We start from the raw sequence: 461373 nt of genomic DNA, 5'->3' as shown, positions 1-461373 counted from the left end.
CCGCGCGGACGACCAGGTCAAGATACGCGGCTACCGGGTCGAACCCGGCGAAGTCGCTAAGGTGTTGCGCGGCTTGCCGGGCGTCGCCGACGCGGCGGTCATTTGCGAACCCAACGAACAGGACGGCCGCCTGCAACTGTTGGCCTATGCGGTCGCCGAGCGCACAGCGGCTTTGGATGCCGCGACGCTCGGCGAACAATTGGCCGGCTTGTTGCCCGATTACATGCTGCCCGCGCATCTGATGCTGCTGGAGGCGATTCCGCTGACCGCCAACGGCAAAGCGGACCGCAAAGCACTGCCCAGGCCGCAAGCCAAGGCCCGTGCCAGCGTGGCGCCGCGCAACGACAGCGAAGCCAAGCTGGCGGCGATCTGGCAAACCGTGTTGAAACGGGAGCCGATCGGCGTTACCGACAATTTCTTCGAGCTGGGCGGCGATTCGATTCTGAGCCTGCAAATCATTGCCCGCGCCCGCAAACAGGGCATCAAGCTGACGCCGAAACTGTTGTTCGAAAAGCCGACCATCGCCGAACTGGCAGCGGCTACGGCCGTGCCGGCAGGCGAAATCAAGCCGGCCGCGATTCCGCGTCTCGCGCTTGACGGCCCGCGTCCCTTGTCCTACGGCCAGGAACGGCTGTGGTTCCTGGCGCAGTTGCAGCCGGAGAGCACCGCTTACCACATCAGCGGCGGCCTGCGCATCCGAGGCCGGCTCGACGAGAACGCGGTACGGCAGGCCTTTGAACGTCTGACTGAGCGCCATGCGATGTTGCGAACACGGTTCGTCGTTGTGGACGGCAAGCCGATGCAAGTGGCCGAAGCGAATGTCCCGCTACCGTTACGGGTTTCGGCGGACGCCGACGCGATCATCGACAGTGCGTTCGAGAACCATACGCCGTTCGATTTCGCCGCCGGGCCGTTATGGCGGGCGGCACTGATCAGGCAAGGCGAAGACCGCCACGAATTATGGCTGACCATGCACCATATCCTGGCCGACGGCTGGTCGGTCGGCCGTTTGCTGGAGGAATTCGCCGAACTGTACGCCGCCGCGGTCGACGGCCGTGAGGCGCGTTTGCCGGCGCTGGCGATCGAATACGCCGATTATGCCGTCTGGCAGCGGCAATGGCTGGCGGCCGGTGAGGGCGAACGGCAGGCGCGCTACTGGCAAAACCGGCTCGGCGGCGAGCAGCCGGTGCTGGAATTACCGTTCGACCGCGCCCGGCCGGAACGCATGTCGGGAGCCGGCGCCTCGCATGCGTTCGTGTTGCCGGCCGCAATTGGCCAGCGCCTGAAGCAGTTGGCCGCGGCCAGCGAAACCACGCCGTTCACCGTGTTGTTCGCGGCGTTCGCGGCCTTGCTCTACCGCTACAGCGGTCAGCCGGACATTCGTATCGGCGTGCCGGTCGCCAACCGCCAGCGCCTGGAAACCGAGCCGCTGGTCGGCTTTTTCGTCAATACGCTGGTGGTCAAGGCCGAGTGCCGCGGCGACCTGAGCTTCAAGCAGTGGATGGCGCAGGCCAGGCAAACCGTGCTGGTGGCGCAGGAGCATCCGGATCTGCCGTTCGAACATCTGGTCGAGTTGCTGCAGCCGGAGCGGGCGTTGAACCGTAATCCGTTGTTCCAAGTATTGTTCAACCACCAAAAACGCGACTTCAGTGCATTGAAAACCTTGCCGGGTCTCAGCATCGAACGCATCGACACCGAGCCGGCCGCCGCGCAATTCGATTTGAGCCTGGCGACCGAGGAAGGCGCCGACGGTGTGTTCAGCGGCACTTTCGTCTATGCCGCCGAGCTGTTCCGGTTCGAGACGATTGCCCGCCTGAGCGAACATTTCCAACGCCTGCTGGCCGGCTGTCTGGCCGATCCCGGACTGCCGCTGGCCGCGGTGGACTTACTGAGCGAAGCGGAACACGCGCGCCAAGTTGCCTGGAACGCGACTTCGACCGTGTATCCGGCCGGTTTCGTACATACGCTGATCAGCCACACGGCTGCAGCGCAGCCCGAGGCACCAGCCTTGCTGTGCGGCGAGGCGGTGCTGAGCTATGCCGAACTGGAACATCGGTCCAACCGGCTGGCCTGGTATCTGATCGAGACCGGTGTCGGCCCGGACGTGCCGGTCGGGATCGCGATGGAACGCTCGTGCGAACTGGTGGTGGGCCTGTTGGCCATCATCAAGGCCGGCGGCGCCTATGTGCCGCTGGACCCGGACTATCCGGCCGGCCGGCTGGCCTACATGATTGAAGACTCCGGCATCGGCCTGCTGTTGAGCCATGGCGCCGTGCTCGACAAGTTCACCGCCCTTGCGCCCTGCGCGGTCTGCAACCTGGACACGCTGGACCTGTCCGGCTTGCCGGCGCGCGCGCCCGAAGTCGCCCTGCATCCGGCCCATCCGGCCTACCTCATCTATACCTCCGGCTCGACCGGCCGCCCCAAAGGGGCCAGCAATACCCACGAAGCCTTGGCCAACCGCCTGCACTGGATGCAGCAGGCCTACGCAATCGGCCCGGCCGACACCGTGCTGCAGAAAACCCCGTTCAGCTTCGACGTGTCGGTCTGGGAATTCTTCTGGCCGTTAATGACCGGCGCCCGGCTGGCGATCGCCCCACCGGGTGCCCACCGCGACCCCGTGGCCCTGGCCGAGACGCTGCAGCGCCAGCAAGTCAGCACCGTGCACTTCGTGCCCTCCATGCTGGCCGAATTCGTCAACCAGCCCGCGCTGCCGGCCTTCCCGGCCCTGCAGCGGATCGTCTGCAGCGGCGAAGCCTTGCCGGCCGACCTGCAACAGCGCGTGTTCGACCGCCTGCCCGGCGTCGAGCTCGATAACCTGTACGGCCCGACCGAAGCAGCCATCGACGTGACCCACTGGACCTGCCGGCCCGACGACAGCCCGAGCGTGCCGATCGGCGAGCCGATCGCCAACATCCAGATTCATATCCTGGATAAGGACCTGAACCCGCAACCGGCAGGTGTGGCCGGTGAACTGTACATTGGCGGCATCGGCCTGGCGCGCGGCTACCACCGCCGGCCCGGCCTGACCGCCGAGCGCTTCCTGCCCGACCCGTTCGGCCGGGGCGGCCGGCTGTACCGCACTGGCGACTTGGCCCGGCGCCGGGCCGACGGCGTCATCGACTACCTGGGCCGGATCGACCACCAGATCAAACTGCGCGGCCTGCGCATCGAACTGGGCGAAATCGAAACCGCGCTGCTGAGCCAGCCCGGCATTCGGGAAGCCGCCGTGCTGCTGAAAGACGCCGCCGGCGGCCCGCGCCTGGTCGCCTACCTGGCCGCGAGCGAAGCCGCCGCCGGCGACGCCGACCTGCAGCAGGCGCTGCGCCGGCAGTTGCCCGACTACATGGTGCCGTCGGCGTTGATCCGGCTGGACGGCCTGCCGAAGACCGCCAACGGCAAACTGGACCGTAAAGCCCTGCCGGAACCGAGCTGGCAGGGCCGGGCCTTCCGCGCGCCGCAAAGCGTCATCGAAATCGGACTGGCCGCCCTTTGGCAGGAGTTGCTCGGGGTCGGGCCGGTCGGGCTGGACGACAATTTCTTCGAACTCGGCGGGCATTCGTTGCTGGCGACCCGCATGGTGGCGCGCATCAGGGAGTCAATGAAAGTCGACCTAAGCCTGGCCTGCGTGTTCGAAACCAAGAGCCTTGCCGAATTGGCGGCATTGGCAAGCCAAGCCGGCGGCGCCGAAATCGACGACGCCGTGCTGGCGGAAATGGGAGACTGGCTGGATGAATTGGAGATGTTGTGAAGGTAGGTCGGGTTAGCGAAGCGTAACCCGACTCGCCGGCTTTTGAACAACCCGTCGCGGCACCACTGCGAAATCAAAAAATACAAGATTATGAAGTTAAGCATCGACAACGTCACCGAACATCAAGCGCAATCCAAACCGGCCGCGACCGGAGAGGAATTGGTGCGCCGTTTTGTCGGCTTGCCGTTGGCAAAGCAAAAACTGTTTCTGCAGAAGCTGGCCGAGCAGGGCAGGGATTTCGCCAAGTTGCCGATTCCCGAGCGCCTGTGCGGCGACAGCGATATCCCGCTATCGGTGGCGCAGCAAGGCTTATGGATTCTGGCCCAATTGGACCCGGCGAGCACGGCCTACCACATCGCCGGCGGCGTGCGGCTGGTCGGCGACCTGGACCGCGAGGCGCTGACGCAGGCCTTTCATGCGCTGGCGCTGCGCCACGACGCGCTGCGCACGCTGTTTTACGCGGTCGACGGCCAGCCGCGGCAATGGATTCCGTCGTCGTGCGAAGTGGCCTTGGCCTTCCATGACTTGAGTGAGTTGGCGGCGCAGGCCGCGCCGGCGCAGGCCGGGCAACTGGCCGAGGCCGAGGCCCGCGTACCGTTCGATCTGGAACGCGGCCCCTTGTGGCGGGTACTGCTGGTGCGCTTGCCGGACCGGGACGGCCAATCGTGCCACGAACTGAACCTGACCCTGCACCACCTGATCGCCGACGGCTGGTCGCTGAACCGGCTGTTGGCCGAATTCGGCGAACTCTACGGCGCCCTCCAGGCCGGCCGCGAACCGCAACTGCCAGCCCTGCCGATCCGCCACGCCGACTTCGCCGCCTGGCAGCGCCACTGGCTGGCGGCCGGCGAAGCCGAGCGGCAACTCGCCTACTGGACCGACTGGCTGGGCGGCGAGCCCCCCGTCATCGAACTGCCGTACGACCGGCCGCGCCCGGCCGAACCCAGCCAGCGCGGCGGCCGCGTTCCCTTCGTGCTGCCGGAGGCGGTCAGTCAAGCCGTCTTAACCGGGGCGCACCGGCACGGCGTCACCCCGTTCCAGGTGCTGCTGGCCGCCTTCAACGTCCTGCTCTACCGCTACAGCGGCCAGACCGACCTCCGCATCGGCCTGCCGCTGGCCAACCGCCAGCGCCCGGAAACGCAAGCCCTGATCGGCTACTTCGTCAACACCGTGGTGCTGCGGACCGAAATCAGCGCGCCCACGCGCTTCGACCGCCTGCTGCAGCAGACCCAACAGACCCTGCTGCAAGCCCAGGCCCATCCCGACCTGCCGTTCGAACACCTGGTCGACGCCCTGCAGCCCGAGCGGCGGCTGGGACAAAACCCCCTGTTCCAGATCCTGATCAACCACCAGCCCACCGACGTCGGCCTGCTGCAGGCCCAGGGAACCTGGCAGATCGAAGCCCTGGACCGCGACCACGGCGCCGCCCAATTCGACTTGAGCCTGGATACCTGGCAAGACCGCCAGGGCCGCATCGGCGGTTTTTTCACCTACGCCGCCGATTTATTCGACGCCGGCACCATCGAACGGCTGGCCGGCCATTTCCAAAGCCTGCTGGCGCAACTGCTCGAACGGCCGCAGGCGCCAATTGCCAGCCACCGCTTGCTCAGCCAAGCCGAAACCGAACGATTCGCCGCCTGGAACACCTGGGAAAAGAGCTACGATGCCGGAATGCCGGTACAGGAACTGATCCGGCACAGAGCCGCAGCGCAACCGGAAGCGGTCGCGCTGATCGGCGGCGAAACCCGTTTGACGTATGCCGAACTGGAGATGCAAGCCAACCGGCTGGCGCACCGGCTGATCGGCCTGGGCGTGGAGCGGGAAAGCCGGGTGGCCTTGCTGCTGCCGCGCGGCGTGGAGACGATCGTGGCGATGCTGGCGGTGCTGAAAGCCGGCGGCGCCTACCTGCCGCTCGACCCCGAGCAACCCGAACAACGGCTGGCCGAACTGATCGCCGAGGCCGGCGTGAGCGTCATCCTCGCCGAGCGTTGCGATGCGCTTTCCGACGCGTCCAACGAGGGACTTCACTACCGTTCAGCCCATCCTACCTGGCTTCACCTCGCCAGTCTGGACTTGAGCGCCGAACCGGCCACGCCGCCCGCGGTGGCCATCCACCCCGAGCAACTGGCCTACCTGATCCTGACCTCCGGCTCCACCGGCCAGCCCAAAGGCGTGGCCGTGCCGCACGGAGCCCTGGCCCGGCATTGCCTGGCGATCGGCGAGCGTTATGCGATGCAGCCCGACGACATGGCACTGCATTTCGCCGCGTTTACCTTCGATGCGGCGATGGAACAATGGCTGGTGCCGTTGATCAACGGCTGCCGCTTGCTGGTGCGCGAGGAGATGTGGAGCGCCGACCAGGCCTACGATGCCTTGGTTCGCCACGGCGTGACCTGGTTCGAGATGCCGCCCGCCTATCTGATCGAAATCGCCCGCTGGGCCGAGCCGCGCGGTTTGCGCCTGCCGTTGCGCGCCTGTTCGGTGGGCGGCGAAGCCGTGCCCAAGGAAGGCCTGGCGCAGATCCGCGGCCTGGTCGGCGACGCGCCGATCCTGAACGGCTACGGCCCCACCGAAACCTTGATCACGCCGCTGGTATGGACCGCCTTGCCGGACAGCGTCTGCGACACCGCCTACGCACCGATCGGCACCGGCGTCGGCGAGCGCGCGCTTTATATATTGGACAAAGACCTGAATCCGCTGCCGCCGGGCGTGGTCGGCGAACTGTACATCGGCGGCCCGTGCCTGGCGCGCGGCTATCTCGGCCGTCCGGACCTGACTGCCGAACGTTTCCTGCCCGACCCGTTCTCAGCTGACGGCGGCCGCCTGTACCGCACCGGCGACCGGGTGCGCCTCCGGGCCGACGGCAACGTGGATTATTTCGGCCGTAACGACCATCAAATCAAATTGCGCGGTTTCAGAATCGAATTGGGCGAAATCGAAGCCCGGGCCCTGGCGCATCCGGGCGCCGCGGAAGCAGTCGCCGTCGCGGACGGCGAAGGCAGCGCCAAGCGGTTATTGCTGTACGCGGTAGGCGCAACCGATGCGGAAAGCCTGAAAAACCACCTGCGGCAGTGCCTGCCGGACTATATGGTGCCGGCGCACGTGCAAATATTGGAGCAACTGCCGCGCCTGACCAGCGGCAAGCTGAACCGCCATGCCTTGCCCAAGCCGGATTGCCTGGCCGGCAGCGCCTACCGTGCGCCGCAAACCCGGGCCGAACGCGATTTGGCGGCGATCTGGCAAGCGGTGCTCGGCGTCGAGCGGGTCGGCGCCGACGACAACTTTTTCGAATTGGGCGGCGACTCGATCATGGCGATCCGCCTGGTCAGCCGCGCCCGCCAGGCCGGCTGGTCGCTTACCCCCAAGGATTTGTTCCTGCACCAGACCGTGGCCAAACTGGCGGCCAATGTGCAAGCGATGCCGGCGCAAGCAATGATTGATCGGCCGATCGAAGTCGCCGGCGATGCGCCGTTGACGGCGATCCAGGCACAGTTTTTCGCGCAGGCCATGCGCAATCGCAGCCATTGGAACCTGTCGCTGCTGCTGCATCCGAATTTCGCACTCGACGCCGCCCGGTTGGCGGGCGCGGCTGGCCGTTTGATCGAGCACCACGACGGCTTGCGCCTGCGTTACCGTCCGGAGCAGGGCGCCTGGCGCCAGTTTTACGCCGATGCCGGCGCGGCGCCGGCGTTCGAACAACTGAACGCCGATAACAGCGCCGCCGTAACGGCGCTGGCGAATCGGATTCAACGCAGCCTGGATTTGCAGCACGGCCCGTTGTTCAAGGCCGTGCTGATAAATGTCGCCGACGGTAGCCAGCGCCTGTTGCTGGCCGCGCACCATTTGCTGGTCGACGGCGTGTCCTGGCGCATTTTGCTGGAAGACCTGCAAGCGTTGTACGACGGTGCCGAAGCGTTGCCGGGCAAAACCGCATCGCTGCAACAGTGGGGCCAATGTTTACGCGATTACGCCGCCAGCGAGGGTTTGAAACGGCAACTGCCGTATTGGCAAGGCGTATTGCAAGACGCCGCCGAACCGCCGCGCGACTTCGCGCAATCCAGCGGCCGGTTCGGCGACGCCCGCACCTTGACGCTGGAAATCGACGCCGAACGGACGCATCGCCTGTTGACGCAAGCGCCTTCCGCCTACCGCACCCAAATCAACGATTTATTGCTGGCCGCGCTGGCGCGGGCGCTGACCGTTTGGAGCGGCGACGACGTGGCCGTGGACCTGGAAAGCCACGGCCGCGAGCACGGCTTCGACGGCATCGATCTGAGCCGCAGCGTCGGCTGGTTTACCAGCGTCTACCCGGTCAGGCTGGCCGCCGCCGCGGACATCGGCGCGACGATCAAGGTCGTCAAGCAAAGCCTGCGCGAAGTGCCGGACGCCGGCTTGGGTTTCGGCGTGTTGCAGTATCTGGCCGGCGACGGCAAGCGCGCGGCGCTGAATGCCTTGCCGCAGGCGCGGATAGGCTTCAACTATTTCGGCCGGCTCGACGCCGAGGCCGGCAATTTTGCGCTGGCTCCGGAAACGGCCGGCGACGATCACGATCCCGACGCGCCGCTGCCGTACTGGCTGGAAATCAACGCCCAGGTGGCGGGCGGCGTGCTGCAATTGCGCTGGCGTTACAGTGCAAGTCAATACCGCGACGAAACCGTGCGGGCGCTGCTGGACCGTTACCGCGATGAACTGCTGAACATCGTCGCGCATTGCCTGAGCGGAGCCGCTGGCGCCACGCCGTCGGATTTCCCGCTGGCCGGCTTGACCCAAGCGCAACTCGACGCCTTGCCGCTCCCCATCGCCGAGGTCGAAGATATCTATCCGCTGTCGCCGATGCAGCAGGGCATGCTGTTTCACGATCTGCTGGCGCCGGAAACCGGGGTTTACGTCAACCAGATGAGCCTGGACATCGACGGTCTGGACAGCGAGCGTTTCGCCGCCGCCTGGCGCCGGGCCATCGATCGGCATTCGCTGTTGCGCAGTGCGTTTTTGTGGCGCGGCGAATCCGAACAGCCGCTGCAAGCGGTTTACAAACAGGCGCCGTTGCGGCTGGAGATGATCGATTGGCGCGGCCGGGAGATCGACGAGGCGGATTTGCGCAGCTTGCGCGATCAGGACCGGGCGCGCGGCTTCGAGCACGCCCGGGCACCGTTGATGCGGATGATACTGGTCAGGCTGTCGGAACGGCGTTGGCATTGGATTTGGACCAGTCACCACATGCTGCTCGACGGCTGGAGCACTTCGCAGCTCTTGGGCGAGGTGCTGGACGATTATGTCGGCAATGCGCGCACAGCGGGTGCGGCCTCGTACCGCGATTACATCGCCTGGCTGAGCCGCCGCGATCCCGTCGCTGGCGAGACCTTCTGGCGCGGGCGCTTGTCCAGGCTGGACGAACCGACCTTGCTGGCCAATGCGTTGGCCAGGCCAACGGCCGGCCAAGGCCACGGCAGCCGCGTCGACCGGCTGGATGCGGCGGCGACGGCGCGCTTGCAGGCGTTTGCCCAGCAACAGCGCGTCACGCTGAATACGGTGCTGCAAGCAGCCTGGGCCATGTTGCTCGGCCGTTATTGCGGGCGCGATACGGTGGCGATGGGCGCGACGGTCTCCGGCCGACCGGCCGATTTGCACGGCGTGGAAAACATCGTCGGTTTGTTCATCAACACCTTGCCGTTGATCGCGCCTATCAAACCCGAGCAAGCCGTCGGCGACTGGCTGCGCGATTTGCAGCAGGAAAACCTGGCGTTGCGCGACTACGAGCATACACCGCTCTACGACGTGCAGCGCTGGGCCGGGCAGGCCGGTGCGGCGCTGTTCGACAGCTTGCTGGTGTTCGAAAATTTTCCGGTCGACGCGGCGTTGAAAAACAGCGATAGCGGTTTGCGCTTCGGCCTGCCGCGCCATGTCGATACCACGCATTATCCGTTGACCTTGAATATCAGCATCGGCGAGTCGTTGGGGCTTGCCTACGGTTATTGGCTGGACCGTTTCGACGGCGAGGCCGTGGCCGGCATCGCCCGGCATTTTCAGCGGTTGCTGTTCGCGCTGGCCGATGACGCCGGGCGCCGTTTGGGCGAATTGCTGTTGCCGACGGCGCAAGAACTGACTCATCAGTCGTGCTGGAGTGCGACGGCGACCGTGTATCCGCCCGGTTTCGTGCATACGCTGATCGGCCGCACGGCCTTGGCGCAGCCCGAGGCGCCGGCCCTGCTGTGCGGCGAGGCGGTGCTGAGCTATGCCGAACTGGAACATCGGTCCAACCGGTTGGCCTGGTATCTGATCGAGACCGGTGTCGGCCCGGACGTGCCGGTCGGCATCGCGATGGAACGCTCGTTCGAACTGGTAGTGGGCCTGTTGGCCATCGTCAAGGCCGGCGGCGCCTACGTGCCGCTGGACCCGGACTATCCGGCCGAGCGGTTGGCCTACATGATCGACGATTCCGGCATCGGCCTGCTGTTGAGCCATGGCGCCGTGCTCGACAAGTTCACCGCCCTTGCGCCCTGCGCGGTCTGCAACCTGGACACGCTGGACCTGTCCGGCTTGCCGGCGCGCGCGCCCGAAGTCGCCCTGCATCCGGCCCATCCGGCCTACCTCATCTATACCTCCGGCTCGACCGGCCGCCCCAAAGGGGCCAGCAATACCCACGAAGCCTTGGCCAACCGCCTGCACTGGATGCAGCAGGCCTACGCAATCGGCCCGGCCGACACCGTGCTGCAGAAAACCCCGTTCAGCTTCGACGTGTCGGTCTGGGAATTCTTCTGGCCGTTAATGACCGGCGCCCGGCTGGCGATCGCCCCACCGGGTGCCCACCGCGACCCCGTGGCCCTGGCCGAGACGCTGCAGCGCCAGCAAGTCAGCACCGTGCACTTCGTGCCCTCCATGCTGGCCGAATTCGTCAACCAGCCCGCGCTGCCGGCCTTCCCGGCCCTGCAGCGGATCGTCTGCAGCGGCGAAGCCTTGCCGGCCGACCTGCAACAGCGCGTGTTCGACCGCCTGCCCGGCGTCGAGCTCGATAACCTGTACGGCCCGACCGAAGCAGCCATCGACGTGACCCACTGGACCTGCCGGCCCGACGACAGCCCGAGCGTGCCGATCGGCGAGCCGATCGCCAACATCCAGATTCATATCCTGGATAAGGACCTGAACCCGCAACCGGCAGGTGTGGCCGGCGAACTGTACCTCGGCGGCATCGGCCTGGCGCGCGGCTACCACCGCCGGCCCGGCCTGACCGCCGAGCGCTTCCTGCCCGACCCGTTCGGCCGGGGCGGCCGGCTGTACCGCACTGGCGACTTGGCCCGGCGCCGGGCCGACGGCGTCATCGACTACCTGGGCCGGATCGACCACCAGATCAAACTGCGCGGCCTGCGCATCGAACTGGGCGAAATCGAAACCGCGCTGCTGAGCCAGCCCGGCATTCGGGAAGCCGCCGTGCTGCTGAAAGACGCCGCCGGCGGCCCGCGCTTGGTCGCCTACCTGGCCGCGAGCGAACACGCCGAAAACGACGCCGATTTGCAACAGGCCCTGCACCGCCAGTTGCCCGACTACATGGTGCCGTCGGCGTTGATCCGGCTGGACGGCCTGCCGAAGACCGCCAACGGCAAACTGGACCGTAAAGCCCTGCCGGAACCGTATTGGCAAGGCCGAGCCTTCCGCGCCCCGCAGACCGCGACGGAGCAAACGTTAGCTGCGCTCTGGCAGGAGTTGCTCGGGGTCGGGCCGGTCGGGCTGGACGATAATTTCTTCGAGCTCGGCGGCCATTCGCTGCTGGCAATGAAGCTGGCCGGCCGCATCGCGCGGCATTTCCAGGTCGAGCTTGGCGTACGCCGCGTGTTCGAGGCTGCCACATTGGCCGCCCTGGCGGCCGAAATCGACGTTTTGTCGCCGGATTCGCCAGCCCTGGATTTGCAGAGCGAGCTGGCGGATGCGCTGGCGGAGTTGCAGGGGATGTCGGCGGAAGATCTGCAGGCGTTATTGGAAAAATAGGAACTCATCGCCTATCCGTAACCCTGACGATCCGCCGCTGCGGCCATATGAAAATTTGAAAATAGAAAAATCATCGATGCAAAACCCACTCGCCAATTTCCATACCCTCAGTCCGGAACAACGCAAGGCCCTGATCCTGCTCTTGAAAAAACGCGGCATCGACGTCGGCCGATTGCCGATCGCCAGCGTAGGCCGCGATGTGGCGCTGCCGCTGTCTTACGGCCAGCAACGGCTGTGGTTTCTGGCGCAACTGGAACCCGATAGCAGCGCTTACCACATTGCCGATGCGGTGTATCTAAACGGCGAAATCGACGCTGGCGCGCTGCAGCGCAGCATCGATAAACTGCGGGTGCGGCACGAAAGCCTGCGCACGACGTTTCGCAGCGACGGCGGCAAGCCGGTGCAAATCGTCCACGACGGTATGGCGGTCGAGGTGCAGTGGCTGGATTTATCCGTGCAATCCGGCGACATCGATGCGTTGGCGAAAAGCCGGGTCGAAAAGCTGGAGCGCGAGCCGTTCGATCTCGTCAACGGGCCGTTGATGCGGGTCGCGGTGCTTAAATTGGCCTGCGACCGCCACGTTTTGGTCTGGGTGCTGCACCACATCGTCGCCGACGAATGGTCGCTGAATATTTTGCTCAACGAATTTGCCGAGCTGTACCAAGGCTATTGCCAAGGCCGCGAGGCGGAGCTGCCGGGCTTGCCGATCGGTTACGCCGATTTTGCGGTATGGCAGCGGCATTGGCTGGAAGCCGGCGAAATGGATAGGCAGATGGCGTATTGGCGCGAGCGCCTGGGCGAGGAGACGCCGCCGCTGGAATTGCCGCTGGACAGGCCGCGGCCGGCACAGATGAGCGATGCCGGCGCCAAATTCGAAATGGGCCTGCCGGAGGGAACGGCCAAGGCGCTGCACGAAATATGCGGACGCCAGGGCGCGACCTTGTTCATGGGCCTGCTGGCCGTATTCGACCTGCTGCTGTACCGCTACAGCGGGCAGCGCAGGTTGCGGGTCGGCGTGCCGGTCGCCAACCGTAACCGCGCTGAAACCGAACAACTGGTCGGTTTTTTCGTCAACACCCAGGTGCTGCAAACCGAGCTGGACGGCAGCCTGAATTTTTACCAGGTGCTGGAGCGGGTCAAGGAAAGCGCGCTCGGCGCGCAGGCCCATGCCGATCTGCCGTTCGACCAATTGGTCGAAGCGCTCGGCCCGCAACGCAGCCTGGAGCGCAATCCGCTGTTCCAGGTGATGTACAACCATCAATACCAGCAGGCCGATACCGCCAAGGCGCTCGGCGCGCTGCAGATCAAACCGTTTTCGCGCGACGCGCACACGACGCAGTTCGAATTGATTCTGGACACCTTCGAAAGCGTAACGGGCGGCATCGGCGCCATCTGGACCTATGCGACCGATTTGTTCGACCCGGCGACGATCGAGCGGATGGCCGGGCGCTTTTGCCGCCTGGCCGAAGCGGCGGCGAAGCGGCCCGAAACGGTGTTGCGGGATTTACCGTTGCTCGATCCGGCCGAACTGGATTTTTTGACTGCCAATCGGTCGTTCTCCCGTGAATTTACCGATTTACCGGCGCTGATCCGCGGCCAGTCGCAAACCCGGCCCGATGCGGTGGCGCTGATAGCCGGGGCCGAGCGGGTCAGTTACGCCGGGCTGCAAAGCCAGGCCCACCGCTTGGCGCATTATTTGCGGGACCGGGGCCTGCGCCCCGGCGCGGTGGTGGCATTGAGCCTGCCGCGTTCGGCGCAGGCGATCGTGGCCTGCCTGGCGGCGTGGCAATGCGGCGCGGCGTTTCTGGCCCTGGACCCCGCCTATCCGGCCGAGCGTTTGCAGTACATGCTGGACGATGCCGGCGCCGAATGGCTGATCGACAGCCATGCCGGCGAGGCGTTGGCCGAGCGTAGGGGAGGCACGGCCAGTGTCTCCGCGCAAGCCACGCCAACGGGGGGCCATGCCCACCCTACGGCCGATGCGATTAACAGGCTAGACCTGTCCCAACTGGACCTGTCCGGCTATCCCGACACGCCGCCCGCAGTGGCCTTGCATCCCGAAACGCCGGCCTACCTGATCTACACCTCCGGCTCCACCGGCCGGCCCAAAGGCGTGGCGGTCGGCCACGGCGCATTGGCGATGCATTGTGGAGCGATGGCGGCCCTGTACGATCTGCAGGCCGGCGAAACCTGCCTGCATTTCGCCTCGTTCAGCTTCGACGCCGCGATCGAACAATGGGCGGTGCCGCTGTTGCGGGGCGCGACGCTGGTGATCGGCGATCCGTCCGGCTGGAGCGTCGACCGGACCCTGCAAGCCCTCCGGGACTATGCGATCGCCCGCATCGACGTGCCGCCGGCCTATCTGGCCGAACTGGCCCGCCAACTCGACCGTCCCGAACACGCGCCGCGCTTGACCGGCTGCACGGTCGGCGGCGAAGCCCTGCCGCAGAGCAGCCTGGCGCTGATCCAAAGCCGTTTACGGCCTGAGCGCTTGTTCAACGCCTACGGCCCCACCGAAGCGGTGATTACCCCGCTGGCCTGGCTGGCCGATATGACCTGCGACAGCCGCTATGCCCCGATCGGCCATTGTGTCGGCGACAGGACCGCCTACGTGCTGGACGCCGACCTGAACCCGTTGCCGATGGGCGCCGCGGGCGAGCTGTACATCGGTGGGCTCGGACTCGCGCAAGGCTATTGGCGCCGGCCGGGACAAAGCGCCGAACGCTTCCTGCCCGACCCGTTCGCCCCTAACGGCCAGCGCATGTACCGCACTGGCGACCGGGTCCGGCAACGGGCCGACGGGGTGATCGAGTACCTGGGCCGGGTCGACCAACAAATCAAACTGCGCGGTTTCCGGATCGAGCCCGGCGAAATCGAAAATGTCTTGCTGGAACAGCCCGGGGTCCACGAAGCGGCGGTGAGGATCGGCGAAAGCGGCCGGTTGTTGGGGTATGTCGCGGTGGAGGATGTTGTTGGGTTACGCTTCGCTAACCCAACCTACCGTGATCTGACCGACACAAATCTAATCGACACAAGCGGGAACCGGCACGCCGAATTCCTGCGTACGGCCTTGAGCCGCCGGCTGCCCGACTACCTGGTGCCGGCGCAGATCATCGTGTTGCCGCACTTGCCGAAACTGCCGAGCGGCAAGCTGGACCGCAAGGCGCTGCCGGAACCGGAGCGCGCCGTCCGCACCCACGTCGAACCGCGTAACGGCACGGAACGGCGCCTGGCGCGGATCTGGCAGGAGGTGCTCGGCCTGGACGCGGTCGGCATCGAGGATAATTTCTTCGAGTTGGGCGGCGACTCCATTGTCTCGTTGCAAGTGGTTAGCCGCGTCCGCCAGGCCGGCTGGCATTTATCGCCCAAAGACATCTTCCGCCACCAGACCGTGGCGGCGTTGGCGCAAGTTATCGCGGCACAGCCGCAGGCGGCCGACGCGGTTAGCGAAACCGGCGATACGGCGGAAGGCGAGGCGCCATTCACGCCGATTCAGGCCGAGTTTTTCGCCACCGATATTCCGCAGCGCGGGCACTGGAACCAGTCGGTGCTGTTGGCGACCGGCCAGGCATTGCATATCCCGGCGCTGGCCGAGGCTTTGCGCCGTTTGACCGAACACCACGATGCTTTCCGTTTGCGTTTCGACGAGCTCGACGGCTGGCGTCAGCATTACACGAGCGAACCAAAGGATCAGGAGTTTCTTTGGCAGCGCGATGCCGCCGGCGCCGAACAAATCAGCGAAATCGCCGATCAGGCGCAACGCAGCCTGGACTTGCGGCACGGCCCGTTGCTGCGGGCCGCCTATATCCGCGTGGACGACGGCAGTTACCGCTTGCTGTTGGTGATTCACCATTTGATCGTCGACGGCGTATCCTGGCGCATCGTGCTGGAGGATTTGCAGACGCTATACCGCCAGCTCAGCGAGGGGAAAACGGCCGTATTGCCGGCTAGAACCGCGCCTTACCGGGCCTGGGCCGAGGCGCTGCGACGCAGGGCGGCGCAAATCGGCGGCCAACTGGATTACTGGCGCGTGCAACTGGCGGCGACGGACTTGCCGGCCGATTTTTGCGGAGCGCGCGGCACCGCCGCCGATGCCGATACCCTGACCGTCGCGTTAAACGAAACCGCCACCCGGCAACTGCTGAGCGAATGCCCGGCCGCCTACCGCACCCGCATCGACGAGTTGCTGCTGGCCGCGTTGGCGCGGGTGCTGTGCCGCTGGAGCGGGCAGGGCGCCGTCAGCATCGATATGGAAGGCCACGGCCGGGAAAACTTTGCCGGGGCGCCGGACGTCAGCCGCAGCGTCGGCTGGTTCACCAGCCTGTATCCGGTGCTGTTGACGCCGGCGGACGATTGGGCCGGAACGATCAAAGCGGTCAAGGAACAATTGCGCGGCGTGCCGGAGCGCGGTTTGGGTTTCGGTTTGCTGAAATATCTGGCCGGCGCCGAAATACGGGCGCAACTCGGCAGCCTGCCGAGGCCGGCCCTGTGCTTCAACTATCTGGGCCAGTTCGACGCCAGCTTCGCCGCCGACGGTTTGTTCCGTCCGGCCGGCGAGGCGCGCGGCGACGAGCGAGATGCCGCCGCGCCGCTGGATTATGCGCTGGAAGTCAACGGCCAGATCTACGACGGCCGTCTGGCGATGAACTGGACTTATAACCGCCGCCGCTACCGTACCGAAACCGTCGCCGCGCTGGCCGAGGAATTCAATCGCGAACTGGCCGCGCTGGTCGAACATTGCCGGCAGGGGCCGCAAGGCGTCACGCCCAGCGATTTTCCGCTGGCCGGTTTGACGCAAGCGCAACTGGACGCCTTGCCGTTGCCGCTGCCGGTGACGGAGATAGCGGATATTTACCCGCTGACGCCGATGCAACAGGGCATGCTGTTTCACAGCCTGTACGAAAACGATGCCGCCAGCTATGTCAGCCGCTTCGACGTGCGCCTGGAAGGCCTCGATGCCGGCCGCTTTGCCGAAGCGTGGCGGACGGCGATGCAACGGCACGCGGTGCTGAGCACCGCATTTTATGCGCCGGCCGACTGGCCGCAGGCCATGCAGATCGTACGCAAGCGTTTGGCGGTGCCTTTGATCGAGCTGGACTGGCGCGGCCGTGGCGACGCCGATGCGGCGTTGCCCGGTTTGCTCCGCGACTTGCAGGCAGAGGGCTTGCCTACCGACCGCGCGCCGCTGTTTAAACTGGTGCTGGTGCGCTTGCAAGACGATGTTTACCATTTCATCTGGCTCAGCCATCATTTGTTGCTGGACGGCTGGAGCAGCGCCCGCTTGCTCGGCGAAGTGTTGAGCAGCTATCGCGGCGATACGCTGCCGCCGTCGGCTGCGGAGTTTAGCGACTATATCGCCTGGCTGGCCGAACGCGATCCCACCGCGGCCGAACGTTATTGGCGGGAACGTTTACCCGTCTTGGAAGAGCCGACCCGTCTGGTCGACGCGCTACCGCGCGGCAGTCAGGGGCAGGGATACGTTTTGCATGTCTTGCATATAGACGGCGACGATTTCGCGGCCTTGCGCCAATCCGCGCAACGCGGCAAATTGACGATCAACACCCTGGTACAGGCCGCCTGGTGCCTGTTATTGCAGCGGTATTGCGGCGGCGAGGCGGTCGCGTTCGGCGTGACCGTGTCCGGCCGGCCAGCCGATTTGCCCGGCGCGGAAGCGATGGTCGGTTTGTTCATCAATACCTTGCCGATGATTCAGGCGCCGCGCGCCGCCGATGCGGTCGGCGACTGGCTGCAAGCCTTGCAGCAGGCCAATCTGGAACTGCGCGAGGTCGAAACCACGCCATTGGCCGAGGTGCAGCGCTGGTGGGGCAGGCCGGGCGAAGCGTTGTTCGACAGTTTGCTGGTGTTCGAAAATTACCCTTTGTCCGACGCTTTGCGCCGGCGGCCGGAAGACGGCCTACGGATATACGGCGAAAGCCACCGCGAAACGACCCATTTTCCGTTGACGCTGGCGGTGCAAAGCGGTGACAGCGCCTTGCAAGTGGCGTTCGATTACGATTGCCGCTCTTTCGACGAAGAAACCGTGGCGGATCTGGCCGCGCATTTTCGGGTGCTGTTGACCGGTTTGGTGAGTAATTCGCAGGCGAGAATCGGCGATCTGCCGGTACTGACCGGACGCGAGACGGCCTTGTTTCAGAGCTGGAACCAATGGGCCCAGCCCTACGATGCCTCCACCCCGGTGCACGCCCTGATCCGCCGCCAGGCCGAGGCGCAACCCGAGGCGATCGCGCTGATTTGCGGCGAAACCCGTTTGACGTATGCCGAACTGGAGATGCAAGCCAACCGGCTGGCGCACCGGCTGATCGGCCTGGGCGTGGAGCGGGAAAGCCGGGTGGCCTTGCTGCTGCCGCGCGGCGCGGAGACGATCGTGGCGATGCTGGCGGTGCTGAAAGCCGGCGGCGCCTACCTGCCGCTCGACCCCGAGCAACCCGAACAACGGCTGGCCGAACTGATCGCCGAGGCCGGCGTGAGCGTCATCCTCGCCGAGCGTTGCGATACGTTTTCCGACGCGTCCAACGAGGGACTTCACTACCGTTCAGCCCATCCTACCTGGCTTCACCTCGCCAGTCTGGACCTGAGCGCCGAACCGGCCACGCCGCCCGCGGTGGTCATCCACCCCGAGCAACTGGCCTACCTGATCCTGACCTCCGGCTCCACCGGCCAACCCAAAGGCGTGGCCGTGCCGCACGGCGCGTTGAGCCGCCACATCCAGGCCATCGGCGACCTCTACCGCTACACCCCGGCCGACCGCGCCCTGCCTATGGCCGCCTTCACCTTCGACGCGGCCATGGAACAATGGCTGGCGCCGCTGTGCCACGGCGCCGGCGTGGTGCTGGGCGACAGCCGCTGGACCGGCGACGACACCCTGGCAACGGTGCGCGCGCACCGGGTGACCGTCGTGTATCCGCCGACCAGCGCCTTGCTGCATCTGGCCGAGGCCGTCCAGGCGCGCGGCCGGCCTTTGGCGCTGCGCATCGTCTGCGTCGGCGGCGAAGCCGTCTCCGCCGCGGCGCTGGCCACCCTCCACGCCGCGTTGCAGCCGGAACGGATCGTCAACGGCTACGGCCCGACCGAAACGGTGATTACCCCTTTAGCCTGGCTGGCCGATGACCGCGCCCTGACCGGCTACGCCCCGATTGGCACCGCGGTGGGCGAGCGCACCCTGCATATCCTCGACGCCGACCTCAACCCGGTGCCCTGGGGCGCGGCCGGCGAACTCTACATCGGCGGCCCGTGCCTGGCGCGCGGCTACTTCGGCCGGCCCGATCTCAGCGCGGAACGCTTCCTGCCCGACCCGTTCGCGGGGGACGGCGGCCGCCTGTACCGCACCGGCGACCGGGTCCGGCGCGGCCGGGACGGCATCGTCGCCTACCTCGGCCGCACCGACCAGCAGATCAAACTGCGCGGCTACCGGATCGAACCCGGCGAAATCGAAGCCGCCCTGCGCGACTTGCCCGGCGTCGAGGACGCCCACGTGCTGCTGCGCGAGGAACAGGGACGCCGCTACCTGGCGGCTTATCTGGCCGGCGGCACGGCCGCTCCGGATGACGCGCCCCCGCCACGCGCCGCCGCCTCGGCCCCCACCGACGCCCAACTCAAAACCGCCCTGGCCGCGCGCCTGCCCGACTACCTGATCCCGGCCCGCTACGTTTGGCTGACGCAACTGCCGCGCACCGCGCACGGCAAAATCGACCGCCGCGCCCTGCCGGCGCCCGCAGGCCCGCCCAGCGCCGCGCCGCAAACCCCCACCACCCCGGCCGAAGCGGTGCTGGCGTCCCTCTGGCAAGACCTGCTCGGCCGGGCGCCGATCGGCATCCACGACAACTTCTTCGAACTGGGCGGCGACTCCATCCTCTCCATCCAACTGGTCAGCCGCGCCCGCGCCCAAGGCCTGCGCTTCACCCCCAAAGACCTGTTCCAGCAACAAACCATCGCCGGCCTGGCCCAAGTCGCACAGAGCTTGGTCGAAGACGCCCAAGCCCCGGCCGCTCAAGCGCCGGCGCTCGGCCGCGCGCCGCTGCTGCCGATCCAACACGCCTTCTTCGAACAAACGCAGCCCCCGCCCGCGCACTGGAACCAGTCGCTCTTGCTCAAAGCCCGCCTGCCGCTCGACCGCGCCGCGCTCGCCCAAGCGCTGCAAAACCTGGTCGAACACCACGACAGCCTGCGCCTGCGTTATGTCCGGGTGCAAGGCCGCTGGCACCAACACTATGCCGCGCTTCCACCGGCGGAAACCCCCTTGGCACACCACCGCGCCCAGGACGCCGAGCATATCGCCGCCATCGCCCAACAGGCGCAGCGCGGCCTGAACCTCGAACACGGCCCGCTGTTCCAGGCCGTATTGATCGACGTCGCCGACGGCAGCCAGCGCCTGCTGCTGGTCGCCCACCACCTGATCGTCGACGCGGTGTCCTGGCGTATTCTGCTGGAAGACCTGCACCGCCTGTACACGCAAATCCGCCACGGCCAAGCCCCGCAACTGCCCGCCCGAACCGCCAGCTACCAAGCCTGGGGCCAGGCCCTGCAAACCTATGCGCACAGCCAACGGCTGCACAGCCAGCAGGCCTACTGGCAGGCGCAAGTCTCGGCGGCCCGCGCCCCCTGGCCCTGCGATGAGCCGCACGGCCGCGCCGAAAGCCGCGACCGCGCCAGCCGGACGCTGACCCTGAGCGCCGAGCGCACCCGCCAGCTCCTGCACGAGGCCCATCGGGCCTACCGCACCCGCCTGCCGGACCTGCTGCTGGCGGCGCTGGCGCAGACCCTGGGCGAGTGGACCCAGCAAGCACACCTCACGATTGCCCTGGAAGGCCACGGCCGCGAAGCCGAACGCATCCCGACCGACGCCCAGCATTCGCCTCTCGACCTGAGCCGCACGGTCGGCTGGTTCACCAGCCTGTACCCGGTCCTGCTCAGCCCGCAAGCCCAGCCGGCCGCCACCCTCAAAACCATCAAGGAACAACTGCGGCAGGTGCCCGACCAGGGCCTGGGCTACGGCGTATTACGCTACCTGACGCCGCACCCGCCGCTTGAGGGCGGCACCCCCCAGGTCTTGTTCAACTACCTCGGCCAACTCGACAGCAGCTTCCACGACGACGCCCTGTTGCAGCCGGCCGAAGAAGCCGGCGGCGACGAGCGCGACCCGCGCTCCCCCTTGGCCTATGAACTGGAAATCAACGGCGAAATCTACCGGGGCCGGCTGCGCCTCGAGTGGAGCTACAGCCGCGAACGCTACCGGGCGCGGACGATCGACACCCTGCTCGACCGCTACCGGCAGCATCTGGAGCAGCTGCTCGACCACTGCCTCGCCGCCGAACCCGGCCTGACCCCGAGCGACGTGCCGCTGGCCGGTCTGAGCCAGGCCCAGCTCGATGCCTTGCCGGTCGAACACCGCCAAATCGAAGACCTTTATCCGCTCTCGCCCATGCAGCAGGGGATTCTGTTTCATGCGCTGCGCGAACCGGAAGCCAATCTGTACGTCACGCAATTGGCGCTGGATTTGACGGGTGCGGATGCGGATCGCTTCATTCGGGCCTGGCACGAGGTGTCCGGCTGGCACGAGATTTTGCGCAGTGGTTTTTTCTGGCAGGGCGACGCGCCGCTGCAAGCGGTCTGGCGCGAGGCGGAAATACCGGTCACTTGCCTGGATTGGCGGACCACGGCGTTTAACGAAGACGAGCTGACGGCATTGGCGCAAGCCGATTATGCGCGCGGCTTCGACTTGGCCCGGCCGCCGTTGCAGCGTCTGATTTTGGTGAACTTGCCCGGCGACCGGCTGCATTTGATCTGGACCAGCCACCACTTATTGCTGGACGGCTGGAGCAGCTCGCTGTTTTTCGCCGAAGTCATGGCCGCCTACGAAGGCAATGCGCCGGCACGGGCCAAAACGGGCCGTTACCGCGATTACATCGCCTGGCTGGCGACCAGAGACAAGCAAGCCGGCGAAGCCTTTTGGCGCGCGGCTTTGCGCGAGGCGTCCGAGCCGTGCTTATTGGCGAATTGCCTAGCCGCGCCGGGACAGACCGGCAACGGTTATGTCGAGTGCGCCCTGTCCGACACCGAAACCGCGGCCTTGCAGGGCTTTGCGCAGCGGCAGCATTTGACGTTGAATACTCTGGTGCAGGGGGCATGGGCGATGCTGCTGGCGCATTACACCGGTTTGCGCACGGCGGTATTCGGCACCACCGTGGCCGGCCGCCCCGGCGATTTATCGGGAGCGGAAAATCTGCTGGGTTTATTCATCAATACCTTGCCGGTCGCCGCCCGCATCGAGCCGGGCAAGCCGTTGGCGGATTGGCTGCGCGATTTGCAAATCTTAAACTTGCAGATGCGCGAGCACGAATATCCGCCGTTGTACGATATTCAACGCTGGGCCGGAACCGGCGGCGGCGAGTTGTTCGATACCTTGCTGGTGTTCGAGAATTATCCGGTCGATGCGGCCTTGCGCCAGTCGAACGGCGGCGTGCGGATCGGTGGCCTCAGCCAGCGCGATGTGACCAATTATCCGTTGACACTGGACGTGACGGTCGGGCAGCGTTTGGAAATCGGCTTCGATTATGCCCGTGCGTATTTCGCCGGGGACGACATGCGGCGGATGGCGGAAAGTCTGCGCCATTTGTTGCTGGAGATCGCCCGGCAGCCGCAGGCTTGCGTCGGTGCGCTCGGGTTTGGTGAAACTACGCCCGCGAATGTTTCTCGTATTCCAACTTATCGAACCGACGATTTGTTGCCGGCGCTGATCCGCGGCCAGTCGCAAACCCGGCCCGATGCGGTGGCGCTGATAGCCGGCGCCGAGCGGGTCAGTTACGCCGGGCTGCAAAGCCAGGCCCACCGCTTGGCGCATTATTTGCGGGACCGGGGCCTGCGCCCCGGCGCGGTGGTGGCATTGAGCCTGCCGCGTTCGGCGCAGGCGATCGTGGCCTGCCTGGCGGCGTGGCAATGCGGCGCGGCGTTTCTGGCCCTGGACCCCGCCTATCCGGCCGAGCGTTTGCAGTACATGCTGGACGATGCCGGCGCCGAATGGCTGATCGACAGCCATGCCGGCGAGGCGTTGGCCGAGCGTAGGGGAGGCACGGCCAGTGTCTCCGCGCAAGCCACGCCAACGGGGGGCCATGCCCACCCTACGGCCGATGCGATTAACAGGCTAGACCTGTCCCAACTGGACCTGTCCGGCTATCCCGACACGCCGCCCGCAGTGGCCTTGCATCCCGAAACGCCGGCCTACTTGATCTACACCTCCGGTTCCACCGGCCGGCCCAAAGGCGTGGCGGTCGGCCACGGCGCATTGGCGATGCATTGTGGAGCGATGGCGGCCCTGTACGATCTGCAGGCCGGCGAAACCTGCCTGCATTTCGCCTCGTTCAGCTTCGACGCCGCGATCGAACAATGGGCGGTGCCGCTGTTGCGGGGCGCGACGCTGGTGATCGGCGATCCGTCCGGCTGGAGCGTCGACCGGACCCTGCAAGCCCTCCGGGACTATGCGATCGCCCGCATCGACGTGCCGCCGGCCTATCTGGCCGAACTGGCCCGCCAACTCGACCGTCCCGAACACGCGCCGCGCTTGACCGGCTGCACGGTCGGCGGCGAAGCCCTGCCGCAGAGCAGCCTGGCGCTGATCCAAAGCCGTTTGGGGCCCGAGCGCTTGTTCAACGCCTACGGCCCCACCGAAGCCGTGATTACCCCGCTGGCCTGGCTGGCCGATATGACCTGCGACAGCCGCTATGCCCCGATCGGCCATTGCGTCGGCGACAGGACCGCCTACGTGCTGGACGCCGACCTGAACCCGTTGCCGATGGGCGCCGCGGGCGAGCTGTACATCGGTGGGCTCGGACTCGCGCAAGGCTATTGGCGCCGGCCGGGACAAAGCGCCGAACGCTTCCTGCCCGACCCGTTCGCCCCTAACGGCCAGCGCATGTACCGCACTGGCGACCGGGTCCGGCAACGGGCCGACGGGGTGATCGAGTACCTGGGCCGGGTCGACCAACAAATCAAACTGCGCGGTTTCCGGATCGAGCCCGGCGAAATCGAAAATGTCTTGCTGGAACAGCCCGGGGTCCACGAAGCGGCGGTGAGGATCGGCGAAAGCGGCCGCTTGCTGGGGTATGTCGCGGTGGATGATGTTGTTGGGTTACGCTTCGCTAACCCAACCTACCGTGATCTGACCGACACAAATCTAATCGACACAAGCGGGAACCGGCACGCCGAATTCCTGCGTACGGCCTTGAGCCGCCGGCTGCCCGACTACCTGGTGCCGGCGCAGATCATCGTGTTGCCGCACTTGCCGAAACTGCCGAGCGGCAAGTTGGACCGCAAGGCGCTGCCGGAACCGGAGCGCGCCGTCCGCACCCACGTCGAACCGCGCAACGGCACGGAACGGCGCTTGGCGCGGATCTGGCAGGAGGTGCTCGGCCTGGACGCGGTCGGCATCGAGGACAATTTCTTCGAGTTGGGCGGGCACTCATTGCTCGCTTTGCGTTTGCTCTCGACGATCAACCGTGAGCTGGGCTGGGATTTGCCGCTCAGCCGTTTGTTGCAGCAACCGACCATCGCCGCGCTGGCGGCACAGCGCATCACAACGGCGCTATCGCCGCTGGTGGCGCTGAACGACACCGCCGGCGCGTTGCCGCCGTTGTTTTGCCTGCATCCGGCCGGCGGCACGGTGTTCGGTTATTATCCGCTGGCGCGCGCCTTGGCCGGACAGCGGCCGGTGATCGGCCTGTTGTGCCGGCGTTTTCTGGATGCGAATTGGCGCGATGTTTCGCTGGAAAGCATGGCGCGCGATTACGCCGATGCCATTGCGCAAAGCCAACCGGACGGTCCGATTCATTTGCTGGGCTGGTCGTTGGGCGGCGCATTGGCGTTGAGTATCGCCAGCGTCCTGGAACGGGCCGGGCGCGAGATCGCCTTTCTGGGCCTGGCCGATTGTTTCGTGCCGGGCTTCGAACAGGACGAAGCCGAAGATGACGGCGGCGACAGTCTGCGGGAACTGTTGCGCGACCTTTCGCCGGATCTGGCCGATGCCGACCCCGAGGCGCTGCCGGAGCAGATCGGTGCTGCGCATCCGGCCGCGGATTGGGTAAAATTGCTGGATTTGCAAAATGGCTTGGCGATCATGCGACATCTGACCGAATTGAGCGACAGTTACCGCATCGAGCCGATCGGGGCCGGCATGTATTGCTGGTGGTCGCGCGCAGCCGGCGATGCGGGGGAATTGGCCCAGGACATACTGGAGCAGGCCTGCGGAAACCGTTTATTGGGATCGGAGCGGGTCGACAGCGACCACGCCGGCATTGTCCGCGATCCGGATTTCATCGGCGATGTGATCGCCATATTGCAACGGAAAGCGGATGAGCGGCGCTGAGCCTATTAAGAATCGCACGAAATCCTTCATCACCGATTGTCCGCGTCATTGGTATAAAGTCCGGATTTGCCTGGCGATGCTGCTGTCCGCCTGCGTCGAAGTGCCGGACCGGGAGCCGGTCAAGGAGGCGGTCGGCCTGCCGCCGGCCTGGACGGCGCGCGCTGCCGAGGCGCGCGAGTCCGAGGTCTCGGCCTGGCTGGCGAGTTTTAAAAACGACGATCTGAAGGCCCTGATCGCGGCGGCGCTGGACGGCAATAACGATTTGAAGGCGACCGCGACGCGCATCGAACAAGCCCGCGCGCTGGCGCGCATCGAAGGCGCCGCCGCCAAGCCGCAAGTGGATCTGGCCCCCGGATTCCAGCATGCCGACGCCGGCCGCGACGCGCGGGCCTATGCGCCCGACGGCAACGTCTGGAGCGTGCCGTTCAATTTCAGTTGGGAATGGGACGTTTGGGGCCGCATCGCCGATGCCCGCTACGCCGCCGAACTGGACGCCGACGCCGCCGAGGCCGATTTGCGGGGTGCGGCGTTGTCGCTGGCGGCGCGCACCGCGCAGAATTGCTTCGAACTGGCCGAAGCCCGCCAGCGGGTGGCCGTGGTGCAGGCTTCCATCGACGATCGCGGCGCGCTGGTCGAATTGCTGCAGGGCCGCTTCAACCTGGGGCTCGCGCAGGGTTTGGACTTGAGCCTCGCGCTGACCGACCTCAGCGATGCTCGCGCCGAACTGAACGAGGCCGCCAATCAGGTGCAGCTGGCGCAGCGCCGGCTGGAGGTGCTGCTGGGGCAATACCCGGGCGGCGCCGTCGAGCGTTGCCGCCAGTTGCCCGAATTGCCGGCGGCGATGCCGTCCGGCCTGCCGGCCGAACTGTTGACCCGTCGCCCGGACATCGTTGCGGCCTTCGCCCGTTTGCGCGCGCAAGACCACCGATTGAGCAGCGCCCGCAAAGCCTTGTTGCCGCGCGTGACCCTGGCGGCATCAGGCGGCAGTCTGGGCAACACGCTGGCCGACTTGAGCGACCCGCGTTCGGCGGCCTGGAATCTGGCCTTGGGTCTGACCCAGCCGCTGTACGCCGGCGACAGGTTGCAGGCCGATATCGACCTGCGGGCGGCGCAAAGCGGCGAAGTCCTGCACCGTTACCGGGAAACCGTGCTGCAGGCCTTGCGCGAGGTCGAGCAAAGCCTGGCCGCCGAAGCTTGGCTGCGCGGCCGCGAACAGGCGCTGAACGCCGCCGTCAAACAAACCGAAACCAGCCGCGCGCTGGCGATTTATTCCTACCGAAACGGCACCGTGGATATTTTGACTTTACTGGATAGCTACCGCAGTACGCTGACCGCGCAAACCGCGCTGCTGGATGCGCGGCTTAAATCGTTGAACAACCGGCTGGATTTGTATTTGGCGTTGGGCGGCGGCGTATGACGGCGGCACGTTTGCGCATCGTCCTGCCGATTATGGTCTTGCTGTCGGCCGGTGTGGCCGCTTGGTTGTTGGCCGAAGGGGCGGCGCCCGAATCCGCCGCGCGGGAAGAGCCCGTGCCTACCGTCAAAGTATTGAGCGTGCAACCGAGGCACCTGCGGTTGCCGGTGCGCAGCCAGGGCGTGTTGCAGCCGGTGCGGGAAATCGACTTGACCGCCGAAGTACAGGGCAGGGTGGAGGCCCTGCACGACGGCTTCGTGGTCGGCGGCCGCTTCAAGGCCGGAGAAGTATTGGTCAAAGTGGCGGCGCACGAATACCGATTGGGCGTGGTTCGCGCCGAAACGCAACTGGCCGAAGCCCGGCGTAAACTGGCCGAAGAACAGGCGGCGGCGCAACAGGCCCAGCGCGAATGGAAAGTGCTTGGGCAAGGCGCGCCGACGCCCTTGTCGCTGCACGAGCCGCAAGTGCAGGAGGCCAGAGCCCGATTGAGCCAGGCGGAAGCCGAACTGGCCGATGCCAGGATGCGCCTGAGCCGCTGCGAGATCCGCGCGCCGTTCAGTGGCCGGGTCAAGGAAAAACTGACCGGCGTCGGGCAAATGGCCGAGGCCGGCAAGGCGTTGGGACGGATCTACGCCGACGATGCTTCCGAGGTGCGCCTGCCGTTGAGCCAGGCGCAAATCGGCTATTTGGCGGAACCCAAACCGGGCAAGGCGGGCCTCAAAGTAGTGTTGACGGCCGAGCGCGGTCCGGAGACGGTGCGGCGCGAAGCGACGATCGTGCGCCGCGAAGGTTTCGTCGACCCGACGACCGGCCTGGAATACTGGGTGGCTCGCCTGAACGGTCCGGAACGCGCGCCGGCCTTATTGCCCGGCACCTTTTTGACGGCGGAAATCGAAAGCAGGGAACTGGACGGCGTGTTCGAATTGCCGCGCGGCGCGCTAAATGCCGCGCAGGAAGCGGTGCTGGTCGATTCCGACAACAAACTGCAAATCCGCCGTTTGCAAGTGCTGCGCAGCGACGCCGACCGGGTTTGGATCGGCGGCGGCTTGCAGGCCGGCGAGCGGGTCGTCGTGTCCGGCCTCGAAACGCCGGTGGCCGACCAAAAGGTCGTCGCCGAAGCGGCCGGCGGCTTCCTGTAACGGAGGGGCCATGAAATTGTCGGCCTTTCGCCCGCGCTCGCCGTTGGCTTGGTTCGCCGCCAATCCGGTCGCGGCCAATTTGTTGATGCTGTTGATCTGGCTCGGCGGCGTGGGCGGCTTGCTGACGTTGGAGCGCGACGTTTATCCGCGTTTCAGCCCCGGCCAGTTCGAGATCGTTGCGGTGTATCCCGGCGCCGGGCCGGCCGATGTCGAAACCGGGCTTTGTATTCCGCTGGAAGAGGCGATTTACGATCTTCCGGGCATCGGGCATCTGGATACTAGCGTATTCGAGGGCGAATGCCAGATCAAGGTCGGCGTGTTGCCCGGCCACGAACGCGATGCGGTGATGAGCGCGGCGCGCGGCCGTATCGACGCCTTGACCCGGCTGCCGGCGGCGGTGGAAAAGATCGACGTGCGCGAAGCGCAGCGCGACGGCGACGACGGCGTGATCTGGGTGGCCTTGTACGGCGACGCCGAGCCGTTGCGCCTGAAAGATCTGGGCGAGCGGATACGCGCCGAATTGTCGGCCTTGCCCGGCGTGACCCAGGCGGTCGATTACGGCCGCATGCAATACGAGATCGGCGTGGAGGTGCGCGCCGAGCGCCTGCAGCAATACGGCCTGACGCTGGAGCAAGTGGCGGCAGCGATCCGGCGCGCCTCGCCGGCATTGGCCGGCGGTCCGGTCAAGACGCCGACCGGCGATTTGTTGTTGCACGTACAGGCCGGTGCCGTCAGCGGCGACGCGGTGGCCGCATTGCCGCTGCTCGGCCTGGCCGACGGCGGCACGATAAAGATCGGCGATGTGGCGACGGTCGGCGACGGCCTGGGTGAAAAGGTATTGCAATGGCGCCACGACGGCCTGCCGGCGCAGGGCTGGGAAATTCACGCCGAAGCGGGAGGCATCGCCGTGGCCCAGGCCGTGCGCGATTACGTGGCGCGCGCGCAAACGACTTTGCCGCCCGGTTTGCACTTGAAAACCTGGTGGGACGATTCGATCGCCTTCGACCAGCGTATCGACACCTTGCTGGAAGACGGCTTGAGCGGCTTCATTCTGGTCTGGCTGGTGCTGACGCTGTTTTTGCGCGCCCGGGTGGCCTGGTGGGCCGGCATGGGCATTTTGACTTCGGTGCTGGGCGCCCTGTGGTGGATGCCGCTGTTGGGGCTGTCGCTGAACATGCTGTCGCTGTTCGGCTTTTTGCTGGCGATGGGCATTCTGGTGGACGACGCCATCATCATCGGCGAAAGCGTGCACAGCGAACAGCAAAAGCCGGGCGCCGATCCATTGCGCGCCGCCGCGGCCGGCGTCCGCAAGGTCGCGCTGCCGGTGTTGCTGTCGATTGCGATTGCCGTGGCGGCATTCTTGCCGGGGCTGTTTCTGCCGGGGTGGAGCGGGGCGATGATGCGGCCCATCGTCTGGGTGATGATTTTGACCCTGGTCTTTTCGTTGGCGGAAGCTTTGCTGATTTTGCCGGCGCATCTGGCGGCGCCGGCGGAGAATAACGCGGATAACGGGGCATTGGCGCGCTGGCGCGAACGCTTGAATCGCCTGCTGGAAGGCTGGGTCGCCAGGCGTTACCGGCCACTGCTGGAAAAGGCCTTGGCCTGGCGCTATCTGGTGTTGTCGCTGTTCGCCGCCTTGCTGTTGCTGACCGGCGGGCTGTATGCCGGCGGGCATGTGCGCCGGGCGATGAATCCCGACATCAGCAAGGACGCGTTCTGGGCCCGTTTAACCGTGCCGCCCGGTACCGCGCCGGAGCAAACCCGGCGTCTGGCCGAACGTGTGGAAAAGGCCTTGCTGGATTACCGCGACGAACTGGAAAAGGCCGAACCGGGTTTCAGTTTATTGGTCGGCCAGGAGACGCTGATCTGGGAGCAGGAAGCCGGTTTATGGCTGGAACTCTCCGACGCGGCACGGCAGCGCATCAAGGTGGACGACTTCGTGCGCGAATGGCGGCGGCGCATCGGCGAGCTGGGTTTTGCGCGGCTGGACTTCATCGTCCGCGAAGGCGACGTGCCGTACGACATCGTGCTGAATCTGTCCGCCGACGATCCGCAAGCGCTGCGCGACGCCGGCACGGACCTGAAAAAGCGTTTGGCGGCCTATCCCGGCGTTTACGATGTGCTGGATTCCAACATCGCCGGCAAGCCGCAGCTGCGCCTGCAATTGACCGCGGCCGGCGAAGCGATGGGGCTGAAAGCGGCCGATCTGGCCGAACAGGTGCGCCACGCTTATTACGGCGTCGAGGCGCAGCGTTTTCAGCGCGGCCGCAACGAGGTCAAGGTCATGGTGCGGTTGCCGCTCGGGCAGCGCCGTTCGCTGGATGATCTCTATACCTTGCCTGTGGCGTTGCCGGACGATAAAAAGACCGTGTTGGCGCAGGTGGCCCAGGTCGAATTCGAGCCGGGCGTGTCGCAAATGATCCGCCGCGACCGTCGGCGGGTCCTGGAAGTGGCGGCACGGATCGATCCGGCGCAAGCCGATTTGAATGCGATATATACCGATCTGGAGCGGCAGGTGCTGCCGGCCTTGCAAACTCGTTTTGCCGGCCTCAGCGCCGATCCGGGCCGCGAACGCCAGGAACAGCGGCAAACCCTGCAGGCCCTGGCGAACAATACCGCGATTGCGTTGTGCGTGATTTACGCGATCATCGCGGTGGCGTTTCGCTCTTATGCGCTGCCTTTGGTGTTTTTGCTGGCGGCGCCGATGGCCTGGTGCGGCGCGGTGCTGGCCCATGCCGCGCTGGGCATGCCGTTGTCGATGGAATCCCTGGTCGGCATGATCGCGGCCAGCGGAGTGGTGGTCAACGACAGCATGGTGTTGCTCGACTACATTCACGAACATGAAGCGCGGGTATCCGACCGTTTGACGCTGGTCGCCGAAGCCTGTTCGGCCCGCTTCCGGCCGATCTTTCTGGCCTTCGTCACCAACTTCGCCGGTTTCCTGCCGACACTGCTGGAAACCAGCGAGCAGGCGCAATTCCTGGTGCCGATGACCTTGTCGCTGGCGGCCGGCCTGCTGTTCGGCATGTTCGCCAGCCTGCTGCTGACCCCGGTTTGCTATGCGGTGTTGCAGGATTTTCAACGGCGGAGCGGCGATGCCGGTTGAACGCAAACCTTTTTCGACATTCGAGGACGTCGACGTTTGGTACGAAACTTTGCAGGCCGGCGAGGCCGAATACCGGCAATATGGGCGCTGGCTGTCGGAACAGGAACGGCAAACCGCGCAACGCTTCGTTCGCGAGCTGCACCGGCGCCGCTATGTCGTTTGCCACGGCAAGGTACGTTTGCTGTTGAGCCGTTATCTGGAAAATTCCCCGGAAGTGATCCGCTTCGGCCGGCAGGCGCTGGGTAAACCGTATTTACTGGATAACAACGGCGAACCGCAAACGTTGCGCTTCAACTTGTCGCATTCCGGCGAACGCATGGTACTGGCGGTCGGCCGCCGCGAGCTGGGCGTGGATGTCGAGGTTTGGGACCCGCGCCACGATCCGGAAAGCCTAGCCGGTGAAATTCTCGCGCCCGAGGAATTGGCGCATTGGCAGCGGTTGCCGCCCGATAGGCGCCGGGAAGCGTTCTACCGGTTCTGGACGCGCAAGGAAAGTCTGGTTAAGGCGGTCGGAGCGGGCATCGGCATGGGCGTGGCCGGAGTTATCACGACGACGGTCGGCGCTGCCGGATTTTTGGCATTGCCCGAGCCTTGCGGGCTTGCCTCCGATTGGCATTTGCTTGATCTGGAACCGGATTCCGAAATGAGCGGAGCATTGACGATCGCTTGCGGGAAACGCTAGAGCATTTTCATATCGCCTATAGGGAGATAATGCCGTTAAGTCAAACCGTCATTTCGGCAGGGATTCATGCCAGGCTTTCCTGCCTGGCCCCCTTCGGGTCAATGCAAATCTGTTCCAGACAGATTTGTGCCGAGATCCAGACTGCAGGGATGCATTAAAGCTTGCCATCCCTGGCTTCTGGATTCGGCAACCGCTCCCTGCGTTGCTCTCGATCGCGTGTTCCCGACGCGATCTACCTCGCCCTTCCTTGGGCTCGTATCTCCTGCATCCCTGCAGTCGTCCGGCAATCCCTGCCGGAATGACGCGCTTCCCCTCACTTTGCGGCATGGCTTATGACCGTGCACCCAAAACGAAAATGCTCTAGGATGCGGTTTTTCGTCGTTTCACGCTCGGCATCTCGCCTTTGTTGAGCGCTCCATCTTTTTGTGAAGCGCATCCGGGAAAATGGCGCCCGCTTTTACGTAGGCTTCTCCTTGGGACTCGAAGCTTCGGGTTGTGGCAAGCTTGTCAATAATGACTTCACTGGTTAGAATCTGAAAAGATAGCGAACATGGAGGTCTCTCATGGCAACAACGATTCATCCCGTCATTCCCGTCAGGCAATACCGCTTTTATTTCATGTCAACCGGTCTCCGGCGTTTGCCGGAGTATCCGGGTTCAGCCTGGCGCGGCGCCTTTGGGCATGCCTTAAAGAGGACGGTTTGCGTGGTAAGAAATACGCCTTGCAACCAATGCTTGTTAAAGAACGCTTGCGCCTATAGCTATATCTTTGAAACGCCGCCGCCGGCCGGTGCTGAAAAAATGCGCAAATACACCGCCATCCCCCATCCCTTTGTCCTGCGCTTTCCGGAAAATTTATCCCCTGAGAATGATTACAGCCTGGACGTCATTCTGTTCGGGCATGGCCAACGCTTTTTTCCCTATATCGTTCATGCTTTACAGACGGCGGGGCAGGAAGGCATTGGCGGCCATCGTCAGGTGTTTGCTTTGCGGAAAGTCGACGAGGTCGACCCCCAGGGGCGCGCCCAAACGATCTATCAAGACGGGGAACTCCAGCCACAACGGCAAGCCGCTGTTCCGCCGCTCCCTCCCATGCCGGCACAATTACAGATGACGTTTCATTCGCCGCTGCGCATCAAACAGGACGGAAAAAACCTCTCGCCCGACGGCTTCAATTTCGGCGCGCTGTTCGGCACCCTGCTCAGGCGCATCTCGATGATCAGTTATTTCCATACCGATACGCCGCTCGAAACCGACTTCGCCGGGCTCGCGGCCAAGGCCAAAACCGTGCAATTCGCCAGCCGGCGGCTCGAATGGTACGACTGGACGCGCTATTCCTCCCGTCAGCAAGCCGAGATGAACATGGGCGGCGTAATTGGAAATGTCGTTTTAGACACCCAAGGTCTGGAAGATTTCTGGCCCTATCTCTGGATAGGGCAGTGGACCCATGTCGGCAAAGCCACCAGCATGGGCATGGGCGCCTATGCGATCCGCGCGGCAAGCTTGTCGGATAACCGATAAACCTGGGGAGCGGAGACAATAGCCGGATGAACAGCCAGATTTTACTCGCCGTAACCGGCCTGACTCCGCAAGTCGTCACCGAAACGCTGTATGCCTTGCACCGGCAGGGCGAGCCGCTGCCGACGGCCATTCATATCCTGACCACGGCGGAAGGCTATCAGCGCGCCCGGCTGACCTTGATCAACGACGGCTGGCTGGCGCGTTTTTTCCAGGATTACCGGTTGCCCCGGCCGGATTTTTCCGAACGGTCCATCCATGTTCTGCAATGCGCCGGCGGCCGGGCCCTGAACGACATCCGCAGCCAGGCCGACAACCAGGCCATGGCCGACGGCATTACCGAATGGATCAGAACTTTCACCGCCGACCCGGACACCGCCTTGCATGTCTCGATTGCCGGCGGCCGCAAGACCATGGGTTTTTATGCCGGCTATGCCTTGTCCCTGTATGGGCGGCAACAGGACCGCCTCAGCCATGTGCTGGTTTCGGCGGACTATGAATCGCATCCGCAGTTTTATTATCCGACGCCCTATTCCCAGGTGATCTACGGCAACGACCCCAGCCGTAAACCCCTGGATACCCGGCATGCCGACGTGATCCTGGCCGACATTGCCTTCGTGCGGCTCAGGCACGGGCTGGACCGGACGCTGCTCGACGGCAAAAGCAGCTTCAGCCGGACCGTGGCCAATGCCCAGGCCGCGCTGGGGCCGGCGCATTTGACGATCGATCCGGACAGGCGCCTGCTCATTGCCCAAGGGACGCCAGTTAAATTGATCCCGGCCGACCTGGCCTTCTACCTTTGGCTGCTGCAGCGCCAGGCCGATGGCCTGGCGTCGCCGCCATGCCCCAGTGATGGCGCGCCCGATGAAATCTACGGCGCCGAATATTTACGCCATTACCGCCGAATCACCGGAAAACTGGGCGGAGCGGACCGCACCGAGGCCGCCTTGCGGGGCGGCATGAGCAAAGCGTTTTTCGAACAGCGCAAATCGCGGATCAACAAGGTGCTCGGCCGGGCTTTGCAACAGGCTGCAGGGGCTTACTTGATCCAGGCGGTAGGAAAACGGCCGAGGACGCGGTATCGGATAGCACTTGAAGCGGAACAGATTCAATTTCAACAGGAGCGAACATGCTGAGAGTAGATTACCTTATCCATTTCAACTGCCCGGGCTTTCTGGGCGATGCCGAGCAACAGTCGGCCTGGCGTACACCGCCGTTCAAGGCGTTGTTGCAACACTGGTGGCGCATCGCGGTGGCCAAGCAATATGGCTACCACTGGCAGGAAGTGCGCGAGGCCGAAGGGCGGTTGTTTGGGCATGCCTGGTTGGAAGATAGGGATCATCAAGCGTGGGCGATGCGTAGCCGGGTGCGGATAAAACTCGAACATCAAAAAGCAGGTGAGCTTAAGCGGTGGGTTGATTCACCAGCAAGCAATCGCATTACTCATCCCGAAGTAAAAGACAGGAATACCGGCAAATTGCGCTCTATGGCTCCAGAAACATATCTGGCCTATGGTCCGCTACATTTCAATAATGGCATCGTTCATGCACCTGCAATCAATGCCAATGAACAAAACCGACTGACCCTAATTTACCCCGAAAGCGAACAAACAACCTTCAACCAAACCCTGCAACTCATCCATTGGTTCGGCACTTTAGGCGGACGCTCCCGTAATGCTTGGGGCTCCGTTGAACTAAAAGCCGATGTGGGAGCGACGCCTACGTCGCGACTAGCCGAACTTCAAGACAATACCGTTTTGTTAAATGGTAAAGCCGATCTAACGCAATTTAGCCGACCATTAAAAGACTGCTTGTCCCAGGAATGGCCGCACGCGATTGGCTCGGATGACGAAGGCTTATTGATTTGGCAAACACCGGAGCGAAATAACTGGCAACTCGTTATGAAAGATTTGGCACAAACCAAAATCAAATTTCGAACCGATTTACCTTTTCCTAATGCTCATCCTGGCGGCTTTGAAAAACGTCATCTGCTGGCGTACCCGGTGACTAACCATAAAGTAAACGCCTGGGGCAATAACGGTCGTTTAGCTAATCAACTTCGCTTTAAAATCATTCGTTCAGGACAAAATTTTGCTGGAATCATTTTTCATTTGCCCTGCGCACTGCCGAAGGAAATGACCCAAGGATTGAAAAATGCACCGTCTATTCAACAACAAATCGAAATTTGGCAATCCGTCCATCAGTCGTTGAACGGCTTGAAAGCGCAAGGCTTAGAAATCAAAAGGATCCAATCATGAAAGACAACACCCTCTGGCAAGCCAAACTCGCCGCCCGCGTCCACGATCCTGCCGAAAAAGCGCTGGTCTTGATGCGCGACCCGGCCGGACACGAAGGGGGCACGACGCGCGCGTTGTTCAAGACGTTTTTTCCAAACGGTCTTGATGCTGAAACCAAAGCGTGGATAGAGAAATCCGACCATTGGGCTTCGGCGGCAGACCGGCCGCAATTTCCGCAAGATAAGGACAATCGCTATGCCGCCTGGGCGCAAGTCCGCTTCGATCAAGCGCCGGAAATCAAACATCCGTTGACCGGTGATTCGGCGGAACTGATGGGAAAATTAAATATCGACCCCGCGCATATCAAGGCATTTAGCACCGACTATTTTCTGGAATTGATTGAGCGGGATGCACAAGATGCTATTGATTGGCAAAAAACCTTGCTCGGTTTCTGGCGTTTTGGTCCGGAACTTAACCCGAAAGGCATCGGCCATTTGTGGCGCTTGCTGCCTGCCGATACCCGCGTTCCCGATCATACCATCTGGGCGCACCTGGATTTGACCTCGGCGTTTTGCGGCGCATTTGCGGCAGACCCGAACGAGCAGCCGGCTTTGCTCAATGTCAGTTTCGGGCCGGTGCAATCGTTCATCGCCGCCGGGAGATCAACCTCGGATTTATGGGCCGGTTCGCATCTGTTGTCGCGCATCGCATGGGAAGGTATGAAAATCATATGCGAGCGGCTCGGGCCGGATGCGATTATTTTCCCGCAACTGCGTGGCGTACCGCTGGTGGATTTATGGCTGCAAAAAGACATGGGTTTGCCGGCAAGTCGGTTCGATGAATTTGAATGTGAATGGCGCAAAGCCAAAACCGATGCCAACCCTTTGTTTTCGGCGGCACTGCCCAATAAATTTCTCGCGCTGGTTCCTGCGTCGATGGCAATGGAACTTGCGGAGCAAGTAACAGCAAGAGTACGGCAATGGGTTCTTGCCGAAGCTAACGCCATGCTGGATGAATGCCTGGAAATAGCCCGACTGAAGCAAACCGATCTGTATTGCTATCGTCAACTGAAGGAGCAATTGAACGGTTTCCCTGAAGTGTATTGGGCTGCCGTGCCCTGGTTGTGCCGGCAACAAGAGGGCAAAGTGAATATTGATGCTTTGCAGGAGGCGATGCTGCCATTTTATCCTGAAACGAATTTGCCGGGCTTTTTAGGCAGCGAATTATGGAAAACACTCAATCAAGCCATTCAGCCAGAGCAAGACTGGCAGTTCTATAGGCCTAACCCCGGTGTTTTATATCCAGCAGTTTACGACCTGTTGGATAGAGTCGCAGCCGCTGCCAAGGCCACCCGGACCTTTCAACAAAAACCGCAACAAGGCTACCGCAATACTTTGAGCGGAGAATACGAATGGCTGACGACTAACCAAACACAACTGGCTGTGCCGCCGGGAAAGCGGCAAAACACCCTGTGGCAAAAAGTTGCAGAGCAAAAACCGTCCTGGGTCAAAAACGGCGAGCATCTGAGTGCCCTGGATATGCTGAAGAGGCTGTGGCCAAAGCGTTTTATCGACGAAATCAAAAATTCTGTGGATGGTTTAGGAAGTATCAGTCGCTATGTGGTTTCGACTCACGACATGGCCTTTTCCACGAGTTTTGAACAGTGGCTACAAAACTCAAATCGCGAATCCTTACCGATTGAATTGATGGCGATACTGGAAGGCTGGTCCGAACAATCAGCCCTGCCAAAAAAGGTTCTTAATATGACCGGAGCTGATCAGCAAGCCCGTTTATTGGCCAAGAAACTGCCTTCGTTTTGGGATGCCCATTGTGAAAACGAGACGTTGAAACCCAGCATTAAATTCAAACTTAGCGGCTTTTTTCAGGAAACCTATTATGCCTTGATTCTGATGGACGGCGACAACATGGGCGCATGGCTATCGGGCAGTGAGGATAAATACCGATTGGCCTATCAGGACAGTTGGCATAGCAAGATCAAGAGCGGTATCGATCAACGTTACCGAGAACAGCTCAAGTCTTATCTGGAAAGCAAACGCTATCCGTCTCCGGCCCGCCATATGGCGATTTCCGATGCACTCAACGGCTTTTCGCTGGATTTGGCGCGCTATGTGGTCGAGGATTTATATAAAGGCAAACTGCTTTACGCCGGTGGCGATGATGTAATGGCTATGGTATCCGTAGACGATTTGTTGCCGGCGATGTTGCTGTTGCGTTTGGTGTATAGCGGAATATTTCCTGTAAATGGCGATTCCTCAATTGTATGGAAATCGCTGTTGAAACAGGAAAAAGCCGAGCTGCGATTGAAAAACGGCTACGTACTCAAAGATGAAACCCTTTACCGGGTCATGGGTGTTAAAGCGACCGCTTCTTGCGGAGCCGTAATCGCACACCATGCCGCGCCACTCGGGCAGGTGCTGAAAACCTTAAGGTCCGCCGAACAGCGCGCCAAAAAAACCGGCGGACGCGATGCCTTTGCTATTGATTTGCTCAAGCGTTCCGGCGGCGCAGTCAAATTGACCTGTCCCTGGTTCAACAACCCAGATAATCCAGAGAGTTTGCTGGACAGCCCAATGGGGCAATTAATCCGGATGAGAGATGCACTTGCGGAGCCCAACTTATCGCGTCGCGCGGCTTATATCGCCCAGGACTGGTTAAGGCAATTGCCGCCGCAAACCTTGTTCCTCCAAGATCCCTTTCTTTACAAATCGTTGCTACAGCAATCGCTTGAATACCCGTTATTGCGGCAGAATCAAGGCATCCCTCAATATCATGATTTGGCAGAGCGTATGGTGGAGTTAGGAATGAGTCAGGCAGGACAAGCGTGTGCCGACTTCATCACCCACTTCATCGGCATCGCCGAATTTTTAGCCCGCGACAGCCGCGCTGGAGGTGCGCAATGAGCGAATTCCATTTTTTACAACCCTTGGATGTACTGTATTTGCGCGGCAATCGATTGTTCGGCGACAGCTCCGCCACCGGCGAAGCCGTCATGCCTCCCTGGCCTTCAATGGCCGCCGGTGCTTTGCGCTCGCAATTGCTGACTGGTCATGGTATCGACGTTGGTCAGTTTGCTCAAGGCAAGGCTGCTTTACCCGACGCATTGGCGCAAAGTTTGGGCACGCCGGACCAGCCAGGCGATTTCCGCATCAGCCATTTTCTACTCGGCAAATATGATTCAGATACGGACACATTACAGGATGTCTATCTGCCGTTGCCTGCGGATGTGGTTGTGGTTGCCGAGGGGGACAACAGGAAAATTCACACACTGCAACCGCGCCGATTGCCCGACGCCATCCAGACCGGCTCGTCATGCTCGCAAATACCCGTGTTGCGCACCGATAAACAAGCCAAGCCCGAAGGCGGCTTGTGGTTGAATAAGGAGGGTATTCAAAGCTGGCTTAATGGACAACCGATTCATGCGAAACATCTGGTGGAGAGCAAAGCCCTTTGGAAAATCGACTCGCGGTTGGGTATTGCCTTGGAAACCCAAAGCCGCACCACAGGAGAAGGCCAGCTTTATACCGTGGACGCCGTGGCGCTGGCTGACTGTGTGGGTTTCATTGCCGGAATTAAGGGAGCCAACAACCTGTTACCAAAAAACGGCGTTTTACGTTTGGGCGGCGATGGACGCGGCGCTCGGCACCTGAAGCTCGATTGGCAAGTCTTGCAGCCAGACTGGAACGCTATCGAGAAATCGCGCCGTTTTCGCCTGACGCTGACCACGCCCGGCTTATTCGAACAAGGCTGGCTGTTGCCTGGCATGACACAGCAAAACGGTGCTTGTCTTTGGCAACCCCCTGGCTTTTCCGCAAAGTTGATAACTGCCAGCACCTCGCGCGCCGAAACCATCAGTGGCTGGGACATCGCCAACAATCAACCCAAGCCCGCGCTCAAAGCCGTCAGTACGGGCAGCGTTTACTGGTTCGATCAATTCGAAGGCGAAACCATGGCTCTTCAAAAGCTTGTCGAACACGGTTTATTTCATCTGGATGCGTATCCTGACGACAAGCGGCGGGCGGAAGGTTTCAACAATATCATGATTGGGGTATGGCCATAAGCGCGAATGCCGCCATTTGCGTAGGTCGGGTTAGGCGTTAGCCGTAACCCGACATGAAGGCTTCGTTTGTCGGGTTACGCTCTATCGAGCTAACCCGACCTACTTAATCGTTTTTCATTATCTTAGCGAATCTTTAGGAGACACGATGTTTCAGGAAACCCGAATAGCATTCTTATATTGCGTCAGCCCGGTTCACATGGGCACCGGCACGGCGGTTGGCGGCTTAATCGACAACCCCATTCAGCGCGAACGCCATACCGAATATCCCATGATGGCCGGTTCCGGCATCAAAGGCGCAATTCGCCATGATTATTGGGCGCAGGACAAAAGCAGCAAACTGCTGAATCGTTTGTTTGGGCCGGAGAATGATGCCTCCGAACATGCCGGCGCATTAAGTTTTAGTGATGGGCAACTGGCCGCCTTTCCGGTGCGCTGCCCGAAAGCCGGTTATGTTTATGCCACCTCGCCGTTGTTGCTGGCCCGATTGAAACGGCAATTGGCGCTGGCGAAAACTCAGGTGGACTGGGTAATTCCGAATTTGGAAAGCGGCAAATGCCGGATCATAAACCCTGATCTAATGACGGATAGCAAATTGGCTTTGGAAGCCTACGAACTTGAGCCGCAAATTGACCCTGCGTTAAAACAGGTTGCCGAATGGCTAGCCGCAAATGCATTGCCGGAATCAGACGATTTTGCCTATTTCCGAAAAAAATTAGCGGACGATTTGGTACTGCTATCCGATGACGAACTGCATTATTTTGTAGTTAATTCAACGGTAGTCGAGCCTCATGTCCGGATCGACGACATCAGCGGTACAGCCGATGGCGGTGCCTTGTTCTATACAGAAAACCTGCCACCCGAAAGCATCCTATTTACTGTCATCATGGCGAGTCAGGAACGTTACAGACGCGGAGACAGCGCGGAAAATCGCATGGACGCCACACAGATCATCAATACGCTGGTCAATGACGGCGAAAACTGGCAAGCCTTGCAAGGCCGCATGGTGCAATTTGGCGGCGACGCCAGTACCGGACGTGGGCAAATCGTTTGCTCGATTGTCGGAGGCGGACATGAGTAAGTTACCCAGTCTGGATCAAAAACGCGCGGCTTATGCCTGGCAACAAGTGCAGGGCCAAAGCGACGACTACACAAAATTAGCTAAAGGTGCACCAGCCTTGATTATGAGCAATGGCTTGATGCAGACATTGGCGTTTTACCAAGACAAAAATAAGCCACATCATCATGCTTTGAATAAGCATATTATCGACTGGCTGGCCGCTTATTTCACACATCAAGAAAATGTCTCAGTACCTTTCGACAAAATGATGGGGGTGCTTTTAAAAACCGACAGTCAAAAATACCGCAAAGCCACCGAAGAAACCTTGGCGCTGCTGCGCTGGATACGTCAATTTGCGGCAATCAACCAATAAAGAGGAATATACAAATGACCAAAGCGGCATTACCTCATTACATGGAAAAACATTTGTCCGGTCAAGACATTCCGCCCGGCCACCGTTTCGGTCTGTATTTTCCGGTATGGCGTGACGATTGGACTAAAGCGGATGGTGAAAAGACCGCCGCCCTGAAAAAAGCCACCAGCCTACCCGATGCTTGCCGCAAAATGACCGAAGCCCTGCGTCAACGCCAGCAAACCATTGCCTTGCAAAACGATGCTCTAGATTATTTTCCGGCAATAAGCACGTCGCCGTTCATGACCGGCATCGGCAACGAACACCCGCTGGAAAATGGCTTCGCCTTTTTAAATCCTTACGGCTTGCCGTATTTGCCCGGTTCCAGCGTGAAAGGCGCGTTGCGCACCGCCGCTGAAGAACTGGCTTTAGGTTTATATGGTGAAACTAAAGATTGGGATATGCTGGCGGTGTGGTGGTTGTTTGGTTTTGAGGCCGGGAACGCCGCAATTAACAAAAAGCCTTACAAAGGCGACACGATTTTGGTTGAAGAAGCTCAACGCCGACAAGCGGCCTATCAATCGTGGGTTGCTCAAGGTAAATATGATCTTCAATCCCTGTATAAAATGATTGAGGCCACTGTATCCGGTAAGCCGCAACAGGCAAAATACAAAAGCGACCCAGAAATTTTTCTGACTTCACTATCCGATAACATCAGTTTGCAAGGCGCACTCAGCTTTTGGGATGTTTACCCGCAATGCAAAAATCTGGCAATGGACATCCTGACCCCGCACCACGGCGGTTACTTCCAGGGTAAAAATGCCTCGCACGATTCCGAGCAGCCGATTCCCAACGTCTTTCTAACTGTACCGCCGGGCAGCCGATTTGATTTTTACTGCACCTGTACAACGGCGCGTTTACCGGAAGCGTTACAGCAGAATTGGCAAGCATTATTGCAAACAGTTTTTCACTATGCTTTCGATTGGCTGGGATTCGGTGCGAAAACAGCGGTGGGTTATGGGCAAATGCGCCGAGACGAAAACGGGGAACGGAAATTTCGCGACGAAAAGGAACAGCGCCTGCAAAAAGCAAGGGCTGAGGCCGCGCAACAAGAAGCCGAAAATCGGCTGGCCGACTTGCCCCCGTTTGAGCGTGATATTGCCCAATTATTGAAAGACAAAAAAGACCCCAACAAAAAAGATTATTTGGTGTTGCTGGATGCCGTAAAAACTGGGCAATGGCAAAGCACGGATAAACAATCGATTTTGGAACGGATTCAATCGCTGATGCAACAGGCAGGCGACTGGAGGCCGATGACCCAGAAAAAAGACCCAAGCAAAGACAAAGAATATGTCCGGACACGAGACGTTTTAAAATTGATGGAGCAATAACCATGCAACCCATTCGGCTGATAATTGAACACGTCCCAGAATCCATACCTATTCCTTTAGATATGCGGCATCAGCCAATCGAGGTGATTATATGGTCGCTACTCGATCAACAAGTAGGGGACAAACCTACCGATAACTTGATTTCAGGCAACACATTTGAATCATGACCACTTACTTCATTACCCGCCACTCCGGCGCAATCGACTGGGCACGGCAGCAAGGCATCGTAGTCGACCATCAGCTCGCTCATCTGGACATCGACATGATCGATTCGGGCGATACCGTTATCGGTAGCCTCCCGGTCAATCTGGTCGCGGAGGTTTGCGAGAAAGGCGCTTCCTATATCCATCTGTCCCTCCGGATTCCCGAAGACTGGCGGGGTAGGGAGCTCACCGCCGAACAGATGGTCGCTTTCGGAGCCAAACTGGAACGCTACCGGCTCAAGAAAAGCGATGAACCATTACAATAAGAAAAAACCATGCGTAACATTCTCCTCTGTACCCTCGGCGCCAGTTGGGCCGTCGTTCCGGAAGTCTACGCCTTTCTGGCCCCCGGGAAATTCCCGCTCTACCACCATCATCCCCAACGTGAAAAACTGTTAGGCCTTAGAGCACAATATAGGCTTGCCGAGCCAGACGAGATCTGGGTCTGTACGACCCAGGGCACGCAAAGAAGCCTCGATTCCCTGAAAGCGTGGATTGCCTGCTGGCCGCGCTCGCCCATTCTTAGAGTGTGGCGGGCAGAAAGCACCGACCAGCTTGCCACGCAGCAGGAATGCGCCGCCATTCGCGAATTGATCGTGCGCGCCTGCCTCAAGGCGCATCACCACAGCGGCGGCGGCCAGGTCGTGCTGTCGCTTGCCGGCGGGCGGAAAACGATGAGCGCGGATATGCAATGGGCCGGCAGCTTGCTGGGCTGTCAGGCATTGCTGCATGTGATCAGCGCCGATGGGTTGCCGAAGGAGTTTCGCGAGGCGCTGCCGTCGGTGTTTACCCAGCCGCTGCCCCCGGAGTGGGCCGCGCTGGTGACGCCCTTGGTTGCCGGCCAGACCGTCCGTAGCGACCTGCTGGATATCAAAGTCGATGCGGCTGAGCCCATCAAAACCGAAGACTATCCGCTTCCGTTGCCCGAGGCCGGTCAAATCGCCACTTTTGCCGATAGCGGCGCGAGCCTCGGCCAGGAACTGTCCAAGCGCGAAAAAGCCAGCAGCCGCCTGTTCGGCAACTACCTGCAGGACATCAGCCGCGATGAAACGCACGAAAACTGGCGTAGCCTGTATCGCTTGCCTCCTCGCCGAATCGATCAACTGCGTAATTCCCGTCTGACCGAAAACCATCGGGATTGGTTAACCGCTCTGCCTAAGGCCGATTTACACCGCCACCTCGGCGGCTGCCTGGATCTGAATGCCCAGCGCCATGTCGCTCAGGCGATTTGGCGAAATCTGACCGAGCCGGAACAGCGGCAAGCGCTTCAGGATTGCCAGCCGCTGCTGCAAGCGGAAACATGGGCCTGGGATTGGCCCGTATCCCTGAAAGCCAACGGCACGCGCAGCCATCGGACAGCCGCCTTGTTGCTTCACTCCAGCGATCAGCAATTACAGCACAATCTCTGGTACGTTACCGAGCCGCGCATCGGGCTGAAACAACGGCACGAAAAAGGCTTTGCCGCTTACGAACGTCCCGGCGAATTGACCGGCTCGGCCTTGCTCGGTCATCCCGCCGCGATTGCGCCTTACGCGCAGGCCGTGGTCGATCAGGCCGTTGCCGAAGGACTGGCTTATATCGAGCTGCGCGGCAGCCCGCAAAAATACGGCGACAGCCTGGCATTTCTCGAGTCGTTCCATCAGGCCTTGAATGACAGCCTGACAAGTTTGCCGACAGAAAAAAAACCTTGCTTTCGCTTTATCATCATCGCCGATCGCCGCGCCAAGGAAATCGAACTTGCGGATACCATCCGTCAAGCCGTTATCGCCAAGCGGCGACTGCCCGATTTCATCGCCGGGCTGGATTTGGCCGGCGACGAACAACAAACTCAACCGGAGGCTATCGCGCATCTTTTCAACCCCGCTTTTGCGGAATGTTTGCCGATCACCATTCACGCCGGCGAAGGCGAAGCCGCCGAATCCATCTGGCAGGCAACTTATCATCTGCATGCCGATCGCATTGGCCACGGTTTGACTCTGAACGACAACGACAAACTCGCGCAACGTTTCCGGGACCGCAGCATCTGCCTGGAACTGTGCCCCACTTCCAACCGCGAAGTTGTCGGCTTTCATGACCCGCGCTATTCCGAAAGCCGGGATTGTCCGCCGTATCCGTTGATGGAACTTTGGCGCAAAGGGCTGCCGTTGACCCTGTGCACCGACAACCCCGGCATCAGCCGCACCAGCCTGGCGGACGAATATCTCGCCGCGGCGGCCATGTCCGGTTACCGGCTCAGCCAATGGGATGTGCTGGCGATGATCAAGCAAGGTTTCGTCCACAGCTTTCTTAGCGCCCAGCACAAGGAAAAACTGCTCAAGCGCATTGACGCTCAACTCTACATCCAGCTTACTGAGAACCCATGACTATCAGCACTCACCTGATCCTGGTATCGGCGCAGCCGATACCCAACATTACGCCGATCCTAGACGACAGCTTGCGTCCGCAGAAAGTCGTGATGCTGGTCAGCCCCGATATGACCGAGCGCAGCCAGGCGCTCGAAAACATCTTCAAGCCGCGCGGCATCCGTATCGAACGTTGTACGATCGACAACCCCTGGGATGCGGAACACATCAGCGACCGGATACTCGACCTGCTTGCGCAATATCCGGACGGCGGCATCGCCCTCAATGCGACCGGCGGCACCAAACTGATGAGCATTGCCGCTTACGAAGCCTTCCGCAGTTGCGAACTGCCCATTTATTACATTCATCCGGAACAGGACCGGCTGCTTTGGCTGTCGCCCGGCAAACCCGCGCAGGACCTGGCCGACTGCTTGAGACTGAAGGATTATCTGATGGCCTATGGCGCCGAAAAAGTCGAAATTCCGGAACCTGCCGGCGTTGCCGAACCCATTCGCCGGCTGACGCGCCAACTGATCGCCGACATCGATCGCTATGCGTCCGAATTGAGTACGCTGAATTATCTGGCGCTGAATGCGGATAACCCTCAATTGACTGTCGAAATCGACTCTGGCCCTCAATCCCGACCTCATCTCTGGGAGCTGCTGGATTTATTCGAGCAAGCGGGATTATGCAGGATCAACGGCCATTCCCTGAAATTCGTTGATGCGCAGGCCCGCTTTACCGCCAACGGCGGCTGGCTGGAAATGTTCGCCTATGCGGAATGCTTGGGGCTGAAGAAAGCTTCGGGCATCCAGGATATTGCCTGTAACATTACGATAAGCCGGCACCCTGCCGGAAAAACAGCCGTAAAGAACGAAATCGACATCGGCCTGATCAAAGCTAACCGGCTGCATTTAATCGAATGCAAAACCAAAAGCTATAGGGACTCGACGCAAGGCGCGGATGTATTGTATAAACTCGACAGCCTGCGAGATTTGATGGGCGGCCTGCAGGGCAAGGCCATGCTGATCAGTTTCAATACGCTGGACAAAAGCAGCCGTGCCCGTGCAAAAGAACTGAACATTACGCTTTGTAGTCTTTCCGAGCTGAAGAATTTACAGCAGCAACTGAAAAAATGGCTCAGTCCCAACGGTTAACTTTTCAAATATGAAAAATCTTGGCAACCCTATCTGTAACCATCTGAAAAATAGAGGAGAGTATGAACGAGCTATTTGAATAACAGACCTTATAAAGAAGGGATTAAGACCTAAATAGTCGTATTGTCTTTTAATATGTTCGAAATTTGAATAACAGACCTTATAAAGAAGGGATTAAGACACAGCGTAAAGAGTGCGCTAGTGATTAGCGCACTCTAATTTGAATAACAGACCTTATAAAGAAGGGATTAAGACTGTCAATAAATTCACTAACATCTTTGTCATTTTCATATTTGAATAACAGACCTTATAAAGAAGGGATTAAGACAAAGCGTCATTGTCAATAAATTCACTAACGTCTATTTGAATAACAGACCTTATAAAGAAGGGATTAAGACTCACCTAAAGTTTCAATGTGAAATAACATGATAGATTTGAATAACAGACCTTATAAAGAAGGGATTAAGACGAGTGCGTCAGATGCGAGCTTTTGGGCTTTGTGAATTTGAATAACAGACCTTATAAAGAAGGGATTAAGACTTTCGATCGTTGCGTTGTATTTGTTCATATCTTTAATTTGAATAACAGACCTTATAAAGAAGGGATTAAGACAAAATCTCCATAGATGATCCCTCTCAAAAGTAAGTATTTGAATAACAGACCTTATAAAGAAGGGATTAAGACAGAATGTGGCTCATCAATTTTTGATTCATGTATTCATTTGAATAACAGACCTTATAAAGAAGGGATTAAGACACAATTTTTTATAAAAGAATTTAAGGTTCAAATCCATTTGAATAACAGACCTTATAAAGAAGGGATTAAGACTTCGTTTAGCTTCTTCTTCTTTCTCTAACATGACATTTGAATAACAGACCTTATAAAGAAGGGATTAAGACTAAGATAGTCGGTTTTAAGTTTAGTTCAATAATCCATTTGAATAACAGACCTTATAAAGAAGGGATTAAGACTGAAATTCTTCTAACCTTTTCGCCGTGACTCTAGATTTGAATAACAGACCTTATAAAGAAGGGATTAAGACTTCTTGAAGCTTAGCCGTTCCATAGAGCCTGAGAATTTGAATAACAGACCTTATAAAGAAGGGATTAAGACCTCATCATTGGGATATAGTTGTTTGATATATGAATTTGAATAACAGACCTTATAAAGAAGGGATTAAGACGCTCAAGCGCTCCGAAGAGCCATTTAGCCAAATGTATTTGAATAACAGACCTTATAAAGAAGGGATTAAGACTCCTTTTCCACTCTGTAGTCATTTGTAGAGCCTTATTTGAATAACAGACCTTATAAAGAAGGGATTAAGACAACTGCCATTAGCTTGAGTGATGTTCTCAAACCCATTTGAATAACAGACCTTATAAAGAAGGGATTAAGACTTTTAGTTCCTCCCATAATTTTTCCCATGACCTAATTTGAATAACAGACCTTATAAAGAAGGGATTAAGACCGTCCATGTACACCGTAGTGTCGGTGTACCGAACATTTGAATAACAGACCTTATAAAGAAGGGATTAAGACAATCATTTGGGCTGCCTTCTACGTTGAAGGGTATATTTGAATAACAGACCTTATAAAGAAGGGATTAAGACGATTGAATCAGCTCTACATTCTGCGTTACATCGTTATTTGAATAACAGACCTTATAAAGAAGGGATTAAGACCATTGTCTATAGTTCTAATTACTGAGAATCTTTTAATTTGAATAACAGACTTTATAAAGAAGGGATTAAGACAGTTTATCAGTTAATGAATGGATAAGGGCAATTAAATTTGAATAACAGACCTTATAAAGAAGGGATTAAGACTGCTATGAACCAGTGTTACGTTGGATAAGAAATCATTTGAATAACAGACCTTATAAAGAAGGGATTAAGACAGCACATCATTGTAGACTTTATGCGATAGGAATTTGAATAACAGACCTTATAAAGAAGGGATTAAGACCCCTGCAGCATAGAGACTTTGATATTTCCGTTTATTTGAATAACAGACCTTATAAAGAAGGGATTAAGACTATGGGCACTTCATCTATGCAGCGGAAAAACTTCATTTGAATAACAGACCTTATAAAGAAGGGATTAAGACATAGGTTGATAAGGCAAAGTCTTTGAAGCCAGCTTATTTGAATAACAGACCTTATAAAGAAGGGATTAAGACTCGAACAAACCTGTAATACAGGTTTCCTTGATGGATTTGAATAACAGACCTTATAAAGAAGGGATTAAGACAGTCTTTAGATATCCTAACTGCTGCTCACCTTGAATTTGAATAACAGACCTTATAAAGAAGGGATTAAGACAAATCTCTGCTCGATTAGTAAGTTAGCCTTTACATTTGAATAACAGACCTTATAAAGAAGGGATTAAGACCTACATTGAAGGTTAGGCCCTCCTGCAGGGCGTTATTTGAATAACAGACCTTATAAAGAAGGGATTAAGACTCAGTTAGTGTGATCATAATACCTCTAATTAAACATTTGAATAACAGACCTTATAAAGAAGGGATTAAGACCCTTGAAATTGCGACCATAGTCTTTCCGCTACATAATTTGAATAACAGACCTTATAAAGAAGGGATTAAGACTTTCATGTTCATAATAAGCTTCTTCCTATTGGCAAATTTGAATAACAGACCTTATAAAGAAGGGATTAAGACAGTAATTCGGCGCGCAATGCGGATTCAGCGACTATTTGAATAACAGACCTTATAAAGAAGGGATTAAGACTTAATCACGTCGATGAGGTCTTCATCGCCCAGGCATTTGAATAACAGACCTTATAAAGAAGGGATTAAGACTCTAGTTACTGAGAATCTTTTAGTATAGTATAATTTGAATAACAGACCTTATAAAGAAGGGATTAAGACCTTTATGATGAGCGTTGACTTATCACTATCATAAAATTTGAATAACAGACCTTATAAAGAAGGGATTAAGACCATTCTCATCATATATATACAGCTCTTTATTAAGATTTGAATAACAGACCTTATAAAGAAGGGATTAAGACTTGATTTGACATTACACACAATGCGTCTACGCTCAATTTGAATAACAGACCTTATAAAGAAGGGATTAAGACCAAGCGATTTTTGACATTCTTGCGCGCTTGTTCAGATTTGAATAACAGACCTTATAAAGAAGGGATTAAGACGCCACCTATTAGTTAGTTAGTTCAAGAATCCATTTGAATAACAGACCTTATAAAGAAGGGATTAAGACACGGTTGTATCGTTATAACGGACGTGCCGATAAATTTGAATAACAGACCTTATAAAGAAGGGATTAAGACGGGTTATCAACCCCCCCTATCAGCCATTACGTTAGATTTGAATAACAGACCTTATAAAGAAGGGATTAAGACCCCCTGCCCTTTACTAAATTGGCGGCAGAGTTCATTTGAATAACAGACCTTATAAAGAAGGGATTAAGACTCATTTTTCTTACTCCAATTAGAATGTTATTCAAATTTGAATAACAGACCTTATAAAGAAGGGATTAAGACGTAGTCCCTGAAACCGGGTTCCATCGATTCAACATTTGAATAACAGACCTTATAAAGAAGGGATTAAGACACTTCTCAGACCAACAAAAGTTAGCTTCTCCGCAAATTTGAATAACAGACCTTATAAAGAAGGGATTAAGACGCAGGGTTACGATGGTATTTTTGTTGATAGCCATTATTTGAATAACAGACCTTATAAAGAAGGGATTAAGACGAGTACCTTACTGGGTTACCAGTAACTAGTTCATATTTGAATAACAGACCTTATAAAGAAGGGATTAAGACATGTCTATAAGACATGTTTCCTTGATAGCCTAATTTGAATAACAGACCTTATAAAGAAGGGATTAAGACCTTGACGTACCGGTAAGACATGTTGCCCTGGTAGCCATTTGAATAACAGACCTTATAAAGAAGGGATTAAGACCTCGATCAAGAGTAACTCAACACCATAGCCCACGATTTGAATAACAGACCTTATAAAGAAGGGATTAAGACCTAAAGATTCGTCACAATACACCGTTGTATCGGTATTTGAATAACAGACCTTATAAAGAAGGGATTAAGACGCCAGCGCGTTGAACCGTTTCCAGCTCATGCAATATTTGAATAACAGACCTTATAAAGAAGGGATTAAGACGACGATGGATGGGATATTGGTATCGATCAGATCATTTGAATAACAGACCTTATAAAGAAGGGATTAAGACATATCAGTCAATGCATTGTCTACCATGTTTAAAAATTTGAATAACAGACCTTATAAAGAAGGGATTAAGACCCGGACAAGTCTGTAGGACATGTTGCCTTGATGTCATTTGAATAACAGACCTTATAAAGAAGGGATTAAGACAATATTGGTGTCGAGTAGGTCGATTTTTTTACATTTGAATAACAGACCTTATAAAGAAGGGATTAAGACGAACGAATCTGTAGTACATGTTTCCCTGGTGACCATTTGAATAACAGACCTTATAAAGAAGGGATTAAGACCCCGGTAACTTGGTAGTGTTCTCTTTGAATGTTGATTTGAATAACAGACCTTATAAAGAAGGGATTAAGACCCCGGTAACTTGGTAGTGTTCTCTTTGAATGTTGATTTGAATAACAGACCTTATAAAGAAGGGATTAAGACTCCTCATGTTTATCAATATACGCCAGGGCCTCCTATTTGAATAACAGACCTTATAAAGAAGGGATTAAGACGGACGTGCCGAACGTACATGTTTCCCTGGTAGCCTATTTGAATAACAGACCTTATAAAGAAGGGATTAAGACTCATACGGTGAGGTGTATGGTTCAGCCAGATATGATTTGAATAACAGACCTTATAAAGAAGGGATTAAGACTATCAGCCATCGCATTGATAATCATGTTCAAAACTATTTGAATAACAGACCTTATAAAGAAGGGATTAAGACCAACAACGGCGGGAATATTAGTGTCTACAAGGTCATTTGAATAACAGACCTTATAAAGAAGGGATTAAGACAACTCCTTATTTGCGAATAATACATTCTCCTCCTATTTGAATAACAGACCTTATAAAGAAGGGATTAAGACACGTGTCGTGAGGAACAAGTCGCCCGACATTATACAATTTGAATAACAGACCTTATAAAGAAGGGATTAAGACTACGGTGAGGTGCACCATTCAGCCAGATGTACACGATTTGAATAACAGACCTTATAAAGAAGGGATTAAGACCTTTATCAAACCAGTCAGCATGTCCCATTTATACCATTTGAATAACAGACCTTATAAAGAAGGGATTAAGACTTTTCAATGAAGTCCAGAGCCTCCTCCTCGGTGGCATTTGAATAACAGACCTTATAAAGAAGGGATTAAGACGGCCGGCAACTTGGTAGTGGCCTCTTTGATTATTGATTTGAATAACAGACCTTATAAAGAAGGGATTAAGACCTAGGCTAGCTAGGCTAGTCAATGGAGGAGTAGTATTTGAATAACAGACCTTATAAAGAAGGGATTAAGACCTATAATCGTTTGAGCTGCCCTCGATGTTGAAGGTATTTGAATAACAGACCTTATAAAGAAGGGATTAAGACTACACCATCTGGAGCAACTGCTCCGAGCTGTAATTTGAATAACAGACCTTATAAAGAAGGGATTAAGACAGTTGTTTTACTTTAGTTACCGCTTGCTTAAGATTTGAATAACAGACCTTATAAAGAAGGGATTAAGACCTAGCTAGTCAATGGAGGAGTAGAACTCCTCCAAGTATTTGAATAACAGACCTTATAAAGAAGGGATTAAGACAAGTACTCATCGTAGTACTTCTCCTCGTTCTGCTATTTGAATAACAGACCTTATAAAGAAGGGATTAAGACTTACGAATCTGTAATACATGTTGCCCTGGTACCCGATTTGAATAACAGACCTTATAAAGAAGGGATTAAGACTACTGGCTACCAGTACTAGTTCATCGGAATAGCCATTTGAATAACAGACCTTATAAAGAAGGGATTAAGACTTGTATAATCGGGAGAGAATATGAGCATATTTCATTATTTGAATAACAGACCTTATAAAGAAGGGATTAAGACTGTAAAACAATACTTCTAACATGATCTTTCTCCTGAAAATTTGAATAACAGACCTTATAAAGAAGGGATTAAGACTCGCAGTACACGGTGGTGTCCGTGTACTTTACGAATTTGAATAACAGACCTTATAAAGAAGGGATTAAGACACGAACCGGTAGTACAGGTTTCCCTGATAGCCAATTTGAATAACAGACCTTATAAAGAAGGGATTAAGACTAAGTTCATCGGACTAGCCCATCCTTGGGCTATTCATTTGAATAACAGACCTTATAAAGAAGGGATTAAGACAGGTTTCCCTGATAGCCAGCCACCTGGTAGTGGATTTGAATAACAGACCTTATAAAGAAGGGATTAAGACTGTACTTAACGTACCGGTAGTACATGTTCCCTTGGATTTGAATAACAGACCTTATAAAGAAGGGATTAAGACTGTACTTAACGTACCGGTAGTACATGTTCCCTTGGATTTGAATAACAGACCTTATAAAGAAGGGATTAAGACATGTTCCCTTGGCAGCCTGCTACCTGGTAGTGGATTTGAATAACAGACCTTATAAAGAAGGGATTAAGACGGAGCTCCTCCTGTTTCATCACGTCGTTAAAGACATTTGAATAACAGACCTTATAAAGAAGGGATTAAGACGTGTACCTTCATGTTATCCTCCTAAGATTGCTCTATTTGAATAACAGACCTTATAAAGAAGGGATTAAGACCACATAGGTCGGACACGCTTCGAGGAACTGATCATTTGAATAACAGACCTTATAAAGAAGGGATTAAGACATTATTGTTGCTCATTGTTGTACTCCAATTATAAATTTGAATAACAGACCTTATAAAGAAGGGATTAAGACCTAGTTTTTGAATTGTACCTTTTTATGCGCCGCAGCTTTTCCCTTGTAAACCACAGCTTCTAAATCGGTACGCTCTTCCTCCGTGAGTCGCACTCTGTATTGCTTAGCCATATCGCCACTCTCATCAGGGAAATTCCTCGATAGGGGACTACTGATCCGACATTTCAAGATTGACTGAGTACTAGGCTAAATTGAGGATTGCCGAGATCATTTCCGGGAATTGTCGCTAATGCCCGATAAAGGCTAAAATAGTGGGCTAAATCCCTTCAATTCACAATGGAATTCAATGACAATTACTACACGTTTTGCTCCGAGCCCCACCGGGTACTTGCATATCGGCGGTGCCCGTACCGCGCTTTTTTCCTGGCTTTACGCCCGCAAGCATGGCGGCGACTTTATCTTGCGCATCGAAGATACGGACCTCGAACGTTCCACGCAGGAATCGGTCAATGCGATTCTCGAAGGCATGACTTGGCTCGGCCTTGAATACGACAAAGGACCGTTCTACCAAACGCATCATTTCGATCGTTACAAGGAAATTATTCAGCAATTACTCGCTCAGGGCGATGCTTATTATTGCTGCTGCAGCAAGGAAGAGCTGGAAGCGGTGCGTAACGAGCAAATGGCTCATAAAGAAAAACCCCGTTACAACGGCAAGTGCCGGGATAAAGGCTATAAAGGCGACGACGGACGCGATTATGTGGTCCGTTTCAAAAATCCGCAGGACGGCGCCGTGACGATCAACGATCGGGTCAAAGGCGAGATTGTGGTTGCCAATAAGGAACTGGATGATCTGGTGATTGCACGGACGGACGGTTCGCCCACTTATAATCTGACTGTCGTGGTCGACGACATGGATATGAAAGTGACGCATGTGATCCGCGGCGACGATCATATTAACAATACGCCCCGGCAGATGAACATTCTGAAAGCGTTGGGAGCTCCTCTGCCGTTATACGCGCATTTGCCGATGATTCTCGGTCCGGACGGCGCGCGGCTGTCGAAGCGGCATGGCGCGGTCAGCGTGATGCAATTCCGCGACGACGGTTATTTGCCGGAAGCCCTGCTGAATTATTTGGTGCGCCTCGGCTGGTCGCACGGCGATCAGGAGGTTTTTTCGGTCGACGAGATGGTCGAATATTTCGAACTGGAAAACGTGAATGTTTCCGCCTCGACTTTCAATACCAAAAAGCTGCTGTGGCTGAATCACCAATATATTATGAACAGCGATCCGGCGCATGTCGCGCGTCATTTGAGCTGGCACATCGGCCAGCTGGGCATCGATCCTTCGGAGGGGCCGGCGTTGGTCGAAGTGGTGAAGGCGCAAAGGGAGCGCAGCCAGACTCTGGTCGAGATGGCGCGGGCGAGCGCTTTTTTCTATCGCGATTTTGATGAGTACGATGAAAAAGCGGTTAAAAAGAATTTCAATGCCGAAGCCGGGGAGGTACTGGCCGCGTTGCACGACCGGTTCGCCGAAACCGATGACTGGCAGAAAGAAGCGCTGCATCAGGTAATCGTCGATCTGGCTGAAGCGAAAGCATTGGGCATGGGCAAGGTGGCGCAGCCGCTCCGCGTGGCGGTGACCGGTACGGCCGTTTCGCCGGCGATTGACGTGACCCTGGCGCTGCTCGGCAAGGGTAAGACTTTGTCCAGAATACGAAAAGCGATCGAGATGATAAAAAGTTTAAATTAAAGTTGGACAGAAACCGTAATTACTGTACAATAGTCTTTCTTAACTGATGGGGCCATAGCTCAGCTGGGAGAGCGCTTGCATGGCATGCAAGAGGTCAGCGGTTCGATCCCGCTTGGCTCCACCAAATCAGTCGGATTGAAACTTAATTTGTTGTCCCCATCGTCTAGCGGCCTAGGACACTGCCCTTTCACGGCGGTAACAGGGGTTCGAACCCCCTTGGGGACGCCATCTTCGAAGGGCTATCCGAATGAGGATAGCCCTTTTTTATTGCCTGCGATTTAGGTACCCTTAGCATTTCGCAGCAATCCTACAAAACCTTGTCCATTTTGAGTGAAAGAGCAATTATTCCGGACGACCCAGCTTCAGAGAATGAGGGCCGGCGGGCAAACCGCCACCGGTGAAAAGGGTTGACGCCAATACGTTGGCGCAAGCCATTGCGAACATCGTCTCGGCCCCTGGATATGGCAACCGTGCCCAACGTATCGGCGAACCGATGCAAGCCCGCGATGGCATTGCCGGAGCCGTCGAGTTACTGACGGTAAAATTTCGAGCCGTTATTCAAGACAAGAAAGGAGCATAAAGTGAATACCCTGTTTGATTCGCTCAAGATCGGCGACCTCGAATTGCCCAACCGTATCGTGATGGCGCCGTTGACCCGCTGCCGTGCCGGCGCGGGTAGAGTGCCCAATGCGCTGATGGCGGAGTACTATACGCAGAGAGCCAGTGCCGGATTGATTTTAAGCGAAGCGACCTGTATTTCCCCGCAAGGTGTCGGCTATCCGGATACGCCGGGCATCTGGTCAGAAGATCAGGTCGAGGGGTGGAAACAAGTCATTCGCGCAGTGCACGCTGCGGGTGGGCGGATTTTCTTACAGTTATGGCACGTTGGCAGGGTCTCGCATCCGGATTACCTGAACGGAGAATTGCCGGTGGCGCCGAGCGCGATTGCGCCTGCGGGTCATGTGAGTCTGTTGCGGCCCCAGCGCGAGTTCGTGACGCCAAGGTCGCTGGAGACGGCTGAAATTCCCGGCATCGTCGAGGCCTACCGGAAAGGTGCGGAAAATGCCGAACGGGCCGGGTTCGACGGGGTGGAAATCCATGGTGCCAACGGTTATCTGCTCGACCAGTTCCTGCAGGATAGCACCAATCATCGCGAAGACGAATATGGCGGCTCCATAGAAAATCGGGCCCGACTGCTGCTGGAAGTTACCGATGCGGCGATTTCCGTCTGGGGCAGAGGCCGGGTCGGAGTGCATCTTGCGCCCCGAGGCGATGCGCATTCGATGGGCGATTCGCAGCCTTTGCAGACATTCGGTTACGTCGCAGAACAACTCGGCCAGAGAGGCGTCGCCTTTATTTTTACCCGGGAGTCGCTGGGGGCCAACCGCATCAGCCCGGAATTGAAAAAACGCTTCGGCGGCGTTTTGATTGCGAATGAAGGATTCGACCGCGATACGGCTCAGCAGGCGATCGCTGCAGGCGAAGCGGATGCCGTTTCGTTCGGCAAGGACTTCATCGCCAATCCCGATTTGGTGCGCCGCCTGCAACTGAACGTGGCGTTAAACCCTTATGATGCCGCAACATTCTACGGCTACGGGTTGCCCGATCCGAAAGTCGGCTATACGGATTATCCTTGTTGGGACTCGTCCAAAAGGACAGGAAAGATCAGCCAATAGGGTTGCATCGAAATTTCCTAATGCTACACCCCACCTTTTTCTCTTGGGGCCAGATAGGGCTGTCAACAGGGATTATTGGTTTCTGAAAACGTCTGCCGATCCTCAGATCATGCTTGTCGGTGGATTGTTTATAGGCAGGCAGCCGCGGCGTAGCGGCAAAGATCTTTTTTATATCAAAAAACAGGAACACCCGAAAAATCATTCCTCGATACCGAGTTCCTTGATTTTCCGGGTCAGGGTGTTTCGGCCGTAGCCCAGCAAGATGGCCGCTTCGTGGCGTTTGCCGTGGGTATGGTTCAATGCGGCCTTGATCAAAATCGTTTCGACGGCGGGGATCGTCTGTTTGGCGACTTCGTGTTCCTTGGTCATCAGTTGGCGGTCGATCCAGCTTCTGAGCATCGTTTCCCAGTTTCCGCTCTCCGTTTCGCGTTCGTGCGGTTTGTTCAGGAGTTCCGGCGGCAGGTCGTGCAGATGGATTTCACGGCCGGAAGCCATGACGGTCAGCCAACGGCAGCAGTTTTCGAGCTGGCGGACGTTGCCGGGCCAGTCGAGGTCGCTCAGATAACTTTCCGCGTCGGGCCTTAGGGTTTTGACTTCGGTATTCAGTTCCTGCGCGGCCTGGGCCAGAAAGTGGCGGAGCAGGAGCGGAATATCCTGTTTGCGGTCGCGCAGCGGCGGGATGTGGATCCGGATCACGTTCAGGCGATGGAACAGGTCTTCACGGAAGCGGCCTTGTTCGACCAATGCTTCGAGATTTTGATGGGTTGCGGCAATGATGCGCACGTCGACCTTGATCGACAGATGGGCGCCGACCGGATAAAACTCACCGTCGGCAAGCACGCGTAACAGGCGCGTTTGCAGTTCGGCCGGCATGTCGCCGATTTCGTCGAGGAACAGCGTGCCGCCGTTGGCTTGTTCGAAGCGGCCCGCCCGGCGGGCCTGGGCGCCGGTAAAAGCGCCTTTTTCATGGCCGAACAGTTCCGATTCCATCAGGTCTTTCGGAATCGCGGCCATATTCAGCGCGATGAACGGATTCTTCGAGCGCGGGCTGTGTTTGTGCAGGGCTTTGGCGACCAGTTCCTTGCCGGTGCCGGACTCGCCGTTGATCAGCACGGTGATGTTGGAGCGGGCCAGCCGGCCGATCGCGCGGAACACTTCCTGCATGGCCGGTGCGGCGCCGATGATTTCGGGCGGCGATTCGAGCGCGGAGGCTTCTTTCTGACTCTCCTGCTGCCGACGGCTGTGCGTGCAGGCGCGGTGTGCCAGTTCGACCACTTCATTGATGTCGAACGGCTTGGGCAGGTATTCGAAGGCGCCGCCGTGGAAAGCCGAAACCGCGCTTTCGAGATCCGAATGCGCGGTCATGATGATTACCGGCAGTCCCGGATAATTTTTTTGCACGCGGTCCAGCAGCTCGAAGCCGTCCATGCCGGGCATCCGGATGTCGGTCAGGAGCGCGTCGGGGGTATCGTGCTGCAATGCGCTCAGGAGTTCCTTCGTGTTCGCAAAAGTCATCGTCTGCATTTTGGCTTTTTGCAAAGCCTTCTCGACGACCCAGCGGATCGATTTATCGTCGTCTACGATCCAGACGGTTTCAGGTTTAGTCATTGCCAGACTCTATCGGTAGCAGAATGGTGAAAGTGGTATTGCCGGGTTCGCTCTGGCATTCGATCAGGCCGTTGTGCTGGCTGATCAGGGAATGCGCGATCGACAGCCCGAGGCCGGTGCCTTCCGGGCGGCCGGTTATCATCGGGTAAAAAATCTGGTTCATCATCCCCGCGTCGATGCCGGGGCCGTTGTCGGTAATGTCGATTTTGACCGTCAATTTGTGGCATTTGCGCCCAATCGTGACATTCCGCTTGATCCGCGTCTTCAGCCGGATCACGCCGGCGCCGTCGAGGGCCTGGACCGCGTTGCGCACAATGTTTAACACGGCCTGAATCAGCTGGTCCTTGTCCGCCTTCAAGTCGGGAATGCTCGGATCGTAGTCGCACAGGATCGAAATATTGCCGTTGGCCTCGGCTTCGACCAGTTGCCTGACCCTTTCCAGTACCTCATGGATATTCAACGGCTTTTTGTTCGGCAGTTTGTTCGGGCCCAGCATCTTGTCCATCAACCCTTGCAGCCGGTCCGATTCGGCGATGATAATGCCGGTATACTCTTTCAAGTCGGGATCGACCAGTTCCAGGTCCAGCAGTTGCGCCGCCCCGCGCAGGCCGCCCAGCGGGTTCTTGATTTCGTGCGCGAGTCCTCTCACCAGCAGCCTTGCGGTATTTTGCTGCGACAACAGCTGTTCTTCTTTCGATATGCGCAGGTGATTGTCGACCTGCAGCAATTCGACCAGGACTTCGGGCTGGCCTTTTTCATTTGTCAGAGGGGTGGCGCTGAAAGTGATCGTGATGCTCTGGCCGATCCGGTTCAGCGTAAGCGCACGGTCGAGCAGGGGCTCGGCCATTGCCAGCGACAGTTTCAAATTGGCGAGCAGTGCCGGTTCGGAGGTTTTGAACAATTCGGAAGCATTCATGCCGAGCAATTGATTGGCGCTGTCCGCCAGCAACACTTCACCGGAGGTATTGATATAGGCCAGGTTCAAGTCCCGGTCGAACAGTAGAATTGCGGAATTCAGGTGATCCAGTATCCTTTTATGCATGACTGCCTTTGAAATCTAACTCATAGTCTATGAGCGTTATTGTTAGCAATTTACAGACCAATGCACAAAAAAGTGCGAAAAAATGCGGGTTTGGACGAGGCCGAGCGTTCGAAGGGAATTATTATAGGGCAGGGCGAAAAAAAACGCCCCAAGATGGGGCGTTTTTGTGGAGCAAGGAAGCGAGTTAAAAGATTTTACAAGCTGTAGTACATGTCGTATTCGACAGGGTGGGTGCTCATGCGCAGACGGGTGACCTCGGCCATCTTCAGATCGATGTAGCCGTCGATTACGTCGTCGGTGAAGACGCCGCCGCGGGTCAGGAACTCGCGGTCTTGATCGAGTGCTTCCAGCGCCTGGTCGAATGCATGGCAGACTTGCGGAATGCTTTTCGCTTCTTCTGCCGGCAGGTCGTACAGGTCCTTGTCCATCGCGTCGCCCGGATGGATCTTGTTTTGAATGCCGTCGAGGCCGGCCATCAGCATCGCCGAGAATGCCAAGTAGGGGTTCGCGGTCGAATCCGGGAAACGCACTTCGATGCGGCGGGCCTTCGGGTTGGTAATGAACGGAATGCGGATCGACGCAGAGCGGTTGCGTGCGGAGTAAGCTAACATGACCGGCGCTTCGAAGCCCGGAACCAGACGCTTGTAGCTGTTGGTGGAAGCGTTGGTGAAAGCGTTCAACGCCTTGGCATGCTTGATGATGCCGCCGATATAGTACAGCGCCAGTTCGGACAGGCCGCCGTATTGGTCGCCAGTGAACAGGTTCACGCCGCCTTTGCCGAGCGATTGGTGCACGTGCATGCCGCTGCCGTTGTCGCCGACCATCGGTTTCGGCATGAAGGTGGCGGTTTTGCCGTAAGCGTGAGCAATGTTCGAAACCACGTATTTCAATGCCAGCACTTCATCGGCTTTTTTAACCAGCGTGTTGAATCTTACGCCGATTTCGCATTGGCCTGCGGTTGCCACTTCGTGATGGTGCACTTCGGTTCTCATGCCCATTTCACCCAGAACCTGGCACATCGCGGAACGCATGTCCTGCAGGGAGTCGACCGGCGGAACCGGGAAGTAGCCACCTTTTACACTTGGGCGATGGCCGATGTTGCCGTCGGGATACACTTTTTCGGAGTTCCAGCCCGCTTCTTCGGAATCGATCTTGAAGAAAGCGCCACTCATGTCCGCGCCCCAGCGTACATCGTCGAAAATGAAGAATTCGTTTTCCGGACCGAACAAGGCGGTATCCGCAATGCCGGTGGACTGCAGATAGGCTTCCGCGCGTTTCGCGATCGAACGCGGATCGCGCTCATAGCCTTGCATGTTTTTCGGTTCGATGATGTCGCAGCGCAGGATCAGCGTGGCGTCGTCATAGAACGGGTCCATGACCGCAGTGGTCGGATCCGGCATCAAAATCATGTCCGATTCGTTGATGTGCTTCCAGCCGGCGATCGACGAGCCGTCGAACATGTTGCCTTCTTCGAAGGTGTCTTCGCTGATGGTGTGAGCTGGGAAAGTGACGTGTTGTTCCTTGCCGCGGGTATCGCAAAAACGGAAATCGACGAATTTTACGTCGTTATCCTTAATCATTTTTAATACATTTTCTACAGACATCTATTTAGTCTCCTGAGATCGGTTTGTGTCAAATGGTTTAGCCAAACTGGACTACGATAACATTTTTTTTGTCGAATGAGCTACAAAAAAAATTGAACTTATTTCGCTTGAAAAAATTTAGAACGGTAAGTGGGCGAGGTAATGGATTTCCTTAAAAAAAGCCTAGTTATGGTGCGAATAAAAGAAAAATGCACAATCATGGTGCGCAATGTTTTTCCCTATTCAGGGGTGGGTCTGGTTCATACATACCAATTAGCATGAATTTATGTTGTATTTTGGCAAAAAATATTGCCGTAAAGCAACTGGCATTAATATTGCTTGTACATTTTCAGGTACATCACGCGCTAATGATTGGTCCCAATGTTGGGCAATCGGATGGTTTAGCCGTAATGTTCATTGACAGACCAAGATAATCTAATGCAGGGCTATCACCATGAAAAAATATCAAAGCAATGATCGCGCCAGTTTTAAATCTTTGGCGTTAGGACTGGTACTTTACTCGGCCGCGGGCGCGATCAACGCCGCTACATTGACCGAGGCGGAACGGCTCCTGGAAGCGGCAGGCGATCCGAACGGCAGTTCCTTTATGAAAAAGTACGGGCTTACGGTAGGCGGTTGGGCGAATGCCGGCATTACTTATAACTCGATCAGTCCGGAAAACAATTTCAACGGGCCGGTGACGTTCGGCGACCGCTCGGGGGAATTTCAATTGAATCAGTTGAATTTATTCCTCCAGCGCGCAGTCGCGACGGAAGGTGACAGTTTTGATTTGGGTTTTCGTTTCGACGTGATGTTCGGCACCGACGCGCTTTTTACCCAGGCCTACGGCGTGCCGGCATTCGACGTAAATTCCGGGCTGCCTTTGAACAGAAACCATTGGGATTTGAATTTACTCAACAGCAACGACAACCGTTTCTACGATTTGGCATTTCCACAGGCCTATCTGGAAGCCTATCTGCCGATCGGCAACGGTCTGAATATCAAGGCTGGCCATTTCTACACCCCGATCGGTTATGAAACGGTGCCGGCGCCGGATAACTTTTTCTACACGCACGCCTACACGATGCAGTACGGCGAGCCGTTTACCCATACCGGTATTCTCGGCAGCTATACGATCGATGATCATTGGTCCGTGGTCGGCGGCGCGGTGACCGGCAGCGCGACCGGCGGCTGGGACGGCGGCTGGGACAAACATTTGGGCAACTGGGCGGGCATTGCCGGCGCGACCTGGACCAATGCCGATTCGGGAACCTCTCTGAACGTGACCGGTACCTACGGCGGGACGTCGGAACAAAGCAGCAAGGGCTGGGGCATGTACAGCGTGGTGTTGAAGCAGGACGTCGGCGACAAGACCCACTGGGTGCTGCAGCACGATCACGGATACGCCAACGGCGTCTTGACCGCGAACGGAGTGGAAGATGCGGAATGGTACGGCATCAACACCCATTTGTACTATGACATCAGCGATACCTTGACGGCGGGCGTGCGCGGCGAATGGTTCCGCGATCAGAACGGGTTTCGGGTCTTTTCTCCGGGACGGGTTGGGGCGGCAACCGACGGCAGCGGCAACAGCTTCGCGGCAGCAGGCAATTTCCTGTCGACCGGCGCGCCTTCCAGCTATTATGCAGTAACGGCAGGCATCAACTGGAAACCGCTCAAATGGCTGAATTTGCGTCCGAACGTACGTTACGACTGGGCCGATGGCGCCCGGCCTTTCGGCGATACCGGTGCAACGACCGGCAAACTGGATCAGTTCCTGTTTTCGACGGATTTTACGATCAGCTTCTAAGCTAAGCCGTACGTAATTTAAAAGCTAAAACAAAATGCGCCCCTAGGGGCGCATTTTGTTTTTGGGACGCGCCACTGAATACGCCTTTTCCTGCATTTCCTGTGTGTTGAGCCCGTATATCTCTCTGCGCCAAAATGAAGATTTAGGGACATTTTGCGGGCTCAATAGATACATGATTTATCCATTAAGGTTCTTCGGAAGCACCAATATGGGGCGCTTAGGAGTGAAATGGACAGAAACGGTGCACTAATGCTTGGTGTCTACTCTTGCTATCGGAAATGCAAACCGCTTTTTACCGTGGCCATATTCGCAATAGGAAGAGTCAATTAGAGGATCATAAGCCTTCTGTTGATGGCGATATGGGGCGATATCCATTGTGGAAGACGGGCAAAAGAGGCTGGCTTTTCGAACCTTCACTTATGAGAACTGTGCCTGATCAGTTCACTGTTCGGAGGGACTGCCGGCGTATCGGATTAGGATCATTAAATATTGGCATAATCATTGCTTTGGATTGATGCGGAATCATTTTTTATTCAGCAAGAGGCAATTTATGAAACTGATCACAGCAATCGTTAAACCCTTCAAACTGGATGATGTCCGCGAGGCGCTTTCAGAAATCGGGGTTACCGGCGTTACCGTTACCGAAGTCAAGGGCTTCGGTCGTCAAAAAGGACATACCGAGTTATATCGCGGCGCCGAGTATGTCGTAGACTTTTTGCCGAAAACCAAAGTGGAGGTGGCTGTATCCTCTGCATTGGTCGATCAGGCGGTCGAGGCGATAACCAAGGCGGCGGGAACCGGCAAGATTGGTGACGGCAAAATTTTTGTGACGACCTTGGAACAAGTAATCCGGATTCGTACCGGAGAAACCGGCGATGACGCCCTTTAAGCATAGAGGTAAGGACGGAATTATGAAACGTATTATAACGACTTTGATTTTTTTCACTCTGCTGGGCTTTGCCGGCCTCTCGCTTGCCGAAACTCAGGCTATCGCAGAACCTGCAAAAACCGCAGCGGCCGAGGTTCCGCCGGCATCCGCGGCGGCGGTGACGACCGACAAGGGCGATACGGCCTGGATGATGATTTCGACCATTCTGGTCGTGATGATGGTAGTGCCTGGACTCGGCCTGTTTTACGGTGGCCTGGTGCGCAGCAAGAACATGCTGTCGGTGCTGATGCAGGTCATCGTGGTGTTTTCGATGATCTGCGTGCTTTGGGCGATTTACGGCTACAGCCTCGCGTTTGGCGGCGAAGGGCTGATCATCGCTAATTTCGACAAGGTATTTCTGAAAGGGATTACCACAGAATCGTTGGCCGATACGTTTACCGATAACGTGAAGATTCCCGAATTCATTTTTATTTCATTCCAGTCGACTTTTGCCGGGATTACCTGCGCGCTGATCGTCGGCTCGTTCGCCGAGCGGATCAAATTCAGCGCCGTGCTGATTTTCTGCGCCCTCTGGTTTACCTTCGCTTATCTGCCGATCGCGCACATGGTATGGGGGGCGGGCGGCTATCTGCTGGGCAAAGGGGCGCTGGACTTCGCGGGCGGTACCGTCGTCCATATCAACGCAGCGATGGCCGGCCTGGTCGGCGCTTATCTGGTCGGCAAGCGGATCGGCTACGGCAAGGAACACATGGCGCCGCACAGTCTGACGTTGACGATGGTCGGCGCTTCGCTGCTGTGGGTGGGCTGGTTCGGCTTCAATGCCGGTTCCAATCTCGAATCCAACGGCGGCGCGACCCTCGCTTTTATCAATACGATCCTGGCGACATCCGCTGCGGTATTGTCCTGGTCGGCGGGCGAAGCGGTGGTCAAGGGCAAGGCTTCCATGCTGGGCGCCGCTTCCGGCGCCGTGGCGGGATTGGTGGCCATCACGCCGGCCTGCGGGTCCGTCGGCCCGATGGGCGGTATTGTCATCGGTCTGGTTGCCGGCCTTCTCTGTCTATGGGGCGTTAACGGGCTCAAGCGGATGCTGGGCGCAGACGATTCGCTCGACGTGTTCGGCGTGCATGGCGTCGGCGGGATCACCGGGGCGCTGTTGACCGGCGTATTTACCTCGCCTACGCTCGGAGGCACGGGGGCCGAGGATTTCTCGATCGCCAGCCAGTTTCTGGTTCAGGCCGAAGGTGTCGTGATTACGATCGTCTGGTCGAGCGTGGTGGCGTTCATCGCATACAAGCTCGTCGACATGCTGATTGGACTCAGGGTCAGCGAGGAATACGAGCGGGTCGGTCTGGACGTGTCCAGCCACGGGGAAACGGCATACCATTTATAATGGTGTAAAGCGCATCGATGCAGGCAGGCCATCGGACCGAACCTTTCCGTTCCGTGGCCGGCTTGCGGTTCTGTTGCAAGTGAATACGACTTTGCCGGAAATGCCCGGCTGAACGATCGGTACGGTGTCAGATTCGGGGGCGAAGGAGCCTTTTTTGTTGCAGCCCTCTTGTAGGGCTTTTTGTATTTTATGGCAGAATTGTAAATCAATACGGATTGTGTATGATTGGCGAACTTCCGAAGTCAATTTTTCGTTACTTGTGACAGAGAGACATTATGAAATTAATAACAGCAATAATTAAACCGTTCAAACTCGATGATGTCAGGGAAGCCCTGTCCGAGATCGGCGTCGCGGGCGTCACCGCGACCGAGGTAAAAGGTTTTGGCCGCCAGAAAGGTCACACCGAATTGTATCGGGGTGCGGAATACGTGGTCGATTTTTTACCGAAAGTGAAACTCGAAATCGCGGTGTCGGACGACATACTCGACAAAGCGGTCGAAACCATCGTGAAGGCGGCGAATACGGGCAAGATCGGGGACGGTAAAATTTTTGTGACCAATCTGGAACAAATCATCCGAATAAGAACCGGCGAAACCGGCGAGGATGCCATTTAATCAGTAAAGAGAATGCAACCTAAACAACTTTTTTTTAGCTTACTTTTATTGCCGTTCGCGGCGGAGGCCGATCCGATCAACCAGGCCAATACGGCCTGGGTTTTGACATCGACCGGCTTGGTCTTGTTCATGACGCTGCCGGGCCTGTCGCTGTTCTACGCAGGCCTGGTGCGCAGTAAAAACGTGCTGTCGGTGCTGATGCAGTGTTTTGCGATTACCTGCCTGGTTTCGATCCTGTGGTTGGCCGGCGCGTACAGCCTGATTTTCGCCAATGGCGGCGATTATCAGAAGCTGGTCGGCGGATTTTCGAAAGCTTTCTTGCCCGGAATCAGCACCGCTTCGCAAGTCGGCGATCTGCCCGAAACCGTTTATTTCATGTTCCAGATGACTTTCGCGATCATTACCCCGGCACTGATCGTCGGCAGTTTCGCCGAAAGGATGAAATTCTCCGCGATGCTCTGGTTCAGCGGCCTGTGGCTGTGCCTGGTCTATGTCCCGATCTGCCACTGGATCTGGGGCGGCGGCTGGCTCGCGGAGCTGGGCGTTCTGGACTTTGCCGGCGGTATCGTGATTCATGTAAACGCCGGCGTCGCCTCGCTGGTCGCCGCGCTGGTCATCGGCCGCCGGCGCGGCTTTCCGACCACGCCGATGCCGCCGCACAACATGACCATGGCGGTGACCGGCGCGGGCATGCTTTGGGTCGGCTGGTTCGGTTTCAATGCCGGCAGCGCGCTGACCGCGGACGGCCGCGCCGGCATGGCGCTGCTGGTAACTCACATCGGCGCGGCGGCTGGCGCGTTGACCTGGATGGTGATCGAATGGCGGCGTTTCGGCAAGCCGAGCGTATTGGGCATCGTGACCGGGATGGTCGCGGGTCTCGGCACGATCACGCCGGCTTCGGGGTATGTCGGGCCTTTCGGTGCGTTGGCGATCGGCGTGGCGGCCGGCGCGGTCTGTTTCTTTGCGACGCAATATGTCAAGCGCACCTTGAAGATCGACGATTCATTGGATGTATTTCCGGTGCACGGCGTCGGCGGGATCACGGGTTCCTTGCTGACCGGCGTCTTTGCTTCCGGCAGTTTCGGTGGCTTGGGGCTGGCCGAAGGCGTCACGATCGGCAGTCAGGTCGGCGTACAGGCGCTGGCGATTTTGGTAACGATAGCCTGGAGCGCGTTTTTCAGCTTTGTATTGTTGAAATTGATCGACAAATTCGTCGGCTTGCGGGTAACCGCCGATGAAGAAGTACAGGGCCTCGATCAGGTGTTGCACGAAGAAACCGGCTATGTGAATTTATAGCCCGGAAGCGTTTCGGTAAAGTAAAAAGGCGGCTTACGGGTCGCCTTTTTTATTGGCGAGGGCTATGTTAATCTACGAATAGTTGAAGGACTCGTAGAAGGCTCGAACCTTGTTGACCAAGATTTTAAAAGGATTGGCTGTTGCTGTAAGCATCATGCTTTTATATGCGCTGGCAGGCTTTTATGCGGTGCCTTATCTGGTGAAGTCCAAGGTGCCGGCAATGATCAAGGAACTGACCGGCCGGGAGGCATCGATCGCGAAGGTCGAGCTGAATCCTTTTTCATTCCGGATGTCCGTACAGGGTTTTGCCTTGCAGGAAAAGGGCGGCCGGTCGTTCGCAAGCTTCGAACGCTTCGCCGCCAACCTCGAACTCTGGCGCTCTCTAAAGGAAGCTGCGCTCACGATCGACGAGGTGCAACTGCTCAAACCTTTCGTCCGTTTGGCCCGGTTTAAAAACGGCCAATTCAATTTCGCCGATTTATTGGCCGATAAAGAAAAACCCCAGCCCACGAGCGAGCACGCTTTGTTTCCCGTACAGATCGGCCGTTTGGCGCTGGCGGATGGTCAATTGCTCTGGGAAGACGAGCAACCTGGCAAACCGGTTAAAGAAGAAGTCGTGCCGATCGACTTGACTGTGGAAAAGTTTTCGCTGGCGGAGAACCAGCCTTTTTCTTTGCATTTAAAGATGGTGTTGAAGTCGGGCGGAATGCTGGATTGGCAAGGCGAAGCGGGCATCGAGCCGTTATTCTCGAAAGGCCGTCTCAAGCTGGACCGACTCAAGCTGCAGAATCTGACCGGGTTGGCGTTACCGCAGACGCTAAGCTTTACCCTGCAGGGCGATGAAATGCTGGAGGCCGAATACCGTTTCGATTATTCGGCGGCGAAGGGTCTGGCGCTCGATATTCCGAAGAGCCGATTCGAACTGAAGAATTTCGCCTATGCGTCTGCCGGAACACCGAGGTTGACAGTCAAATCCTCCACTTTTTCGCTGGAGGCCGGCTATCAAATCACTTATGCCGGCCAGCAATGGCAGGTTGCGGCCGAAAAAACGGAAGCCAAACTGAATGATGTGGTCTTGACCGGTTTCGGGCCGGCCAAGGCTGCATTGAAAATTCCCGAAATCGTGCTGGCTGCGGCATGCAATATCGGTAATGAGAAAAACGGTTTCAACGTGACCGTTCGGAATGGGCAGGCGGCGTTTCGCGGCGGCGAATTTTCCGAGAATCCCCAAGATCGGCCCTTGGTTAAAATAGGCAGCCTGGCCGGCGAAGGAATCGATTTTAACCTACTCCAGCGCGCGGTTTCGATAAAAACGGTCAAATCGGAAAATGCCGACATTCAAGCCTGGCTGACTAAAGAGGGAAAACTCAATTATCTGGCCCTGCTGCCGGAGAACGGCAAGCCGGCGACGGACGAAAAGGCGGCTTCTCCGCCTGCCGAAAAACGCATTCAACCCTGGAAGATTGCGCTGAAATCGGCCGCATTGACCGGTTTCGGCGTCAATTTCGAAGACAGGACAGGGGCTAAACCGGTCGCGATACAGGTCAAGCCGATCGATTTGACGCTGCGCGATTTCACCAATGCCGAAGGCGCCAAATTGCCCGTGCAGTTGAGCGCCGGCTTTAACCAACACGGACGGATCGAGCTGGACGGCGATGTCGTGATCAAACCACTCACCGCGCGATTGAATGTTTCGATCGCGGACATCATGCTCGATAAATTTCAGCACTATGTTGATCGGTACGCCCGCCTGGATGTGATCGACGGCGGTTTCTTTGCGGAGGGCAAGCTGGATGCTCAGTTCAGGGAACAGCCCGACGTCAGATTTCGGGGACTTGCAGGGATAGAAGAATTGGTGACGCGCGACCAGTTGCAGAACAAGGACTTCATCAAATGGCGGAAGCTGACCCTGAACGGGATTGAGGCGGACCTATCGGCCAACCGTTATACCGCCAGGCGCCTGTTGATCGAAAAGCCCTATGCGCGGGTCGTGATCAAAAAGGACAAGACGGTCAATATGAACGAGGTGCTGTCGACGGGGGACAGCGGAGGCAAAAAACCTGCCGAGCCCGCAACGGTCAATCCGAAGCATGACGGGCGTGAGCCGTATTTCCGGCTCGACCAGGTACGGGTGCATGACGGCTCGTCCGATTTCGCCGATTTCTCGCTGATTTTGCCTTTTGCGGCCGAAATCAAGGAGTTGAACGGCGGCGCGACAGGATTTTCTTCCGAAAAGAAATCCAAGGTCAAAGTGTCGCTGAAAGGCAATGCCTACGATCTGGCGCCGGTCGACATACAAGGCGAGGTGAGCCCCTATCGCGGCGAATACGATGTGGCACTGAGTTTTCACGGCCTGCCGATGCCGCTGATCAGTCCATATATGGTGCAATTTGCCGGTTATAAAGTCGAAAAAGGCAAATTGAACCTGGATCTGAAATACCGGGTCGAGAAGGGGGCCTTGACCGCGTCCAACAATATTTTGATCGATCAGTTCGAGCTTGGCGAAAAAGTCGAAAATCCGAATGCGGTGTCGTTGCCGCTGGACTTGGCGGTCGCCCTGCTGAAGGACAGCGATAACCGGATCAAACTGGACGTGCCGATTACCGGCAGCTTCGAGGATCCGAAATTCAGCATTCGATCTCTCGTCGCCGACGCGCTGATGAACGCGCTGAAAAAGGTGATTGCCTCGCCGTTCAAAGCGGTTGCTTCGCTGTTCAAGGACGGAGAAAATCTGGATCATATCGACTTCAAAGCCGGCAAGGCCGAACTGGATCAAGCCCAACTGGCCAAACTCGACAATCTGGCGAAGGCGCTGAAGGAGCGGCCGGCGCTGAATCTCGAAATCAAGGGCGCGGCCTATGTGGAACAGGACTGGCCGGCCTTGCGGGACGCGGCGCTGTATGACCGGTTAAAAAGCTTGAAAGCGGCCGAGCTCGCTAAAAAAGGCAAGAAAATACGAACGGAATACATCGAACTGTCGGACGGCGAGTACAAGGATTATCTGGCGCAGATGTTCATCGAAAAATTTCCGTTGTTGGCGGAGCGTTCGTTGTTCGGCAAACCGCGCCTGATCGATGAGAAGGCGGGCGATTTTTACGAAGTGGCAAAACAAAAACTGTTCACGATCATCAAGCCGGAAATCGAGCGTTTGAAGGATTTGGCCGCGAAACGCGCCCAGGCTATCGCCAAACATGTCGTTCAACAGGGCGGCATTCCGCCCGAGCGGGTGTTCATTCTCGATACCGCGATCAATCCGGAGCGGGAAGGGCAGGCGATCGTTTCGCGGTTATCGTTGAAAGCGCATTGATCGGTTTAGCGTCGAATAGGGATTTATACTCCAAAGGCATGGCGTCTCCCATATCTGTAAAAATCTGAATTTGGTCTGACAGCTTCCAAAATAAATTTTGACGGAATCTTACAACGAATGTTCGAACTCGACCCATTTCGGTCTTTTAAGCGCTATTTCTTGAAGACTGTTCGCTGTCAATAAGCGGACTCATAATATTCCCCGTCGAACTTGCATTGCCCAGATGAGCCCAACTGCATGTCATGATATCCGGCTCTGTTCGTTTTAGCCTGGTAGGTCGGGCAACCGCTTCACCGTTGCCCGACATTTGGGCGGCGAAGAGGCCGTTCGATGATCCGTAACCATGACCTCATACTGCCGCATCGAAAAAGTCGGGCACAAAAAGCGTGCCCGACCTACAGGGCTGTAACTGATATGTAAATCTGTCAGATCAAATCTGAAGTTTTAAATCGTCTGGCGCCGCGATTTCCGCATCGGTTAAATAGCATCCCGGATCTTCGGCCCAGAAGTTGCCGGTGGTCTGTGCGGCGCGGACGCGGGTATTGCCGTTGCAGATCGCCTGATAGTGGCAGGTTGCGCAGCGGCCTTCGAGCGGGCGCGGCGACCGCTTCAGGCCGTCCATCAACGGATCGCTGCGGTCCGTCCAGATTTCCGAAAACGGGCGCTGCCTGACGTTGCCCAGATCGTAATGCCACCAGAACGTATCCGGATGTACGGTGCCGAGATTGTCGATATTCGCGACGTTCACGCCGGAGGCATTGCCGCCCCATTGTTCGAGCCTGGCGCGGATATGTTCGGCCTGTTCCGGGAAACGCTGCCTGACCCAGTGCAGAAAATACACCCCATCGGCATCGTTGTTGCCGGTCACGAATTCGCGCTCCTTACCCTCCTTCAGCCAGCGATAGCAGGTGTCGAACAAGAGATTCATCGCCTCCCGCGTCATCTGGTAATGCGCGTCGTCCTTGCGGTTGCGGTTGCCGCGGCCGCCGTAGTTCAGGTGCGACAGATAAAATTTGTCGATGCCGTAATCGTCCATCAATTGCAGCAGAGCCGGAAAATCCTGCGCGTTGTCCTGCGTCAAGGTAAACCGGATGCCGACCTTGATGCCTTTGTTCAGGCATAATTCAACGCCATGCAGCGCTTCGTCGAACGAGCCGGACATGCGGCGGAAGCTGTCGTGCGTTTCCTGGATCCCGTCCAGGCTGACGCCGATGTACTGATAATCGATGTCGGCGATTTCGTCGATGTTTCGTTCGGTAATCCGGGTGCCGTTACTGGATAGGGCGACATAAAAGCCCATTGCCTTCGCGCGCCGGGAAATGTCGAAAATATCGGGGCGCAAGAGCGGCTCGCCGCCGGACAGGATCAGTACCGGGACTTTGAACCCTTTCAGGTCGTCCATCACGGTGTAAACTTCCTGCGTGCTCAGCTCTCCCGGAAAATCAATGTCGGCCGAGGTCGTGTAGCAATGTTTGCAGGCCAGGTTGCAGCGGCGGATCAAATTCCAGATGACGACCGGCGCGGCCGGTTTACGGGCGGGTTTCAAAGGCTGGGGATCCAGCAACTCCCGCATAAAATGGCTTAATCTGAACATGGTGGTTGTCAATTAAAATGTAGGGTACGCTGCGCGTACCATTTTGGCGTCATTCTGCTGGGGTGGGCTTAAGGTACGCACAGCGTACCCTACAAGGTGGTGTTGCGCTTACCGGCTGCGAAATCCGGTCTTTTTCAAAATCCGGGTGCTGTAGAGTACCTCCGAGCCCAGATTATCGTCGCCCAGAATCTCCGCGATTCGTTCGATCTGCCGGTCGACCGCTTCCTGGCTCTTGCCGTGCACCATCGCGAACAGGTTGTAGGGCCATAACGGCAAATGCCGGGGACGGCGGTAACAATGGCTGACGAAATCGAGCCGGCCGATTTTTTGACCCAGCGCATCGACTTGCTCGTCCGGCACGTTCCAGACCGTCATGCCGTTGAACCGGTAGCCCAGTTGGTAATGATTCGGCACCGCGCCGATCCGGCGGATCACGCCGAGTTCCTGCATCCGGCGCATCCGTTCGATCACTTCCGCGGCGGATAATTCCAGTTGCTCCGCGACGGTGTGATAGGGCCGCGCCGTCAACGGCAGGCCCGCCTGCGTGGCGCGCATGATTTTCAGGTCGATTTCATCGAGATTTGGCATCAGGCTTCCAGTTTCAGGCCGACGAAATATTCGGTGATTTTCGGCATGTCGTACACGGTCAGGCCGGTCCGGCGTTCGATCTCATCCAGGGTATCCCGCAATTGTTCGGGCGTTTCGGTCGCTAGCACGAACCACATGTTCAGCGTGTGGCGGCGGGCATAATTATGCGCGACTTCCTGGAATCCATTCACGATCCCGGCGACTTCCTCGAAGCGTTCTTCAGGCACCCGCATGGCGGCCAGCGTCAAGGCGCCGCCCATCGCTTCGGCGTCGTACAACGGTCCGAAGCGGGATAAGGTTTGTTCTTGTAACAGTGTTTCGAGGCGTTCAAGCAGTTCCCGTTCGCTGAGCCCCAAAGCCTGCGCAGCTTCCAGGTAAGGTCTTTCCGAGATCGGAAATCCGGTCTGCAGCGCATTGATGATGCGGCGGTCTATCTCATCCATGAGCTAACTCGGCTGGAGCGGCGGGTTCCGGTGTTCGATAGAGGGCGCCGCGCTGTTTGAAGCAGCGCCGGCTGAAAAGAATTTGCCGGTCGAAGCGGTCCAGATTGCAGTCCGCGCCAAGCTGTTCGAGCTGCTGGAGCACGGTATCGCGGTCCTTGCCGTGAATCATGCAATACAGATTGTAAGGCCATTCGAGGGTGCGCGGGCGCTGATAGCAGAGCGTTACGAAAGGTGCCTGGCTGATGCGGCGGCCGATCTCTTTGACGAACGCATCTGGAATATTCCAGACGATCATCGCATTGGCCCGGTAACCCAATTGGCGATGCTTGACGATTACACCGAGCCGCTTGATCAGGCCGATCCGTTTCAGAACGGTCAGCCGCGCGATCACCTCCGTTTCGGTCATGCCGAGTGCAAGGCCGATGTCACGGTAAGGCCGCGGGCTGATCGGCAGGCCCAGCTGGATTGCGGCCAGCAGTTCAAAATCGCGCGCATCAAGCATGGCTCAGGTCCAGGCGGAATCCCAAATCGATGAAAAAATCGTCGACCAATGGCAGGCGCTGGGTCAGGTAACCGGTTTCCCGTTCGATTGCGTCGAGCACTCGGGCCAGATGGTCCGCCGTGGAAGCGACCGCGACGAACCAGAGATTGAAACGGTGCTCGCGTTCGTAGTTGTGATTGACTTCCGGAAAGCGGCTGACGATATCGGCGATTCGCTGCAATTCCGGTTCCGGGACCGCCATCGCGACCAGCATGCTGGCGCCGATCCGGTTCGGCGGAATGATCGGGCCGACGCGGCTGATCAGCTGGTCCTCGCGCAGTTCGGCCAACGCCGACAGCACCTCGTCTTCGCTGACGCCGAGTTTATTGGCGATTTCGAGATAGGGACGCACGCTCAGCGGAAAATCGCGCTGAAAATCGTTCAACAAATGCTTCTGCAGATCGGTCAGCATGGTTATAAACCGATCTTGTGGGCGCGCGAGGTGAAAAAGATGCCGTTCGGTTTTTGTACAGGCAGGCGCGCCGCTTCCTGCAACGTGGCGGTATCGTAAACCACCACCTGATTGTCGTCGCGCAACGCGACCCAGACCTGTTCGCCGCGCGGGGTGAATTCCATGTGCAAGACGCCCTTGCCCGGCGTCAGCAGTTTCGTTAACGACAAGTCTTTGGTGTCGATTACCAGGAGCTGGTTGTTGTCCGGAAATGCGAAATTGACCCAGACTTGCCGCGCATCGGGTCGGGCCATCACGAAGACCGGCTGTCCGGGCACCGGAATCGCCTTGACGAGTTGCCAGGATTTTTTATCGATCACCAGTACTTCATGCCGGCCGATCGCGGGCGCAAGCAGGTAGTCGCCGGTCACGGCCCAGCCTTCCAGGTGCGGCATTTTATAGACCGGCAATTTTTCGTCGTGCTTGCCGTAATCGGGCAGAATGCGTTTGACGCCCTGTTCCGGCTGCCATAAATCGAGCAACGCCAGACCCGGCTCGCCGAACAGGCCCGCAATGTAATAGTGCCCGTCCGGCGCCATCAGCGCATCGTAGGGTTCCTTGCCGATGTTCGGATATTTTTGAATCACCGGTTGTTGCGGATTTCTGACGTCTGCGGTCCAGATTTCACCCGCATCCCACAGGCTGAACACGAAACGCTGGCCAGGCGCATCGGTCAGCCCGACCACCTTCGACAGTTTGCCGTCTGCGTAGCGTGCCGGAATGTCGGCGACCGGTTCCAGCGTGTCGGCCGCGAATATCTTCACGCCGCCCGGCGTGTAGTTCGACACCGCGATCAGCTTGCCGTCCTGGGAAATCGCGCCGCCGATGCTGTTGCCGGCCTGCACGATGCGCTTTTCGACCTTGTCCTGAAGCAGGTCGATCTTGCTCAGGCCGCCGTCGCGCCCGAAAACGTAGGCGTAGCGCTGGTCGCGCGAAAATACCACCGAAGCATGCGACAGGTCGCCGAGTCCTTCGACTTTGGCGAGCGTTTTATGCCGAGTCGTATTGACGATGATGGCGCTGCCGGTTTCGCGTTCGATCACGACGCCGAGGTCGCCGGTGGCGCGGAGTTCCGCAAAGGCGGACGAGGCCATCAGAAAAGGCAGTAAAAAGAAGGGCAGCCGTTTATGGGGGCTTAGGGGGGTGTAAGATGCTTTCAACGGCTGAACGGTTTGCCGTCCCGCGGCGCGAGATACCCAAATAGAGGAGAAGCGGGGGCGTTTCGGCACAAGGCGCATAAACGAAAAAAGCAGTTTTCTTTTATTCATGAAAATCAAAGTAATGAACTGGCAGCCGAGAATTCCTGGTATGCACTCTAACAGGGAATAAATGGGAAGGATTGAAGGCGGGATTTATTTGTCCGAGGGCTGCCGCAAAACTCCGATCAGCCATAAAGCTTCCTCGCGATTCATGAACGGCCGCCAGGGCGGCATCGCGGTGCCCCGGCGTCCGTTCAGAATCGTATCGGCCAGAAAGTCGTCCGATTTGCCGGCCAGCGTTTCCGGCAACAGGGCAGGCCCCATGCCGCCCTTTAAAGTCAGGCCGTGGCACGCCCCGCAATCCTGTTTCAACAGGTCGCGGAGCGCCTGCTGCCGCTCGGCCGAAATCTCGCCGCCGGCTGCCGGCAAGGCGACCAGCAGCAGCGGCAGCAGTTTTCCGATCATGGGTTTATGTTTTGTTGGGCGTAATAAGCCGCGACATCGGCGATATCGTCGTCGGACAGCGATCCTGCGATCGCGTTCATGATGTCCGATTTGCGGGTCTTGTCGCGGTATTCCTTCAACGCTTTCTGCAAGTATTCCACGTCTCGTCCGGCCAGGGGCGGAAACGGCGCGTCCGCCGACGGCGTTCGGACGCCATGGCAATGCGAACAGACCTGGGCCGCTTGCGTCTGGCCCGTGCAAATACTTTCCGCATCCGCCGGTGCCGCGGCAAAAATTCCCGCCATCAACGCGCCGGAGGTGAACAGTGCTTTCATGGATTCGCTCCCTTCGACTCTTCGGGCGACAATCCGCGCGTGATGTATTTGACGCGGCCATGCGAGAAGATGCCGGCCGGGCTTTCCATCGGGACCGCGGCGACTTTTTCGAGCGAAGTCGAGTCGAATACCGCCACCTCGTCGCCATTGTACCCGGCGCTCACGTAAAGATATTTGCCGTCCGCGCTGTATTCCGGAAAGTAGGCATGACCGCCGACATCCAGCGTCTTGACCACTTCCAGCGATTTTTTGTCGATCAACTGCACGGTGCGGGCGCGGCGGTCTTTGGAAATGATGTCCACCGCGACATAAGGCGCGTTTTGATGCGCGGCCGGCGATTCGGTGCCGCCGGCGACAGGCACTTGCTTGACGACTTCCATTTTGTCCAGATCCCAGACGCTGACGACTGTCTTGCTGCAGTCGCCGAAGTTGGTGCCGAAGCCCAGCGTGCGGCCGTCGACTTGAACCGCCGCGCCGCCGCCGACATGCGGCACGCAGCCTGCGTCCAGCTTTTTGATGATCTTGCGCTCTTTCAGGTCGATCGCGGTCACGATGCTGTCGTCATAGGAAGCGACCATCAGCTTGGTGCCGTTGTGGGTCAGGAACGCATCGTGCAAATGGCGGCCGACGTTTTCGATTTTGGTGACCGGGAAATCGTCCTTCAGGTCGACGACCCAGACCTGGCCGGCATTCTCCAGCGCGACGACCAGCACGTCGGCATACGGCGTGCCGATTACCATGCCCGAATCGGAAGAAACCAGATTGCCGTCCGGATCCACGCCTTCCAGTTCGAACGTTTTCAACGGTTCCAGGGTATCGGCGTTCAAGATTACCGCGTTGTGCGGCACGTAAGAGCCGGCCATCAGGTATTTGCCGTCGCGCGAGACGCCGAGGCCCGGTCCGTTGAAGCCGGTCTTGATGCTGCGCACGACCTGCATCGAATACAGGTCGACCTTGAAAATCTCGGCGGTGTCGTTCTTCACGTAAGCCCAGCGCGGATTGGCCGGGTTGTAGTCGATGATGTGCGCGGCCGCGTTGGTGGGGATTTCGCCGACTTTTTGATGGGTTTTGCTGTTGATGAACACCGCTTTCGAACCTTCGCCGCGGCCGTATTTGCCGCGCGCCGCAACGCCGATGATGTCGTCCATATCGTCGATCGCGTAGGCCGGTTTTTCCGGCAGTTTGCTTTCGTCCGAGACATACACCTTCAGCGAGGCTTTCATGTCGTCGATCGTCCAGGCCGGATTGTCTAGCTTCGGCGTCGACTGCAGATGCTTGACCAGGCCGCGAATGTCGTCATCGGACAAGCGGCCATAGAACGGCGGCATCAGCGTATCGAAGCTGCCGGTCATCACGATCGTGCGCAAAGCAGTCGGGCTGCGGCCTTTCAGTGTTTCGTTGTTCAATGCAGGCGCTAGAAATCCGCCGTGGTCCGATCCGTGGCAGCTCGCGCAATTTTCTTCATAGAGCCGGTGGTATTTCCGGGCATCATCCGAGGTGGCCTGTGCGCCGTAGGGAATAAGAAGTGCTGCTATGCCGGCGGCGAATGTGTTGGATAAAAGCGATTTGGCGGTTTTCATTCTTTGTTGGGTCTCCAAAATGGTTTTGAATCGATATTAGCATTAAATGGCAGGCAGCTTCAAGCCGGATACCGTTTGCGAGCGTAGTGAAAACAATGCGGCGTTAACCGCAACGGCCGGGCAGTGCGGTTCCGCCGCAGGTAAAGTTGGTGCCGGTCGATTCGGAGCGTGGCGGCGTATATCAAGGGATCGATCCGATTCAAATCCCCTGCGAGCGAAGGCCGCAAGCCTTGGCACGCGGAATATTTCAATAGGCTGATTCGGCTGATTCCGGCTTGCCGCGATTGGCGATGCCGAAGGGGATGTGTACCATGGGGATGTCCTTGCCGCGTGCCGAAAGATGGCTCTTCTGGTCGTCGAAAAAAATATGCGGCTTGAAAATGGTAAGAATGCGTTCCTTGCTCATTCCGCCCAGGAAGAACGTTTCGTTCGCGCTGACTCCCCAGCTTTCGAGCGTGGTAATCACCCTTTCGTGCGCAGGCGCGTTGCGGGCGGTGATGATCGCGGTGCGCAGGATGCGTTTATAGTTCCGATCCTGTTCGATCGTCCGGTCTTCGAGTTGCTGCATGATGGCCAGTTTTCTGAACAGGTCGGCCAGTGGCCCCGGATTGTGCGGAATGTGTGATCGGTCCAGCTCGTGCTGGTGAAATTGCCGCAATTGGCCGTTGCGGTAAACCGTTTCCGCTTCGTCGTCGGCCAGCACGCCGTCGAAATCGAAGGCGACGCGCAATTCCTCGTCGTCGGGATCGTCGAAAACGGCCGAAGGCAGCACGGCACCTGCCGGATAACAGGCAGCAATCGCTTTCTGCACGTCGTTTTCGTTGGCCGACAGGAACAGGGAGGCATTGAACGCCGGAATGTAGGGGTAGGGCGATTTGCCTTCGGTAAAGGCGGCGCGGCTGATGTCGAGGCCGTGGTGCCTGATCGAGCGGAACACGCGCTGGCCGGTGGCGGCCGAGTTTCGGGACAGCAGCACGACTTCGACGGGCTGTTCGGCGCCGAAGCGTGCGTTGATGTTCAGGAAGCGGCGGATGAATGGGAAGGCGACGCCTTTGCCGAGTATTTCGTCGCGGTTCTGTTCCTGATAGGCCTTATAGGCGACGGGACCTTGATCGCGAAAGACGCGGTCAGATTCGCCGAGGTCGAACAACGCGCTCGACGAGACCGCGATCACGAATTTTTTATCGATCGGGTAGGGCATGATTCATCCGGATGCAATGCGCGTATCAGCGATACAACACCTGATCGCACCGCGCCGGTAAAACCGGGGCTTTCGGCGGCGGCTGCTTTTTGGCGGGCGCCTTGGCTTCGGCCGAAAACCACCAGGCCAGCGAGGCATCGCAGCCGTCGCCTGCGGGCAGGTTTTCCTGGCTTTCGCAGTAGCGGCCGTTCTTCGGGCATTTCAGGCGGACATGAAAGTGATCGTCATGCTTCCACCAGGGGCGGATTTTGCGCAGCCAGCTCCGGCCGGCGTGCGTCCGGCACAGTTCCCGCTTGATGCCGGCATTCACGAAGATTCTTTCGACTTCCGGCATTTCCGCGGCGATCTGGAGTATCCGCTCGTTCGCTTGGGACCATTGGCGGCTGTCGATCAGGTCGGAATGATCGCGCAGCACCGAAGGCGCGCTCCACTGTTCCCGTTCGTGATCGGCCAGCGTCCGGGTTTCGGCCTGTTTCGACAGCAGGAACCAGATGTCGACGTCCAGGCCGTTCTGGTGGCTGCGATGGCCGCTCGGGGCCGGGCCGCCGCGCGGCTGTCCCATGTCGCCGATCAGCAAAACGCCGAGATGCCGGCTCACGGCGCTCTGCCCCAGGGTTTCGATAAAATTTTTCAGGTCGGGGTGGCCGTAATAGCGGTGCCGGGACAGGCGCATCACCTGATAGCCGGTGCCGTTCGGCGGTAGTTGGACCGCCCCGCTCAGGCAGCCGGCCGTGTAGGAACCGATACTTTCGGCGACGGGGCCGAGGACGGCCGGCGCGGTGACGCGCGCCCAAGGATTGGTTCCGGCTTGTACGGAATCGTGGCAGGACAGCGCGACAAGAAATAGCAACGAGGAAATTTTTTTCATAACGGACGGAGGACGAAGTGACGCGCCCGGGGACGACGCGGAGCATGCGGGCATTGTACAGATTTTCCGACGAAGCTGTGTTGAAGTCTTCCGCTTTTTTAAGATTAATCGAATGCTAATCGGCTGACGATAAAATGGAGCCAAGCGGATAGCCGGCCGGATGATCGGCAGTCGTAGTCCACCCATTTATCAAAAATTTACGGTGAACGGTTTTGCCTTTCCGTCCGATGGCTTATTATCATTCATCATTCCCCGCGCTAACGCTGCCTTAGCCCGATTTGTTACGGAACATTCCAACCCATGACTCCTAGATTGCTTTCCTCAGTCGCCATTTTATTCGCTGCGATGACCCGGCCCGGTTGGGCCGAGTCGTTCAGCCTCCCTTTATCTGCGGATTACAGCCTGATCAAAAATACGCTGGTTTCGCAGCTTTTTACCGGCCCCGACGCCAGCGCGAATGTCTGGAAAGACCGCCAGGGCTGCAGTTTCGTGCAACTCTCCAATCCGCAGCTGGACGGGCAGAATGGCCAGGTGCATCTGACGAATAACGTGCATGTCCGTTTTGGCTCGGGGATGAACGGCCAGTGCCTGCCGCTTTTGGAATGGAGCGGCCTGCTCGAAACCTGGCAGCGGCCGACGATCGATCCTCAGCAAACGGTGCTCAGCCTGCCGGTTACCCAGGCACGGGCATACGACCGGTCCGGCGTGCCTTTGAATATCGACCAGCTGCAGGACTTGTTGCGGCGCTATGCCGAGCCGCAACTGGCGAGCCTGAAAATCGACCTGAACCGGTCGCGCGGCGACATTGAGCGCAAACTGGCCGAATACTTGCCGAAGGAAAACGAGGCGGAACTGCATCAGATCATCAGTACGCTGAAATTTACCGGCGCGGCCGCCAAAGACGAGGGAATATCGGTGACTCTCGGTTTCGACGCGCCGGCCAAGCCTTTGACGAACTCGCCGGCCGGTCCCTTGTCGGCTGCCGAACAGCAGCAATGGCAGGAAACCTGGCAGGAATGGGACGCGTTTTTCAGCAAAGCAATCCAGCAGGCGTCCTTCGACTCCAACTCCGAGCAGATGCGCGATACGCTGACTGAAATTCTGCTCGAAGCCCGCAGCGCGTTCCAGGCCGCGATCAAAGGCCAACAGACGGGAGGTAAGGATCCTGTCCGGGTATTTTTTACCGACACCTGGGAACGGCTTGCGCCCGAACTGCATAATTTGGCGAAACAGTTGCCTGAAATTCAGGGGTTGCGCTATATGACTTTCATTGCGGCGACCGATGTGATCTATCAGCTCGAAAGCATTGGAAGCCCGTTGGGTCTGGAAATCTCGTCCGAAGGCCTGCGCAAGCTGGCGCGCATTTTGATCAAAGGCCAGCAGGAACGGGCCTTGTCATCCCCATCGGATACACCGCAGGCGCAGGCCGGCTTTCAGTCCGGCCAAAGCAAGGTGCAGTTCTGAACCCAATTCAGCGGCACGGCATGAATGCCGGAAAATGGCTTTGATGCCGGTCTCTACGTTTATCAGGGAGTTGTTTATAAGTCTTCCATTCTTATGGAAAACCGCTTTCATCGATCAGGAATTTTTGTGAACTTCGCGATATTCTTCTATCCTATACCCGATCAATATCTGAAAATCACGCGAAGATATTCATTCCTACAACGCTTCTTAGGAGGATAATCATGGGAATTTCCCTGAGCAAAGGCAGTAATATCAGCTTGTCCAAGACCGATCCCACGTTAAAGAACGTATTGGTCGGCCTCGGCTGGGACGTGCGGGCGACCGACGGCGCCGACTACGATCTGGATGCGAGCGCGTTCATGGTCAAGGACGACGGCAAGGTCCGCTCCGACAGCGATTTCATCTTCTACAATCAAACCAGGTCGGCTTGCGGTTCGGTCGAGCATACCGGCGACAACCGTACCGGCGCGGGCGACGGCGACGACGAGACGATCGTGGTGGCGCTCGACAAGATACCGGCCGATATCCAGAAGATCGCTGTTACGGTAACCATCCATGACGCGGAGGCGCGCAAGCAGAATTTCGGCCAGGTGGCTCGCGCTTATGTCCGGATCGTGAACAAGGATACCAACAATGAAGTGGCGCGCTACGACCTCAGCGAAGACGCCTCGATCGAGACCGCGATGATCTTCGGCGAAATCTACCGCCACGGCGGCGAATGGAAATTCCGCGCCGTGGGCCAGGGCTATGCCGGCGGCCTGGCCGCTCTGGCCCGGCAGTACGGCATCAACGTATAAGCCGCAATTTTAAAACAACACCCATAAGCAAGAGGAGCATGAGCATGGCGATTTCATTGAGCAAAGGCGGCAACGTCAATTTGAGTAAGGAAGCCCCCGGATTGAACAAAATTCTAGTCGGTCTGGGTTGGGACGCGCGCGCGACCGACGGCGCGGCATTCGACCTCGACGCCAGCGCTTTCCTGGTCAAAATGGACGGCAAAGTCCGTTCGGACAACGACTTTTGCTTCTACAACAATAAAACGGTCGCCGATGGCGCGGTGGCGCATACCGGCGATAATCTGACCGGCGCCGGCGAAGGCGACGATGAGGTCATTAAAGTGGAGCTGAGCCGCATTCCGGCCGATCTGGACAAAGTCGTTTTCTCGGTGACGATTCACGAGGCCGAGTCGCGCAGGCAGAATTTCGGCCAGGTCAGCCGCGCCTATATCCGGATCGTGAACGAAGAAGGCGGCCAGGAAATCGCGCGCTACGATTTGAGCGAAGACGCCTCGATCGAAACCGCGATGATCTTCGGCGAAATCTACCGGGTCGGCTCCGACTGGAAATTCAAGGCGGTCGGCCAGGGTTATGCCGGAGGTCTCGGGCCGTTGGCGTCTTCGTTCGGCGTCAACGTCTGACGCTGCCCGATTAAGCCGCATGGACATCATTTCCAAAGGGCAGCGGTTGCCGCTGTCCTCGCTGTTTGCCGGCGCTTCGCAAGCCGTGCAGGTCGGCCTCGACATCAACGGTTTGGAGACCGCCGTCGATTTCGCCTGTTTCGGTCTGGACGCGCAGCAAAAGTTGTCCGACGACCGCTACATGGTTTTCTACAATCAGCCGAAAACGCCTTGCGGCAGCGTCGAGCTGGCCGTTCCTGCCGGCGATCAGACGGGGTTTTTGTGCCGGCTCGACCGCTTGCCGGCTTCGATCGACCGGTTGGTTTTTACCGCCGCCATCGACGGTAACGGGACGATGAGGCAAATCCGGTCGGGCCATCTGCGCTTTTTGCAGGAAGGGCGGGAATGTGCGCGCTTTGCCTTTGCAGGGCCGGATTTTCAGGATGAAAAAGCCCTGATGCTCGGCGAGCTGTACCGGAAGGACGGGACATGGCGGTTCTGCGCCACCGGCCAAGGCTTCAACGGCGGCCTGGCGGCATTGGTCAGGCATTTTGGCGGCGAGGTTGCCGAGGAGGCGTCGGTGCCGGCCAGCACCAAATTGTCGCTCGAAAAGAAAATGGCGGCCGATGCGCCCAAGCTGGTCGATCTGGCTAAAAAAGCGACCGTCTCCCTGGAAAAACATCGCTTGCAGGAAACGATTGCCCGGGTCGGCCTAGTTCTGGATGCGTCGGGTTCGATGAGCGCGCAATACAGCAAGGGTAGGGTACAGGAAGTGATCGAACGGCTGTTGCCGTTGGCGGTCCATTTCGACGACGACGGCGAACTGGACGTTTGGGCGTTTTCACGCAAGGCACTGGCGCTGCCGCCCGCCACGCTCGCCAATTATGCCGATTATGTCAACAGCGCGGAGCGGGGCTGGCGCAATTGGGGCATGATGAGCATCAATAACGAACCGGCGGTGATCGAAAAGGTGATCGCGCATTACCGAAACACGCGGCTGCCTGTTCTGGTGATTTTCGTCAGCGACGGTGGCGTCAGCCAGAACAAAGAAATCAAACAGTTATTGATCGAGGCGGCAACGCTGCCGATTTTTTGGCAGTTCGTCGGGATCGGCGGCAGAAATTACGGCGTTCTCGAAAAGCTCGACACGATGGCCGGCCGCGTTGTCGACAACTGCGGTTTTTTTGCGCTGGATGATCTTCATGGCATCGATGAGCAGGCATTGTATGACCGTCTGTTGGGCGAATTTCCTCAATGGCTCGAAGCAGCCAGAGTCAAAGGCATCGTTCATTAGCGTCAGAATCCACAACAATCATAAAGAATCTCTAAATAAACTCGGAGAGCAATACGATGGGTATCAGTTTACAGAAAGGCCAGAAAATCTCGCTGAACAAGGAAACGGGCGGTGTGCTGAACAAAGTGATCATGGGGCTGGGTTGGGATGCGAAGAAATCCGGCGGCGGCCTGCTGAAAGGGATGTTCGGCGGCGGGGGCGGCGGTTCGATCGACCTTGACGCTTCGTGCGTCCTGTTCGACGAGCAAAAGAAAATCGTCGATACGGTCTGGTTCCGGCAGTTGAAAAGCAAGGACGGCAGCGTCGTGCATACCGGCGACAACCGGACCGGCGCGGGCGACGGCGACGACGAACAGATCATCGTGGATCTGAGCAAGGTGCCGGCCAACGTCAAATCGCTGGTATTCACGGTCAATTCATTCACCAACCAGACTTTCGATCAGGTCGAGAATGCGTATTGCCGCCTGGTCGACAGCGCGACTAACAAGGAGATCGCCCGTTATACGCTCAGCGCGCAGGGTTCGCATACCGCACAGGTCATGGCGAAGGTGTACCGCCACGAAGGCGAATGGAAAATGCATGCGATCGGCGAAAACGGTCACGGCCGGACGATCGACAGCCTGCTGCCGCAAATCACCGCGAATTTGTAAAGCGGCATGCGGATCTGGTTCAACAAGACCTTTTCGACGATCGGCGCGGTGTTCCGCCAACTGAAGGCCGGCTATCCGGATGATGGGATTACCCTCGTTTGCACGCATACGCACCGGACCGCGACTGCCTTCCTGGCGGCCGACGAAGCCTATCTGGAGCCTTCCGAACTGCATGGGCAGGAATATATCGACTGGTGCCTCGATTTTTGCCGCGAGCACCGGATCGAGCTTTTCTGGCCGGGCAAGGAAGCCGCGCTGGCCTGTAAAAATCGGGCGCCATTCGAGTCCGAAGGCGTCAGGCTGATGGCGGCGGCCGATTACCCCACGCTGACGCTGCTGCATAACAAGGCGGATTTTTACGCCGATTTGCCTAGAGAAGTCGCCTTGGTGATGGATTTCGTGGCGGTCAACGATGCCGAGGCTTTCGACCGGGCGGTAGAAATGCTTGCTTCGAAGCATAAGCGCCTGTGCGTGAAGCCGGCCGTTTCGGTCTACGGCCTCGGTTTCCGGATTCTGGACCGGGAACGCGACAGCATCATCCACCTGCTGAAAGGCGTCGAATACCAGATTCCGCTGCGGGAATTGCGGAACGGGATGCAGCATACGCCGCATTTCGATACGCTGCTGGTGATGGAGCATCTGGGCGGTCCCGAATGGAGCGTCGATTGCGCGGCCCGGCACGGCGAACTCTTGTGCGCGGTGCAGCGCAAAAAATCGCCGCTGGCAGGGCACGGCCAGTCGGTCGATAACCATTCCGCGATCGCCGGCATGACCGAGCGCCTGATCCGGCATTACCGTCTGAACGGCCTGGTGAATATCCAATACAAGGAAGGCGAGTCCGGCCCGCGCCTGCTCGAAATCAATCCGCGTCCGTCCGGCGGCTTCGGCATGGCGTGCCTTGCCGGCGCGAATCTGGCAAAGATTGCGTTCGAAGGCTTCAAAGGCGAAACGCCGGAGATTCCGCCGCTGCGTTACGGGCTTAAAGTCAGCGAAATCAATACGCCGGTGGTGTTAATGGATGAGGCGTGCATGGCCTGACCGTGTTTGTCCCATCAATCTGTCATGTTGCTTCGATAAGCTTCCGGTTCTATTGCAACTGACTGTAGCGTTTAAGGCTGCTTTTCGCAGGATGGCCGTGCGCATTTTCCGCATACGAAATTTTCATGACAAAACCCCTTTCCATTCCACTCGACAGCGGCGTTCTGCATTTTGACCTCGAACCGGGCCGCGTGCCGATTCGCCGTTTGCTCGGCTTTGCCTCGCGCATCGGCAGCCAGCGCAAATTCCTGTTGGTTAGCAAGGTGCTCGGCAAGCATTATCCGGTCAGCCCGTTGATGATGAGCTGGACCTACCGGGCATTGGCGCGATCGGTGCTGGACAGCGGGACAGGGCAACGCGCGCTCTGGATCGGGATGGCCGAAACTGCGACAGGCCTCGGCTACGGCGTGTTCGAGGCGGCTTGCCGGGAAGGCGCCGGGAACGGGCTGTTCATGCAGACCACGCGCTATCATCTGGAGGGGATGCCGCGCCTCGAATTCGACGAGGCGCACAGTCATGCGACCGATTTTTTCCTGTATTTTCCGGCCGAAGCGCAGGCGCAGGAGCTGTTCCGCCGCGCGGAAATCCTGGTGCTGATCGACGACGAAATCAGCACCGGGCGCACGTTTTTGCGGCTGATTCAGGCGTATCAGGCGATCAATCCCGGTTTGCGCAAAGTGTTTATCGTCAGCCTGGTCAATTTTGCGAAGACGGAAGACCGGGCGAAGCTCGAAGCGCAGGCCGGCGTGCCGGTCGAATGGGTGGCGCTGCGCAAGGGCAACATGCATTTCGAGGCGAACGGAGACGAAGCTTTGCCGTCGGCGGCAGCAGTCAACGTGATCGGCAACGGCTGCTGCAAGAAGCATTTGCTGGCCTGGCCCGGGCGTTTGGGGATCAAGGCCCCGATCGGCCTGGCCGATAACGATATTCGGGCGCTGCAAAGTTTGCTGGCTCCTGCCGATTCCGGCCCGCTGCTGGTGCTGGGCACCGGCGAATGCAATGCCCCGGCCTATCTGCTTGGCCGTGAATTGGAGCGCCGGGGCTACCGGGTCAAGGTGCAGAGCACGACCCGTTCGCCAATCCGTCCGGGCAGCGACATCGCCTCGGTCTGCCGTTTCGAGGACAACTACGACGACGGTATCGACAACTTTATTTACAACCTGAATCCCGACGCTTACCGATCGATCGTGCTTTGCCACGAAACCCCGCTGAGCGGACCTCTGCAGGAACGTCTCGATGCCTGGCGCGCGATCGGCGCCCGCATCGCCATCGATTCATCCACCGGACATGCAAAATTACATTTTTCTCGATCTGGATGACACCCTGTTCCAGACCTTGCGCAAGTGCGAGCACGGGCCGGACGATCCTGCGCTGGCAGTGCGCGCGTTTTTGCCCGACGGCACCCCGAATTCGTTCGCGACGCGCAAGCAGCAATGGCTGTGGCAGTGGTTCCAGAAGGATTTCAAGATCGTGCCGGTTACCGCGCGCGACGCGGGGGCTTTCGGGCGTGTGGATCTGCCGTTCCGCGAAGAGGCCGTGCTGAATCACGGCGCGGTGATCCTGGACCGGCAGCGCCGCATCGACAAGCCCTGGATGGAAAGAATGCAGGATCGCTTGCCCGGCTATTATGAAAAGCTGCTGGATGTGTGGGAAGAGGTGCGGGTTTTTGCCGGACGTAGCGAAGGCTACAAGTTGCGCCTGGTCCGCGATTTCGGGATCGACTGGTTCGGGGTCGTGAAGCACCGGTCGGCCCTTGAAGCGCCTTTGCGGGCATTGCTCGAAGAGGCCGTCAAGCCGCATCCCGCCTTTCGGGACGGCTGCCTGTACGCGCATTTGAACGGCAACAACCTGGCGATTTTGCCGAAACTCATCAACAAGGAGGACGCGGTACGGTATTTGCTCGATCGTTACCGCCGCCGGCATCCCGAGATTCTGACGTTCGGCGCGGGCGACAGCCGGACCGATGCGCCGTTTCTGGCGCTCTGCGACTATGCACTGATTCCTAAAAATACCCAGTTATTCCAAACCCTTGCTGGCGCAATGAAATGACGGTTCCGTTTACCGGCAGTTATTCGGCGGACGATGTCGAATTTTTACTGACCCCGATCGAGATGGAGGATACGCCGGTAGCGGTCAAGGAAGCCCTGATCCAGTCGGGGCGCCGGCATTATTCGGAAATGCTGACACGAGAATCGTTGCCGTCCGACGCTTATGTGCAATTGTTCCATGATGCCTTGGCGTTGAACGGCCGGCGCATGGCCGGGCATCTCCTGATCCTCGCTGACCGGATCGCCCGGCTGCGCAAGGGGCGGATCGCGCTGGTTTCGCTGGCGCGTGCCGGCACGCCGGTCGGGGTGCTTTTGAAGCACGTGCTGCAGCGCCATTTCGGCCGGAAAACTGCGCACTATTCGCTTTCGATCCTGCGCGACAAGGGCATCGATCGAAACGCGTTGCGCCATATTTTGCAGCGGCATCCCCCGGAATCCCTGGTGTTTGTGGACGGCTGGACCGGCAAGGGCGTGATCGCGGGGGAATTGGCGGCGAGTCTGGAGGATTTCGCCGCTTCCGACGGCATCCGCATACCGGCCGATTTATTCGTGTTGGCGGACTTGTCCGGTTCAGCGGCGGTCGCGGCCTCGCACGAGGATTATCTGATACCGTCCTGCGTGTTGAATTCGACCGTATCCGGCTTGATCAGCCGTTCCGTTTGGCGGCAAGGCATAGGCGACCCGGCGGCTTTTCACGGCTGTCTATACTATAAAGAATTCGAGCCGCACGACTTATCGCGCTTCTTTGTCGATGCGATGCTGGATTATGCGGAAGAGGTTTATCGACAATCCGGTGTGCCGGCGTCTGAACGGCCGTACGATTCGAAGCGGCTGAAGGCCGTTTCGCTCGATTTTTTGAAAGCTGTTGCTCAACGATATCGCATAAGCCATTATAATTACATCAAGCCGGGAATCGGCGAAGCGACCCGCGTATTGTTGAGGCGCGAAGCCGGGCGCTTGCTGCTCGAAAATCCGGGCTCGGAAGCCACGCGGCATTTGCTTTGGCTGGCCGAGTCGAAATCGATCCCGATCGAAGTGTGCCAGGATATGCCTTACCGCGCGGCTGCCTTAATCAAAGAGGTTAAATGAATCAGATTACCGCTGTTTCCGAACAAGACCGGCCGTTCTCGCCGTGGCAGCTGGGGGCGCCGCTGTACATGCCCGCTCACCGGCTCGACCTCCGCGACATCGCGAACGGGGACAAGCTGCCCCAGCTGCGTTCGATGATTTTTTGCACCGAAGACGCGGTATTGAAATACGAGGTCGAAAGTTGCATTCGCCATCTGGGCTTGTGCATGCAGGGCTTCCGGGAAACCCGGCAGCGTTTCCGGTTCATTCGCGCCCGTGATCCCGAGATTCTTTCGCGGCTGCTGGATTTGCCGCACATCGAACGCATCGACGGCTTTGTGTTGCCCAAATTCACGATCGACAATTTTTCCGCCTACCTGGACCTGTTACGCGGCACTGCTTTCAAAGTGATGCCGACGCTCGAAACCCGGGAAGTGTTCGATTCGCAGGCGATGCATGAACTCCGTCAGGCTCTCCTTCAGGATGTGGAAGCGGAGCGCATCCTGATGCTCAGAATCGGCGGCAATGACTTGATGAATCTGTTGGGAATCCGCCGGCCCCGGTACATGACGCTTTACCAAACGCCTTTGGGTCATGTCGTGGCGCAACTGGTTGCCCTGTTCAAGCCTTACGGGTTCTCATTGTCGTCGCCCGTTTTCGAATATCTGGACGACTACGATACCCTGCAGCAGGAGATTCGCCAGGACTTGGCGCACGGCCTGACCGGTAAGACTGCTATCCATCCCGATCAGGTGCCGGCGATCGAAAATGCCTATCGCGTCGAACGCTTCGACTACGAAATGGCTCTGTCGATGCACGACAGTGCCGCGCCGGCCGTGTTCAGAATGCACGATGCGATGTGCGAAGTCGCGACGCACAGACAATGGGGCAACGAGATCATCATTCGGCACGCCTGCTACGGAAGCCGGGAGCTGGTGCCGCTGCCGGATTACAAGGAGGTCCACAGTTAACCATCCACATATCACCGTTGGAGGACTTACCGATGTATGATCGGCGTGTGTTCATCGGCCGATTTGATCATATCGATCAGGTAGGCGAGATTAACGGTGCAACTGCCAGGCTCGCCGTCGCAAGCAATCTCGGCGCTGATCTCTTCGCCATCTTTATTGCTGGCGATCAGCTGCATGTTGCCGTTTCTCCATTCCAGCGTGACGCGCAAGAGATTTTTTGAATCCTTGAGGATTTTCATTGATTCAAGGGCGGTCGCCAATACTGTCTTGCTGCAACGCATATCCCTAAACGGATGCTGAAATATCTTGTTGAAGTTCCGGGTATACTCCGCCCCCGCTAACGGGGCTTCGGTCATCGCCCCATCCAGTGACAGCCACGACCAGTCCAGACCCTTGAGTTCGTCATACGTCAACAGCCCTTCCTGCCAGAAAGCCTGAAAGACGCCCGCCTCGGTCCACTCCAGAAAGCGGCGATGTGCCGAGTTGCTGGAGCAAATGCCGGTGGCGTTCAATGCATTCCACTGACAGCCGGTCCGCAGCACGAACAAAATCGCGTTCATGGCATTGCGGTCAGGAACGCGAGGATTGTGGCACCCCAAAGGATGGGGCTTGCGACGCGGCAGTAAAGGCTCTATCCGCGCCCACAGCGCATCCGAAAGTCGCCAGCCATCGTCTTTTATCGCTAATCCCATACAAAATACCTTTTCAACAATAGTTCCAATTTTAGAGATCTCTTGCCAGACTGAGGTTCCTACCGGGATAGGCTCTAAGAGACGACCAGTGGGAACGGATTAAAGATCATTCAGAATGACCTGCCTTTTCTGCCATTCTATGAAATAATGAGCAACTGATGCTGGGTAACAAGCTTCCACATTGTTTTCACAATTGCTGCAAATTGTTTGCACGGTCGCCATTTATCTTAATCACCCAGAACGGTGAAACACGGTTCTAACTACTGATTAATCTGGATGAGAACAAGACTATGAACAGAACTTTACCCATACTCGCAATCGTTTTGACTTTTCCGTTGACTGTTGCCGCATTTCCTGGCGCTCAAGGTCCTGGATCGGAAGAACATCAGACACATCGCATCGAGCGGCTTACCAAGGAGCTGAATCTGACCGGTGAGCAAAAAAGCAAGGTCGAAGCGATCTTCAATGAGCAACATGAAAAACTCAAAGTGCTGCATGAAGAAACTCATACCAAACTCTGCACCGTATTGAGTCCCGAACAAATGTCCAAGCTTGAAGCGCTCAAAAAGCAGCGCCGTGAGCACTGGAAGCATAAAGAAGGCTCCCCGCAATCCAAGTAAGTTCTGTTTCACTGTCGAGGCGAGGTGACAAGAGAATAGAGCCAGTACATAAGAGACCTTAAGCTTAGGTCTTTCGCTTCCCTCGTTCCATAAGGTGTTTTATCGGACATGATAACCCAACGGCTGTTATCACGTAGGGATTACCTTGAAAGTTAAAGCCACGGCCCTGCAAAAGACGCTCTATCAAGTCAGGGCCGACTTGTTTTCCGACTATTTACGAACTGAGCCGCGTAACCCCAGAATTCAGGCTTATTCTACGGCATATAGCGAAAGCCCTAAAACGATTGAGGAAGGCTCGACGCTCCTCACTCGCTGTCAAGTTAATCTTTTCCATTTTGCCCATTTTTTAATCTTTTCAATTACATCCCATATATTGATATGAAAAGCGATATCGATTCTTCTGGCTCCGTTGCCTATGGTGGCGGTATGGGAAGTAGGGTGATTCTTTTAGCTTTAATTCTCGCGACGGCGGGTTATTTTTTACATCGAAGCAATTCGGTGGCGAAATCAAAGGCCGACCAGAACAGTGATGAACATCGACCGGTAGCGGTTGCCGTGGCGCCGACCTGGAAAAGTAATATGCCGATTTATTTGAACGGCCTTGGCACAATGACGCCGTTACGTACGGTTACGGTGCATTCCAGAGTGGAGGGCGAATTGGTGCGAGTGGCCTTCGATGAAGGCCAAACGGTTAAACGGGGCGATTTGTTGGCCGAGATCGATTCCAGGGCCTTCCAGGTGCAGTTGCAGCAGGCGTTGGGCCAGTTGCAGCATGATGAGGCGTTGTTGAAAAATGCCGAGATCGATTTGGCACGGTATAAAACCCTGCTGGCACAGGATTCAATCGCTGCCCAGCAAACGGCGACCCAGGAGGCCCTGGTCAAACAATATCGCGGCACTGTCGAAGTCGACAGGTCGCAGGTGAAAAACGCTCAATTGCAACTCAGCTATTGTCGGATTACCGCGCCGATCAACGGTCGGGTCGGTCTGCGTTTAGTCGACCAGGGCAATTTGGTGCGTGCCAGTGACAGTAACGGCTTGGTAGTGATTACGCAGTTGCAGCCGATCACCGCGGTCTTTTCATTACCTGAAGACAGTGTGCAAAAAGTGCTGAAACGCTGGCATGCGGGAGGCGCTCTGGCCGTCGAGGCCTACGACAGGGAAGGCCACGGCAAACTGGCCGACGGCAAACTGTTGGCGCTGGACAATCAGATCGATCCCACCACCGGCACTTACAGGTTGAAGGCCGAGTTCGACAATAAGGATCAAAGTCTGTTTCCCAATCAATTCGTCAATATCAAGATGCACTTGGATACTTTGCGCGATGTGGTTTTAGCTCCCGCCGCGGCGATTCAGCAGGGCGTTGACGGGAGTTTCGTCTACGTGGTCAAGGACAACGGCACGGCCGGGGTCGCACCGGTAAAACTCGGGCCCGGCGAAGGCGACACGGTTGCGGTCCTGGAAGGGTTGGGGCCGCAGCAAAAGGTGGTCGTCGACGGGGCCGACAAATTGCGCGAGGGGCAGCCAGTCAAAATCATCGGCAGCGATAAAGCGGAAACCACCCACGAATCTTCCGGAAAAGCCCACGGACCTTCTTGATCCATGACCGACGCCACCGCTTCCACACCGGGATTCAATCCGTCGCGCCTGTTCATCCTGCGCCCGGTCGCCACCTCGCTGTTGATGCTGGCCTTATTGCTGGTCGGCTTCATGGCGTACCGGCTGTTGCCGATTTCGGCGCTGCCTCAGGTCGATTATCCGACTATTCAGGTCGTCACGCTGTATCCGGGCGCCAGTCCGGACGTGACGACTTCGGTCATCACCGCGCCGTTGGAGCGCCAATTCGGCCAGATGCCGGGGCTGAGGCAAATGTCGTCGGCAAGTTCCGGCGGGGCTTCGGTCATCACCCTGCAGTTCAACCTGGAGCTGGCTTTGGATGTGGCCGAACAAACCGTCCAGGCGGCCATCAATGCGGCCGGCAATTTTTTGCCTACCGATTTGCCGATGCCGCCGATCTACAACAAGGTCAATCCGGCCGACGCGCCGATTCTGACGCTGGCGGTCAGCTCGCAGAGCATGAGCCTGACCCAGGTGGAAGACTTGATCGACACGAGGCTGGCGCAAAAAATCGCCCAATTGCCCGGCGTCGGCCTGGTCAACATCAGCGGCGGCCAGCGGCCGGCCGTGCGCGTTCGGGCCAATCCCAAGGCGCTGGCGGCTTACGGCCTCAGCCTGGAGGACTTGCGCGCCGCCATCGTGGCGGCCAACGTCAACCAGCCCAAAGGGGTATTCGACGGGCCGATGCGTTCGGCCATCATCGACAACAACGACCAGCTTCGCAGCGCCAAGGAATACGAAGATTTGGTGGTCGCGTACCGCAACGGCGCGCCGGTGCTGCTGTCGGCGGTGGCCGAAGCGGTGGATGCGAACGAGAATGTCCTACTGGCCGCCTGGGCGAACCGTGCCGCGGCGGTGATCGTCAATATCCAGCGCCAGCCTGGCGCCAATGTCATCGAAGTCGCCGACCGCATCAAGGCGTTGCTGCCGAAAATCCGGTCCTCGCTGCCCGGCGCGATCGACGTCGCGCCGCTGACCGATCGTACCGTCACGATTCGCGCCTCGGTGGAAGACGTGCAGTTCGAACTGCTGCTGGCCGTGGCGTTGGTGGTGATGGTGATTTTCCTGTTTTTACGCAACCTGCCGGCGACCGCGATTCCTGGCGTCGCCGTCCCCTTGTCGCTGATCGGCACGTTTGCCGTGATGTATCTGGCGGGGTTCAGCATCAACAACCTGACGCTGATGGCCCTGACCATCGCCACCGGCTTCGTGGTGGACGATGCCATCGTGGTAATCGAAAACATCTCTCGCTACATCGAGCAGGGCGATTCGCCGCTGGAAGCCGCACTGAAAGGCTCGCAGCAAATCGGCTTTACGATTATTTCGCTGACCGTGTCGTTGGTGGCGGTGTTGATCCCGCTGCTGTTCATGAGCGACGTGGTCGGACGTTTGTTCCGGGAGTTCGCCATTACCTTGGCGGTCGCTATTCTGATTTCCGCCGTCGTTTCGCTCACCCTGACTCCGATGATGTGCGCCAAAATCCTGAGGCGTTTGCCTGCCGAAAAGGCCGAAGCCGGCCAAGGCGGCTGGTACGGCCGGGTCATCGCCGGCTATGGCCGGACGCTGACCTGGGTATTGGACCGGCAATCTTTCACGCTGCTGGTCGCCGGCGCCACGCTGGCGTTGACCGTGGTGCTTTACATTGCGGTGCCGAAAGGTTTTTTTCCTTCTCAGGATACGGGCGTGATCCAGGGCGTTTCCGAAGCGCCGCCTAGCATTTCCTTCGCCGCGATGGCCGAGCGGCAGGCCCGGCTGGCGGATGTGATCCTGAAAGATCCGGCGGTCGCCAGCCTGTCCTCGTTTATCGGTGTCGACGGTACCAACCCGACCTTGAACAGCGGACGGTTTTTAATCAACCTGAAGCCGCATGGCGAGCGGGAGGACAGCGCCGAGGCCGTCATCCGGCGGCTGCGCGGAGAGCTGTCCGAAGTTGCCGGCATCGCTCTCTATTTGCAGCCGGTGCAGGATTTGACGTTGGAGAATCGGATCAGCCGCACCCAGTATCAGTTCACCCTGCAGGCGGTCGATTTCGGCGAGTTGAGCCGCTGGAGCGCCCGCCTGGTAGACGCCCTGCGCCGGCTGCCGCAATTGAGCGATGTCGCCAGCGATTTGCAGGAGCAGGGATTGCAGGCCTACGTGAGTATCGACCGGGCCACCGCCAGCCGGCTGGGTGTCAGCACCGCCGCCGTAGACAATACCTTGTATAACGCCTATGGCCAACGGTTGGTATCGACCATCTTCACCCAGTCCAACCAGTACCGTGTCGTACTCGAAATCGAATCCGACCGTCAAGCCGGCTTGGAAGCCATCGGCGAATTACGCGTGCCTGGCAGTAATGGAGCACAGGTGCCGCTCTCCGCGCTGGCCGATGTGTCGGAGCGGACGGCGCCCCTGGCAATCGGTCATCTGGATCAATTTCCTGCCGCAACCATTTCTTTCAATCTGGCGCCCGGTGTTGCGCTGGGCGAGGCGGTGGATGCGATAGAGTCCGCCAAACGGCAGATCGGCCTCCCGTTGAGCCTGCAGACGGCCTATCAAGGCGCCGCGCTGGCTTTCAGCGCTTCGTTGACCAATACCCTGTGGCTGATTCTGGCCGCGATCGTGACCGTCTATATCGTGCTCGGCGTCTTGTACGAAAGCTACATCCATCCTTTAACCATTTTGTCGACCCTGCCGTCGGCCGGGGTCGGCGCTTTGCTGGCGTTGATGGCGGCCGATATGGATCTGGGCATTATCGGCGTGATCGGCATCATCCTGTTGATCGGCATCGTCAAGAAAAACGCCATCATGATGATCGACTTTGCGCTGGAGGCCGAACGCAAACAGGGGTTGCCGCCGCGGGAAGCCATTTATCAAGCCTGCCTGCTGCGGTTCCGGCCGATTCTGATGACCACGATGGCCGCGATGCTCGGCGCCTTACCGCTGATGCTCGGCGGTGGCGTCGGATCGGAATTGCGCCATCCTCTGGGTATTACGATGGTCGGTGGATTATTGTTCAGCCAGCTTTTGACTTTGTATACCACGCCGGTCATCTATCTTGCGTTGGACAGGGCGGCAAGCCGTTTGCGCCATACGGTCGGCAAGGGCGAGCCCGTATGAATCCGTCGGCGCTCTTTATCCAACGGCCGGTAGCGACGACCTTATTGACCATCGGTTTGGCGTTGGCCGGCACCGTCGCTTTCCTGCAGTTGCCGGTAGCGCCATTGCCGCAAGTGGATTTTCCGACCATTTCCGTTTCGGCCGGCTTGCCGGGCGCGAGTCCCGAAACTATGGCGGCCACGGTCGCCGCGCCGTTGGAGCGATCGCTGGGGCGGATTGCCGGCATTACCGAAATGACGTCCGCCAGTTCGCTGGGTTCGACCACCATTACCTTACAATTCGATTTGAACCGCGATATCGACGGCGCGGCGCGCGACGTGCAGTCGGCCATCAATGCCGCCGGCAGTCTTTTGCCCACCAATTTGCCCAACCGTCCGAAATACCGCAAGGTCAATCCTTCCGATTCGCCGATTTTGATCCTGGCCCTGACCTCCGAGGTGTTGAGCCGAGGCCAAATGTACGACGCGGCATCGACCGTTTTGGCGCAAAAAATAGCGCAAATCCCCGGTATCGGCCAGGTGGCGGTGGGCGGCAGTTCGCTGCCGGCGGTGAGGGTGGAGCTGAATCCTTATTTACTGGCAAAATACGACCTCAGCCTCGAGGATGTGCGCAGCACCATCACAGCCGCCAATACCAACCGGCCGAAAGGCAGCCTTGCCGTTGGAGACCGCCAGTGGCAAATCCAGACTAACGACCAGGCGAAACGGGCCGAGGAATATAATCCTTTGATCGTGGCCTACCGCAACGGCGCCCCGGTCCGGATTTCCGATCTGGGCGAAGCGGTCGACTCGGTGGAAGACTTGCGCAACGCCGGCGTAAAGAACGGTAAACCCTCCGTGTTGTTGATCCTATTCAAACAGCCCGGCGCCAATATCCTCGAAACCGTGGAACAGGTCCAAGCCACGCTCCCTCAGCTTGCGGCCATGATACCCAGCACCATCGATTTGTCGGTTGTGGTGGACCGCTCGCTGACCATCCGCGCCTCGGTCGACGAGGTGGAACACAGCCTGCTGATCGCGATCGCCTTGGTGATCATGGTCATTCTGCTCTTTCTTCGCCGCCTACGCTCGGCCCTGATTCCGGTGATTGCGGTTCCGGTGTCCTTGATCGGCGCCTGCGCGGTGATGTATTTATGCGATTACAGCCTGGACAATCTGTCGTTGATGGCATTGACCATCGCCACCGGTTTCGTGGTGGACGATGCCATCGTCGTGCTGGAAAACATCAGCCGGCATATCGAAGAAGGACAGCCGCCGTATGCGGCCGCCTTGATCGGCGCAAAAGACGTAGGGTTCACCGTCCTGTCGATGAGTTTGTCGCTGATTGCCGTGTTCATTCCGATTCTGTTGATGGGAGGGATCGTAGGACGGCTGTTCCGCGAGTTTGCGGTGACGCTTTCCGCCGCAGTCCTGGTGTCCCTGGTCGTTTCGCTGACCGTCACGCCGATGCTGTGCGCGCGTTGGCTGCAAACCGATCGCCATACGCCGGGCCGGCTCTCGCAAGCCATCGAAAGCGGATTCTTGTTTTTTCACCGCGGCTACCGGTCCAGCTTGCGCTGGGCCTTGCGCCATGCGCCGTGGATGATGCTGATTTTATTGGCGTGCATCGGTTTGAACGTTTATCTCTATATCAAGGTGCCCAAAGGCTTTTTTCCGGTGCAGGATAACGGCCGCCTGGCCGGCAGCATTGTGGCGGACCAGGCGATTTCCTTTCAAGCGATGAAGAAAAAGCTGCTGGATTTCGCCGGGATTCTACAAAAGGATTCGACTGTCGTTTCCGTGGTCGGCTTCGCGGGCGGCGGGCAAAACATCAACAGCGCGCGGATGTTCGTGGAGTTGAAGTCCCCCGAGCAGCGCAGCGAATCCATCGGCAAAACCATGCAGCGCCTGCGCAAGCAATTGTCCGATGAACCGGGCGCCGATTTGTTTTTGCAGCCGGTCCAGGATCTGCGTATCGGCGGACGGACGTCGGCGTCTTTGTATGAATTTACCCTGCGCTCGGAAAATCTTGCGGATCTGCGCGAATGGACGCCGAAAATCGTCGCCGCCCTGCAAAATAAATCGAAATTGGTCGATGTCAACACGGACCAACAGGATAAGGGGCAGCAGATTTCGTTACAGGTCGACCGCGACAAGGCGGCCCGGTACGGTGTCACCCAAGCGGCAGTGGACGCGGCTTTAAATAATGCTTTCGGACAGCGGCAGGTGTCGGTCATTTACAATCCGCTCAACCAATACCACGTGGTCATGGAGTTGGCACCCGAGTATTGGCACGATCCGCAAATCCTTCGGCAGCTTTATGTGACTGGCAGCGGACAGAACGGCGCCAAGCAGATTCCGGTGACCGCCATTGCCGACTTTCGGCCAACCCACGCGCCTTTGACCGTCAACCATCAGGGCCAGTTTGCGGCGGCGACGATCTCGTTCAATTTGAAGCCGGGCGCGTCGCTGTCCGACGCCACCCAAGTAATACAAGCGACGATGAGCGAAATCGGCGTGCCGGGCACCGTGCGCGGCAGTTTTCAGGGCGCCGCCAAAGCGTTTCAGGAGTCGTTGCGCGACCAGCCTTGGTTGATTCTGGCGGCATTGGTCACGATTTACATCGTGCTGGGCATGCTGTACGAAAGTTACGTCCATCCTCTGACCATTCTGTCGACCCTGCCGTCGGCCGGCATGGGCGCGCTTTTGGCATTGATGATCTGCGGTACCGAGTTCAGCATCATCGCCTTGATCGGCGTGATTCTGTTGATCGGCATCGTCAAGAAAAACGCCATCATGATGATCGATTTTGCGTTGGAAGCCGAACGCGAACGGGGCCTAAGCAGCGAGGAGGCCATTTTTCAGGCCTGTTTGCTGCGCTTCCGGCCTATCATGATGACCACGATGGCGGCCATGCTCGGCGCCTTGCCGCTTGCGCTGGCGTCCGGATACGGCGCGGAGTTGCGTCAGCCGTTGGGTATTTCCATCGTCGGCGGCTTGCTGGTCAGCCAATTGCTGACTTTGTACACCACGCCGGTCGTCTATCTTTATTTGGATAGGTTGAGCATGTGGGGACGCCGGTTTTTCAAGAAGTCGTCCGCCCGGCCGGGCGATAGGGTTTCACGTTAGGACAACGTATGCAGATTCGTTTCGCCAACTTGCTTTTTTACGCCGTCATGGCCGCGACCGTTGAAGGATGCATGATGGGGCCGGATTACGTGAAGCCCAAGGTGCAAGTGCCGGTCGCCTTCAAGGAGCTGCAAGGCTGGCAACAAGCGCAGCCCAAGGACGACCGGTTGCCCGGCAAATGGTGGGAAATGTTCGGCGATCCCCAACTGAACGCTCTGGAAGAGCAAGTGGTGGACAATAATCAAACCCTGGCGGCCGCGGAAGCGCAATATCGGCAAGCGCAACATTTGGTGCAAACGGCATTGGCTGCGTATTTGCCGACCGGCGGCGTTGCCGCCACGGTCAATCGGTTTAGAGCGGCCACCGGTCAGAATGTGGCGGTTTCCGGTGTTCGTTATTTGTTCGGTACGGCTCTGAATATTTCCTGGGAGCCGGACCTGTGGGGGAGCGTGCGCCGCCAGGTGGAAGCCAACGTCGGCAGCGCTCAGGCCAGTGCCGCTACCTTGCAGGCTTTGTGTTTGTCGACGCAGGCGACGCTGGCGCAGGATTATTTCCAGTTGCGGGCGCTGGATGCCCAGCGGCAATTACTGAATCAGACCGTGGCGGCCTATCGGAAAACCCTGGAGATCACCCGCAACCGTTACGCGGTGGGCGTAGCGGCCCTTAGCGACGTGGTACAGGCCGAAGCGCAACTGGAATCCGCAAGAGCGCAAGCGGTCGATGTGGAGGTGATGCGCTCGCAAATGGAACATGCGCTCGCGGTGCTGGTCGGCAAATCGCCTGCCGAATTGGATATCGGGCAGGGCGCTTTAACGACCAGGCTGCCGACGATTCCGGTCGCGGTGCCGTCGGCGGTATTGGAACGCCGGCCGGACATCGCCAGCGCGGAACGTTCGATGGCGGCCACCAACGCTAAAATCGGCGTGGCCAAAGCCGCTTATTTTCCTACTTTGACCTTGTCGGCCACCAACGGCTTTCAAACCGCGAATCTCTCGAAATTGTTCTCGATGGCCACCCGTTATTGGGCGCTGGGACCGGCTGCGGCGGCCTGGACCCTATTGGACGGCGGCGCGCATTCGGCTCAACTCAAACAGGCCATCGATGCTTTCGATGCCAGCGTCGCCCAATACCGGCAAAGCGTTCTGACCGGTTTTCAGGAAGTGGAGGACAGTTTGTCGGCGTTGCGCACCCTGGAAGAAGAATCTCATGTGCAGGACAAAGCCGTACGAGCCGCGGAATCCGCTTTGACGATTACCGAAAACCAATACAAGGCCGGCACGGTCGGTTATTCGAATGTGATGATCGCTCAAGCTGCCGCACTGAACAATCGGAAGTCGGCGGTGACTGTGTTCGGACAGCGGTTGATTTATGCTGTGCAACTCGTCAAAGCCTTGGGAGGGGGATGGGGCAGTGCGGATTTACCGGATGCTGATTCGGCGGCGGGTGAACGCAAATGGACTGATTTTTTGCCGTTCCCCCTTCAATAATCAGGAAACTGGTAGGGGGACGAGTAGCCCAAAGGAATCACACCTTCAGGCTCTCACGCAACGGTACGTGAATCTCCCGATTCATACCGCTCCTATCGTCCCGTCATTCCAGCGAAGGGGATTTGCCAATGCACGAAATCACGCATTGCGCCTCTTTTTCAGTTTTGCAATGGATGATACAGTCATCAGCGTAGTGCTCGAATGGCTTTCCGGCGTGATTTCGCTGCATCCACTTGTCGAATACATGGTGCAAATAGAGATTGGCCAGCAACGGACTGATGACGCCGCTTTATTAGGTATACCTACTAGTTGTTCAGTCCCACATTTAACTGGTTAGGATTTACAACAAAGATATCCGGCTGCTTATCCTACCATTGCAGGATGGCCTCAAAGGGTGTCTTACGGCCTAGGGCCCGTAATTTGAGGTTGAAGTTGTAATTTAGCAGGTAGTGGTAGAGATGGGTTTTGAGCGCGTCCACATTGTCATAGTGGAAACGTTGGGTCGTGTTGGCCTTGACCTTTTTGTTCATCGCCTCGGCCCTGCCGTTCGTCCACGGGTGCTTGACCAGGGTGGTGCGGTGTTCGATCTGTTGGGCCTTGCACAGCGCAACGAACGGATGTTCCTTGTCCTTGGGCTTCTTGGCGTCGGGCAAGGGGTTATAGCTGAACTCGATGCCGTTGTCGGTGAGCAGCTTTTCGACCTTGAACGGATATTGTGCCAGGGCGTTTTCCAGAAAGGCGGTAGCGGTCTCCATGCGCTTGTTGTCGTGCAGCTCTAGATAGACGTAGCGGGTGGCGCGGTCGATGGCAACGAACAGGTACTCCTTGTCTTTGCCCAAGTTGATTTGGGCCGTGTCGAGGTGGAGAAAGCCCGGTGCGTAGGTTTTGAACGTCCGGGTGGTGGTCTTTTCCTCGTCCGGCAACAGGTCGGCCAAGCGGCTGACACCGTGGCGTTGCAGGCAGCGGTGCAGGTTGGAGCGGGTCAGTGCCGGTATCTGCGGCAGCAACAGATCGTACAAGTCATCCAAGGGCAATAAGGTCTTACGCCGGGTTTCGACGTCCACCGCGGTCAGCACGCTGCCTTGGCCGGGTTTGCTGCCGCACTTGAGGTCTTCGACCGACTCCCGCTTCCGCCACTTCTGGACAGTTTTGGGGTTGATCCCGTAGCACTTGGCGAGTTTGACGAGACTTTCTTGAGAGTCTTGAATTTTTTCTCGGACAACGTGCGTGGTCGTGGCTGTTCCGTGGAGTACTTGCCCCATCGTTTTTCCTCTTTCAGTTGGGAATAGGTTACACCATTTAAACTCGGGACTAGACATATAGTCGGCTCGGCACCGTGTCAATGCTGGCTGGAATCGATCTACACTCGGGGCATATCATGGCTAATGTAGAGGATCGGCATCGTAGTTGGGAGTTTATTGCGTTACTCAAGCGATTCGATGAGTACTATCCGCCAGAGGCTGTTATCCGGGTAGTTCTGGACAATCCTCGGCCCACATTTCAAAAGAGAGCATGGCCTATCGAAGTGCGCATCGGCTTCATGAATCTGGTTTACAACATGCAGCGATTTTGCACCCTGCAGAGGGTTGCTGTGTCTTGATGACGCCAAGCCGGGCTGATAAAGCCCTAAATTAAAAAAGAGAGACTAGGAAAATCCATTTTTGAGGACGTTTTAGGCCTCAAATCAGTTGATTCCTGTATCTTTAGAGGTCCTCTAAAGTCCGTCGCCGATATTTCGGGATCAATACCCCATGATATTTGCACTCCCAGCGGGAGTGACTTACGCTTTCGTTCTTGTCCAGCGGGTTCTCCTCTATCGTGTACTTGGCGGTTCACGATGCCGAGTTTCCTGATGAGCTCCGCTGAATGTCAAACTTTTGCTGTCTCCCCGGCAGACCCGGGGAAGTTTCTCATTATTTGTTAAGACTGCAGACGTTTTTCCATCAATATTATTGATTTTTATTTGAATAACAGACCTTATAAAGAAGGAATCAAGACCTTCAGCTTCCGTCTCTTCTCTGATATTCGTGCAATTTGAATAACAGACTTTATAAAGAAAGAATTAAGGCAGTCTGTGGTGACAAGCTTGTCAGCTTATTAAAATTTAAATATCAGACCTTATTATAAGAAGGGATTAAAACAATGGATGTCTGGATGACGATAATGGACTGATCGTTTGATATTTCAATCAAAAGTCACTAACCAAGAGAAAAAGCATGAAGAAGACCTTATTTTCAACCATTGCTATCGCTGCACTTACGTCTGGCTGTGCCAGCATTATTCACGGCGCCACTGACGAAGTAAAAGTCGGCAGTTATCCGGATCGTGTAGATTTCACTGTCAAAAATGAAGATGGTGAGATAGTGATGCGCGGAGTAACACCACAAACTATTTCACTAAAACGTGGCAATGGTTATTTCGATGGCGAAAATTATAATGTGGAGTTTGATCGTCAAGGATATGTCAGTCAATCGACATCAATCGAATCAGGGTTGAGCTGGATGTATCCTGGTAATCTCATTTTCGGTGGCCTTGTAGGGTTGCTGATTGTCGATCCGATCACTGGCGCCATGTGGAACTTGGACGATCAAGTAAGCGTCACGCTGATGCCAAAAAGCGCATCATTACCAAAGTAATTCACCAATGAGTATCCTGTAGCCTGGAGTTATCATGCTGTTTTCTTATACAAAAATGGAAAATAGCATGATAGAAACCAATATTTACCGTCTTATTTCTCTAACCACCGACACGATCGGCGTTTTTGCTTTGCTTCGAGAAATTGTCGGCTAAGGATAATCCGGAAAAATTATGTACAGCACAAGATTCGAAAATTAACAAAAATTTTATCTAAATAAAAATGAATAAGAAAAATTTTGTAGTTATATTGTCATCAATAACTACGATAGGATGCGCTAAATCGCTCTATATGCATGATACAAAAAATGCACAAGATTTTGAGAATGACAAATATGAATGTCGGTTAGTAGCAGAGCAATCGGCGGTAAATTGAGGGTCACCTGGAAACCCTTTCATGATTGCGTCCGACATCGATGAATGCTTAAAGATGAGATATGGACGGAGACAGGTCTAATCAAATTAGTCGAGATACAATTCGTCGTAACTGAATCAATTCCCCTTCCACCAATTGATTCAGTTACGCATACATAGCGTGTTGATACAAACCACGCGCCTTGGCGGCGAGAGCTGTTGATTTGGAGTCGCACCCAACCGGCCGCGCCCCGGCGGCATACCGAGGCGTTTGCGTATTTGTAGAGTTTGGCTCGGAAGAGATTAAGCTATACAAACGGGATTAATAAAAAGCGATAATTCGGGGGCAATTTTCTCGCCTAATCAAAAATAAAGTAGGGCAGAGTTTACCTCAATGCCATTAAGTTAAGAGCGTCGAGCGGGTCTTGCGTGGAGCCTAAAGCTTGTTTTGGAAAGATCGCTAAATCGACCAAAGTAAGCTTTGGACTCCATTCTTTCTTAACTTAACGGCATTGGAGTTTATCTGCCTTTGTTTTATTTGAATAACGTATCTCATAAAGAAGGGATTTTTACTCGCTATTCGCTAGTAAACTGACAAGCTTGCCAACTCAGCCATTCGGTCGAGAATCCGCTACTTTATCCGCATGGCTAAACGGCAACTCTATCTGGCGGCTTACGATATTTCCTGTAACCGGCGGCTGCGCAAGGCATTGTATGTTTTGCGCGGTTATGCTTCGGGCGGACAAAAGTCGGTGTTCGAATGTTTTTTGACGGTTGTCGAAAAAGAGCAACTGCTGGAAGAGATTGCTCAAGTCATAAACCCTGAGGAGGACCGCTTTGTCATGGTGCGATTGGCGGGGGTGAAGCACATCCGTACGCTCGGCAAGGCGGTACTGCCTCAGGACGGTTCGTTCTTTTATGTGGGATAGCGGATGAGTAGTTTATATTTGGATCGCAAGAATCTCGGGATTAAGCTGGATGGCCAGGCATTGGCGCTTTATGAAGACGGCATTCGGAAAGGCTCGGTGCCGCTGCATTTGCTCGAGCGCATCGTATTGCGAGGCAATGCGCAGCTCGAAAGCCGGGTGCTGGGCGCATTGGCTGAACGCAATATCGGGCTGGTGATTCTATCCGGACGCAATACCGAGGCTACGGCGATGCTGGCCGGAGGTTCCCACGGCGATGGCGTTCGGCGATTGGGGCAATATCGCACGAGTATAGAAGACGGTCTGCGGATCCCGTTGGCGCGCCGGCTGGTGTTGATCAAGGTTCGTTCCCAGCGCCGTTTGTTGAAGCAGGCACTGGCGGCGCGAGCCGATCTACGCTATCCCTTGACGGGAGCCGCCACTACCTTGAACGGCATTCTCGCCCAGTTACGCGAGGATCGGCAGGCGCCGTCTCTCAGCACTTTGCGGGGACTGGAGGGCGCGGCGGCCGCCGCCTACTTCGCTGCTTTTACCCGGCTGTTTGCGCCGGAACTGAATTTTACCGGGCGCAATAAGCGGCCGCCGCCCGATCCGGTCAACGCTTGCCTGTCGTTAGGCTACACACTGCTGCATTATGACGCCGTGCGGGCCTGCCATATCGTCGGCCTGGACACCATGCTGGGTTTCTATCACGACCTGAGCTTCGGTCGCGAATCGCTGGCTTGCGACTTGATGGAGCCTTTGCGGCCTGTGATGGACGGATGGGTATGGCAATTGTTCCGCGAGCGGGAATTGCGGGCCGAGCATTTCAGCCACGATAAAGGGCGTTGCGTGATGAATAAAGCCGGCCGGCAGCGCTTTTATGCCTTCTATGAGGCTCGTGCGGGTTCGGCGAGGCGCTTGCTGCGCCGATACGGCTATGCGCTGGCAAGACGCTATCGAAGCGTTTACGAGGCTCGTCCATGAGGCCATTGTATATCGAAGGCGTTCCGGGATGCCGGGTCGTTCTGGACGAGCCGGCCCTCAGGGTGTCGCTGCCCGAAAAAGCGGATCAATTGTTTCCTTTATCGCGGATTTCCAGGGTCGTTTGCAAGGGCGTTGTCGAGTGGTCGATGTCCGCCTTGCTGGCCTGCGCCGATGCCGGCATTTTCGTGCTGTTTCTGGAGAAAAATGGGGAACTGCGTGCGCGCTGGTCGGGGCGGGGCGGCGAAAGGCAGGCAACGGCCCAGCGGCTGGTCGATTTACTGGCGCGAGCGGATGGGCCGGCATTGTACGAAAACTGGATGCGGTCGATGGAAAAACTGGCGGCGCGCAGCTTTGCCAGGCGGGCCGGCATGGCCGACTGGCGCGAAGCGCCGGTGATCGGTTTACGTTTTCAACTGGCCGACGGTTTGGGGCCCGAAGGCCGGCATCGCGCGCATCTGTTGTTGAGCCTGTTGCATGCCGAATTGCTTCTCTGGCTGCCCGAGGCCGGGTTCGGCGGCGACGAAGCGTTGCAGGACGGCGAACTCGATCTGGCGGCGTTTTTGAGTCGGCTGCTGCTCTGGGATTTTTATTCCGTGCTGTTGAATAGCGGGACAGCGACGGGCGGGGAGCCGCCGATGCAGGCGATGGCTTCGCTTTTTCATCAACGCGAGGATCGATGCTATTTGCTGTTCCGCAGCACCATCAATAAACTGCACCAGTTTCTCTTATCGGTAAGCTGATGGCGGACAGTCGGCCGGGCCTGTATCTGATCGCCTACGATATTGCCCATCCCAAGCGCTTGGGACGGGTGCACCGGATTTTAAAGAAAGAAGGATTGCCGGTACAGTATTCGATTTTTACGGTCGTGATGAAGCGCCCGCGCCTGCTGAGGTTGTTGGACCGCATTGCCGAGCAAATCAAGGAGGCGGAGGATGACGTGCGGTGCTATCGTCTTCCGGAGAATACCGAAACGGCATCCCTGGGAAAGCAATATTTTCCGGCGGACGTGATGTTGTTCTCCGGCGGCGTCGACAGGCTATTGGGCGTTGCGGGCAAGATTGTTTCGGGCGAGGACGGAAGTGCGTAGGTCGGGTTAGCGATAGCGTAACCCGACATTTCGACTTAATGGTGGTGATGCCGGCGCGTGGGAACGAGAAACCGTAACCTAAGCGAAGGAATTCTGCCGGAGTCTGTTTATCAATTTTCAACCGAAAGGAATAAGAACAATGAGGATTCTGCACACCTCGGACTGGCACCTGGGCCATAGTCTTCGCGGCTTTGACCGCCATTACGAACATCAATGCTTTCTGGACTGGCTGCTCGCGCAAATTCGCGAACGGGACATCGATGCGTTATTGGTGACCGGTGATATTTTCGACAACGCCAATCCGTCGTCGGCGTCCCAAAAGCAGTTGTACCGCTTTCTGCAGGCCGCGCGCGAGGCGACGCCGTATCTGCGCGTGGTGCTGATCGCCGGCAATCATGATTCGCCCGGCCGGCTGGAGGCGCCTTCGCCGCTGCTGGAGGTGTTCGAAACCCGGGTCGTCGGGCAGACGCGGCGGAATTCGGACGGAGACATCGATCTGGACTCATTGATCGTGCCGCTGCGCGATCGGAACGGCGTGCTGCGGGCCTGGTGCCTGGCGGTGCCGTTTCTGCGTCCGGGCGATGTGCCGCGCATCGAGACGGAGGGCGATGCCTACCTGGCCGGCGTCGAGGCGTTGTACCGGCAAGCTCTGGAACGGGTCTTATCGCAACGGCAGGCGGGCGAAGCCATTCTGGCGCTGGGCCATTGCCATCTGGACGGCAGTACCGTTTCGGAGGAGTCCGAGCGCCGGATCGTGGTCGGCGGCCTGGAAGCTTTATCGGCGGGGATTTTCGATAGCTCCATCGCTTACGCAGCGCTGGGCCATCTGCATTTGCCGCAGACGGCCGGCGGCCGGGAGTGGGTACGCTATAGCGGCAGTCCGATCCCGATGTCGTTTGCCGAAATCGATTATCCGCATCAAATTCTCTGCATCGAACTCGACGGCGAGCGGCTCGGCGCGGTAACGCCCGTACACGTACCCCGGCCGGTGGAACTGCGGCGTATTCCTGCCCGGCCGGTGCCCTTGCCGGAGGTTCTGGATGCGCTGGCGGCGTTGCCGTTTCCGGAGCCGGCCTTGCCGGAGGAATTATGGCCTTACGTGGAAGTGCGGGTGCGTTTCGACGCGCCGGAGCCGGGGGCGCGGGCGGCTGTCGAGGCGGCTTTGCACGGCAAGCCGGTACGGCTGGCCGGCATCGATGTCAGTTACCGGCGCGGAAGCCTTGAGCCGGGCAGCGAAGCCGAGCCGACATGGAGCGACCTGACTCGGTTGCATCCGGAAGAGGTGCTGCGCAGGCACTATCGGAACCAGTACGGCGAGGCGCTGCCCGACGGGTTGCTGCGTCTTTTTCAGGAACTGCTGATCGAAGCGGAGGACGCGCTGTGAAAATCCTCGCGATACGCGGTAAAAACCTGGCTTCTTTGGGCGGAGAGTTCGACATCGATTTTCAACGCCAGCCTCTGGCTTCCGCCGGGTTGTTTGCGATCAGCGGGCCGACCGGCGCGGGCAAGAGCACGCTGCTGGATGCGCTCTGCCTCGCCCTGTACGACAAAACCCCGCGCCTGCAGCAGGCCGGCGGCAAGGGGGTGCAGCTTCGCGATGTCGGCGCCGAAACCCTGCCTCCCCACGACGCGCGCAATCTATTGCGCCGGGGCTGCGCCGAAGGGTATGCGGAAGTGGATTTCGTCGGCAGCGACGGGCAGCATTACCGCAGCCGCTGGAGCGTGCGGCGGGCGCGCAATCGAGTCGACGGCAAGCTGCAGGCCGCCGAGATGGAACTGATGTGTCTTGCAGACCTGCAGCGGCTGGGCGGCAAAAAAACCGAAGTGCTGGAAGAAATCGTCGACCGGCTCGGCCTGAGCTTCGACCAGTTCACGCGCGCGGTGCTGCTGGCGCAAAACGAATTCAGCGTGTTCCTGAAGGCGCCGGACGACGAGCGCGCCAGTCTGCTCGAAACCTTGACCGGCACCGGCGAGTACAGCCGGATTTCGATCCGCGCGTTCGACCACGCCAAACTGGAAAACGCCAAGCTGGAAGCGCTGAAGGCTCAACTGTCGCTCCAACAGCCGCTGGAAACCGAACAACGTCAGGCGTTGGAAACGCAGAAACAGGCTTTGACGGAAAGCGTTGCCGAGCAGACTCGGCGGAAAACCGGGATCGAGACCCATCTGCGCTGGCGCCAGCGCTATCGGGAGCTGCAAAAAGCGGAGCAGGGCGCGGAACGGTCGGTGCGGGAGGCGCAAGCCGAACATGCCCAGGCGCAGGCCCGCCGCGACCAGCTAGCGTTGATCGAAGCCTTGCAGGAAGCCCGGCCCTTGCTGGCGGAATGCGACCGTCTGGACGACGCCAGCCGTCAGCAGCAACAGCGGGTTGAAGCGGCCGCCGCGGCGCTGGCGGCGGCCGAAGCGCGCGCGCGTGCGGCTCAGGAGGCGCTGCTCAAGGCTCGGCAACAGTTGGAGGAGGCCGAACGGCGCCGCATGGAAACCGAAGCGGACCTCGTGCAGGCCCGCGCGCTGGATGCCGAAATGAACATCCTGGTTCCTCAGCATACCGAACGAAAGCAAGGGCTGGCGCAAGCGCGCGAAAATCTGTTGTCGTTGAGTAGCGAGCTGAACGCCAGGCGGAGGCAGCAGAAAGAATCCGAACAACGCCTGGCCGAATGCGCGGCCTGGCTGGAAACGCATGCCGGTTTAACCGGCTTGAGCAGGGAATGGCCGCGATGGGACACGCTGTTCAAACAAGCCGGGACTGTTGCAAGTCAACTGGAAAGCTCAGTTTCTTCGTTGGCGGAGGCCGAGAAGCATCTCGCCCGAGTTCAGGCGGAAGCGGTTACTGCGCAGGCGCAGGCGGCCGCGTTGCAAGACGGCGTGACCGAGGCGGAGCGACACTATCAGTCGGCGCTGGCGGCGGCAGGGCCGTTCAACGCCGAAGCCTTGGCCCAGGCCCACGAACGGCATCGCTTCCGGCTGGAACAATTGCGGCAGGCCGAGGCCCTGAGGCTGAAGCGGATGGAAACGGCAGAAACGAACGACGAGCAAAGCCAAAAACAACGGCAACTGGCCGGGCAGCGGCAACAGCTTCATCAGGCGCTGCGGGCTTTACGCGAAAAACTGCCGGCGCTGCGCGCGGCGCATGCGCAGGCCGTCAAGATGTGGGATCTGGCAAAGCTGGCTTGCAGTAAAAACGTGGAAGCGTTGCGCGCCGGTTTACAGGCCGATGGCGAGTGTCCGGTCTGCGGTTCCAAAGATCATCCATTTGCCGGGGAAGCGCATCCGTTTCTAAACGAACTGGCAGTGCTGGAGGACGAAGTGACCGTCTGCGGGGAGCGCTGCAGACAGGCCGAACAGCAGGAAAGCCGTTTGGCCCTGGAGATCGAGCAGATCGACAAACAAAGCGCCGACGTGCAGGCAGCCTTGGCGGCGTTGCGGATACAGATCGAAGCGCTGCAAAGTCTTTGGGAAGCGCAGGCTCTGGGCGGCGACTGGCCGCTGCGGGACGCGGAGCGGGCGGCTCTCTGGTTGAGCGAAGAGATTCAACGGGAAGAAGCGGCGCTTGGCGGGGTGGCCGACAGGATGAAAACGATGGGGGAGGCGTTTACGAATCGCGACAAGGCGCGTCAGGCGCTTGACGTTCTCGCGCAGCGGCAGCAGGCAGCGCAAAAGCAGCTCGATCAGGCTCTTTCGTCTGTTCGCGATGCGGAGAGCGCGCAGAACCATGCCGCCGAAAAACGGCAGACCTGCTCTCTCCAATTACAGCAACTGTTGGAGGAATTGGACGCGGCGTTCGGCCATGCGGCCTGGCGGCAGGATTGGCAGGACGACCGGGAGAGCTTTCATCGCCAAAGCCGGCAACAGGTCCAGGCATGGCAGGATCGTCAGGAGCAGTGCGACCGATTGGGCCAAGACCTCGCCGTATTGCAAACCGCTTTGAGCGGATTGCAGCGCCATGTCGAACAGGCGGAAACGCGGGCGGCCGAAGCGGAAGCCGCTTTCGCCGCGATTGACGGCGAGTTGACCGATAAACGAAACCGGCGCAAGACTTTGTTGAACGGGCGCGCGGCAGACGAAGTGGAGACCGCGCTGGCGCAGACATTGTCTGCCGCCAAAACCGGTCTGCAAACGGCGACTGCCGCCGCGCATCAGGCAAGTACCGAGGCAGCGGCCGCGGACGAAAAAATGAATCAAACCCGGAGCCTGTTGAATACGTTGTCGACCGAAGCGCAGGCTGCCGGGTTGAAACTAACGGAATGGCTGCACGCTTTCGCGCAAGCAAGGCCACAATCGCCGCTGTCGGTCGAGCAATTACGCCGGCATTTACAGCGCGACACGCTCTGGCTGAACGGGGAGCGCCAGGACTTGCAGCGTCTCGACCAGCGCCTGGCCGAAGCGCAGACGGTACTGAGCGAGCGGCGCCTTCAAGCCGAACGGCATCTGCAAAACCGCCCTTCGTTAGACAGTATGGAAAACCTGCAATCGCTGCTTGACGATCTGCAGGCGAAGCTGGCCGGTTTGAACCGGCAACTGGGCGAAATCGAATTGCAGCTGCGCGCCGACGATATGCGTGTGCAAGCCTGCGCCGGGCTGCAGGCCCTGATCGCTGAGCAAGCCGCGGTTAGCGACACGTGGAGCAAACTGAACAGCTTGATCGGTTCGGCGGACGGTAAAAAATTCCGCAATATCGCGCAGCAGCTGACCTTGGACATTTTGTTGGGCTACGCGAATCGGCATCTGAAAGACCTCAGCCGGCGCTACCGTCTCGAACGCGTGGCCGATACGCTTGCGCTGCAAGTGGTGGATCGGGACATGGGCGACGATATTCGTTCCGTGCATTCGCTGTCGGGTGGCGAATCGTTCCTGTTGTCGCTGGCTTTGGCGCTGGGGCTGGCCTCGCTGTCCTCGAACCGGGTCTGTGTCGAATCGCTGTTCATCGACGAAGGCTTCGGCAGTCTGGATGCCGATACCCTCCGGATTGCGATGGATGCGCTGGACAGCCTGCAGTCGTTGGGACGAAAAGTCGGCGTGATCTCGCATGTGCAGGAAATGACCGAGCGGATCGGCGCCCGGATCGAAGTGACCCGCGTGAGCAGCGGCTTGAGCAAGGTGGTTGTCCTTTAACATCGGCGTGATACATTGTTCCGCCTTGAAGTCGATAATAGCTTTCCCTCATCGTTTCCACGCGGAGTTCTTGTTATACGCATTGGATAGTCTGATCCGATAAATGGACCGGCAGGAGTCCGGAGCTGGCCTTGGATGACTTTCAAGTACGATATTCAAAAGCTTGCTTTTCAAAGCTTGCTTTGAACTCCACCGCTCCGCCGTTCTATCCAAATCCTTAGCCCGCGCTCGGCATCCCTGCCGAGCATCCGGCCTGCGTCGTTCCGGCCGGATTTAGCGATGAGCGGCCATATTCTCGGTGAAACCTGCCGTTGTCCTGCATGCGCGGTGAAGCGGTGAATATCCGCCGCTGATTTGCGAACGTCAACATTCAGGTTTCAAGCCGGGCGTCGAGGGTGATCGTCGCGTTCAATACCCTGGAGACGGGACAGCCGGCCTTGGCGGTCTCGGCGGCGTTTTGAAACGCCGGTTCATCGGCGCCGGGCGCTTTCGCCCGCACGTCCAGATGCACGGCGGTGATGGCAAATCCTTCCGCGGCCTTTTCCAGCGCAACGGTCGCGCTGGTGTCGATCCGTTCGGCGTATATGCCGTTCTTTTCCAATTCGGCGGAAAGGGCCATCGAGAAACAACCGGCATGGGCGGCGGCAATCAATTCTTCCGGATTGGTGCCTTTGCCTTCTTCAAAACGGGCATTGAAGGAATAAGGTGTGCCGGACAGGATGCCGCTGCCTGTTGTCAGGGTGCCTTGCCCGTTTTTAAGGCCGCCTTGCCAGGCGGCAGATGCTTTACGTTTCATCGTTCTCCCTCCTCTTAAATATACATAAGGACGCGCGTCTGTTTTTAAAACGATCCGATTCATTTAAATAATGGATGAATGGAAGTTATCCGAGTTCAAACGAGTTAAGCGAGAAAGGGGAAATCTTGCCTTCATCAGAATTCAGCGACAAAGCCGCCAAGCCCCATTGGACCCAAAGGATGAAGGGCATGGCGCGATTGCCCAGCGGTATTTTCTCGTTTCGATCGGCATCTTTTTATCTTGCATTGCGGAATTAAACATCGGATTTTTTATCACATCATTATTTCTTTACGCACTTCAAGGCATGATGACGCTTTCGGATGAATTCCAGCCGATCCAAAACTCAATCGATTATCCTTTACTTCGACGCGCAACCTGATTTTTTGCGCTATGCAGTGGCCGTGCTGGCTGTCGCTATCGGCGCTATCGCGACCCGCTTTATTCCGGCGATCGGCGAACGGGCCGCATTTCTGTTGTTTTTCTTTACGATTGCCCAAACCGCTTTCTGGTTGGGGCTGAATCCCGGCCTTTTCGCGATGCTCTTATCCTGGATCGCGGTGAATGCCCTGGTTCTGTTTCCTGCCCACATAAGCGTCCATGATCTATGGATTTTAAACGCCGGCTTCTGCTTTGCGTCCGCCGGCATGATTGTCACGACGGGCTTTCATCGGCGAGCAACGGCGGCATTATGGGAAAGCCGGCAAGATCTGGACTTCGCCCAGAAAGTTGGGCAGATCGGCAGCTGGCGATTGAATGTGCAGCGTAACGAATTGCGCTGGTCCGGCGAGAACTACCGTATTTTCGGCATGCCCAACGGCACGCCGCAGACCTATGAGACGTTTCTCTCCATCGTGCATCCGGACGATCGGGAATACGTCGATCATATGTGGCAAGCCGGTCTGCGCGGCGCGCCCTACGATATCGAACACCGCCTGATTGTGGGAGGCGAGGTGAAATGGGTGCGCGAAAAAGCTGTGCTGGAGTTCGGCAAGAAAGGAAAACCGCTCGGCGGATTCGGCATTACCCAGGATATCACCCGCTACAAGCGGAACGAATTGGCGCTCCAGGAAAGCCGGCAGCGCTATGCCGGGATTGTGGAGTCGGCCTTGGACGCGATCGTCACGATCGATGCCAACCAGCGGATTACGCTGTTCAACGCGGCGGCGGAAAAGATGTTCGGTTGCAAGGCGGAAGAGGCTGTCGGGGAATCCATCGAGCGGTTTATTCCCGAACGCTTCCGTGCCGCCCATAACGCGCATGTTCGCGCTTTCGGGAGCTTCGGCCTCACCCACCGTAAAATGGGCGAACCGGCTTCTGTTTGGGGCCTGCGCGCGAACGGCGAAGAATTCCCGGTCGAGGCGACCATTTCCCAGTGCGAGATCAATGGCGGAAAATCGTTTACCGTCATTCTGCGCGACGTTACCGAGCTGAAACGCTTCCAGGACTCGCTGATAAAGATCCAGGCCCAGCTTCGGACTTTTATCGAGCAGGCCCCCCTCAGTATTGCGATGTTCGACCGTGAAATGAATTATCTGGCCACGAGCCGGCGCTGGGTCGAAGAGTTTGGGCGGGGGTACGATGACCTTACGGGGCATAATCACTATGCGGTCAATCCGGATATTTCCGCAGAATGGAAGCAGGTTCACGCCAAGGCACAAGCCGGGGAGTTCTTAAAAAACGACGATGATTTATGGGTTCAGGCGGACGGAAGCCGTCATTGGGTGCGGTGGGTCGCTTATCCCTGGACAAATCAGCATGGAGAGATCGGCGGCATTATCATTGCCTGCGAAGATATCACGGCGTTACGCACGGCCCAGGAGCGGCTCGCCCTTGTTGTCGAAGAGGTGAAAGCGGGTTATTGGGACTGGGATCTGAATACGGACAGCGTCTATCTCTCGCCCGAATGGAAGCGGCAAATCGGTTTTGAAGAGAACGAATTGCTTAACCGGAGGGAAGAATGGGAATGCCGCCTGCATCCCGACGACCGGGCAGGGGTATTGGAGGCAACCGACAACTACATTGCCGGCCTCCTGCCTGTCTTTGAACTGGAGTTCAGGCTGCGCCACAAAGACGGCTTGTACCGCTGGATTCATACGCGGGGGGTATTATTGCGGGATCCCAATAACCGCCCCTTGCGCATGCTGGGAATCAATCTGGACATTACCGACTACAAGCGGCAGAAGGAATTGAGGGAGCGGCGGGACAAGATGGAACAATCGGTCCGGTTATATGCCGTTACCCAGACGGCGGCAGCCATCGCGCATGAACTGCACCAGCCGCTTGCTGCCATCTCGTCCTATTCCGAGGTCGCATTGCACCTGTTGCGGACCGGCGGTTGGAGTCCGGAAAAGCTTTCTCCGATGATGGAAGTTTGCGCCCAGCAAGCACAGCGTGCCGGAGGCGTCATCCGGCAATTAATGACGGTATTGCACGAAGACGATAGCTTGAGCGAGTTGATAGACATCGGCTTTTTGACACGCGAAGCGCTCGATCTGGTCAAGGCGAACGGAACGATGGACGGTTTTGACGTAGAGCTGGAACTCGCCGCGGGCTTGCCGCCGGTTAGGGGCAATAGCCTGCAGATCGAAAAGGTGTTGGTCAATTTACTGTGCAACAGCCTGGCATCCATGCGGGAAAACGGAATGAGCGCGGGAACGGTCACGGTAACCGCGCGCTGCACCGATGAAACACCGGCCATGATTCAGGTGACGGTGGGTGACCAAGATAAATGCGAAACGGACAGCGCCACCCTGAAAAACATGTTCCAGCCTTTCCACAGGGGCAAACCCTACGGTTCGGGCATGGACCTGGCTATCAGCCGCGCCCTGATCGAAGCGCACGGCGGCAACATGTGGGCCGAGCGAAACGCCGACACCGGCCTCTGTATCCACTTTACCTTACCGGCCGCGTCATGAGCATTCCACCCTGTGTATTCATTGTCGATGACGAATATCCGGTACGCCATAGTCTCGGGTTGATGATGGAGACCGCGGGTTATGCTTGCCGGACTTTCGGGAGCGCCGAGGCGTTTCTGGAAAACTATCGCCCCGGCCGGCCCGGCTGTCTGCTGCTCGATGTCAACCTGCCGGGCCTGAACGGCGACGAATTGCAGGCCGAACTCATCCGCCGCAAGATCCGCTTGCCGATTATTTTTCTGACCGCTTACGGCGATATCCCGATGACGGTTCGCGCGATCAAGGCGGGTGCGGTCGATTTTCTGACCAAGCCGGTTTCGAGGGACCTGTTGCTCGAACGGATACGGACGGTGCTGGAGCATGAGGTGCAGGTCAACGAACAGGCCGCGGAACATGCGCAGTCTATGAGCCAACAGTACGGTCTTACTTCGCGCGAAATGGAAATCATGGCTTGGGTTGTAGAGGGGCGTTCCAATAAGGAAATTGCCCGGCAACTCGGCATCAGCTACCGTACCGTCGAAATTCACCGCGCCAGGATATTGAAGAAGACGGGAACCACGAATCCCTTGGAACTGGCCCGCCTGTGCGAAGCCGTCCGTCCTTCTCCTCTGCCCGATTCCTGAGAGTCTGCCGGTCCTGATTTTCCCCTTAGGCGGTGGCTAAAAAATAACCTCCCGGCCTGCCGCCCGATCGTTCCTCAGCCGTAGGGTACGCTGTGCGTACCTTTATCATCCCCCATGGTACGCACTCGGCAACTGCTCCATGTGTTGCTCTCGATCGCGTGTTCCCGACGCGATCCACCTCAGTCGAGCGTATCCTACGGCGGCTTGTGCCCTTATCATCAGGCCCTTCAGACGAGGCGGGAGGGGCGCACTGCGCGACAACGAACCATTTAAGCGGGATATGGTCAATGTCTGTGAGCAACGGCATGAACGGCAGTGCATCCGATTCGGCGGTTGTCAATGAGCATGCTTGAGTTCGGTTAGAAGCGGGGCGTAAAAACGGCACTCGCAATTCCCCCTAAAAGCCTATGAAACGTTTCCGTCATTTGTTTAAACCTATCCCTTGCTTATGACCTCGCCGTCCGAAACCCTCGGGTTTTGATATGAAAATGACATTGCCGAGCCCCCCATCCCCCTTTATTCCTCGGAGCCTGCCTCCGGCAATAAAAGAAAATCCGCTACAGAACGCGCCTGAACTGGGTAATTTCGTCGTTACCGAAAAACTGGGGGAAAGTTTGCAGGCCGTGGTATTCAAGGGCTACCACCAGCACGTTCCCGACCAGCCGCTGATCATCAAACTGTTGAAGCTGCTGTCGAGCTGGGACGACCAGACCCGGCATTTGCGCCAGAAAATCGAACGCTTGAAAGTGCTGCACGATCCGCGCGCTTGTATTCCGCTTGCCCTGGAATCCTACGGCGACCTGCAGTTTATCGTTCAGCCCTGGTTTGCCGGGCTGCCGTTGAACTGCTGGATGAAACGGCAGCACAAACTGGATCTTAACGATTTTTTCACGCTGGCCTGTACTTTGGCCGACACCCTGCAGGCGGTGCACGATGCCGGCATCACCCACGGCGGCGTCAAGCCGCACAATGTTTTGGTGCAGCCGGGGACGCTGAGCCTGAGGCTGACCGATTTCATCACTCCGCTCGACATCCGCGATGTCAGCCATTTCATCTACGACCCGGAGTTTGTCCGCCATACGCTGGCCTACACCTCGCCGGAACAGACCGGCCGAATCAATTACCGGGTCGATTTTTCCACCGATTTGTATTCGCTGGGGATTGTGTTTTACGAGCTGCTGACCGGCCGGCTGCCGTTTTTCTCCACCGATCCCCTGGAGCTGATTCATTCGCATCTGGCCGAGGAAACGCCCAGGGTCAATGAACTCAAACCCGAGCTTCCCCGATCCCTGGCCGATATCATCGCCAAGCTGACCGTCAAGCAGCCGGAAAAGCGCTATCAGAGCACCGCCGGCCTGTTGGCCGACCTGATGCGCTGCAGGAAAGAATTTGCCGGGACGGGCAAAGTATCGGTGTTTACCATCGGCCAGCACGGTCGCAGCCGCCGGGTCGTTTTTATCTCGAAAATGGTGGGGCGGCAGGCCGAAAGCCGGCTGATACGGGAACAATACGATGAAGTGATCCGCGGCAGGTTTCGCTCGGTGTTTATTTCCGGCCTGTCCGGCATCGGCAAAACCCGGCTGATCCAGGAACTGCAGAAACCGCTGGTCAAAAACCGCGGCTATTTCACTTCCGGTAAATTCGACCAATACCAGAAAAACATCCCCTACAGTTCGCTGATTCAAGCCTTGCGCAATCTAATGCGCATCTTTTTGACCGAGAGCGACCTGCAGGTTCGGCAATGGCGGAACAAGATACTCGACGTCGTGGAAAACAATGCCAGCGTTATCATCGATGTGTTGCCGGAGCTGGAATTCATCATCGGCCCCCAGCCGGAAGTGCCGCATCTGCCGCCGGTGGAAGCCCGTCACCGGTTCAATAATCTGTTCGGCCGGTTTCTGGCCTGTCTGGCCAGCGAGGACAACCCGCTGGTGCTGTTTATCGACGACCTGCAATGGTGCGACAGCGCCACCTTCGATTTTCTGCAAAATCTGTTCGACAACCATGAAGACCATCCCTTCCTGTTTTTCATGGGCGCCTACCGGCACAACGAAGTCGACGGCAGCCATCCACTCAGCAAGCTGATGCGCAAGATTCAGGAAAACCGAGGACCGTTTGCCGAAATTCGCCTGGAAGCCTTGACCGACGACGACTGCCACGAAATGGTGGCCTACATCCTCGATTCCACCTTGGAAGCCACGGCCAATCTGGCGGAATTCATCGCCCACCTCACCGAGGGCAATCCGCTGTTCGTCAGCGAGAGTCTGGCTTGGCTGTATAACGAGGGATTGTTGAGCACCGACGCCGAACAACACTGGCACTGGAACATCAAACGGATTCGCGACACGCGGATGCCGACCTCGGTAGTGGAACTGTTCAGCTCCAAGGTGAGCAAGCTGCCGCTCAAAACCCTGCATATCCTCGACCACTGCGCCTGCATGGGCAACCGTTTTAGTGCCGAGGACGTGGCGTTGGTGCTGGATATCCGTATCGAACAGCTGTTCGAGGATTTGAAACCGGTGCTGAATCTGGGCATGCTGCTGGAAAACAAAGCCGATCTGCAGTTCGTTCACGACCGGGTTCAGGAAGCGGTGCTGCGGCAGGTCGACCCCGAGGCCAAGCCCTCCATTCACTGGCGCATCGGCAACCGGCTGCTGCACGCGGTACCGGCAGGCACCGATCTCGAAGACCTCGACAACCTGTTTACCATTGCGGCCCACCTCAATTTGGGCCGTCCGGCGGAGATGGACCGGGAACTGGCCTATCGGCTGGTCGACATCAACTTTCATGCCGGCAACAAGGCGCTGGACGCCCTGGCCGCCGATGCCGCCAACGATTTTTTCCAGAAAGCCCACGATTATTTGCCGGACGACGGCTGGCAGCAGGCGTACGATCTGACGTTCCGCATTTACCAGCGTCTGGCCAAGACCGAACTGATGTGCGGCCATTACGAAAGATCGGAAGTGTTGTTGAATCACCTGATCGAATACGCCGCGAGCGATCTGGACAAAGCCGAAGCCCTGGCGGAACAGACCACTTCGCTGTCCTCGTTCGGCAACTTCAACAAGGCGATCGAGACGGCCAATCGCGGCCTGGCCTACTTCGGCAAGTCGATTCCCGAGCAGCCCGAAACGGCCAGGCAGCGGATGCTGGCCTTGATGGCGGAAATCGAACAACAAGGCGATGTCTGGACGACGATCCTGCACATGCCTTTTACCCAGGACCGTAAAAGCAAGATCGAGCTGGCGTTTTACAGCGAGCTGATTCCCGACCTGTATATGTCCGGCCTGGTGCCGCAGCTGTATCTGTCGGCGGCGCAGTCGACGCTGCACTGCCTGCACGGCGGCATGGACGAGTCGGTGATTTATTCGTTCTCGATCATGGGACTCAACCTCGGCGAGCAGGGCCGGTTCGAACAGGCTTTCCTGTACCAGGATCTGGCCCACGACCTGTGCGCGAAATATCCGAATACCTTCGGCGCCACCCGCGGCATGAACGGCATTGTCTGGTGCAACATGCATTCGCGCAGTCATCCGGCCGAGATCGTCGATTACTGCCACAAGGCGATTCAGTGCGGCAGGAACTGCGGCGATTTGTATAACGCCGGCCTGTCGTACGGGCCGTTGATGTGGAATCTGCAGGCGCAGGGCAAAAATCTGCGTCTGGTCGAGGAAGCCGCCGAGGAATGTCTGCAGTTCTCGCGCAAGAACCAACTGTCGTTCTCGGTCGGCCTGGCCGAAGCGGTGCTGGCCGGCTGGGTGGCGCCGATGAAACCCGATTACCGGCCAATCGATATGACCGAGGCCCTGGCGCGCTGGGAAGCCGATAATTACGTTGCCGCCTCCGGCAGTTATTTTGCGTTGTTGGGGTTTGCTCAGCATTATCTGGGCGATTACGCCGAAGCGGATGCCTCCCTGCGGACGGTGGAACGCTATCTGCACGGTCTGACCGACAATGTGCTGAAGCGCCTCTGGTATGTCTTCCGGATCGTCAATCGCCTGCGCTGGCCGGAGGGTGCAGAGTGGCCGGCGCTTGAGGCGGAAATCGCGCCGCTGTTGGCCGAACTGGAAACCTGGGCCCGTCTGGGCCCTTTGCTGAAGCCTTTTCTGGCCTTTGTCCATGCCGAGATTGCCCGCGCGCAACGGCACCTGCGCGACGCCCGCAATTTGTACCTGGATGCCATTGCGGTCGCCCTGGCGCACAACTACGACCTGCTCGCCGGGCATTTGTACGAGGCGCTCGCCGAGGCCGTGACGCTCGGCAGTCTCGGCGATGCCGAACTGTATTACGGCGCGGCGCAGCGCATGTACCGGAGGTGCCATGCCGGCCGCAAAAGCGCGCTGCTGCAGCAGCGCCATGCTTGTCCCGCCCAGGATGAGGCCGTCCGCCCGGAAAAGGCCGTTGCCCACGAGGCGCCGGCGACGCTGCCGAATCTCGATTTCAATTATCTGATCAAATCGGCGCTGGCCCTGTCGGCGGAAGTGGATCTGAACCGGCTCATGCAGAAAATCATGAGCGTGGTGCTGGAAAGCTCGGGCGCCCAGCACGGCTACCTTCTGATCAAGGATAAGGATGCGCTGTCGGTGGCGGCGGAAAGCCATGCGGGCAGAAAGCATATCATCAACCGCCGGCATCTTGGTCTTGACCATTGCGGCATCGGCCGGGCCATCGTCAATTACGTGCTGCGTACGCGGAAAAGAGTGTTGCTGCACGATGCGATGGCCGAAGGCGAATTTCAGAATGCGCCGGAAGTGCAGGCGCTCAATCTACGCTCGGTGCTGTGCCTGCCGGTCATCAAGCAGAATGAACTGATCGGCCTGCTGTATCTGGAAAACCGTTTGTCGCCGGGGGTATTTACCGCCGAGAGAACCGATATGACCGAACTGTTGACCGCCCAGGCGGCGATTTCGCTGGAAAACGCCCGGCTTCTGGAACAAACCCGGCAGGCCTACACCAAACTGCAGGAAAACCAGGAACACATGCTGCAAATGGAAAAGCTTTCGGCTTTGGGAACGCTGGTCGGCGGCGTGGCGCACGAGATCAACAATCCGCTGATGGGGGTGATGAATTTTGTCGAATTCGCCGCGGACAGAAGCACCGACGAAAAATCGAAGCAAGTTCTCGATCAGGCGCTGCAGCAAATCCACCGCATTAAAAAGATCGTCAGCAATATGCTGGTGTTCGTTCACAACCGGACGGTTCCAAGCGGCAAATGCCGGATGGAAGAAGTGATCAGGCAGAGCCTGTTGCTGCTGGAAGGCGAGTTGAGAAAAAGCGGCATCGAGATTCGGGTCGATGCCCCCGGCGACCTGCCGGCCGTTCATTGCAGCGCCGACAGTCTGCAGCAGATTTTGCTCAATCTGATCCTGAATGCCCGCGACGCACTCGCCGACCACCGGCAGCCGCAAATCAGCATCGGCGTCAGGTCCGTCGAGGAAATGCTGGAATTGAACGTGACCGATAACGGTCCCGGCATTCCGCAGGATATGCAATCGAAAATTTTCGATCCGTTTTTTACCACCAAGCCCCCCGGTAAAGGGACCGGCCTGGGGTTGTCGGTCATTCGCCGTCTGGTTCAGGATGTGGGCGGCAATATACAGGTGGAGAGCCTGCCGGGGCACGGCTGCTGCATGCGCTTGCGCTTCCCCTGTGTTTGAAATAGCGGGATTCCAATCCCTATGAGGCACGGTATATGGCAAGCAAAATTCTGGTAATAGACGACGATCCCGCGGTGCGCAACGCCTTCAAGCTGATTCTGGAAGAAGACAACTTCGCGGTTTACGAGGCCGAGAACGGTTTGCAAGGCATCGAAATAGCCCTTGCCGAACGCCCCGATCTGATTTTTCTCGATCTGCGCATGCCCGGCATGGATGGCGTGGAAACCCTGCGCCGCCTGAAAGCCGCCGACCAAACGCTGAGCATCTATATCGTCACCGCCTTTGCCGCCGAATACATGGAGCAACTGAAATGCATCCATGAGGAAGGCGTTCAGTTCGAACTGGCCAGCAAGCCGCTGTCTTCCGAACAAATTCGCAATATCGCCCGGAGCGCCCGTAATACCCCGCCTCGGGAAGTGCGGTGCGGGCGGCCGCCCAAGCTGGTCCTTACCCTGTACGTGGTGTCGTTGAACAGCGAAACCCGCCGTCTGGTCGAAGAGATCAGCGTTGCGCTCGCCAATCTCTACGATCCCGGGAATTGGGTTCTGGATGTGGTCGAAGTATTGGACATGCCGGAAAAAGCGCTGGAAAAAGACGTGTTCGCGACGCCGATGCTGGTCCGCGACGTGCCGGAACCGGTGCTGAAATTACTCGGCGACCTGTCGCGGGTGCCTTCGGTCATTGCGGCCATTACCACCGAAGCGAAAGGCGTCGGCGTACAAACCATCATCGTTTGAGCAAATTCGCCCACTATGGTTACCCATCGTTACAAGTTAGACCTGATTCTCGACACGATCACCGACGGCGTCCTGGTGGTGGACAGCCAGGGTGTCGTGCTCTATGCCAACCGGGCTGCGGAAAAACTGCTGGCACGCAGTCCGATAGTCGGCCAATTGCTGGCGATTCCGGTCAATCCGGATAAAAACAGCTATCAGGACATCAATCTGATTCGTCCGGACGGCCTCGCCTGGGCGGAAATGCGTTCCGCGCCGCTGAATTGGGACGGCCAGCCCGGCTATGTCATTGCCTTGCGCGACATTACCGAACGCAAGCACATCGAGCTGGAAAGGCAAAAGTTCGTTTCGCTGGCCGACAACAGCATGGAGTTCATCGGCATGGCCGACATGAATTTCATTCCCTTTTATATCAATGAAGCCGGCATGCGCCTGGTTGGCCTCGACAGTCTGGAACAAGGCGTGCGAACGCCGGTCCGGGAGTTTTTCTTTCCGGAAGATCAGCGTTTCATCGTTGAAGAATTCTTCCCGCGCGTGGTACGCGAGGGGCACGCCGATGTGGAAATCCGGTTCCGCCATTTCAAGAGCGGCGACGCCATCTGGATACATTACAACGTGTTTACCATTAAAGACAGTACCGGCGAGCCGATAGGTTTTGCCACCGTGAGCCGTAATATTTCCGTCAGCAAGCAGGTCAAGGCGGCCTTGCACGAGGCTAGCCAACGTAAAGATGAATTCCTCGCCATGCTGGCTCACGAATTGAGAAACCCGCTGACTCCCATTAACAACGCCGCCCATATCCTGGACAGGCTGAAGTTGGAGGACCCGCGGCTCGGTTGGGCGACGGAAGTCATCAAGCGGCAGGTGAAACACCTCACTCACCTGGTGGACGATCTGCTGGATGTTTCCCGCATCGCGCGGGGCAAAATTTCACTGAAAAAAGAACGGCTCGACCTTGTAGAAGTGATTAAGGCTGTCCTGGAGACGGCGCGCGGCTTCATCCTGCCTAAACGGCAATCTCTCGATGTCCGTTTGCCGGAGCAGCCGATTCGGGTGGAAGGCGATCCCGTCCGTCTGTCTCAAGTGTTGCTCAACCTGCTCGACAATGCGAGCAAATATTCTCCGGAAAAAGGCCGAATCGAGGTGAACGTTCAACTGCTCGGGGCCGAGGTCGAGATCCGGGTGCAGGATAACGGCACAGGCATTTCGCCGGAACTCTTGCCGACCATTTTCGACCTGTTCCAGCAGGGTACGCGCACGCTGGACCGATCTCAGGGCGGGCTCGGCATCGGGCTGACTTTGGTCAAGCAGTTGGTGGAGCTGCACGGCGGACAGGTCACGGCATCGAGCCCTGGCGCCGGACTCGGCTCCATTTTCAGCATCCGGTTACCGACATTGGCCGGTACGGTGCCTCTTTCTGTCTCCGAGACACCCAAGCCATCGCTTGACACAGGCATTCGGGTGTTGGTCGTGGACGATGATCCCGACGTGAGGGAGAGCACGGCCCTACTTCTGGGGCTGAATGGCTACGAGGTCAGGACGGCCGATTCGGGCGAACGGGCCATCACGCTGATCGACACGTTCCGTCCCGATGTGGTGCTGCTGGACATCGGAATGCCCGGAGAGAACGGTTATCAAGTGGCTCAGCGCATCAGGCGCCTAGCCGGCGGCGGCGACCTGCTGCTGATCGCGTTGAGCGGCTATGGACGGACGGAAGACCTGGCCCGTTCACGGGAGGCAGGTTTTGACCATCACCTGGTCAAACCTTTGAATTTAAATGTGTTATGCAACCTGATGGAAACGGAATTCGCAGACAGGCCGAGTTGACTGCCCTGCGCTTTAGGTGCGGAGCTTATAGCCCCCCAAATTGATTCCGTACTTTTGCACCTTGCCGTAGACCGCCCGCGGCGTCAGTCCCATCCTGTCGGCCGCCTTTTTCACATCGCTCCGGGCGGGTATAGACGCAAACTTCGCAGCGGCCGTGCCGGCGGGCGATGCTTTGCCTGATCTCGACCTTGGCGTAGCCGAAATTCCGCGCCGCGATACCGCCGAATACGCTGGAGGTCATCCGGCACAGTTCGGGGAAGTCGGTTACCTGTTCGCCGAAAGGGCAGCAGGAATTGGTCACCGCAACGCAATCGCGGTTCGCGGAAACCAGGGAAAATTTTCCGCCGATGTTGTTTTTCAGGCCGAGGATCAGCTCGGTATAGCTTTCGATGTCCAGGGGACCGTTGTTGTGCGTATTGTCCCGGTAGGTTTCTTCGAAAAAACAGCCGGCGGTTTTCGCGATATGTTCGATCAGCTGCTCGCAATGCTTTTGCCCCAGTTGTTCGTTCGCGTGCATCAACTCCAGAATGAAAGTCTGTAAAAAAATACCGGCGTTACGCCGGAGAGGGATGGATTGCTCATGGCCTGTGAAATAAAATTTCATCAATTGAATCATAATTTCATTTGGCGGACAATGGATAAATTATAACTCCATGAAATTACAGGATAAATTCTACAGTGCATATTGGCATGGTATTTGTTGTCCAAGTCATGTGCATTGAGCACTTCAACTAAAACGACATCCAGACATCGGAGGAGACCATGAGCGATAACAAACCCCCTTTAGACCCCCACCCGCTGAGCGAATATGTCGCCTGGGCCGGAAACCGCAACCGGGAACCGATCTTGGGCGTTTTAAAAGAAAAATTGCCCAAAGCGTCTGGTCGCGTGCTCGAGCTCGCCAGCGGTAGCGGAATGCATATCAATTATTTCGCGCCGCATTTTCAGCATTTGCATTTTCATCCCTCCGACAAGGACAAGGAGGTTTTCGACAATATTAAAAAGCTGTCCGCCGATCATGCGAACGACAATATCGCCGACCCGGTGCATCTGGACCTGACCGATCCGCGTACCTGGTTCAATCCCGGCAAGTCGAAAACCTTCGATGCGATTTTCTGCATCAACATCTTCCAGGTCGCGCCGATTTCGATCGCGGACGGGATGATGGAATGCGCTTCGCAGCTTCTGAGCGACGACGGTATCCTATTGATTTACGGTCCTTTCAAGGTGGAAGGCGGTTTTACTACCGATTCGAACAAAGAGTTTCATGAAACTTTGAGCTCCGCCGGCGTTGTGGAATGGGGTTTGAAGGATGTTGCCGATCTGAGGAAGGCGGCCGAAAAATACAACATGGAGTTGAAGGAAATCATCGATATGCCGGCGAATAATTTCTCGCTGGTTTTCGGCAGACCCTAAGCGAGAGGAGCTGAACAATGGGCGAAACCGGCGCGGCTGTGATTATTGGCGTGGGTCCGGAGCAGGGACTGGGAGCGGCGCTTGCCCGGCGATTTGCCGCAGAGGGGCTGCATGTCTATCTGGCAGGGCGGAGTGAAGAAAAACTTCACAGAGTCGCTTCGAGTATCCGGCAGACCGGCGGTTCAGCCACGGCGGTCGTTGCCGATGCCACGCACGAAGCCGAGGTCGAACATTTGTTCAGCGTTGTCGGGGATACGGGGCAGGGCGTGGAAATTGCGGCGTACAATGTCGACAGCAATATTCCTTCGCTCCTGCTCGAAACCGATGCGGAAACGTTTTCCCTGCTTTGGCGGCAGAATTGCCTGGGAGCCTTCTTCTTCGGCAAGGCCGTGGTTAGGGCCATGCAGCCCAGGAGCCGCGGCACGCTGTTTTTTACCGGCGCCACCGCATCCTTGCGGGCCAAGCCGCCGTTTACCGCCTTTGCAACCGCGAAAGCCGGTTTGCGGGCGCTGGCGCAGGGCATGGCGCGCGAGTTTTCGCCGCAAGGCATCCATGTCGTGCATGCGGTCATCGACGGCGTGATCAACGGCGAGCGTGCCCGGAACCAGTTTCCCGACTATGTCAAAGCGAAAGGCGAGGGCGGTCTTTTGGAACTGGAAGCGATCGCCGAAACCTATTGGGCCATGCACCGCCAGCATCCCAGCGCCTGGACGCATGAGCTGGATTTACGGCCTTACAAAGAACCTTTTTAGGAGGAGAGCCTGTGAAAGAAAACCCAAGCTGGATTTTAGAGGGCTGCTATTTCGAAACCTGCAACTGTGAAGTTTCCTGCCCCTGCGTTTGGCTGCAGCCGCCCTCGCACGGGGACTGCAGACTACTGGCAGCTTGGCACATTGAGCGGGGCCATCTGGAAGGGCTTGATCTGGGCGGCCTGAATGTGGCGCTGGCTTGCTACGCCCCGGGCTTGATGATCGAGGGCCAATGGCAGGCCGCGCTGTATGTGGACGAACGCGCCGACGCGAGCCAGTTCGATGCGTTGGTGCAGATTTTCGGTGGCCAGCAAGGCGGCCATCCGGCCGTTTTGATGAGCCTTGTCGGCGAAGTGCTCGGGATCAGCAAGGTCACGATCGATTTTGAAGAGCAGGGCAAATCCCGGCGCCTGCTAATTCCCGGCATCGCCGAAGCCGAAATTACAAGCATTCAAGGTATCCGTGGTGCAGAAGCGACGATCGACAACCCGCCTTTATGCGTGGTCACTAGCCACCCCTCTGTTGTCGCCCGTTCGAAAAGCTATCATTATCACGATCACGGCAAAGAGTGGGAGTTCTCCGAGCGCAACGGTTATTATTCCGAATTTGTTTACCGGCCGTGAGGATCGGATTCAAAAGTCAGGGGGCGATTTGGGCCTTGCTGATGGCCGCTATCGTGATCGCCTGGAGCACGCTTTATTTCCAGTCGCGGCGGCTGGAAGCCCTGCCGATGCAGGACATGTGGATGCCACCGAATCAAGCATCGACATGGCGTCTTGGCGACTTTGCCTATGTCTATGCGATGTGGGCGGTCATGATGGCGGCAATGATGCTGCCGTCCGCCTTGCCGATGCTGAACGCCTACGTGAAAGTCAGTCGCCGCATGAACGCGCGGCCGGCTCAAGCACTCGCGCTATTCGCGGCGGCTTATCTGGGCCTGTGGATACTGTTCGGCATTCTGCCGACGCTGCTGCAATGGCGGCTGCACGGGCTGGTTTGGCTGTCGCCGATGATGGAAAACCAAAACCGCGGCTTCGCGGCCGGGGTTTTCCTGCTTGCCGGCGGTTACCAATTCATGCCGCTCAAAAATGCCTGCCTGACCCATTGCAAGACGCCGATGGGGTTCCTGCTGAATGAATGGCAAGGCGGTCTCGCCGGCGCATTCCGCATGGGGCTTAAACATGGCTTCCATTGCATCGGCTGCTGTTGGGCACAGATGCTGATCATGTTTGCGGTCGGTGTGATGAATTTCGGCGGCATGGCCTTGCTGACGCTGATCGTTTGCATCGAAAAGTGGGTGCCGCTGCAAGCACGGCCGATCGCAGCAACGATTGGCTTCGCTTTTCTTTTGTGGGGCGCCGGTATCTTTTTGTGCAATTGAATTTTCGCGTCAATTCGTCGTCCTACCGGGCAACATTCTGGCGTCTTCCTGCCCCGATATCGTGGCCGCTGCTGGCCGGGAAGGCGCGAATGGAGGGGGGAACCCATAGGCGCCAACTTAATTGCCGGAAACGCTGAAGATGAAGACCCTGCAGATGACCGGCCTGATACTGCCCAAATTAATCAGCCGAATGGAGTCGGTCGTTTTCGAAACCATCGACCAAAGGCTCAGTAAAGCTTTGTTGGATTCGGGTGGAAGGGATCATCACGATAACACATCACGAGCTGGCCTACGAATTAGGCGCCGCTCGTGAAGTAGTATCACATCATGCAGGGGCTGGCGGACACCGTTCGCGCCTGCGGCATCGACCAAGTGATTCTGGCGACCGGCGACAACGAGGAACAGGAGGCGAAACGGGTGACCGACTACATCCATGCCGACGGCGATTATTTCAACTGCAAGCCGGAGGCAAAAACCGCACTGGTCAAACAATTTCAGGCCGAGGGCAAGGTTGCCATGGTCGGCGACGGCATCAACGACGCACCGGCGCCGGCCGCCGCCCATGTCGGCATCGCGATCGGCGGCTACAAGAACGTGAATCTGGCGATCATGTCCTCGGATGTGGTGATTCTCGGGCAAGATGCCCAGGATCTGGTCACGATCCTGCGGCTCAGCCATAAAATGGGCGGCATTATCCGGCAGAATTACCTGTGGGCCGTCAGCTTCAACAGCATCGGCCTGGCACTGGCCACCTTCGGGATGCTCAATCCGATCTTTGCCGCGCTGCTGCATCATGTCAGTTCGGTTTTCGTGGTAGTAAATGCCGCCCGTCTGTATTTTAGCGGCATTGAGCAATCGCTGATCGGGCCTGTGTTCAGGAAAATGGATGCACTGACTTTACGTAAACCACATCATGGCGAAGAAAGCGCACTGACCAGTTTTGAAAGAGGGGAAAAAACAGTCGCTGAGCAAAAATCTTGATCGTGTGTCTTTTATTTAGAGCTGTGCAATGTTGTTTATGTGGTGAGGCAGAAAAAGATTCTCGACGATCTGGATTTTTCAATCAAAGACAGGGAAATGCCAGGGCAATTGCGCTATCTCTTCCTTGACAGGTCAATGCGTACAGCTGTAAGCCAGCATTGGCGCATCGAAAATCAGCCGCATTGAGGATTAGCTGTGCAATTCGGAGAAAATGACAACTGGATAAGAAAAAAACGTCCCGGAAAACCTGGCTTTGATCCGACGTGCCTTGCACCGAAGAACCTTCGACTTGGAAAGCTGGAAGGCCATGTCAGCCTGCGAAGCCGCTGCCGAGGTCGCCAATACCGAAATCTACGTCACGGTTTTTCAAAATCAAGCGTGTGACTGGTTAGTACCTGTAAAAAGGTGACTAAATCAGCCTTTTCCCCGGTAGTCAAATGCAGCGGAAAAATCTTTTTATCGAGAAAACGATTGCGTTGGCCGCCTTGATCATAAAAATCGATGACTTCTTCCAGTGTCTTCAGACTGCCGTCATGCATATAAGGCCCGGTTAGGGCGACATTACGTAAAATCGGCGTTTTGAATTTACCGATGTCGGCCGGATCTTTCGTGACGTTAAACAGGCCGAGTTCCGAACGTTGTGCGTCCGTGAGCGGGTACCTGTCCGGTTTTTTGGCTTTGAGAAATTTACTGAGGACCGGCTTTAAAATTTGACTGCCGACGCCGAGATTATAAAAACGGTTGTCGGTGAACAAGGCATGGTCCCACGAAATTTCGTGGCAGACCATGCAGTTGCCTTTGCGCTGGAAAATGCGCAAGCCGCGGGCTGCGCTCGGCGACAGGGCGGCGCGGTCACGGCCGAACAGAAAACGGTCGAAGGGCGAATCGCCAGCTATTAACGTACGCTCGTAGGCGGCGATGGCTTGTGCGACGTGGCCGGCCGTGACGGCATCGGCAGTGAGCGTGAAGGCGGTCTTGAATAATCGAGTATATTCGGCGTCGCTGCGAATCACCTCGATTAAGGCTTGTGAATTCGCCAAACCGTGTTCGATCGGATTGAATAAGGGGCCGAGCACCTGTTCTTCCAGGCTGGCGGCGCGGCCGTCCAGAAACAACGTTTGATAATAGGCTGCGTTCAGTATGCTCGGTGCGTTGCGCGTACCGATCTGCCCTTTGATGCCGCGTGCGGCGACCCGGCCGTCGGTGAAAGCTTTTCCAGAGACATGGCAGTTGGCGCAGGCGATCGAACCGTCAGCGCTCAAGCGCGGGTCGTTGAACAAGCGTTTGCCCAATGCGATTTTGTCGGCACTTTGCGGATTGTCGGCAGGAATCGATAACGGCGGTAAGCCGCGCGTCGGTTCGGCCAAGGCGCCAGTCCAGAAGAGCCATCCCAAAAGCAAAACCGATAGATGCCGCATCATGTCTCCTAATACGAATATTCCAGCCCTAACCAGACATTATTGTTTTTCACCGCCCGCTCCTCGGTGGTCAGCTTCCGGCGGCCGTGCTGCCAGCCCAATTTGATGCCGGCGTGCTCGGTCATTTCATAGCGTAATTCGATCTCGCCTTGATAAACAATCTCGGCGGCGCCGAAATGCTCGTCCGAGCGGTTGGTGCTGGTAAAGTCGTTTTTTTCATAGTCGAAAATAAAATTTGCGGTCAATTTCTCGGCCGGACGCAGACTTAGTTCCGCCGACGCATAATGGTTGACGTAAGATACGTCGTCGGGAAAATGCGGTGACTTCTGCTGGGCCGCGCTGCCGTGTTCGTAGTGATAGCCGATCAAAAGCTCGGTGCCCGGGCCAATCCGCCATTCAAAGTGTGGACCGACGGTCCAGAACTCGGTATCGCGATGCTGAAAAGGTTCGTTATAAATGCGTACGCCGTAACGGCCGAGCAGGCGTACCGTCACGCTTTCGTTCAAGGCTTGATCGAGATGGATTGAGCCGTAATGGTTGGTCAGGCTTTCGTTGCCCTCGAATTCTTCGCCATCGAGCGCGCGGAAAAGATTACGGCCGAGATATAAATCGGGCGTGACATTGTAAAGCAGGCTGACTTGGGTCCCGCTTGCGAACGACTGCGATGCCGTGAATTCGAACAAGCCGTGCGAGAACCGGGTTTGCCGCGTAAATAAATAAGCCCCGGCATCCAGTGACACGCGCAGTAAACCGAAACGGTTTCGGCCGATCCAGTCGACTTCGGCGCTCGGTTCGTAGACGAAATCGCCACCTTGGCCGGGCCTGTCGACGATCGGTTGCGTCGGGTCGTCCTTGAGCGACAATCGGCGGCTCACCGAAAACAACGCGGCGTCGTCGGTATAGAACGCATTTGCTTCGGCGCCGATTTTCCACCCGCTTTCCGCATGGGCGTCCGCACTGCCACAAACGGCTATCCAAAGTGCGGACGGCAATAGTTTCGATCGGGTTATCGCGCGCATTTATTGTTATTTTTCGCTGAAAATTAAGCCATTGATGCGGCCATGCATCAGTCTTTGCCAAAAAACGCCGGCGGTTCGGACCATTCCGCGCCCGTCGGCTAAAAGAGCGAACGCGTCTCGGTGCATTCGCTAGGGAGTAACTAATCCTGTTCCGGCATATCCTGCACGATCACGACGTAAGGTTCGCCGATCGGCAGTTTGTCTTCCGGCTTCTGGAAATAAATGACCTTGCCGTAGGTTTCGTTGATCGCCGGCATAATTTTTTTCGCTTCAGCCGCGGTCAGATCCGGGAAGGAGGCATGCGCTCTCGGCACTTCGATCTTATGGTAATGCCAGTATTTTTTCTCTCCTTCCGGCAAAGAGTTGTATTGCGCGGTGGTGATGATGTACTCGAAGCCGATCGGTTTATCCTGATCTTTCATGCCGGAATGAAACATCAGGCAGACCAAGGTGCTGTCGTCATAAGCCTTGCAGTGATGATGCACGGGCACTTGCAGTTTGGGGTCGTGCACGTCGTGCGTATCCGGCACCAGATGGCGGATCGCCTGAATGTGTAAATCATTGAAGCCCAAATGATTCGGGTGCTCGATTTGGTGGGGATTCATGGTTTTGTCGTACAGCTTCGGTGTTTTCGCTTTGGCGTGGTGCTGACTTTTTGCGACCGCTGCCGTACTCATTGCGACCAATGCGACCAAAGTACCGGTCAGGATTCGTGATTTCATGGATATCATCCTCTTTAGAATTGTTGTTGTGTTTTGATGACGGTCGCCGTTACGATCGTCATTTTGAATATAGGAAAAACCGTGCCAATCCTGGGTGGCGCTTATATCCTTATGAAATTGGTCAACTTTTATAACCTCCTTTTTTGCCTTTGGACCGATCATGTTTCAATTTCTGTTTCATTATTGATTCAATCTATTTCTTGAAACGCACCATGAAACGCTCGACGGCGGTTCGTTTTTAAGCGCCAAGCGATCAGCCGGCAACCAGGTAGGCAAGTCTCGGCGTATCCCGACAACTTTTGCAAAGTGATCGCTGAGTGTCTTGAATTTACTGAGGGTAACGATGTAAAACCGCGGCTTGCCCCTGGCAGAGACTGAATCGAAATAAGGCCGTTCAGACGCCGTGCGAGTCTTCCTCCACGGCCTTAGTCTTCATTACCGATGAAATGCAGCACGGTCACCGTGATGATGAACGCCAAAAAAATGAAAAACAGCAAAGGCAGCGCAAAAGGAATGTCATGATGATCTTTCATGTTTACTTGTAAAACCGCGGAAAAAATACTCAACATAAAATCCAACATATCGATTCTCCGAGTCTATGTAATCATTTCCGGGTCTCTACACGCTGGTCGTATAGAGCATGAAGGTGCCGGAACGGGTAGAAACAATGTCAGGATCAAAATAACGACACCGACAATTGTTGAGAAAAACTGTAAGTAATTTCCGATTCGGAGTCAGTGACCGAGTCACATTGGAGCAAAAATCTTGACTTCTTCATTCATCAAGAGACGAATCTCGGATTCCTTGGTGCGGTTTGAAATGGAACTTAACCCAATAGCGCTCGATGTTCCCGTTGATCAGGCTAAGGGCGTGGCTGCCGAAACCGTGCATATGGCGGTAAGTTGCCTGCCGCTGTCCGACATCACGATAGAGATTTGGTGTAAAGTTTCGGACAGGGAGGTCCGGAAATCATTTCGTTCCATCAAATCCATGGGTTCCGTCCAAATGGCGTAAATGCGAAGGTGCGCCCCGATTTCCGGCCAGGGTAGGCCAGAGCGAACGCTACGACGTGGAATACGAGTGCAACGGCGTTGCCAGTTGATGGTCTTTTATGCGCGCTGTTTGAGAACTGGCGGCGCGTGGAGGTGGTGGATAATCATGCCGCAGCACAGTGGGCAGAAGGCGCCCGACGTTTGGTGCAAGAGGATTACCCGCAGGCAAAGCGGATCATCTGGGTCGGTAACCTGAACACGCATGCCGGCGCCTCACTGTAAAGCCTTCCCGCCGGCCATGGTGCGTTCGTTGCTGGATAAGCTGGAATTCGTTTACACCCTCAAACAGGGCAGTTGGCTCAATATGGCCGAATGCGAGTTCAGCGTACTGAGCCGCCAATGCCTGGATCGACGACTCCCGGATATCGAAACGGTCACTTCTGAGATTCGGGCATGGACGAAACAACGCGACCTAGGTGATGGGCGACCAATCCAATCAATGCCCATTCCGCATCTGTCAGGTCGCCATTGAGGGGGCTGACGTAAAAGGCGTGCGGCTTAATCATCGCTTTGATCCTGCGTCGGTTCATGATGGCCTCATCAAGGATGCGCGAGGTCCTCAGCGGTCAATTGGCTCACTGGTTTGCCCTTGTATTCGCCGGTCAAGGTTTTCAGGAAGGCAACGATTTTACCGGTCTCTTCACCGTTTAAGGTCTTGCCGGATTGAACCCATCCCATGATTCGGACCGCCTCGGCTAGATCGGAGACCGAGCCGTCGTGAAAATAAGGATGGGTCAATTCGATGTTGCGCAATACAGGGACCTTGAAGAAATGGCGGTCTTTTTCATCCTTCGTGACGTTGAAACGGCCGTTATCGACCTCAGTCAGTTCGCCGCCGCGCAGTTTAAAATAATCTTGTTTGACGCCCATTTTCTCGAACGACAAGCCGCCCAGCGCCGGTCCGAAATGGCAGGAGGCGCAATTCGTTTTAAACAAGTCGTATCCGGCCTTTTCATTCGCCGTCAGAACGTCTTGTTCCCCGCGCAGATACCGGTCGAAACGGGCATTGGGCGTCACCAGCGATTCTTCGAAAACGGCAATCGCATGGGTCACCGTCGATTGCGTCAGGCCTTGTTCCGGGTAGAGTTTGGCGAAAGCATCCGTGTAATGCTTTACGTTGTTAAGTTTTTCGACGACCTTGTTCCATTCCGCACCCATTTCGACATGGTTGGCGACAGGCCCGGCGGCTTGTTCCTGCAAGTCTTTGGCGCGGCCATCCCAGAACTGGGCGATGTTATACATGGCGTTATAGACGGTCGGGGAATTGATCGGGCCCTGCTGTCCACGGATGCCGGTGGCGACCCTGGCCTGATCGGTGCCGCCCCGGGTCAAGTCGTGGCAGAACGCGCAGTTTAAAGTATCGTCTCCGGACAGCATGCGATCGTGGAAGAGCTTGTCGCCCAGAGCCACTTTTTCAGGGTCGAGATCAACCGTTAACGGCAAAGGTTGCACGGGCTCGCCCTTAAACGCTTCGGCGGCATCGAGGCTCGAGGGATGTTTGGCTCGTTCCTCGGCAATCCATGCAAGAATGCTGTCTTTTTCGCCGGCAGTCAGGCGCCCGGTCCAGTGCATCAAAAAATATTGTGCAGGCGGCATGCTGCCGTTTCGAACGACACTTTCCAGTCTGGCCAGCATTAGTGGACTAAAGGCTTCCTCACCGCTGTAAAGTTGTTTGCTTAAAACCAGCCGGGCTCCGGCTTCCTCGATATCTTGCGCCATCAGTTGTTTGGCGATCGGCAGTTCGGAATAGATCGGCATCCGGGCCATGCCGGGCGAATGGCAATCGACGCATTTGTCCTGCAGAATCTGCGAGACCTTGGCAAAACTTTCGGGGCTGCCGGGAACAGCGGGAATCGGCTCGTTCTTACTCGTCAAACCGATCAGATTGGAGGTCGGAAAAAACAATAAGACTGCCAGTAGCGAAAGAATAGCCCATTGAGTATATTTCATAATTCTACTCTCATGTATCTTATGCCCGGACTGCCAGGCATGAATTTATCGATGCTTGCGCCCATGCCTCCGGCAATCAGTACCTGGACGTCGTCGTCCAAAGGGGAAAGCTCTAACGGCGACGATTCATGGAACGACTGCTCCTTGGGTAATTCCAGCAACTCCTTGCCGGCAACTACACCGTTTTCGATCCGATAGATCCAGAATTTTCTGCATCGGCCTGTGTGTCCGGTGATGTCTTTGCGGTTTTGGCTGGCGACAGCTATTTTCATGGGGATTTTCTCGTCATTGGCGCCCGCGATCGTCCCTGATTCCAGACCAATAAATTAGCTATAAGAAGGAGGTAAAAGCGGCTCAACTCCTTCGAAATGAGCGGTAGGATGATGTTTGGTAATCAATTTGCTGATCGCCTCGATGCTCCCTTTCGGAATATCAACCATGACCAGCAATTCACCGCGTTCAATCGCCTCTTCGTATTTTTTGACTTTGGAATTGCCGACCTGGAGTCCCGCCAGACCGCTCATCATTGCGCCGATAGTGGCACCGTAAAGTAAAACGCCGAGGACCGGGCCGCCTGCAATCGCAAATCCCGCAAAACGTAAACCTATCAGTCCGGCGATCAATCCCGTTGCTCCACCGAGTGCCGCACCGCGTTCCATTGCAGCGACAAAATCTGTCTTCTGAAATTCGCTGGCTTCGGGCAAATCTTCCAATGGGGTGTCTCGTTTCGCCAAGACGTGCATATGGCGGTCTTCTATTCCTACTGAGCGTAATTCGTCAACGATTTTATGCGTCGTTTCGAGATTTGGGGACAAAAAATAAATTCTTCGCATGGTCTTCTCCTGTGTTACAAAGTTAAAATCATCGCTGCAAGAACTCGGCTTATCCAAGATATAAGCACCAATGGCGTTTCTTAGAGAGGCCATTATGGGGTGATAAGCGCCTTAGAAACAAGTCGGGCTGGATTCAAGTTTCTCCAGTGCCAAAGAGACACTGAGTTTCATTAGAAAAAATACATGAAAAACTTGTTATGTGCTTGCTATCATTCATTGGGTTCTATCATAAAAGAATACCTTGACTTTTCCGAGAAGTTAATCACCGGCGTTGTCGCCCGGTTCCAGCTACATGGCGTTGATCACCGCCAGTGTGCAGGCCAGACTCACATCCGTGGCGGCCAACAGCAATTGCAGCGTGTATTGGCTCGAAACCGCCGTCCACGTCGAGTCCGACCCAGATGCCGGCCATCACGAAACCGGCTACGAATAGCGGGCTGCTCCAGCGGATCACCCGCAGCGCGCGTTCCGCCAGTGCGCCTTCGGTGCGCCAGCGCGGATCCGGCAGCTTGCTCCGGTAGTCGAACCCGACCGGGCGCAAAAACAACGCGAACAGCAGCACCAGCAAGCCGGTATAAAACCCCGAGAAAAATGCCGCGTACACGATCGACCAAGCGCCGAAACTGATGCCGCCCAGGGTGGTTCGGGTGCGTGTAGCGTGATTTCATGGGTTGAGCCTGAGCCGGGCAGACGATAGGTTGGACTGCCCAGTAAGGCAGCCCGGATCGGGAGAAGATCAATAACGGTAATATTCGCCTTTGTAAGGACCTTCGACCGGCACGTTGATGTAACGCGCCTGCTCCTCGGTCAGCCGGGTCAACTTGACGCCGATTTGCGCCAGATGCAGGCTGGCGACTTTTTCGTCCAGCTTTTTGGGTAGCACGTAAACCTTGTTTTCGTACTGTTCGGCATCGTTCCACAGTTCGATCTGCGCCAGCACTTGGTTGCAGAAGGAATTGGACATCACGAAGCTCGGATGGCCGGTCGCGCAGCCGAGGTTGACCAGCCGGCCTTCGGCCAGCACGATCAGGCGCTTGCCGTCCGGGAAGATCACATGGTCGACCTGCGGCTTGATGTTTTCCCAGGTATACTGGCGAAGCGAAGCGATGTCGATTTCCGAGTCGAAATGGCCGATGTTGCAGACGATCGCCTGGTTTTTCATCGCCTGCATGTGCTGATGCGTGATTACATTCACGTTGCCGGTCGCGGTCACGAAAATGTTCGCGAGCGGCGCGGCTTCTTCCATCGTGACGACCCGGTAACCTTCCATCGCCGCCTGCAAGGCGCAGATCGGATCGATTTCGGTGATCCAGACCGTCGCCCCCAAGCCGCGCAGCGACTGCGCGCAGCCCTTGCCGACGTCGCCGTAGCCGCAAACGACCGCGATCTTGCCCGCCACCATCACGTCGGTCGCGCGCTTGATGCCGTCGACCAGCGATTCACGGCAGCCGTACAAGTTGTCGAATTTGGACTTGGTGACCGAATCGTTCACGTTGAAAGCCGGCACCATCAGAGTGCCTTTGGCGACCCGTTCGTGCAGGCGCAACACGCCGGTCGTGGTTTCCTCGGACAGGCCCCGAACGTTCGCCATCAGCTCGGGGTATTTCTCGTGCATCATCAGCGTCAGGTCGCCGCCGTCGTCGAGAATCATGTTCGGCCGCCAGCCGTTCGGGCCTTCGATGGTCTGTTCGATGCACCAGTCGAATTCGGCCTCGGTCTCGCCCTTCCAGGCGAACACCGGAATGCCGGCCGCGGCGATCGCGGACGCGGCATGGTCCTGGGTGGAAAAGATGTTGCAGGACGACCAGCGCACTTCCGCGCCCAGCGCGGTCAGCGTCTCGATCAGCACCGCGGTCTGAATCGTCATGTGCAGGCAACCGGCGATCCGCGCGCCCTTCAGCGGCTGCCCGGCGCCGTATTCGGCACGTAGCGCCATCAGGCCCGGCATTTCGGTTTCGGCGATGGCGATCTCCTTGCGCCCCCACTCCGCCAGCGCCATGTCGGCGACTTTATAATCTTGGCTCATTTCCCGCTCCTCTATTTTCCTTACTGAATTAAATGCCGGCCGCATCGCGCAAGGCTTCGACCTTGTCGGTTCTTTCCCAAGTAAAGGTGTCTTCGGTCCGTCCGAAGTGGCCGTAGGCGGCGGTGGGCTGATAGATCGGCTTCAACAGGTCCAGCATCGCGATCAGGCCTTTCGGCCGGAGATCGAAAATCGAACGGACGATCTCGACCAGACGGTCTTCGCCGAGCTTGCCGGTGCCGAAAGTTTCGATCGTGATCGACGTCGGCTCCGCCACGCCGATCGCGTAGGACACCTGAATTTCGCAGCGCTCGGCAAGGCCCGCCGCAACGATGTTCTTCGCCACGTAGCGCGCCATATAGGCCGCCGAACGGTCGACCTTGGACGGGTCCTTGCCCGAAAACGCGCCGCCGCCGTGGCGTGCCATGCCGCCGTAGCTGTCGACGATGATCTTGCGTCCGGTCAGGCCGCAGTCGCCGACCGGGCCGCCGATTACGAACTGCCCGGTCGGATTGATGAAAAACTGGGTGTCCTTGTGTACCCATTCTCTCGGCAATACCGGCAGGATGATTTCGTCCATCACCGCTTCATGGATCGCCTGGTTGCTGATGTCCGGCGCATGCTGGGTCGACAGCACCACCGTGTCGATCGCGACCGGTTTGTGATTTTCGTAGCGGAACGTGATTTGGCTCTTCGCGTCCGGACGCAGCCAAGGCAAGGTTTTATTCTTGCGCACTTCGGCCTGGCGTTTGACCAGCAGGTGCGAATACTGGATCGGGGCCGGCATCAACACGTCGGTTTCGTTGGTCGCATAGCCGAACATCAGGCCCTGGTCGCCCGCGCCCTGTTCGTGGTTTTCGGCTTCGTCGACGCCCATCGCAATGTCGGACGACTGTTTGCCGATCGCGTTCAACACCGCGCAGCTCTGGCCGTCGAAGCCGATGTCGCCGTGATCGTAACCGATAGCGCAGACGGTCTTGCGGACCAGCTCTTCCAGATCGACCCAGGCATTGGTCGTAATTTCGCCGGCGATGATGACCATGCCGGTTTTTACCATCGTTTCGCACGCGACGCGCGATTTGGGGTCCTGCGCCAGCAGCGCGTCCAGTACCGCATCGGAAATCTGGTCCGCGACCTTGTCGGGATGCCCTTCCGAAACCGATTCCGAGGTAAAAATGAAATTGTTGCTCATAGAGGTGCCTTTTAAAAACTAAAAACGTTGTTATTTCGATAGCAGTTGAGCTCCGCCTCAAGCGAGGATGATTTATTCTGCTGATTTTGTAGAATCAAACGAAAGACTTCTTTCCGGTCAATCACTTTAACCTCAAAATGCCTCTTACACTTTGAGCATTGATAATCGTAGGTAGGCATATTTTCCTCAGTTTTATTGTTGATCATGGCTGTAACGAAGAAGGCCTAATATTTATAGCTAAGTGCTCTCTGTTGAATATGTGAAAGTTAATTTCATCAATCAGGCTGTTTCTCGGCCACGCCGAACGCTGAGGAGAGCACATCAGCGCATAGCCGTTTTTCGGGGGCGAGTGTCGGTGCGCGCAAACATAGGGTTTCGATTTCCCAAATCCACCCGCTTACCACTACGTCTTTCGGGATCAGGGGATGTGTTCGGAAGGTGCCGAGGAGTGAGTACCCATAAACTGGCGTTGTCGTGTCCTGAGGTCTCATAGCGGTAGCGGTGACGTGTTGCCCAAAAATCGTAATCTTGGAGTCGTTTGTTTTTTTACTTGAGTGCAGCCATTTATCTTTCAGCAATGATCATGCCATATATAAAAAATAAAATATGTTTTATAAACAAATTCTTATGTTTAAACCTTGTGTCATTTAAGAAGATATGATTCAATAAGTGAAATTATTTTTCACTAGGATGATTTATGGAAAACAATCCTCTCTCTGAATTAACTCCCATCTTTTTTCTCCAGACGTTCATTCTGGAACTCATGCATGCCAGCGAACAACAGGGACAAAAACACAACGAGGAATTAATTGAAAAGATTGCTAATACGGCGGGCTGTTTTTTTGAGGATACCTATCGAAGCAATACGAATAAAACCGAAGCACTCGATATTGAAAGCTACATCGAACTGATTCTCGGCCTTAAAAATAACATAGGAGGCAAATTTTCACTGGAAGCCACTAATCAGGACTGCATTACCGTTACAAACAGTTGTTGCCCTTTTGGTGATCAAGTGACGAATTTCCCTGAATTATGCCGGATGACCTCCAGCGTTTTCGGTGGCATCGCCGCCAGAAATTTTGGTTATGCCAAAGTTGAAATTAAAGAAAGCATTGCCCGTCATGATGGCAAATGCGTAGTTTGCGTTTATAAAAACCCTGCGGCGTCCCAAGGGCGCCCAGGTATGGAATATACCGATACCACACCGGTTAAGGAAATCCAGGATATGAATGCGTTGCATTCCCGTATCGAAGAAAGTATGCAACAGATTTGGCGCAAACAAGTTACGCAGCCTGCAATAAAAGAGCCCCCTGCTATCGTCGCCAAATCAGCCACTATGCAGAAAATATTGCAATCGATAGAAGTGATAGCCCCGACTACGGCGACGGTTTTAATACAAGGCCAAACGGGTGTTGGAAAAGAATTGATTGCTCGAGCAATTCATGCCATGAGTGAGCGCTGTAGAAGACCGTTTATTCCTATAAACTGTGGTGCTATTCCAGAAAATCTTATCGAAACCGCCTTGTTTGGCCATGAAAAAGGCGCTTTTACAGGCGCCGTTGAAGTTCACCACGGTTATTTTGAAAGGGCGGATGGCGGCGCGCTGTTTCTGGATGAAGTAGACTCCTTATCTCCCGCTGCACAAACACGCCTGTTGAGAATACTGCAAGAGGGGGAGTTTGAGCGTGTGGGGGGCAAACAAACCTTGTCTGTCGATGTAAGAATTATTTCCGCAACCAATCAAAATCTGGAAGAGTTGGTAAGTAAAGGCGTGTTTCGGCATGACCTGTACTATCGGTTGAACGTGGTTCGAGTAAATATCCCGCCACTGTCCGAGCGGCACGAGGACCTGCCTTTTCTCGTACAACTCATACTGAAACGGCTGAACAAAAAATATAACAAAAATGTTGAATCCGTCAGCCGAAAGGTCATGCAAAAAATCCGCAGCTACTCTTGGCCGGGCAATGTCCGCGAATTGGAAAATATTCTCGAACGAAGCTTTTTGTTTGCTAAAGGTAATGAGCTGACTGATCTGGATTTAGAGATTTCGCCTACCGAGCCTAAGACTGACGAGTGGAAAGACGTAAAAGAAAATACTATAGCCAAAGTTGAGCAATCATTTCTTGAAGCAGCGTTAAAACAACATCAAGGCGATATTAAGAAAGTAGCGCTAACTATGGACATAACTCCTCGGGCGGTCTACCTCAAGCTGAAAAAATACGGGATAAATCTGGCAAGTTTCAGAAGCTAGGCTTAAAGCATAATCATCTGGGTAAATTACTAAAGATACAAATACTCGATTCTTCAGGCCGTCACAGGCTAACATAAACACCATTCCGCAAATTTTTATACCCATTTTAAATGGATATGAATTCTATCTATTTTATATCATCCATTTATCCTTATTTTTGAATTTACATAATATATATTCGACTATAAACTATGCCCGTGACAAAAAGGTGTATCAAATATCTTTAAAAAATACAATGTATTAGAGTATAATTTTCAAGGAAATTTTGAATGAGGTATTTAGCAATTATCGAACCTGCCCATAACGGATTCACGGCCTATAGCCCAGATCTGCCGGTATGTTCGGTAAATAGTTTAACGGAAGAAAAGGCGGCGGAAGCTTTGAAAGAAGCGCTTAAACGCCATATAAAAAAAATGAAACAAGGCGGATTGGAGACCCCGCAGAGTTATTGTAAAACGACGGTCATTGAAATTACATTTTAGGCAATGATCGTTGAATGATCGAATATTCAATTTTTCTATGTGCGGCATATACGTTTTGACCGCTCTTCAATGGTCTTAAATGGGTCATTTTGTACGGTCATACAGGCCCTATCGGCCCGGTAATTAATCGGCGAGAAAGATTTACCCGTCGTCTTTCCAGATCGAGCATCCTGTTCTAATTACCGGGCCGATAGGGCCTGTATGACTTCGACGTCAAACTGCCGGTTACCGGAATGACCTTTATCCGAACAGGCACTTGAAAAAGCAAATCTCCGGCCCCAATGTAGTGCTCATCCATTTTTTTCTAACCGGAACGAGCACCTATGACAGTGGAAGCAAAAAAACAAACTCTGGGCTTCGAGACCGAAGTCAAGCACCTGTTGCACCTGATGATCCATTCCTTGTACAGCAACAAGGAAATCTTTCTGCGCGAGCTGATTTCGAACGCTTCCGATGCGGCCGACAAACTGCGCTTTTCGGCTTTATCCGACGAAAGCCTGTACGAAGGCGACAGCGATCTGAAAATCCGCCTCGAGTTCGACAAGGACAAGCGCATCATCAAGGTGATCGATAACGGCATAGGCATGACCCGCTCCGAAGTGCAGGAACATATCGGCACGATCGCCAAGTCCGGCACCAAGCAATTCTTCGAATCGCTGACCGGCGACCAGGCCAAAGACAGCGAGCTGATCGGCCAGTTTGGCGTCGGCTTCTACTCCGCATTCATCGTCGCAGACAAGGTCACCCTGATTACCCGCAAGGCCGGCGCGCCGAAAAGCGAAGGCGTGCGCTGGGAGTCGACAGGCGAGGGCGACTACACGCTCGAAACGGTCGAGAAGGAAAAGCGCGGCACCGAAATCATCCTGCATTTGAAAGACTCCGAAAGCGAATTTCTGGACGGTTGGCGCATCCGCTCTATCGTCCGCAAATTCTCCGACCATATCTCGCTGCCGATCGTGATGGACAAGGAAATCATGCCGTCCTACGACGACGAAGGCAAAGAGATCGAAAATCCCAATCCGCTGGTCGAGGAAGAAACCGTCAACAGCGCCTCGGCCCTGTGGACCAAGGCGCGCCAGGACATTTCCGAAGACGATTACAATCAGTTCTACAAGCATGTCGGTCACGACTTTCAGGATCCCCTGGCCTATGTGCACAGCAAGGTCGAAGGCACGAACGAATATACTCTGCTGCTCTATGTCCCTTCGCGGGCGCCGTTCGACCTGTGGGACCGCGACAACAAGCACGGCGTCAAGCTGTACATCCGCAAGGTGTTCATCACCGATGACGCCGAGCAGTTGATGCCGCGCTACTTGCGCTTCATCAAGGGCGTAATCGATGCGAATTCGCTGCCGCTGAACGTTTCGCGCGAGATTCTGCAGCAAAGTAAACAGATCAGCACGATCAAATCCGGCGCGGTCAAGAAGGTGCTCGGCATGCTGGAAGGGCTGGCGAAGAACGAGCCGGAAAAATACGAGCAATTCTGGAGCGAATTCGGCGCGGTTATGAAAGAAGGCCCGATCGAGGATCATGCGAACAAGGAACGCATCGCAAAACTGCTGCGTTTCGCCTCGACCCATGGCGACAGCGACAAGCAGTCGGTCAGCCTGGAAGATTACGTCGGCCGGATGAAGGAAGGCCAGGAAAAGATCTACTACGTGACCGCGGACAGCTACGCGGCCGCAAAGAACAGTCCGCATCTGGAAATTTTCCGCAAGAAAGGCATCGAAGTGCTGCTGCTGTCCGACCGCGTCGACGAATGGCTGGTTTCGAGCCTGGACGAATTCGACGGCAAGCATCTGCAATCGGTCGCCAAGGGCCAGTTGGACCTCGGCAAGCTGGACGACGAGGAAGAGAAAAAGCACCAGGAAGAAGTCGGCAAGGATTTCGAGTCGGTGCTGAATCAAATCAAAGAAGTCTTGAAAGACAAAATCAGCGAAGTGCGGCTCAGCCACCGCCTGACCGAATCGCCGGCCTGTCTGGTTTCCGATGTGTACGGCATGAGCCTGAACATGGAACGGATTATGAAGGAGACCGGCCAGAAGATGAACTTCGGCAAGAAGCCGATCTTCGAAATCAATCCGGACCATACGCTGGTGCAGCGTCTGAGAGCCGAACAGGACGATGCGCGCTTCGCCGACCTGGCACAGATCCTGTTCGATCAGGCGATCCTGGCCGAAGGCGGCCAGCTCGACGATCCGGCCGCTTTCGTACACAAGCTGAACGGCTTGCTGCAGGGTCTTCTGCACTAATCGCGACACAAAAAAGGCCGGAATATCCGGCCTTTTTTTTCACCGTAGGGTACGCTGTGCATACCTTTTTCTAAATATTCGAGCAGATCAAAACAAGGTACGCACAGCGTACCCTACGTTATCGGCATCGGACGATTTTTTCCGTGCCGGTTAGCGCACCAGCAATACCATCACGCTGCCTGCCACCATTACCAGGCCTGCGACCAGCCTGCGTACCAAGTGCGGTTCGTTGAATATCCTGTAGCCGAGGAATACCTGGAACAGCATCCCGAGCTGAAACAAGGCCAGTGTGTAGGCAATCAGCATTTGCGCCATTAGCACCAGCGTCAGATATTGCATCACGAAGACCGCCGCTCCGACCAAGGTGATGTGGGAAACATGCGGCTGCGATTTTTTGATATTGTCGGTCAAGCGCTCCGCGCTTAAAAAAGCGTTCGCCAGCAGGATCAGCGGCAATCCGAACCATGACCAGAAAATCAGGGTTTCCAGCGGCGTGGAATGTTCGAGCGAGCCTTTCAGAAACAGCGTGCCGATCGAAAACAGCAGAATGGAAAGAAAACGCGCCTGTACGCCCCGCTCCTGCAGAAGCGGCTTTAGCCCACTCGGCGCTGCACCCCCAGACGGCGGCAACAGCAAAAAACTGCCTGCGACGATGACCGCCACTCCTGCAAATCCCTGTAAGGTCGGCACCTCGCCGAGAAACACGATCGCCAACAACATCGAAATCACGACCTTATAAGCATTGAGCGGCCCGAACACCGACAGGTCGGTTTTGGAAAGCGATATCACCATAAATATCCAGCCGCCTACGTCGAGTAGGGAGGCCATAAACACATCGATCCAGAAAGAAGGCTCCAAATGCAAAAAGGCCGTGTTGAGGGCAAACGGCAGGGAGAGTGCGGACAGTACCGCATAGGTGGTGGCGACGATGTAGAACGGATGCAGACCTTGATGCGACAGCTGTTTCTGAAAGACGTTGGATACTGAAGACAGAAACAACCGCCCGAAAACGAATACGATTTCCAAAAGCGGTTTCCTTTATGTAAATCTCGAATAGTCAAAGGGAGCGCATTCTAATGGTTCTCGCTTCAAAAGAAAACCGATTAATTAATGGGTTTTGGTTGGCTACCCATTGCCGCTGGTCGATCGCTGAAAATGCGGGTATCGCCGCCACGGGGAGCTTTGCTGCGAGGCATCGAATGTCAAATGATCGGTATATCAATTCGTAGGGTACGCTGTGCGTACCTTTTGGGCAACCTATAATTAAAATATTATCTGATAATAGAAGCTAATTTTGACTTAACCGACAATCAGGCAAATCTCTTTTTCAACCTCCAATAAACCAAAACCGAAACCAGCACTATCGCGCAAGCCGAAACTATCAGAATCAACCCCAGCACTACGATTCGCCAGAACGCGTAATTCACCCACTCTTTGCTCTGTCGGCTTAGCGATTCGAACCGGGCAGTCAGTTCATCCAAGTTACCGGGCGCCAGGGTCTGATTCAGAGTTTGCATCAATCGGACCAAGTTTTGCGCTGTCAAGGCCATTTGGGCGGCGGCGACTGTGTAATCCTCGATCCGGAAAGGCTCCGAGTCCGGTCTGGGCGGGCTGGCTTGCAGTTGCCGCACCACATCCTGAAATGCCTTTAGCGTGACAGTCGAAGCATCGGACATCGCTTTGCCCGCGGCCAGCGATTTTTCGGTTCGAGTAGCCAGCTCGGCGAGTTCCGGCTGCTGCCGGCTCAGTGCATTGATGATCTGCCGGCGTTCGGCGCTGATGAAGCCGGGCAGGCGTTCCGTCGTCCGGCTGAATCGGTTCGCCGCTTCGGTCAGTCGATCGGTATTGGACAGCAGTTGCTCTATCTTAGGCGTTTCCCCCGCCTGAATCACCAGCAGTTCGGTTTCCCAGCGGATCAGAGTCGGCAAATAGCGGGCCAGAAACAGGCCGCGTTCTGCAAACAGCCGGGTATTGGCCAGTTCGCGGGTAGCCGGATCGAGCTCGGCCAGAGGATCGATCACGAGCAAATTGAAGACGCTGGCGGTTATTCCGGGTTGATCGGGGCGCCTGTTCATTTGTGCGATTTCGGTTGCAAAGCCCATTGAGCCGAGATCGCGAGGCGAACGCGTACTAGGATGCTGCTTATGCCAGGTCTCGATAGCCGCACGCAATTCCGACATCTGTTCTTTTTTCAGCACGGTGCCTGCGATCCTCCAGATTTCCTTTTCTACATCTTGAGCGGCGCGCAGATAAGGCTTGGCGGAGTCGCCGAAAAATTGGGGCATCCAGTAATCCTCGACATTCATCCGGTTCAGAGAGGCAAAGATGATCATGTCGAGGAGATTGGCGTAGGCGTTGGCACCGGTCGCGATCGCGATGATATCGTTGGTGGTATTGATGCGGCGCAATAAAATGCTGCGGTTTTGCGTCACTTTCTCGTCTTCCCGATGCAGCCGGCCGGCGGTGAGGTTAAGCGTGTTGATGGAATTGTCGGCAAAGCGGAGCAGTTGGGATTGCAGTTCGACCGGATCGAGCTTTTCCTCCTTTTCCCGTGTGAGCGAAAAAATGGAACGGATACCTTTCTCCGGCAGTTCCAAGGTGTGCTTGATCAGATTACAGCCGCCGACATTTAAGGTCAGAGCAAACAGCAGAGCCGTTTTGGATATCCGTCTAAAGACTTTGGAGCCGAAAAGCTGAAGATTAGCGCTCATGTGCAATTCCGACTCCCTACCGTCCACTAACTCGAGAATATCCGATGATTTCATTGGATTGCGCGGAAGCGCTAGAATTCAAGCCAGTTTCAAGCCAAAGGCAGACTCTATTTAGAATTCGATGGCCTTCGGAACCATCGAGAATGCACCGTTTTGCCCATCCCTTCATCCGCAACTTTAAAACGCGCTCGCCCGTATCAGGCCAAAACACTACGTATTTTTGGGGTTTAGTCGATGGTGGATTTCAACCGTCAACAGCGGGTCAACTCCCCCTTATCGCTTTATTTTTTCACATAGTATTCGACTAAAACGCTGGCTTTCCTCCGACAAACAGGGAGAGTTTTTATGTGGCATATAACTTGCTAAGTCCTAATACATCATCACCGAGCAGTCGCTTCATGCGACGCATTTATCGTTACAAAGATCGATTTTATATTGATTTTATTAATCACAATTTTTTGTTTCATCGAGCCCTAAGGATCGTAAAAATGATTACTAAAGCCTTGGTAATTTTAGGCTTATCGGCCGTTCTCTTGAACGGCTGCTACAAACCGGAAGCCGAACCAAAGGAAGAAGCTCCCAAATTGGAAGTCACCACCCCACTACGCGAAGACGCGTCTGTCGTCAAGGAATACGTCTGCCAGATCCATGCCATTAGACATATCGAGGTGCGGGCGCTGGAAAGGGGTTATCTACAGAATATTTTTGTGGATGAGGGAAAAACGGTGAAACAGGGGCAACCCATGTTTAAAATCATGCCCAACATCTATCAGGCCGAACTGCAAAAAGCGAAAGCCGAAGCCAACACCGTCAATATCGAATACCTCAATACCAAAGGTTTGGCCGATAAAAAAATCGTTTCGTTGAACGAGCTGGCTTTAGCGAAAGCGAAATTGGACAAGGCCAATGCGGAAGTGAAACTGGCCGAAACCCATTTGGGCTTCACCGACATCAAGGCGCCTTTCGATGGGATCATGGACCATCTGGACGCCAGAAACGGCAGCCTTCTCGATGAAGGGGCGCTGTTGACCACGCTGTCGGACATCAGCAAATTATGGGTGTATTTCAACGTTCCGGAAGCCGAGTATCTGGATTACAAAATGCACCAAAAGGGCGGCGCGCCTACCCAGGTTCGGCTTAGAATGGCGAACGGCCAGATTTACAATCAAACCGGCGTGATCGAGACGATCGAAGCGGACTTCGACAATACCGCCGGCAACATCGAATTCCGCGCCACCTTCCCGAATCCTGACATGCTGCTCAGGCACGGCGAAACCGGAACGATCTTAATGGCGAAGCTCTATAAAAACGCCATGCTCATCCCGCAAAAAGCGGTATTCGAAATCATGGATAAAAACTACGTCTATGTCATCAACAAAGAAAACAAACTGGAGCAACGGCTAATCAAGATCGAAGCCGACATACCGCATCTGTTTATCATCAAAGATGGCTTGCGGGACGATGACAGGATCTTGCTCGAAGGCTTGCGTAAAGTACATCCCGGAGAAGAGGTGAAGATCGATTTAAGGCCTCCGGAAAAGGTTCTCCCCGAGTTGGAACTGTACGCCGAGTAACCTTTAATCCAATCAGTGATCAATCATGTTTAATATCTTTATCAAAAGACCCGTGATGGCGATCGTGTTATCGCTCGTGTTCCTGTTCATGGGCTTCCTGGCAATCCGATCCTTGCCCATTGCCCAGTTTCCAGATATTGCGCCGCCGCGGGTTACGGTTTCGTTATCGTTTCCCGGCTCCAGCGCCGATGTATTGGTGCAATCGTCCTTGATTATGATCGAACGCGCCATCAACGGCGTGCCCGGCATGAAATACCTCACCTCGGACGCGACCAGCGCCGGCGAATCGACTATTCAAGTGTATTTCAATCTGGGGGTTGATCCCAACATTGCGATGGTTAACGTAAAGACACGCGTGGATCAGATGATGAGCAGGCTGCCCAAACTGGTACAGTTAGAAGGCGTGATCGTGAACTTCGTCCAGCCCAGCATGCTGATGTACGTCAACCTGTACAGTAAGGACAAAAACGCCGATCAGAAGCTTTTATTTAATTATGCCTACGTCAGCGTTATTCCGGAAATTCAGCGCATCACTGGCATCGCCCAAGCCACAATATTGGGCGCCCGCCAATATGCGATGCGGATTTGGCTGAATCCTGACCGAATGCGCGCCTATAACGTTTCGGTAGACGAGGTGATGGACGCGATCGGAGAGCAAAGCATTATCGGACGTCCCGGCCGGCTGGGCCAAAGCACGGGTATTGCCGCCCAGTCCAAAGAATACGTGCTGGTCTATAAAGGGCGCTTCAATAAGAAGGAAGAATATGAAGACATTATTGTCCGGGCCAACCCGGAAGGTGAAATTCTGCGTATTAAAGACATCGCCAGAGTCGATCTGAACAGCGAGTTTTATAATATTTACTCCGATAAGGACGGGTACCCTTCCGCGTCCATCGTGCTGAAGCAAAACTACGGCACTAATGCCCAAAAGGTCATAGAAGACGTCAAGGAAAAATTGAAAGAGTTGAAAAAATCCTTCCCCGAAGGCATGGACTACGAAATCAATTACGACGTATCGAGATTCGTTGAAGCTTCCATCGACAAAGTCCTGCATACCTTGGGCGAAGCGTTCTTGCTAGTATCCTTGGTGGTGTTTGTGTTTTTGGGCGACTGGCGTTCCACCTTGATCCCAATACTCGCGGTACCGGTTTCGCTGATCGGAGCTTTCTCCGTGATGTCGGCGTTCGGGCTTTCCATCAACCTGATTACTCTGTTTGCCTTGGTATTGGCCATTGGCATCGTGGTCGATGATGCGATCGTGGTGGTCGAAGCGGTGCACGCGAAAATGGAAGCGGAGCATGTTTCTCCTTTTGTCGCCTCGAAAAAAGTCTTGGGGGAAATCGGCGGAGCCATTGTGGCGATTACGCTGGTCATGGTGTCCGTGTTCATCCCTATTGCGTTCATGTCCGGGCCGGTCGGCGTATTTTACCGGCAATTCGGTATCGCCATGGCCTCGTCGATCGTCATTTCAGCGATCGTGGCGTTATCGCTTTCCCCGGTTCTGTGCGCGATGATTCTAAAAAACACGCACGGACAGAAGAAGCGGAAAACGCCGATCAGTCTTTTCATCGATGCATTCAACGCCCTTTTTGAAAAGGTCACGGGACGATACATTAAAATTCTTAATGTCGTCGTCATGCGACGGTTGTTGACCTTTTCGATTTTGGGCGCATTTTGTTTCGGTATTTATACAGTCAGTCTAACCTTGCCTTCCGGCTTTATTCCGGGTGAAGACCAAGGCATGATTTACGCGATTATCCAGACGCCGCCCGGCTCCACCATCGAAGTGACGAACAAAGTGGCGCGGCAACTGGAAGGGATAGCTGAAAAAATCGACGGCGTGCAATCGGTTTCTTCCTTGGCGGGCTACGAAGTGCTCACCGAAGGACGCGGTTCGAATGCCGGCACCTGTGTCATCAACCTGAAAGATTGGACCCAACGCAAACATTCCGTACAGGATATCATCAACGAACTCGAGGAAAAAACCCATGACATGGGCGCGGTCATCGAGTTTTTTCAACCGCCGGCAGTGCCGGGTTACGGCGCGGCATCCGGCTTGGCGTTTCGTTTATTGAATAAGACCATAGATACGGATTACTTCGAGTTCGACAAAATTAACCATACGTTCATGGATGCGATGCGCAAGCGAAAGGAGCTGACCGGATTGTTTACCTTCTATGCGGCCAATTATCCGCAATACGAACTGGTCATCGACAATAAGCTCGCGATGCAAAAAGGCGTTACCATCGACAAGGCGATGAATAACCTGGACATCATGATCGGCAGCACCTATGAGCAGGGCTTTATCCGCTTCAATAACTTTTTCAAGGTCTACGCCCAGGCTCTGCCCGAATTTCGGCGTTTCCCTGAGGATGTGTTGAAATTCTTCGTGAAAAACGACAAGGGCGCGATGGTGCCGTACTCCGCTTTCATGACCATGAAGAAACGGCAGGGTCCCAATGAGATCACGCGTTATAACCTTTACAATTCCGCCGCTATCCGCGCCGAGCCAGCCGCCGGTTATACCACGGGAGCAGCCATCAAGGCGATCCAGGAAGTCGCCGCTGAAGTTTTACCGAAAGGTTTTGACGTCGCGTGGGAAGGTTTGACGTTTGACGAAGCCCGCCGCGGTACTGAAGCAATAGAGATCTTCGTGGTCGTTATCATGTTCGTCTATCTGGTGCTAGCCGCGCAGTATGAAAGCTTTGTTTTGCCGTTAGTCGTATTATGTTCGCTGCCCCCTGGTCTTTTCGGCGCATTCTTCCTGCTGAAAGAGCTGGGCCTTGCCAATGATGTCTATTCTCAGTTGGGGCTGGTGATGTTAGTGGGTTTGCTCGGTAAAAACGCGGTATTGATCGTGGAATACGCGGTGCAGAAGCAAGCCCAGGGCATGACGATTAAAGAGGCAGCGATCGAGGGCGCCAAAGCGCGTTTCCGGCCGATCTTGATGACTTCGTTCGCGTTCATCGCCGGCCTGATTCCGTTGGCGATCGCCACCGGAGCGGGAGCTGTCGGCAACCGGACGATCGGCACGACCGCCCTAGGCGGCATGCTGTTCGGTACCGTATTCGGCGTCGTGCTAATCCCCGGATTGTATTACGTCTTTGCCAAGATGATCGAAGGCAAGCGACTAATTAAGCACGAAGATATCGATCCTTTAACCGAAAAATATCACTACGGTACGAATGATGTTGAAGAGTAATACATTGCAGTTTTTGCTGTTGGGCGCTGTGGGGCTGATGTTACAAGCCTGCGGCATCCCGGCAATGACCGCCAAAAAGACCGACACCGCGCTGCCGGATCATTTCAAGAATACACCGGGCGTTTCGGCACAGAAAAATACCGCAACCGCGAATTGGGCAGATTTTTTTGAAGATTCCGATCTGATCGCATTGATCAAAACGGCGATCGCGAACAATAAGGAAATGAATATCATGCTGCAGCGCATCAGCGTGGCGGAAAATGAAATTCAAAAGCGTAAAGGGGCTTATCTGCCCTTTGTGAGCATCGGTGCGGGCGCCGGCGCGGACAAGGTCGGACAGTTTACGCGCAGCGGCGCGGTCGAGGAAAATCTGGAGATACGGCCGGGCGAGTCGTTTCCGACCTTGCTCGGCGATTATCAGTTCGGGCTGTTTTCGACCTGGGAGATCGACGTTTGGAAAAAGCTCAGAAACGAGAAGCAGGTGGCCGTGCTGGATTACATGGCGTCGATCGAAGGCCGGCACTTTTTGGTGACCAATCTGGTCGCCGAGGTCGCGCATTCGTATTACGAACTGCTCGCGTTGGACAATCAGCTCGAAAACCTGGAACAATACATCGCCATTCTGCAAAACGGCCTGGAGATGGTCAAGCAATTGCAGATTTATGCCAGAACGAATGCGCTCGCGGTCAAACGTTACGCTGCGGAAGTGACCAAAAACGAGAGCAGAAAATACGAGATCAAACAGCAGATCAGCGTCATTGAAAACCGCATCAATTTTTTGTTGGGCCGAACGTCCGGGCCGATCAAGCGCCATTCGGCCGGCTTCATGGACATCAAACCGAAAATGCTCCAGGTGGGGATACCTTCGCAACTGCTGCAAAACCGGCCCGATATCAAGCAAGCGGAACTGGAGCTGGCGGCGGCCGATTTGAGCATCAAAGTGGCGAGAGCGAATTTCTATCCGACCTTCGGCATCAAGGCCGGCATCGGCTTTCAGGCTTTCGCGCTCAAATATTTGATCAATACGCCGGAGTCGCTGGCGGCGACCATTGCCGGCGAGATGGTCGCACCGCTGGTAAACAAGAACGCGATCATCGCCGAATACAAAAACGCCAACGCCAAGCAGGTTCAGGCGGCTTACGAGTACGAGCAAAGCATCATCAAAGCCTATATGGAAGTGGCCAATCAAATTTCGAACATCGACAATCTGGACAAGAACTATCGCTTCAAGAGCAATCAGGTGGACTCGCTCGTGCAATCGATCGACGTGGCCAACCAGCTGTTCCTGTCGGCCCGCGCCGATTATCTGGAGGTTTTGTTGACGCAAAGGGATGCCTTGGATGCCAAAAAAGAGCTGATCGAAACGAAACAGAAGCAAATGAGCGCGGTGGTGGACTTGTATAAGGCGCTTGGCGGCGGGTGGCAGAATGTGTAATTGTCTGGAAAGTGAGTAGTGAGTAGGTCGGGCAACAGCTTCACCGTTGCCCGACGTTTGAGCTCAAAACCATCACCCGGTTAAGGTATCGATATTATCGGGCACAAAAGCGTGTCCGACCTACAGGGCTGGATAGTGCATAGGCGGCGGATTAATCGTCAGCCCTCGGCTTTTGGAAGTAAGCGGCCGCGCCCAGCAGGCCGATCATGAAGAACGCGGTGCCGACCAAGGTGAAGCGCAGATTCGATACTTCGACCGGCAAATCGTCCGTCGTATACAACATGATAATCACGGCGATCGTTCCCCAGCCGAAAAACCGCAGTAGAGCGGCCAAAACCACTCTGCCGATGGATTCCGATGCGCTGGCGGGGCTGTCCATCTGATAAGCCACGAAGCCGCACACGAGCGCTGGCAGGATTCCCCAACGCATGTGCTGGATGAAGCTTTCCAGAAAATTGAAATGCTCCCTGCGGTAGAAGGTCAGTTCGAGTACCAGTACCGATACCGCGGTGCTGACGGCGAAGCCCAACATCATCACCGATATATAAAAACCGTAGTATCGGTCGGACCGCCCTCGATGCTGCCGGAAAACAAAGGTCCGGGAAACGAAGACCAGTGCGACCGGCAGCACGTACATCGGAATCGCATAGGCGACCCAACGCAAAGTGGTGTAGTCGAAGTGGGCAAGCGGCCTTTCCGGAAACAGGAAGGTATTGTGCAGCAGGACCGAGATTTCCCGGCCCAGCATCACTCCGACCGCGGCGGCGGCGGTAAACAGCAGGATGTATCTATAGGTGTGTTCCAGTCGGGCTTCGCGCACGTTGCCGCCGAGCCGCTTCACGGCGGACCAAATGTCGTTCTCATTGGCGCTGCCGAACACGATCAGCGACGCGAGCAGGCGGCAGAGCAGGCCGGTCAAGTGGTCCAGATCCTTCAGTAGATTGACCGTCTTGGTATAGTGCGGCTCGGCTTCTTTCCACACGGCGACTCTTTCCGACATGGCGTTGTAGGAAATGCAGATTTCTCCCCATTTCAGCGACGGTTCGTTGAAAAAACGGCGAAAGGAGGTTTGCTCGGCGTAGTTTTGGATTTCATCGAAAAGCAGGCAATTGTGCGCCCATTTATACTCGACGGTGGCGTCGGATTTCTGGAAATCGCCGGGATCGATGCTCGGCACCAACAGACGGTCGGCAATTTTCTCTTTTAAACGGCCGTCGATCGCGGACAATCTCGAAGTGACCAGCGCATTGTAGACTTCGACCGCCTTGGTCGGAATCGCGAAGGCATCGTGGATGCTGTCGCGCAAGATCAGCAGGGGATTGAACTTGTTTTCCCAGGCAATGAAAAACAGCAACAGTGCGGCGATGATCAACGGGACCAATGTGCTGCCGCCCAAACCGTTCAAAAGGGTTACCCAATCTCCGGTGCGAAGGCTCTTGACGATCAGCGTCACCAGAGGCTCGATAGCCAGCCATTGCCACGTCAACAGGCCGTAGAACGTTGCCATTAGCGTACAATATAAGGCGATTCCGGCCGTGTAGGTGCTCCGGCGGATAAAGTATTGCGGCAGCGTCGGTTCGGCGCCCAGTTTGATGCGGCGTTTTTCGAAGGACCGGTAGGCCAGAAGGAAGGCCGCCCCGGTTCCAAGCAACTGCACCGTCAAGAGAACGAAGAGTTCGGCCGTCATCGTGTAACTGCTCCCGGGTACTTTTTAAAAGATGTCGAATAGGGAAAGATCATACTGTTTTGAAGAATTATAAGCGCGCCGATACGAAATGATTGAACTTTTGCCAGGGTATTTTTACCGACCGCCGTTTGATAAAACGGTTATTTAAATCGAAATGAGAATAAACTGCTGTCAATAATGCCATGAACGACGGGGAAATGCCTAGTGCGAAACGCAAGTTCCTGTGCTGGCTCTTGAGTCTTAGCCGCACCCTGCGGCGCGGAGGTTGCGGACGCGGCTATTCATGCGGTTTCAGGACATAGCTTTCATAGGCAGGGCAGAGCGATCGGCATACCGCCAGTTCGGTTCGGTCGAGGTGGCTGTCGCTCAACCCGAATGCCGTGCCTCCAACAGATAGACGCCGAGAGCGATCATTACGCCGCCGCTGGCCAGTTTGAGCCAGCGGCCTTCCTTTTCCTGGAGCCGCCTCTGGCTGAGCGTGAATATGCCGACGCCGAGCACGAGCACATCGTCGAACATGTAAGCCGCGTTGTACAGCAGCAGGTAGCCGTAGTAACTCCAGGGATCCATTTGTCGCAGGGTCAGAATGCGGGTATAAAGCGCCGGAAAGCCCGAGGTGCAGAGGAACTCGACGATCTGCACCAAAACGGCCAGCATCGCGGCGGCGATGAGCGCACCGAGCAGATTTTCGGCCTGGAGGATTCGGCGGATTTGCGCGTAGAGGCCGGGTTTGGATTGTTGCGGTATCGACAGCGAAATCCCACGGCCGAAGGCCAGCGCATCCTTGATATGAATCATCCCGGCGCCTATCGCCAGCGCTGCGATGATGAGCTGCGAGACCCGCGAGAATCCCACCAGCAAGAACAGATTCAGCCAGGCCGCCATGAAAACCAGATAGGCCAGCCCTTCGACCGCGATGAAGGTTCCCGCGACCGCGAACATGCGCCAACGGTCCCGCATCGGCGCCAACAGCGAAATCATCAGGATCAGCACCCACATCGAGCAGGGGTTGAAGCCGTCGAGCAGACCCATCGCCAGCGTGAACAGCGGCAAGCCGGCCCGATCCGGCGCGAGCGTATGGCCGAACAGCGAAACTTCGAAGCCGGCCGGCTCTGACGGCTTTTCGCAAACCTGGGTTTGATCGAGGGTACAGCTTTCCGGAGGTGCGGCCGGTTGCGGCCGTTTTGCATCGGCCAGTGCGTCCAGAAGTTGTTTTCCGGTGTTTGCCTCATCCGAAAAGCCGATCATCAGCCGCCGGTCGATATAAAAAGCCGGCACGCCGGGTTTGCCGATGCCTTGCGCATTCGCCAACTCTCTCAAGCGCTCGAGCGCGGCCGCGTCTTGGCCGACATCGCGCAGCAAAATCCGCAGCTCCGGCCGCTCGGCCGCCAAAGCGCCCAGGAATGATCTGGCTTTCTCGCAATGGGGGCAGCCTTCGCGAATGAACACTTCGACGGCGATGCCCGCTTGCGGCGCAATCCGATCTGATTCGGCTTCAGGCGTTACCGCTGAAGGCGCCGCGCCGGCTATCGAGGCAACAAATCCGAGCAGTAAGGCAAGGACAACCGGCGTTGAACGGGCAAGTAAAAATTTGAGCATGTTCATTCGGAGACTTGATCTCTATCGGTGCGGCAAGGCTTTCATTATCATCTTAAAATCAACTATTGCCTAAAAATAAGGTCGGAGTATTACAACCTTTTCGTCCCCCTATCTTTATTCAGGTTGGTGAACCCGATGACTTCGAAAAACATCCATATCACGGACGCCGAGTTATCCAGAGCCCGCGAGTATATCGCCGGCCAGTTTATCGCGCGCAGCTGGTGGCCCAAGGAACAGCCGGGAGAAGCCAAACGGGAATTCGAGCTGATGAAAGGCAGCGCCGGTTCCTTGAATGCCTGGTGCGAGCGGTGGCTGGACGCCGGCCAGGCGAAAAAATTGGAAAAGACGTTGCGGGGCTGAATTTCAAGGAATGCCGGTTTACGTTAGAGCATTTTCATGTCGTGTGTAGGAAGGCCCTCACCTTCTGAAGGCTGCCATGTCGTTAAGTCCAGCCAGCCCCGTAGGGTACGCTCGACTGCAGGGATGCAGGAGTTAGGGCAACGCATGGAGCCGTTGCCGAGTACGTACCATCTAATATCGAAAGACACGCACAGCGTACCCTACAGCTAAGCGTTCGGCGGGAGAACGAGGGGAAAATTATGATCGACCTAATCCTAAGCGCCATTCAATTCTCTCCACGACGGCTCCCGTTGACCTGCGCTATCGTTAGGGGATGCGCAAATTCTGGCCTGGGGATATCCGGTCCGGATTGTTCAAAATGTCGCGGTTCGCCTTGTAAATGCGCGGCCACTGGTTCGGGTCATGGTAAAACCGCTTCGCGATTTCCGACAGCGTGTCGCCGCTCGCGACTTGATAAGTGCGCGGCTGCGGGGCAGGGGATGCCGGAGCGGCCGGCGCGTCGGCTTTGATACCCGTGACAGCCGGCGACGGCGTGGTTTGCTCAGGCTCGATCGAGGGCTGATCCTCTTCCTTGTCCTGGCGTCCGAAATAGACGCCTGCCGCGGCCGCGGCGATGCCCGCCCCGCCCAGAATCATCTTGCCCCACTCCGCCAGATTGCCCGATTCGGGTTCCTTGCCTTCCGGCGTCAATCTGTCGACCATGTCGGGCAGGATTTTCGAAAGCACGGAGGGCGCCGCGGATTCGGAGATGCCCGCTCGTTGGGCCAGGTTCCTGATTTGATCCTCGCCCAATACCTGTTTCAATTGCTCCGGCTGTACGGTTTGGTTTTTTTCCTTGCCGACCCACGACGAGGCCACCTCGCCGAGTCCGGACTGCTGGAATTTTTGAACCAGTCCGCCGACGCCCCCCATGGACTCCAGCATGCCAAGGGCGCCGTTTACCAGATTTTGGGTCTTGGGTTCGGCTTCTTCGTGGGTATTCGCGCCGATGGCGGATTTGACGATTTCGGTAAATAGACTCATCACGACCTCCTCGATAACCGGATGAAAAAAATCGAAGACTCGGTTGCGGATCAATCACAGGCGATTTTTGCTTCAGGACGATTCAAAAATCCGTAAACCTGCCATTGCCGATACCGGACTTAAGGCCCGATTGCATCGGGAATAACACTTAAGAGCAATGAATGCGATCGAGGGTTCAGACTGGCGGAATAATCGTGTCCGATTCAATCCATCGAATGGATTCAAATGGCAGAGGCGGCGGGTCTCGACAAAAAACATCCGCGTCACCGGCCTCCGTAAAGCCGTCGAAAAGCTTGAAAAAAGTCAGGGTTCCTGTGTAATAGAAGATAATCGGATTACTTTTTGTTTTACCTTAACCATTTCGGGAGGACCCCTATGAAAAACCGAAGCGTCATCAGTCTGTTATTGATCGCTTGCAGCACAACCGCGCCGGCCGATACGATCGGCTCCGTAGATACCGAATTCAAGCTGATCGGCCCCGACAACAAGATCGTGATCGAGGCATTCGACGATCCAGACGTCGCCGGCGTGACTTGCTACATTAGCCGGGCCAAAACGGGCGGGGTTTCCGGGGCGGTCGGCGTTGCCGAAGACACTTCGGATGCGTCGCTGTCCTGCCATCAGACCGGAGCGATCAACCTCGATCCAAAGATCAAATCGGGCGAGCGCGACGGTGAAAACGTATTCAAAAAACGCACCTCGCTGATATTCAAGTCGATGCAGGTGGTCAGGTTTTTCGATAAAAACCGCAATACCCTGGTTTATATGGTCTACAGCGACCGGGTATTGGAAGGCTCGCCGAAAAACAGCGTTTCCGCCGTACCGATTCAGGCCTGGCGCTAAATCCGGACGTGATGAAGCGGTTTGGCGAGATCGTATCGAACCTGCGGAAGGACTGCGGGTCAGATAAAGCAGAGGTGACAGGCTTACGGCGCGGCGGCCGGTTCATGGGGTTAGGATCGTTCTCTCCGAGGGGTTTTCCGGAACGGGAGCGTTTCCACTGGAAGGTAGGAAAGAGCGATGAAGTTCAATACTGCAAGATGGGTTACGGTGATTCTCCTGGATTTGCTGATGCTCGGCTGTTCGAGCATACGAGCGAGAACCGACGTTGTTGAGCAAGATGATAAATGGCGGGTTTATCCCGGCGTTCGGCAGGATGTGAACGATCTCGGGACGCTAATGAAAGGCCAGCCTTTGAAAACCGACCAGGAAGGTGTGCAGCCGGGATGGGTCAACGGGATTGTCGGCTTTGTTCTGACTATCGATCTGCCTTTTTCTACCGTTTTCGATACGGTCGTGGTGCCTTACGACCTGTATCGCATTTACAATCCGGAGGCGTTCCGTAGCGACGACATCGCATCGGCCGGCAACTGAGGTGTTTTCATATCGTATTCGGCGGCGGAGGCACGGAACGAGTCTTCGGAGAGGGATACCGAATTTCGTCGATCCGGCAAGCCGGCGCTAGTTCTTCTGGAGGGAGATCAGGCGTTTGTCCAGCCAAGCGGCGGTTTCCTTCAATACCTGCGCCGATTCGGCGGGCCGATGATTGAGCAGTTCGTGCTTGAAGCCGGGATAAACGATTAACGATTTGTCCTTGCTCCCCAGCCGCTCGTACAAGGCCTTTGCGCCCGAAAGCGCGGCGATCCGGTCACTGCCGCCGTGGCAAATCAAGGCGGGCGATACAATGCGGCCGGCGTGGCGCCCGATATGTTCGCGGGCCAGGGTAAACTGGTTCAGCCAGCCGAACGTGACGGTAGAGAGGCGGCAGGGGTCGTGCTCGAAGTCGTCGATCACGCGTGGATTGTCGGTCAGTTCGTCAAGGTCGATCAGGGTGGGAACTGTAAATTGCGGCGCATATTTCGAGCATTTTTTGGCTAAAGCGGCGCCGTAATCGGCAAGCCGGCCGGCCAAGTGCAGCGGGCAGGAAAAAACCAGCACTCCGCGGATGATTTGCGGGTACTGCAGCACGTAGTTCAGCATCACGATCGAGCCCATGCTGTGACCGAACAGAAAAAGCGGACGGGCCGCCGCCTCGTCAACGATCCTGGCGATGAACTCGGCGACATCGTCGACGTAGTCCTGAAAAACATGAACATGCCCGCGTTTGCCTTCGGAACGGCCGAAGCCGCGCTGATCGAAGCCGTAGCAGTGGTATCCCCGGGCGGCGAACGCCTGAAGAGCCGGCTCGTAGCGGCCGATATGTTCGCCCACGCCATGCAGAAACACGATCGACGCTTTCGGCGACACCGCCGGACGGGCCGTATAAAAAAGGGACAGGCGGTCCCGTGTCTGAAAAAATTCCATTTTACGAAATCTTGGTGGAAGCGGGCCGTGCCGGATTCAAGGAAGCGACCCGATAGGGAATTGCCGGGCCGCGGGAGCGGCAAGGGCGGTTAGCCATAATCCTCCGAAGTCTCGTGTTTTCGGGCTTCTTTCGCTCTTTCGCTGGCCTTGTAAAGGTCGATCGAGATCAGCGCGAACACCGCCGCCCACAGTTTCGAGGCGATGTCCTGGCCGTATTGGAAAAAACCGAACGAGCCCGGCGCGCCGTACGGTAAAAAGATAAAGAAATATTCCACGACAAACCAGACGGGCGGCAGGATGCCCCAGGCAACCAGCAAGAGATATTTGATTCTCAAGGTATCCCGTCTATACAGTACCCACAGCGTGATGGCCAGCGCGAACAGGCCGAAAAAAATAAAGGCATAAATGCCGATCTGCAATGGTCCTTCATAAATCATTCGCATCCCGGAAGCATCGTTGTTCATCGGTTTTACTCCAGTCGGCTAGGCTAGCGCCGAGGTCTCGGCGAGGGTTGGCGGAGATCAAACGATATGCACCCCGTCTCAATGTGCGCTTCCGTTCAGGTGCCGCTCGATCGATTCATATACGTTGAGTTTTTCGAAAAGTTGTGGCGCCGGAGGCGAAGGCGGCAGGGTTTCGTAACCGGCCGGCCAATTATCCCAGCCGTAACCCCAACGCCAGGGCGTCGGTAGCCAGGGCATTCCGCCCAGCCGGACTCCGGCATAGAGGATATTTCCGAGTCCGTTCGCTTTCGCGTTCACGCAGCGCATCAATTCCCGGTCGGCGTAATCCCGGTCCCGGCCGCTGCCGCCGCACCAATACGCGATGTCATGCGCAATGCAGCAGGCGACCCAGTCATCATCCGGCCAACGCGAGCAGCCGTCGGTCGTGAAAATGAAATCGGGCTGCGCATGAGTTTCGGTGCGTTTTTCCCGGCAATAGGCTTCCGCGAGATCTTCGAGCGCGTTTCGCACCGGTTTGTTTTTGGTGTAGGGCTCGATGGATAACCGGGACTCCAGCGACGTACAGCCCGCGGTCAGGAAACTCGTCAATAAACCGATTAGCAGCCGGCGGTAACTCGGCAAGCGGAAACGGCGGTTTTTAGTCTGCATGCTACCGATCCTGACTGATTTCATCGATTCACCGGTGCCTATCCTAACGCATAAGCATGGCGGATGCCACAGTCAGGCTGTCATTTTCCCGGACTGTCTGACGGAAGAGGGAGAAACCGGCGTCCACGCAGCAAAATGTCGGCTTTACCGTAATCGCCTTACGGCCGGCCCCGGCGTCCACGGCCGCACCTTCCCCGAAAATCGCCCGGCAGAGTATAATGCCTGCGAGATCCCGGGCGGCGATCAGTGTGCCTGATACCGATCGGTTGCGCGCCGCGATCACTCCCCAAGTCCAGTTTAAAATTCCGGCTATATCATTTGAAATCTTTCGTCATCATCAAAACCGGCTCGACATTGTTGCCCATCCGGCAGCGCTTCGGCGATTTCGAAGACTGGATGAGCGAAGGCTGCGGCCTGTCCGGCGCGCCGGTTATCGATGCGGCAGGAGGCGAAGCGTTGCCGTTGCCGGAAACTTTATCCGGGGCGATCATCACCGGCTCGCCTGCGATGGTGACCGATCGAGCCGGATGGATGCAGTCCCTGGCCGTCTGGGTACGGGAGGCGGTGAGCGAGGCGGTCCCTTTGCTGGGCGTCTGTTTCGGCCACCAACTCCTGGCGCAGGCGATGGGCGGCCATGTCGATTATCATCCCCAAGGCCGGGAAATCGGCACCGTCGCGATCGAATTGACCGAAGAAGGAAAACGGGATCCTTTGCTCGGCCATTTGCCGGACCGGTTTACCGCGCATGTCACCCATGCGCAATCGGTGATGCGGCTGCCGGCGAGTGCCTTGCATCTGGCGGGCAACGCCTACGAAGCGCACCAGGCGTTTCGGGTGGGCGAATGCGCCTGGGGAGTCCAGTTCCATCCCGAATTTACCGCGGAGATCATGCACGGTTATGTGGCCGAACATGCCGCCGCGCTGCATGAACACGGCCGGGACGTTGCCGCGTTGAAGGCCGCGATAGCCGATACCGAGGCCGCGAATGCGCTGCTGAAACGGTTTTACGGCTATTGCACGGAACGGTAGCGGTAGCGACGGAACGGCGATGACCCGAGCCGGTCAGGCCGGACAGCGGTCGATGATGGCCAGCGCCCGGTCGATCTGATCCGGACTGTTGTAAAAATGCGGCGAGAAACGGATGCCCGCCCCGCGCAGGGCGCAAATCACTTTTTGCTGCATCAGGTATTGATAAAACGCCGGATTCGCAATCTTTTTATGTTTGAATACCGCGATACCCGACTTTAGCGCCGGCGGGGCAGGGGACCGTAATTCCAGCTCGGGATGCCGTTCTATTCGTTCCCGCAGATAATCCATCCGTTCGAACAGCAGGCTTTCGATCTTTTCCATCCCGGTTTCGAGCAGCAGCGAGACGCTGGCGGACAAGGCATGGATACCGAGCATGTTCGGACTGCCGCATTCGAAGCGGCGGGCGGTCGGGTGCATCGCCCAGGGCCTGTTTTCGTAATTGTGCGTATCCTTCATCATGTGCCAGCCGAACTGGGTCAGTTTGAGCCGGTCGCGCGCGTCCGGGGCCGTATAGAACACCCCGAGCCCTTCGGGGCCGAACATCCATTTATGGCCGTCGGCCATCGCGAAATCCGCCCGGCAGGCCTGCACATCGAAGCGCACCGCGCCGATGCTCTGGATCGCATCGATGCAGAACAGGATGCTTCGCCGCTTGCAGAATTCGCCGATCCTTTCGATATCGAGCCGGAGGCCGGTCGCGAACTGGATCGAACTGACCGTCAGCAGGCGGGTGTTGCGGTCGACCAACGCGAACAGCGCGTCTTCCGGCGTGGCGGCGGCATGCAGGTCGGCCTGGCGCAGTTCGACGCCTTGCGCGGCCAGCGACTCCCACGGCAGCCGGTTCGACGGAAATTCCTCGTTGCTGGTCACGATATTGTCGCCGGCCTGCCAGTCCAGACCGTAAGCGACGAACGACAGCGCTTCAGAGGTATTTTTGACCAAGGCGATGTCGTCCGGACTCGGTGCGTTGACCAACGCCTGCAACTGCTCGCGCAACTGCGTTTCTTTTCGGAGCCAGTCGGGATAGAACGCCGCGCCGTAGCGGGCGTTCTGTTCGGCGAACTCGGCCACGGCCTTGCGGGTCCGGTCCGGCCAGGGCGCGACCGCGGCGTGATTGAAATAGATCAGGTCTTCGGCTAACGGAAAGTCGGGATGATGCATAATCTCGAAAGTAAATGAATCGTTTAATCATGAACCCTGTAGGTACGCTGTGCGTACCTTGAATCGGTATCCTTCTTTATCTCTCTTGGTACGCACAGCGTCCCCTACGATTCGCATGTCGCCGGCTCGAATTCCCGCTCGATGATCTGCACCCGTTGGGTGATCCCGCACACCAGCGTGTAAGGAATCGTGTCGGCGCACTGCGCGATTTCCTCGACCGGCAGGTCGTCGTTCCATAAGGTCACCGGGTCGCCCGGCTTGGCGTCCGGTTGCGAGGCCAGATCCACCGTAATCATGTCCATCGACACGCGCCCGATCAGCGGCACGCGGCGGCCGTTGACCAGCACCGGCGTGCCGTTTCTGGCATAGCGCGGATAGCCGTCGCCGTAACCGATCGCGATCACGCCTAGCCGCGTCGGTTCGGGGCAACGCCAGGTGCCGCTGTAGCCGACCGTTTCGCCTTGGTATACCGGCTTGACGGCGATCAGCTGCGAATAGAGGCCCATCACCGGCTGCAGGCCGATTTGGCTGCCGGTCTGCGACGGGAACGGCGAGATGCCGTAAAGCATCACGCCGGGCCGCACCCAGTCGGTCAAGGCATCTTTCCACCCCAGAATACCGGCGGAGTTGGCGATGCTGCGTTCGCCCGGACAATCCGCGAGCGTCTCGTTGAATAAAGCGATCTGTCGAAGGGTTTTTACATCGGTTTTGTCGTCCGCATTGGCCAGATGCGTCATGAAACGGATCGGGCCTTTGACGATCCGGCATTGCCGCAACCGTTGATGGACCTGGCCGAAATCGGCAGGCCGAAAGCCGAGCCGGTTCATGCCGGTGTCGATCTTCAGCCAGACGCCGAGCCTGCCGGTTTCCGGGCAGCTTTCGAGAATATCGAGCTGCGGGAACGAATGCACGACCGTATCGAGGCCATACGACAGGAAGAGATCGAGCTCGTCGCGGTTCCGGAACCCTTCCAGCACGGTGACCGGCTGCTCGAAGCCGGCTTTTCGCAGCCTGATCCCTTCGTCGCCGCGCGCAACCGCGAACGCATCGACATCGGCCAGCACTTCGGCGATACGCTGCAAGCCGTGGCCGTAGCCGTTGGCTTTGATCACCGCCATGATTTTTGCGCCGGGCGCATGGCGTCTCACCACGGAGACGTTACGTTTTACCGCATCGGTATTCAAAACCGCATAGGCGGCAGGCATTAGCGGATCATTCATAATAATCCTGGTCGTATTGCGTACCCGCGTAATTCTCGAAACGGGTAAACTGCCCGAGGAAAGTCAGGCGCACGGTGCCCAAAGGACCATTCCGCTGCTTGCCGATGATCAGTTCGGCGATGCCTTTGTCCGGGGTATCTTCGTGGTAGACCTCGTCGCGGTATACAAATATGATCAAATCGGCGTCCTGCTCGATCGCGCCAGACTCCCTGAGGTCCGACATCACCGGCCGCTTGTTCGGCCGCTGTTCGAGGTTGCGGTTCAACTGCGACAGCGCGATCACCGGCACGTTCAGTTCCTTCGCGAGCGCCTTCAGGCCGCGGGAGATGTCCGAAATCTGCTGCACCCGGTTGTCGCCGCTGCTCGGCGACTGCATCAATTGCAGGTAGTCAATCACGATCAGCCCGATCTGGCCGTGCTCGCGCATCAGCCGGCGCGCGCGCGAGCGTACTTCGGTCGGCGTCAGCGCGGGCGTGTCGTCGATGAACAGTTTGGTTTCGGCAAGCAGGCTCATCGCCGAGGTCAGCCGCGGCCAGTCGTCGTCCTCCAGTTTGCCGGTCCGGACCTTGTTCTGGTCGATCCGGCCGAGCGAGGACATCATCCGCATCGCCAGCGCGTCGCCCGGCATTTCCATACTGAACACCGCAACCGGCATCCGGCTTTTGATCGCGATATTCTCGGCCATATTCATCGCGATCGTGGTTTTACCCATCGACGGCCTTCCGGCCACGATGATCAGATCGGCCGGCTGCAGGCCGGAGGTCAGGCGGTCGAGTTCGGTATAGCCGGTGCTGGCGCCGGTGATCGAGCCTTCCTGCGCGAACATCACCTCGATCCGGTCGACCGCTTTGGCGAGCAGCGATTTGATCGGCTGGAAGCCGCTCTGGCCTTTCTGGCGCTGTTCGGCGATCTTGAACACTTCGCGCTCCGCATGTTCGAGCAGCTCGGAAGTATTGCGGCCTTCGGTGTTGAAGCAGGAGTCCGCAATGTCGGTGCCGACGTGGATCAATTGCCGCAGCACCGAGCGGTCGCGGACGATATTCGCGTAGCTGACGATGTTCGCGGCGCTCGGCGTATCCTTCGCGAGCATGCCCAGATACGCCAGGCCACCCGCATTTTCGAGCTCGCCGATATCCTCCAGCGCCTCCGATATCGTCACCACATCGAAAGGAATCTGTTTTTCGGCCAGATTCTCGATCGTCCGAAAGATCAGCCGGTGGTCCTTCCGGTAGAAATCGTCGGCGGTCACCTTGTCCGCAACCGAATCCCAGGTCTGATTGTCCAACATCAGGCCACCCAGTACGGCCTGTTCGGCCTGGATCGAACTGGGCGGAACTTTTAAAGAGTCATGCGCGTAGTCGTGCGGAAAAATCAGGCTGTCAGGCATTTAATGACGAGAGAAAAAGAGTGGGTTAGATAAGTGAGGCAAGCGCCCCTCGATTTGATATACTGCTATATTATCAAAATTGGCCGCGGCACACCGGAGCATCGGTGATTTTCGTTGCGGGGTATGGGTAGGCAATCGACGGAAGCCGGCTCGGCAGCGGCGGTTTTGATGGATCAGGAAAAACATTTTGGAGTAAGCAATGCTGAATAAGGTTATTTTGATTGGGAGATTGGGAGCCGATCCCGAAGTCCGCTTCATGCCGAGCGGCGGTCAGGTGACGACGATTCGTCTGGCTACCAGCAGAAGGTGGCGCGATAAGCAGACCAACGAACGCAAGGAAGAGACGGAATGGCATCGCGTGGTGTTCTTCGCCCGGCTGGCCGAAGTGGCCGGGGAATATCTGAAAAAAGGCAGCCAGGTTTATGTCGAAGGACGCATTCGGACCCAGAAATGGCAGGGCCAGGACGGCCAGGACCGTTATACGACCGAAATCGTCGCGGAAGAAATGCATATGCTCGACAGCCGCAGCGGCGGCACGGCAAGCTTTGGCGATCAGCCGCAATCGGGCTATGCGGCTCCGGGCAAGCCGTCGTCTTCAAGGCCGGAAGCGCCGGCGTCTTCCGGTTCGATGCCGCCACCGCCGAATTACGACGACTTCGACGACGATATTCCGTTCTAATTCCTACCAAATGATAATTTGCTAAAAATTGTCTATGGAACCCGCATCACTGCGGGTTTTCCATTCTGCGTTTCGATGTTTGTGAAGACCCTGGCGAATACATCGGTTAGTGCAATCGGAACTGATGAGTTGGGGCGCTGATTGCCATTGAATTGCCGACTTCTTGCCAACGATAAATATTCGTCCTGGAAAGTTTTGCGCGCAGAGAAGGCCAATGCGCGCATTTGAATTTATTTTGATGGCACTCAGCGCAGATGAGCACTTGTATAAAAATGGTGATCATACCTGCTTAACGCCATCAGAAGCTCTCTCCAGAAGAGTTGGGTGAGGGCAATTTAAAACTGGCAAAAAGCATATCATGAAGTTCACTGAAAAACACCCGAGTTAAACTACCGACCATCCTGCATTTAATCCGTTTGGGTTATGAGAAGTGAAACTGGCGTTGGAAACGGAGGATCTCCAAAGCCTTTTACGAAAAGCTGATGGACCGCTCGGGCACCAAATTGATCGACTTTGAGAACTTCAACAATAACAGTTTTCATCTGGTTACCGAGATCACCTATCAAAACGGCGACGAAGAGTTCAGGCCTGACAGAATTTGGACAGTCGGATAAGTGATACCTTGTCCATGTCACCTCCCTCTGCGATGTAATAACCCCATAAAATAAATTAAAACAGGAACAACACCATGACAAGCACCCAACAACGCGCCGCACTGCAACGCCAAATCTGGCAGATCGCCAACGATGTACGAGGCGCAGTGGATGGCTGGGATTTCAAACAGTATGTGCTTGGCACCCTGTTCTATCGCTTTATCAGTGAAAACTTTGCCAGCTATATTGAAGGCGGTGACGACAGTATCAACTATGCAGAGCTGCCCGATAGCGTGATCACCCCGGAAATCAAAGACGATGCTATTAAAACTAAGGGCTACTTCATCTACCCCAGCCAGCTGTTCTCCAACATTGCCGCCAGCGCCAACACAAACGAAAGCTTGAACACGGATCTAGCTGCAATCTTTGCCTCTATCGAAAGCTCAGCCAACGGCTATCCATCGGAGGGCGACATCAAAGGCCTGTTTGCCGATTTCGATACCACAAGCAACCGCCTTGGCAACACCGTCGCCGATAAAAACACCCGTCTGGCCGCTGTGCTCAAAGGCGTGGAAGGGCTGGAATTTGGTGATTTTGAAGGCAGCCACATTGACCTGTTTGGTGATGCCTACGAGTTTCTCATCTCCAACTATGCCGCCAACGCCGGTAAATCCGGTGGCGAGTTTTTCACCCCGCAGCATGTGTCGAAGCTGATTGCCCAGCTTGCCATGCACAAACAAAGCAGCGTTAACAAGATTTATGACCCGGCCTGCGGTTCCGGCTCGCTGCTGCTTCAGGCCAAAAAACACTTCGATGCGCACATCATCGAAGAGGGCTTCTTTGGGCAAGAAATCAACCATACCACCTACAACCTGGCGCGGATGAACATGTTCCTGCACAACATCAACTACGACAAGTTCAACATCCAGCTCGGCAATACCCTGACCGAACCGTACTTTGGCGACGAAAAGCCCTTCGACGCCATCGTTTCCAACCCGCCCTATTCGGTGAACTGGATCGGCAGCGACGACCCGACGCTGATCAACGACGAACGCTTTGCCCCGGCCGGTGTGCTCGCGCCCAAGTCCAAGGCCGACTTTGCCTTCGTGCTGCACGCGCTCAGCTACCTCTCCAGCAAGGGCCGCGCTGCCATCGTCTGCTTCCCCGGCATCTTCTACCGGGGCGGTGCTGAAAAGAAGATCCGCCAGTATCTGGTGGACAACAACTACGTCGAAACCGTGATCTCGCTGGCGCCCAACCTGTTCTACGGCACCACCATCGCCGTGAACATCCTGGTGCTGTCCAAACACAAGACCGATACCAACACCCAGTTCATCGACGCCAGCGACTTGTTCAAGAAGGGCACCAACAACAACCTGCTGCTGGATTCGCATATCGAGCAAATCATGGCCGTGTTCGACAGCAAGGCAGATGTCGATCACTTCGCCAGGTCCGTGCCGTTCGAGCAGGTTGCGGCTAACGACTACAACCTGTCGGTAAGCAGCTATGTGGAAGCCAAGGACAACCGCGAGGTGGTGGACATCGCCCAGCTCAATGCCGAACTGAAAACCACCGTTGCCAGGATCGACCAGCTGCGCAAGGACATTGATGCCATCGTCGCGGAGATTGAAGGCGGGGAGTTGGAGGCATGAGTCGTATTGATGACCTAATTGCTGAACACTGCCCGGATGGGGTTGCGTTCAAGCGTCTTGGCGACATTGTGCGCATCAAGAACGGTAAAGATCACAAATCGCTTGGTGATGGAGAATTTCCGGTTTATGGCTCCGGCGGGATCATGCGATATGCAGATACCTACGCCTACAACAAGCCATCAGTCTTGATACCAAGAAAGGGCTCGCTTGGAAATCTTTTCTTCGTAGATGTTCCGTTTTGGACAGTCGATACTATCTTTTATACGGAAATTGACGAATCACAGGTTCGCCCAAAATATCTTTACTATTTCCTGACAACGGTAGGCCTGGGCGAAATGAATCAGGCAGGCGGCGTTCCTAGTCAAACGCAATCCGTATTAAACGAATTAAAAATTCCTGTCCCTTGTCCGGATAAGCCCGAAAAATCGCTTGAAATCCAGGCCGAAATCGTCCGTATACTGGACAGCTTCACCGAGCTGACCGCCGAGCTGACCGCCGAGCTGACCGCCCGCAAAAAACAATACAACTACTATCGGGACAAGTTGTTGAGTTTTGAAGAAGGGGAGGTGGAGTGGAAGGCGTTGGGAGAAGTGGCAAATATTAAGAACGGGAAGGACTGGAAGAAGCTAGGTGAAGGAGATATTCCGGTGTATGGCTCTGGAGGGATTATGGCGTATGTTGATTCTTTTGCGTACGACAAACCAACGGTCCTCATTCCGAGGAAAGGTTCTATAACTAATATTTTTTACGTTGATGAACCGTTTTGGAATGTAGACACTATTTACTATACCGAGATCGACTTCGCTCAGATAAACCCTAAGTTCTTTTTTCATTATTTGAAAACTTTGGACTTAATGAGACTCGACACGGGGTCAGGTAGACCAAGTCTCACACAGGCAATTCTAAATACTATTTTAATTCCTATTCCTGTGCTGGAAGAACAAGCTCGCATCGTCGCCATCCTCGACAAATTCGACGCCCTGACCAACTCCATCGCCGAAGGCCTACCGCGCGAAATCGAATTGCGCCAGAAGCAATACGAGTATTACCGCGACTTGCTGTTCAGCTTCCCCAAACCAGAAGCCGCTTTAGCCGCCAGTGCGTAAAGGGATACGGTCATGCCAAAACACCCGCTCACCCTGCGCGACCAAACCACGGAATTCCTGCTCTACACCACCCCGAATGGCGCGATCAAGGTGGAGGTTCTGCTCGCCAACGAGACTATTTGGCTGACCCAGAAGCGCATGGCGGAGTTGTTCGGCGTGGGTGTGCCTGCCGTCTCCAAGCACCTGAAAAACATATTTGAAAGCAATGAGCTAGACCCAGATTCAGTTATTTCCATTTTGGAAACAACTGCCGAAGACGGCAAAAAGTACCAGACCCAGTATTACAACCTTGATGCGGTGATTTCGGTCGGCTACCGCGTCAATTCGGCGCAGGCTACCCAGTTTCGTATCTGGGCCACCCAGCTTATCAAGGAGTACATCATCAAGGGCTTTGCCATGGATGATGAGCGGCTGAAAAATGGCCGTTACTTTGGCAAGGACTATTTCCGTGAACTGCTGGAGCGGGTGCGCTCGATCCGTGCCAGCGAGCGGCGGATTTATCAGCAGATCACCGACATTTTTGCCGAATGCAGTATCGCATCGAATCCGATTTCGATCGCACCGTGAAAAAGCTGCTGCAAAGGAAGGACACCAAAGAATGAGCGACTACAAAACCATCGCCGAGTCCCGGAATTTCATCGTTCTGGACAGGTACGAGCCGGAATGGAAAGTTGCCGAGAACTACCAGAGCGAAAGCGACCTGGAACGGGAGCTGATCCAGGATCTGGTCAATCAGGGCTACGAGTTCGCCTCGTCCATCAAGACGCCCGAAGCCTTGCTGGCCAACGTGCGCGTGCAACTGCAGGCACTCAACGCCGTTCAGTTCACCGAGGGCGAATGGCTGCGCTTTGTGGAAACCTGGCTGGATAAGCCCAGCGAGGGCATCGTTGAAAAGACCCGCAAGGTTCACGACGACTACATCCACGACTTTATCTTTGACGATGGGCGCATCCAGAACATTTACCTGCTGGACAAGAAGAACATCGCCCGCAACAAGGTGCAGGTGATCAAGCAGTTCGAGCAGGCGGGCAGCCACGCCAACCGCTATGACGTGACGATTCTGGTCAATGGCCTGCCGCTGGTGCAGGTGGAGCTGAAGAAGCGCGGCGTGGCGATCCGGGAGGCCTTCAACCAGGTGCATCGTTACAGCAAGGAGAGCTTTAACAGCGAGCATTCCTTGTTCAGGTATCTGCAGTTGTTCGTGATCTCCAACGGCACCGACACCCGTTACTTTGCCAATACCACGCAGCGCAACAAGAACAGCTTCGACTTCACCATGAACTGGGCGAAGGCGGACAACACGCTGATCAAGGACCTGAAGGACTTCACGGCCACCTTCTTCCAGAAGCACACTTTGCTCAATGTGCTGCTGCATTACTCGGTGTTCGACGTCAGCAACACGCTGCTGGTGATGCGGCCTTACCAGATCGCCGCCACGGAACGCATTCTGTGGAAGATCAAGAGCAGCTATCAGGCCAGGAACTGGAGCAACACGGAAAGCGGCGGCTATATCTGGCACACTACCGGCAGCGGCAAGACCTTGACCAGCTTCAAGGCCGCGCGCCTGGCCACTGAGCTGGACTTCATCGACAAGGTGTTCTTCGTGGTGGACCGCAAGGATCTGGACTACCAGACCATGAAGGAATACCAGCGCTTTTCGCCGGACAGTGTCAACGGCTCCGACAGCACGGCGGGCCTGAAGCGCAACCTGGAGAAGGACGACAACAAGATCGTCGTCACCACCATCCAGAAGCTCAACAACCTGATGAAGAGCGAGGCCGACTTGCCCATCTACGGCAAGCAGGTGGTGTTCATCTTCGATGAGTGCCACCGCAGCCAGTTTGGCGAGGCCCAGAAGAACCTGAAGAAAAAGTTCAAGAGGTTCTACCAGTTTGGTTTCACCGGCACGCCCATTTTCCCGCAGAACGCACTGGGCGCCGAGACCACGGCCAGCGTGTTTGGCCGTGAGCTGCACGCGTACGTGATCACTGATGCGATCCGCGATGAAAAGGTCCTCAAGTTCAAGGTGGACTACAACGATGTGCGCCCGCAATTCAAGGCCATCGAGACGGAGCAGGACGAGACGAAGCTGAGTGCGGCGGAGAACAAGCAAGCCCTGCTGCACCCGGATCGCATCCGCGAGATCACCAAGTACATCCTGAACAACTTCCGGCAGAAGACCCACCGCCTGCAGCCGGGCAACAAGGGCTTCAACGCCATGTTCGCCGTCAGCAGCGTGGATGCGGCCAAGCTTTATTACGAGTGCTTCCGGGAACTGCAGAAGAACAGCGACAAGCCACTGAAGGTGGCGACCATCTTCTCGTTCGCAGCCAACGAAGAGCAGGACGCGATTGGTGACATCCAGGATGAGAGCTTCGATGTGTCTGCCATGAACAGCAGCGCCAAGGAGTTCCTGAGCGCGGCCATTGCCGACTACAACGCGCTGTTTAAAACCAATTTCAGCGTGGATGGCAATGGCTTCCAAAACTATTATCGGGATCTTGCGCTACGCGTGAAAAGTCAGGAAATTGATTTATTGATTGTGGTGGGGATGTTTTTGACCGGCTTTGATGCGCCCACGCTGAATACCTTGTTTGTCGATAAAAACCTGCGCTATCACGGTTTGCTACAGGCTTATTCGCGCACGAACCGTATTTTCGATGCCACCAAAACCTTTGGCAATATCGTCACCTTCCGCGATTTAGAACAAGCCACGGTGGACGCCATTACCCTATTTGGCGATAAGAACACCAAAAACGTGGTGCTGGAAAAAAGCTACAAGGAGTACATGGAAGGTTTTACCGATGTGGCGACTGGTGAAGCCCGACGCGGCTTTGTGGAGGTAGTCGCGGAGCTAGAGCAGCGTTTTCCTAACCCCGATGAGATTGTTAAAGAATCCGATAAAAAAGCTTTTGCGAAATTATTTGGCGAGTATTTGCGCGTGGAGAATGTGCTGCAAAACTATGATGAATTTGCCAGCCTGAAAGCCCTGCAAAGCGTTGACATGAGCGACCCGGAGGCCGTTGAGGCATTTAAAGCCCAACATTATCTAAGCGATGAGGACGTGGCCGCGCTGCAAGCCATCAGAATACCCGCCGACCGGAAAATTCAGGATTATCGCTCCACCTATAACGATATACGCGACTGGCTACGCCGTGAAAAATCTGCCGCTGAAAAAGAAAAATCCACCATTGATTGGGATGACGTAGTCTTTGAGGTAGATCTGCTTAAGTCGCAAGAGATCAATTTAGACTACATTCTGGAACTGATTTTTGAAAATAATAAAAAAGTTAAAGATAAAGCGGCACTGGTTGAAGACGTGCGTCGAGTGATTCGCGCCAGTCTGGGCAACCGCGCTAAAGAGGGCTTGTTGGTTGATTTTATAAATCAAACCGACCTGGATAAGATTGGCGATAAGGCCAGTGTTATTGATGCTTTCTTCACCTTTGCGCAAGCTGAACAACAGCGTGAAGCCCAAGAGCTCATTAGTAGCGAGAGCCTAAATGCTGAGGCGGCCAGGCGTTACATCGCCACCTCGCTAAAACGGGAATTTGCCAGTGACAATGGCACTGAGCTCAATGCCATTCTGCCTAAAATGAGCCCGTTAAACCCGCGGTACCTGACAAAAAAGCAGAGTGTCTTCCAGAAAATAGCCGCTTTTGTCGAGAAATTTAAAGGCGTGGGTGGGCAGGTCTAATGGGATCGCTTCATCTGTTTGGACGACCTTCAAGTCTGTCGTGCGGTCAGCAGAGCTTTCCCCCTTAATTCAGGGCGAGTACAATGTAAACATTTATAGAATTCTTCGGCTGGATTCTAAAGCCCTGTAAGAGTTTAAATTAATGTTACTGTTGAACTTGTCATATGGTTAGCTTTACTAAACAGTAGCATGGGATTAAGTGTCACTTAAAATAAAACATGAAAGAGCGATCCTCAAATAACGCAGAGTCCGACATGGACACCATTGCATCCAGACGCGAGTTTCTGAAGAAGCTGGCTTTGGGATCATTGGTAATACTGGGTGGATCGGGAACGGCTACAGCGGCCGTAAGGCACGTCATCCATCCCGTGAAGCATAGACACAAGCCCGGGCATGAGCCCGTTTTCCATGCCTTCGACCGTTCGGTTCACCCGCGGAATACAGCGCCTTATCCGCATACTTTCGAACATAAAACGCTCGCCTTCGAACATACGCATACCGGCGATAAGCTAAAGCTGACCTATTTTGAACGCGGCCGCTATATCAAAGAAGCGCTGCATGAAATCAATTATCTGCTCCGCGATTTCCGTACCGACACTATTCACCCGATCGATACAGCTTTACTGGATCAGTTGTTTATGCTGAAGCAAACGCTTGGCGTCAATAAACCGTTCCATATCATCTCCGGTTATCGTTCGCCTTTTACCAATGCTCAGCTCCGTAGGTACAGTCATGGCGTGGCGGAACATAGTTTTCATATGCAAGGCCGGGCCATTGATATCAGGCTTGAAGGCATTTCACCCAAAATCGTTAGAAACGCCGCGCTGGCAATCGCGCAAGGCGGCGTAGGTTATTATCCTCGAGACAATTTCGTCCATCTGGACACCGGACATTTTAGAACCTGGTAAACTCTGCGACGAATTCCTACCAGCCGGATGGGCGGAAAAAGAGTGCTCAGGCCTAATCTTCAGGCTTTTTTTCGGCGTAGATTTGCTCGACCAGATCCTTGAACCAGTACGGGCGCGCGACCAACACGTACAGCACCAGGGTTTCCAATATCGGCAGTGGAATCACATGGAGAATGATCAAACCGATCAATACGATGAAACATAATATCAGCCGGGATGGGAAGGTTGTTTTATTTATACTCACGGTATGGGAACCAGGTTAAGTCATTCGAAGTCGTCCGCGCCGTTGCGATTGTCGCGGCCGGATCGATCGTATATTTCCAGCACGGCGTTTTTAAACCATAGCGGACGAAAGAGTAATATGTAAAGCAGGATCAGCCCGATGACCGGAACGGGCGAAATGTCGAGCACCATCGTCACCAACAGCACCATGATCCATTTGATTCTGACAAAAAGAGTGCTATGGCTCATATCGGCATGGGCTCCAAGATCTTTCCTGCGTCATAACATAACCCATTTCGGTCGGATTAGTAAATATCCCCCGGCAAAGCCGGGGGCTTTATGTTGTGAACCGCTCAAAGCGGTATAAGGGGTCGCTAACGCGGCCCCTAATTTAATAGCCACCTCAAGGTGGCGTTCAGTTCCAAAGATTCAATTGTTCAATTCGCTGGTCTTCTTGTTCCTGGTGCCGTATGTATTCTCGGATCATCGTTTCATCTCGACCCACCGTCGAAACAAAGTAACCCCGCGCCCAAAAGTGTTGCCCCACAAAATTTCGTTTCTTCTCTCCATAAACCCGCGCCAAATGGATGGCGCTCTTCCCTTTGACGAAACCGATCACTTGCGACACCGCATACTTCGGCGGTATCGCAATCAACATATGGACATGATCTGGCATCAAATGCCCTTCCAGTATCCGGCTTTCTTTCTGGCTCGCCAGCCTTCGAAAGACCTCTCCCAAATGCTGACGCAATGCTTTATACAAAGTGCGTCGCCGGCATTTCGGGATAAATACCACATGATATTTGCACTCCCAGCGGGAGTGACTTAAGCTTTCATTCTCGTCCATCAGGTTCTCCTCTATCGTGTACTTGGCGGTTCACGATGCTGAGTTTCCTGATGGACTCCGCTGAATGTCAAACTTTCGCTGTCTCCCCGGCAGAGCCGGGGGATTTCTCATTATTGGTTAATGCTTTCTTTTGTCCAGCCGGTCCAGCAGAATCGCGATTAGCATGTCGTTCATCACGTTTACGCCGGACCGGAACCGGGCAATGATCCAGTCGATCGTAGTGATCAGCGGCACCGCGGTGACCACCAAGGCTTCCGGCAGGCCGGCCGTGCTCAATACCAGGGGCAGGGCGATCAGGCCGGCTTCGGGAATGCCCGAAATGCCGACGCCCACCATGATGGCCGCCGCAATGATAACCAGTTGCTGCGCAAAGTTCAGTTCGATGCCGATCGCTTGCGCCAGAAACAGCGCGGCCATCGCTTCGTACAGGATGATGCCGTCGTTGTTCAAATTGGTGCCGATGCAGACCGACAAGCGCGCCGACCGGCTTGAAATTCCCATGTTTTCGGTCAGGCAGCGCAGAGTGACCGGCATCGTCGCCAGGCTGCTGTTGGTGGAAAGGCCGGTCACGATCGCGTCCGCGCCTTCCGAAAAATAGCGCTTGACCGGCATTCTGCCGCCCCATCTGACCATGCCGGGATAATAGACGAGGGCATGGATCAGCAATCCGCCCAGCATTGCGGCCAGGAACACCGCCACCAGCTCGAACACTTCCAGGCCCGCTTTCCCGACCACTTGCGCGACCACGCCGAAAACCGCGAACGGTATGGCCTTGACGACCCAGAGCAGCATCTGGATCAGCAGCCGGCAGCCGACGCCGATCGATTTTTCCAGCATGACGAGCCCCGCTTGATCTTCGTCCGCCGTCTGCCGCTTCATCTGGCGGATCGCGCCGCCGGCCAGCAACGCCAGCAGGATGATCGCGATCATATTGTTTTCGACAAACGGTTCGGCCAGGCTTTTCGGGATATAGCCGGCGAGGTTTTTTAGCGGATCGAGCGTCAGATTTTCCGGTACCGATTTGGGCATCAAGCGGCTTGTGCCGTGGTCCAGTTGGTTTGTCATCGTCGTCAGCCTGCCTTCCCACAGATGGCCCGGACGCAGGGTATTCATCAAAGTGAGGCCGATGATTATCGCCACCGCCAGATTGATCGAACACAAAGCCAGCAGGCGGCGACCGTGCTTGAGCGAAATGTCGGTATGGATCATCGCGTCCAGAATGGCGAAAAAGACCAGCGGCGCCGCAAGCGCTTTCAGAAGGCGGATCACCAGTTGTCCCAATTGGCCGAGCGCCGCGTTGCTGAATAAATTAAAGCCGTAACTTTCGGTTCCGAATAGGACGCCCAGAAGGGCGCCGGCGGCGACGCCGATGACGACCTGGACATATAAAGGCAAGGCAAAGCAGTTGGGTTTGTTCATGGACAGCGAATGTTTAGCGAATCAGGAAGGACGGGAAGCGCTTCGAAAAGCATGGCAACCGTTCAGTTTAGCATTCCGCCCGGAGAGAAGGTAAGCGGCGGGCGGGATTTGGGTGTAAGATGTCAAGGCGTATCGTGCAAGAAGAGCCGGATTCGCCGTTCGGCCCAGCGGCCCGACAGCGGATCGAGCAGATGAAATGATTCTCTTGTCTTGAGATCGATCCATTCAATTTTGTGGAGGGAGGCAGCAATGAAACTTTTCCGAATACTCTGGTTAAGCCTGTTTATAGTAGTCGCCCAGGCCGCTTGGGGCTACGGCGGCGGCAGTAGCTCGAAAGCCTGCGAGAAACCCGGCTTCAGCCGATTTTCTCCGCCCGACAAGGCGGAAGTATCCCCGAATACCGAATTTTCCTTTATCGCCTCGCCGAATACGAAGCCGCAAACGATCAAAGTCATTGTCAAAGACATTCCAGTACCGATTGCAGTGAAGCCCGTTGCGCAGGGTTATGCGGTCAGCGGAGTTCTGCCGGCCGCATTGCGCGGCGTTTATGCCAGGATCGGTATCGCGGCGGAAGGCGCGAGCCAGTGCAAAGGCAGCGGCGGGTGGCTGCTGAATATCGGCGAATAGTCTTTTTATCCGAACAAAATCGCCCGCAATTTCCGTTTTCGTCTCATGAAACATAAACACGACAGGAAAAAAATCGACAAGGATGAATATCAAGCCGCTCTGATCCGGTTGCAGATCGAACTGGTCAAGCTGCAAAAGCACATCATCAAGCACGGCGAAAAAGTGCTGATCCTTTTCGAGGGGCGCGACGCGGGCGGCAAGGACGGTTCGATCAAACGCATCACCCAGCATTTGAGCCCGCGCGAAACCCGGGTGGTGGCGCTGGGCAAACCTTCCGACCGGGACCAAAGCAGCTGGTATTTTCAACGCTATGTGCCGCACCTGCCGGCGGCCCAGGAAATGGCGCTGTTCAACCGCAGTTGGTACAACCGCGCCGGCGTCGAGCGGGTGATGGGCTTCTGCAGCGACGGGGAATATCACGAGTTTCTCGAAACCGTCCCGGATTTCGAGCGGATGCTGGTTCGGTCGGGCATCAAGCTGTTGAAGTATTATCTGGACATCAGCCGGGAAGAGCAGAAGCGACGCCTCGAAGACCGCGAACGGGACCCCTTGAAACAATGGAAAATCAGCCCGGTCGATCTGGAAGCGGTCAAGCATTGGGACGACTACAGCCTCGCCCGCAATATCATGTTCGCGAGAACGCATCATCTGGATGCCCCCTGGACGGTCGTGCGGGCCGACGATAAAAAAAGTGCGCGGCTCAATATCATCAAGGATATTCTGTTCCGCCTCGACTATAAGGATAAAAACGATGCGGAAGTGCTTCCCGATGCCGACATTGTATTCAACTATGCGGAGAGCTATCTGAAAAACGGGATGATTGCGGAATAGGGCGGCAACAGGCTTAGGATTTGGCTCCAAATAACTTCCCCGCCTGAGACCTGCCAGGTTTTAAAAAACTGGCAGGTCTACCCCCATACCAGGAAGTCAATATCGGCCAAATCCTTAAAGCCCTCTGGGATCAATGGAACGGATTCGATTCGACCGCGAACTTACTATCAAGCTCAGGAGTCAACAGTCGCATTCAAACGCATTAAGCCGAAGAGGGATACATGATGAAGAGGCCGTCGGACACAGACCGGAATAGCGCACCGATCTTTTACTTTTTGCAAAAATGGCTGGATCGCAATGTGTTCGATCTTGGCCGGCAGATGCGCATCAGTTACGTGCCGCCGTTGATGGTGTATCTGGCGGCGGGCGTAGCGGGGCTGACCGGTATCGTCGGAACTTTTTTCGTAAAGGAATATTTGGGCCTGAGCGCGGAGTTTCTGGCTGCGCTGGGGTTCTGGGTGATGCTGCCCTGGGCCTTGAAAATGCCGATAGGGCATGGGGTCGACTTGCTGTGGCGCCATAAGGCCGGCCTGATCTATCTGGGCGCGGTACTGATCGCCGCCGGTTTGCTGATCATGATCAATCTGTTGAGCGACCGCGAGTATATGCAATCGTTATGGCCCGTCGAAAACTGGTATGTGCTGGCGGCGCTCCTGGCGCCGGTCGGTTACGTAATCCAGGATACCGTGGCCGATGCAATGACCGTGGAGGCCGTGGCCGTCATCGACGAACAAGGCCGGCCGCTGCCCGAACCGGAAATACTGGCCGCGCATACCACGATGCAGACGCTGGGCCGGGTCGCGATCATCGGCGGCAGCCTGTTGGTAGCGGGCGTTAATGTCGCGTTCTTCAGCGGTATCGAAACGATGGGCGAAACCGGGAAAGCGGCGGTTTATCTGTCGATTTACCGGTGGGCGCTGTGGATTCCGGTGATTTCGATTCTGGGTGTTGTGCTGTCGTCCCATTTGCGTGCGCAGGAAGAATGGCGGCTCGCCGCGCACGGTTTCGAGTTTGAAGATATCGAGCGGCTGACTGCCCGCGCCCGGGAGGTGCCCGCGGTCAATTGGCCGCTGCTCGGCGGCGGGGTTGGATTTGCGCTGTTCGCGGCGGCGGTCGGATTGGGAGGATTGCGAAACAGCGAGGAAATCGTATTTGCCGGGTCTTTGGCGATCGTGCTGTTTTTGATGTGGCGATTGACGATGGACCTCGACGGCACAACGAAAAACCGTTTGTACGGGACCGCGTTCGTGATCTTCGCGTTCCGCGCGGTCCCAACCACCGGCGCGGGTGAAACCTGGTGGATGATCGACGACCTCGGCTTCGACCAGCAGTTCATCTCGAAGTTGTCGCTGATCGGGAGCGCGCTGACCCTGCTCGGCATGTTCCTGTTTCGCCGCTTCATGGCCGAGCGGCCGATCACCTACATCATCGCGGTGCTGACCGTCGTGCTGGCCCTGCTTTATATCCCCAATATCGCGCTGTATTACGGCCTTCAAAAATGGACCGCGGAGCTGACGGGCGGCGTCGTCGATGCCCGCTTCATCGCGCTGGTCGATACCGCGCTCGAATCGCCGCTGGGCCAGATCGCGATGATTCCGATGCTGGCCTGGATCGCCAATTCGGCCCCCAAACAGTTGAAGGCGACTTATTTCGCGGTAATGGCGGCGTTCGTGAACTTGGCATTGTCCCTGTCGCAGTTGTTGACCAAATGGCTGAATCAAGGCTTCGTGATTACCCGCGAAGTGCGCGACGCGGCGACCGGGCAAGTTGTGGTTGCCGCGGATTACAGCGAACTCGGCTGGCTGCTGATCGTGGTGATGGGGCTGAACTTCGCGATTCCGATCGCGGCGATCGTGTTGGCGAAGCGGACCTGGCTGAAAGACTGATCCGCTCTCAACCGTCCGGGAGGAACCCTCCTGCCTGCATGTTCCAAAGGCGGAAATAATAGCCTTTCAGCGCCAACAGTTGCTCGTGCGTGCCGTCCTCGACGATCCGTCCCTGATCGAACACCAGGATGCGGTCGAGATAGGCGATTGTCGACAGCCGGTGCGCGATCGCGATCACGGTCTTCTTCCCCATCAGCCGGGCCAGGTTTTCCTGGATCGTTTTTTCGGTAACCGAATCCAGGCTCGACGTCGCTTCGTCCAGAATCAGGATCGGCGCATCCTTCAGTATGACCCGCGCGATCGCGATCCTTTGCCGCTGGCCGCCGGACAGCTTGACGCCGCGTTCGCCGACCAGCGAATCGTAATCTTCCGCCATGGCCCGGATAAACTCGTCCGCATGCGCGAACGCGGCGGCGTCGGCGATTTCCCGATCGCTCGCGCCGAGCCTGCCGTAGCCGATGTTTTCCTTCAGGCTGCGGTGAAACAGCGTCGGATCTTGCGGAATCAGGCTGACCTGTTCGTGCAGCGATGCCTGCGTCGCTTCGGCGATGTCGGTGCCGTCGATGCGGATTTTGCCCGTTTGCGGCTCGTAATTACGCAGAATCAGGCTCACGAAGGTCGATTTGCCCGAGCCCGAAAACCCGACCAGGCCGACGCGCTGGCCGGGTTCGATCACGACGTTCAGCTCCTTGAAAACCGGCTGGTCCGGATGATAGCCGAAAGTGACATCGCGGAACTCGATCCGTCCTGCGGCGACTTCAAGCGGCTTCGCATCCGGCGCATCGACGATTTCGTGCGGCTGCACGATCGTTTCGACGCCGTTCGCGATGTTGCCGACATATTCGAAAAATTCCAGGAAATGGCGGGATAAATTGCGCGCGTCGGCGATCACGATCAGCGCCAGGCCCATGCTCATCGTGAAATCGCCCACGCTGATCAGTCCGTTCTGCCAGAGCGTCAGCGCGTAATAAATCGTGCCGATCTTCAACGCGCCGGCCGAGATGAACTGGAACCAGCGCACCCGTTCCATGAACCAGAACGTCCGGCGCGCGGCTTTCAGTTCGGTGTCCAGATAGCCCTGCAGATAATCGCGTTCGAATTGCTGGCGCGCGAACAGTTTGGCGTTCAGGCTGTTGGTGACCGAATCGACGATCTTGCCGTTCACCATGCTGCGGATGCCCGCATAGTGTTGCGAATACGGACGGCAGCGCGTCGCCAGCCAGAAAGAAATCGCAACGTAGACGAAAACCCAGGCGGTTACGAATAGCCCGAGTCCCTGATGTACGTGGAGCAGCAAGCCGGCGGAGACGCCGAAGGTGATCGTGATCGGCCAAAAATCGCACAGCACCGCCCAGGTCGTATGATTCACGCTGATCGCCGTTTCGCTGATCCGGTGCGCCAGCGCGCCCGCGAAATGGCTGCTGAAATAGCGCGCCGAATGGTATTGCAGGTAGGTGAACAAGGCGCGCGTGGTGCCTTGGCGGAGCCGCGGGCCGATCGTGATCAGGATCGCGCCGCTGGCCCGGCTGCACAGGATTTCGGCGATCGTCAGCCCGGCCAGAAACAGTAAGGGGCCTTTTAGCGCCTCGATGGCGGCGTGGGCGTCGGGAAGTCCCGCCGCTACGCCTTCCATGATCGACTTGACCGCATAGGGCACCAGGATGCTGCCGGCTGCCTGGCCCGCTTCGAAGAGGATCATCAACGTAATCCAGCCCTTGAAGTGGGACAGGCAGTAGAGGATGAAGCGGATCGTGCCGCTGGGTAACGGCGGTGCTTCGGCGGCGCGGCGCATTGACGGGGAGGGTAATATTTTAGCCATTAACAGCGGAATAGAAGGATAAACTAACCATTATACCTGCGCTGTAGGGTGATTGGCCGAATCAGTAAGACGCGGGGGGCGGAAGGTTAGCAATCTGAATATAACAAGACTTACGCAAGATTCATCCGTAGAGATGGATTCCTGAGTTGTTGGCAAAAGTCGAGTTATCGTTATTTCGTTGAAATAATCCGGGCTTAGGCAGAATTCCTTTAAAATGGATATCCCGAACCCATTAACGAGGACTGTCCTTGCCAGACCACAAGCCGTATAAAGTCATGTTCAGCGCCGGCGAAGCGTCCGGCGACCAGCATGCTGCTCATATGTTCAGCGAGATGAAAAAACTGCAGCCCGATGTTCAGGGCATCGGGATGGGCGGAGAGAAAATGAAATGGGCGGGAATCGATGTCCGTTACGATTCTTCCCGGATTGCGGTGATCGGAGTGGTCGAGGTGATCAGGCACTATGCCGAAATCCGCCGCGCCCTGAAACTGATGCAAACGCTGCTGGCGAACAAGCGGCCGGATTTGTTGGTTTGCGTCGATTACAAGGAGTTCAATTTCAAGCTCGCGACTTACGCCAAACGGCTCGGCGTCAAGGTGTTGTTCTACGTCAGTCCTCAGGTCTGGGCCTGGCGGCCGGGAAGGGTTAAACAGTACGGCCGCGTGATCGACATGATGGCAGTCATTTTTCCATTCGAAACGGCCTATTACGAGGCCGAGAACGTGCCGGTACGCTACGTCGGCCATCCGTCGGTCGACAAGGTACGTCCGCAATGCGGCAGAAGCGAAGACTTCGCCCGCTTCGGCTTGACGGCCGACGCGCCGGTCGTCGGCTTGTTGCCGGGCAGCCGGGCCGGCGAGATCCGGGGCATGCTGCCGGTCATGCTGAAAGCGGCCGAAACGATAGCCGGTCGCGTGCCGGGCGCGCAGTTCATCCTGCCGCAAGCCGGAACCGTTGCCGATGCGATGCTGAACGATTATCTGCAAACCTCGCCGTTAAAAATTACGGTGGTCAAGGGCCAGCCGTACGACGTGATGCAATGCTGCGACGCGATCATGACCACCTCCGGCACGGCCTCGCTCGAAATCGCGCTGCTGGGCGTACCGATGGTCATAGCCTACAAACTCTCGCCGCTCACCTATTGGTTGGGGCGGCTGCTGGTCAAGACGCCGTTCATCGGCCTGCCCAATATCGTGGCGGGCAAAGGTATCGTGAAGGAACTGATTCAGCATGAGGCCAGCGCCGAGAATCTGGCCGACGAGATGGGTAAAATACTGACTGATGCCGGTTATGCCGGGCAAATGCGCGAGAACCTGCAAAGCGTCAAAGCGTGCTTGGGGCAGGGCGGTGGGTCGAAAAATATGGCGCTTCTGGCTCTGGAGATGCTTTTTACGGATTGAGGAAGGTCTGTGCTCAGGGCGTCGTGTTGGATCATCGGCGATGATTCGGCGGAGGCTCGCTCGTGCCCGCCTGCGCGGATCAGACCGCGCGCCCATGCGGCCCGTTTCAGGCGGTGATCCAGGAAACCGGCTGATCGAAATCTACTCTATACCTTAATAAAAAGGTCAGGGCGGCTTATGGCGAAGAACGACATACCCGATTTAAAATTGCAAAACGATTTTTCCCTGGTGCAGGGCGGGCCGCTGTTCCAGCTCTTCGTGCGTTGCCGCTTATCGACAAGCGGATTGGGCTGGCTTAAACGCCGGATTATTTTCCTGGTCATGCTCACCTGGTTTCCGTTGCTGTTGCTTTCGGCGCATTCCGGCCAAGCGTTCGGCGGCAGCGTCCATATTTCGTTTCTTCAGGACTTTGAAACGCATGTGCGTTTTTTAGTGGCCATGCCGTTACTGTTAGTGACCGAATTAGTCGTTCACGAGCGAATGCGGCCGGTCATTCGGCAGTTCGTCGAACGGGCATGATTACCGCGGAAGACCGGCCTCTTTTCGATGCCTGTATCGCTTCTGCGTTACGCTGGCGCAATTCGGTATTTACCGAGATCGTGTTGATTGCATTTGTGTTCACGTTTGGCCATGCGATTTTTTTCGGGCGGACACTGGAAGGTATCTCCACTTGGTTCGTAACCCGTTGGGCTCCACAACTGGCGTTTTCCCCGGCCGGATACTGGCTGAATTATGTCAGCCTGCCGGTATTTCAATTTCTTCTCATCCGCTGGTTGTTCCGCTTTATCGTCTGGTCGCGTTTTCTCTGGCAGGTATCGCGCCTCGAACTCAATTTGATGCCGACGCATCCCGACCGGGCAGGCGGCTTGGGGTTTCTATCCGAAAGCGCGCTCGCATTCATTCCGTTCCTGCTGTCTCAAGGCGTTTTGCTCTCCGCGATGATCGCGGAGCGCATTCTTTACAAGGATGCGGCGCTGCTGTCTTTCAAGCCTGAAATTGCGATCGTTGTGGTGTTTCTGCTGCTGCTGGTGCTCGGCCCTTTATGCGTATTCACTTCTCTTTTGGTAAAAACAAAACGCCAAGGGCGGCTGGATTACGGCGTTTTGGCCAGCCGCTATGTCCGCGAGTTCGACAACAAATGGCTGCAAGGCGGCGCCGCCCCGGATGAACCATTGATCGGAAGCGGCGACATTCAATCTTTGGCGGATCTGAACAGCAGCTTCGAAGTGATTCGTACCATGCAGATGTTTCCGTTCGATAAGCAAACGGTGGTGTTCATCATCGTGGTTACGCTTTTACCCTTGCTGCCTCTGATGCTGACGCTGATTTCTCCGGAAGATTTGATGAAGCGGCTTATCGGCATCCTGCTGTAAGCGTGGCGTCGACGATGCAGCGAAACCGACGGGGTTCGTCATCAGTCTAGTGAACCGTTTGTTCTAAAAATTGACATTGAGATTGGTCAGCCAGATATGGTTTGCTCCGTCCTGAGCGCCGAAATTATTCACGTACTGAAACTGGTAGCCGGTATCGATATTGATCTTAAGAGTCAGCTTGTAGCCGATCCCGACATAGCTTCGATTCTGGTTGATGCCGGGCTGGACCGAACCGGCCAGACGGCCATGGTTGATCGAATTGAAATAAACGAACAGCTCGTCGGCCGCGATCAAATAAGTATTCGTTTCGGGCAGCGAATAGACGAACCGGAACCGGTGGCGCATCCGGAACGCAGTATCCTCGCCTTCGAAAAAACGTTCTTCCATCCGGAAGCGGTACTGGAAATTCAATTGCGGCGTCCAGTTATCGATCCACTGCAACTGCTGCATGAAGTCGTTGGTGGCCAGTTCGAAATCGGTTTCCTTGCTGTATTCGCCTTGCCACGTGTAACCCAGCCAGAGCTGCAGCTTTTGGGTTAGCTTGTAGCCCAGCAAAGGCCGCACGATGACTTGGCTGAACTCGCCGTTGTCGTGTTTGGTGCGCGGCGCCAGTTCCAGGAACGCCAGATAGGGGCTGTCGCCGAAATCGGTCTGATAGGTATTGCTGAGCCACATGCTCCAGTCGTCTTTGACGGGAGCGGCAAAGGCCGAGGTGGATACGACGAGCAGACCGATAGAGAGCGGTGAAATCCTTGAGTGTTTCCGCATGAGAGGGAGAGTTGAATAGGTTTTAGACGCAATAATTCCGGAAATCGATGTCCGGAAAGATATTGTCCATGATTTCGAGCGCGGAGAGGTAGCGCTCATCGATTTTGCCTTTGCGCAGACTATCGTACAAATAATTGAAACGGGCAAGGTGGTCGGTGATCCGTTTGACCGCATAGTCGACCGTCGTGCCCGATTTCATGATGAACGGCCAGTCCGAGGACTGAGCGAGCAGCAGCGAGCGGACCGCCTGATTGAACGCGCGTTCCTGTAGAGGACTGACCGAGATGTCTTTCAGCTCGGCGACGAACGCTTCCAACTGCCGGCCGGCCTGATGCAGATAAGGATAGATCCAGTCGTTGGTTTCGTTGATCCAGTAGCTCGAATAGCCGTGCTCGCCCCAGGTCGAGGCCGACGGCGTCGCTTCTTGTAGGAAGGGGAACCGTTGCAGGTCGTCTGCGCAGCTCACCGTGCGGATGCCGTTTTCGCCCGCGATCCGCAGCACCTGTTCCAGCCAGTGAGGACCTTCGAACCACCAGTGCCCGAACAGCTCGGCATCGTAAGGAGCGACGATCAGCGGCGGACGATCCATGCGCTTTGCCAGCACATCGATTTGCCGCCGGCGTTTTTGAATGAAGTCCTGCGCATGCAGTTCGGCTTTTGCCCGTGCGGCCCTCGGGTCGTAAGGCTGCTTGGGCCGGTTTTCGCCGGTGATCCGGTAATACTTGATCCCGGTGTTCGCGCGGAGTTGTCCGTCGACAAGATACGGGCCGATATCATCCAGGTCCAGGTCGAAGCCGATGTCGCGGTAGTATTCGCGGTAATCGAAATCGCCGGGATAGCCCTGCTGGGAACTCCAGACCTGTTCGGATGATTCGGGGTCGCGCGCAAACGCGGCGACGCCGTTTTCGCAGGCGAGCGGGGCGTAAACGCCGTTGACCGGCGGCTGGCTCGCATTCAGCAGACTGTGCGAGTCGACGAAAAAATACGTGATACCGGCCTCTTTCAGAAAGGTTTCCAGGCCCGGATAATAGCCGCATTCGGGCAGCCAGAATCCTTTCGGCGCGAAGCCGAAATGGCGGCGGAACGTGTCGATCCCGACGTGGATCTGGTTGCGCACCGCGGTTTCGCTGACGCTAAGCAGGGGCAGAAAGCCGTGCGTCGCGGCCGTCGTAATCAGTTCGAGCTTGCCATGCGCCTGATGCATGCCGAACGCGCCGAGCAAATCGCCGCGGCACCGGTTCTGATAGAAGTTCAGCGTATGCCGGTAGAAGCGCCGGTAAAGCCTGGCCAGTTTATTCAATTCCGGTTCGCGGCGGGTTCTGACGGTTTCTTTTTCGGCCAGCTCGATCAGTTTGTGAAGATGCTGCAGGTAGCGGCTTTGCAGCAGCTCGTCGCACAGCATCGAAAGCAAGGGCGGTGACAGCGACAGGGTCAGACGGTAACCGACCCGGTCGTTTTCCAGCCGGTCGAGCATTTCGAGCAGCGGAATGTAGCATTCGGTCATCGCTTCGAACAGCCAATTTTCTTCGAAGAAGCTCGGGTGTTCGGGATGGCGCACGAAGGGCAGGTGCGCATGCAGGACGATGCCGAGAAAACCGTTTTCCATAGCGTATCTTTATTTTAGGCCGCGCCCCGAAGCATGCCGGAACGGTTGTGCCGATGCGGGCTCTGCAGCCGGTTCGAAGTCGGCCGCGATTTCGCCGAAATAACGCAGGAGTCCGGCAAATTCCGGTACTGAGTCCGGGTAACGGCGCCCGTTTGAATGGAACGGAGATCTTCCGGAAAAATGCGGGCCTTCCATCCAAACCGCGCTAAGCACATCCTGCTCGCAGGATGTGAAACACATCGCGCCTATGGACGCCGGGTTTTCTCGCGGTGAAATCTGTGCGGGAAACCGTTGGCTTTCCGGCGAGGCCGGCACGTGGACGAGATTCGAATGCGCCAGCACCTCCAGGCTGTGATCCGGGCTCAGCCGGCCCAGTGCGGCGGCATAGTGCGTATTGTCGATCGGCAGGCGGATGTTTTTCCTGTGTGCGGCCTCATCGGCCGGCACATCGAAATACAGATCCAAAGGGATTGTCGCTTGTTTGGCATCCGGACGCCAGTAAATGCGCAGGGTCAAAGGTTTTTGCGCCTGATGCTCCGGAGTCGGCGGCTGGCCGGTACCGCTGTTCCAGTATGCGTACAGGTGGTGAGGGTCGACCGGTAGCAGCAGTATTTCAGGCTCGGCGGTGGAGACCGTGGAGACCGTCGGCATGAACCGCCGGGCGATGTCCTCGCTGATCGCCTGCAACCCCCGGTAGCCGAAATTCTGCGTTTCCCGCCGCTCGTCCGCAATCGCGGCGTATGAAGGAACGGCAGTTGCGGCACCGGTTTGCGGACAAGGCCCGACATCGGCCAAAGAAGCCTTGTGGGGAGAAAACTTAAGCGCAATCTCTCGGCTGATCGCCAACATCTCATCCGGGGTGGGTTCGATGGTGGAACGAGATTCTACCTTTGCGGAAGTGGTCAACGTGAGCCCTTGGTAAACGATACCCTCAATTTACCGGGTGCTGTGACAGTCTGCAATCCGTTTTCGATTTTTTTCGGCATCGGCCAGATATCCATATCTCTATCCGCGATCAGGACGCCATTTTCAACATGCCCATGCCGTTGGGTTTTTTGACGATCTGCAAACGTGCTTTGAAGCGTTTTTGCACGCTTTCGACATGCGAAATCACGCCGACCGTTTTACCGTGCTGCGTATGCAGGCTTTCGAGCGCGGAAATCACCATAAACAGGTTTTCCGCGTCAAGCGCACCGAAACCTTCATCGAGGAACAGCGAATCGACCGAGCGGCCGTTGCTGGCCAGTTCGGATAGCCCGAGCGCCAGAGCCAGGCTGACCACAAAACTTTCGCCGCCGGACAGGGTGCGGGGCAAGCGGCGCGCATTGCCTTGCAGGGTGTCTTCGACCTCGAGCGCGAGCCCGCTTTCGCTGGGTATTTTGCGCAGATAGTAGCGGCCGCTCAGTTTTTCGAGCAGCGTATTGGTTTTGTCGAGCAACTGGTCGGCGATTTTATCCCGGACCCGGCGGCGGAACGCCATTCCATTTTCGGCATTGATCAATTGCTGTTCTTCGGTCAACGCCTTTACGGTCGCTTCCTGCGCTTCGAGTTGGGCATGGATCGCATCGTACCGGCTGCGCAGGCGCTCCTGCTCCTTCAGCAGGTTATCCAGATGCCGCACTTCGAAATGCGCGATTTCGAGCTTTTGCGCCACGCCGCGCACCTGTAGGCTGATCTCGTCGAGCGGCTGGTCGGTATCCTTGTCGCGGATTGCCGCTTCGAGCTGCTGACGGTTGCTCTCCAGCAATGCGGAAGTTTCGGCCGCGCGTTGCGCCAGATAAGCGGTTTTCTGCTCCTGTTCGAGGCGCGATGCCTGCAGCGCCAGGATTTCCTTGAGTTCGTCGACGCCGGAAAAGCCGGCTTCCTGCATTTTCGTGTGCAGCGCTTTCTCCAGCACGCCGGCCATCGCCTGTTTTTCCGCGAGCCGCACGCGCTCGGCGGCGATCAGTTTCTGTTTGTCGAGCAGCGCCAGATGCAGCGCGACGCTTTCTTCTTTCTGCAGCTTGCTGCCGGCGGTCGCAATCTTTTCTTCCAAGACTTTGATTTCCTCGCGGATCGCTCTGTCGCTGGCCGCCAGCGCCGCCAAGTCCTCTTCCAGTCCTCCTTTGCGGATCAGGTGGGTCTGGTATTCGTGGCGGCGATGGCTGAGCCTGTCGTAGAACTGTTCTTCCTTGCCTTTGCCCGGCATCTTTTCGCCGAGCAGAGCCAACTGCTCGGTGATTTTCGCCGCCAATTCCTTTTCCGCTTCGACGGCTGCGGTCAGGGCGTTCGAAATTTCTAAGGGGTTGAAAGGCTGGTCTTCCCGTTCGGCTTCGAGCTTTTGCAGCGCGGCAGTCAGCTGTTCGATCGAGGCGCTGCTTTTTGCAATCTGTGCCTTCAGTTTTTCGATGCTTTGAATCTTGTTGCGGTGTTTGCCGAGCAGAAAAGCGATTTCCTTGAATTGCCCCTCTTCCTCGTCGTAGAGCTCGTCCATCCGCTTGATCCGGTCGATCTCCAGGCTTTGGGCGATATTCAGGCGGTTGCGCAAGATGCCCCATTGGGCCTGGATTTGCCGCGCTCTTTGAAGGGTGACCGCATGTTTTTCCGATAGCCGGCGCGCATCTTCGACTTCGATCTCCAGCCGTTCGGCCCGGGCGGTCTCGGCGCGTATCCGGGTCTGCTGGTCGGCCAGCGCTTTTGCCGAACTGCCGACCGCCGGCGGTTGTTTCGCATAGGGATGCTGCAAGGCGCCGCACAAAGGGCAGGGCTTTCCGTCGATCAGATGATGGCGGTCCTCGACCATGCGCTTCATCATGTTTTCGCGGTAAACGGCGCCTTCGAGGATCAGCCGGATATTCTCGTCACGCTTGATGTTCTCGCGCAATTCTTCGAGTTCGCGCGCCAGTTCGTCCGGAGCGGGAATGGCGGTCGCGGATTTTTTGAACAGTCCGAAAAGACCGGAGCCGTTCCCGGCCAGCTTGCGGTATTGGATCGCGAGTTCCTTCAGCTCCTTGAACCCGCTAACGCGCTCCTGCTGATCGCGGTGCAATTCGGCAAGTTCCTCGTGCGTTCTTCCTTGCAGCAACGCGGCGACGGTTTTCTCTTCGCCTTCGAACTGCGCCTGAAAGCGGGCGACATTCGCGGTTTCTTTTTCGATGGCGGCCTGGGTATTTCGAAGCGATGCCGATGCGTTTTTCGCCCAGTCGTCGAAAATCTTTTGTTTCTGGCTGAGTTCCCTGATGTTCTCGCGTAGGTTTTTCAGTTTGATCGTTTCGGGGAAATGATCGACCAGCGGCGCATCGCCGGCATGCTGTTCCAGCCAGCCGGCGATTTCCTGCAGAACGGCTTTCTTTTCGGCGCCTTGCGCGGCCAATGCCTGCAATTTGCCGATTTGCGAAGAGCGGGCCAGTTCGAGTTGGGCGATTTGCGTCTGAATGTCGTAAAGCGTCTGCTGCTGCGTTTCCAGCGACTGCGCACCCAAGCCTTCCGGCGCCGTTTGGGATTGGCTGCGGCTGGCCAGCATATCTTCGAGCTGCCTCAGCTCGGAGGTCAACGCCGTCAGCGTCGACTGGATTTCCTGGGCGGCTTGCCAGCTTTCCGTGATCGCTTCCAGGTCTTTCGCGAACGGCTTCAGATCGGGCAAGACATCCAGCCGATTCAGGATTTGCCGGATGCGGTTCCGCTCCTTTTCGAAATCCTGCAGTTCCTTTTGCTGGCCTTCGATCCGTGCCTGCAGGGCGTCGATCTTCTGCAGCACGAGCTGCTGTTCCTGAAGCCAGCCCAACTCTTCCTGCAGGGCGGTAAACTGGTCGTTGAAGTCCTGCAGGTCATGTTCGGAGGCTTCCCGTTTCGCCGCGTCCATGATCGGAATTAGCGCCAATTCACGATGGATCCGTTCCAGGTTCTGATTGGCTTCGGCAAGCCGGGTTTCGATTTCGCGCTTGTGGTCCGCGTAAATATCGGTGCCGACGATCTTTTCGAGGATGTCTATCCGCTCGCTGTCCAGCGCATTCAGAAAGGCGGCGAAATCGCCCTGGGCCAGCATGATCGAACGGGTAAAATTGCGGAAATTCATGCCGGTGATTTCCGTCAGCTTCGCGTTGGCTTCGTGCGGCGCCGCCGCCAGCGTTTCTTCCTCGCCGTTCGACTGCAGCTGAAAGAGCCGCATTTCGGACGGCAGCAATTCGCCGTCCGCATCGCGCCGCACCCGCCAGCTCGACCGGTATTTATCCTGCCCCAATGCGAATTCGATGACGGAGAAACACTCGGAGGTATGGCGCGTCATGACATGTTCGGCGGGGCGGTCGAAACGGTAAGTTTCGCCGTACAAGGCCAACGTAATCGCATCCAGAATACTGGTTTTGCCGGAACCGTTGGGGCCTGTGATCGCGAATACGCCGGTGTCGGTAAATGGAGACCGCTCAAAATCGATCCGATGCTCGCCTTCCAGCGAGTTGACGTTTTTAAAGTGGATATTGAGAATTTTCATGGGCGGACGCTTTTAGGCATTCAATCGGAAAACGCTGTTAAACCTCCAGATTATAACGCCGATAGAAAACAAGTTGCTCAGGAAAATTCGCGATAATTCTTACATGGAAGGACATGGAAGGAGTTGGAGGCTATCCCGTCAAGTCAAAAACCGGATTCGTGCCGGCGACTCTCCGAAAATGAATGTCGATTCTTTAATTTGGGGTATAGGCCGGGGCCGCATAACGTACTCCGGGCCGAAGAGGCAAGGAGTGGAAAACTGCGTCGAACCGGGCGTGGAGGTCGAGGCTAAAGATTTACCGATTTTAATCCGGCTTCGGTAGCCCGGCGGTTTCGGTAGTGTGAAAATCGCCGCGCAAGGCTTTCAACGCATATTTTTCGCGGTCGATTTCCTTACGCGTACGGACACCCAGACGCCGCAATAAGGGCACCGGCGGGCACCAGCCCTGAACCGCATGTTGAAACAGGAACGGTAAAACGACCGCCGGCAGGAGCAGCCACTTCACGTTTTTTGTGATACCGAGCAACAAGCCGGTAAAAGCCAGCGCCGAAGCGTTGGTTTCGAGCAAGCGTTCGATGTCCCATTCGCGGTCGAGTTCGTCGATGCGTCGGGTAATCTCTACGGAGCTTTTTTGGGCATATTCCCGTACACGAGCTTCTATCGCCCGGTCGATTCTGCAGTTGATTGCTTCAGAAGTGTTTGCACGTACTCTGTCTGCGCTTTCCATCGTCTCGCTCCCTTTGGAAATTTGACTGTTGACCGTGATTCGAAGCCAAGTTCGCCTCGAAAATCACTCCCCAGAAATTAGGCAGCGCTTGCCGTTTTAGGTTCAGTCCTCGGAATGACCTTGAATTCCGGATTTCTGAACAGAAACATTATTGCCATCTCGATGGATGGAGGGGAAAATGAGGCTCCGTTTGGGCGGGAAAACGGAGCCCAAGCGAGTGCGTTATGCCGCCTGCTGATCCAGCTTAAACGCCGCATGCAGCGCCCGGACCGCAAGTTCCAGGTATTTCTCGTCGACCACGACCGAAATCTTGATTTCGGAGGTGGAGATCATCTTGATGTTGATGCCCTCGGCCGCCAGAGTCCGGAACATCGTGCTGGCGATGCCCGCATGCGAGCGCATGCCGACGCCGACGATCGAAATTTTCACGATATTGTCGTCGGCGGTGACTTTTTTCGCGCCGAGTTCCGCGCAGGTTTTTTCGAGCGAGGCTTTCGCGCGCTGAAAATCGTTCCGGTGCACGGTAAAGGTGAAATCGGTCGTTTCGTCCTCGGCGATGTTCTGCACGATCATGTCGACTTCGATGTTCGCATCGGCGATCGGGCCGAGGATTTTGGAGGCGACGCCCGGCTTGTCCGGCACGCCGGTGATCGTGAGTTTGGCTTCGTCCCGGTTGAAGGCGATGCCCGAAATCAATGCGCTTTCCATTTGTGTTTCCTCGTAAGTGATCAGGGTGCCGCTGCCTTCGGTAAACGACGATAGTACGCGCAGCGGCACGTTGTATTTGCCGGCGAATTCGACCGAGCGGATCTGCAGGACTTTCGAGCCGAGGCTGGCCATTTCGAGCATTTCCTCGAAGGTGATCCGGTCGAGGCGGCGGGCTTTCGGTTCGATGCGCGGGTCGGTCGTATACACGCCGTCGACGTCGGTATAGATCAGGCATTCGTCGGCTTTCAACGCGGCCGCCAGCGCGACGGCGGTGGTGTCGGAGCCGCCGCGGCCCAAGGTGGTGATGTTGTCGTTCTCGTCGACGCCCTGGAAGCCGGCGACCACGACGACTTTGCCTTCGTTCAGATGCGCACGCATCCGGCTATCGTCGATGTTGCGGATGCGGGCCTTGGTATGGCTGCTGTCGGTCAGAATCCCGACCTGGCCACCGGTGAACGAAAACGCCGGACAGCCGATTTCTTCCAGCGCCATCGCGAGCAGCGCGACGGTGACCTGTTCGCCGGTCGAGACCAGCATGTCGAGCTCGCGCGCGTTCGGCTGCGCCTGAATGTCTTTCGCCAGCCCGATCAGCCGATTGGTTTCGCCGCTCATCGCCGAGACGACCACGACGATCCGGTCGCCCCGGTCGTGCGCCTTTTTGACTTTTTCGGCGACCGCCTTGATCCGCTCGACCGAGCCGACCGAAGTACCGCCGAATTTGAACACATACAGTGCCATTTTCAACCTGTTGATTTTTTGTTTGTAATAGGTAGGATGGGTAGAGCGACAGCGAAACCCATCAAGTCCGTTCGCATTGGTTGTTTTTGATGGGTTTCGTTCCTCAACCCATCCTACTCGGAGTTGTTAGCCGGATGCCGTTTGCGTTTGCACCCACGCCGGCACGTCGGCCAAGGCCTTCGCCAGCCCGGACGGATCGTTCCCGCCCGCCTGCGCCATATCCGGCCGGCCGCCGCCTTTACCACCCACTTGGGTCGCGACGAAATTGACCAGATCGCCGGCCTTCACGCGGCCTGTCTGATCTTTCGTGACGCCCGCGGTCAGGCTGACCTTGTCGCCGTCGACGGTCGCGAGCACGATCGCCGCGCTGCCGAGCTTGTTCTTCAATTGGTCGACCAGGTCGCGCAGCGATTTCGGATCGACGCCGTCCAGCTTGACCGCCAGTACCTTGATGCCGTTCACTTCGACCGCTTTGGCGCCGAGTTCGTCGCCGGCCGAACTGGCCAGTTTCGCGTTCAGACGCTCCAGCTGCTTTTCGAGGTGGCGGGTTTTTTCGAGTAGTTGTTCGACCTTTTCAGCCGCCTTGTCGGGCGAGCTTTTCAACAGGCCCGCAATCGAGGCGAGCGCCTTGTCGCGTCCCGCGATCCAGTCGATGCAGCCTTGTCCGGTGACCGCTTCGATACGCCGTACGCCGGCCGCGACGCCGGTTTCGCCGACGATCTTGAAGCAACCGATGTCGCCGGCCCGCTCGACATGGGTGCCGCCGCACAATTCGGTCGAGAAATCGCCGATCTTCAGCACGCGCACTTCGGCGCCGTATTTTTCGCCGAACAGGGCCACCGCGCCCGCTTTGACCGCCTCGTCTTTCGCCATGATTTCGGCCGAAACCGGCGCATTCAGGCGAATCTGCTCGTTTACGATCCGTTCCAGCTCCGCGATTTGCTCGCCGGTGACCGGCTCGAAGTGCGAAAAATCGAAACGCAGGCGCTCGGGATTGACCAAGGATCCTTTCTGCGCAACATGCTCGCCGAGCACCTGTTTGAGCGCGGCATGCAAGAGATGCGTGGCCGAGTGATTCAGCGCGGTCGCCCGTCTCTCCGAAACATTGACGCTGGCGATGCAAACCTGACCGGTCTTGAAGGCGCCGTTCAGCACTTTGCCCTTGTGCAGAAACAGATTGCCGCCCTGTTTCTGGGTATCGGCCACTTCGAAGGCGGAATCGGCGATAGTGATCGTGCCCGAGTCGCCGACCTGTCCGCCCGATTCGGCATAAAACGGGGTCCTGTCGAGTACGATCACGCCTTCCTGGCCGGACGCCAGGGTCTCGACCGGTTGGCCCTGCGCATACAGCGCGACGATATGGGACTGATCGGCGAGATGGTGGTAACCGGTGAATTCGGTCTCGACGTCGAGTTTGATGTCCTGGTCGTAATCGGCGCCGAAATGGCTGGCCGAACGCGCGCGGTCGCGCTGAGCGGTCATGGCGGTTTCGAAGCCTGCATGATCGACCGACAGGTCGTGCTCGCGTGCGAAGTCGGCGGTCAGATCGACCGGGAAGCCGTAGGTGTCGTAGAGCTGGAAGACGGTATCGCCCGGGATCACATGGCCTTCGAGTTTGGCGATGCAGGCTTCGAGAATCTTCATGCCTTGCCCCAGGGTTTCCGCGAAGCGTTCTTCCTCTTTTTTCAGGATGCGTTCGACCTGCGCCTGTGCGTTCTTCAGCTCGGGATAGGCCGGGCCCATTTCTTCGGTGAGCGGCGCGACCAGCTTGTAGAAGAAAATGTCGCGAATGCCGAGGCGGTAGCCGTGCCGGATTGCGCGGCGGATGATCCGGCGCAGCACGTAACCGCGTCCTTCGTTCGAGGGCAAGACGCCGTCCGCGACCAGGAACGCGCAGGAGCGGATATGGTCCGCGATCACCCGCAGCGAGCTCTGGTTCAAGTCGTCGGTGCCGACCAGTTGCGCGGCGGCCTTCAGCAGTTTCTGGAACAGGTCGATTTCGTAGTTGCTGTGCACGCCTTGCGAAACTGCCGCGATCCGCTCCAGACCCATCCCGGTATCGACCGAAGGCTTCGGCAGCGGCGTCAGGGTGCCGTCGGCGGCGCGGTCGTACTGCATGAACACCAGATTCCAGATTTCGATGTAACGGTCGCCGTCTTCGTCGGGGGAGCCGGGCGGGCCGCCCGGAATCGATTCGCCGTGGTCGTAAAAAATTTCGCTGCACGGGCCGCAGGGACCGGTGTCGCCCATCGACCAGAAATTGTCTTTCGCACCGATCCGGGAGAAGCGGTTAGAATCGATACCGACTTCGTTCAGCCAGATGGCTTCGGCCTCGCTGTCTTCTTCGAACACGGTGACCCATAACTTTTGCGGCGGGATTTCCAGTTCTTGCGTCAAAAAGTCCCAGGCAAAGTGGATCGCCTCTTTCTTGAAATAATCGCCGAAACTGAAGTTGCCGAGCATTTCGAAAAAGGTATGATGCCTTGCGGTATAGCCGACGTTTTCCAGGTCGTTGTGCTTGCCGCCGGCGCGGACGCAGCGCTGGCTGGTCGCCGCGCGCGTGAAACCCTTGTGCTCGCGGCCCAGAAAGACGTCCTTGTACTGCACCATGCCGGCATTCGTGAACAGCAGGGTAGGGTCGTTGCCGGGAATCAACGGACTGGACGGCTCGATCGTATGCCCCCGTTGGCGGAAGAATTCCAGAAAGGCGGAGCGCAGTTCAGCGCTGGTCATCTTTTTCATAGGTTATGCGATTAAAAGACTAAAGAAGTTAAATTCCTGTTGAGGTGTTTTTTCGTTTCCACGCACTGCGCGGGAGAGCGACCAATTTCGAAAATCGTAGGGTACGCTGTGCGTACCGTTTTCGGCTCGGTTAAATCGAGCTCTGCTAAAGGTACGCGCAGCGTACCCTACAAAATGCCGGAGCTTTCGGCTCAAGTTCATTCACCAGGGAATGATCCGCTCCCCGTTTCGGCGTGCCTCACGAAAGCAAATAAATCCGTAATCATGGCATTCGTAAAGCCGCGTTGTTGTAAAAACCGGTTACGTTTTGCCCACTCATTTCGATTTGGAATCAGGCTGTCACTATATTTCTTGCGATAAACCTGCCGCAAAAGCGCCAGCCATCCGCCCGCTACCGACTTGGCGAGCGCTTCGAGATCAAACGAGGGAAGATGGGCGGGATCGATGCCGTTCTGGCGCAGTTCGTAAGTTATAAATACGGGACCGTAACCCTTCAGTATCCGCGAACGCGCATAACTTTCCGCATAGCGTGCATCGCTTTGCCAGTTTTCTTCGGCCAGTTGGTCGAGGACCGCTTCGATGCTTTCTTTTGCAAAACCATGGGTGGCCAGCTTTTGCGTCAGTTCTTTCCTGCTGTGTTCGCGGCCGGCCAACAGCCGCAAGCATTCGGCCCTGATCTTGTCGTCCGTTGGGTCCACGGAAAATCGGTTCGGATTTTACTCCTCGTCAAGATCGGACTTGTTCGAAACCGGCAGTACCTTGCCGAACGCTTCCGCGCGGATTTTCGTTTCGATTTCTTTGGCCTTGTCCGGATGCTCTTTCAGGTACTGTTTCGCGTTGTCCTTGCCCTGGCCGATCTTTTCGTCGCCGTAGCTGTACCACGAGCCGGATTTCTGGATCAGGCCGAAGCTGACGCCCAGATCGACCAACTCGCCGTAGAACGAAATCCCTTCGCCGTATAGAATCTCGAATTCGGCCTGTTTGAACGGGGGAGCGACCTTGTTCTTGACCACCTTGACACGCGTTTCGTTGCCGATCACTTCCTCGCCTTTCTTGACCGAGCCGATTCGGCGAATGTCCAGGCGCACCGAGGCGTAAAATTTGAGGGCATTGCCGCCGGTGGTAGTTTCGGGGTTGCCGAACATCACGCCGATTTTCATCCGGATCTGGTTGATGAAGATCACCAGCGTGTTCGAACGCTTGATGTTCGCGGTCAGTTTACGCAATGCCTGGGACATCAGCCGCGCCTGCAGGCCCATGTGCGAATCGCCCATGTCGCCTTCGATTTCGGCCTTCGGGGTCAGCGCGGCGACTGAGTCGACCACCACCACGTCGACTGCGCCGGAACGTACCAGCATGTCGGTGATTTCGAGTGCCTGCTCACCGGTGTCGGGTTGTGAAACCAAGAGATCGTCTACGTTCACGCCGATTTTTTCGGCATAGCCGGGGTCCAGCGCGTGTTCGGCATCGACGAAGGCGGCGGTGCCGCCCAGTTTTTGTACTTCGGCGATTACTTGCAAGGTCAGCGTGGTTTTTCCGGAGGATTCCGGCCCGTAGATTTCGACGATCCGGCCGCGCGGCAAGCCGCCGCAGCCCAAGGCAATATCCAGTCCCAACGAGCCGGTCGACACCACCTCGATGTCGCGGGCCGCCGCCACGTCGCCCATCCGCATGACCGAGCCTTTGCCGAACTGCTTTTCGATTTGCATCAATGCCACACCGAGCGCTTTTTTTCTGTTTTCGTCCATTGCCTATACCTTAAATAATGACCAGATGAGTTAACGGAGTGCCGCTCAATTTAATAGAGTATTATTACATACGGGTGCCGGTTCGGGGTAGTGTTGTTTTGGGATTCCAAGCCGGCTTCATAGGTCTCGGATGAGGGTCGTGATGTTTGTTTATTCGTTGCCGATTGTATTCGGCCAACTCGATTTGATTAGCCCGTCGGAGGCTTTGTTCATTATCAGCGGCCTTTTCGCGGGGTTATGGGTTTTGACTCTTGCTCCGGGCGAAAAGCTTGGGCGGCGGACTTCGGAGAATTATTTGTTCTCGTGCTGGACCGGAAGACAGTGGCTGGCTGCTACTTTTTGGCCTTTCTTTCTATTGCTGAACGTTGTCTTGTTCGGTGTGGATTGGCTTGCCCGGTCAGGGTTGTGGACTGTATCGAGCTGGGATGATGTGCATTTTGTCCTGCTGCTTCCGATCATCTGGTGGACGGTGTCCATCTGGCGCTGCTCGGCAAATACCGGGCTTCGCCTGTACAGTGCCGGCGCTCGTTTAGCGACCCTTGGCGTATTCATCGAATACGCCTTGAAACTGTACATTCGGGTCGAGTATCCGCGCATTTTCTTCAATTGCGAAGATTTGCTGCTGAATTACGGCAGTTGTTTTTGATGCGTGGAGCCTTGCCGGCGTAAAACCCGCCTCGCTATAAAAAAAGCGGCAAACCGGTTATAATCGGTCTTTTTTTATTCACAATTAATATTTCGGAATAAACATGCTGGGTAAGCTGGTCAAATTTGTTGTAGGGAGCCGAAACGACAGGCTGGTAAAAAAGAAAAGAAAATTGGTCAAAAAGATCAATGCCTTGTCTGCTGAGTTTGAAAAGCTGTCCGACGACGCCTTACGGGAGAAAACGCAGGAGTTCCGCGACCGCCTCGCCCAGGGCGAAAAACTCGACAATCTGATTCCCGAAGCTTTTGCCGCCGTCCGGGAGGCATCGTCGCGGGTCTTCGGGATGCGCCATTACGATGTGCAGTTGATCGGTGGGATGATCCTGCATGACGGTAAAATCGCCGAAATGAAGACCGGGGAAGGCAAGACGCTGATGGCGACGCTGGCGGCCTACCTGAACGCGCTGCCCGGACGCGGCGTGCACGTGGTCACCGTGAACGATTACCTGGCGCGCCGCGACGCCGAATGGATGGGGCGTCTGTACGGCTTTCTGGGCATGACCACCGGCGTGATCGTCAGCCAGATGGACTACGATGTCCGCCGCCAATCCTATGCCTGCGACATTACCTACGGCACCAACAACGAATTCGGATTCGATTATCTGCGCGACAACATGGCGTTCAGCCTGGAGGAAAAAGTCCAGCGCGAGCTTCATTTTGCGATCGTCGACGAGGTCGACTCGATCCTGATCGACGAAGCCCGGACGCCGCTGATCATTTCCGGCCCTTCCGAAGAAAGCTCCGAGATTTATATCAAGGCCAACGCAATCATTCCTTACCTGACCAAACAGGAAAAGGAACACGGTCCCGGCGATTATTCGGTCGACGAAAAAACCCGCCAGGTCCATTTGACCGAAGAGGGTCACGAGCGGGTCGAGCGTCTGATGGTCGAACATGGCCTGATGATGGAAGACAGCAGCCTTTACGATGCTTCCAACATCCGGCTGATGCATTATTTGAGCGCGTCCTTGCGCGCCCACGCCTTGTTCAAAAAGGACGTGCATTACATCGTGCAGAACAACCAGGTCATCATCGTCGACGAATTCACCGGCCGGATCATGCCGGGCCGGCGCTGGTCCGAAGGTCTGCACCAGGCGATCGAAGCGAAAGAGCATGTGCCGATTCAAAGCGAAAACCAGACCCTGGCTTCGATCACCTTCCAGAACTATTTCCGGCTTTATCACAAGCTGTCCGGGATGACCGGTACGGCCGACACCGAAGCCTTCGAATTGAACAAGATTTACGGACTCGAAGTGGTCGTGATCCCGACGCACCGGCCGATGATCCGCAAGGATCTCGGGGACGTGGTGTTTTTGACCGCCGAGGAAAAATACCAGGCCGTCGCCGAGGACATCAAACGCTGCGTCGAACGCCAGCAGCCGGTGCTGGTCGGCACCACCTCGATCGAAAATTCCGAACGGTTGTCCGCGCTGTTGAAAAAACAGGGTATTCCGCATGAAGTGTTGAATGCGAAGCAGCATGAACGCGAAGCGCACATCGTCGAACAGGCCGGTAAGCCGGGCGCGGTTACGATCGCGACGAACATGGCCGGCCGCGGTACCGACATCGTGCTCGGCGGCAGCCTGGAGGCCGAATTAAAGGCGCTCGGGCCCGATGCGACCGAAGCAGAGAAAGAGCATGTGCGCGGCGCCTGGCTCGACCGCCATAACCGGGTGGTCTCCAGCGGCGGCCTGCATGTCATCGGATCCGAACGGCACGAATCCCGCCGGATCGACAACCAGCTCCGGGGGCGTTCCGGCCGTCAGGGCGACCCGGGTTCTTCGCGTTTCTACCTGGCGCTCGAAGACGACCTGATGCGGATTTTCGCTTCCGACCGGGTGGCGGCGCTGATGGCGAAGCTCGGCATGGGCCACGGCGAAGCGATCGAGCATCCGTGGGTGACGCGTGCGATCGAGAATGCGCAGCGCAAGGTCGAAGCGCGCAACTTCGATATCCGCAAGGAAATCCTGGCCTACGACGATGTCGCGAACGATCAGCGGAAGGTGGTTTATGCGCAGCGCAACGAGCTGATGGCGGCCGAAGAAATCTCCGAAATCATCACCGCGATCCGCAAAGACGTGATCAATAACGTGATCAACCAGTATATTCCGCCGCGTTCGATGGAAGAACAATGGGATATCGAAGGACTCGAGGAGCATCTCCTGCAGGAATTTAACGTCGAGGTTCCGATTCGGAAAATGCTCGACGAAGACAAGAAGCTGCAGGAAGAATTTCTGCGTGAGCATATCGTCGAGGCGATGGAGCAGGCGCACAAGGATAAAGAAAAGAAAATTACCCCGGCGGTGATGCGGCATTTCGAAAAATCGGTGATGCTGCAGGTACTCGACAACAGCTGGAAGGAGCATTTGGCGGCAATGGACTATCTGCGCCAGGGTATTCATTTCCGCGGCTACGCACAGAAAGACCCGAAGCAGGAATACAAGCGCGAAGCGTTCGAAATGTTCACGCATCTGCTCGATCACATCAAATACGAAGTGATCACCATCCTCTGCAAGGTGCAGGTCCGGCAGGAAGAAGATGTCCAGGCGATCGATGCGCAGCGCCAGGCGCCGAAAGAAATGCATTTCGAACATGCCGAAGCGTCTGCCCTGGCAACAGAGGAACCCTCCCCTGAAGAAGCTGAAGACGAGCCGAGCCCCGCCCAACCGTTTGTTCGCTATGGCGACAAGGTGGGGCGGAATGATCCGTGCCCTTGCGGGTCCGGCAAAAAATACAAACAGTGCCACGGCAAGATAAACTGATTCAGGACTGTTTATCCTCATCCAATGAACGGCGGTTTTTCAATTCGGAAAACCGGCGTTTCAGTATCAAGCGAACGCTATAGGCGCGTGCATTTTTCTTGACCGGTATATTTTAATCTGGTAAAAGAAACTTCCACCCATTCAAAAGACTCAACCGCAACAGGAGGTATATCGACGAGGTGCCGGGGCATCTATATCTATTGAAATTACGGACTGACATGCCAAGGATCATTAAGGAGGGGTTATGTCTAACAGGACACTTGAAGTTTTTTTCAAAGGGAAATCTCATATTTCACAGGCTATCTCATTGATAGGCGCAATAGGAACTCTCTCTCTGTCGGCCGCAAGTCAAGCGGATGACGCTAAGCCTTTCAAGATTGGAGAAAATGAATGGACGAGCCAACGTGCATTCGTCGAAAACGGTTTCCGTTGCGGCACCATTCATCCCGATGCCATTGCCATGCGCAAAATCAATAACGCGACGCGTAAAAGAGCCAGGCAACGCAGGCTCAGTACCGCCAATATCGCGGAAGCGGTCGTTCCCGTTTACTTTCATGTCATTACTTCAAAAATCGGGGAAGGGGATGTGCCGGATACGGTCATTAATTCCCAGGTAACGATACTCAATGCCGCTTATGGGAGTACAGGCGCAGGATTCGGGGTGCGCTTCGATCTTGTCGAAGTGGATAGAACTACAAACAATGAATGGTATGCGATGAGACCCGGGTCTATAGCCGAAAAAGAAGCCAAAACCGCGTTACGCAAAGGCGGGGCGGATGCGCTGAACCTGTACAGTGCCAATACCGGTGGCGGTATGCTCGGGTGGTCGACTTTTCCGGCATCCTATGTATCGAATCCTAAGGATGACGGCGTGGTAATATTTTTTTCATCCCTCCCCGGCGGCAGTGCCGTGCCTTACAATTTGGGCGATACCGCAACGCATGAAGTCGGGCACTGGTTAGGCCTCTACCATACTTTTCAGGGCGGATGCAATAATAATAAGGGCGACCGTGCCGCAGATACGCCGGCGGAGCGTTCGCCTTCTTACGGCTGTCCTGTCGGACGGGATACGTGTAAAGGAAAAAGATTTCCCGGCGCAGACCCGATCAATAACTTCATGGATTATAGTGACGATATCTGCCTGGACAGTTTTACGAGCATCCAGCGCGAGCGGATGGCCGATTCCTGGATCGTTTACCGAGCAAGGCTTTAGGGCTCATTCCTTTGGCGGCAGCCAGCCGATGACAGGCGTTGCAAACCCAGGTAGCGGATCCTCCGGTTCGGTACGGGATAGCCGGACCGTTTCAAGGGGCACCAATCTGTTCGATGCCGCCTGAAAAGTCAAACCCGCAAAGCGGAACCGCCCGCCGGAAGATAAAAAAGTGCGGCAATCCGCCGAAAATTCGTCTCTTCCCAAAATTGTTAATGACCAAAACCCGATAATTTCGTAAAATTACGCGATTTCAATTTTGTAACGGGATGCGTTCGTACGGATTCATCCCGTTTTGCGCATTTAGAGGTGACGTGTTTGACTAGACCGGCTTTATTGGTTTTGGAAGAGGGGACAGTGTTTCAGGGAACGTCGATCGGCGTCGACGGCTGTTCGGTCGGCGAGGTCGTGTTCAATACCGCGATGACGGGTTATCAGGAGATTTTGAGCGACCCTTCCTATGCCCGGCAGATCGTGACGTTGACCTATCCGCATATTGGCAATACCGGCTGCAACAGCGAAGACAACGAGTCTGCGCAGGTGTTCGCGAGCGGTCTGGTGATTCGGGATTTGCCGGTTTTGGCGAGCAACTTTCGCTGCGGACAGACTTTGCGGCAATACCTGGAGGCCAATCGGGTCGTCGCGATCGCCGATATCGACACGCGCAAACTGACCCGCCTGCTGCGCGACAAAGGCGCTCAGCGCGGCGCGATCGTTGCCGGCGAGACGGCCGATGCCGAAGCCGCGAAAGCCGCGATCGAAAGTTTTCCCGGCCTGAAAGGAATGGATCTGGCGAAGGTGGTATCGGCTGCCGAAACTTACGAGTGGACCGAAAATATCTGGCAGCTCGGTAAGGGGCACACCCAGGCCGGAAATCTGGCCAAGCATGTGATTGCATATGACTTCGGCGTGAAACGCAACATTTTGCGCCTGCTCGCGAACCGCGGCTGCCGGGTGACGGTCGTACCGGCCGAGACGCCCGCCGAAACCGTGTTGGCAATGAATCCGGACGGCGTCTTCCTTTCGAACGGTCCCGGCGACCCGGAACCGTGCACCTATGCGATCGAAGCGATCCGGAAAATCCTCGAAACCCAAACGCCGGTGTTCGGCATTTGCCTCGGCCATCAATTGCTGGCTTTGGCCAGCGGCGCGAAAACCGAAAAAATGAAGTTCGGACATCACGGCGCGAACCATCCGGTTCAGGAAGTCGCGACCGGGCGTGTGATGATCAGCAGCCAGAACCACGGTTTCGCAGTCGATAAAGACAGTCTGCCCGCCAACCTGGCGCCGACCTTCTATTCGCTGTTCGACGGCAGTCTGCAGGGAATTGCGCGTACCGATTGTCCCGCGTTCAGCTTTCAGGGCCATCCCGAGGCGAGCCCCGGGCCGCACGATGTCGAACCGCTGTTCGATGCCTTCATCGAGTTAATGAATAAGTAAAATGCAGGCGCAAGGTCCAAGGCGAAAGGTTCAAAAGAGTTGCTGGACTCACCTTTTTTCCTTCGCCGTGGACCTTGCGCCTTTAGCCTAGATTCTAAATCATGCCAAAAAGAACCGACATCAAATCGATTTTATTACTCGGCGCGGGCCCGATCGTGATCGGTCAGGCCTGCGAATTCGATTATTCCGGTACCCAGGCCTGCAAGGCGCTGCGCGAGGAAGGCTACCGGGTGATCCTGGTCAATTCGAATCCGGCCACGATCATGACCGATCCGGACATGGCCGATGCGATCTACATCGAGCCGATCGACTGGCAAACGGTCGAAAAGATCATTGAAAAGGAGCGTCCCGACGCGATTCTGCCGACAATGGGCGGACAGACCGCGCTGAACTGCGCGCTGGCGCTGGATGCGAACGGCGTGCTGAAAAAATACGGCGTCGAAATGATCGGCGCGACCAAAGAGGCGATCAACAAAGCCGAAGACCGCGAACTGTTCAACCGGGCGATGCGCAAAATCGGCTTCGAAGTCGCCAGGTCGAAAACCGCGCATTCGCTCGAAGAAGCGCTGGCCGCGCAAGAAGAGGTCGGCTACCCCACCATCATCCGGCCATCGTTCACGATGGGCGGCAGCGGCGGCGGTATTGCCTATAACCGCGAGGAATTCATCGAAATCTGCGAGCGCGGCCTGGATCTGTCGCCGACCAACGAACTGTTGATCGAGGAATCGGTGCTCGGCTGGAAAGAGTACGAAATGGAAGTTGTGCGCGATTCGAAAGACAATTGCATCATCGTCTGTTCGATCGAAAACTTCGACCCGATGGGCGTGCATACCGGCGACTCGATTACGGTTGCGCCCGCACAGACGCTGACCGACAAAGAATATCAAATTCTGCGTAACGTCGCGGTATCGGTCTTGCGCGAAATCGGCGTCGACACCGGCGGTTCGAACGTGCAGGTTGCGATCAATCCGGAGAACGGCCGTTTGATCGTGATCGAAATGAATCCGCGCGTATCGCGTTCGTCCGCGCTGGCCTCGAAAGCAACCGGTTTCCCGATCGCGAAGGTCGCCGCCAAGCTTGCGGTCGGCTATACGCTCGACGAACTTCAGAACGAAATAACCGGCGGCAAAACGCCGGCCTCGTTCGAGCCGACGATCGACTATGTGGTGACCAAAGTGCCGCGCTTCACGTTCGAGAAATTTCCGCAGGCCGACGATCGTTTGACCACGCAGATGAAATCGGTCGGTGAGGTGATGGCGATCGGCCGCACCTTCCAGGAATCGCTGCAAAAAGCCTTGCGCGGACTCGAAATCGGCATCAGCGGCCTCGACGAAATCATCGACATGCAGGAAGTCGACGCGCATGAAAACATGCAGCGCGAACTGCGCCATCCGGGGCCGCACCGCCTGCGCTATGTCGCCGACGCGTTCCGGCACGGCATGTCGCTCGAAGCGGTGCACGAGGCCAGCAAGATCGACCCGTGGTTTTTGGCGCAGCTCGAAGATTTGATTGCAACCGAAAAATCGTTGTCGACCAAGACGCTCGCGACGCTGAAGGAAGGCGAACTGTTCCGGCTGAAGCGCAAAGGCTTCTCGGACCAGCGCCTGGCCAAACTGCTCGGCGCGACCGAATCCGAAGTACGTAACGTCCGCCACAAACTGGGTATTCGTCCGGTCTTCAAACGGATCGATTCGTGCGCGGCCGAGTTTTCATCCGATACCGCTTACTTGTATTCGACCTACGAGGAAGAATGCGAGGCACGCGTTTCGGACCGCGAGAAGATCATCATTCTCGGCGGCGGACCCAACCGGATCGGGCAGGGCATCGAATTCGACTATTGCTGCGTGCATGCGGCGATGGCATTGCGCGAAGACGGTTTTGAAACGATCATGGTCAACTGCAATCCGGAAACCGTCTCGACCGATTTCGATACCTCCGACCGGCTGTATTTCGAACCGCTGACGCTCGAAGACGTGCTCGAAATCGTGCATATCGAAAAGCCGAAAGGCGTGATCGTGCAGTACGGCGGCCAGACGCCGCTGAAACTGGCGCGTGCGCTGGAAGCGGCCGGCGTGCCGATCATCGGCACTTCGCCGGATTCGATCGATCTGGCGGAAGACCGCGAACGCTTCCAGAAACTGCTCGAACGCCTCGACTTGAAGCAGCCGCCGAATGCGACCGCGCGTTCGGTCGAGCAGGCGCTGAATGCGGCGAAGGATCTGGGTTATCCGCTGGTGGTGCGGCCGTCCTACGTACTGGGCGGACGGGCGATGGAGATCGTGTTCAACGAGGAAGGCCTGCAGCGCTATATGAAAGAGGCGGTCAGCGTCTCGAACGATTCGCCGGTGTTGCTGGATCGTTTCCTCGACGATGCGGTCGAAATGGACGTCGATGCGATTTACGACGGCGAGAACGTACTGATCGGCGGCCTGATGGAGCACATCGAACAGGCCGGCATCCACTCGGGCGATTCGGCCTGCTCTCTGCCGCCTTACGAATTGTCCATGGAACTGCAGGACCGCCTGCGCGAGCAGGTGCGCGCGCTGGCCGAAGCGTTGGGCGTAGTTGGCCTGATGAATACGCAGTTCGCGATTCAAGGCAACGACATCTATGTGCTGGAAGTGAATCCGCGCGCTTCGCGGACCGCCCCTTTTGTCTCGAAGGCGACCGGCTACCCGCTGGCGAAAATCGCCGCGCGCTGCATGGCAGGCAAATCGCTGGCCGAGCAGGGGGTGACCGAGGAACGCATTCCGGACTATTATTCGGTGAAAGAAGCCGTATTTCCGTTCGTAAAATTCCCCGGCGTCGATCCGCTGTTGGGGCCGGAAATGAAGTCGACCGGCGAAGTGATGGGCGTCGGCAAAACCTTCGGTGAAGCGTTCGCTAAATCGCAGCGCGCAACCGGCATCAATCTGAATCACAGCGGCAAGGTCCTGATCAGTATCCGCGACGCCGACAAGGCGAAGCTGCCCGAAGTCGCGCGCATGCTGACCGAAAAAAAATACCGGATCGTCGCGACCGGCGGCACCGCGAAGGTGCTGCAGGAGGCCGGTATTCCCTGCGAAGTGGTGTACAAAGTGAATCAGGGCCGGCCGAACACGGTCGATATGATCAAGAACGGCCAGATTCAGATGGTCATCAATACGACGGAAGGCAAAAAAGCGATCGCCGATTCGTTTACGATGCGCCGCGAAGCCTTGCAGCACCGGGTCAACTATTACACCACGATGGCCGGTGCGAAGGCGGCCTGCTATGCGCTCGGCGAACTGGATGCCGGCGATGTGAATTGTCTGCAGGATTTGCATCGCAGCGTTGCCGATTTGCAGTAGCCCTGTTCCGGCCGCAATGCGTGCCTCGTGCGGCCGGTCTTGACGCGTGTGTGTTCCCAAAATGGAATGTAAAAAATAATTGGAGTTATAAATCAAATGACTACGAAAGTACCTCTTACCGTGAAAGGCGCGGAAAAATTGCGCGCGGAATTGGAAGAACTGAAAACGGTGATTCGCCCGCGCATCATTCAGGCGATTGCGACTGCGCGCGAGCACGGGGATCTGAAGGAAAACGCCGAATACCACGCGGCGCGCGAACAGCAAAGCTTTGCGGAAGGCCGGATCAAGGAAATCGAGGCGAAACTGTCGAATGCGCAGGTTATCGAGGTGACCAAGCTCGATCCGAACGGCAAGGTCGTGTTCGGCGCGACTGTCGAAATCGAAGATCTCGATTCCGGCAAAACAGTGACTTACCAAATCGTCGGCGAAGACGAAGCCAATATCAAGGAAAGCCGGATTTCGATCGGTTCGCCGATTGCCCGCGCCCTGATCGGCAAGGAAACCGGCGATGTCGTGACGGTGAAGGCGCCGAGCGGCAATGTCGAATATGAAATTATTTCGGTCGAATATATCTAAATGCGGATACAGGGGTTCAAGGTGCGTGGGCCTTGAACCTTGGTTTTACCGGCGGTGATTGAAAGCCTTCTTAGGCTTCGGTTTTTTAGAAGGCGCCGCTTTTTTAATCCTCTTCTCAGGATTGGGCCGATAGAGAACGGCGATCTGCCCGATCATTTGAATCAATTCGGCTCCCGTCGCGGCGACAATCTCGTCGCTGATCGTTTTGCGGTCTTCCCGTTCGGCCCGTATTCTGACTTTTAGCAACTCGTGACAATCGAGCGCGATTTCGACCTCGGCCAATACGGCAGGCGATAGCCCGGCCTGTCCGATCATGATGACCGGTTTATGACTGTGCGCCTCGGCCCGGAGCCGCTTCTTATCCGTTGAGTCCACTCGGTTTTCCTAAAGCAAAAACAGTTATTCTACACGAAATCATTCTGTCATGACCCGAACAAAAAGCAGCAACCGCTGGATGCAGGAACATTTCGACGACGAATACGTCAAAATGGCTCAGAAACTCGGTTATCGTTCGCGTGCGGTTTTTAAACTGAAGGAAATTCAGGACAAAGATCATATTTTGAAACCGGGTATGCGGATTGTCGATCTGGGAGCGGCGCCGGGCGGCTGGTCCCAGTACGCCAAACAGCTTCTCGGCAACCCGTGTCAGATTATCGCCTTAGATATACTGGCTATCGAGCCGATCGACGGCGTCGAATTCATTCAGGGCGATTTTCGCGAACAGGCGGTATTCGATCAATTGATGCAGGCGCTCGAAGGCAAGCGCGTCGATCTGGTCATGTCGGACATGGCGCCGAACATGAGCGGCAGCAAGGGCGTCGATCAGCCGCGCTCTCTCTACCTCGGTGAACTGGCGCTGGAAATGGCGCAGTCGGTGCTTGCAAAAGACGGCGCCTTTCTGGTCAAGTTGTTCCAGGGCGAGGGTTTCGAGAACTATTGCAAACAAGTGCAGCAATCGTTTTCCAAAGTGCTGATCAGAAAACCGAAAGCCTCGCGTTCTCGCAGCAATGAAGTTTATTTGCTCGCGCGGGGCTTTAAATAGAGAGAAAGGGTCCCCATTATTCCCACAACCGATAGCAGAAAACAGGACCCAAACGCTCGCGATGCTGTGCCGATGCAGGAAATATCGGCCGCCAATGCGGGACTCTGCCATTATTCTGCTGTTATAATGATGTCTAAGTTAGATTACGAGAGCCGTAAGGGCCCAGGTCGTGTAAATTGAACGAAATGTTAAAAAATGTCATTTTATGGGTGGTCATCGCGGTCGTGCTGATGTCCATTTTCAACAATTTCGGTCCGCAGACAGAGAGCGCGGATTCGACATTGTCTTACTCGCAGTTTATCGAAGCGGTCAAGTCCGGCCAGGTCAGCCAAGTGATGATCGACGACCAGGTCGTCAAAGGCAAGCTGCAAAGCGGTCAGGTCTTCAGAACCTACGCACCGAACGATCCGCACATGGTCGACGATCTATTGGCGAACGGCGTCGACATCAAGGCTACACCTCCGGAACAGCCTTCCCTGCTAATGCAGCTGCTGATTTCGTTCGGACCGATGTTGCTTCTGATCGCGGTGTGGGTATTCTTCATGCGGCAAATGCAGGGCGGCGGCGCCGGCGCCCGCGGAGCGATGAACTTCGGCAAAAGCAAGGCGCGCATGCTCGAAGAAGACCAGATCAAAGTCACCTTTGCCGATGTCGCCGGCTGCGACGAAGCGAAGGAAGAAGTCGTCGAGATGGTCGATTTCCTGAAAGACCCGGCCAAATACCAGCGTCTGGGCGGCAAGATTCCGCGCGGCGCACTGATGGTCGGGCCGCCGGGCACCGGCAAGACCTTGCTGGCGCGGGCGATCGCCGGGGAAGCGCGGGTACCGTTCTTCACGATCTCGGGTTCCGATTTCGTCGAGATGTTCGTCGGGGTTGGGGCTTCCCGGGTCCGGGACATGTTCGACCAGGCGAAAAAGCATGCGCCCTGCATCATCTTCATCGACGAAATCGATGCGGTCGGGCGCCAGCGCGGCGCGGGCCTCGGCGGCGGCAATGACGAACGTGAACAGACCCTGAACCAGTTGCTCGTGGAAATGGACGGTTTCGAAGGCAACGAGGGCATCATCGTGATTGCGGCGACCAACCGCCCCGATGTGCTCGACAAGGCCTTGCTGCGCCCCGGCCGCTTCGACCGCCAAATCACGGTCGGTCTGCCGGACGTCAGAGGCCGCGAGCAAATCCTGAAAGTGCACCTGAAAAAGGTGCCGACCGACACCGATGTCGAAATCAAATATATCGCTCAGGGCACGCCGGGGTTTTCGGGCGCCGATCTGGCCAACCTGATCAACGAAGCGGCCTTGTTTGCGGCACGCTCGAACAAGCGTCTGGTCAGCATGCTCGATCTCGAAAAAGCCAAGGACAAGCTGATCATGGGGGCGGAACGGCGTTCGATGGTGATGAACGACAAGGAAAAGAAAATGACCGCCTATCACGAAGCGGGCCATGCGATTGTTGGCCGGCTCGTTCCCGAGCATGATCCGGTGTACAAGGTCAGCATCATGCCGCGAGGCCGCGCGCTCGGCGTTACCATGTTTCTGCCCGAGAGAGATCAATACAGCGCCAGCAAACAAAAGCTGGACAGCATGATTTCGAGCCTGTACGGCGGCCGGATCGCCGAAGAAATGATTTTCGGCTGGGAACAGGTCAGTACCGGTGCTTCCAACGACATTGAACGGGCGACCGAACTGGCGAGAAACATGGTCACCAAATGGGGCTTGTCGCAACGTTTGGGGCCTTTGGCTTACAGCGAGGAAGAGGGCGAGATTTTCCTGGGCCGTTCGGTCACCCAACACAAGACGGTCGCCGAGGAAACTTCGCATACGATCGATGAAGAGATTCGTTCGATCATCGACCGCAACTACGAGCGAGCCGAAAAAATACTGAAGGAAAACATCGACATCCTGCATGCAATGGCCGAAGCGCTGATCAAATACGAGACGATCGATAAGGCACAGATCAATGACCTGATGACACGGCAGCCGGTCAGGGAACCACAGGGTTGGGACGATTCCACGCCACCTTCGTTCACGTCGGTCGGCGATGCGAATCCGAAGGACGACAAACTCGGTTCCTTGGGCGAAGCCGCCAAGCAAAATTAGGCATTGCCTATCCGCGCTATCATTCGACAAATCAGGGGGAGGCTCCACAGGGCTGGCGCCTCCCCCTTTTTTTGCGCAAACCGGAACCGAATGGATTTTTTAATGGCAAACGCAACCCGTTCGTTAATCTCGAACGATTCTCATGAAGAAATGTAGAACATGGCAAAGAAATATTTTGGCACCGACGGGATTCGAGGCACGGTCGGTAATTATCCGATTACACCGGATTTTTTTCTGAAGTTGGGATGGGCGGCCGGCAAGGTATTCGCGAACGAAGGTTCCGGTTTCGTACTGGTCGGTAAGGATACGCGCATTTCCGGTTATATGTTCGAATCGGCGATCGAATCGGGGTTGACGGCGGCCGGGGTAGGTACCCGCTTGTTAGGACCGATGCCGACACCGGGTATTGCCTATCTGACGCGCACCTTGCGCGCCAAAGCCGGGATCGTGATCAGCGCGTCGCACAATCCGTATTACGACAACGGCGTAAAGTTCTTTTCCGTGAACGGGACCAAACTGCCGGACGAAATCGAAGAGCAGATCGAGCATTATCTGGATTCGCCGATGACTACGGTCGATTCGTCGAGCCTCGGCAAGGCGAAACGCCAGGTCGATGCCGCCGGCCGCTATATCGAATTTTGTAAGGCCAGCGTGCCGCCCCGGCTGGATTTTAAAGGCCTGAAAATCGTGATCGACTGCGCGCACGGGGCGACTTATCATGTCGCACCGCATGTCTTCCGCGAAGTCGGCGCCGAAGTCGCCGTCATCGGCGGTGAACCCAACGGATTGAATATCAATGACCAATGCGGGGCGACGCAGCCTGAAAAACTCGCGCAAACCGTATTGGCGCAGCAGGCCGATTTGGGAATCGCCTTGGACGGCGACGGCGACCGGCTGATTATGGTCGACCATAAAGGCGAAATCGTCGACGGAGACGAACTGATTTACATTATCGCCAAATCCCGTCTGCAGGAAGGATTGCTCTATGGACCGGTCGTCGGCACACTGATGACCAATCTAGGCATGGAAATCGGCCTGAAGCATCTCGGCGTCAAGCTGTTGCGAGCCAATGTCGGCGACCGCTATGTGATGGAAATGCTGACAGAAAACGAAGGCATCCTGGGCGGCGAAGGCTCCGGCCATATCATCTGCCTGGACCGGACCACGACCGGCGACGGCATCATATCCGCCTTGCAGGTGCTGGCCGAAATGCACGGCAGCGGACAGACGCTCTACGAGCTGAAATCCGGCATGCAGAAGTTTCCGCAGGTTCTGATCAATGTAAAAATCGAGAAAAAGCTCGATCCGGCGCACAGCGAGCCGATTCAAAAAGCGGTCAAGGCCGTCGAGCAGAAACTCGGCGACGAGGGCAGGGTGTTGCTGAGAGCTTCGGGGACCGAGCCACTGATCCGGGTGATGGTCGAAGGCCGTTATGAGGATAAGGTCAACGCCTACGCTCATGAACTGGCGGACGCGGTCAGAAATTCTCTTCGGGCTTGAAAAATGATCGGGTTTCCTTTATCATGCGCGATTTAGTTCTTTGAGAGGGAAAACAATGCGTCGGTCTCTGGTTGTTGGCAATTGGAAAATGAATGGCACGCTCGCCAGCGCAAAATCGCTCGTGGAAGGCATCCTGGCCGGCATTGGCAACATCGATGGCGATATCGCGGTTTGTGCGCCTTACGTTCAGATTCCGGCCGTCAGTGAACTTGTCAAAGAAACTAGCTTGGCGTTGGGCTCCCAAAATGTTGCCGATAAGACTTCCGGCGCCTACACCGGCGAAGTGTCCGCCGCGATGCTGGCCGAATTCGGCTGCAAATACGCGATCGTCGGCCATTCCGAAAGACGCAGCTACTACGGCGATACCAACGAATCGGTCGCGGCGCGGTTCATCCAGGCGCAAACGCAAAACATCGTGCCGATTTTGTGCGTCGGAGAAACGCTGGAACAACGCGAGCGGAACGAAACTTTCGGCGTTATTGACGAACAGCTCGATGCGGTAATTAAAGCCGCCGGCATTGAAGCTTTCCGTAGCGCGGTCATCGCTTACGAGCCCGTTTGGGCTATCGGCACCGGCAAAACGGCGACCGATGATCAGGCGCAGGAAGTCCATGCCTATATCCGTAACTATTTCGCCAAGCAGAATCAGGACATTGCAGCAAAATTGCAAATTTTGTACGGTGGAAGCTGCAAACCGGATAATGCCAAAGGCCTCTTCGCGATGCCCGACATTGATGGCGGATTGATCGGCGGGGCCTCTCTGGATGCCGATTCTTTCCTGAAGATTTATCACTCGATTTAAGAAGTTTAGACTTTCTATGTATCAGGCTATTATAATAATTCATGTCTTGCTAGGCTTGAGCATCATTGGCTTGGTGCTGATGCAGCAAGGTAAGGGCGCCGATGCGGGTGCGGCATTCGGAACCGGCGCCTCGGGTTCGGTTTTTGGCGCGCAAGGCGCTGCCTCGTTCCTGTCCAGAACGACCGCTATTCTGGCTACGCTATTTTTTACGACCAGCCTCGGTCTTGCCGTATTCAACGGTCACCGCGGCGGCACGACCGATATCATGAGCGAGATCGTCAGCGACAAAGAAAACCAGACCTTGCCGGGTGTCGGAGGTACAAAAGTCGATACCGAAGTGCCTGCCGAGCCTAAACCGGCAGCCGATACAGTGCCGGCAGCGGAAACACCTGCTGCTGACACGGCTCCCAAAGAAGCGGCACCCGTCGCCGAACCGAAAAAAGAAGAGCCTAAAAAAGAAACTGCTAAAAAGAAATAGGCTATTTTTAAAATAGTAAATATTTGCCGATGTGGTGAAATTGGTAGACACGCCATCTTGAGGGGGTGGTGACGCAAGTCGTGTCGGTTCAAATCCGACCATCGGCACCAAATTGCAGACTCAAACAGTCTCACAAACCCGCAAGTCGCAAGGCTTAGCGGGTTTTTTATTGTTTTGTGTTTGTCTCATGGAGTCTCACCGAATACCGACAAGTTTTTGGCATATTTGTGGGTATTCTGGCTCGCTTGCGAGAGGATACCCACAAACCGCCCAGAATCGAGAGAAGCTCTTGCCGGGTGGATTCGCCGCAAGGCAATCCGCCATTGCTTTGAAGCCTGCTGGCGTTTTGCTATCGCGAAAACGCCCTATAGTTCTCAGGCTTCAGGTAGGGTACGCTGTGCGTACCGTTTATCGCAAAAAATGGTACGCACAGCGTACCCTACAAAGCAATGTATAAACACCTTCCGCCGGGCGGGATGAATATCCCGTCGGCGTTTCGAAGCACGACACTATTGTCAAGTAAATACCGCCTCATACTGAATACCGCCGGCATCCTTTCCGACCGGCACCAGGAAGATGTCCATGCTTCCCAGTTGCGGCTGCTGAACCCGATAGATGCGCTGCACCAGCACCGGCTGGTCAGGCCCTTGAAACAGTAAGGAATAAGCCTCGCGCCGACCGTTCAAATTCCGCCCGAATCCGGACACCGAAACCAGCTTCATATCGACGGCGTTCCGATCGTCGATTTGAACCTGAAAATCTTCATTGAGACAGGCTTCCCAATTTTCTTTTGTCAAAGCTTCCAACATGCGAATTACACTCTTCAAAATCTACACTACAGAAAAAACCGCTGATTCGGGCTTTCAAGAAGCATCCGCAGGGCGTTCCATCAAAAGATAAACACCGTGCTCGCCGATTTGCTTGAAACCCAAACGGCGATACAGAGAAAGGGCCGGATTAAAGCCTTCCACGTGAATGCGCACGGGTTTGCCGACAGCGGCGGCTTCTTTCAACACATCGGTCAAAAGGCGGCTGCCGATGCCTCTATTCCGGTATTCCGGCAACAGCGCCAGATCCACGATACGAATTTCTTCCGGCCAGCGGGCAATATACAAACGGCCAATGGGCCGGTTTTCGAGAAGTATTATCAGAAAATCGGTATCGGTATAATTTTCCTGATAATAACGATGTTGGGCGTTAAACTGCATTTCCAGGAAAGCCGCCTTCTGCCGGTCATCCCAATCCACCCGCGCCATTTCGTCCGCGCGCGTGCTGGCGTAGACAGCGCCGAGAAACTCCAGATCGGCGGCATCAATATTCCGAAAATTCACATTCATCAGCATAAGTTTTTAATACAACAGGTTAAAGTCCACGCAACAAATTACTCGCCATGGCATTCTTCATTGGCGCCAAAAAAGGATTTAACCTCTCTTGGAGGAAATATACCTTGCAAGGCAATACAGAAATTGAAAGCGAGATATGGTATTAGAGCATTTTCGTTTTGGGTGTACGATCATAATCAATGCCGCAAAGTGAGGGGAAACGCGTCATTCCGGCAGGGATTGCCGGAATCCAGAAGCCACGGATGGCAAGCTTTAAGCATCCCTGCAGTCTGGATCTCGGCAATCCCTGCCGAGATGACGGTTTGACTTAATCTCCCTATAGGCGATATGAAAATGCTCTAGCCCCGTAGGTTGGGTTAGGCGATAGCCGTAACCCAACACTCGAAGCCGAATCCTGTTGGGTTACGTTTCGCTAACCCAACGGTCTTACGGCTCTTAACTTCTCGGCGGAAACACGCCTTGCAACGCAATGCAGAAATAGAACGTCAGATAAGGCTGCATATTGTTATGCGGCGCATCGCCACCCGCTGGTGCAAGCATGGTGTCAGACATTGGCTGTAGTCCTGAAGTTGAGGTTTGGTATAAAAAACCTGAGGTTGATCGAGCCAATGTGCGGTTTGGCGCAGGGGCTTTAAGATCACCGTCATCTGTAGACGCTCGTAAGCTATGGCTATGGGCCGGCATTTCCGATTCGAGCAGCTCCACTGTTTCCGAACCGTCGATCTCACCTAAATCATGAAGCGACAATCCAGGGCCTTGTCCAGGATGCATCGGAGCGCGGCCTTGTAAATCAGGCAGTGCGAAATTACTCTTTCCGTTTCCGCCATAGGTTGTTCCTAGCAAGGAAAACAACGCCGTATTTTGCGACAAAGGCAATAACTGCCCGTCACACCACGCCCAACCTCTGGGAGCGAAATTGAACGGAAAAATGCGGATTTCCGCGACGAAAGGATCGGCCATAATATTCTCCTTCAAGTAGGTGACGGGAAAATCCCAAACAATGAAATGATGAAGTTAATGCACAAATACGGTTGGAAATTGTTATGCGGTTGATTACCGCCGACTGACGATATTGCTGCCGGATTCATGCTGCCGTTTGGGGTATCTTCAATGTAGGGGCTGATCGTCACTGACTCGGCCAAAACATTATTGACAGGATTAGAAAGCGTTGCTCCCGAGGAAGAGGCCAGCAGAGGATGCTCATGGGCCGGAATCTGATTGACCGTCAACGTGACTTCTTCGGCTCCACCCGTTTCTCCCATAATAAGGCCATTGCCTTGATGCAGAGGCAAACGACCGCGTAGATCAGGCAAGGCAAAAGTAGATTGACCGTCCCCACCGTAAGTGGTGCCAATGAGTTGAAATAGCGTTTCGCTCTCCGAAATAGGCAGTAGTTGTCCTTCGCAGAACAGCCATCCAGAGGGAGCGAAGTTGCCCGCAAATATGCGGATTTCGCCAACGTAAGGTTGTGCCATGATATCTCCTAAGTGGGTGACGGAAAAATGCCTTGCAGCGCGATCGCGAACGACAAAGTCAGAAAAGGCTGCATATTGAGATGCGCCTGCGAACCTCCGGTCTTGGTGAGTGAAGCGGAATCCAAGGGCGTTATATTTACCGTTAGATTTGCCCCGGAACTATAAACGTTGTTGGCAGCGGCCAGAACGTTATTGGTTGCGGATGGCACGCTGGCATTCGAAGGTGAGGCCGACAAAACATGCGTATGCATCGGAATCTCCGTAATCGAAAGCGTATGGCTCTGTTCCCCGCCCCGCTCGCCGAGCGTGTGACCGCTTCCGACGTGAATCGGTACGCGGCTCTGTAAATCCGGAAGGGCGAAATTGACGCGGCCGTCTCCGCCGAAAGTCGTTCCAAGCAACGAGAAAAGGGCTTGGTTTTGATTGATCGGCAAAAGCTGACCGTTACACAATGCCCATCCCTTCGGAGGGAAATTGAAGCTCATGATGCGGATTTCAGAAAGAAAAGGTTCGGCCATTCTGTCTCCTTTGCGCTTGGCGCGGTTAAAAGAAAAATTTAAACATTTCCATTTGCGTATAAATAAAATCATCCATAAATAGGGAACGAGTGTAATTTCGGGCAGCCCGAAATGCACTGAGCTGAGCGTGAACATGTATTTTTTGATTCATGCCATGCGCACAGATAGATAACAGGGCCGTAGGATGCGGTTCGTTCCTCACCGCATCCTACGGCCTTTTCAGGTAGGGTACGCTGTGCGTACCTTTTCCAAACGGTACGCGCAACGTACCCTACAAAGTCCCGTAGATTGGGTTGGCGAAGCGTAACCTCACAGGATTCGGCTTCGAGTGTTGGGTTACGGCTGGCGCCTAACCCAACCTACGGGGCTCGGCTCTGTTTCCACCGCTGTGGGAGCGACGCCTTCGTCGCGATGCTCGATGGCCGTTGATTACTGAAACCCTTATGGCGGAACCGCTGGCGCGTTCCGCCATACAGCCCTTGCGCAGTAGGCTCGGCAACCTTTTTTTCGTTACAGTGATGGCAATGTGCAAGCCGCTCCCCCCGTGTAACCGCCCCCCGTACCGGAAGCCGACGCACTACCGGGTTCTCCCGCGCTTCCCGTATTTTGTCCCCGGATAAAGCCAACTACCTGATCCAAATCAGTCCCACTTTGCGAAGTACCGCCAGTATAACCCGGCAACCTGACCGTTGCTTCCTGGCGTTTGCGTAACCGGAAGTCATCGGGTGCCCCACCCCCATGGCTGAAGATATTGGCGAGTGCTCCCGCTCCACCCAATTGCAAACAGACGTTATTCGTATCCACATTGCCGAATACATTAGTCGAGGTAATGCCGTAATTGGTCTGAATCGCTTCACGTGCGTCGCCCCCGACCTGCTGGTCGATCGTATTGCTTTGCACGGTTAGGTTCAGCACGCTATCGCCGTCACCCGCTTCGGACAGAATACCGCGGTCGTAACATTGGCGAATCGTATTTCCCGTAACGGACGAATTGTGCGTGCCGTTGCCACGTGCATCAATGTAAACGCCGTTTGCCTGAGTGGAACACGACAGCGAGCTTCCAGAAGTGCCGATCACATTGTTGCGCACAAAACCATCAAAGACCGCCGCTACGCTGGAAGTGCCCAAAGCGACGGTGATACCGTTGGAAATAGCGCCGTTGATGTTATTGCCGTTGATATCATAATCAACTCTTCCCACGTATCCGCCGAATTCGACTCCAGTTGCTGCATTGATCGTAATTCCCTGTCCGAGCGCGCTTGGATGGCCGCCGGAAAGCGTATTGTTCGTAAAAGCAATATTCAACACACCCGAGTTTGCCGCGGCAGACTGAAAATGGTCCCCTCGATGTGACGCGAAATAGCTACCGCTGATATTGACCGACATATTCGCGGTGCTTAGGGCTTCAAATAACATACCGTCGTCATCGGTCGTAGCATCGTTCGAAGGATCGCTGATCTGGCTGCCGGTCATGGTAAACGATAGAGCGCTTCCTCCGGAGTTACGAACACTAATATTTTTTTCAGAAGTATCCCGGATCGTCGAATTGGTAATGCTTGCCGTTCCGTGTAATCCGTCTGGCGTTGTACTGGAAGCATCGCCGAAATCCAAGTTTGCCTCGGACTGCGCATCGCCATTGTTCTCGATCAACGACGAAGCCAATGTAAATCCGGTCACATTGGTGCCTTGAATTCCGTCATTACCGGAATTTTTAAGCCACAGGCGCGTTAGCGAGACATTGCTTGCGTTGGTTAAAACAATGCCCGCCCCGCTTGTATTTTGAATCGTACCTCCCGTGCAGTCAGCGCTGTTCGGCGCGGTCAGACTTGCGGCGACTGCCGGAGGGCCGCTTCCAACTTGACCGCCGCAAATACCGCTGGAGCTACCTGTCACTGTGAAACTGCCGGTAGTATTGTTCAGCACGATGCCGCTGACCGCACCGTTGCTCGATACCGCCGTCAGGCTGACCGTGCCGCCGAAATCGCTCAGGTTTACGGCGCTGCCGGTCGTCGAGCTGACGCTGGCCTGATCGACCGTCACGCCACTGATCGCACCCGCTGCATCGTTGATGCCCGGGTTCGCACCGGTTGAAAGATTGAAGCCCTGCGCGCGGACATTGTTTCCGTTCAAAGTCAATGTGCCTTGAATCTGCGGCTGAATGCCGCCGATAGTCGGTCTGTCGATCGTACCGTCTGGTGGCGAGATACCCATCAATGCGTCGAAGGTATTGGTCGGCGAATTCGTCGCGCCTTGGCCGATCAGCCATTGCGCGCTCGCCTGGGACGCTGCCCCGCTCAGCGTGACGCCGACGCCCGATACCGTGGTGCCGTTGTAGACAAAGATACGATGATTGGCGCTTGTGCTTTTGGCTGTATTGGCCGAGGCCAGACTGTTGAACGGACTGGCCAGCGTACCGGTGCCGTCGGTGCCGGCGGCCGGATTGACGAACCAGACAACCGGCCCGCTCACGGTCATATTGATGGTGGCGGACGCGCTCGTCGCCGTGCCGGGGCAGCCGTTGTCCTTTACCGTATAGGTGGCGGTGGCGGCGCCGATATAGCCCGGTTCCGGTTCGAAATCAAAGGTGCCCGCGCCGAGATTGACGTTGGAAACGGTGCCATGGGTGCCGCTACTGATACTGGCCACACTGAAGGTCGGCGAGCAGCCGTTGATGCCGGCATCGGCATCGGTTACGCCGCTCAGCAAGCCGGCATCGATGCCGGTGCGTTTCATGTTGGCCTGCACGCTGCCGCCATTCTTGGTCTGCGCCACCGGCGGGTCGTTCACCGGGTTGACCGTGAGGGTGAAGGTCTGCGTTCCGGAAAAGTCCACTCCGCCATTGGTTGTGCCGCCGTTGTCCGAAAGCTGCAAGGTGATCGTGGCGTTGCCGTTCTGGTTGGCCGCCGGGGTGTAAGTGAGCACGCCAGTCGACGATACCGCCGGTCCGGCGCTGAATAGGCTCGTGTTGGTATTGTTCGTGACGCTGAACGTGAGTATCTGACCCGCTTCGTCGGCCGGACCGGCGCTGATCGCGGTCGCCCACGGATTCGCGGTTTGCGGTCCGGCGTCTTCGTCGACGGTTTGATCGGCGCCTTTGGTAAAGCTTGGCGCGTCGTTGACCGCCGTCACATTGATGACGAAGGTTTGCGCCGCCGAGGTATTTGCCCCGCCGTTGGCCGTGCCGCCGCTGTCGGAGAGCGTCAGTGTAATCGTCGCGCTGCCGTTGGCGTTGGCCGCCGGCGTGTAAGTCAACTGGCCCGTGGACGAAATCGCCGGAGCCGTGCTGAACAGGGTGGGGTTGGTATTGCCGGTGATGTTAAAGGTCAGCGTCTGGCCCGCTTCGTCGGCCGGACCGACGCTGATCTCGGTCGCCCAGCCGGGCACGGTTTGCGCGCCGGCATCTTCCAGCACCGTCTGATTGGAGCCTTTGGTGAAGCTCGGCGCATCGTTGACCGGCGTCACATTGATGACGAAGGTTTGTGCCGTCGAGGTATCCACCCCGCCGTTGACCGTGCCGCCGTTGTCGGAGAGCGTCAGCGTAATCGTCGCGCTGCCGTTGGCGTTGGCCGCCGGCGTGTAAGTCAGGACGCCGGCCGACGATACCGACGGTCCGGCGCTGAACAAGTCGGGATTCGTGTTGCCGGTAACATTGAACGTCAGGACTTGCGTATTGCCGTCGCCGTCGCTGATATCGGTCGCCCATCCGGACACGCTTTGCGCCCCGGCGTCTTCGTTCGCCGTTTGATCGGCGCCTTTGGTGAAACTGGGAGCCGTATTAACGACCGTGGTAAACGTCGACGTAAAATCGGCCACCATGCCGCTCGGCGGGTCGATCGCATCAGAATCGTCGATTTCGTCCTTGTGCACCATGACCGTACAGGTATCGCCGTACGGAAGGGCGGCATTCGGAGTCAACTGAAAAGCGGTCGCGTTCGAGGCCGGCAGCGTCGGATTCGATGTAAACGCCACTGCGTTGCCTTCGGGGCATTCGATGCTGAATGCGTCGGCCGTGGCATTGACCGCTTCAGTGAAGGTGATGTCGATGCTGCTGCTCACGGCGACATCCGTCGCGCTGTTTGCCGGAGTGACCGAGTCAACCTCGGGCGGGTTGTCGATATTCAACTGTTTGTCCACCGGGTTGCTGGTGTCTTCGCCGTCGCTCAGCGTTACCCGGAGGGTCCGTTCGGTTCCACTTGGCGTGGCGGCCGCGCTGGCATAGGTCAAATTGCGCAGCAGGGCTTGCGTCGAGACCGGGTCGGCGCTGGCGTTCAGCGTGACGGTCAGGCTGGGAGAAGTTTCGTCGTCGCAATCGAAATCGGTTGCCAATTGGCCGATGGCGGTCGGTCCGCTGCCGTCGAAGTCGTACTGTACCGTGTTCCCGTCGAGAGTGATGTGGCCGGCGCCCGCGCCTTGATCCAACAGGGCGAGCCGGTCGTCATCTTCGCAATTGGTGATGATGTCTGCGATCAGTACGCCGTTATTGAAATTCGCCGAGTCGATGTCGCTCACGGTCGCGGTGCCGTCGAGAACGACCGCGCTGCCGGCATACGCCGGTGTGGCGCCCGGCATCGTGACGACCGGCGCGTCGTTCACCGGGATGATGTCGATCGTGACCGTATCGGTGGCGCTCAAGGCGCCGCCGGCGCCGGTTGCGCCTTGATCGTCGCTGGTGAGGGTCAGCGTCACGTGCTCGGTTGCGTCCGGCGCGGGTTGAAAACTCAGTCCGTCCAATGCCGCGTTGATCGCGGTCAAATTGCCCGTAAAGGTCATGGTGGCGTCGTCCGTGCCGTCGCCCTCCGCAAAGGCCAGATCGTTCGTGTCGCCGAGCGTCAGGCTGCCACTGGAGACGTCGAGCGTGATTTTGAGGTCGGCGCTGTCGGCGTCCACATCGCTTACGCTGATCCGATTGCTATTGTCCTCATTGAAGACGAGGGCGGTGTCTTCGTTCGTGGTTTGATCTGCGACATCTTCGTCTTCGTCCGTGGTTTGCGGCACCGCGTTGACTGGCGCGTCGTTGATCGAGGTGACGTTCACCGTTATCGTCCTTGGGGTCGGATCCAGATCGCTGCCGCCATTGTCGGTGCCGCCGTCATCGCGCACCTGGAACGTAAAACTGGGGTACGGTGCGCCGTTCGCGTTCGCCTCCGGCACGAATTTCAATCTGCCGGCGGCGATAGCGGTGGCCGCAATGTCGGTACCCGCTTCAATTGCTTCCGTAATCTCTTCCGTACCCTCGGTATGCGAAAGGGTCAGGCTGCCGCTGCCGGGCAAGGTGGCGATTTTGACCGAAAGCAGTGCATTGGCGGGCAAGTCGTCGGTATCCGCGAAGCCGAAATCGCCCGCGTTGAAAGCGTAATCGACGTCTTCGTCCGTCGTGACCGTGTTATCCGTGCCGGCCGGCGCGTCGTTGACCGAGGTGACGTTCACCGTTATCGTCTTCGCGGCCGGATCCAGATCGATGCCGCCGTCGGCGGTGCCGCCGTTGTCGCGCACCTGGAAGGTGAAGCTGGCATACGACGCGCCGTTCGCGTTCGCTGCCGGCGTGAATTTCAAGTCGCCGAGATCGGCGACCGCAATCTCGGTATCCGCGACCACTGCGGAACCCGAAAGGGTCAGACTGCCGGTGTCGGGCAAGGTGGCGATTTTGACCGAAAGCAGCGCATTGGCGGACGAGTCGTCGGGATCGGTGAATCCGAAATCGTCCACGCTGAAAACGTAATCGCCGTCTTCCAGAGCGGTAACCGTTTTGTCCGTGCCGGCCGGCGCATCGTTGACCGCATTGACGGTGATCGTGAAGCTTTGCGATCCCGAACTGTTGACGCCGCCGTTGGCGGTGCCGCCGTCGTCCATCAGCGCGACCTTGATATTCGCGGTGCCGTTGGCATTGGCGGCCGGCGTGAAGGTGAGGGCGCCGGTAGCCGGATTGACGGCCGGACCCGCGCTGAACAGCGCGGCATTGTCGTTGGCGGTGACATTGAAAGTCAACGTCTGGCCCGATTCGTTGGCGGGGCCGGCGCTCATGGCCGTGGCCCAGCCGGGTACGGTTTGCGTGCCGGCGTCTTCAAGGACCGTTTGGTCCGCGCCTTTGGCAAAGCTCGGCGCATCGTTGACCGAGTTGACCGTAATCGTGAAGGTTGTTGGCGCGGACGTATTCGCCCCGCCGTTGGCGGTGCCGCCATCGTCGGTAAGGGCGATTTGAATGCTCGCCACGCCGTGCGCGTCCGCCGCCGGCGTGTAGCTCAGCGTGCCGTTCGCCGTCATCGCGGGCGCGACGGCAAACAGGCCGGGATTCGTGTTGCCGATGATGACGAACGTCAATGTCTGGGCGGCTTCGTCGGCGGCTCCGGCGCTGATCGCGGTCGCCCAGCCGGGTACGGTTTGCGCCCCGGCATCTTCATTCACGCTTTGATTGGCGCCGGCGGTAAAACTCGGCGCGTCGTTGACGGGATTGACGGTGATCGTGAAGCTTTGCGGCACGGAAGTATCGCTGCCGCCGTTGGCGGTGCCACCATTGTCCTTGAGCGTCAGCTGGAGAGTCGCGGCGCCGTTGGCATTGGCGGCCGGCGTGAAGGTCAGATCGCCGCTGACCGGATCGACGGCCGGTCCGGCGCTGAACAGCTCTGGATTGTCGTTGGCGGTGACATTGAAAGTCAGCGTCTGGCCGGATTCGTTGGCGGGGCCGGCGCTGATCGCGGTCGCCCAACCGGGTACGGTTTGCGCGCCGGCATCTTCAAAGACTGTTTGGTCCGCGCCTTTGGCAAAGCTCGGCGCGTCGTTGACGGGATTGACCGTGATCGTGAAGCTTTGCGGCACGGAAGTATCGCTGCCGCCGTTGGCGGTGCCGCCATTGTCCATGAGCGTAACCTGAATGTTTGCCGTGCCGTTCGCATCCGGCGCCGGGGTAAAAGTCAGATTCCCGGAAGTATCCAGGGCCGGTCCGGCACTGAACAGCTCGGCATTGTCGTTTGCCGTGATCTGGAAGGTCAACGTTTGAGCCGCTTCGTCGAGCGGGCCGGGGCTGATGGCCGAAGCCCAGCCGGCCACGGTTTGCGCGCCCGCGCCTTCGTTGACGGCCGGGTCCGCGCCTTGGGTGAAGCTCGGCGCGTCGTTGACGGAATTGACGGTGATCGTGAAGCTTTGCGGCACGGAAGTATCGGCGCCGCCGTTGTCGGTGCCGCCGTTGTCCGTGAGCGTCAGCTGGAGAGTCGCGGTGCCGTTGGCATTGGCGGCCGGCGTGAAGGTTAAATCCCCGGTAGCCGGATCGATGGCCGGTCCGGCGCTGAACAGCCCCGGATTGTCGTTGGCGGCGACATTGAAAGTCAGCGTCTGGCCCGCTTCGTTGGCGGCGCCGGCGCTGATCGCGGTCGCCCAGCCGGGTACGGTTTGCGCGCCGGCGTCTTCATTCACGTTTTGATCGGCGCCTTGGGTGAAGCTCGGCGCATCGTTGACCGCGTTGACCGTAATGGTGAAGCTTTGCGGCGCGGAAGCGTCGCTGCCGCCGTTGGCGGTGCCGCCGTCGTCCTGCAAAAGCAGCGTGACGACCGCGCTGCCGCTCGCGCCGGGAGCGAGGGCGTAACTCAGCGTGCCGTCCACGGCGACGACCGGAGCTTCGGTGAACAGGTCGGGATTCGTGTTGCCGGTGACGGCGAAGATCAGCGATTGCCCCGACTCGTCGGCGCGGCCGGGACCGATCGCAGTCGCCCAGCCGGCTACGCTCTGCGCGCCGGCGTCTTCGTTGACGTGCTGGTCCGGACCGACGGTAAATACTGGCGCATGATTGATGCTGTCGACAGTAATTGTCATCGATTTGTCGAAAGTCAACGCCCCCAAGCCAGAATCCGTGCTCCGGATATGCACTTGATAACTCGATTGCGTGGGAAAATCGAGTACGGCGGCCGTACGCAATTCCTCGCCGACGATTTGGAAGGCGGCGTTATCGGGATACGCTGACGGATCGGCCAGGGCATAAGTGTGGGTATCGGCAGCATCGGCATCGACACTGCCGAGAGTACCCACCAGGGTTCCGGCCGGCTGCCCCTCTGCAATGCGCGTATAACTCAACAGAATGTCTGTCGGCGCTTCGTTGGCATCGACGATGCCAATCGTAAATTGTTTTTCTGTGAACAAACCGCCGTGATCGGTGCTGCGTACGCGAATGCGGTAAGTCGGTTGGGTTTCAAAATCGAACGCGGCGGCGGTCTGTAATCGATTGCCGACAATCCGGAATGCTGCGTTATCGTCATCGCCGGAGCCGGGAACCAATGTATAAGTCTGACTCTCGCCGGCATCGGTATCGCTCGTGGATAACTCGCCGACAAGCGAATTTTCCGGTTGATTTTCGGCGATTGTCTCTGCGCTCAACGCGATGTCGGTGGGCGCGTCATTGACATCGTTCACGGCGATCGTGAACGCTTTTTCGATAGCCCGGCCGCCGTTTTCATCGCTCCGCACCCGAATGCGGTAACTGGGTTGGGTTTCGAAGTCGAAAGATGCCGCCGTCTGCAAAGCATCGCCGTCGATTTTGAACGAGGCGTTATCCGTTGCGCCGTCGCCGCTGATCAGCGTATAGCTGTAATCGCTTCGCTTATCCGCGTTGACCATCGAAAAATGGCCGACTGCCGTATCGGCCGGCTGGTTTTCATCCACATGCGACGAACTCAGTGCGATATTCAGCGACAACTTGACCTGGATACCCTGGATGGCTTTATTTAAACCCACGTCCGTTCCCTTGAACACCACGAGCGGATTGCCGCAACTGAGAATCGGCAGCGAAAGCACCGGCGGCAAATCGCAACGCAGCATATCCCGGCCGTTTCCGGCGGCCGGCCCGACTTTGAACTTGCCTTGAGTCACCAGATATAAATACGGGCCATACACGTCAACGCCGTCAATGTCTTCCGTATTTTGCGCCAGGTCCGCTTGCTGGCCGTCGAAAAAAAGTTTGAAGCTTCCCGCGGTGTCTTCGCCCGTGCTGCCGGTAAATTCAATCAGGTCCTGTTTATGGGCCAAGAAAGGCTGTCCGTTTTCGTCGAGCAGCCGATTTTTTGCATGGGTGCTGAAAATCAAATGTCCGTCGTTATTTAAGGCTAACGCATCGATATTGGTTTTCACTCCCACGTCGGAGCCGTCGAAGAATAAATCGAAAGTACCTTTGGTGGGCAGCACGCCGGCCCCCCCCCCCTTCGGGATCCCAATTGAATTTAACGATGTCCGCCCCCTGGACGCGCACCTTTTGTCCGTTGATGCTCAGTTTGAGGTTACCGAGAAAGGAAAGCAGCAGGTAATCCTCGGCAACATAAAAACCATCGATCTGTTGTCCAACCAGCCCTACATCGGAGCCATCGAAAAAGATCGACCATTCTCCATGCTCGCCTCTTTCGGTGTCGAACAGTAGAATGTCTTCCTTTTTGTACTTCAGGTCGCCGATTTGGCCGTTTGTTTTAGGCGTGACATAAAAAATATCGGCCATTAACGGCGAAGCGGCCAGCAACGCGAACAGCATTACCGGTAACCATTTGTAAATGCGGGTTGTCATTCTACATTTGCCATTGTTGCGTGTCGGAAAACGGGCCGCCGAGTTACTTCAAGAAAATTCAAGAAAATAAGGATTTCCCTTAGGATTTGGCCCCAAATCCTTATCTCCTTCCCGGAAATCTCTGCTTCGGTTTCTCTTCCTTCATGCCGAATAAAGGCGAAGGAGAGGAGGGGGCTTATTCAAAGCCTCCCTAAAATGCGGATATGCCGGAGTCCAAAGCTTGCTTTGGCCTTCCAATGCAATATCGTCAAGCCAAGCCGGCCCCAAAATGCTTTAACAAAGCAAACGCCTGCCTTGCGCGGACGGGATGACGGCCGAAGTCAAAACGGCGATCATGCTCCGCTATGGCGATGATTCGAAATTACAACGGGGATGGAGATCCGGCGCAAAAAGCTTGCTCGACTCAATCGGGCTGTGCTTTACAGCCATCTGTCAAGTGATGCCCCCCTAAGCATAGTAAAGCTTGCGCATAAAGCAAGCTTTTAGGAAATTACTGGGATATGACTTAACGGCACTGGGCGTATTTACCTTATCGTGAAAGTATATTCCAGGTATTTTTCATTTATTGCATACGAACCGACGAATTTTCGCGGTAACGGAATAAGTCCGTAGCCTTTATTGAGTCGTAAGCCGCCGGGTTGAGGTACGAAACCCGGCTTCCTCGTTCCCACGCTCCAGCGTGGGAACGAGAGCTGTAGGGCGTTTTCGCGATAGCAAAACGCCAACCCCCTTCAAAGCGCGGCGGATTGCCTGGCGGCGAATCCGCCCTACAAGAGCTGAACACAGTGAAGCGCACTCCGGGTATCGTTCGCCATTGATGCGCCTCCCGGTCTTATTGAGGTAGATTTTGCATAATAAAATGAAATTAAGCAACACTTAAATGGCTAGACGATGAGTAAGAGCTGTGGGACGTTTTCGCGATAGCAAAACGCCAATAGCCTTCAAAGTGAGGCGGATTGCCTAACGGCGAACCCGTCCTACAAGATACACACTGCATTCATGTAGAGCTGTAGGGCGTTTCGCGATAGCAAAACGCCAACAGGCTTCAAAGGCTATGGCGGATTGCCTGGCGGCGAATCCGCCCTACAAGAGCTGCATCCCTGTAGTCGTGACGGCAGCGTGGAAATGAAAAAATGCGGAAATAAAAAACCCGCCGAAGCGGGTTTTCTGATCGGAGGTTCATCCTGTAGACCGGTCATTCACCGGTTAGGCGAATCGCGTCGATCTACCGCTCCGGTAAAGCTGTTGGGTTGATCGGCCCCGTCGATGTCGTCGATGGCATCGTTGCCGAGTCCGCCATTGAATGTTTCGAAGCCGGCGTCATCGTCCAGATCGTCGGGACCGTTGCCGCCATTCAATATGTCGTCGCCGTCGCCGCCGGTCAACGAATCGGCGCCATTGCCGCCGTTCAGAACGTCGTTATCGGGGCCTCCTCCCAGTTGGTCATTGCCGTTGCCGCCGTTGAGGATGTCCGAACCCGGACCGCCGTCCAGCAAATCTTTGCCGTTACCGCCGTTCAAGGTATCGTCGCCGTTGCCGCCGTCCAGGGAGTCGTTGCCATTGTTGCCTTCGAGCGTGTCGTTGCCATCCTCCCCGGACAAACTGTCGTTGCCGCCGCCGCCGAGGATGACATCATCGCCGTCTCCGCCATCGACCGAATCCGCCCCGCTACCGACGAGAACAATATCATTGCCCGCCAGGGCGTTTATGCTGTCATTGCCCCCATTTCCGCAAATGACATCGCCATTGTTCGTACCCGTGATGAGATCGCGTTTTCGTGTGCCGATAATGAGTTCGGGGCCGCTGCCGCCCGTATAAGGCGTATTGGACTGAACGAAAATCGCGTCTGCCGGATTAAGCCCCGCTTTTTTCGCGGCTTTTCTGCAATCGTGAGGAATCAGCGATCTGGCGAACGCCGCCGGGCTGTTGCTCAACGCGACAATGCCAAACGCCGCCAGGACGCAAGCGGATTTCATCAATTTATGGGAAAACATAGACAACTCCGTTTAAAACTGAATACTCAAAGCCGGGCCGTCAGAATCGTTTCAATTTCGGCATCGGTCAGTACGATCGGATTGGTCTGCATGCTGCTGCCTCGGCTGTTCGCGACGATCAGCGGAAAATCCTCGGCGCCGATACCGTAACGATTCAGGCGCGGCAGTTCCAGTCGTTCGCTCCACTCGGCCAAAAGCTCGGTCAGGGCCGAGCGGGCCGACGAATCGTCCATTTCATTCCGTCCCGTGAGAAGCCGTCCGGCTTCGGCATATTTGACCAAGGCGGGATGATTCGGTTCGCGCGCCTGCAGCGCTTCAATGTTGATCCGCGTCGCGGCAGCCACCAGCGTGCCGCAGACCACCCCATGCGGAATCGGAAAATAGGCGCCCAACGGGGAAGCCAAGCCGTGCACCGAGCCCAGGCCGACTTGCGCGAGGGTAATGCCGGAAAGCAGAGACGCATAAGCCATTGCGCCTCGGCCGTGGCCTGCGGCCGGCTCAATCCCTTCCCATGCCGAAAAAAAACCTTCCTTGAAAGCCTTCATTCCGCTCCAGGCCAGCGCGTCGGTAAAAGGATTGGCTTTGCTCGAAACGTAAGATTCCAGCAACTGGGTAAAGGCATCCATGCCGTCTGCCGCGATCAGTTCGCGGGGGCAACTCGCCAGCAAATCGGGGTCGATCACCGCGTATTCGGGGATCAGACATTCGTCGCGGAACGATTTTTTGAAACCGTCCGGCCCCTGCACGCTCAATACCGCGTTTTTGGTCGCCTCGCTGCCGGTTCCGGCGGTCGTCGGCACGGCGATAAACGGCGTACTCGGGCCCCGGTAAGGGACATTCTTGCCGACGCCTTCGAGGTGGTCCATCACCGAATTGCCGTGCGGCAGGAGGCCCGCGACCGCTTTGGCCGCATCGAGCACGCTGCCGCCGCCGATCGCCACGACCACCTCGACGCCTTCGCCGAGGAACCGGCTTACTGCTTCATCGACCCGCATCGGCGACGGTTCGCCGGAAACGGTAAAATGCAGCCAGCGCAAGCCTTTGGCTTCCAGCGCTTCGATAAAAGCCCGCCAGCGCGGCGTTCCGCAAAACGAGTGTTTACCGGTCACCACCAAAACGGTACGGCCATAGGCGGCAGCCAGCGTGGGGACTTCGCCGATGCGCCCGCTGCCGTAATGGATGCGCGGCAGGCGCGAGATCGAAAAAGGAGCAAAGGGCATAGGCTTTTACCCCTTTGGAAACAGGCCGTGATAACGGACGCCCTGACGAGGTTCGGCCATCCAGTCCGCCACCATGTCGCGCCAGGCCAGATAATGAGCGGTTTCTTTATGAGCTGCCGCGTCTTCGGCCGCTGCATAGGCTTCGTACAGAATAAATTGGGCGGGGTCTTCCGGAGACTGCAGGACATCGAAACGGCGGTTGCCCGGTTCCCGGATGGAAGCCTCGTGGTTCAGCCGGATGGCGGCAATAAAATCGTCGATGCGGTCGGGTTTGACCTGAACGTGGACCAGGGTAACGTGCATGATTTCACCTTAACAACAATGAACAGGGCTGCCATTATACTGCACGCAAGGCTTTCGATTTTACCGAATTTTCGCAAGAAATCCGGCGGTTCGGGGAAAAGAAGTTTTTCCCCAAACTGGATGCGCCGGAATTCGGAAAGGCTATTTCAAGCTTCGGTAATAAACGCTCAACTCTTCGACTTCTTTTTCGGTCAGGGTTTTCGCGATCAAACGCATTTTACCGTAAACGTCGTTATGGCGGCTGCCGTCCTTGAAAGCGGTCAAAGTGGCTTTCAGATACTCGGCCTGTTGTCCGGCCAACGCGGGGATGTCGAGTTTCTGGCCTTCGCCGTTATTGCCGTGGCAGACTTCGCAGGGAACGAGCAGACGCTCGTTGTCGCCTTGCTTCACCAGGGCTTCGGCGCTTTTAAGCGTCTCTTTGCCATAAGAGGTGGGGGGCGGCGGCAGCGAGGCGAACCACGCCGAGAGATCGGCCATGTCCTGCTTGCCGAGTCCTTTCGCGATTCCGGCCATCAGCGGGTTGTCGCGGCTGCCGTCCGCATAGTCCTGCAATTGTTTGAATAAATAAGTCGGCAACTGGCCGGCCAGCGACGGATAGTCCGGGGTTTCGCTGATGCCGATTTCGCCGTGGCAGGCGGTGCAGGTCGCGGCCAGTTCGCGGCCTTTCTGCGCATTGCCTCCCTTTACGAAATTGAGTTGCTCTGCGGTCCACGCAACCCGGGAGGAAGGCGCGGCGCTTGCGAGTGCCGGTGCCGCCAGAATCAGAGAGAGCCATAATCTGTTCATACTCAGTATCCCCAAGGACTGGAGCCGTAGGTCTTCATTAAAAAGAACTGCGCGATCGGATAACCGAAGGCGACCAGCATAAATCCCGCAATCACCCAGTTCCACAGCGTAAAACCGTTCAGGTAGGCCGGCAGGGTTTGAACCGGACGAATCGGCTCCGCGTATTCGATTTCGCCCTCGTAGGGTTCGGTCGCGTTAAGTTGGGTCTTGGCGAGATTGTAGATCAACAGGCCGGCCGACCCGACCAGGATCAGTCCGCCGAAAATCATCGTGATTTCATAGGGTTCCCAGGACAGCGTCAGCAGATTGTTGTAATGGACGCTGTCGATCCGCCGCGGCTGGCCGAGCAGGCCGAGAATGTGCCAGGGCGTCGTCAGGATCACCATCCCGATGAACCAGGCCCAGAGCTGAATCAATGCCAGGCCGTGCGAAAACAGCGGTTTGCCGGTCAATACCGGCCAGAAATAATAAGCGATCCCAAAATACATGATAATCGTGGTGCCGCCGAAAATCAGGTGAAAATGCCCCGGAATCCAGGCCGTGTTGTGCACCATCACGTTCATCGCATAGCTGGCGTTGATCAGGCCGCCGAAGCCGCCCAGGATCAGCATCAGGAGCGACAGAATCATTGTCAGCACCAGGGGATTGGTCCAGGGCAGGGCGCCGATCCAGCCGAACAGGTTTTTGCCGCCGTTCAGGCGGCCGGCGATTTCCAGGGAGGCGATGACCGTGAAGGCGGTAATGAAGGTCGGCAGGGTCACCACAAAGGTGCCGATCGCATGCAGCATTTTCCAGCCGTGGCCTTGTTCGGGGTCCATATAGATATGGTGAAAGCCGATCGGCAGGCTGAATACCACCAGCAGGATGAAAGCGGCCCGGGCCAGTTCGTCGCTGAATATATAACCGCCCGCCTGTTTCGGCACCAGGCAGTAAAAGGCGATATAGGCCGGAATCAGCCAGAAGTACACGATCGGATGCAGCGTCCAGGCAAACAGGGTTCGCGCAAGGCCCGGGTCGATCGTATCGATCCAGCCGAGCGCCCACGGGATCAACTGGAACAGCACTTCGACCGCTACGCCGACGCTGGTCCAGAGCCAGAGGATCGCATTCGCGGCGGTCGCGAACATCGCGAGCGGCACCGGCCGTTCCGGATTCGCCTTTTTCCACTGCACGTACATGACGAGCATCTCGACGCACCAGAACCAGGATCCGACGACCAGCAGCGTCGCGCCGATATAGAACAGCACGTGCGCCTGCATCGGCGGATAGAAGGTGAACAGCACCGAGGCCGCGCCGGTCAGGAGAGGCAGGGCGGCCAATACGACGCCAAGCAGCGACACCCAGAAACCGGCCCAGGCGAACGTCTTGTTCCAGACCGGCAGCTTGAGCGTGGTCGTCGCGACGTAATAGCCGAAACCCATGATGAAAAAAGTGGTCAGCACGAACGCCATCAATACGCCGTGGGTACTGGTCGATGCATAATAGACTTCGCGGGACTGAATTGCGGGGATGAAGCCGCTGCGCTCGACCACCTGATAGATGCCCATCAGGCAGGCCAGCCCGAAGGCGATAAACGCGACCCAGAAATGGGACAGCGCCAGTTGTTTTTCGACGGCATTATTCATGGTTCGCATCTCCTTGGGAGTGTTTGAGGGCTGCCCACTGCGCCTTGCCGATCACCTTGATGTTGTTCCACATATGCGCATGGCCCATTCCGCAATATTCGTTGCAGATCAATGGGTACGCGCCCGCCTGATGCAGCACGGTCTTGACCTCGGCGACATAGCCCGGCACGATCATGGTGCCCATGTTGGTCATCGGGATATGCACGCCGTGGATTACGTCCTGGCTGACCATCCGGAACGTCAGCGGCGTGTCGGTCGGCAGCACGATATCCTGCGGATAAAAACCGTAACGGCCCGCGACGATCCGAACGGTAATATTGCCGGCCGCATCTTCATGGACTCCGAGCTTGTCTTCGGCAAACTCCCCGCTCAAATGCAGGGAAGCGGAGTCGATCGTTTCGATGTGGCTCGGCGCGTGGATACCCTGAAAAAACGCAGAGCCCAGAATCACCAACACGAACAGGCCGGCGATCCCGAGCGAGACGGTCGCCCATCTTTTTTCCAGTCGATCGATATGCATAAGGCCTCCTCAGCCGATAGGTCCGCGCGGCAGAAACACGCCGAAATAGATGAATAGCCAGGCCAGCGTCATGGCGCCGCCGACGATCAGCAATAAAGCCCAGGTGCCGACCGGAGAACTTTCCAGAATTTTTTGCCGCTCTTCTTCGCTTAACTCGCTCATAACCTATTGTCTCAAGAGGGTAGAAATAGAACCGGTTGAAAAAAATATTACTGATTAACAACACGATTTGTAATGCAATTTTATATTACACGTATCCAATCGATTCCGATATAGCCGGAAATCATTTAGAAGCGAAAATTGCGTACGGTTTGAAATGGAGCGGATTATATCGATGATTCGTATGAAAAAAATAAATCGGTTGATTTTTCAGCAAATCGGAACGGTTTCATTCGGAGAGTAGGTAGGGTGGATTCGCCGCCAGGCAATCCACCAGGCTTTGAAGAGGTTGGCGTTTTGCTATTGAGGCTGTGAAAGTATTCAGAAACTTTCAGACCGGTATCCATATATTGAGCCTATTGAAATTTTTAATCACTATATATTGTGTAGAAAATTTCAAAAAACGAATACTTTCACAGTCTCTATCGCGAAAACGCCCTACGGTGCTCGTCATTCCGGTAGGGATTGCCGGAATGACGCCCTTTGTGAATATAGCGCGATTGCCCTGAATAAAAAAATAAATCGGTTGATTTTCAGCAAATCGGCACGGTTTCATTCGGAGAGGGCGGAAAGCAGAAACTCCAGCGCCCGTTCGTCGGCCGAATCCACCGTTACCGCGTCCTTTCGCTCTTCCGGGCTTAAGGCTTCGGCCGTTTGCTGTTGCCGCCGCAGGATCTCGATCGTCGCTTCGGAAGCATCGTTCCGATCTTGGCGCCGCCGGATGCGTTCGTCCAGCACCTGATCGGCCGCTTGAAAATCCAGAATCCTGAAGCGCGCGCCGGAGCTTGACGCCAGTTGCCGGAATGGCGCGCGCTGGGCGGCTTTTAAAAAGGTCGCGTCGACAATCGCGGTCAGGCCGGATTCGAGCACGGTTCGAGCCTCGGCAAGAAGCCTTTCGTAAGTCGATTGCGTGGCATTTTCGGTATAGATACCGCTATCCGGGGCGCTGCCGGTGCCCTGATCGGCTTTAAACCCGAAGATCCGTTTACGTTCGATATCCGAGCGAATCTGCACGGCGCCAATCCGTTCGGACAGCAGGCTCGCATAATAGGATTTGCCGGAGCCGGAAAACCCGTGCGTAATCAGCAGCATGGGGCTGGACATTCGGGTAAAGCGTTCGGCCAGATCCGCATAGACGCCGTATTCGGCATGATTTTGTTCCCACAGCCCGGAATCGTGCTGCTGTTCGGCACGCAGCAGGCTGACTTTGGCCAGCACGAGCGCTCGGTAGACGAGATAATAGCGCAGCAGCGCCACCCCCCGGTAATCGCCGGTGCGTTGCAGATACCGGTTGATAAAACGGAAGGCCAGCGCGTCGAGTCCAAAATGCAGCAGATCGATCATTAGGAAGGCCGCTTCGCTGATCACGTCGATCCAGCGCAGCATCGGATTGAATTCGATGCAGTCGAACAGCACGATTTCGCCGTCGACCCGCGTCATGTTGCCAAGGTGCATATCCCCGTGGCATTCGCGCACGAAACCTAAGTGTTTACGCTGTTCCATCAGTCCGGCTTTGGCCTGCCACTCCGCCAGCCCCCAGTCTTCGATCGCCTGCAACTGTGCGATTCTGCCGGGGTTCTGCAGCCGGGGCCGCAGATGGATGGAGTTTTCTTCGAACCAGTGACGGATATCCGTGCTGTCGCCATAAGGGGAATCGCCCGAGGCTTTGGCGATGCGCGCATGAAAATCGGCGAGCAGGTCGGTGATCCGGTCGATTTCGTTTTGTCCGAAATGGCCGGATTTGCCCCGGTCTTTCAACGTCGCCGCTGTCGGGAACTGGCGCATTTTTACCGCATATTCGATCGCCGCGCCGTTACCCCCCATCCGGGGCCTTTCATAAGTGCCGGTAACCGGTACGACTTCGAGATACCAGTCGGCCGCCAACCGGCGGTTCAGGCGCAGTTCTTCTTGACAGAAATGGCGGCGCCGGGCCAGCGTCGAAAAGTCCAGAAAGCCGAAATCGACCGGTTTTTTGATTTTATACACATATTCGCCGGTCAACAGCACCCAGGAAATGTGAGTTTCGATCAAGCGGATATTTCCGGCCGAATGCGGGTAAGCTTCGGGGAACATCAACCCCTGGATCAGTTTCGATTCGGGGAGCTGCGAAGCCGGCTCGTGTGAGGTCGATGTCATTTTAGGTATTTTTACGAATGTTTTTGCGGGACGGAATAAGTTACTTTACCGGTTGAAAAAACGGGCTGTCCATCGTTTTTTACTCGATCCCGAGCCGGTTCTTTTCTAATCGATTGATTTATTTTCTTACAGTATGGAGTAACGGATATGAAAGAATCAAAAGAAACTCAAGAAAACAAAGACATTGTCAGCCAAGGTTCCCAAACTGAAACCGGGCGCGGCCTGATGGCTTTTGAAGATTTCGACCGCTGGTTCGACGACATGCTGTCGCGCCGCTGGCTGAATCCTTTTGACGTCAAGTTTCCGAGATTCCCCTTGATGAGTTTTCCTTTGAGCATGGAGGTGCCGAAGGTCGATATTATTGAAAACGACAACGAAATCAAAGTCCACGCGGCCTTGCCGGGGGTCAAGAAAGAAGATCTCGATGTTTCGTTGACCAATCAGACGGTTACGATCAAATCGTCCACCAGACAGGAAAAAAAGCAGGAGAGCGGCGAATATTGCCGGCGCGAGATCAGCCGCGGCGAATTTCAAAGAACCGTGTCGCTGCCGTGTCAGGTCAACTCCGATCAAGCGAAGGCTTCGTTCAAGGACGGCATCCTCGAAATCGTATTACCCAAGCTGGAAAAGACGCAGCGGAAGCGTATCGAGATTCATTGACGGAAATCATACGGGCGGTTTCGGCCACCCGCCAGCCCATTAATTTTAAAGAGGAAGCGATCGGTCATGAAAGCCATGGTTCTGACGCGCACCGGAAAATTGGCCGATCATCCGCAGCCGCTGGTGTTGATGGAACTGCCGGTACCGGCGCCGGGAAAAAAGGATGTTTTGATCAAGGTTTCGGTCTGCGGAGTGTGCCACACCGAACTGGATGAAATCGAAGGCCGAACCCCGCCGCCGAATTTGCCGGTGATCCCCGGGCATCAGGCGGTAGGGCATATCGTCGCGGCCGGGGAGCAAGTTAGCGGCACCTTCAAATCCGGCGATAGAGTCGGAGTGGCCTGGATTTTTTCCGCGTGCGGCGCATGTAAGTTCTGCCGCGCAGGCAATGAAAATCTGTGCCCTGATTTCCTGGCAACCGGGCGCGACGCGAACGGCGGTTATGCCGAATACATGGTCGCGCCCGCTCATTTCGTTTATCCGATTCCTCCGGAATTCTCCGATGCGGAAGCGGCGCCTTTATTATGCGCGGGGGCGATAGGCTACCGTTCCCTGCGGCTGACCGGCATTCAGGACGGCGACCGGCTCGGGCTGACCGGATTCGGCGCCTCCGGCCATCTGGTACTGAAGATGGCCCGCTACCGGTTTCCTCAAAGCGAGATCTACGTTTTCGCGCGCAGCCCCGAAGAACGCCGGTTTGCGATCGAACTGGGCGCCGTGTGGGCGGGAGAAAGCGGCCAGACTGCGCCGCATAAACTGGATGCGATCATCGATACCACGCCGGTCTGGGCGCCGATCGTGTCCGCCCTGGTGAATCTGGAAGCCGGCGGCCGCCTCGTGATCAATGCGATCCGCAAGGAAGACGACCGGCATCATCTGCTGGCGTTGGACTATCCGGAACACCTGTGGCGCGAAAAGGAAATCAAAAGCGTCGCCAACATCACGCGGCGGGATGTCGCCGAATTTTTACAGCTTGCGGCGGACATGCGGCTAAAACCGGAAATCCGGATTTACCCATTGGAGCAGGCCAATCAGGTACTGTCGGAGTTGAAGGCCGGCCGGATTCGCGGCGCCAAAGTGCTGCGGATCGGTTAGCGCATTTTCATATCGTGTGTAGGGAAGTCCTCACTTTCTGAAAGGTGCCCTGCCGTTAAGTCCAGCCCCGTAGGGTACGCTGTGCGTACCATCCATGTCAAAAGGTACGCACAGCGTACCCTACCGTCTCAATCCCTGACCGGGGCAGGCTCTGCCGGAATAACGCGCTTTCCTTACGAAGGCCATAGACCCAAAGCGAAAATGCTCTAGCAGGCGCTTCGGTCAAGGTCGCGTTTTATCTACCGCTTTCTCGCCCGGCAAGAGCAGACTGCTGATCCGATCGAGATCGTCTGCCGTCAAATTGCTGGCCAGCTGCTTCAGTTTGATGCTGTTGATCAAATAGTCGTAACGCGCCCGCGCATAGTCCCGTTTGGCTTTGTACAGATCTCTTTGCACATTCAATACGTCGACCATCGTGCGGGTTCCGACCGCGAGGCCGGCTTCGGACGCTTCCAGTGAGGTCTCGGAGGACATGACAGCGGTTTTTAGCGCCTCGACGCGGCTGATGTTGGTGATCACGCCGCGGTAAGCATCCTTGACCTGGCGCGTAATCGAACGCCTGACCGCCGACAAACTTTCTTTGGCGGCCTCGAATTCGAATTGAGCCTGGCGGGTCTTCGAATTGACCGCGCCTCCTTCAAAGAGCGGCACATTCAAGCGCAGGCCGATGTTTTGGGTGTCGCCCCGAAAACCGAAGCTGCTGTTTACATCCGAAACACTGTAAGCGCCGACGATGTCCAGTTGCGGCAAATGTCCGCTGCGTTGAATCTCGATCGATTTGCGCGCCGATTCGGCTTCGTTGTAAGCGGCGATCACCTCGAAATTATTCAGTTCGGCGGTCTCGCTCCATTTGGAAATATCGGCCGGCTCGGGTTTCTTCAAAGGCAGCCGTTCGCCGAGCAGGTCGAGCACCAGTTCCCGTTCGCCGACGATTTCTTTGAGCGCTTCGTTTTGATTGTCCAGCTGGTTGGCTGCCTCGATTTCGCCGGCGAGCGCCTGGTCGAAAGCGGCCTGCGCCTCGTTCACATCGGTAATCGCGGCGATGCCGACTTCGAAGCGCTGTTTGGCCTGTTCGAGCTGGCGTGCGATCGCTTCTTTTTCGGCCATCGCAAATTCAAGGTTATCCCGGGCCGATAGCACATCGAAATAGGCCTGCGTGGTTTTTGTCAGCAGATTTTGCAGCTCGGCCCGGTAGTTGGCTTCGGCCTGGGCGATCACGTTTTCGGACTGGCTCAGTTGCACCCAATGGTCCCAATGAAATACCGGCTGAGTCACGTTCAAATCGAACGTATGGCTCCAGTATTCCTGATCGACCTGCGGGCCGCGGAAGTCGCCGTTGCCGAAGCCGGTGAATCCTTTCGCCTTTTTGTTGTGCAAAAATTCCAGGCTCGATCCGCCGACTGCGGAAGCGGATGGAAAAAATCGGGCCAGGCTTTGTGTTCTGAACTCTTCGCGAGCCGACCGTTCGGCTTCGGCCTTTTTCAAATTAGGATCGTTTTGCAGAGCAAGATCGGCAATCTCCGATAGGCTTTGCGCTCCGGCCGAGTGACCTCCGCAGAGGGCCGTCAGCACCACTAGCGGATAGACGAAATTTATAGCTGCGGTCCGAAATGGCAAAACAAAAGTTTCCATGACTCAGGATATTGATCGATAGCCCGTAATAAAATATCAGAAATACGCCTGTTTTAGTCATGGATCGTCATTTTTTATCCCTGCTTTCTACGTTTTTTCCGTACTTTGGAGAGCGCAGAAAGGGGACAATAAGGCGGAGAATCCGTTGGCGCTTGTTATAATGGACAGGTTTGGTTCTTACTGCCCGCTTTAACCATGCCGGTTACCCGTTGTTTTTGATTCCTGCACCGAGGGGCCGGGCATTCAGGCCGCTTTATTCGTTTACCTGTGCGCAATCGTTATTCTCTTCTTGGCGAAAAGAGAACGGAGCGTATCTCCAAAGTGATAGCTACGAAAAATCAGAATTAAATAATGAAGCGTTTATCGAAAAAAATCATGTTAATTGTCGCGGCGGTCCACATTGGCGGCTGCGCCAGCCTAGGGAAGGGCATGGTTGAAGCGTATTTGGAAAAACAAGAGACCGCGGATACCCGCGTTTGTGAAATATGGGGAAAACCGTTTGCCGGATTGGTGCCTTACCTGAACAATCCGAAAGGAAAAATGAAAGTATTGATGGTGCATGGCGTCGGCGATCATTTGCCGGGCTATTCAACCCAGTTTTTGGAGAAGCTGGCTCAAAAACTGGAGTTGACCATTCAATCTGCGCACCCCAAAAACATTACGCTGACCAATCGCGGCGATCAGAGCAAAAATCTGGGCAATTTGCGCATCCATCGCCTGCTCAGCAAGGATAGAAAAAATGAATTGCTGTTTTATGAATTGACCTGGTCGAAGATTACCGCCCCGCAAAAGGAAGTGCTGGCCTACGACAATTCCGGCGAATATTCATTCCGGCGGGCGAAAATCAACGATTTGATGAAGAAGTTTTCGAACGACACAGGCCCGGATCCGATCATTTACCTGGGAGACAGCCGGGAAGACATTCTGGTCTCGTTCGCCCAGGCTTTTTGCTGGATGGCCCGAGGCGGCTGGAGCGATCTGCCGAATGATGCGATGCAGTCTTGTTCGCTTAATGAGGGTACCTTGGCAGCGAATGTGCGCCACGATGAATTCGCGATCATCTCGCACAGCCTGGGCAGCCGCATCACGATAGACGGCATGCAGCGTATCGCTTCGTTGATCCACGACCGCGACCCGGGCTTTAGAGAAGCCTTGAAACGCAAGGAAATTCCGATTTACATGATGTCGAATCAATTGCCCATGCTACAACTGGGCCGGAAATTGCCCGACATTGCGAATCAAAAACCGGCCTATTGCGAACCGACGGGCGAGCAATATCAAAACCGCATGTTGAGCAAAACTTCGATCATCGCCTTCAGCGATCCGAATGATCTGTTGAGCTACGCGATTCCGCACGGTTTTGTCGAAAAATACCTGGATTCGCGGCTTTGCGTCGAAGTTACCAATATCAATATCAACGTGGCGACCATTTTCGACGCTTTCGGTCTCGGCAAACTGGCCAATCCGCTCGATGCGCATATCGGCTATGATACCGACGACCGAGTGATTGCGTTGATCGCCAAAGGCATCGGCAACCAACAGACCGACAAACTGGTTACGGATAGATGTCTCTGGACGGAAACCGTGGATTGAGAGGAACCGAGGCCGGCTGGACGACAGATGCGCTACGAGCGGTAGGGTACGCTGTGCGTACCTTTTCACCTCGTACCCTACGCGGAAATTCTCATTTCCATCCGCCGTTCCGTCCCCTCCGTAAAGAAAAACGGTCCGCCCGGAACATAACATCGGCGCCGAAAATGAATTCAACCATGTAGGGTACGCTGCGCGTACCTTTTTGGGACAAAAATTAACGGAACGGTTTGAAAATGGTACGCGCAGCGTACCCTGCTTGGCTGGATTCTGCACTATTCTCAACAAGATATCAAACAGATCGAAACCAGTAGCTACGGCTCGATTACCCGCACTTACTCTCCCCACAATTCAAACAAGTCATACACCCGTCCATCATCACCATCGCCTTGGTGCTGCACTTGTTGCAGAGCACGGCTTTTTCGGGGAAGGCCTGGCCTTTGGATGAGCCGTGCAATGCTTCGAATTCGCGGCGCTTCTCGTCGATCAGTTCTTTCTGGTGGTCGGTCAGGCCTTCCGGCTTGATCATGCCGATGTGTTTCATATGGGCTTCGATCGCATGGCCGATTTCGGCGACCAGTGACGGCATGAACACGCCGCCTTTCTTGAAATAACCGCCGCGCGGGTCGAACACCGCTTTCAATTCTTCCACCAGAAAGGTGGCGTCGCCGCCTTTCCGGAACACGGCCGAAATGACCCGCGTCAGCGCCAAGACCCACTGGAAATGCTCCATGTTCTTCGAGTTGATGAAGATCTCGTACGGGCGGCGCTCTTCGTGCTCGGTGCCCGGATTCAGGATGATGTCGTTGATCGTAATATACAGCGCATGCTCGGACTGCGGGGTCTTGATCTTGTAGGTCGAGCCGACCAGCACTTCCGGGCGCTCCAGGTTTTCGTGCATGCGCTCGACGTCGCGCTGCTTCGCTTCGGTCGCGGCCTGTTCGGCGGCGGCTTTGTCTTCCTGGGTCAGCACTTTGTAGCCGACGATCTTTTTGGTGATTTTGTGTGTCATATCGGTATCCTGGATCAAAATTTGCCGTAATAGCCTTCTTTCAAGGCATCGAACAAATTCGCGGCGGTATGGATTTCGCCGTCGTATTCGACTTCCTCGTTGCCTTTGAATTCGACCATATGACCGTCTTCGAGCGTGAACTGGTAGGTCGTGTTTTCCAGATCCTTTTCCTTGACCAACACGCCCTGGAACACTTCCGGATTGAAGCGGAAGGTCGTGCAGCCTTTCAGGCCTTTTTCGTAGGCGTATTCGTAGATCGACTTGAAGTCCTCGTACGGATAGTCGGTCGGCACGTTCGCGGTCTTCGAGATCGACGAGTCGATCCATTGTTGCGCGGCGGCCTGGATGTCGACGTGCTGCTTCGGCGTGATGTCGTCGGCGGCGATGAAATAATCCGGCAGCTTATGGCCCGGATCGTCGCTGTAAGGCATCGCGTTCGGATTGACCATTTCCCGGTAGGCCAGCAGTTCGAACGAATACACGTCGACCTTTTCCTTCGATTTCTTGCCGGCGCGGATCACGTTGCGCGAGTAATGATGCGCGAAGCTCGGCTCGATGCCGTTGCTGGCATTGTTCGCCAGCGACAGCGAAATGGTGCCGGTCGGCGCGATCGAGCTATGGTGCGTGAAGCGCGAACCGATCTGGACGAGTTCGGCGACCAGGCCGGGCTCGACATCGGCCAATTGCTGCATGTAGCGGCTGTATTTCGCGTGCAACACTTTGCCCGGCACCTGGTCGCCGATCTTGTAGCCGTCCGCGATCATTTCGGGGCGCTTGTGCAGCATTTCGCCGGTCACCGTAAATAGCTGCTCCATGATCGGCGCGGGGCCTTTTTCCTTCGCCAGCGCCAGTCCTTCCTTCCAGCCTTCGACGGCCAGCACCTTGGTCACTTCTTCGGTGAAGCGCAGCGATTCGGCATCCCCGTACTTCATCCCGAGCAAGGTCAGGGTTGAGCCGAGGCCCAGATAACCCATCCCGTGGCGGCGCTTGCCGAAGATTTCGTCGCGCTGTTTCTGCAGCGGCAGTCCATTGATTTCGACCACGTTGTCGAGCATCCGGGTAAAGATGCGGACGGTCTTGCGGTAGGCGTCCCAGTCGAAATGCGCTTCGCCGGTGAACGGCTTGACCACGAAACGGGTCAGGTTGATCGAGCCGAGCAGGCAACTGCCGTAAGGAGGCAGGGGCTGTTCGCCGCAGGGGTTGGTCGCGCGGATGTTTTCGCAAAACCAGTTGTTGTTCATCTCGTTGACCTTGTCGATCAGGATGAAGCCGGGTTCCGCGTAGTCGTAGGTAGAGCTCATGATGATGTCCCACAAGCGGCGCGCGGGCAGCGTTTTGGTGATCCGGCAGGCGACCAAGCCGTCATTGTTCACGATATAACCGTCCTTGCCGGGCAGGTCGCGCCAGATGATCTGTTTGCTGTCGCTGAGGTCCAGCCTGTCGGCCTTCACTTCTTTCTCGGTAAGCGGAAACGACAGAGGCCACCCCCGGTCGTTCTTGACCGCTTCGACAAACTCTCGGGTGATCAGCAACGACAGGTTGAACTGGCGCAAACGGCCGTCTTCGCGCTTGGCGCGGATGAATTCGACCACATCGGGATGGCCGACGTCGAACGTCGCCATCTGCGCGCCGCGGCGGCCGCCCGCGGAAGAGACGGTGAAGCACATCTTATCGTAGATGTCCATGAACGATAAAGGCCCGGATGTATAGGCGCCGGCGCCCGAAACATAGGCGTTTTTGGGGCGCAAGGTCGAGAATTCGTAGCCGATGCCGCAGCCGGCTTTCAAGGTCAATCCGGCCTCGTGCACTTTCGCGAGAATGTCGTCCATCGAGTCCGCGATCATACCGGACACGGTGCAGTTGATCGTCGAGGTCGCCGGTTTGTGCTCCAGCGCGCCCGCGTTCGACACGATCCGGCCTGCCGGAATCGCGCCCTGGCGCAGCGCCCAAAGAAATTCCTTGTAATATTTTTCCTGCTTCGGCTTGCCGATTTCGACTTCGGAGAGCGCCTTGGCGACCCGTTGATACGTCTCGTCCATCGTCGCATCGATTGCCGTGCCTTCTTTGGTTTTCAAGCGGTATTTGGTATCCCAGATGTCGAGCGAGGCATCTTGATAGGGAATGTCGGTCACGGTGTTGGGGATGACATGAAGAAGTGCTGTCATGGCGATCTCTCTGCTTAGTCGTGGATAAAGGAGAATAAAAACGACATTAAATCAGCAAGTTAGAAGAAGGGGGAAATCGCCGAAAGAATGTCTATATGTGGATACTTGTGTTTATGCTAACACAATATATTGTGTTTGAAAGAAAAAAGAACCGAAAGTTCGCCGAATGCCGAAACGGAAAAAATACGCCTTGAAAAAAGGCTTTTAGAATCAAAGTAGAGAATCGAGCAAGCTGGGGGACGGCCGGAAAAAATGACTGGCTTGTGCCGCTCCAAGAGCGAAAAACGGCCGCAATGGTTGCGTCCGGGTCAGAAAAAGCAGGGCAGGGGACTTGCAATAATATCCGAATCGGTTATTATAACCGGCTCACGGAGAGATGGCTGAGTGGTTTAAGGCAGCGGTCTTGAAAACCGTCGTGGGTTTGTAGCCCACCCAGAGTTCGAATCTCTGTCTCTCCGCCATCATATCTATCTGATTGAAAAGGAAAATAATTTTTCCTGTCGTAGCTCATAAACAGCGTTTGCTACAAAATGCTGTTACAAAAAATAGCTACGATATGCCTAAATGCCCCCATCTTTACCGGCGCGGAAATATCTTATATTTTCGAATTGTCGTTCCTGTTCGAATTCGTTCGGTTCTTCCCGTTCGCGAGTTTACCCAATCTCTCAATACCCAAAACTTAAGCAATGCCGTTCCTGCCGCGTATAAGCTCGCCAGTGACGCGAAATTATTATTCAACTATATTGATGAGCTTATGGCGGAAAAAGAGCTTAGAAACGATCTAATACAGGATTTGATTGAGCGCCTCGAAGAGAAAAGACAAAGCGAAGGATTTGATCTATCCAAAGCCGCCGAAGAGGCGAAAAAGAAAAATACCGGGTTGCCACTTAAAGCTATAGCAGCGTTAAAGAGAAAGGATATCGCATTCGATCTTCAGGAGGGACGCCACCAGGAAGAACTGAGATTAGCAAAACTTCAAGCGAAAGCTGAAGCTTTTGACAGGCTGGATAATATTAAGCAAATTGCCGCGCTACAAGCCCAACAAGAGCCAATCAAAACCGCATCCCCAAGCAAAGTGCCGATGCTATCCTCCGCCATTGCCACTTTTATGGCGCAATATGACCAAAGCAAAATCGGGATGCTCAAAAAGCATAAAACCGCGCTATCCAAATTTCTCGAATTCATTGGCAATAAACCGATTGACCAAATAAAACACGTCGATATAAACCGCTTTTTTGCCAACTTTGCGCACCATCACAACAAGAATTTTAAAAATTATAAAAGTTCGATTAAGCAACTGATTGAATGGGCTCGCTCATTGCATGAAGGTGCGTTCGATGGCGTTTACATAAATGAAGTCAAATATTCCGGCAATCGGAAAGAAAAGGAACGTTCACAACGATCATTTAAAGATGCAGAACTGTTACGGGTGTTCACTTGTGAGAAAATGCAGGGGTATTGCAACTCCGGTGCTGATGTTCATAAATTTTGGCTACCTGTGATCGGGCTTTACAGCGGTGCGCGAGTCAATGAGATATGCCAGTTAAATCCATTTACTGACATTGTGCATGGGGAAGGTGACGTTTGGTATTTTCACATCACAGAAGATACTGAAGCCGATGAAGATGTTCGTAAATCAACTAAAACCGAAGCGGCCAAAAGAGTTATTCCGATTCATTCAAAGCTAATTGATCTTGGCTTTTTGGATTACGTTGAGAGCCTTAAAAAGGCAAGGTATAAAAGGCTGTTTCCGCAATGGAAAGTTGCTGGAGGTCGAGCCGGTGCGAATGCTGGTAAAGACTTCGTGCGATTTATCGCCGACGTAGGACTTCGTGACGAGACGAAGGGTAAACAGCTAACGGGTATGCACGCATTTAGAAAAACGGTGCTTACGCGAGCTTATAGGGATAAATTCATTAAAGATATGCTATCGATCGTTGGTCATGAAAACGATCTGATGGACGAAACCGGCAGGGCTTTGCCTGCCGTGACTATGGATTACATCGATGATGAGGAGCTTGTAATTCCGCTGGCGGATAAGAAAGCGACAATCGAAAAATTGCAGTTCGATATTCCGTTTTGTAAGCCAGTGAAGCCCACTTTTAAAAATCATAGGCGGGCTTCGTAATGCCCCCGCGTTACCGGGAAAACTTGCCGATTTCGATCAACGTGGCGCTATCGCTGAAGCCGTTCTGAAATATGACGATGGTGTCGAGTTCGGGGTGATGGCCGGTGTAGAAAGTCTCAGCGCCGGCATGGTGGGTCTCCCGGTCGGTCATGGCTTCGTAAATGGCGGCGTGCTGGTCTAAGGTGATTGCTGAGATAATCATTTGTGCCTCTCTGGCTTTGTTTGTGGAGCGGGGATGGTAGCAAATGAAAATCGAAGTAAGCAAGCAGTTATCTTTTCTGAAAATCAGTTAGTTAAGTATGTTGTGACTTATTTTTAGGCCGATTATTTTGGTGTTAAAAGGCCGTAAAGTGCTTCTGCTTGCCTTTTTGTCACGTTATCCGCCGTTAGGTTGGTCTTGCTCTTGAGGTGAAGCCGCGCGGTTGTATTGAGTTTTAAACAATAACCCGGCCAATTAATGACCGCCTCTATTTCTGAGATGCCTACCTGTTCCGCATAGGCTCTGTGGTTGCCTAAGTGCAAAAGCCGATTGCTAAAGTCTGGCGGACACTTTCCAACGGCTTTATGAAATGCTCTCGATATTGGGGTTTTCTGTTTGCGTTTTGATTCTGTTTCGGAATCATTTAGTAGAATGCTGGCGTGCAGATGTGGTCTTTGTCGTCCGCTGGTGGGGCTGCCGAAAACTGTCGCCATTTCAACCGTGAACCAATATTGCGGCTTTCTATCGAGTTCGGACTTCATGGCTTTGTCGATTTCGCGCTTGGTGTAGTCTATGAATCCGGCTTTGTGCTGAAAGGCTCTGTGGACGAATTTCGGCGTCAAATCGAGGGTAAACGGGATTAACTGGCAGGCGCTTTGCGCCGCCTGCTGTAGCATGGCTAATTGATAGAAAATCGCTTTAAGTTCTGGCTTGCAATGTCTCCACGCTGGCGCTCTGTTGAAGTGCTGCGCCTGGCGTCTTGTCCCCTCAAGATAGTAGGGGTCTACTTGAATCAGTGGGGGGATAGAATGTATTAAATCTAATATACTAAAGCCCGCGCTAAAATTGTCCCTTTGGGATAGTGCGGCAAGCCTTACGGCTCTTAGCGTTGCGCCGTTTCTGTATCCATCGACCAAAAAAACTTTTTTGCTGAATTTTGCATTATTCAGAGTCTGGGATAGATCGAAGTAAGGCCATTCTGACCCATGCGTTTGGGTTCTATTTTCCATGATATAATCTTGTTTTCGCTTGAATGAAGTAGGCCGATTTCGGGTTGCCGCCCTGATCGGCTTTTTTATGTCTGGGCCTGATTTTCAAAATCGGTGCCCGATGTTGAAACGATGGTATTCCGCATCGCCGCCGTGCTCTAAGACTTCGCCTTTTGCCGGTCAGTCTTCCATCGATACCAAGTCATCATTAAGTAATTCCGTTTCATCGACGTCTTCATCCTCTTTGAAACGATCTTGAGCCGCCTGCATTTCTTCGTCAGTCATCTTCTCGATAATCAATCGCGTGGGCTCTTGTATACCATTCAGGGAATCGTTGTTATCTATTCTCAGGGCGCGTCTTGACACATCTTGCGTAATCTTGAGACTGGTGGAGAGCGCCGCCAGTGATCGCGCCTTAAGGGTGGCAGGGGTGGTAGGATCGGCTGCCAATTCTTCGAGAGAGAGCGCCAGCGTTTCCCGTAGCTGGCGCACCAGTGATAGGTCATCGATTATCGAGGCCGCTATCTGGTGCTTTAGGTCATCGATAAAACCGGCATCGCTGAGTAACCGCTGCTTTGCCTGTTCGACGGCTTCTGTCGAGATCGTGCCGCGCTCAATGCCGTGCGTTCTGAAATAGCGTTGGAGCGTGCTAGCGCTGATGCCGGTCTCGGTCACAATGGCTGACAGTGTCCAGCCTGCCGCCCGTAACGTGATCGCTCGCTTGAGTTCGTCTGAGGTTTTAGGTCGCATACGGTAGACGCGCTCCTTTCGCCGCTTTGGCGGCTTTCTCAAGCCGTTGACGCTCAAGTCGTATACATGCCGGCAACAGTCTGCTGTTGACGAAGTCTTGAATATCGAGAGCGTAGGGAATCTGTCCCCATCTGGCGCGACCGCCGGAACGTGTAGTGCGGCGATTTTCGGCTAAGATCATCGAAACATCAGCTTTAAATACTTGATCGTAACCACGTTTATTTAGCCATCGATAAATAAGGGAGCTAGCTTGTGCTTGGGATAATTTGCGTGGGTTAATCATTTTTTTGATCTCGGGTGGCGTTGGTATCGATTGGCGCTGTTTGGTGCCATCCTTGATTAAGTGGCGGTAAATTGTCGGATTCTTCGATAGCCCAAGTTATTAAGGCGCCTTGAATAATTTGCTCAGTGGTCAGCGGTGCTGTTATTTGAAAGCGTTTGATTACCTCAATGACAAACGGAGGCAATATGATTTCTACAGGTGTGCCGCCCGGTTCGCTCGATATTTCTTTGCAGAGCCTAACGGTTTGGTCCAATTTCTCCTGAGCGCGTTTAATTGTTTGTTCTCGATATCGCTGCATACGCTCCGCACCTGTCATGGGTGTCGCGCCTATTGAAGGTCTGCCACGTTTTGCTTTGGTCATGTTCAAATTTCCTAATTATTTTAAGGACTTACACAATATCACAATTTTTGCAACGTGACAATATAAGAGTTTGTGTTATACTTTGACTACAAATTAAACGTTCATCTTGTAATGTAGTCATAGGGGTAAACATCATGGCAAACGGCAAATTCGTCGCTTATTATCGGGTCAGCACTCAAAAGCAAGGCCAATCCGGTCTTGGGCTGGAAGCTCAGGAATCTGCCGTAATGTCTTATCTGAATGGCGGACGATGGGAATTGGTGGAATCGTTTACCGAAATTGAAACCGGCAAGGGGGCGAACGCACTGGAACGCCGCCCCCAACTCCGGGCGGCTCTGGAACAGTGCAAGAAAATGAAGGCAACGCTGGTAATTGCGAAATTGGACCGGCTGGCCCGTAACGTTCATTTTGTGAGTGGTTTAATCGAGAGTGGCGTCGAGTTCATGGCCGCTGATATGCCTCACGCCAATAAAACGATGATTCAGATTCACGCGGTCATGAGTGAACATGAGCGGGACCAAATTAGCGCCCGCACGAAGGCGGCTCTCGCTGCCGCTAAGGCGCGTGGTGTGATGCTGGGTGCGGCAGGTGCAGCCAACTTGAAACCGAACATTGAGGAGCGCCAGCAAGCCGCCGAAGAGTTTGCCGGTAAGCTGAAGGGTGTTATCGAAGGAATGAAGGCGCGTGGACTGTCTCAACGCGCCATGTGTGACGAGCTGAATAAGCTTGGCATTAAGACCGCGCGGGGCGGTGAGTGGTCACTGATTCAGTTGCAGCGTGTTATGGCTCGCCATCGCACTCCATAATAGCGGGGGCGCTAGATAAAACTTTGGTTGTGCAAATAATAAGCCGACCGTCTTTCATTGTGTAACCATCCGTCATGGTTGGCCCGCTAGTATTAATCCTCTTATGTTCCACCGCCGCATCCTCAAGGGCTTTTCGACGTTCAGCAACATTGTTTCTTAATAAAGTATCAAATTCCTCAAGAGCTTTTGCGCCTTCTTCTCTAGCGATAGCTATTTGTGCTTCAGCCGTTCCTTTGTTCTTAAGGAGTTCTAATCGATTATTTTCTTCTGCATTTAATAATACCTCAGTTATTTGACTTGCATTAATATGAGCTTCATTAGTAACCAACAAACCATAAACACCTGAAAACACACCCTTCACTTCTACTTTTTTATTTTTTCCAAAATAATCTTTATTGTTTTTTATAACAACGAAATTATTATATTTGTTTGTGGATAACTCGGACTGTTGATTAACGTTTAATGTGAGCCTATCATCATTTTCATCAACTATAAAAGCAGTTATTTTTACGGACCTGTTTTTGCACTCATTTTTAAAGTCTTGTTTAGTTTTATAAAAATAAGTTAAACCTATGCAATCAAAAGTTGCTGTTTTACCCAAAATGTTGGCTTCATTATATTCAGCGCCTTTGTTAATTACAAAAAATATAATTATAGCCAGTGCACCTACAGCTATTACTGAGAAAAAAATATTAACTTGTTTGTCTACTGCTTTTTCTTCCGCCCCCCAAACAGTTTCAGATTTCTTTTTTTCTTTGTATTTGCCGGTATCGATCTCATTGGCTATTGACTTACGATCTACTGCTACCTGATAGCCAACATAAACAAAAAAAATACAAAACAATAAAAATAATGTTTCAACCATGCTAATTGCCAAATTTCAAATTAATTTATTTATTGTAATATTTAACCTAATTTTGAATTAGGCTTATTTAAAAGGAAGATGTAGTAAACCATAATCGATTGAATCGATGGCATCAACTAATCGCCTATAAATGACTAAATTATCGTGCAAATGCTAAAAAAAGTCTGTCAGCCAATGATTACAAAGCTGGCAATCGTGCTTAAATGGTGGATTTTCGTTAGAATCGGCGATACAATGAGGCTGTAGCAGAGACTTGCTACAAAATTCTCTTTCTCATTAACAAAATGAGCTGCAAAATCAATTGGTTATGGTGGTTACACGGACAGTCTCTGTCTCTCCGCCATTATACTCATAAAAATCAACAGCTTCCTGGGTTTCTAGCCAGTGCTTTGCCCACCACAGCGAATAATTCCGCAACAAGTAAGTGAGCGTGATAAAAACCAATGATGGCATCATCAGGGTCACAGCCACATAAGCTTGCACGATGCTGGACTGTAATGCCTTGAGCGGCAAGAAAGACGCCTTGCCGGTTTTGAAGCGTTGAAATGCAGTCGGTAATTTCAAGTTTACGGATGAAGTAATCGGATTCAGGGATTGCGTTTCAGTTTGAATGCCTCGCCTTTTTTGACTTTATTCCACAACCGGATCGCACGGCGGCGGACAAAATGTTTGCCCTCTCGTCTTTGCCGATCAGTCCTTCGCGGAGAAAACCGCCCGAGACGAGAGATGTACAGCTGATAAAGTCGCCCGGGGTTTTCCAGTTCACATCGCAAGAACATAGCTGGTCGATTGCGCAGCCTTTGTCGTTTACAATCGATTGTTCCGCTGTTCCGGGGCATTCGTCGTAACCGTTCACCACGTTGTCGCGATCGTCATCGACGTCTACCGTCGAAAGCTCTATCAGCAAACGAATGAACTGCATCACCTTTTCGTTGAAAACATCGTTGTGTCCATTGATGATCTCTTTGTCGACCCGGATATTCAGATAAGGATTTTGCGGAACGGTCCTGTTCAGATGCGTCAGCACCATGTTGTCGAAACGGGTCGAACCGCCTGGCGTTTGTAAGTCCCAAATGTTTTCCATCGTTTCGGAAGTCGCGGCCAGCATGGACTGGCCGTCTTTTAAAGGCTTCAGGGTATGGCTGATCAGCGGTTCGTAATGACCTACCGTGCTTCGGTCGGCTTCGCCTTCGTCCAGTTTCAGCATATGTTTGCAATCGGTTCGCACCAGATCGTCGTGTTCTTCGAAAAGCGTCGAGAATATCCGGCCCAGCGGAAACAGGATGCCGGTCGCGTCGTCGGCTTCCGAGGTCAGAATCGCCAAACGCGGCAACTGTCCCCGAAAGTAGCTGCAGCGCGACTGCGCCAAGTCGTAGAAAGGCGAGTACTGCAGCGCTTCGAATGCCGGGTTCAGCAGGACAATCAAATCGCCGAAGCCTTTTGCGTCTCCTGTATAGGCTTTGCCCTGTTGGCTGTCTATGAAGCGGCTGGCCAGGATTTGCGAAGTCGCACTGTAAACAACGGCGCCGCCGAAGCTGTGGCCGATCACGACGAGGCGGCTTCGGATCGGAGGCTTCAGCGCATTGCGTACATTGGCGATTTCTTCCAGTTTTATCAATAGTTCGGCGATGCCGAGATGGCCGACATCCTGGGCGGTATTTTTCCGATCCCAAAAAGTAAGATAATTGAACGGCGGCACGTCGATCGATTCACCGCGCCAGCCGACATAAATCCCGACGATTTTGCGGGCAGGCCGGCCCAATTTCTTACTGCGATCGGTTTCCATGTCGCTCAGTCTGGCAAGGTTTTCCCTAAAGCGCTCGATATTCGAATCCAGGGGATCTGGATTGGCGTTGTGATGCCAGCCGTGCACGAATACGGTCATTAAAACGCTTTCTTGGGCAGCTTTTGAGTAGAGCATGTCCAGCAGCGCATGCATCTGCCTGCGGTCGCGCACCTGACCCTGATCGTCGATTTCGACGAAACCCAAGGTATATTCGTTATTTGCCCCCGGATTGTAAATGTGTAGGGAGTTTCGCTCGCAGGCATTACCCGGAGAAACGGTACAGGGCTGATAGTTGCTCCGGTATATCGCATTCGATGCGCAACCGGTCAATAAGGCGGCTATGCAGATTAAGGCCCGCGCGGGGGATAGGGAAATCGGACTCATGAGTCTCTCCGAGGAAATGAAAACGAACCCGTGCGGTTCGGTAAAGTCTTTCCCGCATACCAATCCGTTTGTTCGGGCCAGCCGAGTTGTTCACATAAAATAACGACTCTGAGCGGGACGGGGTTTATAACCCCGTCCCCACTGTTTGAAAATTCTCCAAACACAAAATCATCCTCTCGGTTCATATCGCTTTAAACAGCAGCGTTGTAGGGTACGCTGTGCGTACCGGTTTCACCCACCCGTGGCTGTGGTACGCACAGCATACCCTACTATCGTTCGTCGCCGAGCCATTCGAAATCGGCGAAGCGGAATTTGTCGTTGTCCGATTTCAGCACTACATGCACTTGTTGCTTGTTGATCGCCGTCTTCGCCCCTCGGACTCGCGCGCGTGATCAACAGCGTTTCGCCACCAGTATTTTGCAAAAAAGCCAGATATTTTCCCGATGGCGACAATTGTAAATGACTGATGACCGGCAGCGACGCAAAAGCGGTAACCGGCGGCATGTCGGAGCCAGTGGCCGGGCGCGTTTCGGCATTCGCCAGACCGCCTTCCACGCACACCGTACGATCGGGCGGGGCGCTACAAGCGGCCGTCAGGGCAACGGTTATCAGCAAAAACCACATCCAAAGAATCCTCGAAACAGCGAAGTCAATTAAAATAAAAGTCAACAGTAGCAATTACTCTACTTTATCTCACAATTGAGAGCCACTACCAAAGTCTAACCCATAAACTATACCGACAATAAGAAAAAACTGTGGGCGCACACGTCACGACTGCACACTCATGCCCTTTAGGGTACCGCTGCGTCATTGCCATTAAATCAAGCCGTCATTCCGGCATGGATTGCCGGAATCCAGTTGCCAAGGATGGCAAGGGTAATAGGGGCGTCGCGGAAAATGGAAAAAATCGTACGCTAAGCGCTGCGAAGCAGCTCGCGCTGCAGAGGCACCCTACGGTCGCGCACCGTAGCCTGTCTCAGTTACCCTTGACGCGCAGCATCATCATTGTTCCGGCAGCCATTAACAGGGCTGCCAAGCCGAAACCAAGCACCGGCGAGACGGCTGTCCACACCAGGCCAACCGTGGCGCTGGAAATGAACTTGGCGATTCCGTTCACGGTGCCCAGCGCGCCGTAGCTCATGGCCAGCGTGTCCGGCTGAACCATCTCGGCCGTCACCGTGGATTCCAGGGCTTCCTGGACCGCGACATACAGGCCGGCTATGAAAAAGATGCCGGCCAGCAACGGCACGCTGTCGATGCCCACCCAGAATGCGAGCGCCGTCAACACCGCCGTGAGGACGCCCAACACATAGCCCGCGATCAGCACCGGCAAGTGACCGATTCGATCCGCCACCAGGCCTACCGGGTAGGACACGGCAACCTGGACGACATTGCGCCAGACGTAAAGCATGCCGGCCATTTGCACCGCCTGCACCACGCCCTGCGAGGCGGTGAGTATTTGCGTCGCCGCCAGAATCAAGAGGCTGTGCGAAAAATCGCCAATACCGAAAATTCCGACCGCGCCAAGGTAGCGCTTAAAACGCCCAGGCAAACCGCGCAGCGAACTGAAAAATTTGAGCGCCGGGTTCGGTGAGTGTTCGGGATCTTTGACCAATGTCAAGAAAGCCAACACCGCCAGCAGACCGGGAACGACCGAAAGCCACAAAACCAGACGGAACGGGCCGTCGTCAGCGTTCCAATCCAACGCTTGCATCCAGCTCGAGGCCGCCTCTCCCCACGGGAATGAATGCGCCCAGCCCAGCATCGCCACGCCCAACAGCGGACCGACGACCGCTCCGACGCTATCGGCCGCGCGGTGGAAGCCGAATGCCCTGCCGCGCGTTTCCGGCGTGACCGCCTGGATCACGATGGCATCGCGCAACGGGCCGCGCAGGCCCTTGCCGAACCATGACACCACGCGCCCCAACAACAAAAGCGGCCAGCCGGACGCCAGGGCGATCAGCGCTTGGCCTACGGGCGTCAGGCCATAGCCGAGCAGCACCAGCAATTTTCGGTGTCCCAGTTTGTCGGCAATATAGCCGGACGCCATTTTGGTAAAACTCATCACCGCGTCGGCAATACCTTCGATGATGCCCAGCACTGCTGCCGGAATGCCGAGCACTGCCAGAAAACCGGGCAGAATGACGGTGGTGGTTTCGTAGCAGAAATCGCCCAGTGAACTGGTAATGCCGGCGCCTACCACGGTACGGTTGAGCCAGCCGTTGCTTTGCTTAGCCTCGGTGGCCACCGTATTATTGGATTCGCTCATTCTATTCTCCCGGTAGTCGCGCTTTTTTAAAGCGCCTTCTTTACGTTATTGCAGTTCGTTGGGATAGTTGCGGTTTTCGTCATGGGCTTCGAACACGCGCCGGGCGTAGGCGTCCAGCGAGGCTTCGCACCCTTTGAGACGTTCGGCCACTTCGGCCGCCAAGGTAGCGCCGTAGAAGTCGAGTTTGGCGATTTTCTCCAGCCACGACTGGAGTTTTCTGAGATCCACATCGTTCTCTTCCAGCTCGGCATAAGTGAAATGCTCGGCCGCTGTTTCCTTGGCAATCTCGGCCTCAAAGTCGGCGCACTTGCCGAGGAACTCGCGGTATTCCTCATCGCGGTCCGCCTTGAAGCGGGCCACCACCTTCTCCTCCTGCGCGCGGTCGAGGGCGACCGTTTCCAGCAGAATGGATTCGCCCGCCATCTCGTTGATCTCGTTCTCGATAATCTTGAGCCGCCGCGTGTGGTCATCTGTCTTGGGCAGAAGGCACACCCCGTTCTGTAAATAAACAGCCCCCATGCCTTTGAGCTTGCGCCACAGCGCGATGCGCTTCTTGGCCGGTTCAGGAGGGACTTTGTACGTGAGCAATAACCAGTTTTTTGTATTCATATGAACAATCATAATGTAACGATAGTTATATTATAAAGAAAACGTATGTAATGCCACTATTCTGTGATTGCCTTAGGGTGTCCGGTCGAAGCATACCCTAACCTGACATTAATACCCCGCGATTCTGACAAAAATGTAATCTTCCCGTCATCGCCGCGTCAGGCGCGAGTTGTTATCGTTTAATCATGCCTCGATCATTCCCAATCTTTTTGCTTTTATCCGTACTTAATCTGATACTCACCGGCTGCGCGGAATTTCAACGGCGCGAGCTAAAGCCCAACGAGTCAGCCACGCAACTGCAACGGCGCAGCCTTGCAAGCCCCGAATTGTTGAATTTTATTCGGTCGGCAACGCCGGAAAAATCAAGCAATGCCAGCCAAACCTGGAATCTGGACCGGCTGACGCTGGCGGCGATTTTCTACCACCCGGATCTGGCAGTGGCCCGCGCTCAAGCGCAATGGGCGGCGGCCGGCATTAAGACCGCCGGGCAACGTCCCAACCCATTCATCACGATTTCGCCTACCTGGGTGCGCAATTTGGCAACCGCCGCCGTGCCGTGGATTGCAGCAAGTTCCATCGGCATTCCCATTGAAACCGCCGGCAAACGCGATTACAGGATTGAGAAGGCCAGCCAACTGGCCGGCGCGGCCCGCTTGCGCATTACCGACACCGCCTGGCTGGTACGCGGACGATTGCGGGCGGCGTTGTTGGAAGCGTTCGCCGCCGAGCAAACGGTGCGGTTTGCCGACCAACAACTCGCCGTTCAACAAGCCATCAATCAACGCCTGGAACAACAATTGGCCGTCGGCGAAATCGGGCCGCTGGAAATCAGCCGCTCGCATTTGGCGCTCAATCAAGCCAAACTCAATGCCGATGCGGTGCAAAAACGCGTAGCGGAAAGCAAGGTGACGTTAGCAACGGCCATCGGCATACCGGTCGATGGTTTGGCAAACGCGGTCTTCGACTTCAATGATTTTGCCGTCAATCCGGCTTTGCAGGACGTTCCCGTCGGCGTGCTAAAAACACAAGCCTTGCACACCCGCCCCGATATATTGGCGGCGTTGGCCGATTACGAAGCTTCCCAGGCGGCGTTGCAGCTTGAAATCGCCAACCAATACCCGAATCTGCAAGCCAATCCCGGTTATTCCTGGGAAATGGGCGAACACCGCTGGACGCTGGGTTCGACGTTACCGTTGCCGCTGTTCCATCAAAACCAAGGCCCGATCGCGGAAGCCGAAGCCAAGCGAATTGAGATGGCCGCGCGTTTCGAAGCCTTGCAGATGAAAATCATCGGCGACATCGATCGTGCGCATGCCGGCGTCGCGGCGCTGATGGATAAATGGCGGGATAGCGAAAACCAAGTCCAAACCCAGAAACGCAACTCGATGGCGATGCAAGCCCAGTATCAAGCCGGCGAAACGGACCGCGTGGCGTTGCTGAGTGCCGAACTCGAACAAATCTTGGCGGAACGTGCCCGGTTGGATGTACGGGTCGAAACTCAACAGGCGCTGAACGGATTGGAAGATACGCTCCGCCGACCGCTGCATTCAGTGCTTACGTCCACTTCGATTGCCGAATTAGCCGCGATGGAACCCAAGCCATGAAACCCATCGCGTGGTTAACCCTGATCGCCGCCGCGGTCTTTGGCCTCATGGCATTACGGCCGGCAGCAAACGCCGAAAACGAAACCGCAGTCGAAACCGAAGTGGCCGTTAAAATCGCCCGGATCGCAAAAACCACGCTCTACCGCTACGTCGTGGCTTATGGCATGGTCGAGCCGGAACCCGCGATGGCCGGCAAACCGGCGGCCAGTTCCAAACTCGCGGCGACGGCGGCCGGCGTTATAGCGCGAGTATTTTGCGAAGAAGGCCAATTCGTTAAAAAAGGCGCCGTCTTGTTCGAACTCGACAGCCGCGCCGCCGATGCCCTGGCCGCCAGAGCCAAGGTCGCCGTCGAATTCGCGCAGAAGAATTTTGTCCGCAAACAGCAATTGAATGCGGCGGACAATGTATCGCGCAAACTCTACGACGAGGCCGAACAACTGTTGCAAACGGCGCGCAAGGATCTGGCGAATGCCGAAACGCAACGCGATCTGCTCACGATCAAAGCCCGCTGGACGGCACCGTTGCCGCGATTCATGTCAAAGCCGGCGAGGCCGTCGGCCTCAATAACATTTTGGCCGATCTGATCGACCTGAAACGGCTGGATGTCGCCGTCAAAATTCCCAGCCAGGAAATCGGCGCCGTTCGCTTGGGCCAGCCGGTCGAGTTCGAGCCGGGTTCGCCAGCCGATCAACCCGTGGCAGGACAAGTCGTATTCATCAGCCCGCAAATCGATTCCCTGACCGATACTGTTTTGGTCCGGGCGACCTTGCCCGGCGGTGCCGGGGTCCGCGCCGGGCAATTCGCTCGGATGCGTGTCCGGGTAGAAGCATTGACAGACCGGCTGACCGTGCCCGTCGAGAGCGTGGTGCATGGCGATAGCGGCAGCACGCTGGTTTTAGTCGACGGCAACCGCGCGAAACGGGTGCCGGTCGAAACGGGACTGCGCGACGGCAACCCATGAAGGACATTCCCGGCGTTACCACGATACGTTCGAAAACCGGGCGCGGTTCGGCGGAAGTCAACGTGTTTTTCGATTGGCAGACCGATATGGTGGAAGCGGAGCTGTTCGTGCGGCCGGCTGGCCAACGTGCAAAAATCCCTGCCGCCGACCGCAACATCCGCCGTATGGCGGCTGACCTTTGCCGCGTTTCCGGTGATCGGTTTAAGTCTGACCGGTCCCGGCCACTCGCTGACGGAATTATGGGAAACCGCCCGTTACACGCTGCAACCCCGTTTGCTGCGCATCCCCGGCGTCGCCCGGACCGGCATCGTCGGCGGGCGTGTGCCGGAATATCACGTCGTCGTCGATCCGTTGCGGCTGCAAGCCGTCAATCTGAGTCTCAACCAAGTCGCCGATGCATTGCTCAAAAACAATCTCATCGTCCCCACCGGGATGCTGGAAGAAGACTATAAGCTATATCTAACCGTGGCCGACGGCCGTATTCATTCGATCGAGGAACTGGAAAATCTGACGGCGCCGGTTCCGTCAACGCCGCCGCAAACCGCGACGGCAACCGCGCATCCGATCCGCATCAAGGATTTTGCCCGCGTCGAACGCAGCCAGGAACCGGCGTTTAATATCGTGACGGCGGATGGCGTCAATGCGGTGTTGCTGAACATCTACAGCCAGCCGAACGGCAGCACCCTGGATATAGCACGGCAACTCAAGCAGGAGCTGGAGAGCTTGAAACAAAGCCTGCCGCCCGGCATGAGGATTCAGGTGTTTTACGACCAGTCGCTATTGGTAGGCGACTCGATCCGGAGCGTCTGGGAAGCCATCGTGTTGGGGCTGATATTGTCGGTCGCGATTTTGTATGTGTTCCTGAAAAACTGGGGTACTACGCTGATCGCGGCGGTGGTCATCCCGGTCACGGTATTGGCGGCGTTTCTGGTCCTGCGCATCAGCGGTCTGGGCTTTAATTTGATGACCTTGGGCGGCATTGCCGCCGCCATCGGTTTGATTATCGACGACGCCATCGTCGTAGTGGAAGCGATTCATGCCAAGTTGCAGCAAGGGCTGGAGCGTCTGAACGCAGTTACCGAGGGTCTGGCGGAAATCTTCCGGCCGTTGCTCGCCTCGACCTTGACGCCGGTCGTGGTGTTTATTCCGCTGGCGTTTCTGGACGGCGTCGCCGGCAGTTTTTTCAAGGCATTGGCGCTGACCATGGTGGTGTCGCTGCTGGCCTCGTTGCTGTTGGCGGTGACGCTGATCCCGGCCTTGGCCAGTTGGTGGCTTGCTTCGCCCAAACAGGCCGTACATCCGGCAAAACTCGCGGCGATGCCATCCGTAGCGATTGAACAGCCCGCGACAAGCGGCTGGTTCGGCAAACTGAGTAAGGCCTATGAAAAAAGCCTGCATTGGGCGCTGCAACAGGCCAAGCCCGTTCTCGCCGTTTGCGGCTTGATCTTGCTATCGGGAGTTTGGCTGTATCAGCAGTTGGACAGCGAGTTTTTACCGTTCATGGACGAAGGTGGCTTCGTACTGGACTACCATGCGCCGTGGGGCACCAGTCTTGCCGAAACGGACCGGCAATTGCGGCAAGCCGAAACCCTACTGCGCTCGATGCCGGAGCTGGACGGTTATTCCCGGCGGACCGGCGCGCGCTTGGCGTTGGGGCTTTCGCAGGCGCACAAGGGCGATTTTCTGGTGAAACTGAAACCGGATCGGCAACGCAAAACCGACGAAGTGGTTGCCGATCTGCGGCAACGGCTGCACGCGGCGGTGCCGGGCCTGGAATGGGAGTTCGCCGGCATCCTGGGCGATCTGATCGGCGATTTGACCTGGTCGCCGTGGCCGATCGAAATCAAACTGTTCTCGACCGACGTGCAATGGCTGAAACAAAAAGCCCCGCAAGTGCGGGCGGCGCTGGACACCGTTCCCGGCGTGGTCGATAGCTTCGACGGCCTGGAAACCACCGGTCCCTCGTTAAGTTTGCGTGTGCGCTATAGCGACGCGATGCGTTTCGGGCTGACCGCCAACGATGTGGCCGTCGCCGTCTCCACCGCCATGCTGGGCCAAAAAGCCTCGTACGTATTGGAAGGCGACCGTATCGTTAATATCCGGGTGCGTATGAAGTCCGAGGCCAGCCGGCAAATCGCCGATCTCAAGGAACTGCCATTGCGTTCAATGGATGGCCGTACCGTCAAGCTATCGCAAGTGGCCGATAGGGTGGTCGATCCCGGCCAGTTGGAGTTGCATCGGGAAGACCTGCGGCAATTGGTGGCGGTTTCAGCGCGCCTGGAAAATCGCGATTTGGGCAGCGCCATGACCGACATCAAAGCCAAACTGGCGCAAGACCCCAGCCTGCCGGCCGGCGTACTGGAGTTCGGCGGCCTGTTTCAACAGCAACAGGAATCGTTCCAAAATCTGCTCATGGTATTGCTGGCGGCTATTTTCCTGGTGTTTACCGTGCTGTTGATCGAGTTCCGCTCGTTCCGCGAACCGGTCGCGATCTTGTTCGGTTCGCTATTGGCGATGTGCGGTACGCTGATGGCATGGTTCTTGACCGGGACTTCGGTTAATATCGTGTCGTTACTCGGAGCCATTATCGGGATTGGCGTGGTCGCGAAAAACGGTATTCTGATGCTGGATTCGGTGCATAAGCTAAAAGGGCAAAACAAGAACTTGGAACAGGCGTTGCTGGAGTCGGGACGGCGGCGCTTACGCCCGGTATTGATGACCTCGTTGGCCGCCGCGTTGGGCTTGTTGCCGTTGGCCTACGGTATAGGCGCCGGCTCGGATATGCTGAAACCGTTGGCGATTGCGGTGATCGGGGCCTTGGTTTTGTCGGTGTTGCTGTCGTTGATTGCGACGCCGAGCTGTTATTTTGTGCTGCAACGCCGGGCAGTACCGCATCAATCAACACGGAAGGATGACATTAATCGATGATGACAATGACTTCACACTGGTTTTTTTGGGCGCTGTTATCGGCCGTCTTTGCGGCGCTGACCGCCATTTTTGCCAAAATCGGCATTCAAGGTATCGATTCCGACTTGGCGACACTGATTCGCACGGCGATGATCGTTGTGATTTTGGCGGCATTTGTAGGCTTTGTCGGAAAATGGAGCAACCCCTTGCATTGGCCGGCCAGAACCTGGCAGTTCCTGGCGCTGTCCGCCCTGGCGACAGGCGCTTCGTGGCTGTGCTATTTTCGTGCCCTGCAAATCGGCGAGGCCTCGAAAGTGGCGCCGGTGGACAAGTTCAGTCTGGTGCTGGTCGCGGTGTTTGCGTTTGTTTTTTTGGGCGAGCGGCCGAGCCTTCGCGAATGGAGCGGGATTGCGATGGTTGCGGCCGGTGTTTTGACATTAGCCTTTAAACGTTGATGTCTAAATCGACACAAGGAATCTTCAATCTCTTATGGATCAATGGCTTATTATTTTATCGGCGGCTCTCGCCGCCTCGATTGTCGCTGGGATTGCCGGCACGGGCGGCGGCATCATTTTGTTGCCGGTTTTAGTCGCGTCGTTCGGGGTACGCGATGCCGTGCCGTTGTACGCAGTTGCTCAATTGATCGGCAATCTGAGCCGGGTTGGCTTCAATTGGCCGCTGATACGATTTCCGGTGGTGTTCTGGTTTGCTTTGGGGGCGATACCTTGTTCCATCTTGGGCGCCTGGCTGTTCACCCGAATGCCGGACACCGAACTGTTTAAATTTTTAGGCGGATTTTTGATCGGCTCCGTCATTTGGCGGCGCTGGTGTAGCCGCTCGAATACGAGCTTTAGCGTGCGTTGGTTTGCGCCGATTGGCGCCGTTTTTTCATTGGTGTCGGCGATTGGGGGCAGTGCCGGCCCTTTCCTGGCGCCATTTTACCTGTCCTACGGCTTGGTCAAAGGCGCATTTATCGGCAGTGAAGCCTTAGGTACCGCGATCATGCACATCGCCAAACTGGCTTCTTATCAGGAGTTAGGGGCTATATCCCCTGCGGCGTGGATGAACGGGGTGGTCGTAGGCTCGGTGATGATCTTGGGTACTTACACCGGCAAAAATCTGCTCGAAAAACTCTCGGCACAAATGTTTATGAACATGATCGAAGCCGCCATAGCCGGTTTTGGTTTATGGTTTTTGCTCAAGTGATTGTTAAGCGGACGGCGACTTTACTATGCGCATTTTGATTGTCGAAGACGAAAAGAAAACCGCCGCCTATTTGCAAAAGGGGCTGAGCGAACACGGTTTTGTGGTCGATAGTTGCCACGACGGCGAAGAAGGCTTATTGCTGGCCGCGACCGTGGAATACGACCTGATCATTCTCGACGTCATGGTGCCGTTACGCGACGGCTGGTCGGTGCTAGCGGAATTAAGACGGCGGGGCCGGAAAACGCCGGTGTTGTACCTGAGCGCGCGCGATACGCTGGACGATCGGGTCAAAGGCCTGGAACTGGGCGCCGACGATTATTTGGTCAAGCCGTTTGCGTTCGTCGAATTGCTGGCTCGGATTCGCTCGATTTTAAGACGTGGGCCGGTGCGTCAGGCGGAGCACTTGCAATTGGCCGATTTGTCCCTGGACCCGATCCGGCATAAAGCCTATCGCGGCGGGCAAGCGCTGGATTTAACGCCTAAGGAATTTACGCTGCTGGCCTTATTCATGAACCGGCCCGGTGAAGTCCTGTCGCGGACGCTGATTGCCGAACAAGTGTGGGATGTCCGTTTCGACTGCGACAGCAATATCATCGATGTCGCGATACGCCGCCTGCGGCAGAAGATCGACGATCCGTTTCCGCAAAAACTGTTGCATACCGTGCGCGGGATCGGCTATGTCCTTGAACAGCGTTGATCCTGCTCGCCCCTGGTCGATGACCGCCCGATTGACGGGGCTGTTCTCGTTGGCGGCATTGCTGATTTTTCTGGGCATCGGCTTTTATTTGTACCGGTCGTTGACTGAGACTTTTGCGCAAGACAATCGGCAGTTTTTATTGAAGGAAATCCAGTTACTGCAAAACGTATTGGCGGAGCAGCCGCTGAATTTGGAGCGTTTGGCCGACGAACAACGGGAAGGACTGGATTTGCCGACCGGCGAATATTACTCGCGTATTCTGGATGAGCAAGGACATAACCTGAGCGAAACGCCGGGGATGACGGCATTGGCTGCGATGCTGCAATTTCCTCGGCATTCCGGATCGCAACCAGGCAACGAAACAATCCAAGCGCTGCCCGACGGCCGGTACTTTATGCTGATGACGGCAATCAGCAATGCAAAGCCAAAGCATACCGTCCAGATTGGCCTGGACATTTCCCATCAAGCCGCCTTGCTGACCGAATACCGGCGCAATCTAGCGGCGACCCTGCTGATCGGCTTGCTGTTTTCCGGCTTGTCCGCGTTGGCGGTTGCACGACGTGGACTGAAGCCATTGGCGATCATGGCCCGCCATATGGAAGGCGTGACCGCGGCCCAGCTCCATGAGCAATTGGTATCGACCGATTATCCCCGTGAGCTGTTAGACCTGGCTGTGGCCTTTAATGCGATGCTGAGACGCTTGGACCAGTCGTTCGCGCAATTGCAGCAATTTTCCGCCGATTTGGCTCATGAGCTGCGCACGCCGGTCAATAACCTGACCGGCGAATGCGAGGTGATACTGGGCCAGCCGAGAAGTGTCGGCGAATATCGCAACATCCTCGAATCCAATCTGGAAGAATACCGCCGCTTGGCGCAAATCATCGAAACCCTGCTGTTTTTGGCCAGAGCGGACAACACCGAAATTGCGTTGCATAAAATCGGTCTGGACGCGCGCGCCGAGATCGAAGCGGTTTGCAGTTATCTCGACGCATTGGCGGAAGAAAAGCGCATTTGCTTGCTCTGCCAGGGCGAAGGCGAGCTTTATGCCGATGCCCAATTATTTAAACGGGCCCTCAGCAACCTGCTGGTCAACGCCATCCAACACACGCCGGTCAACGGCGAAATCCGCATTTCCATTCAAACAACGGATGACGGCGGCGTCGATATTCGGCTGCAAGACAACGGTTGCGGGATTGCCGCCGAGCACTTGCCCAAGTTATTCGACCGCTTTTACCGGGTGAATTCGGCCCGCTCCGGGGAAGGCTGCGGTTTAGGGCTCGCGATTGTTAAATCGATTATGGAATTGCATCGCGGGCGGATCACGATTACCAGCGAGTTAGGGGAGGGAACCCTGGTTACACTGCATTTTGTACCTGACCGGAGGAATTAAAGTGTGCTGCGACTGTGTCAATACAACCCAAAAATTTGGCGAGAAGTTTTGACACAAGAGGATATTAAACCGAAATTGCGAGAAGGGGTGGTTGGAGTACTGAATGATTCAAGGGAAGCTGGAAGCTTTGTCAGACACGCATAATCAAGACCTTAGCGAACCCTGAGTTCTGGATAAGCCCTTATGCCTGAATCCCGTTCAACATTGCCTCGACCGCGTCGGCCAGTAAGCCGTCGAGTAGAATGGAGGAGGTGGGATGATCGATGCTGTCGGTGCTCCAGAGCGTTTTTACGCCGGCATTGCGAATCACCCGCTCGGCGTCGCCGCAAAACAGCGCATGGGTCACCACCGCATAAATTTCGGCCGCGCCTTTTTCCTTCAGCAATTCCGCCGCCTTAGCCAGCGTCCTTCCGGTGCTGGCCATGTCGTCGACGATTACGACCGGCTGCTTGCGGTAATCGGCGTCGGGCAGTTGCAAGGTCACTTCGGTATCGCCGAGACGGATTTTTTCCGCCACCCGGAAGGCAAAGCCGGTCATTCCGGCGAGCGCTGCCGTCCATTGCCGCGATTCGCTGTCCGGACCGAGCAATAAAGCCGTACCGAGTTTTTGTTTCAGAAAGGCGGCGATCGGCGCGGTCGCGTTCAAACTGATGGCGTGATCGAGCGGTATGGCCTGATTCAGGCGGTCGATCCGGTGCAGATGGGGATCGACCGTAATCACGTCGTCGAACAGATCCGCAAGCCAGCGGCCGATATGCCGCTGGCTGACCGCCACACCGGGCCGGTTCGCGAAATCCTGCCGCATATAGCAAAGATAAGGCGCGATCAGCGTCAGGCGTTTGACGCCGAGTTCCCGCGCCGTGCGGGCGCCAAGCAATAACTCGATCAGCTTGTCGTTCGGTTGGTTCAGGCTGCGGCAAAACAACACCCGTTCCGGCAATTCGGAGGGCAGGGCGACGAAGCTTTCGCCGTCGGGAAAATGGTGGACTTCGACTTCGGCAAGCGGCAGCCCGAGGCGCGCCGCCAGGCGCTGTGCCTGCGGCAGATAGTCCGAAAAGGCCAAGATCAGCATGACGTTAAAAGGTGATCAGCGGTTTAAGCAGCTCGGCGTTACTGCCCAACGTATAGCCGTCGTTCTGCATTGCCAGATTTTGGGCGAAGTTGAAGTCGGCCGGGAATTCCGCATGGATTCGGTACAGTATTTCGCCTTTTTTGACCGGGCTGCCCAATTTTTTCAACAGATCGACGCCGGCCCGTTTCATCATCGGCGCGCCGGCCATCCGGGCGATTTTGGCCATCTGCAGATTGTCGATCTCGGTCACGATGCCGTCGCTTTTGGCGGCCACTTCGTGGCACAGCGAGCCGGGACTGAAATCGACCGGTTTCGGACCTTGCGCCTGGATGATTTCGTTCATTTTCGCGCAGGCCCGGCCCGATTCGAGAATGTCGCGGGCGATCGCGTACCCCTGGCCGCCGCGCACGTCGGGATCGAATTCGATGATGCGTCCGGCCAATTGCAGCGCTTTCTGGCGCAAATCGGCCGGCGCCTCGGGATCGTTTTGCAGCACCAGCATCACGTCGCGGGCTTCCAGCGCCGGACCGATGCCGCGCCCGATCGGCTGGCGTCCGTCGGTGATCATCACTTCCAGATGCAGGTTCAGCCGGTCGCCGACGAATTCGAACAGCTTGCGGAGAGCCAGCGCCTGCCGCATTTGCCGGACTTTCGCCGAAGGCCCGACCGGGATATCGACCAGCAAATGCGTCGAGCCGGCCGCGAGTTTCTTGGATAGAATCGAGGCGACCATCTGGCCTTGGGAGTCGATCCCCAGCGGCCGCTCGACCGCAATCAGCATATCGTCGACCGGCGCGAGCCGGGCAGTGCCGCCCCAGGCCAGGCAGCCCCGCTCGCGGCGCACGATGTCGTGCAGTTGCGTGGGGCTCAGATTCACTTCGCAGAGCATTTCCATCGTGTCGGCCGTGCCTGCCGGCGAAGTGATCGCCCGGCTCGAAGTTTTCGGAATCAACATGCCGTGCGCGGCCACGATCGGCACCACCAGCATCGAGGTCCGGTTGCCGGGAATGCCGCCGATACAGTGCTTGTCCGCCACCAGAGGTTCGTCCCAGTGGATCCGGTCGCCGGATTGCAGCATCGCGCGGGTCAGATACAACAGTTCGTCGCGATCCAGGCTGTTTTGGCCGGTTGCGACTAAAAATGCCGCGATTTCCATCTTCGAATAACGGCTTTCGACGATGTCGTCGGTAATGCTGTCGAAATCGGCCCGGTCGAGCCGTTCGCCGTTGATCTTGCGGCGCACCGCATCCATCGATTTGGGTGGCTCGGCATGATTGACGGTGACCATGCTGCCTTCGACACAGTTGAATTGCTGGAAAGCCTGTTCAGACAAACCGAGTTCTCCCGACTGTACGATCGAAGCATCGTCGACGACATTCAACACCGCCAGGATCTTGATGCCGTTCAAACTGATCTGGATTTTGGACAGCGCCTGAAAACCTTCCGCGCGGTAAACTCCGCATTCGCGGTGCATATAGGCCACGTTTTCATGATAGGTATCGATCGCGATACGGCGAAGTTGCAGAGTGTCGATGCTCATGGACGCGTTTTCGTTCGAGTGGAAAACGATAATGCGTTTTAACGCACCGATTGTCAACTGCGCCGATCTTTACACCCAGGGTCCCGGATGGCATAGTATCCGCCTTAATGAAGCTGACGGCCGGAGTTTGTTTGTTCGAGCTTCCGCTGGGCGAATCGGATAAGTTTCTTTTGGTCGATGAACAAATGCAAATGGGCGCTGAGCAGCCCGCAAATGGAGAATTACCACGATGCCGAATGGGGCGTGCCGGTCCACGACGACCGCCTGTTGTTCGAATTTCTGGTACTGGAAGGCGCGCAGGCCGGGCTGAGCTGGTCGACGATTTTGCACAAGCGCGAAAATTATCGGCAGGCGTTCGATCATTTCGATCCCGAAACGGTAGCGCGCTACGATGAACGCAAGATCGAGAAACTTTTGCAAAATCCGGGCATTATCAGAAACCGGTTGAAAGTTGAAGCGGCTGTGGCCAATGCGCAAGCCTTTCTGCAAGTTCGGGAGGCATTCGGCAGTTTCGACGCATATCTCTGGCGCTTCGTGAATGGCGAACCGGTCAATCATTACTGGAAGCGCCACGATGAGCTGCCGGCTTCGACGCTGATTTCCGAAATCATGAGCCGCGACCTGAAGAAACGCGGCTTCAAATTCGTCGGGCGCACGATTTGCTATGCCCATATGCAAGCCACCGGCATGGTCAACGATCATACGGTCGATTGTTTCCGCCATGCCGAAATTACCCGTCTTTATCATTCGCAAGACAAGGAGTGAACCGCCATGCGTTTTTTACACACAATGATCCGGGTCCGTAACCTGGACGAGTCGCTCGATTTTTTTTGCAACAAACTGGGCCTGATCGAAGGCAGAAGAATGGAGAGCGAAGCGGGCCGGTTCACGCTGGTCTATCTGCATGCGCCGCTGGATTCCGCGCAGTCGCAAACGATGCACTCGCCGGAAATCGAACTGACCTACAACTGGGATCCCGAAGTCTATACCGGCGGACGCAACTTCGGCCACCTGGCATTCGAAGTCGACAATATTTACGAAACCTGCCAAAACCTGACGAATGCGGGCATCGTGATCAACCGGCCGCCCCGCGACGGGCATATGGCGTTCATCCGTTCGCCGGACCAGATATCGATCGAGCTTTTGCAGAAAGGCGGCCCGCTGTCGCCGCGGGAACCCTGGGCGTCAATGACGAATACGGGAACCTGGTAAAATTCGGATATACGGGTGCTAATCAACAAAAGGCTCTAAAGTTTCACGAGATTTATCCGTTAATTCAGCTATGATAACGACAACCGTCAGTGCAATGAGCAAAAAACCGTTGAGGTAGCTGTCAAAAACCGACCCACAGCCGCCGCATACCAGTAAAGAGTTTAGGTCAGCTGCTAGTTATTTAGCGGACATTCCTTTAATCCAGCTACGAAAGCTTACGCTCAACCCTGGCTAGGGCAATATCTATTGCCTAAGTGGTCACGCAAAAAGTCGATAAAGCGTTGCGTCTTGGCTGGCAACAATCGCGTCTCGGTCATTGCATAGACGGGGATGGGAGTGTCCCCTCCCAACAGGGAAGAATACGGCGCAACAGCCCCTTATCCACGACCTCAGCGGCGATTTCCTCAGGCAGGACGGCGATCCCAAGATCGAGTATGGCCAGTCGCCGGATCAAGCCAACGCTATTCAGTTGAAACCGGCCGCCGACGGCTACCTCAACCGACTCATTCGCATTGTGCAATGTCCACACATTGGCCTTTGCCGTTTTGAATCCGATGCATTCGTGCTGCGCCAAATCGACTGGATGAGCAGGTTCGCCAAAATTTTCAAGATAGCGTGGTGAAGCGTAGAGATAGCACGCCAAGTTGGCCAACCGATGCGCAATCAGATTCGAGTTCGGTGGGTTACCCATGCGGATGGCGACGTCGAAGGGCTCGGCCACGAGGTCAACCAGCCGAGGCGTCAGGTCAAAATCGAAGCTGATGCCAGGATATTGGCGAGCGAATTCCGCAATCAGTGGCGCCAGATAGATATTGGCAAAATCCACCGGCAGTGAAGCGCGCAATACGCCGCTCGGCTGAGCCAACATCTCCCCAAGCTGTTCATGGGCTAGTTTCGCCTCATCGACGATACGTTTGCAACGCTCGAAATAAATCTGACCAGCCTCCGTCAACTCGATCTTGCGTGTTGTTCGGTGCAGCAGCCGCAGTCCAATGGCTTTTTCCAGGGCACTGATACGGCGAGATACCGTGGAGTTGGGTATCCCGACTGCCTCAGCGGCATTCCGAAAGCCTCGCGCTTTGACGACTTCGACGAATAAAGCCATGTCATTTAAAAGTTCCACTAGCATTGCTCCATCAATGGATCAAAGATTTCGATTTTACCTACTTTATCCTGAATTGGCTTAGGTAGATAATGTTTCGACTTTAAACCACTAAGGAGCGCAACATGAGCCAACTTTTTAACCCCGTTCGCATTGGTCGCCATACGCTGCCAAATCGCTTGGTCATGGCACCGATGACTCGGTCGCGCGCTGACGACGACGGAATCCCTAGCGACCTAGTCGCCCTCTATTACGCTCAACGTGCCAGCGCCGGTTTGATCATCACCGAAGGTGTCTTCCCGTCGGCCATGGGCAAGGGCTATGTGCGCACGCCGGGAATAGCGACCGATGCCCAGGCCACCGCCTGGAAAAAAGTGACTGAGGCCGTCCACGCCAACGATGGTCGTATCTTCATGCAACTGATGCACTGTGGCCGTATCTCGCATCCATCTCTGCTGCCGAATGACGCACAACCCGTCGCGCCTTCCGCCATCAAGCCAGCCGGCCAGACTTGGACAGCCAGCGGCTTGCAGGACTTTGTTACACCCCGCGCACTCAACCTGGACGAGATTGCCGGTGTAATCGATGACTACCGCATGGCTACCCGCCGCGCCCTAGAGGCCGGTTTCGATGGTGTCGAGCTCCACACTGCTTCCGGCTATTTGCCTGAACAGTTTCTGTCTTCCGGCAGCAACCAGCGGCAGGATCAATACGGTGGTTCTGTGGCGAATCGTGCCCGCTTTGTGCTGGACGTGCTGGGCGCAATGGTCGCCGAAGCCGGCGGGGATCGCGTCGGGATCAAGATTTCCCCGGAAATGAACTTCAACGACATCGTCGATGCCAATCCTCAGGAAACTTATACTTACCTGGTCGATCAACTACGTGAACTCAATCTGGCTTACCTGCACGTCGCACTGTTCGGTGCCAAAATCGATTACCACGCCCTGTTGAGCCCACGCTTTAACGGTGCTTACCTGATGGGTGGTGGTCTTGACCAGGCAAGCGCTGAGGCGATTCTGGCCGATGGCCGAGCCGACGCGACGGTGTTCGGTAGTGCCTTCCTGGCGAACCCCGATCTGCCCGAGCGATTCCGCCAAGGCGTGGCACTCAACACCCCGGACAAGAACACGTTCTACACGCCCGGTGCCCAAGGCTACACTGATTACCCGTTGTTGAACGGAACGAACGCTAATTGAGGAATACTGTCATGAGCAATATCGCCCAACTACACCCCATGAACATCGGCAGAGGCTTTCGTGCTTACTTCCTACGAGGTGGCGAGATGGCCGAACCGATCGACCCCTTTCTCGGCATCGATCATGCCTGGATCAGTACGCCAACCTTCCAGCCGCATCCCCACGCGGGTTTTTCAGCGGTGTCCTACCTGTTTCTCGACTCGGAAACCGGGATCGATAACCGGGATTCGCTGGGGAATCGTAACCGCATTCAGCCAGGCGGTCTCCACTGGACGGCTGCCGGTCGCGGGGTCGTGCATGACGAAGTTCCTGCCGAAATCGGCAAGACCGTGCATATGTTGCAAATTTTCGTCAATCTGGTGGTTGAACGGCAGAACGCCGAACCGTTTGCGTTGAGCATTGAGCCGTGGGACGTACCGATTGTGCAGTTGCCCGGAGTGAAGGTCCGCGTACCCCTTGGCTCCTTTGGTGAAGCACGTTCCTTGCTGCATCCACCGACGGAGGTTTGCCTGCTCGATATCTCTCTTGATGAGGGGGCCAATCTGTCAGTGCCAGTCCCGACCGGCCATAGCGCTTTCATCATGCCGATCTTCGGCACACTGGAGATTAACGGCGAATCCTTTGATGCCAACGAACCCAAGCTGCCCGTGTTTCCGGCTCAGGCAACGTCTCGTGAAATTACGCTGCAGGCGAAGCACGGCAATGCCAAGGTCGTCCTGTTCTCCGGCTTGCCGTTGCGCCAACCGGTGCATTGGCAAGGGTCGTTAGCGTTGGCGTCAGCCGAAGCGCTAACTGCGAGTTTTGCCGCTTATCAACGTGGGGAATTCGGCTCACTTTGACTCATTGGGGCTGGTAGGCAGCTCCCCGTTTACGGGCACGTCGCCCTGGATATTCTGTTAGGAGAAACCGATGAATTACGAAAAATTTAGTGCTGACAATGCGGCTCTGCTGTTGATCGACCATCAGGTCGGCACCATGCAACTGATCAAGAACATCGACCGCGAGCTTGCCGCCAAACAGTCGATTGCGCTGGCCAAGATGGCGAAGATTCTGAACATGCCGGTCGTCCTCACGTCCAGCCAGGAAAATAACGCCCAAGGCCCGCTTCTTCCGGAAATCGCCGAGATCCTGCCAGAAGCATACGAGGCACGGATCAAGCGCCCCGGCGTGGTCAATGCCTGGGCCTATCCGGACTTCCACAAAGCGGTGCTCGCCACCGGGCGCAAGCAACTGATCATGGCGGGTGTGACCACCGACGTGTGCCTCATCTTTCCGGCGATTGACGCTGCGCGTGAAGGCTTTGCCGTGCAAGCCGTGATGGATGCTTCGGGCTCGCCCAGTGACCTTTCCGAAGAATTCTCGCGTCAGCGCATGCACGATGCAGGCGTTGTGCTCACCGCGACCAACACGCTCATGGCGGAAATCGCGCAGGACTGGTCGACCCCGACCGGGCAACAGCTGATCGGTTTGTTATTCAGCGATGTGTTTCCGGCCCTTGGCGCCGGCATCGCCTGAGTCTCGCCAAAGACAACTGTATCGTGCAAGACGTATCATCGGCCAAAATGGCTGATGACATTGCCTTGCGGAGGATGGAGCGCGGGTAGGCAAATTTGCCTACCCATTATCTGCGATTGACGGCTTATGGAAATTGACTTGTCATTCAGTTTGCACATGCATATGCCTGAATTTGGCCGATAGCTGCTTTACTACTGGTCAACACCCAACACCCTTTTACCATAATCTCTTAATGCACCATTGGGCGCAAGGTATCGATAGAGGGTTGGCTTGGTGATACCCAGCTCTTTGCAAAGTTCGGAAATAACGGTTTCTTTTTGACCCATTGCCGATTGAGCTAATCTTACTTGAGCTTTAGTTAAAGCGAATTTTGCACCGCCTTTTCTCCCTCTAGCTCTGGCTGCCGTTAAAGCCGCTTTTGTTCGTTCACTAATCAATTCCCGTTCAAATTCTGCCAAAGCAGCAAAAATTCCAAAAATCAACTTTCCACTGGAAGTGGCGGTATCAATATTAGCCCCTTGTCCGGCCAATACTTTAAAACCGACACCTTTTTCGGATAAGTCATGAACGGTAGTCACCAGATGCTTTAGATTCCGGCCCAGTCGGTCGAGTTTCCAAACGATCAAAACATCACCCGCCCTTAACGCCTTTAGGCAGGCTAACAAGCCTGGACGTTCGTCATTCTTGCCGGATGCGTAATCACTATAAATATGATCGGGCGTGACACCATGCACTATTAGTGCGTCGATTTGAGGATCAAGAACTTGAGAGCCATCCGATTTTGAGACCCGTGCATAGCCAATTAACATAGTTTTACCCGTTTCATAAACGACTGTTTGTGTAACTCATTTTGTGACAAGGTTTACAGCGGATTAAACGGTAACATAATAAGTTAATCTAACAAAGTAACATAAACATGATAAATTGTATGTGAAACTGCGGCGGCGCAGAAACTGTATTTGTTTTCATGGCAAAATAATTTTAGATGCCCAGAATTAAGATTCTCAACACCACCGAAAAAAACGACTTTGAATCGCCGCCGGTGTTTAATAGTGTTGAACGTCGGCGATTCTTTACCCTACCGCAAATGCTCAATGAAGCAATGGAGAACTTGAAGTCTCCAACCAATAAGGTCTGTTTCGTGGTGACGGCAGGCTACTTCAAAGCTAGGCATCGATTTTTTGCTCGACAGTTCCATCAAACGGACATTGCGTATGTTGCCAGGCAAATAGGCGTACAGACTGATGACGTTGATACGAGCGTCTATGACAAGGCGAGCTATCTTCGCCACCAACGCATTATTTTAAATTACTTCGGTTTTACCCTATTTGATACTGCCGCAAGGGTATTTGCCAAACACGAAATTTTAATCATGTTGCGCGTCCAGTTCAGGCCAAAAATAATTTTACTGGACACCATACAGCTATTGACGCGTAAGGAAATTTCCCTGCCTAGCTATAACGTACTGGCCGCTTTGATTGTCGAAGCGATTAATGAGCATCAGCACGGCCTAAACAAAATCATTGAAAACAGTCTTAACAAAGTCCAGCAAGACATGCTTGATGCCTTACTGGAAAAGGCAACAGGCTCAGGTTCTGATGATAAATGGCGTTATCAAATTACGCTGCTTAAAAAAGCGTCCCAATCGACCAGACCATCGAAAATCAAAGCCAATCTTGCTGATCTACAGAATTTGATGGCACTTTATCTCGAATTTAAACCCGTAGTGAATCAGCTCGGTTTAAGTTATGAATGCTTGCGCTACTACGCCTATTCCGTTGTTAAAGCCCAGATTCACCAGGTTTCTCGCCGGGCAAAGGAGGATCGTTATTTACATTTGATTGCTTTCATTGTTTACCAAACTCTGAAACTGCAAGACATGTTAATTGATGTCCTGCTGTTGGCCGTCCAATCCGCGATCAACGCCACCTATAATGAACATAAGGAAATCTGTTACCAAGAGATAGAAAGCCGGAATCAGTCCGTCACACAATTGGTTGACGGCCTGCAGAACGATTTCATAAGCACCCTTGGTACGATCAAAGCCATCATTGCTGATGCTGGATTAACCGCAGATCAAAAAGTGGTGGCAATAGAGGTGGCCATTAATCGGCCAGCATCCAAAAAAACTGGTATCGAGCAGCGAATCAACGATTTCAAGGATGAGCTAACCACTCTTCAGCAGCAGGGCATCGGTTACTATGACTTACTCGAAAAACGATCTCTCAAACTACAAGGTCGCGTTGCCGATATAGTGCGGCAGGCAATTTTTGATTCAAATTGCGGCAAGCCATTGTTACTGGAAGCCATTGTGCATTATCAGAAAAGATCTGGAAATATCGACAAGCAGGCACCGATTGCGTTTTTAACGCCGGAACAGCGTAGTTTGATAGTCGCTCAAGACGGCAAGTTTCGGGTGTCTCTGTATAAGGCGCTACTTTATCTTGCGGTTGCGGATGCTGTCAAATCCGGCGTTCTCAACCTGCTTCATTCAGAAAAATATCGTTCCCTGGATGATTATATGATCCCAAAAATCGATTGGGATGCAAACCGGGATGAATACATGCAACGGGCAGAATTAACCCGCTATTCTGATTGCCAGGCAACCTTGAAAGCGTTATCGCAGGCCGTTGATTTCCGTTATGAGGAAACCAATAACCGCTTTATAGCCGGCGGCAATCCATACCTGACGTTTCGGAGTAATGGTACATTCCATGTTTCGACACCCAAGCTTGAGGAAGTGGATAGCTTGGCATTAGGTAGCGTATTTCCGGAGCGGAAATACATCCCCTTGCTTGAAGCGTTGGCAACGGTTAATAACGCAACCGGGTTTCTTGAAGAATTTGAACATTGGCAGATGAAGCGCCGGCACCCCAAGCCGGCTAGGAAGGTTTTCTTCGCAGGAATCATGGCCTACGGTTGCGATATCGGTTACCGCAAACTGGCGCAAATTTCCAAGCAGATCAATGAAAATGAGTTGGATAACACGCTGAATTGGTATTTTTCGTTAGCTAACGTCCAAAGCGCGAATGACCGCATTTTACAATTCATGGATAAAATGGAGATACCGGATATTTACCGGAATCAAGCCGGCCAGTTGCACACCTCCAGTGATGGGCAAAAAGTCGGGGTGTCTGTTGATTCACTCAACGCCAACTATTCCTTCAAATATTTGGGGAAAGACAAAGGCGCAAGCGTAATCAGTTTCATCGATATGCGCCAGATGATGTGGCATTCAATGGTTATCAGCTCTGCTGAGCGCGAAGCCCCCTATGTGATTGATGGTCTGATGCACAACGATGTTATAAAAAGCGATATTCATTCAACGGATACGCATGGTTATTCAGAAGTGATATTTGCCGCCACTTTTTTCCTGAACTTCACGTTTGCACCTCGCATCAAAGGACTGGGCCGCCAGAAGCTGTATGCGTTCAGGAACGGAAAAACGAAAACCACGGGGCAAGACACCCAGGGCTTTAAACCTGATCGCTATATCAATGAGGAAATTGCTAGCGTCCAGTGGGACGAAATGTTGCGGTTTATAGCGACAATTAAGCTAAAAAGAACGACAGCTTCACAGCTTTTCAGGCGATTGAATTCCTACTCTAAGCAGCACCCGCTTTATAAGGCATTAAAAGAATTTGGCAAGATTCCTAAGACGCTGTTTATCTTGAAATATGCAGACGACCTTGAATTCAGGCAAGCGATTGAGAAACAACTTAATAAGGTCGAGGGGGCGAATAAATTGTCCAAGGCGATTTCACTGGGTAATGATCATGCATTCGCTCAAGGTGAAAAAGAAGACCAGGATATTGCGGAAGGCTGTCGCCGACTAATCAAAAATACCCTTATATGTTGGAACTATCTTTATCTTGCAAAGGAACTCGGTAAGGATAATAACGAAGAGCGTAAAAAGGAACTCATGGAGGCCATCCGAAACGATTCCGTCATGCGGTGGAGCCATTTTAACTTGCAGGGGGAATATGATTTCTCGGATGAAAAAATGGTTGATTCCATCGGGTTGTAAGCTCTCACAAAACTGCCATTAAAAGCAGTCAGAATTTGAGAGATCAAAAATCGTCTATAGACCATGGTGGTCAAGAGGTTAGCTAAAATCCCGTGAAACTTTAGAGCCTTTTGTTGATTAGCACCCATATACCTTAAAATTTCGCCGTAAAGCCTAAGCGAAAGCTGATCGGTTCCACCGGATGAAAATGGAAATCATCCACCCCGGCAAGGCTTTCACCGGGCAGGCGCGATGGGTAGAAATAGGTAATGCCATCGTCTTTACGGTTCAACAGGTTGAATACTTCCGCCTGGAAACTCAGGTTCTGGGTCACCTCGTAACCGAGTAGGGCGGAGACCAGCAGGGTGGCTTCCGAACGGCGGCCGCCGCTTTCATCCAGGGAGCGCGGCCCGAAATAGCGGAGCCGGGGGCCGCCAAAAAAACCGCCGTGGATATTATGCAATGTCGTTCCGGCGGCGATCACCGTTTCTATCGAGTTCGGGATGTGATTGCCGATGCCCGGTTCGCGGTCACGGAAACGCGCACGGGAGACGCTGACATCGGCATCGAAAGTGATCCAGTCGGCGGGGGAGTAATAGTTGGCGAATTCAAGTCCGTAGCGGCGGCTCGGGCGGCTGGCTTCGGTGGTTCCCGCATCCCCGACAAAGACCAGTTCCGAATCGAGATCCAGCCACCAGAGCGCCAAGGTGCTTTGCAATCCCTTCAGCCAGGTCGAACGTAAGCCGATTTCCGCGCCATAGGTCCGTACCAGGGGAGAGGCGCGATCGACGGCTGTGCCGCTGGCCGGGTCGATGCGGGTGTTGATGCCGCGGGCATCGTTGCTGTGATAGCCGAGGCCGCCATTGAGATAAAATTCCGTTTCCATCCAAGGACCTAAGACAACCCCGAGTTTTGGGCTTACCAAACCGTCATAGCGCTCTCCGGTATTTTGACTAATATTGCTCTGGCTGACGTCAAAGCGAAAGCCGTCGAAGCGCACCCCCGTGCTGGTACGCAGCCAGCGATTCCATTGGGTTTTATTTTCCGCATAAGGGCTGAGACTGGTCACCCAGAGAGTGTCTTGGCGAGTCACCGCGTATTGGTTTTGGGCGTGCGTCTTGGTTAACCCGTTTTGAATGTTGTCGTTACGCAGTTGTAAGCCCAATGTCGTTTCGGAGTCGATAGCGCCCCATTTATGGAACCAAGTGTGGCTGCCCTTGAAACCGGTCGTCCAGCGATCATCGGGCTGTCCGAACTGGTCGCCGCAGGTATTGAAAATGGCGGGATCCATTTTTTCGCCCGGCGATGAGGGCAAGCCCCTGCAACCTTGGGGATTGTTGACCTCATTGTTATCCAGAAAGAAGGTAAAGTTCGAAAACAGATTCAGCGTGGAATAAATGCCGTAAGCCATTAACCGGGTTTCACTCCGGTCGTCCCGGCGATGCCACTCCCCGGTCACGCTGTAACGCTGGCTATGGCCGCCATCGGTCGGGTCGATGGCGCCAAACCGGCCTATCATTCCCTGGTCTACCGCGCGCCTGGCGATCTGATCGGTGGACCGCCAGTCGGCCTTCGTCGCCATGCCGGTGAGGCTCCAGCCACGATCGGTAGCCTCTCGGCTATAGCGCAACAGGCCGTTGAATTTCAAATAGTCATTGCCTACGCCCCATGGGCCGTTATTGTGAACGGTTTCTCCGGCATACAATAAATGACCACCGCCCAGCTTTTGAGACCCCGCCGCCAGTCCCCGGTAGTAATCAAAGCTGCCGCCAGTAAACTTGAGAAGCTGCCGGGGCAGGTCTCTAACATAATGGATGTTGGCGGAGCCGGTACTGGCGAAGTCGCCGTTTTCGGCATAATAATTGCCTTTTTTATATTCCAGCGTTTCGATTAACTCGGGAATGAGGAAATTGGTATCGGTCCAACCTTGGCCGTGCGAATGAGATAACTGGTTGACCGGAACGCCTTCAATCTGGGTCAGAAAATCGGTGCCGTGGTCGAGGTTGAATCCCCGCAAGAAATATTGATTGGCTTTGCCTTCGCCGCTGTGCTGAGTCGCGATCAGGCCGGGGACGGTTTCCAAAACCTCGGCCGGCCGAGTGATCGGTCGATATTGAAGCTGGGCTTGTCCCACATTGCCTTGCGAGGCGCTGTCGGCAATGCCTATTTGCGAATCGGCCCGCTCCGTCACGACGATTTCATCAAGCTCTACACTCTCTTTTTTACGAGTTTTCGATTCAGCTTCTATGACGGCTTCATTGGCCTCAACAGCGGCATTATCCTTTTCCCGAGCATGAACGCTGCTGCCGAGAAAACAGGCAGCCATGAAAATCACCAGGCGAGCGGTCAGTATGCCTGCACCGTGCAGCAGCAGCGTCGCCAGCATGAAACCCAAAGCGAAGGAAACGAGGCCGGCCGAAGCGGGCATTTCCTGGCCGTGCGCGTAGCCATGGAAAAAGGCGAAAAAACCGACGATGAATAAACTGACAGTGGCCCGGAAACGGATTTTTCGGACGATCAGCACGCCGAAAACGAGTACAGAGAACAAAATCATCGTTTCCGCTCCCGGCACGGATAGGCCCATCACTCCAGCAAGACCGCCGAGACTCATGACGCCGACAAAAGCGAGCGGAAGCTGCCAAATAGTCCGGCCCCGCAGTTGCGCAGCCCATATACCGACCGCCAGCATGGCCAGAAGATGATCCCAGCCATGCAGGGGATGATTGAAGCCGTCGGCCCAACCGTTCATACCGCTACTGCCCGTATGAGCCTGAACGAGAGTAGGTGCTAACCATAACGCCAAAAGAAACAGCGCTCTGCGATGGATTATGTTATTTCGGCAGGGCATTGGATAATCTCCTGAGAGTTTGCTTACAACCTTCCCAACAAGCGCGCCAAGAAAACCAAATAGGCCAGTTGCAAACCTGGTATCGAGCTTACAGCACATTGGAAATTTGGGCAAGATTAGCGGCGGCACGGCGCGTGAATGTGGTTAAGGCGTCCGCCCGGTATAGTATTTCAACGCCCAAAAGCGTGGTCGTAGTTGGTCTTTGACCCTTCGCGAACAGCGTTTACGGTTCGTTAAGCTGTTGAATGATAATCCTGGACTCAATTCCCTACTATCAGAGCGTCTGCAGTCCGCTTTGAGCTTGCCGTAGTCCTTGGACGATGGATCAAATTCAGGAAGCCGAGACAGGCCGGGCACTTTTCCCGGCCTGATAGCGCGTTGATATGCCGGCGGATGTGATAAAACTGGGATTACAATTACAACGCCGTATCGACCAGAGTAATCGCACTAAGCGCCTAGAAAAAAGTCAGCTTGTAAATCCCCAAATCCTTCGCCAATTTCATCGATGGCCTGTTCCAGTTCATCTGGCGTATACAGTTTGAATTTGAGCCATTCATATTTCATCTTGTGCCAAAGTAGCTCAATCCGATTCAGTTCAGGACTGTACGGTGGCAGAAAATAAAAGCGCATGCCTTTTTCTTCCAAGAGGTCCCAGTAAGGTTCCAGTTTTTTGGCAGTATGGATGGACGCATTGTCCAAAATGACCACCAAAGGCTTGCTGACTTTCGCCCATTGATGCTCTGCCACCATTTCGCCAGGACTAACTGGCCCGACGACAGCAGAGCCCCGATCACATTCAGTCGCCGTCCCCGTTTCGCCGTGATGGCATGGGGTTTGCCCTTTTTCGTCCAGGCCGACCGATTCGGGGGGGGCTGTGTGAACCCGGCTTCGTCGACATAAGCGAGTTCGATCTCGCCAGCCTTCGCTTGGACGATGAGCTCGGCTATGTCGCGTTGGGCTTGCTCGAAACGTTCGGGATCCCGCTTTTTTTTAAACTGTAGCGCGTCCGTTTCCACACATACCCCATCCGTTTCAGTTCGTTACGCAAGGTATTGGCGCCGAGACGAATGCCGCCTTCGGTTTCCAGACGGTCGACCAATAATACCCGGCAGGTTAACGGTTCGGCCTCGATCTACGCCTTTAACCGCGCCCGGTGTTCCTCATTCAATTTGCAAGGGGCGCCGCTGCGCGGTTGATCGGGGAGACTGGCGAAACCGGCTTTGAACCATTTGCGCCGCCGTTCCCGGATCGTCTCCGGCAACACCCCTTGCTTTTCCGCCACATCGAATGTCGTCTTCCCTTCGGCGAGCAGCAGAATCGTTTTGCCCGCTTTCGTTCTCGCCAGTCGCTGCCTTTCTTAATCAAGTTTTGTAACAACTCTCGTTCGGCGTCGGTCAGCTCAACACGGACAACTCGCATTTTCTTCCTGGGCTATCGGGGGTAAATTCTTAAATTTTATACGCAAGCCAACTTGCTTGACAGGACCAAGCGTATAAAACGAGCCATTTGCAGAGATAACGATTCGGTAGCCTAAATTTAACATAATATACATACTCTGTCTGTTAGATTTGCTTCGGCTTTAGTCGGGTAGGTCGTCCATATCATCAAAGCTAACAGGAGGCCTGCCGCGATTCCTGCCTTTTTTCCGAGGGCTTTCCAAGCCTCTTTTACACTGCCTTCGCTCCGGGCCATTGCCGCCGCAATTAAGACCTCTCCGGGTTCAATCTCTAACAAATCAGCTACTTTTACCGCTGTTTCGTCGGACATTAGCCCGCGTTTTCTGATTACTGAAATTGTCGATTGGTCAACCTTCATGGCTTTTGCGACTTTGTAATCACTCCCGAGTTTTTCTTTTAAATCATCAAGATAGTTAATAATTGTTTTCATAGTCGACTCCATTGAATGACGTTTCGATAACTATAGTCTTGACATTGTTCAAAGCATAGATAATCATTATGTCAAGCATGACGTTCTGTCATGTATTTTCTCAGCCACATGGAGCCCAAACCATGAATTTCAAGAAAACCGACGTTGCTACCGTCCTTTCCGTTTTTGTTTCCGAATTTTCTGATTATTGCAATCATGCCTTGATTGGTGGTTTTTCTCTTTTTGATGATTTGTTCTTTGCTGAGAATTGCTTACGTCGCGAAGCCGACCGCATGAAGCATTATGTTCAGGGCGTTGTTCGCTTCCTGATTCAAACGAATAATGCTGAACCGGGTCAATACGATCATTATTTTGAGCTTATTGACTCCGTTCTCGATGCCACACTTAAAACTTTGAAATCCGAACCGGACGACTTTGGGCGTCCCTCTGCCGGCGCGTCCGGTGCTGCTGTAGGGCAGGGGGACAATTCCGAATGCAATGAACGCAATGAGGGTTTGGCCGTTTCTACCCATGAAAAAACGGCCATTTCTGACCACATCCCGGATGATGCTTACACCGTCGATCACGTAGAACCCGATCCAGACGCCTGCCCCGACTGCTACGGCACCGGCCTGGACTTCACCCACCACGCCGATTTCTGCCATTGCGTGAGCTGCAAAATCACGCATCAACCGGGCAATGCTGCGTCGTCGGCTCTCTTCAACCAATCATCGTTTAGGGCAGGGATCATGGGTACTTACCGTGAAGAACTCGAATCCCTTCTTACTCGATGCCCTAACATCAAAACTTGGGACCATATTCGCGTCGTTGCCTTTAAAACGGTCCTTAAAGAATCTCTTTCTGCCCTTAAATCTGTCCATTCTTCAGAGGCCAAATTTAAAAGCTTTCTCGTCGTTTTATCTGGTTATTACGAGGATTCAGCGGGGCATAACTCATGATCCTGCATACCCCCAAATCTCTGTTTACCGAAGAACAACGCCAGTCCATCCTCTACGGCCCTTTCTTCAATGGCGTGGACGTTCCCCTGAAGTCCCTTCTTCAAGTCAAAATCGAACAGTCTTGGGCCAGAGAACAGGCCAGACGCCAAGCCGCCGCATCGGGAACCAAGGTGTAATCTCGTGTTGATCGACTGGATCACCGCTTACGTTTCTCTCGAAACCATCGGCCAGGAGCACTGGGAAAAACTCCGCCTCCTGACCGAACGCGTGATTCGCTTCAAGCCGTCCGACACCTCCCACGACGCGGACGATTGCTACTTCCTGATCGACCGTGATACCGTCGTTTACGAAACTGCCGCCTGGGAATCCGTCCGTTCCGATTCCCATCAAATTGCTTTCCGCGTCGGTTCTGATGCGCTCTGGATACAAGGCTCCCCGGCCCGCGTGTGCGGTTCCGGCGATGCCGTATTCGGCGAAGGGGCCGCTGCCGCGCTAGACCTCTCCGGCTGCGTTCATCGGATGGCGGCTTTTGTCTCACAAAAGCTCGCCATTCCGCTTTTTTTCGAAGACAAGGATTGGCACGTGACCCGGATCGACCTGACCGGCAATTTACTGCTCGACTCCGTCGATGATGTCCGCGAAGCCTTGCGTATTCTCCGTAACTGCGAGGGTGGCCGCTATCGCGTCAGCCAACAGGCTGGCGATACCGTTTACTGGTCCCATTGTTCCCGCCTGCGGAGTGGCAAAGCCTACGCCAAAGGTCCCCATATTCGCCATCAGCTCAAACAAGAGAATTATACCGGGCGCATGTACACGCTTGATGAACAAGCCCTCTTAGACCGCCTCCTTCGCCTGGAGCTAAAACTTGGCGCACAGTGGATACGGGAGCGCGCCGGCGTTCCGTGGTTTCGCTTGAACAAACAAGACTTAACTGATGAATGGGAAAGCTACTTTTTCCGCATGATTGGAGCTGCTGACATGCACACGAACGACGACGTAAAAGAACGCATCTTGGCGGCGGCCAAGACCGAAGGGCGGGGAAAAGCCGCTTATCTGTGCTTCCTCTTCATCCAGGAACATGGATGGGAAAGAGCAAAGAGCGAATACCCTCATAACACATGGTATCGCCATTTACGAGTGATCCGCGATGCCGGCCTCGGCGATGCCGACATTGCCGCCGGTAAGGTGGTCCCCTTGCGTCGCCGTATTATCGAATGCCAGAACGTCCAGTCCTGGCCTCATCTTTTTCAACTCGCTGCTTAGGAGCTGCATCCATGCCACGCATACAAGACATCAAAATCCTCGATCTTGAGGAAACCACCTATTACGACCGCGACGACAGAGACAAAAAAAATCCGCTGCCGGGTTGTATCGTCACGGCCAAGTTTCAGGGCGAAAAATTGCCATTCACCGCCACGCTGAAAAAGGAACATCTCGAATTAGGCGTTCATCGTCAGCTTGACGACATGCGCGGCATGGGCAAGTTCGTGACCATGAACCTCGGGGCCATGTCCGGGGATCGGGGCATTACCTGGTTTTTTCCCAGCGAAGGGCGGGGCGGCGTCAAGCCTGTCCTGCAACCGGTTGCTAAACCGGATTCGCTCGGCAAGCCGGATGACAAAAAGGTCCAAGCATTCATGGGCGGTAAAACGGGCACCACCGGTTAAATCGTCATGTACCTCTGCTTACATCAAGCCTCCGGCCTTCTAACTGCTACCGAAGTCGCGGCACCGATCGATTGCCCGGCCTCGGACTTTTTGGCTGTCAATTCGACCGTCCTGGCCGATACGCTCACGATGTCGCAGTTGTTCCAATCCTATTTTGCCTTCGATCCGGCTCTTTTCGAGTCGCTCGTAGGCTATTCGATCCTGTCGTTTATCGGCGGGCTTGCCATCGGTCTGGTCATTAAATTGATGCAGACTGTTTAACCGGGGGTCTCCCCTCTACTTTGGAGTCATTATCATGAAAAAACTGAAACAAGCCTTTTTTAACCGTTACGCTGCCGGTGCGGCCTTACTCGGCGCTACTGCGGCGTCGCATGCGGACATGTCCTCTGATATCTCGGCAGCATTCACTGGCGCGACATCTAATGTCACGCTGGCCGCTGGCGGTGTCGTTGCCTTGGTGGCGGTCGTGACTGGCATTTCCTTGATTGTCAGCTTGCTCCGCAAGTAAACTCATGTTAACCACGGTCATCATATTGGCTTCTGTCATAGCTGCATTCTCGGCGGGGCTGTATGCGGGCCGTGGTTAAATTCTTTTTGGCTTTTGCTTTTTTGGGGTTTTCTACCTTAGTTAGTTCCAGTACAATTTTCGAAGCTATGGCTAGTTGTCGTGCCCTTGGGCCTGTGTGCACGCCTGTGAGTCAGGTGCCCGGATGTCCCGTTAATGCCGGTACTTATACTAATTATCGGGCAATTTTGCGCTCCCCTTCTTACCCTACTAGTTGTAGTGGTTATGGCTTCTATACCTATAGCGAGGACTGTCCTGCTGGTAAGACGGCCAATTTTTTGACCGGTCAGTGCGAGTATGCGTGTTCTGATGGTCAGGTACATAATCCTGGTGGTGATGGATGTATCGATAAGCCGCCCGATTGTTCGTCTGAGCAAATTGCGCAAATGTGCGGCGGTAGTATTTGTACCGGCACTTTTCAGCCGCCTACTTTGTGTTGGCTTTCCTCTGCCTCTGCGCCTGCCGGTTGTGAATCCGGCACCAAATTTACCGAAGGCTGTCCCCAGGTTTGCGGCCCTGGTCAAACGGTTGATCCTAACACACATGCTTGCCTCGATCCTACCTGTCCCGATGGGCAAACTTATGTTAATGGCTCGTGTAAGACAACTCTGACTTGTAAGACTGGATTTGTCGCCAATTATACGACCGGCGCTTGCGAGTTCAATCAATGCCCGGACGGCTATACGACCGGTGCGGTGAACGGTCAAATGTATTGTGCTAAGCGATTGCAAGGCACAGTTCAGAAGAACGAGCATAAGACCACTCAGGAAAATTCTACCGTCACAACAAATTCGGACGGCTCGATCTCGATCCAGACTACCACTGATTCGGATGCCTCTTCGACCTCAGACGTTGATATTGATACCTCCGGGCTGGCTCAGGAAGAGACTATGCAAGGGGTTGAGAAGGGTATTAAGGGGTTGTCCCAGGGGGACGGCAAGGGAAAGGGCGCGCCTGGTAACGGCGCGTTTGATCCGTCCGTACCGGCTGCGGCGTCCGCTGAAGCTGAAGCTGAATTCAATGCGGCTTTGGCGGCGGCCAAATCCGGGTTTTCATCGTTATTTGCTAATATGCTGCCTGCCGGGGGCGGGGAATTGCCTATTATCGATATTGGCACCATCAAGGGCGTTCCGGTCGTTATCGACATGAATCGTTATGCCGGTCAGTTGGCCATTATCGGTAATGTCATGGTGTTTGCCGCGTTGGTGTTCGCTGTCTATATTGTGCTGGGGTGAACGTATGTCCGTAATTGTCGATGTGGTCAATGCGGTTGTTGATGTTTATGATCTGGTTCAGGACTTCATTACTGAAGGGATTTATAACCTGCTCACTCAATTTACTGCCTGGTTCATAAAATGGGTCACTGTTGCATATTGGAAGCTCAAGCTGGCCGCTCTACAGTTCAGCTATGATGTTGCGATGCAAATGATGGTTGACCTTCAGCTTAGCCAATATCTACAGCTATTTTTTGGCGCGTTGGATAGTCGTGTCGCGTCCATGTTGCAGTTCTTTCGGATTCCTGAGGCCATTAATATTGTTGTCAGCGCCTTTTTCACGAAATTCGTTTTCCGTTTCTTTGGCTTCTGATGGCTACCTCTATTCATCATGGCCCGCCTGGCTCGTATAAGTCTTTTACCTTGGTTCAGCGTCGAGTCATCGACGCGCTGAAGTCGGGCAGGGTGGTGATTACCAATATTCGCGGTTTGACCTCCATCGATCGCATTCGCGATCAGTTTGAATCCGAAGATATCAAAATTCCGGATTCCGCCGATTTGCTTTTTGTGAATACCGAAGTCGATGAAGGCCGCCGTCTTATGGCCGGTTGGTTTCACTGGGTGCCGCTTCGGGCTTTGGTGATCATTGATGAGGGGCAACGGATTTACCCGGACCGTCGCGATTTTAAGATGGAAACTCTCGATCAGCGCGTTGTTCCGTTGGGCTTTCAGGTACAGGACATTGAGATTGAAATTTCGGATGACTATACTGGCAATCGGTATATCGTGCGCCGTCCTGAAGATGTCTTTACCGCGTTCGACATGCAGCGACATTTCCAATGGGATGTGTTTATCTCGACGACCAACATTGCCAAGATCAAGGCCCCGATCCGTGAAGTAGCCGAAACCGCCTATCGGCATAAATCGCTGTCCGGCAAGCTCCCCAAGCCCTTAGCAAAGCTGTTTGGCTTCTATCAGACGTGGTATGAGTTTCAACACGATCCCGAGAACTCGGGCAAGCTCGCCTCAAATCTTATAGGCAAACCTAGGAAATACAAAGCCGATGAACGAATCTTCCGCTGCTACCAATCCACCGCCACCGGCGAACATACCGAAAGTAAAGCCGATCAAAGCATCTTGGGCGATTCGAAGCTCAAGCTATTGGCGGCTGTGCTCATTCTGGCTTTGGGAAGCTTGGTCTACAATTTCGCGACCTATGCAGAGAATCATAAAAAGCCTGGTCTTCAGCCTGCTTCCTCCGCTCCGGCATCTGCTTCGTCTGCTTTACCGTCTCCTCGGTCAGATTCTCCGCTTGGCCGGAGTGATCCTGTTCCGTCTGGTCTCGCTGCTGATAGTCATGTACATCAGCGGCAAAACCTTGATTTTTCTGCTGAGCTAGGATTCCAGGTATTGTCTCTCTCATATCGATCCGCTTACGATCCTTCCCATGATCGCCTTGAATTTCTGGCTAAAACCGCCGAAGGTGATCTTTATACGCTTTCGATGCGTGAGCTACGTGCTCTGGGTTTTCAGGTTGCGGTCCATGGTCATTGCACGCTATTTTTGCTCCGCTCGGACGGCGTATCCCGTTCTGTCCCGTGTTACCCTCCGGCGGATGTGCGCTGCCGTACCTTCGTTGACGCGTCTGACCTGGTGATTCGTCGCGATTGTCGCAAGCGTCATGAACCAGATTCTTCACCGCCCCAAAACGCTTTGGTTGCCTCGGCCTCTTCTTTACTGGATAGAAAACCTTAACCCGTTACGTAAAATAATTATCGTAACGTAACAAATAATTATTGACTTATTTATTGTAACGCGTTACAATAAATTTAAATCAAGCTAAAGGGGGTTTTTATGATTGATCATCTCGACAAACAAACTGTTGATCTTTTCCAAACCGCTAAACGTGGTCGCGGTCGGCCTGTGACTGGTCAGGCCATGACCAACGCCGAACGCCAAAAGCGTTATCGTCAATCACTTAAAATAAAAACCGTTACCGTAACGAATAATCAAGATACTGATGATACTGACTGGCAGAGTAGGGCGCATGCCATTCAGTCCGAACTCGATACACTGCGTGATTATTTGACTCGCCTGGAAGGTTGTGTGGATCGTCGCAACACGATTATTTCTGACTTGCGCGGGGAAATGGCACTAATCAAATCACAGTTGAGCCAGCTAAAGGGCCAGTTGACCAAATGCCGTAACGAAAACCGACTGTTACGCTCTAAAATACAGCATCTTGAATTACAGGCCGATGTAAATAAATTATGAAAGCATCCAACTACGAAACCGATTTTTACACCTGGACTCAGCAACAGGCGGCTTTACTGAAAGCTGGTCGCTTGTCTGAAATTGACGTTGAACACCTGATCGAGGAAATTGAAACTATGGGACGAGCTGAAAGGCGCGAATATGAAAGTCGTCTGTTTGTGCTGTTGCTGCATTTGCTTAAATGGCAATATCAGCCGGTGCGCCGTGGTCGGAGTTGGTTGTTAACGATTAAAGAGCAGCGGATTCAATTTGTCGAGGTTGTGGATGAAAATCCCGGCTTAAGACCGCAATTGCCTATGATTTTGAAATCAGCCTATCGTTTGGCTTTGGTTCGAGCGGCCAGGGAAACCGGACTGGATGATTCGACGTTTCCCGTAGAATGTCCCTGGACGATGGACCAAATTACCGATCAGACGTACTTTCCGGGCGGCGATGCTTGAGCCGTGCGTTATCGAGACAGGAGTCGAGACAGGCCGGGCGCTTTCCCCGGCCTGATAGCGCGTAGTTTGCCTCCGATCGGAGTTGTCCACTTTTCCCCGCGCGTAACTGGGAGACTAAGCCCGATGGTCTCTAGCCGTGCTTAGGCTTTCGATCCTCCCAGTCTTTGATCCCCTTGACCCCCCTTTCTTGATCAACCGCCGTTCGCCGCTGGGCGGTGTGCACACCTTGATGCCTGCAGGCAGAACGCCCTTTTCGGTTGATGCTTTTTACTCGCTCAGCTTTTGTTTTCTTTGTCTACCTTGCCTGCTTAGTGCTAATCGGCATGGCAGGGTCCGGGGCCGCCAAGCCCCGGCGGGTTTGGGCTGCAAGGCCCAATTCAAACGCCGAAGGCGGGGCGCGCGATAGCGCACATTTACTGATTTCTGTTACCTGCTGGGTAATATTTATTCCGAGCTCGTAACAGCCGTTACTCATTGATCGTTATAAAGCCTGGACAAGTAACAGAATCTCCGGTGAGGGGAGGAATGAGCGAGCGCCAGCGAGCGAATGACGACCGAACCGGAGAGTGCCCGTACCTGTAACACGGGCACTTTGTACCACGGGTGGTACAAAACGGTATTTTTACACCCTTAAGCTCAGTGGCTTTTTTCTTTCGTAAAGCCGGGGTTAAAGCCGGGGCTTACCCGGCTTTTTTTGCTTGTTTCGCTTCCCATCGCTTTCGCGCACGCATGAAGTGATTCGCGCAAAAGATGCGGGTTTCATGATCCTGGATATCAAAGCACTGTTCCGGTTTCCGGTACGCCTTTTTGAAGTCCGCCATTGTATGGACTGCTTCGTTATAGGCTTGGGTGCCGTTTTCGTAGGCGATTTGTTCGCGTGTTTTCGGAATGAGCTTGCCGGCCAGATTGGCCAGAAACAGAAATTTCTGTTCTTCGGCTTTGCTGTTCAGGTAGATCAATCCGCCGCCGGCGGCGGTGAGGATCACGACTGCGGTTAAAATGCCCAAAATGACTTGTGTAAATGTTGACATGCTGACCTCTATGTTCAGGATATTTTTTACCTCGAATCCAGTATAGAAGTCTTTTTTAATTCTTAAAGTCTAAATTTTGATCTTTTTAACATGCGTCTAGCAATGCTGCGGCCTCGCGTCGTCGTTTCCACAAGCTTATCCACCAAAACGGTGCATAACCCGCGCCACGTTCTGAGCTCTTTCAGCTCGTCCCTGAGCCTAAACACTTCCTCGGCACGCTCCCGGTGCTCTAAGATCATTTCCGGCGTCCAGCGCGGAGCTTTCCGCGCCGCAGGACGCCACGGCTGAAGGTCCAGCCGTCCCAGCTGTCATGTCCAACGTGCTTGTGGTCCCACAGCTGCAATAGCCGCTCGGCCATCAGTGGCGCGCCGTCCCGGTCCCATTGTTGGATTTCTTCGACCGATACGCCCAACAGCTCGGCCGCACGTTCTTCGTTCAGGCCCACCGTATGCCAGCGAAGATGGTAGAAGGTGGATTTTGGTTTGCGGCCGCGCTTCTTTGCTTTGGTTTCGGTCATGGCTTTTTATCCTGATAAAAAATCTCAGGATAGCTAATAACGTTTTTTGTAATACAATTTTACATAATATACATTATGCGAAGTCGTTATTATGGCTGGCAGAGTTGGGAGTATTTGCTATAATCGAACTTTTACCACGTCCGGCATAAGGTTGGTTTGAACGCCGAACGTGCGGCCGAGGTACTCGACTGTACAATCGTCGAAGTCGAGGAATTCGACATCAAAGGCGCTCCGGTGATGGGCGCACCTTTTGTTGTTATGAGATCGGAAGCACGTCGGCGTCGAGGGCTGGGACGGCTGGCTGGTTTTGCGCAAGCGCTTCGATAACAGCGCACTCTCAGGCCGGAAAAGCACCTGACCTGTCTCGATGACGATCGGTTAAGCCGCTTCCATGGTGATATGCACCCGGCGACCGAGTGGTAGCCCTCATGAGATCTTGGTAACGTTTGGCGGCTAGGTCGATATCCCCGCTTGGCGGTAGCCCGGCTTTTTTCCAGGCAGGAGTGAAGCACATAGACAACCTGAAATAGATCACGTGAAAAACGTCGGCATCGTCAGCGATACGAAGTTCTTCGACGCCCTGCCCTACGCTACGATCAGCATCGGTTGAAGTTGTCAGGCTGGTGGCCGCTCTTACTTGATCGTTTCAACGCTGATCTTCTTGGGCTTGACCTGTTCGCGTTTGGGAATTACGATTTCGAGCACACCGTTTTTAGATTTTGCGCTGATCGCTTCGGCATTGGCGGTATCAGGCAGGCTGAAGTGGCGGTAGAACGAGCCGTAGGTCCGCTCGACGCGTTTATAGCCTTCCTGCTCGGTGCGGGCTTCGCTTTTCTTCTCGCCTTTGATCGTCAGTACGCCGTGTTCCATGCTAACGTCGATGTCTTCGGGTTTGATGCCCGGAATGTCTGCAAACAGCACGAATTTCTCGGCATCTTCTTTAATGTCGACTGCCGGCGTCCATTCGGCGGTCGCGATCGATCCTTCGCCCGAAGCGCCTTCATGCGCGCGTTCGAGCTCGCGTTGCAGTTGATTCAATAAACTCCACGGTTGATAATGATAAGCCATTGTTTCCTCCTCGTTGATCAATCAAGCTGATTATGAATGACGAACCGGATTTCCGGTTTCGTGTTATTACAATTCGTGTTATTACAATAAGGTTTGATAGTTAGTATTTCAAGAGGCAATCCGTAAGGCGGAACGCGTCAGCGGTTCCGCCGTGGCAAGTTCCTTCACAACGCTCACGTATGCCGTAGAGCCGATTTATGAGAATTTCAGTCGACCCGACCTTCCGAGCTCCATTGGCAAGAGCCGTGTGCGGTAGTGCCGCTCGCACCGATCAGGACGAATCCTCTGACTTTCGCGGTGCTGGTGGCGATCCTGTTCGGTATTCGGTTGTTCTACCGGCTGAACGACGCCAGGAAAACGGACGTTAAGCGGTATAAGGAAAAAATTGTCGAAAACTCCTTCTTACATGAAAAACATCACGTATAGGTAAAGTATAACCATCGGAATCACGATCAGTTTGATTTTTTCGAACCGCGTCAATTCTCGCCAGTATTCCATGGCATCGAAAGGGTGCTCGGTTCGAAACTCGCTCCAGGCGAGCCGGCTGCGGCGATATAGATGGAGAAAGTAACGCCCCATCCTGTAGAGAAGATAACTGCCGATCGCCAACAGGACATAAAATACGATCGTCTGCGTCGAGTGCAGATCGGTCTCGAACAGGTGCTCGATCACATGGTCGAGCACCATCTCGACGGACTCGAACAAGATATGGCTGAATTCGACAAAATGATCGAATAAAAAACCCAGGATATTTGTCGTCGTATCGAAAACGACATCCGGAAATAATACGATCAGCGCTAAACTGATCAGCACCCAAATTTTGAGATATTTCCATCTTTTCGAAGGATTCACGCTTTTGTCTCCCGGAGCCAGTGATTTTATCCAACAATAATCGTAGCTGCCCTACTTCGTAATAATCCAGTCCTTCCATATCAACATAACCTTTAACCTACACCGGCCCTGGCATTTCTGAATATCCGCATCCAGGCGCCGTATTCGCCCCAGTCGCCGGGATGCCAGGAGTTCTGCACCGTTCTGAAACAGCGTTCCGGATGCGGCATCATGATCGTGAAACGGCCGTCCCGGGTGGTCAGTCCGGTGATGCCGAGCGGCGAGCCGTTCGGGTTGGCGGGAAAACTTTCGGCTGATTCGCCGTAGTTGTCGACATAGGACAGCGCGACGATCTGCGCCGCAAGGGCCTTGGCATGGCCCTGTGGGAATTCGGCACGGCCTTCGCCGTGCGCGACCGCGACCGGCATTCGGGAACCCGCCATGCCGTTGAAAAAGATCGACGGCGACGGCAGCACCTCGACCATCGCGACCCGCGCCTCGAACTGCTCCGACCGGTTGCGCATAAAGCGCGGCCACAGTTCCGCGCCGGGAATGATGTCTTTCAGTCCGGACATCATCTGGCAGCCGTTGCAGACGCCAAGGCCGAAGGTATCGGGGCGGTTGAAGAACGCTTCGAACTGTTCGCGCGCGCGGGCATTGAACAGGATCGATCTGGCCCAGCCGCCGCCGGCGCCGAGCACGTCGCCATACGAAAAGCCGCCGCAGGCGACAAGGCCCTTGAACACCGACAAATCGACGCGCCCCGAGATGATGTCGCTCATATGCACGTCGATGCTGGCGAAGCCGGCGCGGTCGAACGCGGCGGCCATTTCGACGTGGCCGTTGACGCCCTGCTCGCGCAGAATCGCGACTTTCGGCTTCGCGGAAGCAAAAATGAAAGGCGCGGCGACATCGTCGTTCGGATCGAAAGTCAGCTTGACGTTCAGGCCCGGATCGTTGTCGTCCCGGATCCGTTCGAACTGCTGCAGCGCGCAGTCCGGATTGTCGCGCAACGCCTGCATCCGGTAACTGAGCTCGGACCAGTGCGACTGCATCTCGGCGCGCGATGCCTGATAAACGATACGGCCGTTATGGATCATGGTCAGCTGCTGGCGTTCGACGACGCGGCCGATGATCCGGCTGACTTCGCCGAGGCCGGCCTGTTTCAACGCGTCCAACACATCGTCCGCCTCGCCGGTCCGGACCTGGATTACAGCCCCCAGTTCTTCGTTGAACAAGGCCGACAGCAGATCGCCGTGATCGTCCAGAATCAGTTCCGCGCCGAAGCGGCCCGCAAAGATCATTTCCGCGACCGTGGCCAAAAGGCCTCCGTCCGCGCGGTCGTGGTAGGCCAGAAGCTTGCCTTGCCCGTTCAGGTTCTGTATCGCTTCGAAAAACGCTTTCAGCAGGGCCGGATCGTCGAGGTTCGGGCTCGTGTCGCCGAGCTGCCGGTAAACCTGGGCCAGCGCCGAGCCGCCGAGGCGGTTTTTGCCCCGGCCGAGATCGATCAGGATCAGCACGCTGCCGTGCGCCTGGCAGCAAAGCTGCGGCGTCAGCGTCTTCCTGATGTCGGTGACCGGCGCGAACGCGGTAACGATCAAGGACAGCGGCGCGGTCATCGTTTTTTCGCCATCCGCGTCTTTCCAGACCGTTTTCATCGACAACGAATCCTTGCCGACCGGTATCGCAATGCCCAGTGCCGGGCAAAGTTCCATCCCGACCGCCTCGACCATGTCGAACAGTGCCGCATCCTCGCCCGGAAAGCCGGCCGCGGCCATCCAGTTGGCGGACAGTTTGATGTCGCCGAGCTGGTCGATCCGGGCGGCGGCGATATTCGTGATTGCCTCGCCGATCGCCATCCGCCCCGAAGCCGCCGCATCGATCACCGCAAGCGGCGTCCTCTCGCCCATCGCCATCGCTTCGCCGGTTTCGGCATAAAAACCCGAAGCCGTCACCGCGGCATCGGCGACCGGCACTTGCCAGGGGCCGACCATCTGATCGCGCGCGACCAGGCCGGTCACCGAACGGTCGCCGATATGGATCAGAAAACTTTTGTCCGCGACCGCGGGAAACGACAGCACGCGCCTGACCGCTTCGCCGAGCTCGATGCCGCCAAGATCGACCGGCTGCAGCGCGGGCTTTTGCCGCTGTACGTCACGATGCATCCTGGGCGGCTTCCCGAACAAGACCGACATCGGCAGATCGACAGGCGCATCGTCGAGCAGGCTGTCGTCGAGTCGCAGTTGTTCTTCTTCGGTCGCGGCGCCGATTACCGCATATAAGCAATGCTCGCGTTCGCAGAACGCCTGGAATTGGTCGAGCGACTCGGGCCTAATCGCGACGACATAACGTTCCTGCGCCTCGTTGCACCAGATCTGCATCGGCGACATGCCGATGTCGGCGTTATTCACCTTGCGCAGCTCGAAGCGTCCGCCGCGCTCGCAGTCGTGGATGATTTCGGGTACCGCGTTCGACAAACCGCCTGCGCCGATATCGTGGATTGAAACAATCGGCGAATCCGCGCCGAGCGCGTTACAGTGGTTGATCACTTCTTGGCAGCGGCGCTGCATTTCCGGGTTTTCGCGCTGCACGGAAGCGAAATCGAGGTCTTCGGAGCTTTCGCCTGAAGCCAGCGACGAGGCCGCGCCGCCGCCGAGACCGATCAGCATCGCAGGCCCCCCGAGAATGATGATCAGGGATCCTGCGGGAATCGGCTGCTTGTTCACCAGCATCGGCCGGATCGAACCCATTCCACCCGCGATCATGATCGGCTTGTGATAGCCGCGGTAATTGTTCTTATCCGCACCTGGCGCCGGTTGTTCGTAGCTGCGGAAATAGCCGGCTAAATTCGGGCGGCCGAATTCGTTGTTGAACGCAGCCCCGCCGATCGGGCCTTCAAGCATAATGTCGAGTGCGGAGGCGATGCGCGACGGCTTGCCGTGGTCTTCTTCCCACGGCTGTTCATAACCCGGCACTTTCAGGTGCGATACCGAGAATCCGGTCAGGCCGGCTTTCGGGGTAGAGCCACGGCCGGTCGCGCCTTCGTCGCGAATCTCGCCGCCGGAGCCGGTGGCGGCGCCCGGATGCGGCGAAATCGCGGTCGGGTGATTGTGGGTTTCGACCTTCATCAGGATATGCGCGTCTTCCTCGATGTAATCGTAAAGGCCGGTGGCGGGATCGCGGCGGAAAACCCGGTTGTTGAAACCTTCGATAACCGACGCATTATCGCTGTAGGCGGACAGAATGCCGTCCGGATGCTGCTGGGTCGTATTGCGGATCATTCCGAACAGGGTTTTTCCTTCCTGTACACCGTCGATCGTCCAGTGCGCATTGAAAATCTTGTGCCGGCAGTGTTCGGAATTCGCCTGCGCAAACATCATCAGCTCGACGTCGGTCGGGTTTCTGCCCAAGCTCTCGAATGCGGAAACCAGATAGTCGATTTCGTCTTCCGACAATGCCAGGCCCAGGATCCGGTTGGCCTGCACCAACGCCGGCTTGCCTTCCTCGACGATCGCGACGCGCTGCAACGGCTGCGGTTCGTGCTTGCCGAACAAATCCGGCGTGTGGCCGCCGTAGCACACGCTTTGCGTCATCCGATCGTGCAACTGGGCCGCCAATTGCCGCTGCACGGAATCGCTCGGCGCCGTGCCGGCTTGCAGGCTGTATTCGATGCCGCGTTCGATCCGGTTGACCGATCCCAGGCCGCAACGTTGCGCGATTTCGGTGGCCTTGCTAGACCACGGCGAAATCGTGCCGGGGCGCGGTACGACCACCAAGCGAATGCCTTCTTCGGTAATATCGGCAGGACCCGAACCGTAATCCAGCAGTTGCTTCAGAATGCTTTGCTGGTCGTTCCGCAGATCGCCCTCTTGATCGACGAAATGCACGAAGCGCGCCGACAAGGAATAAATTCCCGGTTCGACGGCCTGCAAATCGGCGAGCAGTTTGGTGATACGGAAATCGGAAAGTGCAACGGGACCGGGAATGATTAGCATGAATCGATAGAATGAAAAAAGATGAAAACTTAGAAGCGAGGTATGCCTGCGAAAACAATCCGGTTCAGCCATAGCGTACCGATTTCACGGCTCCCGACGTTCGTGAGTATGTAAGATACGCATCGCGTACCTTTTACGGTTATCAAGCGGCTTTGTCCCAGACTAAGGTACGCAAAGCGTACCCTACCCTCTTACTTAATTGCCTTGGATCGTTCCGCCCAGCAACCGCAATAGTTTAACCGCCGTCTCATCGTCGGGGACCGGCTCCAGATCCTTGTTCGTGATCGCCAAGTCGCTCTTGCCGTCGACAGCGATCAACTTGAGCAAATACTGTTTCTCGTTCGCTTCAAATCCTTTGAACAGAAAAATGGCCTCATCCAGAAGCGATCCGTCTTCGGCCTTTTCCTTCTCGGAATCGTACTGAACGTAAAACAGCTTCTGGTCCTGGTCGCGCTGCGTTACCTCGATCGCATTGCGGCTCAATGCCTTACTGACCAGATGCCATGCCCGATCGGATGAACTATAGATTCTCAGCCGGCGCTCGCCGTCGGAAAAACGTACCAATTCGACCGGAGTGCCTTTATCTTTGTCACCGTCCTTTGATGCTTCCGCCGGTTCGGCCGTTTGCTCCGGCCGGGCCGAATCCTCCGACTCTTCGGGCTGCGGTGATTCCTGTCCGGCTTGTTCTTCGGCTGTAGCCTGTTCCGGTTGTGCAGTCTCTTCAGCCGCTTCGCCCGCCTTGCCGGTTTCGGCTGCCTGCCGGGTTTCTTCAACAGGCTCACCCTCCGGTTTCACAGTCGTCTCGGCCGCCTTGCCGGCAGCCCCTTGGCTCAACTCTTCGGGCAAAACCAGAGGCGGGATTTCGGTCGTAAACTGATAATCTTTTTCCTTATCCGGAAACATGCTTTGAATAGTGCTGCATGCGGACAAATTCAACACTACCGCCATGACCGGAAAGAGTAGGCCTTTGCGCTTGTTCATCGCGTTTTAATTGACTCCGGCCTGCCGCATTGCAGCGCGAACGGCATCGTAACAGTCCTGCGTCAGCCAGGTCAGCGGCAGGCGGATTCCGCGCGGCATCAGGCCCATTTCGGCGACCGCCCATTTGACCGGGATCGGGTTGGATTGAATGAACAAGGTCTTGTGCAGGCCGATCAATTTTTCGTCGATTGCGCGGGCGGTTTCGGCATCGCCGGCCATCGCGGCGGCCAACATCTCGTGAACCAGTTTCGGGGCGACATTGCCGGTCACGGTGATGCTGCCGTTGCCGCCCATCAAACAAAACTCGCAGCTGGTGGCATCGTCGCCGGTGTAGAGCGCGAAATTCTCGCCGCACAGTTCACGGATTTTCGGAACGCGCGTCAGGTCGCCGGTGGCTTCTTTCACGCCGACGATGTTTTTGAGCTTGGAAAGCCGACCGATCGTTTCCGGCAGCATGTCGCAGGCGGTTCTGCCCGGCACGTTGTAAAGAATTTGCGGAATATCGACCGCATCGTTGACGGCCTGAAAGTGCAGAAACAAACCTTCCTGGGTCGGCTTGTTGTAGTAAGGGGTAACCAAAAGGCAGGCATCGGCACCGAGTTCCTTGGCGCGGCGGGTCAGATGAATCGCTTCGCTCGTCGAATTGGCGCCGGTACCGGCGATCACCGGGATCCGGCCAGCCGCGAATGCAATGATCGAAGCGATCACATCGCAATGTTCGTCTTCATCCAGGGTTGCAGATTCGCCGGTGGTGCCGACCGCAACCAGCGCGTCGGTGCCTTCCGCGATGTGAAATTCGACCAGTTTTTTCAGACTTTCCTTGTCTACCGCGCCGTTTTCAAACATGGGTGTAACCAGCGCTACGATACTGCCTTGAATCATGGACTCCTCGGTGGAATGGATTTTGTGAAATAATTTCCCATTATACCAAGCAAATCGGCAAAACTCAGCTTGTATTATTTACCTTTACGGTACACGCCACATTGAAATCCTGCGCGTAATCTAAAACTGTACTACAATGAACGGTTACATTTCACATTTCTTCTGGGCAATATAGCCCTTCTCCGACTCTGCAGGTAAATTCATGACCCAAGCTGTTCCTTCATCACCTTCATTCCAGGATTTAGCACTGATCGCCCCCGTGCTGAAAGCGTTGGAGGATGTTGGTTATGAAACCCCGTCGCCGATTCAGGCGCAAGTGATTCCCTTCATGCTGCAAGGCAAGGACGTGCTCGGACAGGCGCAAACCGGCACCGGAAAAACCGCCGCGTTCGCGTTGCCGATTCTGTCGCGGATCGACCTGAAGCAACGCGACCCGCAAGTTCTGGTGCTGGCGCCGACCCGCGAACTGGCGATCCAGGTCGCCGAGGCATTCCAACGCTATGCGGCGCACCTCAAAGGCTTTCATGTGCTGCCGATCTACGGCGGCCAGGATTACAGCTCGCAACTGCGCCATCTCGGCCGCGGCGCGCATGTTGTCGTCGGCACGCCGGGCCGGGTGATGGATCACATGCGGCGCGGCACGCTGAAGCTGGAAAACTTGAGCACGCTGGTGTTGGACGAGGCCGACGAAATGTTGCGCATGGGCTTCATCGACGATGTCGAATGGATCCTCGAACAGACGCCGGAAAACCGTCAGACCGCGCTGTTTTCGGCGACAATGCCGCCGCCGATCCGCAAAATCGCCCAGGAATATCTGACCGATCCCGAACAGGTCACGATCAAGGTGACCACCGCCTCGGCCGAAAACATCCGCCAACGCTATTGGGTGGTCAGCGGCCTGCACAAGCTGGATGCGCTGACCCGAATTCTCGAAGCGGAAACCTTCGACGGGATGATCATCTTTGTCAGAACCAAAACCGCTACGGTCGAACTGGCCGAACGGCTCGAAGCGCGGGGGTTTTCCGCCGCGGCGATCAACGGCGACATGTCGCAAGCGCTGCGCGAACGGGCGATCGCGAATCTGAAGTCCGGCAAGCTGGATATTCTGATCGCGACCGATGTGGCGGCACGCGGCTTGGACGTGGACCGGATCACCCATGTCGTCAATTACGACATTCCGTACGATACCGAATCCTACGTTCACCGGATCGGCCGTACCGGACGCGCGGGCCGCACCGGCGATGCGATTCTGTTCGTGGCGCCGCGCGAACGCAAACTGCTCGGCAATATCGAAAAAGCCACCAAACAGAAAGTCGAACAGATGGAACTGCCCTCGACCGAAGTGATCAACAACAAGCGTATCGCACGCTTCAAACAACAGATCACCGACACGCTGGCGGCTGAAGAATTGAGTTTCTACAGCCAGTTGATCGAACAGTACCAGCAGGAGCACAACGTCAGTGCGCTCGAAATCGCCTCGGCGCTCGCCAAGCTGTTCCAGGGCGACGTGCCGCTGTTGATGCAGCAACCGCCGAAAAAAGGCAAAGAATACAAGGACGGCTCCGTACGCACCGAAGAAAAGCCGAAGCGCGAGCAAAAGGGTAAACACAGCGATGCGCTGACCGGAATCGAAATGGAACTGTTCCGGATCGAAGTCGGCTACAAGCACGGCGTAAAGCCCGGCAACATCGTCGGCGCGATCGCGAACGAAACCGGCCTGGACGGCGAACATATCGCGCGGATCAATATCGAAGATGACTACAGTACGGTGGAATTGCCTGCCGGCATGCCGAAAGAGCTGTTTCAGGCGCTAAAAAAAGTCCGGGTGGCGGGACAACGGTTGAATATCTCGAAAATGGACGAATCGGGAAAACCTGCAGCGGAATCCAAGGAAGTCAAAAAACTGGCCAAAAGCAAAAAACGGATCTCTTCGACCTCCAGGAAAGGCAAGGCTTCCAGACAGGACTAAATTAAAATTGGTTTTCCAAATGGATAGTTTGGTTATTAATTCTGTATACCAAACTATCTTTTTTTAAACATTTACAATCTCCGACTCGAAAAATACACTTGACCGCTAAAATTTATTTTTATGGAAAAGATATTTTTTAACGGCAAGCTTTCGAAATTAGAGAGAGTAAAAATGAAACTATTAGCGATAATACAGCCAACTAACAAAGGTTTAACAAAAAATTTTTCGGCATATAGCCCGGATATACCCGGATGCATAGCTAATGGGTCGACCGAGGAAAAAGCCCTGGAAGCCCTGAAGATCACCATTACCCACCAAATTCAAAGCCTGGAAAGACTGGGGCTGGAACCGCCCAAGCACTATTGCAAAGTGAAAATCCTGGAGATCGAAGCGAACGAAAATCGGCAGGACAATTATTTCGCCTATTTGAACCGCCTCCAGTGACAGCCGCGGCCGAGGCAGCCTCGGCCGCCACCCATTCAAGGCCACATTGTTCCCTGCCGCACGGCCGCGGTTAATGAGGCAAGGGCCACCCGGGATAGGTTGATCGGAAAGCCGGGTTTCAGACTTGTAAAATCAAGCACTTTCCTCGCCTGCAATGTTTCTGAGTTAATTCGTGGTGTCGTCGGCACAGTTACAGTTCCTTACAGTTCCGGAAAGTCGTCTAAACTAATACGTGTTTTTAATGCAGAAGCGCACGGTTTTCCGGATTCGCTCCCTACCATAATAAGCAGCAACGCTAGAGCTTTTGCCGAATAGCTCGGGTCTGAAAAAGAGACCGGACCATAAGCTGCAGGGGCAAAAACAGAATTGAGCAATGGCGTATAATAAAAAAGCCTTATTCGATCGGGTTGTTGACCCATTCGCTCCTCTGGAATAAATAGAGTTTTTAGAGAAATATGAAAATAATACTTTATTTTATTTTTTTCATCGGTTTTTTATTTGGAAATACTCTTGTTTCAGCCAAACAAATATTACCGTGTTTTAACCGATCTTCCGGGCCTGAAAAGCAATGTCTGGCCGAAAAAAAGGAAGACAAAAGAAAAAACAAGTCCAATAAAAAAGTATTGACGCCGCCACAAAAAAAACAGTTTGTCTCTTCTGTTGCCCCAAATCAGAAAAAGTATAATAAAACATCAGGCAACAGCAGGAACGAGATATTGGAACTGTTGCAGCGACTGGCCGAGAAGAAAGCGATTTCCAGTATTATTCCGCTTTTACAGGATAGCGAAGCTTATGTACGGGATGCAGCCATTGAAGTAGTGGGGCAATTAAACGTAAGGCAAGCAGTACCCGGCATTATTCCGTTATTGCAGGACATAAACGGTGATGTGCGTGATAAAGCCATAAAAGTTCTGGTGCAGTTCCGCGCGAAGGAAGCGATTTCCAGCATTATTCCTTTGTTGAAACAAAAAGACAGCAAGACACGCATCGATGCGATGGCCGCGCTATTGCAGTTGGAAGCCAAAGAAGCCATTCCGGACATTGCAGCGCTCTTGAAGGACAGCGACAGCAATGTCCGTATGGAGGCATTGAATACCCTCAGAGAAATGCAGGGGACAGAAGCGATTCCTGAAGTTACCGCGCTGCTGAAAGACAATGAGAGCAATGTACGCATTCGGGCCATCGAAATACTGACCCTATTGCAAGGGAAAGCGGCGCTTCCTGCAGTCATGCCGCTGTTGCAGGATAAGGATGACGCTGTGCGTTTGAGCGCATTGCGGGCATTACAGGAATTGGGGGCTCAGGAGTCGATTCGGGGGATCATGCCGCTGCTGCGCGACAACAATGCGAAGATGCGTTTTGCCGCCCTCGCCCTGTTAGCTAAAATAAAGGCAAAAGAAGCGATTCCCGGTATTGTTCCGCTTTTGCAGGATAGCGATTTCGAAGTGCGCGGCAATGCAATATCCGTGCTGGAGGATCTTCAGGGAAAAGCCGCCATACCCAGCATCATGCCATTGCTTAAAGATAATGTCGGCCATGTCCGTCTTCGGGCGATAAACTCGTTATCGAAACTGCAAAGAGAAGCATTGATCCCTCACCTCGCCGCTTTTTTACATGACAGCGACGATCGGGTACGAATTCGAGCAATGGGATTATTAAAAGAATTCCGCGATGAAAACAAAGGCATTTCTGAAAAACATGTCATCCCTCACTTGCTTCCTCTTTTGCAAAGCAGCGATAAAAATACCCGCTATACGGCGGTCGCTACATTAAAGGATCTACAGGCGACAGGAGCCGTTTCCAGTATTGTTCCACTCCTGCGGGATAGCGAAATCGAGGTACGTTTAGCCGCGTTGGAATCGGTAGCGAAATTACAGGGGCAAGAAGCTATCCCGACAATCATCCATTTTCTGAAAGATAAAGACCCTGCCATACGGGTAGGCGCGATGGACGCCCTGGTAGAATTACAAGGTAAAGAAGCGCTTCTCCATATCGCTCCGCTGTTGCACGATGAAGCGATCGAGGTGCGCAGTCAAACGCAAGAAAAATTATCCCAAATGCAGGATCCGTTATTGACGAATCTAATCAATAAAGCGACGACTCTGCTATTAGTGCTATGCCCTATCTTGGCGTTTTTGCCATTGTTTCTGACCGGTAAAAAGTTTTTCGCGAGCATTACGGTTTTCATCGTTTCAGCATTTCTTTTGTATAGGCTCGCCGATGCTTCTCTTGTGGTTCCTTATCTTAGAAAAGGAACCATGTGGCGGGAAATGTACCAGACGGGGCTTTTATTCGTTTTTGCGGGAGCGATGTTTTTGAAATTGAGCTGGTGGATTATCGTAAACTTATTTAAACCTTCGACCGATTTTGAAGAGGACAACATCACTTCGAAGCTTAATTGAAAACTTCGAATAAATCCTCCTCAGGAAAATGTAAAATCGGAAAATTGAATGTCGCCGAATTTCCGATTCCGCAGGACAATGATTGCTATCGTCTTAACAGGTTGCTGAAAAATACTCGTAGCTTCCTTCCCATTTTTTGCGCTGTAGAGTCTTCCGAAAGCCGGATCAGCCCTCGAAAACTCGTTTTAGCCAACTCTCTTCGCCCGGAAGGGACCTAATGCCGCCGTTTGTTTGGTGGATTTCAGGCGTATGAACGCCTAGACGGTACGGTATCGCCAACCTAAAATGGCGCCCATTCGTATCGAATTATAGGCGGCGAAGGTGAAGACCGTTTTGGTACAGACTGTCTTTACTCGGTCTGTGGTTATAATAAAGAAACTATTATCAGATAATATAAAAATATAGAACGTTGAGGTAATATAATGTCATCTAAAGAATCCGAATTAAAAGCCGAGCTACTCGCCGTCTTTACGGCATTTAGAGAGTCCCATAACGAGCTGATTGCCTGCCTGAATGATGACGCCGCTTATTCCGCCTGGATTCAGCAAATTGATGGGGATCATGCCGCAAGCCGGAATATGCTGAAAAGCATCGTGCTGAGCTGGTCCTATACCGACGATGGGCAGGAACCTGGAACTACTCTTCAATATAATGGACTGGCACCTTGCTCTATGAGTACGTACCTAACGCTAAACAAGGTGAACGAATGCCGGGATCTGCTGCATAAGCAGCTAATGAAAATGGATTTGCTGGAAGGTGAGCTTGAAATCTCCGATCTCGAAGACGAAGATGATAATCGCGATCGGTTATCAAAAAGAGCCATGACCCGCTTGGGTTATCCGCGATTCAATCGCCGGCAAGCCTGCCGGAAATTTATCGCACTTCCCTACCCCGTGCTTTCGGCCGGCTTTTTCTGGAATCGTTATCGTAAAACCATAAAGCTGGATCGGGCTGAAGTTCAGGCACGATTGGATAAGCTTTTGCAGCGATCATGGGCTGAGCATGATGCCATATATTATGAGCTTGAGCGGTTTTATGCTATCGACGACGAGTATTTGGTACAAGTTTTCCCGGAAAGCATTCATCGGCGAGTTAACCTGTACGTCAATCAGGATGGCGTAGAAAAACGCATCCAGCGTTACGCGCATACGCCCACTTTCTATGTGTGTACACCGAATGTTCCCCTTCCCCCCAAAACGTTGTTGCCGGACCAACCTGCTGCGAAAGAATGTCGTTTGGCAAAACGCAACATTACAATTGAATGCGAACCTTATTTACCCTTGCTGAATTTGTATCGGTTATTGCCTAAACATAGGAAATAGCTCAATTTTTTAACAGCCTCGCCACATGGCCCGACCGGCTGGCACTCTGGTTTAATCGGCGGAGAGCGGAAAGGCAAATAATTCGTCGATGCATCCGTTGGGCTAAATAGGCAGTTTTTCCAGCATCGGGACGAAGAACCAGGGCCGTTGAGAGCCTGGCCGTGCAACAGCATTTGATGATGGCAGTGCGCCTTCCGGTGCATTCCGAGCCGGCGAAGAGCCAATGCTTTTGTCGCCGCAGGTACCAGGCCAGGCGGTCGGACAAGGATGAACTGTCCACTCCGAGTCGTTCGGATACCGATGATTTTTATTCCGATAATAACTAAAGTGTTACAATATTATTAATATTGAATCACAACTATCAATCCATTGCGGCAGCCTTTTAATCCCCGTTTTTCAATACCTCTCAAACCACTGACCTTGATTAGGAAATGCACAAAATGTTTATCCCATTCCATTCCGGTATAAGCCAAGCCCTTTCAGTACCCGTCTTTTTAGTAGCGAGCACCTTGATGCTGACAGGCTGTGCGAGCACCGCGAAAGATAAGGAATCGTCGGTAGACATTACAACACCCCCGCCTCAGGCAAGCCAGACGGATCCTTTTGAAGGATTCAACCGGTCGATGTATAACTTCAATATGAAATTGGATAAATATTTTTTCAAACCGGTCTCCGACGGTTATAAATTTATTACGCCCGATTTCGTGGAAACCGGCGTCAGCAATTTCTTTAATAACCTGAAAGGCATCAATGTCGTCTTGAATGACTTCCTGCAGGGAAAGTTCGCTCAAGGCGCCTCGGATACCGGCCGATTTCTGACCAATACGACGATAGGCATCGCAGGTCTGGTCGATGTAGCGAGCGAATTGGGTTTACATTCCAACGTCGAAGACTTCGGGCAAACACTGGCAGTCTGGGGTGTCGGCGAAGGTCCCTATCTGGTGCTTCCGGTCATGGGGCCTACAACTATCCGTGACGGTAGCGGCGGTATCGTGGACAGAGCAGCCAATCCGGGCACCTATGTACCGTTTACCGGTATTATAGAAGGCATCAACGATCGCGCCAAAGCCCAAGGCGCGTTGAACTTTATCGACGAGGCCGCATTGGACCCGTATGTGTTTACCCGCGAGTCCTTCCTGCAGTATCGCCGGCATCTGGTGAATGACGGAAAAACCGAGATCGGCCTCGATCATTTGGATCTGGATACCTCCTTCGATAGTTCTGCCGATCCGAAGGCGGATAATTCCGAAACCGAAAAATCCGCTACCGATGCGTCAGGCGAGGACCTCGTATCCGTAAAGCCTGCCGATAAGGCCGCGCCTGCCAATCGCCCGGCTTACGACGCGATGATCGAAGCCTTCGAACAAAACTCGGCCAAAGTCGACCGGTTAAGCAAAATCATCAACCGTTGATCTCTTCTACATATTATCGATTCAATCGCAGGAATACGCGAAAACTTAGCCTACCGCCCGGCGTTGTGTTATCGCCGGGAAACCCGCGATCCTAAACTTTGCACAGCCGTCGTTATAATAGCGAACGGCGGCTGTCGGGCCAGTGCATCGGGCTGAAAGGCTAGACGTCCACTGCGGACAACGAAGCATCAGTCTTGAAATCCGGCGAAGATTCAGCCTTTTTTCGCATCTCCGGAGACGGTTGCACCGGCTCGGTCAGGCTTTCCCATTCCGATAAAATCGCCATTGCCTCTTCCCTGCTGCTACCGCAGACATCTTCGGTCGGCTGAAAGCCGGCGCATACGCGAGGGCGGCTGGGGTGCAGAAATATCGCGCATTTGTTTTCTTTGTCCAAATGCAGGCAGTGTATGCCGGCGGGCTTGCCGAAGGGATGTAACGGCATCGGGGAAGAAATGGACGGCGCGATACAACACGCGCCGCAGCCAGCTCGACACTGCATCGAAGAACCTCAAAGATTGAAAAAGAGTTAATTTTAATGCCTTCCGCGGCTAAAACCGTCATTCTTTATCGCGCATTTCTCAAAATCTATTATCTACTGTAGATGTAGAGCTAGAGTATGAGCTGGTGATATACTACGAAAATATAGTGCTACATTACCTAGCAAGTCTTATGGTGCTATGGTGCTAGATTTTCGTGCTCTCGGCGAGGCAAAGAATATGATCGAAAATATTGAAGAAGTCAAAAATCAGCTGAAAGAACTTTCAGAAGTCATCAATTCCTTTACATCCGAAGCCGTACAGCTGCGCATTATCGATTTGGTCTTCAATGCCCAGCAAAAGAAAGCGCTGGACATCACGGCACAAGAACCGGAACACATCCCTCCTCGCCCCAAAAGAAAAAGAATCAAATCAAAAGTTAGATCGTTGTCGACAGACAGGGCAGCGAACGGGGAAGGCCCCGTGTCCATACTCACCAAACTGGCCGAAAGCGCTTTCTTCGAACAACCGCAGTCGATCCGCTCGATTATCGAATATTGTGAAGTCAATTTCGCCAAGAAGATCAGGCAAAGCGATATTTCGGGTAAATTGGCAAAGATGGTGAGGGAAGGCATTTTAAAACGGGAAAAAAACGCAGAAGGCCAATATGAGTACAGCAAACCCTAAAGCCGATTTACCCGTTTCGATCGAATTCAACCGAGAAATAGCCTTTTACTCACGCCTTCACCGCTAGATCGGCGACGACCCCTCGCACCCCGTCAACCACGTCGACAAGAAACTCGTAATCGAGCTGCTCTATTCTATCGCCCGGTTTGTGGTAATAAGGATAGCGCAGCGGTGCCGTATCGGTGACCATCAGGGCCGGATAGCCCTGCTTCCAGAACGACCAGTGGTCGGAACTCCACGCCCCCGGAAAACCGGTCGGCAGCGTAAAGGTTTCGCAGGGAATCACGGAATGCCGCCGAAACGATTCGGCTGCTTCGGCAAGCAGAGCATGCGAACGGCGGTTGCCGACCAGGGCGATGAAATTGCCCCGCGTCGGCGCCATGAGACCGAACAGCGACAAACGCTGGCTGCCGCGTTCCAGGTAGCGGCAGGCGATGTTTTCCAGACAGACCATCGCGACCACATTTTCGCCGCGCTCGCGGCAACGTTCTGCGTAGAGATGGCTCCCCATCTTCGCGGTGCGCAGGAACGGCTTTTCTTCGTTGGTAAACGCGACAAAACGCAAGGTACGGGCGACCGGCCCGGCCGCGAATGCACGGGCCAGCGAGATCAGTGCCGCGACTCCTGACCCGTTGTCGTTGGCGCCGGGCGATCCCTGATACGTATCGTAATGCGCGCCTACGATCACGATTTCCGACGGCGAAACATCGCCTCGCACCTCGGCTTCGATATTGGCAAATCGCTTACCTTCCGCCTCATACTCCTGCCTAGCCGGGATATAGCCGGCATCGCGCAGCCATCGGTCGATCAGCGAAGCCGCTTCAATCAGTTGCGGATAACGGTAAACATTGCGCTCGCCGATATCGCTGGCAAGCCGGTAGATGTCTTCGCGTAGTTGCACGATATGCTGCTTCGATGCGTTCATCCCGGCCCCTCCTCTGCGTGCGTAATGCTAAACCTATTCCTATTGGCAAGGGAGGGCTTACATGAGTTCACTTTTTGAGAAAGGACTACTGGAGACTTTGAAATAGGCAACAGGGTAAATGGAATCTAGTGGTAGGTAGTTATACCAATAGCCCAGGTCATGCTCTAGCTTTACAATTTTCTCCATTGCTATATCTTTATTTTCGCTTCTGCAAAGCGAATAGATGTTCGCATATTCAGAAAACTGAAACCCTACAAACCACGAAGCTTCCGGCCGAACAACATGGCCTTAGGCTTGACAACAATTGGCGCGTAAACCCTACGGAGAATTTTTATGCGCAGAATCGTTTTCTGTAACAAAGGCCTTGCAATAGCACTGCTCTCGTCAGCCATGCTGACCGGCTTGCTATTTTATCTGCAAAATACAACCTGGATTGAAACCGAATCCGCCCCCTTGGATTCGGATGAAGATTCTTCACTTTCACTACCAAGCCGCCTGAATAATATTTTCATTGATTTCATCGCCGAACACCTCAAACAAAAAAAAGAGCAAAGCCTGTTGCAAAATGGCCTTTCCGAACAGGAACTCATTGCACGCTTGCTGGATGAATCGGCCTCGCTCGATATTCGCAAACTGGATGCCTGGCGATTGGCAGTAATGGGGACTCTCAATGCCAGGCTGGCGTTACTTTCGCTGCTTGAAAACGGGTCGGATGCGATGCGCGCGATAGTCGCCGAAATGCTGGGGCATAGCCGGTGGGCAGACATTCCTGAACTTCTTGCCTCATTATTCCAGGAGCACAATCTTAAGATTTCGCGAGGCGCCGTTTCGGGCTTGATTTTACATGGCGGCTCCAAGTCCATGGAGATGCTACGGGATTTGCTGCTGAACGAAACGACGGATGAAGCCATAAAACGCTATATCGCCTATCGTTTGGGTAACGTGCAGAGCGCCGCCGCGTTGGAAACATTGAAGATAGCCATCTCAACGCCGTCGTTGTCCGAAGAAACCTTTCGCCATATCGCGGTAAGTCTTGGCAAGTTCCCTTTCCAGCAAACCTCCGGGATATTCCGTCAGATTATGGATAATCCTCATCTAAATGCGGAACTCAAAACCGATGCCACCGAGTCGCTCATCCATGCAGGTAAAGCTTCTCTGCCGTTTTTACAGGAGATTAGCGCCACCAATGCCGATCCTGAAGTTCGCGCCTCGGCAGCCTGGGCGGCTGGAGCGCATCCGAACACGGGTCACCTGGGCCGCCAGTTTGCCGATTTATTGCAATCCGAAGCCCATGATGACGTGCGCCGCCGCTTATACGAATCCATGATGCGCCAAACCGATATTCCGGCCGATACGCTACTCGATCGCACCTTAACCGAAACCAAGACGGCCACGCGCGTCGCGGCGGCCAATATGCTGGCAATGGCTTTGCAGCAGCCCGGCACGGGCGCCGCCGTGCAACACAGTTATGACCAAAAAATCGTGCCGCAATTATTGGCCACCGCATTGAGCGATGAAAGCATCAATTTACGCTACCGGGCCGTTTTTGCGCTGACGCGGGCCGGCACCGAAACAGCCGCTGCCGCTTTGCGGACCATCGGACAACAAGGCGATCCGCAGATATCGGGGCTAGCGGCCCGCAAAATTGCCCTTTTAACGCATTGACTGTTTTCTAACATCCCCCCGAGGAGTCTCCATGTTCAACCCATCCTGCCGTATCAATTTCCATTCTGGCATGGGAATCATACTCGCCGCATGTGTCATGCTGTTCAGTATGAATGCACGCGCCGATGTAAAATGGAAAATCGTGATTAGTCCCAGTAAAAGCGGAGAAATACCCTGGACAACATCCAGCCCTTCATCCTCCGGCGTATTGGCCTCCAGCGGTACGCTTTCCTTTAACCCCGGATCTTACCTCGATTTGACTTTTTCGCCGCAGCCTGGCTACCGCCTGGTATCCGTCTATAAAAACGCGGACCCTTGGACGCCTTGGCTGGACAACAACCGTCATTATCGATTCGGGCCGGTGGAAAAACCTCACGTGATTGTCGCCAAGTTCGAGTTAATCTCGCCGACAGGTTCGTACGATTTCAGCACGCCCGAAATATTGCCCGAGGGCGTCGCCGAGATATTCAACGGCACCGGACATTACAGTGGCGTAGTGCCGTCCGATATGCCCATTGTCGGCGATAAAGCCTTCGATGCCGACATAGCCATGGACGAAAGCGGCAAGCTCGACATCATGCCCAACAGCCTGGAAGGGTATACGCCGGACACAACCGCCAATACCTCGATTGCGGGCATGCTGAAGACCCGGGACGATACCCCTCAAGTAACGGTCAGCGCAAAGTTTAAAGGGGAGTTCGAAGGCGAAAACGGCGAAGGTTCCGGTGTCGGAACATTATCGGATATCAAGACCCTGGGGCAAAATACCCTGCAAGAGGACGAACAAACTCTGAATTCTTCCGGTAGCGGCTCTTATAATGTCAAGCTGAAGAGTAACGATACCGGAGTAAAGGTCAATTATAAGGAAAAAGAGACCTCGATCGCTCTGCCTGTCACAACCGATGCCAACCGCAATTGGTCCTTTAACGTAATGCTTTCCCAGGAGCCCAATGCGAAAGGCAAGCAGGTTACCTACGCGAAAGGAACCGTGACGCTGCCGACCGGCGATATCGTTTCATTTCCGAAACGCATCGTCAAATATTCGAAAACCAAAGGTTATAAGATCCAGTTTTCCCGCGGCACCAATATGACTAGCAGTTCGGTCGACAAAAAGACGAAATTAAGCATCACCCATATGTTGTTCGATTTCCTCGAAAACAACTGCGTATTAAACGACGGGCAAGTGAGCTACCAATTTCTGGGACAAAAAGGAAAAGGAAATCTGTCCGACTTTATGACGAACTAAAGATTTTGGCGAGACGGCTGCCAGGATTTTGGGAAGGCGTCCTCGCAGCCGCCGTTCATGTTCTCTTTCTTTGGATGGCTCTCTACGGCATAAATATTATGATCAAAAAACGCTTCGGAATCCTTGCTATTCTCATCTTGACGGCGGGATGCCGGTTTCAAAAGCCGGACTATGTTCAAATGCTATCGCCTGCCGAATTACGGCAGGCCATGCTGCATCAGGATATTTTTCTGGTCGACGTGCATACGCCGCAGCAGCGGCACATCAAAGGCACCGACCTTTTCATTCCCTACGATGAGGTGGGGAAATACCTGGACAAACTGCCGAAGGATAAAAATGCCGCCATCTATCTCTATTGCCGAAGCGGGCCGATGGGAAATGCGGCGGCGAAATCTTTGTATGAATTGGGCTATCGCAACCTGTTCAACCTGGAAGGCGGCGCGAAAGCCTGGAAAAAGGCGGGACTGGATTTCGAATAAACTGGTGCCTCATTCATAAAGGCAATCGCTCAGATCGGGAAGACGGTTCCACTCGACTTCGCTCCGATCCTCGGTGCCCTGCCCGCGCCCCGTGCCCGTTTCCATTTGGTGCCGATGGAATAGGCCGAAGGATTTGTCGAAATCCGCATTCAGGAATCCGCCGGACAATTGCGCGCAAGCGCAGTAAAGCGCCGAGTAATCTTCGGATAGGCCGGACGAACAGACATTGATCCGGTCGCCGATCAGCCGCATCAGCGAGAGAACCGAGCCGTCGTGCTGCCAGCTTACCGGCTGCAGGTTCACTTCGGCGCCCTGCATCGCGACCGCATTTAAAGCCAGATAAGCGAGGCCGGTCAACCTGGCCAGAATGACCGTCATGTCGCCCTGCTTGATCGCCAGAAAAACCTGCTTACCACCTTCCATCAGCCAAGCCTGGCGCAATACGATGGTCATGTCGGAAAGACGTCCTTCTTCTCTCGAAAAACCGAAGTGTTCCCGAAATTCTCTGACTGACTGCAAATGTTTGTTCATGGCCGCTTCCTGATGGAAAAACTGCCCCCCATTCGGGCAACAGAAACCTAATTCAAAGAGAAAACTGGTTACATCATGCACAAGTTTACGACTCACCGCGCCGAAAGTTGGTTCATTTCCGGAAATTTGAGGCGACTACTCATGGAAAACCGGGTCTTCTATCAGAAAAAAACGATTCAGGATGCCGACCGAACGGATATGCTTCTCGCCAAGCGCGGTATCGTAAGTGCTGAAAAAAAGATAATCCTTCCGCAATGTCTGCCGGCCCAGCATTTTGGCCGCGAAACTGCCCAAAACCGAACCGATCATGCCTTCGAGCGGATCTTGAGCCTTCCGGGTCCTTTCGATAATCCGTTGACTGATGAATCGATCATACTCGTCCATTTTCGGATTGGTATAGGTCAAAAGGCCGAGAACGGCAATCAGGACCAACGCAGAAGCTAGCGACTTCATCGGAATCTCCCTACATAAAATAAAGCTTGACCAGGTTTATGATGATAGGGTGGGTAGAGCGAAGCGAAACCCATCACACATAGCCATACCGTACCTCGGTCGATGGGTTTCGGCTGACGCCTCCATCCATCCTACCTTCATCGGATATCTGCCTATAAAAAACAGACGGCAGGCCGGTCCGCCTGCCGCCCGGACTCGAAAGACCGCTTATTTGAACACCGCGGCCGGGAATTGCATCGTCATGCAGTGCAGACTGCCGTATTGATGCACCAGCGGCCGGCAGGGAGTCGGAATGATCTTGCGGTCCGGAAAACAGCCGGCCAGCCGTTCCAGCGCAACCGCATCCGTCGGGTCGTCGTAAATCGGCACCATGATCGCCTCGTTGATGATCAGGAAGTTCGAATAATTGGCCGGCAACTGGCGGCCTTCTTCGTCGAAGATCGCTTTCGGCAACGGCAGCGGAACCAGATGATAGGGCTTGTTTCCCCAGGTGCTCAGGGATTGAAGCTGGCTCTCCATGCGCTTCAGGCTCTCGTAGAGCGGATTGGTCTCGTCGTCGGCGGAGGTATAAGCAATCGTATGCGCATTGCAGAACCGTGCCAGCGTATCGATATGCGCGTCGGTGTCGTCGCCTGGCAAATTCGGCTGGTCGATCCAGATCACGCGCGAAGCGCCGAAAATCAGGCCGAGTTCGCGCTCGATCTCGTGTTTGGTCAACCCCTTGTTGCGGTTTGGATTCAGCAGGCACTGGCGGGTGGTCATGACCGTATCCTTACCGTCGCTTTCGACACTGCCGCCTTCGAGAATGAAATCGACGTCGCGGGTTTTTACGCCATGGAATAAGGCGGCGGCCAGCAAATTGCGGTTCAGCGCATCGTCGTGTTCATACGCATACTTTCCGCCCCAGCCGTTGAAGCGCAGGTTCACCAGCACCGGCATGCCGTCGTCTTCGACGGTCAGAAAGACCGTGTCGCGGACCCAGATGTCGTTGACCTGCGCATGGATGAAAACGATATTATGATTTATGCCGATCAGCCCGCGTATCCGGTTTTCGTGAACCTCGTCGCGGCAGACGATGAACAGCTTTTGATACTGGCTGATCGTTTCCGCGATGAAACGGTATGAAGATTCCACCTCGTCGAGATGGATGAAATCGCCGGTTTCATGCGGCCATGCAATCAAAACGGCGGATTGAGGTTCCCATTCGGCTGGAAATCGAATCATGGTTGTGAGTTCCCTAAAGTTAGCATTTCCCTGGCATGTGCCAGAGTGTTTTCGGTGAGATTGACGCCGCCCAGCATTCGGGCGACCTCCAGAATGCGTGCTTCGCCGTCGAGCACGCGCACGGTCGACGACGTGATGTCGGTCTGCTGGTTCTTCGCGACGAACAGATGATGATGCGCCTGCGCGGCCACTTGCGGGAGATGGGTCACACACATCACTTGGCGGTCGCGGCTCAAGCTTCTGAGCTTCTGGCCGACGATTTCCGCAATGCCGCCGCCGATGCCCGAATCGACTTCGTCGAAGATCATCGTCGGCGTGGTCCTGTCGCTTGAGGTCGTGACCTGAATCGCCAGACTGATCCGCGCAAGCTCCCCGCCGGAGGCGACCTTCGCCAGGGGTTTCGGCGGCATGCCCGGATTTGCGCTAACCAGAAACTCGATCCTGTCGAGCCCGTTCGGTTTCGGCTCGCGGCTGTCGGGCTCGCTCAATTCGACCCGAAACTCGCCCTGCGGCATGCCGAGCTCCTTGATCATCGCCGAAATCTGCTGCCCGAGCCTGGTGGCGCTTTCACGCCGCTTTTCAGTCAATTCGACCGCCAGTTGGCGGTATTGTTCGAGATATTTGGCGACGTCCGCTTCGAGTTCGCCGAGCCTTTCTTCGCTGTGCGTCAGGTTGTCGAGCTCATGCGCCAGCTTTTGCGCGAGCTCCGGCAAATCCTCCGGAGCGGCATGGTGTTTCCGGCTCAGGCTCTGGATCATTCCGATCCGGCTTTCGAGTTCTTCCAGGCGTTTCGGGTCGGCTTCCTGCAATTCGAGAAAGCGGCGCAGGTCGAGCGCGGCTTCTTCGACCTGGATCTGCGCCTCCGCAAGCAGGGAACACACGCCGTTCAGTTCCGGCGCGAAACGGGCCAGATGAGTTAATTCGCTCACGCAGTGGCCAAGCATCCGCAGCACCGACACCTGGTCGTTTTCGTACAGCACGTCGAGCTGCTGCTGGCCGCTGCTTAGAATGTGGCCCAGGTTGGCCAACTTGCTGTGCTCGTCGGACAAGGCCTGGTAATCGAAATGCGCGAGGTCGAGCTGGGCCAGTTCATCAAGCTGATAGCGCAGCAATTCCTCGCGCTCACTGTGGTCCAGGCTGGCTTTTCTCAGTGCGGATAGCTCCCGGTGCGCCTGATGCCATTGCCGGTAACAGGCGTTTAGCCGGTCGAGCAGCGGCTGGTTTTTCGCGAACGCATCGAGCAGGCGGCGCTGTTCGTCCGCGCCGAGCAACGTCAGATGCGCGTGCTGGCCGTGGATTTCGACCAGTTTTTCGCTGAGCTCCTGCAGCGATTGCAGGGTGACCGGGCGGTTGTTGATATACGCCTTTGAACGGCCGTCATCGCTTACGACCCGCCGGATCAGGCACCTGTCGTCGTCGTCGAGTTCGTTCTCGGCCAGCCAGTCGCGTGCGAACGGCGCATCGTCAAGATCGAATTCGAGATTGATTTCCGCGCGTTTCGCCTCCGGTCGTACATAGCCCGAATCGGCGCGGTCGCCGAGCGCGAGCCCGAGCGCGGTCAACAGAATCGATTTGCCGGCCCCGGTTTCGCCGGTTAAAACCGACATGCCTTTTTCGAGATCGAGGTCGAGCGACTTGACTACGGCCAGATCGAGAATATTCAAATTCAACAGCATTGCGCCCTCACCCATTGCTCCAGTTCAGTTTTTCGCGGAGGATATGGAAAAAATCGTGATCTTCCGGGTGCAAAATTCTAATCGGTTTCGGGTCTTTCTTAATCAGGATCTTGTCGCTGATCAATACGTCAGGAATCTGCAGCTGATCGCAGGTAACCAAGGCATTGATTTGCTTGTTCTGGCAAAAGCTCAGCTCGATCTCGGCGCTGTCGTCGATCACGATCGGCCGGTTCGACATCGTGTGCGGATTCAGCGGCACCAGGACCAAAGCGTTCAGCGACGGCGACAGGATCGGCCCGCCGGCGGACAGCGCGTAAGCGGTCGAACCGGTCGGGGTCGACACGATCAAGCCATCGGAGCGCTGGGAATTTAGGAAGACGCCGTCGATCCGGGTGACGATCTCGATCATGCTCGGCGTGACCCAGCGGTGTACCGCAACTTCGTTCAGCGCGGTCTGTTCGTGAATGACCTCGCCTTCGCGGACGATCTTCGCGCGCAGAAAATAGCGCTCTTCGGCCTTATAACGGCCTTCGAGGATCGCATGCAGGCGGCCGGGCAATTCGTCCGGCGAAATATCGACCAGAAAGCCCAAACGGCCAAGATTGATCCCGATCAACGGAATGTCGAAATGCGCGATCGCGCGGGCAGCGGCCAGAAACGTGCCGTCGCCGCCAACCGCGATTACCAGGTCGCAATGCTGACCCAGCGTCTCAGGCGGTTCCGCCTTGATCGGCCTGCTGTCGATACTATCAATACAAACGGCGCTGTCAGTCGCTAGGATCACTCGATAACCGCTGCCGAGCAGATGATCGTAAAGCAGCGACAATGTATCGGCAATGCTGGGATCGCTGGGTTTGCCGATGATGCCGATGGTGTTGAAAGAAGTCCGCATGGGTCGATAGGAGCCGGTAAATCTGGCGATTATACAAAAAAATTGCTTTTGCATTCGTGTTATTGCCGACAGGCGTTTTCGTAGTCGCAAGGAGCGATACGCTCGGCGGGTTCTCCCCTAATTGAACATTTACGAAAGTCATCTCGAATACAAGCGTCAAAAAAATAAGAATCTATTATCAGATAATAGTAAATATCCCCCGGCAAAGCCGGGGGCTTTATGTTGTGAACCGCTCAAAGCGGTATAAGGGGTCGCTAACGCGGCCCCTAATTTAATAGCCACCTCAAGGTGGCGTTCAGTTCCAAAGATTCAATTGTTCAATTCGCTGGTCTTCTTGTTCCTGGTGCCGTATGTATTCTCGGATCATCGTTTCATCTCGACCCACCGTCGAAACAAAGTAACCCCGCGCCCAAAAGTGTTGCCCCACAAAATTTCGTTTCTTCTCTCCATAAACCCGCGCCAAATGGATGGCGCTCTTCCCTTTGACGAAACCGATCACTTGCGACACCGCATACTTCGGCGGTATCGCAATCAACATATGGACATGATCTGGCATCAAATGCCCTTCCAGTATCCGGCTTTCTTTCTGGCTCGCCAGCCTTCGAAAGACCTCTCCCAAATGCTGACGCAATGCTTTATACAAAGTGCGTCGCCGGCATTTCGGGATAAATACCACATGATATTTGCACTCCCAGCGGGAGTGACTTAAGCTTTCATTCTCGTCCATCAGGTTCTCCTCTATCGTGTACTTGGCGGTTCACGATGCTGAGTTTCCTGATGGACTCCGCTGAATGTCAAACTTTCGCTGTCTCCCCGGCAGAGCCGGGGGATTTCTCATTATTGGTTAATATTTATCAGATATCGATTCAGGCTGTCGTAAATCGCTTACAGGGTAAGCGTGTATGATCCCTATTCCTTGGATTTAATGAGCGCGGGGGCTTAGCTGGGATCAAGTCTGCGTAGATGTGAATCAATTAGCACCCGCACTATATCCCGCACTATATATAGTGTGATTAGCCTGGCTTAATCGAGCCGTCCGGTTGACAACTGGTCCTGTTATTGCTAATTTGTTCAGTTGGCACTCGTATTCAGAGAGTGCTAATAACGATTTCTGTTAGAGGTGAGTGTGAGTCATCCGCAACTAAACGAACGTTCCCTGCAATCGCTGAAAGCGTTGATCGAGCGTTATATCAGTGATGGGCAGCCGGTCGGCTCGCGCGTGCTGGCAAAAGATTCAGACTTGAAGCTGAGCCCGGCCACCATTCGCAACGTCATGGCCGACCTCGAGGACATGGGGTTGATCCATTCGCCGCATACTTCCGCCGGCCGGGTGCCGACGGTCAGTGGATACCGGCTTTTCGTCGACAGCCTACTGACGGTCAAGCCGTTGGCGCTCCAGGAAATCACCCGTCTTCAGGGGAGTCTGTCCCGGATCGAGGATAGGGGACAGACGCTCGAGGCGGCTTCGCGCCTGCTTTCCGAACTGTCGCAGATGGCCGGCGTGGTTACTCTGCCGAAGCGGGAAATGCTGTATCTGCGCCATATCGAATTCCTGCCGTTATCTCATTCGCGGGTACTGGTCATCTTCGTAACCAACGAACAGGAAGTGCATAACAAGATCATTCATACTTCCCGCCTGTTCAGTCCGGCCGAATTGCAGCAGGCAGCCAACTATCTGAATTCGGTGTATTCCGGACGCAGCCTGGCGGCGGTACGCGATGCCGTATTGAAAGAATTGCAGGATGACCGCGAACAGATGAACCAGTTGATGCTCGATACGATCAAGATGGCGCAGATGGCTTTCGAACCGGACGAAAAGAAAGAAGATTTCGTGCTGAGCGGCGAAACCAATCTGATGGGATTTTCCGAATTGTCGGACCGCGACCGGCTGCGCAGCCTGTTCGAAGCGTTCAGCCAGAAACAGAGCGTGATCCATTTGCTCGATCAGTGCATGAAAGCCGACGGCGTACAGATTTTCATCGGCGAAGAATCCGGCTACGAGGCCTTCGACCATTGCAGCCTGGTGACCTCCTCCTATTCGGTCAGCGACGAAGTGGTCGGCGTGCTCGGCGTGATCGGACCGACCCGAATGGCCTACGAAAAAATCATCCCGTATGTGGACATTACTGCAAAATTATTGAGCGCAGCCTTGAATCCGAAATCCGCATCCCCATCATAGCCCCTATGATAATTTCGGGTGTCCCAATCGGGCATGTAACCATTTTTTGCAGGATTTTTTGAATGAGTAACGAACAGGAAAACTTGGAAACCCAAGTAAAAACCGATGCCCAGTCCGACCTGGAAAATCAGGCTGCGGCGGAAGCCGAAACGCCGGCAACCGAACTGGCCGAGCAAGAGCCGACGGTAGAACAGTTGCAGGCCAAACTGGACGATGCCGAACGGAAAGCTCAGGAAAGCCGGGACAAGGCGGTCAGAACGGTCGCCGAAATGGAAAATCTCCGCAAAAGAACCCAGCGGGACATCGAAAGCGCGCACAAATACGCGCTCGAGAATTTCGCAAAAGCCTTGTTGCCGGTCATGGATAGCCTGGTACTCGGCCTGCAGGCCGCTACCGGCGACAGCCCGGAAGTGCAGAAATTCCGCGAAGGCACCGAACTGACCTTGAAGCAACTCGAAGCGGTATTCAATAAATTCAACATCGAAACCGTCGATCCGCTCGGACAGCCTTTCAATGCCGAACAGCATCAGGCGATGATGATGCAGGAAATCGAAGGCGTCGAGCCGAATACGGTCGTCAACGTCTTCCAGAAAGGCTATACGCTGAATGGCCGTTTGCTCCGTCCGGCGATGGTGGTGGTCGCGAAAGCGCCGCAAAAACCGTCGCAGGATACCCCGATTATCGATGAACAGGCTTGAACTCGCATAAACAGGCCCCATATTGCAAATCAACGTTAACCATCTAAACAAATTCAAGTCTGGAGCATTCAATGGCTAAAATTATCGGAATAGATTTAGGCACGACCAACTCTTGCGTGGCGGTGCTCGAAAACGGCGTCGCGAAAGTGATCGAAAACAGCGAAGGGGCGCGCACCACGCCGTCGATCATCGCCTTCACCAATGACGACGAAGTGCTGGTCGGCCAGTCCGCCAAACGTCAGGCGGTCACCAATCCGAAAAATACTCTGTTCGCGATCAAGCGTCTGATCGGCCGCCGCTTCAAGGACGATGTCGTACAAAAAGACATCCACATGGTGCCTTATAAAATCGTCGAAGCCGAAAACGGCGACGCCTGGGTCGAGGTGCACGGCAAGAAAATGGCGGCGCCGGAAATTTCCGCGCGTGTCTTGATGAAGCTGAAAAAAGACGCCGAAGCGTATCTGGGCGAGGAAGTGAAGGAAGCGGTCATTACCGTGCCGGCTTATTTCAACGACTCGCAACGCCAGGCGACCAAAGACGCGGGCCGTATCGCGGGTCTCGAAGTCAAGCGGATCATCAACGAGCCGACCGCTTCGGCGCTGGCGTTCGGGATGGACAAGCCGAAAGGCGACACCAAAATTGCGGTGTATGACCTCGGCGGCGGCACGTTCGACATTTCGATCATCGAAATCGCCGAAATCGAAGGCGAGCATCAGTTCGAAGTGTTGTCGACCAACGGCGACACCTTCCTCGGCGGGGAAGACTTCGACGCAAGGATCATCGAATATCTGGCGACCGAATTCAAAAAGGAAAGCGGCGTCGATCTGCACAACGACCCGCTGGCGCTGCAACGTCTGAAAGAAGCGGCCGAAAAAGCGAAGATCGAATTGTCTTCGGCTCAGCAAACCGACGTGAACCTGCCTTACATTACGGCCGATGCCACGGGTCCGAAGCATTTGAACGTAAAACTGACCCGCGCCAAACTCGAATCGCTGGTCGAAGACTTGATCCTGAAGACCAAAGGCCCTTGCGAAATCGCGCTGAAAGACGCGGGCCTGAAGGCATCCGAAATCCATGACGTGATTCTGGTCGGCGGCCAGACCCGGATGCCAAAGGTCCAGGAAATGGTCAAATCGATCTTCGGCAAGGAACCGCGCAAAGACGTGAACCCCGACGAAGCGGTCGCGCTCGGTGCGGCGATCCAGGCCGGCGTACTCGGCGGCGAAGTCAAGGACGTGTTGCTGCTCGACGTGATTCCGTTGTCTTTGGGGATCGAAACGCTCGGCGGTGTAATGACCAAGCTGATCGAGAAAAACACCACGATCCCGACCAACGCGTCGCAAGTGTTTTCGACCGCGGACGACAACCAGACCGCGGTGACCGTGCACGTGCTGCAGGGCGAGCGCGAAGTCGCTTCCGCGAATAAATCGCTGGGCCGTTTCGACCTGACCGACATTCCGCCTGCGCCGCGCGGTATTCCGCAAATCGAAGTGTCTTTCGACATCGATGCGAACGGTATTCTGAACGTGTCGGCCAAGGACAAGGCCACCGGCAAGAAGCAATCGATCGTGATCAAGGCGTCCAGCGGTTTGTCCGACTCGGAAGTCGAGCGGATGATCAAGGATGCGGAAGCGCATGCGGAAGAAGACCGCAAACTGGCCGAACTGGTCGGCACGCGCAACCATGCGGACAGTCTGATCCATGCCACCGAAAAATCGGTCAAGGAACTGGGCGACCAGGTCGGCAGCGACGAAAAAGAAGCCATCGAAAAAGCGGTCGAGGAACTGAAACAGGCCTGCAAGGGCGACAGCAAGTCCGAAATCGAAAGCAAAACGAATGCATTGACCGAACTGTCGGGTAAACTGGCCGAGCGCGTTTATGCGCAAAAATCGGCTTCCGAAGGCGGCGCCGAGGCCGGCGCGCATTCCGCTTCGGGCCATGCGGCCGATGACGGCGTCGTGGATGCGGAGTTTGAAGAAGTCAAGGACGACAAGAAAGGCTAAAACTTTGTAGGGTGGGCGGCGCTTTTCCGCCCACCGGTTTCATCCGCAAAACGGTGGGCAAACGGTGCGACTGTTCGCCTGCCCTACATTTTCCTTGCAGGAACAGACGCTCGGCTGTTCCTGCAATTTTGTTTAAAGCCACTCATAACAACACATGGCAAAAGAAGATTATTACAAACTTCTCGGCGTGGACAGGAATGCCAGCGATGAAGAAATCAAGAAAAGCTACCGCAAGCTGGCGATGAAATATCATCCCGACCGGAACAAGGACGATCCTCAAAAAGCGGAAGCCAAATTCAAACAGATCAAAGAAGCTTACGAAATTTTGTCGGACGCGAAAAAACGCGCGGCTTACGACCAGTTCGGCCATGCGGGGGTCGAGTCGGGCATGGGTGGCGGCCGCTACGGCGGCGGTTTTGGCACGGAAAGTTTCAGCGACGTATTCGGCGACATGTTTGGCGATATTTTCGGCGGCGGCGGTCGCTCGCGCGGCGGCGCGCAGCGCGGCGCCGACCTGCGGTACAATCTGGAACTGACGCTCGAAGAAGCGGTGGCCGGCACCGAAGCGAAGATTCGTGTACAGGTGCTGGTAACCTGTAACGAATGCTCGGGCAGCGGGGCCCGGAAAGGCACCTCGCCGGTGATCTGCTCGACCTGCCACGGCCACGGCCAGATCCGGATGCAGCAAGGCTTCTTTGCGGTACAGCAAACCTGCCCGACCTGCCGCGGCACCGGCAAGCAAATCAAAGACCCTTGCGGCAAATGCTACGGACAGGGCCGCGTGCAGGATACCAAAACACTGTCGGCCAAGATTCCGGCCGGCGTCGATACCGGCGACCGGATCCGCCTGTCCGGCGAAGGCGAAGCGGGCGAGCAAGGGGGACCTCCTGGCGATCTGTACGTGCAGATTCAGGTCAAGGATCACCCGATTTTTACCCGCGACGGAGCCAATCTATACTGCGAAGTGCCGATCAGCTTCCCGACCGCCTGCCTGGGCGGCGAGCTGGAAGTGCCGACGCTCGACGGCAAGGTCAATCTGAAAATTCCTCCCGAAACGCAGACCGGCAAATTGTTCCGCCTGCGCGGCAAGGGCGTGAAACCGGTCCGCGGCGGTCCAGTCGGCGATTTGTTGTGCCGGGTGCAGGTCGAAACGCCGGTGCATCTGACCAAGGAACAAAAAGAGCTGATCGCGAAGCTGAATGAATCGCTGATGGGGGGCGGCAAGCATCATAGCCCGCAGGAGCATTCGTTCATGGACGGCGTAAAGAATTTTTTCGATAAATTGACAGGATAAGCAAAATGCTTCGAATTGCAGTCGCGGGCGTTTCCGGCCGCATGGGATCTTGTTTGGTCAAGGCGGCCGATGCGTCGGCCTATGCCGAGTTTACCGCCGCCCTATCGCGGCCCGGTAGTCTGGCGGTCGGCAAGGATGCGGGCGAACTGGCCGGCATGGGCACTATCGGCATCAATGTTGTGGACGATCTGTCGGCAGTGCTCGATCAATTCGACCTGTTGATCGACTTTACCCGCCCCGATACCTCGATGACACTGATAGAACAATGCCGGGCAGCCGGCAAAAAGCTAGTGATCGGTACGACTGGCTATACGCCGGAACAGAAACTCACGGTCGAGCGTGCCGCCGAGGATATCGCGATCGTGCTGTCGCCGAACATGAGCGTCGGGGTGAACCTATCGCTGAAACTGCTTGAAATGACCGCCCGGGTGATGGGCGACGAGAGCGACATCGAAATCATCGAGGCGCATCACCGTCACAAGGTCGACGCGCCGTCCGGCACCGCGCTTCGGATGGGCGAAGTGATCGCCGCGGCGCTGGACCGTGACTTGAAGGAATGCGCGATTTACGGCCGCGAGGGCCACACCGGCGCGCGCGACCGCAAGACGATCGGCTTTTCGACGATTCGCGCGGGAGACATTGTCGGCGATCATACCGTGATGTTTGCGGACGACGGAGAACGGGTCGAAATCACCCATAAAGCGACCAGCCGGATGACGTTTGCAAACGGCGCGGTGCGCGCGGCATTATGGCTGAAGGATAAGCCGAACGGCCTGTACGACATGCAGGACGTGCTGGGGTTGAAAAACCTCGGCTAAATTCAAAAAAAACCTCTGTTTCGGCAAGGCTCGGCAATCGGGCCTCGCTTCTTTTTCTCCGAAATATATTCCCTGATTGTCTTGCGGTGCGGCGAGTGACGATTGCCCTCGTCCGGTATCCTCGCTTGCTATCTTTGTAAAGCCGTCCCGGCCTCGCAGGAAAAAGCCCGGACGTTCCGAACGAAAGGCAGTTCCATCGGTCTCCGATATCACGTTCCAGATGTTGCGCCAACAATGGGCCTTCGATGAATTATTTTCCTTAAAAAAAATGTTGTTTTTTACCGCCAAAAAAACCATAATATTTGTGCGGTTTATAATAACAATCCTCAGAGGAGAAAAATCATGGCACTCATCACCTGGACAGCAGAACAATTCGGAACCCATGTCGGCTTTGCGGACCAAGAGCATCAAGTCCTGTTCGGCAAACTGAACAAACTGTACGATCTGGCAACGGGAGGCGCCGAACGGTCGGCGGTGGGTTCTCAGCTCGACGACCTGATTGCATACGTGGTCGAACATTTCGCGCATGAAGAAAAAGAAATGGCCGCGGCCGGGTTTGCCGGTTTCGGCGCGCATAAGGCCGAACACGATGCGCTGGTGAATATCTGCGCCGATCTGCAGAAAAAATTCCATGCCGGACAGGCGGAAGTAACCGAAGATGTCGGCCAGATGGTCAAAGGCTGGCTGGATCACCACATTCCGACTTTCGACAAAGGTTATGCGGTTGTTTTAAAATAAAAAAAGCCAGCAACGGATACGGAGGCGGCCCCACTGCCTCCGTGCTGGACCGGGAAACCCGCCAATCTCCCGGGGCATTCGCTTCGGAAGGGCAGAAAAGCGGCGCCCTGCCTCACCTTTTCCCTACTGCCGCAGATCCTTGATCACACGCACGACTTCAGGTTCGGAGGGAATTTCTTCGATGCCGAAGCCGAGTTTGCTGACGAACGACAGCATCGGCTTGTTCACGGTCAAGACTTCCCCTTCGAGATAGGCGATGCCCTTGAATTTGGCGGTACGCATCAGCATTTTCATCAAGCGGGTACCGATGCCTTTACACTGGCTGTCGTCGGAAACGACCAGCGCGAACTCGGCCGAGCGCCCGTCCGGGTTTATGATATAGCGCCCGACACCGAGCTCCTTCGGCGGGTTTTCCTGTTCGGAAACCGCGATAAACGCCATTTCGCGATCGTAGTCGATCTGGGTAAAGCGCACGATCATCTCCGGCGTCAGCTCCTGCAACGCCTGCATGAAACGGAAATATTTACTGCGTTCGGACAGCCGGTGCACGAAATCCTTTTCCAGATCGCCGTCTTCCGGCCTGATCGGCCGGATCATGATATTGACGCCGCTGGCGAGCTGGTAATGCTCGGTCAACTCGTGCGGATAAGGATGGATCGCCATATGCGAATACGGTATCAGCTCATGCGATAACTGCACCTTGATTCGCGCATCGACCGCCATCACGCCGTGTTCATCCGCAATCAGCGGATTGATGTCCAATTCGAGAATTTCCGGCAACTCGCTGACCATCGTCGAAATGTTCAGCATCGCATCGATCAAGGCTTTGCCATGGATCGGCGGCAATTGCCGGAATGCGCCCAGATACTTCGCCGCTTTCGTCTTTGCGATCATTTGCCCCGCCATGTAGGCGTTCAGCGGCGGCAACGCAACCGACTTGTCCCGCAGAATTTCGACCATCGTTCCGCCAAGCCCGAAACTGATCGCCGGACCGAACACCGGATCGCGGATCGCTCCGACCATCAATTCACGCCCGCTGGAAGAGCCGTACATCGGCTCGACGGTCATTATGATTTCGTTGATGTCCGGATGCTTCTTACGAATCGCAGATTCCATTTCGGCAAAAACGCTGGCCAGCACCTGCACGCTGCGGATATTCAGCCTGACGCCGCCGATGTCGGATTTATGGCTGAATTCGGCCATGTTCACTTTCAGAACAACCGGAAACCCCATCGTTTCGGCCGCGATCATCGCATCTTTTACATTCGCGACTTTGATCGTTTGCGTCACCGGAATCCGGAACGCCGCCAGGATCGCTTTCGATTCCTGGGTCGTCATCGTCTGGCGCCCTTCGGCCAACACGCGCTCGATGATCAGCCGCGCGCCTTCGACATCGGGTACGGGGAGTTCTTCCGCGAGCGAAGGAATCTGTTTGAGCAGGATCTGGTGGTCGTGGTATTTGGCCAGAAACGAAAAAGCATCGACCGCGACTTCCGGCGTGTCGAAATGCGCCACGCGGGAGTTCTCGAACAAAGCCCTGCCCTCCTCGACCTTGGAGCCGCCGGTCCAGGACGCGAGCACCGGCTTAGTGGAATTCTTTGCCGCCTCGATCACGCATTGCGCGGTCCGGGTCGGGTTCGTCATCGCCTGCGGTGTCAAAATCACCAGTACGCCGTCGACATTCGGCTCTTGCAGGCAGATTTCCAGCACACCCCGGAAGTGTTCGGGCGTCGCGTCGCCGAGAATGTCGATCGGATTGCCGTGCGACCAGTGCGCAGGCAGCACCCCGTTCAACGCCTCGATTCCGGCCGGACTCAGCTCGGCCATTTTGACCCCGACGTCGCCGGCCCGGTCGGTGCTCATCACGCCGGGTCCTCCGGCATTGGTGACGATCGCGAGGCGCGCCAGCCCGACCTGATAATTGTTGACCAGGATCCGCGCCGCCGAAAACAGTTCCGCGATGCTATACACCCGGACCACCCCGGCACGCTCGATCGCCGCATCGAAGACATCGTCGCCGCCGACCATCGCTCCGGTGTGGGACATCGCGGCCTTCGAGCCGGCTTCGTGGCGGCCGGACTTGATCAGGATGACCGGCTTCAGCCGCGCCGCGACTTTCAGGCCGCTCAAAAAGCGGCGCGCGTCGCGAATGCCTTCGACGTACATCAAAATGCCGGTCGTCCGGGTATCCAGCGCCAGATAGTCCAGGACCTCGCCGAAGTCGATATCGGCCGCACCGCCCATCGACACCACTGTCGAAAAGCCGATGTCGTTCTGCTGCGCCCAGTCCAGAATCGCGGTGCAGACCGCGCCCGATTGCGACAACAGCGCCAGATTGCCGTCCTTGACGGGGCCGTCGCCGAAGGTCGCATTCAGGCGGCTGCCCGGCCGGACCACGCCGAGACAGTTCGGGCCGATGATCCGGATCCCGAAACGGCGCGCAATGTCCAGAATCTCGCCCTGCAGCCGTTTGCCTTCCGCGCCGAGTTCGCCGAAACCGGCGCTGATGATGATCACGCTGCCGATGCCTTTGTCTCCGCATTGATGGACGAGGCCGGGCACGGTAGCGGCCGGGGTAGCGATCACGGCCAGCTCTATCTCCTCGGGAATCGCATTGAGGTCGGGATAGACCTTGCAGCCGAGCAACGTTTCATGCTTCGGGTTGACCGGATAAATGCCGCCTTTGAATCCTCCCTCCAGCACGTTCAGCAGCAGGCGATGCCCGACACTGTCGGGACGCTCGGAGGCGCCGATGATCGCGACCGAGCGGGGAGAGAAAAAACGGCTGAGATAATGAGGGCCCATAATGCTCCGACAAGGGTAATCCGGGGATCGAAAAAATTTTAGCATCGAAAAAGCACAATTCGTGTATTTATTGCCGATTAAAATCCAGACTGGAGTAAAATGCCGTTATCGATCAATCCATATTAACGTTAGATTTATGTTGCAAAACAAATTGATACTGAACTCCGCCCTGCTCGCCAATCTGGTGGTCGGCGGCGGGCTGAGCGGCTGCGCATCCGATCCGACCCAGCCGGCAAAGGACGAATGGGAAGGCTGGAACCGCAACGTTCACGGTTTTAACGACGATCTGGACAAGGCCGTCATCAAGCCCGTCGCAAAAGGATACCAGGAATATGTGCCGGACCCCGTCAATCAGAGCGTGACCAACTTTTTCGGCAATATCAACGATATCGGCATCACCCTGAACGACTTCTTCCAGCTCAAAATGCTGCAGGGCGGCATGGATCTGAGCCGTTTTCTGATCAACACGACCGCCGGAGTCGGCGGACTGTTCGATGTCGCGTCGAAAATCAATCTGCCCAAGCACAACGAGGATTTCGGACAGACCCTGGGCTTTTGGGGCATGCCTTCAGGCAATTATCTGGTATTGCCTCTGTTGGGCCCGAGCTCGCCGCGGGATGCGGTCGGCCTGCTCGGCGACGCCCTGCTGAACCCTTTGACTTATATCTCCTTCGGAAGCAGCGCGGCGGTCGGCGCGGCAATCACCGGGGCCAAGGCGGTCGAGGTCACCGATGCGCGCGCCGATCTGCTCACTTCCGAGAAGATCGTCGATGAAGCGGCGGTCGACCGCTACGATTTCATTAAAAACGCCTATCAGCAAAACCGCGAATATCTTGTCTATGACGGCAATCCGCCGGAACAAAATGCTGACGATATCGATCTAGAGGAAGCGATAACGGGCAGCGGCAAAACGGATCAGACCTACGCTGCGCCATCCTCGGCGGCCGACTCGGGCTTGCCTCCGGTGACGCAAGGCACCAACAACCTCGGACGTACGAACGATCAATCGGGCCCCGCGCCGGTCGTCAATCATTCACGGCGGCTACTCGAACTGATGCCGTCGGAATAAATGAACCCGGTATAAATGAACAAGGATTCATTCCATGAGCAAACCGTCCTATCCCGAAAACTGGCACGACATCGATATTGGGCTTTATTCCCGATCGGTCAAGATTTTCAATCAAGTACGTAAATTGCTCAGCGTCAAAATGAAGCTGCATACTGCGGACCAGGTCGAGAAGGGCGACATTTTTCTGTTCAACCATTTTTCGCGCTTCGAAACCTTCATCCCGCAATTTTTGATTTACGAAAAGACGGGAGCTTACTGCTGCGCGATCGCTTCCGGCGAATTTTTCAGGGAAGACAATGTACTGTCCCGCTATTTGAGCAATGTCGGATGCTTTCCGCACAATCATCCGCGCCTGTTTCAATTGCTCGCCGCGCAGATTCTGCGCGGCCGCAAGGTGATCATCTTTCCGGAAGGGGGCATGGTCAAGGACCACCGGGTGATGGACGTGAAAGGCCATTACAGCGTCTATTCCCGGCTCACGGGCGAACGGCGCAAGCATCATACCGGCGCCGCGGTATTGGCGCAGGGCCTCGAGATCTTCAAGGAAATGATTCGGACCGCCTATCAGGAAAAGAATCATGCGCAACTGGTGCGTTGGAAGGAGCAGCTCGAACTCGACAGCCTGGACCAGTTGCTGACTTCCGCGCTCAAACCCACGCTGATCATTCCTTCCAATATCACGTTTTACCCGATCAGGACGTCCGAAAACTTACTGCTGACCAGCGTCGAGCTGTTTTCCGGCGGCTTGTCCATGCGCCAGACCGAGGAACTGCTGGTCGAAGGCAATATCATTTTCAGAAACACCGACATGGACATCCGGATGGGCATGCCGGTCAATCCGCAGCAAGACTGGAGCTGGAGCACCAAAGCGCTGCAAGACCTGGTGGCGGCCGAGTTGACGTCCCTGGACGATATTTTCACGATGCCGCTGGCGCCCAAAAACTGGAAGCACAAGCTGCTCGGCTCTCTGCTGAAGTCCTCTTCCAATATGACGCGCAACCGCTATATGGAAGAAATCTATGCCAACGTCACGATCAACCTGAGCCATCTGGCTTCGACCCTGATCATGCATTGCATCGAAAACAGCCTGCTGCTGATCGAGCGCCAACGCTTTTACAACGCGCTGTACATCGGCGTGAAGAAGCTCCAGACCAACACGGCCATCCATCTGCATCGAAGCCTGCTGAATCCGAACTATTACCGAAACCTGAACATCGGCACCAATCAGAGTTTCGAGCATTTCATCAATATCGCCAAATTATCCGATTTGATCGTCGAAGAAGGCGAGTATTACCGTTTCCTGCCCAAATTGCTCGAAGAGCATGATTTCGACCTGATCCGTCTGGAAAACCTGATCGCGGTTTACAACAACGAGGCCGAACCGATCGCCGCAGTCAGCAAGACGATGATCGAGGCACTGGCCGAATGCGACCGGCTCGACCCCGAAGAACTCGCCGGCTGGCGGTTCGAAGACGAACAGATGGATCTGAAGTGGGAGCTTCACAAATACACCAAACCAGTCTACGAAGACATCAACGACCACGAAACCGCCACCGAAGACCCCTCGCCTTTTCTGCTCCAGCCGGTCGAAGAAAACGGCATCGGCGTGCTGCTGATTCACGGCCTGCTCGCCAGTCCGGCGGAGATGAAAGGCTATGGCGTCCACCTGATGCACCAGGGCTATACGGTGATGGGCGTCCGTTTGAAAGGGCACGGTTCTTCGCCTTACGCGCTGCGGGACCAAAGCTGGGAAGACTGGTATACTTCGGTCGTCAACGGCTTCGAAATCCTGAAACTGCACTGTCGGAAGATCGTGGTGACCGGGTTTTCCACCGGCGGCGCCCTGGCATTGAAGTTGGCCTCCGAAAATCGCCCGGATATCCTCGGCGTCAGCGTCGCGGCGGTCCCGTTGAAATTCATCAATCCGACTTTCATGCTGATCCCTTTCCTGCACGGTACGAACAAGTTTGTAGACTGGGTATCTTCCTACGAAGGAGTCAAGCCATTCCTGGAGAATGTCTCGGAACATCCGCGCGTCAATTACCGGAACGTGCCGGTCCGTTGCCTTTATGAATTACGGCTTCTGATTCAGCATATGGACGAATTTTTACCCAAGATCGAAATTCCGGTCTTGATCGTTCATGGCGACCATGACCCTGTGGTTTCAGTCAAAAGCGCTTCGGAAATCATGCAGAAAATCAAAGCCCCGGACAGGCAGTTAAAGATACTGAAATCGAACCGGCACGGCATCATCATGGAAAACATCGACGGCATGTGGAAAATCAACGATGACTTTATTATTCATTGCGCGAGTGAAACAAAAGCCGCCGAATTCAGTCGGATTGAGTAAAAATCGTCTTTAGAACCCTGCGGTGAACCGAGCAGCGGCCACCGAAGCAATGCCGTCTCATCCGGCCGGGAGCGATCAACCCATTTTACACCCTACCCATTCCGCTACCGTGACCGTCACCCGGTAAAAAATCAATCCTACTGCATATAAACAGGAGTCGAATTTATGAAAAACGTGGTTATCTCCGGCTATTGTCGGTCACCGTTTACCCCGGCCAACAAGGGCGTGCTGAGCAAAGTCCGCCCCGACGACCTTGCGGCCCAGGTCATAAAAGGATTGATCGACAAAACCGGCGTCGATCCCGCCGACATCGAAGATCTGATTCTCGGCTGCGCCTTTCCGGAAGGCGAACAGGGCATGAACGTCGCCCGGATCGTCGGGCAGATCGCCGAGCTGCCGGTCACCGTCGCCGGCACCACGGTCAACCGGTTCTGCGGCTCGTCGATGCAGTCGATCCATATCGCGGCCGGCGCGATTCAATGGAACGCGGGCGACGCGTTCATCTGCGCCGGCGTCGAGTCGATGTCGCGTGTTCCGATGGGCGGCTTCAACTACATGCCCAATCCGGCGCTCTACCGGAATTATCCGGAAGTCTATATCAGCATGGGCGACACGGCCGAAAATCTGGCCAGGCAATATAACCTCTCGCGCGAAGAACAGGAGTCTTTCGCACTGCTGAGCCAGGAAAGAACTTACAACGCGCAGCTAAAAAACCATTTCCTCGACGAAATCGTTCCGATCCGGACACCGCTGGGGCCGGTGGACCAAGACGGCTGCCTGCGTCCCGACTCGAACGCGGCCGGTTTGGCCCAATTGCCGCCCGCGTTTCAGACCGGCGGCACCGTCACCGCCGGCACTTCGTCGCCGTTGACCGACGGCGCGGCCGCGGTGCTGGTATGCAGCGAAGCGTATGCCGATGCCCACAACCTGCCCAAGCTCGCCCGGATCAAGTCGATCGCGGTATCGGGCTGCGCGCCCGAAATCATGGGCATGGGCCCGGTTTCCGCGACCGAGAAAGCCTTGAAACGTGCAGGGCTCGATCTCGACGACATCGATATCGTCGAACTGAACGAAGCTTTTTCCGCGCAATTTCTCGCCGTTTTGAAAGCGATGCCGATCCCGATTCATAAGCTCAATCTCGACGGCGGCGCGATCGCGCTGGGCCATCCGCTCGGCGCGAGCGGCGCCCGGATTACCGGCAAGGCGGCCAGCCTCCTGGTCCGCGAAGGCAAACGTTACGCGCTGGCCACCCAGTGCATCGGCGGCGGCCAGGGCATTGCCACGATACTGGAGGCGATCCGATGAACATTCAACATGCCGCCGTGGTCGGCGCGGGCGTGATGGGCGCCAGCATCGCCGCCCATCTCAGTAACGCCGGCTGCAAAGTGATGCTGCTGGACATCGTGCCGGAGAATGCTTCGGACCGTTCGGTCATCGCAAAAACCGCGATCGAAAAACTGCTGAAGGCCGACCCGGCGCCGTTCATGCATAAAGACAACGCGAAGCTGATCACGCCCGGCAATATCGAGGACGACCTGCCGAAATTGGCGGAGGTCGACTGGGTAATCGAAGCGGTCATCGAAGACCCCCGCATCAAAAAATCGCTGTACCAAAAACTGGACACGGTGTGCCGAAATGATTGCGTAATTTCCTCGAACACTTCCACCCTGCCCTTGCGTCTGCTGGTCAAGGACCTGCCCGAAAGCTTCCGGCAACGCTTCCTGATCACGCATTTTTTCAATCCGCCGCGCTACATGCGCCTGCTTGAGCTGGTGTCGAGCCCAGAAACACGGCCGGATCTGCTCGAAGCGGTTAAACGGTTTGCCGACATCGAGCTCGGCAAAAATTGCGTAGTCTGTCACGATACGCCAGGCTTCATCGGCAACCGGATCGGCATCTACTGGACCCTTTGCGGCCTGCATGAAGCGATCGCGCTCGATCTGACCGTCGAGCAGGCCGATGCGGTGATTTCGATGCCTTTCGGAATTCCGAAAACCGGGGTTTTCGGCCTGCTCGACCTGGTCGGCCTCGACCTGATTCCGCATATTCTGACCAGCATGAAACAGGCCCTGCCGCCGGGCGATCCGTTTCATGAACTCGGCGAACTGCCGCAAGTCGTGCAGAAGATGATCGCCGACGGCTATACCGGCCGCAAAGGCAAAGGCGGCTTCTACCGGTTGAATAAACAGGGCGGCGGCAAGATCAAGGAATCGGTCGACCTTAAAACCGGCCATTACGCCCCTTCGGTAAAACCCGATACGAACGCCTTGCAGGAAGCGCAAAAAACCGGTTTTCAGGCGCTGCTGTCGAATTCGGACCCGGCTGCGGTTTTCGCTTGGCGGGTGATGTCGAAAACGCTCGGTTACGCGGCGAGCCTCGCGCCCGAAATCAGCGACGATATTGCCGCCATCGATGCGGCAATGCGCGACGGCTACAACTGGAAATCCGGCCCGTTCGAACTGCTCGCTCGGATCGGGGTCGCCTGGTTTGTCGATAAATTGCAATCCGAAAACCGGCCCGTACCGCCGCTGTTGGCGAACAAGCAGCCGCTCTACAAGGCCGAAGCCGGCAAATTGCAGGCGGAAGGTTTCGACGGCGCTTATCGTCCGGTGACACGGGCTCCCGGTATCGAATTACTGTCCGACGTCAAACTGCGCGGTGTCCCGGTGTTGCAAAACCGCTCGGCCAGTCTCTGGGATGCGGGCGACGGCGTCGCCTGCCTGGAATTCCACAGCAAAATGAATACGCTCGACATGGAGATCATGGAACTGATCCGCCAAAGCGTCGACAAAGTGCAAAACGGCTTCAGGGCGCTGGTGATTCACAACGAAGGCGAAAATTTCTCGGCCGGCGCCAATCTCGGCCTGCTGATGCAGGCGATCCACAACCAGGACTGGGACAGCGTCGCCGGTTTGATTAGCACCGGCCAACAGACTTACCAGGTGCTGAAATATGCCCCGTTCCCGGTCGTCGGCGCGCCAAGCGGCCTGGCCTTGGGCGGCGGCTGCGAAATCCTGCTGCACTGCGACGCGATCCAGGCTCATGCGGAACTTTACATGGGCCTCGTCGAAGTCGGCGTCGGCCTGATTCCGGGCTGGGGCGGTTGCAAGGAATACCTCAGGCGCTGGATCGCCTTTCCGAAAAAACCGGGCGGCCCGATTCCGCCACTGGTAAAGGCGTTCCAAACGGTCAGCCTGGCGACCGTCTCGAAATCGGCGGCCGATGCGAAAGAACTGCTCTACCTGGGCAAGAACGACGGCATCACAATGAACAAATTGCGCCTGCTGGCCGATGCGAAGGCAAAGGCGCTGGCGCTGGCCGAAAACTATGTCCCGCCGCAGCCGGTCGTATTTTCGTTGCCCGGCAAGACAGCCCGCGTGATGCTGAACATGGGCGTCAAAGCCTATCATGCGCTCGGCAAGACCACCGATTACGACCTCGTGGTGCTCAGCCAACTGGCCAGGGTGCTCAGCGGCGGCGACGCCGATATCACCCAGCCGTTGACCGAAGACGACATTCTCGCGTTAGAATGCGAAGCGTTCGTCGAACTGGTCAAGCAGCCGGGCACGCTGGCCAGGCTCGACCATATGCTGAAAACCGGCAAGCCGCTGAGAAATTGACTTTAGGATGCGGCTAAAAATAATTTTCTGAAATGGAGCCTAATTGTCCCCACGCAGAAGGCTCGTCGTGATACCCCCATTGGACAGCCTAATACCCATACATGGACCGGCAGGAGTTCAAAGCAAGCTTTGAACTCCGATGCAGTGCAGTTTGGCTGGGCTTGGGTATAAGAACTATAAAAATGAAGTGTCTGTAAACGCGGCGCTTCCGACAGCAACAGGAGAAATCGTCATGCTCTGGTTCATTGCTTTAATCGCCCTGGTATTGGCAGTCTGCTACCGGCGCACTTCCTTATTGATGGCCACCTGGGTGATAGGCCTGTGGCTGATGGCCTACCTATTGGCCTATGGCGTAACGCCTTTCAGCCAGGGCTTATGGGCTTTGTATCTGCTCATCTTCATGCCGCTGAACATCAATACCCTGCGCATGAAATGGATCAGCCGGCCGATGTTCAAACTGATGAAAGCGGCCTTGCCGCCGATGTCGCAGACTGAGCGGGAAGCGCTCGAAGCCGGCACGGTCTGGTGGGACGCGGAACTGTTCTCGGGCAAGCCGAACTGGAAAATGCTGCAGGACCTGCCCCCCACCCGCCTGTCCGCCGAGGAACAGGCTTTCATCGACGGGCCGGTCGAAACCCTGTGCGCGATGCTGAACGACTGGGACATCACCCGCAACCGGATGGACTTGCCCCAGGAAGTCTGGGACTACATCAAACGCGAAAAATTTTGCGGGATGATCATCCCGAAGCGCTACGGCGGCCTCGAATTTTCCGAAATGGCGCATTCGGAAGTGGTGATGAAGCTTTCGAGCCGCAGCTCGACCGCCGCGGTGACCGTAATGGTACCCAACTCGCTCGGGCCTGCGAAGCTGCTGCTGGTCTACGGCACCGAGGAGCAAAAAAACCATTATCTGCCGCGTCTTGCGAACGGCGAGGAAATTCCGGCCTTCGCGCTGACCGGTCCGCACGCCGGAAGCGACGCGGGCGCGATGCCCGATACCGGCATCGTCTGTTACCAGGACTTCAAAGGCCGAAAAACCCTCGGTATCCGGTTGAACTGGGAAAAACGCTACATCACGCTTGGCCCTGTCGCGACCGTTTTGGGTTTGGCGTTCAAACTCTACGACCCTGACCATTTAATAGGCGGCAGGGAAAATATCGGCATCACCCTCGCACTGATTCCGACCCATACGCCGGGCATATCGATCGGCCGCCGGCATTTTCCGCTCGACTCCGCCTTCCAGAACGGCCCGAACGGGGGCAAGGACGTATTCATTCCGATGGACTGGGTGATCGGCGGGATCGATCAGATCGGCAACGGCTGGAAAATGCTGATGCAGTGCCTCGCGACCGGACGCGCGATCTCATTGCCCGCGCTCAGCGTCGGCGGCGCCAAATTCACCAGCCGCAATACCGGCGCGTATGCGCGCATCCGCAAACAGTTCAACGTGCCGATCGGCGAATTCGAAGGCGTCGAAGAGCCGCTCGCGCACCTGGCAGGCCAGACCTACCTGATGGACGCCGCGCGCAAGGTCACCTGCGCCGCGCTCGACCAGGGCGAAAAGCCGTCGGTGATCTCCGCGATTCTGAAATACGAACTGACCGAGCGGATGCGCAAGGTGATCAACGACGGGATGGACATCCAGGGCGGCTCCGGCATCTGCCTGGGGCCGCGGAACTATCTCGGCCGTCTGTACGAGGTGATTCCGGTCGGCATCACCGTCGAAGGCGCGAACATCCTGACCCGCACGATGATGATTTTCGGCCAGGGCGCGATCCGCTGCCATCCTTACATTCAAAAGGAAATGGCCGTTTTGAACCGGAGCGATGCCGAAGCCGCCGCCGAACAATTCGACCGGATACTGTTCGAACACATCGGTTTTTTCATGCGCAACCTGGCTGCCAGCTTCTGGTTCGGACTGAGTGGTGGCCGCCTGGCTTCGATGCCCGGCGACAGGCACACCAAGCGCTATTATCGGAAAATCGCCCGTTTCAGCGCCGGTTTCGCGCTACTGGCAGACTTTGCTTTGTTGACGCTGGGCGGCGCCCTGAAGCGACGGGAACGGCTGTCCGGCCGCTTCGCCGACGCGCTCGGCAGCCTGTATCTGTGCTCCTGCGCACTGAAGCACTACCAGAACGAAGGCGGCAGCGAAGACGACCTGCCCTTGCTGGACTGGGCCTGCCAACAGAGCCTGTATCAAACACAGCAAGCCCTGACGGAAATCTTGTGGAAGCTGCCGATGCGCCCTGCCGTCTGGCTGCTGCGCCTGTTCGTCTTCCCGCTCGGCAAACCCTGCCTGCCGCCCGGCGAGCGGCTGATTCACCAAACTGCGTCGGTTCTTCTAAGCGAATCGCCCGCGCGCGACCGCCTGACCCACGGCATTTACATCAACAACCAGCCGGACGACCCGACCGGCCGGATCGAGGTCGCATTCAAGGCCATACTCGCCGCCGCACCGGTCGAAGCGAAGATCCGCCAGGCGCAAAAGAAAAAGCTGCTAAGCAAAGGCGATCCCTCGCATGCCGCCGCCGAAGCCCTGGCAAAAGGCCTCCTCACCGAACTGGAAGCCGGCCTGATCGACGCCGCCAACAAAGCCCGGCTCGCGGCGATCACGGTGGACGATTTCAGCCCGGAAGAATTGACTGGGATCGAGAAAGCGTAAAATTTTTGTGGGCGCATTAGCGCCCTGCAGGGTGTATCTATTCGGTAATCCCCGCTCTCGCCGGACAGAGAGCGGAAGGTTTACAAATCATTCAAGTTCGGAAATTTGCTGGAGCCAAAGGAAATCGGCTCCAGTAGACATCATCCGCGTACTGCGGGCAGTTCGTTAATTTCGCTCGACCAGAGACACGTCTCTCACCGCCCCTCTGGCGGCAGATGTAGCCATGGCGGCATAGGCTCTGAGCGCTGCCGACACGTTGCGCTGGCGGCCGACGGGTTTCCAAGCCCTTGGGCCTTTGGCGATCATCGCCGCGCGGCGGCGCTCAAGCTCTTCGACAGACACGGCCAGATGGATACGGCGATTGGGAATATCGATTTCTATCGTATCGCCTTCTTCCACCAAACCGATGGCGCCGCCCTCGGCCGCCTCGGGCGAGGCGTGGCCGATACTCAGGCCGGACGTGCCGCCGGAAAAACGGCCATCGGTGAGCAGTGCGCAGGTTTTGCCCAAGCCCTTGGACTTCAGATAACTGGTCGGATACAGCATTTCCTGCATGCCGGGGCCGCCTTTCGGGCCTTCGTACCGGATCACAACCACGTCGCCCGGCTGGATTTGATCGCCAAGAATGCCGGTAACCGCAGCATCCTGGCTTTCGAAGACACGGGCACGGCCGGTAAACTTGAGGATGCTATCGTCTACCCCGGCCGTCTTGACGATGCAACCATCCAGCGCAATATTGCCGTGCAATACCGCCAGGCCGCCGTCCTGGGAATAAGCGTGCGCTTTGTCGCGGATACAGCCGTTGACGCGGTCGTCGTCCAATTCCGGATAGCGCCGGGACTGCGAAAAGGCGACCGTAGTGGGTATTCCGCCGGGTGCGGCGCGAAAAAACGTCTTGACCGCTTCGTCCCGGGTACGCTGAATGTCCCATTGTTCCAGCGCGGTACCCAGGGTGACGCTATGCACGGTCGGCACTTCGCGATTGATGACGCCGGCGTGATCGAGTTCCCCCAAAATGCCCATCACGCCGCCGGCGCGGTGAACGTCTTCCATATGATATTTCTGTGTAGCCGGTGCGACCTTGCACAGGCAGGGCACGCGCCGCGAAATCGTATCGATGTCCGACATGGTAAAATCGACTCCAGCCTCGTGCGCCGCCGCCAGCAAGTGCAGCACGGTATTGGTGGAACCGCCCATGGCCACATCCAGACTCATGGCATTTTGAAACGCTTCGAATGTCGCGATCGAGCGCGGCAGCACACTGGCATCGTCTTGCTCATAATAACGCTTGGCCAGTTCGACGATCAGGCGGCCGGCGCGCAGGAACAACTGCTCGCGGTCGGCGTGCGTGGCCACCAGCGATCCGTTGCCGGGCAAACTGAGTCCCAGCGCTTCGGTCAGACAATTCATGGAGTTGGCCGTAAACATGCCTGAGCAGGAGCCGCAGGTTGGACACGCGGACCGTTCCACCGCAGCCACTTCCTCGTCGCTGACGCGATCGTCGGCCGCTTCCACCATCGCATCCACCAGATCCAGCGCGCGAATTTCGCCTCTCCAGTTAACCTTGCCCGCTTCCATGGGGCCGCCGGACACGAACACCACAGGAATGTTCAGGCGCAACGCGGCCATCATCATGCCCGGGGTGATTTTGTCGCAATTGGAAATGCAGACCAAGGCGTCGGCACAGTGCGCGTTGACCATGTACTCCACACTGTCGGCGATCAGGTCGCGGCTAGGCAAGCTGTAAAGCATCCCCTCATGACCCATGGCGATACCATCGTCCACCGCTATGGTATTGAATTCCTTGGCCACGCCTCCGGCTTTTTCGATTTCTCTCGCGACCAGCTGGCCCATATCTTTCAGATGCACATGACCGGGCACGAATTGAGTAAAGGAATTGGCAATAGCGATGATCGGTTTGGAAAAGTCTTCGTCTTTCATGCCGGTGGCGCGCCACAAGGCGCGTGCACCCGACATGTTGCGACCGGAAGTGCTGGTATGGGAACGGTATTGGGGCATAATAAATCTCGAAGGACCTTAATGTTTGGAATTGAAGCTTTAGATAATACCCCAATCGAACGTTCATCTCCACTGACGTCGCAACGCATGTTATAGAATTAAGGATTTGGTCGATCATCACTTCCCCTTTTCGTTCTACCCGCCGAACGCTTATCGTGATACCCCTTGTCAGCCCGGGCTATGTAGGGTATATGGTACGCTCGACTGCCTCCCATCGGCTTTTCGGGTTAAAATAAGCAATTGAGTTGAATTGTTGCCTTTCGCTATGTCGATCACCCGTCCTATCGTACTCTGCTTTTCCGGCCATGACCCGAGCGGCGGGGCCGGCGTGCAGGCCGATATCGAAACGCTGGTCAGCCAGCATTGCCATGCCGCGAGCGTGATTACCGCGCTGACCGAGCAGGATACTCGAAACGTCAAGAAGCTGTTGCCGCAGAACCCCGAAGACATCATTAACCAGGCCGAAACCGTGTTGGCGGATCTGGACGTCAAGGTCTTCAAAATCGGCCTGATCGGCCATCATAAAACCGCCGAAGCGATCCATGCGATCCTGCAACAGCATCCGCACATTCCGGTCGTGCTCGATCCGGTGCTCGCGGCCGGCGGCGGCGCGGAAATGTCGGATCGGAAATTGATCGATGCGATCGTCGATCTCCTGCTGCCACGTACGACCGTGCTGACGCCCAACAGTCAGGAAGCGCGCCAGCTGGCAGGGCTCGTGGATCTGGACGAATGCGGGCCGGCTTTGCTGGAAAAAGGCTGCCGCTATGTACTGGTTACCGGCGCGCACGAAACGACGCCGACGGTCAGCAACCGACTCTATCACGACGGACGCCGTATCGAAACCTTCCATTGGGACCGGCTGCCCGAAAGCTATCACGGCTCCGGCTGCACGATGGCGGCCTGCATCGCGGGGCTTCTGGCCCAGGGGCTGACTCCGGCACAGGCCGCTTACGAAGCGCAGGAATATACCTGGAATGCGCTGCGGCACGGCTATCCGCCCGGCAAGGGCCAGCACAATCCGGACCGCCTGTTCTGGATGGAGGCGGGCGTATGAGATTCCCTCCACGCGGGCTGTACGCAATCACCCAAACCGACGGCAAATCGCCGGCCACGGTCATCGCCGAAGTCGAGGCCGCGATTCGCGGCGGCGCGGTCGTCGTACAATACCGCGACAAACATCCCCACGATGCGCTGACTTTGGCCCGCGAACTGGTCAAGGTCTGCCACCGGCATCGAGTCCCGCTGCTGATCAACGACAACATCGGACTGACGCTGGAAGCCGGCGCCGACGGCGTGCATCTCGGCAAGAATGACGGCCATATCCGCGAGGCCCGGGAGCGGCTCGGCACCGATGCGATCATCGGCATTTCCTGCTACGACTCGCTCGAACGGGCGCTGGAAGCCCAGGCGCACGGCGCAACTTATGCGGCTTTCGGACGTTTTTTCCCTTCCGGCACGAAGCCTTTGGCTTCTCCCGCGCATCCGGATACGCTTCGGCAGGCCAAGCAGGCGCTGTCGATTCCGATCGTCGCGATCGGCGGCATTCTGCCCGAAAACGGCGCGGCGCTGCTCGCGGCCGGAGCCGATTTGCTGGCCGTGATCGGCGGTATTTTCGACCGCGATCCGGAGCTTTCGGCCCACGCCTATCAACGCCTGTTCGATAGCCAATGAAATTCCCGTTACTGGTTTTGTTCGGACTACTGGCCGCCTGCGCCCCTACCGCTCACAAGCCGGAAGATCGTTTGAAGGACGGCAAGCAGTTGGCCTTCGACCGCAACAAAGGCAACTGCCTAGCCTGCCACGCGATCGACGGCGGCGAATCGCCCGGCGATATCGGCCCACCGCTGGCGGCTTTGAAAACGCGTTTCAAGGATAAAGCGCCGCTGCGAGAACAGATCTTCAACGCGACCCGCTTCAACCCCGAAACCAGTATGCCGCCGTTCGGCAGAAACAGGATTCTCACTCCCGACGAAATCGACCGGATCGTCGACTATTTATGGAGTCTGCCATGACCACCCGCCGCTCTTTCCTTGGAAAATCGCTGGCTTTCAGCGCCTATTCGCTGGCTTCGACCTTGGGCCTGTTTGCGCCGCTCAAGGTATTCGCCGAATGGCGGGCCGAAAACTTCAAACAAGGCCCGCTCGAAGAATCGCTGAAACGATCATTCAAGGACCAAAAAATCACCGAAAGCAAAGACATCGAAATCAAGATTCCGCTGATCGCCGAAAACGGCGCGATCGTGCCGATCACGGTCAGCAGTTCCCTGCCCGGCGTCAGCACCGTCTCGATCTTCGTGGCGAAAAATCCGGTACCGCTGGCCGCGTGCTTCGAGCTATCGCCCGATCTCGATCCCGTCGTTTCGGCACGCCTGAAAATGGCCGAGACCTCCGAAGTGATCGCGGTCGCGGAAACCTCTGGCGGCCTGTACAGCGCCAGACAACTGGTCAAAGTCACGATCGGCGGTTGCGGAGGTTGAAAAATGTCTAGCATCAAAATTCGCGCCAAACGCCTCGAAGCCAAGACTCAGATCCGGACCCTGATCACGCACCCGATGGAAACCGGCCGCAGCAAGGATCCGAAGACGAACCAACCGATTCCGGCCCATTTCATCCGGGAACTGAGGTTGAGCCACAACGACAAGACGGTCATGAACTGCCAGGTGGGCATGAGCATTTCGAAAGACCCGTATTTCGCGTTCATGCTGAAAGGCGGCGAGCCCGGCGACAAAATCAAGATCGAATGGATCGACAATCTCGGCAATGAAGACAGCGAAGAGCATGTCCTCAAATGAAGGTAGGGTACGCTGTGCGTACCTTTTTCAAATCTTTCGTAAGTGTCAAAATTTCAGAAAGGTACGCACAGCGTACCCTACGAAAAGCGTTTTGCTCTCTGGCCTCCTGCTTGTCGCTTTCCCCCTGCATGCCGCACCGCAGCAAGACCGGCAGCAATTCAGGGAACATTACCGCCGGCTCTTCCCGCAGTTGCACCTGAGCGATTACGCCAACGGCGTCTATGCGATCGACCCGGTCGCGCGCGAATCCTGGCAGGCGATCGAAGAATTTCCGCCTTATGAAGAGGCGATCGAACAAGGCGAAAAGCTGTTCAATATGCCTTTTCCGCAAACCGGCGGCCGCTATGCCGACTGTTTTCCGAATAAAGGCATCGGTATCGCGCATCGCTATCCGCAATGGGATAAAGACAAAGGCGAAGTCGTCACGCTCGCCCAAGCGCTGAACGACTGCCGGGAAAGAAACCGCGAAAAACCGCTGGACGCCGAAACAGGCGAGATCACCCAACTGCTCGCCTACATGGCCTACACCTCGCACGGGAAAGCGATCAAAACGGTGATTCCTGAAGCCGACCTGCGTGCCCTAGCAGCTTATCAACAAGGCAAGGACTTTTATTACGAACGCCACGGCCAACTGAATTTCGCCTGCGCGACCTGCCATGTGCAAAACGCCGGCAAGCGCCTCCGTTCCGAAATCCTCGGCGCATCGCTCGGCCATACCGCCAACTGGCCGGCTTACCGGTTGAAATGGAGCGAAATGGGCACCCTGCACCGGCGTTTTCGCGAATGCCTGACGCAAATCAGAGCCGAAGCACCGCCCGCGCAAAGCGCCGTCCTGCGCAATCTCGAATATTTCCTGAGCTACATGAGCAACGGCGTTCCGATCTCCGGACCCAGTACACGCAAATGATCAAAATCCAACCCGCCTGCGGCGACATCCACGAACCCGGACTGATTCCGCTGAACGATGCGCTGGCCCGCATTCTGGCCGCATCGCCGCCGCTTGGCGGCTACGAACGGGTGAATATCGAAAATGCGCGCGGCCGTACCCTGGCCGAAGCCATCACGGCCGATTTCAATGTACCGGGGCATACCAACTCGGCGGTCGACGGTTATGCGCTGAACGGGGCCGATTTGCCGGCGGAAGGCACGCGCATTTTGGAGATTGCCGGCAAGGCTTACGCCGGCGAACCATTTCAGGGCAAGCTCAATCCCGGCCAATGCCTGCGCATCATGACGGGCGCCCCGATGCCGGAAGGGCTCGATACGGTGGTCATGCAGGAACATGCGGAACGGCGCGGCAATACCGTGCTGATCGACGGACGCCATAAGCCGGGCCAGAACGTGCGCCGGGCCGGCGAAGACATCCGTCAAGGCCAGACGATCCTCTATCCGGGCAAATGGCTGACCCCGCCCGACATTGGCCTGCTCGCTTCACTCGGCATTCCCGAAATCAATGTGGTCCGCAAACTCCGGATCGCGATCGCCTCGACCGGGGACGAAATTTTCAGTATCGGAACGACGCCCAAGGCGGGCGGCCTCTACGACAGCAACCGCTACAGCCTGTGGGCGGCGCTCGATCGGCCCGATATCGAAGTGATCAATCTCGGCATCGTCGAAGACCGGCCCGACGCACTGCTGAACGCTTTCGATCAGGCCGCCGAGTTCACCGATGTGATCGTTTCGACCGGCGGCGTTTCTTCGGGGGAAGCCGATTACACCAAAACCGCGCTGCAAGCTTCGGGACGGATCGGCTTCTGGAAGGTCGCGGTCAAACCCGGCCGCCCTCTTGCCTTCGGCCGGATCGGCAATGGGGTATTCTTCGGGTTGCCCGGCAACCCGGTCGCGGTCATGGTGACTTTTTATCTCCTTGTTCTGCCCGCGCTCGAAAAAATGCTCGGAATCGATAACAAGCCGATCGTGCCGGTTTTCCGGGCCCGAACGCTGGACGACCTGCGCAAGAAGCCGGGACGCACCGAAGTCCCCCGAGGGATCATCGGCCCGGATCGAAACGGCGAATGGACAGTTCGAAGCACCGGCAATCAGGGTTCTGGCATCTTGAGTTCGATGAGCCTCGCGAACGCTTTGATCATTCTGGAACACGACAGGGGCAACGTAAAAGCCGGAGAGACGGTCTGGGTGAAACCGTTCGCCGGCTTGTTCTAAGTAAAAAAGGCCGCTTCTGCGGCCTTTTTCAAAGGTCAGGAATTCGCCGTTTCAAGCCGAGTTAGGCTGGCCGCTTTTTCCGCTCCGCGCATACCTGAAGCACAGATAGCCGATCACGATGCAGACCGCAACCGTAAACAGGAACTTTTTGACCTTGACGAACGATTCGTCGCCCTCGATGCCGACCGAGAACGGAATATGCGTATCGACTTTTTCGTTATCGTTGTCGATGGTCACGTGAACCAGATAATTGCCGGCGCCGAACTGGTTGAAATCGACCGCACCTTCCACCGTACCGGTTTTGCTGGCGCTTGGCGGCCGATAGAAAATCCGCGTGCCTTCCGGCTCCTTGGTGACTTCGAATTCGATGCTGACATGGCGCAACTGCTTGCCTTCGTAATCGAAAACCAGATTGGTCATGCCGACCTTCGGTATCGATCTGCAGTAGCTCTTGTTTTCGCTGAAAGTCGGCGTATAGGCCGCGAAATGAATCCACTCGTTGCTGACTTTGATTCTGCACGGATCCGCATCGTTTGCATCGCCCCGATGGGCATAAACGGGCTGCTGCAAGATTAAGGCAAACATCAGCAGATGCGCCAGCCGCACCACCCGCTTTGCCGAGCGCAACACTAAACTTTGTCCTCTACTCCAGGAACTTCCTGTTTTTTGTCCGTGCCGTTTTGTTATTTTCATTATTAACCTCCACACATAAGAACAATTCGGCTATGGCTAGCCGATACCTTCGACTCTCGCGTTGAAATGCCGCCTGCGCTGCATCATTTAAAATAAACAAGCCTTTATCCCTACTGAATCGGTCGGGAAACGCGGGCAACGGCCTGATAATATACCCTTTCTTCCGCCATTCCAAAGATGGCCGCTTAAAAAATTCTTCCTCCGCATCAACGGCAGCCCGCTCCGCTTCGAAAATACCATTGTTTGCTCGGGCCGGCGCAATGATGGTAATTTATGGATTCTTTCGGATCGGCAACTTCGCCCTGCGATTTGCGGGATGCATCCAGACCGCGATCGTCAACGCTTCTTTGGAGATTGACTCATGACTTGGCTTCCCAATCTACTGACGCTTTCGCGCATTGTTATGCTGCTGCCCGTGATGGGACTCCTTGCAGAGACGGATTCGGCCGACTACCGATGGGCTTTTGCCCTGTTTCTGGCGGCCGGTCTGACCGATCTGGTAGATGGCTGGGCGGCAAGGCGCCTCAATTGCGTCAGCAACGTCGGTGCGTTTCTCGATCCCTTGGCGGACAAGATTATGTCCAACGTGCTGCTGGTATTCCTGGCCTGCCGCTATCCGGCCTGGATTCCGCTGTGGATGGTGTTGCTGCTGCTCGCGCGCGAATTTGCGGTGCAGGGATTCCGCAGCATGGCGCCCTGTCTGGGCGTAATGATCCGGACCGAACGCCTGAGCAAACTGAAGACTTTGTTTCAACTGATCGCCGCCGGCGCGGTGATCGCGGGATTGGGATGGGAGAGTCTATCGACCATTGCGGCTCCGGTCGCATTGACCAGCCTGATCCTGGCTTTGGCATCGGGCTACATCTCGATGACGACAATATTCATCAGGAATGCCGATCTCTGGTCCCGGCGGCCGCTGGACATGGAATCCCGCTGAAGCGGGTTCGTTTCGCGCCCCCGTCGGCCGCCCCTGGCACATCGCGGAACAAATGCGCCTTCTCGGCCTACTGCATCGACGCGCCCGCTTTCGAGGCATCGGTGATGGTGACGTCAACGCGGCGGTTTTGCTGCCTTCCTGCCGAAGTCGAGTTCGAAGCGATCGGAAAGTTCTCCCCCATGCCTTGCACCGTCATGCGTTGCGCCGAGATCCCGTTACCTGCCAGAAAGTCCCTGACCGCTTCCGCTCGTCTAGAGGAAAGCTCTTCGTTGTAAGCCTCCGAACCTCGGCTGTCGGTATAGCCTTCGATCTTTACCATGGTATCGGCATGCTGCCTTAAATAGTCGACGAGCGGATATAGTTTCTGCAGACTGCCGGGTTTGAGATCGGCGCGGGCCGTATCGAACAAAACGTCCCCCAGCGTCACCAGAATGCCTTCCGGCACCTTTCTGGCTTTCAGTTTCTGAATTTCGGCATCGCGGGCTTCCAGGCGTATCTGGTCTTTCTGGGCGCTGAAGTTTTTGAAGTCTCTGTCCGAGGCACTTCGCTCGGCATTTGCCCGCGCCAGCGCCAGCTTGAGAGTCGTCAGATAGGAAAGGTGCGACGTCTCATCAAAATCTTCGTCCTCTTCCCAGGTATTTTCCGCCTGCTGCAACAGATTTTGCGCCGCGAACAAGTCGGCGGAAGCATAGGACCGAACGGCAGGGTCGTGCATCGTTTGCTGATAGTCCGCTCGCGCTCTTTCCAGAGCCATAGGAGGATTCGACGCACAAGCCGTAATCAATCCGCTGGATAAGACAAGCCCCATACTCAACCATTTACCCGGTTGAAACAAAATTTGTGCTGCCACGGTACACCTCCGAATGGTTCGTTTACTGTCCTTGGATTTGTCGGGAAGATTCCTCTTTCAGTGCCTCGATCGCCTTCTTCATGTCATCCACCTCTTTGGCCTGTTTCGCCGCGGCGGCTTTGGCGTTGGCTAATGTCGCTTCGGCAACGGCTTCCTGAGCCAACCTGCGCGCGTCGTCGTTTTCATCGTCGTCGACGGCCTTGTTGGCCCGATTGAGTTTTGCGCGAGCACTGGTCAAAAGTTCGGGCTCGAATTGTTCGGCGCCGCTTCGGCCGGCGTCCTGTATCGCGAACTCGGCCTTCGCCAGCGTATCCCGAGGCGGCGCCGAACTGCAGCCGGTCAGCGCCATCGTCAAACTTGCCGGCGCGGCTAGAACTCCCAATCTCAAAAACATATTCACTTTAAACATATTGCGCACCTTAAATTCGAACAGCATTGTTTTAACGAAACGGTTAGGAATGAGTCAGATACACAACCCCGCTGACTTATTAATACGATTCCGTCAATAATTTCCAGTTCAGAGTTCGGCCCGCTTTTTATATGGTATAAAGGTATAGAATTTAAAATATATACACTACTCATTCTTCGTCCATGAAAAAACTGATCTTTTTATTTCTGGCAGGCCTTACCGCCTGCGCACGGCATCATGACCCGGCCATATTGTCCGGCTCGCTCGAATGGATCGATTTGAGCCATAGCTACGATAAAAACACTTTGTACTGGCCGAATAATGCCAAAGGATTCGAGCACGTGACCGATGCGGACGGCAAAACACCGCTCGGCTATTACTACTCTTCCTACAGCCTCTGTACGCCGGAACATGGCGGCACGCATCTGGATGCGCCGGTCCATTTCGCGGAAAACGGGCAGGCAGTGGACGGGATTCCGCTGAAAAGCCTGATTGGCGACGCGGTGATGATCGATGTTTCAGCTAAGGCGCTGGCGGACCGGGATTATCAGATCCGAATCGAGGACATCCAGAACTGGGAAAAGGAGCATGGCGCGATTCCGGACAATACGATTGTCCTGTTCAGGACCGGCTACGGAGCGTTTTACCCGGACCGGGCCGGCTATTTCGGCACCCCGAAAACCGGTCCCGAAGCGATACCCGAACTGCATTTTCCCGGCATCGGCCCGGCGGCGGCTGCGTGGCTGGTCGAGAACAGAAATATCAAGGCGGCGGGACTGGACACGCCGAGCCTCGATTACGGCCAGTCGAAAGACTTCAAGACGCATCGGATTTTGTTGGGCCATAGCAAACCCGGCTTCGAAAACCTGGCCAATCTGGAGAAACTCCCGGCCGAAGGCATTTATGTGGTGGCCCTGCCGATGAAAATAGCCAAAGGCAGCGGCGCGCCGCTGCGGATTGTCGCCGGACTGGCATCCCGATCCCGATAAGGCATACTGGAGCGCCGCCCACTCGCGACTTGAAGCAGGCGGCGCTTCATAGCTGATCCGGGCTACGGCTCTGCAACAAGACGAGCATTCTGCATATCGATTAGCTAGAGCATTTTCATCTCGCGTGTAGGGGCACAATACCGTTAAGTCAAGCCGTCATCTCGGCAGGGATTGCCGAGATCCAGATGACAGGGATGTATGAGAACCCGCCATCCTTGGCTTCTGGATTCGGCAACCGTTCCATGCGTTGCTCTAACGCCTGCATCTTTACAAGTCGTCCGGCAATCCTTGCCGGAATGACGAGTTTCCCTTAACTTAGCGGCATGGCTTATGAACGTAAACCCGAAACGAAAATGCTCTAGACAGGTTCCGGACTCACCGGCGCAGAGCCCTGGGGACTATGAGAGAGCCGTGACGTTCCGAATCTTGCCGATCAATGCGGCGAAACCCGAAACCACGGGCTTTTTCCCGCCGACCAGCACCGCCAGCAACTCGTCGTCTTCCCACTCCAACAAGCCGGCGAACCGGTTTCGTTCATCCTGATCCGCCGGAAGATAATGCGTTTCCAGATAGTGCAGCAGCAAAATATCCAGCTCCACGACGCCTCGGCGGCATCGCCATTTCAGCTTTTCGAACGAACGCATCAACCTTCCTGCCGTTGCAGCAGGAGCTTCTTGATTTCCGCGATGGCTTTGGCCGGATTCAGACTTTTCGGGCAGGTATCGGTGCAGTTCATGATCGTATGGCAGCGGTACAGCTTGAACGGATCCTCAAGTTCGTCGAGACGTTCGCCGGTATTTTCGTCGCGGCTGTCATTAAGCCAGCGATAGGCCTGCAGGAGCACCGCCGGCCCCAGGTAACGCTCGCTGTTCCACCAATAGCTCGGGCAGCTCGCCGAGCAACAGAAGCACAGAATGCAATCGTACAACCCGTCCAGTTTGGCGCGGTCATCGCGGCTTTGCAGGCGTTCTCTGTCGGCGGGCGGCGGCGTCTGGGTTTCGATCCAGGGTTTGATCGAGGCGTATTGGGCGAATAAATGGTTCAGGTCGGGCACCAGGTCTTTCACCACCTGGGCATGCGGCAACGGAAATATCCTTACCGTGTCGGGCAGCGAATCGAGCGATTTGGTGCAGGCCAGGGTATTTTTGCCGTCGATGTTCATCGCGCAGGAACCGCAAACCCCTTCCCGGCAGGAGCGGCGGAACGTCAGGGTGCTGTCGATTTCGTTCTTGATCTTGATGATCGCATCGAGCACCATCGCACCGCAGTGTTCCGCGTCCAGTTCATAAACGTCGATGCGCGGATTCTCGCCGGTTTCCGGGTCCCACCGGTAGATCTCGAAGCGGCGGATGTTTTTGACGCCAGCGGGCGCATGATGCGTTTTTCCCTTCAGCACGCGCGAGTTTTTCGGCAGAGTAAATTCGGCCATCAATAGATCCTCTCTTTCGGTGGGAAAGCATCGACTTCGTCGGTCAGGGTATAGAGATGCACCGGCCGGTAGTCGATTTTGACCTGATTGTCCGGCAGCCAGGTCAGCGTATGTTTGAGCCAATTCGCATCGTCGCGGTTCGGATAATCTTCGCGCGCATGCCCTCCCCGGCTTTCCTTCCGGTTGCCGGCCGCGCTAATCGTGACCAGCGCCTGGCTCAGCAGGTTATCGAGCTCCAGCGTTTCGACCAAGTCGGTGTTCCAGATCAGCGAACGGTCGTTCAGGGAAACATCCGCAAACGAGGCGCGAATCTCGGCCATCGCCTTGATTCCTTCGTCAAGGGTCGATTGGGTCCGGAACACGGCCGCCTTCGCCTGCATCGTTGTCTGCATGTCCAGCCGAATCTCGGCGGTCGGCCGACCGCCCTGCGCATGGCGAATTTTGTCGAAACGGGCAATCGCCTGGTCGGCCGCCTCCTTGCGCAGCGGCTTATGCGCATCGCCCGGTTTGATCAACTGGGCGCAGCGGATTGCGGCGGCGCGCCCGAACACGATGATGTCGAGCAGCGAGTTCGAACCGAGCCGGTTTGCGCCGTGCACCGAGACGCAGGCCGCCTCGCCGATCGCCATCAGGCCCGGCACCACATGATCGGGATTGCCGTCCTTCAGCGTCACGACTTCGGTATTGTAGTTGGTCGGAATGCCGCCCATGTTGTAGTGCACGGTCGGCAGGACCGGAATCGGTTCCTTGGTCACGTCGACGCCGGCGAAAATGCGCGAGGTTTCGGCGATGCCGGGCAGACGTTCGTGAATGATCGCCGGATCCAGATGTTCGATGTGCAGATAGATGTGATCTTTCAGCCTGCCGATGCCGCGGCCCTCGTTGATCTCGATCGTCATCGCCCGGCTGACGATGTCGCGAGAAGCCAGGTCGCGCGCGGACGGTGCATAGCGCTCCATGAAGCGCTCGCCCTCGGAATTGGTCAGATAGCCGCCCTCCCCGCGCACGCCTTCGGTGATCAGGCAGCCCGAGCCGTAGATGCCGGTCGGATGAAACTGCACGAATTCCATGTCCTGCAGCGGCAGGCCCGCGCGCAGCACCATCGCGTTGCCGTCGCCGGTCACCGTATGCGCCGAAGTACAGGAGAAATAGCTGCGCCCGTAGCCGCCGGTCGCGAGTACGGTCATATGCGCCTTGAACAGATGCAGCGAGCCGTCATCCAGAGACCAGGCCAGCACCCCGCGACAGGCGCCGTCTTCCATGATCAGGTCGAGCACGATAAATTCGACGAAGAATTCGGCGTTGTGCTTCAGCGACTGCTGGTACAAGGTGTGCAGGATCGCATGGCCGGTCTTGTCCGCCGCCGCGCAGGTGCGTTGGGCGCGTCCCTTGCCGTAACCGGTGGTCATACCGCCGAACGCGCGCTGGTAGATCTTGCCTTCCGGCGTCCTGGAAAACGGCACCCCGTAATGTTCCAGTTCGATCACCGCGGGAATCGCTTCCCGGCACATGTATTCGATCGCATCCTGGTCGCCGAGCCAGTCGGAACCTTTGATCGTATCGTACATGTGGAAGCGCCAGTCGTCTTCCCCCATGTTGCCGAGCGCCGCGCTGATGCCGCCTTGCGCCGCGACGGTATGGCTGCGAGTGGGAAAAACCTTGGTAATGCAGGCCGTTTTCAGGTTTCTTTCGGCCATCCCGAGCGTAGCCCGAAGGCCCGCACCGCCCGCGCCGACGACCAGTATGTCATAGGCATGTTCGATAATCTTGTATGAAACCGTCATGGATCATCCTGTCTGTAGCGTGCGAAATACGGCCAGCAAAGCAATCAACGAAAGCAGGGCGGCCCCCAGATTGACCAGCCAGATCAACACGATCTTGGAACCTTCGCGGTCGACGTAGTCTTCGATCACGACACGCAAGCCAAGCGCCGCATGGTAAAACGCCGCCGCCACGAAGGCGATCACGCCAACCGTATTTACCGGCACGGCGAGCCAGTACCGGGTTTCCGCATAGGGAGCAGTCGCACTCAAGTCGATCAATTTGACCAGCCAATAAGACAACGGAATCAGCGCCGCGGCAGTGACCCGCTCCATCCACCAGCGCGTGGTCCCGGATTTAGCCGCTCCCAATCCCCGCGCTTTCGCTAAAGGCGTTCGGTAATTCATAAGCCATCCCTATTCGAAAGGACAAAAACCGCCAGCGTCAACAGCACCGAAGCCGCCAGTTCGATCCAGGCGTAGCGGTTCAAAGTGCCGGCCTCGAAACCCTGGCCCGCATCCCAAATCAAATGTCTGACGCCATGGCACAAATGGAAAAACAGGGCATAGATAAATGCCCAGCCCAGAAAACGCATCCACCCCGAACCGGCGACTGCCTGCACCGAAGCGTAAGCTTCGGGCCCAGCGGCCAGCGCCGACAACAGGCAGACGACAAACAAGAGGCCGGCCGACAGCAAGACACCGGTAATCCGGTGAGTAATTGAAAGCACAGCGGTCAACGGCAGCCTGTAGACTTGCAGATGGGGCGAAAGAGGTCTTGGATGTGGCGCGTTCATGGCTTCGATCCCGGAGTGAAGAAAGATTAAAAATCGATGCAGCGCCCGTTTTTTTCCCAGTCGCCATAGCGGGTCGGCTCGGGCCCTTTAAAGCCGCCGATTTCTTGATCGGGGGATAACGGTGTGGAAGGAATGGACTGCGGGGAGCCGTCCCGTTCCGGTTGCTCAGCTTGAGCCGGGCTGGATGTTGATTGTTCCGTCATCATCGCTGGAGAGCTATCTGAGTGAAAGGAATTCATGCGCGAAGGCACAAAAGGCGAAGGCTGATGGCGTGACCGCAAATTTCCGCTGCAGCCAAGTAGAAAGCGAATACCAAAAACCCACGAAAATGGAAAATCAGAAATTCGACTTGCCAACCTATCGCAAAGTCTGGCTTCATTATATAAAGTAAAAGGCCCTGGCAACAAGGCCCAAAAGCACATTGGCAGGAAAAAATGGTGCCCAGGGACAGAATCGAACTGTCGACACAAGGATTTTCAGTCCTTTGCTCTACCGACTGAGCTACCTGGGCAATGGCTGATGTCCAGCCTGTGGGGATAAATCGATCTGAATTGCTGCAATGGTGCCCAGGGACAGAATCGAACTGTCGACACAAGGATTTTCAGTCCTTTGCTCTACCGACTGAGCTACCTGGGCTTGCCTGCAAAAAGACGCATATTTAAACTGATAATCGGCAGTACGTCAACAAAAAAAGTTTTTGAAGTTTTGGCAAAAGAACAACCTCCCAGGCGATTCAAACCGTTGCCGAAACCCCGATGGTCGCGCTCGTTCCGTCTCGGCCAGACTTTTTGCCGGAGCGATTTCCAGACCCAATGGCCTATCGCGGATAAGGCCTGATCAGCGCGGAAATAATCGGTTAGATCGGTTAGAATAGATGGTTTTATGCGGGAACCACCGTATGAACGTCTTTTCGTTTATTGCAGTTCCCGCCCTGTTTGGATAAGGCGGGAACAAGTCGGGCAATGACGCGCGATGGGCGGCCCCGCTCCACTCTGGCATTACAAATAACAAAATCAACGTGCAAAAGTCTTCTCCCCAGTACCTCGTCGGCATCGATCTCGGCACCACTCATACGGTGGTCGCCTATGCGAAAATCGGCGAAGCTTCCGCCAACCTTCGGATCTTCGAGATCGAACAGTTGACCGCACCGGGCCAGGTCGCGGCCAGGACCCTGCTGCCGTCGGTCCGTTATCATCCCGCCGAAGGCGAACTGTCGCCAACGGATATCGTGTTTGCCGCCGAGGCGGACAACGCGGTAATCGGTGAAGCCGCGCGCGTACTCGGCGCAAAAACCAAAGGACGCCTGGTCGCCAGCGCGAAAAGCTGGCTGTCGCATCCTTCGGTCGATCACGGCGCCGGGATTCTGCCCTGGGGCGGCAGCGATGACGTCGGCAAAGTCTCTCCGATCGACGCGAGCGCGAGCTATCTCGCGCATGTCCGCAAAGTTTGGGGCCACCATTTCAAGGAGGCGCCGCTTGCGGATCAGGACATCGTAATCACGGTGCCCGCCTCGTTCGACGAAGCGGCGCGCTCGCTCACGCTCGAAGCCGCGCGGCGGGCCGGTTTGCCCAAGGTCCGGCTGCTCGAAGAACCGCAGGCGGTCTGCTACGACTGGCTCCGGCGGAATGCCGGAAACATCGGCGAACGACTCGCCGATGTGCATTTGCTGCTGATTTGCGATGTGGGCGGCGGCACCACCGATCTGACTCTGATCAAGGTCGAGCACGAGTGCCCGGAGCCGAAACTGACCCGGATCGGGGTCGGCGACCACCTGATGCTCGGCGGCGACAACATCGATCTGGCGCTCGCGCATCTGGCCGAAAGCCGGCTGCTCGGCGGCGAACAGCGCCTGTCCGCGGCCGAATTGTCGCAATTACTCGAACAATGCCGGATTGCGAAGGAACGCCTGTTGGCCGACGATGCGCCCGAGCAGGTCAACGTTACGCTGCTCGGCGGCGGCTCGAAGCTGATCGGCGGCTCCCGGGTTGCCGCTTTGAGCCGCGAAGAAGTCCGCGCGATTGCACTGGACGGTTTTTTTCCATTATCGGGCTGCGACGATTTGCCGGACCGGAAACGTAGCGGCGTCGTCGAATTCGGTCTCCCCTATGCGGCGGAACCGGCGGTCAGCAAGCATATCGCGGCGTTTTTGAAACTACACGAGAGCGCCGCGCGCGAAGCCACACAAGGCCGAGGCCGCGCGCCGGATGGCTTGCTGGTCAACGGCGGCGTGTTCCGCAGCCGGGCCCTGAGCCGACGGATCGAGGCGCTCTGCCGGTCCTGGAACGACGGCAAATTGACCGTGCTCGAAAACCGCCACCCGGAACTCGCGGTCGCCTTCGGGGCGGTCAGTTACGCACTGGCCCGACGCGAGAAAAAACTTAAAATTGGCGGCGGCGCGGCGCGCAGCTATTTCCTACTGATCGATACCGACTCCGGTGCGCAGCAAGGCGTCTGCATCCTGCCGAAAGGCAGCGAGGAAGGCGAAGAGGTGATCCTGAAAGACCGCCGTTTCGCATTGCGTCTCGGCGTGCCGGTGCGCTTCCATCTATGCTCGATGTCCGGGGATACGCCTTATAAGCCGGGCGACATCGCCGACATCACCGAACAATTCCATTCGCTGCCGCCGCTGGCAGCCGCCTTCGAAAGCGAAGATAGCCAAACGGGCAGCGAGGAAATCGTTCAGTTATCGGTCACGCAGACCGAAATCGGCACCCTGAAAATCGAATGCGTATCCGTGGACGACAACAGCCGGCGCTGGAATGTCGAATTCCAGATTCGCTCCCGCGGCCAAACGGCACTGCCCGCCGATGCTTCATTGCCGCCGCAGTTCGACAAAGCGGCCGAACAAATCCGGGCCGTGTTCGGCTCGAAATCGAAAGCGGTCGATCCGAAAGCGGTCAAAAGCCTGCGCACCGACCTGGAAAAAACTCTCGGCGAAGCGCGCGACGCCTGGCGGACGCCGCTGCTCAGGGCCCTGTTCGCGGAACTGCTCGAAGGCGCCAAATACCGCAGACGCTCGGAACACCATGAGCGGGTCTGGTTCAGTCTGACCGGGTTCTGCCTGCGCCCCGGCTTCGGCTTCGCGCTGGACGACTGGCGCGTCGAGCAGCTCTGGAAGCTGTATCCGCATAACCTACAATTCGTCAACGAAATCCAGAACTGGGCCGAATGGTGGACACTGTGGCGGCGGATCGCCGGCGGTCTGACCGAATCCGCGCAGGAACAGCTTTTTGCCGACATCGCCAAATACATCAATCCGGCCTCCGCGCGCCAACCCGGCGTCGCCAAGCAGTTGAAGGTGCGCAGTTTCGACGACATGGTACGGCTCGCGGCCGTGCTCGAACGCCTTCCGGTCGAGAAAAAAATCCAGCTCGGCGAATGGCTGCTGAATCGCCTGCAAAAGCCCGGCGAATCGAACCAGACCTGGTGGGCGGTAGGCCGTATCGGTAGCCGGATGCCGTTTCACGGCAGCAGCCACAATGTCATCCCGCCCGAAACCGCGGCACTTTGGCTCCGGCAAATAGCCCAGGCCGACTGGAAAAAAATTCCGCAGGCCGGTTTCGCGGCGACGCTGATCGCCCGGATGAGTGGCGACCGCGCCCGCGATGTCGATGAAGAAACGCACCGCCAAGTCGTCGAGAAGCTCCGGCTCGCCAAGGCGCCATCTTCCTGGATCGAGTTAGTCGAAAGTTACAAAGAACTCGATGAAAAAGAAGAACAACAGATTTTCGGCGAAACATTGCCGCCGGGCTTAAAATTGATCAACAAAAATTAGAAAACACGCATCAAGATGAAACTGATCGGCCTTATTTTATCCCTGGGTCTCATTGCACTTTATTTTCTGGACGCCGCATTCCGGCTAGAGATGATGACACTCGAAATGCTGGGGCACATCGCGCTCCGTTTTTTTACCGGCTTCCTGATACTCGGCATCGGCGTGTTCTACGAGCATGTGATCCGTTTTAAAAGCTCTATTTTCATCATTCTGGCGCTGCTGCTCGGCGACGACATTTTCGACTACTATCGGAATGTGAATAGTTTCACGCCGGAGGTGATCTTGCTGAGCATTTATATGCTGCTGTGGGGGGCATTGACGGGGTATGTCACGATGCGGCACATCAAAAAATCGCTGGGGCGCCAATAATCACCGCGATTTTTCATTCCCGTACAAACAACCCCGAAAGGGCTGACCCGGCGCTTCCCCATACATGCTGTTTAATTCGTATAGTTTCATTTTCGCCTATCTTCCGATCGTATTTTTCGGCTATTTCGGCCTGGGGCGCCGCAGCCCCAGACTCGCTGCGGCCTGGCTCGCCCTGGCTTCCATTTTTTTCTACGGCTGGTGGGATTTCCGCTTTACCGGCCTGCTGCTGGGTTCGATCGCGGTCAACTACGGCGCCGGCTACGCGATGGCCAAGCAAACCGTTCTCCGCCCGAAATGCCTGTTGATTCTGGCGATTGCGTTCAATCTGTCACTGCTCGGTTATTTCAAGTATTTCAACTTCTTTATCGACAACCTGAACCGGCTGACCGGCGCCGGCCTGGAAAATGCGCCAATTCTGCTGCCGTTAGGGATCTCGTTTTTTACTTTTACCCAAATCGCTTTTCTGGTCGACAGCTACCAGGGCAAGGCCAGGGAATACGATTTCGTACATTACACGCTGTTCGTGACCTATTTTCCGCATTTGATCGCCGGCCCGGTCCTGCATCACAAGGAAATGATGCCGCAATTCGGCGAACGCGCCAGCTGCCGGATCAACGCGGATCATGTGGCAGTCGGGCTCAGCATCTTCATCCTGGGCCTGGCGAAGAAAATCCTGCTGGCCGACTCCCTGGCCGGATATGCGACGCCGATATTCGACGCGGTGCATCAGGGAGGCGAGCCGATGCTGGTCGAATCCTGGATTGCCGCGCTGTCGTACACATTCCAGCTTTACTTCGATTTTTCGGCCTATTCGGACATGGCGATCGGCCTGTCGATGATGTTCAATATCCGCCTGCCGGTCAATTTCGATTCGCCCTACAAGGCGAAAAGTATCATCGAGTTCTGGCGGCGCTGGCACATGACCTTGTCGCGCTTCCTGCGCGACTACCTGTACATTCCGCTGGGCGGCAACCGCAAGGGCAACCTGCGCCGGCATGCGAATCTGCTGGCTACGATGCTGCTCGGCGGGCTCTGGCACGGCGCCGGCTGGCCGTTCGTGATCTGGGGAGGGCTGCACGGCGGTTACCTGATCATCAACCACGCCTGGATCGGGCTCAAACAACGCATGGGCTGGGGAAACGGCGGCAGACTGGCGCAGTTTCTGGCCGGATTGCTGACTTTTTTCGCGGTAGTCGCAGGCTGGGTGTTTTTCCGGGCGGAAACTTTGAACGACGCGCTCGACATTCTGCGCGGCATGGCCGGAATGAACGGCTGCGCCTTTTCGAGGAAATTGGCCAACTCCGGGATCGCCGCATGGCTGAAACCGCTGGGCGTACGCTTCATCGGCACCCTGCCGATGACCGAATTGGACTCCGGAAAGGCCTTCAAGATTTTGCTCTCCTCGCTGCTAATCGCTTTCTATTTCCCAAATTTACAGCAAATTTTCGCCCGCTACCGGCCGGCCTTGACCGAAGTGTCCGCCAATGGGCAAGGATGGCTGCAGCGGCTCTGCCAGTGGAGCCCCGCAACACTTAAGGCCTGGCTATTGGGGCTGACATTCGCTTATACGCTGCTCAATTTTACCCAAATCAGCGAATTTCTTTACTTCCGGTTTTAACGTTCATGCACCGTTATTTGACTCATTTACTGGCTTCGACGGCCTTGGCGCTAATCTTGACGGCCGCTTTTAATGGGTTTGCCGATCCTTATGCGATTTTCGGAAGCCCTCGTTTTCCGAATATCAACGAAGCAAAACCTCTCGTCGCCGAAAATATCAGGATTTTCAAAATGGTGGGGTACCTGCATCATCCGATGGACGCCCTGATTCTCGGCACATCCCGTGCGCATGTCGGACTCGACCCGAAGCATCCGGCATTCGACGGCCTGAAAACCGTCAATCTCGCGATGCCCGCCCAGCCCAACGCAGAGACCGCTTCGCTCTTTAAATTCGTCGCCGAACACAATCCTTTGCGGATGGCCGTGATCGGCCTGGATTTTTTTGCTTCCAATGCTTACCTGACCTTTACTCCCGATTTCACCCCGGACAACTTTACCGAAGACAGAAAATGGAAATTACTGTTTTCCTTCGATACTTTGGCGGCAAGCCGAAAAACCCTGTTCCAACAAGGCCGTTTCCCGCCGGCACCCGATGAAGCGATTACCGAGGCCCGGCAAAAATATTCCAAACAGGCGCTGATCAATTCGGAAAAAGGCTATATGTGGGGCGGCGTCTATCTGCCGGGACCGAAGTGCCGATTCCGGTTCGAGGCGGAGCCTTCGGAAACCGGCAACGTCCAGCATACGCCTCCTCTTGAGGAGATACGCGCGCTGATCGCGTTGGCGCATCGACGTCATGTGAAACTGTATCTGTTCATCTCGCCTTCTCATGCCCGGCAGTGGGAAGTGCTGGCCGCGCTCGGGCTTTGGGACGCCTGGGAAGACTGGAAACGCCAACTCGTCCGGATCGACGAGGAAGAAGCCGTCCGTGCGCGTCAAAAGCCTTTTCCGTTATGGGATTTCAGCGGCTATCACAGTATCTCCACCGAAAACCTGCCCGATTCGGGTGGCACAGAAATGGCCGGCTATATCGAATCCTCCCATTACAAGCCGGCTATCGGCAATCTGGTGCTGGACCGGCTGTTCGATTTGGAGGTTCCGGACCGAACGCTACCCCGTGATTTAGGGGTCCTACTGACGCAGAATGGTATCGAACGGCACCTGGAAGCTATCCGCTCGGCCCGGATGCGTTACCGGCGGACGCATCCCCGTGACATCGCGGAAATCGCCAATTTCGAGAGTGAAGTAAAGCAGCAGAACCGCTGTATCGACTATGCCCATGCCGCCCCGGAGCCCGTCACGGCGGACGGTACGGGCACGGGTAAGGTCGCAGTACGATAAATTCAGGCTATTCGATGTATTCCAGGCCGCCCATGTAAGGCAGAAGGGCTTCCGGAATGCGGATCCGGCCTTCGGCATCCTGGTAGTTTTCGAGCACTGCGATCAGCGTTCTGCCGGCGGCCAGTCCCGATCCGTTCAGCGTATGCACGAGTTCCGGCTTCCCCGTTTCCGGATTGCGCCAGCGTGCCTGCAGCCGCCGCGCCTGAAAGTCTTTGAAATTGCTGCACGAGGAAATTTCGCGGTAAACGCCCTGTCCCGGCAGCCAGACTTCGAGGTCGTAAGTTTTGGCGGACGAGAAACCGGTATCGCCGGCGCACAGCAGCATCCGGCGGTAGGGCAGATTCAGTTTTTCCAGAATGACTTCCGCATGCCGGGTCAGTTCTTCGTGCGCCCTTGCGGAATCGTCCGGCCTGACGATCTGTACGATCTCGACTTTTTCGAACTGGTGCTGGCGGATCATCCCGCGCACGTCGCGGCCGTAGGCGCCGGCTTCGCTGCGGAAACACGGGCTGTGGCAGACCCGCTTCAGCGGCAGCTCTTTCGCGTCGAGAATCACGTCGCGGACGATATTGGTGACCGGCACTTCCGCGGTCGGAATCAGGTACAGCGGCGGATTGCCGTCCGCCTTGAACAAGTCCGTCTCGAACTTCGGCAGCTGGCCGGTGCCGCGCAGGCTGTCCGCATTGACCAGGTACGGCACATAGGTTTCGCAGTAGCCGTGTTCGCCGGCGTGCGTATCGAGCATCAGCTGAATGATCGCCCGCTGCAGCCGGGCCAGCGCGCCGTTCAGCACCACGAAGCGCGCGCCGCTCAGCTTGGCGCCGAGCTCGAAGTCCATCCGTTTGTTCCTTGCGCCGAGATCGACATGATCCTTCGGGGTAAAATCGAACTCAGGCAGTGTGCCCCAGCGGCTGATTTCGACATTGCTGTCCTCGTTCTTGCCGTCGGGCACCGAGACGTCGAGAATATTCGGGATATATTCCAGCATGGCGGTGATCGACGATTGGATTTCGGTAAGTTCACTCTCGGCCTGCCGCAATTGATCGCCGAGATGCTGAACCTGGTCCATTAACGGCTGAATATCCTCGCCTTTGGCTTTGGCCTGCCCTATCGTTTTCGAACGGCTGTTGCGTTCGTTTTGCAGGTCCTGGGTTCTGACCTGTACGTCCTTGCGGCGGCCTTCCAGTTCCGCATACGCTTCCGCATCGAAAGCGAAGCCGCGCCTGGCCAACTGCTCGGTCACGTAATCGAGTTCGGTTCTAAATAACTTTGGGTCCAACATGGTGAATGGTTATCAGTCTCTCAATAAAAAAATCTAGGTCAAATGTGCATGAGTCGGCCAGCCGACGATATGACCGAAATGCAGCCGGGATTGCAGGGTTTCGACCGCCTTGCCGATACGGGCGTCGCCTTCAAGCTACCGAACCAAACGCGCCGCCGAGCGCGATCACGATCGAATGATTCATCTCGCGTGGTTAACCGCGCTTGCCTGTGAAGCGGGAAGCGATGAAATGCTCCCGGTAGTATTGAAGTTCATCGATGGACTCCTTGACGTCGTCCAGAGCCCGATGGGCCGAAACTTTGGTGAAGCCGTCCTTGATCTCCGGTGCCCAGCGCGCCGCCAATTCTTTCAAAGTCGATACATCGATGCTGCGGTAATGAAAGAAGGCTTCCAACTGCGGCATGTAGCGGAACAGGAAGCGCCGGTCCTGCCCTATCGTGTTGCCGCACATCGGCGAGGTTCTGTCCGGAAGCCATTGCCTTAAAAACTCAAGCGTCTGCCGCTCGGCTTCGACGGTATCGATTTCGGAAGCCTTGACCCGGTCGATCAGGCCCGACTGGCTGTGGTGCTGCTGATTCCATTCGTCCATCTCGACCAGTATCGAGTCGGGCTGATGCACCGCGATCACAGGGCCGTGCGCCAAGATCGTCAAATCCTTGTCGGTCACGATCGTCGCAATCTCGATGATCACGTCCTGATCGGGATTTAATCCCGTCATCTCCAAGTCTATCCAGACAAGACGATCCGAGTCCAATGCCATTTAATACCTCTCCCATTATGTTCATAAAGTTCCGATTAGTGTAGCATTGGCGAATCTGTATGGCTATTTCTTAAAATAATCCGATTATAATCAGATGACCATGAATACCTTTACCGTTATTTTTATCGTCGCACTGGCGATTTCTTATTCCTTGCAATTTTGGCTGTCCCGGCGCCAGGCCGCGTATGTGATGGCCCATCGCGCCGAAGTCCCCCCTGCATTCGCCAAGTCGGTGCCCTTGGCTGCGCATCAAAAAGCGGCGGACTATACCCTTGCAAAAGGAAAACTCGGCGAGGTCGACAGCATTCTGGGACTGGTGGTGCTATTGCTGCTGACCCTGGGCGGCGGCATAAATCTCGCGTTTACGTTCTGGTCATCGGTTATCGAATCGCCGATCCTTGCCGGTGTCGTGGCCAGCGCAACGATTTTTCTGGCCATGTCATTGCTGGAATTGCCTACCAGCCTCTATCAGACGTTTGTGATCGAAGAACAATTCGGTTTCAACAAAAGCACGCTCAAACAGTTCTTAAAGGATCATGCGCTGCAACTGGTGCTGGGCGCCATCATCGGTCTGCCGTTGCTGGCGCTGATTTTGTGGGTGATGGAAAATGTCGGCGCTTATTGGTGGCTTCTGGCCTGGGCGATCATGATGGGCTTCTCCCTGCTGATGAGCTGGCTGTTCCCGACGGTAATCGCGCCGTTATTCAACAAATTCACGCCGATGGAAGAAGGCGCGCTGAAAGCCCGGATCCAGAAACTGCTGGACCGCTGCGGTTTCAGCAGTCAGGGCATTTTCGTGATGGACGGCTCCAAACGCTCCGGCCACGGCAACGCCTATTTCACCGGGCTGGGCAACAACAAACGGATCGTGTTTTTCGATACGCTGATCAAATCGCTGGACGACGAAGAGCTCGAGGCGGTGCTGGCCCATGAACTGGGGCACTTTAAATGCAAGCATGTGATCAAGATGCTGGCCGCGACTGCGCTAATGAGCCTGATCAGCCTCGGCATTCTCGGCTGGCTGATCGATCAGTCCTGGTTTTATACGGGTCTCGGCGTACAGCAGAAATCGAATGCGGCCGCACTGCTGCTGTTCATGCTGGTTTCACCTGTGTTCACGTTTTTCATGCAGCCGATCAGCGCGTTTTTCCAGCGCAAGTTCGAATTCGAAGCGGACAGCTTTGCCGCCGACCATGCCCAGGCCACTAAAATGATCAGCGGCCTGGTCAAACTCTATGAAGAAAACGCCAGTACGCTGACGCCCGACCCGCTCTATTCGGCCTTTCACTACAGCCATCCGCCGGCTGCAATCCGGATAGCGCATCTGGAGGCGAAAATGGCGGCTCGATAGTGGCTGAGGTGAAGGAAGGGCTGGCAATCGCGCATCTCGGCCAAGGTATCGCGGTTGAAAATAACGGCCGAATCATTCTCTGCCAGCCGCTCAGAAAACTGGATACCATCGCCGTGGGCGACAAGGTGTTATGGTCGGAAGCCGCCCCCGGCCAGGGCCGGATCGAGGAAATTCTGCCCCGGCATTCCCTGTTGATGCGCCCGGCCCGTAACGGTAAAACCCGGCCGGTGGCGGCCAACATCGATAGGGTCGTCGTGATTTTCGCGATGGAGCCGCGCTACGACTGCCTGCTGATCGATCAATACCTGGCAATCTGCGAAAACAGCAATTTCAAGGTAGCGCTGGTTCTGAACAAAGCCGATTTGCCGGGGACGGAGGAAGCGGATCGAGAGCTTGCGGTTTATGTCGGGCTCGGGTATCCCATCTACAAAGTCAGCGCGAAAACCGGCATGGGGCTGGAAGGACTGAAACAAGCGCTACAGGGGCAAGTCAGCATCTTTACCGGGCAGTCCGGGGTCGGCAAGTCTTCTCTGACCCGCGTATTCATTCCCGACAAGGAAATCAAGATCAATGCGATTTCCGCGTCGGCCAAACTCGGCCGGCATACGACTACCGCCGCTACCCTTTATCATCTCAAGGAAGGCGGCAATCTGATAGACAGTCCTGGTGTCGCGATCTTTGGATTGGCCGATTTGACGGCGGACGAACTGGCATACGGCTACAAGGAATTCCGCCCGTATATCGGCAATTGCCGCTTTAACGATTGTCGACACGAACAGGATAAAGGTTGCGCGATACGCACGGCGGTCGAAAAGGGTACAATATCCGAGTGCCGCTACCGGCGTTTTCTGAAGCTTAAAGATAAAATTCCTTTAAAGCCGCGTTAACTAATCTTTGTTGACTAATCTTTCGGGCAGCCTTCCAGTTTGTATATCGCATAGCCCTGCTCGTCGATTTGCTTGCGCAATTCGGCGGGCGCTTCGGCGCTATGGCAGAAATAGCATGTCTCCTGGGTAACTACTGCGTCGGAATGACCGACGCTTTCGAGCCATTTTCTGGCACATTCCAGCGCTTTTTGCGGATCCTGTTCGTCGATGACCACATCGAAATGCATGATGCCGCCTTTGGCCTTTTTTGCATAAGTGTCGAATACGTGAGAAACGGGCATAGTGATTCCATAAAAAACCGGTGGAGCGAGCCACCGGCGCATAAAATGCTTTACTGAGGGATATTATCCGAATTTGAAGAATTTGCACGACTTTACAAGAAACCGAATCGCTCTTGCAACTTACGAAAATCCCTTAAAATAAAGTAACTTTCATATAGTATCGATTCGATATGTTGATAGAGTATGGTATAATACCGTTCAATGTCAAGAATTTTTGAGTACATATGAACGTAATGGAAAAAATAGCCATATTTGAAGTCATTGAGCGTATGTCAGCATTGATTCGGTCCGAAGAACGGAAGAAATGCACCGAACTCGGGCTGCAGCCGGTCCATTTTCAGGTTCTGGATTATCTATCGCGCTGCAACCGCTTCAGCGACTCGCCTGCTGCGCTGACCAACTACCTGGGCATGACCCGCGGCACCGTTTCGCAAACGCTGCAGCTTCTGGAAAAAAAAGGCTATATCAAAAAAAAGACCGACAGTAATGACCGTCGCATGGTGCATCTCAGCCTTCTGGAGGAAGGCGAAGCGGTATTGTCCGAAGCCCGGTCCACCGAATTTTTCCGACAGGCCTCGACATTTCTGAATGAAGATACCACTGACACGGAAAAAGTCTTCTCGGATACGTTAGTGGCTCTGCAAAAGGCGCACAAATTTCAGACATTCGGTCTATGCAAAACCTGTAAATATTTCACTCGCCAAAGCGACGGTTTCTTCTGCGGGCTGACCCAGGAAAAACTCAGCCAGAAAGACAGCGAAAAGATTTGCCAGGAACATACGGTCAATTAGCACGAAAACTAAACTCGACAACGATTTTAATCGCTTGTCGCGCCTTTTACGAAGGCGGACGAGCAGGCCAGTTCTTCCCGCTTTGCTGATTGTCTGTCCAATGCCCATCGCACATGCTCTTTGACCAGCTCGGACGAATGCCCCAGCCTAGCTTTTAAAGCCTCGACCGCTTTCGGAGCGTGAGGGACATTCCCGAGGGCAACTGCGATATTCCTGAGCCAGCGCTCGTAACCGATCCGCCTGATCGCGGAACCTTCGGTCCGGGTCAAAAAGGTCTGTTCGTCCCAAGCGAACACATCGAGCAAGTGCCGCGCATTCAGCCGATGTCTCGGCCTGAAGTCGTTTTCGGCGGTCAATTTGGCGAAACGGTTCCAGGGGCAGATCAATTGGCAATCGTCGCAGCCGTAAATCCGATTGCCGATCAATGGCCGCAGGGTTTCCGGAATTGAACCGTGCAGTTCGATCGTCAGATAAGAAACGCACCGGCGCGCATCGACCCGGAAAGGCGCCACGATCGCCCGGGTCGGGCAGATGTCCAAACAAGCGGCGCACGATCCGCAATGCATTGCGGCCGGCGGATCGATCGGCAACGGCAGATCGGTATAGATTTCCCCCAGAAAAAACCAGGAACCCGCTTTACGGTTGATCAAATTGGAATGCTTGCCTATCCAGCCGAGTCCGGCTTTTTCCGCCAACGCCTTTTCGAGCACCGGAGCGCTGTCGACGAACGCCCGGTAGCCGAACGGACCGGTTTCCACCTGAATTTTATCGGCCAGCTTCTGCAGACGGCTGCGGATCAGTTTATGATAATCACGACCAAGCGCATATCTCGAAATATACGCTTCGACGGGGCCGGCCAGGGCTTTGTGCATTGCGTCCGACGGCTCGGGAAGATAATCCATCCGTACCGAAATAATTCGCACGGTGCCCGGCTGTAAAAGAGCAGGACGGCTGCGCTTAAGCCCATGCCGGTGCATGTAGTCCATTTCGCCGTGAAAATCATCGTCCAGCCAGGCCTGCAGATGCCGCTCGGCCTGCTCCAGGTCGGTGTCGGCAATGCCGACTTGCTGGAAGCCCAGTTCCAGGCCCCATTGCTTGATCTGTACGGCGAGCCACCGCAGGTCTTCATCATTACGGATGGATGACATCGTCAAACTTTTCAATCAGGCTATAAAACAAACAGGGCGGCCGAAGCCGCCCTTCACTGGGAAATTTCCGGTACTGCGCTTCAGTGCCGCCCTTTGACCGGCCTCATATCCGTCCCCCTACCGGCCTGCCGATATTGATGCTCCGGTCGTCGCCCTTATCGGGTTTGTGCAAAGCCGTGGGGCCGGAGGCATCGCTGTCGTCGAGCGGCGGCCGCGGCTCCTGGCCGGCCATCAGGTCGTCGATCTGGCGCTTGTCGATGGTTTCCCATTTCATCAACGCCTCGGCCATCTGGTGCAGGATGTCGACGTGCTCGGTCAGGATCTGCTCGGCCCGGTGGTAGTTGCGGTCGATCACCGCCTTGATCTCTTCATCGATCTGGTGGGCGATCTCGTTCGAGAACGAGGAGCCCGGCGAGGCGTAGCCCATGAACGGCTGGCCGCTCTCTTCGCCGTACACCTGCGGCCCGAGTTTGTCCGAGAACCCCCAGCGCTTGACCATGTTGCGCGCCAGTTCGGTCGCCCGCTCGATGTCGTTGGAGGCGCCGGTGGTGACCCGGTCGCCGCCATAGATCATCTGTTCGGCGATGCGCCCGCCGAACAGGCTGGAGATCTGGCTTTCCAGTTTGCGCTTGCTGGCGCTGTACTGGTCTTGCTCGGGCAGGAACATGGTAATCCCTAAAGCCCGGCCCCGCGGCATGATGCTGACCTTGTACACCGGATCGTGCTCGGGCACCAGCCGCCCGACGATGCAGTGCCCGGCTTCGTGGTAGGCGGTCAGCCGCTTGTCGTCTTCGGTCATCACCATGGTGTGGCGTTCGGCCCCCATCAGCAGTTTGTCCTTGGCTTTCTCCAGGTCGGCCATGGTGACTTCCTGTTTATTGGCACGGGCCGCGAACAAGGCCGCTTCATTGACCAGGTTGGCCAAATCGGCCCCGGAGAAGCCCGGGGTGCCGCGGGCGATGTATTTGAGTTCGACGTCGGCTCCGGCCGGCACTTTTTTGATGTGCACGTTCAGGATCTGTTCGCGGCCTTTCACATCGGGCAGGCCGACGTTGACCTGGCGGTCGAAACGGCCGGGCCGCAACAGGGCTTTGTCGAGGATGTCGGCGCGGTTGGTGGCCGCGATCACGATCACCCCTTCGTTGCCGTTGAAGCCGTCCATCTCGACCAGTAATTGGTTCAGGGTCTGTTCGCGTTCTTCGTTGCCGCCGGAGAAGCCGGCTCCGCCGCGCTGGCGGCCCACCGCGTCGATTTCGTCGATGAAGATGATGCAGGGCGCATGCTCTTTGGCCTGCGCAAACATGTCCCGCACCCGGGACGCCCCGACCCCGACGAACATTTCGACGAAGTCCGAGCCGGAGATGGTGAAGAACTTGACTCCGGCCTCCCCGGCAATGGCCCGCGCCAGCAGGGTCTTGCCGGTGCCCGGCGGGCCCACCATCAGAATCCCGCGCGGAATCTGGCCGCCGAGCTTCTGGAATTTCTGCGGATCGGACAGGAAGTCGACCAGTTCGACCACTTCTTCCTTCGCTTCCTCGCAGCCGGCCACGTCCGCAAACATCACTTTGCGCTTGTCTTCTTCCAGCAGCTTTGCCTTGCTCTTGCCGAAACTGCCCGCGCCGCTTCCACCCTGCGCCCTTCTCATATAGACGATCCACAAGACGATCAACAGCAGCATCGGAAACCAGGATATGAATATATCCATCAGGAACGACCGTTGCGGCGGCTGTATCGTCCGGATCTGCACCCCGGCGGCCAGCAGGTCGTCGATCATATGCGGGTCGCCTGGATCGTAAGTTTGATATTCCTGGCCGTTGTTCGTGCGGATCTTGACATGGTCGCCCATGATTTCGACGCGTGCGACCTGCTTCGCCTTGACCTTGGCGAGGAAATCCGAATAAGCGATAGTATCTTCCGATACCGCAGGGGATGAATTGATCTGATTGAAAATCAGCAGGGAACCTACAATAAGGGCTGTCCAAAATAGCAGGTTTTGTAGAGTTGCTTTCATGGTAACGTCTCCTGCGCCCAATATTCGACTTGGGCAATAATCATGGGTTAACCTGCATCAACGGGCATCCTGATGCCCGATGAATACCGGCAAGTACCATCCCTGGTGGAATTTCCAAGTCGGAGAAACCGTCGATTCCAACCGATACCCCGCCCCTCCCTAACACGATGGCCGGGATTGCAAATCCTTTTACTTCGCGGCCGGCTGAAATAAGGATTATCGGACGTCCGCGTACAAGTGACGTTGATTATTATTGTAGGAAGTACGCCAAATGACTCAATCTAATCGAAGAGATACTCGTTGATTTTCATCATAGTGTAATATTTAAACTAGTTCAAACTCCGCCGGACTCACGCCGAGTTCATTCGCGATCCTGACCGCCACTTTTTTCTCGGACAGATCGAAATTACCGTCGGACGAAGCGATTGCGATAATCATCCGCATCAACAGACGGGCCGCCTCGTTATTCGACTTGAGCTTGCCCAGGGCCTGGAAAGCCTTGGCTTCGCCGATGTCCTTATCGAATTCGAGCTGGCCGACGAAATCCTGAAACGCCTTGATCACATCGCTGGTCGTAAATACCGACAGGGCATCGTTGCTTTCGATGAACTTGATCATTTTTTGCTTTTCTTCACCGGTAATGCTGCCGTCGGCCATCGCAATCAATGCGGAAGCGGCCATCGCAGCGTTCAGAAAATCCTTGTTCTTGAATTTCAACGCTTCCGTTTTTAATTCACTGGCTTTGTTTTTCAGTTGACTCAAGAAACTTTCGAAACTCACGGATTAACTCCTTCTTATATTAGGGTTTTTGAATAAAATAAAACGGCTTTCGATTAATGCTCATTTGACAAATAATATCCTGTTTATACTCCAAAAGACACCGGCACAGCTAAAATAACGGCAAATCAAACACGCCCGATTTTTTTGTCTGCAGGAAGTTTTTTTACAGCGCCTGCCCGCCGATACGATTCCGTCTGCAGAAAACAACCTCCCTATTTACTGCCCGCCACATAATTTAAACCCCAGCCGTAAGCATAATCCATCTGCTGGTGGCCGGAAAAGTAATCGACCAGTTTGGTGATGCGCAACTGGCCGTTCACATTTTCCAGCATCGCAATCGCGCACATGAACTGATCGTTACGGTGGCTATCGAGGCGCACTTCAATGTCCGGCTGATGATGGGACTTGATCGTGATCACCGCATCGACATGCGACCAGTTCGGCACGCCCTCGTAAATGAATGCAAAAATCAGCACCCGGCTGAATTCATGCCAGTAATTTCCATTGATACGCATCGTTTCGCCACCGATCGAACGGCCGCTCCGGTCATCCTGATCCAGTTCGATGAACGGAAACTGCTGCAAATTGCCGAAGTGCCCGCCTAAAGCCTGCACGGCACCTCGGACGCCGTCCTGAAATTCCCAAAGACAGGCCAGATCGAGATCGATGCCTTCCGCCTTTCTGCCGAACAGGCCCGGCGATTTGGTCGGGGTCGAATTCCAGTTCAAATTGACGATAATCTCACCGAGGCCGTTCCGGTTTTTTTCCAGCGAGATCGACTGGCCGCGTTTGTCGAGGGTGATCTTGCTTAAATTGAGCTTCTGGGGCGACGGCTCCGGCAAGGGCGCAGGACCCGATTCGCCCTCGCTCACATCGACCCCGTAAAATTCGGCCAAAGGCTGTAAACCTCCGACAAAGCCCTGGCCGACCGCGCGCAGCTTCCAGTTGTCCTGATGCCGGTAAAACTCGACCAAAATCAATGCGGTTTCCTGGTTTTTGGCCGTATCGAGCTCAAAGCCGGCAATCTCGAATCCGGTCAGGAAATCCTTGACCAGCACGGTCACATGCTGAACTTCTGCAAAACTCCGGCCTTTCACCTGCCCGTCGGTAATCGTCATCGTCAACGCGATTTTTTGCACGGATGGCTGGGTGCGGTCCAGATGCAGCGTCAAACGGTTCTGCTCGGGCTCAAGCTCGACGCCCTGATCGGCGCGAAGGGGCTGGTTGTAAAAAACAAAATCCTCGTCCTGGGACACTTGGCCCTGCGCATTTAACAGAAAGGCGCTCATATCGAGATCGGGGCCGGAGATTTTGCGGCCCGTCATAACGGTGACATGCAGCGCCGGCACGGGCAACGGGCAATTTTGTCCGGCGATCATATCAATCCTGTCATACATCGGCTTGCTCCTTTCGATTGTATTTGTATGGCATTGTAATGATTAGTTTTGTTTGGTGTATTTTGGTATAAATTAGGTCCGTTTATTGTCCGCCTGTTTCGTCGGGCGGTCGCATTAGGCGGACTGAATATGGCGCATATACGAAAAATCACCAAAGCAGACGGAACGGTTAAATTTAAAGCTGAGATTGTAGTCAAAAAAAGCGGAATTGTCGTGTATCGTGAGAGCAAGACGTTCGACCGGCAACGGATCGCTAAGGACTGGGGGGCAAGGCGCGAAATCGAACTGTAGGAAGCAGAGGTCTACGCGAAAAAGGGCCGCCTGCCGCTGGCAGACGTAATCAATCAATATTTGGCGGACCTTCCGCCGTCCGGGCGGACGAAATGCGCAGACCTACACAGGAGCTGGGTTGCGACTTATCGAAGGTCGACGTCCACCCTATGACCGCTAACGATTTGACAGGAGTTATGGCAGCTCACCCGTTATTTCAAAGACACGAACATACTGGACGGACGCATGGCAGAATTGATGTGGTTTGCGTCTATTCGGCGCGGCGGGAATCGGAAATTACCAGACTGGAGTGGGCGGACGTAAACCGTGCGCATAGAACAATTTGGGTCAGAAATTTAAAGGACCCGAAAAAGCGCGATTTAGTGAAAAAGGCTAAGCTGCCGTTGAGCGCGTACAAGATCATCATGCGGCAACCTCAGACGAGCAAAAAATACATCTTCCCGTACAACAGCAACACAATCGGAGAGTACTTCTCGCGGGCTTGCCGGTTCTTACAGATTGAAGATCTTCGATTCCATGATCTTCGGCATGAAGCAACCAGTCAGCTGCTCGAACATGGTTTAACGGTTCAGCAGGTACAACAAATTACGCTGCATTCTGGATGGTCCATCAGCACTGACTTCCGGAATGCACCATTCCGGTTTTTGCCAAGGTTTTAGCGTGTTTTTTTAAAAGCTGACGGATAGTTTCGTAGCTGCATGACGGCGCATAGGCTAATTCCACCACTTTGTCCGCCAACAGACGCAACCTCCAATGATTATGCCCGGGTGGCGCCGCACTGCACGCAATAGCAATGAGATGCGCGGCCTGTTTGTCGGTTAGCTTGGGGGCGTGGCCGGGACAGGAACGATCTTTCAACGCCGCTTCCGAACCTTCTTCCACGCACCGCTGACGAGTTTCGGCGACCATCGACGGTGAGACATCCAATGCGGCAATGATGTATTTACCTGGCATTCCTTCCGCGGCTTTCAACAGGATCCGCACCCGCGTTTGGCTACGCGCGGCACTCTTGCCTTTGCTAACCATGGTTTGCAAATAAAGTTTTTCATCCTCAATCAAGTTTACTTTATATTTGATGGCGGGCATGATTTACCCCAAAGCGAAACCTTATATTCATGCCATACATTAAAAATAGTTTCTATAACTTTGTTTTATAATAACTGACTACTAGAGTATTGAGGCTGGCCGGCAACGCGGCGAGGCGCCGTTTGCCATGCCGAAATTGTGTTCATCGATGCAAAAAAATAAAAATCGTCAGGCATAAAGTAGAGGGCGAGTTTGTATGAAGAATATCTTAAAAGTTCAACTCGCCTCAAAATAAACTACTCAAAACATATCGACAATGTTAGAATCCGGGACTGTTGCTGATACTGCGCAATAACTTATCTCATCGTTTTGTAACAAGGAGACTTTCAATGAATAAATCACTCATTGCCGCCGCGTCGCTGGGGGCATTATTCCTTTCCGGTTGCGCTTCGACTCCCGTAAGTACGACCGAGCCTTTTTCGGCCAGGGATCTGAATGAATTACTGACCTCCGGGCAGTATCAACAAAAAACCGACAATTTTTACGTGATTAATGATTCTTCCTCTTCGATGAGCGAAGATTATCTCGGCTCCGGCTTCACGTCCGGCCATGCGCCCGCAAAACTTTCGGTTGAAAAAACCATTCTTTCCCGAATAAACCAGACCATTCCCGACCTGAAATTGACCTCCGGCATCCGCAGCTTCGGTTTCGGTCCTTGCAGCGGATGGGGCAGCACGCTCTATAATCTGCCGCTGACCGCTTATTCCAAATCCACCTTCAATGCAGGAATCGATACCCTGACTTGCGCAAGCGGCGGCTCCCCCATGAACGCTGCGGCCGAAGCCGCAGCTTCCGATCTCTCCGGAACCTCGGGCCGTATCGCTTTGCTGATCCTCAGCGACGGATACGAACTCCAGGCCAGCCCGGTTCCAGCCGTACAGGCCCTGAAACAGCAATACGGCGACCGGCTTTGCGTTTACTCGGTCTGGGTCGGCAACAAACACGAAGAGAACGGCAAATTATTGCTGAACAGCTTGTCCGATATCGCCGGCTGCGGTTTTCGCACCGATGCGGAAAACATCGCAACGCCGGACGGCATGGCGGAATTCGTCAAAAATGTTTTCCTGAAACCGGCGCCCCCCGTGGCGGCTCCCGGCTGTGAATCGCTCGACAGCGACGGCGACGGCGTCAACGATTGCAACGACCAGTGCCCCAATACGCTGAAAGGTGCTCATATCAATCAATTCGGCTGCTGGATCGTGGACGTCAAGTTCGACAATGACAAGAGCAATATCAAGCCTGAGTACCACGAAGAACTGGACAGAGCGGCCCAGGTCATCAACAATAATCCGGGGGTGACGATTGAAGTACAAGGCCATACCAGCAATACCGCCTCGGCCGGGTACAACCAGAAACTTTCCGAACGGCGTGCGGCAGCAGTGGCCAATTACCTGAGCCAACATGTCGGCAGCAACGCAGTATTGACGCCGGTCGGTTACGGCCTGACTCACCCTATCGATACCAACGATACCGAAGAAGGCCGCGCGAACAACCGCCGCGTCGAACTGAAGGTTCTCCACTAATACCAGGCGTTTTCCAATACCGGGAGGTGGGTTTATGCAAACCTTCCGGTATTCCTCTCCATAAGACCTCTCCGGCTTCTCCCCACCAGGAAAAGCCGGAGCGGCTTTAAAGCGGCTTGATATCGATTTTTGCGTATTCCCGATAAACAGCCCTCAAGTGACCGGGTAAAAGATCGGCCGGATAGGTTTTGTGCCGCAATTTTCCGAGGCGCCACCACCATTTTCTCAGAGATTGGGACACATCATCATGGATGATCACCTCATCAACCTCTTCCAATTCCATCAATGACAAAATCACCTCGACATCTCTCTTGTACAGATACGCCTGTTGGCCACTGTCGAGCTTAACACCATCCAATTGCTCACACCTCATAGCCACCCCTAGCAATAAACTATCCGCCAAGGAATAATCGACTTCCCACTGATAAAGCTCCATCACTATTTTTAGCGGTGAAGTACGCTCGATTGCATGGGCAGAGATTTACTCCTCGACAACCGCTCCCTGCGTTGTCCTACCTCCTGCAGTCGTGCAATCTCTGCATTCACGCCATCCCTTCATGCAGCAGGTACGACCCCAGGGATGGGGGAGGTAGATCGTGTCGGGAACAGGCGATCGGGAGCAATGCCACCACTAAAAGGTGGTCTAAGGACAGAGCAATTGCCGACGACTGCAGGGATGTAGGAGATGGGGCAACGCAGGAAGCCGTTGCCGAGTGCATACCTTTTTACCCTCCAATGGTAAACAGCGTACCCTACAGCGGTTTGTGCCCTTTAGGGTAATCTAAGCGCTCGGTGGGGGAACGAGAGGGGAAAGTTATGAGCCACCAAATCCTAACAAAACAGAAACATATCCAGAACTATTTGACCAGGCTCAACAATACGCCCGCCGCTACCGCCGAACCGATCACGCCAGCCACATTCGGCCCCATCGCGTGCATCAGCAGGAAATTATGGGGATTGCTTTCCAGACCCAATTTATTCGCAACGCGGGCGGCCATCGGTACGGCGGAAACTCCGGCTGCCCCGATCAACGGATTGATCTGGGTGCTGCTGAACCGGTTCATGATTTTCGCCATCATCACGCCGCCGGCCGTACCGATCGCGAACGCGGCCGCACCCAGCGCCAGAATGCCGAGCGTTTTGTATTGCAGGAAGGCTTCCGCGCTGAGCTTCGATCCGACCGACAGGCCCAAAAAGATCGTGACGATATTGATCAGCTCATTCTGCGCGGTCTGGCTCAAGCGTTCGACCACGCCACATGCATTCATCAGATTGCCCAACGCGAACATGCCGACCAGCGGCGCCGCAGAAGGCAGCACCAGAATACAAAGCGTCAACAACATCAGCGGAAACACGATTTTTTCGGTCTTACTGACGGCGCGCAATTGCTGCATCTCGATCTTACGTTCTTCCTCGGTCGTCAGCGCGCGCATGATCGGTGGCTGAATCAGCGGCACCAGCGCCATGTAGGAATAGGCGGCGACCGCGATCGCCCCGAGCAAGTCAGGCGCGAGCCGGGAGGCAACATAGATCGCGGTGGGTCCGTCGGCGCCGCCGATGATCCCGATCGCGGCCGCATCCCGAAGCGAAAACTCGAGCCCCGGCACGATGTTCAGCGCCAACGCGCCCAGCAAGGACGCGAAGATGCCTAGCTGCGCAGCGGCGCCGAGCAGCAGGGTTTTCGGATTCGCGATCATCGGCCCGAAATCGGTCATCGCACCGACGCCCATGAAAATCAACAAGGGAAAGATGCCGGTCTTGATGCCGAAGTAGAGATAGTAAAGCAGCCCTCCCTCCTCCGAAATACCGGCAACCGGAATATTGCTAAGCACCGCGCCGAAGCCGATCGGCAAGAGCAGCAAAGGTTCGAATCCTTTTTTGATCGCCAGATACAACAGCACGAAGCCGACCAGTATCATGAAAGCCTGGCCGCTGCTCATGTTGTAAAGGCCGGTGCTCTGCCAAAGTGAAATTACGTTTTCCATGGATGATCGTGAAATGAAATGATGTTACAGCAACTGTCCGTTTGCCCGCGGCAAAATACTCCCCTTGTGCGGTAGCCAATACGCTTATAAAGTAATCAGGGCATCGCCGCCTGCTACGCCTCCGCCTTCCTTGACATGGACGGCACTGACGACGCCCGCGAATTTGGAGCGCACTTCGGTCTCCATCTTCATCGCTTCCATGATCACGACCACCTCGCCGGCTGCTACCACACTGCCTGGCCCGACCAGAATCTTCAGGATGTTGCCGGCCATCGGCGCTTCGATGACCACGCCGCCGGTGCCCGGCTGCGGAACCACGATCGGCTGGGCGGCAGGCTCGATCGTCAGGCCTGCACCACTCGGCCCCACGACCACATTAAAGTTTCGGCCATCGACATTGACTACATAAGACTCGATCGCCTGCGCGGCCTGCCCCTGGGCTTTTACGGACACTCCGCCCGTTTCACCGGTCGGCGGAGCTTCAAATGCGGAAGGATTGCCGCGGTTGACCAAAAACTTCCAGCCGACTTGGTTGAACATCGCATTGATCAACACGTCCTCTTCGACATTCTGGGCCAGCTTGACGCCTTCTTTCCCGGCCTTTTCCTTTAAGTCGGCGACCAGCTTGCCCATTTCCGGGGCTATCAGATCGGCCGGCCGGCAGGTGATCGGCGCCCCGCCCTCGAGCACGCGTTCCTGTAGTTGTTTGTTGACCGGCGCCGGAGTCTCTCCGTATTCGCCTTTCAGAAGGCCGGCCGTTTCCTTGGTAATCGTTTTATAGCGTTCGCCGCTGATGACGTTGAGTACCGCCTGGGTACCGACAATCTGCGAAGTCGGGGTGACCAGCGGAATGAAGCCCAGGTCTTCGCGCACGCGCGGAATTTCGTGCATCACTTCATCGAATTTATCGGCGGCGCCCTGCTCTTTCAACTGGCTTTCCATGTTGGTCAGCATGCCGCCCGGTACTTGGGCAATCAGAATGCGGCTATCGACGCCTTTCAAACTGCCTTCAAACTGCACGTATTTTTTGCGGATATCCCGAAAGTACTCGGCGATTTCTTCGAGCCTGGCCAACTCCAAACCGGTTTCCCGATCGGTCCCTTCGAGGCTCGCCACAATCGTTTCGGTCGGGCTGTGGCTGTAGGTCATGCTGAGCGGAGAAATGGCCGTATCGACCATATCGACGCCAGCTTCGGCCGCCTTGATCAGGCTCGGGACGCTCAAACCGGTCGTCGCATGGCAATGCAGGTGGACCGGCAGCGAAGTGCTCTTTTTCAGGCGTGAAACCAGTTCGAACGCCTCGTAAGGTTTCAAGAGGCCGGCCATATCCTTGATGCAGATCGAGTGGGCGCCCATGTCTTCGATCTGCTTGCCGAGATCGACCCACGAATCCAGGGTATGCACGGGACTGGTCGTGTAAGAGATGGTACCCTGGGCGTGTGCGTCGGTTCTGAGTACCGCCCTGACCGCGTGTTCGATATTGCGCATGTCGTTCATGGCGTCGAAAATCCGGAACACGTCGATCCCGTTGACCGCGCTGCGTTCGATGAACTTGTCGACCACGTCATCGGCGAAATGCCGGTAACCGAGCAAATTCTGCCCGCGCAACAGCATTTGCTGGCGGGTTTTCGGCATCGCGGCCTTCAACAGGCGCAATCTTTCCCACGGGTCTTCGCCGAGATACCGGATGCAGGCGTCGAAAGTCGCCCCGCCCCAGGACTCGATCGACCAATAGCCCACCTGATCAAGTTTTTCGCAAATCGGCAGCATGTCCTCGATACGCATCCGAGTCGCAAAAATCGACTGGTGCGCATCACGCAACGCGACTTCGGTGATCGCCAAAGGCTTGATCTTCTCTTTCGCCATTCTTAAATCTTCTCCAGAATCCTTAAAAAGTTGGTTTCATAGCCTCGACGGGCCATCAGCAAGTGATTGAGCAAACAGGTTTTTACCTGTTTTTGCTTCGGTATTGGTGCACGGCTGCCGTAATGGCCGCGACGGTCGCTTTATCCGTTTCGATGTTGACAGCTTTGGCGGCTTTAGGCGGTTCTGGAAAAAAACGCTGGATCAGCGAAGACATCGTATTGATCGCGACGACCAATAATGCTAAAAATAAAAAGACGATGCCCATGCCGACAATCATCAACTCGACACCGCTTCTCATCAGTTCCGCCATAAAGCCTTACCCATCTCAAAAACTGTAGTCATTTGGGCTGCATTATCCCTAAAACCCTGCATCTAAACAAATTAAAGATGAGCAAATCCCTAAATTAACCGCAGTTGCGCGCAAAACAGGGAACCGTTCATCTCTGCGATTTCATCCAACGCCCGGCCGTCAATTTTTGATGCCCACCCCTTTGTGCAGCAGATAAAGGCTGAATAAAGTCAGCAGGATGACAAACCCTCCGGTCATTCCGAATGCCAGGCCGATATCGATGTCGGTCGTTCCGATCATGCCGTAACGAAAGGCGTTGACCATGTAAAGAATCGGATTCCCCATCGCGATCGTTTGCCAGTGGCCGGACAGCATGTCGACAGAGAAAAACACGCCTCCGAGATAACTGAGCGGCGTCAGGAGAAAATTCGGGATGATCGAAATATCGTCGAAGCTTTCCGCAAACACCGCATTGATAAATCCGGCCAGCGAAAACAGCGTCGCGGTCAACAGCGCGATCGACAGGCAGATTCCCGCATGATGGACACTGACCGGCGCAAATATCAGCGAAATCAGCGCGACCACGCCGCCGACCGCCAGTCCGCGCACGATCCCTCCGGTCACATAACCGCCCAGAATCACCCAGTTCGGCACCGGCGCGACCAGAAGTTCCTCGATATGGCGCTGAAATTTGGTCGAATAAAAGGACGATACCACGTTCGAATACGAATGGCTGATCACCGACATCAGGATAATGCCCGGCACGATATAGTCGAGATAGTTCGCTCCGCCCACCGTGCCGATCCTGGCACCGATCAACTTGCCGAAAATCAGGAAATACAGGGCGGTGGTGATTGCCGGCGGCAACAGCGTCTGCGGCCAGATCCGGAAAAACCGGTGGATTTCCTTAACGGCAATCGTGCGAAAAGCAACGCCGGAATTCATCGGGCGGCTCCCGACGCTTTTGCGTCGATCAGGTCCAGAAATAGCTGTTCCAGCCGGTTGGACTTGTTCCTCAGACTGATCACCTTGATCCCCTGCTCGCTCAACCGGCTGAACAACTGGTTAAGCCCGAACGTTTTTGGCACGCTGACATCCAGGACCCGATCGGACGCCCGTTCGATGTGCACCCCCTCGATCACGGGCGCCGCTGCGACCGGATCGGCCAGGTCGAGCAGAAAATGATCGATGTTCAGACGCGCTAAAAGACTCTTCATATCGGAATGTTCGACAATTCGGCCCTGATCGATGATGGCGATGTTCCGGCACAGGCTTTCCGCTTCTTCCAGATAGTGGGTGGTCAAGATGATCGTCGTGCCCTGCCCGTTGACCTCGCGCATCAGATTCCACATCGAGCGGCGAATCTCGATATCGACGCCGGCCGTCGGCTCGTCCAGAATCAGCAGTTTCGGCTCATGCATCATCGCCCGCGCGATCATCACCCGGCGCTTCATGCCGCCGGACAGACGCCGCGAGACGGTATCGCGCATGTCCCAAAGCTCCATCTGCTTCAGGCATTTTTCCGATCGCTGCAGCGCCAGTTTGCGCGGCACCCCATAATAACCGGCCTGATTGAGCAGAATGCTCCCGACCGTTTCGAACTGGTTGAAGTTGATTTCCTGCGGCACCACGCCGATGCAGTTTTTCGCCTTGTTCCTTTCCCTCCGCACATCGTGTCCGAAGACCGTCATCGTTCCGCTGCTTGCATTGACCAGCGAACAGATAATCCCGATTACGGTGGACTTGCCTGCGCCGTTCGGCCCCAGCAGCGCAAAAAAGTCGCCCGCTTCGACATCCAGATCAATACCCTTCAGGGCCTCGAACCCGTTGCTGTAGGTTTTCCGGAGATTACGTAGAGATAATGCATTCATAAAAAACTATTTGCTTAACGAAATCCTTCAAATCAGTTAAATTAAGCGGCGAAACAATTTCGGCCAAACAAAACCACAAGCAAAAAACCATCCAATTTTATCAGAATTAAAACCATTCTGTTGCTTTAACCGGATCAACCGTGCCAAAAAAACTACCCGAAATCGTTGCCGCCGTCGATCTCGGCTCCAACAGCTTTCATATGATCGTCTGCACCCTCAGGGACGGCAAACTGCAAATCCAGGACCGGATACGCGAAATGGTCAGACTGGCCTCCGGCTTGGACAAAAACGATGAGATCGATGCCGAAACCCAGGCCCGAGCCCTCGCCTGCCTCGAACGGTTCGGCCAACGGGTACGTCATTTTCCGCCCGGCAGCGTGCGCGCGGTCGGCACGAATACGTTGCGGATTGCGAATAATGCGCAGGAGTTCCTGAGCAAAGCCGAAAAGGCGCTCAACCACCCGATCGACATCATTTCCGGAATCGAAGAAGCCCGCCTGATCTATTTGGGGGTTTCCTACAGCCTGGGAAGCGACGACAACACCCGGCTGGTGATGGATATCGGCGGCGGCAGCACCGAATATATCCTTGGAACCGGCGATTCTCCCTGCGAAAAAGAAAGCCTGCACATGGGTTGCGTAACGCTCAGCAATCAATTCTTCAAAGGCGGCAAACTCTCCAAAAACGCCTTTGGCCAAGCAGTGTTGTTCGCCGAACAGCAACTGGAACCGTTCCAGCAAACATTCCGCCGGAATAAATGGGACAAGGCGATCGGCGCCTCGGGAACATTGCGTGCGATCGACAAAGTGCTGAAACTGAAAAACTGGAGCCATGACGGCATTACCCTGGAAGGATTGGAGCAACTGGCCGCGCATATCGGGCACTGCAACCACATCAACGATTTGAAGCTGCCCGACCTGAACCCCAACCGCCTGCCGGTTTTTCCGGGCGGCGTCGCCATCGTGTATGCGACTTTCAAAAGCCTCGGCATCGATCGAATGGTGGTCTCCGAGGGTGCCTTGCGGGAAGGACTGATCCAGGACCTGATGGGACGGATATTCGATCGGGATATCCGTTCCGCCACCGTGGAGAGTTGGGCCAAACGCTTCCACACCGACAAGCCGCATGCGGCACGCATCAAGCAAACGATCGCTTATATGCTGCCGCAATTGAGCAACGAAAAGAATCCGATCGACAACGATACGATTACCCAATACTTGAACTGGGCGGCCGATTTGCACGAAATCGGCCGCGACATCGCACACAGCGGCTATCACAAACACAGCGCTTACATCATCGAGAACGGCGATCTGGCCGGGTTCTCGAGACAGGATCAAATCCTGTTGGCCACCCTGGTCAGGACGCACCGGCGCAAATTCGTCCGCTCCTTGTTCGCCGCCCTGCCGCCCCCCTGGAAAGATCTGGCGCCTTACCTGAGCATCATTTTGCGGCTCGCGGTACTGCTGCGCCGCAACCGCTTCGATGCAGACCTGCCGGAGTTCAAGATTGCGATCGAAAAGACCAAAATCCGGCTGACCTTTCCGAAAAACTGGCTGAACGAATCCCCTTTAACACATGCCGATCTGATGCAGGAAGCCGATTACCTGAAACAGAGCGGTTTCAAACTGGATTTTTCCTGAAGCCTCCCGCATGAAGCTCATACTCCGCTTGATCGTTTATAGCGTCTTCACGATCCTGGCGTTGTGCGTGGCGATCGTGCTGTTCGGCGTCGGCAACAAACCCGACGTGATCGGGCTCGGCTGGGAACTGACCCATGAAGACATCGCGCGTGCGAAAAAGATTCTGCACGAAGGCGCGCAAGTCAAACCGGACGAGCTCGACACCATCGAACTGACCGAAAGCGATCTGAATCTGGCCGCCAATTACCTGCTGAACCGATATTGGAAAAGTGCGGTCCATATTCAACTGAAAGACCACAAGCTGCGCTGCAACGTGACGGCCACCCTGCCGGACAATCTCCTCGGCAAGTTCCTGAATGTCAGCTTCCGGCTCGGCAACGATTCGATCGGCGAATTGCCCGGCATCACCAAATTCAAGATCGGAAAATTACTGCTTCCCGCCCGATTCGCCGCCTGGGTGATCGAACGGATTATCCAGAACACTTCGCTGCGCGAATATTATTTGTTGGCGACTCACCCGATCGAAGCTGTCGAGATCGACGATGAAAAGGTTTCGATCACTTATTTTTCGAGCGCCGAGACGCTGCGGCAGGCAAGAAATTTTCTCGCCGACAGCAGCGCTAACCCGGCACAGGCCGTCTATAAAACCAAACTGGCCGAAATCGTCGCAAATCACGACCCCGAATGGCGGCTGTCGCTTGCCGAACTGCTGCAGCCGATGTTCCAACTGGCTTTCAATCGCTCGACGCCCGAAAGTGCGATCGAGGAAAACCGTCTGGTGATTTTTACCGTAAACGATTATGTGAACAAATACCAGCTTCCCAAGCTGCTCGACGTCACGGACATCAAAACGGCCGAAAAACCTCAATACTCCGCGTTTATGTACAAGCGTATCGATCTGGCCCAACATTTCATCGGCGCCGCCGCCTTGACCGCCTCGGTCAACGGCAAGCTCGCGAAAGTCATGGGCGAACAGAAGGAATTGAGCGACGCGGACGGCGGCAGCGGTTTCAGCTTCATCGATCTGGCCGCCGACAAGGCCGGCACCCGCTTCGGTGAAATCGCGACCTCGACGCCCGAAAATGCCCGAAAAATTCAAAAAGCGATGTCCGCGATCCGAAGCTACAGCGAATTCATGCCGGATCCGCGAGACCTACCGGAAAAAATGAGCGCGGAAGAATTCAGGAAACGTTTCGGAGCGATCGACAGCCCGGAATATCAAAAGATTTCGAAAGAAATCGACGCCCGCATTGCCGCCCTGTCGATCTATCAGATTCAGCCCAACCAATAAAATCCTTCGGAACGGCAAGGCTTAACCTCCGTTATTACGCCTAATCTTGCGTTTCGTTCGAGAGTTGCGGGGAGAGGGAGAACAATTTAGAGAGAACGATCAAGACCGACCCCAAGGAAAAATCGGGACGAGGAGCATGGGCACCCCGTCCCGTCTTCAACATAGAAGATTAATCGTAATTGAACGTCTTGTCGGGAGTGCCCGGCAGACGCGGCATCGTTTGTTTCGGGAACTCGCCGGTCAGCGCGTTCAGGAAAGCCACGATGTCGTCGACGTCTTGCTTCGGCAGATCCTTGTCCAATTGCAGTTTGGCCATCAGCTTGACTGCCTGGTCCAGCGTTTTGACCGAACCGTTGTGGAAATAAGGCGCGGTCAAGGCTACGTTGCGCAAGGTGGGCACTTTGAACAAATGTTCGTCGGCCGGATTTTTCGACACTTCGGCGACGCCCTTGTCCTTCATGAAGTGATACTGCGCCTCGAAATAGCCGTTTTCATGCAGGGGGAACTTCTGGAACGAGCCGCCGCCATTGAAGGCCGGTCCGCTGTGGCAACTGGTACAACCGAGTTCGGCCGCTTTGTTCAGACCGCGTACCTGCTGTTCGGTCAACGCCGATTGATCGCCGTTGGCATATTTGTCATAAGCGCTGTTCGGGGTGATCAGCGTTCTTTCGTAAGCGGCAATCGCTTTGGTCGCAGTGTCCTTGGAAATTTCGCCGCCGGGGAACGCAGCCGCAAACGCTTCCTGGTAACCGTCGATCGTTTTCAATCGGGCTACCACGTCATCCCAGCTCTTCATGCCCATTTCGATCGGGTTGGTGACCGGACCTGCCGCCTGCGCTTCCAGACTTTCCGCCCGTCCGTCCCAGAATTGCACTTTGTTGAAGGCGGCATTCCAGACCGTCGGCGCGCTACGTCCGCCGGTTTGCCCATTCACGCCCATCGAATTGGGGCGATTGTCTTCGCCGCCCAGCATCGTGTTATGGCAGGAAGCGCAAGCCACGGTACCGGTCGATGACAAACGCGGGTCATGATAGAGCATCTTGCCCAGCTCGACCTTAGCTTCCGTGGTCGGATTGTCGGCAGGCGCGGGAGCTTCGGTGGGCAATGCTTCGAACGCCCATGCCGCCGAAACAGAACTCGCCAATGCCAACGCCGTCGCCAGCACACGAAATTTAAACATATGTTCCTCCTAATTTTATTCTAATCATTTTTGTCAGGGTAAAACCTCATTCCGACGGAATTTGCCGGTTGTCGGGCCCCTTCCGCCCAGTTTACAAAAATCCTCATGAGGATTCATTTATAACGGACGAAAAGCCCCGGACAATGGCTATCAATGGATTCGCTCGCTACAGCTTGATCCTCTTATCTCGTTAAAAACATGCGGATTATGCCGAAACGCCCTCTCATTTTAAGTGCGAATCCTTGAACGAAGTCAGTCAGCTCCGTAAATATAAACCTATACTTATTTGTAAGCAACGCTTCATTCACTCGTATGGCATTCATTTTTCGACGAAGCCACACTCGTTCTTCGCAACGATTACCGTTTTTTTAAGGCCTTCGGAACGGGAGAAGCACTTGGTCGACTGACGGCACCGTAAATCAGTTTTCACCGAGCCTCATTGCCCGCAAAAAAACGTTTCCAAGGCGACCTGCGCCTGAAGGAAGCGGATCGCCATATTTAGATGTCATGAGGAACTGCCGGTCACATTGACGGGAGCGGAAAGCAATAAGGCAAAAAAAATGCCGCGCCAACGGAAAATCTGGCCCGGCATTTCTCCGAAATCAGAGGCAATCGTTATTATTTGGCAGACTCAGGCGCTGCTTCCGGAGCGGGAGCGGGAGCCGCTTCCGGAGCGGGAGCCGGGCGGGCTCGGCTGTCGGTGCGGGAGTCTGTGCAGGAGCGCTCGGAGCAGCCGCCGGAGCTGCGCCTTCCTTGGCCTTTTCTTCAGACTTTTGACAGCCTGCCAATAAGGCCAAGCTGACGATACCTGCTGCAAAGATATTCAAAATTTTCATATAGACTGTCCTAGAGGTTATATTCGTATTGTTATGTTATCAGCGCTACCCCTTATTACAGGATCGTAGCAGGCAATAACATATCAAATACCTAACGGCTTTACTAGAATCTTTAAGGATTAAGCCCATTCCCGCCGTTTGCCTGATCAAAAATACATTCAACCGAAAGAAGCACTCACCCTCAAAGTTCAGGCGAACCCAGCAACAAGTCCGCCCCATTGCCATAGACCGTGCGTCTATAGCTTCGCCAATACTTCGGCTACGGTCGCGCCCATCGCCGCCGGGGTCGGGCAGATCGTAACGCCGAGCTCCTTCAGCATCACGACTTTTTCGGCCGCGCCTTCGCCGGCCGAGGAAATGATCGCCCCGGCATGCCCCATCCGGCGCCCTTCGGGCGCGGTGAGTCCCGCGATATAGGCGACGACCGGCTTGGTCATGTACTCCTTCGCGAACAATCCCGCTTCGACTTCCTGAGGACCGCCGATCTCGCCGATCATCAGTACGACTTTGGTTTCAGGGTCCTGCTCGAACTTTTCGAGGATGTCGCGGTGGGAAGAACCGTTGATCGGATCGCCGCCGATGCCGACCGAGGTCGAAACGCCGATACCGAGACGCTTCATCTGATCGGCCGCTTCGTAGCCCAAGGTGCCCGAACGGCCCACGATGCCGACGTTGCCCTGCATATAGATATGGCCCGGCATGATGCCGAGCATCGAACGGCCGGGACTGATCGTGCCGGCGCAGTTCGGGCCGGTCAGGACCATGCGCTTTTCTTCCGGGAAGCGGCGTAGAAAGTTTTTGACCTTCATCATGTCCTGGGTCGGAATACCGTCGGTGATCGAGACGCAGTATTTGATGCCTGCGTCGGCCGCTTCCATGATCGAATCGGCCGCAAACGCCGGCGGCACGAACACGATGCTGGCTTCCGCGCCGGCCTTCTGCACCGCTTCTTTGACCGTATTGAATACCGGCAGGCCCAGATGGGTCTGGCCGCCCTTGCCCGGCGTCACGCCGCCGACGACCTTGGAGCCGTATTTGATCATATCCTCGGCATGGAACGAACCGATCTTGCCGGTAAAGCCCTGAACGATGATGCGTGTGTTTTCGTCGATAAAAATTGCCATCTTGATTCCTTAACAACCTTCTGTAGCGACCGCCTCTTTTGCGACGACCTGATTACGCGCCTGCACCGCTTTCTCGGCCGCTTCGGCCAGGGTTTCGGCGGTGATGATCGGCAGGCCACTTTCCCGGATGATCCGTTGCCCTTCCTCGACATTCGTACCGGACAAACGCACGATCAACGGTACCTGCATGTCGATTTTTCTGACCGCGTGCACGACGCCCTCGGCGATCCAGTCGCAGCGGTTGATGCCGGCAAAAATATTGACCAGCATCGCCTTCACGTTTTTGTCGGCCAGCACCAGACGGAACGCTTTTTCGGTGCGCTCGGCCGAAGCGCCGCCGCCGACGTCGAGAAAGTTTGCGGGTTCGCCGCCGGCCAACTTGATCATGTCCATCGTCGCCATCGCCAGGCCGGCGCCGTTGATCATGCAGCCAATGTCGCCGTCGAGGCCGACATAGCTGAGGCCACGGTCCGCGGCGGCCATTTCGCGCGGGTCTTCCTGGGTTTTGTCGCGTAGTTCGGAAATTTTCGGCTGGCGGAACAAGGCGTTATCGTCGAATCCCATCTTCGCGTCCAGCGCGATCAGCTCGTTGCTGCGGGTAACGACCAGCGGGTTGATTTCGAGCATGCTGCAGTCGAGCGCCCGCAAGGCCTTGTAGCAGCCTCGGATCGTCTTGACCGCATGGCTCATGATTTCGGCATCCAGGCCAAGCGCGAAGGCCATCTCGCGCGCCTGATAATCCAGAAGGCCGACCGCCGGTTCGATATGAATCTTGGTGATCGCCTCGGGGCGGGTTTTCGCCAGTTCCTCGATTTCCATGCCGCCTTCGGCCGATCCGATCATCACGATCCGTTCGGCGCTGCGGTCGACCAGCAGGCAGAAATACAGTTCTTTCACAATCTCGGTGCCCGCTTCGACATAGAGGCGGTTGCACACCTTGCCGGCCGGGCCGGTCTGGTGCGTGCGCAGTCTTTTGCCCAGCAGTTCTTCCGCCGCGGCCGCGACTTCGTCATGGGTTTTGCAGATCTTGATGCCGCCGGCCTTGCCGCGCGCGCCGGAATGGATCTGCGCCTTGACCACCCACAGATGGCCGCCGATTTCGCGGGCGCGCTGGACCGCGTCTTCCGGACTGTAGGCCAGACCGCCCTCGGCAATCTTTACGCCGTAGCCCTGTAATATGTCTTTCGCCTGATACTCATGAATATCCACGACTCTTGCCTCTTGCTTTCAGTGATTATTGGGTTTTCGCGGCGATCGCTTCGGCCGCTCTGACGACATTGTTCGCCATCCGTTCGGAAGCCGCATCGATCAGGCGCCCGTCCAGCGAGGCCGCGCCCTTGCCTTGCGCGGCCGCTTCCTGCAAGGCGGCCAGAATGCGTTTGGCTTTTCGACTTCGGCCGCGGGCGGGGTGAAAACGTCGTTGGCCAGTTCGATTTGCGACGGATGGATCGCCCATTTGCCTTCGCAGCCGAGTGCGGCGGCGCGGCGTGCGGCCTGCTGGTAACCTTCCGGATCTTTCAGATCGCCGAACGGTCCGTCGATCGGACGCAGGCCGTAAGCACGGCAAGCCACGGTCATCCGGCTGATCGCCGCATGCCACTGGTCGCCCGGATAGTCGGGATTCAACCCGCCGATGTTGACCGTGCGCGCGCGGTTGCTGGCCGCATAATCGGCGACGCCGAAATGCAGCGCTTCGAGACGGCCGCAGGTACCCTGTCTCGCAATGTCCTCGACATTGGCCATGCCGAGCGCGGTTTCGATCAATGCTTCAATACCGATCTTGTTTTTCAGGCTCTGTTGCATCTCCAACTGGTTCAGCATCGCCTCGACCATATAGACGTCACCGTAAACGCCGACCTTCGGAATCAGAATCGTATCGATTCTGGCGCCGGCCTGTTCGACCAGGTCGACCACGTCGCGCACCATATACTGGGTATCCAGTCCGTTAATCCGTACGGACAAGGTAATACCGTGGCCTTTCCAGTCCAGGTCATTGATTGCCTCGATCACATTCTTGCGCGCCTGCAGCTTGTCGTCGGGCGCAACCGCGTCTTCGAGGTCGAGAAAAATGTAGTCCACACCGCTTTTCAAGGCTTTTTCGAACATGCCGGGATTGGAACCGGGAACCGCCAGTTCGCAACGTTGAATACGCTGCACCGATGCCGTATATAAAGTGTGACTCATTATTGACTACCTGCCTGTACGTGCTTCTAAATAAAATGATCCGGCCGAATGGTCAATTGCATCCGCTTGTTCGGCCGCAAATAAATAAATCCACCATTTTACTTCGTGCGGACTCAAAGTCAACGACTGCCGGATTTGTTTTTCCGTTTCCGGAGAGAAAAGTCGGCATGCATTTTTCAACTCGATTTGTACGTATTCACGACTTAGGATCGGGTAGGAAATAACTTTTTGAAATTGATTGTTATGAGAAAGCGGATTGTTCACTCCCCTCTTTGGAAAAGAGGAGTCGGGGGAGATTTATTAAATAAATCCCCCTCGATCCCCCTTTTTCAAAGGGGGAGGTGTATTTGACGAAGTTCTCCTTTTTCAAAGGGGAAGTTGTTTTTGACGAAGCACTTAACGGCGGCATCGGCGTATCTCCCCGCCGTTTTCGGAAGTTTTATCAACCGGAAAATCGATCCTGAATTCTGCCCCCGGATCGCGATTAATAACGTCGATTCGTCCGTTCATGCCGACCGTCATTTGATGCGCCAAAGCGAGCCCGATCCCGGTCCCGACCGTCTCGCGGGTCAGTTCGTTTTCGGCGCGGTAGAAGAGTCGGAATATTTTTTTCAGTTGGTCTTTGGCGATGCCGGGACCGTAATCGCGCACCGCGAAGCGGATGCGCCCGCCGCTCAAGCGCTGGCAGGACACGTCGACCGCTTTAATGTCCGCCTTCGCGGAAAATTTGATCGCATTGTCGACCAGGTTGATCATGATTTGGACGAACCAGTCGGGATTCACCTTCAGTTTGGCCTGCGCCGCGTCTTGATCGACCGACAGCGTTAAACGAAAGCCGCTCCGTTCGATTTGGGTCGAGATTTTCGATTGGATGCCGTCGATCAGTTCGGCCACCGTCAGGCTTTGCAGCGACGGCTTGTTTTCGTTCCGGGTCATTTTGGCCAGTTGCAGCACGTTGTTGATCAGGCGGGTCAGGCGCTCGCTCTCATCCAGAATGAAGTCGTAATAGGCCTTTTTCTTGCCGTCGTCCACCCAGCCGGCCTGCAGCATTTCGCCGTACATCCGAATCGAGGTCAGCGGCGTTTTCAATTCGTGGCTGACCGCCGAAACGAAGTTCTGCTGCTGGTTGAGCAGATCGATCTGGCCGACGCCGAGCCGGTACATCCCATAAAAACCGGCTAAAAAGACGGCGCTCAGCACCGCGCTCAGCCAGATGATCACCCAGCCGCCCGGCCCGACCGGAAGCTGGGTGATGCTGAACACGAGCTGCAAGTCGCCGAACGGGTCGGGCAAGCGGTCTTGGTAAAGCAGCTCCCCTTCCAGTTCGGCGGCACTCGACAGATAACCGCGCGGCGCGCGACCGGCAAAGGCGGAGAGCACATTGCCTTGAAAAACGGTCAGCAGATCGCTCATCCGCGACAACGCGGTTTCCTGAAACGCCGCGTTGATCGTCCCTTGCAGGAAGGCATCTTTTTCGATCAGCAGACCCTGGATGTAGCGCTGGCCGTTCAACCAGACTTTGCGGAACAGCACGAACTGGCCGCTGTCCAGTTGGCTGAACTCGAAAGGATCGACGGCGCTTTCGAACGTGCGGATGCGCAAGGTTTTCGCCTCCGCTGACGCGGCTGGAGCCGCCGGGCGACCGGATGCTTCCGACGCGGCGACGGCGGGTGCTTCGGTGCTCCGCACCGGCTCGGGCAGGACGTTCTGTTCGGTGCGCGCCTTTTTGGGCGTCGCTTTCAACGCCTTGCGGACGCTCTCTTCGGGCCGTATCGGCACGGCTTCTTTCTGAAAGGTTTGCTTGAGTTTGATGTCTTCCAGGCGGCCCAGGGCGTTTTCCTGCTTGCCTTTGGCTGGCGCTATTTTTTTAAGCTCGTCAAAGATCGCCTGCCCCGTGCCGGCAGCAGGCGGGGCTGCTGCTGCAGGTTGTTGGAGTTTGCCGGCAACGGATCGGTCAAAAGAAACGGCATCTCGTTCATTTTCACGCATCTCCTTGTCTTGCCGCGCGGCCAATTCAGCGCGTTTACCACGATCTTTTTTTGCGCCGACGCCCGTGTGGTTTTTGACCAGCCGGTTCTCGCTCAATATCTGCCGAATCCGGTTCTCGAGGGCGGCCCGTTCGGACAATTCCCGTTCGGCAAGTCCATAGCGCCCAGCTTTATCGATATCTTCGGGCAGCAAAGGTGTCGATAAGCGGCCGGCCGCATCCACCTGGAAATAACCGATCGAGCCCGGGATTTCCGCTTGCACCGGGTATCGGGAAAGCGGCGAGCGCTGTAAAAAATTGGCCGCCGGCGCTCCGGCCACGTTCAGAAAGGCATAGTCGGTGAACGGCCTTTCCGCTTCGCCGTCGATCAGCCGGATCAGTTGGTTGTCGATCCGGCGGGTCAATTCTTCGGCCATCAGCCGATGCCGGTGAAAAGTCTCCCATTTCAAGCGGCTGTAGGATTGCTGGACGAGCACCGCGGTTGGGATCGCAAGGCTCAGGAAAAAAAGCAGCAGCCAGCGGCGGAGCCTTTTTTTATCCAGTCTTTTCAATCGGTTCCGCTTCATCACGGCGGCCCGATCAGCCGGTAACCGGCGCCGCGCACGGTGATCAGAAAGCGCGGTTCGGCGGGGTCGGTTTCGATCTTGCGGCGCAGTTTGGCAATATGAATGTCCACGGTACGGGTTTCGATCGCCAGATGATTCGCATAACCCCACACTTTCTGCAACAGTTCTTCGCGCGCAACCGGCCGGTCGGCATGGCGTTGCAGGTATTGCAGAATCTCGATTTCGCGCCGGGTGAACGAAAGCGCTTGCGCCCCGCGCCTGCCGGACAAGTTTCGGCAATCGATCGTCAATTCGTCGCCGAGCCGTATCGACGTTTCTTGCGCCAAGCCCTGACCGGTTCGGCGCAAGACCGCCTGCACCCGGAGCACCAGTTGCGCGACCGAAAACGGCTTCGCGACATAATCGTCCGCGCCCAGCGACAAGCCTTCGATGATGTCTTCGTCGTTGCTTTTGGCGGTCAGCATGATGATGGCTTGATCGCGGCTGTGTTCCCAAATCCGATTGCAAATCTCGAAGCCGTTCAGGCCCGGCAGCATCACGTCGAGCAGGACCAGATCGAATTTGCCGCCGAGCGCCTTAGCCAAGCCTTCGGTGCCATGGGCGGAAAAATCGACGTCGTAGCCGTGGTAGACGAACACGTCGATCAGGCCGGTGCGGATGGCGGTTTCGTCTTCGATGATCAGAATGCGCGGTTTGCGGGTCATGGCAGCGGCCTTGCCGGAAAATGTCGACAGTTTAGCAAGCCTGGGCCCGCTATCGGCAACCGAACTGTAAATATTTTGTAAATTCCGCGCCGAACGTTTTACCGAAGCGTGTCTGTTTACCGCCGCCCTTCGCGCCTAGACTGTGCCCGTCGAACATTATCAACACGGGAGGTGCCTCATGGCGCTGATTACACGACTGTCAAGACTGTTCCAGGCCGACATGCACGCGGTTTTGGACAAAATCGAAGAACCCGCGGCGCTGCTGAAGCAAAGCATCCGGGAAATGGAGGAATCCGTCCTGGCCGACGAGCGGCACGTGCGCATGTCGGAACACAAACGGCAGCAACTCGAAGGCAAACGCGATCAACTCGCGGAAACCTTGGCCGAGTTGGAGGAGAAGTGCGCGCTCTGTTTTCAATCCGGCAAGGACGAGCTGGCGCGGGCTTTCGTCAAACGCAAACTCGAAACGCTGCAAACGCAGAAATGGCTGGCCGAAAAGATCGTGGTCCTGAACGAACAAACGCGCCGTTTGACCAAGCGGCTCGCGGAGCATCAGGCGCAACTGGCGGCGATGAAACAGAAAGCCGAGGTCTTTCTGGAAAACGGCGCGGTTTCCTCGCATCCCTGGGAAAACCCGTCGGTCGTGGTCCGGGACGAAGACGTCGAAGTCGCTTTCCTGCAGGAAAAACAAAAATGGAGCGCGCCATGAACAAGCCTACGTTTTGGGAAGGTGTCGTAGTTGCCCTGTTCGCAGGCATCGCGGGCGCTGGCGGCTTTTATGCCTTCGCTGCACTTTGTTCCGGAGCAGTCGCGATTCGTATCGTGATCGGCGGCCTGACCTTCGTCTACACCCTTTATTTACTTGGCCGCAGCCCTGAGCGCGTCGGCCGGGCCACGGCCCTGCTCGCAGGCGGCCTCCTGTCGGCGGCGGTATGGCTGTTCTATCCGCCGCTATTCCTGTTTTTACTCGCGCACGCGCTTTATATCTGGCTGATTCGTGCGCTGTATTTTCATAGCCGCCTGTTTTCGTCCCTGGCCGACCTCGGTTTATGCCTGTTCGGCATCGCGTCGGCCTTCTGGGCATTCGATCGAACCGGCAGCCTGTTCATGACGGTTTGGTGTTTCTTTCTGATACAGGCCTTGTTCGGGGTCTTGTCGGGCGGAAATCCACAGGCCGCCGATGCAGCATTCCCCGCCGACGGCGAAGCCGACTTTAACCGCGCGTACCGGGCTGCGGAAGCCACCGTGCGCAAACTTTCAAACAGCAATTAGGAGACACGACGATGAAAACCCAACTCTTCGCCATCGGACTTTTTACTGCGACCGCGGCGACGGTCGCCTTTTTTCCGGCGGTCAGGCAAGCCGTCGCCACGACCGCGAAAGGATTCGAATCCTCTCCGGCAGCGGCCGATCCGGTCGCGCAGCCAATTTCAGCCCATCAAAAACCCGCGATCGAAGTGGTGTTCGTGCTCGACACCACCGGCAGCATGAGCGGCCTGATTGCCGCGGCGAAGGAAAAAATCTGGTCGATCGCCAGCACGATGGCGTCCGCGCAAACCGCGCCGGACATCAAAATGGGGCTGATCGCCTACCGCGACCGCGGCGACGCTTACGTTACCCAAACCGTCCCGCTTTCCGCCGATCTGGATTCGATGTACGCCAAACTGATGGATTTTCAGGCCGACGGCGGCGGCGACGGGCCGGAAAGCGTCAATCAGGCCCTGCACGATGCGGTGAACAAGATCGCCTGGAGCCAGAACCCTTCGACCTACAAAGTGATCTTTCTGGTCGGCGACGCGCCGCCGCACATGGATTACCCGAACGACGTCAAATACCCGGTCACCTTGGCGCAGGCCAAACAAAAAGGCATCATCGTAAACGCGATCCAGTGCGGACAGGACAGCGGCACGACCGCCGAATGGCGGCAAGTCGCCAGCCTCGGCCAAGGCAGTTATTTTCAGGTCGAGCAGTCCGGCAACGCGATTGCGATCGCGACGCCGTACGACAAAAAACTGGCGGAATTATCCGGCAAATTGGACAAAACCCGCCTCTTCTACGGCAACAAAGAAGAAAAAGCGAAACAGGCGGGCAAATTGGCCGCTGCCGAAAAAGTGCACAAGGAAGCCAGCACCGAATCGCAAGCGCGCCGGGCGGCCTTCAACGCTTCCTCCAGCGGTAAACGCAATTTTCTCGGCGAAAACGAACTGGTCGATGCGGTCGGCAGCGGCCGGGTAAAACTGTCCGACCTGCCGAAAGAAGCCCTGCCCGCAAGCCTGCAAGCGATGTCGCCGGCAGCTCAGGAAGAATTGGTGGGCAAGACGAAAAAGGAACGGAGCGAACTGGAAAGCGAAATCAAAAAGCTCGCCGAGCGGCGCAATGATTACCTGCGGGGAAAAGTGGCTGCCGAAGGTGGCAAAAAGGAGTCGCTGGACGCCCAATTGTACGGCGCGATCAGGCAGCAGACCAAAGACAAGGGCTTGGTTTACCGAGACGACAGCGCCAAGTATTAATACAAGTATTAAGCCGCGTAGGGCGGGCAACCGCTTCATCGTTGCCCGACTTTGGGCGGCGATCCTTTGGCGATATTACGATTATCGAAATCCACAGACAGATCGAAACATCCAAAATGTCGGGCACAAAAAGCGTGCCCGACCTACGGTACTATTGATGATTGCAATCCAGTATGTCATGATTAGCGGTTTTGAATTTTGGCGCATTTTGCCCAACTCCGCTCTTAACAACATTTAACTACCCTGACGAGGCAAATCCATGGCTGGTCGCAACCACCTTTATATTCCTGGCCCTACCAACGTCCCTCACGAAGTCCTGAGCGCGATGCACGCGCCGATGGAAGACCATCGCTCACCTAAATTTCCGGCGATCTTCAAACCTTTGCTCGAAGACATGAAAAAAGTCTTCCGGACCGAAAAAGGGCAATGTTTCATTTTCCCCGCGACCGGCACCGCGGGCTGGGAAATCGCGCTGACCAACACGCTGAATCCGGGCGACAAAGTGATCATCTACCGTTTCGGCCAGTTCAGCCATTTGTGGGCGGAAATGGCGAAGCGCCTCGGCTTCGACGTCGAAATCCACCAGGAAACCTGGGGCAAGGGCATTCCTCTGGACAAGCTGGAAGCGCGCCTGAAAGAAGACAAGAATCACGAAATCAAGGCCGTACTCGCGACCCATAACGAGACCGCGACCGGCGTCACCAGCGACATCGCCGGAGTCCGCAAGGCGCTGGATGCAGCAGGCCACCCTGCGCTGCTGTTCGTGGACGGCGTCAGCTCGATCGCCAGCCTGGATTTCCGGATGGACGAATGGGGTGTCGACGGCGCGATCAGCGGTTCGCAAAAAGGCTTCATGCTGCCGGCCGGCGGCGCGTTCCTCTGCTTCAGCCAAAAGGCCTTGAAAGCGACCGAAACCAGCCAATATCCGCGCTGCTTCCTGGATCTGCGCGACCAGATGAACCAGAACAAGGACGGCTATACCCCTTACACGCCGGCGCTGCCGATCCTGTACGGCCTGCGCAAGGCGCTGGACCTGCTGCTCGAAGAAGGCATGGACAATGTCTATGCGCGCCACCATCGCCTCGCCGAAGGCACTCGCCGCGCGATCGCGGCCTGGGGTATGAAGCTGTGCGCGCATCCGGGTTTCGAGTCGAACACCGTTTCCGCAGTCGTCGTGCCGGAAGACAAGGACGCCCGCGAAGTGATCAGCACCGCATTCAATAAATACAACCTGTCGCTCGGCGCGGGACTGTCCGAACTGTCCGGCAAGGTGTTCCGCATCGGCCACGTCGGCGACATGAACGACGTGTCGATGCTCGGCGCATTTGCCGGCGTCGAAATGGCGATGCTGGATTGCGGCTTCGACATCAAACCGGGCAGCGGCGTCGCGGCGGCAGTCGAATATTACCGTTCGACCGAAAAATAAAACGCATTGACGGTATATCGTTAGGAGTTACGCCCCACGGAGGGCGCTATTGCCGAGCGTAGGATGGGTACGACTGCATGGGCAGAGATTTGCTCCTCGACAACCGCTCCCTGCGTTGTCCTACCTCCTGTATCCCTACAGTCGTGCAATCTCTGCATTCACGCCATCCCTGGCGTTCATGCAGGAGGTACGAGCCCAAGGAAGGGCGAGGTAGATCGCGTCGGGAACACGCGATCGAGGGCAACGCAGGGAACAGTTGCCGACGACTGCACGGATGCGGGAGTTAGAGCGACGCATGGAGCAGTTGCCGAGAGGCGCCAGCCGAAACCCACGTTCAAAACCCATCAATAACCCATGTGGCGGATGCGCTTCGCTTATCCGCCCTACTCTAAGCATTAAGTTCATCGATGAGCAAACCCAAAGTCGTTGTTACCCGCAGATGGCCTTCGGCAGTCGAAGCGAAATTAAAAGAACTGTACGACGTTACCCTGAACGAATCCGACGTTCCGCTGACCGCCGAGGAACTGAAACGGGCGCTGCAAACCGCGGATGCGCTGCTGCCGACCGTGACCGATCCGATCACTGCCGACATCCTGCGGGTCCCGGACAGGAAAGCCCGGATCATCGGCAATTTCGGGGTTGGCTATAACAACATCGACATCGCCGCCGCCAAAGAGCAAGGCCTGGTCGTAACCAACACCCCCGGCGTCCTGACCGACTGCACGGCCGACATCGCGATGCTGTTGCTGCTCATGTCGGCCCGGCGCGCATCCGAAGGCGATCGCCTGGTACGCAGCGGCCAATGGACCGGCTGGGGGCCCACCCATCTGCTCGGACAGAAAGTCACCGGCAAGACGCTCGGCCTGATCGGCTTCGGGAGGATCGCCCAAGCAACGGCCAAACGAGCCCACCACGGCTTCGGGATGAGGATTCTGTTTTATACGCCGCGCAATGTACCCTCACAGGAAATTCTCGACGACGTAAAGGCAATCCGCTGTGCGACGATCGAAGAACTCCTGGGCGAAGCCGATTTCGTCTCCCTGCACTGCCCGGGCAGCGCCGAAAACCGGCATCTGATCGACGAGGCACGCTTGAAACGGATGCACCCGAACGCACATCTGATCAATACCGCGCGCGGCGATGTGGTCGACAATCAGGCATTGTGCAAGGCATTGAAAGAACGCTGGATCGCAGGAGCCGGACTCGATGTCTATGAAGGCGAACCGAACGTTTATCCGGGATTTTTGGAACTCGACAATGTCGCGCTGCTGCCGCATCTCGGCAGCGCTTCCGAGGAAACCCGGGCCGCGATGGGCAAGCGGGTGTTGGAAAATATCGAAATGTTTTTCGCGGGACAGGAGCCGCGGGACAGGGTGGCGTAACCGACAATCGACGAGTGCCAGTTACTTAAAACGTTGGGTTGGGTTACGCCTTCCGCTATCGCTCCAGGCTAACCCAACCGATTCGGGGAATTTACAGCAAATGCCGGATCGCGTCCCGCTCGTCCTTCAGCTCGGCCTCGCTCAGCTTCATCCTTTGCATGCTGAACTCGCTGATATCGAGCCCCTTCACGATGCTGACCTCGCCGTTGATTACCGTTACCGGAAACGAATACATCAGATCCCTTTCGATCGCGTAGCTGCCGTCCGACAGTACGCCCATGCTAACCCAGTCGCCTTCCGGCGTATCCAAGGCCCAGGTACGCATCTGGTCGATCGCGGCATTGGCCGCGGAGGCGGCGCTCGACAGGCCGCGCGCCTTGATCACCGTCGCGCCGCGCTGCTGCACGGTCGAAATGAATTCATCGACAAACCAGTCGCGTTCGACTAGGGACAGCGCATCCTGCCCTTTTACCTTCGCATGATGCAGATCGGGGTATTGCGTCGTCGAATGATTGCCCCACACCGTCATGTTCTTGACATCGGTAGTGAGGACACCGCATTTCTCCGCCAGCAGGCTGACCGCGCGGTTATGGTCGAGGCGGCTCATCGAGGAAAAATTCTCGGGCCCCAGTTCGGGCGCGTTCTTCAACGCGATCAGGGCATTCGTATTGGCCGGATTGCCGGTCACCAGGACTTTCACCTTGCGGCTGGCCACCTCGTTCAGGGCCTTTCCCTGCACCGAAAATATTTCCGCGTTCACTTCCAGAAGGTCCTTGCGTTCCATGCCGGGACCACGCGGGCGGGCGCCGACCAGAAACACATAATCGGCATTCTTGAACGCCGTACGCGGATCGTCGGTGGTTTCGATCCGGTACAGTAAAGGGCTCGCGCAATCCTGCAATTCCATCACCACGCCGTCCAGGACGTGCATCGCCTGCGAAACTTCAAGCAGATGCAATATGATCGGCTGCTCGGGACCGAACAGGTCGCCTGCCACCAAGCGAAAAAGCAGAGAATAGCTGATTTGGCCTGCAGCACCTGAAACCGCGATATGAACGGGTGTTTTCATGGGTTATCCCTAATAATTAAAATTTAGATGCGGAAAGTCTGATCGTTCGCGCCATTCTCATTGTTGTCGAGCCCTGTCAGTTTGAGTTTTATGATAACGTCAAGGCCTCACGCCCGCAAGCCAATTGATGACTCAGCCGATCAAGTACAGCCTCGGGTGCGATTCAAACTGATGTATAGAAAGACACTGTCCTTGCCGCACAAAGGGGCGAAACAGGGTATCTCGCGCGCAACTTCAGAAAAGCGGGACAGCAGGAGTCCAAAGCTGGCTTTTGAATCGCACCCTGCGGCCTCAGGCCGCTCAACAAGGAAAAGCTTCTCGGGTATAATAGACAGTCTTTTTTAACATTTGAATCCGGTCGCCTTCGGCCTCATCTCCCGAGTTCCATGAAAAAACTGCTTTTCCAATTCGATACCGACCCGCACCCCTCAGTCTTCGACACGGTCGTCGCCTATGACGGAGGAGCCGATCATGTAACCGGTTTCGGCGGCCTGACGCCCGACACGATTTCCGGCCTGGTCGAAGGCGCGATTTTTACGCGCCCTCCCAAAGACAAGAAAAATACCGCAATTTTCATCGGCGGCAGCGACATGATCGCCGGCCAGGATCTGCTGAAAGCGGTGCAAAGCAAATTCTTCCCGGGATTCCAGGTCTCGGTGATGCTCGACAGCAACGGTTGCAACACGACCTCAGCCGCTGCGGTCGCCAAACTGGCGGCTGGCAGCCCGTTGGCCGGTAAGAAAGCGGTCGTACTGGCCGGTACCGGCCCCGTCGGGCAGCGCGCCGCGGTGATGCTGAGCCTCGAAGGCGCCGAAGTCTCCCTGACCGGACGCAAGATGGACAAAGCCGCCGCCGCCTGCCGCTCGATGAAAGCCCGTTTCGGCGTCGACATCGTCCCGGTCGAAGCGGCCGATACCGAAGCGCGCGGCCGCGCGATCGAAAAAGCCAACATCGTGTTTGCGGCCGGCGCGGCCGGCATCGAGTTGATTGGCGCCGAACATTGGCAGGACAATCCCCACATCGAACTGATCGCCGACGCGAACGCCACCCAGCCGATCGGCATCGGCGGCATCGACGTGTTCGACAAAGGGGTGGAGCGCCACGGCAAGATCGTCTGGGGCGCGCTCGGCTTCGGGCCGCTGAAACTGGAGCTGCATCGTGCCTGCATCGCGAAACTGTTTACCGACAACAAGCTGGTTTTCGACGCGGAAAACATCTTCGAACTCGCCAAACAAATGGCTTAACGACCGCTCTTTCTCGATTTATCCGTGGAAAGCGAAGCGATTTTGGCAGCGCGCGATGATGCTCTCGCCCTCTTTCGGGCAGGCGTGGCGGCGGCCGACCCCTACCTGGCGGTCAAAGACTGCCTGTCGGCCGACCGGGATCGTTTGGCGATCCGTCTTGACATTAATGATCCCGGCAGGCAGCGCCTGGGCAAATGGCCGAAGATTCACCTGATCGCTTTCGGGAAGGCCGCCTGTGCAATGGCACGGGCCGCTGAAGAAATCCTTCCCGAGCCGTTATGGGCCGGCAGGGGCATCGCGGTCACAAACTACGAAAACGTCGCCGTCCTGAACCGCAGCGATGTCTTCGGCGCGGGCCATCCGCTGCCGGACGCGGCGGGCCTTGACGCCGCCCGCCGGATTGCCGAAAAAGCCGGCCGCACCAAGGCGGGCGAGCTGGTGTTGACGCTGGTCAGCGGTGGCGGTTCGGCGTTGATCCCCTGCCCGGTCGAATCCGTTTCCTTAACTGATAAATGCGAGGTAACCGGTTTCTTGCTGGCCAGCGGTGCCACGATCGACGAAGTCAACTGCGTGCGCAAACATCTGTCGCAGTTGAAAGGCGGCGGACTCGCCAAGCTCGCCGCGCCGGCCGACCTGCATGCGTTGATCCTATCCGATGTACTCGGCGACGATCCGAGCGCGATCGCGAGCGGCCCGACCGTGCCCGATCCGAGCACGTTTGAAGAGGCAATTCGTATTTTACGAGCGAGACACATCTGGGAACGGCTTCCCGGCACGGTCCGCGCCTATTTGCAGAACGGCGCACGCGGGCAAGCACCTGAAACGCCAAAACCTGACGATCCCGTTTTTGAGAAAACCGGCCACACGCTGATCGGCAGCAATGCGATCAGCCTGAAAGCCGCCGCCCAAACCGCGGAGCAGCTCGGCTACCGAACCGTCATTTACAGCGATCATTTGTGCGGTATCGCGCGGAATGCCGCCGAACAATGGGTCAAAACGATCGCCGCTAATGGACAAATCCGCCAGCCGACCGCCTACCTTGCCGGCGGCGAAACCACGGTCCGCTTGACCGGCAACGGGCGCGGCGGCCGCAATCAGGAAATGGCGCTGGCGTTCGCCCTGGCCGCCGAAAAACACGGGCTCGATGCCGACTGGGTTTTTCTGAGCGGCGGCACCGACGGCCGCGACGGTCCGACCGATGCGGCCGGCGGGCGGGTTGATGCCGGTTCGCCGGCGCGGATGCGCGCGCAAGGCATCGAGCCGGAAGCCTTGCTCGACAATAACGATTCTTATCACGCGCTGCAAACTTCCGGCGATTTATTGTTCACCGGCGCGACCGGCACCAATGTCGCCGACCTGCAGATCCTGCTGATCCGCCCGAAAACCTAACGCCGGCCGCGGATAACGCTTTGCACGGCCACCCTTAAGCCCTACAATATTCCACAATTAATTCAAGGAGATTTGCATGTTTGATAAATCGATGACCATCGAAGGCTTCGACGATGAATTATTCCAGGCGCTCAAAGAAGAACGCCGCCGCCAGGAAGACCATATCGAGCTGATCGCTTCGGAGAACTATTCCAGCCCGCGCGTTCAGGAAGCGCAGGGCACCGTACTGACCAACAAATACGCCGAAGGCTATCCGGGCAAACGCTACTACGGCGGCTGCGAATACGTCGATACCGTCGAACAACTGGCCATCGACCGCGCCAAGCAGCTATTCGGCGCCGACTGGGCGAACGTGCAGGCGCACTCCGGCTCGCAGGCCAACGCCGCCGCCTATATGGCGCTGATCAAGCCGGGCGACACCATTTTAGGCCTGGCGCTATCCGACGGCGGCCACCTGACGCACGGCGCCAAACCGAATTTCTCCGGTCAAATTTACAACGCGGTGCAATACCATCTGGATCCGGCCACCGGCCTGCTCGACTACGACCGGATCGAGGCCCTGGCGCGCGAACACCAGCCGAAAGTGATCGTCGCCGGTTTCTCGGCATATTCGCGGATCATGGACTGGAGGCGTTTCCGCGCAATCGCCAACGCGGTCGGCGCTTACCTGCTGGTCGACATGGCGCACGTCGCGGGCCTGGTCGCCGCGGGCTTGTACCCGAACCCGGTGCCTTACGCCGACATCGTCACCACCACCACGCACAAAAGCCTGCGTGGTCCGCGCGGCGGCATCATCCTGGGTAAAGCCAATCCCGAGCTCGAAAAGAAAATCAACTCGATGATCTTCCCCGGCATCCAGGGTGGCCCCTTGATGCACGTGATCGCAGCGAAAGCGGTCGCATTCAAGGAAGCGATGGAGCCGGAATTCAAAACCTATCAGCAACAGGTGATCAAGAATGCACAAGCGATGGCGAAAGTCTTCATCGAACGGGGTTTCGACGTGGTTTCGAGCGGCACCGACAACCATCTGATGCTGGTCTCGCTAATTCCGAAAGGCATTACCGGCAAGGCCGCCGACGCCGCGCTCGGCAAGGCCCACATCACGGTCAATAAGAATGCGGTGCCGAACGACCCGCAGTCGCCGTTCGTAACCAGCGGCATCCGGGTCGGCACGCCTGCCCCCACTACGCGCGGCTTCAAGGAAGAACAGGTAATCGAGGTCGCGCACTGGATGTGCGATGTAATGGAAAACATTGAAGATGAAAACGTGATTGCGGCGGTGCGCGAGAAGGTCGCGGCCCTATGCACGCGTTTTCCAGTGTACGGCTAGGCATACAGCTAGGCACACCTCAATTTGGGACAGTTTTATCGCTTCCCTCGCATTTTGGACAACGACCAGTAGTTGTTGTCCATTATCATATTTTCACCATGCTCAATTGAATCATTATGCATACCACATACAGACTGCAAGCCAATGAGCTGAATGAAGATTTCATCAACTCCTTGAAAGCCCTGTTTCATGACAAAACGATCGAAATAGCGGTTTCCGATGCGGTAGCGCAACAAGGAGAAAATGCACCGTTAATGCTGCGTAAAGCGGGCGCTTTGGCCGGGCGCATCAAGATCGGCGACGACTTCGATGCGCCATTACCGGACTTCGACGAATATCAGTCATGAAGTTGCTGCTCGATACGCACATTCTGCTCTGGTATTTGGAGAACGACCCGAAATTACCTGATACCTGGAAACGATACATCGAAGACCGGCATAACAGCATTGCCGTCAGTATTGCCAGCCTATGGGAGATCGCTATCAAGATTTCGCTCGGAAAATTAGAGCTTCTGGACGATTTATCTACCGTTGAAAGCGTTCTGCATCAACAAGGAATAACCCTTTTACCGATTAAAACATCGCACTTACTGCAATTACTGAATTTGCCTTTTCACCATCGCGATCCTTTCGATCGCTTGATTATTGCTCAAGCCCAAGTGGAGCAGTTGTCCGTTGTCACTCATGATTCTCAATTTGCGCAGTATTCAGTTTCAATGTTACCCGGAGCTAGTTAACTCTCTATCCAGGGATACGCTCGGTGCCATAAAAATCAATTTTCAACCTTAAATTAGACTTTCCGGCTATTTATTCCAACCCTGGCCGGGTCTGCAACAGGAAAAAATTCATGTCCGACATAGAAATCGCCCAACAGGCGAAGATGAAGCCGATCATCGGCCTCGCAAAAGAGCATTTCGGCATCGACGCCGAACATCTCGACCCGTACGGCCACTACAAAGCCAAATTGTCGCTGGATTATGTGAACAGCCTCGGCGGCAAGCCGGACGGCAAACTGATTCTGGTCACCGCGATCAGCCCGACGCCGGCCGGCGAAGGCAAAACCACCACCACCGTCGGCCTCGGCGATGCGATGAACCGGATCGGCAAAAAGACGATCATGTGCCTGCGCGAGCCCTCGCTCGGCCCCTGCTTCGGCGTCAAAGGGGGAGCCGCCGGCGGCGGCCATGCGCAGGTCGTGCCGATGGAAGACATCAACCTGCACTTCACCGGCGATTTCCATGCGATCGGCGTCGCGCACAACCTGCTCTCGGCCCTGATCGACAACCATATCAACCACGGCAATGCGCTAGGCATCGACCTGCGCCGGATTCAATGGAAACGCGTCGTCGACATGAACGACCGGGCGCTGCGGAATATCGTGCTCGGCATGGGCGGCCCCGCGAACGGCTATCTGCGCGAAGACGGCTACGACATCGTGGTCGCCTCGGAAGTGATGGCGATCCTCTGCCTCGCGACCGACATCACCGATCTGAAGGAGCGGCTCGGCCGGATCGTGATCGGCTACAAGACCGACAACAAAACGCCGGTCTACGCGCGCGACCTGAATGCGCACGGCGCGATGGCGGCGCTGCTGAAAGACGCGATCAAGCCGAACCTGGTGCAGACGCTGGAAAACAACATCGCGATCATCCACGGCGGCCCGTTTGCGAACATCGCGCACGGCTGCAACACGGTCACCGCGACCAAGACCGCGCTGAAGCTGGCCGATTACGTGATCACCGAAGCCGGCTTCGGCGCCGATCTCGGCGCCGAGAAATTCGTCGACATCAAATGCCGGATGGCCGGCCTGAAGCCATCGGCGGTGGTGCTGGTCGCGACGGTCCGGGCACTGAAATTCCACGGCGGCGTCGCGAAGGAAGACCTGAACCGGGAAAACCTCGGCGCGCTCGAACAAGGCTTCGCGAACCTGGAACGGCATTACCGGAACATCACCGAACATTACGGCCTGCCCTGCGTGATCTGCATCAACCATTTCACCTTCGACACCGAGGCCGAACTCGACTTACTGCAGGACAAATGCCGGACGCTCGGCGCAGTCTGCATCGCCTCGAAACACTGGGCCGAAGGCGGCAAGGGCGCCGAACGGCTCGCGCACGCGGTCGCCGAGACGGCCGACCGCCACCTGGATGGCTGCCGCTTCGTCTACGACGACCATTTGAGCCTGTGGGAAAAAATCGAAACGATCGCGACCAAGCTGTACGGCGCGGCCAAAGTCACCGCGAACGCGAAAGTAAAGGCCCAGTTGGCGGCCTGGAACGGCGACTACGGCCGTTTCCCGATCTGCATGGCGAAGACGCAGATGTCGTTTTCGACCGACGCGTCGATCAAGGGCGCCCCGTCCGGACACACGGTCGAAATCAGAGAAGTCAGATTGGCCAACGGCGCGGGCTTCATCGTCGCGATCGCCGGCGATATCATGACCATGCCGGGCCTGCCGAAAGTGCCGGCGGCGGAGAAGATCGACATCGACGAAAACGGACGGATCAGCGGGTTGTTTTAGAGCATTTTCGCTTTGGGAACAAGGCCTTCGTAAGGAAAACACGTCATTCCGGCCGGGATTGCCGGCATCCAGAAACCCAGGCGGGTTGGCTCTCATACCTCCCTGTACCCTGGATTTCGGCAATCCCTGCCGAGATGACGGCTGGACTTAACGGTATTGTGCACTTATACGCGATATGAAAATGCTCTAGATACTCAAAAACGTTGTGCATGGCCGGCCGGGGTCTTTTGCTCCGGCCGCCAAATCGATTTTGTCTCCTTGTCTTCATGCCGTTAAAACAAGAAGGCGACAACGGCAATACCTCCCTTCGTTTTTGTGTACGAACCGGCCTTTTTCCGGACGAAGCCGACCGATGACGGAATTTTCTATCAATGATGAAATTTTCTACTGGCGTCGAGCCAACGGCTTCGCTAAAGTAAATTCGAGCCGGCCGTGATTCCGTGCGCTGCAACGAAGCGAAATGGCCGCATCATTGATGTCTCATACAAGCACACACAAAGGGGAAAACTCGATGGCAAGCAAACTTAAAACGCTGGTAAATGATGTTCTGATCGGCATAGTCGGCTTCGTTCCGATCGTGCTGATCTTTCAGATCATTGTCTATGTTCAGCGTGCGTTGAAGAATTTCGTGTTGCTGGTACACGGCAAATACGACAATTCTCTGGTGACCATCGTCCTGTTCGCCGCCGCGATCGGCCTTTTGGCCTATTTCGGCAAATTGCTGAAACAGGACAGAGCGCATTTGCTCTATTATCTGGAATCGCTAATCCAGAGAATCCCGATCATCGGCAGCATTTACCGGGTTACGCGCAAATTGCTGCGCTTGTTTCTAACCGCCGAGGAATCGCAACTTCGCGAAGCGGTTTACGTCGAATACCCCAAAGATGGCATGTGGGTACCCGCCTATGTCACGAACCGCATCGGCGATTGCTATATTCTTTACATCCCTACCTCTCCCAACCCGACATCCGGTTTCACGGTGATGGTGCACAAATCCAAGGTGATGCAATCACAGATGAACATCGAAGAGGTTTCGAGTTTCGTCATCAGCGTCGGCGTCGATTTCGCGAAGTCCGAAGAAGCCAAAACCCTCTATAAATAACCGGGGTACAGGGGCAATGCCGTTAACGCCGGGAGTTCCCAACGGGCTCCCGGACCGAAGCCGCCCTCAAGGGATGATGGGCGGACATATCGAATCCGGACGCCCGCCCAACTCGGCCAGCAAATCCGATACCGCGCGCTCGCAGGCTCCGCATCCCGCGCAAACGCCGGTCAGCCGGGATATATGCTCCAGATCACCGATCCCCCGACCGACCAGCGCCCTGATCTTCTCTCCGGTAGTCCCGCTGCAATGACAGATAACGTCGGTTTTTCCGGCCGGCCTGCTCTCATGCATCTCGAAATTTCCATTTGTCATTCGCGGGTTTCCGGATCCGGTACCTCCGGATCGAAACCGGAGCCGTCCATCGCCGGCGGTTCGAGCAAATGATTCAGCCAGACTTCGGCTGCAGCCCGTTGATTTTCCAGAACCGTATCCGGCCACAGGCCGAATGAGAGGACCAGCATGCCGAGCACGCAAAGAACGCCCAGCTCGCGCGGGCGCAAATCCTGCAATTGCCTGACCGCGGCGCTTGTCGCCGGTCCCAAGAAGGCCTGGCGCGTGAACGACAGCATGTAAGCGGCGCCGAGAATCGTTCCGGCCAGCGCGGCAATGGCCAGGCTCGGATGCGAGGTCAACGCGCTGACGATCATCAGCAATTCGGCCGGAAAACCGCTGGTTCCGGGTATTCCCAGGCTGGCCAGCATAAACAGCAAATAAAAGCCGGTCAGCCGGGCACCGCCGTGGCGAGCCCGCCCATGTGCACTTTTTCGTTACTGCCGAGGCGGTGATGAATAAAGCCGGCGATCAGCATCAAGGCGCTTCCTTCGATCGAGAAGTTGACCAGTTGGAACAACGCGCCCTGGATTCCCTGTATATTCAGCGAAGACAGCCCCACGATGACCAGCCCGATATGGCTGATGCTGCCATAGGCCAGCAAGCGGCGCAAATTGCTTTGCTGCATAGCGACCAACGCGCCGTAGATCAGCGTGACCGCGCCGATGATGCCGAGCGCCCAGTTGTATTCGACCGCCGAAGCCGGCGCCAGCGGCATCGCGAAGCGGATGATCCCGTAAACGCCCAGTTTAAGCCCGGTCAACAGAGCGGTCATTTGAGTCGATCCTTCCATCGCTACCGTCGGCAGCCAGGTATGAAAAGGCGGCAAAGGCGCTTTCACCGCGAAACCGAGCATCAACAGAATGAACACCGCCGTTTCCGTCCGTCCCGACAACGGCGTGGCCGACAGCATCGGCAGACTGAACGACAGATCGCCCGGAATATGGCCCTGGATCGTGTCGGCATGGTTGAACGCAAGCAGAATGATCGCGAACAGCAGCGCAACGCCGCCGAACAGCATCACCAGCGTGTATTTCATGGCGGCTTCGCGCCGTCCGGGACCGATGCCCCACAAGCCGATCAAAAAGAAAATCGGCACCAGGGTCAGCTCCCAGAACAGAAAGAACAGGATCATGTCCATCGCGGTGAATACGCCCATCGTCACGCCTTCGAGCGCGAGCAGCAGCGACAGGTGAAAACGCGGCAGGCGCTGCACCGAATTCCAGGTCGCCAGCAAAGTCAGCAAGGTCAGCAGCGCCGACAAGGGCAGCAGCAGAATCGATATGCCGTCCGCACCGAGAAAGTAATTGATATTCAACCGTTCGATCCAGGCATGATGCTCGACCCACTGCAATTCGTTGCCGCTCTCCGCTTGAAACCGGCCGGCAGCGGCGAGCGCAACGGCCAGCTCCAGACCGGCGACCGAAAGAGCGCTCCATTTGGCGGCCTGGAGGTTCCGCACCAGGCCGACCGCCGCCGCCCCCAGCATCGGCAGCCAGATCAAAATACTGAGCAAGGGAAACTCCGGCATATTCATGGCTGCTGTTCTTCCTCGAATTGAACATTATCGGACCCGGATATTCCCGCCGGGTGATCATGCGGCATCGAGCTGTGAATCGGGTAGCCTTTCGTGATCAGCGCGGCGTCCTGGTCGACGAGCCTGAGCCAGGGCCGCATGTAAAATCCCGTCCCGATCAGCAAAGTGCAGATCACAAGCGTGATCAGACGCTCTTTCAGCACCGGATGGTGCAGGCTCGAATAAGGCTGCGCGAAACGCCTGGAAGTCGCCAGAAAAATGCGCTGGAAGGCCCAGAGAATAAATGCCGCCGCCAGCAGGTTGCCGGTCAATATCGCGATCGCGAGCAGCCAGCCGTGCTCTTCGACGGTGCCCTCGATGATCAGATGCGTGGCATCGAAACCGGGCGTGCCGGGTTTGACCAGCGTGCTCAAGGCCGAAATCAGGAACAGCATGCCCAGGGTCAGATTCGAATCGAACAAACCGCCCAGCCTCGGCATAACCGCGGTGCCGGTCCGTTCATAGATCAGGCCGACGCTGAACAGCATCCCCGCCGTCGCCAGGCCGTAAGCGATGGACAGCATGATACTGCCTTCCAGGCCGAAATCGTTGAAACAGAACAACCCGATCACCAGAATGCCGGTCTGGCTGATGACCGCAAAAGCCAGAAGGCGCCGGATGTTGATCTGCAGTAAAGCCATGACCGCGCCATAAAAAATACTGATCAGCGCCAAGGTCAGCACCAGCCCCGACCAGTCTTCGGCCACGCCGGGCAGCAACGGCAAAATAAACCGGAGAACCGCGAAAATTCCCAGCTTCAGGCCCGCCAGAAAAATCGCGCAGCTCGCGACCGTGCCCTGTTCGGCCAGGATCGGCAGCCAACCGTGAAACGGAAACAGCGGCATGCGCACCGCAAAGCCGTAAAACAGCAGCACAAATATCAGCGCCTCGTCGTGGAGATAGGCGTTGTTCCGCTTGATCGTCAGCCAGTCGAAAGTCAACGGATGCTCAGAATCGATCAGGCCGAAACCGAGCAGCAGAAATCCGGCCAGAGTCATCAGCAAAGCGCTGCCCCAATATTGCAGGAAGCGGTCGACCGCCCACCGCCGATGCAGGCCGGTACCGCAGTGCAGCGTCAGGTAAATGACCGGAATCAGCTCCAGCGCGCTCCATAGCCAGAACTGCATCACGTTCAAAGACGCGAAAGCCCCGATTAAAATCGCCTCGTAACCGAGCACGCAGGCCACGAAAGTACGGCCGTGATAACGCTTCTGCGAGTGCGAAAAGATATAGTACATCACCAGAAAAGCAATGACTGCGGTCAACGGAATAAACAGAATATTGACCCCGTCGACGCCCACCGCATAGCTCAATCCGGCAAAGTGCATCTGTTCGACCAGATGAAGGCCGGATTCCTCGGCATCGAACACCAGCAACAGATAAACGCTCAATAACACATTCAGGCACGCGCCGGCAAACCCGAAGCGAAAGGCGGCCGGCAAGGTGCGCGTACAGAATACCGCGGCCATCGCGGCAAGCGGGACCAGCGTCATCGCGGTCAGGACCGGAAAAGCCGCCGCGGCGGCCCAGGGGTTAACGGGAAAATGCATCGGGGCCTCAGAATGCGACCAGCAGGGTGACGAACACAAACAGTACCAGATAACGGGGCCTTAAAATATACGCTTCGAAGCGGTTGGCGGAACGCCCCAGACGCCTGCCGAAATCCGACACGCTTTTGCCGTAGCCGCGCAGCATCAAGCGGCTTTCAAGGCCGTGAATCAGCGCCGCCGTCCATTCGGCCAGTTTGCCTGCCAGGCCGCTGCCTTGCGCAAACTGCTCGGAATCGTTATCCAGGCGTGCACCGATCTTTTGCTCTTCGTACTGAGCCAGCGAAGAAATCGCGTTGATCGCCGGCGCCGGCGAGCCCAGCAGCGGATCGATGATGGAATCGTCGAAATAGCGAAGGTCGTGCGACAGCCGGCCTATCGGCCTGACCAACAGGCAATCGGTCAGCGAGTCCAGCCAGAAACGCTGCAGCGAGGCGGTATAAAGCCAATACTTTTTAGCCAGGACTGGCCCGACCGGTTTGACCGGCGTGCCGTGGATATTGTGCAGCAGCGACGGCGCGCTCAGCAATTGATAGGCGCGGACGACCGCGTGCGCGCATAAATGCCACTCCGCCAACCGCCACAAGCCGAGCCCGCATTCGAAAAACATCAGCCCCAATTGCACCGAAACGGCGGTAACCAGCGAGGTCTTGATATCGGTCTGGGTGAGCCCGAGCAAATAACCGTGCACCGCGGTGACGCCCCCGGCCACAATCAGCAACCCCATCGCAAAAGGCGACGCTTCGAAGAGCGGCTCCAGCAGACAGACCAGAAAGATGCCGGCATGCACCATCACCGAGCCGTAAAAGACCGCACTCGACGGCGTCGGCCCTTCGAGCGCGCGCAGCAGCCAGGGAGTAAACGGCACCTGCGCGGATTTGACGAATGCCGCGACCGCGAAACAAGTCGCGATGCCGGCCGCCTCCCCCGACGGCAACTGCGCGGCCAGCGCATTCAATCTCGTCCAATCGACGCTTTCCGCGAAGGCGTAGCTGAGCCCGATCCCGATCACGAAAGCCGCATCGCCGACCCGGCTGGTCACGAAGACCCGCGTCGCGTTAGCCGCGGCGGCCGGACGGTCATGCGCGTAGGCGATCAACAGATAGGAGCAGAGGCCGGCGATTTCCCATCCCATAAACGTAGCGGCCGCGTTGCCGGCCAGCACAAGCCAGTGCATCGCTCCGGTAAACAGCGTCAGCACGAAAAAGAAACGGTGAAAGCCGGCTTCCTTGTGCAGGTAATTCACCGAAAAGCGCAGCACGATCGCCTGGAGGGTCCCGAACAGCGCAGCGAGCCGGGGGCCGATGCCGTGCGTCGAAAAATTGAACGAAATCCGCAATGTATCGCTTTGCAGCCAGGTTCCCAGATTGAACGTACCGCGGTTCATGCCCAGCATGTCGGCGGCGCACAGCGTCAACGCCAACAGGCAGGACATGGTGACGGCCCAGAGGGCGATGCCGGAGGTCACGCCTTCCTTGTCCTCGCCGGCCAGCCAACCGAACAGAATGCCGAGCCCCATGATCGCCGCGGCGCCGAAAGGCAGTAACGGAATCAAAATGACTAACGAATCCATGCTCAGGCTCCGGTGGTTACGGGCCGGAGCAGCACCGGCGCAACCGGTCCGGTTCGGCCGCGGTAAGCGGCCTGCGAATTTTCGACGGCGGCCGGCAGCGTTCCGTCTCCTTGCCAGCGCACGAATCCTCTGTCGCGATCGAACAGGAAGACGTCTCCGCTTTCCGGATCGATCGCAATCAAATGCAGCCAGCCGTTGGCGATCAATTCGCGCAGCGCCTCCTGGCGCTGATAAATCCGCTCGAGCACGGCCGTTTTGGCTTCGACGATCACCTGCAGGCGCATCGCCTCGTGAATTTCGATCATCTGCCTGGGCAGGCCGGTACGCAAATCGCTGCCGGTCCCTTCCATCACCCCGAAAAGCCCTGTCAGGTTGTGCGGAATCTTGGTGCCGCAGCCGAAACGGTCGTTATCGACGGTCGAGAAATAATATTCCAGATTGATGCCGGCGCCGACCGGCCCCGCGGTCAGCAAAATGTTCTCGACGACGCGCCCGTCGGGGTCCTGAGCGGGATCGTAGGAAATCAGGAAGACGCGCCGGTCCAAAAACAGCCCGCGCGTCAGCTGGCGTCGGCCGATCACCGCCGCCGCGTTGCCGGCATGGCCGAACTCGGGGCGCACCTGGCTCAAGTCCGAAGCGCGCCGCTGCACATGGGCAAAGGCCTGTTTCGGCGTCGGCAATGCTTCCGCAGGCAAAAAGCGGCGACAGCGCTCATGCGCGGAAAGACGCTGCGCTTCATGGAGAGATTGGCGGAGAGCAGCGAACGGTCCATGCCAGGATTGAGGCAGCGTGTCCAGATCGTACCAAGTGATCGCGTCGCTGCAGGTATCGTGCTGCGCGCCGACGAACCGGCATGACGCCGGAATCGCGATGCCGCGTTCAGCCAAAAGCTTCCGCACTTCCGGACGGTTCGCCATCGCCGCGAAGACGCGCGCGTTCGGGCCTCCCCGCCGCCCTCCGCAGGCGCCGCAATCGTGGGCCGCCTCGTGCGGATTGTTCAAACTGGTCGAACCGTGCGCGATCATGCAGACCAGCGGCGCGAAGCCCTGGGTCAGCCCGAGCGTCCTGAGCAGGTTTTCGATCCGGTCGGCCTGCTCGGCATCGCCGAATCCGATCTTCGGCTGCGCCGTTGCAGAATCTGCGGTGCCGGTAAAACGCAGCGCGGTGGGCATTTCGGGATCGAGGGCACGGGACAATCTCTGCTTGAACCGGAATCTGAAACCGGGCAGCAACGTGTCGCCGAGCAATCCGAGCAGGATGAACGGCGCCGCCAGAACGGTCGTGAAATACGCCGATAACGGGTCGCTGCGCAAACGGTGGTGAATCAGATAAGCGAGCCCTCCGAACAGCTTATGCCCCCGCCGATGCCTGCCCAGGATTTGCTCGGCGCCGGGCCTTACCACTTCCTCGACCAGATGGGCGGGCGTGACCGCGACCGGGCACAGAGGCGTCGTATGCGCGTCATCGAGCCCTTTGTAATACATCGGAATCCCGAAAAAGCCGGCCGCCCCGAAGGTTTCGACAGCGGGGTTCAGCTCTTCGAGATGCCGCCGGAAACTTTCCTCGCGCTCGTCCATGCAAAAAACCAGTTGCGCTTCTGGTTGCCGCCCGTGGCCGGCCGAAAGCCCGCGCCCCCGATTGACGGTTATCGCTTGCAGCAGCTTGTCGCGGTAATTCCGCTCGTAGGCAGCCAGCCAGACCTTGCCGCGCCGGGCCGGCTTAAACGCATCCAGCTGCTTCAGCAGAATCTCCAGATCGTTCCGCGACATCGCGCCGACCGCCTCGGCGTCGATGCCCAAATGCTGGCACAGCCGGAACAAGCGCCAGCCGCTGCTCCAGTGGCAATGGCGGTTTTCATGGCGGCACAGCGGGCTCAATTGCCAGGTGCGGATCTGATCGGAAAGCGCCTGCCACTCGGGTTTGAAATAGCGCTCGGAGCGGGCGCGCAGAATCAAGGTCTTGGTTTTTTGCGCCAGGAACTCCGGTAATTCGCCTTTATATAAGGCTTCCCGCACCATCAATTCGGAAAGATTCTTGCGAAAATAATTTTCGATCGCCGGGAGCTTCGCTTCGATTTTCCATACGTCCCGGCAAATCTGGCCGAGCCAGAGACGATCGTAGATCAGCCGGATCGCCAGAAAATCGGCAAGGTCGACGGCCGCAGGACGATCCGTGTGGTAACCGGGATGATGCCGCCGCCAGTTGATCATGCCCGACCAGCCCGGCAGCTCCAGCGCCAATCGCCGCAAGTAGCCGGCCCATTTGGCCTGCGGCAGGCCAAGATAGGTCAACTGCCCGATGACCGCCTCCACCGGATCTTCGGGAAGCCCGTCCACCAGCTCGGACCAGTCGGGCAGTTCGAGAAAAACCGGATTCACATCGCACCGGAACATGCTGCGCCAGCCGGCATACAACCCCAGGGTATCGCGCTCCGGCAATTGCCAGGGCGCCATGCCTTCGTCCAGCGCGGAGGCGCAGATCCGGATCAGTTCCGGTTTGACTGTTTCGAAGGCGTCGACGCCGGTGATCGCCCGAATGAATCCGCCCAGCGTCAGTCTGTCGCCGATTTCGGTCGTGAATCGGGTCAATGCCGCACCGGCTTCCGCCCGCATCATTTCGTGCAGAGTCAGGCTGCCGTCCGGCTGCGCCTGCACCGCCCGATTGATCCATTCCTCGGCCTGTTCCGGAGACAAGTCGAACAGATTTTCGGGATGCGGAACGGTTTGGTCCAGCCCCAGCTTGTCCAATATGCCGCTCCAGAGCGAACGGACCCGGTTCTTTTCGTCGAGGGAAGTCGCCCGTTTGCCCAGCAGTGCGGTTTTCACCGTTTCCGGCACGTCCGGTTGAACCTTGTCCAATGCTTCCAGCTCGGTAATATTCCAGTTCAACCGGCTTTCGGTAATCGGCTCCAGATCGAACAGCAGCGCAACCCGGTAAACATCCTCGCGGCGGATGGTTTTGCCCCGTACCGCACAGACGGTATCGTCGAGGTTGAAGTCGACGTAATGCCGGAGTCCGGCGGCCAGATCGACGTCGCCGATCCGGCCTTGCCGGTAACAGGCGCGGAATTCGCTCTCGGGCTGATAGCCGCCGATTCCGGTCACCCGCTCCGTTTCCGCCAGTGCTTCTTCGAAAGGCAGATGCTGATAGCCGTGCAGGGTATTGTGATGCACGAAGTCGAGAATCGGCGCCTGCCCCGGCAATACATGATCCAGTTCAAGCAGGATGCGGGCGATTTCGTCGCGCAGGACCGCATTGCCGGAGCCCGCGCGGGTTTCTGCTGATATCGATAATTCCTGCATGAAAAACCCTAGGGCGACACCAGTGAATGAAGGTGGGAAACGGTCGCCTCGGATAAAGCGATCAACGGCTGCGGCATGAGGCCCAATAGGATGATGCCGCCAACCAGCATCCCGGCCGTGAACATCTCGGACAGCGTCAGATCCCCTACCTGCTGCATCTCGGCCTTGACCGGCCCGGTAAACAACAAGCCGACGGTTCTTATCGCGTATGAAGCGCTCAATAAGACGGCGAGGCTGAACAGGACCATCCAGCCGCCCCACTGTTGAAAGCCGCCGGCCAGCGCGTGAAATTCGGCGATGAAGCCGACCGTCCCCGGCAGCCCCATCGCCGCAAACAGGGCCAGGGTCGTGAACACCGCGAAACGGGGCGTCACCTGAATCAGGGAACTGTAATGCCGGACATTACGGGTATGGGTTCTTTCATACAGCAGGCCGACCAGCAAAAATAGCGCCGCCGCGATGAAACCGTGGGCGGTCATTTGCAGGATCGCGCCGGTCATGCCGGTCTCGTTCAGTGTCGCGATGCCCAACAGGACGATGCCCATGTGGCTGATGGAGGAATAAGCGACCATCGCCTTCAGATCGGTCTGCCGCCAGGCCAGCAAACCGCCGTAGATCATTGCGATCAGCCCCAGAATCATCAGCGCGGACTGAAAAAACTGCGCCGCCTGGGGCAGCATGGCGATCGACCTGAGCAGGCCGTAGGCGCCCATCTTCAATAAAATGCCGGACAGCAGGATACTGACCGGACTCGGCGCTTCGACATGCGCCAGGGGCAGCCAGCCGTGCAGCGGGAAGATCGGCATTTTGACGCCGAAGCCGATGATCAGGCCGAGCAGGACCAGAATCTGCTCGGTTTTGGACATCGAATACGTGGACTGGCTCAGTGAAGCCATCAGCGAGCCGCCGTAGTCGAGATCGTACTGGCTGATTGCCAGCAGACTGATCAGCATGAAAATCGACCCGCCCATCGTGTACAGCACGAAATTCAGGCTGGCCGCATGGCGGCGCTTGCCGCCCCAGCGGCCGATCAGAAAGAACAGCGGAATCAGGGTGACTTCCCAGAAAACGTAGAACAATGCCCAATCCTGAGAGAGAAAAACGCCGAGCATGCCGAACTCGAGCAGCAACATGCAGAAATAATAGCCCTTGACGCCGTTGGTGATCGCATGGGAAGCGAGCAGCGCGCAAAAAGTCAGCAGCGCGGCCATCAATACCATCGGCATCGAAAGACCGTCGACTCCCAGGGAATACGCGCTGCCGACATCGGGATTCACGACGAAAAACTCCCTGAACTGGAGTTGTGCCTGAGTCGGATCGAAAGTCCCCAGCAACCGGCAGGCGAAAACCAGAGTCAACAGAGAGAACGTCTGCGCGATCAGCCGAATGAAAAACGCATTGCCGCCCGGCGCCACCGCGAGCAAAAAAGCCCCCAGCGCCGGCGTCCAGAGTAAAGTACTGAGTATTCCCATGTGCTGATTCTATATGCTAAGCAATGCAAGTTCCGAGTCATATCGGCAAACAAAACCGGCGGAACCATCGGCTGCAAATCCGGAAACGGCGCCCGCTTAAATATCGATTCGATACTAAATTAAAAATTGCCGGCCATTATACTCGATCTTGCAGCAAACGGCGTGCAACAAGCAAGCCTTCCGAAATTCGTCGCATCCCTTTGAAACTTCGGGTAATCGAAATGAAAAGGTCGCATTTTACCCGATAAACCGGGTCAAATCAGTTCAAATCCACCTAAAGATGGTTTTTTTGACCCTCTTTGGATGTCCACCTCAATTTATTATCAAGCAAAAACAAATGCTTGAGTTACGGCATGAAATATGCAGCAGTTATAAAAAACGTTCCTTGTAACAAGAGTGGGCGCTTGAAGAGAGGCGTGCGGCCGCATGCCCGGCACGAAACGGAATCGCCCGTTTCGATTCAGGCGGACGCGTTGAAAAAGCTGTTCCGCCAGCCAAGTAAACGCCTGATATAGAATCTTGTTACGGATTGCACGATCTTTTATTTCCAAGTTTTAATCTCTCATGACGCCCCCAAATACAGCATCATATAGACCCGTTACGGATAATCCGAGTCCTGCCGAACCGTTGAATGCGCCGAAATTCGATCCGGATGCGTCCATCGAGCATATCTCGCACTGGCTTCCTACCCAGGGGCCGATCAAAGACTTCGTTCACCACAATACACTTCACTCGGTTCAGCACCTTGCCTTTCATGAAGGCGTGGCGCTCGCGGCCGGGATTTTCGGCGCACGCAGCTATTTGCCGCTGGCCGATTACCAGAAACGCTATCGGCAGGGACGCATTACCGACGCGGCGATTTCATGGGCTATCGGACAAGCGGCAGCCGATATCGAGGACGCGGAAAAATTCCGCGGCTCCTTGTTCATCGAGGACAACCGCAGCCACTATCCGCCCGTGTCGATGGCCAACCACGGCATCCGCCGCTCCTGGCTGAACCGCCTTGAAATAGACTTGGACGCGCGGGTGCATCCGGTTTTATTCCGCCTGCTCGCCAATTTTTTGGACCAGGGCATCAGCCGCTGGAGCCTGCCGCAGAACGGCGAGCGATTTTGGGACTGTCTCTGGCGGCTGGTGCATAACAGTCTGCTGCCGCTATACCCGTTCCATGAACCGGAGGTGCGCGCGCTGCTGCTCGAAACGCCGGACCGGGTCATTCTGGCCTGCCTCGAAAAAATCGTCGGCGACGAACGGCTCTACGAACAATATCTGCTCGAAATGCTGCTGGCGCATCCGGGCTGGTCCGGCATGGTGCGCCTCGTGGAACAGAATCCGCAGATGCTGCTGGCGCGGCGGACCCTATCGTTGAAAGAAACGATCGCGTGCGAGCTCGCCTGCGAGTTGGCCTTTCTCAATCTGAAAAAAGGCCGTCAGTTCAGCACGGTCGCCGCCGTACCCGATTCCCAAACAGCACCGTTGCTTACGGAACCCGGATATAAGCCGAAAGTGCCGCTTCGGTTGAAGGTCTGGCACGAAGCGATGGAATGGACGCTGCATGCCGAACTGCTCAAGGCAATCGCGGCGTCCGCCGATATCGACCGGAACCGCAACGAGCCCCGCACTCCGCAAGTTCAGGCCCTGTTCTGCCTGGACGACCGCGAAGGCTCCCTGCGGCGTCATCTCGAAGAGTTGAACCCCGCTGTCGAAACCTTCGGCGCGGCCGGCTTTTTCGGCATCGACATTCTGTTTCAAGGGCTGGACGACACGTTTCCCGTCGCCCAGTGCCCGGCGGTTATCCATCCGAAACACATCGTCCGCGAATCCAGCCTGACCCATAAACCGGGGAAAAACAAGAAAGGAAAAAAGTTGAAAGATCTCCATATCAAACCGCAATCCCTGTTCAGAGGCTGGATCTACACCCAGACGCTCGGGATCGGCTACGCGATCCGTTTGATGTGGAATGTGTTCCGTCCGGGTGGGAAATTACCTTATATCAATAAGTTGAGCGAAGTCGAAGCGCACACGCACCTGCATCTTCTGCGTGAAAGCGACCTGCCCACCGAGGACGGACGCATGCTCGGATTTTCCTTTACCGAAATGGCGGACCGCATTGAGGGGCTGCTGCGCAATATCGGCCTGACCCGCAATTTCGCACCCTGGATCGTCGTCGTGGCTCACGGCTCCAGCAGCGCGAACAATCCGCATTTCGCCGCCTACGACTGCGGCGCCTGCTCCGGCAAGCCCGGCGCGCCGAATGCGCGCGCCTTCGCCCGGATGGCCAACCTCGAGCCGGTACGCGCGCTGCTCCGGGAGCGCGGCATCGATATCCCGCAGGCGACCCGCTTTATTGCGGCGATGCACAATACCAGCCGGGACGAAATCGCCTATTTCGACGAGCATCTGCTCGAAGCGCAGCCGTCGCCGGAACTGGAAACCTTCAAGGAAACGATGCGGCGCGCGCTTGAACTGAATGCGCTCGAACGCTGCCGCTGGTTCGAACTGGGACCGCAGAATCGCGACCCGGAAGCCGCGCACGCCCACGTCAAAGGACGCGCCGACTCCATCTTCGAACCCCGGCCCGAATACAATCATTCGAACAACCTGTATTGCATCGTCGGAAAACGGGCGCTGACCCGCAACCTCTACATGGACCGGCGCGCCTTCCTGCATTCCTACGATCCGGAAAGCGATCCGCAAGGCGCCATCCTGGCCAGAATCCTGAGCGCCATCGTGCCGGTCTGCGGCGGCATCAATCTGGAATACCTGTTCTCGCGGATCGATAATTCGGTGTACGGCGCGGGCAGCAAACTGCCTCATAACGTAATCGGACTGCTCGGCGTCGCCAACGGCGTCGAAGGCGATCTGCGCACCGGACTGCCGAATCAGATGATCGAAGTGCACGAACCGGCGCGCCTGCTGATCGTGATCGAGCAATCCCGAGAGATTATCGATAAATCCTTAGCGAAAATCGGCGAGGCTCGGGAATGGTTCGACCACGACTGGATCAGGCTGGCCTGCTTCGAGCCGTCCGGACGCGCCGTTTATTTTTACTCTAACCCAAAATGGCAATCCGTCGATCTGGCCGGCATGCCTCCGACGCCCGAAGCGGACTGTTCGGAAGCCGCTTTTGCCGGCAAGATCCAAACCGTCCCAGTCCATCTGTTGCAGACAATGCGGAGCCCGTCATGAACAGTTTGCTTCTGGCCTGTCAATTAATGCCCCTGCTGGGTTTCATCGCGATCTTCCTGACGCCCAAGGATACGAAAAAATTCTCCGAATTCAGTTACTGGAGCGCCGGCGAGAAAAGAATCTCCACGGTCAGCTCCCTGTTCGGGGCGGCGCTGGGCATCAGCATCGCCGCCCTGCTGACCGTTTGGGCGCTGGCAGGTTTTCCCCGCTACGAATATGAAGCCTTCACACTGTATTCGAAGGACGATTACCGGTTTCCGGTCCTGTTTTATCTCGACAAGGTTGGGGCGGCTTACCTGTTCTGCATCTGGATCATTTTTTCGATCATCATTCGCTATTGCCAATATTACCTGCACCGGGAAGCCGGCTATAAACGTTTTTTCCTGACCATTTTCGCGTTCGTGTTCGGCCTGATCATGGTCATTCTGTCCGGTTCGATCGACATGCTGTTCGCGGGATGGGAAATCGTGGGCGTCTCGTCCTTCCTGCTGATCGCGTTCTACCGCCACCGCCCGCAACCGGTCCGCAATGCGCTGCGCGCCTACACGGTTTACCGTTTTTGCGACATCGGCCTGTTGCTCGGCGCCTGGATGACGCACATGCTGTTCCATGAAAGCGACCATTTCGGCCAGATCGCCAGCCTGTTCGAAAGCGCGGCGATGCCGCCGGCCGGCTACCCTGCCCTGCTCCTGCTGTCGCTATTGATCGTAATGGCCGCTTCCGGAAAATCGGCGCAATTCCCGTTCTGCTTCTGGCTGCCGCGCGCGATGGAAGGACCGACGCCGTCGAGCGCGATTTTTTACGGCGCCTTGTCGGTGCACCTCGGCGTCTTCCTGCTGCTGCGCACGATGCCGATCTGGAGCTACCATTTTCTCAGCCGCGCCGTGGTGTTTCTGATCGGCCTGCTGACCGTGTGTATCGCGAGCCTGTCCGAAAAGACCCAATCGAACATCAAGGGCCAGATCGCCTACGCCTCGATCACCCAGGTCGGCTTCATGTTCATGGAACTGGCTTTGGGACTGGAAACGCTGGTGCTGGTGCATTTTCTCGGCAATGCGTTCTTGCGCTGTTATCAACTGCTGGTTTCGCCGTCGATCGTCGCGCATCTCTTGCGGGTCGAAGGCTCCGCGGATACCCAATTCTCAATCAAAACTGATTCATTGCGCGACAGATTGCCCGTATCGGTCCGCGACAGCCTGCCGGAAGTGCTGCGCAATACCTTGTATGTCTTTTCGTTGCAGGAATGCAATCTCGAATGGTTGATGCGGTCTTTGCTCTGGGATCCGCTGAAAAAAATCGGCGCGGCGGTGAACGCGGTGAGCCCCTGGATCAAAGGCGCAACCGCGCTGGTCATCTTCGGCCTGTTCATATTCGTGGCCAACGCGGAATTGATGCATCACAAATACCTGGCGGTACCGGCCCTGGTATCGATGGTGCTTGCGACATTGGGCGGCTTCAGCCAGAAGCACAGCCCTTTCAGAACCTGGAACGACATTGCGCTCAGTTATTTCTTCGCCTGCATCGCGGTCTGGTTCATCGTCAACTCGGCCTGGGACGATGCGGTCGTATTCCTGACCGGCATCATCCCGGCCTGGCTGCTCGGCATTGCAGCATTGCACCTGCTGTTGAAAGCGGAAAATTTCAAGGAAACGCCGTTCGCCTACCGGGCAATGGCGGAGACCAAACCCAGGCTGTCGCTGTTGCTGTTCATCAGTTTCCTGGGTCTCGTCGGTTTTCCGATTACCCCGGCCTTCATTGGCGAAGACCTGCTGCTCTATCACGCCAGCAGCCAGCACCCCTGGTTTGCGGCGCTGATCGCCTTCTCGTTCGTCGTGAACGGAATCGCGGCCGCACGCATTTTCCTGCGCTTATGCATGGGGCGGGGCGGCCTGTGGAATTGAACAAATGACCGGCATTCGATAAAGTTGGACGAAGGATCGGTCCTGCAACAAAAGCGCCTAAACACGCCACCGCTGCAGGATTCGGCGAAAACCGACCGGCACTCGGGCGGTGTGATTTTATGCAGATAACCGTTGTTCATTTCGGGAAGTTATCGGGCGGGCCTCCCTCTTTACTTTTGGAAAATACCCCTTAGAATATGCTTTAGAACTTAAAAAACAAACAAAATAAACCGTTACGAAATATCGCCTCGCGGACTCGACTGAGGAGTAAATCCTTACCGCCATCCTGTATCGGGAACCTGCAAGGCCTGTCTGGGAATTGACGCTATCTCCAGCCGAACCATTTCTTAGTGTTCAATATCCAGAAATTGTCGCTTTCATAGATTTACCGTTGTATGATCTTTTTGCCCGCTTCATCGGATTGAATTTCTCCGGAATGTGTTTTTTCGGCGAAACAAGGTCCGACTATTTAATTTTTTGGGAGGAATCGATAATGAACAAAAAACACCTCTTTAGCCTATGTGCTCTAACCGGCGCCCTGCTGTCTGCGGGACCGACCCATGCCGATGCGCACACCTATCTCTCCGGTTTTACCTCTAAAGTAAATCAGGGATTTTTCAATACGACCACGGGATGGATCGAAATTCCCAAAAACATCGTCAATATCAGCCACGATCAAAATATTTTCGTCGGTTTTAGCTGGGGGCTGCTGCGCGGCACGGCGCATGCGGTCAGCCGCACCCTTGTCGGTGCAGCGGAATTAATTACCTCTCCGATTCCGACCGACGATTACATTACGCCTCCTTACGTCTGGGAACGCTTTAGCGAGGATACGCGCTATTTCGGGGCGCATTATCCCGGTTTCTGGACGACTTACGGTCCGTTGGACGACGGCGACGACGATTAGGCCGCGCCGGTTCCCATCAGCTCATCGTTGCTCACCACTGCGGTTGATTTGGAATTAAGAGGATAAAACCATGAATAGACAATTTTTTTACCTGCCCTGTGCGGTGATTGCCGCGGCACTTGCCGGATGCGCACAGCCGCCCCGCAAAGACATTCCGCTGCTGACCTCGGAAGTGGACGCCGTCGTTCTGGGAGACTACGGCCAGTCCATCCATCACGAGGAACTGGCCGAGGAAAATCTGGAAGAGGCCGTCAAGGTATTGAATCACTGGAAAAACGATCATTACTGGAATATCGAGGAAGGACAGTATGCGGTCGATTCGGCCCGGGCCGCCTCGCAGCACCGTCTGGAATCGGAAAAAGCGCTCTGCCAGTGGCTGACGGCCGTCCACAGTCCCAACCATCATATAAACGAGGTGGCGAAGCATACCGCCGCCCATTTCAAAACCGGCAGCGCCACCCCATACCGAACCGACCATCGGGCCATCGCGATCATGGGCCGCTACCTGCAATCGCATCCCGATGCTTTCGCCGACGTAACCGCCTATACCGATACGGTGGGCAATCAAGCCAGCAACCAGGGCTTGGCGGAAAGAAGAGCCGAAACAGTCGCTAGGCTGCTCGTCGAGCACGGCGCAAAATCCGAGCAACTGCGCGTCAAAGCGGTAGGCGAAGCAGAAGGCCCCGACAACACGCCGAACCAGCAGCATCGGGTGGTAATGATGAGCACCGATCATCCGGCCTATCAGGACTGCGCAGGTTTAAACGCCGCCGGTTTAAAATAAAAACCGTCTTCCCGCCCCGCGCCCGCTCAGGCTTTCAAGACAAAGCCGGAAAAAAGCGGCGTGGGGCACAAGCCCTTTAAACTGTAGATCTTAATCTATAGTGCCTCGAACGATCCTGTACATTGACCGCCTGGTTTACCAGATCACTCAACGCCGTTAAGTTTAGCTGCGAAGAGCTGCAAAGCCGGCTTTGTAAATGACGGAACCGACCGACAAAATGACTGGGATAGCAGCATCGCGGCGGGTAATACCGGCGATGCCTCCATACCGTCACCGTCAGTAATACCCGACCCCGACCGCTACTTCGGCCAGCTATATGACGCCAGCACCGGTGTTATCGTCATCACCGACACGAATCTGGTCCGCCAAAACCGGTTCAATTAACGACATCGACGCGACCCGGCTGACTATTGGCGAGAGCGGCGGCACGCAGACGCTGGCCAGCGCCGGTAGAAATTACCGACGCCGCCAGTTTCTCCATCGCCCCCGAACGGCGCGACCAAATCCAGTGTCGACGCCCTGCCGAACAAGAAAACGGCACTACCTCATAATATTGCCGCGGCCGATAACTGGAACGGCCCGATTACGGGAGACAACATCAAGGATCTGACCGATAACGGCATTACCGTCTCGAACCTGCCCGACATCACCGCCACCGTCACTGCCGGCGCCATCCTGACCCGAACCCTCGACTTTTGCCACCGCGGCCGTCATCGATCAGGAAACCGACATCGATCTGCTCGACTTCACTATTTCCAGACTCGCCACTGCGGACAGCATCGCCACATGATCCATCAAGTTGGGTGCATGGCAAAGTAAAATCAGCGCGTGTCAAAACGATCCAGATCCATCACCTTTGCCCATGCCCGGGCGAAGTCCTGCACGAATTTCTCTTTGGCATCGTCCGAAGCATAGACCTCGGCCACCGTACGCAGCTCGGAGTTGGAACCGAAGATCAGGTCGACCGGCGTAGCCGTCCATTTGACCTGGCCGGTAGCACGGTCCCGTCCCTCGTAAAGGGCCTCGGATGACGACTTGGTCCAGTGGGTCGACATATCGAGCAGGTTCATGAAGAAGTCGTTACTCAATACGCCCGGACGGCTGGTGAAGATGCCGTGCTTCGAATGGCCGGCGTTCGCATCCAGTGCCCGCATACCGCCGACCAGCACCGTCATTTCGGGTACACTCAAGGTCAGGAAGTTCGCACGCTCGACCAACATTTCCGCAGGCGAGCGAGAATTATCCTTGCCGAAATAATTGCGGAAGCCGTCAGCTTTGGGCTCCAGCACCGCGAACGACTTGGCATCGGTTTGTTCCTGCGCGGCATCCATACGGCCCGGTTTGAAAGGCACCTGCGCCTTGTAGCCGGCTTTTTTGGCGGCTTCTTCCACGGCTGCCGAACCGCCCAGCACGATCACGTCGGCGAGCGACACTTTCTTGCCGCCTTTCAGCGTCCGATTGAAGTCGTTTTGGATGGCTTCCAGGCGAGTCAGCACCTTGGCCAATTCGGCGGGATCGTTGACCTCCCAATCCTTCTGCGGCGCCAGGCGAATACGGGCGCCGTTCGCGCCGCCGCGCATGTCGGTACCGCGGAAGGTTGCCGCGGAAGCCCAGGCCGTCCTGACCAGCTCCGGAATCGTCAACTCCGAGGCCAAAATCGCCGACTTCAGCTTGGCGGCATCCTTGGCGTCGATCAACTTGTGCGCGACTTTGGGGATGGGATCCTGCCAGATGAAGTCTTCCGCAGGCACTTCGGCACCGACATAGCGCGCCTTGGGCCCCATGTCGCGATGGGTCAGCTTGAACCATGCCTTGGCAAAAGCAAGCTCGAACTCCTTGGGGTTGTCCAGAAACCGCTTGGAGATTTTCTGGTACTCGGGGTCCATTTTCAAGGCGATATCGGTCGTAAACATGATCGGCACATGGCGCTTGCCGGGGTCGTACGCATCCGGAACGAAGTTGGCGCCCTGGCCGTTTTTGGGAATCCATTGTGTTGCGCCGGCCGGGCTCTTGGTGGTTTCCCAGTCAAAGGTATACAGCCACGTCAAATAATCGTGGGTCCAGCGCGTCGGATTGGTCGACCATGCTCCTTCCAGGCCACTGGTGACAGTGTCGTCGCCATGACCGCTGCCACATTTGTTGGCCCAGCCCAAGCCCTGTTCTTCGATGCCGGCGGCGGCCGGCTCCTTACCGACGCACTCGTCCGGCTTGTGCGCGCCGTGCGCCTTGCCGAAAGTATGCCCGCCCGCGATCAGAGCCACCGTCTCTTCGTCATTCATCGCCATGCGGCCGAACGCTTCGCGGATATGCTTGGCAGCCGCCAACGGATCGGGATTGCCGCCCGGCCCTTCCGGGTTGACGTAGATCAGTCCCATCTGCACGGCGGCCAGCGGTTTCGCCAGCTCACCCTTGACGTCGTGGCGCTCGTCGGCGAGAAATTTCTTTTCCGCTCCCCAATTGACGTTCTCGGCTTCCCAGTCGTCCGCCCGCCCGCCCGCGAAACCAATGGTCTTGAACCCCATGTCTTCCAACGCCACGTTGCCGGCCAGCACCATCAGGTCGGCCCAGGACAGCTTGCTGCCGTATTTCTGTTTGACCGGCCACAACAGGCGCCGGGCTTTGTCCAGATTGACGTTATCCGGCCAGCTGTTGAGCGGTTCGAAGCGTTGCTGTCCGCCGGAAGCGCCGCCGCGCCCGTCGAAGATGCGGTATACGCCGGCGCTGTGCCAGGCCATGCGGATGAAAAACGGACCGTAATTGCCATAGTCCGCCGGCCACCAGGATTGAGAGGTATGCAGTACGCCGGCAATGTCCTTTTTCACCGCTTTCAAGTCTAGGGTTTTAAATTGTTCGGCATAATTGAACGCTTTGCCCAAGGGGTTGGACTCGACCGAGTTCTGGCGGAGCGGCTTCAGATCCAGTTGTTCCGGCCACCAGAAACTGTTCATCGTCGGCTGCGGCTCGGCCCGGGCCGGCTCGACCGTCAATACTGCGGATATGGCGACTGCCATTGCAGAAGCCAGGAATGTTCGTTTCATTTTCATAAATGTTCCTTTACTCTTTAATTGGAAGGGTAATGCGAAAAAAACATGTCGGAGAATTTTACGTTTAGACACCTCTAGCGAAAAGGGTCAGCGACTTTCCCACACTTGGCTCATCGCCAAGGATCAAGGGTTCAAGATCGGCACTGCCTTTTTTGTTTTTCATGGAAGCTCTCCTGAATAAGTGACGAACCTATGGATTAGATTTCCGGTAAGCGATAATTTCGGTAGGCATATTTAACCCGATAACGCATTTATTTTGAAATCGATTTTATCGATAAACCCATAGGTGGAATCAATAGAGTGCAACCGTAAGGTGATATTATGTCCGATTGTTCAGCCGAATGGCTTCTCGACCGGCTTTCTACTCCAAAGCGATACAAGAAATTATGAACTTGCGTGACTTGAGCTACCTCGTAGCGGTAGCGGACTTAAGAAATTTCAGTCAAGCGGCTGACCAATGCTCGATCAGCCAGCCCACCTTGAGCACACAGATCAAAAAACTCGAAGATTATCTGGGCGTCAACTTATTCGTGCGCGAGAAAAACGGTGTGGAAGTGACGCAAGCTTGCGAACAAATTCTGCCGATCGCCCGCAGAATTCTCGCCGACGTTCAGACCATTCGGCAAATCGCCGCCCATGCCGGCGACCGTTACCGCAACATGCTGTCGCTGGGGGCGTTTCCCTCTCTGGCAAGCTACGTGCTGCCGGAATATGTATTCCGCATCAAGCAATACTATCCGGATCTCAAGCTTCAACTGGTCGAAGAAAAGACCGATTCGCTCATCGCATTGCTGCTCGACAAAAAGCTGGATGCGGCCTTGTTGGCCTTGCCCGTGGAACATGAAGCGCTGGAATGCCGGTCGCTTTTTGAGGATCCGTTTACCTTGGCCGTATGTGCCGACCATCCTCTGGCTCACCTGGAGGAAGTAGACCTGAACAGGGTAGCCAAGGAGAATCTGCTATTGCTGGATGAAGGGCATTGTTTGCGGGATCAGACGCTGAAGCTGTGCGACCCTTCCCGATTCGTTGAGCATGATTTCCGGGCTTCCAGTCTGGAAACCCTGCGTTTCATGGTCAAGAACGGCGTCGGGGTTACGCTAATGCCCTCCGTCGCCGTCCAGCCCGAGGATAACGACATTCGCTATATCAACATCCGCCAGCGGCCTAGCCGCACTATTGCACTCATCTGGCTGCGCACTCATCCTCGCAGCGCGTTGCTGGAAACCTTGGCGACACTACTGGCATATAAACCGTTACCCTGAGCTTCGCCAAACCGTTCCCGAAACACGGAACCCCAATCCGGACGGCGAATTCTCCCGGACGGCGGAGTTTGCCGCCCGCCGCTTCGAGGCTCAGGAAGACATGCCGCCGTTCCAACCTCAAAGCCCGAACCGATAAAGGTTGAAGCAGGACTAAGGATCTGGTAGGAAATAACTTTCCGGAGTTGATTGCTATGAAAAACGGATTGTTCACCCCCCTCTTTGAAAAAGAAGACTGCATGGGTGCAGGAGGTAGGACAATGCAGAAACGATTGCCGAGAGGCCGGGGGAGATTTATCAAATAAATCCCCCTCGATCCCCCTTTTTCAAAGGGGAAGTTGCTTTTAAGGAGAGCCGATATGTTGAAAGCCATGAAACTGTCAGCCGTACTGGGTATTTTCCTCGCCTCACAGCCCGGATGGGCCCAAACGGCCGACGAATCCGTCACGGCCATTAATATTGCCCTGGATCCGGATGCGGCGCTGATGCTGAACGCAAAAGCCGCCAATGCCCGCCTACGGCGGGACACCCCGGAGGGATTCGCTTTCGATGCTACCCACAAGCCCCACATTACGCTCCTGCAGCGCTACGTGCTTACCGAACGCCTCGACGGCCTTTATACCGCGGTCGGCAGAGTCCTCGCCCGCCAGAAAGGCATCGATTTAAAGCTGCAGGCCTCCCGGTACGATTACACCCCCTGGAAAAATAAGGGGATTGAGATCCTGGTCGTCGAGCCGACTCCGGCGCTCCGCGCTCTGCAGCAACAATTGATCGAGGCGGTCGCCCCTTTTACGGTGAAAACGGGAACGGCTGCCGCTTTCTTTGTCACCCCCGCCAAGCCCGACATAAACCCGACGACTGTCGATTACGTTGAGACCTTTATACCCAAGCACGCCGGGGGCAATTACCATCCCCATGTCACCCTCGGTATGGCCTCGCCGGATTATCTGAAGAAAATAATCGCCGAACCCTTTAAAGCGTTCACGTTTTCGCCGGTCGGGGTATCGGTCTATCAACTCGGCAACTTCGGGACGGCGCGGAAGCAACTGAAAACCTGGCCATGGGAACCTTGAAAGTGCCTGTCGGTAAATGGAACCGATAGGCAAAACCGCCCTTTTTTATCCTCCGAATTTCTACCGCCGAACGATAACCGGCTTGTTGGAAAGCTCGTCCGGATTGCGTTCCCCGGAAGGAAAATGGGTTATCAGAATCTTCGAGATGCGTTCGATACCTTCCAGCGAACCTTTCCGGAAGTCGCCGCCACGAAATGCTTCCTGCATGACCTGAGCCAGGCTATCCCATTCGGATTGCGGCACGCGCTTGGCGATGCCTCGATCCGCAACGATATGCACTTCCCGGTCAGCCAGTAACAGATAAATCAATACACCGCTGTTTTCTTCGGTATCCCATACCCGTAGATTCGCAAATACTTCGGTCGCCCGCTGCTGCGCCGACAGGCCGCGCCAAACCCAGGCGGGCGCCAACGCATTTTCGACAGCGAAACGCAGCTCGCCGCGGTGATGGCATTCGGATTGATGCACCGCCGCTTCCACATCGTTGAGTAAGGCAGCGGAAAACGCCAAACGCCAACGCCAAGGCGGCATGAAAGTATGAATGAGCCAACGCTTGACGTTTACCATGAGCCGGACGCGCCCCCGCCGCCGAATCGGCCGCCACCGCCGCCTCCCCAAGAACTTCCTCCGCCGTACCCGCCGCCATAGCCGCCTCCGAAACCGCCGCCGCTGGACCAGCCGCCGTAACTTCGCTGGCGAATGCCGACAATGAAGAAAACCATCAGCCCGATCAGGAATGCCGCGAAACCCAATCCGAACAACAGTGCCCCTACCGCGCCGCTGCCCAAGCCGGCCAGCATTCCGCCCATGACCCGCCCCAGCATGGCGGACAATATCCAGCCCGCGACGATTCCGCCGAACAGAACGAATATAAAAGCCCCACCGTTCTGCTGCCCTGCCGGCGCTTCCTGCGGCGGCGGCAGACGCTCGCCTTCGATCAGGCGCATCAGCTGAGTCACTCCCGCATCGATGCCGCCTGCAAAATCGCCGGCTTTGAAATACGGGGTGATCGTTTCGGCGATTACGCGTTTGGCGATCGCGTCCGGAATCGCCCCTTCCAGACCGTAACCCACTTCCAGCCGCATTTTTCGATCCTCTTTCGCCACGATCAAAAGCACGCCGTCATCGACGTTTTTCCGGCCGATTTTCCAGGCATCCGCCACCCGTATCCCGAATTGGGCGATCTCTTCAGGCTGCGTGGTGGGGACGATCAGAACCGCAATCTGGCTGCCCTGTTTGGCTTCGAAGGCGGCCAATTTATCTTCCAGCGCGTTCGCTTGGGCTGCACTCAGCGTGGAAGTCAGATCGGTGACGCGGTGCGACAGGTCGGGAATCGGCACCAACGCACCTGCTCCCGAAAAAAACAGCAGCAATAAAAACCCAACCCCATAACGCATGAACGGCAGCATCGACAATCCCCTTACTGAGCGGGAGACTCTGCCGGCGCAGGGGCTCCGAAATCGACTTTGGGCGGCTGCGAAATGGCGCGTTCATTTTCTACGGTAAAGCTCGGCTTGGTCTTATAACCGAACAGCATTGAGGTCAGATTGGTAGGAAAAGACCGTACGGTCAGGTTGTATTCTTTTACCGCATCGATATAACGGTTGCGGGCGACCGCAATGCGATTTTCCGTGCCTTCCAGTTGCGCCTGCAGATCGCGGAACAAGCCGTCGGCCTTCAATTGCGGATAGTTTTCCGCCACCCCCAGTAAGCGCGAAATCGCGCTAGTCATTTCTCCCTGGGCCGCAACGAATTTTCGGAAGGCCTCCTCATCGTCGACCAGTTCCGGCGTAGCCTGGATCGATCCCACTCGAGCCCGCGCCTGCGTCACCTCCGTCAACACGCCCTTTTCATGCGAGGCATACCCTTTAACCACGTTGACCAGGTTAGGCACCAAGTCGGCGCGGCGCTGGTACTGGTTCAATACCTCGCCCCAGGCGGCTTTGATGTTCTCATCGCCCGACTGCAGCGTGTTATAGCCGCAACCGGACAACATCATCGCGATGAATGAAGTCAATAACCATTTAAACATTTCGGTTTTCCTCATTTTTGTTTCAAAAAATCTGTTTACTTCGACGTCAAAACACGGGCAAATATGAATGCGCGCGGGACGATTCTGTTGAAAAATTACTGTTCCCGCCGGCAACGCACCGTAAGCCGATATTATTAAACCTATTAAGCTTAAGCCGGCCCTTAAAAAATCGTATTTAAGAGCCAGTTTGAAATGAAGTAAATCGTTAAAAACAGTCTGTATTCTATGACTTAACGCAGCCGGTAACAATTCCGGCCGGTTATTTACAGTGGGAGTTCGATTGCGATTTCAAGATTATAAAAATGACGTCTTTTTTAGCCGGCTATTTCCCGGCTTCATTTACCGCGCTCTCATTCAACTCGGCCTTTCGAATAGCATTTCGTCACCAAATATCGTGACATGAAACGGAAGTTGCAGTAAGTTGCTGCCGGTCCAGACAAACCTGCCACAACAGCAATGAGAAAAAATCCGTCATCGCCGCAAAATTTATCGGCCGAACACTTGCTTCAGCACCTGCCCGTCTCGGCTTTCGTGCTGAACGCCCGGCATCAGGTCGTGATCTGGAACAAGGCCTGCGAGCAACTGACCGGCCTGAAAGCGGAAGAAATGATAGGCAGCGATCGGCATTGGCAAGGCTTCTATACCGAAAAACGCCCCTGCCTGGCGGACTTGCTGCTCGACGACAGTCTCGGCGACGTCAAGGGACTGTATGAATGGGCCGGCGCCCCCGCATCCCGGACCGATATTTACCATACCGAAAACTGGTGCCCGATGCCGGACGGCCGCCGGCTGTATCTGGTGATCGATGCCTGCGCGATCCATGACGAAAACGGCGAAGTCGCGGCAGTCGTCGAAACCCAGCGCGACCGCACCGAGCAGCGCCTGATGATGCAGGCGCTCGGCGACAGCGAACAGCGGATTTCTTCGATTCTCGGCTCGGCAATGGACGCGATTGTAACGATCGACGAACGCCACAACATCACCTTATTCAATGCGGCGGCCGCGCGTATCTTTCGCTGCGCCGCCGACTTCGCGATCGGCCAGCCGTTCGAACGCTTTATCGCCCCGCGGTGCGCCCCGTTATTCAAACAATTCGTCGTTTTCGACAGTGCCATTAAAACGCCCGCCTGGGTGCCGGAAGGGCTCAGCGCCCGCCGGGCGGACGGTGAGGAGTTTCCGATCGAAGCGACCTTTTCGCCGCTGGAAGCCGGCGGTCAAAAACTCTTTACGATCATCCTGCGCGATGTCAACGACCGCCGCCTTGCCGAACAGAAACTGGAACGGCTGCAGCAGGAAAAAGGCTATCTGCAGGAAGTGATCAACGACGAACACAACCCGGGCGATTTCGTCAGCGGCTCCAAGGTGATGCGGACCGTGATGGAACAAGTCCGGATGGTCGCCCGCACCGATACCCCGGTGCTGCTGCTCGGCGAAACCGGTACCGGCAAGGAACTCCTGGCGAGGGCGATCCACGAGTACAGTAGCCGCAACGCGGCAATCCTGGTCAAGGTCAACTGCGCGGCGCTCCCTGCCGAGCTGATCGAAAGCGAACTGTTCGGCCATGAAAAAGGCGCCTTTACCGGCGCGATTCAGCAGCGCAAGGGCCGTTTCGAACTGGCCGACGGCGGCACGCTGTTCCTGGACGAACTGGGCGAGCTGTCCATGCCGGCACAGGCCAAACTGCTCCGGGTACTGCAGGAACAGGAGTTCGAGCGCGTGGGCGGCAGCGAGACGATCCGGGTCGACGTGCGGGTGATCGCAGCCACGAACCGCAATTTGCCCGAAGAGATCGCGGCGGGCCGCTTCCGGGCCGACCTCTATTACCGGCTGAACGTGTTCCCGGTCGAAGTACCGGCACTACGGCAGCGGAGTGCGGATATTCCGCTGCTCGCGCGTTTTTTCCTGACCAAATATGCGAAAAAATTGGGCAAGCATTTCGATGACATCGAGCCTGCGGGCCTTGAGCAGCTAAAGCACTACGCCTGGCCCGGCAATGTCCGCGAATTGCAGAACGTGATCGAGCGGGCGGTGATTCTGTCGCAGGGCTCGCAGCTGGAAATCCCCCCTTTGCAGCCGTACCAAGACAAGCCCTCTTCTCTATCGGAAAAACCGAAAACGCTCGAATCGCTGGAGCGGGAACATATCCTGCACACATTGAAAGAAACCGGCTGGGTCATTTCCGGCCCGAAAGGAGCCGCCGCGATTCTCGGCATGAATCCGAATACCTTGCGCTCCCGCATGCTAAAGCTCGGAATTTCCCGAACCGGCTGACGTAGGGTACGCTGTGCGTACCATTGAATGCCAAAGATATTGGGCAGTCGTAGTACGCGCTATGCGTACCGTGATTTAACACCTATCGGTACGCACAGCGTACCCTACTTTTTAACTCATCTCTTGGTGTCGCTTATGTCACACTTTCGACGTGCTCATATTCCCGGCGGCTCATTCTTCTTTACTGTGGTAACGGAACGGCGAGCTCCGATTCTCTGCACCGATACCGCCCGCACCTTCCTGCACACGGCCATTCGAGAATGCCAACGGCGTTGGCCGTTTCGGATCGATGCGCTGGTTTTACTCGACGATCATCTTCACGCCCTTTTGACTCTGCCGGAAGGTGATTCCCATTATTCGGCGCGTTGGGGATGGATCAAAAAGAAATTTACCAAAGCATATCTCGCTGCCGGCGATAGCGAACAAGCCCTTAGCGCTTCACGGATTCGTCAAAGACGGCATGGCGTTTTCCAACGCCGGTTTTGGGAACACACGATCCGGGATGAAGACGATTATGCGCGGCATTTCGATTATATCCACTATAACCCGGTAAGACATGGATATGTGGAATCGGTGCAGGATTGGCCTTATTCGACTTTTCACCGCTGGGTTAAGCAAGGCGTTTATCCGCCGGATTGGGGCAGTAAGGTACACGGCGTCATGGAGTTCGATGATTTGGATATTACCGCTATGGAATAAAGGTACGTTATGCCTCTTTGAGTTTTATGGTACGCACAGCGTACCCTACGATGGAGTCACGATATTTCGTTAAATTTACGATATTTAGCGAGACCGAATTCTCTACATCGTTTTGTTTTTGCTGCTTTATTTTTTAAATAATTGATTTAAAAAATATTTATTCTAATTTTTCACTCCCGGCATGACTCTTGCTGTACTACGGATAATCTCACCTAGCGGTGATTTCCGAAGATACCCAACCATGACCGAAAACGATAACACCGCCCGGGCCGCCTGGGCGACCTTGACTCACGACAGCCTCAACAGCGCGGAAACAGGCGAGCACGCGCTGACCCGGACGCAATTTGTCTTCCTGAACGTCGCCCTGCTGCTCGGCAATATCCTGGTGCTGTTCAATACCGGCGCTTTTGCCTCGATCAGCCTGCACGCAACCGGCGGCCTCGGCGTCAGTCCAAGCCATGCGGGCTGGATGCAAAGCTATTATTTCGTCAGCCTGGCTTTGGCGTTGCCGGTCAGTTCCTCGCTGTCGGCCGCTGTGGGCGAAGTCCGCCTTTATCTGGCTGCGATGGCCGGGATGGCGCTGGCTTCGTTGCTCTGCGCCGCGACGTCCGACCTGTCCTGGTTCTTAACAGGGCGGGCGCTGCAGGGCTTTTTCGGCGGACTGACCATTCCGCTGTCGCAAACGCTGCTGATGCGCGAATACCCGGAATCGACCAAGTCTTTCGCAGTCTCGCTATGGAGCATTGCCGCGCTGAGCCCGTTTACGCTGGGACCGGCGGCCGGCGGCTGGATTGCGGATCAATGGGGATGGCGCTGGCTGTTCTACTTGAACATCCCCCTGCCCTTATTGTCTTCGGCTCTGGTCTGGGCCTTGTTGTTCGACCGGTATTCCACTGGGCGGAGAACGCGGTTCGACAAAACCGGCTTTCTCTTGCTGGCCGTCCTGCTGTTCTGCCTGCAGACCGTACTGAACCAGGGACAGGACGCCGACTGGTTCAACTCGCCCGGATTGATCGCTACCGCGCTGACGGGCGCGGCAATGCTGGGCTATTTCATCGTTTGGGAACTGGCGGAACGCTCGCCGCTGCTCGACTTGCGCTTGTTCGGCCAGCGCAATTTCGCAATCGGCAGCCTGCTGCTGAGCCTCGGCTTCATGATCATGTACGGCTTGCTGTCGGTGCTGCTGGTGCGTTTGCAGACAGTCGCCGGCTACACCTCGTTTCTGGCCGGCAGCGTGCTGCTGCCTTTGGTGTTCCTGGCCAAACCGATCGCAAGCGTCATGCACCGGATCGTGCACCGCTTCGACGCCCGCCTGCTGGTCTGCATCAACATGCTGCTGTTCGCGCTGTTTTGCGGCTGGACCAGCCGGTACGACTTCTTCGGCCGCGGCGGCTGGTTTACCCAGCCCTTATGGACGCAGATACTGGAAGGCTTTTGCCTGGGCGGCCTGTTCGTACCGTTGACCACATTGTTCCTTTCCGGATTGGCGCCGAAACGGCAAACCCAGGCCGTCGAACTGGGCGGCCTGCTACGGGTGATGGGCGGCAGCGTAGCCTCCCCCTTATTCGGCGTATTCTGGGAACGGCGTACCGCCTTCCATCAAAGCCGCCTGATCGAAAGCTTTTCACTGTACGACGGCTGGTCCGCGCACACGATCGACCGCCTGCACGACGCCGGCCTGCACGGCACCTTAGCCACCGCAAGGCTTGCCGCTCTCGCAGGCCAGCATGCCGCAATCCTGGGGCTGAACGACACGTTCAGGCTGTCGGCCTGGCTCTTCGTAGGCCTTGCGGGACTGGTCTGGTTTGCCGCCCCGGCCGGGCCGAAACCCGCCGCATCCCCAAAGGAAGACAGGCGCCTGGAAGCTTTGGAAGACTTGGTAGAGGAGCCGTAACAATGAGACTGGTTAAAATCGCCCTGCTCGCGACTGCTTTATCTCTGAGCGGCTGCGCCCTGCTGCCGGAAAACGGCGTACGCGCCAAACCGATCGCACCGCCCAAACTGGCCCAGACGCTCGCAACCGATTCGCAGGCCGAGAAGATCGTACAGGAATGGCCCCAGGCGCAATGGTGGCAGGCATTCCGCAATCCCGAGCTGACCCGTCTGATCGAAACGGCACTGCGGGATAATCCCGGCTTGCGCGTGGTTTCCGCGCGCCTTACCCAGGCGGAAGCCGCCGCGGATTTTCAGGCTGCCGAAATGCTGCCGAGCATTCATGCCAGCGTCGAACTGCATCACCGGCGTTTTTCGGCGACCGATTTTTACGGCCCCAACGGCGGCAAAACCTTTACCGGCGCCTACATCGACCCCCTAGTCTTCCGCTATCACCTCGACCTGTGGGGCAAGGATAAAGCCGCACTGGAAGCAGCGCTCGGCCAGGAAAAAGCGCAAGCGTCGGAGCTGGCGATGTCACGGCTGCTGCTGAGTACCGCGATCGCCCGCAGCTATTTCAGCTTATGCGCGGCCGGGGAGGATGTCGAGCTGGCCCGTGAATTGAGCGGGAAAATCGAAGAAAAACACCAACTGGCGGAACTGCGCTGGCAGCGCGGATTAAGCAATCAGGATCCGGTTTACGCCAGCCGGCAGCAACTGGAAGCGGCGCGCCAGCGGGAGACCCGCACACGTCACATCGCCCAGCTATTGCGGAACCGGCTGGCAGCTCTGGCCGGGCAAGGGCCGGATTGGGGAAAATCCGTTCGAGCCGCCCGCAATGAAATCCTCGGCTATCTGCCGAAGCCGGAAACGGTGGCCTTGGGCCTGCTGGCGCACCGGCCGGACGTGGCGGCAGCGCTATGGCGGGTGGAATCGGCCGCCCAACGGGTCAAAGTCGCGAAAACCCATTTTTATCCCGACATCGATCTGGTGGGTTTTGCCGGCCTGCGCAGTCTGAATCTGAAGGATCTGTTTCTTTCGCACGGCGCCAGCGTCGCCTACGGCATGGGACCGACCTTGACCCTGCCGATTTTCGAAGGCGGGCGCCTGGAGGCGGAATTGAAGAACCAGGAGGCCGGCTACGACGCCGCGGTCGAAGGCTATAACGACACCCTGCTGACCGCCGTACAACAGGTCGCCGACAGCCTGGCCGAATGGCGGCAGAGTTCCGAGCACGAAGCTTCCGAAGCACGTGCGCTGAAAGCGGCCGAAGCCGAATCCGGGCTGGCCCGTAAGCGTTTTCAGGCAGGACTCAGCGATCGCGACGGCATGATCGATGCCGAAACAGCGCTGATCGAGCAGCGGCTCACTGCCAGTGAACTGCACAACGCCCGTCTTCTGGCCGCCGTAGGTCTGATCGAAGCCCTGGGTGGCGGTTATGAAAACAGTGAAGCCGCGGCGTTGAAAAACCGCATGATAAGGTAGGGTGGATAAGCAAAGCGCATCCACCAAAGCCGGCCCGGTGGATGCGCTGCGCTTATCCACCCTACACGAATTTTAACGACAATGATGCTTTAATCGCCCAGAGAGGCAGACAGTCATGAACGATACTCAAACCGTCCCGAACACACCCAAATCCCACGCCGGCCTCCGTAAACGCCGGCCAAGCCGCGGCCGCCGGCTCAGGCTGGTCACGGTAGCCGTGTTGGCGCTCGGGCTGGTTTATCTGGCTTACTGGCAGGGTTATGCCGGCCGTTTCGTGGTCACCAACGACGCCTATGTGACCGGAAATCTGGCACCGCTGAAAGCCCAGACCGCTGGCACCGTGGTGGACGTCCGGGTCGATGACACCCAGTTCGTGCAGCGCGGCGCCGTGCTGGTCCGGCTCGACGGCCTGGAGGCAGAGGTCGCGTTCGAAAAGGCTGCCGCGAACCTGGCCGACAGCGTGCGCCAGATCGAAACCCGATTCAGTCAGGCCGAAACCCTGCGCCAAAAACTGGCCGCCAAGGAAGCCAGACTCCAGCGCAGCCGACATGACCTGGCCCGTTTCCATAGCGTGGCCGCCGACGGCGCGGTTTCGGCACAGCAGATCGAGAACAGCGAATTTCAGGTGCGCGAGGAGGAAGCCGACGCGCGGCAAACACGTGCCGAGCTGGAAGGCGCCGAAGCGCTGGTCCGGAACACCACCCCGGCGGACAATCCGAAGGTATTGCAGGCGATCGCTGCTTTCAAGCAGGCTTATCTGGCCAAAGTCCGCCAGGAGATCGTTGCGCCGGTGTCGGGCTTCGTCGCCAAACGCAGCATCCAGCCGGGCGAACAGGTACGTCCGGAAACGCCGCTGATGGCGATCGTGCCGCTGGATTATTTATGGATCGAGGCGAACTTTCTCGAAAACGAGCTGACCCACGTGCGGCCCGGCCAGCCGGTCGAAATCACGGTGGATCTGTACGGTTCCGACACGGTGTATCACGGCGAAGTGCTGGGGCTTGGAGCCGGCACCGGCAGCGTATTCGGCCTGCTACCGCCCAATAACGCCACCGGCAACTATATCCATATCGTCGAACGGGTACCGGTCAGGATCGGCCTGCGCACCGATGAACTACAGGCCAAGCCGCTGCGCCCCGGCCTGTCCGCCGTAGTCCGCATCGACACCCGCCATCCTGGCCGCTCTGTCCTGAAACCTTTGACCACGACACCGTCGGACTATAAAACCGAGGTTTACGACCGCCAACTGGAAGGCGCAGCGGCGCTGATCCGCCAAATCATCGAAGCGAATCGGGTCCATAAAAGCCCAAAAGGCAGCGCACCCGATACCCGGCACTCGTGAAGCCGAAACAAAGCTTTCGATGCGAAAACGGATCATTTTCCTGATATAGTCGTCAGCGAAAGCTCAACCATTTATATCGGGCGCACCGGTCCGATCCATTTTTAAGGAAGTTTCAATGCATACATTCGAGGAAGCCAAGGCTAAAACCGCTCAGGCTTACAATGCGGCGGCCGACTTGTTCGACCATTCCGCCAATACCTTCTGGAACCGTTTCGGAAGCCGCACGGTGGAACGCCTCAACCTGTTGCCCGGAGAACGGGTTCTGGATGTCTGCTCCGGAACCGGCGCTTCCGCATTGCCGGCGGCAGTCCAAGTTGGCCCCCGCGGCAGCGTGCTCGCCGTCGACCTGGCGGACAAACTGCTGGCCAAGGCTAAAACGAAAGCGGAAGCGAAGCGCCTGAAGAACCTGGAATTCCGGGCGGGCGACATGCTCGCGCTCGGCTATCCCGACGGGCGCTTCGATGCGGTGATCTGCATTTTCGGGATCTTCTTCGTGCCCGACATGGCGGCAGCGGTCAGGGAATTATGGCGGAACGTGAGGCCCGGCGGCCGGCTTGCGATCACCACCTGGGGACCGGATTTGTTCGAACCGGCGAACGGCCTGTTCTGGCAGGCCGTACAGGCGGAACGCCCCGGACTGTGCAAGGGATTCAATCCCTGGGACCGCATTTCCAGTCCCGAAGGGCTCTGCACAATGCTTGCCGAAGCCGGACTGCACACTGTCGATGTCGTTGCCGAACCAGCCGTGCATCCGTTATCGAGTCCCGAGGACTGGTGGGCTCTGGCGATGGGCAGCGGCTACCGGGGAACGCTCGATCAACTGGAGCCGGACCAGTTACGGCGGGTGAAGCAAGCCAATCTGGCGGGACTGGAAACGAAGTCGGTCAGCGAAATTGAAGCGAATGTGATTTATGCGATCGCAAGCAAGCCGTTGACTTGAGGCAAGAAATTCGTCATTCCGGGAGGATTTGTCTGGAACAGTTTTACATTCCTCTCAAAGGGCATAGCCATCTACATCAGTTTGACATATCCCGTATCCCGGCATGGCCGCCGATCCGGAAGGCGGTAAAGCCTTGACTCGCCAGATATGCAATCTGTCCGTTATTCTGATAATGACCGCTGATTTGGATTCTGAACGGCAAGCGCGGCGAGAGCGCTCTCATAATCGGGCTCGCTGGCCAGTTCGTCCACCAGTTGGCTGTATATCACCCGATCGCTCTCGTCGAGAATCATCACGGCTCTGGCGGTCAGTCCCGCCAAAAGGCTGTCGGTCAGCTTGATCCCGTAATCGTCCGCAAAACTCGAACGGAAGGTCGATAAAGGAATCACATTTTTGAGCCCTTCGGTTTCGCAAAATCGGCATTGCGCGAACGGCAGATCGGCGGAAATCACCAGCACCACCGTATTCGGAAGGTTGGAGGCTTTCTGGTTGAATTTGCGGGTCGAGATCGCGCAGGTGGGCGTATCCAGGCTCGGTACGATATACAGAACCTTTCGCTTGCCGGCGAAATTCGCCAGTCCGACATCCTTCAATTTGCCGTTCACCAATGAAAAATCGGGCGCCTTGCCGCCCACAGCGGGAAGTTCGCCGCACGTATGTACAGGTTTGCCTTGAAATGCGAGGGTTGCCATAATGTTCGATGGTTTCTGATAAGTTAAGACTTAGGAATGAAGCGATGCCGTTATCATGAAATACATTTTTTATCCGAAAGAGGGCGATAAACCGTTTTCATGGCTGTTAGGTTAAGGAAGATAACTTTTATAAAATCCCCCTCGATCCCCCTTTTTCAAAGGGGGAAGTATACCGTCCTCCCGTTGAAAACGGGGGAGGCGTATCGCCTTTATTTGAAGAAGGGAGAAGCGTATCGTCTCCCCTTTGAAAACAGGGAAAGCGTATCGTCTCCCTTTTTCAAAGGGTGGAAGCGTATCATTCCCCCCCCTTTGAGAAAGGGGGGTTAGGGGGGGATTTTCAAACAAAACTTCCCGACTTAACAAACATGAAGCCGCTTCCCTTGCCCCGACCATGAAAATTGGCTGCAGGAGCGATGCCTCCTCCGCGACTTGAGGTTTCGGTCGCGGCGGAACACCGTCTCCTATCTTAGCCTTTCGGTTTTTCACCCCAACGACATTGCCTCTTCAGGGAGAGAAATCCCCTGCACTTTACGGCAGCGGATCTTCTATCTCGCCTACTTTTTTTCGCTTTTACGGTGCCTGACCAGGCGCTTGCGTTTTTCCAGTTGACGATCGCTCAGTTTGTTTTTCTGGCCCTGGAACGGGTTCGCCGGCGATCTGAATTCGAGCCGGATCGGCGTGCCTTTCAACTGCAGGCGTTCGCGCAAATAGTTCATCAAAAAGCGTTTGTACGCATTCGGCAGGGCATCGGTCTGAATCCCGTGAATCACCACGACCGGCGGGTTGCGTCCACCCTGGTGCGCATATTTGAGCTTGATGCGCCGATTGTTCACCATCGGCGGCTGATGCGCGTCGGTCGCTTCTTTCAGCAGCCGGGTCAACAGCGGCGTCGACAGGTCGACCATCGCGGCTTGATAAAGACTGTGCACCACGTCGAACAGTTTGCCTACGCCGCTGCCGTGCAGTGCCGAGATCGGGTGTTTTTCGGCGAAATCGACGAACGACAGTTTGAGGTCGAGCTGCCGCCTGACCATCTCTTTCTGTTCTACCGAAAGGCCGTCCCATTTGTTCAAACCGATGATCAGCGCCTTACCGGTCTCCAGCACCAGCCCCAAAAGATGCGCATCCTGATCGGTCACCCCTTCGCTGGCATCGATCAGGTAGATCACCACGTTCGATTTCTCGATTGCCTGCAGCGATTTGATCACGCTGAATTTTTCGATCGTTTCCGCAATCCTTGCCCGGCGCCGCATGCCGGCGGTGTCGATCAACGTGAAGCGCTTGCCGCCCCGTTCGAACGGAATATAGATGCTGTCGCGGGTCGTGCCGGGTTCGTCGAATACCACGACGCGCTCTTCTCCGAGCAGTCGGTTGACCAAAGTCGATTTGCCGACGTTCGGCCGGCCGACGACTGCAATGCTGATTCCTTTCGGCCCCGCTTCGGGCTCCTCCTGAACGGACGGCAGCAGATGACGGGAGCCCGCCAGCAGATCGGCGACCCCGCGCCCGTGCGCGGCCGCGATATAGACGGGTTCGCCCAGCGCCAGCGCATGAAAATCCGCGGCAACCGTGTGCGCATCGATACCGTCGATCTTGTTCACGACCAGCACGATCGGTTTGCCGAGCTTGCGCAAATCCTTCGCGATCACTTCATCCGACGCGCTGAGTCCCTCCCGGGCATCGACCAGAAAAAACACCACATCGGCTTCTTCCAGCGCAATCCGGACCTGCTTTCCGGAAAAACTGTCGATACCTTCCGCATCGTCCGCAATACCGCCCGTATCAACGACAAGACAGGCCATATCGCCGTACCGAACGCGGCCGTACTGGCGATCGCGGGTCAGTCCCGGATAATCGGCAACCAGCGCCTCTCGGGTGCGGGTCAGATAATTGAATAAGGTCGATTTGCCGACGTTCGGCCGACCGACCAGGGCGATAACGGGTAGCATAGTATTGAAAAGGGTAAGTTATTGAAGCGTGATGGAAGGCCGAACGGGAATACCGCATCGCAGAGCGGATAAGCGCAGCGCATCCGCCAGACAGGCCATATCTTTTCTGGAATAAGGTTGCCGTAGGGTACGCTGCGCGTACCTTATACGGAACATCATAAATCAAATTCCCAAAAGGTACGCACTCGGCAACCGCTCCCTGCGTTGCCCTACCTCCTGCATCCCTGCAGTCGAGCGTACCCTACGTAGGTCAGCGAACCTTCAACGCGGCCAATGTGCCGTCTCTGGCATAAACGAATACGGTATCGTCCGCAACCACCGGCCGGGCGTCGATCGGTCCGCCGGTGACTCGAACCCGCCCCATTTGCCTGCCATCGCTGTTGGACAGGAAATGCACATAACCTTCCAGATCGCCGACGGCGACGTAATCATCGAACGCCGCCGGTGCAGTCAGCTTCCGGTACTGCAATTCCTTCTGCTTCCATAATGCAACTCCGGAACGATCGTCCAATTGCAGCACGTTGCTGTCGGAGTCGGTCAGAAACAAACGGCGGTCCGAAATGCTCAGGCCGGAACTCGAAGACAACTGTTCGTTACGCCAGAGCAGATAACCGTCCAGCTCGGCTACCGCACCGACACCGCCCTGATAACTGGCGATATAGATGACGCCGCCTTCGGCAACGGGATCGACGTCGAGGTCGACCAGCCGTTCGATTTCGGAGCGGCCCTTCGCCATCGCAATGCTGGCTTCCCAGGAGAACTTGCCGTCAGTCAAGGCCAGCGCGATCAACTTGCCGTTGTCCTCACCGAAAACGACATTATCCTCGACCACGATCGGCGCGCCGGTGCCGCGGACGCTCAATGTCGGCACGCTGCGTTCGTAGCTCCACATCTTTGCACCGGTTTTTTCGTTCAGCGCAGTGATCGAACCGTCCGTGCAGCGCACGATCACTGCCCCCCGCGCAACGGCCGGAACGGATAAAACCTCGCCCGGAACCGAAGCGGCCCACAGCTTTTCGCCGTTGTCGAGCTTCAGCGCGACGACTTCGGCATCGGAAGTTCCCAATATGACGGTGCCGTCACCGATATGGGGTCCGCCGGAAAAATGGTATTCGGTTTCCGCTTCCCAAACCCGCTCGCCATCGGTCTGACGATGCGCCTCGACCAACCCCTCGATATCGGCGGCGACCACTTTTCCGCCACCCACCGCAGGAACGAGCTTCAGCGACTTCTCGCCGGCACCGTCGCCGACCGATTCCTTCCAGAGAATCTCGATATTTTTTTCCGGAGTGTATTCGACCAGCGGAGCCGGAGGCTCGGCATTATCCTCGCCTCCCAGAAAATAATCCTTGATTCCTTCCAAGGCTTCGCCCGCGGACTCCATCGAGGCGCAGCCACTCAAACCGATTGCGATCAATAAAGCCCAAATAAAACACATTATTTGGAATCTTTTGCCGGCTGTGCGACAGGAACGGGTTCCGGAGCGGTCAAATCGTCAAGCTTGATCTTCAACAAGGGCGATTGATCTCCGCCGCTCAACGCATTCTGATAAGCGGTACGCGCCTCATCGATACGGTCCATCGCCACATACAAATCGCCGGCCAATTCGTCGTAACTGGCCGAAAAACCGGCTTTGACCGCCGGATCGACTTCATTGATCAACTGCAGGCCCCGCTCGTATTCGCCGGTCGCCAGCATCAGCCGGACCAGGCGCAGGCGGGCAATATGGCTCAGTTCCTTGTTCGACTGGCCGATCACTTCCTGCAGCACCGCTTTCGCTCCCGCCAAATCGCCTTTCTGTACCTTCAGTTTGGCTTGTTGCAGGCCGGAATAAGCGGCGTAGCTGGTGCCGCCGAATTCAGCCTGCAGGCGTTCGCCCAACGGCTCGGCCGCGCCCGGATTGTTCGCTTCGACCGACTTGACCAACTGGCTGTAAAGATCGGAGGCCTGTGCCGCTTGTTCCTGTTGATGAGAGCGCCAGTAATTCCAGCCCCCGATCAAGGCAATGCCGACCGCGACCCCGATGATCGTCGACATGCCGTTTTCTTTCCACCAAGCCTTCACGGCTTCGAGCTGTTCTTCTTCCGAATCGTAAATTGCCACAATATTTCCCGATCTAAAATTTGATAATCAATAGGTTATTTCTTGCCGTAGCGCTGGCGGAAAAAATCCACCGCCTGCCGTTCGCTCATGCTCGCTTGCGACGTCTCGGCCACATTTTCGAGCCGGAGCGGCTTGACCGCAATTTCGCCGCGGCTGACTTCGTCATCGCCGAGGATGACCGCGAACTCGGCGCCCGATTTATCGGCTTTCTTGAACTGATTCTTGAAGCTGCCGCCGCCGCAATGGACCTGGAGCTTCAATTCGGGCACTTCGGAGCGCAGCGATTCCGCAAACCGCATGCCGACGCGCTCGGCCCGTTCTCCTACCCGGATCAGGTACGCATCGACCGTTCGGGAGACCGGCACGTCCGCCAGCGATTCGACCAGCGCCAATACCCGTTCGATCCCCATCGCAAAACCGACCGCATGGCTGGCTTTGCCGCCCAACTGCTCGATCAGGCCGTCGTAACGGCCGCCGGCGCAAACGGTGCCTTGCGAGCCCAACTCGTCGGTCACCCATTCGAACACGGTATTGCAGTAATAGTCGAGCCCGCGCACCAGGCGCATGTTGATTTCGTAAGCGACGCCCAGGTCGTCGAGAATCTGCCGGAAGCCGTCGAAATGCGCGCGGCTGGCTTCGCCCAGATAATCCATCAGCGCCGGCGCGCCGCTCACGACGGCTTTCATCGCCGGATTTTTGGTATCGAGAATCCGGAGCGGATTGGTTTCCAGCCGCCTCAGGCTGTCTGCGTCCAATTGATCGAGATGGGTCTTGAAATAACCGACCAGGCTCTCCCGGTAGGCAGTTCTTTCCGCGATCGTGCCGAGCGAGTTGATCTCCAGGCGGATTTTTTCGCGAATGCCCAGCCGCTGCCACAAGCGGTGCATGATCAGGATCAGTTCGGCGTCGATGTCCGGCCCCGCCATCCCGTAGGTTTCGACGCCCAACTGGTAAAACTGCCGGTAGCGTCCCTTCTGCGGACGCTCATGGCGGTACATCGGACCGTAGTACCAGAGGCGATGCGCCTGATTCGCCAGCAGGCCGTGTTCGAGGCAGGCGCGCAGGCAGCCGGCCGTGCCTTCCGGGCGCAGCGTCAGCGAATCGCCGTTCCGGTCGTCGAACGTATACATTTCTTTCTCGACGATATCGGTCACTTCGCCGATCGAGCGCTTGAACAGTTCGGTTTTTTCAACGATAGGCGTACGGATTTCGTTGTACCCGTATGCGCCCAGCACTTCCCGGATGACCTGTTCGGCATACTGCCAAAGCGGCGCCTGATCGGGAAGCACGTCATGCATGCCGCGGATTGCTTGTATATGATTTGCCATGAATGATGAGTCTGTTATTTTTGAGCAGACCGGATTTTTTTCGCTTCGCTGGAGCTCGGAAATTTTTCCAGCAACAAAGTGCGGTATTCTTCCGCGGGCGCCCGATTACCCAAGGCTCGCTCGGTATGATAGCCGATGAACAGGGTTTCCGGCGTAGGCTGAGCCACGCTCAGGTAGCGCGCCAGGAACGCTTTCGCCGGCCAAAGATCGTTTTTCTGATAACTGATTTTCTGCATCGCGGCCAGCGCCGGCGCATAGGCTTTGTTCAAGTCCAGTGCTTTTCTGAAAAAAGTCTCCGCCTCCGCCATACGGCCCCGTGCCATCTCGCAGCGCCCGGCATTGGTCAGCGCCAGCCATTGGCGATCGTTCAGCGGATTGTCGGCTGCCTTGGCCAGCAGCGCCAAGCCTTTCCCGGCCTCCCCCCCATGCTCGCACCGGAAGCGTCCGAGATTGTTCTGGGTGCCGAAATCGTCGGGCTTGATGCTCAGCGCGGTCTCGTATTCGTCTTCCGCCTCGTCATATTGCCTCAACCTTTCGTAAAGAAAAGCCAACGCATTATGCGCCTTGGCGTTATCGGAATCCTCATCGATCGCGCGCTCCAGATTTTCCCTTGCCTCTTCCAGCTTGTTTAGATCCATATACCGGATGCCGAGCTGGTAATAGGTTTCCGAAGCCCGTTGCGAGTCGCGTTCGGGCGACTTGCCGCCGAACCAGGAACAGGCGCTCAGGCTCAGCATCGAACCACAAAGCAAAATCCGGAGCATAGACGGATTCATCTCAAGCGGCCCGCTCATTTTCCGCGGCTTTCAACTTCAAATGCCGGCGGCTTCTGTCCTTCACCTTGCCGACCAACTGACCGCATGCCGCATCGATGTCGTCGCCGCGCGTTTTCCTGACCGTGGTCACGATGCCGGCTTCGTTCAGCATCGTCTTGAACAGATTGATCCGGTTATTGCTCGAACAGCGGTACGGCGAGTTCGGGAACGGATTGAACGGAATCAGATTCAGTTTGGAAGGCACCGTCGACAACAATTCGATCAGGCCTTTCGCATCTTCCGGCGAATCGTTGATGCCGTCGAGCATCACGTATTCGAACGTGATCGTGCGCCGCGGCGCGAGCTTCGCATTGTCGCGGCAGGCTTCCATCAGTTCGCTCAACGGATATTTCTTGTTGATCGGCACCAGTTGATCGCGCAGTTCGTCCCGAACCGCATGCAGCGAAACCGCCAGACTCACATCGCAGACTTCGGTCAGCCGGTACATCGCCGGCACCACGCCGGAAGTGCTGAGCGTCACGCGCCGCTTGGACAGTCCGAATGCGAAGTCGTCCATCATCAGATTCATCGCGGCGACCACGTTGTCGAAATTCAGCAGCGGTTCGCCCATCCCCATCATTACGACATTGGTGATTTTGCGTGCGGAACCGAGCCGTTTTTGCGCGGCCAGTACCTGGCCGATGATTTCGGAAGTCGCCAGATTGCGGTTGAAGCCCTGCTGTGCGGTCGAACAGAACGAGCAGGCCAGCGCGCAGCCGATCTGCGAAGACACGCACAGGGTCCCGCGGCTCTCTTCCGGAATGAAGACCGTCTCGACGCGGTTGCCGCAATGCGTTTCGAGCACCCATTTGCAGGTGCCGTCGGACGCCTGCTGTTCGAGCACGATCTCGGGCGCTTCGATCCGGCAATGTGCTGTCAGCCAGGCGCGCAAAGGCTTGCTCAAGTTGGTCATCGCCTCGAAGTCGTCAACGCCTTCCTGATAGATCCATTTCAACAGTTGAGTCGCACGGAACGGCTTTTCGCCGTGTTCGACAAAAAAGGCCCCAAGACCTTTTCTGTCGAAATCGAGCAAGTTGATCGATGCCGCGTTAGCGGGTGCGGGCGCAGAGTTCATTGTCGGAGAAAAAGAAAGCGATTTCTTCTTTCGCGGTATCCTGACCGTCGGAACCGTGCACCGCGTTTTCGTCGATGCTGCTGGCGAAATCGGCGCGGATCGTGCCGAGAGCGGCGTCTTTCGGGTTGGTGGCGCCCATGATTTCGCGGTTAAGCGCGATCGCATTTTCGCCTTCCAACACCTGCATCATCACCGGACCGGAAATCATGAACGATACCAAGTCCTTGAAAAACGGACGCTCTTTATGCACCGCATAAAAACCTTCGGCCTGCGCCTGAGTCAGGTGAACCATTTTCGCCGCGACGATTCTGAGGCCGCTCTTTTCGAAACGGCTGTAGATTTCGCCGATCACGTTTTTGGCTACCGCGTCGGGTTTGATGATGGAAAAAGTGCGTTCTATCGCCATGAGGATTACAACTCCAGATAATAATGAAAAAATTAATTGCCTATTATACCCGAACAGGATTCTATATCGAAAATGTAGGGTACGCTGTGCGTACCTTTTTCCTGTCGGTCGTAAGAGATGCCCGAACACGGTACGCACAGCGTACCCTACGGTCTTGTAACGGCTTAACCGTTGTCAAGGCAAATTGTCGATTTCGACACTTTCCTTTTTTACCATCAGATCTTGTCTCGATACGCCCAACCACAGCAGGATAGGACTTGCGACCAGAACGGACGAGTAAATGCCGAACACGATGCCGATGGTCAGCGCCAGCGCAAAATTATGCAGCGCTTCGCCACCGAAGAAAAACATCGCCAGCACCATCAGCTGAGTCATGAAATGCGTAATCACGGTGCGCGACATGGTTGCCGTGATGGCGTTATCGATCATGTCGGGCACGCTCGTATTGCGCATCAAATGGAAATTTTCCCGTACCCGGTCGAATACCACGACCGATTCGTTGACCGAATAGCCCAATATCGCCAATACGCCGGCCAGAACCGGCAGCGTGAACTCCCATTGAAAAAACGCGAACATGCCGAGAATGATCACGATGTCGTGCATGTTGGCGATAATGGCCGCCAACGCGAAACGCCACTCGAAGCGGACGGCCAAATAAGCCATAATCCCCGCCACGACCAACATCAACGCCAATCCGCCGCTTTCGAACAATTCCTGGCCGACTTGCGGCCCGACAAATTCGACGCTGCGCAACACGACGCCGGCATCCTGCTCTTTCAATTTTGCCAACACCATCTCGCTCAATCTGGCGTTGTTGATTTCCGGCTTCATGGGCAAACGGATCAGTACATTTTTCACGCTGCCGATATTCTGCACCGAAAATTCGGTCAGCTTCTGATCTTCCAGAATTTTTCGAACCGTTTCGAGGTTGGCCGGCTGATCGTAACGGACTTCGATCTGGATGCCGCCGGTAAAGTCCAACCCCAAATTAAGCCCTTTAAAGCTTAAGGCCAATATTGCCAGAATAAAGGTCACCAGCGAAATGGTCGTGGTTACACGACCATAGCGCATAAACGGGATATCGCGTTTAATTTTAAAAAATTCCATTGAATCCTCGGATTTAGATAGCCAACTTGTCCAATTTACGCCGCCAACCGTAGACGCCATTGACCAACGCTCTCGATACCAGCACCGCGCTGAACATGGAGGTCAAAATACCGATGCACAGCACCAGCGCAAAACCGCGGATGGGGCCCGAGCCCAGCATGAACAACGCGATGCCGGCAATCAAGGTGGTGATATTGGAATCCAAAATGGTCGCGAACGCCCGTTCGTAACCGGCATAAATGGCGGCATGCGGCGTCATGCCGATTCTGAGCTCCTCGCGAATCCGTTCGTTGATCAGCACATTGGCGTCGATGGCCATGCCCACGGTCAGCGCGATCCCCGCCATGCCCGGCAGCGTCAGCGTGGCCTGCAGCAAGGATAGCACCGCCACCAACAACAATACGTTCACGCCCAAGGCGACGACGGAAAACACCCCGAACAGGCGGTAATAAACAATCATGAACAGAGTGATCGTCAGGAAACCGTAGACATTGGAGTTGATGCCCTTAGCGATATTTTCCTGGCCCAGGCTGGGACCAACCGTGCGTTCTTCGACGATGTCGACCGGCGCGGCCAGCGATCCCGCCCTGAGCAGCAACGCCAGATTGCGCGCCTCGCCCGCACCGTCGAGGCCGGTGGTCTGGAAGCGTTTGCTGAACACGCCCTGGATCGTCGCGACGCTGATCACTTTTTCGACTTTTTGTTTGGTACGGACTTTCTGGCCGTCGACCACTTTGGTATCGACCTTATATTCGATGAACACGACCGCCATCGGCTTGCCGACGTTGTCCTGCGTCACCTTGCCCATTTTCGAGGCGCCGGCGCCGTTCAGGGTGATAAACACCGCAGGGCGTCCGTCCTGGTCCATACCGGAAGACGCGTCGACGATCTGGTCGCCGGTCACGATAATACGGCGGTCGAGCAGGATCGGATTGCCGTTCTTCTCGTAATACAACCGGCTGCCGGCCGGCACATGGCCTTCGACCGCATTCTGCACGTCATGCTCGGTATCGACCAGGCGGTATTCCAGCGTGGCGGTCGTGCCCAGAATTTCCTTCGCGCGGGCGGTATCCTGCACGCCGGGCAACTGCACGACGATCCGGTTCTCGCCCTGCTGCTGGATCACGGGTTCCGCAACGCCCAGTTCATTGACCCGGTTACGCAATGTCGTAATGTTCTGGCCGACCGCGTTCTTTTTGATTTCGCGCACTTCTTTTTCGGACATTGCCAGCAGGATTTCATCCTGAGCCTCGGTATCCGTGATATCCAGCCCCGGAAAATCGCGCGCCAACAAACCCGCCGCAGCGGCGCGGTCATCCGCCGAATTCAATTTCACCTTGATCCGGACGCCTTCCTTACTGACCGCTTGATAACGTATTTTCGCTTCCCTGAGCGCCTGGCGCACATCGTCGTTATAACGGTCTTCGGCCTGTTTGACCGCCGCGTCCATATCCACTTCCATCAGGAAGTGCACGCCGCCGCGCAGATCGAGGCCGAGATACATCGCCTTGGCGCCCAAGGCGTCGAGCCAGGCCGGCGTCGCGGGCGCCAGATTCAGCGCAACCGTGTAATTGCCGCCCATCTGATCTCTCAGCAAATCCGCGACCTTGATCTGGTCGTCGGTATTGTTGAAGCGCGCGAGCACCCGGTCGTCCTTGTATTCGAACGCCTTGACCGCCGCACCGGCCGCCTTGATTGCGGACTCGATCTTATTGGCCTGCTCCAGGTCCAGTTTCTCCGAATGCTGCGGCGAAACCTGCACGGAAGGATCGTTGCCGTACAGGTTCGGCAGCGCGTAAATCGCCGAAACGAAGAATACGGCCAGGATTAAAATATTTTTCCAGAGCGGATAATGGTTTTGCATGCTGAATCATTCCAGTTATTGAATCGCCTCTTGCTGATCGAGAGAAACCGACGCGCCGGGACGCGCCCATATCAGGGCTTATGGGTGGAAATCTTTTTGGTAATCGCCTTATAAGTGCCCTTCGGCATGATGCTTTCAATACTTTGCCGCTGCACCTGAATGAACGTATTCTCGGAAACCTCGATCCTGACGAAATTCTCGTCCAGATCGACGACCTTGCCCAAAATACCGCCGGAAGTGACCACTTCGGCGCCTTTCTGCATTTTGGCGAGCATTTCTTTCTTTTCCTTGGCGCGCTTCGATTGCGGACGCAGGAACATGAAATAGAAGAACACCAGGATGGCCAGCGGAAACAGCATGCCTTCGATGCCGGGCGCCTGCTGCGCGGCCGGAGCGGCGGCCATCGCGTCGGAAATAAAGAAACTCATGATTTTCCTTGAAAAAATTATTATATTAATGGTAAATCGCCGTATTATGCCATATCCGGCGCGACTTTGCCTCGTTGGCGGTAAAATTCGTGAGCGAAACGATCGAAGTCCCGATTTTCGATCGCCTCGCGGATTTCGCGCATCAGGCTCAGGTAATAATAAAGGTTGTGGATCGTATTCAGCCTGGAACCCAGCATTTCGCCGCATTTGTCGAGATGGCGCAGATACGCGCGCGAATAGTTCCGGCAGGTGTAGCAGCCGCAGGCTTCGTCGAGCGGCCGGGTGTCGGCCTGATACCGGCTGTTGCGGATCTTGACCACGCCGAAACGGGTAAACAGATGGCCGTTCCGCGCATTGCGGGTCGGCATCACGCAATCGAACATGTCGACACCCCGCCGGACCGCTTCGACCAGATCTTCGGGGGTGCCGACGCCCATCAGGTAACGCGGCTTGTCGGCCGGCATCTGCGGCGCGATAAAATCCAGCGCCGCCAGCATTTCTTCCTTCGGCTCGCCGACCGACAGGCCGCCGATCGCATAGCCGTCGAAACCGATATCGACCAACCCGGCCAGCGATTCGCGGCGCAGATGCTCGTACATGCCGCCCTGCACGATCCCGAACAAGGCGGACGGATTGCCGCCGTGCGCCTTCTTGCTGCGTTCGGCCCAGCGCAGCGACAACCGCATCGAATCGGCCGCCTGCTGCACGGTCGCCGGGTACGGCGTGCATTCGTCGAAGATCATCACGATATCGGAACCCAGGCCCATCTGCACCTGCATCGACTCTTCCGGCCCCATGAAAATCCTACTGCCGTCGACCGGCGAACGAAACGTCACGCCCTGCTCGGTGATCTTGCGCAACGCGCCGAGGCTAAATACTTGAAAGCCGCCGGAATCGGTCAGGATCGGCCTGTCCCAGCGCATGAATTCGTGCAGGCTGCCGTGCGCCCTGATCACGTCCATGCCGGGCCGAAGCATCAGATGAAAGGTATTGCCGAGAATGATCTGCGCGCCGATACCGACCAGATCTTCCGGAGTGAGCGATTTGACGGCGCCGTAGGTACCGACCGGCATGAAGATCGGCGTTTCGACCGTGCCGCGCGCAAAAGTCAATTGACCGCGGCGGGCCGCGCCGTCGGTAGCGATTAAATTGAATTCCATGAAAAAAGACGGGTGCGAATGAATAGCGGGGATTCCCCGATAAAGAAAACGCGCCAGTATATCGGAATTCGCTCCATTCTTAATGAGGAATCAGCGAATTCCGCACCCCCTTTAGACGCGACAGAGTTTGCAACCCCGTCCTTAACCCTTTGTCGATGCCGAGATCGGATACAGGCGTAGAAGCTCTTGTAGGGTGGATTCGCCGTCAGGCAATCCACCATCGCTTTGAAGTCTGTTGGCGTTTTGCTATCGCGAAAACGCCCCACGGTTGTTGACCTGGATAACAGTATCTATGTTTACGATTGCAGAAACGGAAGCGTAGCGCGCAGGAATTGCGGCGGCCCGAAGCTAGCGCACAAAATTAGTCGAAACGACAAAACCCAATTGTCGTGGAAATGTGCTGTCACGATTTTAAATTCGGGCAGAGCATGACTTTTGGGGGAAGAATATGCAATAATCACGTCCTTTAAAAGCAAGCCGAAAGGATGCGCCGAATCCGGCGACCTTGTCTTTTACGAAATTCGAAGAATTTTTACGGTGACGGCGTTCGCGCCAGTCCGCGCTGCAGTGCCGCAGAACAGTCATATTCCTGCTCGAAGATTCCCTAATTCAGTGCCCGAATCATTTTTGCATCAAATCATCGCGATCGCCAAAGCCGCCGGTCAAGGCATTATGGCCGTCTACAACCAGCCGGGCGGCGAAATCGTACTGAAAGCCGACCAGTCGCCGCTGACCGAAGCCGACCTGATTTCGAACCGGATCATTGTCGACGGATTGGCGCGGCTGACGCCCGATATCCCGGTGCTTTCCGAGGAGTCCGCGGAGATTCCGTATCGACAGCGCGCCGCCTGGCAGCGTTTCTGGCTGGTCGATCCGCTCGACGGCACCAAGGAATTCATTAAGCGCAACGGTGAATTTACCGTCAATATCGCCCTGGTCGAACAGGGCCGGCCGGTGCTCGGCGTCGTGCATGCGCCCGCGCTGGACGTATGTTATGCGGGCGCCGCCGGCACGGGCGCATTTGTCGAACGCGGACAGCGTCGGGCCGAACCCATTCAGGTCGCCCCCCGCGACGCGCAAGACGTCCTGAAAGTCGTCGCCAGCCGTTCGCACCGCGACGCCCGCACGACCGCCCTGCTCGACCATTTGGGACCGCACGAATGCCTCACGATGGGCAGTTCGTTGAAGTTCTGCCTGGTTGCCGAAGGCAGCGCGCATTTCTACCCGCGCCTGGGTCCGACGATGGAGTGGGACACCGCCGCCGCGCACGCGGTGGTCGAGGCGGCCAGCGGGAAAGTTTGCGATCTGTCCGGCACGACCCTGCGCTACAACAAGGCCGATTTGCACAATCCGGAGTTTTTCGTATTGGGCAAGGCCAACCATGCCCTTCTCAGCGCCGTACAAGACTGCCTATGAACGAATCCCGCAAACCGCAAACTTCAACCGATGTCGTCTGGCATCACGCCACCGTCACCCGCGCCCGCCGCGAACGACTCAACGGCCACCGCGGCGCGATCGTCTGGTTTACCGGCCTGTCCGGCGCCGGCAAATCGACCCTGGCCCATGCGGTCGAGGAAGAACTGCATCGGATGGGCTGCCGGACCTTCGTGCTGGACGGCGACAACGTCCGCCACGGCCTCTGCGGCGACCTGGGCTTTTCCGCGAAAGACCGGGAAGAAAATATCCGCCGGGTCGGCGAAGTGGCGAAACTGTTCATGGAGGCCGGCGTGATCGTGCTGACCGCGTTCATCTCGCCGTACAAAGCCGACCGCGCCCGCGTGCGCAGCATGGTCGAACATGGCGGTTTCATGGAAATCTTTTGCGACAGTCCGGTAGAAATCTGCGAATCGAGAGACGTCAAAGGGCTTTACAAAAAAGCCCGCGCCGGCCAGATTGCGGAATTTACCGGCATTTCCTCCCCTTACGAAACCCCGGAAAACCCCGAACTCACCGTCAACACCGGAAAACTCGATCTGGAGGCTTCGGTGCGGCAGGTGATCGAAGCGATGCAGCACCGAAGCCTGATTGCCGGGCATTGATTTTTTCGGCCATTCCAACTGTAAAGTTTACGATGCAAACGATCGCCTATCGTCCGGACATCGACGGCCTGCGCGCCATCGCCGTTCTTTCCGTAGTCGCTTATCACCTTGACATCGCCCCTTTCAGCGGTGGATACGTCGGCGTCGATATGTTTTTCGTGATATCGGGTTACCTCATCACGCGCATCGTTTATCCCGACATCCGCCGCCGGTCTTTTTCGTGGCTCGGCTTTTACGAAAGAAGGATTCGCCGGCTGTTTCCCGCGCTGTTTACGGTTTTTTTATTTTCCCTGGCAATCCCTTATTTCCTTTTCCTGCCCAAGGATTTCCAGTCCGTCTTCCAAAGCCTGGTCGCCGCCACCCTGTTCGCGTCGAACCTGTTATTCTGGAAAACCGCCGGCTATTTCGATTCGACTGCGGAATTGAAGCCTTTGCTGCATACCTGGTCCTTATCGATCGAAGAACAGTTTTACCTGTTGTACCCTTTCCTACTGGTTCTCGTCGGCCGGCTTTCGTTGCAGTGGACCTTCGCCGTTTTATCCGGCGTCGCTTGTTTCTCCTTGTTCCTGAGCGAATTTTATCTGCACGGGCAATCGCCTTCCGTTTTTTATTTGCCCCACTTTCGCGCCTGGGAACTCCTGATCGGCACTTTGCCAGCCATCGGCCTTTTACCTCCCGTCCGCTCGCGGTCTGCCAGGGAAGCGCTGTCGTATCTCGGTTTCGGCGCCATCGTCTACGGCATCTTCGCCTTCGACGATCAAACCCTCTTTCCCGGCGCGAAGGCGCTGTTTCCCTGCCTCGGAACCGCCCTGGCCATTCATGCCGACGCCCGGCAACGCACTTTTGTCGGACGCTTGCTGGGCTGCAAACCGTTGCTGGCCGTCGGACTGATTTCCTATTCCCTGTACCTATGGCATTGGCCTCTGATCGTTTTTGCGAAATATTATGCGATCAGGCCGCTCGCCGGTTATGAAAAGCTCGCGCTATTGGGCGTTTCCTGCCTGGCGGCCGCTTTATCGTGGCAATACATCGAAAGGCCGTTTCGCGGGAAAAACGGCCTCCTGTCGAAAAAATGGCTATTCGGCGGCGCCGGCCTCGCCATGTCGAGTTTCGTTTCCGTCGGCCTGGCCGGACATATCAAACAAGGCTTTCCGGACCGGCTTCCCGAGGAGCCGGTAAAACTGGCCAAAGCTTCGTTCAAATTGCAGCAACTGCAAGGCGACTGCATCGATCTGCCCCAGGACAGGATCGACAACGGACAAGCCTGCCGACTGGGCCGGGCGTCTTCCGAGCGGCTCGATTTCATCGTTTGGGGCGATTCGCACGCCTTCTCGATGGCGGAATCCCTCCATCTCTCCGCCGAACGGAACGGTGCGGCGGGCCTGTTATATGCGCATACCAGCTGTCCGCCCTTGCTGGACGTCGAACGTTTCAACGCCTACGAGCAGGGTTGCCGCAAGTTCAACGATTCGGTCAAGCGCTGGCTGCAACAAAACCGGCATATCGGAACCGTTTTTCTGGTCGCGCGCTGGGCAATCTCGGCGGAAGGCACCCGCTACGGAGCCGAACAGGGCCGGCCGGTGATCATTTCCCCGAAAGGGATCCAGGACAACCCGGAGGCTTTAAAAGCCGGTTTGGAAAGAACTTTGCAGTTTTTAACCGACGAAGGATTCCGGACGGTTTTCGTGAGCCAGGTTCCCGAAATCGGCTGGAACGTTCCTTCGACACTGGCGCGGGAGACCTTATTCGGGCATCGCGCCTCCCATGAGGTTCCCACGGCCGGGGATTACCGGGAACGCCAGCGCACCATGACCCGAATTATAAACGAACTGAGCGTACACTATCCGGTCGAAATCGCCGATGTCGCTTCGGTACTCTGCGCCTCGTCGCAGTGCCTGATAGAACGGGACGGACATTCCTTGTACAAGGATGACGATCACTTGAGCGTCTACGGTGCCGCGACCCTGTCCGGGCTCTTCAACGACTTTTTCCGGAGCGACAGCCTCCGCACAGCAAGATGAAAACGATCACTACGGTACAGGATTTGGCCATCAACGGAGCCGGGCCGGCTTTCGACCTCCCCTTGCACGTCGGCCGGCCGAACATAGGCAGCCGGGACGCCTTCATGAAATACGCGGACGACATCTTCGAGCGCTGCTGGCTGAGCAATAACGGCCCGCTGGTCCAGGAATTCGAACGGCGCGTCGCCGACTACCATCGCGTCAAGCACTGCGTGGCGATGTGCAACGGCACCATTGCCCTGGAAATCGCGATACGCGCCCTGGGACTCAGCGGCGAAGTGATCGTGCCCTCCTATACTTTTATCGCCACCGCTCACGCCCTGCACTGGCAGGCGATCACGCCGGTTTTCGCCGATATCGGCGAACGGACCCACACCCTGGATCCCGAAGCGGTACGGCGCATGATCACCCCGCGCACGAGCGGCATCATCGGCGTTCATCTCTGGGGCCGCAGCGCGGCCGTCGAAGCCTTGCAGGCTATTGCCGACGAATTCGGCCTGAAACTGCTGTTCGACGCCGCCCATGCGTTCGCCTGTTCGCACCGGGGCGCCATGATCGGCAATTTCGGCGACTGCGAAGTCTTCAGTTTTCACGCCACCAAGTTTTTCAACACCTTCGAAGGCGGCGCCGTGGTCACCAACGACGACGCGCTGGCCGAAGCGATGCGCCTGATGCGCAATTTCGGTTTTTCGGGCCTCGACAACGTGATCTATCCCGGCACGAACGGCAAAATGGTCGAAATCGCCGCCGCGATGGGCCTGGTCAATTTCGACGCCATTGACGCCGTCGTCGAGGCCAACCGGCGCAATTACTGCGCCTACCGAAAGGAACTGGCCGATTTGCCGGGCATCAGCCTGCTGCCCTTCGACGAAACGGAACGCAACAATTACCAGTACGTGGTGATCGAGATCGGCGCGGACTGCCCCGTCGGCCGCGACCGGATGATCGAAGCACTGTGCGCCGAAAACATTCTGGCGCGCAAATATTTCTGGCCCGGCTGCCATAACATGCAGCCGTACCGCGCTTTATATCCCCATGCCGGCCTGCTGTTGGCGAATACCCGGCAGGTGGCGGACCGGGTCGTGGTGCTGCCGACCGGAACGAGCGTGGATGAAGCGACGATCCGAACGGTGGCCTCGGTGATTCGCGTTCTGATCGCGGCCGGCGATGCCTGATGCCGTACTGTAACCTGAATCGCAATCCCTGCGGAGAACGTCCGTTCGCCCTTTAGCCATCCAGCGTTAAGATGAAAAAACTGAAAATCCTGGTTTTTCCGTGCGGCTCCGAAATCGGACTGGAACTGTACCGGTCGCTCCGCTTCGCCAAGGAAGTCGAACTCTACGGCGGCAGCAGCGTCCCCGATCACGGCAGGTTCGTTTATGAGCGGCATATCGGCGACCTCCCTTTTGTGGAAGATCCCGACTTTATCGGCCGACTCAACCGGTTGATCGAGGAACTGGGCATCGATTACGTGATTCCCGCGCACGACAGTGTGCTGCTGCGTCTGGCCGAAGCCCGGCATGAAGGCGGGCTGGCCTGCCCGGTCATCACCTCGCCGGTGGAAACCTGCCGGATAGCGCGTTCGAAAAAACGCACCATGGAAGTGTTTGAAGGCGTCGTGACCACGCCCCGCGTGTACGGCAGCCTTTCCGAAGTCACGGAATATCCGGTATTCCTGAAACCCGACGTAGGGCAAGGCTCCAAAGGCACCGTTCCGGCCTATTCCAAAGAAGAAGCGGAGTTCCATCTGGCTTCCCAGCCCGATCTTCTGATCCTGGAATACCTGCCGGGCGAAGAATATACCGTCGACTGCTATACCGACAAAACCGGGGAGTTGATTTTCCAGGGCGCCCGGCAGCGGCAGCGTATCTCCAACGGCATCAGCGTCAACACGAAGCCGTTCGGCTCCGAAGAAATCGCGGAGATCGCAGCAAAAATCAACGCGCGCCTTCCCTTTGCCGGCATGTGGTTTTTTCAGGTGAAACGATCGAAAGCCGGCGCTCTGGCCTTGATGGAAATCGCGCCCCGCCTGGCCGGCACCATGGGCATGCACCGGAATCTGGGCGTGAATTTCGCGTTGATGAACATTTACGAGCTGGAGGGCTATCGGGTTTCCGCCTTACCCAACCCCTTCGGCATCGAAATGGACAGGGCCCTGCATTCCCGCTTCAAGCTGGATATCCGCTTCGATCATGTCTATGTCGACTTCGACGATTGCTTGCTGATCGACGGCAAAATCAACACCTGCCTGATCGGCTTTCTGTTCCAGTGCCTCAACGAAGGCGTGCAAGTCCACCTGCTCACCCGCCATGCCCGCCACATCCACGAAACGCTGGCAAAACACCGGATCGAGCGCCTGTTCGACTCGGTAGTCCATTTACGGAACGGAGAAAAGAAATCGTCGTTCATCAAGCACAAAGCGGCGATTTTCATCGACGATTCGTTCTCCGAAAGGGCCGAAGTGAGTTCATCCTGTAAAATTCCCGTATTCGCACCCGATGCGGTCGAATCCCTGCTCAAATAGTCCGGATCATCATGGCGCTTAAAAACGACGACAAATCACTGTTCCTCAACCAGCTCGGCCAGCGCAGGCCGCAATTCAGGAGAAACGAGGATCTCGAACGGCTTCTGGAAGAACTCGCCGGCTATCTCGGGCCGATCGAAGGCGAAATCGAAAAAAATTTCGGCCGCCCCGCGATGCCGCCGCTTTTTCTGGTCGGCAATCCGCGCAGCGGGACCAGCGTGTTCATGCAGTTTCTCGCGTTGAGCGGCGCTTTTTCGATTCCGACCAACCTGTTGTCGCGTTTTTACTATGCGCCGTTTCTCGGCGCCAAGATTCAGGAATTGCTGACGAATCCCGAGTACGATTACAAAAAGGAATTAACGGCCGAAAACAGCGGCGCAGGATTGGCTTCTGATATCGGAAAGACCCAAGGCAGCCTGGCGCCCAGCGAGTTTTTCCATTTCTGGCGGCGTTTTCTGCCGAGATACGATCCCGAATATCTGGACGAAGGCGACTGTGAAAAAATCGACATGGCGGGCCTGCAGAAAGGGATCGCCGCGATCGAAAGCGTATTCGCCAGGCCTTTTGCGGCAAAAGCGATTATCGTTCAGTATAATCTGGATGTCCTTTTCTCGGGATTTCCGAACGGCCTGCTCGTCCATATCCGGCGCGACCCGGTCTATGTGATGCAGTCGATTTTGCAGGCCCGGGAAAGATTCTACGGCAACCGCGGCTTGTGGTGGTCGGTAAAGCCCAAAGAGTACGCACAGTTGAAAGACATGGATTTTTATCACCAGATTGCCGGTCAGGTCTATTACACCGAACGCGCGCTGGCCGAGCAAATGCTGAAAATTCCCGAGCCGAATAAATTGATTATCGACTATGAGGCTTTCTGTGCCGACCCGCCGTCGGTCGCCCGCGCGATCAATGAAAAGTATGCCGGCCTCGGGTTCGGGCTGAACATGCCGATCGACCGGATCGAGGCACTGGAGCCCAAAAACACGGTCAGGATCGAAGCCGAGGCTATCCGGCAGCTGGAAAAGGCCTATGCCGCCTTCGAATCGCTGCATTCGGCGGAATAAGGGGAAGAAGACAACAGCGGAACCGGAAACGTGATGCCTTCATTACAAAACAACGTTTCGAAAGGCATACTGTGGAGTGCCGTGGACGTCTCGCTGCGGCAGGGTTCGCAGTTCGCCGTGCTGATCGTCATGGCGCGCATTTTGTCGCCCGAAGATTTCGGCGTGATGGCCTTGCTCGCCCTGTTTGCCGGGTTGGCCAATGTCTTTGTCGACGGCGGCTTCGGCTCGGCGCTGATCCAAAGGCAGAACGTGACGCGCACGGACGAGTCGACCGTCTTTTTTTTCAACCTGGCGATGGGCTTTTCGGCGCTCGTGGCGCTGTGCGTCCTGGCGCCCTATCTGGCGAGGCTGTTCGACAAGCCGATCCTGCGCCCGCTCACTTACGCGATGGCGGCCAATGTCTTCATCGGCGCTTTCGGGGCGATCCATACGACGCTTTTGACCAAAGAACTGAACCTCAAGCTGATCGCCCGAATCGGCGGCATCGCATCCGCCGTTTCCGGCGCACTGGCCATCGGCCTGGCGCTCGAAGGCTTCGGCCCCTGGAGCCTGGCCTTGCAGGTCGTGGCGGCCAATGCCGTATCGACGCTGCTGTTATGGCACTGGCATGCCTGGCGGCCGCTGTGGACGTTCAGTTTCAGCTCCCTGCGCTCGTATTTCCGGTTCGGCGGGTATTTGCTGATCGTCGCGCTCGCCGACCTGCTCCATACCCATCTTTACTCGCTGCTGATCGGCAAGTTTTACCAGGTCCGCGAAGTCGGTTTTTACGACCGCGCGCAGAAAACGCAGTCCCTGCCCGTCAATTTCATCATGCTGGTGATCAACCGGGTGGCCTTTTCCGCTTTCTCGACGCTGGCGGAAGACAGAGAACGGCTGTCCCGCGCCTTCCGCAAGGCGCAGCGCCTGGTCCTGTTTGTCAATACGCCGCTTTCGATCCTGACGATCGTCCTGGCCGAACCGATCGTGCTGGCGCTGTTCGGCGAAAAATGGCTGCCCAGCGCGCCGCTCCTGCAGGTGCTCGGCATTGCCGGCCTGCTGTGGCCGATGCACATTCTGAATACCAACGTGCTGAAGGCGCAAGGCCGATCCGATCTGTTTTTCAACATCATGCTGGTAAAAAAATCGGTCGCCATCGGCTTGACGGTATGGGGCAGTTTTTACGGGATCATCGCGATTGCCTGGGCGCAGGTGGCCGCTTCGGTATTCGCCTTGGCGGTCAACGCCTATTACAGCAAGATCTTTCTGAATTACGGCGTTTTCAGGCAATTGCAGGACCTACTTCCCAGCCTGACCGCCGGCGCCTTGGCGGGCGCGGCGGCATGGCTGCAATCCCAACACTCCGGTTTTTCCTGCTACGCCGACTTGGCGCTGGGCACCTTTCTGGCCGGCCTGGTTTACCTATTGCTGGCCCGTTTGCTGGACGTCAACACATTGACGGAATTCACCGGCCTGTTCAAAAAACGCAGCCTACAACACTGACAGACACATGACATTCGACAAACTCGCCGGCTTTATCAAGCCGCCGCTTCGAAAGTGCCTCTTTTTCAGGCGGAAAAAGATATTCTGCATCGGCGCCAACAAAACGGGCACGACCTCGATAGAGCGGGTATTCCGCTCCCTCGGGCTCAAAGTCGGCAACCAGGCGAAAGCGGAACTGCTGCTGCATGACTGGGCCAAGCGCGACTTCCGCCGCATCATCCGTTATTGCCGCCGGGCGGAAGCTTTCCAGGACGTGCCGTTCAGTTACCCGGACACTTTTCGGGCGGTCGACGCCGCTTATCCGGGATCGAAATTCATTTTGACGGTACGGGGCAGTGCCGAAGAATGGTACGAGTCGCTGGTGCGCTTCCATACCGGGTTGATCGGTAAAAACCGCCTGCCGACCGCCGATGATCTGCGCGCCTACGGCTACCGCTATCCCGGCTTTCTCTGGGAAGCGCAGCAACTTCGCTACGGGGCGGACGAAACCACGCTCTACGACCGCGGCCTGTACACGCGCTGCTACGAAGACCACAATCGCGCCGTAATCGACTATTTCAAAGACAGGCCGGACGACCTGCTGGTCCTGAACGTCGCCGACCCCGGCGCGATCGAAAAACTATTCGCTTTTCTGGGCTATCCCCATACCGGGCAAACCATGCCGCATGCCAATGCATCGAAATAAGGCGCTGCGCCGGGCAAACCTCCGTTGAAAACGTTTTTTCCGTGATCGATTTCAATATTGACGAATTCAGGCGGGCCCGGCTGCGGTCCGAAAGCGAAATAATGGCGGCGTGGCCGGACGCCTGTCCGGCCGTCAGCATCGTTTGCGCGACTTTCAACCACGAAGCTTACATCGAGGACGCCCTGCGCGGTTTTTTGCTGCAGCGGACGGATTTTCCGTTCGAAATCGTGATTCACGACGATGCCTCCGCCGACAACACCCGCGCCATCGTCCAGCGTTATGCCGATGCCTATCCGACGCTGATCAAGGCCGTACTGCAAACCGTAAACCAGTACAGCCGGGGCAAGAAACCCGTTCCGCTGGCCGCAGGCCATGCGAAGGGCCGTTATGTCGCCCTGTGCGAGGGCGACGATTTCTGGATCGACCCTGGCAAACTGCAGCGCCAATTCGACGAGATGCGAAAGCATCCGGCATGCGACATCAGTTTTCACGCCGCCGCCGTGCTGCAGGCGGATGAAACGCTGGCACCCGTCGCCGATTACGCAAAACGGGTAACGGTCATTCCGGTGGACAGGCTCATTGCCGCCGACGGCGCCTTTTGCCCTACCGCGTCGTTGATGCTGAAACGCAGCCTGTTCGACCGGCTGCCGGACTGGTATTATGAAAAAGCGCCGGTCGGCGATTATTATCTGCAGGTTATCGGCGCCTTGTCCGGCGGCGCGCTTTATTTGCCCGACGCCATGTCCGTCTACCGCCCTTTTACCGCCGGTTCGTGGAGCGCCTCCCTTTACCGGAAGGAGAAAGCCGGAATCGTCGCGCATACCGAAAGAACGCTGGATTGCCTGGCGGAACTGGACCGCTTTACGGACTACCGCTATTCCGCCAGCATCGGCCGGGCCCGGTCGCTGCAGGCCTTTTCGGCGGCGATTTTGTTTCTCAAAAAGAAACATGTGCGGGAATCCTGGTATTTCATGAAGATGAGCTGGTCGTCCTGCCGTCGGCTTTTTATCGGGCAATTGTTCTCGTTATCGAAAAAACTGGCCCGGCGAACCCTCTTCGGCCGATGAGAGAACGACCCATCCTTCCCGTAACGATTCAGCGCAATCCCATTTAACCTCCATGACTCAAACGCTTGCCATCGTCGGCGCGACCGGCTACATAGGAAGGCATCTGATCGACTCGCTGGCGAACGACGGCGATGTCCGGATCAAGGTACTCGCGAGGACGCCGCAAGGGGAAGGTCGAGATCCCCGCTGGCCGACAGGCGTGGAAGCCGTGCCGGGCGACCTGAACGATGCCGAATCCATGCGGGGCCTGCTCGAACCCGGCTGCACGGTGGTCAATCTGGTCTACCTATGGGATGCCGGAGAACAAGCCAACCTCGAAGCGATCCGCAATCTGCTCGATGCCTGCCGCGCCGCCCGCATCGGCCGGCTGATCCATTGCAGCACCGCCGCGGTTTCCGGCCGCGTCGCGGACGACCGGATTACCGAGGAAACCGCCTGCCGGCCGGTCACCGAATACGGAATGACCAAACTGAAGGTCGAACAGACGATTCTGGCCTCGGCGAAAGACCGTTTCGACGCCGCCATCCTTCGCCCAACCGCCGTTTTCGGCCCCGGCGCGGAACCGTTGAAAAAACTGGCCGCCGATCTGCTGCACGGAAGCCGCTGGCGCAATTACCTGAAATCCTGCCTTTTCGGACGGCGGCGGATGAACCTGGTCCATATCGGCAACGTGGTTGCGGCCCTGGGCTACTTGATCCGCTACGAAGGACCGGTTGGAAACAAGGTCTTCATCGTGTCGGACGACGCTGACCCGAGCAATAACTTTGCCGACGTGGAACGTTATCTGATCGGCGCGCTCGGAGTGCCCTCCCATCCACTGCCGCGGCTGCCGCTGCCATTGGGCTTGCTGAGCCTGCTGCTGCGTACGTTGGGCAGAAACAATATCAATCCGCGCTGCAATTATTCGCAAAACAAGCTCGAAACCTTCGGCTTCAAAAGCCCGGTCGATTTCGAGACGGGCCTGGCGAATTACGCGGCCTGGCGCCGGGCGCAGCCGGATAGCCGATCATGAAGATCCTGAACGTCAACTCCTCTCTGAGCTCCGGAACCGGCGGCGGCACTGCCGAACGCACCTTCCAGATGAGCCGCTTCCTGGCGATGGAAGGCAACGATTGCACGGTGCTGACGCTCGATGGCGGCCTGGATGCGGCCCGGATCGAAGCGCTGAAACCGGCCCGCCTGGTGGCTATTCCCCTGCTCTGGCCACGGTTCCACCTGCCGCGGATGCGCTGGCGGACGATCAAGGCGCTGGTCGAGGAGGCGGACATCATCCACCTGATGAACCACTGGGGCATGCTGAACTCGATGGTCTATTGGGCCGCCCGCCGCGCCCGGAAACCTTATGTGGTCTGCCCGGCCGGGGCGCTGCCGCTGTTCGGGCGCTCGCAGTTGTTGAAGCGGCTCTACAATCTGCTCGTCGGCCGGGCGATCGTCCGTTATGCCGCCGGCTGGATCGCGGTCACGGCGGCCGAGTTCTCCCAGTTCGAAAGCTATGGCGTGCCGTCCGAACGGATCACCGTCATTCCGAACGGCGTCAGCCCCGACGACTTTCCGGCTGTCGATACCGCCGAATTCCGGCGCGCAAAAAAATTGCCGGACGTACCGTTCATTCTGTTTATGGGCCGGCTCAGCCCGATCAAAGGCCCCGACCTGCTGCTGCAGGCGTTCACTTCGTTACAGGAGCGGATCCCCGATTACCATCTGGTTTTCGCGGGTCCCGACGAGGGCATGCAGGCTGGGCTTGAAGACGCGGCGCGTCAGGCCGGCATCGTAGAACGGGTGCATTTTCTGGGGCTGGTCGGCGGCCGGGACAAGGCGGCGGCCTACCGGGCGGCCCGCCTGCTCGCGGTGCCTTCCCGCCAGGAAGCGATGTCGATCGTGGTGTTGGAAGCGGGCGTCTGCGGCGTTCCGGCCATGCTGACCGATCAGTGCGGGTTTTCCGAAATCACCGCGATCGATCCGGGCCTGGAAACGCCGGCTACCGCGGAAGGCATTGCCGCCGGCCTGGAACGTCTGCTGCTGACTCCGGGCCTGCTCGAACGCACCGCAGGGGAATTACGGGAACTGGTCATGCAGAAATACACCTGGCCCCGTATCGTAGGACAGTATGTAAAATTGTACCGCACTCTCTTACCGACATCCGCCGGCCCATGAAGATACTGCTCGTCAGTCAATATTTCTTTCCGGAAGCCTTCATCGTCAACGATCTGGTCCGGCGCCTGAATGATCTAGGCCATCAGGTGACCGTGCTGACCGGCAAGCCGAACTATCCGCAGGGCAAGATTTACGACGGTTACCGGCTTGGAGGCATTCAGCGCGAACGCTACGCCGAAGCGGTCGAAGTAATCCGCGTACCGCTGCTGCCGCGCGGCAAGGGCGGCGGCCTGCGCCTGGCGGCCAACTACCTGTCGTTCGTGCTGTCCGGCCTGGTCCTTGCGCCCCGGCTGCTGCGCGGCAGGCCCTTCGATGCGATCCTGGTGTTTGCGATTTCGCCGATTACCCAGGTGATTCCGGCGATGCTGCTGAAATGGCTGAAAGGAGCGCATCTGGCGGTCTGGATACAGGATTTGTGGCCGGAGAGCGTCAGCGCCACCGGATTTATCCGCGACCCGTGGCTGTTGAAGATGATCGGCTGGCTCGTGAAAGGCATTTATGCGGGATCGGACACGTTGTTGGTACAATCGCGGGCTTTTACCGAACCGGTCGCACGTTATGCACGCAGAGACAAAATCGTTTATTATCCCAACTCTTTCGAGGATAAAAACGAAACGGCCGCCGATGAGACCCTTGTGCCCGAATGCCTGCTGGAGACGCTCGAAAACGATTTTTGCCTGGTCTTCGCCGGCAATCTCGGCACCGCGCAGTCGCTCGGCACGCTGGTCGGTGCCGCGGAGCGGCTGCGGCATCTTCCGGACCTGAAATTGGTCGTCGTCGGCAGCGGCAGCATGCAGCCCTGGCTGGAGCAACAAAAAAGCGGGAAAGCGCTGGACAATCTGCTGCTTGCGGGCCGCTTTCCGCCGGAAGCGATGGGGCCGATCTTCCGCCGCGCCAAAGGGCTCCTGGTCACATTGAAACGCGACCAGATTTTTTCCTGCGTGATTCCGAGCAAGATTCAGGCGTATCTCGCCGCCGGCCGGCCGATCCTCGCCGCGCTGGACGGCGAAGGCGCGAAAGTGGTGGAAGAAGCCCGCGCAGGGCTGACCTGCCCGGCCGAAGATGCCGAAGCGCTGGCCGAGTGCATCCGGAAACTGCATGCGATGGACGATGCCGAGCGCGATGCGCTGGGCCGGTCCGGGCGCGCCTATTTCCTTGAACAGTTCGAAATGGCGGCGCAAACGCAGCGGTTAGTCGAAATTTTTAACCAGAGAATAAAGGAAACACGGAGATGAGCGGGAAAGTCCTGGTACTCGGCGCCACCGGCATGCTCGGCAATGCGGTGTTCAGGTATCTGTCGGGCGATCCCGGGCTGCAGGTCTGGGGAACACTCCAGAGCCCTGCGGGCAAGCGTTTTTTTGCGGAGGCGCTACAACCTTATCTGCTCGCGAACGTGAATGTGCTCGATTTCGACACCCTGGTCGGCGTTTTCGGGAAAATCCGCCCCGACGTGGTGATCAATTGCATCGGCCTGATCAAGCAACTGGCGGATGCGAACGATCCGCTGGCCGCCCTGCCGATCAATGCGATGCTGCCGCACCGGTTGGCGAAATTGTGCGCATTGTCCGGCGCGCGCCTGATTCATGTCAGCACCGACTGCGTTTTTTCCGGCCGCCAAGGCATGTATCTTGAAACCGATCCTTCCGATGCGGAAGACCTGTACGGTAAATCCAAATACATCGGCGAACTGCATGACGTGCCGCACGCGGTCACGCTGCGCACCTCGATCATCGGCCGCGAACTGTTCGGCCATGTCGGCCTGGTCGACTGGTTCCTGTCTCAGGAAGACCGCGTGAAAGGCTATCGGCAAGCTGTCTTTTCGGGCTTGCCGACCGTCGAACTGGCCAGGATAATGCGCGATTTCGTGATCCCGAATCCGGCCCTGTCCGGCCTTTACCACGTTTCGGCCGCGCCGATCGACAAATATGCGCTGCTGAAAGAGGTCGCCGAGGCCTATGAGAAAACGATCGAAATCGTA

Annotated in this window: 364 protein-coding genes, 6 tRNA genes, 5 pseudogenes and 1 CRISPR repeat array (2 of these 376 cut by a window edge); of the genes and pseudogenes, 210 read left to right on the top strand and 165 right to left on the bottom strand. The window is 56.2% G+C overall.

Going from position 1 to position 461373, the window contains the following annotated elements:
• The 23 genes from CC94_RS21815 to CC94_RS0118570 form a co-directional block, all read left to right on the top strand.
• Positions 1-3751, top strand: partial view of a non-ribosomal peptide synthetase gene (locus CC94_RS21815; protein ID WP_245619813.1) — the 3' end only. It extends 3890 nt beyond the left edge of the window; only the last 3751 of its 7641 coding nucleotides appear in the window; its start codon lies beyond the left edge, outside the window; the stop codon is at positions 3749-3751.
• A 90-nt stretch (positions 3752-3841) separates the two neighbouring features.
• Entirely contained in the window at positions 3842-11731 is a 7890-nt protein-coding gene (locus tag CC94_RS0118680; RefSeq protein ID WP_157203475.1) for a non-ribosomal peptide synthetase, read from the top strand.
• A 76-nt stretch (positions 11732-11807) separates the two neighbouring features.
• Positions 11808-25106 (top strand): non-ribosomal peptide synthetase, encoded by a 13299-nt coding sequence (locus tag CC94_RS0118675; protein WP_051911540.1) that lies wholly within the window; start codon positions 11808-11810, stop codon positions 25104-25106.
• Positions 25093-26523: an efflux transporter outer membrane subunit gene (locus CC94_RS0118670; RefSeq protein WP_036304136.1), complete on the top strand. Its 1431-nt coding sequence runs from the start codon at positions 25093-25095 to the stop codon at positions 26521-26523. Before CC94_RS0118675 ends, CC94_RS0118670 begins: the two co-directional genes overlap by 14 nt.
• Positions 26520-27659 carry an efflux RND transporter periplasmic adaptor subunit gene (locus CC94_RS0118665; protein ID WP_005372389.1) on the top strand — a complete coding sequence of 380 codons (1140 nt, stop codon included), beginning with the start codon at positions 26520-26522 and terminating at the stop codon, positions 27657-27659. Before CC94_RS0118670 ends, CC94_RS0118665 begins: the two co-directional genes overlap by 4 nt.
• 10 nt (positions 27660-27669) lie before the next feature.
• The gene (locus CC94_RS0118660) at positions 27670-30765 is read left to right on the top strand and encodes an efflux RND transporter permease subunit (protein ID WP_005372387.1); all 3096 of its coding nucleotides are present in this window, start codon (positions 27670-27672) and stop codon (positions 30763-30765) included.
• Entirely contained in the window at positions 30755-31447 is a 693-nt protein-coding gene (locus tag CC94_RS0118655; protein WP_005372385.1) for a 4'-phosphopantetheinyl transferase family protein, read from the top strand. Before CC94_RS0118660 ends, CC94_RS0118655 begins: the two co-directional genes overlap by 11 nt.
• A gap of 563 nt (positions 31448-32010) precedes the next feature.
• Positions 32011-32967 carry a CRISPR system precrRNA processing endoribonuclease RAMP protein Cas6 gene (gene cas6, locus CC94_RS0118650; RefSeq protein WP_005372383.1) on the top strand — a complete coding sequence of 319 codons (957 nt, stop codon included), beginning with the start codon at positions 32011-32013 and terminating at the stop codon, positions 32965-32967.
• 26 nt (positions 32968-32993) lie between these two features.
• Positions 32994-34100 (top strand): CRISPR-associated ring nuclease Csm6, encoded by a 1107-nt coding sequence (csm6, locus tag CC94_RS0118645; protein WP_005372376.1) that lies wholly within the window; start codon positions 32994-32996, stop codon positions 34098-34100.
• Complete coding sequence (locus CC94_RS0118640) at positions 34094-35221, top strand: hypothetical protein (protein ID WP_005372373.1); 1128 nt, start codon at positions 34094-34096, stop codon at positions 35219-35221. Before csm6 ends, CC94_RS0118640 begins: the two co-directional genes overlap by 7 nt.
• Positions 35218-38121: a type III-B CRISPR-associated protein Cas10/Cmr2 gene (gene cas10, locus CC94_RS0118635; protein ID WP_005372372.1), complete on the top strand. Its 2904-nt coding sequence runs from the start codon at positions 35218-35220 to the stop codon at positions 38119-38121. Before CC94_RS0118640 ends, cas10 begins: the two co-directional genes overlap by 4 nt.
• Positions 38118-39278 carry a type III-B CRISPR module-associated protein Cmr3 gene (gene cmr3, locus CC94_RS0118630; protein WP_005372369.1) on the top strand — a complete coding sequence of 387 codons (1161 nt, stop codon included), beginning with the start codon at positions 38118-38120 and terminating at the stop codon, positions 39276-39278. The genes cas10 and cmr3 overlap by 4 nt, the downstream gene beginning before the upstream one ends.
• Before the next feature lie 145 nt (positions 39279-39423).
• Positions 39424-40356 (top strand): type III-B CRISPR module RAMP protein Cmr4, encoded by a 933-nt coding sequence (cmr4, locus tag CC94_RS0118625; protein WP_005372367.1) that lies wholly within the window; start codon positions 39424-39426, stop codon positions 40354-40356.
• Positions 40349-40708 (top strand): type III-B CRISPR module-associated protein Cmr5, encoded by a 360-nt coding sequence (gene cmr5 / locus CC94_RS0118620; protein WP_005372365.1) that lies wholly within the window; start codon positions 40349-40351, stop codon positions 40706-40708. The genes cmr4 and cmr5 overlap by 8 nt, the downstream gene beginning before the upstream one ends.
• A 14-nt stretch (positions 40709-40722) precedes the next feature.
• Positions 40723-42078: a type III-B CRISPR module RAMP protein Cmr6 gene (gene cmr6, locus CC94_RS0118615; RefSeq protein ID WP_005372359.1), complete on the top strand. Its 1356-nt coding sequence runs from the start codon at positions 40723-40725 to the stop codon at positions 42076-42078.
• 163 nt (positions 42079-42241) lie between these two features.
• Positions 42242-42547: a CRISPR-associated protein Csx16 gene (csx16, locus tag CC94_RS0118605; RefSeq protein WP_005372356.1), complete on the top strand. Its 306-nt coding sequence runs from the start codon at positions 42242-42244 to the stop codon at positions 42545-42547.
• Between the two features lie 9 nt (positions 42548-42556).
• Entirely contained in the window at positions 42557-44644 is a 2088-nt protein-coding gene (locus CC94_RS0118600) for a CRISPR-associated ring nuclease (RefSeq protein WP_031431775.1), read from the top strand.
• Positions 44641-45780 carry a Card1-like endonuclease domain-containing protein gene (locus tag CC94_RS0118595; RefSeq protein ID WP_031431774.1) on the top strand — a complete coding sequence of 380 codons (1140 nt, stop codon included), beginning with the start codon at positions 44641-44643 and terminating at the stop codon, positions 45778-45780. The genes CC94_RS0118600 and CC94_RS0118595 overlap by 4 nt, the downstream gene beginning before the upstream one ends.
• Positions 45781-45853: 73 nt before the next feature.
• Positions 45854-52724: direct repeats of the CRISPR family, unit length 37 nt; unit sequence ATTTGAATAACAGACCTTATAAAGAAGGGATTAAGAC.
• A 286-nt stretch (positions 52725-53010) separates the two neighbouring features.
• A complete protein-coding gene (gltX, locus tag CC94_RS0118590; protein ID WP_005372348.1) occupies positions 53011-54417 on the top strand; it encodes a glutamate--tRNA ligase in 1407 nt (468 codons plus the stop codon).
• A 48-nt stretch (positions 54418-54465) separates the two neighbouring features.
• Positions 54466-54541: transfer RNA gene (locus tag CC94_RS0118585), tRNA-Ala, on the top strand.
• A gap of 28 nt (positions 54542-54569) precedes the next feature.
• Positions 54570-54645 (top strand) — tRNA-Glu (locus CC94_RS0118580).
• 169 nt (positions 54646-54814) lie between these two features.
• Positions 54815-54997: a hypothetical protein gene (locus tag CC94_RS0118575; RefSeq protein ID WP_031431773.1), complete on the top strand. Its 183-nt coding sequence runs from the start codon at positions 54815-54817 to the stop codon at positions 54995-54997.
• Between the two features lies 1 nt (position 54998).
• The gene (locus CC94_RS0118570) at positions 54999-56093 is read left to right on the top strand and encodes an alkene reductase (protein ID WP_005372346.1); all 1095 of its coding nucleotides are present in this window, start codon (positions 54999-55001) and stop codon (positions 56091-56093) included.
• Positions 56094-56291: 198 nt separating this feature from the next.
• Here CC94_RS0118570 and ntrC read toward each other — a convergent pair whose 3' ends face one another.
• The 3 genes from ntrC to glnA all read right to left on the bottom strand — a co-directional run bounded on the left by ntrC (position 56292) and on the right by glnA (position 60347).
• Entirely contained in the window at positions 56292-57701 is a 1410-nt protein-coding gene (gene ntrC, locus CC94_RS0118560) for a nitrogen regulation protein NR(I) (RefSeq protein ID WP_005372344.1), read from the bottom strand.
• The gene (glnL, locus tag CC94_RS0118555; RefSeq protein WP_005372342.1) at positions 57694-58743 is read right to left on the bottom strand and encodes a nitrogen regulation protein NR(II); all 1050 of its coding nucleotides are present in this window, start codon (positions 58741-58743) and stop codon (positions 57694-57696) included. Before glnL ends, ntrC begins: the two co-directional genes overlap by 8 nt.
• Before the next feature lie 194 nt (positions 58744-58937).
• Positions 58938-60347, bottom strand: a complete 1410-nt coding sequence (glnA, locus tag CC94_RS0118550; protein ID WP_031431771.1) for a glutamate--ammonia ligase — start codon at positions 60345-60347, stop codon at positions 58938-58940.
• A gap of 433 nt (positions 60348-60780) precedes the next feature.
• On the opposite strand from glnA, the gene CC94_RS0118545 reads away from it, so the two are divergent.
• The 6 genes from CC94_RS0118545 (at position 60781) to CC94_RS0118520 (ending at position 69632) form a co-directional block, all read left to right on the top strand.
• Positions 60781-62136: a porin gene (locus CC94_RS0118545; protein WP_031431770.1), complete on the top strand. Its 1356-nt coding sequence runs from the start codon at positions 60781-60783 to the stop codon at positions 62134-62136.
• 550 nt (positions 62137-62686) lie between these two features.
• Positions 62687-63025 (top strand): P-II family nitrogen regulator, encoded by a 339-nt coding sequence (locus tag CC94_RS0118540; protein ID WP_005372334.1) that lies wholly within the window; start codon positions 62687-62689, stop codon positions 63023-63025.
• Between the two features lie 22 nt (positions 63026-63047).
• Positions 63048-64415: an ammonium transporter gene (locus CC94_RS0118535; protein WP_031431769.1), complete on the top strand. Its 1368-nt coding sequence runs from the start codon at positions 63048-63050 to the stop codon at positions 64413-64415.
• Positions 64416-64690: 275 nt separating this feature from the next.
• Positions 64691-65029 carry a P-II family nitrogen regulator gene (gene glnK / locus CC94_RS0118530; RefSeq protein WP_005372330.1) on the top strand — a complete coding sequence of 113 codons (339 nt, stop codon included), beginning with the start codon at positions 64691-64693 and terminating at the stop codon, positions 65027-65029.
• Positions 65030-65041: 12 nt separating this feature from the next.
• On the top strand, positions 65042-66325 hold the full coding sequence (locus CC94_RS0118525; RefSeq protein WP_031431768.1) for an ammonium transporter: 1284 nt from the start codon (positions 65042-65044) through the stop codon (positions 66323-66325).
• A gap of 109 nt (positions 66326-66434) precedes the next feature.
• A complete protein-coding gene (locus CC94_RS0118520; RefSeq protein ID WP_031431767.1) occupies positions 66435-69632 on the top strand; it encodes a DUF748 domain-containing protein in 3198 nt (1065 codons plus the stop codon).
• A 430-nt stretch (positions 69633-70062) separates the two neighbouring features.
• Here CC94_RS0118520 and nirJ read toward each other — a convergent pair whose 3' ends face one another.
• The 11 genes from nirJ to mepA all read right to left on the bottom strand — a co-directional run bounded on the left by nirJ (position 70063) and on the right by mepA (position 78876).
• The gene (gene nirJ / locus CC94_RS0118515) at positions 70063-71205 is read right to left on the bottom strand and encodes a heme d1 biosynthesis radical SAM protein NirJ (RefSeq protein WP_213069369.1); all 1143 of its coding nucleotides are present in this window, start codon (positions 71203-71205) and stop codon (positions 70063-70065) included.
• A 129-nt stretch (positions 71206-71334) separates the two neighbouring features.
• On the bottom strand, positions 71335-71814 hold the full coding sequence (gene ahbB / locus CC94_RS0118510) for a siroheme decarboxylase subunit beta (RefSeq protein WP_005372325.1): 480 nt from the start codon (positions 71812-71814) through the stop codon (positions 71335-71337).
• The gene (locus tag CC94_RS0118505; RefSeq protein WP_005372323.1) at positions 71814-72257 is read right to left on the bottom strand and encodes an AsnC family transcriptional regulator; all 444 of its coding nucleotides are present in this window, start codon (positions 72255-72257) and stop codon (positions 71814-71816) included. Before CC94_RS0118505 ends, ahbB (CC94_RS0118510) begins: the two co-directional genes overlap by 1 nt.
• Positions 72250-72759: a siroheme decarboxylase subunit beta gene (gene ahbB / locus CC94_RS0118500; RefSeq protein ID WP_005372322.1), complete on the bottom strand. Its 510-nt coding sequence runs from the start codon at positions 72757-72759 to the stop codon at positions 72250-72252. Before ahbB (CC94_RS0118500) ends, CC94_RS0118505 begins: the two co-directional genes overlap by 8 nt.
• The gene (locus tag CC94_RS0118495; protein ID WP_005372321.1) at positions 72752-73210 is read right to left on the bottom strand and encodes an Lrp/AsnC family transcriptional regulator; all 459 of its coding nucleotides are present in this window, start codon (positions 73208-73210) and stop codon (positions 72752-72754) included. The genes ahbB (CC94_RS0118500) and CC94_RS0118495 overlap by 8 nt, the downstream gene beginning before the upstream one ends.
• Before the next feature lie 2 nt (positions 73211-73212).
• Complete coding sequence (locus tag CC94_RS0118490; protein ID WP_157203474.1) at positions 73213-74343, bottom strand: cytochrome D1 domain-containing protein; 1131 nt, start codon at positions 74341-74343, stop codon at positions 73213-73215.
• Positions 74344-74601: 258 nt separating this feature from the next.
• Complete coding sequence (locus CC94_RS0118485; protein ID WP_005372316.1) at positions 74602-74913, bottom strand: c-type cytochrome; 312 nt, start codon at positions 74911-74913, stop codon at positions 74602-74604.
• The gene (locus CC94_RS0118480; protein ID WP_005372315.1) at positions 74910-75227 is read right to left on the bottom strand and encodes a c-type cytochrome; all 318 of its coding nucleotides are present in this window, start codon (positions 75225-75227) and stop codon (positions 74910-74912) included. The genes CC94_RS0118485 and CC94_RS0118480 overlap by 4 nt, the downstream gene beginning before the upstream one ends.
• The gene (locus tag CC94_RS0118475; protein WP_005372314.1) at positions 75224-76807 is read right to left on the bottom strand and encodes a nitrite reductase; all 1584 of its coding nucleotides are present in this window, start codon (positions 76805-76807) and stop codon (positions 75224-75226) included. Before CC94_RS0118475 ends, CC94_RS0118480 begins: the two co-directional genes overlap by 4 nt.
• Before the next feature lie 247 nt (positions 76808-77054).
• Positions 77055-78008, bottom strand: coding sequence for a 5'-nucleotidase (locus CC94_RS0118470; RefSeq protein WP_005372313.1), 954 nt, complete (start codon positions 78006-78008; stop codon positions 77055-77057).
• Positions 78009-78033: 25 nt separating this feature from the next.
• Positions 78034-78876, bottom strand: coding sequence for a penicillin-insensitive murein endopeptidase (gene mepA, locus CC94_RS0118465; protein ID WP_005372312.1), 843 nt, complete (start codon positions 78874-78876; stop codon positions 78034-78036).
• A 300-nt stretch (positions 78877-79176) separates the two neighbouring features.
• Between mepA and CC94_RS0118460 the strand changes: the two genes are divergently transcribed.
• From CC94_RS0118460 to CC94_RS0118410, 10 genes are all read left to right on the top strand, one after another.
• On the top strand, positions 79177-80340 hold the full coding sequence (locus tag CC94_RS0118460; RefSeq protein WP_005372311.1) for a hypothetical protein: 1164 nt from the start codon (positions 79177-79179) through the stop codon (positions 80338-80340).
• 221 nt (positions 80341-80561) lie between these two features.
• Positions 80562-81137: a TerD family protein gene (locus CC94_RS0118450; RefSeq protein ID WP_005372310.1), complete on the top strand. Its 576-nt coding sequence runs from the start codon at positions 80562-80564 to the stop codon at positions 81135-81137.
• A gap of 44 nt (positions 81138-81181) precedes the next feature.
• Entirely contained in the window at positions 81182-81757 is a 576-nt protein-coding gene (locus tag CC94_RS0118445; RefSeq protein WP_005372309.1) for a TerD family protein, read from the top strand.
• 19 nt (positions 81758-81776) lie between these two features.
• Positions 81777-83030 carry a VWA domain-containing protein gene (locus CC94_RS0118440; protein WP_005372308.1) on the top strand — a complete coding sequence of 418 codons (1254 nt, stop codon included), beginning with the start codon at positions 81777-81779 and terminating at the stop codon, positions 83028-83030.
• A gap of 56 nt (positions 83031-83086) precedes the next feature.
• Positions 83087-83680, top strand: a complete 594-nt coding sequence (locus CC94_RS0118435; RefSeq protein WP_005372307.1) for a TerD family protein — start codon at positions 83087-83089, stop codon at positions 83678-83680.
• Positions 83681-83686: 6 nt separating this feature from the next.
• Positions 83687-84718, top strand: a complete 1032-nt coding sequence (locus CC94_RS0118430) for an ATP-grasp domain-containing protein (protein WP_031431763.1) — start codon at positions 83687-83689, stop codon at positions 84716-84718.
• A gap of 125 nt (positions 84719-84843) precedes the next feature.
• Positions 84844-86037 (top strand): phosphoribosyltransferase domain-containing protein, encoded by a 1194-nt coding sequence (locus CC94_RS0118425; protein WP_031431762.1) that lies wholly within the window; start codon positions 84844-84846, stop codon positions 86035-86037.
• A complete protein-coding gene (locus tag CC94_RS0118420) occupies positions 86006-86767 on the top strand; it encodes an HAD family hydrolase (protein ID WP_031431761.1) in 762 nt (253 codons plus the stop codon). The genes CC94_RS0118425 and CC94_RS0118420 overlap by 32 nt, the downstream gene beginning before the upstream one ends.
• On the top strand, positions 86764-87855 hold the full coding sequence (locus CC94_RS0118415) for a cysteine protease StiP family protein (RefSeq protein ID WP_031431760.1): 1092 nt from the start codon (positions 86764-86766) through the stop codon (positions 87853-87855). Before CC94_RS0118420 ends, CC94_RS0118415 begins: the two co-directional genes overlap by 4 nt.
• Positions 87852-88805 (top strand): HpcH/HpaI aldolase/citrate lyase family protein, encoded by a 954-nt coding sequence (locus CC94_RS0118410; protein WP_031431759.1) that lies wholly within the window; start codon positions 87852-87854, stop codon positions 88803-88805. The genes CC94_RS0118415 and CC94_RS0118410 overlap by 4 nt, the downstream gene beginning before the upstream one ends.
• A 326-nt stretch (positions 88806-89131) precedes the next feature.
• Here CC94_RS0118410 and CC94_RS0118405 read toward each other — a convergent pair.
• Positions 89132-89497 (bottom strand): annotated as a pseudogene (locus CC94_RS0118405) (transposase); the annotation flags it as partial.
• Positions 89498-89787: 290 nt separating this feature from the next.
• Here CC94_RS0118405 and CC94_RS23285 point away from each other — a divergent pair.
• The 5 genes from CC94_RS23285 to CC94_RS0118380 all read left to right on the top strand — a co-directional run bounded on the left by CC94_RS23285 (position 89788) and on the right by CC94_RS0118380 (position 99427).
• The gene (locus tag CC94_RS23285; protein WP_084675388.1) at positions 89788-90117 is read left to right on the top strand and encodes a Spy/CpxP family protein refolding chaperone; all 330 of its coding nucleotides are present in this window, start codon (positions 89788-89790) and stop codon (positions 90115-90117) included.
• A gap of 498 nt (positions 90118-90615) precedes the next feature.
• Positions 90616-91716, top strand: a complete 1101-nt coding sequence (locus CC94_RS21810) for an MdtA/MuxA family multidrug efflux RND transporter periplasmic adaptor subunit (RefSeq protein WP_342666536.1) — start codon at positions 90616-90618, stop codon at positions 91714-91716.
• A gap of 3 nt (positions 91717-91719) precedes the next feature.
• Positions 91720-94833, top strand: coding sequence for an MdtB/MuxB family multidrug efflux RND transporter permease subunit (locus CC94_RS0118390; RefSeq protein WP_031431755.1), 3114 nt, complete (start codon positions 91720-91722; stop codon positions 94831-94833).
• Positions 94830-97940, top strand: coding sequence for a multidrug efflux RND transporter permease subunit (locus CC94_RS0118385; RefSeq protein WP_031431754.1), 3111 nt, complete (start codon positions 94830-94832; stop codon positions 97938-97940). Before CC94_RS0118390 ends, CC94_RS0118385 begins: the two co-directional genes overlap by 4 nt.
• A gap of 8 nt (positions 97941-97948) precedes the next feature.
• The gene (locus tag CC94_RS0118380; RefSeq protein WP_031431753.1) at positions 97949-99427 is read left to right on the top strand and encodes an efflux transporter outer membrane subunit; all 1479 of its coding nucleotides are present in this window, start codon (positions 97949-97951) and stop codon (positions 99425-99427) included.
• 103 nt (positions 99428-99530) lie between these two features.
• Here CC94_RS0118380 and CC94_RS25325 read toward each other — a convergent pair whose 3' ends face one another.
• Together CC94_RS25325 and CC94_RS21805 are read right to left on the bottom strand one after the other, a co-directional pair.
• Complete coding sequence (locus CC94_RS25325; protein ID WP_215731690.1) at positions 99531-99698, bottom strand: hypothetical protein; 168 nt, start codon at positions 99696-99698, stop codon at positions 99531-99533.
• A gap of 97 nt (positions 99699-99795) precedes the next feature.
• The gene (locus CC94_RS21805; RefSeq protein WP_169740975.1) at positions 99796-100689 is read right to left on the bottom strand and encodes a DDE-type integrase/transposase/recombinase; all 894 of its coding nucleotides are present in this window, start codon (positions 100687-100689) and stop codon (positions 99796-99798) included.
• Positions 100690-100745: 56 nt separating this feature from the next.
• Here CC94_RS21805 and CC94_RS0118370 point away from each other — a divergent pair.
• Positions 100746-100948: pseudogene (locus CC94_RS0118370) on the top strand (transposase); the annotation flags it as partial.
• Positions 100949-101142: 194 nt separating this feature from the next.
• Here CC94_RS0118370 and CC94_RS25570 read toward each other — a convergent pair.
• Positions 101143-101229 (bottom strand): annotated as a pseudogene (locus CC94_RS25570) (IS200/IS605 family transposase); the annotation flags it as partial.
• 414 nt (positions 101230-101643) lie between these two features.
• Between CC94_RS25570 and CC94_RS0118365 the strand changes: the two are divergent.
• The 7 genes from CC94_RS0118365 to CC94_RS0118335 all read left to right on the top strand — a co-directional run bounded on the left by CC94_RS0118365 (position 101644) and on the right by CC94_RS0118335 (position 110506).
• On the top strand, positions 101644-102063 hold the full coding sequence (locus CC94_RS0118365; RefSeq protein ID WP_036304128.1) for a hypothetical protein: 420 nt from the start codon (positions 101644-101646) through the stop codon (positions 102061-102063).
• Positions 102064-103059: 996 nt separating this feature from the next.
• Positions 103060-103344, top strand: coding sequence for a CRISPR-associated endonuclease Cas2 (gene cas2 / locus CC94_RS0118360; protein ID WP_005372284.1), 285 nt, complete (start codon positions 103060-103062; stop codon positions 103342-103344).
• A gap of 3 nt (positions 103345-103347) precedes the next feature.
• The gene (gene cas1, locus CC94_RS0118355) at positions 103348-104307 is read left to right on the top strand and encodes a CRISPR-associated endonuclease Cas1 (protein WP_031431750.1); all 960 of its coding nucleotides are present in this window, start codon (positions 103348-103350) and stop codon (positions 104305-104307) included.
• A complete protein-coding gene (locus CC94_RS0118350) occupies positions 104304-105047 on the top strand; it encodes a CRISPR-associated endonuclease Cas1 (RefSeq protein WP_031431749.1) in 744 nt (247 codons plus the stop codon). Before cas1 ends, CC94_RS0118350 begins: the two co-directional genes overlap by 4 nt.
• Positions 105047-105394 (top strand): CRISPR-associated endonuclease Cas2, encoded by a 348-nt coding sequence (gene cas2, locus CC94_RS0118345; protein WP_031431748.1) that lies wholly within the window; start codon positions 105047-105049, stop codon positions 105392-105394. Before CC94_RS0118350 ends, cas2 (CC94_RS0118345) begins: the two co-directional genes overlap by 1 nt.
• 139 nt (positions 105395-105533) lie before the next feature.
• Entirely contained in the window at positions 105534-106778 is a 1245-nt protein-coding gene (locus tag CC94_RS0118340) for an exonuclease SbcCD subunit D C-terminal domain-containing protein (protein WP_031431747.1), read from the top strand.
• The gene (locus CC94_RS0118335; protein ID WP_031431746.1) at positions 106775-110506 is read left to right on the top strand and encodes an AAA family ATPase; all 3732 of its coding nucleotides are present in this window, start codon (positions 106775-106777) and stop codon (positions 110504-110506) included. Before CC94_RS0118340 ends, CC94_RS0118335 begins: the two co-directional genes overlap by 4 nt.
• Positions 110507-110876: 370 nt before the next feature.
• On the opposite strand, the gene CC94_RS0118330 is transcribed toward CC94_RS0118335, so the two are convergent.
• Positions 110877-111302 (bottom strand): OsmC family protein, encoded by a 426-nt coding sequence (locus CC94_RS0118330; RefSeq protein ID WP_031431745.1) that lies wholly within the window; start codon positions 111300-111302, stop codon positions 110877-110879.
• Between the two features lie 70 nt (positions 111303-111372).
• Here CC94_RS0118330 and CC94_RS24155 point away from each other — a divergent pair, with 70 nt between their 5' ends.
• The 6 genes from CC94_RS24155 (at position 111373) to CC94_RS0118305 (ending at position 123058) form a co-directional block, all read left to right on the top strand.
• Entirely contained in the window at positions 111373-111681 is a 309-nt protein-coding gene (locus CC94_RS24155; RefSeq protein WP_169740974.1) for a hypothetical protein, read from the top strand.
• 4 nt (positions 111682-111685) lie between these two features.
• Entirely contained in the window at positions 111686-114217 is a 2532-nt protein-coding gene (locus tag CC94_RS0118325; RefSeq protein WP_215731689.1) for a PAS domain S-box protein, read from the top strand.
• Positions 114214-114840 (top strand): response regulator transcription factor, encoded by a 627-nt coding sequence (locus tag CC94_RS0118320; RefSeq protein ID WP_031431743.1) that lies wholly within the window; start codon positions 114214-114216, stop codon positions 114838-114840. Before CC94_RS0118325 ends, CC94_RS0118320 begins: the two co-directional genes overlap by 4 nt.
• A 482-nt stretch (positions 114841-115322) precedes the next feature.
• Positions 115323-120497, top strand: a complete 5175-nt coding sequence (locus CC94_RS0118315; protein WP_051911538.1) for a trifunctional serine/threonine-protein kinase/ATP-binding protein/sensor histidine kinase — start codon at positions 115323-115325, stop codon at positions 120495-120497.
• Between the two features lie 35 nt (positions 120498-120532).
• Positions 120533-121234: a response regulator gene (locus CC94_RS0118310; RefSeq protein ID WP_005372267.1), complete on the top strand. Its 702-nt coding sequence runs from the start codon at positions 120533-120535 to the stop codon at positions 121232-121234.
• Between the two features lie 15 nt (positions 121235-121249).
• Positions 121250-123058 (top strand): hybrid sensor histidine kinase/response regulator, encoded by a 1809-nt coding sequence (locus CC94_RS0118305; RefSeq protein WP_031431741.1) that lies wholly within the window; start codon positions 121250-121252, stop codon positions 123056-123058.
• A 25-nt stretch (positions 123059-123083) separates the two neighbouring features.
• Here the strand turns inward: CC94_RS0118305 and CC94_RS0118300 are convergent, their stop codons facing one another.
• On the bottom strand, positions 123084-123662 hold the full coding sequence (locus CC94_RS0118300) for a methanogen output domain 1-containing protein (RefSeq protein WP_342666535.1): 579 nt from the start codon (positions 123660-123662) through the stop codon (positions 123084-123086).
• A 158-nt stretch (positions 123663-123820) separates the two neighbouring features.
• Between CC94_RS0118300 and CC94_RS0118295 the strand changes: the two genes are divergently transcribed.
• From CC94_RS0118295 to CC94_RS0118270, 5 genes are all read left to right on the top strand, one after another.
• A complete protein-coding gene (locus CC94_RS0118295; RefSeq protein ID WP_005372263.1) occupies positions 123821-124474 on the top strand; it encodes a DUF938 domain-containing protein in 654 nt (217 codons plus the stop codon).
• 17 nt (positions 124475-124491) lie between these two features.
• The gene (locus tag CC94_RS0118290) at positions 124492-125226 is read left to right on the top strand and encodes an SDR family NAD(P)-dependent oxidoreductase (protein ID WP_005372262.1); all 735 of its coding nucleotides are present in this window, start codon (positions 124492-124494) and stop codon (positions 125224-125226) included.
• A gap of 11 nt (positions 125227-125237) precedes the next feature.
• A complete protein-coding gene (locus CC94_RS0118285; protein WP_005372261.1) occupies positions 125238-125846 on the top strand; it encodes a DUF1326 domain-containing protein in 609 nt (202 codons plus the stop codon).
• Positions 125847-125887: 41 nt separating this feature from the next.
• On the top strand, positions 125888-126604 hold the full coding sequence (locus tag CC94_RS0118280; protein WP_245549526.1) for a DUF2182 domain-containing protein: 717 nt from the start codon (positions 125888-125890) through the stop codon (positions 126602-126604).
• A gap of 327 nt (positions 126605-126931) precedes the next feature.
• Positions 126932-127585, top strand: coding sequence for an HAD-IC family P-type ATPase (locus CC94_RS0118270; RefSeq protein WP_031431738.1), 654 nt, complete (start codon positions 126932-126934; stop codon positions 127583-127585).
• Between the two features lie 356 nt (positions 127586-127941).
• Here the strand turns inward: CC94_RS0118270 and CC94_RS0118265 are convergent, their stop codons facing one another.
• From CC94_RS0118265 to CC94_RS0118250, 3 genes are all read right to left on the bottom strand, one after another.
• A complete protein-coding gene (locus CC94_RS0118265) occupies positions 127942-128952 on the bottom strand; it encodes a cytochrome-c peroxidase (RefSeq protein ID WP_245549347.1) in 1011 nt (336 codons plus the stop codon).
• A 59-nt stretch (positions 128953-129011) separates the two neighbouring features.
• Positions 129012-130022, bottom strand: a complete 1011-nt coding sequence (locus CC94_RS0118260; RefSeq protein WP_005372249.1) for a hypothetical protein — start codon at positions 130020-130022, stop codon at positions 129012-129014.
• 140 nt (positions 130023-130162) lie between these two features.
• The gene (locus CC94_RS0118250) at positions 130163-130744 is read right to left on the bottom strand and encodes a DUF1264 domain-containing protein (protein WP_005372248.1); all 582 of its coding nucleotides are present in this window, start codon (positions 130742-130744) and stop codon (positions 130163-130165) included.
• 765 nt (positions 130745-131509) lie between these two features.
• On the opposite strand from CC94_RS0118250, the gene CC94_RS25565 reads away from it, so the two are divergent.
• Together CC94_RS25565 and CC94_RS22560 are read left to right on the top strand one after the other, a co-directional pair.
• Entirely contained in the window at positions 131510-131758 is a 249-nt protein-coding gene (locus CC94_RS25565; protein ID WP_031431737.1) for a hypothetical protein, read from the top strand.
• A gap of 77 nt (positions 131759-131835) precedes the next feature.
• Positions 131836-132018, top strand: a complete 183-nt coding sequence (locus CC94_RS22560) for a hypothetical protein (protein ID WP_051040369.1) — start codon at positions 131836-131838, stop codon at positions 132016-132018.
• A 318-nt stretch (positions 132019-132336) separates the two neighbouring features.
• Here CC94_RS22560 and CC94_RS22555 read toward each other — a convergent pair whose 3' ends face one another.
• The 6 genes from CC94_RS22555 to metK form a co-directional block, all read right to left on the bottom strand.
• The gene (locus CC94_RS22555; RefSeq protein WP_005372241.1) at positions 132337-133746 is read right to left on the bottom strand and encodes a cytochrome c peroxidase; all 1410 of its coding nucleotides are present in this window, start codon (positions 133744-133746) and stop codon (positions 132337-132339) included.
• The gene (locus tag CC94_RS0118225) at positions 133743-134018 is read right to left on the bottom strand and encodes a NifB/NifX family molybdenum-iron cluster-binding protein (RefSeq protein ID WP_005372239.1); all 276 of its coding nucleotides are present in this window, start codon (positions 134016-134018) and stop codon (positions 133743-133745) included. Before CC94_RS0118225 ends, CC94_RS22555 begins: the two co-directional genes overlap by 4 nt.
• A gap of 54 nt (positions 134019-134072) precedes the next feature.
• A complete protein-coding gene (locus CC94_RS0118220; protein ID WP_005372236.1) occupies positions 134073-134579 on the bottom strand; it encodes a hypothetical protein in 507 nt (168 codons plus the stop codon).
• A 262-nt stretch (positions 134580-134841) separates the two neighbouring features.
• On the bottom strand, positions 134842-135207 hold the full coding sequence (locus CC94_RS25315) for a cytochrome d ubiquinol oxidase subunit II (RefSeq protein ID WP_342666545.1): 366 nt from the start codon (positions 135205-135207) through the stop codon (positions 134842-134844).
• Between the two features lie 108 nt (positions 135208-135315).
• The gene (ahcY, locus tag CC94_RS0118210) at positions 135316-136605 is read right to left on the bottom strand and encodes an adenosylhomocysteinase (protein ID WP_031431733.1); all 1290 of its coding nucleotides are present in this window, start codon (positions 136603-136605) and stop codon (positions 135316-135318) included.
• A 28-nt stretch (positions 136606-136633) separates the two neighbouring features.
• Positions 136634-137794: a methionine adenosyltransferase gene (gene metK, locus CC94_RS0118205; RefSeq protein ID WP_005372223.1), complete on the bottom strand. Its 1161-nt coding sequence runs from the start codon at positions 137792-137794 to the stop codon at positions 136634-136636.
• 697 nt (positions 137795-138491) lie between these two features.
• Between metK and CC94_RS0118195 the strand changes: the two genes are divergently transcribed.
• From CC94_RS0118195 to htpG, 3 genes are all read left to right on the top strand, one after another.
• The gene (locus CC94_RS0118195) at positions 138492-140045 is read left to right on the top strand and encodes a sigma 54-interacting transcriptional regulator (RefSeq protein ID WP_005372222.1); all 1554 of its coding nucleotides are present in this window, start codon (positions 138492-138494) and stop codon (positions 140043-140045) included.
• Positions 140046-140314: 269 nt separating this feature from the next.
• Positions 140315-140527: a type II toxin-antitoxin system HicB family antitoxin gene (locus CC94_RS23270; RefSeq protein WP_005372221.1), complete on the top strand. Its 213-nt coding sequence runs from the start codon at positions 140315-140317 to the stop codon at positions 140525-140527.
• Between the two features lie 323 nt (positions 140528-140850).
• Entirely contained in the window at positions 140851-142779 is a 1929-nt protein-coding gene (gene htpG / locus CC94_RS0118190; protein WP_005372220.1) for a molecular chaperone HtpG, read from the top strand.
• 150 nt (positions 142780-142929) lie between these two features.
• Here the strand turns inward: htpG and CC94_RS0118185 are convergent, their stop codons facing one another.
• The gene (locus tag CC94_RS0118185; RefSeq protein WP_005372219.1) at positions 142930-143805 is read right to left on the bottom strand and encodes a DMT family transporter; all 876 of its coding nucleotides are present in this window, start codon (positions 143803-143805) and stop codon (positions 142930-142932) included.
• Between the two features lie 284 nt (positions 143806-144089).
• A complete protein-coding gene (locus CC94_RS0118180; protein ID WP_157203473.1) occupies positions 144090-145490 on the bottom strand; it encodes a hypothetical protein in 1401 nt (466 codons plus the stop codon).
• A 488-nt stretch (positions 145491-145978) separates the two neighbouring features.
• Between CC94_RS0118180 and CC94_RS0118175 the strand changes: the two genes are divergently transcribed.
• The 3 genes from CC94_RS0118175 to CC94_RS0118165 are packed head-to-tail and all read left to right on the top strand — an operon-like array spanning position 145979 to position 151701.
• The gene (locus CC94_RS0118175; protein ID WP_005372217.1) at positions 145979-147064 is read left to right on the top strand and encodes an efflux RND transporter periplasmic adaptor subunit; all 1086 of its coding nucleotides are present in this window, start codon (positions 145979-145981) and stop codon (positions 147062-147064) included.
• A 25-nt stretch (positions 147065-147089) separates the two neighbouring features.
• The gene (locus CC94_RS0118170; RefSeq protein WP_005372216.1) at positions 147090-150266 is read left to right on the top strand and encodes an efflux RND transporter permease subunit; all 3177 of its coding nucleotides are present in this window, start codon (positions 147090-147092) and stop codon (positions 150264-150266) included.
• Positions 150253-151701 carry a TolC family protein gene (locus tag CC94_RS0118165; protein ID WP_213069365.1) on the top strand — a complete coding sequence of 483 codons (1449 nt, stop codon included), beginning with the start codon at positions 150253-150255 and terminating at the stop codon, positions 151699-151701. The genes CC94_RS0118170 and CC94_RS0118165 overlap by 14 nt, the downstream gene beginning before the upstream one ends.
• A gap of 151 nt (positions 151702-151852) precedes the next feature.
• Here CC94_RS0118165 and CC94_RS0118160 read toward each other — a convergent pair whose 3' ends face one another.
• Both CC94_RS0118160 and CC94_RS0118155 read right to left on the bottom strand, forming a co-directional pair.
• Positions 151853-153388, bottom strand: coding sequence for a hypothetical protein (locus CC94_RS0118160; protein WP_031431731.1), 1536 nt, complete (start codon positions 153386-153388; stop codon positions 151853-151855).
• Between the two features lie 366 nt (positions 153389-153754).
• Positions 153755-154987 carry a glutaredoxin family protein gene (locus tag CC94_RS0118155; protein WP_342666534.1) on the bottom strand — a complete coding sequence of 411 codons (1233 nt, stop codon included), beginning with the start codon at positions 154985-154987 and terminating at the stop codon, positions 153755-153757.
• Positions 154988-155122: 135 nt separating this feature from the next.
• On the opposite strand from CC94_RS0118155, the gene CC94_RS0118150 reads away from it, so the two are divergent.
• Positions 155123-155347, top strand: a complete 225-nt coding sequence (locus CC94_RS0118150; RefSeq protein WP_031431729.1) for a hypothetical protein — start codon at positions 155123-155125, stop codon at positions 155345-155347.
• A 306-nt stretch (positions 155348-155653) separates the two neighbouring features.
• On the opposite strand, the gene CC94_RS0118145 is transcribed toward CC94_RS0118150, so the two are convergent.
• A complete protein-coding gene (locus CC94_RS0118145; protein WP_031431728.1) occupies positions 155654-156370 on the bottom strand; it encodes a YidB family protein in 717 nt (238 codons plus the stop codon).
• Between the two features lie 375 nt (positions 156371-156745).
• Here CC94_RS0118145 and creA point away from each other — a divergent pair, with 375 nt between their 5' ends.
• Both creA and CC94_RS0118135 read left to right on the top strand, forming a co-directional pair.
• Positions 156746-157213: a protein CreA gene (gene creA / locus CC94_RS0118140; protein WP_005372205.1), complete on the top strand. Its 468-nt coding sequence runs from the start codon at positions 156746-156748 to the stop codon at positions 157211-157213.
• 177 nt (positions 157214-157390) lie between these two features.
• Entirely contained in the window at positions 157391-157744 is a 354-nt protein-coding gene (locus CC94_RS0118135) for a YceK/YidQ family lipoprotein (RefSeq protein WP_005372203.1), read from the top strand.
• Positions 157745-157831: 87 nt separating this feature from the next.
• On the opposite strand, the gene CC94_RS0118130 is transcribed toward CC94_RS0118135, so the two are convergent.
• The 3 genes from CC94_RS0118130 to CC94_RS21790 all read right to left on the bottom strand — a co-directional run bounded on the left by CC94_RS0118130 (position 157832) and on the right by CC94_RS21790 (position 159786).
• Positions 157832-158674 (bottom strand): alpha/beta hydrolase, encoded by an 843-nt coding sequence (locus tag CC94_RS0118130; protein WP_005372201.1) that lies wholly within the window; start codon positions 158672-158674, stop codon positions 157832-157834.
• 89 nt (positions 158675-158763) lie between these two features.
• Complete coding sequence (locus tag CC94_RS0118125) at positions 158764-159138, bottom strand: hypothetical protein (protein WP_005372199.1); 375 nt, start codon at positions 159136-159138, stop codon at positions 158764-158766.
• A 78-nt stretch (positions 159139-159216) separates the two neighbouring features.
• The gene (locus CC94_RS21790) at positions 159217-159786 is read right to left on the bottom strand and encodes a hypothetical protein (protein WP_005372197.1); all 570 of its coding nucleotides are present in this window, start codon (positions 159784-159786) and stop codon (positions 159217-159219) included.
• Positions 159787-160104: 318 nt separating this feature from the next.
• Here CC94_RS21790 and CC94_RS0118110 point away from each other — a divergent pair, with 318 nt between their 5' ends.
• Positions 160105-160815, top strand: coding sequence for a glutamine amidotransferase (locus tag CC94_RS0118110; protein WP_005372195.1), 711 nt, complete (start codon positions 160105-160107; stop codon positions 160813-160815).
• Between the two features lie 33 nt (positions 160816-160848).
• Here the strand turns inward: CC94_RS0118110 and CC94_RS0118105 are convergent, their stop codons facing one another.
• The 3 genes from CC94_RS0118105 to dnaB all read right to left on the bottom strand — a co-directional run bounded on the left by CC94_RS0118105 (position 160849) and on the right by dnaB (position 164583).
• The gene (locus CC94_RS0118105) at positions 160849-161976 is read right to left on the bottom strand and encodes an aminotransferase class V-fold PLP-dependent enzyme (RefSeq protein WP_031431725.1); all 1128 of its coding nucleotides are present in this window, start codon (positions 161974-161976) and stop codon (positions 160849-160851) included.
• 104 nt (positions 161977-162080) lie between these two features.
• Positions 162081-163196: an alanine racemase gene (alr, locus tag CC94_RS0118100; protein ID WP_031431724.1), complete on the bottom strand. Its 1116-nt coding sequence runs from the start codon at positions 163194-163196 to the stop codon at positions 162081-162083.
• Positions 163189-164583, bottom strand: a complete 1395-nt coding sequence (gene dnaB / locus CC94_RS0118095; RefSeq protein WP_005372190.1) for a replicative DNA helicase — start codon at positions 164581-164583, stop codon at positions 163189-163191. Before dnaB ends, alr begins: the two co-directional genes overlap by 8 nt.
• A gap of 199 nt (positions 164584-164782) precedes the next feature.
• On the opposite strand from dnaB, the gene ssb reads away from it, so the two are divergent.
• From ssb to mepK, 7 genes are all read left to right on the top strand, one after another.
• Positions 164783-165262 (top strand): single-stranded DNA-binding protein, encoded by a 480-nt coding sequence (gene ssb, locus CC94_RS0118090; protein WP_005372189.1) that lies wholly within the window; start codon positions 164783-164785, stop codon positions 165260-165262.
• A 455-nt stretch (positions 165263-165717) separates the two neighbouring features.
• Entirely contained in the window at positions 165718-165876 is a 159-nt protein-coding gene (locus CC94_RS25560; protein ID WP_425411962.1) for a type I restriction endonuclease, read from the top strand.
• 74 nt (positions 165877-165950) lie between these two features.
• Entirely contained in the window at positions 165951-167507 is a 1557-nt protein-coding gene (locus CC94_RS0118080) for a type I restriction-modification system subunit M (protein WP_031431723.1), read from the top strand.
• Entirely contained in the window at positions 167504-168613 is a 1110-nt protein-coding gene (locus CC94_RS23265; RefSeq protein ID WP_031431722.1) for a restriction endonuclease subunit S, read from the top strand. The genes CC94_RS0118080 and CC94_RS23265 overlap by 4 nt, the downstream gene beginning before the upstream one ends.
• Positions 168614-168625: 12 nt before the next feature.
• Positions 168626-169180 carry a virulence RhuM family protein gene (locus CC94_RS0118070; RefSeq protein ID WP_215731687.1) on the top strand — a complete coding sequence of 185 codons (555 nt, stop codon included), beginning with the start codon at positions 168626-168628 and terminating at the stop codon, positions 169178-169180.
• Between the two features lie 31 nt (positions 169181-169211).
• Positions 169212-172310, top strand: coding sequence for an HsdR family type I site-specific deoxyribonuclease (locus CC94_RS0118065; RefSeq protein WP_031431720.1), 3099 nt, complete (start codon positions 169212-169214; stop codon positions 172308-172310).
• Between the two features lie 254 nt (positions 172311-172564).
• Positions 172565-173218, top strand: coding sequence for a peptidoglycan L,D-endopeptidase MepK (gene mepK / locus CC94_RS0118060; RefSeq protein ID WP_005372178.1), 654 nt, complete (start codon positions 172565-172567; stop codon positions 173216-173218).
• 52 nt (positions 173219-173270) lie between these two features.
• On the opposite strand, the gene CC94_RS0118055 is transcribed toward mepK, so the two are convergent.
• The 4 genes from CC94_RS0118055 to CC94_RS0118040 form a co-directional block, all read right to left on the bottom strand.
• Positions 173271-173462, bottom strand: a complete 192-nt coding sequence (locus CC94_RS0118055) for a hypothetical protein (RefSeq protein ID WP_084675383.1) — start codon at positions 173460-173462, stop codon at positions 173271-173273.
• A gap of 20 nt (positions 173463-173482) precedes the next feature.
• Positions 173483-173689 carry a hypothetical protein gene (locus tag CC94_RS0118050; protein ID WP_031431718.1) on the bottom strand — a complete coding sequence of 69 codons (207 nt, stop codon included), beginning with the start codon at positions 173687-173689 and terminating at the stop codon, positions 173483-173485.
• Positions 173690-173855: 166 nt separating this feature from the next.
• Entirely contained in the window at positions 173856-174287 is a 432-nt protein-coding gene (gene tnpA / locus CC94_RS0118045; protein ID WP_005371989.1) for an IS200/IS605 family transposase, read from the bottom strand.
• A gap of 117 nt (positions 174288-174404) precedes the next feature.
• Positions 174405-175706 (bottom strand): dicarboxylate/amino acid:cation symporter, encoded by a 1302-nt coding sequence (locus CC94_RS0118040; protein WP_031431717.1) that lies wholly within the window; start codon positions 175704-175706, stop codon positions 174405-174407.
• 249 nt (positions 175707-175955) lie between these two features.
• Here CC94_RS0118040 and CC94_RS0118035 point away from each other — a divergent pair, with 249 nt between their 5' ends.
• The 3 genes from CC94_RS0118035 (at position 175956) to CC94_RS0118025 (ending at position 179050) form a co-directional block, all read left to right on the top strand.
• Positions 175956-176333, top strand: coding sequence for a hypothetical protein (locus CC94_RS0118035; RefSeq protein ID WP_031431716.1), 378 nt, complete (start codon positions 175956-175958; stop codon positions 176331-176333).
• Between the two features lie 45 nt (positions 176334-176378).
• Complete coding sequence (gene ppk2 / locus CC94_RS0118030) at positions 176379-177164, top strand: polyphosphate kinase 2 (protein WP_031431715.1); 786 nt, start codon at positions 176379-176381, stop codon at positions 177162-177164.
• A gap of 224 nt (positions 177165-177388) precedes the next feature.
• Positions 177389-179050 carry an MFS transporter gene (locus tag CC94_RS0118025; RefSeq protein ID WP_031431714.1) on the top strand — a complete coding sequence of 554 codons (1662 nt, stop codon included), beginning with the start codon at positions 177389-177391 and terminating at the stop codon, positions 179048-179050.
• Between the two features lie 7 nt (positions 179051-179057).
• On the opposite strand, the gene CC94_RS0118020 is transcribed toward CC94_RS0118025, so the two are convergent.
• Positions 179058-180869 carry an ABC transporter ATP-binding protein gene (locus tag CC94_RS0118020; protein WP_031431713.1) on the bottom strand — a complete coding sequence of 604 codons (1812 nt, stop codon included), beginning with the start codon at positions 180867-180869 and terminating at the stop codon, positions 179058-179060.
• 248 nt (positions 180870-181117) lie between these two features.
• Here CC94_RS0118020 and lpxB point away from each other — a divergent pair, with 248 nt between their 5' ends.
• The 3 genes from lpxB (at position 181118) to CC94_RS21785 (ending at position 183642) form a co-directional block, all read left to right on the top strand.
• Complete coding sequence (gene lpxB, locus CC94_RS0118015; RefSeq protein WP_036304122.1) at positions 181118-182269, top strand: lipid-A-disaccharide synthase; 1152 nt, start codon at positions 181118-181120, stop codon at positions 182267-182269.
• Between the two features lie 177 nt (positions 182270-182446).
• Positions 182447-182788, top strand: a complete 342-nt coding sequence (locus CC94_RS22545) for a hypothetical protein (RefSeq protein ID WP_051911537.1) — start codon at positions 182447-182449, stop codon at positions 182786-182788.
• On the top strand, positions 182785-183642 hold the full coding sequence (locus CC94_RS21785; RefSeq protein WP_051911536.1) for a hypothetical protein: 858 nt from the start codon (positions 182785-182787) through the stop codon (positions 183640-183642). Before CC94_RS22545 ends, CC94_RS21785 begins: the two co-directional genes overlap by 4 nt.
• A gap of 63 nt (positions 183643-183705) precedes the next feature.
• Here CC94_RS21785 and CC94_RS0118005 read toward each other — a convergent pair whose 3' ends face one another.
• From CC94_RS0118005 to recA, 9 genes are all read right to left on the bottom strand, one after another.
• Positions 183706-184410: a DUF2490 domain-containing protein gene (locus CC94_RS0118005; protein ID WP_031431711.1), complete on the bottom strand. Its 705-nt coding sequence runs from the start codon at positions 184408-184410 to the stop codon at positions 183706-183708.
• A gap of 22 nt (positions 184411-184432) precedes the next feature.
• Entirely contained in the window at positions 184433-186016 is a 1584-nt protein-coding gene (locus CC94_RS0118000; RefSeq protein WP_031431710.1) for a glycoside hydrolase family 57 protein, read from the bottom strand.
• Positions 186017-186025: 9 nt separating this feature from the next.
• Positions 186026-186922, bottom strand: coding sequence for a DUF4912 domain-containing protein (locus CC94_RS0117995; protein ID WP_157203470.1), 897 nt, complete (start codon positions 186920-186922; stop codon positions 186026-186028).
• A gap of 109 nt (positions 186923-187031) precedes the next feature.
• A complete protein-coding gene (locus CC94_RS0117990) occupies positions 187032-190484 on the bottom strand; it encodes an AAA family ATPase (RefSeq protein ID WP_031431708.1) in 3453 nt (1150 codons plus the stop codon).
• Between the two features lie 304 nt (positions 190485-190788).
• A complete protein-coding gene (locus tag CC94_RS0117985; RefSeq protein ID WP_031431707.1) occupies positions 190789-191211 on the bottom strand; it encodes a hypothetical protein in 423 nt (140 codons plus the stop codon).
• 222 nt (positions 191212-191433) lie between these two features.
• The gene (locus CC94_RS0117980; RefSeq protein WP_005372149.1) at positions 191434-192657 is read right to left on the bottom strand and encodes an aspartate kinase; all 1224 of its coding nucleotides are present in this window, start codon (positions 192655-192657) and stop codon (positions 191434-191436) included.
• A 126-nt stretch (positions 192658-192783) separates the two neighbouring features.
• Positions 192784-195399 carry an alanine--tRNA ligase gene (gene alaS, locus CC94_RS0117975; RefSeq protein WP_005372147.1) on the bottom strand — a complete coding sequence of 872 codons (2616 nt, stop codon included), beginning with the start codon at positions 195397-195399 and terminating at the stop codon, positions 192784-192786.
• A gap of 197 nt (positions 195400-195596) precedes the next feature.
• Entirely contained in the window at positions 195597-196061 is a 465-nt protein-coding gene (locus CC94_RS0117970) for a regulatory protein RecX (protein WP_245549343.1), read from the bottom strand.
• 54 nt (positions 196062-196115) lie between these two features.
• Complete coding sequence (gene recA, locus CC94_RS0117965) at positions 196116-197147, bottom strand: recombinase RecA (protein ID WP_005372143.1); 1032 nt, start codon at positions 197145-197147, stop codon at positions 196116-196118.
• A gap of 142 nt (positions 197148-197289) precedes the next feature.
• Here recA and CC94_RS0117960 point away from each other — a divergent pair, with 142 nt between their 5' ends.
• The 6 genes from CC94_RS0117960 (at position 197290) to greA (ending at position 207169) form a co-directional block, all read left to right on the top strand.
• Positions 197290-197793, top strand: coding sequence for a hypothetical protein (locus CC94_RS0117960; RefSeq protein ID WP_005372141.1), 504 nt, complete (start codon positions 197290-197292; stop codon positions 197791-197793).
• 103 nt (positions 197794-197896) lie between these two features.
• Positions 197897-200614 (top strand): preprotein translocase subunit SecA, encoded by a 2718-nt coding sequence (gene secA / locus CC94_RS0117955; protein ID WP_005372139.1) that lies wholly within the window; start codon positions 197897-197899, stop codon positions 200612-200614.
• Positions 200615-200858: 244 nt separating this feature from the next.
• Complete coding sequence (locus tag CC94_RS0117950; RefSeq protein ID WP_005372137.1) at positions 200859-201827, top strand: zinc metalloprotease; 969 nt, start codon at positions 200859-200861, stop codon at positions 201825-201827.
• A gap of 315 nt (positions 201828-202142) precedes the next feature.
• Positions 202143-203264 (top strand): glutamine-hydrolyzing carbamoyl-phosphate synthase small subunit, encoded by a 1122-nt coding sequence (gene carA, locus CC94_RS0117945; RefSeq protein ID WP_005372135.1) that lies wholly within the window; start codon positions 202143-202145, stop codon positions 203262-203264.
• A gap of 101 nt (positions 203265-203365) precedes the next feature.
• Positions 203366-206593, top strand: a complete 3228-nt coding sequence (gene carB, locus CC94_RS0117940; protein ID WP_005372134.1) for a carbamoyl-phosphate synthase large subunit — start codon at positions 203366-203368, stop codon at positions 206591-206593.
• Positions 206594-206689: 96 nt separating this feature from the next.
• Positions 206690-207169 (top strand): transcription elongation factor GreA, encoded by a 480-nt coding sequence (gene greA / locus CC94_RS0117935; RefSeq protein WP_031431706.1) that lies wholly within the window; start codon positions 206690-206692, stop codon positions 207167-207169.
• Positions 207170-207214: 45 nt separating this feature from the next.
• Here the strand turns inward: greA and yhbY are convergent, their stop codons facing one another.
• Positions 207215-207544, bottom strand: a complete 330-nt coding sequence (yhbY, locus tag CC94_RS0117930) for a ribosome assembly RNA-binding protein YhbY (protein ID WP_031431705.1) — start codon at positions 207542-207544, stop codon at positions 207215-207217.
• A 49-nt stretch (positions 207545-207593) separates the two neighbouring features.
• Here yhbY and rlmE point away from each other — a divergent pair, with 49 nt between their 5' ends.
• From rlmE to CC94_RS0117900, 6 genes are all read left to right on the top strand, one after another.
• Positions 207594-208211 (top strand): 23S rRNA (uridine(2552)-2'-O)-methyltransferase RlmE, encoded by a 618-nt coding sequence (gene rlmE, locus CC94_RS0117925; protein WP_031431704.1) that lies wholly within the window; start codon positions 207594-207596, stop codon positions 208209-208211.
• A 185-nt stretch (positions 208212-208396) separates the two neighbouring features.
• Positions 208397-210310 carry an ATP-dependent zinc metalloprotease FtsH gene (ftsH, locus tag CC94_RS0117920; protein ID WP_031431703.1) on the top strand — a complete coding sequence of 638 codons (1914 nt, stop codon included), beginning with the start codon at positions 208397-208399 and terminating at the stop codon, positions 210308-210310.
• A 159-nt stretch (positions 210311-210469) separates the two neighbouring features.
• The gene (gene glmM, locus CC94_RS0117915; RefSeq protein WP_005372128.1) at positions 210470-211810 is read left to right on the top strand and encodes a phosphoglucosamine mutase; all 1341 of its coding nucleotides are present in this window, start codon (positions 210470-210472) and stop codon (positions 211808-211810) included.
• Between the two features lie 55 nt (positions 211811-211865).
• Positions 211866-212612, top strand: a complete 747-nt coding sequence (gene tpiA, locus CC94_RS0117910) for a triose-phosphate isomerase (RefSeq protein WP_031431702.1) — start codon at positions 211866-211868, stop codon at positions 212610-212612.
• Positions 212613-212628: 16 nt separating this feature from the next.
• Positions 212629-213090 (top strand): preprotein translocase subunit SecG, encoded by a 462-nt coding sequence (secG, locus tag CC94_RS0117905; RefSeq protein ID WP_036304118.1) that lies wholly within the window; start codon positions 212629-212631, stop codon positions 213088-213090.
• Between the two features lie 25 nt (positions 213091-213115).
• Positions 213116-213200, top strand: a tRNA-Leu gene (locus CC94_RS0117900).
• 405 nt (positions 213201-213605) lie between these two features.
• On the opposite strand, the gene CC94_RS0117895 is transcribed toward CC94_RS0117900, so the two are convergent.
• The 15 genes from CC94_RS0117895 to CC94_RS0117825 form a co-directional block, all read right to left on the bottom strand.
• Positions 213606-213917 carry a DUF6916 family protein gene (locus CC94_RS0117895; protein WP_169740973.1) on the bottom strand — a complete coding sequence of 104 codons (312 nt, stop codon included), beginning with the start codon at positions 213915-213917 and terminating at the stop codon, positions 213606-213608.
• 36 nt (positions 213918-213953) lie between these two features.
• Complete coding sequence (locus CC94_RS0117890) at positions 213954-214427, bottom strand: GNAT family N-acetyltransferase (protein ID WP_215731686.1); 474 nt, start codon at positions 214425-214427, stop codon at positions 213954-213956.
• Between the two features lie 441 nt (positions 214428-214868).
• The gene (locus CC94_RS23260; RefSeq protein ID WP_084675425.1) at positions 214869-215393 is read right to left on the bottom strand and encodes a phage tail protein; all 525 of its coding nucleotides are present in this window, start codon (positions 215391-215393) and stop codon (positions 214869-214871) included.
• 11 nt (positions 215394-215404) lie between these two features.
• Entirely contained in the window at positions 215405-215908 is a 504-nt protein-coding gene (locus CC94_RS0117880) for a phage tail protein (RefSeq protein WP_031431698.1), read from the bottom strand.
• Between the two features lie 8 nt (positions 215909-215916).
• Entirely contained in the window at positions 215917-216561 is a 645-nt protein-coding gene (locus tag CC94_RS0117875) for a phage tail protein (RefSeq protein ID WP_245619789.1), read from the bottom strand.
• Positions 216562-216936: 375 nt separating this feature from the next.
• Positions 216937-225591, bottom strand: a complete 8655-nt coding sequence (locus CC94_RS0117870; protein ID WP_157203469.1) for an Ig-like domain-containing protein — start codon at positions 225589-225591, stop codon at positions 216937-216939.
• Positions 225503-225928, bottom strand: coding sequence for a hypothetical protein (locus tag CC94_RS0117865; RefSeq protein WP_157203468.1), 426 nt, complete (start codon positions 225926-225928; stop codon positions 225503-225505). The genes CC94_RS0117870 and CC94_RS0117865 overlap by 89 nt, the downstream gene beginning before the upstream one ends.
• 1232 nt (positions 225929-227160) lie before the next feature.
• On the bottom strand, positions 227161-227955 hold the full coding sequence (locus tag CC94_RS22540) for a calcium-binding protein (RefSeq protein WP_005372112.1): 795 nt from the start codon (positions 227953-227955) through the stop codon (positions 227161-227163).
• 26 nt (positions 227956-227981) lie between these two features.
• Positions 227982-229175, bottom strand: coding sequence for an iron-containing alcohol dehydrogenase (locus CC94_RS0117855; protein ID WP_031431693.1), 1194 nt, complete (start codon positions 229173-229175; stop codon positions 227982-227984).
• Positions 229176-229181: 6 nt separating this feature from the next.
• Positions 229182-229478 carry an antibiotic biosynthesis monooxygenase gene (locus CC94_RS0117850; RefSeq protein WP_005372108.1) on the bottom strand — a complete coding sequence of 99 codons (297 nt, stop codon included), beginning with the start codon at positions 229476-229478 and terminating at the stop codon, positions 229182-229184.
• 141 nt (positions 229479-229619) lie between these two features.
• Positions 229620-230264 carry a c-type cytochrome gene (locus CC94_RS0117845; RefSeq protein ID WP_005372107.1) on the bottom strand — a complete coding sequence of 215 codons (645 nt, stop codon included), beginning with the start codon at positions 230262-230264 and terminating at the stop codon, positions 229620-229622.
• Positions 230265-230266: 2 nt separating this feature from the next.
• Entirely contained in the window at positions 230267-231889 is a 1623-nt protein-coding gene (locus tag CC94_RS0117840) for a b(o/a)3-type cytochrome-c oxidase subunit 1 (RefSeq protein ID WP_005372105.1), read from the bottom strand.
• A complete protein-coding gene (locus tag CC94_RS0117835) occupies positions 231882-232409 on the bottom strand; it encodes a cupredoxin domain-containing protein (protein WP_005372104.1) in 528 nt (175 codons plus the stop codon). The genes CC94_RS0117840 and CC94_RS0117835 overlap by 8 nt, the downstream gene beginning before the upstream one ends.
• Before the next feature lie 9 nt (positions 232410-232418).
• The gene (locus tag CC94_RS24150; RefSeq protein WP_005372099.1) at positions 232419-232571 is read right to left on the bottom strand and encodes a hypothetical protein; all 153 of its coding nucleotides are present in this window, start codon (positions 232569-232571) and stop codon (positions 232419-232421) included.
• Between the two features lie 549 nt (positions 232572-233120).
• On the bottom strand, positions 233121-234704 hold the full coding sequence (locus tag CC94_RS0117825; RefSeq protein ID WP_005372097.1) for a bifunctional aminoglycoside phosphotransferase/ATP-binding protein: 1584 nt from the start codon (positions 234702-234704) through the stop codon (positions 233121-233123).
• 147 nt (positions 234705-234851) lie between these two features.
• On the opposite strand from CC94_RS0117825, the gene CC94_RS0117820 reads away from it, so the two are divergent.
• Positions 234852-235364 carry an Hsp20/alpha crystallin family protein gene (locus tag CC94_RS0117820; protein WP_005372095.1) on the top strand — a complete coding sequence of 171 codons (513 nt, stop codon included), beginning with the start codon at positions 234852-234854 and terminating at the stop codon, positions 235362-235364.
• Between the two features lie 66 nt (positions 235365-235430).
• Entirely contained in the window at positions 235431-236459 is a 1029-nt protein-coding gene (locus tag CC94_RS0117815; RefSeq protein WP_005372093.1) for a zinc-dependent alcohol dehydrogenase family protein, read from the top strand.
• Positions 236460-236681: 222 nt separating this feature from the next.
• Here CC94_RS0117815 and CC94_RS0117810 read toward each other — a convergent pair whose 3' ends face one another.
• Positions 236682-238091: a TolC family outer membrane protein gene (locus tag CC94_RS0117810; protein ID WP_031431692.1), complete on the bottom strand. Its 1410-nt coding sequence runs from the start codon at positions 238089-238091 to the stop codon at positions 236682-236684.
• A 351-nt stretch (positions 238092-238442) separates the two neighbouring features.
• Here CC94_RS0117810 and CC94_RS0117805 point away from each other — a divergent pair, with 351 nt between their 5' ends.
• Positions 238443-239684 carry a hypothetical protein gene (locus tag CC94_RS0117805; RefSeq protein WP_005372085.1) on the top strand — a complete coding sequence of 414 codons (1242 nt, stop codon included), beginning with the start codon at positions 238443-238445 and terminating at the stop codon, positions 239682-239684.
• 322 nt (positions 239685-240006) lie between these two features.
• On the opposite strand, the gene CC94_RS0117800 is transcribed toward CC94_RS0117805, so the two are convergent.
• Positions 240007-240693: a TSCPD domain-containing protein gene (locus tag CC94_RS0117800; RefSeq protein ID WP_005372083.1), complete on the bottom strand. Its 687-nt coding sequence runs from the start codon at positions 240691-240693 to the stop codon at positions 240007-240009.
• Between the two features lie 14 nt (positions 240694-240707).
• Positions 240708-242858 carry an adenosylcobalamin-dependent ribonucleoside-diphosphate reductase gene (locus CC94_RS0117795; RefSeq protein WP_031431691.1) on the bottom strand — a complete coding sequence of 717 codons (2151 nt, stop codon included), beginning with the start codon at positions 242856-242858 and terminating at the stop codon, positions 240708-240710.
• Positions 242859-243228: 370 nt separating this feature from the next.
• Between CC94_RS0117795 and CC94_RS0117790 the strand changes: the two genes are divergently transcribed.
• A tRNA-Ser gene (locus tag CC94_RS0117790) sits at positions 243229-243319 on the top strand.
• Positions 243320-243333: 14 nt separating this feature from the next.
• Entirely contained in the window at positions 243334-244986 is a 1653-nt protein-coding gene (locus tag CC94_RS0117785) for a site-specific integrase (protein WP_031431690.1), read from the top strand.
• Positions 244987-244996: 10 nt separating this feature from the next.
• On the opposite strand, the gene CC94_RS0117780 is transcribed toward CC94_RS0117785, so the two are convergent.
• The 5 genes from CC94_RS0117780 to CC94_RS0117765 all read right to left on the bottom strand — a co-directional run bounded on the left by CC94_RS0117780 (position 244997) and on the right by CC94_RS0117765 (position 247568).
• The gene (locus tag CC94_RS0117780; protein WP_031431689.1) at positions 244997-245188 is read right to left on the bottom strand and encodes a hypothetical protein; all 192 of its coding nucleotides are present in this window, start codon (positions 245186-245188) and stop codon (positions 244997-244999) included.
• A gap of 122 nt (positions 245189-245310) precedes the next feature.
• Positions 245311-246195: a hypothetical protein gene (locus tag CC94_RS0117775; RefSeq protein WP_031431688.1), complete on the bottom strand. Its 885-nt coding sequence runs from the start codon at positions 246193-246195 to the stop codon at positions 245311-245313.
• Positions 246196-246354: 159 nt separating this feature from the next.
• Positions 246355-246924 (bottom strand): helix-turn-helix domain-containing protein, encoded by a 570-nt coding sequence (locus CC94_RS0117770; protein WP_031431687.1) that lies wholly within the window; start codon positions 246922-246924, stop codon positions 246355-246357.
• Positions 246914-247207 (bottom strand): hypothetical protein, encoded by a 294-nt coding sequence (locus CC94_RS23880; RefSeq protein ID WP_157203467.1) that lies wholly within the window; start codon positions 247205-247207, stop codon positions 246914-246916. Before CC94_RS23880 ends, CC94_RS0117770 begins: the two co-directional genes overlap by 11 nt.
• On the bottom strand, positions 247200-247568 hold the full coding sequence (locus tag CC94_RS0117765; RefSeq protein ID WP_157203466.1) for a hypothetical protein: 369 nt from the start codon (positions 247566-247568) through the stop codon (positions 247200-247202). The genes CC94_RS23880 and CC94_RS0117765 overlap by 8 nt, the downstream gene beginning before the upstream one ends.
• A gap of 134 nt (positions 247569-247702) precedes the next feature.
• Here CC94_RS0117765 and CC94_RS0117760 point away from each other — a divergent pair, with 134 nt between their 5' ends.
• Positions 247703-248374 (top strand): recombinase family protein, encoded by a 672-nt coding sequence (locus CC94_RS0117760; protein WP_031431685.1) that lies wholly within the window; start codon positions 247703-247705, stop codon positions 248372-248374.
• On the opposite strand, the gene CC94_RS0117755 is transcribed toward CC94_RS0117760, so the two are convergent.
• The 6 genes from CC94_RS0117755 to CC94_RS0117735 all read right to left on the bottom strand — a co-directional run bounded on the left by CC94_RS0117755 (position 248349) and on the right by CC94_RS0117735 (position 254287).
• Positions 248349-249239, bottom strand: coding sequence for a hypothetical protein (locus CC94_RS0117755; protein WP_031431684.1), 891 nt, complete (start codon positions 249237-249239; stop codon positions 248349-248351). The genes CC94_RS0117760 and CC94_RS0117755 overlap by 26 nt on opposite strands.
• 297 nt (positions 249240-249536) lie before the next feature.
• Positions 249537-249803 carry a hypothetical protein gene (locus tag CC94_RS0117750; RefSeq protein ID WP_031431683.1) on the bottom strand — a complete coding sequence of 89 codons (267 nt, stop codon included), beginning with the start codon at positions 249801-249803 and terminating at the stop codon, positions 249537-249539.
• 37 nt (positions 249804-249840) lie between these two features.
• Positions 249841-251409, bottom strand: a complete 1569-nt coding sequence (locus CC94_RS0117745) for a hypothetical protein (RefSeq protein ID WP_005372070.1) — start codon at positions 251407-251409, stop codon at positions 249841-249843.
• A 231-nt stretch (positions 251410-251640) separates the two neighbouring features.
• Positions 251641-252087 (bottom strand): hypothetical protein, encoded by a 447-nt coding sequence (locus CC94_RS23875; protein WP_157203465.1) that lies wholly within the window; start codon positions 252085-252087, stop codon positions 251641-251643.
• Between the two features lie 298 nt (positions 252088-252385).
• Positions 252386-253678 (bottom strand): MFS transporter, encoded by a 1293-nt coding sequence (locus CC94_RS0117740; protein WP_031431681.1) that lies wholly within the window; start codon positions 253676-253678, stop codon positions 252386-252388.
• Positions 253679-253723: 45 nt separating this feature from the next.
• Positions 253724-254287, bottom strand: a complete 564-nt coding sequence (locus tag CC94_RS0117735; protein WP_031431680.1) for a Chromate resistance protein ChrB — start codon at positions 254285-254287, stop codon at positions 253724-253726.
• A gap of 209 nt (positions 254288-254496) precedes the next feature.
• Here CC94_RS0117735 and CC94_RS0117730 point away from each other — a divergent pair, with 209 nt between their 5' ends.
• From CC94_RS0117730 to CC94_RS0117700, 8 genes are all read left to right on the top strand, one after another.
• Positions 254497-255891, top strand: a complete 1395-nt coding sequence (locus CC94_RS0117730) for a TolC family protein (protein WP_245619786.1) — start codon at positions 254497-254499, stop codon at positions 255889-255891.
• The gene (locus CC94_RS24865; protein WP_051911534.1) at positions 255888-256475 is read left to right on the top strand and encodes an efflux RND transporter periplasmic adaptor subunit; all 588 of its coding nucleotides are present in this window, start codon (positions 255888-255890) and stop codon (positions 256473-256475) included. Before CC94_RS0117730 ends, CC94_RS24865 begins: the two co-directional genes overlap by 4 nt.
• Positions 256463-256852: an efflux RND transporter periplasmic adaptor subunit gene (locus CC94_RS24860; RefSeq protein ID WP_051911533.1), complete on the top strand. Its 390-nt coding sequence runs from the start codon at positions 256463-256465 to the stop codon at positions 256850-256852. Before CC94_RS24865 ends, CC94_RS24860 begins: the two co-directional genes overlap by 13 nt.
• A gap of 126 nt (positions 256853-256978) precedes the next feature.
• The gene (locus CC94_RS21775) at positions 256979-259780 is read left to right on the top strand and encodes an efflux RND transporter permease subunit (protein WP_245619785.1); all 2802 of its coding nucleotides are present in this window, start codon (positions 256979-256981) and stop codon (positions 259778-259780) included.
• Positions 259781-259785: 5 nt separating this feature from the next.
• A complete protein-coding gene (locus tag CC94_RS0117715; RefSeq protein WP_215731685.1) occupies positions 259786-260214 on the top strand; it encodes an EamA family transporter in 429 nt (142 codons plus the stop codon).
• A gap of 34 nt (positions 260215-260248) precedes the next feature.
• Positions 260249-260965 carry a sulfite exporter TauE/SafE family protein gene (locus CC94_RS0117710; RefSeq protein ID WP_031431677.1) on the top strand — a complete coding sequence of 239 codons (717 nt, stop codon included), beginning with the start codon at positions 260249-260251 and terminating at the stop codon, positions 260963-260965.
• A gap of 25 nt (positions 260966-260990) precedes the next feature.
• Positions 260991-261662, top strand: a complete 672-nt coding sequence (locus tag CC94_RS0117705) for a heavy metal response regulator transcription factor (RefSeq protein ID WP_005372060.1) — start codon at positions 260991-260993, stop codon at positions 261660-261662.
• Positions 261643-263052 (top strand): heavy metal sensor histidine kinase, encoded by a 1410-nt coding sequence (locus CC94_RS0117700; RefSeq protein WP_005372059.1) that lies wholly within the window; start codon positions 261643-261645, stop codon positions 263050-263052. The genes CC94_RS0117705 and CC94_RS0117700 overlap by 20 nt, the downstream gene beginning before the upstream one ends.
• 181 nt (positions 263053-263233) lie before the next feature.
• On the opposite strand, the gene CC94_RS0117695 is transcribed toward CC94_RS0117700, so the two are convergent.
• Positions 263234-264124 (bottom strand): ribose-phosphate diphosphokinase, encoded by an 891-nt coding sequence (locus CC94_RS0117695; protein WP_005372058.1) that lies wholly within the window; start codon positions 264122-264124, stop codon positions 263234-263236.
• 4 nt (positions 264125-264128) lie between these two features.
• Entirely contained in the window at positions 264129-265664 is a 1536-nt protein-coding gene (locus tag CC94_RS0117690; protein WP_005372056.1) for a thymidine phosphorylase family protein, read from the bottom strand.
• A 177-nt stretch (positions 265665-265841) separates the two neighbouring features.
• On the opposite strand from CC94_RS0117690, the gene CC94_RS0117685 reads away from it, so the two are divergent.
• Together CC94_RS0117685 and CC94_RS0117680 are read left to right on the top strand one after the other, a co-directional pair.
• Complete coding sequence (locus CC94_RS0117685; RefSeq protein WP_031431676.1) at positions 265842-266429, top strand: DNA-3-methyladenine glycosylase I; 588 nt, start codon at positions 265842-265844, stop codon at positions 266427-266429.
• Between the two features lie 6 nt (positions 266430-266435).
• Positions 266436-266876 carry a VOC family protein gene (locus CC94_RS0117680; RefSeq protein ID WP_031431675.1) on the top strand — a complete coding sequence of 147 codons (441 nt, stop codon included), beginning with the start codon at positions 266436-266438 and terminating at the stop codon, positions 266874-266876.
• A 313-nt stretch (positions 266877-267189) separates the two neighbouring features.
• Here the strand turns inward: CC94_RS0117680 and CC94_RS21770 are convergent, their stop codons facing one another.
• Positions 267190-267981, bottom strand: coding sequence for a LysR family transcriptional regulator (locus CC94_RS21770; RefSeq protein WP_245619784.1), 792 nt, complete (start codon positions 267979-267981; stop codon positions 267190-267192).
• 122 nt (positions 267982-268103) lie between these two features.
• Here CC94_RS21770 and CC94_RS0117670 point away from each other — a divergent pair, with 122 nt between their 5' ends.
• From CC94_RS0117670 to CC94_RS0117660, 3 genes are all read left to right on the top strand, one after another.
• Positions 268104-269174 (top strand): alkene reductase, encoded by a 1071-nt coding sequence (locus CC94_RS0117670; RefSeq protein ID WP_031431674.1) that lies wholly within the window; start codon positions 268104-268106, stop codon positions 269172-269174.
• A gap of 11 nt (positions 269175-269185) precedes the next feature.
• Complete coding sequence (locus CC94_RS0117665) at positions 269186-270013, top strand: pirin family protein (protein ID WP_031431673.1); 828 nt, start codon at positions 269186-269188, stop codon at positions 270011-270013.
• 70 nt (positions 270014-270083) lie between these two features.
• The gene (locus tag CC94_RS0117660) at positions 270084-270689 is read left to right on the top strand and encodes an isochorismatase family protein (protein WP_031431672.1); all 606 of its coding nucleotides are present in this window, start codon (positions 270084-270086) and stop codon (positions 270687-270689) included.
• A gap of 191 nt (positions 270690-270880) precedes the next feature.
• On the opposite strand, the gene CC94_RS0117655 is transcribed toward CC94_RS0117660, so the two are convergent.
• Entirely contained in the window at positions 270881-271498 is a 618-nt protein-coding gene (locus tag CC94_RS0117655) for a recombinase family protein (RefSeq protein ID WP_031431671.1), read from the bottom strand.
• A 176-nt stretch (positions 271499-271674) separates the two neighbouring features.
• Between CC94_RS0117655 and CC94_RS23250 the strand changes: the two genes are divergently transcribed.
• The gene (locus tag CC94_RS23250) at positions 271675-274716 is read left to right on the top strand and encodes a Tn3 family transposase (protein WP_084675380.1); all 3042 of its coding nucleotides are present in this window, start codon (positions 271675-271677) and stop codon (positions 274714-274716) included.
• Positions 274717-274849: 133 nt separating this feature from the next.
• Here the strand turns inward: CC94_RS23250 and CC94_RS0117645 are convergent, their stop codons facing one another.
• Positions 274850-277657: a TonB-dependent receptor domain-containing protein gene (locus CC94_RS0117645; RefSeq protein WP_245619783.1), complete on the bottom strand. Its 2808-nt coding sequence runs from the start codon at positions 277655-277657 to the stop codon at positions 274850-274852.
• Positions 277658-277727: 70 nt separating this feature from the next.
• On the opposite strand from CC94_RS0117645, the pseudogene CC94_RS25555 reads away from it, so the two are divergent.
• Positions 277728-277853, top strand: a pseudogene (locus CC94_RS25555) (DUF29 domain-containing protein); the annotation flags it as partial.
• Positions 277854-277990: 137 nt separating this feature from the next.
• Here the strand turns inward: CC94_RS25555 and CC94_RS0117640 are convergent.
• The 3 genes from CC94_RS0117640 to CC94_RS0117625 all read right to left on the bottom strand — a co-directional run bounded on the left by CC94_RS0117640 (position 277991) and on the right by CC94_RS0117625 (position 279430).
• Positions 277991-278290, bottom strand: a complete 300-nt coding sequence (locus CC94_RS0117640) for a transposase (RefSeq protein WP_169740972.1) — start codon at positions 278288-278290, stop codon at positions 277991-277993.
• Between the two features lie 196 nt (positions 278291-278486).
• Positions 278487-278642 carry a hypothetical protein gene (locus CC94_RS24855; protein ID WP_245619782.1) on the bottom strand — a complete coding sequence of 52 codons (156 nt, stop codon included), beginning with the start codon at positions 278640-278642 and terminating at the stop codon, positions 278487-278489.
• A 437-nt stretch (positions 278643-279079) separates the two neighbouring features.
• Positions 279080-279430 carry a hypothetical protein gene (locus CC94_RS0117625; protein WP_005372047.1) on the bottom strand — a complete coding sequence of 117 codons (351 nt, stop codon included), beginning with the start codon at positions 279428-279430 and terminating at the stop codon, positions 279080-279082.
• Positions 279431-279552: 122 nt separating this feature from the next.
• Here CC94_RS0117625 and CC94_RS23865 point away from each other — a divergent pair, with 122 nt between their 5' ends.
• The 11 genes from CC94_RS23865 to CC94_RS0117570 all read left to right on the top strand — a co-directional run bounded on the left by CC94_RS23865 (position 279553) and on the right by CC94_RS0117570 (position 286528).
• Positions 279553-280368 (top strand): hypothetical protein, encoded by an 816-nt coding sequence (locus CC94_RS23865; protein ID WP_005372046.1) that lies wholly within the window; start codon positions 279553-279555, stop codon positions 280366-280368.
• Positions 280365-280544 carry a hypothetical protein gene (locus tag CC94_RS0117615; protein ID WP_005372045.1) on the top strand — a complete coding sequence of 60 codons (180 nt, stop codon included), beginning with the start codon at positions 280365-280367 and terminating at the stop codon, positions 280542-280544. Before CC94_RS23865 ends, CC94_RS0117615 begins: the two co-directional genes overlap by 4 nt.
• 4 nt (positions 280545-280548) lie before the next feature.
• On the top strand, positions 280549-281631 hold the full coding sequence (locus CC94_RS0117610) for a phage/plasmid replication protein, II/X family (protein WP_031431666.1): 1083 nt from the start codon (positions 280549-280551) through the stop codon (positions 281629-281631).
• A gap of 11 nt (positions 281632-281642) precedes the next feature.
• Positions 281643-282035, top strand: coding sequence for a hypothetical protein (locus tag CC94_RS0117605; RefSeq protein WP_005372042.1), 393 nt, complete (start codon positions 281643-281645; stop codon positions 282033-282035).
• Between the two features lie 6 nt (positions 282036-282041).
• Positions 282042-282296, top strand: coding sequence for a hypothetical protein (locus CC94_RS0117600; RefSeq protein WP_005372041.1), 255 nt, complete (start codon positions 282042-282044; stop codon positions 282294-282296).
• Positions 282297-282330: 34 nt separating this feature from the next.
• Positions 282331-282543 carry a hypothetical protein gene (locus CC94_RS0117595; protein WP_005372039.1) on the top strand — a complete coding sequence of 71 codons (213 nt, stop codon included), beginning with the start codon at positions 282331-282333 and terminating at the stop codon, positions 282541-282543.
• A gap of 185 nt (positions 282544-282728) precedes the next feature.
• The gene (locus tag CC94_RS23860; RefSeq protein ID WP_169740971.1) at positions 282729-283835 is read left to right on the top strand and encodes a hypothetical protein; all 1107 of its coding nucleotides are present in this window, start codon (positions 282729-282731) and stop codon (positions 283833-283835) included.
• Positions 283836-283839: 4 nt separating this feature from the next.
• The gene (locus tag CC94_RS0117585) at positions 283840-284187 is read left to right on the top strand and encodes a DUF2523 domain-containing protein (protein ID WP_005372033.1); all 348 of its coding nucleotides are present in this window, start codon (positions 283840-283842) and stop codon (positions 284185-284187) included.
• Positions 284187-285569, top strand: coding sequence for a zonular occludens toxin family protein (locus CC94_RS0117580; protein WP_005372032.1), 1383 nt, complete (start codon positions 284187-284189; stop codon positions 285567-285569). Before CC94_RS0117585 ends, CC94_RS0117580 begins: the two co-directional genes overlap by 1 nt.
• 99 nt (positions 285570-285668) lie before the next feature.
• Positions 285669-286088, top strand: coding sequence for a hypothetical protein (locus CC94_RS0117575; protein WP_005372030.1), 420 nt, complete (start codon positions 285669-285671; stop codon positions 286086-286088).
• Positions 286085-286528 (top strand): DUF29 domain-containing protein, encoded by a 444-nt coding sequence (locus tag CC94_RS0117570; RefSeq protein ID WP_005372028.1) that lies wholly within the window; start codon positions 286085-286087, stop codon positions 286526-286528. Before CC94_RS0117575 ends, CC94_RS0117570 begins: the two co-directional genes overlap by 4 nt.
• A 680-nt stretch (positions 286529-287208) precedes the next feature.
• On the opposite strand, the gene CC94_RS0117565 is transcribed toward CC94_RS0117570, so the two are convergent.
• The 7 genes from CC94_RS0117565 to dapA all read right to left on the bottom strand — a co-directional run bounded on the left by CC94_RS0117565 (position 287209) and on the right by dapA (position 295833).
• Complete coding sequence (locus CC94_RS0117565; protein ID WP_005372023.1) at positions 287209-287559, bottom strand: hypothetical protein; 351 nt, start codon at positions 287557-287559, stop codon at positions 287209-287211.
• A gap of 235 nt (positions 287560-287794) precedes the next feature.
• Positions 287795-288076: a hypothetical protein gene (locus CC94_RS0117555; protein ID WP_005372019.1), complete on the bottom strand. Its 282-nt coding sequence runs from the start codon at positions 288074-288076 to the stop codon at positions 287795-287797.
• A 633-nt stretch (positions 288077-288709) separates the two neighbouring features.
• Positions 288710-289144 (bottom strand): Hsp20/alpha crystallin family protein, encoded by a 435-nt coding sequence (locus tag CC94_RS0117550; protein ID WP_005372018.1) that lies wholly within the window; start codon positions 289142-289144, stop codon positions 288710-288712.
• A 402-nt stretch (positions 289145-289546) separates the two neighbouring features.
• Positions 289547-289996 carry a hypothetical protein gene (locus CC94_RS22525; protein WP_005372017.1) on the bottom strand — a complete coding sequence of 150 codons (450 nt, stop codon included), beginning with the start codon at positions 289994-289996 and terminating at the stop codon, positions 289547-289549.
• 92 nt (positions 289997-290088) lie between these two features.
• Complete coding sequence (purL, locus tag CC94_RS0117535) at positions 290089-293970, bottom strand: phosphoribosylformylglycinamidine synthase (protein ID WP_031431662.1); 3882 nt, start codon at positions 293968-293970, stop codon at positions 290089-290091.
• Positions 293971-294165: 195 nt separating this feature from the next.
• Entirely contained in the window at positions 294166-294951 is a 786-nt protein-coding gene (bamC, locus tag CC94_RS22520; RefSeq protein WP_051911531.1) for an outer membrane protein assembly factor BamC, read from the bottom strand.
• Positions 294952-294957: 6 nt separating this feature from the next.
• Positions 294958-295833: a 4-hydroxy-tetrahydrodipicolinate synthase gene (dapA, locus tag CC94_RS0117520; RefSeq protein WP_031431660.1), complete on the bottom strand. Its 876-nt coding sequence runs from the start codon at positions 295831-295833 to the stop codon at positions 294958-294960.
• 202 nt (positions 295834-296035) lie between these two features.
• Here dapA and CC94_RS0117515 point away from each other — a divergent pair, with 202 nt between their 5' ends.
• Both CC94_RS0117515 and CC94_RS0117510 read left to right on the top strand, forming a co-directional pair.
• Positions 296036-297802: a DEAD/DEAH box helicase gene (locus CC94_RS0117515; protein WP_005372013.1), complete on the top strand. Its 1767-nt coding sequence runs from the start codon at positions 296036-296038 to the stop codon at positions 297800-297802.
• A 120-nt stretch (positions 297803-297922) separates the two neighbouring features.
• Complete coding sequence (locus CC94_RS0117510) at positions 297923-298246, top strand: type II toxin-antitoxin system HicB family antitoxin (protein WP_005372012.1); 324 nt, start codon at positions 297923-297925, stop codon at positions 298244-298246.
• Positions 298247-298446: 200 nt separating this feature from the next.
• Here CC94_RS0117510 and CC94_RS23855 read toward each other — a convergent pair whose 3' ends face one another.
• Positions 298447-298665, bottom strand: coding sequence for a hypothetical protein (locus CC94_RS23855; protein ID WP_157203462.1), 219 nt, complete (start codon positions 298663-298665; stop codon positions 298447-298449).
• A gap of 36 nt (positions 298666-298701) precedes the next feature.
• Here CC94_RS23855 and CC94_RS0117505 point away from each other — a divergent pair, with 36 nt between their 5' ends.
• The 3 genes from CC94_RS0117505 (at position 298702) to CC94_RS0117490 (ending at position 303382) form a co-directional block, all read left to right on the top strand.
• Positions 298702-300648, top strand: a complete 1947-nt coding sequence (locus tag CC94_RS0117505) for a HEAT repeat domain-containing protein (protein WP_245619780.1) — start codon at positions 298702-298704, stop codon at positions 300646-300648.
• 422 nt (positions 300649-301070) lie between these two features.
• Complete coding sequence (locus CC94_RS0117495; protein WP_031431657.1) at positions 301071-301970, top strand: hypothetical protein; 900 nt, start codon at positions 301071-301073, stop codon at positions 301968-301970.
• A 638-nt stretch (positions 301971-302608) separates the two neighbouring features.
• Positions 302609-303382 carry an MlaA family lipoprotein gene (locus CC94_RS0117490; RefSeq protein WP_245619779.1) on the top strand — a complete coding sequence of 258 codons (774 nt, stop codon included), beginning with the start codon at positions 302609-302611 and terminating at the stop codon, positions 303380-303382.
• Between the two features lie 160 nt (positions 303383-303542).
• Here the strand turns inward: CC94_RS0117490 and CC94_RS0117485 are convergent, their stop codons facing one another.
• Positions 303543-303881 (bottom strand): YkgJ family cysteine cluster protein, encoded by a 339-nt coding sequence (locus tag CC94_RS0117485; protein WP_084675379.1) that lies wholly within the window; start codon positions 303879-303881, stop codon positions 303543-303545.
• Positions 303882-304059: 178 nt separating this feature from the next.
• On the opposite strand from CC94_RS0117485, the gene CC94_RS0117480 reads away from it, so the two are divergent.
• Entirely contained in the window at positions 304060-304545 is a 486-nt protein-coding gene (locus CC94_RS0117480; RefSeq protein WP_169740970.1) for a hypothetical protein, read from the top strand.
• Between the two features lie 49 nt (positions 304546-304594).
• Here the strand turns inward: CC94_RS0117480 and CC94_RS0117475 are convergent, their stop codons facing one another.
• Positions 304595-305470, bottom strand: coding sequence for a M28 family peptidase (locus CC94_RS0117475; RefSeq protein ID WP_051911530.1), 876 nt, complete (start codon positions 305468-305470; stop codon positions 304595-304597).
• Positions 305471-305803: 333 nt separating this feature from the next.
• On the opposite strand from CC94_RS0117475, the gene CC94_RS0117465 reads away from it, so the two are divergent.
• The 3 genes from CC94_RS0117465 to CC94_RS0117455 all read left to right on the top strand — a co-directional run bounded on the left by CC94_RS0117465 (position 305804) and on the right by CC94_RS0117455 (position 308860).
• Complete coding sequence (locus tag CC94_RS0117465) at positions 305804-307135, top strand: HEAT repeat domain-containing protein (RefSeq protein WP_157203460.1); 1332 nt, start codon at positions 305804-305806, stop codon at positions 307133-307135.
• Positions 307136-307166: 31 nt separating this feature from the next.
• Positions 307167-308381 carry an SDR family oxidoreductase gene (locus CC94_RS0117460; RefSeq protein ID WP_157203459.1) on the top strand — a complete coding sequence of 405 codons (1215 nt, stop codon included), beginning with the start codon at positions 307167-307169 and terminating at the stop codon, positions 308379-308381.
• Between the two features lie 179 nt (positions 308382-308560).
• Positions 308561-308860 (top strand): rhodanese-like domain-containing protein, encoded by a 300-nt coding sequence (locus CC94_RS0117455; RefSeq protein ID WP_245549338.1) that lies wholly within the window; start codon positions 308561-308563, stop codon positions 308858-308860.
• A 9-nt stretch (positions 308861-308869) separates the two neighbouring features.
• On the opposite strand, the gene CC94_RS0117450 is transcribed toward CC94_RS0117455, so the two are convergent.
• The 6 genes from CC94_RS0117450 to tnpA (CC94_RS0117425) form a co-directional block, all read right to left on the bottom strand.
• Positions 308870-309391, bottom strand: coding sequence for a nucleoside triphosphate pyrophosphohydrolase family protein (locus CC94_RS0117450; protein ID WP_031431650.1), 522 nt, complete (start codon positions 309389-309391; stop codon positions 308870-308872).
• A gap of 135 nt (positions 309392-309526) precedes the next feature.
• Positions 309527-309844 carry a DUF4359 domain-containing protein gene (locus CC94_RS0117445; protein ID WP_084675378.1) on the bottom strand — a complete coding sequence of 106 codons (318 nt, stop codon included), beginning with the start codon at positions 309842-309844 and terminating at the stop codon, positions 309527-309529.
• A 207-nt stretch (positions 309845-310051) separates the two neighbouring features.
• On the bottom strand, positions 310052-311068 hold the full coding sequence (locus CC94_RS0117440) for an agmatine deiminase family protein (protein ID WP_005371993.1): 1017 nt from the start codon (positions 311066-311068) through the stop codon (positions 310052-310054).
• Positions 311065-312744, bottom strand: a complete 1680-nt coding sequence (recN, locus tag CC94_RS0117435; protein ID WP_005371992.1) for a DNA repair protein RecN — start codon at positions 312742-312744, stop codon at positions 311065-311067. The genes CC94_RS0117440 and recN overlap by 4 nt, the downstream gene beginning before the upstream one ends.
• Before the next feature lie 7 nt (positions 312745-312751).
• A complete protein-coding gene (locus CC94_RS0117430) occupies positions 312752-313636 on the bottom strand; it encodes an NAD(+) kinase (RefSeq protein WP_005371990.1) in 885 nt (294 codons plus the stop codon).
• Positions 313637-313931: 295 nt separating this feature from the next.
• Positions 313932-314363, bottom strand: a complete 432-nt coding sequence (tnpA, locus tag CC94_RS0117425; RefSeq protein WP_005371989.1) for an IS200/IS605 family transposase — start codon at positions 314361-314363, stop codon at positions 313932-313934.
• Between the two features lie 399 nt (positions 314364-314762).
• On the opposite strand from tnpA (CC94_RS0117425), the gene hrcA reads away from it, so the two are divergent.
• From hrcA to CC94_RS0117395, 6 genes are all read left to right on the top strand, one after another.
• Positions 314763-315815 (top strand): heat-inducible transcriptional repressor HrcA, encoded by a 1053-nt coding sequence (hrcA, locus tag CC94_RS0117420; RefSeq protein ID WP_031431648.1) that lies wholly within the window; start codon positions 314763-314765, stop codon positions 315813-315815.
• Between the two features lie 62 nt (positions 315816-315877).
• Positions 315878-316513 carry a nucleotide exchange factor GrpE gene (gene grpE, locus CC94_RS0117415; RefSeq protein ID WP_031431647.1) on the top strand — a complete coding sequence of 212 codons (636 nt, stop codon included), beginning with the start codon at positions 315878-315880 and terminating at the stop codon, positions 316511-316513.
• Positions 316514-316584: 71 nt separating this feature from the next.
• Positions 316585-318516 (top strand): molecular chaperone DnaK, encoded by a 1932-nt coding sequence (gene dnaK / locus CC94_RS0117410; RefSeq protein ID WP_005371983.1) that lies wholly within the window; start codon positions 316585-316587, stop codon positions 318514-318516.
• A 154-nt stretch (positions 318517-318670) separates the two neighbouring features.
• Positions 318671-319810, top strand: coding sequence for a molecular chaperone DnaJ (dnaJ, locus tag CC94_RS0117405; protein WP_005371981.1), 1140 nt, complete (start codon positions 318671-318673; stop codon positions 319808-319810).
• A gap of 5 nt (positions 319811-319815) precedes the next feature.
• On the top strand, positions 319816-320628 hold the full coding sequence (gene dapB / locus CC94_RS0117400; protein WP_005371976.1) for a 4-hydroxy-tetrahydrodipicolinate reductase: 813 nt from the start codon (positions 319816-319818) through the stop codon (positions 320626-320628).
• Between the two features lie 342 nt (positions 320629-320970).
• Entirely contained in the window at positions 320971-321366 is a 396-nt protein-coding gene (locus CC94_RS0117395; RefSeq protein WP_005371974.1) for a bacteriohemerythrin, read from the top strand.
• 123 nt (positions 321367-321489) lie between these two features.
• On the opposite strand, the gene CC94_RS0117390 is transcribed toward CC94_RS0117395, so the two are convergent.
• Entirely contained in the window at positions 321490-324171 is a 2682-nt protein-coding gene (locus CC94_RS0117390; RefSeq protein ID WP_005371968.1) for a bifunctional acetate--CoA ligase family protein/GNAT family N-acetyltransferase, read from the bottom strand.
• A 136-nt stretch (positions 324172-324307) separates the two neighbouring features.
• On the opposite strand from CC94_RS0117390, the gene CC94_RS0117385 reads away from it, so the two are divergent.
• The 5 genes from CC94_RS0117385 (at position 324308) to CC94_RS0117365 (ending at position 333872) form a co-directional block, all read left to right on the top strand.
• Entirely contained in the window at positions 324308-325240 is a 933-nt protein-coding gene (locus CC94_RS0117385) for an MlaA family lipoprotein (RefSeq protein ID WP_005371966.1), read from the top strand.
• Positions 325241-325274: 34 nt separating this feature from the next.
• Complete coding sequence (locus tag CC94_RS0117380) at positions 325275-327590, top strand: alpha/beta fold hydrolase (RefSeq protein ID WP_005371965.1); 2316 nt, start codon at positions 325275-325277, stop codon at positions 327588-327590.
• Positions 327591-327755: 165 nt separating this feature from the next.
• Positions 327756-328895, top strand: coding sequence for a thiolase family protein (locus CC94_RS0117375; protein ID WP_005371962.1), 1140 nt, complete (start codon positions 327756-327758; stop codon positions 328893-328895).
• Entirely contained in the window at positions 328892-331210 is a 2319-nt protein-coding gene (locus CC94_RS0117370; protein ID WP_005371954.1) for a 3-hydroxyacyl-CoA dehydrogenase/enoyl-CoA hydratase family protein, read from the top strand. Before CC94_RS0117375 ends, CC94_RS0117370 begins: the two co-directional genes overlap by 4 nt.
• 232 nt (positions 331211-331442) lie before the next feature.
• A complete protein-coding gene (locus tag CC94_RS0117365; RefSeq protein ID WP_031431646.1) occupies positions 331443-333872 on the top strand; it encodes an acyl-CoA dehydrogenase in 2430 nt (809 codons plus the stop codon).
• A 165-nt stretch (positions 333873-334037) separates the two neighbouring features.
• On the opposite strand, the gene ilvD is transcribed toward CC94_RS0117365, so the two are convergent.
• On the bottom strand, positions 334038-335891 hold the full coding sequence (ilvD, locus tag CC94_RS0117360; protein ID WP_031431645.1) for a dihydroxy-acid dehydratase: 1854 nt from the start codon (positions 335889-335891) through the stop codon (positions 334038-334040).
• Positions 335892-336156: 265 nt separating this feature from the next.
• Between ilvD and thiD the strand changes: the two genes are divergently transcribed.
• The 7 genes from thiD to moeA all read left to right on the top strand — a co-directional run bounded on the left by thiD (position 336157) and on the right by moeA (position 340848).
• Complete coding sequence (gene thiD, locus CC94_RS0117355) at positions 336157-336948, top strand: bifunctional hydroxymethylpyrimidine kinase/phosphomethylpyrimidine kinase (RefSeq protein ID WP_031431644.1); 792 nt, start codon at positions 336157-336159, stop codon at positions 336946-336948.
• The gene (gene thiE / locus CC94_RS0117350) at positions 336945-337565 is read left to right on the top strand and encodes a thiamine phosphate synthase (RefSeq protein ID WP_031431643.1); all 621 of its coding nucleotides are present in this window, start codon (positions 336945-336947) and stop codon (positions 337563-337565) included. The genes thiD and thiE overlap by 4 nt, the downstream gene beginning before the upstream one ends.
• The gene (gene soxX, locus CC94_RS0117345) at positions 337562-337906 is read left to right on the top strand and encodes a sulfur oxidation c-type cytochrome SoxX (RefSeq protein ID WP_031431642.1); all 345 of its coding nucleotides are present in this window, start codon (positions 337562-337564) and stop codon (positions 337904-337906) included. Before thiE ends, soxX begins: the two co-directional genes overlap by 4 nt.
• Positions 337903-338370, top strand: coding sequence for a thiosulfate oxidation carrier protein SoxY (soxY, locus tag CC94_RS0117340; RefSeq protein ID WP_031431641.1), 468 nt, complete (start codon positions 337903-337905; stop codon positions 338368-338370). Before soxX ends, soxY begins: the two co-directional genes overlap by 4 nt.
• Positions 338371-338373: 3 nt before the next feature.
• A complete protein-coding gene (gene soxZ / locus CC94_RS0117335) occupies positions 338374-338685 on the top strand; it encodes a thiosulfate oxidation carrier complex protein SoxZ (RefSeq protein ID WP_005371943.1) in 312 nt (103 codons plus the stop codon).
• Between the two features lie 91 nt (positions 338686-338776).
• Entirely contained in the window at positions 338777-339592 is an 816-nt protein-coding gene (gene soxA, locus CC94_RS0117330; RefSeq protein ID WP_031431640.1) for a sulfur oxidation c-type cytochrome SoxA, read from the top strand.
• The gene (gene moeA / locus CC94_RS0117325; RefSeq protein WP_005371939.1) at positions 339589-340848 is read left to right on the top strand and encodes a molybdopterin molybdotransferase MoeA; all 1260 of its coding nucleotides are present in this window, start codon (positions 339589-339591) and stop codon (positions 340846-340848) included. The genes soxA and moeA overlap by 4 nt, the downstream gene beginning before the upstream one ends.
• A 51-nt stretch (positions 340849-340899) precedes the next feature.
• Here the strand turns inward: moeA and CC94_RS0117320 are convergent, their stop codons facing one another.
• Positions 340900-341541 (bottom strand): hypothetical protein, encoded by a 642-nt coding sequence (locus CC94_RS0117320; protein ID WP_005371938.1) that lies wholly within the window; start codon positions 341539-341541, stop codon positions 340900-340902.
• 361 nt (positions 341542-341902) lie between these two features.
• Between CC94_RS0117320 and pgsA the strand changes: the two genes are divergently transcribed.
• Complete coding sequence (gene pgsA / locus CC94_RS0117305) at positions 341903-342478, top strand: CDP-diacylglycerol--glycerol-3-phosphate 3-phosphatidyltransferase (RefSeq protein WP_005371937.1); 576 nt, start codon at positions 341903-341905, stop codon at positions 342476-342478.
• 67 nt (positions 342479-342545) lie between these two features.
• Here pgsA and CC94_RS0117300 read toward each other — a convergent pair whose 3' ends face one another.
• Together CC94_RS0117300 and CC94_RS0117295 are read right to left on the bottom strand one after the other, a co-directional pair.
• A complete protein-coding gene (locus tag CC94_RS0117300; protein ID WP_245619778.1) occupies positions 342546-343232 on the bottom strand; it encodes an OmpA family protein in 687 nt (228 codons plus the stop codon).
• A 118-nt stretch (positions 343233-343350) separates the two neighbouring features.
• Complete coding sequence (locus CC94_RS0117295; RefSeq protein WP_245549334.1) at positions 343351-343737, bottom strand: DUF4398 domain-containing protein; 387 nt, start codon at positions 343735-343737, stop codon at positions 343351-343353.
• Between the two features lie 182 nt (positions 343738-343919).
• On the opposite strand from CC94_RS0117295, the gene CC94_RS0117290 reads away from it, so the two are divergent.
• Positions 343920-344726: a cyclase family protein gene (locus CC94_RS0117290; RefSeq protein WP_005371933.1), complete on the top strand. Its 807-nt coding sequence runs from the start codon at positions 343920-343922 to the stop codon at positions 344724-344726.
• Between the two features lie 398 nt (positions 344727-345124).
• Here CC94_RS0117290 and CC94_RS0117280 read toward each other — a convergent pair whose 3' ends face one another.
• From CC94_RS0117280 to CC94_RS0117245, 8 genes are all read right to left on the bottom strand, one after another.
• Entirely contained in the window at positions 345125-345370 is a 246-nt protein-coding gene (locus tag CC94_RS0117280; RefSeq protein ID WP_005371931.1) for an FAD assembly factor SdhE, read from the bottom strand.
• The gene (locus CC94_RS0117275; protein ID WP_005371929.1) at positions 345370-346155 is read right to left on the bottom strand and encodes a succinate dehydrogenase iron-sulfur subunit; all 786 of its coding nucleotides are present in this window, start codon (positions 346153-346155) and stop codon (positions 345370-345372) included. The genes CC94_RS0117280 and CC94_RS0117275 overlap by 1 nt, the downstream gene beginning before the upstream one ends.
• Positions 346155-347939, bottom strand: a complete 1785-nt coding sequence (gene sdhA / locus CC94_RS0117270) for a succinate dehydrogenase flavoprotein subunit (protein ID WP_005371927.1) — start codon at positions 347937-347939, stop codon at positions 346155-346157. The genes CC94_RS0117275 and sdhA overlap by 1 nt, the downstream gene beginning before the upstream one ends.
• A gap of 3 nt (positions 347940-347942) precedes the next feature.
• Complete coding sequence (sdhD, locus tag CC94_RS0117265; RefSeq protein WP_031431636.1) at positions 347943-348323, bottom strand: succinate dehydrogenase, hydrophobic membrane anchor protein; 381 nt, start codon at positions 348321-348323, stop codon at positions 347943-347945.
• Positions 348320-348712 carry a succinate dehydrogenase, cytochrome b556 subunit gene (sdhC, locus tag CC94_RS0117260; RefSeq protein ID WP_005371917.1) on the bottom strand — a complete coding sequence of 131 codons (393 nt, stop codon included), beginning with the start codon at positions 348710-348712 and terminating at the stop codon, positions 348320-348322. The genes sdhD and sdhC overlap by 4 nt, the downstream gene beginning before the upstream one ends.
• A gap of 26 nt (positions 348713-348738) precedes the next feature.
• Positions 348739-348951, bottom strand: coding sequence for a DUF1674 domain-containing protein (locus CC94_RS23240; RefSeq protein WP_245549333.1), 213 nt, complete (start codon positions 348949-348951; stop codon positions 348739-348741).
• 196 nt (positions 348952-349147) lie between these two features.
• Positions 349148-349223 (bottom strand) — tRNA-Phe (locus CC94_RS0117250).
• Between the two features lie 49 nt (positions 349224-349272).
• Positions 349273-349348: transfer RNA gene (locus CC94_RS0117245), tRNA-Phe, on the bottom strand.
• Positions 349349-349730: 382 nt separating this feature from the next.
• Here CC94_RS0117245 and CC94_RS0117240 point away from each other — a divergent pair.
• The 4 genes from CC94_RS0117240 to CC94_RS0117225 all read left to right on the top strand — a co-directional run bounded on the left by CC94_RS0117240 (position 349731) and on the right by CC94_RS0117225 (position 355754).
• The gene (locus CC94_RS0117240; RefSeq protein ID WP_005371915.1) at positions 349731-352487 is read left to right on the top strand and encodes an Hsp70 family protein; all 2757 of its coding nucleotides are present in this window, start codon (positions 349731-349733) and stop codon (positions 352485-352487) included.
• A gap of 15 nt (positions 352488-352502) precedes the next feature.
• A complete protein-coding gene (locus tag CC94_RS0117235; RefSeq protein ID WP_005371914.1) occupies positions 352503-352856 on the top strand; it encodes a hypothetical protein in 354 nt (117 codons plus the stop codon).
• A 64-nt stretch (positions 352857-352920) separates the two neighbouring features.
• Positions 352921-354474: an MBOAT family O-acyltransferase gene (locus CC94_RS0117230; RefSeq protein WP_005371913.1), complete on the top strand. Its 1554-nt coding sequence runs from the start codon at positions 352921-352923 to the stop codon at positions 354472-354474.
• Positions 354475-354479: 5 nt separating this feature from the next.
• On the top strand, positions 354480-355754 hold the full coding sequence (locus tag CC94_RS0117225) for a hypothetical protein (RefSeq protein WP_005371912.1): 1275 nt from the start codon (positions 354480-354482) through the stop codon (positions 355752-355754).
• Positions 355755-355761: 7 nt separating this feature from the next.
• On the opposite strand, the gene serS is transcribed toward CC94_RS0117225, so the two are convergent.
• Both serS and orn read right to left on the bottom strand, forming a co-directional pair.
• Positions 355762-357036, bottom strand: a complete 1275-nt coding sequence (gene serS / locus CC94_RS0117220) for a serine--tRNA ligase (RefSeq protein WP_005371911.1) — start codon at positions 357034-357036, stop codon at positions 355762-355764.
• Between the two features lie 193 nt (positions 357037-357229).
• A complete protein-coding gene (gene orn / locus CC94_RS0117215) occupies positions 357230-357796 on the bottom strand; it encodes an oligoribonuclease (RefSeq protein ID WP_005371910.1) in 567 nt (188 codons plus the stop codon).
• 100 nt (positions 357797-357896) lie between these two features.
• On the opposite strand from orn, the gene CC94_RS0117210 reads away from it, so the two are divergent.
• Entirely contained in the window at positions 357897-359147 is a 1251-nt protein-coding gene (locus tag CC94_RS0117210; protein WP_031431634.1) for a M48 family metallopeptidase, read from the top strand.
• Positions 359147-360034: a ribosome small subunit-dependent GTPase A gene (gene rsgA, locus CC94_RS0117205; protein WP_005371906.1), complete on the top strand. Its 888-nt coding sequence runs from the start codon at positions 359147-359149 to the stop codon at positions 360032-360034. Before CC94_RS0117210 ends, rsgA begins: the two co-directional genes overlap by 1 nt.
• Positions 360035-360048: 14 nt before the next feature.
• Here rsgA and CC94_RS0117200 read toward each other — a convergent pair whose 3' ends face one another.
• Positions 360049-360315 carry a DUF2024 family protein gene (locus CC94_RS0117200; protein ID WP_005371903.1) on the bottom strand — a complete coding sequence of 89 codons (267 nt, stop codon included), beginning with the start codon at positions 360313-360315 and terminating at the stop codon, positions 360049-360051.
• A 233-nt stretch (positions 360316-360548) separates the two neighbouring features.
• On the opposite strand from CC94_RS0117200, the gene CC94_RS0117195 reads away from it, so the two are divergent.
• On the top strand, positions 360549-361106 hold the full coding sequence (locus CC94_RS0117195) for a MarR family winged helix-turn-helix transcriptional regulator (RefSeq protein ID WP_031431633.1): 558 nt from the start codon (positions 360549-360551) through the stop codon (positions 361104-361106).
• A 26-nt stretch (positions 361107-361132) separates the two neighbouring features.
• On the opposite strand, the gene queG is transcribed toward CC94_RS0117195, so the two are convergent.
• The 4 genes from queG to CC94_RS0117175 all read right to left on the bottom strand — a co-directional run bounded on the left by queG (position 361133) and on the right by CC94_RS0117175 (position 366442).
• Positions 361133-362254, bottom strand: a complete 1122-nt coding sequence (gene queG / locus CC94_RS0117190) for a tRNA epoxyqueuosine(34) reductase QueG (RefSeq protein ID WP_005371896.1) — start codon at positions 362252-362254, stop codon at positions 361133-361135.
• A 103-nt stretch (positions 362255-362357) separates the two neighbouring features.
• On the bottom strand, positions 362358-364265 hold the full coding sequence (gene ftsH, locus CC94_RS0117185; RefSeq protein WP_005371893.1) for an ATP-dependent zinc metalloprotease FtsH: 1908 nt from the start codon (positions 364263-364265) through the stop codon (positions 362358-362360).
• 324 nt (positions 364266-364589) lie between these two features.
• Positions 364590-365045 carry a tellurite resistance TerB family protein gene (locus tag CC94_RS0117180; protein WP_005371891.1) on the bottom strand — a complete coding sequence of 152 codons (456 nt, stop codon included), beginning with the start codon at positions 365043-365045 and terminating at the stop codon, positions 364590-364592.
• A gap of 212 nt (positions 365046-365257) precedes the next feature.
• Positions 365258-366442: a TerD family protein gene (locus CC94_RS0117175; protein WP_031431631.1), complete on the bottom strand. Its 1185-nt coding sequence runs from the start codon at positions 366440-366442 to the stop codon at positions 365258-365260.
• 48 nt (positions 366443-366490) lie between these two features.
• On the opposite strand from CC94_RS0117175, the gene CC94_RS23850 reads away from it, so the two are divergent.
• The gene (locus tag CC94_RS23850; RefSeq protein WP_157203458.1) at positions 366491-366733 is read left to right on the top strand and encodes a hypothetical protein; all 243 of its coding nucleotides are present in this window, start codon (positions 366491-366493) and stop codon (positions 366731-366733) included.
• A 92-nt stretch (positions 366734-366825) separates the two neighbouring features.
• A complete protein-coding gene (locus tag CC94_RS23235; protein WP_084675376.1) occupies positions 366826-367392 on the top strand; it encodes a tyrosine-type recombinase/integrase in 567 nt (188 codons plus the stop codon).
• Here CC94_RS23235 and CC94_RS0117165 read toward each other — a convergent pair.
• Positions 367343-367819 carry a helix-turn-helix domain-containing protein gene (locus tag CC94_RS0117165; RefSeq protein WP_005371884.1) on the bottom strand — a complete coding sequence of 159 codons (477 nt, stop codon included), beginning with the start codon at positions 367817-367819 and terminating at the stop codon, positions 367343-367345. The genes CC94_RS23235 and CC94_RS0117165 overlap by 50 nt on opposite strands.
• A gap of 329 nt (positions 367820-368148) precedes the next feature.
• Between CC94_RS0117165 and CC94_RS0117160 the strand changes: the two genes are divergently transcribed.
• Positions 368149-369342, top strand: a complete 1194-nt coding sequence (locus CC94_RS0117160) for an OmpA family protein (protein WP_005371882.1) — start codon at positions 368149-368151, stop codon at positions 369340-369342.
• Between the two features lie 106 nt (positions 369343-369448).
• On the opposite strand, the gene CC94_RS0117155 is transcribed toward CC94_RS0117160, so the two are convergent.
• From CC94_RS0117155 to CC94_RS0117130, 6 genes are all read right to left on the bottom strand, one after another.
• Positions 369449-369778: a hypothetical protein gene (locus CC94_RS0117155; RefSeq protein WP_005371880.1), complete on the bottom strand. Its 330-nt coding sequence runs from the start codon at positions 369776-369778 to the stop codon at positions 369449-369451.
• 421 nt (positions 369779-370199) lie between these two features.
• Complete coding sequence (locus tag CC94_RS0117150) at positions 370200-371327, bottom strand: sodium ion-translocating decarboxylase subunit beta (protein WP_005371878.1); 1128 nt, start codon at positions 371325-371327, stop codon at positions 370200-370202.
• 84 nt (positions 371328-371411) lie between these two features.
• Positions 371412-373193, bottom strand: a complete 1782-nt coding sequence (gene oadA / locus CC94_RS0117145) for a sodium-extruding oxaloacetate decarboxylase subunit alpha (protein WP_005371877.1) — start codon at positions 373191-373193, stop codon at positions 371412-371414.
• 82 nt (positions 373194-373275) lie between these two features.
• Positions 373276-373503 (bottom strand): OadG family protein, encoded by a 228-nt coding sequence (locus CC94_RS0117140; protein ID WP_005371874.1) that lies wholly within the window; start codon positions 373501-373503, stop codon positions 373276-373278.
• A 159-nt stretch (positions 373504-373662) separates the two neighbouring features.
• Positions 373663-374427, bottom strand: coding sequence for an ABC transporter permease (locus tag CC94_RS0117135; RefSeq protein WP_005371872.1), 765 nt, complete (start codon positions 374425-374427; stop codon positions 373663-373665).
• Positions 374424-375353, bottom strand: coding sequence for an ABC transporter ATP-binding protein (locus CC94_RS0117130; RefSeq protein WP_005371870.1), 930 nt, complete (start codon positions 375351-375353; stop codon positions 374424-374426). The genes CC94_RS0117135 and CC94_RS0117130 overlap by 4 nt, the downstream gene beginning before the upstream one ends.
• A gap of 140 nt (positions 375354-375493) precedes the next feature.
• Here CC94_RS0117130 and ppx point away from each other — a divergent pair, with 140 nt between their 5' ends.
• Complete coding sequence (ppx, locus tag CC94_RS0117125) at positions 375494-376993, top strand: exopolyphosphatase (RefSeq protein ID WP_005371868.1); 1500 nt, start codon at positions 375494-375496, stop codon at positions 376991-376993.
• 10 nt (positions 376994-377003) lie between these two features.
• Complete coding sequence (locus CC94_RS0117120) at positions 377004-378284, top strand: YfiM family lipoprotein (RefSeq protein WP_005371865.1); 1281 nt, start codon at positions 377004-377006, stop codon at positions 378282-378284.
• Between the two features lie 169 nt (positions 378285-378453).
• On the opposite strand, the gene CC94_RS0117115 is transcribed toward CC94_RS0117120, so the two are convergent.
• The 6 genes and pseudogenes from CC94_RS0117115 to CC94_RS0117080 all read right to left on the bottom strand — a co-directional run bounded on the left by CC94_RS0117115 (position 378454) and on the right by CC94_RS0117080 (position 386865).
• Positions 378454-379464: a cytochrome-c peroxidase gene (locus CC94_RS0117115; RefSeq protein ID WP_005371864.1), complete on the bottom strand. Its 1011-nt coding sequence runs from the start codon at positions 379462-379464 to the stop codon at positions 378454-378456.
• Between the two features lie 1072 nt (positions 379465-380536).
• A complete protein-coding gene (sucD, locus tag CC94_RS0117100; protein ID WP_031431629.1) occupies positions 380537-381424 on the bottom strand; it encodes a succinate--CoA ligase subunit alpha in 888 nt (295 codons plus the stop codon).
• Positions 381425-381433: 9 nt separating this feature from the next.
• Entirely contained in the window at positions 381434-382633 is a 1200-nt protein-coding gene (locus CC94_RS0117095) for a malate--CoA ligase subunit beta (protein WP_031431628.1), read from the bottom strand.
• Between the two features lie 25 nt (positions 382634-382658).
• Positions 382659-383608 (bottom strand): annotated as a pseudogene (locus CC94_RS21760) (HpcH/HpaI aldolase/citrate lyase family protein).
• A 396-nt stretch (positions 383609-384004) separates the two neighbouring features.
• Positions 384005-386146, bottom strand: a complete 2142-nt coding sequence (locus CC94_RS0117085) for a sensor histidine kinase (protein WP_245619777.1) — start codon at positions 386144-386146, stop codon at positions 384005-384007.
• A 14-nt stretch (positions 386147-386160) separates the two neighbouring features.
• Positions 386161-386865 carry a response regulator transcription factor gene (locus tag CC94_RS0117080; protein WP_005371853.1) on the bottom strand — a complete coding sequence of 235 codons (705 nt, stop codon included), beginning with the start codon at positions 386863-386865 and terminating at the stop codon, positions 386161-386163.
• Positions 386866-387043: 178 nt separating this feature from the next.
• On the opposite strand from CC94_RS0117080, the gene CC94_RS0117075 reads away from it, so the two are divergent.
• From CC94_RS0117075 to CC94_RS0117055, 5 genes are all read left to right on the top strand, one after another.
• Positions 387044-387574, top strand: coding sequence for a PspA/IM30 family protein (locus CC94_RS0117075; RefSeq protein WP_031431627.1), 531 nt, complete (start codon positions 387044-387046; stop codon positions 387572-387574).
• Positions 387571-388137 (top strand): hypothetical protein, encoded by a 567-nt coding sequence (locus CC94_RS0117070; protein ID WP_005371845.1) that lies wholly within the window; start codon positions 387571-387573, stop codon positions 388135-388137. Before CC94_RS0117075 ends, CC94_RS0117070 begins: the two co-directional genes overlap by 4 nt.
• Positions 388138-388148: 11 nt before the next feature.
• Positions 388149-389375 (top strand): vWA domain-containing protein, encoded by a 1227-nt coding sequence (locus tag CC94_RS0117065; protein WP_005371844.1) that lies wholly within the window; start codon positions 388149-388151, stop codon positions 389373-389375.
• Positions 389376-389634: 259 nt separating this feature from the next.
• Positions 389635-390801 (top strand): aminotransferase class V-fold PLP-dependent enzyme, encoded by a 1167-nt coding sequence (locus tag CC94_RS0117060; protein WP_005371842.1) that lies wholly within the window; start codon positions 389635-389637, stop codon positions 390799-390801.
• A gap of 407 nt (positions 390802-391208) precedes the next feature.
• The gene (locus tag CC94_RS0117055) at positions 391209-392183 is read left to right on the top strand and encodes a 2-hydroxyacid dehydrogenase (protein WP_005371840.1); all 975 of its coding nucleotides are present in this window, start codon (positions 391209-391211) and stop codon (positions 392181-392183) included.
• Positions 392184-392274: 91 nt separating this feature from the next.
• Here CC94_RS0117055 and CC94_RS0117050 read toward each other — a convergent pair whose 3' ends face one another.
• Positions 392275-393252 carry a malate dehydrogenase gene (locus tag CC94_RS0117050; RefSeq protein ID WP_005371838.1) on the bottom strand — a complete coding sequence of 326 codons (978 nt, stop codon included), beginning with the start codon at positions 393250-393252 and terminating at the stop codon, positions 392275-392277.
• 386 nt (positions 393253-393638) lie between these two features.
• Between CC94_RS0117050 and CC94_RS0117045 the strand changes: the two genes are divergently transcribed.
• The 7 genes from CC94_RS0117045 (at position 393639) to CC94_RS0117015 (ending at position 400837) form a co-directional block, all read left to right on the top strand.
• On the top strand, positions 393639-394496 hold the full coding sequence (locus CC94_RS0117045) for an NADP-dependent methylenetetrahydromethanopterin/methylenetetrahydrofolate dehydrogenase (RefSeq protein ID WP_005371836.1): 858 nt from the start codon (positions 393639-393641) through the stop codon (positions 394494-394496).
• Between the two features lie 42 nt (positions 394497-394538).
• The gene (locus CC94_RS0117040) at positions 394539-395885 is read left to right on the top strand and encodes a glycerate kinase type-2 family protein (RefSeq protein WP_245549331.1); all 1347 of its coding nucleotides are present in this window, start codon (positions 394539-394541) and stop codon (positions 395883-395885) included.
• A gap of 76 nt (positions 395886-395961) precedes the next feature.
• Entirely contained in the window at positions 395962-397215 is a 1254-nt protein-coding gene (glyA, locus tag CC94_RS0117035; RefSeq protein ID WP_005371833.1) for a serine hydroxymethyltransferase, read from the top strand.
• Positions 397216-397331: 116 nt separating this feature from the next.
• Positions 397332-397562 (top strand): hypothetical protein, encoded by a 231-nt coding sequence (locus CC94_RS0117030; protein ID WP_005371831.1) that lies wholly within the window; start codon positions 397332-397334, stop codon positions 397560-397562.
• Positions 397559-397951 carry a type II toxin-antitoxin system VapC family toxin gene (locus CC94_RS0117025; RefSeq protein WP_005371829.1) on the top strand — a complete coding sequence of 131 codons (393 nt, stop codon included), beginning with the start codon at positions 397559-397561 and terminating at the stop codon, positions 397949-397951. The genes CC94_RS0117030 and CC94_RS0117025 overlap by 4 nt, the downstream gene beginning before the upstream one ends.
• Before the next feature lie 110 nt (positions 397952-398061).
• The gene (locus tag CC94_RS0117020) at positions 398062-399735 is read left to right on the top strand and encodes a formate--tetrahydrofolate ligase (protein ID WP_031431626.1); all 1674 of its coding nucleotides are present in this window, start codon (positions 398062-398064) and stop codon (positions 399733-399735) included.
• A 511-nt stretch (positions 399736-400246) separates the two neighbouring features.
• The gene (locus CC94_RS0117015) at positions 400247-400837 is read left to right on the top strand and encodes a DUF502 domain-containing protein (RefSeq protein WP_005371822.1); all 591 of its coding nucleotides are present in this window, start codon (positions 400247-400249) and stop codon (positions 400835-400837) included.
• 66 nt (positions 400838-400903) lie between these two features.
• On the opposite strand, the gene CC94_RS0117010 is transcribed toward CC94_RS0117015, so the two are convergent.
• From CC94_RS0117010 to CC94_RS0116985, 7 genes are read right to left on the bottom strand one after another with little or no spacing between them, the layout of a single operon-like run.
• Positions 400904-401152 carry a (2Fe-2S)-binding protein gene (locus CC94_RS0117010; protein ID WP_005371820.1) on the bottom strand — a complete coding sequence of 83 codons (249 nt, stop codon included), beginning with the start codon at positions 401150-401152 and terminating at the stop codon, positions 400904-400906.
• The gene (locus tag CC94_RS24850) at positions 401149-401541 is read right to left on the bottom strand and encodes a hypothetical protein (RefSeq protein WP_245619776.1); all 393 of its coding nucleotides are present in this window, start codon (positions 401539-401541) and stop codon (positions 401149-401151) included. The genes CC94_RS0117010 and CC94_RS24850 overlap by 4 nt, the downstream gene beginning before the upstream one ends.
• Positions 401542-401561: 20 nt before the next feature.
• Positions 401562-402707, bottom strand: a complete 1146-nt coding sequence (locus tag CC94_RS21755) for a complex I subunit 4 family protein (RefSeq protein WP_245619775.1) — start codon at positions 402705-402707, stop codon at positions 401562-401564.
• On the bottom strand, positions 402704-404296 hold the full coding sequence (locus CC94_RS0117000) for a complex I subunit 4 family protein (RefSeq protein WP_005371816.1): 1593 nt from the start codon (positions 404294-404296) through the stop codon (positions 402704-402706). The genes CC94_RS21755 and CC94_RS0117000 overlap by 4 nt, the downstream gene beginning before the upstream one ends.
• 7 nt (positions 404297-404303) lie before the next feature.
• Positions 404304-405866 (bottom strand): proton-conducting transporter transmembrane domain-containing protein, encoded by a 1563-nt coding sequence (locus CC94_RS0116995; protein WP_005371813.1) that lies wholly within the window; start codon positions 405864-405866, stop codon positions 404304-404306.
• Positions 405867-405868: 2 nt separating this feature from the next.
• Entirely contained in the window at positions 405869-409168 is a 3300-nt protein-coding gene (locus CC94_RS0116990) for a DUF2309 domain-containing protein (RefSeq protein ID WP_005371811.1), read from the bottom strand.
• A gap of 8 nt (positions 409169-409176) precedes the next feature.
• Complete coding sequence (locus CC94_RS0116985) at positions 409177-410640, bottom strand: complex I subunit 4 family protein (protein WP_005371809.1); 1464 nt, start codon at positions 410638-410640, stop codon at positions 409177-409179.
• Between the two features lie 564 nt (positions 410641-411204).
• Here CC94_RS0116985 and CC94_RS0116975 point away from each other — a divergent pair.
• The 4 genes from CC94_RS0116975 (at position 411205) to CC94_RS0116960 (ending at position 417421) form a co-directional block, all read left to right on the top strand.
• Entirely contained in the window at positions 411205-413829 is a 2625-nt protein-coding gene (locus CC94_RS0116975) for a YbcC family protein (protein WP_051911529.1), read from the top strand.
• The gene (locus tag CC94_RS0116970) at positions 413826-415730 is read left to right on the top strand and encodes a proton-conducting transporter transmembrane domain-containing protein (RefSeq protein WP_005371798.1); all 1905 of its coding nucleotides are present in this window, start codon (positions 413826-413828) and stop codon (positions 415728-415730) included. The genes CC94_RS0116975 and CC94_RS0116970 overlap by 4 nt, the downstream gene beginning before the upstream one ends.
• Positions 415731-416223: 493 nt before the next feature.
• Positions 416224-416637, top strand: coding sequence for an exosortase system-associated protein, TIGR04073 family (locus tag CC94_RS0116965; protein WP_005371796.1), 414 nt, complete (start codon positions 416224-416226; stop codon positions 416635-416637).
• A gap of 70 nt (positions 416638-416707) precedes the next feature.
• A complete protein-coding gene (locus CC94_RS0116960; RefSeq protein ID WP_005371794.1) occupies positions 416708-417421 on the top strand; it encodes an OmpA family protein in 714 nt (237 codons plus the stop codon).
• An 821-nt stretch (positions 417422-418242) separates the two neighbouring features.
• Here CC94_RS0116960 and katG read toward each other — a convergent pair.
• The gene (katG, locus tag CC94_RS0116950) at positions 418243-420459 is read right to left on the bottom strand and encodes a catalase/peroxidase HPI (RefSeq protein ID WP_281023985.1); all 2217 of its coding nucleotides are present in this window, start codon (positions 420457-420459) and stop codon (positions 418243-418245) included.
• A gap of 392 nt (positions 420460-420851) precedes the next feature.
• On the opposite strand from katG, the gene CC94_RS0116945 reads away from it, so the two are divergent.
• Positions 420852-421727 (top strand): LysR substrate-binding domain-containing protein, encoded by an 876-nt coding sequence (locus CC94_RS0116945; protein ID WP_005371789.1) that lies wholly within the window; start codon positions 420852-420854, stop codon positions 421725-421727.
• A 356-nt stretch (positions 421728-422083) separates the two neighbouring features.
• Positions 422084-422797, top strand: a complete 714-nt coding sequence (locus CC94_RS0116940) for a 2'-5' RNA ligase family protein (RefSeq protein WP_005371787.1) — start codon at positions 422084-422086, stop codon at positions 422795-422797.
• Positions 422798-422857: 60 nt separating this feature from the next.
• Here the strand turns inward: CC94_RS0116940 and CC94_RS0116935 are convergent, their stop codons facing one another.
• The 3 genes from CC94_RS0116935 to CC94_RS0116925 are packed head-to-tail and all read right to left on the bottom strand — an operon-like array spanning position 422858 to position 424829.
• On the bottom strand, positions 422858-423307 hold the full coding sequence (locus CC94_RS0116935; RefSeq protein WP_245619774.1) for a TPM domain-containing protein: 450 nt from the start codon (positions 423305-423307) through the stop codon (positions 422858-422860).
• 50 nt (positions 423308-423357) lie between these two features.
• Positions 423358-424206: a TPM domain-containing protein gene (locus CC94_RS25115; RefSeq protein WP_005371783.1), complete on the bottom strand. Its 849-nt coding sequence runs from the start codon at positions 424204-424206 to the stop codon at positions 423358-423360.
• 11 nt (positions 424207-424217) lie between these two features.
• A complete protein-coding gene (locus CC94_RS0116925) occupies positions 424218-424829 on the bottom strand; it encodes a LemA family protein (RefSeq protein WP_005371782.1) in 612 nt (203 codons plus the stop codon).
• A 456-nt stretch (positions 424830-425285) separates the two neighbouring features.
• Here CC94_RS0116925 and CC94_RS22515 point away from each other — a divergent pair, with 456 nt between their 5' ends.
• The 6 genes from CC94_RS22515 (at position 425286) to CC94_RS0116895 (ending at position 433438) form a co-directional block, all read left to right on the top strand.
• Positions 425286-427100, top strand: a complete 1815-nt coding sequence (locus tag CC94_RS22515) for a sigma-54-dependent Fis family transcriptional regulator (protein ID WP_005371780.1) — start codon at positions 425286-425288, stop codon at positions 427098-427100.
• Positions 427101-427235: 135 nt separating this feature from the next.
• A complete protein-coding gene (locus CC94_RS0116915) occupies positions 427236-427799 on the top strand; it encodes an REP-associated tyrosine transposase (RefSeq protein ID WP_005371778.1) in 564 nt (187 codons plus the stop codon).
• Positions 427800-428040: 241 nt separating this feature from the next.
• Positions 428041-429693: a DHA2 family efflux MFS transporter permease subunit gene (locus CC94_RS0116910; protein WP_005371776.1), complete on the top strand. Its 1653-nt coding sequence runs from the start codon at positions 428041-428043 to the stop codon at positions 429691-429693.
• A gap of 2 nt (positions 429694-429695) precedes the next feature.
• Complete coding sequence (locus tag CC94_RS0116905; protein WP_005371774.1) at positions 429696-431156, top strand: efflux transporter outer membrane subunit; 1461 nt, start codon at positions 429696-429698, stop codon at positions 431154-431156.
• 115 nt (positions 431157-431271) lie between these two features.
• Positions 431272-432498, top strand: coding sequence for an HlyD/EmrA/EmrK family protein (locus tag CC94_RS0116900; RefSeq protein ID WP_005371772.1), 1227 nt, complete (start codon positions 431272-431274; stop codon positions 432496-432498).
• A 73-nt stretch (positions 432499-432571) separates the two neighbouring features.
• Positions 432572-433438 (top strand): class I SAM-dependent methyltransferase, encoded by an 867-nt coding sequence (locus CC94_RS0116895; protein ID WP_084675375.1) that lies wholly within the window; start codon positions 432572-432574, stop codon positions 433436-433438.
• 161 nt (positions 433439-433599) lie between these two features.
• Here CC94_RS0116895 and tpx read toward each other — a convergent pair whose 3' ends face one another.
• The 12 genes from tpx to tgt form a co-directional block, all read right to left on the bottom strand.
• A complete protein-coding gene (gene tpx / locus CC94_RS0116890) occupies positions 433600-434130 on the bottom strand; it encodes a thiol peroxidase (protein ID WP_005371767.1) in 531 nt (176 codons plus the stop codon).
• 554 nt (positions 434131-434684) lie between these two features.
• Positions 434685-436079: a ribosome biogenesis GTPase Der gene (gene der / locus CC94_RS0116880; protein ID WP_005371766.1), complete on the bottom strand. Its 1395-nt coding sequence runs from the start codon at positions 436077-436079 to the stop codon at positions 434685-434687.
• Positions 436080-436329: 250 nt separating this feature from the next.
• Complete coding sequence (gene bamB / locus CC94_RS0116875) at positions 436330-437517, bottom strand: outer membrane protein assembly factor BamB (RefSeq protein ID WP_005371765.1); 1188 nt, start codon at positions 437515-437517, stop codon at positions 436330-436332.
• Positions 437517-438182 (bottom strand): YfgM family protein, encoded by a 666-nt coding sequence (locus CC94_RS0116870; protein ID WP_005371764.1) that lies wholly within the window; start codon positions 438180-438182, stop codon positions 437517-437519. The genes bamB and CC94_RS0116870 overlap by 1 nt, the downstream gene beginning before the upstream one ends.
• 35 nt (positions 438183-438217) lie before the next feature.
• On the bottom strand, positions 438218-439510 hold the full coding sequence (gene hisS / locus CC94_RS0116865; protein WP_005371763.1) for a histidine--tRNA ligase: 1293 nt from the start codon (positions 439508-439510) through the stop codon (positions 438218-438220).
• Positions 439511-439524: 14 nt separating this feature from the next.
• Complete coding sequence (gene pilW / locus CC94_RS0116860; protein ID WP_031431620.1) at positions 439525-440274, bottom strand: type IV pilus biogenesis/stability protein PilW; 750 nt, start codon at positions 440272-440274, stop codon at positions 439525-439527.
• A gap of 13 nt (positions 440275-440287) precedes the next feature.
• On the bottom strand, positions 440288-441400 hold the full coding sequence (gene rlmN, locus CC94_RS0116855) for a dual-specificity RNA methyltransferase RlmN (RefSeq protein ID WP_031431619.1): 1113 nt from the start codon (positions 441398-441400) through the stop codon (positions 440288-440290).
• Entirely contained in the window at positions 441375-441806 is a 432-nt protein-coding gene (ndk, locus tag CC94_RS0116850) for a nucleoside-diphosphate kinase (protein WP_005371757.1), read from the bottom strand. The genes rlmN and ndk overlap by 26 nt, the downstream gene beginning before the upstream one ends.
• 174 nt (positions 441807-441980) lie before the next feature.
• Positions 441981-442913, bottom strand: coding sequence for a protein translocase subunit SecF (gene secF, locus CC94_RS0116845; RefSeq protein WP_005371756.1), 933 nt, complete (start codon positions 442911-442913; stop codon positions 441981-441983).
• Positions 442914-442926: 13 nt separating this feature from the next.
• The gene (gene secD, locus CC94_RS0116840; RefSeq protein ID WP_005371755.1) at positions 442927-444777 is read right to left on the bottom strand and encodes a protein translocase subunit SecD; all 1851 of its coding nucleotides are present in this window, start codon (positions 444775-444777) and stop codon (positions 442927-442929) included.
• A 71-nt stretch (positions 444778-444848) separates the two neighbouring features.
• Positions 444849-445205 (bottom strand): preprotein translocase subunit YajC, encoded by a 357-nt coding sequence (gene yajC, locus CC94_RS0116835; protein ID WP_005371754.1) that lies wholly within the window; start codon positions 445203-445205, stop codon positions 444849-444851.
• 44 nt (positions 445206-445249) lie between these two features.
• Positions 445250-446365: a tRNA guanosine(34) transglycosylase Tgt gene (gene tgt, locus CC94_RS0116830; protein ID WP_005371753.1), complete on the bottom strand. Its 1116-nt coding sequence runs from the start codon at positions 446363-446365 to the stop codon at positions 445250-445252.
• A 627-nt stretch (positions 446366-446992) separates the two neighbouring features.
• Between tgt and cysQ the strand changes: the two genes are divergently transcribed.
• The 13 genes from cysQ to CC94_RS0116765 form a co-directional block, all read left to right on the top strand.
• Positions 446993-447781, top strand: a complete 789-nt coding sequence (gene cysQ, locus CC94_RS0116825) for a 3'(2'),5'-bisphosphate nucleotidase CysQ (RefSeq protein WP_245549503.1) — start codon at positions 446993-446995, stop codon at positions 447779-447781.
• Positions 447778-448404, top strand: coding sequence for an adenylyl-sulfate kinase (gene cysC, locus CC94_RS0116820; RefSeq protein ID WP_005371751.1), 627 nt, complete (start codon positions 447778-447780; stop codon positions 448402-448404). Before cysQ ends, cysC begins: the two co-directional genes overlap by 4 nt.
• A 32-nt stretch (positions 448405-448436) precedes the next feature.
• On the top strand, positions 448437-450425 hold the full coding sequence (locus CC94_RS0116815; protein WP_005371750.1) for an acyltransferase family protein: 1989 nt from the start codon (positions 448437-448439) through the stop codon (positions 450423-450425).
• Positions 450422-451600 carry a DegT/DnrJ/EryC1/StrS family aminotransferase gene (locus CC94_RS0116810; RefSeq protein ID WP_005371749.1) on the top strand — a complete coding sequence of 393 codons (1179 nt, stop codon included), beginning with the start codon at positions 450422-450424 and terminating at the stop codon, positions 451598-451600. Before CC94_RS0116815 ends, CC94_RS0116810 begins: the two co-directional genes overlap by 4 nt.
• A 71-nt stretch (positions 451601-451671) precedes the next feature.
• Complete coding sequence (locus CC94_RS0116805) at positions 451672-452949, top strand: ATP-grasp domain-containing protein (RefSeq protein ID WP_005371748.1); 1278 nt, start codon at positions 451672-451674, stop codon at positions 452947-452949.
• Positions 452950-452960: 11 nt separating this feature from the next.
• Positions 452961-454010 (top strand): sulfotransferase, encoded by a 1050-nt coding sequence (locus CC94_RS0116800; RefSeq protein WP_005371746.1) that lies wholly within the window; start codon positions 452961-452963, stop codon positions 454008-454010.
• Between the two features lie 33 nt (positions 454011-454043).
• Positions 454044-455489: a lipopolysaccharide biosynthesis protein gene (locus tag CC94_RS0116795; protein ID WP_005371744.1), complete on the top strand. Its 1446-nt coding sequence runs from the start codon at positions 454044-454046 to the stop codon at positions 455487-455489.
• A 7-nt stretch (positions 455490-455496) separates the two neighbouring features.
• Positions 455497-456174, top strand: coding sequence for a sulfotransferase (locus tag CC94_RS0116790; protein WP_005371742.1), 678 nt, complete (start codon positions 455497-455499; stop codon positions 456172-456174).
• 101 nt (positions 456175-456275) lie between these two features.
• Entirely contained in the window at positions 456276-457241 is a 966-nt protein-coding gene (locus tag CC94_RS0116785; protein WP_157203456.1) for a glycosyltransferase, read from the top strand.
• 52 nt (positions 457242-457293) lie between these two features.
• Positions 457294-458253: an NAD-dependent epimerase/dehydratase family protein gene (locus CC94_RS0116780; RefSeq protein ID WP_005371736.1), complete on the top strand. Its 960-nt coding sequence runs from the start codon at positions 457294-457296 to the stop codon at positions 458251-458253.
• Positions 458250-459395 carry a glycosyltransferase gene (locus CC94_RS0116775; protein WP_005371734.1) on the top strand — a complete coding sequence of 382 codons (1146 nt, stop codon included), beginning with the start codon at positions 458250-458252 and terminating at the stop codon, positions 459393-459395. The genes CC94_RS0116780 and CC94_RS0116775 overlap by 4 nt, the downstream gene beginning before the upstream one ends.
• Positions 459392-460630, top strand: coding sequence for a glycosyltransferase family 4 protein (locus CC94_RS0116770; protein WP_005371732.1), 1239 nt, complete (start codon positions 459392-459394; stop codon positions 460628-460630). Before CC94_RS0116775 ends, CC94_RS0116770 begins: the two co-directional genes overlap by 4 nt.
• Positions 460627-461373, top strand: the 5' portion of a protein-coding gene (locus tag CC94_RS0116765; RefSeq protein WP_005371730.1) for a dTDP-4-dehydrorhamnose reductase family protein. 117 nt of this gene lie beyond the right edge of the window; the window shows 747 of its 864 coding nt (coding positions 1-747); the start codon lies at positions 460627-460629; its stop codon lies off the right edge, out of view. The genes CC94_RS0116770 and CC94_RS0116765 overlap by 4 nt, the downstream gene beginning before the upstream one ends.

This window comes from Methylomicrobium agile (genome assembly GCF_000733855.1).
In the GTDB taxonomy this organism is placed as follows: domain Bacteria; phylum Pseudomonadota; class Gammaproteobacteria; order Methylococcales; family Methylomonadaceae; genus Methylomicrobium; species Methylomicrobium agile.
The sequence above is the reverse complement of the archived record's forward strand: the minus strand, read 5'-3'. Positions and strand labels throughout refer to the sequence as shown.

Coding starts and splice junctions, on each gene's coding strand:
- bamB (WP_005371765.1), bottom strand. CDS start 437,517: ATGTGTTTTATTTGGGCTTTATTGATCGCAATCGGTTTGAGTGGCTGC.
- CC94_RS0117135 (WP_005371872.1), bottom strand. CDS start 374,427: ATGAATTCCGGCGTTGCTTTTCGCACGATTGCCGTTAAGGAAATCCAC.
- creA (WP_005372205.1), top strand. CDS start 156,746: ATGAAAAACCGAAGCGTCATCAGTCTGTTATTGATCGCTTGCAGCACA.
- CC94_RS23865 (WP_005372046.1), top strand. CDS start 279,553: ATGAATTTCAAGAAAACCGACGTTGCTACCGTCCTTTCCGTTTTTGTT.
- CC94_RS0118340 (WP_031431747.1), top strand. CDS start 105,534: ATGAGGATTCTGCACACCTCGGACTGGCACCTGGGCCATAGTCTTCGC.
- CC94_RS0117455 (WP_245549338.1), top strand. CDS start 308,561: ATGCTATCGCCTGCCGAATTACGGCAGGCCATGCTGCATCAGGATATT.
- CC94_RS22515 (WP_005371780.1), top strand. CDS start 425,286: ATGAGAAAAAATCCGTCATCGCCGCAAAATTTATCGGCCGAACACTTG.
- CC94_RS0118290 (WP_005372262.1), top strand. CDS start 124,492: ATGGGCGAAACCGGCGCGGCTGTGATTATTGGCGTGGGTCCGGAGCAG.
- CC94_RS0118145 (WP_031431728.1), bottom strand. CDS start 156,370: ATGAGTCTATTTACCGAAATCGTCAAATCCGCCATCGGCGCGAATACC.
- secG (WP_036304118.1), top strand. CDS start 212,629: ATGTATCAGGCTATTATAATAATTCATGTCTTGCTAGGCTTGAGCATC.
- cmr6 (WP_005372359.1), top strand. CDS start 40,723: ATGACCAAAGCGGCATTACCTCATTACATGGAAAAACATTTGTCCGGT.
- CC94_RS0117320 (WP_005371938.1), bottom strand. CDS start 341,541: ATGAAAATAACAAAACGGCACGGACAAAAAACAGGAAGTTCCTGGAGT.
- CC94_RS0118670 (WP_036304136.1), top strand. CDS start 25,093: ATGAGCGGCGCTGAGCCTATTAAGAATCGCACGAAATCCTTCATCACC.
- CC94_RS0117990 (WP_031431708.1), bottom strand. CDS start 190,484: ATGAAAATTCTCAATATCCACTTTAAAAACGTCAACTCGCTGGAAGGC.
- CC94_RS0118540 (WP_005372334.1), top strand. CDS start 62,687: ATGAAACTGATCACAGCAATCGTTAAACCCTTCAAACTGGATGATGTC.
- CC94_RS0117715 (WP_215731685.1), top strand. CDS start 259,786: ATGACTTCACACTGGTTTTTTTGGGCGCTGTTATCGGCCGTCTTTGCG.
- CC94_RS0118410 (WP_031431759.1), top strand. CDS start 87,852: ATGAATCAGATTACCGCTGTTTCCGAACAAGACCGGCCGTTCTCGCCG.
- cmr5 (WP_005372365.1), top strand. CDS start 40,349: ATGAGTAAGTTACCCAGTCTGGATCAAAAACGCGCGGCTTATGCCTGG.
- alr (WP_031431724.1), bottom strand. CDS start 163,196: ATGAATGATCCGCTAATGCCTGCCGCCTATGCGGTTTTGAATACCGAT.
- CC94_RS24865 (WP_051911534.1), top strand. CDS start 255,888: ATGAAACCCATCGCGTGGTTAACCCTGATCGCCGCCGCGGTCTTTGGC.
- CC94_RS0117275 (WP_005371929.1), bottom strand. CDS start 346,155: ATGGCCGAATTTACTCTGCCGAAAAACTCGCGCGTGCTGAAGGGAAAA.
- CC94_RS0117835 (WP_005372104.1), bottom strand. CDS start 232,409: ATGCATATCGATCGACTGGAAAAAAGATGGGCGACCGTCTCGCTCGGG.
- CC94_RS0118665 (WP_005372389.1), top strand. CDS start 26,520: ATGACGGCGGCACGTTTGCGCATCGTCCTGCCGATTATGGTCTTGCTG.
- CC94_RS0117200 (WP_005371903.1), bottom strand. CDS start 360,315: ATGCCCGTTTCTCACGTATTCGACACTTATGCAAAAAAGGCCAAAGGC.
- CC94_RS0117295 (WP_245549334.1), bottom strand. CDS start 343,737: ATGTTTAAAGTGAATATGTTTTTGAGATTGGGAGTTCTAGCCGCGCCG.
- CC94_RS21755 (WP_245619775.1), bottom strand. CDS start 402,707: ATGAATATGCCGGAGTTTCCCTTGCTCAGTATTTTGATCTGGCTGCCG.
- CC94_RS0117475 (WP_051911530.1), bottom strand. CDS start 305,470: ATGAACGCATCGAAGCAGCATATCGTGCAACTACGCGAAGACATCTAC.
- nirJ (WP_213069369.1), bottom strand. CDS start 71,205: ATGCGGGAGTTGCTGGATCCCCAGCCTTTGAAACCCGCCCGTAAACCG.
- CC94_RS0117195 (WP_031431633.1), top strand. CDS start 360,549: ATGGAAAAAATAGCCATATTTGAAGTCATTGAGCGTATGTCAGCATTG.
- CC94_RS0116800 (WP_005371746.1), top strand. CDS start 452,961: ATGGCGCTTAAAAACGACGACAAATCACTGTTCCTCAACCAGCTCGGC.
- CC94_RS0117460 (WP_157203459.1), top strand. CDS start 307,167: ATGTTCAACCCATCCTGCCGTATCAATTTCCATTCTGGCATGGGAATC.
- CC94_RS0117015 (WP_005371822.1), top strand. CDS start 400,247: ATGGCAAGCAAACTTAAAACGCTGGTAAATGATGTTCTGATCGGCATA.
- CC94_RS0116910 (WP_005371776.1), top strand. CDS start 428,041: ATGACCGAAAACGATAACACCGCCCGGGCCGCCTGGGCGACCTTGACT.
- htpG (WP_005372220.1), top strand. CDS start 140,851: ATGACAGTGGAAGCAAAAAAACAAACTCTGGGCTTCGAGACCGAAGTC.
- CC94_RS0117445 (WP_084675378.1), bottom strand. CDS start 309,844: ATGAAGTCGCTAGCTTCTGCGTTGGTCCTGATTGCCGTTCTCGGCCTT.
- serS (WP_005371911.1), bottom strand. CDS start 357,036: ATGTTGGACCCAAAGTTATTTAGAACCGAACTCGATTACGTGACCGAG.
- CC94_RS0118040 (WP_031431717.1), bottom strand. CDS start 175,706: ATGAACAAACCCAACTGCTTTGCCTTGCCTTTATATGTCCAGGTCGTC.
- CC94_RS0118175 (WP_005372217.1), top strand. CDS start 145,979: ATGATTACTAAAGCCTTGGTAATTTTAGGCTTATCGGCCGTTCTCTTG.
- carB (WP_005372134.1), top strand. CDS start 203,366: ATGCCAAAAAGAACCGACATCAAATCGATTTTATTACTCGGCGCGGGC.
- CC94_RS0118270 (WP_031431738.1), top strand. CDS start 126,932: ATGCAGGGGCTGGCGGACACCGTTCGCGCCTGCGGCATCGACCAAGTG.
- CC94_RS0117810 (WP_031431692.1), bottom strand. CDS start 238,091: ATGGAAACTTTTGTTTTGCCATTTCGGACCGCAGCTATAAATTTCGTC.
- metK (WP_005372223.1), bottom strand. CDS start 137,794: ATGAGCAACAATTTCATTTTTACCTCGGAATCGGTTTCGGAAGGGCAT.
- CC94_RS0118420 (WP_031431761.1), top strand. CDS start 86,006: ATGCAAAATTACATTTTTCTCGATCTGGATGACACCCTGTTCCAGACC.
- CC94_RS0117700 (WP_005372059.1), top strand. CDS start 261,643: ATGTCCTTGAACAGCGTTGATCCTGCTCGCCCCTGGTCGATGACCGCC.
- CC94_RS0118435 (WP_005372307.1), top strand. CDS start 83,087: ATGGGTATCAGTTTACAGAAAGGCCAGAAAATCTCGCTGAACAAGGAA.
- CC94_RS0117960 (WP_005372141.1), top strand. CDS start 197,290: ATGTTTGTTTATTCGTTGCCGATTGTATTCGGCCAACTCGATTTGATT.
- CC94_RS0117380 (WP_005371965.1), top strand. CDS start 325,275: ATGAGCAAACCGTCCTATCCCGAAAACTGGCACGACATCGATATTGGG.
- CC94_RS0117050 (WP_005371838.1), bottom strand. CDS start 393,252: ATGAAAACACCCGTTCATATCGCGGTTTCAGGTGCTGCAGGCCAAATC.
- CC94_RS0118470 (WP_005372313.1), bottom strand. CDS start 78,008: ATGCCCTACCCGATCGATAAAAAATTCGTGATCGCGGTCTCGTCGAGC.
- CC94_RS0117735 (WP_031431680.1), bottom strand. CDS start 254,287: ATGAATACAAAAAACTGGTTATTGCTCACGTACAAAGTCCCTCCTGAA.
- sdhA (WP_005371927.1), bottom strand. CDS start 347,939: ATGACGGTTTCATACAAGATTATCGAACATGCCTATGACATACTGGTC.
- der (WP_005371766.1), bottom strand. CDS start 436,079: ATGCTACCCGTTATCGCCCTGGTCGGTCGGCCGAACGTCGGCAAATCG.
- CC94_RS0116925 (WP_005371782.1), bottom strand. CDS start 424,829: ATGTTTAAATGGTTATTGACTTCATTCATCGCGATGATGTTGTCCGGT.
- CC94_RS24155 (WP_169740974.1), top strand. CDS start 111,373: ATGGATGAATGGAAGTTATCCGAGTTCAAACGAGTTAAGCGAGAAAGG.
- CC94_RS0118440 (WP_005372308.1), top strand. CDS start 81,777: ATGGACATCATTTCCAAAGGGCAGCGGTTGCCGCTGTCCTCGCTGTTT.
- CC94_RS0117020 (WP_031431626.1), top strand. CDS start 398,062: ATGTCCGACATAGAAATCGCCCAACAGGCGAAGATGAAGCCGATCATC.
- CC94_RS23240 (WP_245549333.1), bottom strand. CDS start 348,951: ATGAATTCCTTTCACTCAGATAGCTCTCCAGCGATGATGACGGAACAA.
- CC94_RS0118425 (WP_031431762.1), top strand. CDS start 84,844: ATGACAAAACCCCTTTCCATTCCACTCGACAGCGGCGTTCTGCATTTT.
- CC94_RS0118390 (WP_031431755.1), top strand. CDS start 91,720: ATGACCGACGCCACCGCTTCCACACCGGGATTCAATCCGTCGCGCCTG.
- CC94_RS0117760 (WP_031431685.1), top strand. CDS start 247,703: ATGGCAAACGGCAAATTCGTCGCTTATTATCGGGTCAGCACTCAAAAG.
- CC94_RS0117155 (WP_005371880.1), bottom strand. CDS start 369,778: ATGGAGCTTTATCAGTGGGAAGTCGATTATTCCTTGGCGGATAGTTTA.
- CC94_RS0118480 (WP_005372315.1), bottom strand. CDS start 75,227: ATGAAAGCACTGTTCACCTCCGGCGCGTTGATGGCGGGAATTTTTGCC.
- CC94_RS0117175 (WP_031431631.1), bottom strand. CDS start 366,442: ATGTATGACAGGATTGATATGATCGCCGGACAAAATTGCCCGTTGCCC.
- CC94_RS0118310 (WP_005372267.1), top strand. CDS start 120,533: ATGGCAAGCAAAATTCTGGTAATAGACGACGATCCCGCGGTGCGCAAC.
- CC94_RS0117510 (WP_005372012.1), top strand. CDS start 297,923: ATGGAAAAGATATTTTTTAACGGCAAGCTTTCGAAATTAGAGAGAGTA.
- cas2 (WP_005372284.1), top strand. CDS start 103,060: ATGGCTAAACGGCAACTCTATCTGGCGGCTTACGATATTTCCTGTAAC.
- CC94_RS0117370 (WP_005371954.1), top strand. CDS start 328,892: ATGAACATTCAACATGCCGCCGTGGTCGGCGCGGGCGTGATGGGCGCC.
- CC94_RS0117160 (WP_005371882.1), top strand. CDS start 368,149: ATGAATAAATCACTCATTGCCGCCGCGTCGCTGGGGGCATTATTCCTT.
- CC94_RS0118450 (WP_005372310.1), top strand. CDS start 80,562: ATGGGAATTTCCCTGAGCAAAGGCAGTAATATCAGCTTGTCCAAGACC.
- CC94_RS21805 (WP_169740975.1), bottom strand. CDS start 100,689: ATGGGGCAAGTACTCCACGGAACAGCCACGACCACGCACGTTGTCCGA.
- CC94_RS0117440 (WP_005371993.1), bottom strand. CDS start 311,068: ATGATTCGATTTCCAGCCGAATGGGAACCTCAATCCGCCGTTTTGATT.
- CC94_RS0117450 (WP_031431650.1), bottom strand. CDS start 309,391: ATGAACAAACATTTGCAGTCAGTCAGAGAATTTCGGGAACACTTCGGT.
- CC94_RS0117080 (WP_005371853.1), bottom strand. CDS start 386,865: ATGACCCGCAAACCGCGCATTCTGATCATCGAAGACGAAACCGCCATC.
- cas2 (WP_031431748.1), top strand. CDS start 105,047: ATGGCGGACAGTCGGCCGGGCCTGTATCTGATCGCCTACGATATTGCC.
- CC94_RS0118280 (WP_245549526.1), top strand. CDS start 125,888: ATGGCCGCTATCGTGATCGCCTGGAGCACGCTTTATTTCCAGTCGCGG.
- CC94_RS0117690 (WP_005372056.1), bottom strand. CDS start 265,664: ATGAGCATCGACACTCTGCAACTTCGCCGTATCGCGATCGATACCTAT.
- CC94_RS0117505 (WP_245619780.1), top strand. CDS start 298,702: ATGAAAATAATACTTTATTTTATTTTTTTCATCGGTTTTTTATTTGGA.
- CC94_RS24150 (WP_005372099.1), bottom strand. CDS start 232,571: ATGAGCGAGTTAAGCGAAGAAGAGCGGCAAAAAATTCTGGAAAGTTCT.
- secF (WP_005371756.1), bottom strand. CDS start 442,913: ATGGAATTTTTTAAAATTAAACGCGATATCCCGTTTATGCGCTATGGT.
- CC94_RS22545 (WP_051911537.1), top strand. CDS start 182,447: ATGGCGAAGAACGACATACCCGATTTAAAATTGCAAAACGATTTTTCC.
- CC94_RS0118475 (WP_005372314.1), bottom strand. CDS start 76,807: ATGAAAACCGCCAAATCGCTTTTATCCAACACATTCGCCGCCGGCATA.
- dnaK (WP_005371983.1), top strand. CDS start 316,585: ATGGCTAAAATTATCGGAATAGATTTAGGCACGACCAACTCTTGCGTG.
- cysC (WP_005371751.1), top strand. CDS start 447,778: ATGAACGAATCCCGCAAACCGCAAACTTCAACCGATGTCGTCTGGCAT.
- CC94_RS0118385 (WP_031431754.1), top strand. CDS start 94,830: ATGAATCCGTCGGCGCTCTTTATCCAACGGCCGGTAGCGACGACCTTA.
- CC94_RS0117300 (WP_245619778.1), bottom strand. CDS start 343,232: ATGGCTCTGGAAAGAGCGCGAGCGGACTATCAGCAAACGATGCACGAC.
- CC94_RS0116990 (WP_005371811.1), bottom strand. CDS start 409,168: ATGCAGGAATTATCGATATCAGCAGAAACCCGCGCGGGCTCCGGCAAT.
- CC94_RS0117490 (WP_245619779.1), top strand. CDS start 302,609: ATGAAATTGGATAAATATTTTTTCAAACCGGTCTCCGACGGTTATAAA.
- CC94_RS0117625 (WP_005372047.1), bottom strand. CDS start 279,430: ATGAAAACAATTATTAACTATCTTGATGATTTAAAAGAAAAACTCGGG.
- CC94_RS0117585 (WP_005372033.1), top strand. CDS start 283,840: ATGTCCGTAATTGTCGATGTGGTCAATGCGGTTGTTGATGTTTATGAT.
- CC94_RS0117795 (WP_031431691.1), bottom strand. CDS start 242,858: ATGACAGCACTTCTTCATGTCATCCCCAACACCGTGACCGACATTCCC.
- CC94_RS0118640 (WP_005372373.1), top strand. CDS start 34,094: ATGCTGAGAGTAGATTACCTTATCCATTTCAACTGCCCGGGCTTTCTG.
- CC94_RS0118050 (WP_031431718.1), bottom strand. CDS start 173,689: ATGAGCCATAGCACTCTTTTTGTCAGAATCAAATGGATCATGGTGCTG.
- ntrC (WP_005372344.1), bottom strand. CDS start 57,701: ATGACTAAACCTGAAACCGTCTGGATCGTAGACGACGATAAATCGATC.
- CC94_RS0117805 (WP_005372085.1), top strand. CDS start 238,443: ATGAAGCGTTTATCGAAAAAAATCATGTTAATTGTCGCGGCGGTCCAC.
- orn (WP_005371910.1), bottom strand. CDS start 357,796: ATGGCATTGGACTCGGATCGTCTTGTCTGGATAGACTTGGAGATGACG.
- CC94_RS0118655 (WP_005372385.1), top strand. CDS start 30,755: ATGCCGGTTGAACGCAAACCTTTTTCGACATTCGAGGACGTCGACGTT.
- CC94_RS0117655 (WP_031431671.1), bottom strand. CDS start 271,498: ATGTTAATTGGCTATGCACGGGTCTCAAAATCGGATGGCTCTCAAGTT.
- CC94_RS0117515 (WP_005372013.1), top strand. CDS start 296,036: ATGACCCAAGCTGTTCCTTCATCACCTTCATTCCAGGATTTAGCACTG.
- CC94_RS0116785 (WP_157203456.1), top strand. CDS start 456,276: ATGGCGGCGTGGCCGGACGCCTGTCCGGCCGTCAGCATCGTTTGCGCG.
- CC94_RS0117605 (WP_005372042.1), top strand. CDS start 281,643: ATGCCACGCATACAAGACATCAAAATCCTCGATCTTGAGGAAACCACC.
- CC94_RS0118415 (WP_031431760.1), top strand. CDS start 86,764: ATGACGGTTCCGTTTACCGGCAGTTATTCGGCGGACGATGTCGAATTT.
- CC94_RS0118305 (WP_031431741.1), top strand. CDS start 121,250: ATGGTTACCCATCGTTACAAGTTAGACCTGATTCTCGACACGATCACC.
- CC94_RS0118155 (WP_342666534.1), bottom strand. CDS start 154,987: ATGCTCAAATTTTTACTTGCCCGTTCAACGCCGGTTGTCCTTGCCTTA.
- CC94_RS0116960 (WP_005371794.1), top strand. CDS start 416,708: ATGAATAGACAATTTTTTTACCTGCCCTGTGCGGTGATTGCCGCGGCA.
- CC94_RS0118150 (WP_031431729.1), top strand. CDS start 155,123: ATGACTTCGAAAAACATCCATATCACGGACGCCGAGTTATCCAGAGCC.
- pilW (WP_031431620.1), bottom strand. CDS start 440,274: ATGCTCCGGATTTTGCTTTGTGGTTCGATGCTGAGCCTGAGCGCCTGT.
- CC94_RS0116815 (WP_005371750.1), top strand. CDS start 448,437: ATGCAAACGATCGCCTATCGTCCGGACATCGACGGCCTGCGCGCCATC.
- secD (WP_005371755.1), bottom strand. CDS start 444,777: ATGCAAAACCATTATCCGCTCTGGAAAAATATTTTAATCCTGGCCGTA.
- CC94_RS0117840 (WP_005372105.1), bottom strand. CDS start 231,889: ATGAATAATGCCGTCGAAAAACAACTGGCGCTGTCCCATTTCTGGGTC.
- CC94_RS0117555 (WP_005372019.1), bottom strand. CDS start 288,076: ATGACCGAAACCAAAGCAAAGAAGCGCGGCCGCAAACCAAAATCCACC.
- CC94_RS0118490 (WP_157203474.1), bottom strand. CDS start 74,343: ATGGCCTCGTCCGCCTTTGCGGAACTCCGCGCCACCGGCGACCTCGGC.
- CC94_RS0117745 (WP_005372070.1), bottom strand. CDS start 251,409: ATGAGTCCGATTTCCCTATCCCCCGCGCGGGCCTTAATCTGCATAGCC.
- CC94_RS0118495 (WP_005372321.1), bottom strand. CDS start 73,210: ATGCTGACCGATCTGCAGAAGCATTTGTTGAACGATTTTCAGCGCGAT.
- glnL (WP_005372342.1), bottom strand. CDS start 58,743: ATGCATAAAAGGATACTGGATCACCTGAATTCCGCAATTCTACTGTTC.
- rlmE (WP_031431704.1), top strand. CDS start 207,594: ATGACCCGAACAAAAAGCAGCAACCGCTGGATGCAGGAACATTTCGAC.
- CC94_RS0118460 (WP_005372311.1), top strand. CDS start 79,177: ATGACTCCTAGATTGCTTTCCTCAGTCGCCATTTTATTCGCTGCGATG.
- CC94_RS0117875 (WP_245619789.1), bottom strand. CDS start 216,561: ATGTTCACGCTCAGCTCAGTGCATTTCGGGCTGCCCGAAATTACACTC.
- CC94_RS0117045 (WP_005371836.1), top strand. CDS start 393,639: ATGAAAAAACTGCTTTTCCAATTCGATACCGACCCGCACCCCTCAGTC.
- tpiA (WP_031431702.1), top strand. CDS start 211,866: ATGCGTCGGTCTCTGGTTGTTGGCAATTGGAAAATGAATGGCACGCTC.
- CC94_RS23855 (WP_157203462.1), bottom strand. CDS start 298,665: ATGGGTCAACAACCCGATCGAATAAGGCTTTTTTATTATACGCCATTG.
- CC94_RS0118680 (WP_157203475.1), top strand. CDS start 3,842: ATGAAGTTAAGCATCGACAACGTCACCGAACATCAAGCGCAATCCAAA.
- CC94_RS0117695 (WP_005372058.1), bottom strand. CDS start 264,124: ATGCTGATCTTGGCCTTTTCGGACTATCTGCCGCAGGCACAGCGCCTG.
- CC94_RS0117670 (WP_031431674.1), top strand. CDS start 268,104: ATGAGCCAACTTTTTAACCCCGTTCGCATTGGTCGCCATACGCTGCCA.
- CC94_RS0117660 (WP_031431672.1), top strand. CDS start 270,084: ATGAATTACGAAAAATTTAGTGCTGACAATGCGGCTCTGCTGTTGATC.
- CC94_RS0116795 (WP_005371744.1), top strand. CDS start 454,044: ATGCCTTCATTACAAAACAACGTTTCGAAAGGCATACTGTGGAGTGCC.
- CC94_RS0117570 (WP_005372028.1), top strand. CDS start 286,085: ATGAAAGCATCCAACTACGAAACCGATTTTTACACCTGGACTCAGCAA.
- CC94_RS0117010 (WP_005371820.1), bottom strand. CDS start 401,152: ATGACAAATGGAAATTTCGAGATGCATGAGAGCAGGCCGGCCGGAAAA.
- CC94_RS0118260 (WP_005372249.1), bottom strand. CDS start 130,022: ATGCGCGCGATAACCCGATCGAAACTATTGCCGTCCGCACTTTGGATA.
- alaS (WP_005372147.1), bottom strand. CDS start 195,399: ATGAAAAAGATGACCAGCGCTGAACTGCGCTCCGCCTTTCTGGAATTC.
- CC94_RS0117390 (WP_005371968.1), bottom strand. CDS start 324,171: ATGGGCCCTCATTATCTCAGCCGTTTTTTCTCTCCCCGCTCGGTCGCG.
- CC94_RS23260 (WP_084675425.1), bottom strand. CDS start 215,393: ATGGCCGATCCTTTCGTCGCGGAAATCCGCATTTTTCCGTTCAATTTC.
- csx16 (WP_005372356.1), top strand. CDS start 42,242: ATGACCACTTACTTCATTACCCGCCACTCCGGCGCAATCGACTGGGCA.
- CC94_RS0117375 (WP_005371962.1), top strand. CDS start 327,756: ATGAAAAACGTGGTTATCTCCGGCTATTGTCGGTCACCGTTTACCCCG.
- CC94_RS0118035 (WP_031431716.1), top strand. CDS start 175,956: ATGAAACTTTTCCGAATACTCTGGTTAAGCCTGTTTATAGTAGTCGCC.
- CC94_RS0118525 (WP_031431768.1), top strand. CDS start 65,042: ATGCAACCTAAACAACTTTTTTTTAGCTTACTTTTATTGCCGTTCGCG.
- CC94_RS0117060 (WP_005371842.1), top strand. CDS start 389,635: ATGGCTGGTCGCAACCACCTTTATATTCCTGGCCCTACCAACGTCCCT.
- CC94_RS0118130 (WP_005372201.1), bottom strand. CDS start 158,674: ATGGAATTTTTTCAGACACGGGACCGCCTGTCCCTTTTTTATACGGCC.
- sdhC (WP_005371917.1), bottom strand. CDS start 348,712: ATGAACGCGCCACATCCAAGACCTCTTTCGCCCCATCTGCAAGTCTAC.
- CC94_RS0117230 (WP_005371913.1), top strand. CDS start 352,921: ATGCTGTTTAATTCGTATAGTTTCATTTTCGCCTATCTTCCGATCGTA.
- CC94_RS0116810 (WP_005371749.1), top strand. CDS start 450,422: ATGAAAACGATCACTACGGTACAGGATTTGGCCATCAACGGAGCCGGG.
- CC94_RS0117710 (WP_031431677.1), top strand. CDS start 260,249: ATGGATCAATGGCTTATTATTTTATCGGCGGCTCTCGCCGCCTCGATT.
- soxZ (WP_005371943.1), top strand. CDS start 338,374: ATGTCTAGCATCAAAATTCGCGCCAAACGCCTCGAAGCCAAGACTCAG.
- CC94_RS0118675 (WP_051911540.1), top strand. CDS start 11,808: ATGCAAAACCCACTCGCCAATTTCCATACCCTCAGTCCGGAACAACGC.
- CC94_RS0117850 (WP_005372108.1), bottom strand. CDS start 229,478: ATGCACGTTACCCTGGTCCACGTTCAGGTCAAACCCGACCGCATCGAC.
- ftsH (WP_031431703.1), top strand. CDS start 208,397: ATGTTAAAAAATGTCATTTTATGGGTGGTCATCGCGGTCGTGCTGATG.
- cas1 (WP_031431750.1), top strand. CDS start 103,348: ATGAGTAGTTTATATTTGGATCGCAAGAATCTCGGGATTAAGCTGGAT.
- CC94_RS0118320 (WP_031431743.1), top strand. CDS start 114,214: ATGAGCATTCCACCCTGTGTATTCATTGTCGATGACGAATATCCGGTA.
- CC94_RS0118220 (WP_005372236.1), bottom strand. CDS start 134,579: ATGCGAAGAATTTATTTTTTGTCCCCAAATCTCGAAACGACGCATAAA.
- CC94_RS0117430 (WP_005371990.1), bottom strand. CDS start 313,636: ATGCGGACTTCTTTCAACACCATCGGCATCATCGGCAAACCCAGCGAT.
- CC94_RS23250 (WP_084675380.1), top strand. CDS start 271,675: ATGCCCAGAATTAAGATTCTCAACACCACCGAAAAAAACGACTTTGAA.
- CC94_RS0116985 (WP_005371809.1), bottom strand. CDS start 410,640: ATGGGAATACTCAGTACTTTACTCTGGACGCCGGCGCTGGGGGCTTTT.
- CC94_RS0117800 (WP_005372083.1), bottom strand. CDS start 240,693: ATGACACACAAAATCACCAAAAAGATCGTCGGCTACAAAGTGCTGACC.
- CC94_RS0117985 (WP_031431707.1), bottom strand. CDS start 191,211: ATGGAAAGCGCAGACAGAGTACGTGCAAACACTTCTGAAGCAATCAAC.
- CC94_RS0118080 (WP_031431723.1), top strand. CDS start 165,951: ATGACAAGCACCCAACAACGCGCCGCACTGCAACGCCAAATCTGGCAG.
- CC94_RS0117140 (WP_005371874.1), bottom strand. CDS start 373,503: ATGGCGGAACTGATGAGAAGCGGTGTCGAGTTGATGATTGTCGGCATG.
- CC94_RS0116780 (WP_005371736.1), top strand. CDS start 457,294: ATGACTCAAACGCTTGCCATCGTCGGCGCGACCGGCTACATAGGAAGG.
- mepK (WP_005372178.1), top strand. CDS start 172,565: ATGGACACCATTGCATCCAGACGCGAGTTTCTGAAGAAGCTGGCTTTG.
- CC94_RS0118020 (WP_031431713.1), bottom strand. CDS start 180,869: ATGGCTAAAATATTACCCTCCCCGTCAATGCGCCGCGCCGCCGAAGCA.
- CC94_RS0118535 (WP_031431769.1), top strand. CDS start 63,048: ATGAAACGTATTATAACGACTTTGATTTTTTTCACTCTGCTGGGCTTT.
- CC94_RS0117765 (WP_157203466.1), bottom strand. CDS start 247,568: ATGACCAAAGCAAAACGTGGCAGACCTTCAATAGGCGCGACACCCATG.
- pgsA (WP_005371937.1), top strand. CDS start 341,903: ATGACTTGGCTTCCCAATCTACTGACGCTTTCGCGCATTGTTATGCTG.
- tpx (WP_005371767.1), bottom strand. CDS start 434,130: ATGGCAACCCTCGCATTTCAAGGCAAACCTGTACATACGTGCGGCGAA.
- CC94_RS0118660 (WP_005372387.1), top strand. CDS start 27,670: ATGAAATTGTCGGCCTTTCGCCCGCGCTCGCCGTTGGCTTGGTTCGCC.
- recN (WP_005371992.1), bottom strand. CDS start 312,744: ATGCTGTTGAATTTGAATATTCTCGATCTGGCCGTAGTCAAGTCGCTC.
- ssb (WP_005372189.1), top strand. CDS start 164,783: ATGCTGAATAAGGTTATTTTGATTGGGAGATTGGGAGCCGATCCCGAA.
- CC94_RS0118160 (WP_031431731.1), bottom strand. CDS start 153,388: ATGACGGCCGAACTCTTCGTTCTCTTGACGGTGCAGTTGCTTGGAACC.
- CC94_RS23285 (WP_084675388.1), top strand. CDS start 89,788: ATGAACAGAACTTTACCCATACTCGCAATCGTTTTGACTTTTCCGTTG.
- CC94_RS0117550 (WP_005372018.1), bottom strand. CDS start 289,144: ATGGCTTATCATTATCAACCGTGGAGTTTATTGAATCAACTGCAACGC.
- sucD (WP_031431629.1), bottom strand. CDS start 381,424: ATGGCAATTTTTATCGACGAAAACACACGCATCATCGTTCAGGGCTTT.
- CC94_RS0118365 (WP_036304128.1), top strand. CDS start 101,644: ATGAAGAAGACCTTATTTTCAACCATTGCTATCGCTGCACTTACGTCT.
- CC94_RS0117575 (WP_005372030.1), top strand. CDS start 285,669: ATGATTGATCATCTCGACAAACAAACTGTTGATCTTTTCCAAACCGCT.
- CC94_RS0117950 (WP_005372137.1), top strand. CDS start 200,859: ATGTCTAACAGGACACTTGAAGTTTTTTTCAAAGGGAAATCTCATATT.
- secA (WP_005372139.1), top strand. CDS start 197,897: ATGCTGGGTAAGCTGGTCAAATTTGTTGTAGGGAGCCGAAACGACAGG.
- CC94_RS0116905 (WP_005371774.1), top strand. CDS start 429,696: ATGAGACTGGTTAAAATCGCCCTGCTCGCGACTGCTTTATCTCTGAGC.
- mepA (WP_005372312.1), bottom strand. CDS start 78,876: ATGAAAAAAATTTCCTCGTTGCTATTTCTTGTCGCGCTGTCCTGCCAC.
- CC94_RS0117770 (WP_031431687.1), bottom strand. CDS start 246,924: ATGCGACCTAAAACCTCAGACGAACTCAAGCGAGCGATCACGTTACGG.
- CC94_RS0118005 (WP_031431711.1), bottom strand. CDS start 184,410: ATGCGGAAACACTCAAGGATTTCACCGCTCTCTATCGGTCTGCTCGTC.
- CC94_RS23880 (WP_157203467.1), bottom strand. CDS start 247,207: ATGATTAACCCACGCAAATTATCCCAAGCACAAGCTAGCTCCCTTATT.
- CC94_RS0117165 (WP_005371884.1), bottom strand. CDS start 367,819: ATGCCCGCCATCAAATATAAAGTAAACTTGATTGAGGATGAAAAACTT.
- recA (WP_005372143.1), bottom strand. CDS start 197,147: ATGGACGAAAACAGAAAAAAAGCGCTCGGTGTGGCATTGATGCAAATC.
- dapA (WP_031431660.1), bottom strand. CDS start 295,833: ATGATTCAAGGCAGTATCGTAGCGCTGGTTACACCCATGTTTGAAAAC.
- CC94_RS0117565 (WP_005372023.1), bottom strand. CDS start 287,559: ATGTCAACATTTACACAAGTCATTTTGGGCATTTTAACCGCAGTCGTG.
- CC94_RS0117130 (WP_005371870.1), bottom strand. CDS start 375,353: ATGAATGCATTATCTCTACGTAATCTCCGGAAAACCTACAGCAACGGG.
- CC94_RS23235 (WP_084675376.1), top strand. CDS start 366,826: ATGCGCAGACCTACACAGGAGCTGGGTTGCGACTTATCGAAGGTCGAC.
- CC94_RS0117000 (WP_005371816.1), bottom strand. CDS start 404,296: ATGCATTTTCCCGTTAACCCCTGGGCCGCCGCGGCGGCTTTTCCGGTC.
- tgt (WP_005371753.1), bottom strand. CDS start 446,365: ATGGAATTCAATTTAATCGCTACCGACGGCGCGGCCCGCCGCGGTCAA.
- CC94_RS0117665 (WP_031431673.1), top strand. CDS start 269,186: ATGAGCAATATCGCCCAACTACACCCCATGAACATCGGCAGAGGCTTT.
- ahcY (WP_031431733.1), bottom strand. CDS start 136,605: ATGAGCCAAGATTATAAAGTCGCCGACATGGCGCTGGCGGAGTGGGGG.
- ndk (WP_005371757.1), bottom strand. CDS start 441,806: ATGGCGATAGAACGCACTTTTTCCATCATCAAACCCGACGCGGTAGCC.
- CC94_RS0118225 (WP_005372239.1), bottom strand. CDS start 134,018: ATGAAAATAGCTGTCGCCAGCCAAAACCGCAAAGACATCACCGGACAC.
- cas10 (WP_005372372.1), top strand. CDS start 35,218: ATGAAAGACAACACCCTCTGGCAAGCCAAACTCGCCGCCCGCGTCCAC.
- thiE (WP_031431643.1), top strand. CDS start 336,945: ATGAGATTCCCTCCACGCGGGCTGTACGCAATCACCCAAACCGACGGC.
- CC94_RS0117820 (WP_005372095.1), top strand. CDS start 234,852: ATGAAAGAATCAAAAGAAACTCAAGAAAACAAAGACATTGTCAGCCAA.
- CC94_RS0117780 (WP_031431689.1), bottom strand. CDS start 245,188: ATGATTATCTCAGCAATCACCTTAGACCAGCACGCCGCCATTTACGAA.
- dnaJ (WP_005371981.1), top strand. CDS start 318,671: ATGGCAAAAGAAGATTATTACAAACTTCTCGGCGTGGACAGGAATGCC.
- CC94_RS21790 (WP_005372197.1), bottom strand. CDS start 159,786: ATGCAGACTAAAAACCGCCGTTTCCGCTTGCCGAGTTACCGCCGGCTG.
- CC94_RS0118000 (WP_031431710.1), bottom strand. CDS start 186,016: ATGGAAAACGGTTTTCTCGGCATCGTCCTGCATGCGCACCTGCCCTTC.
- CC94_RS0117775 (WP_031431688.1), bottom strand. CDS start 246,195: ATGGAAAATAGAACCCAAACGCATGGGTCAGAATGGCCTTACTTCGAT.
- dnaB (WP_005372190.1), bottom strand. CDS start 164,583: ATGCCTGACAGCCTGATTTTTCCGCACGACTACGCGCATGACTCTTTA.
- CC94_RS0118380 (WP_031431753.1), top strand. CDS start 97,949: ATGCAGATTCGTTTCGCCAACTTGCTTTTTTACGCCGTCATGGCCGCG.
- greA (WP_031431706.1), top strand. CDS start 206,690: ATGACTACGAAAGTACCTCTTACCGTGAAAGGCGCGGAAAAATTGCGC.
- CC94_RS0117225 (WP_005371912.1), top strand. CDS start 354,480: ATGCACCGTTATTTGACTCATTTACTGGCTTCGACGGCCTTGGCGCTA.
- CC94_RS0116995 (WP_005371813.1), bottom strand. CDS start 405,866: ATGGATTCGTTAGTCATTTTGATTCCGTTACTGCCTTTCGGCGCCGCG.
- cas6 (WP_005372383.1), top strand. CDS start 32,011: ATGGCAACAACGATTCATCCCGTCATTCCCGTCAGGCAATACCGCTTT.
- CC94_RS0118025 (WP_031431714.1), top strand. CDS start 177,389: ATGAAGAGGCCGTCGGACACAGACCGGAATAGCGCACCGATCTTTTAC.
- CC94_RS0118195 (WP_005372222.1), top strand. CDS start 138,492: ATGGAAAACAATCCTCTCTCTGAATTAACTCCCATCTTTTTTCTCCAG.
- CC94_RS0118505 (WP_005372323.1), bottom strand. CDS start 72,257: ATGGATGAGATAGACCGCCGCATCATCAATGCGCTGCAGACCGGATTT.
- moeA (WP_005371939.1), top strand. CDS start 339,589: ATGATCAAAATCCAACCCGCCTGCGGCGACATCCACGAACCCGGACTG.
- thiD (WP_031431644.1), top strand. CDS start 336,157: ATGTCGATCACCCGTCCTATCGTACTCTGCTTTTCCGGCCATGACCCG.
- CC94_RS0118350 (WP_031431749.1), top strand. CDS start 104,304: ATGAGGCCATTGTATATCGAAGGCGTTCCGGGATGCCGGGTCGTTCTG.
- CC94_RS0118180 (WP_157203473.1), bottom strand. CDS start 145,490: ATGAGCGCTAATCTTCAGCTTTTCGGCTCCAAAGTCTTTAGACGGATA.
- ftsH (WP_005371893.1), bottom strand. CDS start 364,265: ATGAAAGCAACTCTACAAAACCTGCTATTTTGGACAGCCCTTATTGTA.
- CC94_RS0117495 (WP_031431657.1), top strand. CDS start 301,071: ATGTCATCTAAAGAATCCGAATTAAAAGCCGAGCTACTCGCCGTCTTT.
- CC94_RS0117280 (WP_005371931.1), bottom strand. CDS start 345,370: ATGCGTTCGTTCGAAAAGCTGAAATGGCGATGCCGCCGAGGCGTCGTG.
- CC94_RS0116805 (WP_005371748.1), top strand. CDS start 451,672: ATGAAAAAACTGAAAATCCTGGTTTTTCCGTGCGGCTCCGAAATCGGA.
- CC94_RS0117025 (WP_005371829.1), top strand. CDS start 397,559: ATGAAGTTGCTGCTCGATACGCACATTCTGCTCTGGTATTTGGAGAAC.
- CC94_RS0118125 (WP_005372199.1), bottom strand. CDS start 159,138: ATGAACAACGATGCTTCCGGGATGCGAATGATTTATGAAGGACCATTG.
- ppk2 (WP_031431715.1), top strand. CDS start 176,379: ATGAAACATAAACACGACAGGAAAAAAATCGACAAGGATGAATATCAA.
- purL (WP_031431662.1), bottom strand. CDS start 293,970: ATGCTAATCATTCCCGGTCCCGTTGCACTTTCCGATTTCCGTATCACC.
- queG (WP_005371896.1), bottom strand. CDS start 362,254: ATGTCATCCATCCGTAATGATGAAGACCTGCGGTGGCTCGCCGTACAG.
- ahbB (WP_005372322.1), bottom strand. CDS start 72,759: ATGCTTGATGCGCGCGATTTTGAACTGCTGGCCGCAATCCAGCTGGGC.
- CC94_RS0117235 (WP_005371914.1), top strand. CDS start 352,503: ATGAAACTGATCGGCCTTATTTTATCCCTGGGTCTCATTGCACTTTAT.
- CC94_RS0118485 (WP_005372316.1), bottom strand. CDS start 74,913: ATGATCGGAAAACTGCTGCCGCTGCTGCTGGTCGCCTTGCCGGCAGCC.
- CC94_RS0117055 (WP_005371840.1), top strand. CDS start 391,209: ATGAGCAAACCCAAAGTCGTTGTTACCCGCAGATGGCCTTCGGCAGTC.
- CC94_RS22540 (WP_005372112.1), bottom strand. CDS start 227,955: ATGTTTTCCCATAAATTGATGAAATCCGCTTGCGTCCTGGCGGCGTTT.
- CC94_RS0117755 (WP_031431684.1), bottom strand. CDS start 249,239: ATGGTTGAAACATTATTTTTATTGTTTTGTATTTTTTTTGTTTATGTT.
- CC94_RS0118070 (WP_215731687.1), top strand. CDS start 168,626: ATGCCAAAACACCCGCTCACCCTGCGCGACCAAACCACGGAATTCCTG.
- CC94_RS0116940 (WP_005371787.1), top strand. CDS start 422,084: ATGTTGAAAGCCATGAAACTGTCAGCCGTACTGGGTATTTTCCTCGCC.
- CC94_RS0117150 (WP_005371878.1), bottom strand. CDS start 371,327: ATGGAAAACGTAATTTCACTTTGGCAGAGCACCGGCCTTTACAACATG.
- CC94_RS0118135 (WP_005372203.1), top strand. CDS start 157,391: ATGAAGTTCAATACTGCAAGATGGGTTACGGTGATTCTCCTGGATTTG.
- CC94_RS0117815 (WP_005372093.1), top strand. CDS start 235,431: ATGAAAGCCATGGTTCTGACGCGCACCGGAAAATTGGCCGATCATCCG.
- CC94_RS0118105 (WP_031431725.1), bottom strand. CDS start 161,976: ATGCATCATCCCGACTTTCCGTTAGCCGAAGACCTGATCTATTTCAAT.
- csm6 (WP_005372376.1), top strand. CDS start 32,994: ATGAACAGCCAGATTTTACTCGCCGTAACCGGCCTGACTCCGCAAGTC.
- CC94_RS0116965 (WP_005371796.1), top strand. CDS start 416,224: ATGAACAAAAAACACCTCTTTAGCCTATGTGCTCTAACCGGCGCCCTG.
- CC94_RS0117890 (WP_215731686.1), bottom strand. CDS start 214,427: ATGAATGTGAATTTTCGGAATATTGATGCCGCCGATCTGGAGTTTCTC.
- CC94_RS0116900 (WP_005371772.1), top strand. CDS start 431,272: ATGAACGATACTCAAACCGTCCCGAACACACCCAAATCCCACGCCGGC.
- CC94_RS0117580 (WP_005372032.1), top strand. CDS start 284,187: ATGGCTACCTCTATTCATCATGGCCCGCCTGGCTCGTATAAGTCTTTT.
- CC94_RS24850 (WP_245619776.1), bottom strand. CDS start 401,541: ATGCTGGCCAGCCTGGGAATACCCGGAACCAGCGGTTTTCCGGCCGAA.
- CC94_RS0117845 (WP_005372107.1), bottom strand. CDS start 230,264: ATGAACAGATTATGGCTCTCTCTGATTCTGGCGGCACCGGCACTCGCA.
- CC94_RS0117705 (WP_005372060.1), top strand. CDS start 260,991: ATGCGCATTTTGATTGTCGAAGACGAAAAGAAAACCGCCGCCTATTTG.
- CC94_RS0117615 (WP_005372045.1), top strand. CDS start 280,365: ATGATCCTGCATACCCCCAAATCTCTGTTTACCGAAGAACAACGCCAG.
- CC94_RS23270 (WP_005372221.1), top strand. CDS start 140,315: ATGAGGTATTTAGCAATTATCGAACCTGCCCATAACGGATTCACGGCC.
- CC94_RS0117290 (WP_005371933.1), top strand. CDS start 343,920: ATGAAAAAACTGATCTTTTTATTTCTGGCAGGCCTTACCGCCTGCGCA.
- CC94_RS0118295 (WP_005372263.1), top strand. CDS start 123,821: ATGAGCGATAACAAACCCCCTTTAGACCCCCACCCGCTGAGCGAATAT.
- CC94_RS0116775 (WP_005371734.1), top strand. CDS start 458,250: ATGAAGATCCTGAACGTCAACTCCTCTCTGAGCTCCGGAACCGGCGGC.
- CC94_RS0116970 (WP_005371798.1), top strand. CDS start 413,826: ATGAACAGTTTGCTTCTGGCCTGTCAATTAATGCCCCTGCTGGGTTTC.
- glmM (WP_005372128.1), top strand. CDS start 210,470: ATGGCAAAGAAATATTTTGGCACCGACGGGATTCGAGGCACGGTCGGT.
- grpE (WP_031431647.1), top strand. CDS start 315,878: ATGAGTAACGAACAGGAAAACTTGGAAACCCAAGTAAAAACCGATGCC.
- CC94_RS0118250 (WP_005372248.1), bottom strand. CDS start 130,744: ATGAAATCACGAATCCTGACCGGTACTTTGGTCGCATTGGTCGCAATG.
- CC94_RS0117855 (WP_031431693.1), bottom strand. CDS start 229,175: ATGCCCTTTGCTCCTTTTTCGATCTCGCGCCTGCCGCGCATCCATTAC.
- CC94_RS0118165 (WP_213069365.1), top strand. CDS start 150,253: ATGTTGAAGAGTAATACATTGCAGTTTTTGCTGTTGGGCGCTGTGGGG.
- CC94_RS25115 (WP_005371783.1), bottom strand. CDS start 424,206: ATGCTGCCGTTCATGCGTTATGGGGTTGGGTTTTTATTGCTGCTGTTT.
- soxX (WP_031431642.1), top strand. CDS start 337,562: ATGAAATTCCCGTTACTGGTTTTGTTCGGACTACTGGCCGCCTGCGCC.
- cmr4 (WP_005372367.1), top strand. CDS start 39,424: ATGTTTCAGGAAACCCGAATAGCATTCTTATATTGCGTCAGCCCGGTT.
- glyA (WP_005371833.1), top strand. CDS start 395,962: ATGTTTGATAAATCGATGACCATCGAAGGCTTCGACGATGAATTATTC.
- CC94_RS0117740 (WP_031431681.1), bottom strand. CDS start 253,678: ATGAGCGAATCCAATAATACGGTGGCCACCGAGGCTAAGCAAAGCAAC.
- CC94_RS0117030 (WP_005371831.1), top strand. CDS start 397,332: ATGCATACCACATACAGACTGCAAGCCAATGAGCTGAATGAAGATTTC.
- cmr3 (WP_005372369.1), top strand. CDS start 38,118: ATGAGCGAATTCCATTTTTTACAACCCTTGGATGTACTGTATTTGCGC.
- CC94_RS0117485 (WP_084675379.1), bottom strand. CDS start 303,881: ATGCAGTGTCGAGCTGGCTGCGGCGCGTGTTGTATCGCGCCGTCCATT.
- tnpA (WP_005371989.1), bottom strand. CDS start 314,363: ATGGACGAGAATGAAAGCTTAAGTCACTCCCGCTGGGAGTGCAAATAT.
- ahbB (WP_005372325.1), bottom strand. CDS start 71,814: ATGCCAAATCTCGATGAAATCGACCTGAAAATCATGCGCGCCACGCAG.
- rlmN (WP_031431619.1), bottom strand. CDS start 441,400: ATGAACTCTGCGCCCGCACCCGCTAACGCGGCATCGATCAACTTGCTC.
- CC94_RS22555 (WP_005372241.1), bottom strand. CDS start 133,746: ATGAAATATACTCAATGGGCTATTCTTTCGCTACTGGCAGTCTTATTG.
- CC94_RS0117065 (WP_005371844.1), top strand. CDS start 388,149: ATGAAAACCCAACTCTTCGCCATCGGACTTTTTACTGCGACCGCGGCG.
- CC94_RS23265 (WP_031431722.1), top strand. CDS start 167,504: ATGAGTCGTATTGATGACCTAATTGCTGAACACTGCCCGGATGGGGTT.
- CC94_RS0118315 (WP_051911538.1), top strand. CDS start 115,323: ATGAAAATGACATTGCCGAGCCCCCCATCCCCCTTTATTCCTCGGAGC.
- CC94_RS0118170 (WP_005372216.1), top strand. CDS start 147,090: ATGTTTAATATCTTTATCAAAAGACCCGTGATGGCGATCGTGTTATCG.
- CC94_RS0116915 (WP_005371778.1), top strand. CDS start 427,236: ATGTCACACTTTCGACGTGCTCATATTCCCGGCGGCTCATTCTTCTTT.
- glnA (WP_031431771.1), bottom strand. CDS start 60,347: ATGTCTGTAGAAAATGTATTAAAAATGATTAAGGATAACGACGTAAAA.
- CC94_RS0118445 (WP_005372309.1), top strand. CDS start 81,182: ATGGCGATTTCATTGAGCAAAGGCGGCAACGTCAATTTGAGTAAGGAA.
- CC94_RS0118600 (WP_031431775.1), top strand. CDS start 42,557: ATGCGTAACATTCTCCTCTGTACCCTCGGCGCCAGTTGGGCCGTCGTT.
- CC94_RS0118330 (WP_031431745.1), bottom strand. CDS start 111,302: ATGAAACGTAAAGCATCTGCCGCCTGGCAAGGCGGCCTTAAAAACGGG.
- CC94_RS0117115 (WP_005371864.1), bottom strand. CDS start 379,464: ATGTTTAAATTTCGTGTGCTGGCGACGGCGTTGGCATTGGCGAGTTCT.
- yajC (WP_005371754.1), bottom strand. CDS start 445,205: ATGAGTTTCTTTATTTCCGACGCGATGGCCGCCGCTCCGGCCGCGCAG.
- CC94_RS0117120 (WP_005371865.1), top strand. CDS start 377,004: ATGAAGCTCATACTCCGCTTGATCGTTTATAGCGTCTTCACGATCCTG.
- CC94_RS0117980 (WP_005372149.1), bottom strand. CDS start 192,657: ATGGCACTGTATGTGTTCAAATTCGGCGGTACTTCGGTCGGCTCGGTC.
- CC94_RS0117595 (WP_005372039.1), top strand. CDS start 282,331: ATGAAAAAACTGAAACAAGCCTTTTTTAACCGTTACGCTGCCGGTGCG.
- CC94_RS0118545 (WP_031431770.1), top strand. CDS start 60,781: ATGAAAAAATATCAAAGCAATGATCGCGCCAGTTTTAAATCTTTGGCG.
- CC94_RS0117600 (WP_005372041.1), top strand. CDS start 282,042: ATGTACCTCTGCTTACATCAAGCCTCCGGCCTTCTAACTGCTACCGAA.
- gltX (WP_005372348.1), top strand. CDS start 53,011: ATGACAATTACTACACGTTTTGCTCCGAGCCCCACCGGGTACTTGCAT.
- CC94_RS0117075 (WP_031431627.1), top strand. CDS start 387,044: ATGGCGCTGATTACACGACTGTCAAGACTGTTCCAGGCCGACATGCAC.
- tnpA (WP_005371989.1), bottom strand. CDS start 174,287: ATGGACGAGAATGAAAGCTTAAGTCACTCCCGCTGGGAGTGCAAATAT.
- CC94_RS0117465 (WP_157203460.1), top strand. CDS start 305,804: ATGCGCAGAATCGTTTTCTGTAACAAAGGCCTTGCAATAGCACTGCTC.
- glnK (WP_005372330.1), top strand. CDS start 64,691: ATGAAATTAATAACAGCAATAATTAAACCGTTCAAACTCGATGATGTC.
- CC94_RS0117365 (WP_031431646.1), top strand. CDS start 331,443: ATGCTCTGGTTCATTGCTTTAATCGCCCTGGTATTGGCAGTCTGCTAC.
- ilvD (WP_031431645.1), bottom strand. CDS start 335,891: ATGCCCCAATACCGTTCCCATACCAGCACTTCCGGTCGCAACATGTCG.
- CC94_RS0117070 (WP_005371845.1), top strand. CDS start 387,571: ATGAACAAGCCTACGTTTTGGGAAGGTGTCGTAGTTGCCCTGTTCGCA.
- CC94_RS0117480 (WP_169740970.1), top strand. CDS start 304,060: ATGGTGCTAGATTTTCGTGCTCTCGGCGAGGCAAAGAATATGATCGAA.
- CC94_RS0118065 (WP_031431720.1), top strand. CDS start 169,212: ATGAGCGACTACAAAACCATCGCCGAGTCCCGGAATTTCATCGTTCTG.
- CC94_RS0118595 (WP_031431774.1), top strand. CDS start 44,641: ATGACTATCAGCACTCACCTGATCCTGGTATCGGCGCAGCCGATACCC.
- bamC (WP_051911531.1), bottom strand. CDS start 294,951: ATGAACAAGCGCAAAGGCCTACTCTTTCCGGTCATGGCGGTAGTGTTG.
- oadA (WP_005371877.1), bottom strand. CDS start 373,193: ATGGCGAAAGAGAAGATCAAGCCTTTGGCGATCACCGAAGTCGCGTTG.
- sdhD (WP_031431636.1), bottom strand. CDS start 348,323: ATGAATTACCGAACGCCTTTAGCGAAAGCGCGGGGATTGGGAGCGGCT.
- CC94_RS0117880 (WP_031431698.1), bottom strand. CDS start 215,908: ATGGCACAACCTTACGTTGGCGAAATCCGCATATTTGCGGGCAACTTC.
- CC94_RS0117685 (WP_031431676.1), top strand. CDS start 265,842: ATGAACAAATGCAAATGGGCGCTGAGCAGCCCGCAAATGGAGAATTAC.
- CC94_RS0116790 (WP_005371742.1), top strand. CDS start 455,497: ATGACATTCGACAAACTCGCCGGCTTTATCAAGCCGCCGCTTCGAAAG.
- CC94_RS0117385 (WP_005371966.1), top strand. CDS start 324,308: ATGTTGCAAAACAAATTGATACTGAACTCCGCCCTGCTCGCCAATCTG.
- hisS (WP_005371763.1), bottom strand. CDS start 439,510: ATGGCAAATCATATACAAGCAATCCGCGGCATGCATGACGTGCTTCCC.
- CC94_RS0117865 (WP_157203468.1), bottom strand. CDS start 225,928: ATGCTGTTCGCGTTGCTGGCCGCTTCGCCGTTAATGGCCGATATTTTT.
- katG (WP_281023985.1), bottom strand. CDS start 420,459: ATGAAACGAACATTCCTGGCTTCTGCAATGGCAGTCGCCATATCCGCA.
- CC94_RS0118430 (WP_031431763.1), top strand. CDS start 83,687: ATGCGGATCTGGTTCAACAAGACCTTTTCGACGATCGGCGCGGTGTTC.
- CC94_RS21770 (WP_245619784.1), bottom strand. CDS start 267,981: ATGGCTTTATTCGTCGAAGTCGTCAAAGCGCGAGGCTTTCGGAATGCC.
- CC94_RS0117680 (WP_031431675.1), top strand. CDS start 266,436: ATGCGTTTTTTACACACAATGATCCGGGTCCGTAACCTGGACGAGTCG.
- CC94_RS0117395 (WP_005371974.1), top strand. CDS start 320,971: ATGGCACTCATCACCTGGACAGCAGAACAATTCGGAACCCATGTCGGC.
- CC94_RS0117825 (WP_005372097.1), bottom strand. CDS start 234,704: ATGACATCGACCTCACACGAGCCGGCTTCGCAGCTCCCCGAATCGAAA.
- CC94_RS21785 (WP_051911536.1), top strand. CDS start 182,785: ATGATTACCGCGGAAGACCGGCCTCTTTTCGATGCCTGTATCGCTTCT.
- dapB (WP_005371976.1), top strand. CDS start 319,816: ATGCTTCGAATTGCAGTCGCGGGCGTTTCCGGCCGCATGGGATCTTGT.
- soxY (WP_031431641.1), top strand. CDS start 337,903: ATGACCACCCGCCGCTCTTTCCTTGGAAAATCGCTGGCTTTCAGCGCC.
- CC94_RS0116945 (WP_005371789.1), top strand. CDS start 420,852: ATGAACTTGCGTGACTTGAGCTACCTCGTAGCGGTAGCGGACTTAAGA.
- CC94_RS0116975 (WP_051911529.1), top strand. CDS start 411,205: ATGACGCCCCCAAATACAGCATCATATAGACCCGTTACGGATAATCCG.
- CC94_RS0118300 (WP_342666535.1), bottom strand. CDS start 123,662: ATGAAATTTTATTTCACAGGCCATGAGCAATCCATCCCTCTCCGGCGT.
- CC94_RS0117210 (WP_031431634.1), top strand. CDS start 357,897: ATGAATACCTTTACCGTTATTTTTATCGTCGCACTGGCGATTTCTTAT.
- CC94_RS0116770 (WP_005371732.1), top strand. CDS start 459,392: ATGAAGATACTGCTCGTCAGTCAATATTTCTTTCCGGAAGCCTTCATC.